This window comes from Streptomyces sp. NPDC056144 (assembly GCF_042264145.1).
Taxonomy (GTDB): Bacteria; Actinomycetota; Actinomycetes; order Streptomycetales; family Streptomycetaceae; genus Streptomyces.
The window spans coordinates 1-459,269 of the sequence record NZ_JBHJVF010000004.1 but is presented as its reverse complement, the minus strand read 5'-3'; the positions used below and the strand labels follow the sequence as shown (position 1 = coordinate 459,269).

Here is a 459,269-nt window from a genome sequence, read left to right as displayed (position 1 = left end):
AGCCCTCGCAACATGCGCCAGGCTGTCGCATCCGAACCGAAGACGTCGGCCGCGGCAAGGGCGTCGAAGGGGCCCTGAAGTCCGTCGGTGAGCCACTCCGCCTCGAAGGCGGCAAGGGTGTCGGAACGGCGAGCACGGTCGGCGAGCTCGTCGAGCGAACGAGCGGGAACCAGAGAGACGAAGTGGAACGCGCGGCCCGCGTCGACGTGGGACCGCAGGCTGCTCCACACGTCCTTGTCACGGAGGGAGGCGACGTTCCAGCTATTCGCGTTCCGGTTCTGCCGCTTGACCTGGTGCACCTGGGTCCTACCGTCATGGCGGTAGACGAACTCGACGCCGTCCCCCAGTGGAGAGCCCGGCTCCAGGGTGATCGACGTTCCCGCGCCCAGCAGCACGTACAGTGCGTGTCTGATCGTCCAGGCCCCCTCGTAGCGGTTGCCGAACTTGTCCGTCTCGCCTCCTGGCCTCGGTGTCACCACTGCTCCCTGCGGTCGCCCAGGCGACCGTGTCAGCCGCGCGCCTGCGCGGACGGTACCGCACGTGCCAGGCGCAGCAAGGGCCGTTGCACGCAAACCTGCCTGCTCCACAACTGGCCGCCGCCTCTGCCAGATGAAGGAACAGGCGGGATCGGACATGGCAGTCTGCGCTGGCTGAGCCGATAGCAGTCCTGCGGGACAACGCCCTGCTCTGTGGCTCTCTCTCCCCCCCGGACCAGCCGCCCTTCCGAAGCGGCTCTCACCGGGGAGAATCTGGGGAGAATGAAGCGCCTCTGGGGAGCGCCTGGGGAGAATCGGCTGCGTAGAACGGCGTCACCCCGAAAGCCCCGGAAACGAGCAAAGCCGCAGCTCAGCACGGCTCATGCAGCTATCCCCGCAGGTCAGCCCCTTAAGGGCGACGACTTCAAGAAGATCTCCTCGTGGGCCGCCATCCTGTTTGCGCCGACCTTGGCGGGTACGATCTACGGCATGAACTTCGACACCATGCCGGAGCTGCACTGGGCAGCGGGGTATCCGTTCGCGATCCTGCTGATGGCGGTGGTGTGCACGAGTCTGTACGTGATCTTCAAGAGGCGGGACTGGCTGTAGCGGGTTTCCCTGCCGCGAGCGGGAATCGGATCACCCTGAACGGGGTTGCTGAGGGAATCAGCCGTTTCAGGAGGGGTCATGCGAACGATTCAGGTGTCCGAGGTGGGCGGTCCCGAGGTGCTGCGACTGGTCGATGTCGATCGACCGGTGGCGGGGCCTGGGCAGGCGGTCGTGGAGGTCGCCGCGTCCGGGGTGAACTTCCTCGACGTGTACCACCGTCAGGGCCGGTACGCCCTCCCGCTGCCGTTCACCCCGGGGACCGAGGGCGCTGGCACGGTTCTCGCGGTAGGGCCCGGCGTCACCCACGTCGCCGTGGGGGACCGGGTCGGCTGGGTGGAGATTCCCGGCTCCTATGCCGAGCAGGCCGTCGTGGACGCCTCCCGGCTCGTGCCCCTGCCCGACGGCGTCGACTTCGAGGCCGCCGCCGCCGTGCTGCTGCAGGGCATGACGGCCCATTACCTCGTCAACGACGCCTACCCGGTCCAGCCCGGCGACACCGTGCTCGTGCACGCCGCCGCCGGCGGCATGGGGCTGGTGCTGACCCAGCTCATCACCCATCTCGGCGGCCGGGTCATCGGCACGACCTCGACGCCGGAGAAGGCTCAGCTGGCGCGGCGCGCCGGGGCCGCCGAGGTGATCCTCTACTCCGAGGTGGACGATCTCGCGGCCGAGGTGAAGCGGCTCAACGGCGGCCAGGGCGTGCCCGTCGTCTTCGACGGCGTCGGCAAGGACACCTTCGAGGCGAGCCTCGCCAGCCTGCGGACCCGCGGTCACCTGGTGCTCTTCGGCGCCGCGAGTGGTGCCGTACCGCCCTTCGACCCCATCCGGCTCGCCCAGGGCGGTTCGCTGACCCTGATACGGCCCAGCCTCGGGGACTACGTCGCCGATCGGTCCGAGCTGCTCCAGCGCGCCGCCGACGTCCTCGAACTGGTGCGCACCAAGGTGCTCGAGACCACCGTGACGGCCCGCTACCCGCTCGCCGATGCCGCCCAGGCCCACCGCGACCTGGAGGCCCGGCGCACCACCGGCAAGCTGCTCGTCATCCCCTAGGGAGTCGACGGACCAAGGCCCTGTTTCCGCTGTGCCGAGCCGGCGCGGATGGCCGCCTTCTGGTGCGAGGTGCTGGGGTACGTCGTACCGCCCGTCCCGGGGGGTTTCGCCACCCGGGATGAGTACCACGGCACCCTTCCGCCCGAGGACGAGGTCTCCTTCGCCTGCACCGATCCCACGGGCGTGGGCTCGCGCCTGCTCTTCCAGCGCGTTCCCGAGGGCAAGGTCGTCAAGAACCGGGTGCACCTCTGCGTGCGGGCCGGCACCGGGCTCGTGGGTGAGGAGCGTCTGGCCACGCTCGAGGCCGAATGCGCCCGCCTGACGGCGCTCGGCGCGAAGCACGTGCTCACGCAGCGTGCCGACGGCATCAACGAGGTGATCCGCACCGCGCCCACGACGACCGTCGTGGGCGCGGTCGCGTTGTGTGCTTCTTTCTCGCCTTCCCCTCTGGCATGCATACCCCTGGGGGGTATACAGTCATGGACATCAAGGACGCACACGAGAACGTGGAGGCGCACCATGAACAAGCACTTCGGCCACGACACGAACGCCCACGACGCCCACGGCGGCGGGCGGCCCGGAGGGCTGGCGGTCGCCGAGGACGGGTACGCGGTCGTGCTCGACGCGACCGTTCTTCCCGCCGGGCCGCAGAAGGTGGCCTTCCGGATCGTCGGTCCCGGCGGAGCGCCGGTGACCGCCTTCGAGCCCGAGCACGAGAAGGAACTGCACTTCATCGCCGTACGGCGGGACACCAGCGGTTTCCAGCACGTGCACCCCGTCAGGGACGAGCGGGGGACCTGGACCGCCGAGCTGGACCTGACGCCCGGCGACTGGCGGTTCTTCGCCGACATCCACCCGGCCGGGCACGGCAGGAGCCTGACCCTCGGCATCGACGCGGCGGTCGCGGGGGCGTACGAGCCCCGGGCGCTTCCCGCGGAGAGCCGGACCGCTCGGGTCGGCGCGTACAGCGTCGCTCTTCATGGCGACCTCGCGCCGGGTGCCGCGAGCGCGCTGACGCTCACGGTCGGCCGCGACGGCGAGCCCGTCACCGACCTCCAGCCCTACCTGGGCGCCTACGGGCACCTGGTCGCGCTCCGCGTCGGCGACCTCGGCTACCTGCACGTGCACCCCGAGGGCACACCCGGTGACGGTGCCACCGCGCCGGGGCCGGACATCACCTTCATGGCGGTCGCCCCCACCGCCGGCACCTACCGGCTCTTCCTCGACTTCCAGCACGACGGCGTCGTCCGCACCGCCGAGTTCACCGTGCGGACGACGCGGGACGCGGGCGAGGCCGAGCATGCCCAGCACGGTCACCACGCGCACCACACCCACCAGGCGCACCACGCACACCACGGTCAGCACTGAGTCTTCGGAGGTATCCCGTGTTCCGGTTCCCGTTCCCGTTCCGATGTCCCTTCCCCGAGGACACCGCCCATGTGTAGAGACCCCCCTGGAAGGGACACACCATGCGACTCTTCGCCCTCCGCGACTACCGCCATCTCTTCAGCGCCCAGATCGTCGCCCTCTTCGGCACCGGACTGACCACGGTGGCCCTCGGCCTCCTCGCGTACGAGCTCGCCGGGCCGCGCGCCGCCACCGTCCTCGGCACGGCCCTGACCATCAAGATGGTCCTGTACGTCGTGATCGCCCCCCTCGCCGCCGCGTACGTCGACCGGCTGCCGCGCAGGGCCTTCCTCGCCTCCCTCGACGTCGTCCGCGCCCTGGTGGTCCTGGCGCTGCCCTTCGTCACCGAGGTCTGGCAGGTGTACGTGCTGATCGGCGTCCTCCAGTCCGCCTCGGCCGCGTTCACGCCGACGTTCCAGGCCGTCATCCCCGACATCGTCACCGACGAGTCCGACTACACCCGGGCCCTGTCCGCGTCGCAGGTCGCGTCCACCATGGAGAGCCTGCTCAGCCCCGTCCTCGCGGCGGTCGCCCTGAGCTTCGTCAGCTTCGACCTGCTGTTCCTCGGAACCTCGGTGGGATTCGCCCTCTCCACCGCCCTCGTCCTCTCGACCCGCGTCCCCGACGCCCGCCCCAGCGTCCACACCAAGGCGTGGGACAAGGCGGCGGCCGGGATCAGGACCTTCCTCGCCACCCCGCGGCTCCGCGGCGTCATGGCCCTGAACCTCGTGGTCGCGGCGGCCGGTTCGATCGTCGTCGTCAACACGGTCAACCACGTGCGGGACACCCTCGGCGGCACGCAGTCGGACGTGGCATGGATCCTCGCCGCCTCCGGCGGCGGAACACTCCTCGCCGCCCTCGCGCTCCCCCGGGTCCTCGACCGGGTCGCCGCCCGCACCGTCATGGTGACCGGCGCCGGAGTCCTCGTCGCGGGCACGGCCGGCGCCGTCGCCCTCGCCGCCTCCGGGCTCGCGTCCTGGACCGGCACCGCGATCGTGTGGGGCGTGATCGGCGTCGGCATGGCGCTGGTCATCACCCCCACGGGCAAGGTCATCCGGAGCGCCGTCGAGGCGAACCGCATCCCCGAGGCCTTCGCCGCCCAGTTCTCCCTGTCGCACCTCGCCTGGCTCGTCACGTACCCCGTCGCGGGATGGCTCGGCACGAACCCCGGTCTCACCTTCGCCTGGTCCGTCCTCGCGGCCCTCGCGGCTGTCGGTGCCGCCGCCGCGCTCCTGCTGTGGCCGCGCCGGCGTGGCGGACGCCCCTCCGTCCTGCGGAAGGACCTGTCCACCGCCCCCGCGAACACCGAGACCACGCTGGCGGCCTGACGGAACAGGCCATGGAACAGGCCACCCACCACGTGCGCGCATTGCGGTGATCTTCCGGGCAGGTGCCGGAATCACCCGGGCGCGCACGTGGTGTCGTCGGCGGCCATCGGGACCGCGTGATGGCCTCGGCCCCATGAACACACGCACCAGACTCGCACTCGCGAGCGCCCTGACCACGGCCTTCGTCCTCGCCGCGCCACTCGCCGCCGCCTCCCCCGACGCCCTCGCGCCCGAGCCGCCGCCCGCGCCGCTGCTCACCTCGGCCAAGGCGCTGCCCGGCAAGTACATCGTGACGCTGGACCGGACCGTCGACGCGGCGCAGGCCGCGGAGACGCTCGGCCTGAAGCCGACGTTCGTGTACGAGAAGGCCCTCAACGGTTTCGCGGTGCCGTTGACGCCCGTCCAGCTGGACCTCGTGCGCAGGACGCCGGGGGTCGCCTCGGTGGAGGAGGACGCGGTGGCCCTCGCGCCGCCGCAGCCGGCCACCCCCGCCGGGACGCGGGCTCCGGCCGCCACCTGGGGGCTGGACCGGATCAACCAGTGGACGCTGCCGCTCGACAACGACTTCACCACGCGCGGGAGCGGCGCGGGGGTGACCGCGTACATCCTCGACAGCGGCATCGACTACGCGCACGACGAGTTCGGCGGCCGCGCCTCCTTCGGCTTCGACGCCATCGGGGACGGGCGGTTCGGCCAGGACTGCAACGGGCACGGCACCCACGTGGCGGGCACGGTCGCCGGGAAGACGTACGGAGTCGCCCGCAAGGCGTCCCTGGTCAGCGTGCGTGTCCTGGGCTGCGACTCCCGCGGCTCGTACTCGGGCATGATCGCCGGAGTGGACTGGGTCGCCGCGAACGCCCGGCACCCCGCCGTGCTGAACGGCTCGCTGGGCGGCGACAAGTCCCCGGCGCTCAACAGCGCCGTCACGGCCCTCCAGGCGGCGGGCGTGCTGCCCGTGATCGCGGCCGGAAACTCCGCCAAGGACGCCTGCGACGTCTCGCCCGCCTCCGCCGAGGGAACGGTGACCGTCGGCGCCTCCAACGCGTCGGACGAGGAGACGTCCTTCTCCAACCACGGCCGGTGCGTCGAACTCTTCGCGCCCGGCCAGCAGATCGTCTCGGCGCGGCTGGGCGGCGGCACCGTCGCCCTGAACGGCACCTCCATGGCGGCCCCGCACGTCGCCGGCGTCGCCGCGCTCTACAAGGCCGTGCATCCGACGGCCTCCCCCACCGAGGTCGCCCAATGGCTCGACGGCTACTCCACGAAGGGCCTGCTGACCAATCTCAGCCCCGACACCCCCAACAAGCTGCTCTGGACCGGCGGCCTTTAGACCCTCTCCCCCGGCGCCCGGGCGGGGCCTTGGTCCCGCCCGGGCCCGGGCCGTACGTCCCCTCTTCACCGGAGGCCCCGGGCGGGGCCGGGGACGGCTTGACCGGCCCGGGTCCGCCCGCGTTGGGTGGGGACATCGCCCTATTGGTCTACACCACTAGGCGACACCCCCCACTCGGATCGTCCGGCACGTACCGCCGGTGATGGGACAGGAACCGCCATGGCAGGCATCGTCTTCGACAACGTGTCGCTGACCTACCCGGGGGCGGACGCCCCCACCGTCAAGAACCTCCATCTCGACATCGCGGACGGGGAGTTCCTCGTCCTCGTCGGGCCGTCCGGCTGCGGAAAGTCGACGACCCTGCGCATGCTCGCCGGGCTGGAGGACGTCACCGAGGGCGCGATCAGGATCGGCGGGCGCGACGTCACCGACCTCCCTCCGAAGGACCGGGACATCTCGATGGTGTTCCAGAACTACGCGCTCTACCCGCACATGACGGTCGCTCAGAACATGGGCTTCGCCCTGAAGATCGCCAAGGTGGACAAGGCCGAGATCGAGCGGCGCGTCCAGGAGGCCGCCCGCATCCTCGACCTCACCGAATACCTCGCGCGCAAGCCGAAGGCGCTCTCCGGCGGCCAGCGGCAGCGCGTCGCCATGGGCCGCGCGATCGTCCGCGAGCCGCAGGTCTTCCTCATGGACGAGCCGCTCTCCAATCTCGACGCCAAGCTCCGCGTCCAGACCCGCGCCGAAATCGCCGCGCTCCAGCGGAGGTTGGGAACGACCACGGTCTACGTCACCCACGACCAGGTCGAGGCCATGACGATGGGCGACCGCGTCGCCGTGCTCAAGGACGGCGTCCTCCAGCAGTGCGACCCGCCCCGCACGATGTACGACAGGCCGGCCAACGTCTTCGTCGCCGGGTTCATCGGCTCCCCCGCCATGAACCTCTTCACCCTGCCGCTCACCGACGAGGGCATCCGCTTCGGCGGCAGCGTGGTCGAGGTCAGCGAGACGGCGCGGAAGGCCGCCGACGGCGACACGATCACCCTCGGCATCCGCCCCGAGCACCTCGACTTCCACGCCAAGCACAGCGACAAGGGCCTTCCGGTCACCTTCTACACGGTCGAGGAGTTGGGCTCCGAGGGATTCGCCTACGGACGCGTCGACCTGGGCGGCGGCGAGGAGGCACCCATGACCGTGCGGACCTACGGGCGTGAGGAGGGGCTGCGGGGCCAGACCGTGCGCGTCCTTCCCCGGCAGGACGAGATCCATCTGTTCTCCGCCGCCACCGGGGAGCGGCTGCCCGACTGAGGCGTCCACTCCATGAAGGAGCCGGGTCGCGCTCGACGCGCGACCCGGCTCCTTCGTGCCGCCTCAGACGCCGAACGCCACCGCCGCCGCCCCCACCAGGCCCGCGTCCGTGCCAGCCTGCGCCGGCACGACCCGCACGTCACGGGTGAACGACAGGGTCGCGTACTCCTTCAACTCGGCGCGGACCGCGCCGAAGAGCAGGTCGCCCGAGGCCGCGACACCGCCGCCGATGACGACGACCTCCAGTTCGACCAGTGCCGCCGTCGCCGCGACGGCCGCCGCCACCGCACGGGCGGCCCGCGCGAAGGCCGCGCGCGGAACGGGCTCGCCGCGCCGCGCCGCGTCCGCGACCGTACGGGCCGTCGCCTCCTCGCCCTCCGGCGGGCTCCAGCCGTGCGCGAGCGCGTACCGGACGATGCTCGGGCCGCTGGCGAGGCGCTCGACGCAGCCCCGGCCGCCGCAGGGGCACGGTTCGCCGTCGAGGTCGACGCTCATGTGGCCGATGTGCCCCGCGTTGCCGCTGCGGCCCGTGTAGAGCTTTCCGTCGAGGACGAGACCGCCGCCGACGCCGGTGGAGACGACCATGCAGAGGGCGTGGGTACGGCCCCGGGCCGCGCCGTTCCAGAGCTCGGCGGCGGCCACGGCGGCGCCGTCGCCGATCAGCCGCACCGGGAGCTCCTCGCCCGTCGCGCGGACCGCCTCACGGAGGCGGTCGACGAGCGGGAAATCCCGCCAGCCGGGGATGTTGACCGGGCTGACCGTCCCCGCGGCGGTGTCGACCGGCCCCGCCGACCCGACCCCCACGGCGCGCACCCGTGACCACTCCGGGTGAGCACGCAACTCGTCGAGTACGCGCGCCACTTGGGCCATGAGGACCTCGGCGCCCTCGGTGGCGGGGGTCGGGTGCTGCGTACGGGTCACCAGCGCGCCGCCGGCGTCGACGAGCGCTCCGGCGATCTTGGTCCCGCCGATGTCGATCGCGGCGACGAGGTCGGAGGCGGGGACGGAAGTGGGGAGGGAGGTGTGGGGCATGGGGAGGAAGGCTCGCTCGCTTGTCGTTGACGGGTGAGGGGTGGGGGGTGAGGGGGGGTAGGGCGAAGAGGGCGGTCAAGGGGTCGGCGGCGGGGCGCAGCTCTCGCGGACCTCCAGGCTCGGCATGGGGTCCTGGAGGCGGCGCGGCGGGGCGCCGGCCAGGAGGTGGAGGACCTCGGCCGCCGCCCGGCGGCCGAACGAGCCCGGCTCGCGGGTGAGGGCGGTGAGCGGCGGGTGGAAGGCACGGCAGAGCGCCGAGTCCTCCCAGGAGACGATCGACACGTCCTCGGGGATGCGCAGGCCGCGCTCGGCGGCCACGCCGGCGGCGGTGACCGCCATGACCTCGTTGTGGCAGATGAGGGCCGTGGGCCGGAGGGACGCGCCGAGGAGCCGGCGGGCGGCCTTGACGCCCTGCCGGTCGGAGTGGTCGGTGGTCACCGAGACGATGTGGTCGAGCCGCAGTTGCCGGGCGGCCGAGCGGAGGGCCGCGATGCGGCGGGCGGTGTGGGCGAGGCCGGGCGGGCCCGCCATGTGGGCGATCCGGCGGTGTCCGAGCTCGTGGAGGTGGTGGACGATGAGGTCCATCGCGCCGGCGTCGTCGGCCCAGATGGTGGAGAGGCCGCCGCCCTGGCGACGGGACGCCCGGCCCGGGGCCGCACCGCTCGGGACCGTAACCCTCGGGGCCGTACCCCTCAGGGACGTACCCCTCAGGGACGTACCGCCCCGACTCGTACCGCCCTGGCTCGTACCGCCGTCCGGTCCCCCCATCGCCCCGATGGCGACGGCCGGGAGTCCGAGAACGGCGAGGGTCTCGGGGCGGGGGTCGCTGACCCGGGGGTCGACGACGATGACGCCGTCGACGCGGCCCTCGGCCCACCAGCGCCGGTACAGGTCGCACTCGGCCTCGACGCCGTCGACCATCTGGAAGACCAGGGCGTGGTCGTGGGGGGCGAGGGCGGCCTGGATGCCGGAGACGAGCTGGAGGAAGAACGCCTCGACGCCGAGACTGCCCGCGGGGCGCGCGAGGACCAGGCCGATGGCCCGGGACCGCGCGCGCCCGAGGCCCGGGGCGTCCGTCCGGGAGTGGCGGCCGAGGCGCGCGGCGATGGCGATGATCCGGCGGCGGGTCTCGTCGGAGACGCCGGGGCGGTTGTTGAGGGCGAAGGAGACGGCGGTCGCGGAGACCCCGGCCTCGTCGGCGATCTCCTGGAGGGTGGCGACGCGGCGCGGGGGCGCGGCGCGGGTGTCGTCCCAGGAGAGACGGCGGCCGTCGCGGGGCGACCTGCGCCCGACGATGGCCGGTCCGGTGCGGCGTTGTGGGGTTCCGGGCCGTGTTCCGCCGCCGCTCGTGTTCCCGCCCCCGGTGCCGTTCATGGGCCGTGCTCCCGTCCGGCTCCGCGCCGAGCCCTCGTGTCCGCTGCCCACAGTGAAACTCCCGTACGGTCCCGGGCACAGCGTCCAAAGGCCACAGGTTTAGAGAATTTAGTCCTTTTTAGCGCCTGCGACCTGCGCATTCACGAATTTGACCGGCTCAACACGCTTTGACCGCAGAGTCATTGGACTTCAGGGTGAGGGCAGCTCGGCACACCGGGATTTTCTCCAGCAAGGAGTAAGCCACTCATGTCCATTCCTCGCAGCGTCGCGATCCGGACAGCCGTCGGACTCGGCACGGCCCTCGCTCTCGCCACCGTCACCGCTTGTGGCGGCGGGGGTTCCACGAAGGCCGGTTCGTCCACCGACGGAAAGGTCGAAGGGACCATCAAGTTCCAGACCTGGAATCTGCGGGCGAACTTCAAAGATTACTTCGAGGGTGTCATCGCGGACTTCGAGAAGGAGTATCCCGGTGCGAAGGTGAAGTGGGTGGACCAGCCCGCCGACGGATATCCGGACAAGCTCAGCGCGGACGCCTCGGCGGGTTCGCTGCCGGATGTCGTCAACCTCTCCCCCGACCTGGCGTTCCCGCTGGCCAAGGCGGGGCTGCTGCTCAACCTCGACAAGGACGAGGTCGCGAAGAAGTTCAAGCCGGAGTATCTGGAAGGGGCCTGGAAGGGCTTCGAGATGCCGGGCATGGACGGCACGTACTCCTTCCCCTGGTATCTCAACAGTGGCCCGCTCTTCTACAACAAGACGATGTTCGAGAAGGCCGGCGTCGACGCGAACAAGCCGCCGAAGACCTTCGACGAGCTCTTCGCCACGGCCACGCAGCTCGCGAAGAAGGGCGAGGCGACGCTCGGACAGCCGCCCACGGTCGAGGACTTCGGGCGTTACGGCGTCGAGGCGATGGACAAGGAGGGGAAGAAGATCACGCTCAACAGCGAGAAGGGCGTGGAACTCCTCACCAGGTTCAAGAAGCTGTACGACGACGGGGGGCTGCACAAGCAGACCCTGACGCTCAAGGACGACTCGACGGGGCAGAAGTTCCTCCAGCAGGAAATCGCCATGAACCCCGGCAGCGCCCACGACCTGGACAACTTCAAGCAGAACGCGCCGTCGCTGTACGAGAACATCGGCATCACCGAGGTGCCGACGAACACCGGCAAGCAGAACATGTACCTCCAGGGCCTCTCGGTGAACGCGCAGAGCGAGAACACCGCGACCGCCGTCGCCTTCGCGCACTTCCTCACCAACGCGAAGAACCAGGAGGCCTTCGGCCACAAGGTCGCCGTCTTCCCGTCCACGAAGGGCTCGCTGGACAAGGAGTACTGGACGAAGGAGGACGGCACCGAGGAGGGCAAGATCCGGGTCGCCTCGGCCAAGATGCTGCCGACCGCGGTGAACTACACGCCGGTCCTCTTCAGCGACGAGATGAAGACGATCCTGCGCAACGAGATCGCCAAGTGCTTCACGGGCAAGTCGAGCCCGAAGGAGGCCCTGGACAGCGCCGCTGACCAGATGAACAAGCTCCTCGAGCAGAACTGACCGGGCGGTGACGCCGTGAGCACCACCACCGCACCCACGTCGGCCCCGCCGACCGGTTCCGTGAAGGGCGCCGGCGAGTCCGCCGCCCGCCGCCGCGCGCCCCGGCGCGGCGGCGGGCGGGGGCGCCGGACCCACAAGCCGTACAGCCCCTGGCTGTTCCTGGCCCCCGGCCTCCTGGTCACCCTGGCCTTCAACCTCTACCCGTTCTTCGCGACGGTGTGGAAGTCCTTCACGGACGCCCGCACCCTCACCGAGGGCGAGTTCGTCGGCTTCGCCAACTTCCAGGCCCTCTTCTCCGACGAGCAGTTCTGGGTCGCCCTGCGCAACAGCGCCCTGTACGTGGTCGTGGTCGTCCCCCTCCTCGTCCTCCTGCCGCTGCTGCTGGCCCTCCTCGTGCAGAAGCACGTCCCCGGCATCGCGTTCTTCCGCTCCGCGTACTACACGCCGGTGGTGGCGTCCGTGGTGGTCGTCGCCCTGATGTGGGTGTGGATGCTGGACGACCGCGGCTTCGTCAACGGCGTCCTGCAGATGGTCGGCGTCGACCCGGTGCCGTTCCTCTCCAACCAGTGGCTGCTGCTGCTGAGTTCGATGCTGCTGACGGTCTGGAAGGGCCTCGGCTACTACATGATCATCTATCTCGCGGCGCTGGCCAACGTCCCCCGCGAGCTGCACGAGGCCGCCGAGGTGGACGGCGCGGGCCCCGTCCGCCGCTTCTGCTCGATCACCGTTCCGGCGGTCCGCTCGACCATGGTGCTCGTGGGCGCGCTCTCCGCGGTCTCGGCCTTCAAGGTCTTCTCCGAGGTCTTCATGATCGCCGGTCCGACCGGTGGCCCCGGAGGCCAGGACACCACGCTCGTGATGCTGATCCAGCGCGTCGGCACCGGCCTCCAGGGCCGTACGGGATACGCCTCGGCGATCTCGATCACCCTCTTCGTCCTGACGCTGTTCCTGATGCTCTTCGTGCTGCGGGCCGACCGGAAGGACAAGGACGCATGACCTCCACCGTCACCGCCCCCGCCACCTCCCGCCCGAGGAAGCGCAAGCGGGGCCGCCGGAGCTCGAAGTGGCTCCTGGCCCTCCGCTACGCCGGACTGGTCCTCGTCCTGATCGTGATGATCGGCCCGTTCCTCTGGCAGCTGTCCACCTCGCTCAAGGGCGCCACCGAGGACATCTTCACCTCGCCGCCCCAACTGCTGCCCGAGCACCCGACGTTCGACAACTACCAGGGCGTCGCCGACATCATCCCGGTGTGGGACTACATCCTGAACTCGGTCAAGGTCGCCTTCACCAACGTCTTCACCAACGTGCTCGGCGCCGCCATGGCCGGCTACGCGCTCGCCCGGCTCCGCTTCAAGGGGCGGGCCACGGCGGCCCTCGTGTTCGTCCTGGCGCTGCTCGTCCCGATGGAAGCCATCATGATCGCCCAGTTCGCGACCATGCGGAGCTTCGACCTCAACGACACGCTCGTCGCGGTCGTCCTTCCCGGCTGCATCGGCGCGATGAACGTCCTCCTCATGCGCAACGCGTTCTCCAACATCCCCTTCGAGATCGAGGAGGCCGCGATCGTCGACGGCGCCAACGTCTGGCAGCGGTTCGTGAAGGTCGCGCTCCCCGCTGTGAAGGGCACCCTCGCCGTCGTCGCGATCTTCGCCTTCATGGGCGCCTGGGACGACTTCCTGTGGCCGCTCATCGTCCTCTCGGACTCGGACAACTTCACGCTGACCGTGGGACTCAACTTCCTCCACGGCACCTTCGCCAACAACCAGCGCGTGGTAGCGGCCGGCACGATCATCGCGGTCGCCCCCCTGATCGTGATGTTCGCCTGCCTCCAGCGCTTCTTCTTCCGAGGCGTCGGCGAGGGCGCGGTCAAGGGCTGAGACCCGGCCCGCACCCCAGCTCCCCCTCCTCCTCTCCCCTCCCTGGAGACCCCCACATGACCACGCCCCGCTTCGGCGTCAACTACACGCCCACCCACGGCTGGTTCCACCACTGGCTCGACTACGACCCCGGCGCCGTCCGCGCCGACCTGGAGTCCGTCGCGGCGCTCGGCCTCGACCACATCCGGGTCTTCCCCCTCTGGCCGTACTTCCAGCCCAACCGGTCCCTGATCCGGCCGCGCGCCGTCGAGCACCTCCTCGACCTGGTCGACACGGCCGGCGAGCTCGGCCTCGACGTCAACGTGGACGGCCTCCAGGGCCACCTGTCCAGCTTCGACTTCCTCCCCGCCTGGACACGCACCTGGCACCGCCGCAACCTCTTCACCGACCCGGACGTCGTCGACGGCCAGGCCGCGTACCTGCGGACCCTCGCGGGCGCGCTCGCCGACCGGCCGAACTTCCTCGGGATGACCGTCGGCAACGAGATCAACCAGTTCTCCGCCGACCCGCACCCCGACCCCGACCGGGCCACGCCCGGGCAGATCGACGCCTGGCTCACCCGGATGCTCGCCGCCTGCGAGGAGGGCGCGCCGGGCCTGCCGCACCTCCACGCCGAGTACGACGCCAGCTGGTATCAGGACGACATGCCCTTCACCCCGGACCACGCGGCCCGGCACGGGGCGATGACCGCGGTCCACTCGTGGGTGTTCAACGGCACCGCCCAGCTCCACGGCCGGACCTCGGTCCCCACCGAGCACCACGCGGCCTACCTGGTCGAGCTGTCGAAGGCCTGGGCCCGCGACCCGCGCCGCCCGGTGTGGCTCCAGGAGGTCGGCGCCCCGGCCCCCCTCGTACCGCCGGAGCACGCGGCCGCGTTCACCGAGGCCACGCTGCGGAACGCGCTCGACTGCCCGGACCTGTGGGGCGTCACCTGGTGGTGCTCGCACGACGTCTCGCGCGCGCTCGCCGACTTCCCCGAGCTGGAGTACGGGCTCGGGCTCCTCACCAACGAACGGGAGCCGAAGGACACGGCGCGGGTCCTGGAGTCGTACGCGCGGGGGTACGGGGACGGGTCCCGCGCCTACGCCCCGGCACCGCGCACCACGGCCCTGGTGGTGGACGCGGGCGAGGGCCCCGGGATGGCGACGCGGTCGGTGTGCGCCCCCGGGGGCGCCTTCTCCGAGGCGTACTTCCGGCTCGTGGCGGACGGGGTCCGGCCGGCCGTGGTGCGGGCGGAGCTCGCGGGGGACGCGGGGCACCTGGCGGCGAGGGGGATCACGGAGGTGGTCACGGTCGACCAGGTCCACTGACGCACGCGCTCGCCGAAGCACGCGCCCACCGAAGCACGCACGGCCACTCCCCCCACCGCAGCACGTACCGAAGGAGCCCCCTCATGCACGACGACCGCGGACTCGTCGAGGCCCGCCTCAAGCGCGTCCTGGACGAACGCATCCGACCCGCCGTCCACCCCGTCTCGGTGCCGATGGACATCGCCGTCTGGGAGGCCCCCGGCGAGCCCGTGCCCGTGGCGGAGGGCCTGGCCGCCGCGAGCCGCCCGACGGCGGTGGGCGAGCCGTGGGGCAGGCCGTGGGGCACCAGCTGGTTCACGGTGACGGGGACCGTCCCGGCCGAGTGGGCGGGGCGGACGGTGGAGGCGATCCTCGACCTCGGCTTCGACGAGAACATGACCGGCTTCCAGTGCGAGGGCCTCGTCCACCGGCCCGACGGCACCCCGGTGAAGGGCCTCAACCCGCGCAACCAGTGGGTCAGGGTCGCCGGGCCGGCCGAGGGCGGCGAGGAGGTCGAGTACCGGATCGAGGCCGCCTCCAATCCCGTCCTGCTCGACTACCACCCCTTCCTGCCGACCCAGTTGGGCGACATCGAGACCTCGCACGGCGACCCGCTGTACAAGCTGGCGCGCATGGACCTCGCCGTCTTCGACGAGACCGTGTGGCAGCTGGTCATGGACCTGGAGGTGCTCGGCGAGCTGATGGCCGAGCTTCCGGTGGACTCGGCGCGGCGGTACGCGATCGTGCGGGCGGTCGACCGGGCGCTCGACGCGGTGGACCTCCAGGACGTCAACGGATCGGCGGAGGAGGCCCGTTCGCTGCTCGTCGACGTCCTGTCCTCCCCCGCCGAGCCGTCCGCGCACCGGATCTCGGCCGTCGGTCACGCGCACATCGACTCGGCGTGGCTGTGGCCGCTGCGGGAGACCGTCCGCAAGGTGGCGCGGACGACCTCGAACATGACGAACCTCCTGGAGGAGGAGCCGGAGTTCGTCTTCGCCATGTCGCAGGCCCAGCAGTGGGCGTGGATCAAGGAGCACCGGCCCGAGGTGTGGGCGAAGGTGGTCGCGGCCGTGGCCGAGGGCCGGTTCGTGCCGACCGGCGGCATGTGGGTGGAGGCCGACACGAACATGCCGGGCTCCGAGGCGATGGCCCGTCAGTTCGTGCACGGGAAGCGGTTCTTCCTCGACGAGTTCGGAGTCGAGAACGACGAGGCCTGGCTGCCGGACACCTTCGGCTTCGCGGCCGGCCTCCCGCAGATCATCAAGGCGGCGGGCTCCAAGTGGCTTCTGACGCAGAAGATCTCGTGGTCGCAGGTGAACAAGTTCCCCCACCACACCTTCCAGTGGGAGGGGATCGACGGGACCAGGATCTTCACGCACTTCCCGCCGGTCGACACGTACAACTGCGCCATGAAGGGCAGCGAGGTCGCCCACGCGGCGAGGAACTTCAAGGACAAGGGGGTCGCCCGCCACTCCCTCGCACCGACCGGCTGGGGCGACGGAGGCGGCGGCACGACCCGCGAGATGATCGCGAAGGCGGCCCGGCTGCGCGACCTGGAGGGGTCGGCGCGGGTGCGGTGGGAGACTCCGGCGGAGTTCTTCGAGAAGGCGCAGGCCGAGTACCCGAAGCCGCCGGTGTGGGTGGGCGAGCTGTACCTGGAGCTGCACCGGGCGACGCTGACCAGCCAGGCGGGCACCAAGCAGGGCAACCGGCGCAGCGAGCACCTGCTGCGGGAGGCCGAGCTGTGGGCGGCGACCGCCGCCGTGCGCGCCGGATTCCCCTACCCGTACGAGGAGTTGGACCGGATCTGGAAGACGGTGCTGCTCCACCAGTTCCACGACATCCTGCCGGGCTCGTCGATCGCGTGGGTGCACCGGGAGGCGGAGGCCACGTACCGGCGGATCGCGGGAGAGTTGACCGCGATCGTCGAGTCGGCGCAGGCCGCGCTCGCCGGTGAGGGCGGCACGCCGCTGGTCTTCAACGCGGCGCCGCACGCGCGGCACGGCGTCCCGGCGGGCGGCGCGGGCGCGGCGGTACGGGCGGGGACGGCGCGCCTGAGCGAGGGCGCCGACGGCTCGTACGTCCTGGAGAACGGCCTCCTGCGGGTCGTCGTCGACGTCCGGGGCCTGGTCGTCTCCGCGTACGACATCGAGAACGACCGGGAGGCGGTGGCGCCGGGCACGCCGGCGAACCTGCTCCAGCTCCACCCGGACTTCCCGAACATGTGGGACGCCTGGGACGTGGACGCCTTCTACCGGAACACGGTCACGGACCTGACCGAGGCCGACGAGGTGGCGCCCGAGACGGCGGCCCCGGAGGGGGGTGCGGTGGCGGTCCGCGTCGCGCGGGCCTTCGGCGAGTCGACGGTGGTGCAGGTGATCTCGCTGCATCCGGGGGCGCGGCGGCTCGACATCGACACGGAGGTCGACTGGCACGAGACGGAGAAGTTCCTGAAGCTGTCGTTCCCGCTCGACGTGCACGCCGAACGGTACGCGTCGGAGACGCAGTTCGGGCACTTCCACCGGCCCACCCACACCAACACCTCTTGGGAGGCTGCCAAGTTCGAGGCGTGCAACCACCGCTTCGTCCACATGGAGGAACCGGGCTGGGGCGTTGCCCTGGTCACGGACTCGACGTACGGGCACGACGTCACCCGCCAGGTCCGCGACGAGGCCGACGGCGGTGACGGCGGGACGACGACGACGCTGCGGGCCTCGCTGCTGCGGGCCCCGCGCTTCCCCGACCCGGAGACCGACCAGGGCCTCCACCGCTTCCGGCACGCGCTGGTGCCGGGGGCGACGATCGGGGACGCGGTCCGCGAGGGCTACCGGGTGAACCTGCCGGAACGCGAGGTGACCGGCGCGGGCGCGGTGGCCCCGCTGGTGACCGTGGGCGACGACGCGGTGGTGGTGACGGCCGTGAAGCTCGCCGACGACGGCAGCGGCGACGTCGTCGTCCGCTTCCACGAGGCCCACGGCGGCCGGGCACGGACGACCCTGACGCCGGGCTTCGAGGCGGCGGACGTGGTGGCGACGGACCTCCTCGAACGCCCCCTGGACGGCGCCGTGTCCGGGCCGGTGACCGGTCCCGTACCGGTGGAGCTCCGGCCCTTCGAGCTGAGGACGCTGCGCTTCCGCCGCGCCTGAGGCCTGTTCCGCGATCCGCGCGGACGTGTGAACTCCCTCACGCGTCCGTGCGGATCACCACGATCAGGGTGCGGGGGCCGTGGACGCCCTCGACCCGCTCCAGCTCGATGTCCGAGGTGGCCGAGGGGCCGCTGATCAGGGTCGTCGGGCGGTGCGGCGCGAGGCGGGCGAGGGCCTCCGGCACGCCGACGGCGACCGTCGACAGGTCCACCACGCAGACGTGGACGTCGGGGACGAGGGAGAGGGCGCGTCGGCCCTGGTCGGCGGAGCCGTCCAGGAAGATCGTGCCGGTCTCGGCGCTCGCGGCCGTCGAGGCGGTCACGACCGCGTCGAGGGCGCCGAGGTCGGCCGGGAGGACCTCCGGTCCGTCCGGCACCGCCTCGCCGTCCCACCCCGCGAGCCAGGCCGGGTCGAGCCCGGCGGGGACGCCGACCCGCCGGGCCTTCAGGCCGGTGAGGACGTCGGCGAGCGTCGCGGCCGTCCCGGCGGCGGTGCAGGTGCGGACCCGCGCCTTGTAGTCGAGGAGGCGGTCGGTGAGCAGGTCGAGCCGCTCGGCGTCCGGGGCCGTACGGTCACGGCGGTAGGCGCGCTCGACGGGGACGGGCTCGACGGAGGGGGGGTCGTCAGGGCCGGGCCCCGGGGCGGCGGCGAGGGCCGCGCGGACGCGGGCCAGGACCGTCTCTCGTGCGGTCGTCATCGGTCTCCGGTCTCCTTCTCCTCCTGCGCGTGATGCTCCTCGTACCGATCGGCCGCTTCCGCGAGGGCCGCGCGGCCGGCCTCGGAGGCGTACCACTCGCGGAACGTGCGGCGCGGCGGCGCCGGGGTGTCGCGGCTGTCGCTCCAGCCGTCGAGCGGCGGGGGCAGCCGGGTGATCGTGCCGTCCTTGCCGGCCACCACGCGCCCGACCCGGGACGCCTTCTGCGCCGCCCGGTACAGCTTCGGACTGCCCATGACGGCCGCCGCGGCCTTCATCGCGAGACGTTCGGCGCGGTGGCCGGGCAACCCGACGCTCTGGCGGCGGAGTTCGACGAGGAGTGACGGGATGTCGATCTTCACGGGGCAGGCGTCGTAGCAGGCTCCGCAGAGCGTGGAGGCGTACGGGAGCGAGGAGTTGGGGTCGTCCTTCGCGGCGTCCATGCCCGCGAGCTGCGGGGTGAGGACCGCGCCGATCGGGCCGGGGTACGTGGAGCCGTACGCGTGGCCGCCGACGCGCTCGTACACCGGGCAGACGTTCAGGCAGGCGGAGCAGCGGATGCAGTGGAGCGCCTGGCGGCCGATCGCGTCGGCGAGCGCGGCGGTGCGGCCGTTGTCGAGGAGGACGAGGTGGAAGTCCTGCGGGCCGTCGCCGGGGGTCACGCCGGTCCAGAGCGAGGTGTACGGGTTCATCCGCTCGCCCGTGGAGCTGCGGGGCAGCAGCTGGAGGAAGACCTCCAGGTCGGCGTAGGTCGGCAGGACCTTCTCGATGCCCATGACCGTGATCAGGGTCTTCGGGAGGGTCAGGCACATCCGGCCGTTCCCCTCGGACTCGACCACGCAGAGCGTGCCGGTCTCGGCGATGCCGAAGTTGGCGCCGGAGACGGCGACCGGGACGGTCATGAACTTCTCGCGGAGGTACGCGCGGGCGGTTGCCGCCAACTCGGCGGGCGAGGAGGTCAGTTCGGGGTCTACGCCGGGGATGCCGTCGAGGAAGATGCCGCGGATCTCGTCGCGGTTGCGGTGGATCGCGGGGACGAGGATGTGCGAGGGGCGGTCGTCGGCGAGCTGGACGATCAGCTCGGCGAGGTCGGTCTCGTGCGCGGTGATGCCCCGCTCGGCCAGGTGCTCGTTGAGGCCGATCTCCTGGGTGGCCATCGACTTGACCTTGATGACCTCCCGGCTTCCGGTGGCCTCGACGAGCCGCGTCACGATCGCGTTCGCCTCGGCGGCGTCACGGGCCCAGTGGACCGTTCCCCCGGCGGCGGTGACCCGCTCCTCCAGCTGTTCGAGGAGCTCGGGCAGCCGGGCCATCGTGTCGGCCTTGACGGCGGCCCCGGCGGCGCGGAGCTCTTCCCAGTCGGGGAGCTCGGCGGTGACGGCGAGGCGCTTGGCGCGGATCGTGCGGGTGGCGCGGTGGAGGTTGGTCCGCAGCTGCTCGTTGCCGAGTTCGCGCGCGGCGGCCTCGGGGAACGCCCGATCGCCCCGCAACTGGCCTTCTCCGTAAGGGGACCGGGGAGGCAGGGCCGGCATTCCGAGAAAGGTGCCGCGTGGTTCGCGGGTCATCGGGCCGCCTCCGTCATCACGTGGGGAGCCGTACGGGTCGCGGCGAGGATCTCCGCCAGGTGCAGCGTGCGCGTACCGGAGCGGAGGCGGGAGAGCCCGCCGCCGATGTGCATCAGACAGGAGGAGTCCCCGGCGGCGCACACGGCGGCGCCCGTCGCCGTCACGTTCGCCACCTTGTCCGCGAGCATGGCCGCGGAGGTGGCCGCGTTCTTCAGGGCGAAGGTGCCGCCGAAGCCGCAGCAGGCGTCCGCCTCGGGGAGCTCGACGAGGTCGATGCCCTCGACCGCGCGCAGCAGCCGCAGGGGCTTCTCGCCGACCCGGACCATGCGGAGGGAGTGGCAGGTGGGGTGGTAGGTGACGCGGTGCGGGAAGTACGCGCCCACCTCGACCGTACCGGCCACGTCGACGAGGAACTCCGACAGCTCGTACGTCTTGGTCTCGACGCTCGCGACCCCGGCGCGCAGCGCCGCGTCGCCGTACCGCGCGGCGACCGGGCCGTGCTGGTGGCGCACGCAGCCCGCGCAGGAGCCGGAGGGCATGACGACGGCGTCGATCGACGGGTCGCCGAACTGCTCGGCGAAGCCGCGGACGAGCGGGACGGCCTCGCGCTGGTAGCCGGTGTTCACGTGCATCTGCCCGCAGCAGGTCTGGTCGGGCGGGAAGACCAGCTCGTGGCCCAGGCGGGCGAGCAGCAGGGCGGTCGCCTTGACCGCCTCGGGGAAGAGCGTGTCCCCCAGGCAGGTGGCGAAGAGTCCGACGCGCACGGAGCCTCCCGGTTCAGGTGTGATCAGACCGTACAGACTCGCGCCCTCGCGACTCCTTCGTAGCTTCCTCCCACCCCTCTCTCATGCGCCATGGAGAGTCCCATGAAGATCTTGCAGATGAGAGCCCATGCGCCCTAACGTGTCGCACATGCAGTCCTACACCATCGGACAGGCCGCGCGACTGCTGGGCGTCAGCCCCGACACCGCGCGGCGCTGGGCGGACGCGGGGAAGGTAGCGACCCACCGCGACGAGAACGGCAAGCGCGTGATCGACGGCAAGTCGCTCGCCGCGTTCTCCACGGAACTCGCGCAGGCCGCCGACGACGAGGAGACCCCGTACACCTCGGCGCGCAACGCCTTCCCCGGCATCGTCACCGCGATCAAGCTCGGCGACGTCGCCGCCCAGGTCACCATCCAGGCCGGACCGCACCGCCTGGTCTCCCTCCTCACCCGTGAGGCCGTGGAGGAGCTGGGACTCGAAGTCGGCATGCAGGCCACCGCCCGCGTGAAGTCGACCAGCGTGCACATCGACCGCACCTGACACCCCTCACGCAGTACGGCGCCGCACCGCCTTCTCGACACCCGTCCTCCACACGTCTCGTCCCGAGGAGCCCTGATCCCCGTGTCACGCCGTATCGTCTCCGCCGCGCTCACCGCCGCCCTGCTCGTCCCCCTCGCCGCCTGCGGCTCCGAGGACGACACCAAGGACGGCGCCACGAAGGACACCGCGGGCTCCACCGCCTCCGCGTCCCCGGTCGGCCTGACGGTCCTCGCCGCCGCCTCCCTCACCGACGTCTTCAAGACGGCGGGAGCCGCGTACGAGGCCTCGCACCCCGGCACGAAGCTGACCTTCTCCTTCGCCGGCTCGCAGGAGCTCGTCGCCCAGGTATCGCAGGGGTCGCCCGCCGACGTGCTGGTCACCGCCGACACCAAGAGCATGGACAAGGTGAAGGCAGAGACCGGCACCCCGGCGGTCATCGCGAAGAACCGGCTCGTCATCGCCACCGGCGAGGGCAACCCGTTCAAGATCGACGCGCTGAAGGACCTGGCCGACCCCAAGCTGAAGGTCGTCCTCGCCGCGCCCGAGGTCCCGGCGGGCAAGTACAGCAAGAAGATCCTCGACGCGCAGAAGATCACGGTGAAGCCGGTCTCGCAGGAGCCGAACGTGCGCTCCGTGCTGAGCAAGGTCGAGCTGGGCGAGGCCGACGCCGGTCTCGTCTACAGGACGGACGCCGAGAGCGCCGAGGACAAGGTCGACGCCGTGGAGATCCCGGACGACCAGAACGCCGTCGCGCAGTACCCGGCCGCCGCGCTGAAGGGCTCGAAGCACGCCGAGGCCGCCGCCGCGTTCATCGCCTGGCTCTCCTCGCCCGAGGGGCAGAAGATCCTCCAGGACGCCGGTTTCCAGAAGCCGTAACGGCATGTGAGCACATCTGATCAAGGGGGCTGTCCGGCACGGGGGTGCGGACAGCCCCCCTCTCTTCTTTCTTGGGGTCATCGATGAAACGAGCAAGCGTACGCAGGCCGGGGACCCGTCCGCCGCTGGCGCTCGCGCTGCCCGCGCTCCTCGCCGTGGCGTTCCTGTCGCTGCCGCTGATCGGCATCCTCGTACGGACCGAGTGGGGCGAGCTCGCCCGCCACCTCAGCTCCCCCGGCACGGTCGAGGCCCTCAAGCTCTCCCTCGTGGTGTCCTTCTGGGCCCTGGGACTCTCCCTCGTGCTCGGCGTGCCGCTCGCCTGGCTGCTCGCCCGGGTGTCCTTCCCCGGCAAGGCGCTCGTCCGCTCGCTCGTCCTGCTGCCGATGGTGCTGCCGCCGACGGTCGGCGGCGTCGCGCTGCTGCTCGCCTTCGGGCGGCGCGGGCTCCTCGGCCCGTGGCTGGAGAACACCTTCGGCATCACGTTCCCGTTCCACACCTCCGGCGCCGTCCTCGCCGCCACCTTCGTGGCGATGCCGTTCCTCGTCATCAGCCTGGAGGGCGCGCTCGGCGGTCTCCGGCCCCGGTACGAGGAGACGGCCGCCTCCCTCGGCGCCTCGCCGGTACGGGTCTTCCTCACCGTCACGCTGCCGATGGTGGCCCCCGGGGTCGTCGCCGGAGCGGCGCTCACGTGGGCGCGGGCGCTCGGCGAGTTCGGCGCGACGATCACCTTCGCCGGGAACCTGCCCGGGACCACCCAGACCCTGCCACTCCAGGTCTACCTGCTGCTCCAGGACGAACCGGCGGCGGCCACCTCGGTCTCCCTGCTGCTGCTCGCCATCGCCATGGGGGTGCTGGTCTCCCTGCGCGGCCGGTGGACGGGCACGCCCGTCGAGCGGAAGCCGCGTACGGCCCCGGAGCCGGATGCCGTACCCGCGCCGGACGCCGTACCCGAGCCGGACGCCGTACCCGCGCCGGGCGGCCCCGTTGCCGTGCCTCCGGCGTCCGCCGCCCCCGAGGGAGGCCGCTGGCCCCTCCACGCCGAGGTCACCGGCTTCACCCGGCTCACCCTCGACGCCGAGCCCGGCACCACCATCGCCGTCGTCGGCCCCAACGGCGCCGGGAAGACCACCCTGCTCCGCGCCCTCCTCGGCCTCACCCCCCGCGCCCACGCCGACCTCCGCCTCGGCGACGAGGACGTCACCGCCCTCCCGCCGCACCGCCGCCGTGTCGCCTGGGTCCCGCAGGACGGCGCCCTCTTCCCGCACCTCACCGCCCTCGCCAACACGGCGTACGGGCTCCGCGCCCAGGGCGTCCCGCGTACGGAGGCCCGGCGGGCGGCACAGGACTGGCTCGACCGCCTCGGCGTCGGGCACCTCGGCCACCGGCGGCCCGGACAGCTCTCCGGCGGACAGGCGCAGCGCGTGGCGCTGGCCCGCGCGCTGGCCGCCCGGCCGCGCCTGCTCGTCCTCGACGAGCCGCTCGCCGCGCTCGACCAGACGACCCGCGCGCACGTGCGGCACACCCTGCGGACGCACCTCGGCGGCTTCGGGGGCGTCTGCCTGATCGTCACGCACGACCCGGTGGAGGCGGTGTCCCTGGCCGACCGCGTCCTCGTCCTCGACGAGGGCCGCGCGCTCCAGGAGGACACGCCCGCCGAGGTGACCCGGCACCCGCGCTCGCCGTGGGTGGCGCGGATGCTGGGCCGCAACGCCTGGCCCGGGACGGCGACGGCGGAGGGCCTCGCCCTGGACGGCGGTGGCGTCCTGGTCGCCGCCGAACCGCCGGAGGCCGGTGGCGCGGCGCTCGCGATCGTCGCGCCCGAGGCCGTCTCCGTCCACCGCGAGAGGCCGGCCGGCAGTCCCCGTAACGTCTGGCCCGGGACCGTACGGGAGATCACGGCGAGCGGCAGCCGGCTGCGGGTGCTCGTCACCTCGCCGGACGCGCCGGACCTGGTCGCCGAGATCACCCCGCAGGCGGCCGCCGAGCTCGGGCTCGCGGACGGGGTGGCGGTGTGGACCGGGGTGAAGGCGACCGAGGTGACGGTCGTGCCGCTCTGACGGACGCTCACCTCTCGGCCGCCAGCTCCTTGAGCGCGATGTTGAGCTGGAGGACGTTGACGCGCGGCTCGCCCATGAAGCCGAGGACGCGGCCGTCGGTGTGGTCGGCGACCAGCCTCTCGACGGCGGCCACGTCCAGCTTGTTGAGCGCGGCGACGCGGTGGACCTGGATCTCCGCGTACTCCGGGGAGATGTGCGGGTCGAGGCCGGAGCCGGAGGAGGTCACGGCGTCGGCGGGGACGTCCTCCGGGCGGACCGTGTAGCCGTTCAGCGAGTTGTCCCGGACGACGGCGGCCTTGGCCTCGGTGACCCAGGTGACCAGGTCCTCGTTGTCGCCGGAGCGGTTGGTCGCGCCGGAGAGGATCAGCTTGTACCGGGTGTTGACGCTGTTGGTGCCGAGGCCGTGGGAGGGCCGGGGCTGGAACCAGCGGAGGTCGGGCTTGTCGCCGGACATGTAGGTCTGGCCGATGAGTGCGGAGCCGACGACCCTGCCGCTCCCGTCCTTGATCTCGGAGCCGTTCGCCTTTGCGGGGAAGGCGAGTTGGGCGACGCCGGTGACGGCGAGCGGGTAGAGCACGCCGCAGACGACGGTGAGGACGAGGAGGGCGCGCAGGCCCGCCCAGAGCACGCGGCCGGTGTTCGACGCGGAGTTGTTCATCGTGGGTCAGCCGATTCCGGGGATGAGGGAGAGGAGCATGTCGATGAGCTTGATGCCGACGAACGGGGCGACGAGGCCGCCGAGTCCGTAGATCCCGAGGTTGCGGCGGAGCATCGCGTCGGCGCTGCTCGGCCGGTAGCGGACGCCCTTCAGGGCGAGCGGGACGAGGGCGACGATGATCAGCGCGTTGAAGATGACGGCGGAGAGGATCGCGGACTGCGGCGAGGTCAGGCCCATGATGTTGAGCTTGTCCAGCGACGGGTAGGCCACGGCGAACATCGCCGGGATGATCGCGAAGTACTTCGCGACGTCGTTGGCGATCGAGAAGGTCGTCAACGCGCCTCGCGTGATGAGGAGTTGCTTGCCGATCTCGACGATCTCGATGAGCTTGGTCGGGTTCGAGTCGAGGTCGACCATGTTGCCGGCCTCCTTCGCGGCCGACGTGCCGGTGTTCATCGCCACGCCGACGTCCGCCTGGGCGAGCGCGGGGGCGTCGTTGGTGCCGTCGCCGGTCATCGCGACCAGCTTGCCGCCCGCCTGCTCCCGCTTGATGAGGGCCATCTTGTCCTCGGGGGTGGCCTCGGCGAGGAAGTCGTCGACGCCGGCCTCCTCGGCGATGGCCTTCGCGGTGAGCGGGTTGTCGCCGGTGATCATGACCGTCTTGATGCCCATGCGGCGCAGTTCCTCGAACCGCTCGCGCATGCCCTCCTTGACGACGTCCTTCAGGTGGATCACACCGAGGACGCGCGCGCCCTCGCGGTCCTCCACAGCCACCAGCAGCGGCGTGCCACCAGCCTGGGAAATGGAGTCGGTGAGCTGCTGTGCGTCATCGGACACCTCGCCGCCGTGTTCCTTCACCCAGGCGACGACCGAACCGGTCGCGCCCTTGCGGACCTTGCGCCCGTCCACGTCCACGCCCGACATGCGGGTCTGGGCGGTGAACTCGATCCACTCGGCTCCGTCGAGCTCGCCGCGGTGGCGTTCGCGGAGCCCGTACCGCTCCTTGGCGAGGACCACGACCGAGCGGCCCTCGGGGGTCTCGTCGGCGAGGGAGGACAGCTGGGCGGCGTCGGCGAGTTCGGCGGCCGTGGTGCCGGAGACCGGGACGAACTCGGCGGCCTGGCGGTTGCCGAGGGTGATGGTGCCGGTCTTGTCGAGGAGCAGCGTCGACACATCACCGGCGGCCTCGACCGCGCGGCCCGACATGGCGAGGACGTTGCGCTGGACGAGCCGGTCCATGCCGGCGATGCCGATCGCGGAGAGCAGGGCGCCGATCGTCGTCGGGATGAGGCAGACGAGGAGCGCGGTGAGGACGATCATCGAGGTCTGCTCGTCGGCGCCCGCGTAGATCGCGAAGGGCTTGAGGGTGACGACCGCGAGGAGGAAGACGATCGTCAGGGAGGCCAGGAGGATGTTGAGGGCGATCTCGTTCGGCGTCTTCTGCCGGGCCGCGCCCTCGACGAGGCTGATCATCCGGTCGATGAAGGTCTCGCCGGGCTTCGTCGTGACCTTGACGACGATCCGGTCGGAGAGGACCTTGGTGCCGCCGGTGACCGCGCAGCGGTCGCCGCCGGACTCGCGGATGACGGGGGCCGACTCGCCGGTGATGGCGGACTCGTCGACGGAGGCGACGCCCTCGACGACGTCGCCGTCGCCGGGGATGACGTCCCCGGCCTCGCAGACCACGAGGTCGCCGACGCGGAGCTCCGTACCGGGGACGCGCTCCTCGCCGCCGGAGACGATCCGGCGGGCGACGGTGTCGGTCTTGGCCTTGCGCAGGGTGTCGGCCTGCGCCTTGCCCCGGCCCTCGGCGACCGCCTCCGCCAGGTTGGCGAAGACCGTGGTGAGCCAGAGCCAGACGGTGATGGCCCAGCCGAACCAGTCGCCGGGGTTCTTGACCGCGAGGACGGTGGTGACCACCGAGCCGACGAGCACCACGAACATGACGGGCGACTTGACCATGACGCGCGGGTCGAGCTTGCGGAACGCGTCCGGGAGGGAGGCGATCAGCTGCTTGGGGTCGAACAGGCCGCCGCCCACGGGCTGGGCCGTGCGGTGTCCCGTGGGCGCGTCCTGGTGCGGCGCACGGGTCGGGGTGATGGTGCTCATGCTGCGAGCCCTTCGGCGAGCGGTCCCAGGGCGAGGGCCGGGAAGTAGGTGAGACCGGTGATGATCATGATGGTGCCGACGAGGAGGCCCGTGAACAGCGGCTTCTCGGTACGGAGGGTGCCCGCCGTCTCCGGTACGGGCGACTGCTCGGCGAGCGAGCCGGCGAGCGCGAGGACGAAGACCATCGGCAGGAACCGGCCGAGCAGCATCGCGATGCCGATCGTGGTGTTGAACCACTGCGTGTCCGCGTTCAGACCGGCGAAGGCCGAGCCGTTGTTGTTGGCGCCGGACGTGAACGCGTAGAGGATCTCGGAGAAGCCGTGCGCGCCGGAGTTGGTCATCGAGTTCACCGGGGTGTCCAGGACGAAGGACGCGGCGGTGAAGCAGAGGACGAGGGCCGGGGTGACGAGGATGTAGCAGGCCGCGAACTTGATCTCGCGGGTGCCGATCTTCTTGCCCAGGTACTCGGGGGTGCGGCCGACCATCAGACCCGCGATGAAGACCGCGATGACCGCCATGATCAGCATGCCGTAGAGGCCGGAGCCGACGCCGCCGGGTGCGATCTCGCCGAGCTGCATCCCGAGCATCGTGATGCCGCCGCCGAAGCCGGTGTAGGAGGAGTGGAAGGAGTTCACGGCGCCGGTCGAGGTGAGCGTGGTCGCCACCGCGAAGATCGACGAACCGGCGATGCCGAAGCGGGTCTCCTTGCCCTCCATCGCGCCTCCGGCGATGTCGAACGCCGGTCCCTGGTGGGCGAATTCGGTCCACATCATCAGCGCGGTGAAGCCGAGCCAGATGGTGGCCATCGTGCCGAGGATCGCGTACCCCTGCTTCAGCGAACCGACCATGCGGCCGAAGGTCCGGGTCAGGGCGAAGGGGATGACGAGGATCAGGTAGATCTCGAAGAGGTTCGAGAAGCCGTTGGGGTTCTCGAAGGGGTGGGCCGCGTTGGCGTTGAAGTAGCCGCCGCCGTTCGTGCCCAGCTCCTTGATGACCTCCTGCGAGGCGACCGCACCGCCGTTCCACTGCTGCGCGCCGCCCGTGAACTGCCCGACCTCGTGGATGCCGGAGAAGTTCTGGATCGCGCCGCAGGCGACGAGGACGAGGGCGCCGACGACGGAGATCGGCAGCAGGACGCGGACGGTGCCGCGCACCAAGTCCGCCCAGAAATTGCCCAGTTCTCCGGTACGGGAACGGGCGAAGCCGCGGACGAGCGCGACCGCCACGGCGATCCCCACCGCCGCCGAGACGAAGTTCTGCACGGCGAGACCGCCGGTCTGCACGACGTGGCCCATGGCCTGTTCGCCGTAGTACGACTGCCAGTTGGTGTTCGCGACGAACGAGGCGGCCGTGTTGAACGCCTGGTCCGGGTCGATCGACACGAAGCCGAGCGAGCCGGGCAGCGACCCCTGCACCCGCTGGAGCAAGTAGAGGAAGAGGACGCTCACCAGGGAGAAGGCGAGCACGCCGCGCAGATACGCCGGCCAGCGCATCTCGGCGTCCGGGTTCGCCCCGATCGCCTTGTAGATCCACTTCTCGGGCCGCAGGTGGCGGTCGGAGGAGTAGACGCGCGCCATGTGGTCGCCGAGCGGCCGGTACGAGAGGCCGAGCGCGACGACGAGCGCGAGGAGCTGGAGGACCCCAGCCAGGACAGGACTCATCTCGGGACTCAGAACCTCTCCGGCTTGATCAGCGCGAGGACGAGGTAGCCGAGGAGGGCGACGGCGACGACGAGGCCGACGATGTTCTCGACGGTCACAGCTTCGCCACCCCCTTGGCGATGAGCGCCACCAGCGCGAAGACCGCGACCGTGGTGACGACGAAGGCCAGGTCGGCCATCGTGAGCTCCCAGGGGAAGAAGGAAGAGCGGATTCTCGGACGAGATGAGAAAACATCCTTTTCGAACGGGTTCGGCCCCCGTTGACGCCGCCCTAACGCTCTTGACGCCGGTCTTGACGCGTCCCCTACGCGGGGCGACGCCGCCACCGCCCCGGCCGCCAGGAGCGCGTCAATTCCTCCCGCCGCCGCGTTAACAGCACGTAGCGCGGGGCCGGTGCCGGCCCCCGAACGCCTAGCGTCAGGGGCATGGAGCCCCCGTACCCGCGACCCCTCCCCGCAGACGGCGACGCCGATGCCGCCGACGGCGCTCTGCACGACACCGCCTGGGCGGCGGAGGCCCGCGCCGCCGCCCTCTGCTCCGGGCTCCTGCTCGGGAGTTCGCTGCTCGTGGACGCGGGGGTGCACGGGCTGACCCTGACCCGTACCGTCTGCTGGATCGCGCTCGCCGCGCTCCTCCTCGTCGTCCTGCTGCCCGCGCGGGTCAGCTCGGCGCCGGGCCGCCTCACCGTGCGGGGCCTGTGGACGACCCGGACCGTCCGCACCGACCGGCTCACCTCGGTCCGCTGGCCGTACGGCTCCGGCCGGCGCCTGCTCCTGCGGGACGCGGAGGGCGCGCGGGCCGAGGTCGACCTCCGGGTCCTGCTCGCCAACCCGGCCCTGTGGCTCCGGCTGGAGGCCGAGGCCCAGGCGGCCCGGCGGCGCGGCACCCTCGACGGCACGGCCGACCTCGCCCGCCTCTCCCGGCACGTCCACACGGAGACGGCCCGCTCGGTCCTCCGGCTCTCCGGCCTGGCTTAGACGCCCCCTGGCCCCCTGGCCATCAGGTCCCCCGGCCACCCGGGCTGCGCCGGATGTGACGCGAACGACGTCCGACCGGGCCATCTTGACGCTTCCCTGACGCGCGACCCCCGATCTTGGGCCCGCGCGCTGCTTAGGCTGTCCCGGCCCGCTCGGTAGCGGTGCGACACCGTCGATTTCCCGCCAGGAGCCGTTCATGCCCACCATGGAGAACACGCGCGCGAACAAGCTGCGCGCGTGGATGCTGGAGGGCTTGTCCGACATGGGCAAGGGCAGACCCTCCCGGCCGGTGGAGGCCGATCCCGAGGCCGCGCACCAGGGCCAGCCCTGGTACCGGGTCATGTGCCTGACGGGTGTCGACTACTTCTCGACCCTCGGTTATCAGCCAGGCATCGCCGCCCTCGCGGCCGGCCTGCTCTCCCCCGTCGCCACCATCGTGCTCGTGGTCGTCACCCTCGCCGGCGCCCTCCCGGTCTACCGCCGGGTGGCCGAGGAGAGCCCGCACGGCGAGGGCTCGATCGCGATGCTGTCGCGGCTGCTGTCCTTCTGGAAGGGCAAGCTGTTCGTCCTGACGCTGCTCGGCTTCGCGGCGACCGACTTCCTCATCACGATCACGCTCTCCGCCGCGGACGCCTCCACCCACCTCGTGGAGAACCCGCACCTGGAGTCGGCCCTGCAGGACAAGCAGGTCCTCATCACGATGATCCTCATCGCGCTGCTCGGCGCGGTCTTCCTCAAGGGCTTCCTGGAGGCGATCGGGGTCGCCGTCGTCCTCGTCGGCGTCTACCTCGGGCTCAACCTCGTGGTCGTCGTCACCGGCTTCTGGCAGGTGGTCACCGAGGGCCACGTCGTCACCGACTGGACGGCCGCCCTGACCGCCGAGCACGGCAACGTCGTCGCCATGGTCGGCGTCGCCCTGCTCGTCTTCCCGAAGCTCGCGCTCGGCCTCTCCGGCTTCGAGACCGGCGTCGCCGTCATGCCGCACGTCAAGGGCGACCCGGACGACACCGAGCGGAACCCCGCCGGCCGGATCCGCGACACCAAGAAGCTCCTGACGACCGCCGCGCTGATCATGAGCGTCTTCCTGATCTGCACGAGCTTCATCACCACCGTGCTCATCCCGCACAAGGAGTTCGAGTCCGGCGGCAAGGCCAACGGCCGCGCCCTCGCCTACCTCGCCCACGAGCACCTGGGCAACACCTTCGGCACGGTCTACGACGTCTCGACGATCCTCATCCTCTGGTTCGCGGGCGCCTCCGCCATGGCCGGGCTGCTCAACCTCATGCCGCGCTACCTGCCGAAGTACGGCATGGCCCCGCACTGGGCCCGTGCCGTGCGCCCGATGGTCATCGTCTTCACCCTGGTCGCGTTCCTCGTCACGTGGATCTTCGACGCCGACGTCGACGCCCAGGGCGGCGCGTACGCCACCGGTGTCCTCGTCCTGATCTGCTCGGCGGCCATCGCCGTCACCATCGCCGCCCGCAAGGCCGGTCAGAAGGGATGGACGATCGGCTTCGCCGCCATCGCGGTCGTCTTCCTCTACACGACCGTCCTCAACGTCATCGAGCGCCCCGACGGCGTGAAGATCGGCGCCTGCTTCATCGCGGGCATCATCCTCATCTCGCTCCTCTCCCGCCTCGGCCGGGCCTTCGAGCTCCGCGTCACCCACGTCGAGCTCGACGAGACGGCCGAGCTCTTCATCCGGGACATCGCGCACCGCACGCCCCGGTTCATCGCCAACGAGCCCGACAACCGGGACGTCGCCGAGTACCGCGACAAGATCGACCAGATCCGCACCGACAACGACCTGCCGACGACGGAGGACTTCGTCTTCGTCGAGGTCACCGTCACCGACCCGTCCGAGTTCGAGGCCGGCCTCACCGTCCGCGGCGAGGTCCTGCACGACCGCTTCCGGGTCCTCACGGTCGAGTCGTCCTCGGTGCCGAACGCCATAGCGGCGCTCCTGCTCCACGCCCGCGACCTGACGGGCGTCCGGCCCCACGTCTACTTCGAGTGGACCGAGGGCAACCCCTTCGCCAACTTCCTCCGCTTCTTCCTCCTCGGCCAGGGCGAGGTCGCCCCGGTCACCCGCGAGGTGCTGCGCGAGGCCGAGCCGGACCGGGAACTCCGGCCGCGCGTCCACGTCGGATAGCGGGGACGCGGGGGAAGACAGCAAGCCGGGAAGACGGCGGAGCGGGGCCCCTCGGGGCCCCGCTCCTCATGACCGCGTGTCAGCAGCCGCTGGTCAGCCAGCGACAGGCGGTGATGAGCGCGGCGGCGTGCTCCTCGCCGCGGACGGCCTCGGTGCGGACCTCCTCGGGCAGCACCTGCAGGGCGTCGATGTCGTGCTCCATCATGGTTTTCTCCTTCGTGTGTACGGGAAGGGTGCCGGTTCCCGTGGGGGGAACCGTCTCCGCCGGCCGGCGGCCGACGGACGTCGAGGGGCCGGTCAGCCTTCGGGCAGCCAGGCGCGGGGGCCGCCGCAGCGCATGCGCAGCAGCAGGGAGAGACTTCCGGCGAGACCGGTGGCGTACTCGGCGAGGACGGTCCTGCGGTCCTCGTCGGGCACCAGGAGCCGTCCGTCGCGCAGGACGGCCTGCGCCGCCATGTGCGCGACGAGCAGTTCCGCGTCCGCCCGGTAGCGGGTGTCGCCGGTCAGCTCGGCGGCGTCGAGGAGGAACTCGGCGTTGCCCGCGAGGCCGTGGCAGGTGGCCGGCGAGTCGGTCACCCGGCCCGCCCGGACCGCGCGGGCGGCCCCGTCCACCAGGGCGAGGAGGTCCTCGTCGGCGCCGCCGATGGAGGCCCCGGCCGAGGTCCCGACGGAGGTCCCGGCCGAGATCCCGGCCGAGGTCCCTGCCGAGGTCCCTGCCGAGGTCCCGAGCCGGACCAGGAAGGTGCCGACGCCGGACGATCCGCTGCACCAGTGCCGGGCCAGGTCCGGGGAGCCGGAGAGGTGCCGGGCCCGGTCCACGGGCCACAGGACACCGGCCGCTCCGCCGCGCGCCGCCGCGGCGAGGGTGGCGCCGGCCTCGACGGCCGCCTCGCGGTACGACGCCTCCCCCGTCGCCCCGGCGGCGAGCAGCAGGAAGGTGCCCACTCCGGCGACTCCGTGCGCGAACCCGTAGTGCCAGGCTCCCGCGAGGGCGGACCCGAAGTCCTCCGGTACCGGCCAGAAGAGGCCCTCGGGGGTGCGCCGCCCCGCCGCGAGGAGCCCGTCGGCGACCTGGGCCACCCGGTCGAGGAAGCGGGGGTCGCCGGTGGTCCGCCAGAAGTGCAGCTGGGTCAGCCCGGAGCCGGCCGCCCCGTGGCAGACGTCGGGATTGGGCCAGTGGACGGGCAGGGCGAGCGCGCTCTCGGCGGCGCTCCTCGCGAGCGAGGGATCGTCGAGCGCCCGTGCCGCGTCGAGCAGGGCCCAGGCGGTGCCGGCGCGGCCGAAGTGGAGCCCCGGCAGGTTTCCCGGCAGGGCGCGCCGGCGGTCGGCGGTCCACCGGGCGGCGGTCCGCAGGCCGTCGCGGAGCGCGGCCCGGTCCAGGGTCACGCCGACGGCTTCCAGGGCGTCCGCGTTCCGCAGGGCCCGGGCCAGGACGGCGACCCCGCCGGCCGAGCCGTGCTGGACGGCGACCGGGTCGCAGGTCTCGCCGAAGGAGTCGGAGGGCCAGAGCCGTTCGGGAGCGTCGGGGTTCTGGGTGGCGAGGAGGTGGGCGATGCCGTCGCCGAGGAGCCGGTCCCGGGCCGCCTGGGCGTCCGAGGGCCGCCGGTTCCCGGGGCCTTCGACCGCCCAGGGACGGGTGGTGGAGGACCCCTTGAGGCGCCGGACGAAGTCCCGCGCCCGTTCCAGGGTCCACCGTTCCTCGGCGGCGTCCCGCATCAGCCCCCGGACGAGCGGGGCGAAGCGGCGGACCGCCGGGTGGTCGCGGGCGAGCAGTTCCAGGAGTCCCGCGAGGCGTTCCTCCTCGGGGCGCGCGTCGGCGGCGGGGCGGTCGGGGGCGAAGAGCGGGTCGGCGCCGCTGAGCGCGTGCAGGACGGTGGCGCCGAGGGCGTACAGGTCGACGGCCGGCGGGAAGGCGGGGGCCACCTGGTCGGCGGCGCGCAGCTCGGGGGCGGTGTAGCCGGGGGTGGCGCCGAGCACCCAGCGTTCGCCGGGGGGCGCGGCCATCTCCAGGTCGATGAGGAGCAGCCGGCCGTCCGGTGTGACCATGACGTTGTTGGGGTTGAAGTCGTGGAGGGTGACGCCGAGTCCGTGCGCGGTGGCGACCAGCTCGGTCAGCTGCCAGACGAGCGAGTCGCCGGTCCGCGGGTCGGGGCAGGCCGTGCCGTGCTCGGCGAGGCGGTCCGCGACGGTGCGGCGCAGGGTCGCCCCGGGTACGGACTCGGTGGCGAGGAACACGCTGCCCTGCTGCTCGAACACCTCCACCGGCTCCGGCACCCGGTCGCGGGAGGCGTCGGCGAAACGGCGGAGCAGGGCGGCCTCGCGGCGCAGCAGGTCGCGCACGTCGAGCCCTTCGAGTCCGGAACCGACGTGGGGGCGGGCCTGTTTGACGACGACGGGGGTGCCGGTCCGGGTGTCCTCCGCGCGGTAGACGCCGCCCTTGTTGGAGTGCTGGATGGCGCCCCGGACCACGTAACGGTCCGCGAGGAGTACGGGTTTGGGGGCGGCGGTGCTGTGCACGGCCCGGGCCGGACGGTCCGGGAAGGGATCGGCCGCCCATGTCGGCGGGCTGAACCAGGCGTTGCGCTCGTCGGCGACCGGGTTCCCCGCCGGGTCGGTGAGCCGTGCGGCGAATCCGCCGTCGGCGGTGAGCTCCCTGACGCCGGTGAACACGCCGTAGCGGTAGGAGACTTGGCTGTCGGGCCGGTAGCGGCGGTCGGAGAGGACGGCGGGCCCCGGCAGTCCCTCGGTGGCCCGGTGCAGCTCCTCGGCGAGCAGCCGGAGCATGGCGTCGTCCGCCGGGTAGACGGTGAGGAACTTGCCGCCTCCGCCGCGCGCCGAGCGGCCGGACACGAGCGCCGCGACCCGGGCGGGGGTGCCGGCGAACTTGAAGGCGGCGCCGTGCGCGAGGAGCACCTCGGCGGCGCGGGCGAGGACCAGGGGGGCCGACAGCGGGGTCGCGGAGACGTGCAGCTTCCAGCCCTGCGCCCGGCGGACGGCGTCCGCGGGGACGACGTGGCACCAGAAGTCGCCCGGTTCGACGGACCATCCCGCCGCCCCGGAGCGGGCGATGGCGCCGCGCACGAGGTCGGGCAGGAGCGCGCGGTCGGCGGCGCGCTCGGCGCGGGCCCGGCGCGGTCCGGGACCGGTCGCGGTCGAGGCCTCGGTCGAGGCCTCGGTCGAGGTGGAGTCCTGCACGGCTGCCGCCCGCCCTTACAGCGTCGGCCGGACGTAGTGGTCGCCCCAGCTGGTGTCCAGGGGGTCGGCGGCGACGGTGCGCGGCGGCACGGGCCATCCGTCGTCGTGGCTCCCGGCGGCACCGGCTCCGACTCCGGCTCCGGCCAGGAGGAGGGCGAGGGCGAGAAGGCACCGGACGGGTGTGGACATGCGAGGACTCCTGGTTCGGGACGGGACGCACGAAGAGGCGAGGGGCGCGATAACGCCGATATGGCTGATTAACGCCGAATGCCTGGCTGAAGGTGGTTGCTCCCGCCGGACAGCTCCAGTCCATCCCGGCGAGCTCACCTGGTCCAGGGCCAGGACCTGGCAATACCCTGCATGGCACGGAAGTCACAGGGCCGCAATCCGGGGGGAATCACCGCTTATGAGGACAGATCTCAAGGAAATGCCACGACTGGACGCGCGCGCCGTCGCCGTCTTCGAGTACGTGCTGTCGCGCGGCAGTCTGACCCGCTGGCCGCCCGACGTCGTACCCGCCCTCGGCCTCAGCCAGGAGGAGGTCGAGGCCGCGTCCCGCACCCTGCTGCGCCTGCGTCTGCTGCGCCCCGCTCCCGGCAGGCCGCAGGAGCTGATACCGGTGAGCCCGGACGCCGCCGCGGCGGAGGTCGTCGGCCCGCTGGAGGCGGAACTCGCCCAGGCCGCCGCGCACGCCCAGGCCGTACGCGACGAACTGCACGCCCTCATGCCGCAGTACCGGGCCGCACGGCGCGAGCAGGGTTCCCGGCAGGGCATCGACCGGCTCCCCGACATCGCCTCCGCGTCCGCGATGCTGGCGGAGGAGTCGGCCCGCTGCCGCGAGGAGGTCGTCAGCATCCAGCCCGGCGGAGGCCGCGCCCCCGGCCGGCTGGGCGCCGCCCTCGACCGGGACCTGGCGATGCTCGGGCGGGGTGTGCGGATGCGCACCCTGTACCAGCACTCGGCGCGCGCCAGCCTCTCCACGCAGGGGTACGTGGAGCGGCTCACCGAGGCCGGGGCCGAGTACCGCACGGCGGCGGAACTGCCGGACCGGGCCGTGGTCTTCGACCGCTCGGTGGCGTTCCTGCCCCGCCGCGCCGACGGCGGTACGGGCGAGGGCGCGGTCCTCGTGCGCGACCCGGACGTGGTGGCGTACCTGTGCCGCGTCTTCGAACAGCACTGGTCCGGCGCCAGTCCGTTCCACGGCACGAGCGAGGCCGCGTACAAGGAGGTCGGCCCGAGCCTGCGCCGTGCCCTGGTGGGCCTGCTCACCGAGGGGGTCAAGGACGAGGTGATCGCCCGCCGCATGGGCATGTCCCTGCGCACCTGCCGCCGCCACATCGCCGAACTCCTCGAAGAACTCGGCGCCGAGAGCCGCTTCCAGGGCGGCGCCCTGGCCGAACGCGCGGGCCTCACCGACGGCTAGGTCCTGTCCAGCGAACCGGAGCCCAGCCGGAACCTCAGCCGGCAGACCACCGCGTCCGTGTCCCGCCGCACGGCGTGCGCGACGACCGCCCCCCGCTGGTTCTGCAGCAGCCGCTGCCACAGGTGTTCCGGCTCCACCTCGGGTACGAGGACGGTCACCCGGGTCCCCGGTTCGGCCGCCCGCAGCTCGCGTACGTACGCGCTGACCGGGCGGCCGAGCGCGCGCCGTTCGGCGGGGAGCCTGACCAGCGGGACGCCCGGGTTCCACAGGGCCCAGTCCCGGGCGAGCGCGTCCGTCTGCTCCCGGTCCTCGGGGTCGGGGTGGCAGACGGTGACCGCCCTGACCTCGTCGCCGAGGGAGACGGCGGCCGTGAGGGCCTCGCTGGTGAGCCGGGTCAGCGAGGAGACCGGCACCAGGACGAGCGAGCGCTCGCGGTGCGGCGGCTCGGGGATCCGCCCGACGCCGAGCCGCTCGCCGATCCTCCCGTACGCGCGGTGCACGGTCTCGAAGGCGAGGACGATCAGCGGCAGGGCGACGACGATCAGCCAGGCCCCGTCGTGGAACTTGGTCGCGGTGACGACCACGGCGCTGACCCCGGTCAGGAGCGCGCCGAGGCCGTTGAGCGCGGCCTTGCGCCACTGCCCGGAGGCCCGCCAGTGCAGGACCATGCCGGTCTGGGCGATCGTGAAGCCGACGAAGACGCCGATCGCGAAGAGCGGGACCAGGGTGTTGGTGTCGCCGCCGGAGAAGACGAGCAGGGCGGCCGAGACGACGGCGAGCCAGACGACGCCGTGGCGGTGCACCTGCCGGTCGGCCTTGAGCCCGAAGACGTGCGGGACGTAGTTGTCGCGGGCGAGCAGCTTCAGCAGGACGGGCAGGCCGCCGAAGGAGGTGTTGGCGGAGAGTGCGAGCAGCACCATGGTCGCGAACTGGACGACATAGAAGGCCCAGTTGTGGCCGAGGGAGGCGTCCGCGAGCTGGGCGAGGACGGTGACGCCCTCCACCGGCTGGAGTCCGAAGCGGGAGATCAGGACCGACAGGCCGACGAGCATCAGGCCGAGGAGCGCGCCGAGCGCGACCTCGGCGCGCATCGCCCGGCGGGCGGCGGGGGCGCGGAAGGACGGCACGGCGTTGGCGATCGCCTCGACGCCGGTCAGCGCCGAGCAGCCGGAGGCGAAGGCCTTGAGCAGGAGCAGCGCGCCCACGGTGGTGGCGTTGTCGGCGAGCACCGACGCGTGGCCCGCCGAGGCGGCCGTGGAGACGGGGGCGTCCCGGAAGAGCCCGACGGCGATCAGGACGAGGATCGCGCCGACGAACACCGCCGTGGGGACCAGGAAGACCCGGGCGGACTCGACGATCCCGCGCAGGTTGACCGCGGTGACGAGGGCGAGCACGCCGAGGCAGATCGCCGGCCTGTCCCCGTACAGCGACGGGAAGGCGGAGGTCAGGGCGGCGACTCCGGCGGTGACGGCGACGGCCACGTTCAGGACGTAGTCGAGGACCAGCGACGCGGCGGCGACCAGCCCGGTCCTGCGGCCCAGATGGGCCCTGGCGACCGCGTACGAGCCGCCGCCGTCCGGGAAGGCGGCGATGACCTGCCGGTACGAGGCGACGAGGACGGCGAGGAGGCCGGCGATGGCCAGGGTGACCGGCAGGGTGAGGCCGAGGCCGTGGGCGCCCGCGGCGGCGAGGACGAGGACGACGGCCTCGGGCCCGTACGCCACCGACGCCATGGCGTCCAGGGAGAGCGCGGCGAGGCCGGTGACGGCGGTCAGCTTGTGCCGCGCGCCGGTGTCCGGCGGTTCGGCGGCGGGGCCGCCTTCGCCGGTGCCGGTGCCCTGGCCGGCGGTGGCGGCGGGCGGTGCTGTGGTCATGCGAGGGAGCTCCTTCGGTCGGGCTCCGCTCAGCGTCGGCGGTGCACCGGACCGTGTCCGCCCGTCCTGTCGCGTTCTTGGCGCCGTCCCCCGCCGTCCTGACGGCGCCCTGACGCGGAGCGCCGTTACGCGCTCTCCTTCCTCCGCACCATCTCGGTGATCCAGACCGGGGCGTACGGGGATGTGCACCCCGGCGACGTCGGGTAGTCCCTGAGGACCTGGAGCCGTTCGCCGATGGCGAGGGCGCGGGCGCGGTGGTCGGCGTGGTCGATGCCGATACGGGCCAGACAGGTGTTCATCGCCCACTGGAGGCGGTCCGGGGCGTCCTTCATCTCCGCCTCGATCGTGTCGAGGAGCGCGTCGAGGTCGAGGCCCTCGGCGTTCTTCTCGACGCGGTCGGCGGTGAGCGCCCACCCCGCGCTCGCGACGACCGGGTCCGCGTCGGCGGTCCAGGCGACCCGGAGCTCCTCGGCGTGGGGGCTCCTCCTGACGACGTTCCCGACGAGCCAGTCCTGGACCTTCGGCGTACGGGCCTCGTGCATCATCGCGTCGAGCTCGTCGCGCCCGAAGGCCTTGGGGCGGCAGACGAGGAGGGCGAGGAGCCGGGCGGCCGAGTCGCCCGTCGCCCACAGGTCGCGCGCGAGCTCGTGCCGTGTCCTCAGCCGCTTGGCGAGGGCGCGCAGCTTGCCGAGGTTCACGCCGTGGTCGTCGCCGTGGCGCTCGTTGACCGCGCGGGCCTTGGGGTCGTCGAGGGCGGCGAGCTCGGCCGTCACTTCGGCGAGGCTCGGGGTCGTGTCCTCTGCGGCCACGGCGGCCTCCTCTTCCTCGTCGCTTCCCCGCCGGCCAGCCTACGACGCCGCCGGAGTCCAGTACCGCTCCAGAGCCCCCTGCCGGTACGGGGCGGGGCTCACGCTCAGATCACCGGCGAAGGGGCGGTCGAGGACGAGGACCAGGAGGAGGCTGAAGCCGATGAGCCCGGAGACCGAGGCGACGAAGAGGAGCTGGATGCGCCGCTTGCGCATGCCGTAGAGGAAGGTGAGCGGGATGAGGACGATCGCGCCGCCGAAGGCGAGGAGCTGGAGCAGCGGAGGCAGCTGCTGTTCGGCCATGGTGAGCCGGGCGCGGCGCTGGGCGGCGACGGCGTCGAGGTGGGCGACGGCCGACTCGTAGAAGACCTCCTCGCGGGCGGAGTCCGGGTCGTACGCCTGGAGCGCGTCGTAGACGGACTGGAGGTTGGAGGCCGTGGCCCCGTAGCTCGGCTTCCCCTCGCGCATCCTGGGCCACTGGTCCTCGACGACGCCGTGGACGTATCCGCTGAGCGCCTCGTCGACGCGGGCGCGGACCGGGTCGGGGAAGGCCGCGACGTCGCGGGCGATGAGCGCGGCCTCGGTGGCCTCGGAGGCGACGATCGTCTGCGTGCTCTCCAGCTGGGTCCAGAGGGTGACGATGACGAAGGCGAGGATGATCCCGTAGATGGCGCCGAACATGCCGAGGGTGACCCCGACCATGTCGTTGTGCTCGCCGTGGGAGAGGGAGGGGTACCTGCGGCGGAGGAGGACGCTGCCGAGGACGGAGAGGACGACGGTCCCGCCGACGATGACCACGGTCAGGGCCGTGGTGCTGAAGTTGTTGAGCAGCCAGAGCGACATGTGCGCGCAGTGTAGGGACGCGGCGCGGGCGCGCGCCGCGCCTCGCGACGTGCGCGCCGGGTGGGCGCGCGCCCCGGGGAAGACGCCGCGCGCCCCCGTCACGGGCAGTGCCGGCCAGGGGCGGCCGCTCGCGAACTCACCGCGTCCCAGGGCCTTTTACGGCCTTCCGGGGGCCGCCCGCCGCAGTTCCGCGGCGGGCTCGGCGCGGGACGGGACCCGGCGCACGGCGGTCCCGGACCGCCCCCGTATCGCCACTCGAACGGGTGGCGGTACGAAGCGGCCCCGCTCCGCTACTGGCCGACGCGCCCGTCCACGCACTCGCGGAGCAGGTCCGCGTGGCCGCAGTGCCGGGCGTACTCCTCGATGCGGTGCACCATCAGCTCGCGCACGGAGATCCTGTCCTTGCCCACGCGCTCGCCGAGGTCGGGGAAGACGGCGAGGGCGGCGTCGGTCGCGGCCTGTTCGCGCTCCAGGTCGGCGTAGGCGCCGTCGACGACGGCCCGGTCGGCGACGGCCCCGATGAAGTCGCCGTCGGCCTCCCCGTACAGGCTCGGCAGCGGGTCGCCCTCGGTGATCCAGTTCTGCCAGTCGCGCTCCACCTCGGCGAGGTGGCGGACCAGGCCGAGCAGCGACATCGTCGACGGCGGGACCGAGCGGCGGGCGAGCTGCTCGGGGTCGAGGCCCTCGCACTTCATCCGGAGGGTCAGGCGGTAGCCGGAGAGGAAGTCCTCCAGCGTGGCGAGTTCACCCTCCGGGCCGGCACCCTCCTGGTGGCGGGGGTCGTTCTCGGGGTCCGTCCACATGTCGGGGTAGACGGTGGCCTGGCTCCAGCGTGCGGGCTCTTCGCTCATGCGTTCCATGATCGACTGCGGGGCGCGGGCCCGCCACCGAATTGACGGGCTCCCCGGGAGGGTTCACGGGAAGGCTCACGGGAGGGCTCAGAAGACCGAGAGGCCCGTGATGGTGGTGAAGCGGTCGAGGGCGGCGACGCCGGCGACCGAGTTGCCGCGTTCGTCGAGGCCGGGACTCCAGACGCAGAGCGTGCAGGTGCCGGGGACGACCGCGATGATCGCGCCGCCGACGCCGCTCTTGCCTGGGAGGCCGACGCGGTAGGCGAAGTCCCCCGCCGCGTCGTACGTCCCGCAGGTCATCATCACCGCGTTGACCTGCTTGGCCTGGCTGCGGGTGAGGAGCCGGGAGCCGTCGGAGCGGATGCCGTGGCGGGCGAGGAAGCCGGTGGCGACGGCGAGGTCGGCGCAGGAGGCCTCGATCGCGCACTGCCGGAAGTACTCGCGGAGCAGGGTCGGCACGGGCGTGGTGATGTTGCCGTACGAGGCCATGAAGTGGGCGAGGGCGGCGTTGCGGTCGCCGTGCGCGGTCTCGGAGGCGGCGACGTCCCGGTCGAGGTCGAGGTCCTGGTTGCCGCTCTCGGCACGCAGGAAGTCGAGGAGGGCGCCGGAGGCGTCGCCGGTGAGGCGGTGGAGCCGGTCGGTGACGACGAGCGCGCCCGCGTTGATGAAGGGGTTGCGGGGGATGCCGTGCTCGTACTCCAGCTGGACGAGGGAGTTGAAGGGGTTGCCGGACGGTTCGCGGCCGACGTGTTCCCAGACCTCGTCGCCCTCCCGGGCGAGGGCGAGCGCGAGGGTGAAGACCTTGGTGACGGACTGGGTGGAGAAGGGCTGCTGCCACTCCCCCACCCCGTACACCGTGCCGTCGAGTTCCGCCACGGCCATGCCGAAGCGGCGCGGGTCGACGGCGGCGAGCGCCGGGATGTAGTCGGCGGAGCGGCCGCGCCCGGCGAGGCGCCCGACCTCCTCGCCGATGCGTTCGAGGACGGGGAGGAAGGAGTGCACCATGGCGCGTATTGTGCCCGGCGCGCCCCCGCCGGCCGACGGCGCTCCGGGTTCAGCTCTCCGCCGTGTCGGGGATCCCGGGCCCCGTGGTCTCGTCGAGGGCGTACGGGTGGACGTACCGCGTCTCGTCGAGCGGCGTGAACCAGGTGCCGAAGCCGTACGGTGCCGTCGGCGCCGTACCGCCGGGGACCTCCTCGGCCGCCCCGTCCTGGAGCCACGCGAAGTCCAGGGACTCGTACACCTCGCCCGCGAAGTGCGCGAGGGCCGCCGCCACCTCGTCGTCGAGGAGACCGTGCAGGTCGAGGGTGACGTGGGCCTGTTCGATGAGGAGGCGCAGGACGAGCTCCTCGGCGAGGCAGCCGAGGCGTTGGAAGCTGCCGTCGGTGAACCGGGTGGTGAGGGCGACGGCCGTCACGAGGAAGCGGCGGGCGAAGAGTTCGGTGTACTGGGAGGCGTGGCGCTGCGGCAGCTGGTCGAGGTGCCACAGGTGGCCCTGGCACTCGGCGACGGTGACGTCCTCCTCGGCGAGGGCCTGGACGTCGTCGTACAGCTCGTCGATGAGGACCTCGGCGCCGTACACCAGGGATCCGGCGGCGAGTTCCGCGCTCGCGCGGCTGACGGAAGCACCCTCGCCCTCGCTCCCCTCACTCCCCTCACTCCCCTCGCTCTCCCCGTCGCCCGTCGCGCCGAAGACGGCCGGGGTGAAGGCGCGCAGGCGCGGGGCGAGGGAGCGGAACTCGGCCTCGTGGTCGTGGGTCTCCGGCTCCTCCTCGCCCCCGGCGGGCTCCGGCTTCGCCGTGTGGTGGGCGCGGCGGGCCTGCGGGTCGCTGGGCGGCGCGCCGGGGCCGTCGGCGGCTTCGAGGCTCTCGCGGGCCGCGTCGGTGTGGAGCTGCACCTCGCTGCTCTCGACCGTCCACTCGGCGAGCAGTTCCGTGCGTTCGAGCACCTCTTCGCTCACCGAGCCGACCGCGTCCTCCGCGAACTCCAGGGCCGGTGCCGCGACCATCACCTTCAGGATCGCCCCGCCGGGGTGGACGGCCACGTCCACGTCGAGCAGGTCCATCTCCCGGCCGTCGGCGCCCTCGATCCCGGCCACCGAGGCGAAGCCCTGGTCGAGGAGGGCGGCGGCGCCCACGCGATGGAGTTCGTCCAGCTCCGGTGCGCCTTCCGGAATGCGTATTTCCACGGTTACGACATAGGTCACGGACGAAAGCGTGCCAGGCCGGAGGGGCCGGACGCCGGGGGTTTCACGGAACCACCCACCCCCTCGGCCCCGCCCGTGGGGTACGGGCGGGGCCGAGGGGGTGGGTCAGGCGGCGAGGGGGTGGTTCAGGCGGCGAGCTCGGTGTCGACCGCTTCGGGCGTCTTCTTCGTGTCCCGCATGACCAGGGTCGCGAGGAGGGCCGCCGCGAGGACGCCGATCGCGCTGATCGTGAAGGTGGTGGACATGGAGTCGGTGAAGGCCGTCCGGGCCGCGTCCACGAGGGCGGCGTCGCCGCGGGCGGCGGCGAGGGCCCCGCCGAGGGACTGCCGGGCCTGCTCGGGGGCGTCGGCCGGCATCTCCCGGGTGTAGGCGCTGGTGAGGAGCGAGCCGAGGATGGCGATGCCGAGGGCGGTACCGGCCTGCTGGATGGTGTCGTTGAGCGCGGAGCCGACGCCGGCCTTCTCCTCGGGGATGGTGCTCATCAGGGCGCCGACCGCGGCCGGCATCGCGAGGCCCGCGCCGAGGCCGAGCAGGCCGAGGGCGACGGCCGGGACGGTGAAGCCGGAGTGGGCGTCGACCGTGGTGAGGAGGGCGAAGGCGGCGGCCATGACGAGCATGCCGGCGAGGACGAGGGCGCGGTTGCCGACCTTGGCGGCGAGCCCGGCGCCGGCGCCGTTGCCGACGAGGGCAGCGACGGCGAGCGGGACGAAGGCGAGGCCGGCCTTGACGGGCGAGTAGCCGAGGACGAACTGCAGGTACTGGGTGAGGACGAGGAGCAGGCCGCCGTTGCCGATCTGCACGAGGGTCAGCGAGAGCGAGCCGCCGCTGAAGTTGCGGTTCCTGAAGAGGACCAGCGGGACCATCGGGGCGGGGGTGACGTTCTCCCAGAGGACGAAGCCGGTCAGGGTGACGGCCGCGACGGCGAGGGTGACGAGCGAGCGGCCCTCGAAGGCGCCGTGCTGCGGGATCTCGATGATCCACCAGATGAGGGCGGTCATGCCGACGGCGGAGAGGATCGCGCCGAGCGGGTCGGGCTTCTGCCAGGGGCCCTTGGACTCGGGCATGAGGGTGAGGGCGGCGAGGACGGCGAGCGCGACGACCGGGACGTTGACGAAGAAGATCGACTGCCAGGAGAAGTGGTCGATCAGGACGCCGCCGAGGACCGGGCTGCCGACCAGGCCGAGCATGGAGACCGAACCCCACGCGGCCATCGCCCTGGGCCGCTCGTCCTCGTCGAAGACGGTGATGAGGATCGAGAGCGTCGAGGGCATGATCAGCGCGCCGCCGACGCCCATGGCGACCCGGGCGGCGATGACCTCGCCGGGGCTGGTGCAGAAGGTGGCGGCGAGGGAGGCGGCGCCGAAGAGCAGCAGGCCGACGATCATGACCTTCCGCCGGCCGAAGCGGTCGCCGAGGCTTCCGGAGGTCAGCAGGAGGCCGGCGAAGACCAGGACGTAGGAGTCCAGGATCCACTGGATGTCCTGGGCGCTCGCGCCGACGTCCTCGGTCATGGAGGGGACCGCGACGGTCAGCGCCATGCTGTCCACCACCAGGACCAGGGTGCTGAGGCACAGCACCACCAGGATCCACCAGCGGCGGGGATTGCGGTTCTCCGTGTTCATGGGACGTCCCCTCGTTCGCTCGACGCCCTTCGGCGTCTCGCCGTTTCCTTCGATGCGAACACTGTACGCAGCTGCGCACACTGTTCGCAACCCTTGGTCGCTGTACGCTGATTGCGAACGATGTACGCAGCGAGTGCTGTACGCAGCGAAGGAGGGTCCGTGATGGCAGGCAAGGCGACCACCCCCGTCCCGTCCGTGTGGACGCGAGAGCGGACCGCCCCCGATCAGCCCGCGCTCAGCCGGGCCGCGATCGTCCGCGAGGCGGTCGTGATGCTGGACGCCGAGGGCATCGAGGCGCTGAGCATGCGCAAGCTCGGCGCCCGCCTCGGCGCGGGCGCGACCTCGCTCTACCGCCATGTGGCGACCAAGGACGAGCTCATGGAGCTCGCCGTGGACGAGGTCGCCGCCGAGATCGTCGTCCCCCCGGCGGACCGTGCGGACCGGGCCGCCGGAGACGGTGACTGGCGCGCGGCGGCGGCCGAGGCGGCGGGCTCCTTCCGCGCGACCTCCCTGCGGCACCCGTGGCTGTCGTCCGTCCTCGGACAGGCGGGCCTCGCCTACCTGGGCCCGAACCTCATGGCGTTCTCGGAGCGGCTCGCGGCCCTGTTCACGGCGGCGGGCTTCCCCGAGCCGAGCCGGGCGATCGACACGCTCCTGTCGTACGTCATCGGAATGAGCACGACGGAGGCGGCGTGGCTCACGACGGTCGCCCGCTCCGGCGAGACGGAGGCGGAGTTCATCGCCCGCCTGATGCCGGCGGCCCAGCAGGTGGCTGCGGACCACGGCCACCTGGCCGACGCGTACGAGAAGGCGGCGGTCCAGGCGGCCGTGGACCCGGTCGCGCTGCGCGACGCGAAGTTCGCGTACGGCCTGGACGTGGTCCTGGACGGCTTGGCACTGCGCCTGAAGTAGGGCAGGCTCGCGATCATGTTTTCCGTGGTGCAGAACGTGGCGATCGACTGCGCGGACGCCTATGGCCTCGCGCGGTTCTGGAGCGAGGTGACGGGCCGTCCGCTGGGCGCGGAGGACCGGCCGGGAGACCGGGAGACGCAGGTGATGCTCGCGGAGGGGCCGGTGCTGTACTTCAACCAGGTCGACGAGCCCAAGACGGTCAAGAACCGGGTCCACCTGTGCCTGCGCCCCGACACCTCGCGCGAGCCGGAAGTGGAGCGTCTCCTCGGTCTCGGCGCCACGATGGTCGCCGACCGGCGGAAGCCGGACGGCTCGGGGTGGGCGGTCCTCGCCGACCCCGAGGGGAACGAGTTCTGCGTGCTCCGCAGCGAGTCCGACCACGCGGCGGCGGGCACCGCCTGACTACCCCCGGGTTCCGTCCCGCAGCGTGCCGAGGAAGCGGATGTGCACCGGTCCTCCGCTCCCGGGGCGGGTGACCTCGGCCCGCACCCCGTAGACCTCGGCGACCAGCTCCTCCGTCAGGACCTCCTCGGGTGTCCCCCGGGCCACCACCCGCCCCTCGGCGAGGACGACCAGCCGGTCGCAGTACATCGCCGCGAGGTTGAGGTCGTGCAGGGCGACGACGGCGGTGAGGCGGAGTCCCGACACGAGCCCCAGGAGGTCCAGCTGGTGCTGGATGTCGAGGTGGTTGGTCGGTTCGTCGAGCAGGAGCTCGCGCGGCTCCTGGGCGAGGGCCCGGGCGATCTGGGCCCGCTGGCGCTCGCCGCCCGAGAGCGTCCGCCAGGCGCGGTGGGCCTTGTCGGCCAGACCCGTACGGTCGAGGGCGGAGCGGACGGCGGTCTCGTCGGCCGCCGACGCGGGCGTCCAGGCCCTGCGGTGCGGGACCCGGCCGAGGCGGACGACGTCGAGGACGGTCAGGTCGACCTGAGTGTCGGCCTGTTGCTCGACGGCGGCGAGCCGCCGGGCGACGGTCCTGCGGCCGAGCCGGTCGAGGGGTTCGCCGTCGAGGGTGACGACGCCGGTGTCGGGGGCGAGGACACCGGCGAGGAGCCGGAGGAGCGTCGACTTCCCCGAGCCGTTGGGGCCGAGCAGGCCGGTGACGGTGCCGGGGCGCGGGGCGAGGGTGACCCCGTCGAGGACGGGGGTCCCGTCGACGGCCCGCGAGACCCGTTCGGCGCGAAGTCCCGTACCCACGTCCACACTCGTGCTCATCGTGTCCCCCGCGTCCGGTAGAGGACGAGCACGAACGCCGGTACGCCGACGAGCGAGGTCACCACGCCCACCGGCACCTCCTGCGGATCCAGCACCGTACGGGCGAGGGTGTCGGCCCAGACGAGGAACACCGCCCCGGCGAGCGCCGACACCGGCAGGAGCCGGGCGTGCCCGGGGCCGACGAGGGCGCGGGCCGCGTGGGGCAGGACGAGTCCGACGAAGCCGATCGCCCCGGCGGCGGAGACCAGCGCGGCCGTGAGGAGCGCGGTGGCGCAGAGCAGGACGGTACGCGTACGGGTGACGGCGACGCCGAGGGACGCGGCGGCGTCCTCGCCGAAGGCGAAGGCGTCGAGGGTCCGCGCGTACCCGCCGCAGACGAGCAGGGCCGCCACGAGCACCGCGAGGCAGACGCGCACGTCGCCCCACCCGGCCCCGCCGAGCGAGCCGAGCAGCCAGAAGAGCACGCCCCGGGTGGTCTCCGCGTCGGCGGCCGTCATGACGACGAAGGAGGTCAGCGCGGAGAAGAGCTGCATCGCCGCGACGCCCGCGAGGACCACGCGGTCGGTGGAGCCGCCGAGGGTGTGGCTGAGCAGCAGGACGAGCGCGAAGGAGGCGACCGCGCCGAGGAACGCGCCGCCGGTGACGGAGAGGACTCCCCCGCCGACGCCGAGGACGACGACCAGGACGGCGCCGGTCGAGGCACCGGAGGAGACGCCGAGGACGAACGGGTCCGCGAGCGGGTTGCGGAGCAGCGACTGCATCACCACGCCGCAGACGGCGAGTCCGGCGCCGCAGACGGCCGCGAGGAGGGTACGGGGCAGGCGGAGGTTCCAGACGATGCCGTCCCGGATCGGCGAGACGCCGGAGGCGGCCGGGTCGCCGCCGAGGTGGGCCGCGACGACGGACCCGACCTCGCCGACGCGCAGGTCAGCCGGTCCGATGGTGATCGCGACGGCGACGGAGGCGACGAGGAGGCCGAGCCCGGCCAGGACCCACAGGGCCACCGGGCTCCTGGAGCCCACGGGGGTGCTCGCGGGGGTGCCAGCGGGCGCGTTCGCCAGCGCCTTCGCGTCCGCGCCCGTGGGCGCGCTCGTGGGTGCGCTCACTTCGCGAGCCCGTACGAGCGGAGCGCCGCCGCCAGCTTCTCGATGCCCTCGACCGTGCGCAGGGTGGGGTTCATGGCCTGGCCGCTGAGGAGCACGTACCGCTTCTTCCGCACCGCCGTCATGTTCCGGGTGACGGGGTCGGACTCCAGGAAGGCGATCTTCCTGGCGGCGCTCTCGGCGGACTGGGAGCGGCGGGTCAGGTCGCCGATGACGAGGACGTCGGGGTCGCGGTCGGCGACGCTCTCCCAGTTGATCTGGGGCCACTCCTCGCGCGTGTCGTCGAAGACGTTCTTCGCGCCGAGCGCGCGCGTGATGACGCCGGGCGCCCCGCAACAGCCCGCCATGTAGGGGGATTCGGCGTTGGCGTACCAGTAGAGGACGGTCGCGTCGGTGAAGTCGCCCGCCGAAGCGGCCTTCGTCACCCGCCCCTCGAGTTCGGCGACGAGCTTCTCGCCGCGCCCGGTCACGCCGAACACCCGGGCCAGGTCGCGGATTTCGCCGTACACGGTCTCCATGGTGAGCGGCTTGGTGCGGACTCCGTCGCCGTCGCCGCTGTTGTCCTTGTCGGCGCAGTCGGTCGGCGAGAGGTACGTGGGGACGCCGAGCTTCGTGAACTGTTCGCGGGGCGCCACACCGCCCTTGCCGAGGGTGTAGCCGAAGGAGGCGGCGGCGAAGTCGGGTTCGGTGCCGAGGACCTTCTCGAAGGAGGGGTAGCGGTCGGCGAGGCGCGGGACCTTCGCGTTCTCGGCCTCAAGTCCCTTGAGGACGGGGTCGGTCCAGGTCGCGGTGCCCACCATCCGGTCGGCGAGGCCGAGGGAGAGCAGGATCTCGGCGGCTCCCTGGTCGAGCGCCACGGCCCGCTGCGGCGCGCGGTCGATCCGTACGCGCTGGCCGCAGTTGTCGAGCGTCACGGGGTATCCGGAGGCGGTGCCCTCTTCCGGGTTCTTCGCCGCCGGCTTCGGGGCGGTTCCGCCGCCGCAGCCGGCCAGGACCAGGACCAGCGTCGGGATCAGGGCCAGGAGCAGGGCCCGGGCAGGGCGAGGGACGGGGTGTGCGAGCGGCACGGGGCTTCCTCTGCGTCACGGCTCAAGCGCGGAGCCTGTCGTACGGTGCTCCCCGGACGGCATCGCGACGCCGGGGCCGCCAGCAGGTCTTCGGACTCGGGGTCATCCGGACGGAGCGCCTTCCCGGGCCTGTCACGCGCCCAGTGGCCGATGCTCCGCCCGTCGCCCTCACCGCTGCGCGTCAGTTCCGGTTTCCCACCGGATTCCCTGACCCGCGCACTCGCCCGTTCGGGTGCGTACACAGGTGCGACTGGCTTCGGCACAGTACCACCGCGCCCGCCGCGCCCCTCTTCGCACCCGCACAGCTCAGAGGCGGATCTCCTTGGCCTCGAAGCGGCCCTCGCCGAGGGTGAGGACGAAGGTGATCTGCTGCCCCTCGGAGAGCGTCCTGGCCTCGCCCTCGATGTCGGCGGCGCTGAACCAGACCTGTTCCTCGGAACCGACGGGGATGACGAACCCGTATCCGTCACGACGGTTGAAGGACTTCACGAACCCTTTGCTTCTGCCGTCCACGGCGGCCTCCCTGTCGTCATCGGCGATGGGGGTGTCACGGGGGTCTCAGTCGAGGTGTACCCCGTCGGCGCGCCCGTCGCCCGTCGATCACGGCAGGGACGGAGAGAGGAAGGCGGGAGGAAGCGGGGTTCAGCGCCCGCCGGGGTACGCGATCCGCGCCGTGATCCGGGCGATGCGCGCCGCCGAGGTCTCGGGGGACGCCACCGGCTGGACGATGTGGCTGACCGTGAGCCGCACGATCGTCTCGACCGCGAGGCCGCGGGACTCCTCGTCCACGTCGGGCCAGGCCTCGATCGCGTACGCGTCGAGCAGGGTCATCGCCGTCCCGAAGACGGGTTCCGGCCGGGTGGTGAGGTAGGCGAGGAGGTCGTCGTCGCCGCCGCGCGCGGCCACCAGGACGCTCTTGATGAGGGGGTTGTCCACGGCCTGCTGGAGCGTGTACCCGACCCCGGCCGCCGCCGCGGCCTCCAACTCCCCGCGGTGGGAGTCCAGTTCGCGCTGGATGCCGACGAGGAAGCCCTCCAGCTCGCGCTGGACGAGGGCCTGGCCGATGGCCTCCTTCGAGCCGAACTCGTTGTAGAGCGTCTGGCGGCTGATGCCGGCGGCACGCGCGATGCCGGTCATGCGCAGGCCGCCCCAGCCCTCGGCGGCGACGAGGCGGTAGGCGGCGTCGAGCACCTGCTCGCGCAGGAGGGACCGGACGCTGTCGCGGAAACGTGTCATCGTGGCCTCACCCTATCGAGCCTTGCCGGGCGGAACCCTCAGAGGACGGTGCCGCCCGAGACGTCCAGGTACTGGCCGGTGATCCAGCGGGCGTCGTCGGAGACGAGGAAGGCGACGACGTCCGCGATGTCGGCGGGGGCGCCGATCCGGTCGAAGACCGAGTGGGCGGCGAGGGCCGCGGCCGCCTCCGGAGTCGTCCGGCGGCGCGCGTTCATGTCGGTGGCGACGAAGCCGGGGGCCACGGTGTTGACCGTGATCTGCCGGGGTCCGAGCTCCTTGGCGAGCGCGAGCGTCATGGTGTCGACGGCACCCTTGGTCATCGCGTAGGTCACGGACTCGGGGAAGGCCATCTTCGTCGCGACGGAGGAGATGTTGACGATCCGGCCGCCGTCGCGGAGCCGGTCGAGACCCCGCTGGATGAGGAAGAGCGGGGCCTTCACGTTGATCGCGAAGAGCCGGTCGAAGACCTCGGGGGACAGCTCGTGGATGCGGCCGGAGCCGCTCGCCCCGGCGTTGTTGACGAGGATGTCGAAGCCGGGCTCCTCGCCGAGCTCCGCGAGGCCCGCGTCGAGGCCCGCGTAGAAGACGTCGACGGCGTCCGGCGCCGCGAGGTCCGACGGGAAGGCGAAGGCCCGCCCGCCGCGCTTCTCGATGCCCCGCACCGTCTCGCGGGCGGCCTCCTCCTCGCGGCCGTAGTGGAGGGCCACGAGGGCGCCGTCCCCGGCGAGCCGCTCGGCGATGCCTCGTCCTATGCCTCGGCTCGCCCCAGTGACGATCGCGGTCTTGCCGGCCAAGCGGGACATACGGGTGGTGCCTTCCTAGGAGTCGGACGGGACGGCGCCGAGGAGAAGCCCCCGGTACCACGGCGCGTGCGCCGCGAATCCCTCGGCGAAACCCGGCCCCGGCGCGCATCCGAGCTCCCGCCAGGGGCGGTCGTCGGCGAACCAGTGGTCCGAGCCGATCATGGCGAGGTGGTGCCGCGCGAAGGGCACGTCCGCGAGGAGGGTACACGCTGCCGCGATGTCGGCGACCGGCGTCTCAGGGGCGCCCCGGAGGCCGCCGGCGAGCGTCTCCCCGGCGGCGAGCAGGGCCTCCGTCGTCACCGGCTCGGGGTGGCCGACGTAGTACGCGCCCGGCTCGGTCCGCGGCGAGAGCGCGGCGCCCAGCAGGGCGCCGGCCAGGCTCTCCACGTCGACGACGGAGTGCACCGAGCCGCCGCCGCGCACCAGGGGCCCCGGCAGCGCGGTGAGCAGCCGCACCAGGCCGGGGATCAGCTGCCGGTCCCCCGTCCCGTACACGAGATGCGGGCGCAGGACGGTCCCGCCCGCGTCGAGGACGTGCCGCTCGCCCGCCGCCCGGGTGCGGCTGGTGGCCGAGCCGGGGGCGATCGGCAAGGTGGCGGGGGCGGCGGTCCGGAAGGGGCCGCGGCCGTGGACGGAGGCGGTGCCGAGGGAGACGATCCGGCTCACCCCGGCCCGTACGGCGGCGTCGACGAGGGCGCGGGTCCCCTCGTCGTTGACCTGGCGGGCGGCGTCCTCGTCGGCGCCGATCGCGGAGGCGCAGTGGACGAGGACGTCGACGCCCTCGCAGGCCCGGCGCAGGGACGCGGGGTCGCGGAGGTCGCCGATGACGGTCTCGGCGGAGAACGAGGCCGAGGACGGGGCCGGAGCGCGGGTGGGGATGCGGGTCAGGAGGCGTACGTGGGCGATGTCGGCCCGCACCGCCGCCGCGGCCGCCACACGGCCGCCGACGAAGCCGCTCGCGCCGGTGAGGAGAAGCCGGGGCCCCATGTCAGCTCGCCACCCGGTCGGCGAGGACGGCGCCGGCCGCCCGCGTTCCGGCGGCGGGGCCGGTCAGGGTGCAGAGGAAGACGTACTCGCCGTTCTGCCGGCCGCTGATCCGGACGCTCGTCATCGCCCGCGGGCCCTCGGCGGACGCGGTACCGGCCCCCGTCCCCATCCCCGTCCCCGTCCCGACCTGGGCGCGGGGCGCGCTCTCGGCCTCGATCCAGCAGGGGACGTCGAGTTCGGCGTACCGCTGGAAGGCGATGGCCATGCCGGTGGGGACGAAGGGTTCGCCGCCGCCGACGGTGATGACCGCGGCCTGCCGCGCCGCTTCGAGGAGGACCATCCCGGGCACGTGGTCGTTGGGGCGCCGGAAGAGGGTGCTGTGGCCGGTGTCGATCCGCAGCCGCCACTGCCCGGGGTCGGGGCCCGGACCGGGGCCGGGGCCGAGGACGACGTCACACGGCCGGCGGCGGCCGACGAGGCCGGGGGCGACGCCCCGGATCAGCGGGACGGGCCGGCCGAGGACGGCCAGCTGGGCGCCCCTGATCCGGCGGTAGGCGAGGGCCGAGGAGCGGTGGAGCGTGCCGCCGCCGATGCCGAGCGGGCGGCCGCCCCGGGTGAGCACGACGTCGGTGCGCAGGTTCGCCCCGCGGCCCTTGCCGAGCGCGGTGATGGTGACGTCGGCGGTGACCTCGTGAGGCAGGCCGTCGACGGCGAGCGCGTCGGGGTCCACGGTGTAGTGGAGGTCCCACATGACGAAGTGATCCTCGACGGGCACCCCGAGTTCGGCGTGGACGACGAGCATGGTGGCCTGGCGTACGGTCTCGGCCACGAGCAGGGGGTCGTGGCGGTGGCCTCCCGCCACGGGCGAGAAGAAGGGATGCCCGGCGGGCCAGCGGGCGGAGACGGAGAACCGGTTCTCCGCCCGTCGCGTCCAGCCTGTGGGGATGATGTCGGAAGGATCCGCCCGGTGCACGAACTGTCCGGGAACGTGTGTCACCGTGGAGTCGGAAGTCGCCGTCGGGATGCGTGCCACCGATTCTCGCCGGTCGTGCTGCATGGTTCCCCTCTGCGTAGCAGTCGCGTTGGGCATATGCCCGCTTAAAAAATCATATGTTTAGACCGATACGCTCCTCAATGTTTCACCGCACACACCGCCACACACCGAGCACAAACAGCGAGCCAGCACAGGAGGCGCTTTGGCACAGCAAGCGCGTGCAATCCGAACCCGGCAGGCCATCCTCGAGGCCGCGGCGGCCGTCTTCGCCGACCGCGGATACGAGCGGGCGACCGTCGGCGAGATCCTGGTGCGCGCCGGGGTGACCAAGGGTGCGCTGTACTTCCACTTCGCCTCGAAGGAAGACCTCGCCCTCGGCGTGCTCGCCGCCCAGATGCTCGACGAGCCGCTCCCCCCGCATCCCCTCAAGATCCAGGACCTGGTGGACCAGGGCCTGATCCTCGCCTACCGCATCCAGCACGAACCCGTCGTCCGGGCGAGCGTCGCCCTGGCACTCGACACCGGCGCCAGCGGCATCGACCGCGCCGCGCCGTTCGAGACCTGGATCGCCCAGGTCTCCGAGGTCCTGGCCGCCGCGCGCGACCAGGGCGAACTCCTGCCGCACGTGGACATCGAGGACACCGCCGAGCTCTTCTCCGGGGCCTACGCGGGCATCCAGACGATGTCCTCGATCCTGCGCGAGCGCCGGGACCTGATCCACCGCGTCGTCGTCTTCTTCGAGCACATGCTGCCGTCGATCTGCACCCCGGTCCTGCTCACCCGCATCGACATCAGCGAGGGCCGCGCACTGGAGCTCGCGGCCGCGTACGCCGCGCAGCAACGGCGGCGCCCGGACGACGACGACCTCGCCGAGTCCGACGCCTGAGGCCCGAGGACCGTACACCGAGGACCGACCGCCGAGGACCGAAGCCCCCCGCACACCGACCTCCCCGCCCCCACTTCCCCCCTTTTCTCGCGCCCCGACACGGAACAGTGCCGGGGCGCTCTGGCGTCGTGGCACTGAGTGTGTTTTGCTGAGGGTACTCAGTGCCACAAGCGTCTAGGGGAGCTCCACATCATGGGCAAGGACTTCGACCTGTATCGGCCCTCCGAGGAGCACGACATGCTCCGGGAGTCGGTGCGCGCGCTCGCCGAGGCGAAGATCGCGCCGTTCGCCGCCGAGGTGGACGAGGAGGGCCGCTTCCCGCAGGAGGCCCTGGACGCGCTGGTCGCCAACGACCTGCACGCCGTGCACGTCCCGGAGTCGTACGGCGGCGCCGGCGCGGACGCGCTCGCCACGGTCATCGTGATCGAGGAGGTCGCCCGCGTCTGCGGTTCCTCCTCCCTGATCCCCGCCGTCAACAAGCTGGGCTCGCTGCCGGTCATCCTGTCCGGCTCCGAGGAGCTCAAGGCGAAGTACCTCGGGCCGCTCGCGCAGGGCACGGCGATGTTCTCGTACGCGCTGTCCGAGCCCGACGCGGGCTCCGACGCGGCCGGCATGAAGACCCGCGCGGTCCGCGACGGCGACTTCTGGGTCCTCAACGGCGTCAAGCGCTGGATCACCAACGCCGGCGAGTCCGAGTACTACACGGTGATGGCCGTGACCGACCCGGAGAAGCGCTCCAAGGGCATCAGCGCCTTCGTCGTGGAGAAGTCCGACGAGGGCGTCTCCTTCGGCGCCCCGGAGAAGAAGCTCGGCATCAAGGGCTCCCCGACCCGCGAGGTCTACCTCGACAACGTCCGCATCCCCGCGGACCGCATGATCGGCGCCGAGGGCACCGGCTTCGCCACCGCGATGAAGACCCTCGACCACACCCGTATCACCATCGCCGCGCAGGCCATCGGCATCGCGCAGGGCGCCCTCGACTACGCCAAGGGCTACGTCAAGGAGCGCAAGCAGTTCGGCAAGCCGATCTTCGACTTCCAGGGCGTGCAGTTCATGCTCGCCGACATGGCGATGAAGCTGGAGGCCGCGCGTCAGCTGACGTACGCCGCCGCCGCCAAGTCCGAGCGCGTCGACGGCGACCTCACCTTCTTCGGCGCCGCGGCCAAGTGCTTCGCCTCCGACGTCGCCATGGAGGTCACCACCGACGCCGTCCAGCTCCTCGGCGGCTACGGCTACACGCGCGACTACCCGGTGGAGCGCATGATGCGCGACGCCAAGATCACCCAGATCTACGAGGGCACGAACCAGGTCCAGCGCATCGTCATGGCGCGCAACCTCCCGTAACCTCCCGCATCTCCCCATCCGTTGAAAGGAGACAGGCCGTGACCCTCAAGATCGCCGTCTGTGTGAAGTACGTTCCCGACGCGACCGGCGACCGCGGTTTCGCCGACGACCTGACGACCGACCGCGAGGCCGTCGACGGCCTGCTCTCCGAGCTGGACGAGTACGCGGTCGAGCAGGCCCTCCGGATCTCGGAGGAGGCGGACGAAGCCGAGGTCACCGTGGTCACGGTCGGCCCGGACGACGCCAAGGACGCGCTCCGCAAGGCGCTGTCGATGGGCGCCGACAAGGCCGTCCACGTCAACGACGAGGACATCCACGGCTCCGACGTCATCGCGACCTCCGCGATCCTCGCCAAGGCCCTGGAGAAGACCGGTTTCGACCTGGTCGTCTGCGGCATGGCCTCGACCGACGGCACGATGGGCGTCCTGCCCGCGCTGCTCGCCGAGCGTCTGAGCCTGCCGCAGGTCACCCTCCTGTCCGAGGTCTCGGTCGAGGACGGCACCGTGAAGGGCCGCCGCGACGGCGACGCCGCCACGGAGCTGATCGAGGCCCCGCTGCCGGCCGTCGTCTCGGTCACCGACCAGTCGGGCGAGGCCCGTTACCCCTCCTTCAAGGGGATCATGGCCGCGAAGAAGAAGCCGGTCGAGGAGCTCGACCTCGACGACCTGGACATCGACGCCGACGAGGTCGGCCTCGGCGGCTCGTGGACCCTGGTCGACACCGTGGCCGCGCGCCCGGCCCGTACGCAGGGCACGATCGTCACGGACGAGGGCGAGGGCGGCAAGCAGCTGGCCGCGTTCCTCGCGTCCCAGAAGTTCATCTGACCGACCGTCAGCCAGAGACCCACTCGAACCCCTCAGGAGCAATGAATCATGGCTGAGATCCTGGTTCTCGTGGACCACGCCGACGGTGCGGTCCGCAAGCCGGCCCTCGAACTCCTCACCATCGCCCGCCGCATCGGCGAGCCCTCGGCGGTCGTCCTCGGCGCCGGCGAGGCCGCCGCCTCGATCGCCGCCACGGCGGGCGAGTACGGCGCGGCCACCGTGTACGTCGCGGACGGCGCCGAGTTCGCCGACCAGCTCGTCGTCCCCAAGGTCGACGCGCTCACCCAGCTCGCCAAGGAGAAGGGGGCGGCCGCCGTCCTGGTGACCTCCTCCGGCGAGGGCAAGGAGATCGCGGCCCGCGTCGCGCTCCGCCTCGGCTCCGGTCTGATCACCGACGCCGTCGAGCTGGAGGCCGGCGAGAACGGCCCGGTCGCCACGCAGTCCGTCTTCGCCGCCTCGTACCAGGTGAAGTCGACGGTCTCGCACGGCGTGCCGGTCATCACCGTCAAGCCGAACTCCGCCGCCCCGGAGGCCGCCCCGGCCGCCGGTACGGTCGAGAACGTCGCCGTCGCCTTCACGGGCAACGCGGCGAAGATCGTCTCGCGCACCCCGCGCGTCTCCACCGGCCGCCCCGAGCTGACCGAGTCCGCGATCGTGGTCTCCGGCGGCCGCGGTGTCGGCGCGGCCGAGGGCTTCGCGGTCGTCGAGAAGCTGGCCGACTCGCTCGGCGCGGCCGTCGGCGCCTCCCGCGCCGCCGTCGACGCCGGCTGGTACCCGCACTCCAACCAGGTCGGCCAGACCGGCAAGCAGGTCTCGCCGCAGCTGTACGTCGCGGCGGGCATCTCCGGCGCGATCCAGCACCGGGCCGGCATGCAGACCTCGAAGACGATCGTCGCGGTCAACAAGGACCCCGAGGCCCCGATCTTCGACCTCGTGGACTACGGCGTGGTCGGCGACCTCTTCGAGGTGCTGCCGCAGCTGACGGACGAGATCGGCGCCCGCTGATCACGGGAACACACGGAAGGGGCGGGTGGCACTCTGTGCCACCCGCCCCTTCCGTTCTCCGCCGTCCCGCGCTCAGATCCAGCCGTCGAGCGGGACCTCCTCGCAGAGCCGGACGACCGGCCTGCGGCCCGTCACGCCGACCCCGGAGGAGAGCTTCACGCGGACCCCGGGGCGCACGGCGTGCAGCGGTCCCTCGACGCGGCAGCGGACCACGAACCCCTCGGTCATGTGGACCGGCCAGAGGTCGGCGTCGGCCGCGGCGACCCCGCGGCGCACGGAGATCACGCCCTGGCCGTCGCTGAGTTCGGGCGCGAGGTCGGTCGACCCGCAGGTCGGACAGAGCAGGCGCTGGAAGGTCGTGGTGTGGCACCAGCGGCAGCGCTGGAAGTAGATCTCGGAGTCGGCGTCCTCGTCGACAGGGACGGCGGTCCCGCTCCTCAGTCCCGTGTGGAACACGATGGCTTCTCCTTGCACTCGGCGGCTCGACCGTGCATGGAGAAAAGATATGGCACTGAGTGCCATCAAATAAAGACCTGAGTTCCCTCAATTCGAGATACCCCGAACCCTCAGCCCTCGCCGAGACTCGACTCCACCTCGCGCACCACGCGCCACATGGGGGTGGACCGCTTGGTGATGACCACGACGACGTCCTCGGCCTCGTCAGCCGCGGCCGGGCCGGCCGCCGAGACCTCCCCCTCGGGGCTCCAGGTCGCGCGGACGAACTCCAGGGCCCCGTCCACCGTCGCCAGCGGGTCGCCCTCGCCGCCCGAGCGCAGCCAGTGCCGCAGGGCGTGGTTGTGGGCGGCGACGACGGCCGCCGCGACCACGTTGGCGCGCAGGGAGCCGTCCCGGCGGTCCGCCCAGCGGGTGCGGAGGTAGTCGCCGAGGGTCTTCTCGTACCGCCAGACGACCGACAGCTCGTACGTGCGCAGCCCGGTGACCTCGCGGGTGAGCCGGTAGCGCTGCACGGAGAACGTCGGGTTCTCGGCGTACATCCGCATGACGAGCCGGGCGGCGTCGCAGACGCGGACGATCGGGTCGTCGGAGTCGGCGCTCGCGGCGAGGAAGCGGGTCATGTCGTCGAGGCACTGCTCGTGGTCGGGGAAGACCACGTCCTCCTTCGACGGGAAGTACCGGAAGAAGGAGCGCCGGCCGACGCCGGCGAGCGTGACGATGTCGTCGACCGTGGTCTGCTCGTAGCCGCGCTCCAGGAAGAGCTGGAAGGCCGCGGCGATGAGGGAGTCCCGCATCGCGGGCTTCGCGGAGTTCGTCGAGGCTGTTCCCATGGCCCGAACCTAACACTCGGTCCGGGTCCGCGCGGCACTTGGTGCCGGAAAATTCCGGCACCAAGTGCTGTCAACGGGCTTCGGCGACGGAAACCGCCCTGGCGGCCCTAGGGTCCGTCCGGCCCTAGCGGGGAGCCATCCGCAGCGCGCCGTCCATCCGGATCGTCTCGCCGTTGAGGTAGTCGTGCTCGGTGACCATCGTGACGAGCCGGGCGTACTCCTCCGGCTGCGCGAGGCGCTGCGGGAAGGTGACGCTCGCGGCCAGACCGGCCCTGACCTCCTCGCCGAACCCGGCCATCATCGGGGTGTCGACGATGCCGGGGGCGATGGTGACGACCCGGATGCCGAACTGGGCGAGGTCGCGGGCGGCGGTGATGGTCATGCCGGCCACGCCCGCCTTGGAGGCGGCGTACGCGATCTGGCCGACCTGGCCCTCGAAGGCGGCGATGGAGGCGGTGTTCACGACGAGACCGCGCTGCCCGTGCTCGTCGGGCTCGTGCCGGGCGATGGCCTCGGCGGCGAGCCGCATGACGTTGAAGGTGCCGAGCAGGTTGACGTTGAGCACCGCCCGGAAGAGGTCGAGGTCGTGCGGCCCCTTGCGGCCCAGGACGCGGGCGGAGGGGGCGATGCCGGCGCAGTTCACGGCGAGCCGCAGCTCGGCGCCGTCGGCGTCGATCGCGGCGAGCGCCTCGCGGACCTGGTCCTCGTCGGTGACGTCGGCGGCGAGCAGGCGCACGCCCTCGGGCTGCTCGCCCGCGGCGGCGACGGACTTGTCCAGGTCGAGGCCGTAGACGGTGGCGCCGCGCGCGGCGAGCGCGGCGGCGGTGGCGGCGCCGAGGCCGGAAGCGGCGCCGGTGACGAGAGCGGCGGAGCCGGCGATGTCCATGGAACTCCTCGTTCGTGTCGTGCGGATGCGACCCTGCCGCCGGGATGGCCGCCGGACCGGGCGCCTGCCCGCGGGGGACCGCGCGGTCCGCGCGATCTGCGCCGCCCACCATAGAACCGCAGGCCGGGCCGCAGGAAGCGGAGGCAGGACATCCGCGCCCGGCGGCCGGCGACCCGACCGGACTAGAAGGGCTTGGTCGGCAGGTACTTGCCGTCCAGGGTGATGACCGCGCGCTCGCCGCCCTCGGGGTCGGCGACCTTCTTCACGTCGAGCCGGAAGTTGATCGCGGAGATGATGCCGTCACCGAACTGCTCGTGGACGAGGGCCTTGAGGGTGGTGCCGTAGACCTGGAGCATCTCGTAGAAGCGGTAGATCGTCGGGTCGGTGGGCACGGCGCCGTCGAGCGAACCGCGCGTGGGGATGGACCGGAGCAGGCGCTCCGCGTCCTCGTCCAGGCCGAGGAGCTCGGCGACGGCCTTCGCGGCCGGGGCCGGCAGGGCGTGCTGGCCGAGGACGGCGGCGGTGACGAAGGCGACGGAGAGGCCGGCGGCGTCCGCGATCTCCTGCCAGGTCAGGTCCTTGCGGTCCTTGGCGTCGACGGCGGCGATGGCGAGGGCCTGGCGGGCGGTGGGGTCGAACTGGGCGTGCACCATGAGAGGTACGTCCTTTCGGTGTTTCCTGTGAAGGGGGATCAGGCGGCGAGGGAGGCGCCCGCGGCGCCGGTGAGGTCCACGACCGTGCCGTCGGCGATGTCGAAGACCCAGCCGTGCAGCCGTACGGTCCCCGCGGCGAGGGCGCGGGCCACCGAGGGGTGGGTGGCGAGGTTGGCGAGCTGGGCGGTGACGTTCTCCCGTACGAGCGCGGCCACGTCCCCGGGCTCTCCGGCGGCGGCGGTACGGGCGAGGGAGGCGTCGGCGTGCCGCAGCCAGGCGGCGACGGCGGGCGCGCCGCTCAGGTCCTGGCCCTCGGCGAGGGCCGTCATGGCGCCGCAGGCGGAGTGACCGCAGACGATGATGTCGCGGACGCCGAGGACGGCGACGGCGTACTCCACCGAGGCGCCGACCCCGCCCTCGGTGCCGGGGGTGTGGGCCGGGACGAGGTTGCCGGCGGTGCGCACGACGAAGAGCTCGCCCGGGTCGGTCTGGGTGATCAGCTCGGGGACGACGCGGGCGTCGGAGCAGCCGACGAAGAGGGTTCCGGGACGGTGGTCGGTGGCCAGGCGGGCGAAGAGACCGGCCTTGGCGGGGAAGACGTCCCGCTGGAAGCGGGCGATCCCCTCGGCGAGGTGAGGCATGGCTTCACCCTGCACGAACAGCACCTATAGCGTCCAAGACCTGCTATCGATATCAGCTATAGATGCTACCTATAGTCGTGTCATGCAGCCGGAACTCCGCCATCTCCGCTACCTGCTCGCGGTGGCCGAGCACGCCAACTTCACCCGCGCCGCCGAAGAGCTCCGCATCGCCCAGCCGACGCTGTCGCAGCAGATCAAGCAGCTGGAGAAGGCGCTCGGCGCGCAGCTCCTCGACCGCGGCGGCCGTACGGTACGGCTCACGGACGCCGGGGAGGTGTACGCGCGCTACGCCCGGCGGGCCCTGCGGGACCTGGCCGCGGGCGAGCGGGCCGTCCTCGACGTCGGGGACCTCTCGCGAGGGCACCTCCGGCTGGCCGCCACCCCCACCTTCACGGCCTATCTGACGGGCCCGCTCGTCGCGGACTTCCACCTCCGGCATCCGGGCATCACCGTGGAGGTGCGGGAGCTGGCGCAGGAGCGCGTGGAGGCCGAACTCCTCGCGGACCGGCTGGATCTCGGCATCGCCTTCGCCGGGCAGCACCTCCCGGGCATCGAGGCGACGAGCCTCTTCACCGAGACCCTGGGGCTCGTCGTGGGCCCCGGACACCCCCTGGCGGGCCGCCAGGACCCCGTCCCGGCCTCCGCCTTGACGGATCATCACCTCGCCCTGCTGAGCCGGAACTTCGCCACGCGCCTCCACGTGGACGCGTACGCCTCCGAGCACGGGGTCCGGCCCCGCATCGCCGTGGAGACCGACTCCGTCGGGGCGCTCACCGAGATCGTCCGGAACACCGCGCTCGCCACGGTCCTGCCGGACGCCGTCACCCGCGCCCACCCTGGCCTGACCCCGGTCCCCCTCTCCCCCGCCCTGCCGCCCCGGGGCGTGGAGCTGCTGCGCCGCGCGGCGGGCTACCGGAGCGCGGCGGCGGGGGCGTTCGCCACCCTCGCCGCCCGGTGGGGGTCAACCGATCGGCTGACCCCGGGGTCGACCGATGGGGCAGCCGGGACGAGCCGGGACGACGACCGTCCGTGAGCGGACCGCCACCAGGATGGAAGGCAGAGAGCGGGCCACTCGCCGTGGCGCCTCCCCCGACACCCCTGGACTGGAGCGGACAGCCATGAAGCACGTGAAGAAGACCTCGCGCACCCGAGTCGTGACCGCCGGCGCGATCGTCGCCGCCGTCGCGCTCGGCGGCTTCGGCGCCTACTCCGCCAGCGCCACCGACGAGGCCACGACGGCCACTCAGGCCGCCGCCGCCCCGAAGGCGGACGCGAAGAACAAGAACACGACCACGTCGACGCACCTCACGATCGAGGCCGCGACGAAGGCCGCGCAGGCCACGCTCGACGCCGCCGAGAAGGAGAACCAGCGCGTCTCCGTCGCCGTCGTCGACCGCAACGGCAACACCATCGTCACCCTCCGCGGCGACGGCGCCGGCCCGCAGTCCTACGAGTCGGCCGAGCGCAAGGCGTACACCGCCGTCTCCTGGAACGCCCCGACCTCCGTCCTCGCGGGCCGCCTCGCGGGCGCGCCGACCCTGAAGGACATCCCCGGCACCCTCTTCCTCGCCGGCGGAGCCCCGGTCACCGCCAAGGGCGCCCCGATCGCGGGCATCGGCGTCGCGGGCGCCCCGTCCGGCGACCTGGACGAGAAGTTCGCCCAGGCCGGCGTCGCCGCCCTCGCGAAGTAGTCGCTCGCCAAGTAGGCCGGCCGCCCGCGGCGGAAACGGGAAAGGGGCGCCGAGGAGAGTGAATCTCTCCCCGGCGCCCCTTTTCCCGTGTGTACGGCGCCCGTGCGTACGGCTCTACTTCTCGGCCCGCACGAGCCCCCGGCTGATGACCAGCCGCTGGATCTGGTTGGTGCCCTCGAAGATCTGCATGATCTTGGCCTCGCGCATGTAGCGCTCGACCGGGAAGTCGCGGGTGTAGCCGTAGCCGCCGAGGACCTGGACGGCGTCCGTGGTGACCTTCATGGCCGTGTCGGTGGCGATGAGCTTGGCGGCGCTGGCCTGGCGGCTGAAGGGACGGCCGAGGTCACGGCGGCGGGCCGCGTCCAGGTAGGTGGCGCGGGCCGCGTCGACGGCGGCGGCCATGTCGGCGAGGAGGAAGCCGAGGCCCTGGTGGTCGACGATCTTGCGGCCGAAGGTGGTGCGCTCGTTGGCGTAGTCGACGGCCGCGTCCAGGGCGGCCTGGGCGAGGCCGGTGGCGCAGGCGGCGATGCCGAGGCGGCCGCTGTCGAGGGCGCTGAAGGCGATCTGCAGGCCCTGGCCCTCGTCGCCGATCCGCCGGTCGGCCTCGATGAGGGCCCCGTCCCAGTACGCGGAGGTGGTGGGGACGGCCTGGAGGCCCATCTTGCGCTCGGGCAGGCCGAAGCTCAGGCCCTCGGCGGCGCCCGGCGCGAGGAAGCAGGAGATGCCGTGGCTGCCGGGGGCGGTCCGGGCGAAGAGCGCGTAGAAGTCGGCCTTGCCGCCGTGGGTGATCCACGCCTTCGTGCCGGTCACGCGGTAGCCGCTGCCGTCCTCCTGGGGCTCCGCCTTGCAGGCGAGGGCCGCCGCGTCGGAGCCGGCCTGCGGCTCGGAGAGGCTGTAGCCGCCGATCGCGCGGCCTTCGAGCATCGCGGGGAGCCAGCGTTCCTTCTGGGCGTCGGTGCCGAAGGCGTACAGCGGGTGGCAGGCGAGCGTGTGGACGCTCGTCGCGACGGCGACGGCCGCCCAGCGGGCGGCGAGCTCCTCCAGGACCTGGAGGTAGACCTCGTACGGCTGGCCGCCGCCGCCGTACTCCTCGGGGTACGGCAGGCCGAGGAGGCCGGTCTCGCCGAGGGTGGAGAAGAGACCTTCGGGATAGGTCTCGGCGGCCTCGTGCTCGTTCACCCGCGAGGAGAGCTCCTTGTCGGCGATCTCCCGGGTGAGGGCGATGAGGTCCGCCGCTTCGGGGGTGGGAAGCAGGCGGTCGACATCCATGGCGACTCCAGCGGCGCGCAAAGTGGTACTGGGGAAGGTACTGCAGTACCGCTTAGCGTAGCGCAGGAGGGTTCGCACGTAACCCCCTGAAAGTGACGGGCCACGAACCCCCTGAAAGCGACCGGGCCCCGGCCGACCCGGACCGGCCTGGAATACTGGGCGGGTGATCGAGACCTCCGCCGCCGACGCCCCGGTTCAGACGGGCCGCGGAGCCGCGCGCCGCTCCGCCCTCTTCGAGGACCTCGTCGCCCTCCTCGTCGGCGAGGGCTTCGCCCGCCTGACCCTGGACGATCTCGCCGCGCGCCTGCACTGCTCGAAGCGGACCCTGTACGGCCTCGCCGGCAGCAAGGAGCAGCTCGTCCGCGCGGCCGTCGTGCACTTCTTCCGCCGCGCCACCGCGCGCGTGGAGGCCGTTCTCGCCGCCGCGAGCGGCCCGGCCGAGCGGCTCGCCGCCTATCTGCGGGCCGTCTCCGCCGAGCTCGCCCCCGTCTCGCCACAGTTCTTCGACGACGTCGCCGCCTTCGAGCCCGCCGCCGAGGTGTACGAGCGCAACACCCGCGCCGCCGCCGGCCGCGTGCAGCAGCTCATCGAGGAGGGCGTCAGCGCGGGCGTCTTCCGCGAGGTCCACGTCGTCTTCGCCGCCGACGTCATCTCCTCCGTCATGGTCCGGATCCAGCGGCGCCAGGTCGCCGCGTCCACCGGGCTCGCGGACGCGGAGGCGTACGACCAGCTGGCCGAGCTGCTGCTCAGCGGACTCAGGAAGGCCTGAGCCACCCGCACGCCGAAAGGGGCGGTCCGGAAGTGATTCCGGACCGCCCCTTTCGGCGTGCGGGTGGCGTGGGCGTCGGGTCAGGCGACCGAGCCGATGCGGCCCGCCACCGGCCCCTCCGGGCCGTCGTGGTGGATCGGCGTGTGCGCGCCCGTCAGCGAGGCGCCCGTGCCGCCCCGCCGGTTCGCGACGATCTCCGCGCCGATCGACAGGGCCGTCTCCTCCGGCGTACGGGCGCCCAGATCGAGGCCTATGGGCGAGCGCAGGCGCGCCAGTTCGAGTTCCGTCACGCCGACCTCGCGCAGGCGCGCGTTGCGGTCCTCGTGGGTACGGCGGGAGCCCATCGCGCCGACGTAGGCGACGGGAAGCTTCAGGGCGGCCTGGAGGAGGGGGACGTCGAACTTCGCGTCGTGTGTCAGGACGCACAGCACGGTCCGGCCGTCGACCTCCGTCGAGGCCAGGTAGCGGTGGGGCCACTCCACGACGATCTCGTCGGCCTCGGGGAACCGGGCCGGGGTCGCGAAGACGGGCCGCGCGTCGCACACGGTCACGTGGTAGCCGAGGAACTTGCCGACCCGGACCAGAGCGGCGGCGAAGTCGATGGCCCCGAAGACGATCATGCGGGGGGCGGGGACGGAGGACTCGACGAGGAGGGTCAGCGGCTGTCCGCAGCGGCTGCCGTCCTCGCCGATCTCGACGGTCCCGGTCCGTCCCGCGTCGAGCATCGCGCGGGCCTCGCCCGCCGCCGTGCGGTCCAGCTCGGGATGGCCGCCGAGCTTTCCCTCGTACGAGCCGTCGGGGCGGACGAGGAGCGCCCGGCCCATCAGGTCGTCGGGGCCCGAGACGATCCGGGCGAGGGCCGCCGCCTCCCCCGTGGCGGCGGCCTCGAACGCGGCAGGGAAGACCCCGCCGCGCACCGGGGTGACGAGGATGTCGATGATGCCTCCGCAGGTCAGGCCGACGGCGAAGGCGTCCTCGTCGCTGTATCCGAAGCGCTCGACGACGGTCCTGCCGTCTTCGAGGGCCTGCTGACACAGCTCGTACACCGCGCCCTCCACACACCCGCCGGAGACCGAGCCGATCGCCGTTCCCTCGCTGTCGACGGCGAGGGCGGCTCCCGGCTGGCGGGGCGCGCTGCCGCCGACGGCCACCACGGTGGCCACGGCGAACTCGCGTCCCTGCTCGACCCACCGGTTCAGCTCTTCGGCGATGTCCAGCATCTCGGTTCTCCTTCGGGGTGTGGGAGGGCTTGGGGAGAGGGCCCGCGTCAGCCGACGCCGAGCCAGCTTTCCAGGGGGTGGATCGCGAAGTACACGACGAAGATCGCGGTGAGGCCCCACATGAAGGCGCCCACCTCGCGGGCCTTGCCCTGCGCCACCTTGATGACGGCGTAGGAGATGACGCCCGCCGCGACACCGGTGGTGATGGTGTACGTGAACGGCATCAGGACCACGGTGAGGAACACCGGGATCGCCACGGAGCGGTCGCTCCAGTCGACGTGCTTGGCGTTCTGCATCATCATCGCGCCGATGACGACCAGGGCGGCGGAGGCGACCTCGGCCGGGACGATCGCGGTGAGCGGGGTGAAGAAGAGGCAGAGGGCGAAGAAGGCGCCGGTGACGACCGAGGAGAGACCCGTACGGGCACCCTCGCCGACGCCGGTGGCGGACTCGACGAAGACGGTCTGGCCGGAGCCACCGCTCACGCCGCCGAGGATGCCGCCCGCGCCGTCGATGAACAGCGCCTTGGACAGGCCGGGCATACGGCCCTGCTCGTCGGCGAGGTTCGCCTCGGAGCCGACGCCGATGATGGTGGCCATCGCGTCGAAGAAGCCGGCGAGGACGAGCGTGAAGACGATCATGGTGATCGTGATGTAGCCGACGTCGCCCCAGCCGCTGAAGGAGACCTCGCCGATGAGCGAGAAGTCCGGCGCGGAGACGGCGCTGCCGTTCAGCTCCGGCGGGCCGGAGAACCAGGCGTCGGCGCCCTTGGCGGGGATGTCCGCGACCGCGTTGACGATCATCGCGAGGACCGTGCCGGCGACGATGCCGATGAGGATCGCGCCGGGGATGTTGCGGGCCTGGAGGGCGAAGATCAGGAGCAGGGTGACCGCGAAGACGAGCACGGGCCAGCCCTGGAGCTCACCGAGCGGGCCGAGGGTGACCGGGCCGCCGCCGGGCGAGGGGTTCTCGTGGACGAAGCCGGCCTTGACGAAGCCGATGATCGCGATGAAGAGGCCGATGCCTATGGTGATCGCGTGCTTGATGGCCAGCGGGATCGCGTTCATGATCATCTCGCGGAGGCCGGTGACGACCAGGAGACAGATCACGACACCGTAGGCGACGCACATGGCCATCGCCTGCGGCCAGGTCATGACCGAGATGACCTGCGAGGAGAGCACACCGGAGACGCTCAGACCGGCGGCGAGGGCGAGGGGGACCTTGCCCCAGAAACCCATGAGGAGAGTGGTCACGGCGGCGGCGAGGGCCGTCGCGGTGATCAGGGCGGGCTGGCTGAGGACGTTGCCGTCGACATCCTTGCCGCCGAGGATCAGGGGGTTGAGCAGGAGAATGTACGCCATCGCCATGAAGGTGGTGACGCCGCCGCGGATCTCCGTCGCGACGGTGGATCCTCTCTCCGAGATGTGAAAGTACCGGTCGAGCCAAGAACGGCCGGCGGGGACGTTGGAGCCGGAGCCCGCGTCCTCCGATGCGGTCTTGGGCTCCACAGACGACTGGGTCATGGGGCCTACTCCCAAGGTTCAAAGGGGCACCCGCATCAGACTTCGAAGGATTCTGATCTGGTTGAAGCTGCGGGATTTGGGATGCTGCGTGGGCTGCACGACCCGGGGGACGGCCCGAGACGAACGAGTGAATCGGTACTGCGTGGAGGGGGGGTTGCTCCGGGCGGTGCGGGCTGGGGAAGTGTGACGTTCCCTGGGAGGCACACACCGCCCGGAGAGTCCTACAGGGTGCCGGTGAGCGCCTCGGGGCGGACCGGCGTCTTGTTGAGCTCCAGGCCCGTCGCGGCCCGGATCGCCGCGAGGACGGCCGGGGTGGACGACAGGGTCGGGGCCTCGCCGATGCCCCGGACGCCGTACGGCGCGTTGGGGTCGGCCAGTTCGAGGTAGTCGACCGGGATGGTCGGCGTGTCGAGGATGGTCGGGATCAGGTAGTCCGTGAAGGAGGGGTTCCTGACCTTCGCCGTCTTCGGGTCGACGATGATCTCCTCCATCACCGCGACGCCCAGGCCCTGGGTCGTACCGCCCTGGATCTGGCCGACGACGGAGAGCGGGTTGACCGCCTTGCCGACGTCCTGGGCGCAGGCCAGCTCGATGACCTTCACGAGGCCGAGCTCGGTGTCGACCTCGACGACCGCGCGGTGCGCCGCGAAGGCGTACTGGACGTGGCCGTTGCCCTGGCCGGTGACGAGGTCGAAGGCCTGCGTGGGCCGGTGGCGCCACTCCTCCTCGACCTCCACGGCCTGGTCCTCCAGGACGTCCGCGATGGTCGCGAGGGCCTCGCCGCCGTCGGTGACGACCTTGCCGCCCTCCAGGAGGAGCTCGGCGTTGGCCCAGGCCGGGTGGTACGAGCCGAACTTGCGCCGGCCGATCTCCAGGACCTTCTCGCGGACGATCTCGCAGGAGTTCTTGATCGCGCCGCCGGTCATGTACGTCTGGCGGCCCGCGGAGGTCGAACCGGCCGAGCCCACCTGCGTGTCGGCGGGGTGGATGGTGACCTGCTGGACACCGAGCTCGGTACGGGCGATCTGGGCGTGGATCGTGACGCCGCCCTGGCCGACCTCGGCCATCGCCGTGTGGACCAGCGCGACCGGCTCGCCGTTGATGACCTCGAGACGGATCTTGGCGGTCGAGTAGTCGTCGAAGCCCTCGGAGAAGCCGACGTTCTTGATGCCGACCGCGTAGCCGACGCCGCGGACGACGCCCTCGCCGTGCGAGGTGTTGGAGAGGCCGCCCGGCAGCGCGCGGACGTCCGCGCCCTCGCCGGCGGTCTCCCACTGGCGCTCGGGCGGCATCGGGCGGTCCTTGACGATGCGCAGGAGCTCGGCGACCGGGGCCGGGGAGTCCACGACCTGGCCGGTCGGCATGATCGTGCCCTGCTCCATGGCGTTGAGCTGGCGCAGCTCCACCGGGTCCATGCCCAGCTTGGCGGCGAGCTTGTCCATCTGCGCCTCGTAGGCGAAGCAGGCCTGGACCGCGCCGAAGCCGCGCATGGCGCCGCAGGGCGGGTTGTTGGTGTAGAGGCCGATCGCCTCGATCTCGACGTCCTCGATGACGTACGGGCCGACCGAGAGGGAGGAGGCGTTGCCGACGACCGAGGCCGTCGACGAGGCGTACGCGCCGCCGTCGAGCACGATCTTGCACTTCATGTGCGTGATCTTGCCGTCCTTGGTGGCGCCGTGCTCGTACCAGAGCTTCGCCGGGTGCCGGTGGACGTGCCCGAAGAAGGACTCGTACCGGTTGTAGACCATCTTGACGGGCTTGTTGGTGCGCAGGGCGAGCAGGGAGGCGAGGATCTGCATCGAGATGTCCTCGCGGCCGCCGAAGGCGCCGCCGACACCGGCCATCGTCATGCGGATCTTGTCCTCGGGCAGGCCGAGGCAGGGGGCGATCTGCTTGAGGTCCGAGTGCAGCCACTGGGTGGCGACGTACAGGTCGACGCCGCCGTCCTCGGCCGGTACGGCGAGGCCGGACTCGGGGCCGAGGAAGGCCTGGTCCTGCATGCCGAAGGTGTACTCGCCGGTGACGATCACGTCGGCGCGCTTGGCGGCCTCGGCCGCGTTGCCGCGGATGATCGGCTGGCGGTGCACGATGTTGGGGTGCGGGACGTGACCGGAGTGGTGGTCGTCGCGGCCCTCGTGGACGAGGACCGCGTCCGGGGCGGTGGCGGAGGCCTCGTCCGTGATGACCGGGAGCTCGCGGTACTCGACCACGATCTTGGCGGCGGCGCGGCGGGCGGTCTCCGGGTGGTCGGCGGCCACGAGGGCCACCGGCTCGCCGTGGTGGCGGACCTTGCCGTAGGCCAGGACGGGGGTGTCCTGGAACTCCATGCCGTAGTTCTTCGCCGCCGGGAGGTCCTCGTGCGTCAGGACGGCGTAGACGCCGTCCATCGCGAGGGCCTCGGAGGTGTCGATGGAGAGGATCTCGGCGTGCGCGACGGTGGAGCGCAGGATCTGGCCCCACAGCATGTCCTCGTGCCACATGTCCGAGGAGTAGGCGAACTCGCCGGTGACCTTGAGGGTGCCGTCGGGGCGGAGGGTGGACTCGCCGATGCCGCCCTTGGTGTGGTTCTGGGTGACGTCGCGGGGGATACCCGTGGTGGTGCCGGCCATGATCAGACCGCCTCTCCCTGCCGGGCGGCCGCCAGGCGGACCGCGTCGAGGATCTTCTCGTAGCCGGTGCAGCGGCACAGGTTGCCGGAGAGCGCCTCGCGGATGTCCGCGTCCGTCGGGGACGGGTTGCGCTCCAGCATCTCGTCGGCCGCGACGAGCAGGCCGGGGGTGCAGAAACCGCACTGGACGGCGCCGGCGTCGATGAACGCCTGCTGGATGGGGCTCAGCTCGACGCCCTCGCCGGTCTGCGAGTCCTGGGAGGGCTTCGCCTCCCAGCGCTTGGCCTGGTCGATGGAGGTGCCACCGCAGGCGCCCGTGCCGCAGCCGTGTCCGGCGTGCGCCGCGTTCTCGGAGCGTTCCTTGGCGAAGTCGGCGAGGCCCTCGACCGTGACGACCTCGCGGCCCTCGACCTGGCCGGCGGCGACGAGACAGGAGCAGACGGGGACGCCGTCGAGGCGGACCGTGCAGGAACCGCACTCGCCCTGCTCACAGGCGTTCTTGGAGCCGGGCAGGCCCAGGCGCTCGCGGAGGACGTAGAGGAGGGACTCGCCCTCCCAGACGTCGTCGGCTTCCTGCGGACGTCCGTTGACCGTGAAATTGACGCGCATGGTTATGCAGCTCCCTCAAGCGTGCGGCCGCTTCCGCGGTACTGCTCCCAGGTCCAGCCGAGCTGGCGGCGGGCCATGATGCCGACGGCGTGACGGCGGTACTTGGCCGTGCCCCGGACGTCGTCGATCGGGTTGGCGGCGCCCGAGCAGAGGTCGGCGAACTGCTTCGCGATCGACGGGGTGATGATCTTGCCGTTGTCCCAGAAGCCGCCCTCCTCCAGGGCCGCGTTGAGGAAGTCCTCGGCGGCCTTGGCGCGGATCGGGGTCGGCGCGGCCGATCCGATGCCGGTGCGGACGGTACGGGTCTCGGGGTGCAGGGCCAGGCCGAAGGCGCAGACCGCGATGACCATCGCGTTGCGGGTGCCGACCTTGGAGTACTGCTGGGGGCCGTCCGCCTTCTTGATGTGGACGGTCTTGATGAGCTCGTCGGGCTGGAGCGCGTTGCGCTTCACCCCCGTGTAGAACTCGTCGATCGGGATGAGGCGGCTGCCGCGGGCCTGCGACTCGACCTCGACCTCGGCGCCCGCGGCGAGCAGGGCCGGGTGGGCGTCACCGGCGGGGGACGCGGTGCCGAGGTTGCCGCCGACGCCGCCGCGGTTGCGGATCTGGGGGGAGGCGACCGTGTGCGAGGCGAGCGCGAGGCCCGGGAGCTCGTCGCGGAGGTTCTCCATGATCCGGGTGTACGGAACGGACGCGCCGAGGCGGACGTTCTCCTCGCCGACCTCCCACTCGCGCAGCAGCTCGATGCGGTTCAGGTCCAGGAGGTACTCGGGACGACGGTGGTCGAAGTTGATCTCGACCATGATGTCGGTGCCACCCGCAATGGGCACGGCCGTGGGGTGCTCGGCCTTGGCGGCGAGCGCCTCCTCCCAGCTGGCGGGGCGAAGGAAGTCCATGGTGGCTCTCTTCTAGTGATTCTGGCGATCGGGGGTCGAACGGATGGGCCCGGGGGGACGGCCGGCCCTCGACTTCACGTTCATGTGCTGTTAACGCGGTGTGTGGCCTAGTACACAAGCCCGGATCGCCGGGGTGCAGTCACCGAAAACATGAAGGAGTTGGCTGGGTCCCTTGGTCGTCTTGTAGATTCGAACGAAAGCCGGAGAACAGAAACCTCTCCGTTTTCCCCTGGAAACGGTGGCACCACGCCACCGTCGACAACGCGACACAGACGACCACCCAAACGAAGGAACGGCGGCGACACCATGCGGCTGCGCGCACTGCTGGAGAACGACGCGCTGGGGCTGCGCCTGCTCGGAGGCGACGACGAGCTGGACCGGACCGTGCGCGGCGTGATGACGACGGACCTGAAGGACCCCAGCCGGTACCTGTCCGGCGGCGAGCTGGTGCTGACCGGCCTCGCCTGGATGCGGGACCCGGCCGAGTCCGAGCCCTTCGTCCGGATCCTCGCCTCGGCGGGCGTGTCCGGGCTCGCGGTCGGCGCCGTCGGTGTGGCCGCGCTCGCGACGGACGAGGCCGAGCGGGGCGGCGTCCCCGACGATCTCGTACAGGCGTGTTTGCGCCACCGTCTGCCACTGTTCGTGGTGGAGGAATCCGTTGCGTTCGCGACGATCACCGAGCACGTTGTTCGACAGGTCTCCGGCGAGCGGGCCGGCGACCTCGCGGCCGTGGTGGACCGCCACCGGCGGCTGATGACCTCGGGACCGGCGGGCGGCGGCCCGGAGGTCGTCCTCGACCTCCTCGGCTCCGACCTGGACCTGCGGGCCTGGGTCCTCTCCCCCACCGGCCGCCAGATCGCGGGCGCCGGCGAGCCCCTGGAGCCCGGTCTCGCGGCCACCCTGGCGGGCGAGCACCTCGCCGCGACCCGGACCGGCCGGCGCGGCCCCCACCGGCTGAACGCCGCCGGATCCACGTACTCGCTCTTCCCGATCCGCAACACCGGCCGGGGCGCCGCCCCCGCCGCCCGCGACGTGCGCGAGACGGTCCTGTCCGACTGGCTGCTCGCCGTCGAGGCGGACGCCGGGGACTGGCCCGCCGCCCGGCTCGACCTGCTCCAGGGCGTCACGCAGCTGATCGCCGTCGAGCGCGACCGGCGCGACGCGGCCCGTGTCGTACGCCGCAGGCTCGCCCAGGAGGTCCTGGAGCTGGTGCAGACGGGCGCCGCGCCCGCCGAGATCGCGGCCCGCCTGCGCGTGGCCGCCCCGGTGCTCCTTCCCGGGCTCGGCACGGCCCCGCACTGGCAGGTCGTCGTCGCCCGCGTCGAGTGGGAGCAGGAGCCCGGCCAGGGCAGCCCCGTGGACGGCGGCCCGGTCGCCCAGGCGCTCCTGGAGGAGATCCTCGTCGACCCGGCGACCGTCGGGGCCGAGTCCGCCGACCGGATCGCCGTCGCCCACAGCGGCGACGAGGCCATCGCGCTCGTCCCGCTGGCGGCGGGCCCGCTGCCGGACAGCGAGGACGAGGGCCCGGTCGCCGCGCTCGGGCTCCACGCGGACGCGCTCCTCGCGGCCGTCCGCGCTCCGCTGTCGTCCGGGCTCGCCGACGACGGGCGGCTCACGCTCGGCGTCAGCGCCGCCGTGCACTCGGCCGAGGGACTGCGCGGGGCCCTCGAGGAGGCCCGGCACGCCCGCCGGGTCGCCGCCGCCCGCCCGGGCCGCGTCTGCGCCGCCGGCCACCACGAGCTGGCCTCGCACGTGCTGCTGCTGCCGTTCGTGCCGGACGACGTCCGGCGCGCGTTCACGGCCCGGCTGCTCGACCCGCTGCGGGACTACGACCGGCGCCACCGCGCGGAGCTCATCCCGACCCTGGAGGCGTTCCTCGACTGCGACGGCTCCTGGACGCGCTGCGCGACCCGGCTGCACCTGCACGTGAACACGCTGCGCTACCGGGTGGGCCGCATCGAGCAGCTCACGGGCCGCGACCTGTCCCGCCTGGAGGACAAGCTCGACTTCTTCCTCGCGCTGCGCATGAGCTGAGGTCTCGGGGCGCCCGAGCGGGCATCGGGGGGCTTGAGCGGCGATCGCGGGACGCTCGGGCCGCGATCGCCGGGCGCCTGAGCCGGGGCCCCGAAGCGCTCGGGCCGAGCTCGCCCGGCGCTTGATCGTTCACCCTTTCGGTGGAGTCCACGAGAGCGCGCGTACCGCCTGGTGGGAACCCTCGGCCGGCTCGGCCGAGGGGTCCCGGCGAGGCCATTTCCCGGGCCTGACGGCCGTCTGACGGCCTGTCGCCCCCCTCCCCCGGTGCCCCCTCCGCGCGCTCCGGACTCTTGTGAATTCTTTCACCTGACCCCTTGGCCAGGTACTCCCGTTCGTGCTGAGATGCCGTCTACCCAACAGCTCAACTCAACAGCTCAATGGTGCGCTCGGGGAGGGCAATGTGGCGGACACCGCCATGTCTGGTTCCGAATCAAGGGGCGACGATCCGTCTCTCGCCTACGGCAAGGAGACCCCCGTGGAGACCGCCATATGGCGACTCCGCTCCCGAGGTTGCTGGACGGACGCGGCCGCGCTGCTCGCCCCGTACGCGACCGAACCGGCCGCCGCTCTCGAACGGGCGGCCCTGCTGATCGAACGCTGCCTCTACACCGAACAGGGCTGGGCCGACGCCGAGGAGGCGTTGCGGGCCGCCGAGGCCGTGGCCCGTACCGACGAGGAACGCGGGGCGGCGGCCTGCGAACGCGGCTACCTGGCCTACGCGTCGACCCTGCTCGGGGTGCGGGACAGGGCGGACGAGGCCCGGATGGCGCTCGGCCGGGCGGCGGCCCTGATCGCCCCCACGGCCGCGGGGCGCCCGCTCCTGGACTTCCGGCGCGGGCTCGTCGCCCAGAACCTCGGCGACTCGCCCCAGGCGGCACGGGCCGCGTACCGCCGGGCGCACGAGGGGGCGACGGAGCGGGGCGACTCGCTCCTGCTCTCCTTCACCTGGCGCCATCTCGCCGGACTCGCCCTGAGGGAGGGCGAGTTGGCGGAGGCGCGGCACGGCTTCGCGGAGTCGCTGCGGATCCGCGAGGAGCTCGGCTACCTCGTCGGTACGGCTCCGGCGCTCACCGCGCTCGCCGACGCGGAGACGGAGCCGGAGGCCGGCCGGCTGCGCGAGGAGGCACGACGGCTCTTCCGCCTCCTGGGCGGCGTGCCGACGTGGCTGACCGGGCAGCTGACACCGCGCGCGGCAACGTGAACCACCCTTGACCGGCGCCGAGGTGACCGCATGTCACTCCAGGGTCACCTCGGCCCGACCACCCGCACCACGTAGGTGAAGTGGGAGCCGTCCTCGTCCGGTTCGAGGACGAGGTGGAACCGCTGGTGGTCCTCCAGGTCGCCGACCTCGACGGCCGCGCGCGGGATCCCCCGGTAGAGCGAGAGACGCCCGTCATCCGCCATGTCCTTGACGGCTAGACGCAGTTGACCGATCGTCACACCGGTCTGCCGGGCCAGCGCACTCAGTGTGGTGAAGACCCCGGGGACGGGTCCCGGCCTGTTCGCCAGGTAGTCCAGGAGGGCCGACCTGCCGGGTTCGGCGGCGTCGTGGCGGCGGATGTCCCGGAAGGCCCCGCGCAGGGGCTCGGGCAGATCGAGGACCTCCTCGGGGAGCGGAAGCCGCTCCGGCATCGTCCACCGCCCCTCCGTCTCCTCGACGATCCCGAGGGCGGTCATCGTGCCGACGAGCTCGCGGAGGGTCTCCGGCACCCGGAACCCGCCGGCCCGCAGGGCCGTTTCGCAGGCCACGCGCTCCGCCGCCGACCGCTCCTCCAGCACGCGCTCCGCCTCCGCCTCCTCCTCGGTCTCCTCCCCTTCCTCCTCGCGTGGCACGACCCAGAGGAGCGGAGAGTCCAGGTCGTCGCCCAGCTCCCGGAGGAAGTCGCCGAAGGTGTCCCCGAAGATCTCCTCCACGACCTCGTCGATCGTCCCGGTCACGGGCCGGGTCACGGCGGTGCTCAGGAGCAGGGCCATGAACAGGGACGGGTAGGTCGGCAGCGCGCGCTGCCAGGCGCTCGGAAACCAGTCCGGGTGCAGCGTGAGATCCCCCTCGCCGGGCTTCGGCTTCTTCGTCTCGCTGGTCCGTCGATCGGCAGCCACGGCCACCCTCCCCTATGTCGCTGGCATATTCACCCGCTCAACGGCGAACGACGGGGAGAGGTCACGCACGACGGGTCGTCAGGCCCTGGGCGCCAGCCGGACCAGGCTCTCGTCCGTCCCGACGAGCAGCGCGCCCGTGCCGGTGACCGCGACCGCCCGGACCGGGGGCCCCGGGCGGAAGGAGAGCGTCGGACCGCCCTCGGGCCGGAGGAGTTCGACCAGGCCGTCCGCCCAGGCCGCGGCGACCAGGGGCCCGTGCGGGGTCTCGGTCGCATGCAGCGAGACCACGGGGGCCCGGCGCTCGGCGAGCGGCTCGGTGCGCGGGTCGCGCCCCGGCGTCCAGAGCCGTACGGAACCGTCGGCGCCGCCCGAACAGACGAACGGGGTCTCGGACTCGACGGCGGCGACCGCCGTGACCCGGCCGCTGTGCGCGGCGGTCTGGTACAGCCCCGTCAGCCCGAAGGCGTGCACGGACCCGAGCCGGTCCCCCACCACCACCGACCCGGCGATGGCCGCGAGGGCCGTGCCCGGGTGGCGGGCGAGGGTCGCGGAGACGGCCTCGGTGAGGCGCTCCAGGTACGGGGGCCTCGGCGCCGTTCCCCGTACGGCGTGCAGCCTGCCCCGGTCGTCCAGGAGCAGCACGGTGCCGTCCGGCGCGGGCGCGAGGGCGGTGACCCGGCCGGGGACGGAGTGCGCGAGACGCCCGGCGGGGCTCGCGTCGGCCTCGTGCAGCAGCCGCACGGTGCCGGTGCGGTCGCCGACGAGCAGCGTCCCGTCGGCGACACCCAGGACGGCCACGGGGCCGGGCCACGGAGGCGTCAGGTCGCCCCGGTGCCGGGCCCACGAGAGCCGCCAGGCGGACCCGGCCGCGAGCTCGGCGAGCGCGGGCCGCAGCCGGGGGTCGGCGCCGTCGCCGAGCGCGGCGAGCAGGACGAGCGCGCGGTCGGCCGGCGGCTGCGCCCGGCAGAGCGACTGCCCGGCGCGCAGCCAGGCGCTCCGGAGCCCGCCGTGATCGTCAACGGACCCGCCCCCGGGGCCGTCACCGGATCCGGTGACGTACGCGGTGGTGACGAGCAGCGGATCGGCGCCGCAGACGGCGACGGGGTCGGCCAGATCCGGAAGCACCGCCGCGCCCCCGGCCGGCGGGCCGCCTCCGGGCCCCCGCCCGGGCCCCCGCCCCCGCTCGACGTCCCGCCCGGGCCCCCGTCCGTCCCCGTCCCGCCCCCGGTCGCCGCCGGCCGGAACCGGCCCGCCGGCCTCCCCCTGGTCGCGGTCCGCGCCGTGCGAAGGGTCCGCGCCCTGCCCCTCGTCGCCCTGGCCGGCCGGGTCGCCCAGGGCGTCCAGGTCCACGACCGTCGTCCTGCGCGCCGCGCGCAGGATCTCGTGGGACGGGGTGCCCGTGCGGGTCTCGACGGCCAGGCGGAGGCGGCCGAGGGCGGACAGTTCGGTGACGAGGTCGGTGAGGGCGGCCGGTTCGGCGGCCCGGTGGAGGTCCGTCAGGAGGAGGACGGGGCGGCCCGGGAGACGGGTCTCGCCCGTCGCGAGGACCTGGACGAGTTCGCCGGGCGACCTGGCGACCACGCCGAGCCGGTCCGCGAGCGTCCAGGTCGCGGCGAGCGCGCTCTGCCCGGCAAGGGGGACGAGGACCCGGGACGTACGGCCCCGGCGGCGACGGCCCGCGCGGGGCTCGTGCACGGCGAGCCAGTCGAGGAGGGCCGTCTTGCCGCTGCCGGGCGCGCCGGTGACGAGGCAGAGCCGGGGCGCCTCCGGGTCGGTCAGCCAGCCGAGCAGGGCCGCCGCCTCGGCTTCCGTACCGGTGACGGCTCGACGTCCTTCCCGTGCCGGGGGCGGGGTCGCGGACGGCATGGGACACCTCACGGGCGCGGTGCGGGCGGTCTGACGCCCTCGACCTTAGTCGGCCGTGCGGCTCAGCACTCCGATCCCGCGAAGTGCTCCCGTACCAGCGACTGCACGACCGTCAGGTCCTGGGCGATCAGGGCGTCGAGGAGGGCCGTGTGCTCGGCGGCGTCGGCGACGAGGTCGCCGTGGCGCAGGGCGGGGGCGCTCATCAGGGGCCACTGGGAGCGGCGGTGGAGGTCGTCGGCGACGGCGAGCAGCTGCTCGTTGCCCGCGAGGGAGAGGACCGCGCGGTGGAAGGCGCGGTCGGCCTCGGCGTAGTGCGCGCGGTCGTTGCGGGCGGCGGCCGTCACGGTCGCCTCGGCGAGCGGGCGGAGCTCGGCCCAGCGGGCGGCCGGGACCGTGCGGGCGAGCCGAAGCATGACGGGGACCTCGATGAGGCCCCGTACCTCCGCGAGCTCGGCCAGTTCGCGCGGGGTGCGCTCGATCACGCGGAAGCCGCGGTTCAGGACGACCTCGACGGCCCCTTCGACGGCGAGGCGCTGCATGGCCTCGCGGACGGGGGTCGCGGAGACGCCGAAGCGCTCGGCGAGGGCGGGGCCGGAGTAGACCTCGCCGGGGACGAGCTCTCCGTCGACGAGGGCCGTGCGGAGCGCCTGGAGGATCTGGTCCCGGACGGAGTGCCGCTGGACGGCACGCGGGGCGGGGGTGGAAGGAGAGGAGGCGGGGGCGGTGCGCGGGGCCGTGAGGCCGCCGTGCCCGTGGTCGCGGGCGGCGCCGTGCCCGGTGGGCGCGGTGCGCTCGTGGTCCCACCCGCGCTGGTCGCGGTCCCGCTCGCGCTGCTCGTGGTCCCGGCCGCGCTGCTCGTGGTCCCGCTCGCCGCGTGCCTGTTCCGGTACGCGTACGGGGTCGCCGAAGGGGCGGTACGGCTCCGCCGTCCGCTCGCGCGCTGCGCCCTGCTCCACCCGGGTCCTCCTGCGGCCTCGTGCCGGGCCCGGCTCGCGTGCGCCGGGTCCCCTGTGCACCATAGGCGAACGAGCCGACATATGGGGCACGCACAGTCATCCCGCAGGTGGGGAGGCCGGTTGTGTGGTGAGACGGCATCCGGATTCGGGTAAGGTAAGGCTAACCTGCCAACGCTCGCGATTCGGTGGTCCGCATGACCGTCCCCGCCCTGTTGACCGCACCTCACACCTCGCCCGTCGCGGCCTCGTACGCCCGGCTCGCCGAGGTCTTCCCCGGCCTGCGGATAGAGGAACCGGCCCCGGGCACGGGGCTGCCCCGGGGCGCCGGCTGGGTCGGCGCGGACGAGCTCGCGGCCGGCGGTCCCGCCCTCGACGCCTTCCTCGCCTGGGACAACGCGCAGGTCCTGCGCGACTACGGCACCCAGGCCCGCCCCGACGTCGTCGCGAGCTTCGGCCTGCACCGCTACGCCTGGCCCGCCTGTCTCCTCGTCACCGTCCCCTGGTTCCTGGAGCGCAGGGTCCCCCGCCTGCCCGCCGGGAACGTCTCCTTCCAGCGCGCCCTCGGCCGTCTCGCGGTCCGCGTGGAGGAGTTCGCCTGCCTGCCGGACGACCCCGCCGCCGCCCTGCCCGGCGCCCGGGTGGTCCCGGACGAGGAGGCGCTGCGCGCGGAGGTCCGCGCCTCGCTGGCCGAGCACTTCGAGGCCGTCCTCGACGGCTTCGGCCCCCGGATGCGGCGCGGCCGCCGGGCCCTGTGGGGCATGGCGACGGACGAGATCGTCGAGGGCCTCTGGTACATCGCCGACCTCCTCGGCGAGGAGGACCGGGCGGTGGCCGAACTTGACCTCCTCCTGCCCGGCACGACCCGTACGGCTCCCGCGGACGGGAAGTCCCCCAAGCCCCCCAAGTCCCACATGCCTCCCAAGCCCCACAGGCCGTACGCCGGTTCCGCCGGTTTCCGCGAGCTGCCCGGCGCCGAGCGCGCCGACGGCACCCCGCACACCACGCGCGACCGCGCGACCTGCTGCTTCTTCTACACGCTGCGGCCGGAGGACACCTGCCTCACCTGCCCGCGCACCTGCGACGCCGAGCGCGTCCGTCGTCTGGCCGAGGCCGCCTGAGACTCCCGGGTGATTACGCCACTCGAAAGGGTGGCGTCACTCGAACGCGACCACCATTTCCCGCACGTCCGTTCGGCCAGAACGTACCTATTCGTATGCCCTGGCACCCCGTTGGCGTGCTCTTGCCCCGAAACCCCGTGAGTCCGGCACGGGGTCGGCCAGTATGGGCCGCCAAACGCCCTACTGCGATGCAAGGGACACCGCAATGAGACTGACCGACATATCGCTGGACTGGCTGCTCCCGGGCGGCGTGATGGTGGCCGGGGTCCTGGCGGCGGTGGCGGTGCTCGCGCGCGGGAAGCGCGCCGGTGACCAGGCCGCGGCCGAGGACTCCTGGGAACGCAGCGAGGAGCGCCGCAGACGCAAGGAGGCGGTGTACGGAACGGCTTCGTACGTCCTCCTCTTCTGCTGCGCGGCGGTCGCCGCCGCGCTCTCCTTCCACGGGCTCGTCGGCTTCGGCCGGCAGAACCTCAACCTCTCCGGGGGCTGGGAGTACCTCGTCCCCTTCGGCCTCGACGGCGCGGCCATGTTCTGCTCGGTGCTCGCCGTCCGCGAGGCCAGCCACGGCGACGCGGCCCTCGGCTCGCGGCTCCTCGTCTGGCTCTTCGCGGGCGCCGCCGCCTGGTTCAACTGGGTGCACGCGCCGCGCGGCCTCGGCCACGACGGGGCTCCGCAGTTCTTCGCCGGGATGTCGCTCTCGGCGGCGGTCCTCTTCGACCGGGCGCTCAAGCAGACCCGCAGGGCGGCGCTCCGCGAGCAGGGCCTGGTGCCCCGCCCGCTGCCGCAGATCCGGATCGTCCGGTGGCTGCGGGCTCCCCGGGAGACCTTCGCCGCCTGGTCGCTGATGCTCCTGGAAGGCGTACGGACGCTGGACGAGGCGGTCGACGAGGTGCGCGAGGACCGCAGGGAGAAGGAGCAGAACCGGATCCGCCGCCGCGACCAGGTCAAGCTGGACCGGGCCCGGCTCAAGGCGATCAACCGTCAGCACCGCGCCTTCGGGCTCGGCCGCGGCGGCGGCGACCGCCAGGTGGAGATGGCGGCGCTCGGCACGGCCACGGGTGCCGGTACGGGCCCGGGCGCGGGTTCGGGCGCGGGCTCCGGCTCCGCGGCGGGGCCCGTGGGGGCCGCCGTCGCGGAGCCCGCCATAGCGGACGCGGGACAGCTGCCGCTTCGCCCCCGGCCCTCCCTGCAAGCCGTGCGCGGCGCTGACTCCCGTACCGGCGACTCCCGGACGGTGGACCTCACCGCCGAGGACGACACCCAGGCGCTGCCGCGCCTCGACTCCCTGGAGCGCAAGCTCAAGGACCTGGAGCGGCAGCTCGGCTGATCAGCACCCACCCGCACGAAACCGGCGGGGCCGCCTTTCTCAGGCGGCCCCGCCGTTCAGTTCGAACCACACCACCTTGCCCACCCCGTGGTTCTCGACTCCCCAGGAGTCGGCCAGGGCCTGGACGAGGACGAGTCCCCTGCCGTGCGTACCGTCGTCGGCGGGCGGTGCGTCCGGCTCCTTGAGCCCGGGGACGAAGTCCCTGACCTCCACTCTCAGCTGCTCGGGGACGACCGTCGCGGTCACCACGGCCCCGTGCTCGGTGTGGATCAGGGCATTGGTCACCAGCTCGCTGGTGAGCAGTTCGGCCACGTCGGAGGCGCCTGGCTCGCCCCACCGCCGCAGCAGCGCGCGCAAGGCGTGCCGCACCTCCGGTACCGCGGTGAGATCGGCGCATCCCACCTTTCTGAGCAGTTGAGTCGGCTGTCGCGCCTCCCCGGCCATAACCCCCACCCACACGTCGTCGAACGGACTCAGGTGGATGCATGCCCCGCCGGGGCGCCCGCATGCGGCCGGTCCTCGGGGCGGGATCGGGGCGGGATCGGGGGCAGGTCAGGGGCGGGGGACGTTGCGCAGGTTGGAGCGGGCCATCTGGAGCATGCGGCCGACTCCGCCGTCCAGGACGATCTTGCTCGCCGAGAGCGCGAATCCGGTCACCATCTCGCCGCTGATCTTGGGCGGGATGGAGAGGGCGTTGGGGTCGGTGACGACGTCGACGAGGGCCGGGCCCTTGTGCTTGAACGCGTCCTTGAGGGCGCCCACGAGCTGCTTGGGCTTCTCGACGCGGACGCCGTAGGCTCCGGCGGCGCGGGCGATGGCGGCGAAGTCGGGGTTCTTGTTCGTGGTTCCGTACGAGGGAAGTCCGGCCACCAGCATCTCCAACTCCACCATTCCCAGCGAGGAGTTGTTGAAGACGATCACCTTCACCGGCAGGTCGTACTGCACGAGGGTGAGGAAGTCGCCCATGAGCATGGAGAATCCGCCGTCGCCGGAGAGCGAGACGACCTGGCGGTGACGGTCGGTGAACTGCGCGCCGATGGCCTGCGGCAGCGCGTTCGCCATCGAGCCGTGGCTGAACGAACCGATGATCCTGCGCCGCCCGTTGGGCGAGAGGTACCGGGCCGCCCAGACGTTGCACATGCCGGTGTCGACGGTGAACACCGCGTCCCCGTCGGCGAGTTCGTCGATGACCGAGGCCACGTACTCGGGGTGGATGGGGACCTTCTTCTCGACCTTGCGCGTGTACGCCTTCACGACGCCTTCGAGCGCGTCGGCGTGCTTCTTCAGCATCTTGTCGAGGAACTTGCGGTCGGTCTTCTCGCGCACGCGCGGGATCACGCACCGCAGGGTCTCGCGGACGTCGCCCCAGACGGCGAGGTCGAGCCGGGAGCGGCGGCCGAGGTGTTCGGGGCGGACGTCCACCTGGACGATCTTCACGTCGTCGGGCAGGAAGGCGTTGTACGGGAAGTCGGTGCCGAGCAGGATCAGCAGGTCGCACTCGTGGGTGGCCTCGTACGCGGCGCCGTAGCCGAGCAGTCCGCTCATGCCGACGTCGTACGGGTTGTCGTACTGGATCCACTCCTTGCCGCGCAGCGCGTGGCCGACGGGCGCCTTGACCCGTTCGGCGAACTGCATGACCTCGGCGTGGGCCCCGGCCGTGCCGCTGCCGCAGAACAGCGTCACCCGGTCGGCCGCGTCGATCATCCGGACGAGGCGCTCGATCTCGTCGTCGCCGGGCCGCACGGTGGGCCGGGACGTGACGAGCGCGGTCTCCGCCGACTTCTCCGGGGCGGGCAGGTCCGCGATGTCGCCGGGCAGCGAGACGACGCTGACGCCCCGGCGGCCGACCGCGTGCTGGATCGCCGTGTGGACGACCCGGGGCATCTGCTTGGGGTTGGAGATCAGCTCGCTGTAGTGGCTGCACTCGCGGAAGAGCTGGTCCGGGTGGGTCTCCTGGAAGTAGCCGAGGCCGATCTCGCTGGACGGGATGTGCGAGGCCAGGGCCAGGACCGGGGCCATCGAGCGGTGGGCGTCGTACAGGCCGTTGATGAGGTGCAGATTGCCCGGGCCGCAGGAGCCGGCGCAGGCGGCGAGCCCGCCGGTGATCTGGGCCTCGGCGCCCGCGGCGAAGGCCGCGACCTCCTCGTGCCGGACCTGGATCCAGTCCAGCTGCGGGGTGCGGCGGATGGCGTCGACGACCGGGTTCAGACTGTCGCCGACGACTCCGTACAAGCGCTTCACGCCCGCGCGGACGAGGATGTCGACGAACTGTTCTGCGACGTTCTGTTTGGCCATGGCTCCATCAACACACGGCCCGGCGCGTTACGCCTCCCAGACGGCCACCCCCGTACGGTCGTCGGCGTACCCCGTCACCCTCAGCTGGGTGTCGGCGAGGAAGGCGGCGAGACCGGGAGGCTCCTGCCCGGCCCAGCGGGCGGCGAGCTCGCGCCCGAGGGCGGGCTCGCCGCGCAGGGGTTCGGCGAAGCCGGGCGAGGCGAGGAGCAGGGTGTCGCCGGGGCGGGCGACGGAGGCCCGGAAGCGGAAGGGCTCGGCCGGCGGCGGGACGGGCTCCTCGACGAGCGGCCCCGGGGCGGTGGTGATGCCGAGGTCCATGGTGAGCCGGTCGCCCTCGTCGGTCGCCTCGGGGGCGGCGGCGGGCGGGGAGCCGAAGCCGACGACGGGCGCCCCGGTGACGGTGGCCGGTTCGGGCAGCAGCGGTTCGATGTCGTGCCAGGCGCCGTCGCGGAGCCGGAAGAGTCCGCCGCCGCCGATGCCGAAGAAGACCCGCGTCCGGCACTCGGGGTCGGCGGGGAGGAGCAGGCAGCGGAGTGTCGCGGTGTACGTGTCGGGGGCCGCGCCCCGTTCGGCGGCGCGGGCCCGCAGCTTGCCGTAGGTCCGGTCGGTGAGGCGGTGCAGTCCGGACTTGAGGTCGCCGCGGCGGCCGGTCTTGATGTCCTCGGAGAGCCGGGCGTGGCTGCGGCCGACGGCCTCGGCGATCCACTGGCAGGCGTCGGCGGCGGCGAGGTGGGCGTCCTCGGCGGCGCGGGAGCCCGCGGCGACGGCGACGAGGACGAGCGCGGCCTCGTCGTGGCCGAAGCGGGCGGTGAGGAGGGCGTCGCGGCGGGGTTCGCCCCGGTAGCGGGCGGAGTCGCCGCGCACGGAGGCGGCGCGCAGGGTGCAGCTGCCGTAGCGGGCGCCGTCGAGGACGGTGTCGGCGACGAGCTCGCCGAGTTCGCCGGGGCGGGCGGCGGGGAGCGCGGTGGGCTCGGCCTCGTAGGTGGGCGGCCGGCTGCCGACGAAGTCGGCGGCGCGGGGGCGGGGCATGGGGACCTGGAGGGTGGCCTGGGGCTCTTCGGGGGGCGGCTCCACCACCGGTGGCGGAGCGAAGGAACGCGGGCCGCTCGTCTCCGGTGCCTCCCACGGGGCCCGGCCGCCGGCGGCCGGGGCGGGGCGGGGCGCCGCGGGCGTCACAGGAGTCACGGCGCGGGCCGCCGTGGCGAAATGGTCGTCGAGCGTGTCACCCGAGCCGGGCGGCTCCGGCTCCGTGTCGTCGTAGAGCTTGTCCCACCAGTGGTCCCCCTGCTGAGTCATGCCCTTATTGTCCACCGCGTACGGCGCCCGAAAACGGACATCCGGAAAACCGTTGCTGCGAACGGGTGACGGAAAAGGGTGATCCGCCGGGCGGCCCCACCCCCCACGGGAAGGACGCCCGGCGGACCGGCGTGATCAGCGCACGTCGTAAGCGCGGACCACGGTCTGGGTGACGGAGTTGCCGTGGGCGTCCGTCAGTTCGGCCCTCAGGGTCACCTGCCTGCCGGTCGCGCCCGCGTGGTTCACGGTCGCGGTCCAGCCGCCGCCCTGGTGGGAGACCTGCGCTTCCGTCCAGGTCGCGCCCCCGTCGTAGGAGTACGCGAGCGTGGCCGAGGTGAGCGCGGCGGGGGTGTACCCCGCGTGACCCGTCGCGGTGAGGCCGATCTTCTGGCCGTCGGTCGCGGCGAGGGTCTTGAGTCCGTCCTCCGGAAGGTCGTACCGGGGGAAGAGAATCGGGATGCCTTGAGAATAGACCGTCTCGTCAAGCTTGGAGGTGAATTTCCACACCGAGTTGACGGAGGTGGAGCGGGCCCACACCCGGCTGCCGATCTTCATGGTGTTCTGTTCGAGCGTGTACGTCCCCTCGTCGGCCGGTACCTCGAAGGCGCCGAACGGCCAGGCGTTGCGGCCGAGCAGCTCACCGTCGCGGAAGAGGCTGACGCTGCCGATGTCACCGAACGAGCCGGGCTGGGCGTAGTGGGTGTTGTCGCCCCACATGGCGTCGGCGAAGCCGATGAGGTTGCCCTGGCGCTCGGCGACGAGGACCGGCGCGCCAGAGGCGTCGCGCGGGGCGGTGGGGGCGAGGACGCCGTCGTACCAGCGCTCGGTGCGCCGCTCGCCGGGCGTGTACGCGTGCGGGGTGCCGACCATGAGCTCGCCGAACGGGAAGGCGCTGCCGACCATCGGCTCCCAGACCGTGTCACCGGCCGAGTAGTACTCGGTGCGGCTGCCCGGCGCCGGGACCGTCTCCAGCGAGCCGAAGGCGACGCGGACCCCGTCCGGGCGGCGCGCCGCCGGGAAGTCCACGAAGTCGGTGGCGATGCCGGCGGAGCCGTACACGGCTTCGGTACGGCCCAGCTCTCCGTCGCGGACCCGGTAGGTCTTGTCCTCGCGGATCGCCCGGGTCTCGGGGAAGGCGAGGTTGTAGAGGTACGGGCTCTTCGCGGTGGCCCGCCAGGCGAGGGTGACCTCGCCGGCCGCCAGCTTGCCGAGGAGCGCGGTGGCCTCGCCGGTCGGGACGGAGAGGACGGGCAGGCCGATGCCGGTGAACGCACCGCCCGGGTACCAGCGGGCGGGGGTCGAGTGGTACACGACGACGGCGAGGGCGCCGGCGGCCTTGGCGTTGCGGGCGAGGGTGCTCGCGTTGGTGGAATCGTCCGGCATGCGGACGAGGGCGACGCGGCCCTGGACGCCGGCGGCCTTCAGCTCGTCCGGCGTGCCGGTTCCGGCGTCGACGAGGCGGGCGGACCCGGTGCCGTCGAGGTTGTCGGAGGCGATGGAGCCGGTCAGCGGGTGCAGGGTCAGGCCGTCGGTGGTGCGCAGCGAGGCGATCTGCGGGGCTGCGGCACGCCAGTAGCTGCCGAACTCGAACTCACCGTCGGAGGCACGGCCTTCGACGGAGGCGTAGTAGCCGCGGACGGTACGGGGGCCGGCGGCGGTACCCGCGTGGATCCAGAAGTCGTCCCAGTGGCGGGAGAACGCGAGGGTGGCGCCGCGAAGTTCGGAGGGCTTGTCGGTGTCGACCGACAGCTTGTGGGCCTTGCGGGCGTCGAGGACGACGGTGGTGTCCTTCTTGATCTCCAGCTGCGGGCGGCCGAGGTAGCTGAGCGAGTCGGTCAGCTTGGCGCCCTCCCCCGCGTCGGGGGTGCCGATGAAGGAGGAGAGGAAGTAGCTGCCGGGGCGCAGGCGGTAGACCTGGTCGGCGGCGCCGTCGTTGAAGCGGCGCTCCCCGGTGGCGGTGTCGGTGCCGATGACGTCGAGGGAGGAGGCTCCGGCGGCCGGAGCGCCCTGACGGTCGATCAGCTTGACGCGGAGGGTGACCGTCTCGGGCTCGACGTAGAGCGAGAACGGGGTGGATACGTGGATGCCGCCGGGGCCGGTGGCGAGGACGCGGCCGGTGACGTCGCCGTACTGGGCGCGCTCCAGGTGGGCGTCGGGGTCGAGGGCGAGCGGGACCTCGACGGTGGCGCCGGCCGGGACGGTGACGGTGCGCTTGGCGAGGCGGGCGACCGGGGTGCGGACGGCGGAGCCGTCGTTGCCGGTGACCTTCTCGACGGACAGGCCGAGGGTGACCGGGGCGCCGGTGGTGTTGGTGTACGGGACGGCGACCGTGGTGCGGTCGCTCTTGTCCTGCGGCCAGGCGTAGGTGCCGCCCTGGACGGCGGGGGCGCCGAGGACCGTCTGGTCGACGGCGGCCTTGACGTCGAGACGGCCCGCGCCGACCTCGCGGACGTCGCCGGGGAGGTCGCTCTCGGCGGAGGAGACGAGCGCGGCCTTGAGCTGCCGCGCGGTCCAGTCGGGGTGGCGCTGCTTGAGGACGGCGGCGGCGCCCGCGACGTGCGGGGTGGCCATCGACGTACCGGACATGGACTGGTAGGCGGAGACGCCCCGGCCGCCCGCGGCGGCGGCCGAGATGCCGACGCCGGGGGCGGCGATCTCGGGCTTGAGGGTGTGGGCCGCGTTGGCTATCGGGCTGCGGCTGGAGAAGTACGCGGTGGAGTCGTCGCGGTCGGTGGCGCCGACGGTGAGCACACTGGGGGCGCAGCCGGGCGAGGAGACGGAGTTGAGCGACGGGCCGGCGTTTCCTGCGGCGATGACGAACAACGTGCCGTCGTTCTTGGCGAGTTGCTCGGCGGCGATGCTCATCGGGTCGGTGCAGTCCCGCAGGGAGGGGTTGCCGAGGCTCATGGAGACGACGTCGGCGCCCTGGGCGACGGCCCACTCCATGCCCGCGATGATCCACGAAGTGGCGCCGGAGCCGGAGTCGTTGAGGACCTTGCCGCTGATGAGTTCGGCGCCGGGGGCGACGCCCTTCTTCTTTCCGCCGCTGGCGGCCCCGGAGCCGCCGACGGTGGAGATGGTGTGGGTGCCGTGCCCCTGGCGGTCACCCGCGGTGTCGGAGTCGGTGAAGTTCTCGGCGAGGGTGACGCGGCCCTTGAGGTCGGGGTGCTCGGTGTCGGTGCCGGTGTCGAGGACGGCGACCTTGGTGCCGGTGCCGTCGTATCCGGCGGCCCAGGCCTCGGGGGCGTGGACCTGCTTGGTCGACTCCTCCAGGGTGGCCTGGACCTTGCCGTCGAGCCAGAGCTTCGCGATGCCGGAGGTCCCGGAGGCGGCGCGGGCGGCCGGGGCGTTCACGTCGGCCCAGAAGGTGGCTGCCGTCTTCTTCTCGGCGGTGAGCGCGACGCCGTCGACGCTCTTGAGGACCTGGCCGCGGCGGGCGCCGCGCGGGGCGGCGGGGACCGAGCGGGCGGTGGCGAGATCGGAGCCGTAGACCGCGATGAGCGGCAGCGTGGTGGTGGAGGCGTCGTCGTAGCCCTGGCGGATCAGGCCGGTGACGTTGAAGAGCTCCTCGTCGGCGCGGCCGGCGGCGAGGGCCTGGGCGGCGTCCTCGGGGTAGACGTAGAGGTCCTGGCCGGAGCGGCGGGTCTGGACGAGGGGGACGGTGCCGTCCTCGCGGGGCAGGGCCGTGGCCGAGGGGTTCCCCTGGGCGTCGCGGGTGACCACGACGCGGTCGCCGGTGACCAGGGTCACGGTGGCGGTCTCGTCCCCGGCACGGGCCGAGGCCTCGGTGCCGACCATCGGTCGCTTGCCGGCCGTGCCGTCCTGCGGCTCATTCGCCATGGACGGCGCGACCGCGGTGACGGCCAGGGCGACGGCGGTCGCCGCCCCCAGGGCCGTACGCGAAATCGGGCGCATCGCTCTCCCCATCTGATTCCGGAAAAAGGGCATAAGTCACCTCTTGCCGGAGGCTGTTGGTGCTGCGGTGGCGCCACATTGGCAGAGGTGAGGGCGGTACAGGGATGATGGGAGAGGCGGGAATACGCCGTGGCCGTTTCCCGCCAGGTCACCAACGGAACGAATGCCTCCGGCGAACGCCCCCTGAAGCTTCGGGGGCACCCGCCGGACGTACGGCGAGGGGTGGGGCATCCATGCTCGGAGCGATAGGTCTCGACGAACGCCAGGAGTCCGCGTACCGCGCACTCGTCGCGCTGGGCGCGGCCGAGGTAACCGATCTCGCGCACCGGCTCGCCCTGCCCGAGCGGGACACCGAGCGGGCCCTGCGCCGCCTGGAGGCCCAGGGCCTCGCCGCCCAGTCCTCGGCCAGGACGGGCCGGTGGGTCGCCGCCCCGCCCGGGGTCGCCCTCGGCGCGCTCCTCACCCAGCAGCGCCACGAGCTGGAGCAGGCGGAGCTGGCGGCGGCGCTGCTCGCGGAGGAGTACCGCGCGGAGGCCGCCGAGGGCGCCGTCCACGACCTGGTCGAGGTGGTGACGGGCGCGAGCGCGGTGACCCACCGCTTCCTCCAGCTCCAGCTGGGCGCGGTGGAGGAGGTCTGCGCGCTCGTGACGGGCAAGCCGATCGCGGTCTCGGGCTTGGAGAACGACGCGGAGGAGCAGGCGGCCGAGCGGGGCGTCCGCTACCGGGTGGTGATCGAGCGCGAGGTGCTGAACCTCCCCAACGGACTGCTCGAACTCTCCGCGGCGCTGAGCCGCGAGGAGCGGATCAGGGTCGCCGACCGGGTCCCGACCAAGCTGGTCGTCGCCGACCGGTCCCTCGCCATGGTCCCGCTGACCGGGCGGGGCGCCGAACCGGCGGCGATCGTCGTCCACGCGAGCGGGCTCCTCGAATCGCTGATGGGTCTCTTCGAGTCGGTCTGGCGCGAGGCGCTGCCGCTGCGGCTCGGGGCGGGCGCGCAGATCACCGAGGACGAGACACCGGGTCCGGATGTCATGGACCTGGAAATCCTCTCGCTGCTGCTGGCCGGGATGACGGACGCGAGCGTGGCCAAGCAGCTGGACCTCGGGCTGCGGACCGTACAGCGGCGGGTGAAGGGCCTCATGGAGCTGACCGGGGTCACGACCCGGCTCCAGCTGGGCTGGCACGCGTACGAGAAGGGCTGGGTGGCACGCGGCTGAGGCCTGTCCGGCCTGCGTGCGACCTGCGAGGGCGCCGGTTGTGGGAGAGGCTGGGCCCGTGGGTGTGTGGCAGCTCCTGATGGTCGCGACGGTGATGGTGCTCGGCCTGTTCGGGGTGCTGACCCCCGGTGTGCCGGGCACGTGGCTCGTGTGGGCGGCGATGCTGTGGTGGTCGCTGCACGAGCGGACCGACCTCGCCTGGATCCTGCTCGCCTCCTCCACCGGCCTGCTGCTGCTCACCCAGGTCGTGGTCTGGCAGCTGCCGCCACGCCGGTTCCGGGGCAGCGGTGTGACCCGACGCCTGGTCGCGTACGCCGGAGCCGGCGCGCTCCTGGGATTCGTCCTGGTCCCGGTGGTCGGCGCGATTCCCGGCTTCGTCGGCGGGATCTACCTCGCGGAACGGCTCCGGCTCGGCGGCCACGGGCAGGCACGGGCGGCGACCAGGGCGGTCATGCGGGCGGCGGGGACGAGCGTGCTCGTGGAGCTGTTCGCGTGCCTGCTGATCGTGGGGGCGTGGACGGGCGCGGTGCTCTGGGGCTGAGCCGGAGCGGGCTCCGGGGCCGAGCCGGAGCGGCTACGCCGTCACCCGTTCGGCCGCGGCGGAGGCGGCGGCGAGCACCGCGTCGACCGAGGCGTCGAAGATCGCCTTGGGCGTGACGGCGCCGAGCTCCTCGACGTGGGCGTGGGTGACGGGGTGGGCCGCCTCGGGCAGGTGGGCGTAGACCCGCCGCCAGGTCGTCTCGTCCTTCTCGCGCACCTCGGGGTCGAGCGAGCCGAGCGCGGCGGCGTGCGCGCAGAGCCCGAGGATCGAGTCCACGAAGACGCGGTAGTGGAGCACCGCGAGGGCCGGGGGCAGCCCCGCGCGGGCGAAGGCGGACAGCTGGAGCTCCACGAGGCGCTGCCCGGCCGGGCCGCCGGTGGTACGGGCGAAGGTCAGCGCGGTGATGGCCGGGTAGCGTGCCTGGACCTCCCAGGTGGCCCCGGCGATCCGGCGCAGGACGTCCTGCCAGGGTTCGTCCTCCCCGGCCTCCCCGGCCTGGCCTCCCCGGCCTCCCCGACCTGGTCGAGGACCATCCGGATCGTCCGCTCGGCTCGCCGCCGGCCCCGCCTACCTGCTGTGGCTGACCCGCGGCTTCCGCCGCCCGACGCCCTCGTTCGCGCCGGACACCGTCTGACCGGGCGCGCCCACCGTCCGGCCGTACATCCGGGCGTACGAGCGCCAGGGCCGCCACTCGTCCGCGTCCGGGCCGTCCGTCGGCGGCACGTCCGGGTCGCCGAGGGCCCGCGCGCGGATCAGGGCGGCGGCCTCCGGGGTCATGCCCGGCACGGCGAGCAGCGCGCGGGCGGCCTCGTCGCGGTCGGCGCCGGGGTCGAGGCGGAGTCCGCCGTCGACGAGGGCGCGGGCCAGCGGGCCGACGACGGGATGGTCCGTGAGCGCGGCGGGGGCCGGGAAGACGTGGCTGAGCGTGCCGGACGGGGTCTCCAGCGGGACGCCGAGCTCCGCCACGACCCTGGCTGACTCCTCGGGGCCGAGCACCACCCGGAGGGCGTACTCCTCCGGGTCGGCGGCGCCCGGGGACCGTACGCCCGGCCTGGCCTCGACCTCGGCGGCGAGCCGGGGGTCGGCGCCGAGCCGCTCGGCCACCGCGTACGGGTCGGCGTCGAGGTCGAAGAGGCAGCGCAGCCGGTGCACGGCGGTGGTCAGGTCACGCAGCTCGGCGAGGTGGATACGGGCCTCCAGCCAGCGCCCGGGCGACCGTTCGTCGACGGAGACGACCCCGGAGCCGTACGGGAGGCGGAGGGTGCGCCGGTAGACGCGGGCGCCGGGGGCGCCGACGACCTCCTCGACGCCGGTCAGGGCCTCGGCCGCGAGCAGGTCGAAGACCTCGCCCGCGGCGTACGGCCCCCGGTGGGCGAGGCGCAGCGGGACGCCGGCGGCGAGCGCGGTACGGGCTCCCGCGCCGCTGCCCGCCTCGGCGCGCAGGTCGGTGGGGGTGCGGGCGTAGACGGCGCGGATCGTCTCGTTGAACTGGCGGACGCTCGCGAAACCGGCCGCGAAGGCGATCTCGGTGACGGGGAGGTCGGTGGTCTGGAGCAGCAGGCGCGCGGTGTGGGCGCGCTGCGCGCGGGCGAGGGCGACGGGCCCGGCGCCGAGCTCGGCGGTGAGCTGGCGCTGCACCTGCCGGGTGCTGTAGCCGAGGCGCCCGGCGAGGCCGGGCACGCCCTCGCGGTCGACGACGCCGTCGCCGATCATGCGCATGGCGCGGCCGACGACGTCGGCCCGGACGTTCCACTCGGCGGAGCCGGGCACGGCGTCGGGGCGGCAGCGGCGGCAGGCCCGGAAGCCGTGGCCCTGGGCGGCGGCGGCCGTCGGGAAGAAGGAGACGTTCTGCCGTTTGGGCGTGACGGCGGGGCAGCTGGGACGGCAGTAGATGCCGGTGGTCCGTACGGCGAAGAAGAACTCTCCGTCGAATCGGGCGTCCCTGCTGCTGACCGCCTCATAGCGGGTGTCGTCGTCCCTCACGCCCCCAGTGTGCGGGATCCGGCTCGACCGGGCTGGCGCTTTTCGGACACCGCGCCGCCGTGGTCCGAGCCGGACCCCACCCCACGGACACCTACTGAAGCCGGCCGCTCCGCTTGAACTCCTGCGAGGCCCGGCCACCGGCGCCCATCCGCTTCCACTCCTTGAGCATCTCGGAGCGCACGCGGGCGTCGGTCTTGGCGACGATCCGGCGGTTCTCGCGGATCAGCTTGCGGTAGCTCTCCAGGCGGCGCACCGGCAGCGTGCCGTCCTCGATCGCCACCAGGACGGCGCAGCCCGGCTCGGACTCGTGGGCGCAGTCGTGGAAGCGGCACTCCCCCGCCAGCTCCTCGATCTCCGAGAAGACCTGGCCGACACCGGCCTCGGCGTCCCAGAGCCCGACCCCGCGCAGCCCCGGGGTGTCGATGAGGACGCCCCCGTCCGGGAGGACGAAGAGGTTGCGGGTGGTCGTGGTGTGGCGGCCCTTGCCGTCGACGTCACGGGCGGCCTGGACGACCATGACGTCCTCGCCGACGAGCACGTTGGCGAGGGTCGACTTGCCGGCGCCGGAGACGCCGAGCAGCACCGTCGTACCGCCCGCGATCGTCGCCTTGAGCACGTCGAGGCCCTCCCCGGTCGTGGAGCTGACGGGCAGCACCTGGACGCCGGGCGCGACCGTCTCCACGTCCTCGACGAGGTAGGAGAGCCCCACCGGGTCGGGCACGAGGTCGGCCTTGCTGAGGACGACGGTCGGCTGCGCGCCGGACTCCCACGCGAGGGCGAGGAAGCGCTCGATCCGGCCGAGGTCGAGCTCGACCGCGAGCGAGATCGCGATGACGGCGTGGTCGACGTTGGCGGCGAGAATCTGCCCCTCGGACCGCTTGGACGAGGTCGACCGCGCGAAGGCGGTCCGCCGGGGCAGGTACGCCCGGACATAGCGGGGATCGGACGCGCCCTCGGGATCGACGGCGGCCCAGTCGCCCGTGCAGACGACCCGCAGCGGGTCGTGCGGGGTCACGAACGCCGTGTCGGCGCGCACGATCCCGTCGGCGGTGGCGACGTCACACTGCCCCCGGTCGACCCGGACGACCCGACCAGGGAGCAGTCCCTGGGCGGCGTACGGGGCGAACTCGGCCTCCCAGCCGGAGTCCCAGCCGAGGGCGTCGAGCGCAGAGAAGGAGGAAGTAGTGGTGGTGACGGGGGAAAGCGAGAAAGACAAGGGGGACCCTTCGAAGGGTGGCCCCGGCGGCGCGCTCCGAGCGCGCGGTGCGAATGAGTGTCAGCCGGAGGCCACAGAAGTGGGAACGAGGAACTCCTGAACGCGGGCAGAGCCCGTCACCGTGACAGTCATCACTGTCCTCACCTCCTGTGTCGTCTCGACGTACTGACGCCGTCCCCCTCGGGAACGGACATGCGCCACCATAGTCCGCCCCCGGGGTGCGGCACCACCGATTAATTTCCGTGCCGGTTCACGGGGCCGTACGCATGCGCCTTGTTCGCGAAGTGTCCTACCTGCCAACGGAGTTCGGGTGGCAGGATCGGAGGATGTCCACGTCCCAGCGGCCCGAGGACGCCCCGGCGCCTCATGTGCGCAACACCGTGTCCGAGGGCGCCCACGTGCACGGTCCGGCGATCCAGGCAGGCGCGATCCACGGCGGCCTGCACCTCTACCTGCGGGAGCCCGACGGGCCGTCACCGGAGGCCGCTCCGGACTCGGTCCTCGCTCCGGACGCCTCGTTCGTCGGCCGGGCGGGCGAGCTGGCCGAGATCGGGGCGCTCGCGGAGCGGGTCCTCGCCCCCGGCCACGGGAGCGGGCCGCCGGCCGTGTGCCTGGTGCACGGCATGGGCGGGGTCGGGAAGACCGCGCTGATCCGGGCCGCGGCGGCGCGGGTCGGCGGAGGGTTCGACGGCGGGCGTTTAGAGGTGAACCTGCGTGGCTTCGCGACGAGCGGGGCGGAGGGAGGGGCGGCACGTACGCCGATGGCCGTGCTGACCGATCTGCTCCGGCAGACCGGCATGCCTCAGGACCGGATCCCGGCGGAGCTCGACGCGGCCGCGGCGGCCTGGCGCTCCTGGCTCTCCGGGCGCCGCACCCTCCTGCTCCTCGACAACGCCGCCGACGAGGAGCAGCTCCGCCACCTGCGCCCGGGCCCCCGGGCGACCTGCCTGGTCCTGGTGTCGAGCCGCCGCCAGGACATCGACGCCGACCTCCACGTCGCGGCCGCCCCGCTGTCGGAGGGCGAGGCCGTCGCCCTGCTGCACACCGCGGGACGCCTGGGGCCCGTGACGGACGCGCGGCAGGCGCACGTCCTCCTCGCGCTCGCCCGCCGCTGCGGACTGCTGCCGCTCGCGCTGCGGCCGGTCGGCGCGATCCTGCGCGGCATGCCGGCCGAGGAGGTGCTGGAGGCGATGACGCCGGACGACCCGCTCGGGGAGTTCCCCGACGCCGGTGCCGCCGTGGCCACCGCGTTCCGCGCCTCGTACGAGCGGCTGCCCGAGGACCTGCGCCGTACGCTGTGGCACTGCGCGTGGCTGCCGCACGCCACCTTCGGGCGCGAGTTCGTCGGCGCGATGGGAAGGGTGCGGACCGCGGCGGCCGGCATGCGGCTCGCGCGGCTCGAACAGCGGCACCTGCTGCTTCCCGCCGACGACGGCCGGTACACGTTCCACGACCTCTTCCTGCCGCTGGCCCGGACGACCGCGGCGGCGCAGGCACCGGACGCGGACGCCGAGCGGCGCGAGGCGCGCGCCTCGCTCTACCGGGCGGTGCACGACGCCGTGACCCTGGCGTTCCTCCCCTCGCGTCCCGACGATCCGCCCTCCCCCTTCTTCTCCGGGCCGGACGAGGCCCAGGCCTGGTGCCATGTCCTGGACTCGGAGGAGGTCATGTCCCTGGTCCCGTCCGCCATGTCGGACCTTCCCGAACGAGCCGTCGAGCTCGCCGTGGACATCGCCTACTTCTTCCAGTGCGTCGACCTGGCCGAGCACGCGGCCGTGGTCCTGGAGGACGTCCTGCCGCACGCCGAGGCACACGCGGACGTCCATGACATGGCCGAGGTGAACGGCCAGCTCGGGCAGATCTACGCCTGGGACCAGTGGATGGGGGACCCGGAGCTCGCGGTGCTCCATCTCCTTCGCGCCGCGCGGCTCTACACCGGGGCGGGGGACGAGCGGGGAGCCGACCGGTGCCGTACGACGATCGAGGAGATCCTGGACGACGACGCCTTCGCCGACATCGCCTTCGACCGCCGGGACCTCCTCCTGGGCCGCGTCTCCGGCATCCCCGCCCCGGACCTCGTCGACGCGCACGACCTCATGCGCGCGTGGTGGCCCGACACGGCGGCGGATCCCTGAGGGTAGTTCTGTCGGGGCACCGCTCAGCCCTGACGGAGGGACGCCCTCCGGGCCCCTCGGGTCACTCCGTTCGCTCGGGCCACTCGGGTCACTCCTTCTCCCAGCCCGAGTGGATCCGGGACTTCACGTCGTCCGGGGGCAGGAACTTCGACCAGCGCTCGGGGAACTCCGAGGGCATGTCGGGGTCGTCCTCGTCGACGTCCTCCGCTTCCGCGCGGACGCGGGCGACGAGTTCGGCGGCCTGGACGGCGCGGGCGCGTTCGTTGGCCTCGCGGGCGGCGGCGGTGGCGACGGAGGGCCAGACGCGGTCGATGGCCGCGTTCACGGCGGCGCCGACGAGGACGGCGAAGGCGGAGATGCCGATCCAGAGGAGCACGGCGATGGGGGCGGCGAGGGAGCCGTAGATCGTCGGGCCCTCGACCTGGCTGGTGAGGTAGATCCGCAGCAGGAAGCTGCCCAGGACCCACATGCCGAGGGCGACAAGGGCGCCCGGGATGTCCTCGATCCACGGCGATCTGACGGGGACGGACACGTGGTACAGCGTGGTGAGGAAGGCGATGGAGAGGAGGGTGACGACCGGCCAGTAGAGGACGGCGACGACCTCCGTGCCCCAGGGGACGAGGGCGACGACCCGGTCGGGGCCGACGACCGCGAGGGGGAGCACGACGGCGCCGATGAGCAGCGCCACGATGTAGAGGAGCAGGGCGAGGAGCCGCGTCTTCACGATGCCGCGGTGCCCGTCGAGCCCGTACATGACGGTGATGGTGTCGATGAAGACGTTCACCGCGCGCGAGCCCGACCAGAGGGCGATGGCGAAGCCCAGGGAGATCAGCTCGGGGCGTTTGCCCTGGGTGATGTCGTCGAGGAGGGGTTCGGCGATCTCGCGGACGCCCCGGTCGGAGAGGACCGTGCCGGCCGCGTGGAGGATGTTCTCGCGGATGCTGGTGACCGTGTCGGTGTTGGTCCAGTCGTCGGCGTACCCGAGGACGGCGATCAGGCCGAGGAGCAGCGGCGGCAGGGACAGCAGCGTGAAGAAGGCGGCCTCGGCGGCCAGGCCGAGGATCCGGTACTCGATGCACGAGTTGACGGTGTCCTTGAGCAGGAGCCAGACCATCTTCCGCTTCGACACGTTGCGGTAGAGGACGCGCGCGCGGTGGAGTTTGCTCCAGGGCCGCGTCCCGCGACTGTCGGGCCGTTCGGGCCCGTCGGATGTTTCTCTTGCTGCCTGCACCTGCTTACCGTATCGGCATGGCACCGAGCACCCACACCGTGACCAACCAGGCTCCACCCCTGGTGGGATACGACGTCTTCTCGTGCGACCGCGCGCTGACGGAGTCGGTGGAGCGTCATCTCGCTCCCGAACTCCTCGGCGAGGCCCGCGACGAGCTGTCCCTGCTCGGGTGGGCGATGGGATCGGCGCAGGTCAGGGAGTGGGGGGAGCTGGCGAACGCGAACCCGCCGCGGCTGCGGACCCACGACCGGTACGGCCACCGGATCGACGAGGTCGACTTCCATCCGGCCTGGCACCGGCTGCTCGGGAAGGCGGTGGGCGCGGGCCTGACGGACGCGTGGGGCCGTCCGGGTGGTCATGTCCGGCGGGCCGCCGGGCTTCTGGTGGTGTCCCAGGCGGAGGCGGGGCACGTCTGCCCGGTGTCGATGACGCACGCGGCGGTGCCCGCGCTGCGCGCCGAGCCGGAGCTCGCGGAGGTGTGGGAGCCGGCGGCGACCTCGCACGTGTACGAGCGGGAGCTGCGGCCCGTCGCCGAGAAGCCGGGGGCGCTGCTGGGGATGGCGCTGACGGAGAAGCAGGGCGGCAGCGACGTACGGGGGAACACGACGGAGGCGCGGCCGCTCCCGGCCGACGGGGAGTACGTCCTGACGGGGCACAAGTGGTTCTGCTCGGCTCCCATGTCCGACGCGTTCCTCGTCCTCGCGCGGGCGCCGGGCGGGCTGACCTGTTTTCTGCTGCCTCGCGTGCTTCCCGACGGTTCGCGGAACGCGTTCGCCCTCCAGCGGCTCAAGGACAAGCTGGGCAACCGGTCGAACGCCTCCGCCGAGGTGGAGTTCGACGGGACGACCTGGGCGCGCCGGGTCGGCGAGGAGGGGCGCGGGATCCGCACCGTCATCGACATGGTGGCGGCGACCCGGCTCGACTGCGTGCTGGGTTCGGCGGCGCTGATGCGGCAGGCGGTGGCGCAGGCCGTGCACCACTGCGCGTACCGGGAGGCCTTCGGGGGCGTACTGATCGAGAAGCCGCTCATGCGGAACGTGCTGGCCGATCTGGCGATCGAGTCGGAGGCGGCCACGGTCCTGGGGATGCGGCTGGCCGCCGCGTACGACGCCGACGAGCGGGCTCTGCTCCGTATCGCCGTCCCCGTGGCGAAGTACTGGGTCACCAAGCGGTGCACCGCGGTCGCGGCGGAGGCCCTGGAGTGCCTCGGGGGCAACGGGTACGTCGAGGAGTCGGGGATGCCCCGGCTGCTGCGCGAGTCACCGCTCAACTCAGTGTGGGAGGGCTCGGGGAACGTCCAGGCACTTGACGTACTACGGGCGCTGCGGACCGGGCCGGGGGCGTTCGACGCGTTCCTGCGGGAGGTGGGGGCGGCCCGGGGCGCGGACCACCGGCTCGACCGGGCGATCCGGGGGCTCCTCGTCGAGCTGGCCGACCTGTCCGATCCGGAGCGGATGGAGGCGGGGGCGCGGCGGCTCGTGGAGCGGATGGCCCTCGTGCTCCAGGGTTCGCTGCTCGTGCGGTGGGCGCCGCCGGAGGTGGCGGACGCGTTCTGCGCGTCGCGGCTCGGCGGGGACGGGGGTGCGACCTTCGGCACCCTGCCGCACACGCTTGATCTGCGGGCGGTGGTGGAGCGGGCGCGGGTGGGGGCCTGACGGAGGGTCCGGCTGCGCGTCTGGCATGGGGCCTGACGTGGGCCTGGCCCGGAGTCCGGCAGAGGGTCCGGCCCGGGCCCGGCGCGGGGCCTGACCTGGGTCTGGGCCGGTCGTCACGTTGGGGCCGCGCGTACCAGGGGTGGACCCGTAAGGGGTCGGCACGCGCGGAGAGCGGGGGTGGTGCTGCGCCGACACGGCACCACCCGCCGCTTCACACCACCTTCATGCAAGGGCCCGCCGCTCGCCAGAGTTGCAAAGGGTTGCAGGATTACCCGAACCGGGCCGCGCCGGGTGGCCGCGAGCGGCACCATGGGCACCGACACTCCGGACATCTGCCCCGTGCAGAACCGATACAGCACCACGGGTGGCTGGGAGAGACCGATGAAGAACACGCAGCTCGACATGGCGCGGCTGGCCGCCATGGACGCCGTTCAGGCCACCCGCCTGCTGCACCGCGTCCGTGACGAGACCCTCGCGGGCCGTACGCCCCCGATCGCGCCCCGCGACGTGATCGACGCGTCCTGGCAGCGGATGGCCCGGCTCGGTCTCGACCCGGACCGGGGAACGAGCAGCGTGTTGCTCCAGCGCGACGAGCTGGAGCACCGGCGCAGGAGCACCCTCCTCGCCGAGGTGATGCAGACCCTGAGCGGCGGCCTCGCGGGCATCGCCGACACCTCCCTCCAGATCATGGTGGTCACCGACGAGCACGGCCGGGTGCTGTGGCGGCAGGGGAACCCCGCCGTGATGCGCCGCGCCAACGGCATCTGTCTGGAGGAAGGCGCGGCCTGGACCGAGCACACGACCGGGACGAACGCGGTCGGCACGGCCCTCGCCATGGGGCGCGCGGTGCAGGTGCACTCCGCCGAGCACTACGTGCACGCCCTGCACAACTGGACGTGCGCCGCCGCGCCCGTCCACGACCCGCGCGACCAGCGGGTCCTGGGCATCCTCGACGTCAGCGGCCCGGCCTCCAGCTTCCATCCGGCGATGCTGGCGCTCGTCGCCTCGGTCGCCCAGCTCGCCGAGGCGGAGATGCGCGAGCGGCACCGGAGCTCGGTCGAACGCCTGAGATCGGTGGCGGCGCCGATCCTGTGCCGGGTCGGCGGGCGGGCCGTGGCCGTCGACACGCACGGCTGGACGGCGGCGGTGACCGGGCTCGCGCCGGTGGACCGGATCGCGCTGCCCAAGTCCGTACGGGCCGGGCGGATGTGGCTGCCCTCGCTCGGGCAGTGCGCGGTGGAGCCGCTGCCGGGCGGCTGGCTGCTCCGGGTCGAGGAGGAGCTCGCTCCCCTGGAGCCCGGGGTGGACGCGGCGAGCCGGGTGGTCCTCGACCTCAGCAGGCCGCGCCGCTGGACGGTGTCCGTCTCCGGCGAGGCGGGGAGCTGGCAGCAGGAGCTGAGCCCCCGGCACGCGGAGCTCCTCTACGTCCTGGCGCTGCACCGGGACGGCCGGACGGCGGCGGACCTCGCGGACGACGTGTTCGGCGACCGGTCGAAGACGGTGACCGTCCGGGCCGAGATGTCCCGGGTACGGCGGAACCTCGCCGGGGTCCTGGCGCACCGCCCGTACCGCTTCCGGGAGGAGGTGGCGGTGGAGGTGCTCCGGCCGGAGCACCCCGGCGACCTGCTGCCCCACTCCACCGCCCCGGCCGTCCGGGCGGCTCGCCCTGATCCCGCGGACACGATGTCCGTATGACGGACAGCCTGTCCGCCAGGACCGAACACAGTAGGAATCCGAGGCTCCGCATGATGCGATGAGCACATGAGCATCACTCTCACGACCTGGTCCCTCGAACAGACGGCACCGACCGACCTCCGCCCCTCCCGCACCCCGGAGGGCGACGACCTCACCATCACCCGGGCCGAGGTGCCCTCGGCCGAGTACAGCCGCTTCCTCTATACGGCGGTCGGCGGCGACATCCGCTGGAACGACCGCCTGGGGCTCACGTACAAGGAGTGGCAGGCGATCGTCGAGAAGCCGGGCGCCGAGATCTGGGTCGCGTACGACCGGGGGACGCCGGCCGGGTACGTGGAGCTCGACCCGCAGGAGGACGGCGTCGTCGAGATCGTCTACTTCGGTCTCATCGCCGCCTTCCGCGGGCGCGGCTTCGGCGGCCACCTCCTGACGGAGGGCGTGCGGCGCGCCTGGGACCTGGCGGACCGCTGGCCGGGGCGCGAGGAGACGAAGCGCGTGTGGCTGCACACCTGCTCGCTCGACGGTCCGCACGCGATGGCCAACTACGAGCGGCGCGGCTTCCGGCTCTTCGACACCAAGGTGGAGGAAGTGGCCGAATCGGAGAACCCGGGCCCCTGGCCGGGCGCGTACGCCTGATCCGCACGATCCGATCGATCCGTACGATCCACCTGATCCGTACGAATCACCACGAAGGGGCCCCCGGCGGGGCCCCTTTCGCGTGACCCAGAACACAGCGTCTCGCCATTCGAGACATGTACGTCCAAATACCGGACAATGCTGGACTGGGTCCAAAGTCCCGTGACACGCTTCCGTCATGTCTGGAACTGGAACTGCCTTGGTGAGTCGGCGGCACGTCGACCTCGGCCGCATGTCCAGCGCCATCTGTCCGGCGCGCTGACAGCCTCAGCACCGCCGCGATCTCTCTTCTGCCCGACCCTGCTGCGCACTGACGCGCCACCCTCTGACCTCAGCGCGAGTGTGCAGGTCAGAGCCGCCCTCTCGCAGTCCCGAAGGACGAAACGCCATGGCCGCCACCCCGGAAAACCCCACTCCCGCCGCCGCCCGCCGCAAGGCCGGGCGTCACCGTGGCGAGGGTCAGTGGGCCGTGGGGCACTTCACCCCGCTGAACGGCAATGAGCAGTTCAAGAAGGACGACGACGGTCTCAATGTGCGGACACGTATTGAGACGGTCTACTCGAAGCGCGGTTTCGACTCGATCGACCCCAACGACCTGCGCGGGCGCATGCGCTGGTGGGGTCTCTACACCCAGCGCAAGCAGGGCCTCGACGGCACCAAGACGGGCGTCCTGGAGCCGGAGGAGCTGGACGACGAGTACTTCATGCTCCGCGTCCGCATCGACGGCGGCCGGCTGACGACCGAGCAGCTCCGCGTCATCGGCGAGATCTCCCAGGAGTTCGCCCGCGGCACCGCCGACATCACGGACCGGCAGAACGTCCAGTACCACTGGATCCGCATCGAGGACGTCCCGGAGATCTGGAACCGCCTGGAGGCGGTCGGCCTGTCGACCACCGAGGCCTGCGGCGACACCCCGCGCGTCGTCCTCGGCTCACCGGTGGCCGGGATCGCCGAGGACGAGATCATCGACGGCACGCCCGCCATCGACGAGATCTACCGCCGGATCGTCGGCAACAAGGACTTCTCCAACCTGCCCCGCAAGTTCAAGTCCGCGATCTCCGGCTCGCCGCTGCTCGACGTGGCGCACGAGATCAACGACATCGCCTTCGTCGGCGTGAACCACCCGGAGCACGGCCCCGGCTTCGACCTCTGGGTCGGCGGCGGCCTCTCCACCAACCCCAAGCTCGGCGTCCGCCTCGGCGCCTGGGTCCCCCTCGACGAGGTCCCGGACGTCTACGAGGGCGTCATCTCGATCTTCCGCGACTACGGCTACCGCCGGCTGCGCAACCGCGCCCGCCTGAAGTTCCTCGTCGCCGACTGGGGCCCGGAGAAGTTCCGCAAGGTCCTGGAGGACGAGTACCTCAAGCGCGCGCTGGTCGACGGCCCCGCCCCCGAGCAGCCCTCCGGCCAGTGGCGCGACCACGTCGGCGTGCACCGCCAGAAGGACGGCCGGTTCTACGTCGGATTCGCGCCGCGCGTCGGCCGCGTCGACGGTACGGCCCTGACGAAGATCGCCGAGATCGCCGAGGCGCACGGCTCGGGCCGGGTCCGCACCACCGCCGAGCAGAAGATGCTCGTCCTCGACATCGAGGAGGCGCAGGTCGAGTCGCTCGTCTCCGCCCTGGAGGCGATGGACCTGCGGGTCACCCCGTCGCCGTTCCGGCGCGGCACGATGGCCTGCACCGGCATCGAGTTCTGCAAGCTCGCGATCGTCGAGACGAAGGGCCGCGGCTCCTCGCTCATCGACGAACTGGAGCGACGCATCCCGGAGTTCGACGAGCCGCTGACGATCAACATCAACGGCTGCCCGAACGCCTGCGCCCGCATCCAGGTCGCCGACATCGGCCTCAAGGGCCAGCTGGTCCTGGACGCCGACGGCAACCGCGTCGAGGGCTACCAGGTGCACCTGGGCGGCGCGCTCGGTCTCGAGGCCGGTTTCGGCCGCAAGGTCCGCGGCCTCAAGGTCACCGCGGCCGAGCTCCCCGACTACGTCGAGCGGGTCCTCAAGCGCTTCCAGGCGGAGCGCGAGGACGGCGAGCGCTTCGCGACCTGGACGGCCCGCGCCTCCGAGGAGGCGCTGTCGTGAGCGAGCGTGCGGCCCCGTTCTTCTGCCCGTACTGCGGCGACGAGGACCTCCGGCCGAACGAGCAGGGTCACGGCGCGTGGGAATGCGCCGCGTGCAGCCGAGCCTTCCAGTTGAAGTTCCTGGGGCTGCTCGCCCCGGGGACTTCCGGCAACACCACTGGAAGGGATCAGATATGACGACGGCTCAGATCACCCAGGACGCCACCGCGGCCGACCTCAAGGCACTCGCCGAGCAGGCCGGCCGTGACCTGGAGGACGCCTCCGCCCTGGAGATCATCCGGTGGGCCGTGGACACCTTCGGCGAACGCTTCTGCGTCACCTCCTCCATGGAGGACGCGGTCGTGGCCCACCTCGCCTCGCGGGTGCGGCCCGGCGTGGACGTCGTCTTCCTCGACACGGGCTACCACTTCGAGGAGACCATCGGCACCCGCGACGCCGTGGACGCCGTCATGGACGTCAACGTCATCACCCTGACCCCGCGTCAGACCGTGGCCGAGCAGGACGCCGAGTACGGCCCCAAGCTGCACGACCGCGATCCCGACCTGTGCTGCGCGCTGCGCAAGGTCAAGCCGCTCGAAGAGGGCCTGACCGCGTACGGCGCCTGGGCGACGGGCCTGCGCCGCGACGAGTCCCCGACCCGGGCGAACACCCCGGTCGTCGGCTGGGACGAGAAGCGGCAGAAGGTCAAGGTCTCCCCCATCGCCCGCTGGACCCAGGACGACGTGGACGCGTACGTCATGGAGCACGGCGTCCTCACCAACCCGCTCCTGACGGACGGTTACGCCTCCGTCGGCTGCGCGCCCTGCACGCGCCGCGTCCTGGAGGGCGAGGACGCCCGCGCCGGACGCTGGGCGGGACGGACCAAGACCGAATGCGGGCTGCACGGATGACGAACCATCAGCAGACCGAACAGACGGATCATCAGAGATCTCAGGAGAATGACGTGACCGGTGCCACCATCTGGCTGACCGGCCTGCCGAGCGCCGGGAAGACCACGATCGCGTACGAGCTGGCCGGCCGCCTCCGCGAGGAGGGGCACCGCGTCGAGATCCTCGACGGCGACGAGATCCGCGAGTTCCTCTCCGCGGGCCTCGGCTTCAGCCGCGAGGACCGCCACACCAACGTGCAGCGCATCGGCTTCGTCGCCGAACTGCTCGCCTCGCACGGCGTGAAGGTCCTGGTCCCCGTCATCGCCCCGTACGCCGACAGCCGCGAGGCCGTCCGCAAGCGGCACGCCGCCGAGGGCACCGCCTTCGTCGAGGTGCACGTGGCGACCCCGGTCGAGGTCTGCTCCGTCCGTGACGTCAAGGGCCTCTACGCCAAGCAGGCGGCCGGCGAGATCTCCGGCCTGACCGGCGTCGACGACCCGTACGAGGCCCCCGAGACGCCCGATCTGCGGATCGAGTCCCAGGACCAGACCGTGCAGGAGTCCGCGGCGCAGCTCCACGCGCTGCTCACCGAGAGGGGTCTGCTGTGACCACCGTTGCCCACACTCACGACACGACGGACAGCCCGTTCGCCCTGTCGCACCTCGACTCCCTGGAGTCCGAGGCCGTCCACATCTTCCGTGAGGTGGCGGGCGAGTTCGAGCGGCCGGTGATCCTGTTCTCCGGCGGCAAGGACTCCATCGTCATGCTGCACCTGGCGCTGAAGGCCTTCGCCCCGGCGCCGGTCCCCTTCACGCTGCTCCACGTCGACACCGGGCACAACTTCCCCGAGGTCCTCGCCTACCGCGACCGTGTCGTGGCCGAGCACGGGCTGCGGCTGCACGTCGCCTCCGTGCAGGAGTACATCGACCGCGGCGCGCTCAAGGAGCGTCCGGACGGGACCCGTAACCCGCTCCAGACCGTTCCGCTGACCGAGGCGATCCAGCAGCACCGCTTCGACGCCGTCTTCGGCGGCGGCCGCCGCGACGAGGAGAAGGCCCGCGCCAAGGAGCGCGTCTTCTCCCTGCGCGACGAGTTCTCCCAGTGGGACCCGCGCCGGCAGCGCCCCGAGCTGTGGCAGCTCTACAACGGCCGTCACGCGCCCGGCGAGCACGTCCGCGTCTTCCCGCTCTCCAACTGGACCGAGCTGGACGTCTGGCAGTACATCGCCCGCGAGGGCATCGAGCTGCCGGAGATCTACTTCGCCCACGAGCGCGAGGTCTTCGCCCGCAACGGCATGTGGCTGACCGCCGGCGAGTGGGGCGGCCCGAAGGAGACCGAGACGGTCGAGACGCGGCTCATCCGCTACCGCACCGTCGGCGACATGTCCTGCACCGGCGCCGTCGACTCCGACGCCACCACGCTGGACGCCGTCATCGCCGAGATCGCCGCCTCCCGCCTCACCGAGCGGGGCGCCACCCGCGCCGACGACAAGATGTCCGAGGCCGCGATGGAAGACCGCAAGCGCGAAGGGTACTTCTAATGAGCACGTCCACCGAGCAGTTCGCCGACGTCTCGGCCACCACCCTGCTGCGTTTCGCCACCGCCGGCTCCGTCGACGACGGCAAGTCCACGCTGGTGGGCCGTCTCCTGCACGACTCCAAGTCGGTCCTCACCGACCAGCTGGAGGCCGTCGAGGCCGCGTCGCTCAAGCGCGGCCAGGAGGCGCCCGACCTGGCGCTGCTCACCGACGGTCTGCGGGCCGAGCGCGAGCAGGGCATCACCATCGACGTGGCGTACCGCTACTTCGCGACCGCCCGCCGCCGGTTCATCCTCGCCGACACCCCCGGGCACGTGCAGTACACCCGGAACATGGTGACCGGCGCCTCGACGGCCGAGCTCGCCGTGGTCCTCGTCGACGCCCGCAACGGCGTCGTCGAGCAGACCCGCCGGCACGCCGCCGTCGCCGCCCTGCTCCGCGTCCCGCACGTGGTCCTGGCCGTGAACAAGATGGACCTCGTCGACTACGCCGAGCCCGTCTTCGCCGCGATCGCCGAGGAGTTCACGACGTACGCCTCCGAGCTCGGCGTCCCGGAGATCACCGCGATCCCGATCTCGGCGCTCGCCGGGGACAACGTCGTGGAGCCGTCCGCGCACATGGACTGGTACGGCGGCCCGACGGTCCTGGAGCACCTGGAGACGGTCCCGGTCAGCCACGACCTGACGGCCTGCCACGCGCGGTTCCCCGTGCAGTACGTGATCCGTCCGCAGACGGCCGAGCACCCCGACTACCGGGGCTACGCGGGCCAGATCGCGGCCGGCGCGTTCCGGGTCGGCGAGCAGGTCACCGTCCTGCCCTCGGGCCGGACGACCACGATCAGCGGCATCGACGCGCTCGGCGAGTCGGTGGACATCGCCTGGGCCCCGCAGTCGGTGACGATCCGCCTCGCGGACGACATCGACATCTCCCGCGGCGACCTGATCGCCCCGGTGGGCGACGCCCCGGCGACCAGCCAGGACGTCGAGGCGACGGTCTGCCACGTGGCCGACCAGCCGCTCGCCGTCGGCCAGCGGGTCCTGCTCAAGCACACGACCCGCACCGTCAAGGCGATCGTCAAGGACATCCCGTCGCGGCTGACCCTGGACGACCTGTCCCAGCACCCGAACCCCGGGCAGCTGGTCGCCAACGACATCGGCCGGGTCGTCGTGCGCACGGCCGAGCCGCTCGCGCTCGACGCGTACGCCGACTCCCGCCGTACCGGTTCGTTCCTGCTGATCGACCCGGCGGACGGCACCACGCTCGCGGCCGGCATGGCGGGCGAGTCCTTCGCCACGGCCAAGGCCGTCACCGTGAACGACGAAGAGGAAGGGTGGGACTTCTGAGATGAGCCGAAACGTCTACGCCACCTTCGCGAAGGAGGGCGGCCGGGTGGGCTCCGGTGCCCTCGGTGCGGGCATGGGAGGTGTCGCGCGATGTGCGTGCTGACCTCGATGCACCGCGTGAGCGGTGCGAACCCGCACCACCCGTACCACCGGAGCCAGGGGATCCACCCGCTCCACCCCGAAAGACACAAACGCAGACTTCGCTGAGAAGTTGAATCGAGGGGAACACTTCCCGTGCCTGCCACGTCCCGTACCACCCTGCGCCGTTCCATCGCCGCCGCCGCCGCCCTCCCGCTGCTGATCGGTGCGCTCGCCTCGTGCGGCTACGGCTCCGAGGCCAAGAACGACGACAACGAGAAGAAGAACGTGTCCGCCGAGGGAGCCGAGAAGAAGCTCTCCGCCGACACCGTACGGCTCGGGTTCTTCCCCAACCTGACGCACGCCACCGCGCTGGTCGGCGTCCAGGAAGGCATCATCCAGAAGGAGCTGGGCGGCACCAAGCTCGACCCCACCACCTTCAACGCGGGCCCGTCCGAGATCGAGGCGCTCAACGCCGGCTCCATCGACATCGGCTTCATCGGCCCCTCGCCGTCCATCAACGGCTACGTGAAGACCAAGGGCACCAACCTCCGCATTGTCGGCGGCGCCGCCTCCGGTGGCGTGAAGCTCGTGGTCAACCCGGCGAAGATCAAGACCCTGGACGACCTCAAGGGCAAGAAGATCGCCACCCCGCAGAAGGGCAACACGCAGGACGTCGCCTTCCTCAACTGGATCGCGGAGAAGGGCTGGAAGGTCGACTCCGCGAGCGGCAAGGGTGACGTGTCGGTGGTCCGCACGGACAACAAGACGACGCCGAACGCCTACAAGGCGGGCTCGATCGACGGCGCCTGGGTGCCCGAGCCGACCGCGTCGAAGCTGGTCAGCGAGGGCGCGAAGGTCCTCCTCGACGAGTCCGACCTGTGGCCGGACAAGAAGTTCGTCATCACCAACATCATCGTGTCGCAGAAGTTCCTGAACGAGCACCCGGACGTCGTCGAGGCGTTCCTGCGCGGTTCGGTGAAGACGAACGAGTGGATCAACGCCAACCAGGACAAGGCGAAGGCCTCGGCAAACACCCAGCTGGAGAAGCTGTCGGGCAAGGCGCTCGGCGCCAAGGTCATCGACGCGGCCTGGCCGTCCATCCAGTTCACCAACGACCCGCTGGCGGCCACTCTCCAGTCCCAGGCCGATCACGCAGTCAAGGCCGGTCTCCTGGAGCAGCCCGAGCTCGGCGGCATCTACGACCTGAAGCCGCTGAACAAGGTCCTGAAGGCCGCGGGCCAGCCCGAGGTCTCCGACGCCGGTCTCGGCGTCAAGTAACACGTCCGCAGCTCAACCCAGGAGGTGACGACCATGGCCACGACCACGACGCTCGCCAAGGCCGAGGACCGCGCCGACGCACCCCGTCATGCCGCGCGCATCGCGCACGTCTCGAAGTCCTTCGGCGGGCCCTCGGGTGGGCAGCTCGTCCTCGACGACATCTCGCTCGATGTCGCCCCGGGCGAGTTCGTCACCCTCCTGGGTGCCTCGGGCTGCGGCAAGTCCACCCTGCTCAACCTGGTCGCCGGACTCGACCGGCCGTCCGCGGGGTCCATCGAGACCCCCGGCGGCCGGCCGGCCCTGATGTTCCAGGAGCACGCCCTCTTCCCGTGGCTCACCGCGGGCAAGAACATCGAACTCGCCCTGCGGCTGCGCGGGGTGCCCAAGGCCGAGCGGCGCGAGGAGGCCGAGCGGCTGCTCGCCCTCGTCCGCCTCGGCGGCTCGTACGGCAAGCGGGTCCACGAGCTGTCCGGCGGCATGCGCCAGCGCGTCGCCCTGGCCCGCGCGCTCGCCCAGGACAGCGACCTGCTCCTGATGGACGAGCCGTTCGCCGCGCTCGACGCCATCACCCGGGACGTGCTCCACGACGAGCTCACCCGGATCTGGCGGGAGACGAAGCTGTCGGTGCTGTTCGTCACCCACAACGTCCGCGAGGCCGTACGGCTCGCCGAGCGGGTCGTCCTCCTGTCGTCCCGGCCGGGCCGGATCGCCCACGAGTGGACGATCGACATCCCGCAGCCGCGCCGCATCGAGGACGCGGACGTCGCGGAACTGTCCCTTGAGATCACCGAGCACCTCCGTGGGGAGATCCGCCGTCATGGCCAGCACTGATACCGCCACCGCCGCCAAGGCCGACGATCTCGCCGGGCTCGAAGCAGGTCTCGACGCGCTCGACAGCGTGCAGATCCGGCGCACGCCCGTCCGCGAGGTCCTGGTCAAGAAGGTACTTCCGCCCTTCATCGCCGTCGCGCTCGTCCTGGTGGTCTGGCAGCTCCTCGTCACCGCCGAGGTCACGGACTCGTACAAGCTGCCCGCGCCCTCCGAGGTGTGGGACAGCCTGGCCACCATGTGGAAGGAGGGGACGCTCCTCAGCGTCCTGTGGACCAGCGTGTCCCGGGCCCTGTACGGCTTCGTCCTCGCCCTCGCCATCGGCACCCCGCTCGGACTGCTCGTCTCCCGCGTGAAGTTCGTGCGGGCGGCGATCGGACCGATCCTCGCGGGTCTCCAGTCGCTCCCCTCGGTCGCCTGGGTGGCGCCCGCGGTCCTGTGGCTGGGCCTCAACGACAGCATGATGTACGCGGTGATCCTGCTGGGCGCCGTCCCGTCGATCGCCAACGGCCTCGTCGCGGGCGTCGACCAGGTCCCGCCGCTCTTCCTCCGCGCGGGCCAGACGCTCGGCGCGACGGGCCTCAAGGGCGCCTGGTACATCGTGATGCCGGCCGCGCTCCCCGGCTACCTCGCCGGCCTCAAGCAGGGCTGGGCGTTCTCCTGGCGCTCGCTGATGGCGGCGGAGATCATCGCGTCCTCGCCGGACCTGGGCCTCGGCCTCGGCCAGCTCCTGGAGAACGGCCGGAACGACTTCGACATGCCCGGCATCTTCCTGGCGATCATCCTGATCCTGATCGTCGGCATCGCGATCGACCTACTCATCTTCAGCCCGCTGGAGCGCGCGGTGCTCCGCCGCCGCGGCCTGCTCGTGAAGTGAAGGGCTGAGCCGAAGTCATGACCCGCCCCGTCCTCCTCATCATCGCCCACGGCAGCCGCGACCCGCGGCACGCGGCCACCGTCCAGGCGCTCGTGCGCCGGGCCGGTGCGCTGCGGCCGGGGCTGCGCGTGGAGACGGCGTTCCTGGACTTCAACCTGCCGACCGTGCCCAGCGTCCTCGACCGCCTCGCGGCGGACGGGGTGCGGGAGGTCGTCGCCCTCCCCCTCCTCCTCACCCGCGCCTTCCACGCGAAGGCCGACATCCCCGCCGTCCTGCGCCAGGCGCCGCCCTCCCTGAGCATCCGCCAGGCGGAGGTCCTCGGCCCGTCGCCGCTGCTCGTCGCGGCGGTGGAACGACGGCTGTACGAGGCCGGGCTCAGGCCCGGCGACAAGAGCGCGACCGGGGTCGTCCTGGCCTCGGCGGGCTCCACCGACCCGGAGGCGATCGCGGTGATCGCAGAAACGGCGCGGGAGCTGCGGCGCACCGGTTGGTGCTCCGTGCGGCCCGCGTTCGCCTCCGCATCCCTTCCCCGTACGGAGGACGCGGTCCGCGCCCTGCGCGCGGAGCCGGGCGTCCGCCGCGTGGCGGTCGCCCCGTACGTCATCGCCCCCGGCCGCCTCCCGGACCGCATCGCGGCGGGCGCGGCGGAGGCCGACGTCCTGGCCGACGTGCTGGGCCCCTCTCCCGAGCTGGCGCGGCTGCTCCTGGAGCGGTTCGACGCTGCCGAATTCCCGGGCATCAGATTCCGGATCGCTACGTTCCGAAATACCGGCCGTCCGATGGGCGCAGCCTGATTGGCGAATTCCTACTCATCCACAGCCGACATCAAGCCACCTTCCCTCAGATCTACCTCAACTCAATTGATCGCGGCGATTCAACAGGCAAGGCTTGCTTTGCGAGTAAGCAGCGCTTCACCTAATGAAGCCTCTCGCATACGGCCTGGAGGACTTCCGTGCGCAAGACTGTCGCCGCAGGAGTAGCAGCCCTTACTGGAGTCGCGCTACTTTCCGCATCAACCAACGCTTCGGCCAATGCGAGCCCCCGCGCCGCCTGCAATGCCGTAATAGCTCCCACCAAGACCGTTCAGGCGTCCGCCCTGGCGCAGTACTTACAGCCGTCCAGCACCAAGATTCAGCCGACCTCGTTTTCGATCTCCACCCGATCGCAGGGAATCGACAGGTATCGAACCGACTTCACCCTGCACGTGCAGATCTACTCCGTCGGACTCGGCGTCACTCACAAATATGACACCAGGAGGGGGACGCACACAGTGAACGACGTCTGGGGCCCCACCTTCTCCACCCTGAAGACGCTCCCCAAGGGGAAGAACCGAGTCAACATCGACGGCTGGTTCGACTACAAGTCGAACGCCTACGCGGTTCGTTGCGGGACGGGCGTGAGCTTCGCATTCTAGTCCGCCACCGTTCGGCGTGGGTGACGCCAACAGTCACCCACGCCTCAATCGCGCAAGGCTGACATCAAAATGAAACCATTCAACAAAGTCTCACTCTTTGCAACCTTACTCTGCGTCGCCATGTCGGCAACTTCATGCGCCGCGCAGCAACCTTCCCCTGAGCCTTTCCGCTCGGCCGTCATCATCGCTGACGCGGATCCTGGAGGCTTCATCACTTACGATCCCGGTTCCGCACAACTCGCCGGATACACAAGCAGCGGATTAAGGGTATGGCAAGAGAAGGATGTCGCACCCGGCGAGGTTCACTGCAGCATCAAATGTCCGGACGTCGGATTCTCGATCAACAATCCCACAGAATCCTCATCAGCCGGTTCGGAAATCATATGGCATACAGGCAATTCCAGAACCGTCACGCGATTCAGCGACCCAACCGTAAACCTCTACTGGACATCCGGACCATCTAACTGGATCGCAAGCGACACGCATGGAATCACGTGGGAACGCAACGGGAATCGACAAAAACTTCGCATACCAACCGGCACTCAGGGCGCCCAGGGGAAGATCTCTTCAGAAGGCCGAACGCTAGCTATTTCAACGGCGCTGAATGGAACCTCTACCACTAAATGGATCTCCCACACCATACGCTTGAATACCGGACACCCGGAGACCCCCAAGAAAGTCCACCAGGAGCTCTTTGGCCCTATCGGATGCCTTTCCGATCGAAAGAAAATTGCGATCACTCTCGGCAGCCATTCTCAGCTGATTACAATCCCCGATGGTCACAGCCTGCGGGACCAGCCAAGCTTTTCTAGCGATTGCTCAATCAATAACACAGAAGTGATTTCAGGGGAGTACGGCACGGGTCCGAACGGACCCGAGCAGAGGATCCGGGTTCAACATCTATCAGGATCCGAAAAGAGCGAGATGGCAACTGCCTACGGAAATGGACGAATAAGCATATACGACGGCTGTGGCGTATATGTATCGCGTGGCATCATATCGACCCTCACAGCCTCGTCCAAAAATGAGCCATCGCACATAGAGGCACAAGACGCCATAGTCACATCAAGCGGAACAGTCTTCGCCATTACACCTTCCGGGAAGCCGCGCGTCATGCAGATAGGCGCTGCTCCGGATAGCTGCAAGATTCGCTCCGAATTCCAGTGAGCGCGACCGGGGTCGCCCTGGCCGGCGTGCTGGGCCCGTCGCCTGAGCTGGCCCAGCTGCTCCTGGAGCGGTTCGACGGGGCGGTCGCGGCGTGGCGTCCGGTGGCACGTACCGCCTGACCCGCACCGCCTGCCCCACCCCGGGTGCGAGGTAGATCACATCCTCAACCGTGCATCCATGGCGGGCTCTTGAGCGTCTTGTGTCCGCGGGCCCGCTGTGGACCCGCGGACACCGACTCCTACGTAGGGCAGACCACGTTGCTGACTTCGACACTCCGCGTGCGCAGTGCCGTGACCGTTTCGATCACGGCCTCGGCCGTACTGGCCGGAGGTCTCTTCGCCGGCCAGGCACACGCCGCGCCGGCCGTCCCGTCGATCACCGCCCCCGGCGGCTTCGTCATGAACAACGGGACGGGCACCACGCTGTTCGGGAAGGCCGCGGACACCCGTCGCGCGACCGGCTCGACCACGAAGATCATGACCGCGAAGGTGGTGCTGGCCACGCCGGGCCTGAACCTCGACACCAAGGTCACCATCAACAAGGCGTACAGCGACTACATCGTCGCCAAGAACGCCTCCTCGGCCCGGCTCATCGTCGGCGACAAGGTGACGGTCCGCCAGCTCCTCTACGGCCTGATGCTGCCGTCGGGCTGTGACGCGGCCTACGCGCTCGCCGACAAGTTCGGCACCGGCACCACCCGGGCGGCCCGGGTCAAGTCGTTCATCGGGAAGATGAACGCCGAGGCCCGCCGGCTCGGCCTGCGGAACACCCACTTCGACTCGTTCGACGGGATAAGCAACGGCAGCAACTACTCCACTCCGCGCGATCTGACGAAGATCGCGAGCAGTGCGATGAAGAACGCCACGTTCCGCACGGTCGTCAAGACGAAGTCCACCTCGCAGAAGGTGACCACCAAGTCCGGTGGCTACCGCTACATGTCGTGGACCAACACGAACAAGCTCCTGAGCACCTACAGCGGCGCGATCGGCGTCAAGACCGGTTCGGGCTCGCAGGCCAAGTACTGCCTCGTCTTCGCGGCCACCCGCAACGGCAAGACGGTCATCGGCACGGTGCTCGCCGCCCCGTCCGAGACGAACCGCGCGACCGACGTCAAGAAGCTCCTCGACTACGGCTTCGCCCGCTAGGCCGCAGGCTTCCCGAAGCCGCCTCCCGCTCCGGCGGGAGGCGGCTTCTCTCTTCTATGCTGCCGGGCATGATCGATCCGGAGATACGGGAGCTCCACGACGCGAGCCGTCCCCACTACGTGGATCCGGCGCTTCCGCGCCCCGTCCGTCTGCACATCTGGCATCCGCCGATGAGCGGCGACCCGGCTCCGCCCGTGGTGCTCGTGTCGCACGGGTCGGGCGGTGCGGCCCGGCAGATGGCCTGGCTCGCTGAGCCGCTCGCCGAAGCGGGGTTCCTGGCGGTCGCCGTGGACCATCACGGCAACAACTTCGTGGACGGCTATCTCCCGCAGGGCTTCACGTACCTCTGGGAGCGGCCCCGGGACCTGCGGTTCGCGCTCGACGTCCTCGCGGCCGAGCGGCCGTTGGGGCCGGTGGGTGCGGCGGGTTTCTCGGCCGGCGGGTACACGAGCGCCGCCCTGGTGGGCGCCGTGCTCGACGGCGACGTCCTGCGTGCGGTGGTGGACCGGAGTGTCCCGCTGCCGGAGATCCCGGAGTTCCCCGACCTGATCGAGGCCCTGCACGCGGCCGTGCCCGCCAACGCGCTGGAGCGGGCGGTGGCCGAAGGCGGCCGGGCGCAGGGGGACGAGCGGGTGCGGGCCGCGTTCCTGGTGTGTCCGGGCGCCGGTGATCTGGTGACCGGGGAGAGCCTGGCGGGCATCGACCGGCCGGTGGGGATCCGCTGGGGCGACGCGGACACCGTCACGCCCCCGGGGGCGCACGCGCTGCGCTACCTGGCCGACGTGCCCGGCGCCGAGGGGCGGTCGGCCGGGGCGACGACCGGGCACTACGACTTCCTCGGCGACAACCCGGACGGCGCCGACGCCCGCCGTGGCGTGGCGGCGGACGCCGTCGCGTTCTTCCGGACCCGTCTCGGCCGGACGGCCAGGCTCAGCTGAAGTCGAGGCCGCCCGTGCGGGTCCGCTTCAGTTCGAAGAAGTCGGGGTGGGCGGCCAGGACGCGGAAGCTGTCGAAGAGTTCGGCCGCCTGCTCGCCGCGCGGGATCGCGCGGAGCACCGGGCCGAACCAGGTCGTGCCGTCGACGCGGATCGTGGGGGTGCCGACGTAGCCGTCGGCCTCGGGGTCCTTGCCCTCGTCGTGGCGGCGGCGGACGGCCTCGTCGTACGCGGGGTCGTGGGCGGCGGCGGCGAGTTCGGGCGGCAGGCCGAGTTCGGTGAGGGACTCGGCGACGACGGCGTCGAAGTCCTTCTGCTTCTTCTCGTGGATGCGGGTGCCGTACGCGGTGTAGAGCGGGCGCAGGATGGACTCGCCGTGCTGCTCGGCGGCGGCCACGGCGACGCGTACGGGGCCGAGGGAGGCGTCGACGAGGGCGCGGTACCAGTCCGGGAGCTCGTTGCCCTCGTTGTGGACGTACAGGCTCATGACCTTGAAGCGGAGGTCGATCGGCCGGTGGCGTTCGACCTCCAGGATCCAGCGGGAGGTGATCCAGGCGAAGGGGCAGGCAGGGTCGAAGAAGAACTCGACGGTCGTGCGGGGCTGGCTCGTCATGGGTCGAATCTACGTGGCGGGTGGCCCGTCACTCTGGGCCACTGGACGAGCTGTTCCCTGGGCCATTTCGCGGCCGTCAGTCCGCCTCGGTCATCTCGACCAGCTTCAGCACCGTGTTCCAGTTCCTGGCCGTGGCCACCAGGCCCTTGGTGACGGCCGGCCGGGAGACCGCGTCGCCCAGCTTGGAGCGGCCGAGGCCCTCGGGGACGTACAGGTAGAGCACGCGGTCGCCGAGGGCGAAGTCCTCGGGGAGGAAGCTCGCCCGGTCGAGCGCGGCGAAGCGTTCGGGGGTGACGGGCGCGGAGTAGTAGATCGCGTGGAGCTGCTTGCCTTCGAGCTCCGCCGCCGGGAAGGGGCAGGCGTCGGCGACGGCCTTGAGGTAGGCGGCGTCGCGGACGAGGCAGTCGACGCGGAAGCCGAAGTGGGTCTCGATGGCGTCTTCGAGTTCGGCGGTGAGCGCGGCCTCGTCGGCCGTGGTGTCGGTCGTGAAGACCGCGTTGCCGCTCTGGAGGTACGTGCGGACGTCCCGGTGGCCGAGGCCTTCGAGGAGGGAGCGGAGCTCCGCCATCGGGACCTTGCGGTGTCCGCTCACGTTGATGCCGCGGAGCAGGGCCGCGTACGTCGTCGCCATGGGGCCACTTTAGGCGGGGCCGCCGCGCCTCGTGGGGGGCGGCGCGGTGGCCCCAGGTCGAACCCTGGCGGACGGAGGGTATCCGAGAGAAGACCTTCCACTTATCTGTGATTTATTCAACAAGGTTGCGTAAGGCGGCAAAGATCTTGGAAAGCGCGGATGCGAGACTCTCCCCCATCAGCACACGTCGGTAGGGAGAGGTCGATGGACGAGGCGCGGGCACGGGAGATCCTGGCCGCCGCGGGACTGGCGGTCGCGGAGGCGCGGCTGCTCGCCCTCGGGGAGAACGCGGTCTTCGCCGTGGGCGACCTGGTGGTGAAGGTCGGCCGCGACGCGGAACTGTTCGAGCGGGCCGAGCGGGAGCTCGGGCTCTCCTCCTGGCTCGTCGGGGCGGGCATCCCGGCGCCCCGGGCCGCCGAGGAGAAGCCGCTGCTCGTCGAGGGGCACCCGGTCACCCTCTGGCACCGGCTGCCGGACGCGGTCCGCCCGGCGGAGCCGCGCGACCTGGCCCCGCTCCTGAAGGCCGTGCACGCCCTGCCGGAGCCCACGGGCTTCACGCTCCCGCGCCGCGAGCTGCTCGGCGGCGTCGAGCGGTGGCTGAGGCTCGCCGGCGAGGCGATCGACCCGGCGGACGCGGCCTTCCTGCGGGAGCGGCGCGACGCCTTCGCCCCGGCCGCCGCCGCCCTGACCCCGTACCTGACGCCGGGTCCGATCCACGGTGACGCGATCCCCCGCAACGTCCTGGTCGGTCCCGACGGCCCGGTCCTGATGGACCTGGAGACCTTCTCCTCCGACCTGCGCGAGCACGACCTCGTGGTCCTCGCGCTCTCCCGCGACCGGTACGGCCTCGACCCGGCCGCCTACGAGGCCTTCACGGAGGCGTACGGCTGGGACGTCCGCGAGTGGGAGGGGTGCGCGGTGCTGCGCGGCGCGCGGGAGACCGCGAGCTGCGCGTGGGTGGCCCAGCACGCGCCGACGAACCCGAAGGCCCTGGCCGAGTTCGAGCGCCGGGTGGCGTCCCTGCGGGACGGCGACCCCGAGGTCCGCTGGTACCCCTTCTGAGTCCCGGGTCCGGGAGGCCTCAGGCGGTCGCGACCGCCGGACGCAGGGGCCAGGTGGACTCGATCACCGCGTCCGCCTCGCCCTTGCGCCGCAGGAAGGCCTGGAAGTCCTCGGCCCACACGCGGTACCAGCCGATCTGCCGCTCGTGCAGCTCGGCCGGGTCGAGCTCGGCCACCTGCCGGTGGCGCTCGGCTATCGCGACGGCGACCCGGACGGCGGCGAGCGCGTCGGCCGCCGCCTGGTGGGCGGCTTCGAGCACGACCCCGTACTCCCCGCAGACCGCTTCGAGGGTCCGCTTGCCCCGCCGGTAGCGGTCGACGGCCCGGTCGATCGTGTACGGGTCGACGACCGGCCCGATCTCGACGCCTCCCAGCCGCTCGCTCAGCGAGGGCAGTCCGTGGCGGCGCAGCTCGGCGGAGAGGAGCGTGAGGTCGAAGGAGGCGTTGTACGCCACGACCGGGACGCCGTTCTCCCAGTACGCGGCGAGGACCTCGGCGATCTCCTCGGCGACCTCCCGCACCGGGCGCCCCTCGGCCGCCGCGCGCTCCGTGGTGATGCCGTGGATCGCGGAGGCCTGCTCCGGGATGTGGATGCCCGGGTCGGCGAGCCAGTCCCGCCGCCGTACGATCTCTCCCCCGCCGTCGACCTCGATGACGGAGGCCGTGACGATACGGGCCTCCAGCGGGTCGGTGCCGGTCGTCTCCAGATCGAAGCCGACCAGCGTGTCGCCGTGCCAAGCCATCGGGTCCTCCTTACGTGATCTCCCCCGTGGTGCTGACCACCCTCGCACGGGCCACTGACAACGCCCTCGGGGAGGTGCCCGTCGCCGCCGGAGAACGCGCCGGGAACGAGTCAGGAACGCGTCAGGAAACGGGCCGGGAGTCGAGCCAGACCGACTCGAATTCCTCCCGGTATGTGGCGAAAAGTCCGTTCTCGCCCTGCCCTGCCCGCTGGTCGGGGCGCACCACGCTCCGCCCGCCGCCCCGCAGGACGAAGACCGGCGCCTCCATCCCCCGCGCCTTGCGCAGATAGGACTGCACGACGCCGACCCCGTCGGGCCCGTCGCCGTCCACGAGGTACGCGGTGAAGCGGGGCGTCTCGTCGAAGACGTGGATCTGGAAGGCGCCCGGGTCGCGCAGCTTCGAGCGGACCCGCCGCATGTGCAGGATGTTCATCTCGACCGAGCGGCTGAGCTCGCCCTTCTTGAGGCCGAGTTCCCGCTCGCGCCGCTTCACGGCGCTGCTGGCCGGGTTGAGGAAGAGCAGCCGGGTCCGGCAGCCGGACTCCGCGAGGTGGACCATGCGACGGCCGGAGAAGTTCTGCACGAGCAGGTTGAGACCTATGCCCGTGGCGTCGAGCCGGCGGGCCCCGCCGAAGAGGTCCTCGGCCGGCAGCTGCCGCTGGAGCCGCACCCGGTCGGGATGGACGGAGACCACGTCCGCGTACCGGTCGCCGACGAGGTCCTCGACCGCGTCCACCGGCAGCCGGTCGGCGGACGGCACCCCGGCGCCGCTGCCCAGGATCTCCAGGAGCCGCGCCGAGGCCCGCTCGGCCTGGGCGAGCACGGTGGGCGAGAGCGCCCGGTTGCGGGAGACCACGTTGCGCGTGACCTCCAGCTCGTCGAGGGCGAGCTCGACCTCGCGCCGGTCGTCGAAGTACGGCTCGAAGCAGGGCCAGTGCTGCACCATGAGCTCCCGCAGCTGCGGGAGCGTGAGGAAGCTCAGGGTGTTGTCGTCGGCCGGGTCGAGGAGGTAGCCCTTGCGCCGGGAGACCTCGCGGACGGCGACCGCCCGCTGGACCCACTCCTGGCCGGCGGGACCGGCCGCGGCCACGACCCACTCCTCGCCGTGCACCGGTTCGTACACGGGCCGCAGGACGGCCGCGACCACGGCCCGCAGGCGCTGCTCGACCAGGTTCAGCCAGATGTAGGCGCGCCCCGCGCGCTGGGCGCGGGTGCGCACCTCGCTCCAGGCCTCGGCGCCCCAGTCGAGCTCGGCGCCGATCTCCACGGGCCGCGCGACGGAGACCGTCCCGGGACGGGCCCCGGCGGGGTCGACCGGCGACCCCCCGTCGTGACCCTCGTCACCGGGGGGCAGCTCACGACCTCCCGAGCTCACCCGCGCACCGCCTTCTGCCCGCACCACTGTTCACAAAGATCAACGAAGGGTACTCCGCGAGCGCGGGCGGTGCAGCAGGATCGCTCGGCTCCTTGCTCAACTGCCCAGATCGGGCTGTCCGTTCTGGGAGGCGAGATCGGCCGGAGTGAGGGGATTCATAGCGGTTACGTCCCTGGGCGCGAGCTGGAAGCCCTGCCAGTGGACGGGCATCGGCTGCTGGTCCTCGTCCCGGGCGATGTGGTGGAACCCGATGTTGACCCAGACGGTCGGCTTGGTCAGGGTCTCGCCGTTGACCCATTTGTCCACGCTGTCACCGGCGTTGGCGGGGCAGCCGCCGATGTTGTTGCTCGCGTACTGCTCGCAGGCGCGCGCCTGGGTCACGTAGACGTCGTGCTTGGTGAAGCCGCGGCCCGCGTGGGTGTCGGTGTGGCCGGGCACGATCTCGTACGAGCGGGCGTGGCCGTCGGCGTTCTTGCCGGTGCCGCTGACCACCCGCCACCAGCGCATGTTCTTCGCGTCCCCGGCGAGTTCCTTGGTGACGGCGGTCCGCTTGGTCTTCACGGTCGGGCCGCCGCCGCGGGCCGGGGGCGGGGTGACGGTGGAGTCGTACTGCTCGATGCGGTCCTTGCCGCCGTCGAGCCCGAAGTCCAGCTTCCAGAAGACGTTGTGGGCGTGGCTGGTGGCGTAGGAGCGGGCGCCCTTGCCGATGGGCCAGCCGCGTCCGTCGGTGGCGTTGTAGTCGACGGGCGAAAGGCTGCCGGTGGCACCGACGTTGGCGCCGATGGTGCCGTCGGAGGCGAAGCGCCACTCGGAGATGTACTCGTACCAGCCGACCTTGTTCACGGTGTAGACGAGCAGGTCCTTGGCCTGGGCCTGGTAGACGCCGCGGCCGGTGTCGGCGGCCATGCGGTACGCGTGGCCGCGCGCCCTCGTCGTGGTGCACAGGCCCTTGACGTCGCCGACCTCGGGCACCTTGACGGTGGTGACGGTGCCGCCGGGACACTCGGTGGCCTTGAGGTTCTGGAGTCCCCAGCCGAACCCGGCGCCGGTGAGGTCGTCGTACTCGGCGTTGCCGTCGTCGTACGGGACGTGGATCTGGGCGAGCCGGGCGCTGGTGAGCACCTTGATCCGGGCGCCGCCGGGCGGCTGGTAGGTGACGCTGTCGAGGGTGAGCCCGGCGTCGGTGTTGTACCGCCAGCACATGTCCCAGACGGCGCCGCCGTCGAGGGTCTTCGTGACGCGGTACGCGGCGGAGCAGGCGGGCGGGCCGGGCTGCGGGGCCGCCGGAGCCGCCTGGGCGGCCCGCGGGACGGCGGGCAGGCGCGGCGCGGCGGTGGCGGGTCCGGCCGCGGCGGCGGTGGCGCCGAGCAGGCCGGCGGCGGACAGGGCGGCGAGGCCCCGGCGGCGGGTGCGCGTGGTGCGCTGGGTGGACATGGGAAACGTACCCCCTGGTACGGAGATGGTCCGCGCGACCTGGCAGGTCAGGCCGGGTCGCGTCATGGCAGGTCGGGCCGGGTCACGTCATGGCAGGTCAGGACGGGGCGCGGCCGGGCAGGACGGTGCGGCGGCGGTCAGCCGACGCGGGTGACGGTCCTCGCGGAGAGGTCGACGATGAGGTTCCGGGTGTCGATCCAGGCCCCGTTAAGGACCTTGGTGACGAGCCGGACGCAGCGGTGCTCGCCGCAGCGGGCGAGCGCGTCCGGGACCTTCGCCTCCCGGTAGGGGCGGTAGAGGTCGCCGTTGAACCACAGCTGGTCGGGGCCGGTCAGCGGCTTGCCCGTGGCGTCCTTGTAGTCCTCCTTGACGCCCTTGCCGAGCGGGCTCGCGAGGATGAGCTCCAGGGCCTCGCGCAGCTCCTCGGGGTGGGCGGAGGGCTGGACCCCGCGCACGGCCGTCGACTTCTCGACCTTCCCGGTGTCGAGGTTGACGGTCCGGGTGACGAGCTCGTCGCGCGCGTAGTCGTAGAAGCGGACCTCGGCCCGGCGCGCCGAGTCTCCGGGCCGCGGGTCGGAGAGCCCGGTGGCCAGGTGCTGCGGGCCCCGGCCCCCCTCGACGTTCTCCTGGGCGGCGGAGGCCGGCGGGGTCAGCGCCAGCGCCTCGGCCCGGGTGAGCTCGTCGCCGGTGAGCGGGTCGGAGCCGATCCCCTTCTTCCCCTCGACGGGCGCGGGGGCCATGGTGGCGGGCGGCGGGGCGGAGACGGCGGTCCCCGGTTCTGCCCCTCCCTGCCCGGCGGCGCCCTCGCCCTGGACGGTCTCGCCGGCGGCGGCGCCCCCGGCGGTCCCCCCGGTCGTTCCCGCGGCCGTTCCCCCGGCCGTCGTACCGGCGGCCCTCGCGCCGCTCCCGCTGCCGGGCCCGTTCAGCCCGTAGCCCCCGTTGGCCGCCCCCGCCGCACCCGGCAGGGTGATGGCGACCGCGACGGCGGTCCCCGTCACCGCCATGGCCGCTCCGGCCACCACCTTCCCCAGGTGGCGTCGCACTATTTCGTACACACTTCCCCCTCTATCCCCCGCTTGGTCGTGCGGTCACCCGGTAGGACGGGCCGAAGTCCTAGGAGGTTGCCCCTCTTTGAGGCAGGATCTGGCCGAAGAACACCCCACAAACCCGGACAGAAGAGGGAGAACACCACCCATGCAGGTCTGGCCGGGCCAGGCGTACCCCCTGGGCGCCACCTATGACGGAGCGGGCACCAACTTCGCGGTCTTCTCGGAGGCCGCCGACAGGATCGATCTCTGTCTCCTGAACGACGACGGCTCCGAGACCTCCGTCGAGCTGCGCGAGACGGACGCCTTCGTCCGGCACGCGTACCTGCCGGGCGTGATGCCGGGCCAGCGGTACGGGTTCCGGGTCCACGGCCCGTACGCCCCCGAGCGCGGGCTGCGCTGCAACGCGGCGAAGCTGCTCCTCGACCCGTACGCGCGGGCCGTGTCGGGGCGGGTGGAGTGGGGCGAGGCGGTGTACGGGTACCCCTTCGGGCGGCCCGACGCGCGCAACGACCTCGACTCGGCCCCGCACACGATGAGCTCGGTCGTGGTCAACCCGTACTTCGACTGGGGCGACGACCGGCGCCCCCGGACCGAGTACCACCACACCGTGATCTACGAGGCCCACGTGAAGGGCCTGACGATGCTCCATCCGGACCTCCCGGAGGAGCTGCGCGGCACGTACGCGGGGCTCGCGCACCCGGCGGTCATCGGGCACCTGAAGGAACTCGGCGTGACGGCGCTCGAACTGATGCCCATTCACCAGTTCGTCCACGACCACCGGCTCGCCGACTCGGGGCTCTCCAACTACTGGGGCTACAACACGATCGGCTTCTTCGCCCCGCACAACGCCTACGCGTCCTGGGGCGACCGGGGCCAGCAGGTCCTGGAGTTCAAGTCGGCGGTACGGGCGCTGCACCAGGCGGGCATCGAGGTCATCCTCGACGTGGTCTACAACCACACCGCCGAGGGCAACCACCTGGGCCCCACGCTCTCCTTCCGGGGCCTGGACAACCCCTCGTACTACCGGCTCGGGAACGACCGCCGGTACTACACGGACACGACGGGCACCGGGAACTCGCTGCTCATGCGCTCCCCGCACGTCCTCCAGCTGATCATGGACAGCCTGCGGTACTGGGTGACCGAGATGCACGTGGACGGCTTCCGCTTCGACCTCGCGGCCACCCTGGCCCGCCAGTTCCACGAGGTCGACCGGCTGTCCTCGTTCTTCGACCTCGTCCAGCAGGACCCGGTGGTGAGCCAGGTGAAGCTGATCGCCGAGCCCTGGGACGTCGGCGAGGGCGGCTACCAGGTGGGCAACTTCCCGCCCCTGTGGACCGAGTGGAACGGCAAGTACCGGGACTGCGTACGGGACTTGTGGCGCGGCGAGCCGCGCACGCTCGCCGAGTTCGCCTCCCGGCTCACCGGCTCCTCAGACCTCTACCAGGACGACGGCCGGCGCCCGCTCGCCTCGGTCAACTTCGTCACCTGCCACGACGGTTTCACCCTGCGCGACCTGGTCTCGTACAACGAGAAGCGCAACGAGGCCAACGGGGAGGGGAACCGGGACGGCGAGAGCTACAACCGGTCCTGGAACTGCGGGGTCGAGGGCGAGACGGAGGACGTCGGGATCACCGAGCTCCGCGCCCGCCAGATGCGCAACTTCCTGGCCACGCTGATGCTCTCGCAGGGCGTGCCGATGCTCAGCCACGGCGACGAGTTCGGCCGCACGCAGGGCGGCAACAACAACGCGTACTGCCAGGACAACGAGGTCTCCTGGGTCCGCTGGCCGAAGGAGAGCAGCGAGGCGGAGGCCACGCTGCTGCGGTTCACGCGGGAGATGGTCCGGCTGCGGCGGGAGCATCCCGTGTTCCGGCGCCGCCGCTTCTTCCACGGCCGCCCGGTGGAGGGCACGCACGACGAGCTCACCGACATCGCCTGGTTCACGCCCGAGGGCGAGGAGATGACCTCCCGCGACTGGCAGGCCGCGCACGCCCAGGCGCTGACCGTCTTCCTCAACGGCCACGCGATCTCCGAGCCGGGCACGCAGGGCGAGCGGATCGCCGACGACTCCTTCCTCCTGATGTTCAACGCCTCTTCGCGGGAACTGGAGTTCGTCGTCCCCGACAGCCACGGGCCGCTCTGGCACATGGTGGTGGACACCTCCGACCCGGAGGGCATGCCGCCGAGGGAGGGGCCCGAGCTGACGGGCGGCGAGCGGGTGGCGCTCGCCCCGCTCAGCCTGACCGTCCTGCGGAGGCCGGCCTGAGCTCCCGGGCGCCGTCGGGCGGCGCACCCGTCGCCCGGACCGTCCACGAGAGCGCCGCGCAGGCCACGGCCGCCCCCACCGCCACCGCGAAGGCGGCGGGGGCGCCGTGGCTCTCGGCGAGCCGCCCCGACACGGCGAGCGCGAGGGCCTGACCGGCGACGATCCCGCTCGTCAGGAAGGCCATCGACTCGGCGAGCCGGGAGGCGGGGACGGACCGCTCGGTGAGGCCGAAGACCGTGATCAGGTGCGGGGCGTAGGCGGCGCCGAGGACGACCACGACCGCGTACAGCGCGCCGAGCGAGCCGACGAAGGGCAGCGGGAGCGAGAGGACGACGAGTCCGGCGGTCGCGACGCGCCATCGGGTGGCGAGGCCGATCCGGTCGGGCAGGGCGGCCAGGGAGAGGCCGACGGCGGCGCTCATCACGCCCATCGCCGCGTAGACGAGCCCCGCCTGCGCGGGCGCGCCGAGCTCCTCGGTGAGCGCCGTGATCCCGGCCTGCGAGGCGCCGAACATGGCCCCCTGGAGGACCATCGTCCCGCGCAGGGCGTACGCGGAGCGGGGCAGCCGTCCCCGGTCGGCCGCGTCCTTCCGGGTGGACGCGGGGGCCGTCGCGCCGGCCGTGGGGTGGAGGGCGAAGGCGGTGCCGCAGACCACGAGGAGGGCGGCGGCGGAGAGGAGCGCGGCGGCCGGGTGGGCCAGGGCGGCCGCGAGACCGACGAGGGCGGGGCCGAGGACGAAGGAGACCTCGTCGAGGGTGCCCTCGAAGGAGAGGACGGCGGCGACGAGACGGTCCTCGCCGCCCTCGCGGGAACGGCGGACGAGGGCGACCGACCGGGTCCGGGCGAGAGGACCTATCTGGGGGACGGTGGCCCCGGCGAGCGCGCCGAGCGCCATCAGGAGGCCGAGGTCCGCCCGGTCGAGCGCGGCGAGGACCAGGGCGGTCACGGCGACCGCGTTGGCGAGGGACGCGACGAGGACGACCCCGCGCTGACCGCGCCGGTCGGCGAGCCGGCCGATGACCGGGCCCGCGACGGTCTGCCCGGCGGCGAGCGCTCCGCCCGCGAGCCCGGCGGCCGCGAGCGAGCCGCTCGTCTCGGCGACGAGGAGCAGGCTGCCGAGCTGGCACATGGCGGTCGGGAGGCGGCCGAGGAAGGAGACGAGGGGCAGGACGGGCCCGAGGACGGTGAGGGTGTCGCGGTAGGTACGGAGCAGGCGGGGCATCGCGCGACCGTAACGCGATGCACACGAACGGGTGCATGGGGCGATGACACAGAAGGGCTCCGGCCGGGTACGTACGTTCGCATGACGCCCACGCCGCCCGGTCCGCCCGTCGCGACCACCACGCTCGTCACACCCACCCTTCCCGTCACACCCACCCCTCCCGTCATCCCCACCCCGCCCCTCGCCACGTACCGCCTCCAGCTCCAGCCCGCCTTCCCCTTCGCCGCCGCCGAGCGGGCCGTGCCGTACCTCGCCGGGCTCGGCGTCTCCCACCTCCACCTCTCCCCCGTCCTCACCGCGATGCCCGGCTCGACCCACGGGTACGACGTGACCGACCACCGTTCCGTACGGGCCGAACTCGGCGGCGAGGAGGGACTGCGGGCGCTCGCGGCGACCGCGCGGGCGCACGGTCTCGGCCTAGTCCTCGACCTGGTCCCCAACCACATGGCGGCCTCGCCGCAGCACAACCACGCGCTGCGGGCCGTCCTGCGGGACGGACCGTCGTCGCCGTACGCGCGCTGGTTCGACATCGACTGGCGGGCGGGAGACGGGCGGGTGCTGCTGCCGGTGCTGCCGGGCCGGCTGCCGGAGGTGCGGGACCGACTGCGGCTCGAGGGCGGGGTGTTGCGCCTGGACGGACAGGAATTCCCGCTGCGCCCCGGCACGGAGGGCCTGCCCCTGGACGAGCTGCTGGACTCCCAGTGGTACCGCCTGGCCTGGTGGCGCCTCGCGAGGACCGAGCTCAACTACCGCCGCTTCTTCACCATTTCCGATCTCATCGGGGTGCGGGTGGAGGACCCGGAGGTCTTCGCGGCGACCCACGAGAAGGTGGTCGAGCTGGTGCGGGACGGGGTGGTGGAGGGCCTGCGGATCGACCACCCGGACGGACTGGTGGACCCCGAGGGCTACTTGGAGCTTCTCGCGGAGGCGACGGGCGGCCGGTGCTGGACGGTGGTGGAGAAGATCCTGACCGGATCGGAGACGCTGCCGACCTCCTGGCCCGTGGCGGGGACGACGGGGTACGACGCTCTGCGGCACGTGGACGGAGTCTTCACGGACGAGGAAGGCGCGCACGAACTGATGTGCGTCTACCGCGAGTTCACGGGTGCGGCACCCGAAGGGGGCGGCACCTGGGAGGTGACCGCGCACCGGGCGGCACGCGAGGTGGTGCACCACGACCTGGCGGCGGAGACCGCGACGCTGACCCGGATCGCGGAACGGATCTGCGCGGCCGACCCGGCCCTCCGGGACCACGCCCCCTGGGCGCTGCGCACGGCGATCCGCGAACTCCTGGTACGGGTCCCGGTCTACCGGACGTACCGGACGGGCGGGGAGCGCGTACTGACGGAAGCGGCGGCGTGGAACGCGAGGACGGCGTTCAAGCTGGAGGAGGAGGCGGAGGCGGTCGACACGGTACGGGGCCTGGCCCTGGGCCTCCTGGGCTCGGGCCCGGACCACGACGCCTTCCGCGCCCGCTTCGCCCAGACCTCCTCCGCCCTGCGGGCGAAGTCGGTGGAGGACACGGCCTTCTACCGCTACACCCCCCTGCTCTCCGCGAACGAGGTGGGCGGGGACGCGGGCCGTCCGGCGGTGTCGGCGGAGGAGTTCCACGCGTACTGCTCACGGATCGCGAGGGACTGGCCGGCCACCGGCACGGTGCTGTCGACCCACGACACCAAGCGGAGCGCGGACGTGCGGGCGGCGATCGCGGTCCTGTCCCAGTGCCCGGAGGTGTGGGCGGCGGCCATGAAGGGGGTGGCGGGGGTCCCCGCCCCCGACCCCCACCTGTCCTGGACGGCCTGGCAGACGGCCTTCGGCCTGGGCGTGCCGGACGGGGAGCGACTGGGCCCGGCGGTCCTCAAGGCGGTCCGGGAGGCGGGCCTCAGGACGAGCTGGACCGAACAGGACGCGGAGTACGAGCGGGCGGTGGCGGCCTTCACGGCGGCCGGCCCGGCGAAGGTCCCGCTCCGGGACCTGCTGCACCCCCTGGAACCCCACATCCGGGCCCACGCGCTCGGCGCCCTGCTGACCCAGCTCACCATGCCGGGGGTGCCGGAGCTGTACCAGAACACGGAGCGGGAGTACCGGGCGCTGGTGGACCCGGACAACCGGGCGCCGTTCGCGGAGGGCCCGGCGGACGAGCGCACGGCGCTGATCCGCACGGCCCTCCGCCTCCGGCGCACCCTGCCCCCCGCCGCCACCTACACCCCGCTCGGGGCGACGGGCCCGGCGGCCGCGCACTGCCTGTCCTTCACCCGCGCGGACCGCCTGCTCACGGCGGTGACCCGCCTGCCGCTCCGCCTCGCGGAGGCGGGCGGCTGGCAGGACACGGAGCTGGTCCTGCCGGCGGGCCGCTGGGTCGACGCGCTGGACGGCGAGCGCGAGTTCCACGGCGGCCCGCGGACCCCGGTCCGCCTGGCCGGACTCTTCGGACCGGGGCCGGTGGCCCTGCTGGCCCGCGGATAGCCGTCGCTCGGGTCAGAACACGCGGTCGGAGTTCAGCGCGTTCTTCACCCACAGCTCCTCGCCGCCCCGGAAGGGCGCCTTCCAGTCGCCCGTGCCCCGGAACAGCTTCGAGGTCTCGTACGGCTTGCCGACGGCGACCAGGTCGGGGCGCCCGTCCCGGTCGACGTCACCGGCGCCGACGAGGGTGGCGTACGTGTTCCAGCCGCGTCCGATCTGGGTGCGGGTCGCGAAGGTGCCGTCGCCCTTTCCGAGGTGGAGCCAGAGCACGCCGGCCTTGTCGCGGGCCACGACGTCGCCGGCGGGCCCGCCGGCGATGTTCCCGACGGCGATGACGTCGTTGTAGCCGTTCCAGCCCGAGCCGACCTTCCTACGCGTGGCGAAGGGGGTCGCGGCGACGCCGGTGCCGCGGTGCAGCCAGGCGCCGCCGGTCTTGTCGGTGGCCAGGAGGTCGGGGCGGCCGTCGCCGGTGAGGTCGCTGCCGGCGGCGATGGTCACGTACGACTGCCAGCCGCTGCCGACCCTGATGCGGGGAGCGAAACCGCCGTTGCCGTTGCCCTGGTAGAGCCACAGAGCGCCGGACGGCTCACGGGCGACGACGTCGCCCGCCGAGGAACCCCCGAGGTTCCCGGCGGCCTCGAAACGGTCGTACGCGGTCCAGCCGGACCCGATCTGCGCCCGGGCCTCGCCCAGGTCGCTGTACGACCCCACCGGCCGCCAGTTCAGGTCGTCACGCCACACGCGACCGGCGGAGTCCCGGGTGAGCAGGTCGGGGGTCCCGTTGTCGGTGAAGTCGTGCGGCTGGACCTTCCGGACGGCCTTGAAGGCGCCGTTGAGAACGGCGGCGGGCCCGATGCCGTTGTCCGGACGGACGGTCAGGCGCCAGGTGTAGTCGCCGTTCCGGGGCGCCGCCGACGCGGGGGACGGCCAGGAGAACCAGACGTCCGTCCCGTTGGGGACGTTGTCGAGGGTCGTGGTCTTCCCGGTCCGCACGTGACGGAGGGAGAGCGTCGCATCGTTGTTCGGGCGCGAGAGGGTCCAGCGGAAGGAGGTGGTGCGGTTCTTGTCGAGGTCGAGCACGGCGGGAGGGACGGTGACGGTCCTGGCGACGATCTCCGTGGGCTGCCCGGTCGTCGCGACCTTCTCGACCAGGGGCTTCGCGCCCCCGGTGTCGGTGACCCGGTACAGTCCCTCACCGCGCCCGACGATGCCGCCGCGCACGTACAGACGGCCGTCGGGGCCGGGGACCACCTGGTAGGCGTGGTCGAACAGCCGCTCCGTCGCCTTGGTGACGAAGTTGTGGGCGGTCAGCGGGTAGTGGACGCTGGTCCGATGGCTGGCCATGCCACGGGCCTGCCCGTACATGACCCAGTTCCCGGCGATGCCGACGTGGAAGGAGCCGAAGGAACCTTCCTTGACCACCGGGAGTTCGCGGACGACGCCGGACCGGTTCGCGGCGAAGACCCGCGGATACGCTTCCCGCTCGCCCACGACCCACGCGCTGTACGCCGAAGAGGCAGTCCTGTCCCCGAGCTCGGCCGGGCGGACACCGGTGACGGCACCCGTGGAGACGTCGAGCAGACCCCACTTCTGCGAGCCGCCCTGGTAGAAGGAGATCTCGGCGTGGTCCGGACCGGCCTGCTCGATCTCGACACCGACGGCAGCTGACGGCAGCCCCGCGACGACGATCCCCTCGGCCTGGGCCCGCGTGTGCTTGCGGAGGACCGTGCCCGTGGCGGTGGTGACCGTGGTGTAGACGGCGTCGCCCGCCGATCCGACGTACCGGGGAGCGTCCGCCGCCTCGCCGAGGGGGACGACGAGCTCGGCGTCCGTGCCCAGCTCCCGCTGCACGACCTTCTCCGGCTCCCACTCGACCAGGAAGTCACGGGTCCGCGTGGACCGCAGCTCGATCTCGAACCCGTACTCGTACACGCGCACTGGACCACCCGAGAACGGATGGAAGGCCCCCGTGCCGTCCTGATCATTACGCGTGAAGAATCCGGTCACCCCGACCCCGACCAGCTCGTCACCCTTGGGGTACGCGATCAGGTCCGCGTCGGCAGCGGTCGTGCCCGCCACGAGGGCCCCGTCCGCCGGCAGCGCGTACGAAGGGACCGCCAGGGCGCCTGCCCCGAGGGTGACGGCCAGCGCGACGGCGACGGCGGTGGTGAGCCGACGGGGGTGGACGAGGGACGGTGACACAGGTGATCCTCCCGGGGAAGGAGGCGCGGATGGCGCCTCGATCACCTGGTAAGACCCGCGAAGAACCGAAAGGTTGTACGAAGATCAGCCGCGAATGGATCAGCCGCCCGGGCGGACGATCAGGGTGCGGGGTGCCCGGGTGATCAGACCCGTCGGAGTCGGGCGGAAGCCCGGGGCCAGGGTGAGGCGGGGCATGGCCGTGAAGAGGGCGCGGAGGGAGTACTCCGCCTCCAGGCCCGCCAGGAGGACCGCCGGGCAGAAGCCCGTGCCGTAGGTGAGCTGGCCGCCGTCGTCGCGGAGCGGGTCGAAGCGGTCCGGGTCGCGGAAGCGTTCCGGGTCGCGGCCCGCCGAGCCGACCAGGAGGGCCACCGAGGCGCCCGCCGGGATGATTCCGCCGGAGACACGGACCTCCGCTCGCGTCCGGCGGACCATGATCTGGACCGGGGGGTCGCGGCGGAGCGACTCCGCCCAGGCCCTCGCCACCAGGCCCGTCGGCGCGTCCCTGAGGGCCGCCACCTGGTCCGGGTCCGACAGGACGTTGCCGAGGAAGGACGCCAGGGCCTTCTCGCGTACCGCGATCTGGCCGCCGCACTCCCCGGCGAGAGCGCCCGCCGCCCTGCCCCGGACCAGACGCATCATGTCCCGGTACGGGACTCCGACCGCCGCCGCCACCGTGCCCGCCGGCAGCCAGTGGCAGAAGTCCGCCACGAGGTCGGCCTGCGGGCGGTCGGCGATGCGGCGGGCCAGGACGTACGCCGTGCGTTCCGTGACGCGCCTCAACTCGCCCATGTCGACGTCCACGTGAGAACGCGAGCACGGCGGGTCGCCCGGCCGGTGCCCGTGGGTGAAGCGGTTGTCGGTGAGGGCGGAGGCCACGTCCGCGTACCGGCTGAGGACCCACGCGCGCAGCAGCGGGTCGTAGGTGAGGGGGAAGTCCTCCCGCAGCGTCCGGTGGATCGGGTGCGGGTCGCGGGTCGCGCCCGGGTCGAGAGGGCTGGGGGCGACCGTTCTCGCGCCGACGCCCGCCGCCGGCTCCTCGACCGTCCGTACCGTGCCCGGTACGTCCACCGGCGACACCGTCGCCGGGGCCATCGACGGGAGCCGTGACCACGGGTCGCCCTCTGGTCGGGGTTCCCCCCGCTGGTCCTGTATGCCTCGGTTCGGCACGTCGCTCATCGCGTCCCCAGTCGATCGTCGGCGGTCGGCGGTGTCTCGCTGGTGGCGGACCGGACGTCGTTGTCTCGGCGCGCGTCCTTCTCAGACCATCATCGGGGCCGTTCCGTCGCCTGTCTCGTTACGCCGAACGAGTGAGGCGACCGGCGAGGCGACCGGCGAGGCGCGCGTTCAGTCGTGCGACAGGCGGAACGACATCTGGCCGAAGCCCACCACGTCGCCCGGCCGCACCACGACCGCGCCCGTGACCCGTCGCCCGTTGACCGTCGTCCCGTTCGTCGAGCCGAGGTCCCGCAGCACCCACACCCCGTTCTGGAGCGACAGTTCGGCGTGCAGCCGGGACGTCGTCTCGTGGCTGAGCCGCAGGCCGTTCACCGGGTCGCGGCCGATCCGCAGCGGGTGCGGGCCCGGCATCGGCAGCAGCAGCTTCGGCAGCCGTTCGGCGTGCCAGGCCCGCCCGACGCGCGCCGTGAACGCCGACATCCGCTCGACCGCGCCGACGACCCGCTTGGTCCAGGTCCCCTCGGTCCGCAGGTCGGCGACGAGCAGGTCGAGCTCGTCGGGCCGCCGCGCCTGGAGCGCGCGCTCCATCCGGAAGAGGAAGGTGTCGTGCGAGAGACGGCCCTGCGCGGCGCCCTCCCTGAGCAGACCCAGCGCGCGGTCCCGCTCGGCGTCGGTCAGCCGAGGGGTGTTCGCCGGGAGCTCGAAGGGGGTCGTCACCTCGTGATTGTCGGACGGCCGGGCCCGCAGTGTCCAGAAGGGGTCCGGGCACCCGCTTCCGTCCGTCAATTCCCCGCCCTCTTTCCAAGATCGTTGGTACCGTCTGCCGGTCTTCCCCTCCCTTCTTCCTCTGGAGCACCTCTCTCTTGACTCTGTCTCACGTCGTCGTCCGTCCCCTCGCCGGTCCCGACGAGCTCGACCTCTTCCTCCGTCTCACCTACTCGCTCGACCACGAGCTCGCCGACGACCTCGCCACCGGCCGTCGTCTCCCCGCGTGGATGTGGATCGCCGTGGACGGCGAGACCGACCAGGTCCTCGGCCGCCTCTCCTGGTGGACCAACAAGGCCGGCGCCGAGCCTCTCGCCCTCGACTTCTTCGACCTCTCCCCGGACCTCTCCCCCGAGGACCGCGCCGCCCTCGGCCTCCGCCTCCTGGAGACCGCGACGGCGGCCGTCGTCCCCGCCGGTGCCCGGCGGCCCGAGTTCGGGCGGTTCATGCCGGCGGACTGGCGCGAGCGGCCCGAGGTCCGGTCCGTCCTGGAGTCGCTGTTCGGGGTCCTGGAGGCCTCCGGCGCCCGTCCGCTGGTCGAGCGGCTGCGGCTCGAATGGCGGCCCGGTACGGCCGTGCCGGAGGCGGACGCCCGGCTCGACTTCCGGCCCGTACGGGACCGCGAGGACCTGGTGGCGCTCATGACGCCGGTCATGGAGGGCACCCTCGACGCGCACGGTCGGGCCGACCTCGCGTCCGGGCTCTCGGCCCGCGAGGCGGCGGAGCTGCACTACGACGAGGAGCTCGCGCACTACACCTCTCCCCAGGAGTGGTGGCGGGTCGCGCAGCTGCCGGGGAGCGGCGAGCCGGTCGGCTTCGTCGTGCCCGCGCGGAACAACTACCACCACACGATCGCCTACATCGGCGTCCTCCCCGCCCACCGCGGCCAGGGCTACGTCGACGGCATCCTCGCCGAGGGGACGCGGATCCTCGCCGCCGCCGACGTGCCCCGGATCCGGGCCGCGACGGACCTCGGGAACGTGCCGATGGCGGCCGCCTTCGCCCGGTCGGGTTACGTCACCTTCGAGCGGGCGATCAATTACGTGTGGGACGCGCCGGGGGCCTGACGAGAACCCGCCGACGGCACGCCGGGCGCGTCCCCGGCCTCGCTGCCAGGATGAGTGAGGCAGTCGTCCTCGTCGTCTACGGAGGGAATCCCTTGCTCTTCGAGGTGTGGGCGCCGAGCGCCCGTGACCAGGTGACGCTGGAGCTGAACGGCACGGCCCACCCTCTGGACAGGGACGCCGAGCGGGACGGCTGGTGGACGGGGGTCGTCCCGGCGGAGGACGGCGACCGGTACGGCTTCGCCCTCGACGGCGGGCCCGTGCTGCCGGACCCGCGCTCGCGCCGGCTGCCGGACGGTCCCGACGGGCTGAGCGCCGTCGTGGACCACGACGCCCACACCTGGCGGCACGAGTCGCCGCGCCTGCGGCTCCAGAAGGCCGTCCTGTACGAGCTCCACGTCGGCACCTTCACCCCCGAGGGGACGCTCGACGCGGCGGCGGCCCGCCTCGGCGAGCTCGCGGGCCTCGGCATCACCCATGTGGAGCTGATGCCGTTGTGCCCGTTCCCCGGGGTGCGGGGCTGGGGGTACGACGGGGTGGCACCGTGGGCGGTCCACGAGCCGTACGGCGGTCCCGAGGCCCTGAAGCGGTTGGTCGACGCGGCGCACGGGTTCGGGATGGGCGTCGTGCTCGACGTCGTCCACAACCACCTCGGGCCTTCCGGCAACCATCTGCCCTCCTTCGGGCCGTACTTCACCGACACGCACCACACCCCCTGGGGTGCCGCAGTGAACCTGGACGCCCCCGGTTCCGACGAGGTCCGGGCGTACTTCCTCGGGAGCGCGCTCGCCTGGCTGCGGGACTACCGGATCGACGGGTTGCGGCTCGACGCCGTGCACGCGCTCGCGGACACCCGGGCGTTCACATTCCTCGAAGAACTCTCGGCAGCCGTCGACGAGTTGGCGAAGGAGCAGGGGCGCCAGCACTTCCTGGTCGCCGAGTCCGACCTCGGCGACCCACGCACGACGACGCCCCGCACCCTCGGCGGGCTCGGCGTCCACGCGCAGTGGAACGACGATTTCCACCACTCGCTGCACACCGCCCTCACCGGTGAGTCCCAGGGCTATTACGGGGACTTCGCGCGCGCCCCGATCGCCGCGCTCGCCAAGACGCTCACGCACGTCTTCTTCCACGACGGCACGTACTCGACGTTCCGCCGCCGCCACCACGGCCGGCCCGTGGACCGGGAGCGCACCCCGGCCCACCGCTTCCTCGGGTACGCGCAGACCCACGACCAGATCGGCAACAGGGCCGTCGGCGACCGCCTTTCGGCCTCCCTCTCCCCCGGCCTCCTCGCCTGCGCGGCGGCGCTCGTCCTCACCGGGCCGTCGGTGCCGATGCTCTTCATGGGCGAGGAGTGGGGGGCGACGACGCCGTGGCAGTACTTCACCGACCACACGGACCCGGAGCTCGCGGAGGCCGTACGGCGGGGCAGGCGACGGGAGTTCGCCGAGCACGGCTGGGACGAGGAGGACGTTCCCGACCCGCAGGACCCCGCCACCCGCGACCGCTCGGTCCTCGACCGGGCGGAGCGCGAGCGGGACCCGCACAAGCGGCTCCTCGCCTGGCACCGGGAGCTGATCGCGCTGCGGCGCACGCTCCCCGACCTCACCGACCCCGATCTCGCGGGCGTGAAGGTCGCCTTCGACGAGGAGTCCCGCTGGCTGGTCTTCCGGCGCGGCGACCTGCGGATCGCGGTCAACCTGGGCAAGGAGCCGGTGGCGATCCCGCTGGGCTCCAACGGCCGCGACCGGGTCCTCGCCTCCTGGGACCCGGCCGAGGCCCCGGGCGCGGACGGGGTGCTCCGCGTGCCCGGGGAGTCGGCCGTGGTCCTGAGCGACGGCTGACCGCGTGGTCCTGCGCGACGGCTGACCGCGTGGTCCTGCGCGACGGCTGACCGCGTGGTCCTGCGCGACGGCTGACCTCGGGACGAGGGGCTACTCCACGATCGCCATCTCGTGCGGGGTGTTGTTGAAGCGGCGCCCCGCCCCGTCCTCCGTCGCCGTCACGATGTCCTCGATGCGGACGCCGAAGCGGCCCGGCAGGTAGACGCCCGGCTCGATGGAGAAGCACATGCCGGGGACGATCGGGAGCTCCTCGCCCTCGATCATGTACGGCGGCTCGTGCGTCGTGACGCCGATGCCGTGGCCCGTGCGGTGGATGAAGTACTCGCCGTACCCGGCGTCCGCGATGACCTTGCGGGCGGCGCGGTCGACGTCCTGGCAGGCGACCCCGGGCCGTACCGCCTCGAAGCCGGCCTGCTGGGCCTCCCGTACGAGGTCGTGGATCCGCCGCTCCTCCTCCGTGGGCTCGCCGACGTGGACGGTACGGGTGGTGTCGGAGCCGTAACCGTGCTTGAGGCCGCCGAAGTCGAGGACGACCATGTCGCCGTGCTCGATGGTCCGGTCCCCGGCCTCGTGGTGCGGGTTGGCGCCGTTGGGGCCCGAGCCGACGACGGTGAAGTCGACCTGGGAGTGGCCGAACTCCATGAGGAGCCGGGCGAGGTCGGCGGCGACCTCGGTCTCCTTGCGGCCGGCGAAGCGGACCTTGAGGATCTCGCCGTACGCCTGGTCGGCCGCCGCGCCCGCCGCCGCGATCCGGGCGAGCTCGTGGGCGTCCTTGACGCCGCGCAGCATCGGCAGGGCCTCGGTGAGGGAGACGTACGAGGTGCCGGGCAGGGCCTTCTGGAGGCCGATGAGGTGCATCGCCCAGGCGTTGTCGCTGATGCCGAAGCGCCCGTCGACGTCGAGGAGCGGCGCGGTCACCGCGTACGGGTCCTTGCCGTCGGTCCAGTCCCGCAGGGTGAGCGCGGCGGCGCCGACCGACCGCTCGACGTCGGGGGCCTCCAGGGTCGGGACGACGAGGACCGGGTCCTGTCCGGCGGCGAGGACGAGGAAGGTGAGGCGCTCGGTGATCGCGGTCGGCTGGTAGCCGGTGAGGTAGACGAGGTCGGGGCCCGGGGCGACGATCACGCCCGCGAGTCCGGCCTCGGCGGCGGAGTCGGCGGCGCGGGCCATCCGGGCCCGGTAGTCGTCCGTCGTGAAGGGCACGACCTCGTCGAGGGCGGGGGTGCGGGACATGGCGGCTTCTCCTCGGCGTCGGAGCACGGCGGTCTTGGCGTACTGCCAGCATCCTGCCCGGCGGCCTCCCCCGACGCGACCGCTCAGCGACCGCTCAGCGACCGCCGCCGACCGCTCAGCGGCGGTCCGGGCCCTGGGCGATGAGGCGCTCCAGGAGTTCCTGGAAGTCGTCCCCGACGACGATCCGCAGGTCGCCCCGCTCCTCGTCGTGCTCGCTGAGCTGGGTGAGCGTGCCGTTCCGCCACCAGAAGACGTACGGGCTGATGGCCCCCGGCGTGTCCTCGTACCCCGACGCGGCGAAGGAGGCCATCGCGCCGAGCGCCGGGATGATCGAGGTGTCCCTGATGGGGTGGAAGGCGATCTGGTGGCGGAAGGGCAGGGCGACGAGCGCGCCGTGCTCGCCGAGCGGCATGCCGGTGACGCGCCGGACGAGGCCGTCGAGGTCGAGGACGCGGCTCGCGGTGTAGAAGGAGTCGCCGACGACGACCTCGAAGCACATGCCGTCGGCGTCCCGGACGGTCTCGTGTTCCTCGACGGGCAGCCCGCGCAGGTTGCGCAGGGCCCGCTCGCGCAGGTGGGCGTGGCCGCCGAGCCGTTCGAGCGCCTCGTCGGTGAGCATCATGACGCTCTCGGGGAGGTCGAGCGCGAGGACCTCGTACAGGCCGGGGGCGACGGTCCGCGCGTACCCGAAGGCGCCCGCGTCGATGCCGTCGCCGCTGACGACACGGGGGTAGAGCTGGGCCCTGATCTGCTCGGGCGGCAGGGTCTCCAGGGCGGAGGGGCCCTCGGTGGCCCGGACGACGAGTTCGACGTGGCGGCGGATCAGGTCGGGCCAGACGCGCGGGCCCCTGCGGTCCTGGTGGCAGACGGCGGCGAGGTTGCCGAGGCCGAACCTGCGCTTCCTGTCGTCCACGACGTGGTCGGCGTAGACGGTGACCTCGAGGCCGAGCTCGGCGAAGGTGGCACGGACCCTGCCCCGGAAGAGCGCGGCCTCGGCCTGGGAGAAGTACGCGAACTGGGGGTCCCTCGGTGCGTCCTCACCGTCCCGTCTGGGTCCTCGTCGCAGCCACCCCACGCCCGTCCGCCTTCCGTAGCCGTGGCCACAGCCGTAGCCGTGGCCGTTGCGGACAGGGTAGCGAGTAGGGGTGTCAGCTCTGGAGCCGTCGCGAGAACTCGGCCACGGGACCGGCGACTTCCTGGTGCGTTCCGGCCAGAAGCAGCAGTTCCGTGCGGTGGACGAGGCGGGGCGCGACCAGCGGGACGGCCGAGGCGCCCGGGACGCCGGTGGCGACGGGGAGCGGCAGGAGCGCGAGGCCGTGCCCGGCGGCGGCGAGCGCGGCGAGGGTGCGGGTGTCGGTCCCGTCGTACCGCAGGGCCGTACGGAAACCCCGTCCAGCAGGTCCGGCGTGGACGGCCCGCAGCTCGTCGAGGGGGACGCCGGCGGCGGGCGCGTCGAGCCAGCGGGCGTCGACGAGGTCGTCGAGGCGGAGCCCCGGGCGGCCGGCGAGCGGGTGGTTCGCGGGCAGGACGACGGCGAGCGCCTCCTCGGCGACGCCGGTCGCCGTGAGCGGGGCGACGTCGGGCAGCCGGAGCGGGTCGCTGGGCGCGGCGATCCCGTCGACGAGCCCCGCGTCGGCCTCGCCCGCCGCGACGGCGGCCGGTACGCGCGCGCGTGGCAGGGCGCGCAGGGTGACGCCGGTGGCGGGGAGGGCGGCGAGGGTACGGGGGTGGAGGGCGAGCGGGGAGGCGGCGACGCTCAGGGTCGCGCGGGGCGCGGCGGCGAACCGGCCCAGGTCGGCGCGGGCCGCGTCGATGCGGAGGAGCAGCGCCCCGGCGTGTTCGAGGAGCCGCCGTCCGGCGGGCGTGGGCGCGACGGGCCGCCGGGTGAGGAGCGGGAGCCCGAGGTCGGCCTCCAGGGCGGCGACGTGCTGGGAGACGGCGGACTGGGTGTAGCCGAGCTCGCGGGCCGCCTCGGAGAAGGAGGCGAGCCGGGCGACGGTGACGTACGTACGGAGGAGATGCGGGTCCATGAAGGGGTGGGGTCAGGAGCCGTCGGGGGCGGTGAGCAGGGCGCGCGCGTAGTACGCGAGGGAGCGGTTGTAGCGGGGCAGGAGGGGCGCGAGGGCGCCGAGGGCGAGGGAGGCGGCCTCGCGGTCGCGGCCGGTGTCGGCGAGCGCGAGGGCGAGGAAGGCGTCGACGGCGGCGGAGAGCGCGGTCTCGTCGGCGTCCAGCTCCTCGGCGGGGATCGCGCGCTCGGCGGTGAGGAGTTCGACACTGCGGTCGGGGCGGCCGAGGTTGCGCAGGCTGCTGGCGAGCTGGATGACGGCCCGGCGGCGGCGCAGTCCGGTCAGGCCGCGGTCCAGGGCGCGCTGGTAGAGGCGGACGGCCTCCTCGGGCTGCCCGGTGGAGTCGTGGGCGGCGCCCTGCTCGAAGAGGGCGGCGGCGTCGTCCTCGGGCCACTCGGCGGCGAGCTCGGCGATCCGGGCGCGGAAGTCGGCGGGTTCGTGCTCGTCGATGCGGGCCCAGAGGGCGGTGACGCGGAGTTCCCAGTCATGATCGTTCGTCGTCATGCGGTCACGATACCGAGGTCGGCATAAGAGTTCCTGATGGAGGGACCACAGATCATCGTTGGACGTGAACCAGGGGTGCGGACCAGCATGTTCGTCATGACGACGACACGCACCGCTCCCCGTATCGCCCTGGTCGGCGACCGCTCCCCGCACGTCCGCTCCCACGTCCGCATCCCGGTCCTCCTCGACGCCCTCGCCGAGCGCGACGGGCTCGCCCTCGACGCGTACTGGATCCCGACCGGCGACGCGGAGGTGCCGGGGGCCGTGAAGGGCTTCGACGCGGTGTGGGTGCTGCCGGGGAGCCCGTACGCGAGCGAGGCGGGGGTGCTCGCGGCGATCCGCACGGCCCGGGAGGACGGCGTCCCGCTCCTCGGCACCTGCGGCGGCTTCCAGCACATCCTGCTGGAGTACGCGCGGAACGTCTGCGGCCTCGACCGCGCGGCGCACGCCGAGAACGACCCGTCGGCGGCCGAGGAGGACCTGGTGATCGCGCCGCTCGCCTGCTCGCTCGTCGGGCACGAGGGGAAGGTCCGGCTTTCGCCGGGTTCGCTGGCCGAGGAGGCGTTCGGCGCGGAGCGCTCGACGGAGCGGTACCACTGCAATTTCGCCCCCGCAGTCCGTCACCTCGACACGTTCAGGACCCACGGCCTGCGCTTCACGGGCGAGGACGAGGAAGGCGCGGTCCGGGTCGTGGAACTCCCCTCGCACCCCTTCTTCCTGGCGACCCTCTTCCAGCCGGAGTTGTCGGGCGACGGCAGCGTCCCGCACCCGCTGATCCGCGCGCTGGCGACGGCGGCGACGGAGCACGCGGCGGCCGGCATGCGCCGCTGAAGTTCAGAGCCGGGGCAGCGCGCCGCCCACCAGGGCGCGTAGGCGGTCGGCTTCCTCCGGGGTGCGCAGGCCTCGCAGGGGCAGGATCTCGACGAGCAGGATGTTCGGGTCGCGGCTGAACAGGACGAGGTGGTCACGGGTCTCGCGGTAGCCGCGGAAGACGGACCAGCGCTGGAGGAGCGAGACGTGCGCGGTGTCGACCGTGATCCCCTCCCCGTGCACGGTCGCGCGGTACTCGCCCTGCCAGGACACCGTGCGCAGCGCGTGGTGGGCCTGGAGGCGGGGCATCGACCAGATGAAGCCCGCGCAGAAGACGGCGAGCACGACCGTCGCCGCCGAGGCGCGCGGCGCGGCAAGGGTCAGGACGGCGCCGAACGTGAAGAGGGCGACGAACGCCCACCGCACGAGGTGCAGCCGGCGCAGGCGCTCGCGCGCCAGGACGCCGGTGAGGACGTCGGCGCGGGTGGGCCGGTAGGCGAGGTGGACGGGCTCGACGACTTCCGTGATCTCCGTGGGCATGGACGGGGAGCCTAGACCTGGAGCGCGGTACGGCGTCAACTCATGGTGACGACGAGGTGCGCGCGGTCCCGGCCGCGCGTCACCAGGCGGGCGTTGGCCTCGTCGGATTCACGCACCCAGCGCTCGGCCCGGTCCCGGTCCTTGCCGAAGCGGACGTGCCGCTCCACGAGCCGGGGGACGCGGCGGCGGGCGTCGAGGTGCAGGTACCAGGCCTCGTCGAGGAGCGGCAGGACACCGGACCAGCCGTCGGCATCGTGGAGGAGGTAGTTGCCCTCGGTGACGACGAGCGGCACTTCGGCGGGGACGGGTATCGACCCGGCGACCGGCTCTTCGAGGGCCCGGTCGAACGCGGGGGCGTACACGGTCGTGCCCGGCACGGGGGTCCGCAGGCGGGCCAGGAGCGCCAGGTACCCGTCCGCGTCGAAGGTGTCCGGCGCGCCCTTCCTCCCCGCCCGGCCGAGCCGTTCCAGTTCGGCCTGCGCGAGGTGGAAGCCGTCCATGGGGACGAGGACGGCGAGCCCGCCGAGGCGGGCGACGAGCCGCGCGGCGAGCGTGGACTTCCCGGCTCCGGGCGCCCCGGCGAGCCCGAGGATGCGGCGGGGCCCCGAGCTGCCCAGCTCGCGCGCGCGTTCCGCGAGGGCCTCGAATTGTTGCGCGTCCATGTCGGGATTCTCGCACCGGACCGTTCCGGTTGACGCGGGTAGATTCCCCCGTATTACGTTGGGCCCCATGCCGTCCATCGCACTCGTCACCCTCGTCGTCCGTGATTACGACGAGGCCATCGCCTTCTACACCGACGCCCTCGGCTTCGACCTCGTCGAGGACACCGACCGGGGCGACGGCAGCCGTTGGGTCGTGGTGCGCCCGCGCGGCGCGGCCGGTGTCGGCGGCTACGGGAACTCCGGTCTCCTCCTGGCCCGCGCCAAGGGCCCCGAGCAGGCGGCCTCGGTCGGCAACCAGACGGGCGGCCGGGTCGGCTTCTTCCTCCACACCGAGGACTTCGCGGGCGACCACGCCCGGATGACGGCCGCCGGGGTGAAGTTCCTGGAGGAGCCCCGCCACGAGCTGTACGGCTCCGTCGCCGTCTTCGAGGACCTGTACGGGAACCGCTGGGACCTGCTCCAGCCGGCGGGCTGACTCCCGGGGCCCGGGAGGGCGGTCCGGGAGCGCACGCCCCCGGCGTCCGAATTCGCCCGTATGCACTCTTCTGGGCGCGCGGGTGCACGGCCGACTCTGGGATCGATCACCGCCATCGACCCCCGGAGGACCGACCGCCATGCCCGCACCCGGACGACGCCCGCACGCCCGCCCGTACGCCCCCCTCCTCGCGTCCCTCACCCTCCTCGCGACGCTCGGCGCCCTCTCCGTGCCATCGGCCGGCGCCGCCGAGGCGCAGTCCTGCCGCGCCGAGACGTGCAACGGACTCGACCCCCTGACCACGCACTGCGACATCGCGGCCCGGACCGTGAAGTTCGCACCGCTGCCCGGCGGCGGACGGCTCGAACTGCGCTGGAGCAACATGTGCCAGGCGAACTGGGCGCGGGTCAGCGGGGTCTATCCCGGAACCCCGATCATGGTCGAGAACACCGTCAACGACTGGCAGGGCGCCACCGCCGGTTCCTCCACCTACAGCCACACACCGATGGTGGACGGCACGCACAGCTCCCGCGCGGGAGCGGACTTCGGCCGCGACGGCGTCTACTGGACCCTCTGGGCCTGACCCGCGCCGCCCGAGAGTTCGCCACGAACGCACCAGCCCCTATGTCCCCCCAGACATCGCGGGGCTGGTGCCCGCAGGCGTAGGCGGCCGCCGTCGGCGCCGTTACGGTCGCGGCGTGAATCTGATCAAGAACCTTTTCGGGCGCCTGCCCGCGGTGGGGCTGGCCGTCGTGATGCTGGCCGCCGCGCTGGTGTGGACGCAGGCCGGAACCGCGCGAGCCGCGTACGACAACTGCCCGGTCGACGACCTCTGTCTCTACACCGGGGCCGGCGGCAGTGGCGAGGTGGTCTCGTTCTCGCTCCAGGACGGTGCCGTCCTGGACTACAAGGCCGACGCGGCCCTGGCCGGGAAGACCTTCGTCTCCTTCCGCAACAACACCACCTCGTGGGCCTGCCTGTACGAGGGCGCGAGCTACGGCGGCACCAAGATGCAGTCCGTCCGTCCCGGGCACCTCGGGGGTGACCTGCCCCAGGAGGCCGGCGTTCAGGAGGTGGTTCCCGCCTCGCACAAGTTCGCCAGGTCCAAGCCGGGTTGCAGGACCGGGTTCGAGCGCTGCCAGACCACCCGGGTGTGCATCTTCCAGGGGCCGAGCGGGCGCGGTGTGGCCGCGGGCACGACCCAGCCCGAGGCGCTGCCCGACGGGGCGCTCGGCAACAGGGACTACTCGGCGACCTGGGACGAGAAGGTCGTGTCCGTCTCGAACCGGTCGGACAAGTTCGCCTGCTTCTACGAGTCGCCCGGCTACGGGGCGTGGCACATCGGCACCTGGACCCTGCGGGCGTACGTCGTCCCGCCGGGCCACGAGACGACCCTGCCCACGCTCTACCAGCAGAAGATCAGCTCCCACAAGCTCGCCGACGCGGAATCGAAGTGCTGACCATGGACAACACCACCGGTTCCCGGGGCCGTTCCCGCACGCGCCGGATCGCCGCCGTCTCCGCGGCCCTGGCGACGCTGGCCCTGACCCAGTCCACGGCGACCGCCGCGAACGACCCGACGGCCAACACGGTCGCGTCGATCCTGGACGGCCTGACCGCCCACCCCCTGACGGTGACGGAGGGGATCGAGCGGAAGACGTACTCCAGCTCGACCTCCCCTCTCGTCGTCCGCGTGGCGGTCATCGACCCCGATCAGGGTGCGATATCGCTGGGCAGCACGTTCGGCACGGCGGTGGGCGTGAAGGAGACCACCACCGCGATGCTGGACACCGTCGGGACCACCGGGAGCGACGCTCCCTACGTCGGCGTCAACGGCAGCTTCTCGGTCGCCTCCATGGGCGAGGACGCCCTCGGGAAGTCGATCGCCGAGGACCGGTCGATCCCGATGGTGGCCTCCGTCCAGGAGGACGTCGTCCAGGGGGCGTCCTGCAGGAAGGGCCAGAACGTGGTCGTCCTCCAGCACGGACGGCCTCACTTCACCAAGATCACGACCTCGCTGGAGATCACGTCCGACAAGAAGACGCCGGGCACGACCGACGACGTCACGCGCACCGTCGACGGCGTCAACCGCTACCCGGGCTGGATCCCGTTCTGTCAGCAGGAAGCCGGCGACAGGTACGTTCCCTACACGAAGGACGCCGCGGGCAAGACCACGTACTACGACGAGAACGGCCGGGCGCTCAAGGGCGGCCCCTACTACGAGGACGACAGCGAGATCGTCGTCTTCACCTCCGCCTACGGCCAGAAGACGCCGCTTCCCGGCCACACGCTCTTCGTGGCGGCCGACAACGCCGAGGGAGTCGAGGTCGCCGTCGACAAGGACGGCTACGTGACCGCGATGAAGTCCACGCGTGGCGGCATGACCATCCCTCCGGGCGGCAAGGTGTTCCAGGGGATCGGTACGCAGGCCGACGGCGGAGCGAAGTGGCTCACCGACAACGTCGAGGTGGGCACGAAGCTCGACTACCGGCAGAGCGTCAAGGACATCGGCTTCACCACCGAGACCTCCGACGACGAGGACATCCCTCTCAACCCGGCGTATCCGTCCGTCGACGTGGTCAACGGCACCTACCCGCTTCTGCGCAACGGCGAGGTCGTGGCCACCGTGGACGACAACGACGAGCTGGCGCCCCGTACCGCCATCGGCGTGGACGGCTGGGGGCGCACGCTCTTCGTCGTGGTCACGGCCAGCGCTCAGGAGCGGCTCGGCGTGCCGATCTACGACCTGGCGAAGATCATGGAGGACCTCGGGGCCGTCGACGCGCTCAACATGGACGGAGGCGGCTCCACCACGTTCGTCGTCGACGGCGAGGTCAAGAACGTGGTTTCCGACGAGAAGGACGGGGTGAAGGGGGTCGAACGCCCGGTGTACGACAGCGTGTACGCCGGACGGGGCGGATACACCCTGCCTGCCGCCGGGAACTGATCCACCCCTGTGCCAGGATGCCCGGCATGGACACTACATCTACCTCCTACCTCTCCAGCCTCTTCTCTCTGGAAGGGCGCACCGCGCTCGTCACGGGCGGCAGTTCCGGCATCGGGCGGGGCATCGCCGGGGCCCTCGCCCGCGCCGGGGCGCGCGTGGTGATCCTGGCGCGCAAGGAGGCCGAACTCGTCGCGACCGTCGACGAGCTGACGGCGGACGGCCGCACGGCGGCCTGGGTGAGTGCGGACCTGAGCACGCGCGAGGGGATCAAGGCGGGCGCCGAGGCGGCCGCAGCCGTCTACGGCGAGCCGGACATCCTGGTCAACTCGGCCGGAATCAACCTGCGTCCGCCGATGGGCGAGACCGCCGACGAGGTGTGGGACACGACGATGACGGTGAACCTGGAGGCGCCGTTCCTCCTGGGCCGCCGCTTCGGTCCCGGCATGGCCGAGCGGGGTCACGGCCGGATCATCCACGTCTCCTCGCAGCAGGCGCACCGCGCGTTCGTGCAGAGCGGGGTGTACGGGGTGTCCAAGGGCGGCCTGGAGTCGCTGGCCCGTTCGCAGGCCGAGGCGTGGTCCCCGTACGGCGTCACCGCGAACACCCTGGTCCCGGGCTTCGTACTGACCCCGCTCAACCAGCGCCTCCAGTCCGACCCGGGGAAGGTCGCCGAGCTCGCCGCCCGCACGATGGTGGGCCGCAACGGCCTGCCGGAGGACTTCGCGGGCGCGGCCGTCTTCCTGGCGAGCGCGTCCTCCGCGTACGTCACGGGCCAGTCGGTGTACGTGGACGGCGGCTTCCACGCCCACTGAGCCGCGCCGGCCCACCGAGCCGCTCCAGCCCACCGAGCCGCCCCAACCCCCGGAGACACTCTGTGTAGCCGTCGCGGAGCAGCCGGTAATGACGGCAAACCCCCTGCACAGGGCCGCTTTTTCTGCTGAGATGGTCCCCCGGCGCACAGCCGGGGGCGATCTTGAGGGACAGGGATGCTGCGGGGCTTCGGGGAACGCTTGGGACTGCCCGGCGCGCTGGGTTTCTTGCCCCTCGCTCCTCTGGTTCCCGAGTACGAGACGCTGACGCGTCTTCAGCACACGGCCGGTTTACGGCATTTCGGTCAGGCAGTGGTCGGCGACGGCGAGACCCTGTCGTTCGTGGACGGGCTCTTCGTCCACGTGGGGCCCCGGCGTCGGTACGTCTCCGAGTCCCGGCTGCACGACCTCGCCGCCTCCCGCGCCCCGCACGCCCCGCTCCTGCGGCTGCTCGCCGACATCCAGGCCCGTGACGCGGCCCTGCTCCGCCGCGTCCTGCTGCACCAGCTCATCGCGCTCCTGCGGGACGCGGGCGGGCGGCTCGACGCCGAGGAACTCGGGCTGGTTCCCGGCGAGTCGACCATCCTCGCCCAGGCCGTCGGCACCCTGCCCGTGCTCGACGCCCGGCAGCGCAAGGCCGCCGAGTCCCTCGGCCGGCTCTGGGAGCAGCGGCGGTTACGGACCCTGACGAAGGCCTTCGCCTCCCTCGGGCCCGCCGCGCTCGGCGCGGACCCGGCCCTCGCGCGGCTCGACGCGCGGCTCGGCAGCCGCCTCGGGCGCTGCGACCGCGCACTCGCCGCCGCCCGCGCCGCCCAGCAGGTGGACGCGGCCCGCACGTGCTATCTCGAAGCCCTCCGCATCGCCGCCGACGACCCGGCGGCCACGCGCGGGCTCATCCACCTCGAACGGCCCCGGCGCGGGGCCACCGCGCCCCTCACCGCGCGGCTCTCCGAGGACAGGGTCCTGCTCTCCTGGCCGGTGCGGGACCGGCGGAGCTGGCGCGCCTTCCGGCTCACCCGGGGCACCGACCGGCAGACCGTCGTGCCCGTCACACCGGCGCAGCCCGGGGCGCGGGCGGCCGTCGCGGTCGACCAGGACCCGCAGCGCGGGACGCTCGTGCGGTACGCGGTGTTCCCGCTGCGCGACGGCGTACCCGACGGGCCCCCGCTCGTCTCCCACCCGCTCCTCGTCGCGCCCGAGGTCGAGGACCTCACCGTCACGGACGGGCCCGCGCGGCTCACGGCCCGCTGGACGCGGCCGTCCCGCACCGACCGGGTGACCGCCGCACTGCGGGGCCCCGGGGGCGCGGTCGTCGCGCGGCAGCAGGTGGGCGCGGGAGTCGACACGTACACCTTCACGGGTCTGCGGCCCGGCGCGTACACCGTCGAGGTCGTCTGCCACCACCCGCCGGTGGAGTCGCCGGGCGTGCGAGCCGACGCGGTCGTGCACCGCTGGCCCGAGCAGGTCACCGCCCTCGTCGCCGAACCCGACCCCGAGAGCGGGCTCCGGTTCCGCGTGCGAGGCGGGGACGGCGCCGAGGTGCGGCTCGTGACCTGGCCCGAGCCCGTGCCGGCGCCGGGGACCGGACTGCGCACGGCCGAGCTGCCCGCCCCGCTCCCCTGGGCCGCCGTGGGCACGCCCCACCCCGTGGAGCCGCCCTCCGCCTACACGGGGCCCGTCGTGGCGGTGTCGGTCCTCGGGGAGCGGGCCGTCGTCGGCCCGTCCGTGCGGGTCGACGTGCCCGCGCCCGTGACCGGGCTGCGCGGGATCCGCGAGACCGACGGCCGTGTCCGGCTCGTCTTCGACTGGCCTCCCGGGGCCGGGGCGGTCGAGGTGGCGTGGGAGCAGAACGGGTCCCACGAACGCGTCCGCGTCAGCCGTTCCGTCTTCGTCCGGGAGGGGCTGCGGCTGCCGACCGGTCCGGCGGCGGTGCACGTCAGCCTGCGCGCGGCGCCGCGGGAGGCCTCGGCGCCCGGGGGGAACGGCGGCAGCGGCGGGAGCACGGGCGGCGGCGGTACGAGTGCGGGGCCCCGCACGACGGCCGTCACCCTCCCGTACCCGCGCACGCTCCCCGCGCCCGGCACGCGGGCGACCCCGGTCGCGGCCTCCGCCCCCGACGACGTGGTCGTCATCGCGCGGCGGACGCCCGCGCTGCTCGACCTCCCCGGGGAGGTCGTCGTCACCTTCCGGCTCACCGTCCGCCGCGAGCGGCGCGGCCTGCGCAAGCAGCCCGTGGGGGCGCTCGTCGAGGTGATGGTGCGGGGGGCCGGGAGCTCCGGGCCCCTGCCGGACTTCCTGCTCGTCGGGCGCACCGGGGACGCGGCCTCGGCCCGCCCCCGCAACCCGGAGGACGGTGACGTCCTCCTCCGGGTGAGCGGGGACGAGCTGGCCGCCGCGCCCGACACCCTGCGCGAACTTCCCGGGACGCTGTTCCGGCCCCCCTTCGCCCTGCGCGCGTTCCTGGTCGGCGAGGGCGCCGCCGACGCGCGCCTCCAAGAACCCGCCCTCACGACCCTGGTGGTGCGCTGACATGACGACGGTGATCTGCCCGTACTGCTTCGAACGGTCGCAGGCCGCGCGCCTGCCGTACCGGTGCCTGATGTCCCGGACGGGGCTGCGCGGCGGCACGCCCTGCGATCCCGAACGGGACGACCTGTGGGCCGGGTTCACCGGCGGGACCGCCGCGCCCTCCGCGTACATGCGCGGCCCGGTCTTCCCCGCGCCCCGCGCCCTGCCCTGGTCGCGCGGCGGCGGGCGCGCCGAGTGCCCGCGCTGCGGGGTCGCCTCGCCGGTGCGGGTCTGCGCGGGCTGCCACAGCGACCTGCCGAGCGACTACTGCTCGCAGGACAGCCGGATCATCGCCCTGATCGGCGCCAAGGCCTCCGGGAAGAGCACCTATGTCTCGGTGCTCGTCAACGAGTTGCGGCACCGAGTGGGGCAGTCGTTCGGGGCGTCGCTCGCCGCGATGGGCGACGAGACCCAGCGGCGCGACCGCGAGATGGCCGAGGACCTGTACGAGCGGCTGCGGCTGCCCGGCACGACCCGGCCCGCCGCGACCGGCTTCAACGACCCGCTGCTGTACCGGCTGAGCCTGCCCCGGCAGGGGCGCGACGGGAGCCGTCACACGGCGCTCGTCTTCTTCGACGCGGCCGGCGAGGACCTCAAGTCGGCCGAGGCGCTCAACCGTTACACCCAGTACCTGAGCGCCGCCGACGGCATCGTCCTCCTCGTCGACCCCCTCCAGATGGGGGCCGTCCGGGACTCGCTGCCCGGGGACGGCGGACCGCCGATGCCGAACCGCGAGACCCCGGCGCTCCAGATCGCCTCCGACGTGGCGACGCAGCTGCGCTCGCACGGCAAGGGCGGCTCGCGCGGCCGGGTCGACACCCCGCTCGCCGTCGCCGTCACGAAGACGGACACCCTGCGCGCGCTGCTCGACCCGCACTCCCCGCTCCTGCGCAACACCCCGCACTCCGGGGGCCGTTTCGACGAGGTCGACCGGATGGCGGTGCACGAGGAGACCCGCTCGCTCCTCGAAGGCTGGGACTCCGGGGCGCTGTGGCGGCAGCTGGAGCGCGACTACTCGACGGTGTCACTGTTCGGTCTTTCGGCGCTCGGCTCGCCGCCTCCGTCGGACGCGCCCGCCGACGCTCCTCCGTCGGGCCCGCAGCCGGTCCGTGTCGAGGACCCGCTGCTGTGGCTGCTCGGGCGGCGCGGGCTCATCCCCGTCGCCAAGCCCCCGCGCGAGGGTACGGGAGGGTCGGCGGCGTGAACCTGCCCCAGATGCACTACACCTCGGCCCCTCCCGGCCCCGACGGCTCCGGCTTCCGGTTCACCGCCGTCTCCCCGGGCATCCCCTCGTCGGTGCTGCGCGAGGCGGAGCAGCTCGTCGGGTACGAGCCGCCCCGGGACGCCCCCTCGCGTCCCACCGACGCCGAACTCGCCCAGTTCCCGCCGATGTTCAGCTACACCCGGCTGTCGGACGGCAGCGGGCTCCTGAGCCGTACCGTCTACACGGGCGCCGACTACAGCGGCCGGTGGGGCAACTTCCACGCCCACGCGGTCCACTTGACGGCGGGAGACCGGCTCCCGAGCGGCCTGGCGCCGATCGCCGCGTGGGACGCCCCGCAGTGGGCCGACCGCACCCCCGAGGACCGGACGCCGCCGCCCATCGAGGACTTCACCTCGCTTCCCGGATCTGAACTCGGCCGGGAGGTAAGGGCGTTCGCCGCCGCGCGGGAATCCTGGATGGCGGCCGTCTTCGCCGATCTTCGGCGGCTCGTGGAGACCCCGCACGCCCCCCAGGTCGTCCTCGCCGAGACCGACACACGGCGGATCGCCCTCTGGGTGATGCTGGCCAACGCGGTCCTCCCCCACGAGGCCTCCCGGGGGCTGACGTTCACCACGTACACCCGGCGTCCGCAGCAGGCCCGTCAGCAGATCATCGGCGTACTGCCCGAGGACGTCAGGTCCGTGACCGGGCAGCCGCACCGCTACAGCGTCCACGACTGCTCCGAGCCGAGGCCGGCGGCGGCGCCGGTGCCGCCGGACGTGTGGGCGCGGACCGCCGCCGCCGTGTGGGCGGCGGGCCACGACAGGCTGTTCCCGGAGGCGGGCAACGTGGCCGGGGGCGTGCCGTTCGCGGCGGGCCCGCTGGCCGTGTTCGCCCTCGCCGAGGGCGTCGCCGTGCCCGACGACGCCCGGTCCGAGGCCGTGTCCTGGGCCCGGGACCATCACACCGCCCTCTCCCAGGCCACGCTCACCCGCTTCCTCCGGGCCGTCTGCGTGGTCGGCCCCGGCGTCCCCGAGCTCCCCTCCGAAGTCCTCGCGGAGCTCCTGGCCGCGCTCCACGGGCACGTGCCGGTCGACCTGACCGCCCCGCTCACCGCGCGGCTCGTCAGCAGGGCCGTACGGGGCGAGGAGACCGCCCTGCCGCCCCTGCCGCCGGGCGCGCTCCCCGAGCCGTACCGGGGCGACCTGGCGGCGGACTCGGGCGAGGCGCTGCTCGACACGCTCCGCGACCACCGCACACCGCTGCCCCGCGTCCACGCGCTGCTGCGGGTGGCCCGGGTCCTCGGCGTCGGATACGAGACGCTGGCGTTCGACCTGGCCCAGCGGATCCACGACACCCTGCTCGCCGCGCCCGACCCGGCGACCGCCGAGGCCATGCGGGACATCCTCGGCGAGTGGGACGGGCTGTCCGAGATGGTCGCCTCCCGGCTGGAGAGGCGGGCGGCCGACGAACCGCAGCACGTGACCGCCGCCCTGCTCGCGACCAGGCTGCCGCTCGACGGCACCACGCACATGCCGCACCTGCGGATGTGCGCGGCGGTCGCCGAGCGCACGCGGGGCGCGGCCGGGTCCGGCGGGCCCGGCGCGGACCCGGCGTGGTTCCGCGAGCGGATCCCCGAGGTGCACCGGCTGCTGCGCATCGCGGCGGTGTCCCACCTGTCCGACCCGATCGTCCTGCGGACGGCGGTCACGCTCGTCTGGGACGACCGGACACCGACGCCGGCCGAGGCCGCGCAGCTCCTGGAGGAGACCGCCGCACGCGTGCACCACGCCGCCGGGACCTGGGACCTCCTCGTGAGCGCCGCGATCGAGGCACCGGCCGACGACGAGGGGGCCCCGCGCCTCGCCGCGCGGCTCCTGGCCTCGGGGGCGGACACCCTCGCGCGTACCGTCCACGACAACCTCCGGCTCCTCGCGTTCGTCCACGCCCTGGAGACCCGGGATGCGGACCTGGCCGTCGCCCAGAACGGCTGGATCGCCCAGGTCCAGGCGCTCTCCCACGGCGCGCGACAGAACGTCCGCGACCGCGCCGCCGCCGCCCTCGCCCGGCGGCTCCTCGGCAAGGACCGGCCGCGCGGCCAGCTCGGCAAGCTGGCCATCAGCAACGACGCCGAGCTCATCGAGGCGTACGCGAACGAGGCCCGGACACCGGCCTTCCGGGGCACGCTGCGGCAGGACCCCGCCCAGACGGCGGACTCCTTCATCTCCTGGACCGCCCACGTGAAGGCGAGCTCCCAGTGGGACATCGCCCGGCGGGCGCTCCGGGACGAGGTCCTGCGGCCCGTCGTCCAGGACATGTCCGACGTCATGCTCCGCGCCGTGGAGGACGCCCTCGCGACGAGGGCACCCAACCGCCTGCCCGCCTTCCAGGAGTGGAGCCGGCCGACGGGCACCCTGCGCCGCCTCTTCGGCAAGCGCCCGCGGGGCTCCTCGGTGCCGAGCACCGCGTGGCGGGGCGACGTGGAGCCGCCGCAGGGCAAGAAGCCGGACCGGCGCGACCGAGAAGGGCGATGAGATGAACGAGTCCGACACCGGTATGACCGGAGGCGAACTCACCGAGATCGTCCTCACGGTGCTCGTGGCGTTCACCGCCGTGACCGCCGTCCTGGTCTGCCTCACCTACGCCCTCTGGGGGCTCCTGGCCACGGCCGTCCGTACGGCATCCCGGGCCCTCGGGCCGTTCCAGCCGGGGACTTCGGACGGCCGGGTCCTCGTCATCGGCGTGGAACCCGCCCATCCCTCCTACTGGCACGCACAGTTGTGGATCGACACCGCGAGCACGGTCGGGCGGTCGTACGGCGCGCTGTGGGAGGACTGGCGGGGCCACTGGATGGTCACCGTCGCCGGACGGCTCGTCCGGGGCCGGCGCCCGGGCCACGGCCGGCGGGGCGCGAACCCCCTCACCCGGCTGACGATGCGGCTCGTGGCACCCGGCACGACGCTCGGCGCGACCGTCGCCGCCCTGCTCGCCCTCGCCCTGCACACCGCCGTGCTCCTCGTGTTCTGCGCCTTCGTCACCGTCTCCTGGGCCGCCTGGCTGCTGACCGTCGGAGCCGTTCGGGGTGCCGAGCGCGGCTGGCTCCTCGCCCGCCGGGTCCGGACGACCTGCCCGCACCCCGGATGCCACCGGCCGTTCCCGATCGCCGCGCACCCGTGCCCGAACTGCCTCGCCGTCCACAACGACCTGCGGCCCGGGCAGTACGGGATCTTCCGGCACTCCTGCCGCTGCGGGAAGCGGATCGCCTCCTCGCTCCTGTCGGGCCGGGCCGAGGTCGCGGCCCAATGCCCGGCCTGCGCGCGGCCGTTGCCGGACTCGGTCGGGACCACGCGGGTCGTGCACGTGCCCCTCATAGGCGGCTCGTCCTCGGGCAAGACCATGTTCGTCGCGGCCGTCATCGCCGGGCTGCGCTCCTGGTCGACGCGCGGCAACCTCCGCATGGAGCTCGCCTCCGACGCCGACCAGCAGGACGACGAGGCGCTCACCCTGCGGCTCGACCGCAACGACTGGGCCCACAAGACACAGGGCGACCAGCGCGCCTGGATGATCCTCGTCACCAAGGGCCGCCGACGGCGGCTGCTCTACCTCTACGACCCCATGGGCGAGTCGCTCCACCAGGCCGACCGGGTGCGCGAACAGCACTACCTCGCCCACGCCGACGGCGTCCTCTTCGTCGTCGACGTCCTCGCCGACCGCACGGTCCGGCGCGCCCTCGGCGCCACCGACGACACCCTCGCCGACGACGCCCGGCCGGCGGCCCAGGGCCCCGTCGACACCTACCAGGGCCTCGCCGGCGAACTCGCCGCGCTCACCGGCGGCCGGGGCGACCTCCCGGCGGCCGTCGTCGTGACCAAGCGGGACGTCCTCGACCGGATCCAGTCGCTCCCCGCCCCCGGGGCGCGGGTCGACGAGTGGCTGTCGACCATCGGCCTCGGCGGGCTCGTACGCGGCTTCACCCACGACTTCAAGACCTCCGCCTTCTGGGCGGTCAGCGCCTCGGCGGCGACCGGGGCCGGCGCCCTCGACACCGAGCGGCGGCGCGCGGCAGAGCCCGTGCTGTGGCTGCTGCGCCGCTCCGGGCTCCGGGTCGACGACCTCATCATGGACGAGAAGGGGGTGCGGCGCGGATGACCGTGGTGACACCGCGGGTGGGACGCTCCCGCAAGACCGTCATGGGCCTGTACGCGACGGCCTGCGTCCTGGTGTTCGGGGCGGCGGTACTCGGCCTGCTGTACGCGGGCCCCGGCCTCTTCGAGGAGGGGCGCACGCTGTGGGAGGAGTGGCCGAAGCCCTGGGACACTTGGGGTTCCTGAGGAACTCCCCTCCCCCTACGACTCTCTGACCCACCCTCACCGCTCCCTACTCACCCCCAGGAGGCTCTCGTGTCCGAGATCCCCGGCGGCCCCATGGCAAACCGCCCGGTGCACTTCATCTGGCTGCTCGACACCTCGTACTCGATGATCGGCGAGAAGATCGGCCAGCTGAACTACGCGATCCGCGAAGCGATTCCGGAGATGCGGTCCGTGGCGCACGACAACCCGGCCGCGCAGCTGCTGCTGCGGACCATCACCTTCTCGACCTTCGCGCGCTGGCACCACAAGGACCCCGTCCCCGTGGACGACTTCACCTGGCAGGACGTGCAGCCCGACGGCGCCACCAACCTCGGCGAGGCCCTGACCCTGGTCGCCGGCGAGCTGCGCACCCCGCCGATGCCCGAGCGGGCCCTCAAGCCGGTCATCGCCCTCGTCTCGGACGGCGCGCCCACCGACGACTGGCGCGCCGGGCTCCGGGCCATCGAGGCCACCCCCTGGGGCAAGAAGGCGGTCCGGGTCGCCATCGCCATCGGCTCCGACGCGGACCGGAGCGTCCTCCAGGAGTTCCTGGGCAACCCCGAGCTCCGCCCGCTCGACGCCAACAGCCCCAAGCAGCTGGCGGCGGCCATCCGCTGGGTGTCGACGGCGGCGGTCAAGGCGGCCTCGGCGCCGGTGGCCGGCTCGAACGACATCACCGCGAAGGCGGCCCCGTACGCGCCTCCCGTCCTCGACGATGACGACGACGAAGACGTCGTATGGTGAGCGCACCCCCGGACTGGGAGACGTTCCAGAAGAGCATCCAAGGCGTCAACAAGCCCAGGAATCAGGACCGTTGCCTGGTCCAGGGCAGCGGCACCGCCAGGGACCCGCTGATCCTCACCGTCGCGGACGGGCACGGCTCGGCCTCGTACCCGCGCAGTCACATCGGCGCGCAGTACGCGACCGAGCTGTTCGCCAACCGGGCCTACGAGTTCGCGACGTCGGTCGCCGACCGCGAACGGCCCGGCTGGCGCGGCCGGCTGCACGACTACGCCCGGATAGGGCTCCCGGAGCGGCTCGTCCGCGACTGGCAGCACGAGGTCATCGGCCACTGGATGCGGAACCGCACCCCGGACGAGGACCTGGACACCCCGGGCCCGATCCTCCGGCTGTACGGCGCCACCCTCATCGGCGCCGTACTCACCCCTGACCTGTTCGTGGCCTGGCAGCTGGGCGACGGCGAGCTGACCGTGGTGGACAACGACGGCCGCGTCAGCATGCCGTTGGCCCCCGAGTTCGTCGAACTCGGCGACGAGACCGCCTCGTTGTGCACCCGCCAGGCCTGGCAGCTGGTACGGGTGCACTGGGAGCCGCTGCCCGACCCGGCGCGGGCGCCACGGCTCGTGACCCTGTCCACGGACGGCCTGTCGAAGAGCTTCGTCGAGGTCGAGGGCTTCGTCGAGTTCGCCGCCGGGCTCCACCGGCGGCTCACCGAACGGGGCGTGGAGGGACTCACGGACCAGATCCCCCGGTGGCTCGCGGAGGCGTCCCGGCACTCGGGCGACGACACCACTCTCGTACTCGCCCGGCGGCCGGAGGAGACGGAGGCCGCGGAGCCGGAGCCGGAGGCCTTGAAGCCGGAGCCGGAGCCGGAGCCGGAAGCGGAACTGGCGGACCATGCGGAACCGGGTGCATCCGAGGCCGAGTCCGCCAGCAAGCCGACCGACGAGTCCACCGCCGAAACCACCGGCGAAACCACCGGCGACATCACCGACGAGACGACTGACGAGATCACCTCCGACGACAAGGAACGACCATGAGCGGCATGCTCGACAGCGGAGAGTCGCTGACCACCCAGCGCGGCGAGGCGATCGTCGTCGACCGCCTGCTCGGATCGGGCGGCCAGGGCGAGGTCTACCGGGTCACCCTGCCCGACGGCAGCGCCAAGGCCCTCAAGTGGTACTTCCCCGACAGCGCGACGCCCCGGCAGCTCGCGATCGTCGAGGACCTGGTCTCCCGGGACTTCGACGACGACCGGTTCCTCTGGCCGACGGACCTCGTCGTCGCCGGCGAGGGCCGCTTCGGCTACCTCATGGACGTGCGCCCCGACCGCTTCCGCGGCCTGCCCGAGCTGTTCCGCCGCACGGTGAGCACCTCCCTCCGGGCGCTCCTCACCGCGTGCCTGTACACGGTGGAGGCGTACCAGGCGCTGCACTCCAAGGGGATCGCCTACCGGGACATCTCCTGGGGCAACATCTTCTTCGACCCGGACACCGGCGAGATCCTGGTCTGCGACAACGACAACGCGGTGGTGGAGGGCGACTCCAGCGGGATCTCGGGGACGATGAACTTCATGGCCCCCGAGCTGGTCCGGGGCGACCCCGGCGCCATGCCGGGCACTCAGAGCGACCTCCACTCGCTGTCGGTGCTGCTCTTCATGTTCCTGATGAACCACCACCCCCTCAAGGGCAGGCGGGAGTTGGCGATCCACTGCCTCGACGACGCGGCGGAGCGCAAGCTGTACGGCAAGGACCCGCTGTTCGTCTTCGACCCGCAGAACCCGGACAACCGTCCGGACCCCACCGAGCACCCCACGGTGACGGCCCTGTGGCCGCTGGTGCCGGTCTCGCTGCAGAAGCTGTTCGAGAAGAACTTCACGGTCGGCCTGCACAACCCCTCGGCCCGGGTGCGCGAGTCGGAGTGGCGGGACGCGCTGCGGGCCGCCCGTGACTCCGTCGTGGAGTGCCCGACCTGCGGCAGGGTGAACATGACCGAGCCGCGTACGACGTCCCCCGGCACGTGCTGGAAGGACGGCAGCGCGCTCGTCCTGCCGCCCCGGCTCGTGGTGACCACCCCGCCGCCCCGGACCGAGCGGCACATCCTGCTCGGGCGGGCCGCCCAGGTCCACCGTCACCACCTGAGCCCCGAGCCCAAGCGGCACGACTACTCGGCGGGCCACCTCGTCGCCGAGCTCGTCGAGCACCCGCAGAAGCCGGGACGCTACGGTCTCGCCAACCGGTCCGCGACGTCCTGGACGGCCTCCCGGTCCGACGGCACCACCCAGCAGGTGGGCCCGGGCCAGACGGTGCCGCTGCGGTCCGGGCTCACGCTGGAGCTCGACGCCGGGGTACGGGCCGAGGTGCGGTCCAAGTAAGGCGAGGGGATCACCCGACTCGGCCGACTCAGCCGATGAAGCGGGTGATCCCTTCGACCAGCGCCAGGCCCCCGCTGCCGACGGCCACATAGGGCTGGATGACGTCGAGTGCGGCGCGGATGCGGCCCCGATCGGGGCCGCGCCCCTCGCGCTGGGCGCTCTCCAGCTCGCCGTGGACGATCACGGCCTGCTCGACGGCCCCCTGGGCGGCCTGCGCCTCGCGGAGCACCCGGACCAGCTGGGCCGCCATCGCGACGGCCCCGGTCGCGTCGGAGCCGTAGTTGTGGACCTGGCCGTTGTCGCCGAAGCTGCTTCCGGAGACCGGGCCGTTGATGTTGAACGTGCTCATGGGTTCCCTCTCTGTCTGGGTCAGGGCCGGGCCGGGGCCGGGGTCAGGGCCGGGGGCTGCCGGGCTGCCCCGGGCCTCCCGGCGGGCCGCCCTGCGGACCGCCGGGGTTGTTGCCCTGCCCGTAGTTGTGGATCGTGCCGCCGTCGCCGAACGTGCTGCCGGAGACCGGGCCGTTGACGTTGTACGTCTGGTTGCTGATGACCTGGACCGCCTGGTCGTACGAGCTCGTGTCCACGTTGTGCGCCTTGAGGAACTTCTCGGTGGCGATGAGGACACCGCCCTGGAGCCGGTAGAGGTAGTCCCGCGAGTCGGCCTTGTCGTTGGCCGTGACCTGCTTCCAGTCGGAGACGCTGTGGCGGATGCTGCCGGTTGCGCCGTAGTCGTAGATCAGCCGCCGGGCGGCGAGTTCCTTGCGCAGCTCGCGGAGGTCGCGCGCCCGCTTGCGGGCGCCCGCGCGGCGGTCGGCGTTGCGCCGCCGCGCGCTCCTCATGGTCTTCCCCCAGGCCTTCAGGCTCGTGCCGAAGAGCCGCCGGCCCCGCTCGAATCCGGGGCCGGGCAGGGTGGCGACCTCGCTGTAGACCGGACTCAGCGGCGGGATCGCGTAGACCAGGACCTCCCAGGAGAGGCTGGGGTGGTAGAGCCGGGCCCGCAGCATCATGGAGACGATCATCCGGCCGCCGTCGCTGATGCGTTCGAGGGTCAGGAAGGTCCGCATCCCGGCGCCGGGGCTGACCACCGCCGAGCGGACGATGTCGGCGCTGATCTGGGCGCGGGGGCGGCCCGGGGGTTCCAGGAGGTCGTCCGCGAGGAGCTGGACGTGGTCCCCGAGCACGTACAGCCGGTTCCTGGCCCGGAGTCCTTCGAGGCCGGCGATGTTCGCCATCTCCTTGGCGACGAAGGTGTGCAGGTCCACCGCGTCGAAGGGCTTGATCGTGAGCTTCCGCCCGGGGTTGGCGGGGTCGTCGGCCGGCCGGGAGACGTCGATCGGCTGCCAGACGACGTCCTTGAGCTGGGAGCCGCTGCCGACGAAGGGGTCGGTCGCGGCGGAGACCGTGTAGGGCACGACGTTGGCCTTGGCGAGGGCCGTCAGCCGGGCCTCCGCGTCCTGCTCGACGGGGTCGGCGAGGCTCTCGGCGGGCCGGTCGCCCCAGTACACGTCCTGGGCGGCGCGCCAGGAGCCGGAGAAGGCCGCCCGGACGATCCAGAAGGCGGCGACGGCGGAGCCGACGACGAGGGCGACCGCCAGGGTCAGGAGGAGGTCGTTGCCGCTGACCACGCCCCACACGAGGACGGCCCAGCCCGCCCAGAAGGCGAGGTTGAGGGGCGAGAGGAGCCGGTCGCGCCGCTCGGAGCGGCGGACCGCCTGCCGCGCGTGGCGGGCGAGGGCGACCAGATGGATGCCGAGCGGCAGCCCGAGGGCCGCCATCCGGTCGGCGGTGAGCTCGACGTCCACGTCGTGGGCGAAGCCCTCGTCGAGGTGGACGTGAGCGCACAACTGCCGCGTCACCGAGTCCTGACGGTACGTCGGCAGCGAAGGTAACGATCTACGAGCCATGCGGTCTCCCCCTGTGCGTCACCGCACACCCTAGGGAAGACCGCCGCCCCGCGTCAGCCCTCTTCGGCAGGCCTCTTCGTCAGCCCTCTTCCGGCTCCAGGCGGAGCGAGATGGAGTTGATGCAGTACCGCTGGTCCGTCGGGGTCGGGTAGCCCTCGCCCTCGAAGACGTGGCCGAGGTGCGAGCCGCAGCGGGAGCAGCGGACCTCGGTGCGGACCATTCCGTGGGAGCGGTCCTCGATCAGCTCGACGGCGGAGCTGTCCTTCGGGTCGTAGAAGGACGGCCAGCCGCAGTGCGACTCGAACTTCTCGTTCGAGGTGAAGAGCTCGGTGCCGCAGGCACGGCAGGAGTAGACGCCCTTCGTCTTCGTGTCCGTGTACTCACCCCGGAAGGCGGGCTCGGTACCGGCCTGGCGCAGTACCTGGTACTCCGCCGGGCTCAGCTCGGCGCGCCACTGCTCGTCCGGCTTCTCGACCTCGTACGCCATCGTCTCTCCACTCCCTCAGCTCGACAGGCGGGCGAGGATCTTCGGACCGAGGTCCGTGACGTCACCCGCGCCCATGGTCAGAACGAGATCGCCGGGGCCGGCCATTCCCGCGATGACGTCCGGCACGGACTCCTTGTCGTGGACGGCCGTGACGACGGCTCCCGCGCGCTCGGCGGCGGCGATGATCAGCTCGCTGGTGATGCCGGGGATCGGGTCCTCGCGCGCCGGGTAGATGTCGAGGACGACCGAGGCGTCGGCGAGCGCGAGGGCGTCGCCCATCTCCTTGCCGAGCTCCTGGGTGCGGGAGAACAGGTGGGGCTGGAAGACGACGAGGAGGCGGGAGGCTCCGGCGGCGCCGCGCATGGCCTCCAGGTCGGCGGTCATCTCGGTCGGGTGGTGCGCGTACGAGTCGATGACCTGCACGCCCTTCGCCTCGCCCTTGAGCTGGAGGCGGCGGCCGACGCCGGTGTAGGCGGTGAGGGCCTGGGCGAGCTCGGCCGGGTCGATGCCGACGCGGGCACCGGCGGCGAGGGCCGCGGCGGCGTTGTGCGCGTAGTGGCGGCCCGGGACGGAGACGGTGAAGGTGTGCTCGACGCCGTCGAGGGCGACGGTCACCTCGCTCTTCATGCCGTTCGGGACGATCTTGAGGATGCGGGCGTCGGAGTCCTCGGACTCGCCGACGGTGACGATCTCCAGGCCCTCGCGGTCCGCGACGCGGCGGGCGAGCTCGCGGGCGCCGGCGTGCTCGCCGACGACGAGGGTGCCGCCGGGGCGGATCTTGGCGGTGAAGGCCTCGAAGGACTCGTAGATCTCGTCCATGGAGGCGTAGTTCGCGTGGTGGTCCAGCTCGACGTTGAGGACGATCGCGACCTCGGGGTCGTACTTCTGGAAGCTGCGGTCGCTCTCGTCGGCCTCGGCGACGAAGACGTCACCGGCGCCGTGGAGCGCGTTGGTGCCGGGGCCCGCGAGGTCGCCGCCGATGGCGTACGAGGGGTCGAGGCCGAGCTCGGTGAGGGCGACGGCCAGCATCGAGGTGGTGGTCGTCTTGCCGTGCGTACCGGCGACGGCGATGGCGCGCAGGCCGTCCATGAGAGAGGCGAGGGCGTCGGAGCGGTGGACGACCGGGATGCCGAGCTCGGCGGCGCGGGCCAGCTCGGGGTTGTCGGCGCGGATGGCGCTGGAGACGACGACGGCGGAGGCGTCGTCGGCGAGGTGCTCGGCGGCGTGGCCGATGTGCACGGTGGCGCCGAGGGCGCGCAGGGACTCGGCGGTCGGGGACTCCTTGGCGTCGCTGCCCGCGACCTTCGCTCCGCGCTGGGCGAGGATCTTCGCGATGCCCGACATTCCGGCACCGCCGATGCCGATGAAGTGCGGGCGTTCCATGGCGGCAGGGATGGCGGGTGCCATGTGGATCTCTCCCCGGGGTGGTGACGGTCGGACACCCCAGCCTAGTGGCTCGGGCCGGCCGGCCCCGAAGGAGCACGGCCGTGTCCGCACCCCCTGCACGGGATGCGGACACGGCCCGCTCGTCACTCCCGGGTCACTCCTCGCTGTGCGCGAAGAGCTTCAGGACGGGCACGCCGACCTTGTGGCGGGCCCGGGAGGCCCAGTCACGGTGGAAGAACTCCTCCACGTAGTGCGGAGCGGTCAGGACGATCACCTCGTCCGCCTCCGCCTCCTCGACCACCGCCTTCATCTTGGTGAGCGGGTGGTCCTCCACGACCTGGCCGACCGCCTCGCAGCCGGCGTTCCTCAGGGCCTGGAGCGAGTGCTCCAGGGCCTGCTCCGCGGGGACCCGGGCGGCCTTGCCCTCCGGTTCGTCCCCCTCGCGCGCGGCTTCCTTCAGTTCGCCCATGGCGACGTCGTCGATGGCACGCAACAGCACATCGGCCTGGTCACCACGCGGCTGCATAAGGACGATGAAGGACACGCCCTCGTCGCCGTGCAGCGTGGTGACGAACTCCACGTCGACGGACGTCAGGGGCTTCTCGATCATCAGAACGCTTGTGAACACCTCAGGAGCCCTTCTGCGGAAACCATCCTTCCCCGTGCTCGCACGGGGTCTGCGACAGTAAGTGTGCCCAGCGGACGGAAAGCGGAACGACAAATTCCGCTGATTGTCAGATCCGACGGTAGCGGGTGAAGAGGAAGCCGTCCTGCTCCAGCACGGAAGCCACCGTGAAGCGTGTCGGGACGGCCACCGACGGGCCCCCGGCGATCCGCTGGGCGTCGCCCGCCGTCATCGTCGGCGAGATCGTCAGGCACAGCTCGTCCAGGGCCTCCGCCGCCACGAACTGACCGAGCAGCCGGGGACCGCCCTCCGTCAGCTGGCGGCGCAGCCCGCGCCCCGCGAGGAGCGCCTTGGCCCGGGCCGGGTCGACCCCGGCCCCCTCGCCCGCGAAGACCACCTCGACCCCCGCGTCCCTGGCCGCCTGGACGCGCGCGGCGGGGGCCCCGGCCCCGGTGAGCACCAGGGTCGGCACCAGCGGCTCCTGGTAGAGCGGCAGCGCGAAGTCCAGGTCGAGCGAGGCGGTGACCACCGCGATCACGGGTGCGGGCGCCTGCCCGGCCGCGGCCCGGCGGGCGGCGAAGGCCTCCCGCGCCCTGGCGGGGCGGTACCCCTCCAGGCGTACGGTCTCCGCGCCCACCACGACCACGTCAGCGAGGCCGCGCAGGGTGCCGAAGATCCGCATGTCGGCGTCGGAGGAGAGCGGCTGGGAGCGGCCGTCATGCTGGCCGGCGCCGTCGAGCGAGGAGACCATGTTGGCGCGCAGCCACGGAGTGTCGCCCTCCGGATACCCGTAGGCATCGGCGAGGGCGTCGAGGGACCACTCCTCGTTCCCGGGGTTCCCGGGTACGGCCCCGGTGTTCCCGGGTACGGCCCCGGTGGCGGCGGTCTCGGGGGCTGTCATGTCCGTCACAGGGAGCAGGCGTCGCATCCCCGCAGTCTGACATGGCGCTTACAGTGGATAACTGTGTCGACCCGTGCCCTCACCGAAGCGGCCGCCCTCGCGGCGGCCCCGCTCTCGCTCTGCTCCCGAGAGCCCCACGTCCCCGCCGACCGGCTCGTCGCGGAGATGGTGCCGCCGCCGCGCTTCGGCTCCGTGCGCTTCGACACGTACCTCCCGGACCCGAACCAGCCCAGCCAGCCGGCCGCGGTCAAGACCCTGAGCTCCTTCGCCGAGGGCCTCGGCGGCGCGCACGCCTCCGGCTCCGGCAAGCGCCGCTGGTTCGCCAAGAAGCCCGCCGCCCCGACCGGCCCCCGTGGCGTCTACCTGGACGGCGGATACGGCGTCGGCAAGACCCACCTGCTCGCCTCGCTGTGGCACGCGACCCCCGCCGAGCCCGCGCTGAAAGCTTTCGGCACCTTCGTCGAGCTGACCAACCTCGTCGGCGCGCTCGGCTTCCAGCAGACGGTCGCGACCCTCAGCGGACACCGTCTCCTCTGCATCGACGAGTTCGAGCTCGACGACCCGGGCGACACCGTCCTCGTCTCCAGCCTGCTCTCCAAGCTCGTCGAGGCCGGCGTGGCGCTCGCCGCCACCTCCAACACGCTCCCCGGCAAGCTCGGCGAGGGCCGCTTCGCCGCCGCCGACTTCCTCCGCGAGATCCAGGGCCTCTCCGCCCACTTCATGCCGCTGCGGATCGACGGCGAGGACTACCGCCACCGCGGCCTGCCGGAGGCCCCGGCCCCGTACACCGACCAGGTCGTCACGGAGACGGCGTACGCCACGCCCGGCGCCTCCCTCGACGACTTCCCGCACCTGCTCGACCACCTGGCCAAGGTGCACCCGAGCCGGTACGGCGCGCTCACCGACGACCTCAGCGCCGTCTGCCTCACCGACGTGCAGCCCGTCCCGGACCAGTCGACGGCCCTGCGGCTCGTCGTCCTCGCCGACCGGCTCTACGACCGCGAGATACCCGTGCTCGCCTCCGGCATGCCCTTCGACAAGCTGTTCAGCGACGAGATGCTGAACGGCGGCTACCGCAAGAAGTACTTCCGGGCGATCTCCCGGCTCACCGCGCTCGCACGCGACGCGAAGGGGCTGGTCGCGCAGTAGCTTGGGGGCCGTACCCGATGCGAAAGGGATTCACATGGCCACCGTGCGTCACGCCCACACCGTCTGGCAGGGCGACCTCCTCAAGGGCTCCGGCGTCGTCACGCTCGACTCCTCCGGTCTCGGCTCCTACGAGGTCTCCTGGCCGGCCCGCACCGAGGAGCCGAACGGCAAGACGAGCCCCGAGGAGCTCATCGCCGCCGCGCACTCCTCCTGCTTCTCGATGGCCTTCTCCAACGGCCTCGCGAAGGCCGGCCACGCGCCGGCCCGCCTGGAGACCAAGGCGGACGTCACCTTCCAGCCGGGCCAGGGCATCACGGGCATCCACCTGACCGTGACCGGCGAGGTCCCGGGCCTGGAGGCGGACCGCTTCCAGGAGCTGGCCGAGGACGCGAAGAAGAACTGCCCGGTCAGCCAGGCGCTGACGGGCACGACGATCACGCTGACGGCATCGCTCGCCTGACCGTCCATCAGATACCGTTGTGGCCCGCGGGGTTACCCGCGGGCCACACGTCACAGCTGTCACACCTGCTCTGTCCGCCAACAGGAAGTGGGTAGTTGCCGCATGTCCGCGACACGACGTCAGATCCTCTCCCGCACCGGCGCGTCCGCCGTCGGGATCGCCTTCACCGGCGCCCTCTCCGAACTCTTCGCCGGCGGCACGGCCACGGCCGCCGCGCCCCGGGGCGGCTACGGCCCCCTGATCCCCGACCCCGACGGCCTCCTCGACCTCCCCGAGGGCTTCCGCTACCGGGTCCTCTCCCGGCAGGGCGACCCGCTCCGCTCCGGCGAGGGGCTCGTCCCCAGCAACCACGACGGCATGGGCGCCTTCGCCGGCCGCCGCGGGCGCGTGCACCTCGTCCGCAACCACGAGAACCGCGTCACCGGGAAGATCGGCGTGCCGACCGTCCCCGGCCTGACCTACGACCCCGCCGCCAAGGGCGGCTGCACGGTCCTCGAACTCGACGGACGGAACAACGTCCTCGGCGAGCGCGTCGGCATCGCGGGCACCGCCGTCAACTGCGCGGGCGGGCCCACCCCCTGGAACACCTGGCTCACCTGCGAGGAGACCGAGGACCGCGCCGGGACCAACGGCTACACCAAGGACCACGGCTTCGTCTTCGAGGTCGACGGCGCCGACCCGCACCGCAGCGGCGCCGTCCCGCTCACCGCGATGGGCCGCTTCCAGCACGAGGCCGTCGCCGTCGACCCGACGAGCGGGATCGTGTACGAGACCGAGGACGCGTTCCTCCAGCCCTTCGGGCTCTTCTACCGCTTCCTGCCCGAGAAGCCGCTGGGCGGCCCGGGTTCGCTCCGCGCGGGCGGCTCCCTGGAGGCCATGCGGGTGCCCGGCGTCCCCGACCTCTCCGTCGTCCAGGAGCCGGGCACCCGCTTCGAGGGCGTCGAGTGGGTCCCCGTACCGGACCCCCTGGCCGCCGAAACCCCCATCCGCCTCCAGGACTTCGGCCCGAAGGGCATCACGCACGCCCAGAAGCTGGAGGGCTGTTACTGGGGCGGGCGGGCCGCAGGGGCCGGAGGCGCGGTCTACTTCGTCTCCTCCTTCGCCCGCGCCAAGGACGGCTCCGGAGCCACCCACTTCGGCCAGGTCTGGAAGTACGAGCCCCGCAGGCGCCGCCTCACCCTCGTCGTCGTCTTCGGCCCGGAGACGGACATCCGGCTCCCCGGCGAGTCACCCGACAACATCTGCCTCGCGCCGGGCGGCGGCCTGATGGTGTGCGAGGACGGGGACGGGGCCCAGCACGTCTTCGGGGTGAGCAGGGACGGCGAGGTGTACGCGGTCGCGCGCGGCGCGCACAACATCGGGACGCCGGAGGCCCCGGAGTGGGGCGAGTTCGCGGGCGTCACGTTCTCGCCGGACGGCTCCACGATGTACGTGAACTGCTACACGCCGGGGACGACGTTCGCGGTGACGGGTCCATGGTGCTGAGCTGAGGCCGCCCCGGGCGGCCGCGCCTCTCGTGTAACACACACGTAGCGCGGCCGCCCCACACCCTCAACGAACACTTGCGTGAATGCGCGCATGACCCTTCAGCCTGCTCATCCGGTCGACCAGCGGCCCGCGTTCGGGCGGCTCGCCGCCCTCGGCACGCAGCACGTCCTCATCATGTACACCGGCTGCGTCACCGTGCCGCTGGTCTTCGGCGCCGCCGCCGGCCTCGATCCGGCCGCGACAGCCCTGCTCATCAACGCCGACCTGCTGATCGCCGGGCTCGTCACCCTGGTCCAGAGCCTCGGTATCGGCCGGATCCTCGGCGTCCGGCTGCCGATCGTCACCGGCGCGACCTTCGCGGGCGTGACCCCGATGATCCTCGTCGAGCAGGAGTACGGCATGCAGGCCGTCTACGGCTCGATGCTGGCGGCCGGGCTCTTCGGACTCCTGGTGGCGGTGCCGTTCGCCCGGCTCGTACGGTTCTTCCCGCCGCTCGTCAGCGGCACCGTCATCACCGTCGTCGGCCTCTCCCTCATCGGGGTCGCGGGCGGGCTGATCACCGGCAACGACCCGAAGGCCCCCGACCACGCCTCCGGCGAACGCCTCGCGCTCGCGGCGGGCGTCCTGCTCTTCGTCGTTCTCTTCACCCGCTTCGCCCGCGGCTTCCTCGGCCAGGTGGGCATCCTGCTCGCCCTGGTGCTCGGCACCCTGGCCGCCGTGCCTCTCGGGCTCACGGACTTCTCCCGGGTCTCCGGCACCGACTGGGTGGGCCTCGCGGCCCCGTTCCACTTCGGGGCGCCGCAGTTCCCGCCGACCGCCGTGATCGCGATGTGCGTGGTGATGCTGGTGATCTTCACCGAGTCGACGGCCTCCATGCTCGCGGTCGGCGAGGCCACCGGCCGCCCGGTCACGGACAAGGACCTGGCGCGCGGCCTGGCGGCGGACGGGCTCTCCGGAGTCCTCGGCGGCGCGATGAACTCCTTCATGGACACCGTCTTCACCCAGAACGTCGGCCTCGTCGGCATCACGAAGGTCGCCAGCCGGTACGTCACGGCCGCCGCCGGCGGCATCCTCGTCGTCCTCGGCCTCCTGCCCCGGCTCGGCGCCGTCGTCGCCGCGCTGCCGGGCCCGGTCGTCGGCGCGGCGGGCCTGGTCCTGTTCGCGACCGTCACCATGGTCGGCGTGAACACCCTGCGCCGGGTCGACCTGGACCGGGGCCACAACCTGACGATCGCGGCGGTCGCCCTCGGCGTCGGCCTGCTGCCGGAGGTCGCCGACGGCATCTACGACGGCTTCCCCGCCTGGTCCCGGATCATCCTGGGCAGCGGCATCACGAGCGCCGCCCTCGCCGCCTTCCTCCTGAACCTCCTCTTCCACCACACGGGCGCGCGTGCGGGTGCGGGTGCGGGTGCCAGGGTTCCGTCGCAGGATCGGGAGAGGACGAGCGCCACGGCGGAAGGGGCACGAAGTGCCGAAGAAGGAAGAGAAGAAGAGGGACGAGAGGAAGAAGGACGGGAAGAAGGACGGCAGGAGGAAGCGGAACGCTCCGGAACCCGCACTGCGTGACGTCCTGAGGATTCCCGAGGGCGAGCGCCTCGACCTCACCTCGTACGACGCCAAGGCGATCCCCGCCGGTCCGGCCGACAAGGCCTCCGGTCTGGCCGCCACCGCCGCCCTCGCCCCGCGCCTCGCCGACCTCCAGGAACGCCTGTACGCGTCGAGCACCGCCGGCGACCGCCGGCGGCTGCTCCTCGTCCTCCAGGGCATGGACACCAGCGGCAAGGGCGGCACGGTCAAGCACGTCATCGGCCTCTTCAACCCGTCCGGCTGCCGCATCCGCGCCTTCAAGGCGCCGACCCCGGAGGAGCAGAACCACCCCTTCCTCTGGCGGATCATGAAGGCGCTCCCCCAGCCGGGCGAGATCGGCATCTTCGACCGCTCGCACTACGAGGACGTCCTCATCGCCCGCGTGCGCGAGCTGGTCCCCCGCTCGCAGCTGGGCCGCCGCTACAGCCAGATCATCCGCTTCGAGAAGTCCCTCGCCGACGAGGGGGTGACGGTGGTGAAGGTCTTCCTGCACCTCTCGTACGAGGAGCAGCGCAACCGGCTGCTCGAACGTCTGGACAACCCGGAGAAGCACTGGAAGTTCAACCCGGGCGACATCGAGGAGCGCGCGGTGTGGCCGGCGTACCAGGAGGCGTACGAGATCGCCCTGGAGCGCTGCTCGACGGAGGAGGCCCCCTGGTACCTGGTCCCCGCGGACCGGAAGTGGTACCGGAACTGGGCGGTCAGCAAGCTGCTCCTCGAACATCTTGAGGCGCTGGACCCGAAGTATCCGGCGGGTGACTTCGACGTGGCCGAGTGCCGGAGGCGGCTGCTCGACACCTGAGCGGTACGTGGCGGGCCGTACCGATCCGCTACTCGTAGGAACCCACCGGCGTCCCACCGCCCCCCGCGTCCCGGACGGATGTCGATCGGTTAGCTTCCGATCGTGAACATTCCTGTACGAAGGATGGCGGCGCTCGGCCTCCTCGGCGCCGTTCTGGCCGGTTGCGGTGGCGGCGGTGCTCCCGAGAAGCCGGCGCCCGCCACCCGTACCCCCGGCGCGAGCGCGAGCGCCAGCGCCCCCGCGCCCGGCCCCAAGGCCGACCCCGCCCGGCGCACGCCGACCGCCCCGCCCACCCTCGCCCCGGGGCCCGACGGGCTGACCCCCGTCTACAGCCGTCGCGCGCGGAAGGGCGGCGAGAAGGTCGTCGCGCTCACCTTCGACGCGGACATGACCGCCGATCAGGGGCCCAGGGCCGCGCGCGGCGAGCGGTTCGACAACCCGCGGCTCGTCGACACCCTCCGCCGGCTCAAGGTCGACGCCACCGTCTTCATGACGGGCCGCTGGGCGGAGGAGTACCCCGACCAGGCGAAGTCCCTCGGCAACGACCCCCGCTTCGAGATCGCCAACCACTCCTACAGCCACTACGCCTTCGCGTCCCCCTGCTACGGCCTCCCGACCGTCGCGGGCCCCGACATGGCGGCCGACGTGCAGCGCGCCTTCGACGCCTTCCGGGACGCCGGGGCCGTCAACGTCGTCCCGTACTTCCGCTTCCCCGGCGGCTGCTACGACGACGCCGCCCTCCGCGCGCTCGCGCCCCTCGGTGTGACGGCGGTGCAGTGGGACGTGGTCAGCGGCGACGCCTTCGCCAAGGACGGGGACGCCGTCGCCGAGCAGGTGCTCGATGGGGTGAAGCCGGGTTCGCTCGTCGTCATGCACTGCACGCGCAGCGCCGCCCCCGTCACCGAGCAGGCGATCCGCCGGATCGTCCCCGAGCTCCGGGCACGCGGCTACCGCTTCGTGAAGGTCTCGGAGCTCATGCGCTGAGCCGGCTCCCCGTCGCCCGGCAGGAGACCGCCGCCGTCGCCCCGGCGAGGAGCACCGCGCCGACCGCCGCCGTCCACGACGGCGGCGCCCCGGTGACCACGGCCGTCAGGGCGTGCTTCGCCGGGGACCCGGTGGTCACGAGGGCGAGGAGCGAGCCGAGGACCAGGGCCAGGACCGACCAGCCGGGGGCCACGACGAACGGGCGGCTCGCCAGGGCGCCGACCGCCGCGCCCGTCAGGACGCAGCTCGCCGTCACCAGGAACCCGGTCGCCAGGGCCGTGGGCGCGCCGGCCTCGCGCCGGTCGCCCAGCGCGGTCACGCCGAGGACGGCGGCCGTGCCGAGGAGACCCGGCAGGGCGGTGCCGGTGAGGAGCGCGGCGAGGTGGGCGCGGGCACGGCCGGCCGCCGCCGCGACGACGTTCCGGGCGGCGGGCGGTTCCTGGGTGAGGCAGATCCGTACGGACCAGGCCGCCACCGGCAGGAGCCCGGCCGCCGCGAAGCCGAGCGCGCCGAGCACGGGCTCGCCCGGGCGGACGCCGACGGCGAGGAAGGCCGCGTAGAGGAGGACCGGGGGCAGCCAGCGCTGGGAGCGGAGGAGCAGGCCCGCGTGGTACCCGAGCAGCGCCATCATGCCCGTACCGCCTCCTCCGTACGGAGTTGGCGGATGTGCCAGAACGCGGCGAGAAGCGTTTCGAGCAGGGCGTCGGAGTGGGCCTCGTGCACGGTGAAGACCAGGGTGTCGGGGGCCGGGGAGGGCTCGATGAGGGGCTGCCCGGGGAGGAGGACCGCCTCCGGGAGGGGCTCGCCGCCGGAGGCGGTGATACGGACCAGGGGCGCGCGGAGCGGCGCCCCGGAAGACGCCCGCGCCTCCTCCCGTACGGCTCCCGCCGCCTCCTCCCGTACCGCTCCTGCTTCCTCCCGTACCGCCTCCGGCACCACCCGTACCGCTCCCGCCTCCACCGCGTACACCGCGTCCGCCTCCCCCGCGAGGCGGCGCGGGTCGTGGTCGACGAAGAGGACCGTCCCGCCGTCGGCGACCCGTTCGCGGACCGCGCGGTCGAGTTCGGCGCGGGCGCCGGTGTCGAGGCCGGTCCAGGCCTCGTCGAGGACCAGGAGATCGGGCGCGGCCAGCAGGGCCTGGGCGACGGCGACCTTCTGGCCGGTGCCCTTGGAGAGGTCGGCGAGCGGGGTACGGGCGTACGCGGCGGCGCCGAACCGTTCCAGCCACTCCCCCGCGCGCGCACGCGCCGCCGCCCCGCCGAGCCCCTGGATCCGGCCGAGGTGGACCAGGTAGTCGACGGCCGTGAAGGGCAGGGCGGCGGGGAAGCGCTCGGGGACGTAGGCGGTGCGGGGCGGGCGGCCGGTGATCCGGCCCTCGGTCGGCGCGTCGATGCCCGCGAGAAGCCGGAGCAGCGTCGACTTCCCCGTGCCGTTGCCGCCGACGCAGCGGACGAGGGCGGCGGCGGGCAGGGCGAGGTCGACCCCGCGCAGGACCCACGGCCCGCGCGGCCCGTACCGCCGCCCCACCCGCTCGGCCCTCACGAGGACGTGTTCTTCTGCGGGGTGAGCTCGCTGGGACGGACGACGACGAAGCCCTGGCCCTCCAGCCTGAGCTGGACCGCCTCGCCCGAGCCGCCCCGGAGCATCGAGCCGAGGGACTGCGAGCGGTGCAGCGAGGTGGCCAGCTGCTCGCTCCAGCCGACGACGGCGTCGGTGTCGACGCAGACGGGCGCCCCGGGGGTGACGGGAATGACGATCGGGCTGCCCTCGCACATCAGGGCGACCTTGCCGTGGCCGGTGAAGACGGAGTTGAAGAGACCGCCGCCGGTCATCCCGGCGCCCTTCACCGTATGGATCTCGTAGTGGAGGGTGGGGTCGAAGCAGAGGACGTTGCGGCCGTTGACGGAGAAGGCGTCGCCCGGCTCGACCTCGATGATGAAGCAGTTCTGCGCCTCGTGCGCGAACCACGCCTCGCCCTGGCCGCGCACGGTCATGAGCGCCAGGCCCTCACCGGTGACCGCCCGCTTGAGCATGCCGCCGATGCCCTGGCTCTTGCGCTCGAAACGGAGATCGCCGCGGAAGGCGATCATCGATCCCTGGCGGGCGAACATCTCCCCGTTGACCGTGTACTTGACGGACTTCGCGTTCTGCAGGGTCATGCCGGGGAAGTCGGCCACCTCGGCGAGGTGTTCGCCGGCGAAAAGATCACTCTTCATGGGCAGCATCCTGACCTGCGGACCTCTGATCCCACAACAGCCCTCCGGGACGGCGGTGACCACGGTGGCAGACTTGCCGGGTGAGCAGTGACAGCAGCAACGACACCGACCCCACCGTCAGCGACGCCCGCGACGAGAAGCCGCAGTTCGTCCTCCCCCTGGTCGTCCGCATCGAGCGCGACGCGCCCCCGGCCCGTACCGACGCCCTGGAGACCGCCGCCCTCGCCGTGATGGCGATCCTCACCGACGAGCGCTCGCTCGGCGAGGGCGAGTGGGCGCGGGCCATGACCGACTGGGAGGACGCCCGGATCCGCAAGGTCGTGCGCCGGGCGCGCGGCGCGGAGTGGCGGAAGGCCGGGGCGCTCCCGGGGATCACCGTGACCGGCGAGACGGCGGAGGTACGGGTCTTCCCGCCGGTGCCGCTCGACGGCTGGCCCAAGGAACTGGCCAAGCTCCAGGTCTCGGGCACCGACCTCGACGACCCGGCCGAGCCCGGTCCCGTACCGGACGGGGCCGTGACGCTCTGGATCAACCCGGGCGTCGACATGTCGGCCGGCAAGACGATGGCCCAGGCCGGGCACGGAGCCCAGCTGCTCTGGTGGGCGATGCCGGACGCGGACCGCAAGGCCTGGCAGGAGGCGGGCTTCCCGCTCGCCGTCCGCACGGCGACGCCGGACCACTGGGCCACGCTGGCGGCGGACGACAGCGGCCTCCCGGTCGTCCGGGACGCGGGCTTCACGGAGATCGCGCCGGGCAAGACGGTCGTCTCCGAGGGCAGCGAACTCTTCGCTTCCCACCTGCGGTTGGCGCGGCCGTAGGACACTCGGGGGCATGAGGTATCACTTAGGCGGCAGACGCGGCGGTCGGCGCGCGGGCGATGTCGTGGGCTTGCTCCTCTTCTTCCTCCTGGCGGGGGTCGACGCGCTCGTCCGGCTCCCCGCCCGGGTGCGGGCCCGCGTGCTCTCCCGATCGGCCGAGGCCCGGCGCAAGCGGAAGCTCGCGGAGCGCGAACTGCGGGCACTGGCCGACGAGTTCGTCAGGGAGTCCCCCTGGGGGCCGCCCGTGCGGACGAAGCTCGTCGACCGGTGCTCCGCGGGCGGGGGCCGGAACTTCTTCGACCAGCACCGGGCGCCGCGACCGGTCCTGACCTGCACGATGCGACTCGACCTGCACTTCCTCGTCGACGGACGGAGGAGGGTCGGGTGGACCCACGCCGTGGACTACCACAAGGTGTGGGGGAAGGGGCGGCGGGGATGAGCGTCAGGGGTCACCCTGCGCCGCTCGGCCCTCCCCCCGTCCCTCACGGCACCGTCCCGCCCCCGCGGCCCCCTCGCCCCCGCGCTCCCCGCCCTGACCTGCTGAAGCCCTGCTTCCGGCCCCTCACCCGGCAGAAACCTCAAATGTTGCTCTGAACGTCCCCCTTCCTGGATTCGAACGTCTGCCTCCGGGTCATCACCCGGGTGACCGAGGATCGAACAAGGGGGACGGGTACATGGGGGACAGGACGGAGCTCGGCGTCGGCATCGGCTGGCGTCCCGAGATCGCGGAGGCGGTCGAGGCGCTGCCCGGGGTCGACTGGGTCGAGGTGGTCGCGGAGAACATCTGCGCCGGCCACCTGCCCGACTCGCTGACCCGGCTGCGCGAGCGCGGCGTGACGGTCGTTCCGCACGGCGTCTCGCTGGGGCTCGGCGGGGCCGACCGGCCGGACCCGGCGCGGCTCGCCGCGCTCGGCGAGAAGGCCATCGCGCTCGGGGCGCCGCTCGTCACCGAGCACATCGCGTTCGTGCGGGCCGGGGGGCCGCTCACCGCCTCGCCGCAGCTGGAGGCCGGGCACCTGCTGCCCGTGCCCCGGACCAGGGACGCGCTCGACGTGCTCTGCGAGAACGTGCGGATCGCGCAGGACGCGCTGCCCGTGCCGCTCGCCCTGGAGAACATCGCCGCGCTCATCGCCTGGCCGGGCGAGGAGATGACGGAGGGGCAGTTCCTGGCGGAGCTGGTGGAGCGTACGGGGGTACGGCTCCTCGTCGACGTCGCCAACCTGCACACGAACCACGTCAACCGGGGCGAGGACCCCGCGAGGGCCCTGGCCGAGCTGCCGGTGGAGGCCATCGCGTACGTCCACGTCGCCGGCGGTGTCGAGCGCGACGGCGTCTGGCACGACACCCACGCCCACCCCGTGCCGCGCGCGGTCCTCGACGTCCTCGCGGACCTCTCGGCGCGGGTCTCGCCTCCCGGGGTGCTCCTCGAACGGGACGACGACTTCCCGTCCGCCGACGAGCTGGCGGACGAGCTGGAGACGATCCGGGAGACGGTGATCAGGGAAGGCCTGATCCAGGAGAGCCTGCGGACGATCCGGGAGCCCGTGGAGCCTCCGCTGCTCATCGGCGCCGGGGCGCGGGTGTCGGGCGGGGCGATGCCGGTTCCGGCCCCTGCCCCGCCCCTACCCCTGCCCTCCGAGCCGGCCGAGGCTCCCGTCGCCACCGACGACGCCCGGCAGCGGCTCGGCCTCGCGCAGGCCGCCCTGCTCTCCGCGCTCGTCGCGGGCACCCCCGCGCCCGAGGGCTTCGACAGCCGGCGGCTCGGTGTGCAGAGCCGGGCGCTGGCCGCCAAGCGGGCCGGTGTCGTCGCCAAGGTCGCGCCGGAGCTGCCGGAGATCCTCGGTACGGGTTTCCGGCCGGCGTTCCTCTCGTACGCGAGGACCCGTCCCATGACCGGCGGCTACCGCCGGGACGCGCTCGACTTCGCCGAGCACCTGCTGCTCGCCGACCGCCCCGATGACCCGGCGGCCCGGCGGCGGCTCACCGAGTGGTGGCAGGACCGTTCCGGCAGCCGCCCGCCCGGCCGCGCCACCCGTCTGGTGCGGGCCGCCCGTCACGCCCTCGTACGGAGATGACCATGGAGACTCTGCTCGTCCTGTACTACGCGGCCGGCGCCGTCGCCATCGCGTTCCTCATCGCCCGGGTCGTCCTCTCGCGGCGCGGCCGGGGCGGCGGCCAGGCCGCTTCCGTCCACGACACGTACGAGGCGGCGTTCCTGCACGGCGGCCCCGCGCGGGTCGTCGACACCGCTCTCGCCTCGCTCCAGGCCGACGGCCGGATCACGATCGGCGGGCCGGGGATCGTCGCCGTCTCGCGGTCCGACGCCCGCGACCCGGTCGAGCGGGCCGTGCTCCAGGAGCTCGCGGCGGCCCCGCACGGCGCCCTGCACCACCTCCGGCTGGTCGCGATGCGGCACGCGGCGGTGCAGGAGATCGGCGACGGGCTCGCCGAGCGCGGCCTGATCGTCACCCCGGCGGCGCGGCGCACGACGCTCCGCTGGTGCGGCGGGATCGGCCTGTCGGCCTTCCTCCTCTTCCCGGTGGCCATCGCTCTCACGTTCGTCGACTTCACCTCCTCCCCGTTCGAGATGTCGGTGCCGTTCGTCTTCAAGGTGGTGCCGGCCCTGCTCGCCACCGGGGTCACGTCCATGGTGTGCGCGGCGGTCGCCGGGAAGCAGCTCACCGGTGCCGGGCAGCGGGCCGTCCTCGCGTACGTGCGCGCCCACGGGCAGGACGCGGACGCCGGGACCCTCGTGGCCTGCTACGGCCTGCGGGCGCTGCCCGACCCCGTCCTGCGGGAGCAACTCCTCGCGGCGGCCCGGGTGTACGCGCGCCCGGGGAACCGGGGGCGCGGGGGCCGACGGTCCTACGCCCACTCCTCTTCCTCGTCCTCGGCGGCGTACGTGATCGGCGGCGAGGCCGCCTTCTGGTGCGCGGAGAACAGCTCCTGCGGAGGGGGCGGCGGTGGGGGCGGCGGTTCCTGTTCCGGCGGGAGCTCGTGCTCCGGCGGAGGTTCCTGTTCCGGCGGCGGGTCGAGCTGCGGGAGCTCCGGCTCCGGCAGCTCCTGCGGGAGCTCCAGCTCCGGGAGTTCCTGCGGAAGTTCCAGTTCCGGAAGCTCCTGCGGCGGCGGCTCCAGCGGCTGACATGCGTGTTCGAGTGGCGAGGTGCCCGGACCTCCCGTAGAACCAGGACATGGTCTGGGTTCCCCTCTTCCTCGTCGCCTGCGTCGTCGCCGCCGTCGGATGCGCACGGCTGTGCCGGGCCACCCTCGCGGCGGCCCGGCCGCACGATTCCGCTCGCGGGGACGCCCGTCAGGACGGTCCCGAACTCACCGTCCAGGAAGCCGCCTACCTCGCCGGCGGGCCGCTGCGCGTCACCGACCTGACCCTCGTCTCCTTGCACCGGCAGCGGCGGCTGCTGCTCGCCCACACCGGCTGGGCGACCGTCGTCGACGCCCGGGGCGGCGACGGCGTGGAGGAGGCCGTGCTCGGGGCCATCGGCCCCGGCGGCCAGTCCCCGATCCCCGCCGTCCGGCCCGTGGTCGCCGCCGCCGAACCGGTGCGCTCGCTCGCGGAGCGGCTCGTCGACCGGGGGCTCGCCGTCTCCGAGACGGGCCGCCGGGAGATCGCGGCGGGGCTGCGCGCGGTGCGGTTCGCGTTCCTGCTCTCGCTCGGGCTCGGGGCGGCGGCGGCGCTGCTCGTGCCCGGGACCGAACGGACCCTGGTGATCGCCGCGTTCACGCTGCCGCTCCTCGCGTCCGGGCTCTGCCTGGCCATCGGCGGGATCGAGATCTACCCGTACACGAGCTGGGCGTCCCCCGCCGGGCAGCGGCTGCTCTCCGGGCTCGGCGGCCGCCGTGACGAGCCCGCCGACCCGCTGACCGCGCTCGCGACGCGCGGCCCCGCCGTCCTGGAGCCCGAACTCCGCGCGGCGCTCCGGGACCAACACGCTCCCGTGCGCCTCCCCTAGGTTCCTTTACTTCGCCTCCGTACCGCGCCGACGATCTCCCATGCCCTCCCCCGCGCTGTACGGAGCCCTCACCGCCCTCCTCCTCGCCTCCTCGCCGCCCCTGACCTCCCCGGCGCGCGACGCCCCGCCGTCCGAGGCGCGCGGGACCGGGCGCGCCGCCCGTGAGGCCGCCGCCGAGGGGATCGCCTGGGCCGCCTGCCCGGCCGCCGAACAGCTGCCGCCGTCCGTCCTCTGCGGCACGGTCCGCGTGCCGCTCGACTACGCCGATCCCGAGGGGCGGCGGATCCCGCTGACCGTCAGCCGCGTCCCCGCCTCGGGCCCCGCCGCCGGCCGGCAGGGCGCGCTGCTCTTCAACCCCGGCGGGCCCGGCGCCTCCTCGACGTACTTCCCGCTCGCCGCCGGGCTCCCTGAGTGGAAGCGGATCTCCGCCGCGTACGACCTCGTGGGCTACGCCCCGCGCGGGGTCGGCCGGTCGGCTCCCGTCTCCTGCGAGGACCCGGCGGGCCGCGCGACGGGCCCGACGCCCGCGCCGACGCTGCCCTCGGAGACGTACAAGAAGGAGCGGATCGCGCGGGCGCGGACGTACGCGGAGGGGTGCGCGCGCCGGACGGGCGCGGACCTGCGCCACTACCACTCGCTCAACAACGCCCGGGACCTGGAGGTCCTGCGGGCCGCGCTCGGCGAGCCGCGCCTCACCTATCTCGGGGCCTCGTACGGCACGTACATCGGCGGCCTGTACGCGACCCTCTTCCCGCACCGGGTGCGGCGGATGGTCCTCGACGCGCCGGTCGACCCGACGCCGGCGAAGGTCTGGTACGGCAACAACCTCGCCCAGTCCGAGGCGTTCGAGGGCCGGTGGCTCGACTTCCGCACGTGGGTGGCGAAGCACGACGCGGTGTACGGGCTCGGGGACACCGCCCGTGAGGTGGCCACGAGCTACGACCGGGCGCGGGCCGCGCTCGCCGCGCGTCCGGCGGGCGGACGGGTCGGACCCGGGCAGCTGCACGGGGCGATGCTGGCGGCGGGGTACGACGACCGGTTCTGGCCGCTGCGGGCGGCGGCGCTCTCCGCGTACCTGAAGGGCGATCCCGAGCCGCTGATCGCGCAGGCCGCGCCGTCGAAAACCCCGGCGCCGGACGCGGGCAACGGGCGCGCGGTCTACACGGCGGTGGAGTGCAACGACGCCCCCTGGCCGGAGGAGTTCGCCGTCTGGGACCGGGACAACACGGCCCTCGCCCGGCGCGCGCCCTTCGAGACCTGGGACAACGCGTGGATGAACCTGCCCTGCGCGTACTGGAAGGCGCCCCGGCAGCGGCCGCTGGACGTGCGGACGGGCCCGGGGGTGCTCCCGCCGGTGCTGATCCTGGCGGCGGAGCGGGACGCGGCGACGCCGTACGCGGGGGCGCTCGCCCTGCACCGGCGGCTCGCGGGCTCGGCGCTCGTGACGGAGCGGGGCGCGGGCACGCACGGGATCGCGGGCGGGCCGAACGCCTGCGTGAACGGCTATCTGGAGGGCTACCTGCTCAGGGGCGCGCTGCCGAGGCCCTCGCTCGACGACAGCACCCCGGAAATGACGCCGGTGCGGCGCGCTTCATGCGCGCCGCACCCGGAGCCGGACCCGGTGTCGCTGGAACGGGGGGCAACGAAGACGCCCGCCGTCTGATCTTCCGGATCAAGGGGTGACGTGTCCGGCCGGAAGCCGGACCGCCACCTGGTTCGTACGGCCTTGTCAGGCCAGGGCCCTGGTCAGGCCCGGTGGCCGTGTCAGGCCAGGCCCGCCACCAGCTCGGCGACGCTCTTGCGACGGCCGGTGTAGAACGGGACCTCCTCGCGGACGTGCATCCGCGCCTCGGAGGCGCGCAGGTGACGCATGAGGTCGACGATGCGGTACAGCTCGTCGGCCTCGAAGGCCAGGAGCCACTCGTAGTCGCCGAGCGAGAAGGAGGCGACCGTGTTGGCACGGACGTCGGGGAAGCCGCGGGCCATCTTGCCGTGGTCGGCGAGCATGCGGCGACGGTCCTCGTCCGGCAGCAGGTACCAGTCGTAAGAGCGCACGAAGGGGTAGACCGAGACGTAGTCGCGCGGGGTCTCGTCGGCCAGGAAGGCCGGGATGTGCGACTTGTTGAACTCGGCGGGGCGGTGCAGCGCCATGTTCGACCAGACCGGCACGAGGGCGCGGCCGAGCTTGGTGCGGCGGAAGAGGTTGTACGCCTCCTGGAGCTCGTCGCTCGTCTCGGCGTGCCACCAGATCATCACGTCGGCGTCGGCGCGCAGACCGGAGAGGTCGTACGTGCCGCGGACGGTGATGTCCTTGGCGGCGAGCTGGTCGAACAGCTCCTGGACCTCGTCGGCGTAACCGGCGCGGTCCTCGGGAAGGTTGTCGCGCAGCTTGAACACAGACCACAGGGTGTAGCGGATGACCTCGTTGAGGTCCTTCGCCTTCTTACCGGCGTTCGGGATCTTTTCGGGCGCACTCATACGCCTATTCTCGCCCGTCACGAGGAGTGCCCCGCACCGGGGTCGGTCCTTTTCGACGTGGCGATGATCTCGTCCGTGATCTCCCGCGCCAGATCGGCGGTGATCTCGTCGGCCGCGCGGTGCGCCGAGGCGATCGTGGCGGGGATGCCGACGCCGTCGTACGCGGCTCCGGCGACCCGCAGTCCGGGCAGTGCGGCGACGGCCTCGCGGACGCGGGCGACCCGGGAGAGATGGCCGACGGGGTACTGGGGAAGGCCGCCGATCCAGCGGGTGACGGTGGTGGCGACGGGGCGCGCGGCGAGGCCGGTGGCGGCGCCGAGGTCCTTGAGCGAGGCGGCCACGAGATCGCTGTCCTCGCGGTGGACCTGCTCCTCCTCGCCGTGGCGCCCGACGGAGGTGCGGAGCACGAACAGGTCGGGGGCGCCGTCGGCGATCCAGCCCCACTTCTGGCTGGCGAAGGTGGAGGCCTTGATGGTGTGGCCGTCGACGGGCGGCACGAGGAAGCCGGAGCCGGGCAGGGCGGGCAGGTCCGCGCGGCGGAAGGCGAGCGTGACGAGGGCCATGGAGGCGTACTCGACGGCGGCGAGCTCGGCGGACGCGGCGGGCGCGTGGTCGGCGAGGAGGGCGGCGGCGGGGCCGGCGGGGGTGGCGAGGACGACGGCGTCGGCGGCGAGGGCCCGGTCGCCCGTGCGGATCTCCCAGCGGTTCCGGTCGGTCCGGCGCAGGGCGGTGACGGGGGCGCCGGTGACGATCTCGCCCCCGGCCGCGCGGACGGCGTCGGCGACGGCGCCGGGCAGGGTGCCGACACCGCCCTCGACGCCGAGAAAGACCGGGGCGGCGGGGCCGGTGGCGGCGAGGCCCGTCCCGCCGCCGGCCGCGTCGACGGGGGCGGCGGCCGCCCCGGCCCGCTGGACGGCCTGGACGGCGGCGGAGAGCGTGGGGTGGCGGCGGGCGGCCTCGAAGAGGGCGGGGACGGCGGCCTTCATGGAGATGCGGTAGGCGTCACCGGCGTAGACACCGCCGAGGAGGGGCTCGACGAGCCGGTCCACGACCTCGTGGCCCATGCGCTCGGAGACGTACGCGCCGATGGCGATGTCCTCGCCGATCTCGGTCGGCGGGAGGTCGGCGTCGCGGCCGATCCGGCGGATGCCCTCCTCGGAGAGGAGGCCCTCGACGGCGGCGGCGTCGCCGGGGACGCCCATCACGTGCCCCTTGGGCATGGGGACGAGCTCGCCCCGGGACCAGACGGACGCGGTCGTCGTGGCCGGGGCCTGGAGCCGGTCGCCGAGGCCGACGGCCCTGGCGAGCGCGACCGCCTCGGGGCGGCGGGCGAGCAGCGACTCGGCGCCGAGGTCGCAGGCGGCGCCGCCGACCTCCCCGGCGCGGAGCTTGCCGCCGAGCCGGTCGCCCGCCTCCAGGAGGGTGACCCGGTGGCCCGCCCCGGTGAGCCGGTGGGCGGCGGCGAGTCCGGCGATGCCGCCTCCGACGACGACGACGTGAGCAGAGGGGCCCGAAGTGTCCGCGTTCATGGGACCACTCTCTCAAATCGCCCCCGCGCTCCCGTTCCGAGGCCGGACCGTGACCGCATCGCTACCCGGGAGCGCAACCCCGCCGCCAGGCTCGTACGTCCAAGGGGCACGTTCACCGACTCCCTGGGGGGATCACATGCGCGGTATCCGCACCACGACCAGATCGGCCGCCGCGGCGGCCCTGCTCACGGCCTCGCTCGTGCTGACGGGCTGCGGCGGGGCCGATTCGAGCCTCGACAGCGGGAAGGGCGGAGGGGTCGGCGCGCAGGCCGACGCCAAGGGCGTCACGGACGATTCCGCGGCCTCGAAGCCGGCCGAGGAGGCGGAAGGAGCCGAGGGGGCCGCGGGGAAGCCGTCGGACGCCAAGCCGGTCAGGCAGCAGCACGTCATCCGTACCGCCTCGCTCACGGTCGAGGTCGAGGACGCGACGAAGGCCCTGGTCACCGCCCGCCGGGTGGCGGCGGGCGCCGGCGGGCGGGTCGAGAGCGAGTCGACGGAGCGGCTCGACGACGCGTACGTCATGTCGCACGTCGTCCTGCGGGTGCCGCAGGAGCAGTACGACGCGGTCCTCGTCGAACTGGCGGGCACGGGCAGGCTCCTCAACCGGAAGGCCGACGCGAAGGACGTCACCGAGCAGGTGGTGGACGTCGAGAGCCGGATCGCGACCCAGCGGGCGAGCGTGGCGCGGGTGCGGGCGCTGATGGACAAGGCGGAGAAGCTGGCGGACGTGGTGACCCTGGAGGGCGAGCTGAGCCGCCGCCAGGCGGACCTGGAGTCGCTGCTCGCCCAGCAGGCCTCGCTGAAGGACAGGACCTCGCTGGCGACGATCACCCTGGAGCTGACGGAGAAGGAGAAGCCGGGGGCCTCCCAGGACCCGGAGGACGAGCGTCCGGGCGTCGGGGACGCGCTGAGCGGCGGGTGGAACGCGCTGGTGGGCGCGGTCGCGTGGGTCGTGGTCGTGCTGGCCGCGCTCGCCCCGTGGCTGGCGGTGGCCCTGGCCGCGTACCTCGTCTGGCGGCGCTTCGTCCGCCCGCGCCGCGCGGCGAAGGCGGCGGCGGAGGCCCCCGCCGTGGCGCCCGGCACCCCGCGCAACGCGGCGGGGGCCCCGATCGCCCCGGCGCCGAGCGGTACCGAGGCCCCGGAGGACCCCGCCGAGAAGTAGGCCCGCCGTCCGATCGTCGTATGTTCGTCGTATGACGGAGCGACTGGTGGTCATCGGTGGCGACGCGGCGGGCATGTCCGCCGCGTCCCAGGCACGCAGACTCAGGACGGCCGGGGAGCTGGAGATCGTCGCCTTCGAGCGCGGTCACTTCTCCTCGTACTCGGCCTGCGGGATCCCGTACTGGGTCGGCGGCAACGTGGGGACGCGCGACGAGCTGATCGCCCGCTCCCCCGAGGAGCACCGGGCCCGGGACATCGACCTGCGGATGCGGACCGAGGTGACCGCGATCGACGTGGCGGGCCGCCGGGTCCGCTCCCGTGACCTCGACGCCGGTACGGAGGTGTGGACGGGGTACGACAAGCTGGTGATCGCGACGGGGGCGCGGCCGCTGCGGCCGCCGCTGCCGGGAATCGACGCCCCCGGCGTCCACGGGGTGCAGACCCTGGACGACGGGCAGGCGCTCCTCGACTCCCTGGAGCTGACCGGCGGGCGGCGGGCCGTGGTGCTCGGCGCCGGGTACATCGGCGTGGAGATGGCCGAGGCGCTGCTCGCCCGGGGCTACGAGGTGACGGTCCTGACCCGGGGCGAGCAGCCGATGACGACGCTCGACCCGGACATGGGCCGCCTGGTGCACCGGGCGATGGACGGCCTGGGGATCACCACGGTCGTGTCGGCGACGGTCACGAAGATCCTGACGGGTGCGGACGGCCGGGTGCGGGCGGTGGCGACGACCGACGCCGAGTACCCGGCGGACGTGGTGGTCCTGGGCACGGGCGTCGTGCCGGAGACCTCGCTCGCCCGGGCGGCGGGGCTGCCGCTCGGCGAGTCCGGCGGGCTCCTGACGGACCTGGCGATGCGGGTACGGGGCCACGAGGACATCTGGGCGGGCGGCGACTGCGTGGAGGTCCTCGACCTGGTCTCGGGCCGGGAGCGGCACATTCCGCTGGGCACGCACGCGAACAAGCACGGCCAGGTCATCGGGGCGAACGTCGGCGGCGACTACGCCGTCTTCCCGGGTGTCGTGGGCACGGCGGTCTCGAAGGTCTGCGATCTGGAGATCGCACGGACCGGCCTGCGGGCGAAGGACGCCCGCGCGGTGGGGCTGCGGTTCGTGACGGTGACGGTGGAGTCGACGAGCCGGGCGGGGTACTACCCGGGGGCCGCGCCGATGACCGTGAAGATGCTGGCGGAGCGGCGTACGGGACGGCTGCTCGGCGTGCAGATCGTGGGCCGGGAGGGCGCGGCGAAGCGGGTCGACATCGCGGCCGTGGCGCTGACGGCGGGGATGACGGTGGAGGCGATGACGGCGCTCGACCTGGGGTACGCGCCGCCGTTCTCGCCGGTGTGGGACCCGGTGCTCATCGCGGCGCGCAAGGCGACGGCGGCGGTCAGGGCCGCGGGCTGAGGCCCACGGCCCTGACCGGGCGACGCCGGGGGCGTGGTCAGACGGCCGTCCGCGTGTGCACGTACTCGACGAGACGGCTCAGGGCGTCGGGGTCCATCGACGGCATGACGCCGTGACCCAGGTTGAAGACGTGCCCCTCCAGGTCCTTCGCGGCGGCCAGGACCTCGTCCGTCTTGGCCTCCACCGCCTGCTGCGAGGCGAAGAGGACGGCCGGGTCCAGGTTGCCCTGGAGCGCCTTGCCCGGGCCGACGCGGCGGGCGGCCTCGTCGAGCGGGACGCGCCAGTCGACGCCGACGACGTCCGCGCCCGCCTCGCCCATGAGGCCGAGGAGTTCGCCCGTACCCACACCGAAGTGGATGCGCGGGACGCCGTATCCGGCGACCGCGTCGAAGACCTTCGCCGAGGCCGGCATCACCGAACGGCGGTAGTCGGCCGGGGAGAGCGCGCCCACCCAGGAGTCGAAGAGCTGCACGGCGGAGGCGCCGGCCTCGATCTGCACCTTGAGGAAGGCGGAGGTGATCTCGGCGAGGCGGTCGAGCAGGTCCGCCCAGAGCTGCGGGTCGCTGTACATCAACGCCTTGGTGTGCTCGTGGTTCCGGGACGGGCCGCCCTCGACGAGGTAGCTCGCGAGGGTGAAGGGCGCGCCCGCGAAGCCGATGAGCGGGGTCTCGCCGAGCTCCTCGGTGAGCATCCCGATGGCCTCGGTGACGTAGTGGACGTCCTCGGGGGTGAGGTCGCGCAGCTGCGCCAGGTCGGCGCGGGTGCGGATCGGGTCGGCGACGACCGGGCCGACGCCGGGCTTGATGTCGAGGTCGATGCCGATGGCCTTGAGCGGGACGACGATGTCGCTGAAGTAGATCGCCGCGTCGACCTGGTGGCGGCGGACCGGCTGCATCGTGATCTCGGTGACGAGCTCGGGCCGCATGCACGACTCGAGCATCGGGATGCCCTCGCGGACCTTCAGGTACTCGGGGAGGGAGCGCCCGGCCTGCCGCATGAACCAGACAGGGGTGTGCGGCACGGGCTCACGCCGGCATGCCTTGAGGAACGCGGAGTCGTGCGTCCGCGACTGCTGCTTCGTCTGCTGGCCCTGCGGGCTGTCGTTGGCACTCACGCCCCGAATCTTCGCATGTGGCGGAAGCCGCTCGACCGGGCCGGGTGTCCCTCCCCGCACAGAGCCCCCGTTCCGCCTACTCTTCCCCGCATGGCTGCGGCTCAGGGACATTTTTCCGATCATTCCGACGGCAAGAGAGGGACAGGCGAAACGGGGGACAGCGGGAGCAGTACGGAGACGAACCCGGCGCCGCCCGCCTTCCGGCGCGCGGTGGAGGCGCTGCGGACGGCGCGGCCGAGAACCGAGATCGAGATCGAGCCGACCAGGCCCCCGCAGCGCCTGGCCCCGTACGCGTACGCGGTGGAGGCGGCCGTCGTCGACGGCGAGGAGGATCTCGCGGACGGACGGCTCGTGCTGCTGCACGACCCGGACGGCCACGAGGCCTGGAAGGGGAACTTCCGGCTGGTGACGCTGATCAGGGCGGAGCTGGAGCCGGAGATGGCGGCGGACCCGCTGCTGCCCGAGGTGTGCTGGTCCTGGCTGACCGGGGCGATGGAGGCACGCGGGCTCTCGTACGGGGAGGCCGGCGGGACCGTCACGATGGCGAGCTCCCACTACTTCGGCGGCCTCGCGGACCGCAGGCCGGCGACGCAGATCGAGATCAGGGCCTCGTGGACGCCGCGCGAGGGCCTCGGGGGCGTACCGGACACGGCGGCGCACCTGGCGGCCTGGGGCGATCTGCTGTGCCAGATCGCGGGGCTGCCGCCCGCGACGGTGGAGCCTCCGGCGGGGCAGGCGGGGACGGTGACGGGCGCGGGGGTCGTCTCGCTGCCTCAGCGACGGGGCCCGCAGCAGGTGTAGGAACCGCCCGCCACCTGACGGACTCGGGGCCCTTCCGGGTGGGAAATCCGGGAGGGCCGACGGGGTGTCGTGGCGGGGCCGACCGGGGGTCCGCTCGTAGGATGATCGATCACGCGTCCGAATTGCCCTAATTGTTACTCACCAAATCGTGATCTTTCCCTAAAGGCGGACGCCCCAGCTGCCGAAGGAGTCAGTGACCCCTTCACAGCACGGGTTCGCCCCCCGGCTTCATCCCCGAGCCGGATCCGTCCCGCATCCTTCCCCCCAGGAGGCCTGGTGTCCGTTCTCCTCGAGCAGCCCGCAAGCCTGGTCGCCTACCGCCCGAACAAGCCGACGGCCATGGTCGTCGTGGCCGACCCGCGCGTCCGTTCCACCGTGACCCGCCACCTGTGGGCCCTCGGAGTACGTGACGTGATCGAGGCTTCGTCCATCGCGGAGGCCCGTCCCCGCGTCGGCAACCCGCGCGACATCTGCGTGGCCGACGTCCACCTGCCCGACGGCAGCGGCCTGACCCTGCTGTCCGAGACCCGCGCCGCGGGCTGGCCCAACGGCCTCGCCCTCTCGGCCGCCGACGACATCGGCGCCGTACGCAACGCCCTGGCGGGCGGCGTGAAGGGCTACGTCGTCACCGGCACCCGGACCAACATCGGCCACCCCGGCCGGCCCGGAGCCGCACCCATCGGCTCCGCCGCCGCGCGGCTCGGCCACCGCCGCCCCCCGGGTGCCCCGAGCCACCCGGGCGGCTACCGCGAGCTCTCCGGCCGTGAGGTCGAGGTGCTCCGGCTCGTCGCCGAAGGCCAGTCGAACAAGGCCATCGGCGTCTCCATGGGCCTCTCCGCCCTCACGGTGAAGAGCCACCTCGCCCGCATCGCGCGCAAGCTCGGCACGGGCGACCGCGCCGGCATGGTCGCCGTCGCGCTGCGGACCGGAATCATCCACTGACGGCGAGCCGCCGGAAAGCCCACGGGTAAAGCCCACCGACCAGCCCACCAGTAAGCCCACCAGTAAGCCCGCGCCTGTCGACGGAACGTTCCGTCGACAGGCGCTTGCCGTTCACCGATACCCTTGACAGGTGACCGACGCCCAAGAGACCGCAGCAGACACAGCACTGCGCACCACCGGGGGCGGCCCCCCGGACGACGACGTCCCTGCGAACGGGCTTCCGATCCCTTTGCTGGCGCCCCGCGAGGGGGTTCCGCCCGTCGTCGAGACCGAGGACGCCCTCGCCGAGGTGATCGCCGCGTTCGCCGCCGGAACCGGCCCCGTGGCCGTGGACGCCGAGCGTGCCTCCGGCTACCGCTACGGACAGCGCGCCTACCTCGTCCAGCTCCGCCGCGAGGGCGCGGGCACCGCGCTCATCGACCCGGTCGGCTGCCCCGACCTCTCGGGTCTCGGCGAGGCCCTGACCGGCACGGAGTGGATCCTGCACGCCGCCACCCAGGACCTCCCCTGCCTGCGCGACATAGGCATGCTCCCCACCTCGCTCTTCGACACCGAGCTCGCCGGGCGCCTCGCGGGCTTCCCGCGGGTCGGCCTCGGCGCGATGGTCGAGTCCGTCCTCGGGTACGCCCTGGAGAAGGGCCACTCCGCCGTGGACTGGTCCACCCGCCCGCTCCCCGAGCCCTGGCTGCGGTACGCGGCCCTCGACGTCGAACTCCTCGTCGACCTGCGCGACGCGCTGGAGAAGGAGCTCGACCGGCAGGGGAAGCTGGAGTGGGCGCGCCAGGAGTTCGACGCCATCGCCTCGGCCCCGCCGGCCCCGCCGCGCAAGGACCCGTGGCGGCGGACCTCCGGCATGCACAAGGTCCGGCGGCGCCGCCAGATGGCGGTCGTACGGGAGCTGTGGACGGCCCGTGACAAGGTCGCCCAGCGGCGGGACGTCTCGCCCGGCAAGGTGCTGAGCGACGCGGCGATCGTGGAAGCGGCACTGGCCGTGCCCGTGAACGCGGCGGCCCTCATGGCACTGCCCGGCTTCGGGCACCGCATGAACCGCCGCCAGCTGGAGCAGTGGCAGGCGGCGATCGACCGGGCCCGCGCGCTCCCCGAGAACGAGCTCCCCCAGCCCGGCCAGCAGATCGCGGGCCCCCCGCCGCCGCGGGCCTGGGCGGACAAGGACCCGGCCGCCGCGGCGCGCCTGGCGGCGGCCCGCACGGCCGTCTCCGCCCTGGCGGAGGAGCTGAACCTCCCCCAGGAGAACCTGATCACCCCGGACACGGTCCGCCGCGTCTGCTGGGAACCGCCGTCCCCCGCGACCCCGGAGGCCATCGCCGCCGCCCTGACCGGCCACGGCGCCCGCCCCTGGCAGGTCGAACTGGTGACCCCGCTGCTCGTGAAGGCCCTGGCGGCGAGCGCGTAGCCGGTCAGGAAGAGCCCCCTGCCCCTCGGGGCGCAGGGGGCTCTTCGCTAGGGCGCCGCGCTGAGGTTGCCGGCGGTGTCCATGTCGAAGATCCCGTTGGTCTTGCCGCCGACCTTGAGGTGCTTCAGCCAGTGCTTCGAGAGCGCGTGCACGTTCCCGTGCTGCATCTCCCACGGCACGGAATGACCCGCGCAGGCCAGCTTGACCATCAGCTTGTGGGAGCCCGTGACGGCGTTGTAGAGCGCCGGGACGGAGAAGTTGAGTTCGGGATTGGGGTTGGCCGGTACCGTGTTCGCCTGCTTGTCGTACTCCCCGTACACGAGCAGCACGGGCACGCTTCCGCCGAGCACCCCGTCTTGCTTCGCCGTGGTCTCGTTCCACCCCCACCGGGTGAAGCTCCTGAACCGGCTGAGCCCGTCGATGCCTCCCCAGACGCTGCCGACCGGGTCGCTCTTCAGCAGCGCGTCCCAGACCACGTCGACGATGCCGTCCTCACGCTGACCCTCGCAGTGCAGCTCGCCGCCCCAGCCGGCCGGGGAGGACAGTCCGGCCTTCGTGCTCAGGTTGGTCGGGAATCCCGACACCGGCAGCGTGGCCGGCGGAGTCGAGCTGCCCTTGGCGGGGAAGATCGGCGCCAGCAGGAACAGGCTCTCGACCTTGCCGGGGTTCTTGACCGCGTACGGCCCCATCCAGAACGCGGCGGCGGACCAGCCGACGAAGGCGACCTTGTCCGCCTCGCACAGCTCGCGGACGAACTCCACGACGGTGTGCAGCTCGTCCCAGTCGCTGTACGAGGTGTTCAGCTGGTACGGGTAGTTCGGCTGGCCCGAGGTGAATCCCGGCGGCCTCGGCGTCAGCAGAGGCTGCTGGGCGGGGTTGACGTTGCGCGGGTCGTTCATCATGGGCCGGGCCGAGAGGCCGGAGCCCTGGAGGTCCATCATGAAGACGTCGTAGCCGGCCTGCGCCAGCGCCCCGGACCAGCTGTAGTCCTTGTACCGGAGGTCGAAGCCGGGGAGCGTCGGGACGCTCCGGCCGTGGAGCATGAGGACCGGCTTGCGCTTCTGCCCGGGGGGCGTGCCGTTCCTCTCCCGTACGAAGAGCTCGACCTCTTCGTCCTCGTTCGCGGGGACGGTGGACCTGTGCCAGACCCAGTGGTCGGTGGTGATGATCTTCGCCATGGGGAATCCGTTCTGTGCGTGTGGGGGGCCGGAGCCCTGCGCCCCGGCCCGGCCAGACTCCGTCCGCCCACGAACGGGCGCCACGGGACGGCCGCCGGTCCGGGTCCATCGGGGTTGCGGGACCCTCCGATCGGAGGGGCGCACCGGGGGCGCGCGGATGTGACCTTCGCCGCTTGGCCCTCAGGGACTGGGCAGCCCGGTTACCCGCAAGTAGCATGGAGGAAGCAAGCGCACGCTTAGGCGTGGGCCGACGCAGCAGTGCCATCCCGCACCCTGGAGGAGAGCCATCGTGCCTCGTACCGTCAGGGACGTCGTCTTCGTCGACGGCGTCCGCACCCCGTTCGGCAAGGCGGGCCCGAAGGGCATCTACCACGAGACCCGCGCCGACGACCTCGTCGTCAAGGCCATCCGGGAGCTGCTGCGCCGCAACCCCGGCCTCGACCCCGCCCAGATCGACGAGGTCGCCATCGCCGCGACCACCCAGATCGGCGACCAGGGCCTGACCCTCGGCCGCACCGCCGGCATCCTCGCGGGCCTGCCGCAGTCCGTGCCGGGCTACTCCATCGACCGCATGTGCGCCGGTGCCCTCACCGCCGTCACGTCCGTCGCCGGTTCCATCGCCTTCGGCGCGTACGACGCCGTCATCGCCGGTGGTGTCGAGCACATGGGCCGTCACCCCATGGGCGAGGGCGTCGACCCGAACCCGCGCTTCGTCAGCGAGAAGCTGGTCGACGAGTCCGCCCTCTTCATGGGCATGACCGCCGAGAACCTGCACGACCGCTACCCGAGCATCACCAAGCAGCGCGCCGACGAGTACGCCGTGCGCTCGCAGGAGAAGGCCGCCAAGGCCTACGCGGACAACAAGATCCAGCCCGACCTGGTGCCGATCTCCGTCCGCCGTACCGACGCCTCCACCGGTGAGACCGGCTGGGGCCTGGTCACCGCCGACGAGCCGATGCGCCCGGGCACGACCCTGGAGTCGCTGACCGGCCTGAAGACGCCGTTCCGCGTCCACGGCAACGTCACCGCGGGCAACGCGGCCGGTCTCAACGACGGCGCCACCGCCTCGATCATCGCCTCCGAGGACTTCGCGCGGGAGCACGACCTCCCCGTCAAGATGCGTCTCGTCTCGTACGCCTTCGCCGGCGTCGAGCCCGAGGTCATGGGCTACGGCCCGATCCCGGCGACGGAGAAGGCCCTCGCCAAGGCGGGCCTGTCCATCGAGGACATCGGTCTCTTCGAGATCAACGAGGCCTTCGCCGTCCAGGTCCTCGCGTTCCTGGAGCACTACGGCATCGCCGACGACGACGCCCGCGTCAACCAGTACGGCGGCGCCATCGCGTACGGCCACCCGCTGGCCTCCTCCGGCGTCCGTCTCATGACGCAGCTGGCCCGCCAGTTCGAGGAGAACCCGCAGGTCCGCTACGGCCTCAACACCATGTGCGTCGGCTTCGGCATGGGCGCGACGGTCATCTGGGAGAACCCCCACTGGGAGGGCAAGTGAGCACCACCGCCGAGCTTCTGAAGGGCGCCGCCGAGCTCTTCCCCGACGAGGTCGTCACCAGCGCCCACGTCCGTCACTTCGAGCTGCCCGCCGGGGTGGGCCGCTTCGCGCTCATCACGCTGGACAACGGCTTCGACCACACCAAGCCGACCACCTTCGGCCCGCAGTCCCTCGCCAACCTGAACGCGGCGATCGACCAGGTCGAGGCGGAGGCCGCCAACGGTGAGATCGTCGGCGTCGGCCTGACCGGCAAGCCGTTCATCTTCGCCGTCGGCGCCGACCTCAAGGGCGTCGAGCTGCTGAAGAAGCACGACGAGGCGCTCGCCATCGGCAAGGGCGGCCACGACGTCTTCAAGCGTCTGTCCGCGCTCGCCGTGCCGACCTTCGCGTACTACAACGGCGCGGCCATGGGCGGCGGCGTCGAGGTCGGTCTGCACTGCACCTACCGCACCGTGTCGAAGGCCCTCCCGGCCTTCTCGCTGCCCGAGGTCTTCCTCGGCCTGGTGCCCGGCTGGGGCGGCTGCGCGATCCTGCCGAACCTGATCGGCGCCGAGAAGGCCGTCTCGGTCATCATCGAGAACAGCCTCAACCAGAACCGCCAGCTCAAGGGCAAGCAGGTCTTCGAGCTCGGCATCGCCGACGCGATCTTCGAGGGCGCGGACTTCCTGGAGCAGTCGCTGCTCTGGACGGCCTCCGTCCTGAACGGCTCCGTCACCGTCGAGCGCCCCGAGATCGACCGCGGCGAGGGCTGGGACCAGGCCGTCGCCAAGGGCCGTCTCATCGCCGACTCCAAGGTGCACGGCGCCGCCCCGGCCGCCTACCGCGCCCTCGACATCATCGAGGCCGCCAAGGACGGGGACCTGCAGAAGGGCTTCGACGCCGAGGACCAGGCCCTCGCGGACCTGATCATGGGCGGCGAGCTCCGCTCCGGCATCTACGCCTTCAACCTGGTGCAGAAGCGCGCCAAGCGCCCCGCCGGTGCCCCGGACAAGTCGCTGGCCCGCCCGGTCACCAAGGTCGGCGTCGTCGGCGCCGGTCTGATGGCCTCCCAGCTGGCCCTGCTCTTCCTGCGCCGCCTGGAGGTGCCGGTCGTCCTGACCGACATCGACCAGGAGCGCGTCGACAAGGGCGTGGGCTACGTCCACGCCGAGATCGAGAAGCTGCTCGGCAAGGGCCGGATCAACCAGGACAAGGCCAACCGCCTCAAGGGCCTGGTCTCCGGTGTCCTGGACAAGGCGGCGGGCTTCGCGGACGCGGACTTCATCATCGAGGCCGTGTTCGAGGAGATGTCCGTCAAGCAGAAGGTGTTCGCGGAGGTCGAGGCGGTCGCCCCGGCGCACGCGATCCTCGCCACCAACACCTCCTCGCTGTCGGTCTCCGAGATGGCCTCGAAGCTCCAGCACCCGGAGCGCGTGGTCGGCTTCCACTTCTTCAACCCGGTCGCGATCCTCCCGCTCCTGGAGATCGTCCGCGGCGAGAAGACGGACGACGCCTCGCTCGCCACCGCCTTCGGCGTGGCGAAGAAGCTGAAGAAGACCGCGGTCCTCACCAAGGACGCCCCGGCGTTCGTCGTGAACCGCATCCTGACCCGCTTCATGGGCGAGATCCAGAACGTCATCGACGAGGGCACCTCGGTCGAGACGGCCGAGAAGGCCATCGAGCCGCTCGGTCTGCCGATGTCCCCGCTGGTCCTCCTGGAGCTCGTCGGCCCGGCCATCGGTCTGCACGTCTCCGAGACCCTGAACCGCGCCTTCCCGGACCGCTTCACGGTCTCCCCCAACCTGAAGGCGGTCGTCGAGGCTGGCAAGCGCGGCTTCTACGTCTACAAGCCGGAGAACGGCTTCAAGCCGGAGCTCGACCCCGAGGTCGCCGCGCTGCTCGTCCAGGGCGACTCCGTCCTGACCGAGGAGCAGGTCCGCGACCGCGTCCTCGACGCGGTGGCGCAGGAGATCGGCCTGATGCTGGAGGAGGGTGTCGTCGCCGAGGCGCAGGACATCGACCTCTGCCTGATCACGGGCGCGGGCTGGCCCTTCCACCTGGGCGGCATCACGCCGTACCTGGACCGCGAGGGCGTCTCCGAGCGCGTCAACGGCAAGCGTTTCCTGGCCCAGGGCCTGGCGAGCGTCCCGGCGTAACCACCCCTCAGGGCGTACGTGTACGGCCCCGGCACCTCTTCAGGTGCCGGGGCCGTTCGCGTACGGGCGGGGGGCGGGGCGGGCGGGGCGGGCGTCACCCTATGGAGCGCCAGCTTTCGAGGAGGAGGCCCTCGGCGCCGGTCTTCTGACGGGTGACGAGGACCCGGGAGCCGTCGACGAGGGAGGCGGCGACGAGCTTGCCGTCGAGGTCGCGGGTGAGGACGGTGTCCATCTCCTCGTGCGGGACGCCGGTCTCCGACCACTCGACCCCTGCGTCCTCCTGCTCGCTCGGGTAGGCGGCGATCGCGAGGCGGCCGCTCTCGGCGCGCTGGGTGAGGACCGTGCAGTCGTAGCCGTCGATCAGGCAGCGGGTCGCCGCGATGGGGCCGGTGCCGGCCGCGTCGGCGAGGGCGGTGGGCTCCAGGTCCCGGCCCGGGGACCAGGCGACGAGCTTGCCGTCCTTGTCGCGGTAGAAGAGCGTCACGTGCCCGGAGGGGCCGGTGACGGTCGCGAGGGTGTCGAAGGTGACCTCGGCGGGCAGCACGTCCTGACGGACGGGGCGGCCGCCGGGCTCCTCCTGGACGTACCGCAGGAGGCCCTTGTCGGTGGCGGTGTAGAGCTCGACGAGGCCCTTGCCGTTGGTCGCGGCGGCCGGGGACGGGTCGCTGCCCCAGCCGTGCAGGTCCCACCAGGGGTGCCAGCCGCCCGCGTCCTTCTGGGCGCGGCAGCTGACGCCGCCGCCGCCGTTGCGCACGAAGACGTGGGCGCGGCCCTGGGCGTCCACGGCGACGGCGGGGTTGCCCGTCCAGGCGGCCTTGCCGTTGGAGTGCCCGATGGAGCGCCAGGCGGCGGCCGGGCGGCCGGTCTGGAACTGGATGGTGTGCACCAGTTCGACGTGGCCCTCGCCGGTGTTGGTGGGGCGCAGGCCGACGAGGTGGACGTACCGGTCGGCTCCCTGCCCCACGGCGAGGAACGGTGCGAGGCCGCCGCCGTCGAAGGAGACGGGCCCGGTCCAGTCGCCGCCGGTCGACTCGGTCCAGCGCACCACCTGACCGTCCCGGGGGAGGTAGACGCTGAAGCGTCCCTCCTCCCCGCGGGTGATCCAGCCGCCCAGGAGGGTCGGCGAGGAACCGTGGGTACGGGTCGTGGGGGCCTGGGATCGATTCGCCATGAGGGATCCAGCACTCCGGTCGTCAGGAGCAAGTTCGGGTACGCCCTGACTGTAGTCGCCCGTCCCGTTCCTCCGGACAGGGGTCAGGCGTCCCCTAGGGAGCGTCCCGGCCCTGCTGGCGGAGCCCGAGTCTGCTGTGGCTCCGGCCGTAGAGGAAGTAGACGACGATGCCGATGACCATCCACACGGCGAAGCGGAACCAGGTCTCGCCGGGGAGGTTGAGCATGAGCCAGAACGAGGCGGCGATGGAGATGATCGGGAGGACGGGCACCCAGGGGGTGCGGAAGGCGCGGGGGAGGTCGGGGCGGGTGCGGCGGAGGACCATGACGCCGACGGCGACGATGACGAAGGCGAAGAGCGTGCCGATGTTCACCAGGGTCGCCAGCTCGTTGATGCTGGTGAAGCCGGCGACGACGGCGATGATCACGCCCAGGAGGATCGTCGGGCGGTAGGGCGTCTTGTACTTCGGGTGCGTGACGGAGAAGAAGCGGGGCAGCAGGCCGTCGCGGCTCATCGCGAAGAAGACGCGGGTCTGGCCGAGGAGCAGGATCAGACAGACGGTGGTGAGACCGACGGCGGCACCGAAGCTGATCACGCCCGCGTAGAACGGATGGCCCGCGGCCTTGAAGGCGTCGGCGAGGGGGGCGCTCACCGACAGCTCCGTGTAGTGCTGCATGCCCGTGACGACCAGGGCCACCGCCACGTACAGCACGGTGCAGATGAGGAGCGAGCCGAGGATGCCCCGGGGCATGTCCCGCTGCGGCAGCTTGGTCTCCTCGGCGGCGGTGGCGACCACGTCGAAGCCGATGAAGGCGAAGAAGACGATGGAGGCGGCGGTGAAGATGCCCATGACGCCGAAGTTGGTGGGCTCGTAGCCGAAGAGGAGCTGGACGAGCGGGGAGTCCCAGTTGGAGCCGCCGCCCTCGGGGGTGACGGCCGGCGGGATGAACGGCTTGTAGTTGTCGCCGACGATGAAGAAGAGACCGGCGACGATCACGATCATCACGACGGTGACCTTGATCGCGACGACGACGGCGGTGATCCGGGCGGAGAGCTTCATGCCGAGGACGAGGACCACGGTCAGCACGAGGACCAGCAGGAACGCCAGGATGTCGAAGGTGCCGCCCGGAATGTCGGGACCTTCGAGCGAGGCCGGCAGATGCCAGCCGATGTTGTCCATCAGCGAGCGGACGTACCCCGACCAGCCGACGGCGACCACCGCCGTGCCGAGCGCGAACTCCAGGACGAGGTCCCAGCCGATGATCCAGGCCGGCAGCTCGCCGATCGATGCGTACGCGAAGGTGTACGCCGATCCCGCCACCGGGACGGTCGAGGCGAACTCGGCGTAGCAGAGGGCGGCGAGGGCGCAGACGATGCCGGCGGCGACGAAGGCGAGGGCCGTGGCCGGTCCCGCGTTCTCCTTCGCGACCTTGCCCGTCAGGACGAAGATGCCGGTGCCGATGATCACGCCGACGCCGAAGACGGTCAGATCCCAGGCCGACAGGGATTTCCGGAGCGCGTGCTCGGGTTCCTCGGTGTCGCGGATCGACTGCTCGACCGACTTGGTCCGGAACATGCCGGAGTTGGCTCGCGGCCCCCGGTCGCGTGACTGCTGGTCCGTACTCACGGTCGTACCTCCTTGGACAAGGAGCTGCCCGCTCTACAGCCAGAATGCACGCGAAAGGGCCGGTCGACACTCCGAAGAGTGAGCCGACCGGCCCCAAGGTGACGCAGGGTGACGGTGTTCCGTCAGTCGCGGGCCGGTTCCACGGCCTGCGGGGTGCTCTCGAAACGGCCGTCGAGACGCGAGACCAGGCCGGTGACCTGGCGCGCGATGTCCGGCGCGGTCAGCCCGATCTCGGCCATGACCTCGGCGCGCGAGGCGTGGTCGAGGAAGCGCGGCGGGATGCCGAAGTCACGCAGCGGTACGTCGACACCGGCGTCGCGCAGGGCCTGCGAGACGGCCGAGCCGACACCGCCGACGCGGCTGTTGTCCTCGACGGTGACGACGACCCGGTGCAGCTCGGCGAGCGGGGCGAGGGCCTCGTCCACCGGCTTGACCCAGCGGGGGTCGACGACGGTGGTGGAGATGCCCTGCTTGTCGAGGAGGTCGGCGATCTCCAGGCACATGGGCGCGAGCGCGCCCACGGAGACCAGGAGGACGTCCGGCCGGTCGGTGCCGGGCTCGCGGAGCACGTCCATGCCGCCGACGCGGCGCAGGGCCGGTACGGCGGGGCCGACGGCGCCCTTGGAGAAGCGGACGACGGTCGGGGCGTCGGTGACCTCGACGGCCTCGCGCAGCTGGGCGCGGACCTGGTCGGCATCGCGCGGGGCGGCGAGCCGCAGGCCGGGGACGACCTGGAGGATCGACATGTCCCACATGCCGTTGTGGGAGGCGCCGTCGGTGCCGGTGACGCCGGCCCGGTCCAGGACGAAGGTGACACCGCACTTGTGCAGGGCCACGTCCATCAGGACCTGGTCGAAGGCGCGGTTGAGGAAGGTCGCGTAGACCGCGAAGACCGGGTGGAGGCCGCCGGTGGCGAGGCCGGCCGCGGAGACCGCGGCGTGCTGCTCGGCGATGCCGACGTCGTAGACCCGCTCGGGGTAGGCCTTGGCGAACTTGTCGAGGCCGACGGGCTGGAGCATGGCCGCCGTGATGGCGACGATGTCCTCGCGCTCCTTGCCGAGCGCGACCATCTCGTCGGCGAAGACGCCGGTCCAGTCGGCTCCGGAGGAGGAGATGGGCAGGCCGGTGTCCGGGTGGATCTTGCCGACGGCGTGGAAGCGGTCGGCCTCGTCCTGGAGCGCGGGCTGGTAGCCGCGGCCCTTCTCGGTGAGGCAGTGCACGATGACCGGGCCGCCGAAGCGCTTGGCGCGGGTCAGCGCGGACTCCAGGGCCTCGATGTCGTGGCCGTCGATGGGGCCGACGTACTTGAGGCCGAGGTCCTCGAACATGCCCTGGGGGGCGATGAAGTCCTTGAGGCCCTTCTTGGCGCCGTGCAGGGTCTCGTACAGCGGCTTCCCGACGACGGGGGTGCGCTCCAGGATGTCCTTGCCGCGGGCGAGGAAGCGCTCGTAGCCGTCGGTGGTGCGCAGGGTGGCCAGGTGGTTGGCGAGGCCGCCGATGGTGGGCGCGTAGGAGCGCTCGTTGTCGTTGACGACGATGACGAGCGGGCGGTCCTTCGCGGCGGCGATGTTGTTCAGCGCCTCCCAGGCCATGCCGCCCGTGAGGGCCCCGTCGCCGATGACGGCGACGACGTGGTCGTCCTTCTTCAGGACCTCGTTGGCCTTGGCGAGGCCGTCGGCCCAGCCGAGGACCGTGGAGGCGTGCGAGTTCTCGATGACGTCGTGCTCGGACTCGGCCTGCGAGGGGTAGCCGGAGAGGCCGCCCTTCATCTTGAGCTTCGAGAAGTCCTGGCGGCCGGTGAGGAGCTTGTGGACGTAGCTCTGGTGGCCGGTGTCCCAGAGGACCTTGTCCTTCGGGGAGTCGAACACGCGGTGCAGGGCGATGGTCAGCTCGACCACGCCGAGGTTGGGGCCGAGGTGTCCGCCGGTCTTCGAGACGGCGTCCACGAGGAACGTCCTGATCTCGTCGGCCAGCTGGTCCAGCTGCTCCGGGGAGAGCCGGTCCAGATCTCGCGGTCCCCTGATACGGGTCAGCAGAGCCACCCGTTCCTCCTTGCGTTTGAGCTGGTCGAGCTTGCCGGTTTGTCGAGTCTAATGTTCCGTCTTGGATCGCGGGCATCCGGTCAGGGGGTGAGGCATCACCCGTACGGCGGACACCACGCTGATCTGTACGGTCCTTCTGTCTCTTGACGCACGGGAGCCCGGCCCGGGTTTCCCCGGGCCGGGCGGTGTGACGGTTCTTACGCGCGCTAGGCGCGTCCCGCCGACTTCTGCGTGCGGCGCGAGACCGAGTCGATGATCACGGCGATGAGCAGGACCGCTCCGGTGATCATGTACTGGATCGCGTTCGAGGACAGGTTCATCTGGTTGAGGCCCTGGACGATCGACTGGATCACCAGGATGCCGAGGAGCGCCGACCATACCTTGCCGCGTCCGCCGAACAGGGACGTACCGCCGATGACCGCGGCCGCGATGCACATCATCAGCTGGTTGCCGCCGCCGAGGGAGCGGTCGGCGCCGCCGGTCGCGGAGGCGAGGAAGAGGCCGCCGATCGCGCCCATGGTGCCGGAGATCATGAAGACCGAGATCCGGATCCAGGAGACGTTGATGCCGGCGCGCCGGGCGGCCTCGATGCCGCCGCCGACCGCGAAGACCTGGCGGCCGTACGTGGTGCGGCGCAGGACGAAGTCGGTGACGAGCAGGATGCCCAGGAAGATGACGAGCGAGAGCGGGAGGCCCTGCTCCTGGTTGAAGCCGTAGGCGGCGACGAGGACCAGGACGGCGAGGACGCCGGTGCGCAGCAGGATCTCGCTCTGCGGGCGGTGCGGGAGCTCGGCGGCCTTGCGGCGGCGGGAGTCGCGCAGCTGGGCCAGGTAGAACGCGGCGATGACGGCGATCGCGAGGCCGTAGGCGGCGGCGACGTCGGAGAAGTAGTACTTCGTGAGGTCGCCGACGAAGCTGCCGATCGGGGTGGGGATGGTGGACCGCTCCCCCATCACCCAGGTCTGCAGACCGGCCCAGCCGAGGAAGCCGGCGAGGGTGACGACGAAGGCGGGGACGCCGATCTTGGCGAAGACCAGGCCGTGGAAGGCGCCGATCAGGGTGCCGGAGAGGATGCCGAGGAGGATCGCGAGGCCGTCCGGCATGTCCGTGCCGAGAACACCCCAGACCGCGCCCGCGAGGCCGGCGACGGAGCCGACCGCGAGGTCGATCTCGCCGAGCAGCAGGACGAAGACGATGCCGACGGCCATGATGCCGGGGCCGACCGCGTACAGCGTGATCTGGTCGAGGTTGTACGAGGTGATGAAGTTGCCGGTCAGCGCCTGGAAGACGATCCCGATGACGAGCAGGCCGACGACGACGGGCAGCGAGCCGATGTCGCCCGAGCGGATCTTGCGCGCGAACTCGTCCACGTACCCCTTGACGCCCTGCTGGCGGACGAGGAGACGGGGGTCGACGGCGGGGATCGCGGCGGCGCCGGTCTCCACGCTCGTACGGGGCTCGGGCACGGTGTCCTCGGAGGTACGGGGCGTGGTGCTCACTGGGCTGCCTCCGCGTTGCGGGCCTGGCGGCGGGTCACCGCGTTGTCCGTGGCGCCGGTGATCGCGGCGATGATCTCTTCGTGGGTGGTGGTGGCCACCGGGAAGGTGCCGTTGTTCCGGCCGAGGCGCAGCACGGCGACGGTGTCGGCGACGGCCTTCACGTCGGCCATGTTGTGGCTGATGAGGATCACGCCGAGGCCCTGCTCGCGGAGGCGCTCGACGAGGTCGAGGACCTGCGCGGTCTGCTCCACGCCGAGGGCGGCGGTCGGCTCGTCCAGGATCACGATCTTGGGGTTGCCGACGAGGGCGCGCGCGATGGCGACGACCTGCCGCTGGCCGCCGGAGAGGGCGGCGACGGGGATGCGGACGCTGGGGATGCGGATGGAGAGGGTGGAGAGGAGGTCCTTGGCCCGCTTCTCCATGGCGACCTCGTCGAGGACGCCGCCCTTCTTGATCTCGCGGCCGAGGAACAGGTTGGCGACGACGTCGAGGTTGTCGCAGAGCGCGAGGTCCTGGTAGACGGTCGCGACGCCCAGGTTCTGGGAGTCGTGCGGGCGGTTGATCTCGACCCGCTCGCCCTCCCACTCGATGGCGCCCTCGTCGATGGGGTGCACGCCGGCGATCGTCTTGACGAGCGTCGACTTGCCCGCTCCGTTGTCGCCGACGAGCGCGACGACCTCTCCTGCGTGGACTTCGAGATCGACCCCGGAGAGGACCTGAACCGCTCCGAACCGCTTGAAGATCCCGCGCAACGCCAGCACGGGCGTCTGGGACACGTGAACCAACTCCTTCGCCACCGGTACGGCGGCGGGCTCGGCGCCGCCGCGCGGGGCGGAGCCGGAAATCTCTGGGGGGGCTTGCACGTCCGGCTCCCGGCCCGACAGCGGGGTTGGGTCGGCCGGGAGCCGGACGGCGCGGGTGGGGACGGTCAGCCTCGCCCTTTCGGGCCTTCACCTCTTGTACGAGGGGCGGGGCGGGGTTCCGTCACCTGAGGGGTGATGCCGTGTTACTTGATGCCCAGCTCGGCGCACTTGGCGGCGAGGTCCGCGGCGCAGATCTCGGACGCGCGGTAGATGCCGTCCTTGACGACCGTGGACTGGATGTTGGTCTTGTCGACCACGACCGGCGCGAAGAGCGTCGACGGCACGCCGTCGGTCGCGCCCTGGGCGCCGAGCTCCTTGCCCTTCAGCAGGTTGACCGCGAACTTCGCGGCCTCGGGGGCCAGCTGGAGCGGGGACTTGTAGATCGTGAAGGTCTGCGAGCCCGCGATGATGCGCTGGATGCCCGCGGCCTCCGCGTCCTGGCCACCGACCGGGACGTTCTTGACGCCGGCGTTCTCCAGGGAGGTGATGATGCCGCCGGCCATGCCGTCGTTGGCGGAGTAGACGGCGTTGATCTTGTCCTTGCCGACCGAGGAGATCGCGGCGGACATCTTCTCGCCGGCGACCTTCGGGTCCCACTCGCCGGAGGCCTCGAAGGCGATCTTGCCGACCTTGCCGTCGAGGGCGGTGTGGGCGCCCTTCTTGAAGAGCCCGGCGTTCGGGTCCTTCTCGTCGCCGTTGATCATCACGACGTTGGCGGTGGCGGCCTTCGGGCCGAGGGCCGCGAGGAGGGCCTGGCCCTGGAGCTCGCCGACCTTGTTGTTGTCGTGGCTGACGTAGGCGTCGGCACCGGCGACGGCACGGTCGTACGCGACGACCTTGACGCCCTTGGCCTTGGCGTCCTTGACCCAGCCGGCGGCCTTCTCGGCGTCCACCGGGTCGAGGGCGATGACCTTGACGCCGTCGGCGATGAGCTGGTCGAACTGCTGCTTCTGCTTGACGACGTCGGAGACCGCGTTGTTGTACACGACCTCGCAGTCGCCGCAGGCGGCCTGGACGGCCTTCTCGAACTGGGGCTTGTCCAGGGACTCGTAGCGCGAGGTCTTGTTCTCCGGCAGGAGCAGACCGATCTTCGTCGAGCTGCCCTTGTCGGCGCTGTCGTCGCCGCCGGCCTGGCCGCAGGCGGCGAGGGAAAGGGCCATCGAGACCGCGGCCGTGGCTATGACGGCACGACGAGTCACTGCGTTCATGTGGGGTTGCCTCCCTGACGAGGCCGCGACGGTGCGGCCGAGGTGGCTTGAGTCAACTCGGCGGCGACGCTGTCGTCAAGAAGTAAATTATTAACGAGATGGCAACGACGTTGTGCGTTCTCTAAGTGAAGGCAAGCGTCGAGGCCGGAGCGGCGGCCGGAGGCACGTGCACAGAGCCCTGCAAAAGGGTTGAATCGCCCATCTCGTTGAGGACGAGGGCCAACGCGCCGAGCACCTCGGCCCGCTGGCCGAGCGCCCCCTGCACCAGCGAGAGCCGGCGGGCCGCGCTGGGGATCGCGTACCGCGAGACGGAGTCCCGGATGGGCGCGAGGAGCAGCTCGCCCGCCTCGGCGATGTCCCCGCCGAGCACGACACGGCTGGGGTTCAGGAGGTTGCAGAGGTTGGCGATGCCGCTGCCGATGTGCCGCCCGACATCGGCGATGACCCGGCGACAGCCGGGGTCCCCGCCCCTGGCCAGCTGCACGACCTTTTCCATCGTCAGATCCGGTCCGTGGCTGGGCTGGAGGAGCGGCAGCACGTACCGCGCGGCGGTGAAGGTCTCCAGGCAGCCGCGGTTCCCGCAGCGGCAGACGGGACCCGACTCGTCCAGGGTGATGTGCCCGATCTCGCCCGCCGTGCCCCCCGGGCCCCGGTAGACCCGGCCGTCGATCACCAGACCGGCGCCGACGCCGCTGGCCACCTTGATGTACGCGAGATCCTTGACGCCCCGGCCGCTGCCCCAGACCAGCTCGCCCAGCGCGCCCAGATTGGCGTCGTTGTCGACGTGCACGGGGACGCCGAGCCGGCCGGCGAGCTCCTCGGCCGGGTTGATGCCGCTCCATCCCGGCAGGATCGAGGTCGAGCCGAGCGTCCCGGAGGAGACGTCGATCGGTCCCGGTACGCCGAGACCGACGCCGATGACCTTGTCGCGGCCGACCCCGGTGGCCCCGATCAGCCGGTTGACCAGCTGTTCCGCCCGGTCGAAGCCGTCCGCTGCGGAGGCGTCCACGTCGAGCGGCTCGGCCTCCTCGGCGAGGACCTGGTGGGCGAGGTTGCCCACGGCGACCCGCAGGTGGGTGTGGCCGAAGTCGACGCCGATCACGACGCCGGCGTCCCCGGAGAGCGAGACGCTGCGGGCCCTGCGGCCGCCCGCGGAAGTGGGGGTGACCTCGACGGTGCCGCCGTCCTTCAGCTCCCGGACGATGTTGGAGACCGTCGCGGCGGACAGGCCCGTCGCGCGCGCGATCTCCGCCTGGGTCAGCGATCCGGCCATCCGCACCGCGCGGACGACCCGTTCGAGATTGGCCCTGTGCAGCGACGTCTGCGACCCCGGAGTCTCCATCGACCCACTCACTCCCACCGATTTCTCCAACATGTGAACTCTAAGGGGACGCTTTCGGTGAAGCCCCCGTCAAGACCTCGCGAGGCCGACGGCGAGTGTCACATGGCACGGAACGGTGCGGTTGGGCATGCGCGAGGGCCCCGGCGCGTGCTGCTCCGGGGCCCTCGCGGAGAAAACTCGCGGAGAAAAGACGGCTCTACTTCACGGCTCCGGCGGTGAGGCCGGCCACCACCTGACGCTGGAAGATCACGTACGCGGCGAGGACCGGGAGCATCGCCATCACCAGACCGGCGAAGAGCCCCGACCAGTCGCCCTTGTACCCCTGGCTGACGGCCAGCTGCACGAGCCCCTGCGAGAGCACCTTCTTCTCCGGCTCGGTGTTGAGCACGGTCGGCAGCAGGTACTGGTTCCACTGGCCGAGGAAGTTGAAGATCCCGACGCTGATCAGGCCCGGCTTCGCCATCGGCAGCATGACCTGGAAGAACGTCCGGGTGTGCGAGGCGCCGTCCACGAAGGCCGCCTCCGCCACCGAGGTGGGCAGGGTGCGGAAGAAGGCCGTGAGGAAGAAGACGGTGAACGGCAGCGAGTACGCGATGTAGACCAGGATCAGGCCGTGCTGGGTGTTCAGCAGGGCCATGTTCTGCATGACGTAGAAGAGCGGCACGAGCGCCAGGATGATCGGGAAGCTCATTCCTCCGATGAAGAGGAAGTAGAGGAAGCGGTTCCCGGGGAAGTCGAAGCGGGCGAGCACGTACGCCGCCATCGAGCCGAACAGCAGGGTCCCGATGAGCGAGCCGCCGACCACCACGATCGTGTTCAGGAAGTAGTCGCTCATGTGCGCCTCGGTCCAGGCGCGCGACCAGTTCTCGAAGTGCAGCGTGTCCGGGAACGACCACGGCGAGGTGAAGATCGCCTTGTCGGTCTTGAAGGAGGTCATGACCGCCCAGAGCAGCGGCATGACGACCATGATCGCCCAGATGATCAGGACGCCGTGCGAGAAGACGTTGAGGGTCGCGCCCTCGGCCTTGGCCGTCCGGCGCTTCTCGGACGGGGCCGGCTTGACCAGGGTGAGGCCGGAGCCGCCCGGGGCACCGGGGGTCTCGACGCCGGTGGAGGCAGTGTCGGTCGTCTTCATCAGAACTCCAGCCGCTCGCGCCGGCCCAGCTTCATGACGACGGCCGCGAAGGCCAGCGTGACGAGGAGGAGCGCGACACCGATGGTCGTTGCGTAGGCGGCCTGACCGTCCCGGAACGCCTTCTGGTACACGTACAGCGGCAGCACGATGGTGGAGTAGTCGGGCCCGCCGCCGCTGGGGCCGATGGTCATGATCTGGACCACGGCGAAGGACTCCGCGCCGAGCGCGAGGATGCCCATGTAGATCCAGCCGGACTGCACCGTGTCCCAGAGCAGCGGCAGCGTGATCTTGAAGAAGGTCGTGAACCGGTTGGCGCCGTCGAGCAGCGCCGCCTCGTAGAAGTCCCGCGGAATGGACGCCATGCCGGCCGAGAACAGGACGACGAAGAATCCGACCGTGGACCAGACGAGGACCACCATCACGCAGATGAGGGCGAGATCCGGATCACCGAGCCAGTCCGGCTGAATACTGCCGAGACCGACGCCCTTCAGTACGGAATTGATGGCTCCGCTGTTCGGGTTGTACGCGAACTGGAAGAGCAGCGCGACGATCGCGATCGACAGCACCTGCGGGAAGAAATAGACGATCTTGTAAAACGACGATCCGCGCACGCCCGCGATGGCAGCGCCTCTGCGGCGCCGACCGCCGACATTCAGCATGAACGCGAAGAACAGCGCTATTCCGACGGTCACCAGCGGAAGGACCACCGCGAAGGTCAGGCTGTGCTGGAGCGACTTCCAGAAGATCTCGTCGTCGAGCAGCCTGCTGTAGTTGTCGAATCCGACCATCCGGAATTCGGGGCTCAGTCCGGTCCAGTCCGTCAGCGAGTAGTAGATGGACTGGATGAACGGCCAGATGACGAACAGCGCGTAGAGCGCGAGGGGGGCCGCCAGGAACCCCACGATGAAACGGTACTTGCCGTGTTGCATTCCTACCGACCCCGATCTGTCCCGCGCCGGGCGCGCCGCCGGTGCTGCGCGCCAAGGGGCCGGGGCCCGCTCCCGGTCGGCGGGAAGGGGCCCCGGCAGTGCCTCAGTGCTTGTAGTGCTTGATGCTCGAGTCCTGGGCCGCCTCGTCGGCGAACTTCTGGATCTTCTTGATCGTCTCGGCCGGGGTGGCGCGGCCGGCCATCAGCTCGCCGAGGCCGGCGACGCCGATCTTCTCCTTCTGGAGAGCGACGTACCAGTCCTGGAGACGCGGGTTGACGACGTTCTGCCCGGCCTTCTCCAGGGCCGCGACACCGGACTTGAGACCCGGGGAGAGCTCGATGCCGTCGGTGCCGCCGTTGAGCGCGGTCAGGGACTTCACCGACGAGGTGAAGTTCTTGGAGGAGGCCTCGCTGAGCATGATGCGCAGCTGCTCCATGCCGCCCTCGGGGTTCTTCGCCTTGGCCGGGACGATGAAGGGCTCTCCGCCGGCGGCCCAGATGGTGCCGAAGGGCATCTTGTCCGAGGCGTCGAGGCCCGTCGGGCCGGAGACGGCGAGACCGAAGTCGGCCGGCATGGTCTTCGCGGCCTCGTTCTCGACCCAGGAGCCGTTCGGGATGAACAGCGCCTTGCCCTCGGTCCAGGCGGTCTGCGACTGGATGTGGTCGAGGCCGGGGGTGCCGTTGAGGATGTACCCCTTCTTGACGAGCTCGTAGTAGGCCTCGAAACACGCCTTGACGGCGGGGTGCTCCCAGGCCTTCGGCTCCAGGTTGTCGATCGCGTCGAGGACCTCACGGCCGCCGACCTTGGCGATCATCGGGTAGAGCGAGAAGGGGACGTAGTACGGGTGCTTGCCGGCGTACGTCCAGGCCGCGATGTTCTTCTTCTTGGCCTTCTCGCACAGGGCGATCATCTCGTCCCAGGTCTCCGGGTACTTCGCGTCGAGCGAGTCCAGGAGCTTCTGCGAGTACCAGACGCCGTAGACCGTGTAGGCGTAGTTGAGGATCCAGCACTGCTCGCCGTCGAACTGGCCCATCTCGATGATGCCGGGGCGCAGGGTGTCGCGGACCTTCTTGCTCGGGTCGTCGATCGACGGCGCGTCGAGCAGCGGGGTCAGGTCGGCGAGCTGCTTCTGGCCGACGAGGACACCCATGTCCATCTGCTCGGCACCGGAGTTGTCGATGAGGTCCGGCGGGGTGCCGCCGTTGAAGCGGGGCTGGAGCGTGGTGGTGATCTTCTGGGTCGGGGTGAACTTGACCTTCGCCTTGGGGTAATTGCCCTCGTAGATCTTGACGGCGTCCTTGGCGTACTGCTGTCCGAATCCGCCGTCGAAGAGGACGAAGTCGAGCTCGGCCGACTCGTTCACCCCAAGGGGGTTCTTTTCGGACTTCGTGCCCTTCTCGACCTTTCCGTTGCCACCGCTGTCGCTGCTCGCGCAGGCGGAGAGGAAGCCCATCGTCGGTACGGAGATCAGACCGAGAGCAGCGGAACGCTTGATCAGATCGCGACGGCCGAGGCCCTCACCGTTGTGTGCGGAGGTGGATCCCATGCTCAAGTCCTCGCCTTCATTCAGGACTCAGGCGGTGTGCCGGTCGCCCGTAACTCGTCTCGCCACAGGCGAAGGGCCCTGCCACCGCGGTCAATTGCAGAGGGTCGTGCACGTGCCGGTCCGCCGTTCGGAGCAATCCGATGAGCACTCCGACTGGCTGGACGCCGACAGGTATAGTCCACTTGCCGCTGCCGGAGCAAGATCGAATGCGACTTTCACCAACCATCTTTCCCGAGTTGAGACCTCCGGGATAAGCACGCGGAATCTACGGCGTTTCGTCCAACCGTCGGACCTGTAACACCCTTGACAGGGACTCAAGGGGGCGCGTACTGAGGGCCGTTGAGCTGAGCTTTTCTCATCATCGCGGCGCAAATGCGGACATACGTCCGCTACTGAAACAGTTGTGTCACAGAGCCCCATCAGATGAGAATTCCCTGAGGATGATCCGGGAACATGTACCTGTCACCGGTGCCCGTACCCGCGAGGGAGGGCGCGGTGAACCTGTCTCGTTCCCTGAGCATTTGGAGTATTACGTGGCGAAGTCTTCTCGCCTGAACCGTACGAGCGTTCTCTCCCGCGTGACGGTCGCGGCGGTCACGGCCGCCCTGCTCGGTACGACGACGGCGGCCGTCGCGGCCGACGCGCCCAAGCCCACGCTCGCCTCGACCAAGCAGGCGACCTCCGGTGCGAGCGCGTTCTCGGCCGACGCCGCCACCGCCAGGGCCCAGGTGAACTACCTGCAGGGTGTCAACAGCGCGGGCATCATCTGGCGTTACGAGCCGGTCGGCGGCGGCGCCATCCAGCGTCTCGCCTCCAGCTCCGGCTCGGGCTGGCAGTACGACAAGCACTTCTCGCAGGCCGACCTGGACGGCAACGGCAGCGCCAACGGCATCTACACCGTCAACGCCGGCCGACTGCTCTACACCCCGTACGGCGGCTCCCCCCGCTTCATCGCCAACGGCTGGGGCGGCTACAACGAGGTCCTCTCCGCCGGCAACACCGGCGGCGGCGTCGCCGACGACATCCTCGCCCGCGACAGCAGCGGTGTCCTGTGGCACTACCTGGCCTACGGCAACGGCTCGCTGACCGGGCGCAAGCGCGTCGGCGCCGGGTGGAACCAGTACACCCAGATCGCCGGCAAGGGCGACATCACCGGCGACGGCAGGGCCGACGTCGTCGCCAAGGACCGCAACGGGTACCTGTGGCTCTACAAGGGCACCGGCAGCCACTCGGCGCCCTTCACCGGTCGCGTCCGCATCGGCACCGGCTGGAACTGGTTCAACCTCCTCGTTTCCCCCGGTGACCTGAACTTCGACGGTCTGGCGGACCTCGTCGCCCGCGACAAGGATGGCGGCCTGTGGCTGTACCCGGGCCGGGGCAGCAGCACGTCCCCGTTCAGCCCCCGCAAGAAGATCGGCAACAGCGGCTGGAACAGCTTCCGCGAGATGTTCTGATCGGCTTCCGCGTAACGATCACCGGTTAACGCAAGGGCCCCGCTCCTCTTCCGAGGAGCGGGGCCCTTGTCGTACCAGCCGTGGTGCTTAGCCGCGGATCAGGTTGCGGAGCACGTACTGCATGATGCCGCCGTTGCGGTAGTAGTCCGCCTCACCGGGGGTGTCGATGCGGACGACCGCGTCGAACTCGACACCGGTGTCGGTGGTGACCTTGACCGTCGACGGGGTGGTGCCGTTGTTCAGCTCCGTGACGCCCTCGATCGAGAAGGTCTCCTCGCCGGTCAGACCGAGCGAGTCGGCCGACTGGCCGGCCGGGAACTGGAGCGGGAGGACGCCCATGCCGATGAGGTTCGAGCGGTGGATGCGCTCGTACGACTCGGTGATGACGGCCTTGACGCCGAGGAGCGCGGTGCCCTTGGCGGCCCAGTCGCGGGACGAACCGGAGCCGTACTCCTTGCCGCCCAGGATGACCAGCGGGGTGCCGGCGGCCTGGTAGTTCTGCGAGGCGTCGTAGATGAACGACACCGGCGCGTCGGCCTGGGTGAAGTCGCGGGTGAAGCCGCCCTCGGTGCCCGGCGCGATCTGGTTGCGCAGGCGGATGTTGGCGAACGTGCCGCGGATCATGACCTCGTGGTTGCCACGGCGCGAGCCGTAGGAGTTGAAGTCACGACGCTCCACACCGTGCTCGGTGAGGTACTTGCCGGCCGGGGTGTCGGCCTTGATGGCACCGGCCGGGGAGATGTGGTCGGTGGTGACCGAGTCGCCCAGCTTGGCCAGGACGCGGGCGCCGACGATGTCGGTGACCGGGGTGGTCTCCATCGTCATGCCCTCGAAGTACGGGGGCTTCCGCACGTAGGTGGACTCGGCGTCCCACTCGAAGGTGTTGCCGGTCGGGATCGACAGGGCCTGCCACTGGGCGTCGCCCGCGAAGACGTCCTGGTAGGACTTGTTGAACATGTCCTCGCCGATCGCGTTCGCGACGACGTCGTTGACCTCGGCCTCGGAGGGCCAGATGTCGGCCAGGTAGACCGGCTTGCCCTCGGTGTCCGTGCCGAGGACGTCCTTGGTGATGTCCACCTTCATGGAGCCCGCGATGGCGTACGCGACGACCAGCGGCGGGGAGGCCAGGTAGTTCATCTTGACGTCGGGGTTGATACGACCCTCGAAGTTACGGTTGCCCGAGAGCACCGAGGTCACGGCGAGGTCGTGCTCGTTGACGGCCTTGGAGACCTCCTCCGGCAGCGGGCCGGAGTTGCCGATGCAGGTGGTGCAGCCGTAGCCGACGAGGTTGAAGCCGACCTTGTCGAGGTACGGGGTCAGGCCCGCCTTGTCGAAGTAGTCGGTGACGACCTTCGAGCCCGGGGCGAGGGTGGTCTTGACCCACGGCTTGCGGGTCAGGCCCTTCTCGACGGCCTTCTTCGCGACGAGCGCGGCGGCGACCATCACGTACGGGTTCGACGTGTTGGTGCAGGAGGTGATCGCGGCGACGGTGACGGCGCCGTGGTCGATCGTGTACGTCGAGCCGTCGGGGGCGGTCACCTGGACCGGCTTCGACGGGGCGCCGTTGGGGTGGTTCGCCGGGGCGTCGGAGGCCGGGAAGGACTCCAGGCCGGCCTCGTCGTCGGCGTCGACGTAGTTGCGCACGTCCTGGGCGAACTGCGCGGCGGCGTTCGCGAGGACGATGCGGTCCTGCGGGCGCTTCGGGCCGGCGATGGACGGGACGACCGTGGAGAGGTCGAGCTCCAGCTTCTCGGAGAAGTCGGGCTCGGCGGCCGGGTCGAGCCAGAGGCCCTGCTCCTTGGCGTACGCCTCGACGAGCGCGACCTGCTGCTCGGAGCGGCCGGTGAGCTTGAGGTAGTTCAGGGTCTCGCCGTCGATCGGGAAGACCGCGGCGGTGGAGCCGAACTCCGGCGACATGTTGCCGATGGTGGCGCGGTTCGCGAGGGAGGTGGCGGCGACGCCCTCACCGTAGAACTCGACGAACTTGCCGACGACGCCGTGCTTGCGCAGCATCTCGGTGATCGTGAGGACGAGGTCGGTGGCGGTGGTGCCGGCCGGGAGCTCGCCGGTCAGCTTGAAGCCGACGACGCGCGGGATGAGCATGGAGACCGGCTGGCCGAGCATCGCGGCCTCGGCCTCGATGCCGCCGACGCCCCAGCCGAGCACACCGAGGCCGTTGACCATGGTGGTGTGGGAGTCGGTGCCGACGAGGGTGTCGGGGTAGGCCTGGCCGTTGCGGACCATGACCGTGCGGGCCAGGTGCTCGATGTTCACCTGGTGGACGATGCCCGTGCCCGGGGGGACGACCTTGAAGTCGTCGAAGGCGGTCTGGCCCCAGCGCAGGAACTGGTAGCGCTCCTTGTTGCGGCCGTACTCGAGCTCGACGTTCTCGGCGAAGGCGTCCTTCGTACCGAACTTGTCGGCGATGACGGAGTGGTCGATGACCATCTCGGCCGGGGAGAGCGGGTTGATCTTCGCCGGGTCGCCGCCGAGCGCGGCGACGGCCTCACGCATGGTGGCGAGGTCGACGACGCAGGGCACACCGGTGAAGTCCTGCATGATCACGCGCGCCGGCGTGAACTGGATCTCCTGGCTCGGCTGGGCCTGGGAGTCCCAGTTCCCGAGCGCCCGGATGTGGTCGGCGGTGATGTTCGCGCCGTCCTCGGTGCGGAGCAGGTTCTCCAGGAGAACCTTCAGGCTGTAAGGGAGGCGCGCGGAGCCCTCGACCTTGTCCAGCTTGAAGATCTCGTACGACTCGTCGCCCACGCGCAGCGTGCTGCGGGCGTCGAAGCTGTTCGCCGACACGACAGTCTCCTTCATCAATGTGCGCGTACTACCGTCATGCTGCCGCCACGACCTCGCGCGGATCCGCTAAGGTAAGGCTAAGTTAGGTAACCCTTACCGAGTGGCGGCCACGGTGCGCCGTAAGCAGTTATCTCGATGTCGAGATAACTCTAGTGCATGGCCGCCGCTCGGTCATGCCCGGCCATGCCGAGTTTTGCCGCGGGGGTCCTGTCCGAGCTGCGCCTCACGGTCCGACGACGAGCCGGCTGAGGCGCGTCGCGAGCCACGGGCGGCGCCCGCCGGCCCGCATCCGCCCGCGCGCGACCGCCTGCCACAGGGGTACGCGCCGGAAGGCGACGAGCAGGAAAGCGGTCGCCTCCACCGTCAGACGGCAGTCGTACGGGCGCGGCGGGGCGTCCCGCGTGACGGTCATGGCCCCGCCGTCGACGAGGACCGCGAGGCGCGGCCCTCCCCCCTTCACCACCAGGTCGAGGGCCATGGAGACCCCCCGCGCCCGCTCGGCGTCCAGGGCGAGCCCCATCATCACGGGCATCGACTGCCCGATGACGAGGCCCGCCTCCTCCGGGCCGATCGCCCAGGGGAGGCGGGCGCCGCGCGCGATGTCGAGGCCGTGGACGAGGGTCTCGCTGAGCATGAGCCCGGTGACCGCGGCGAGCGTGAGCGTGACACCGGGGCCGTACCAGGGAGTGGGGACGGGGGTCTCGGGCGCGAGTCCCTCCGTACCCCGCAGGAAGGCATCGCCCCGCTCGGTGAGCAGGGCGCCGGGGCGGGAGCGCTCGCCGGGGCCGGAGAGAGTGAGGACGGTGGCGTTCATGCCGGTGATGCGTTCCACGAAGGAGGGGTCACCCCCGGGAAGGAGCGCGTCCCAGTCGACCGGCTCCCCGACGCCGACGGCGGAGCCGAAGGCGAGGTAGGCGGCGGCGAGGTGCGCGGCCACGTCGCCGACGGACCAGTCCGGCAGGCCGGAGGCGGCGTCGAGGTCGGGCACCTCTTCGAGGAGGCGCGCGATCCGGGGCACGGTGGCGGCCAGGGCGGCGCGGGCCCTGGCGTGCTCGGCGACGGGATCGTACGAGGGCGACGACGTGACGGCGGTACGCATGACCACTCCCCCACACAAGGGTGCGCCTCGCCGGCGACCGGCGAGGCTGCTGACGAGCCCGCAGATTACCGCCGAGTAGCAAGCGCCGAAAGGGGGAAGGCGCAACTCGATCAGCCCTCCCGGACCCCTCCCACCGAGCTGACAAATGCCCAGAGATCCGACAATCGGACCATGTTCAGTGGCGCGCATGTGATTCTCTACACGCAGGACGCGGAGGCGGACCGCGCCTTCCTCAAGGACGTCGTCGGCTTCGACCACGTGGACGCGGGACGCGGTTGGCTCATCTTCAAGCTGCCGCCCGCCGAGATCGCCGTCCACCCCACGGAGGGCGAGCCGAAGCACGAGGTCTACCTCATGTGCGAGGACGTCACGGCGACCCTGACGGCCCTGGAGGACCGGGGCGCCGAGATCTCACGCCCCATCACCGACCAGGGCTGGGGCCTGGTGGCGGCCGTACGCCTCCCGAGCGGCACCGAACTCCCCTTGTACGAGCCGCGCCACCCCACCGCTCACACCTAGAGCCCGTCGGGAGGCATCCGAAGCCATCCGAACGGCGGTCCCCCGAACGGCCTACCCCCTGACGATCTCCATCTCATATCTGAGATAACGTGACGCCATGGCAGACGACTACCTCGTACGCATCGGCAAGCTCATCCGTGACGCCCGTCAGCACCGCGGCTGGACACAGACGCAGCTCGCCGAGGCGCTGGCCACAAGCCAGAGCGCCGTCAACCGGATCGAGCGCGGCAACCAGAACATCAGCCTTGAGATGATCGCCCGCATCGGCGAAGCCCTCGACAGCGAGATCGTCTCGCTCGGCTACGCCGGCCCGATGCACCTGCGGGTGGTCGGCCGCCGCCGCCTCTCCGGCGCCATCGACGTCAAGACGAGCAAGAACGCCTGCGTCGCGCTGCTCTGCGCCTCCCTCCTCAACAAGGGCCGCACGGTCCTGCGCCGCGTCGCCCGCATCGAGGAGGTCTTCCGGCTCCTGGAGGTCCTCAACTCCATCGGCGTCCGCACCCGCTGGATCAACGACGGCGTGGACCTGGAGATCGTGCCGCCGGCCGAGCTGGACATGGAGTCCATCGACGCCGAGGCCGCCATCCGCACCCGCTCGATCATCATGTTCCTCGGCCCGCTGCTGCACCGCATGGACCGCTTCAAGCTGCCGTACGCCGGAGGCTGCGACCTGGGTACGCGCACGATCGAGCCCCACATGATCGCGCTGCGCCGCTTCGGCCTGGAGGTCACGGCGACCGACAACCTGTACCACGCGCAGGTCGAGCGCTCCGTCTCCCCCGACCGCCCGATCGTCCTGACCGAGCGCGGCGACACCGTGACCGAGAACGCCCTGCTCGCGGCGGCCCGCCACGACGGCACCACGGTCATCCGCAACGCGTCCTCGAACTACATGGTCCAGGACCTGTGCTTCTTCCTGGAGGCCCTGGGCGTACGGGTGGACGGCATCGGCACCACCACCCTCACCGTCCACGGCATCCCCCACATCGACGTGGACGTCGACTACTCCCCCTCGGAGGACCCGGTCGAGGCGATGAGCCTCCTCGCCGCGGCCGTCGTGACGGAATCCGAACTGACGATCCGCCGCGTCCCCATCGAGTTCATGGAGATCGAGCTCGCGGTCCTGGAGGAGATGGGCCTCGACCACGACCGCTCCGCGGAGTACGCGGCGGACAACGGCCGCACCCGCCTGGTCGACCTGACGGTCCGCCCGTCGAAGCTCGAAGCCCCGATCGACAAGATCCACCCGATGCCGTTCCCGGGCCTGAACATCGACAACGTCCCGTTCTTCGCGGCGATCGCGGCGACGGCCCAGGGCAAGACCCTCATCCACGACTGGGTCTACGACAACCGCGCCATCTACCTCACGGACCTCAACCGCCTCGGCGGCCGCCTCCAGCTCCTGGACCCCCACCGCGTCCTGGTCGAAGGCCCCACCCGCTGGCGAGCCGCCGAAATGATGTGCCCCCCGGCCCTCCGCCCCGCCGTCGTCGTCCTCCTCGCGATGATGGCCGCCGAGGGCACGTCGGTCCTCCGGAACGTCTACGTCATCAACCGGGGTTACGAGGACCTCGCCGAGCGCCTGAACTCTGTGGGCGCCCAGATCGAGATCTTCCGCGACATCTGACGTACTGGTGCCGCCGCACCCCTCCCCCCTGCCGTTCGGCGGGGCAGGGAGGGGTGCGGCGGCTTTCGTATGGGCGGAGGTAGGTCGTCCGGCTTGTTCGGACGGTGTGTGCCTCTCCGTGACTCTTTGGTCACCCCCTGGACGCTTCACCTGTACAGTGTGACATTGCACAGCCAATCCGGCTGTGAAGTACTCAGGGGAGGACCCCTCTCGTGTCTCGCAAGTTACTGCTCGCCGCTGGTGCCGTCGGGCTCATGCTGACCGCCGTCGCGCCCGCCACGGCAACCGCCCAGACCGCCGCCGCCACCACCACCACGGTGTGCGGTGCGTCGGGTCTGCAGGCCGGTCTCAGTACCCGTGTCTGCGCCGACATCACCGGCGACCAGGTCGAGGTGTACGGCCGCGTCTCGCTGGCCGGACCGCCCAGCCCCGGCAGCCCTTCTCCGTTCGGGCAGGAGCTGTTCACCACGCTGACCGCCGAGGCGCCCGCGGGGACGCTGAACCGGTCGGTGATCTTCAACTCCTCGATCGTCGAGGTCCGTGGGATCTCCGGGACCGTCGCCTGCGGCTCGACCGTGAAGGCGAGCTTCGCCGTGGCGAGCTACCCGTGGTCGCCGCGACCGGTCAGCCTGGAGACCACCGTCCCCTGCTGACGCGCACATGCGCAGGCCTGGCTCGCCCTCTCTCCGGAGGGCGGGCCGGGCCTTTCGCTTCTCGGGCTCTGTTCCCCGTTCCCCGCGCGGGCTCACCCGCCCGGCATCACCCCGGTGCCGCCCTTCAGGCGTTCCAGGTCGGAGGCGCGGACCTGGATGACGAAGACGGCTATGAGTGCGGCGGCCACGGCGAAGATGGCGGCGGTGACGAAGCCGGCGGTGACGCCCGAGGTGAGGACCTGGTCGCCCCAGGGGGGCGGGAGTTGGCCCGTCTCGGCGAACTGGGCCTTCTGGGCCTCGGTCGCCTGGGCGAGGAAGGCCGGGACCTGGGTTTCCGCCTCGTTGCGGCTTGCCGTGCCGAAGACCGTGACCAGGATGGAGAGGCCCAGGGAACCGCCCACCTGTTGGGTGGCGTTGAGGAGGCCCGAGGCCGCGCCCGACTCCTGGGGTTCGACGTTCGAGAGGGCCATGATGGTCAGCGAGACGAACATGAAGCCCATGCCGAGGCCGAAGACGAGGACCGGCCCGAGGATGCTGCCGACGTAGGTCGAGTGCACGTCGGTCAGGGTCAGCCAGGACAGGCCGGCCGCGGCGAGGATCGAGCCCGTCACCATGAAGGGCTTCGGGCCGTAGCGCGGCAGGAGGTTGGAGGTCAGGCCGGCGCCGACGCCGATGATCGCGCTGATCGGGAGGAAGGCGACGCCTGTCGCCAGGGGGCTGAAGCCCAGGACCTGTTGGACGAAGAGCGTCAGGAAGAAGAACATCCCGAAGATCGCCGCCGCCAGGCAGAGCATGATGACGTACGTGCCCGATCGGTTGCGGTCGGCGAACATGTGCAGCGGGGTGATGGGCTGCTGCGAGCGGCGTTCGATGAAGATGAACAGGGCGAGGAGGACGACCGCCGCCACGAACGAGGCGATCGTGTACGGGTCGCTCCAGCCTTCCTGGGCCGCGCGGATGAATCCGTACACCAGCGCCACCATGCCGAGCGTCGACGTCAGCGCGCCAGCCAGGTCGAAGTGGCCGGGGTGGCGTTCGGATTCCTTGACGTGGCGGGGCGTCAGGACCGCGATGACGATCGCGATCGGGACGTTCACGAAGAAGATCCAGCGCCAGTCCAGCCACTGGACGAGCATGCCGCCCGCGACGAGGCCGATCGCTCCGCCGCCCGCCGAGACTCCCGCGAAGACGCCGAACGCCCTGTTCCTCTCCGGGCCTTCGTCGAAGGTCGTCGTGATGAGGGAGAGGGATGTGGGCGAGGCGATCGCGCCGCCCACGCCCTGGAGGGCGCGGGCCGCCAGGAGTTGCCACTCGCTCTGCGCCAACCCGCAGAAGAGGGAGGCGAGTCCGAAGAGCAGGACACCGAAGATGAAGACTCTGCGCCGGCCGAGGATGTCGCCCGCCCGTCCACCGAGGAGCAGCAGGCCGCCGAACGTCAGCGTGTAGGCGTTGACCACCCACGACAGGCTGGTCGTCGAGAAGTCCAGCGCGGTCTGGATGTGTGGCAGCGCGATGTTCACGATGGTGATGTCGAGGACCACCATCAGCTGACAGGAGGCGATGACGAAGAGGGCTATACCCTTGCCGTCCCCGTCGCTCTTGCGGGGCGCCGCCGCCGCTGTCGTCGGCTTCGGGTTACTGGTCATGGCTGCTCATGGCGCATCGCGCCTCACCTGAGGGACCCGTGGGCCGGTCAGTCCACCTTTCGACCCTAAGCCAGGCCCCAGGGCGTCACCAGTTGATCAAGCGGGGGCGTGGTCGTCCAGGACCGCGAAGCCGTCCAGTTCCACCCGCGCCTGTTCGTCCCAGAGGCGTACGACTCCGACGACGGCCATCGCCGGGTAGTCCCGTCCCGCCAATCTCCGCCACACGGAGCCCAGTTCGGCGGCGTGCAGGCGGTACGCCTCCACGTCCGTCGTGTAGACGGTCACGCGCGCCAGGTCCGCCGGGGTTCCGCCCGCGTGGCGGAGTGCGGTGAGCAGGTTGCCCAGGGCCGTCGCGAACTGGTCGGGGAGCGCCTCGCCCACGACCTTGCCCTCCGCGTCCAGGGCGGTCTGGCCCGCCAGGAAGACGAGTCGGCTGCCGGTGGCCGTCACCGCGTGGGAGAAGCCGGTGGGAGGGGAGAGTTCGGCCGGGTTGTGGCGGTGCAGGCTCATGCGGTCGGCTCCTTCAGGCTCACGTCCGGGCTCACGTCCGGGCTCGCGTTCGGGCTCACGTTCGGGCTCGCGTCCGGGCTCACGTTCGGGCTCCCGTTCGGGCTCCCGTTCAGGCTCGCGTACAGCTCCTTCGCGATGATCGTGCGCTGGACCTCCGTCGCCCCCTCGTAGATCCGGGGTGCGCGGACCTCCCGGTAGAGGTGTTCGAGGAGGTGGCCGCGCTGGAGGGCGGCGGCGCCGTGCAGTTGGACGGCGCCGTCCACGACGTACTGCGCCGTCTCCGTGGCCAGGAGCTTCGCCATGGCCGAGCGGCGCGGGACGTCCGGGTCGCCTTCGTCGTACGCGACGGCCGCCGCGTACACGAGGAGGCGGGCCGCCTCCGTACGGGTCGCCATCTCGGCGACGCGGTGCGAGACGGCCTGGAGGTCGGCGAGGACGCCGCCGAAGGCGGGGCGGCCGGCGGTGTGGGCGAGGGCCGCGTCGAGGGCGGCCTGGGCCATGCCGACGGCGAAGGCACCGACACTGGGGCGGAAGAGGTTCAGGGTGTTCATGGCGACCCGGAAGCCCCGGTCGGGCTCGTCGAGCAGGTCGTCCGGGCCGACGGGGACGCCGTCGAAGGTGAGCGAGCCGAGCGCGTGCGGGGAGAGCATGTCGAGGGCCTCGCCGCCGAGTCCCGGGCGGTCCGCCGGGACCAGGAAGGCCGTGACGCCCCGGGCGCCCGCACCCCGGGTGGTGCGGGCGAAGACGGTGGCGAAGTCGCACTCCGGGGCGTTCGAGATCCACCGCTTCTCGCCGTGCAGCAGCCACCCGCCGCGGCCGTCGGGGACGGCGTCGAGGGCGAGCGCGGCGGCGTCCGAACCGGCGTCCGGTTCGGAGAGCGCGAAGGCGGCGACGGCCCGCCCTGCGGTGGCCTCGGGGAGCCAGCGGGCGCGCTGGGCCGGGGTGCCGAAGGCGGCGACGGGGTGGGTGCCGAGGCCCTGGAGGGCGAGGGCGGTCTCCGCCTCGGTGCAGACCTGGGCGAGGGACTCGCGCAGGAGGCAGAGGTCGAGCGCGCCCGAGTCGAAGAGGCGGGCGAGCAGGCCGAGCTCGCCGAGGGCGGCGACGAGGGGGCGGTTGACGCGGCCGGGGGCTCCCTTCTCGGCGAGGGGGACGAGCCGTTCGGCGGCGAGGGCGCGGAGCTCCGCGCACCAGGTGGTCTGTGCCGGATCGAGCGAGAATGCGGGCATGCGGCCCCTCCCGGTGCGGTGTCCTTCGGCGCTTCCTAAGCGCTTCCTCGGCGCTCCGCGGCACCCTTTCTCCCTTTGTCGCGGACCGTTGACTGTCGTCACGAACACGATACGCTCGATGGGCGTTGAGTGACCCCGTAGTGCCGTAGTGGCACCCCGTAGTGACCCCATCGCGACACACCGAGCGCCCCACCACGACAAGGGGACGGACTCATGGAGCTGACGCCCTCGGCCCACCTCGACACCTTCGCCCGCGACCATCTCCCCCCGCCGGAGCGCTGGCCGCACCTCCTCTTCGAGCTCCCCGAGCTCGCCGCGTACCCCGACCGGCTCAACTGCGGCGCCGAGCTCCTCGACCGTACGGTGGAACGATTCGGCGCGGACCGGCCCGCGTTCCTCGACGGCGAGGGCGGGGTCTGGTCGTACGGCGAGCTCCTCGACCGCGTCGACCGCATCGCCCACGTCCTCACCACCGACCTCCGCGTCCGACCGGGCAACCGCGTCCTCCTGCGCGGCCCCACCACCCCCTGGCTCGCCGCCTGCTGGCTCGCCGTGATGAAGGCCGGGGCCGTCGCCGTCACCGTCCTGGCCCAGCAGCGCGCCCCCGAGCTCGCCGTCATGGCGGAAGCGGCCCGGTGCACCCACGCCCTCTGCGACGCCCGCGTCCTCGACGACCTCCACGCCGCCGCGATCCCCGGCCTCCGCGTCACCCCCTTCGGCGGGGACGGCCCCGAGGACCTGCTCGCCCTCACCGCCCGCCACCCCCACCCCTACAAGGCCGTCGCGACCGCCGCCGACGACGTGGCGCTCATCGCCTTCACCTCCGGCACCACCGGACGGCCCAAGGGGTGCGTCCACTTCCACCGGGACGTCCTCGCCGTCGCCGACACCTTCTCCGCGCACGTCCTGCGCCCGCTCCCCGAGGACGTCTTCGCCGGTTCGCCGCCGCTCGCCTTCACCTTCGGCCTCGGCGGGCTCGTCGTCTTCCCGCTGCGCGCCGGGGCGAGCGCCGTCCTCCTCGAACAGGCCGGGCCCAAACAGCTCCTCGCCGCGATCGAGCACCACCGGATCTCGGTCCTCTTCACCGCCCCGACCGCCTACCGCGTCATGCTCGACGAGCTCGCGCCCGGCGACGCCGCCGACGGCACGGCCCCCGACATCTCCTCCCTCCGGCGCTGCGTCTCCGCCGGCGAGAACCTGCCGGAGGCGACCTGGTCCGCCTGGTACGCGCGGACCGGCGTGCGCCTGATCAACGGCATCGGCGCGACCGAGCTCCTCCACATCTTCATCTCCGCCGCCGACGGCGACATCCGCCCCGGCACCACCGGACGGCCCGTCCCCGGCTGGCAGGCCAGGGTCGTCGACCACGAGGGCCGCGAGGTCCCCGACGGCGAGGAGGGGCTGCTCGCCGTGCGCGGCCCGGTCGGCTGCCGCTATCTCGCCGACCCCCGCCAGGCGGAGTACGTCCGCGAGGGCTGGAACGTCACGGGAGACACGTACGTCCGCCGCCCCGACGGCTGGTTCCGTTACGTGTCCCGGGCCGACGACATGATCATCTCGGCCGGGTACAACATCGCCGGGCCGCAGGTCGAGGAGGCGCTGCTCGACCATCCGGACGTCGTCGAGGCGGCGGTCGTGGGCCAACCGGACGAACTGCGGGGGCAGGTGGTCGTGGCGTACGCGGTCGTACGGGACGGGGTGGCGCGCGACTCCGCCACCGCCACCGCGCTGCGGGCCTTCGTCCGGTCGCGGCTCGCCCCGTACAAGTCCCCGCGCCGGATCGTCTTCCTGGAGGCGCTGCCGCGCACGCCCACGGGGAAGCTCCAGCGCTTCCGGCTCCGCGACCCGGCGTGACGGCCTGGCCGCCTGTCCTCTCCCCCGCACCCCCGCACCCCCGCACCCCCTAAAGTGATCACGTGGCCGAGCAGCACACCCCCCGTTCCCTGATCGTCTCCCTCTACGGCGCCTACGGCCGGGGGCCCGACGACTCCCCGATGCCGGTGGCCGCGCTCATCCGGCTGCTCGGGGTGCTCGGCGTGGACGCGCCCTCCGTGCGCTCGTCGGTGTCGCGGCTCAAGCGGCGCGGGCTGCTGCTGCCGCGCCGGACGGCCGACGGGGCCGCGGGGTACGCCCTCTCGGAGGACGCCCGTCGGCTCCTCGACGACGGCGACCGCCGCATCTACGCCCGTACGGAGCCGAAGCTCTCCGAGGGCTGGGTCCTCGCCGTCTTCTCGGTCCCCGAGGCCGAGCGGCACAAGCGCCACCTGCTGCGCTCCCGGCTCGCCCGCCTCGGCTTCGGCACGGCGGCGCCGGGCGTCTGGATCGCGCCCGCGCGGCTGTACGAGGAGACGCGGCACGCCCTGGAGCGGCTCGGGCTCTCCCCGTACGTCGACCTCTTCCGCGGCGAGCACCTGGGGTACGCGGCCACGGCCGAGGCGGCGGCCCGCTGGTGGGACCTGCCGGCCATCGCGGGGCTCCACGAGGAGTTCCTCGCGGCCCACGAGCCGGTGCTGCGGTCCTGGCGGTCGGCGCCGGGCGGCGCGGAGGACGCCTACCGGGCGTACCTCCTCGTCCTCGACTCCTGGCGTCGTCTGCCGTACGCGGACCCGGTCCTCCCGGCCGAACTGCTGCCCGGCGACTGGCCGGGACGGCGCTCGGCGGAGGTCTTCGCCGCCCTCCACGAGCTGCTGTGGGAGCGCGGCGCGGAGTTCGTCCGGCCGTACGTCTCCGGGGCGGACGAAGCGGTCCCGGAGACGCCCTAAGCGGTACGGCCTGTCGGCGGCGGGCGGTTGCCGGCGCGGTACGGGGCCGGCCAGGGCGCCGCCTCGCCCTCGTAGCCCTGCTCGGCCGCCGCGTGGAGGGTCCAGTGGGGGTCGTACAGGTGCGGGCGGGCGAGGGCGCAGAGGTCGGCGCGGCCCGCGAGGAGCAGGGAGTTGACGTCGTCCCACGAGGAGATCGCGCCGACGGCGATGACGGGGACGCCGACGGTGTTGCGGATCCGGTCGGCGTACGGCGTCTGGTACGAACGGCCGTACTCGGGGCGCTCGTCGGGGACGACCTGGCCGGTCGAGACGTCGATGGCGTCGGCGCCGTGCGCGGCGAAGGCGCGGGCGACCGCGAGGGCGTCCTCGGTGCTCGTGCCGCCCTCGGCCCAGTCGGTCGCCGAGATCCGGACCGTCATGGGGCGGTCGTCGGGCCACACCTCCCTCATGGCGTCGAAGACTTCGAGCGGGAAGCGCAGCCGTCCCTCGACGTCGCCGCCGTAGGAATCGGTGCGGTGGTTGGTGAGCGGGGAGAGGAACCCGGAGAGCAAGTAGCCGTGGCCGCTGTGGAGTTCGAGGAGGTCGAAGTCGCAGCGCAGCGCGCGCCGGGCGGCGGAGACGAACTGCTCGCGGACGGCGGTGAGTCCGGCGCGGTCGAGGGCGGCCGGGGTCTGGTTGACGCCGGTCCTGTACGGGAGCGGGGAGGCGGCGACGAGCGGCCAGTTCCCTTCGGGCAGGGGCTGGTCGATCCCCTCCCACATGCGGCGGGTGGAGCCCTTCCGGCCGGAGTGCCCGAGCTGGACGCCGATCGCGGTGCCGGGTGCCCGGTCGTGGACGAAGGCGGTGACACGGGCCCAGGCGGCGGCCTGCTCGTCGGTCCAGAGTCCGGCGCAGGCGGGGGTGATGCGGCCCTCGGGGCTCACGCACACCATCTCGGTCATGACCAGTCCGGCGCCGCCCAGGGCCCTGGCGCCGAGGTGGACGAGGTGGAAGTCGCCGGGGACGCCGTCCTCGGAGACGTACATGTCCATGGGCGAGACGACGATCCGGTTGCGCAGGGTCAGGCCGCGCAGGCGGAAGGGGGTGAACATGGGCGGGGTGCCGGGCGGGCAGCCGAAGTCGTCCTCGACGGTGGTGGCGAAGGCGGGGTCGCGCAGGCGCAGGTTGGCGTGGGTGACGCGGCGGCTGCGGGTGAGGAGGTCGAAGGCGAAGCGGCGGGGCGGGCGGTCGACGTGGTCGGCGATCTCCTCGAACCAGCGGAGGCTGGCGGCGGCGGCCCGCTGGGTGGACTCGACGACGGGACGACGGGCGGCCTCGTAGGCCGCCAACGCCTCGGGAAGGGTGGGGTGTTCGCCGCCGAGGGCCGTGGCCAGGGCCAGGGCGTCCTCGACGGCCAGTTTGGTGCCGGAGCCGATGGAGAAGTGGGCGGTGTGGGCGGCGTCGCCGATGAGGACGGTGTTCCCGTACGACCAGCGCTCGTTGACGACCGTGCGGAACGCGGTCCAGGAGGAGTTGTTGGAGCGGAGCTCCCGGCCGCCGAGCGCCTCGGCGAAGATCTTCGCGCAGCGGGCGGCGGACTCGGCCTCGTCGAGCTCGTCGAAGCCGGCGGCCCGCCAGACCTCCTCGCGCATCTCGACGATGACGGTGGAGCTGTCGGCCGAGAAGGGGTAGGCGTGGAGCTGCATCACGCCGTGCTCCGTCTCGGCGATCTCGAAGCGGAAGGCCTCGAAGGCGAGGTCGGCGGCGAGCCAGATGTAGCGGCAGCGGTGGGTGGTGATCCGGGGGCGGAAGTGGTCCGCGCGGTCCTCGCGGGTGCGGCTGTGGACGCCGTCGGCGGCGACGACGAGATCGTGGGTCGCGGCCAGCTCGGCGGCGGGCGGGGCCTCGGCGCGGAAGCGGAGCCGTACGCCGAGCTCGGCGCAGCGCGCGTGCAGGAGCTCCAGGAGACGGCGGCGGCCGAGGGCGGCGAAGCCGTGGCCGGTGGAGGTGGTGCGGTGGTGCCGGTGGACGACGTCGATGTCGTCCCAGCGGACGAGCTCGGCGCGCAGGGCCTCGTACACGACGGGGTCGGCGTCACGGATGCCGCCGAGGGTCTCGTCGGAGAGGACGACGCCGAAACCGAAGGTGTCGGTGGGGGCGTTCCGCTCCCAGACGGTGACCTCGCGGGCGGGGTCGAGCCGCTTGAGGAGGGCGGCGGCGTAGAGGCCGCCGGGGCCGCCGCCGATGACGGCCACGGTACGCGGCCCCGGGCCCGGGCCCGTCACCGTCAGCACCCCCGCCACTTCGGGGGCCGCTTCTCCGTGAAGGCGGCGTGGAACTCGGCGTAGTCCTCGCCGTGCATGAGGAGGGCCTGGGTGGCGGCGTCCATCTCGATGGAGGCGGCGAGCGGCATGTCGAGCTCGGCGGTGAGCAGCGCCTTCGTCTGGGCGAGGGCGAGCGCGGGGCCGTCGGCGAGGCGGCGGGCGAGGGCGGCGGCGCGGGTGTCGGCGGCGCCCTCCTCGGTGAGCTCGCTCAGCAGGCCGATGCGTTCGGCCTCGGCCGCGTGGACGGGTTCGCCGAGCATGAGGAGGCGGGTGGCGTGGCCGAGGCCGACGACCCGGGGCAGGAGGTAGGCCGCGCCCATGTCGCCGCCGGAGAGGCCCACCCGGGTGAAGAGGAAGGAGAAGCGGGTGGTGGGGTCGGCGACGCGGAAGTCGGCGGCGAGGGCGAGGACGGCCCCGGCGCCGGCGGCGACGCCGTGGAGCGCGGCGACGACCGGGAAGGGGCATTCGCGCAGGGCCCTGACGACCTGGCCGGTCATCCGGTTGAAGTCGAGGATGCGGGCGGTGTCGAGGGCGAGGGTGGCGCCGATGATCTCGTCGACGTCGCCGCCCGAGCAGAAGCCGCGGCCTTCGCCGCCGAGGACGAGGGCGCGGACGGAGCGTTCGCGGGAGAGCTCGGCGAGCAGGTCGCGGAGGTCGGCGTAGGCGCCGAAGGTGAGGGCGTTGAGCTTCGCGGGGCGGGCGAGGGTGACGGTGGCGACGCCCTCGTCGATGTCGAGGCGCAGGTGCCGCCAGCGCTCGGTGCGGGTCGCGGATCCGGTAAAGGGGCTCATGCGGAGAGGCCTCCTTCCTCCGATCGGAGGGTATCACCGTACTGTGACTGTCGTCACGAGAGCGCGATAAAGGCTTTGTCGGACCAGCCCCCGGAAGGTCCCTCCAAGATCGTGACCGAAGTCCCTGGCGGGGAGGGAGGGGTGCCCTGGGAACAGGATTTTGCACCTCGTAAGGTTGAAACCAGGACGTCTCGGGATGCCTCCACCCCACTCGCCCACCCCGCCCCCACACGGTGAAGGGAGCCTGCCTTGCCCGAAACCACCGACAACCCTGACCCTGCCAGCCCCACCGGCCCTTCCGGAATCGACGGCACCGCCACCTCCTGGCGTATCCGCCTGCCCCACACCACGGCCGCCGTGCCGATCGCCCGCGCCCTGATCCGTACCGCGCTCAACGACATCGAGTCCGGCACCGGCTCCCTGCCCGACAGCGACACGGCCGAGCTGCTCACCGCCGAACTCGTCGCCAACGCCGTCGAGCACACCGCCGGCAAGGGCCCCATCGAGCTGGTCGTCGAGCTGCTCGCCGCGCCGGGCGGCTGTCACGTCGAGGTGCACGACTCCGAGCCCGCCGGCCCCGGCGAGCTCGTCTGCCCCGACCCGGCCGAGGAGATCGACCCCTGGCAGGAGCACGGCCGGGGCCTCCTCCTCATCCGCGCGCTCAGCAGCGACTGCGGCCACCGCCCCACCGCGCACGGCAAGGCGGTCTGGTTCACGCTCCAGGGGATCCCGGCACAGCGGCGTCATCGGGAGCCGTGACGAGCCGCGAGTGGCGGCGCCCGTAGAACGCGTACACGAGGGCGCCGACCACGAGGAAGACCGCGAACTGCACCCAGGTCGACCAGCCCGTCCCCCAGATGAGGTACAGGCAGAAGCCGATGCCGAGGATCGGGCTCACCGGGTAGAGCGGGACGCGGAAGGAACGGCGCAGCCCCGGCTCGCGGCGGCGCAGCACGATCACCGCGAAGTTGACGACCGCCATGATGGCGAGGGTGCCGATGGTGGTCAGGTTGACGACCACGTCGAGCGAGGCGAAGGCCGCCGGGACCGCGAAGACGGCGGCGACGATCCAGGTGTTGGCCACCGGGGTCGCGGACTTCGGCGAGACCCGCTCGAAGACGCGCGGCACGAGCCCGTCGCGGGACATCGACAGCAGGATGCGGGTCTGCCCGTACATCACCGCGAGGACGACGGACGCGATGGCGACGACCGCGCCGAAGGCGATCACGCCGCCGCCGATCGAGGAGCCGGTGACCTGGTCGACGACGACCGACAGCGCGGCGGGCTGGTCGGCGACCGCCTCGGCGCCGAGCGCGCCGATCGCGGAGAGCGCGACGGCGCAGTAGAGCAGGGTGACGAGGCCGATGCAGATGAGGATCGCGATCGGGATGTTCCGGCGCGGGTCCTTCACCTCCTCGCCGGCCGTGGTGATGGCGTCGAAGCCGATGTACGAGAAGAAGGCCACCGAGGCGCCCGCGGTGATGCCGCCCATGCCGTGGGTGGCGAACGGCGAGAGGTTCCCGGCCTCGAAGGCGGAGAAGCCGATCACGCAGAAGACGATCAGGATGCCGATCTTGAGGACGGCCATGGCGGCCGTCGCCCGCGCGCTCTCGCGCACCCCCCGGACGAGGAGGGTGGCGGCCATCAGGATGACGAGCACGGCGGGGACGTTGATCACGCCGCCGTCGGCCGGGCCCGCGGAGAGCGAGGCGGGGAGCTGCCAGCCCGTCAGGCTGTCGAGGAGCTCGTTGAGGTACTGGCTCCAGCCGACCGCGACCGCCGAGACGGAGACGCCGTACTCCAGGAGCAGGCACCAGCCGACGAGGAAGGCGGTCCGCTCGCCGAGGCTCGCGTAGGCGAAGGAGTACGAGGAACCCGAGACCGGGATCGCGCCGCCGAGCTCCGCGAAGGAGAAGGCGGTGAAGACGCAGGTGATCGCGGCGAGGACGAAGGAGATCACGACGGCCGGGCCGGCCTCGGAGACGCTGTCCGACAGACCGACGAAGATGCCGGTGCCGACGATCGCGCCGATGCCGAAGCACACGAGCTGGAAGAGGCCCATGGTGCGCTTGAGGCCGTGGCCTTCGAGGTCGGCGCCTGACTCGGCGATGAGCTGCTGCGGGGACTTGATCCGCGAGGGCATGCGGGGGTTCTCATCTCTGGTGGCGCATGGTGCTGCATGGGTGAGGGGGTCCGGGCATGTATGCCCGAACCCCCCAGAAGGATGCGATCGTAAGCCTCTTATCGCATATTCACCCAATCAGGCGTAAAGCTATGCCGCCGTCTGCGCGGAACCGGCCAGCGTGGCGACGAGGACCGCCTTGATCGTGTGCATCCGGTTCTCCGCCTCGTCGAAGACGACCGAGTGCGCCGACTCGAAGACCTCGTCGGAGACCTCCAGCTCGGTCAGGCCGTGCCGGGCGTGGATGTCGCGGCCGACGGCCGTGCCCAGGTCGTGGAAGGCGGGCAGGCAGTGCAGGAACTTGACGTCCGGGTTCCCGGTGGCGCGGAGGACGTCCATGGTCACGGCGTACGGGGCGAGGGCGGCGATCCGCTCGTCCCAGACCTCCTTGGGCTCGCCCATGGAGACCCACACGTCGGTGGCGACGAAGTCGGCGCCCCGGACGCCGTCCGCGACGGACTCGGTGAGGGTGATCGTGGCGCCGCTCGCCTCGGCGAGCTTGCGGGCCTCGGCGACGACGGTCTCGGCGGGCCAGTACGCCTCGGGGGCGACGATCCGGACGTCCATGCCGAGCAGGGCGCCGGTGATCAGGTAGGAGTTGCCCATGTTGAAGCGGGCGTCACCCAGATAGGCGAAGACGATCCCGTCGAGCGGCTTGTCGGAGTGCTCGGTCATGGTGAGCGCGTCGGCGAGCATCTGGGTGGGGTGCCAGTCGTCGGTGAGCCCGTTGAAGACGGGCACGCCGGCGAAGGCGGCCAGTTCCTCGACGGCGGCCTGGCTGTCGCCCCGGTACTCGATGCCGTCGAACATCCGGCCGAGCACGCGGGCGGTGTCCTTGACCGACTCCTTGTGGCCCATCTGGGAGGCCGAGGGGTCGAGGTAGGTGGTGGAGGCGCCCTGGTCGGCGGCGGCCACCTCGAAGGCGCAGCGGGTGCGGGTCGAGGTCTTCTCGAAGATCAGCGCGATGTTCTTGCCGCGCAGCCGCTGGACCTCGGCGCCCGCCTTCTTGGCGGCCTTGAGCTCGGCGGAGAGCGCGACCAGGCCGCGGAACTCCTCGGCGGTGAAGTCCAGCTCCTTGAGGAAGTGGCGGCCGATGAGGTCTGTGGCCATGGGACGCGCTCCTGGGGTACGGGTGGGGTGGTCGACGGCCGGGGGAACGACGGCGGTCGCTGACCTTTGGAAGTCTATACGAGAATAGGCATTTATATACAGAGCTTCGGGTGAGGCCGCCGGGCGGGCCCTCAGTCGGCGTCCCGCTCCACCGGGCAGCTCATGCACCGCGGCCCGCCCCGCCCCCGCCCGAGCTCGCTCCCCGGGATCTCGATCACCTCGATGCCCTGCTTCCGCAGATGCGTGTTGGTGGTGACGTTCCTCTCGTACGCCACGACCACCCCGGGCTCCACCGCGAGCACGTTGCACCCGTCGTCCCACTGCTCCCGCTCCGCCGCGTGCACGTCCTGTGTCGCCGTCAGCACCCGGATCTCCTGGAGCCCGAGCGCCGCCGCGATCGCGCTGTGCATCTGCTCCGGCGGGTGGTCGGTCACCCGCAGGGACTGCCCCTCGTCACCCGGCTCGATCGTGTAGGACCGGAGCATGCCGAGCCCGGCGTACTGCGTGAACGTGTCGTGGTCCACCATCGTCATCACCGTGTCCAGGTGCATGAACGCCCGCCGCTTCGGCATGTCGAGCGCCACGATCGTGCGCGCCGAGCCCGCCGCGAAGAGGCCGCGGGCCAGCATCTCCACCGCCTGCGGAGTCGTCCGCTCGCTCATCCCGATGAGCACGGCGCCGTTGCCGATGACGAGGACGTCCCCGCCCTCGATCGTCGACGGGTAGTCCCGCTGCCCCTCCGACCAGCGGTGGAAGGGGCCCGCGTCCGGGCCCGTGAAGAGCGGGTGGTGCCCGTAGATCGCCTCGAAGTGCACGGTCTCGCGCTGCCGGGCCGGCCAGCGCATCGCGTTGATCGAGACGCCGTCGTAGATCCAGGCCGAGGTGTCCCGGGTGAAGAGGTGGTTCGGCAGCGGGCCGAGGACGAAGTCGTCCAGGTCGAGCGCGTGGAAGCGGACGGAGGTCGGCTCCCGGTGCGCCGCGAGGAACTCCCGCTTCGTCATGCCCCCGACGAGCGCCTCGCCGAGCGCGGCCGCGTCCAGCGAGTCGAACGCGGCACGCAGGTGGTCGGCGGCCAGCGGCCCGTACTCCTTCTCGTCGAAGACCCGGTCGAGGACGAGCGCGCGGGCGGCGGGCACCTCCAGGGTCTCCCGCAGCAGGTCGCCGAAGAGATGCACCTCGACGCCCCGGTCGCGCAGCACGTCGGCGAAGCCGTCGTGCTCCTGGCGCGCTCTGCGCACCCAGAGGACGTCGTCGAAGAGCAGGGCGTCCTTGTTGGACGGCGTGAGCCGCTTCAGCTCCAGATCGGGGCGGTGGAGGATGACGCGGCGCAGCCGGCCGGTCTCGGAGGCGACGTGGAAGGCCATGGGCCCATCCTGACGGAGCCGGACGCCCGGGGCCCGCCTTTCGGGCATCAGTACGGGTGGTGGCGGGGGCTCGTCGCACCGCGACGGGCCCCCGCCGCCCTCACAGCCGCGGGTCCACCGGCTCCGACTCCAGCGCGAGGACCGCGAACACCGCCTCGTGGACCCGCCACAGCGGCTCCCCGTCCGCGAGCCGGTCCAGCGCCTCGAGGCCGAGCGCGTACTCCCGCAGCGCGAGCGACCGCTTGTGGCCGAGGAAGCGCTGCCGCAGCCGCTCCAGGTTCTCCGGCCGCGTGTACTCGGGGCCGTAGATGATCCGGAGGTACTCGCGTCCGCGCACCTTCACGCCCGGCTGCGCGAGCCGCCCCTTGGTGTCGTGGACGAGCGCGGCCAGCGGCTTCACGACCATGCCCTCGCTGCCCGCACCGGTCAGTTCGAGCCACCAGTCGGTGCCCGCGCGGACCGAGGTCTCGTCGCCGGTGTCGACGACCAGCCTGCGGGTGACCTGGAGCAGCCCGGTCGGGTCGTGCTCCACGAGCCGGTCGAGCCAGGCGAGCTGCCCGTCGTGCGGCACACCCGCGAGCGAACGTCCGCGCGCCGCGAGCAGTTGGAAGGGCGCGAACCGCACGCCCTCCAGGCCGTCGGTCGGCCAGCAGTACCTGCGGTACGCCTCCGTGAACGCCGCCGCGTCCTCCTGCCGCTCGCGCTGCTTGGCGAGGAGCCCGTCGAGCCCCTCGACCCCGCGCGCCGCCGCCCGTTCCAGGGCGTCGACCGCGCCGGGCAGCGCCGCCCCGGAGGCCGCGCCGACCGCCGCGTACTGCGAGCGGAGCAGCCCGGCCGACTTGAGCGACCACGGCATCAGCTCGCCGTCGAGCAGCAGCCAGTCCGTGCCGAGCTCGTCCCAGAGCCCGGCGGCGCCGATCGCGGTCCGCAGTCGGCCGAGGACCTCCTCGGTGACGGCGGGGTCGTCGAAGAACGGCCGTCCGGTACGGGTGTGCAGGGCCCCGGTCGGCACCGCGCCACCGCTCAGGCCGAAGCGCTCGCGGGCGGCCTCCTCGTCACGGCAGACCAGGGCCACGGCACGGGAGCCCATGTGCTTCTCCTCGCACACGACCCGGGCGACGCCGTCCGCCCGGTACTGGGCGAAGGCCTCGGCCGGGTGCTCCAGATACCCCTCCTCCTTCGAGGTGGCGGTCGGGGCCATGGTCGGCGGCAGGTAGGCGAGCAGCCGCGGGTCGATGGCGAAGCGGCTCATCACTTCCAGGGCGGCCGCCGCGTTCTCCTCCCGCACGGCCACGTTGCCGAGCTGCCGGGTCTCCACGATCCGCCGGCCGTGCACGTCCGCCAGGTCGAGGGGACGTCCCTCGTGGCCACCGGGCGCGGCGGCCGCGAGCGGCTTGACCGGCTCGTACCAGACCTTCTCGGCGGGTACGTCGACGAGCTCGCGCTCCGGCCAGCGCAGCGCGGTCATCCGGCCGCCGAAGACGGCACCGGTGTCCAGGCACAGGGTGTTGTTGACCCAGGAGGTCGTCGGCACGGGTGTGTGGCCGTACACCACAGCCGCCCGGCCGCGGTACTCCTCCGCCCACGGGTAGCGCACCGGGAACCCGAACTCGTCGGTCTCGCCCGTGGTGTCCCCGTACAGGGCGTGCGAGCGCACCCGGCCGGAGGTGCGGCCGTGGTACTTCTCCGGCAGCCCGGCGTGACAGACGACGAGGTCGCCGCCGTCGAGGACGTAGTGGCTGACGAGTCCGTCGATGAACTCCCGCACCTGGTCGCGGAACTCCTGGCTCTCGCCCTCCAGTTGCGCGACGGTCTCGGCGAGTCCGTGGGTCTCCTGGACCTTCTTCCCCTTCAGCCGGCGGCCGAGCTTGTTCTCGTGGTTGCCGGGGACGCACAGGGCGTCGCCCGAGGCGACCATCGCCATGACGCGTCGCAGGACGCCCGGGGAGTCGGGCCCCCGGTCGACGAGGTCGCCGACGAAGACGGCCGTACGCCCTTCGGGGTGCGTACGCCCTTCGGGGTGGTCTCCGTCCACGTACCCGAGCCGCCCGAGCAGCGTGTCGAGCTCGGAACGGCAGCCGTGGATGTCGCCGATGATGTCGAAGGGGCCGGTGAGGTGCCGGAGGTCGTTGAAGCGGCGCTCCAGGACGACCTCTGCCTCCTCGACCTCCTCCACCGACCGCAGCACGTGCACCTTGCGGAAGCCCTCGCGCTCCAGGCCGCGCAGCGAACGGCGCAGCTCCCGGCGGTGGCGCTGGATGACGTGCGCGGGCATGTCCGCCCGGTCGGGACGGCCGGCGTTGCGCGTGCGGCAGACCTCCTCGGGCAGGTCGAGGACGATCGCGATGGGCAGCACGTCGTGCTCGCGGGCGAGCCGGACGAGCTGACGCCGGGCCTCCTGCTGCACGTTGGTGGCGTCGACGACGGTGAGCCGCCCGGCCGCGAGGCGCTTGCCGGCGATGTAGTGGAGGACGTCGAAGGCGTCCCTGCTCGCCGACTGGTCGTTCTCGTCGTCGGCGACGAGCCCCCGGCAGAAGTCGGAGGAGACGATCTCGGTCGGCTTGAAGTGGCGTCGGGCGAAGGTGGACTTGCCGGAGCCGGTGGCACCGACGAGCACCACGAGGGACAGGTCGGTGACGGGCAGCGTGCGGGTCATGCGGCGGCCTCCTTCGAGGGCTCGTCGGTGAGGGTCTCGGTGTCGGTACGGGTGAACACGGCCATCTGGGTGGGCGGACCGACCTCGGGGTCGTCGGGTCCGACGGCGACGAGGTCGACGCCGTACCCGTACTGTCCGGCGACCGAGGCCGCCCACGCCCGGAACTCCTCCCGGGTCCACTCGAAGCGGTGGTCGCCGTGCCGGACGTGCCCGGCGGGCAGCGTGTCCCAGCGGACGTTGTACTCGACGTTCGGCGTGGTCACGAGGACCGTACGGGGCCGGGCGGCGCCGAACACCGCGTACTCCAGGGCAGGCAGCCTCGGCAGGTCCAGGTGCTCGATCACCTCGCTGAGCACGGCCGCGTCGTAACCGGCGAGCCGCTTGTCGGTGTACGCGAGCGAGCCCTGGATCAGCGAGACCCGGGCGGCCTGCCGCTCCCCCATCCGGTCGAGCCGGAGACGGCGCGCGGCGACGTTCAGCGCCCGTACGGACACGTCGACGCCGACGATCTCGGTGAACCGGACGTCCTTGAGCAGGGCCTGCACCAACTGGCCCTGTCCGCAGCCGAGATCGAGCACGCGGGCGGCACCGGCGGCGTGCAGCGCGGCGAGGATCGCCCCGCGCCGCTGCTCGGCGAGCGGCGCGGGCCGCTCCTCCGTGTCCGCAGTCTCGTCCACGGCGTTGTCGACGTCCTCCACGTCGAGCTGCTCCGCCTCGGCGAGGCGGACGAGTTCGAGCCGGTCCGTCGCCTCACGGGTGAGGCCCCAACGGCGGGAGAGGTAGCGGGCGGTGATCAGCTGCCGCTCGGGGTGCCCGGCGAGCCAGCCGTCACCGGCGCGCAGCAGCTTGTCGACCTCGTCGGGCGCGACCCAGTAGTGCTTGGCGTCGTCGAGGACGGGCAGCAGCACGTACAGCTGGTTGAGCGCGTCCGCGAGCCGCAGCTCGCCCTCCAGGACCAGGCGCACGTACCGGGAGTCGCCCCACTCGGGGAACTCCGGGTCGAGCACGACCGGCGTCGCCTCCACGGAGTCCCAGCCCAGCGGCCCGAACAGCGCGCGCACCAGGCCGGCGCCGCCCCTGGCGGGGACCGCGGGGACCTCGATCCGCAGCGGCAGCGGCGCGGCGGCCCGCTCGGGCATGGTCTGGCACACGCCGTGCAGCGCGGTCTTGAAGACCTTCGCGAGCGCGACCGCGAGCAGCGAGGACGCGGCGTAGGGCCGGTCGTTCACGTACTGGGCGAGCGCGGCGTCCGGGGCGCCGCCCCGGCCCTTGCCCTTGCCGCGGCGCACCAGCGCCACGGGGTCCACCTCCAGGAGGAGCGCCGCCGTGCACCGCTCGGCGCTCGCCTCGGGGTAGAGGACGTGCGCGGTGCCGTGCGAGGTCGAGAACGCCTGCGCCCGCTCGGGATGCTTGTGCAGCAGGAATCCGAGATCGGTCGCGGGTCGCTCCGGGTTGCCGTAGGTGCTGATAGTCAGGAACACACGCCCGAGTATGAACACCCCGGCACCCGGTCAACCAGGCATTTTCCACCCGCCGGCCGGGTGGTCTCAGCCCGCCGAACCCCCGCCGAGCGCGGCGATCGTTCGTGGGCCGACCCGGCAGCAGCCGCCGATCAGGCGGGCTCCGGCACTCGCCCAGCCGGCGGCCAGGGCGACCGCCGACCCTCCCGCCCCCTCCCCCTTCCCCTCTCCCTCTCCCTCTTCTTCGGCCGGGCCGAAGACGGCGGAGCCGTACCAGCCGCGCGCCTCCGCGTCCCACAGCTCTCCGCTGTTCGGGTAGACCACGACGGGCTTGCCCGTCACGGCGGCGGCGAGCCCGACGGCGGGGCCGGCCTCCCCCGGGTCACAGCAGTTCACGCCGACCGCCACGACCTGGTCGTTCCCCGCGGCGAGGGCGAAGGCCTCCGCCAGGTCCTGGCCGGCCCGCGTCCGGCCGCCCTCGACCGTGTACGAGAGCCACACGGGCACCCCGCACCCCTCGACCGCCCGCAGCAGCGCCTCGGCCTCGTCGGCGTCCGGCACGGTCTCCAGGGCCAGGACGTCGGGCCCCGCCGCGGCGAGCGCCTCGATCCGCGGCCGGTGGAAGCGCTCCAACTCCCGTACGGAGAGCCCGTACCGTCCCCGGTACTCGCTCCCGTCCGCGAGCATCGCCCCGTACGGACCGACCGACGCGGCGACCCAGACCTCCTCGGCCACCCGGCCGGACGCCAGCCGGGCGAGCTCCACGCTCCGGGCGAGGAGCCGCTCCGTCTCCGCCCGGTCCGCGCCCCGCCGGGCGAACCCCTCGAAGGTCGCCTGGTAGCTCGCGGTGGTCACCACCCGCGCCCCGGCCCGCACGTACGCCGCGTGGGCCGCCTCGATCTGCTCGGGGCCGTCGTCAAGGAGCCGTGCGGACCAGAGCTCGTCGGAGAGGTCGCATCCCTGCGCCTCCAGCTGGTTGGACAGCCCGCCGTCGAGGACGAGCGGCCCCTCGGCGAGGGCCTCGGCGAGCGTGCGGACCGGCTTCATCGTCGCCCCCCCCTCAGCCCAGCTGCGACTGGACCTGGGCGGAGATCAGCTCCAGGTGGTCCAGATCGTGCAGGTCGAGAACCTGGAGGTACACCCGCGAGGAGCCGAGGGCCGCGTACCGCCCGAGCTTGTCGACGACCTCGGCCGGCGAACCCGCCAGACCGTTCGCCTTGAGCTCGTCCACCTCCCGTCCGATAGCGGCGGCCCGCCGCGCGACCTCCGCGTCGTCCTTGCCGACGCACACGACCAGCGCGTTCGAGTACACGAGGTCGTCGGCGGAACGGCCCGCCTCCTCCGCGGCGGCCCGCACCCGGCCGAACTGGAGCTCGGTCTCCTCCAGTGAGCCGAACGGCATGTTGAACTCGTCGGCGTACCGCGCGGCGAGCCGGGGCGTGCGGCTCGCGCCGTGCCCGCCGATCAGGACCGGGATCTTCTCCTGGAGCGGCTTGGGCAGCGCGGGCGAGTCCGTGAGCCGGTAGTGCTCGCCCTCGTACGAGAACGTCTTGCCGAGCTCGGTCCCCCACAGGCCGGTGACGATCGCCAGCTGCTCTTCGAGGCGCCCGAACTTCTCCTTCGGGAACGGGATGCCGTACGCCTTGTGCTCCTCCTCGAACCAGCCCGCACCGAGGCCGAGTTCGATCCGGCCGCCCGACATCCGGTCGACCTGGGCGACCTGGATGGCGAGCACACCGGGAAGCCGGAAGGTGCCCGCGGTCATCAGCGTGCCGAGACGGATCCGGCGGGTCTCCCTGGCGAGACCGGCCAGGGTGATCCACGCGTCCGTCGGGCCCGGCAGCCCGTCGGCCGAGCCCATGCTGAGGTAGTGGTCCGAGCGGAAGAACGCGTCGAAGCCGAGGTCCTCGGTCGCCCGGGCGACCGTGAGGAGCGTGTCGTAGTCGGCCCCCTGCTGGGGCTCCGTGAAAATGCGAAGATCCATACCTCCATCCTGCACCGTCGGGTGCCCGCCGCCCGTCCATCGCGCCGTGTCAACCTCGCCGTCAGCCCACGGGCCGCTCCGGCCCGGTCGGGTGAAATATCCGACCCCCTGGCGGGACGCGTCCGCCCCGGCCAGTGACCGTGGACGGGACCCGTCGTTGGCTCGGGCGGAGCCGGACCGCCCGGCCCACGTGCCGGCGGCCGCTGCCGGTGCGTCGCTCTCACCCGCGTCCCGTCCACGGTGACGGGGTCCGGGCCGAGGAGGCCGCCATGTCCCAGGAAGCCGCGCCGGAGCGGGCCGTGCCCGAGCAGTCTGTGCCCCAGCCCGGCACCCCTGCTCCCAAGGGCCTGCTCCAGCAGATGGAGGAGCTGATGGCGGCGCTCTCCGCCGACCTCTCCCAGCTGGACGCCGACATCCAGTCCTCGGCCGACCGCACGGACCAGGAGCAGCCGCAGCACCGCGAGAACACCCCGTACGACTCCACGCGCCACGACTCCACGCGCCACGGCCGCACCCCGCACGACGGCGCCCCTTCCCCCTTCTAGCTCCCCCGCCGTCACCCGTCCGCCCCCGGCCGAGCGCCGTCCGCCGTTCACGTCGGACCCTGGCCGGGGCCCGCCCGTCCACGGGCCGGGTCGGGCGGGCGGGCCCGCTCCCGGTCCCGGTCCCGGACCGCCAGTCGCCGCAGCATCCCGCCCACCCGGTCGTTCGACTCGTCGACCGCGTCGATGGCCTCGATGCACTGCCAGTACAGCCCCTCCTCGTCGGTGGCGCAGGCCACCCCGACGAGCGCGATCCCGACCTCCCCGAGGAGCGCGCCCAGCGCCGTCAGCGCCGCGCCCGGATCTCCGACCTCCGTCAGCCGGCCCGCGCGCGGTCCCGCCGCGCCCCACGCCGGATACTCCCCGGTCTCGCTCAGCCCCCTCGCCTCGCCGCGCACCTCCAGCGGTCCGCAGAGAGCGAGATGACTCCCTATCGCCTGGGCGAGGGCCTGTGCCTGCCAGGCCTCCGCCACGATGTCCTGTGCTGTCCCGCTCCCCGCCAGCGCTTGCCGCCCGGCCGCGATGAGCCGTTCCGCCTCCATCAACGCCGCCCCCGTTCTTACGACTTACTGCCCACTCATTCCACTACCCAGAGTGAGGCCGCCTGAGCCCCGACACCAGAGGAATTCGGAAATCTGTGGACAGTAAGCTCGATGGGGAAAACGCGATCACTCCGAAGAGTGACGAGCCCCGCCATCCCGCCGCCGGACCGGGAACCGCACCTCGTTCCTGTCGATCTTCGCCGCGAGCGCGACCAGCGGATCGACCCCGAGCACCTCGCAGAACTGGAGCAGATAGGCGAGCACGTCGGCCACCTCGTCCTCGACCCGGTGCGCCGTGCCGGGGTCCTCCATCACCCGCCCGGCCTCCTCGGGCGTCAACCACTGGAAGATCTCCAGGAGTTCGGAGGCCTCCACACTGAGGGCCGCCGCCAGGTTCTTGGGCGTGTGGTACGGCTGCCAGTCGCGGGCCGCCGCGAAGGCGGCCAGCCTGCGCTGGAGCGCCGCCAGGTCGCCGCGGCCGGACGTGCTGTCACCGGTCTCTTTCTCTGTCACCCACCCAGGTCTACCACTGTCACCCCGGGCGTCCGCCGCGCCTCCTCCGTCGACCGCTCCCCCACCGCCCCGACCAGCCGGACGTGCCCGTCGGCCGCGATCTCCGCCGCGAGGCGCAGCAGTTCGCGCACCTGCCGGCCGTCGAGCCCCCGGTCCAGGCCGTCGGTGAGCAGGGTCAGGCTCTGCATGGCCTCGGGCACCTCGGCGATCCGGTCCATCGCGAGCACACCGGGGCCCGTGAGCAGGGTGAGCGCGAGGGCGAGGTAGCGCAGTTCGCCGTCCCCGAGGCGGCCGAGCGGGGTCGGCGTCCGCTCGCCCCTTTCGAGGACGGCGCGCACGGTGCCGTCCGGCAGTTCCTCCACGCCGATCCCCGTCACAAGCCCCACGCAGCCGGCCTGCGCCACGGCCGCGAGGCGGTGGTGGCGGCGCGGGCAGTCCGTGTGGGTGCGGTGCAGGACCTCGGCGAGGTTGGCGCAGCCGCGCCGGAGCCGTCCCTCGCCCGGGAGCACCGGGGTCCGCATGGTCCCGGGCCCGGGGTCGCAGGGGAAGACGGACCGCAGGGCGATGACGACCTGTTCGGCGGCGGCCAGGACCTCCAGCTGCCCGGGGGTCTTGCCCGCGACGCGCAGCGGGAGCAGGGCCGTACCGAGCAGGTCGTCGGGCAGTGGTGCCCGTGTGACGGGTGTGGCGCCCGCGGTGTGCCACTCGGCCTGGACGGTGGCGCGTCCGGGATCGCGGAGGGCGGTGGCGAGCAGGACGCGGCCCCGGCCGGTGAGCCGTTCACCGACGATGCGGAGCCGGGGCTCGACCTGGACGGCGAGGTCGAGGTGGACCGGGCCGGCCGGGCCGTCGACCGTGCACCCGATCCGGAAGCCGCGCCGCCCCTGGGCGTCGGGCCGGGCGCGTTCGGGTACGTGGTCGACGGCGGCAGGGAAGACCTCGTGGAGCGAGTCGCCCGCACCGAGCCTGGCGAGCGCCTCGTACGCCCGCAGGGTGGTCGACTTGCCGCTGCCGCTCGACCCGGCGAAGAGCGTGACGGGCCCGAGGGGATGGACGGCGCCGCGGTGACCGGCGAACGCGGAGAGGCGGAGCTCGGTCACGACGGGCCGGGCGGTCCCCCGCGCGGCTTGCGACGGAACGGCGCCCCCGGAGGGCGTACGGCCCTGAGGCGTACGGCCGGAACGGGGGCGGCCGAGGGAGTCGATGTCAGAGGAGGTATCGCCAGAGGCGGGAGGGCCGGATGGGGCGGGAGGGCCGGATGGAGCGAGTGGGATGGATGGGGTGGGCGAGGGAGCAAGGTGGGTGCGCGCGAGCATGCTGCCGCCGGTGAGATCCATGCCCGGACCGTATGCGGCACATTCCCTGACGAACCGTTACCTCGGAGCGACCTTCCTACGATCGAGGGACGCCGGTCCGGCGGCCGCCCTCGGCGTCACTCCCGTACCTTCCCTCGTACCTGCCCTCGTACCTCTCCTCGTACTCCTCCGTGCCCCCGTCCTCGCCCATCACGCCCTCGACCTCCGTGCCGGCCGGCGCGAGGAGGAAGACGTTCCGGTCGACGCGGTGCATGCCGCTGCCGAGGCCGAAGACGACGCCGCTGCTGAAGTCGAGGATGCGCTTGGCGACATCGGTGTCGGCGCTCGTCAGGTCGAGGAGGACCGGGATCTGGGCGATGAGGTACTCGGCGACCTCGCGGGCGTCGGCGAAGACCTGGACCCGCAGCACGACCATGCGGCGCTGCTCTTCGGACTCGTACTGCTCGGGGATCGTGCGGTGGTCGACCCTGGACGGCCATTCGTCACGGCCGCGCAGGGGGACGACCTGGGCGAGGCCCTCCCACTGCTCGTCGGTGACGTCGTACCTCTCGTACCTACTCATGCGCCCATCCTCCCGCCCCTCACCCGTTCGGCCCAACAACGACACGAGCGGATGCCGAGAGGTTGGTGGGCGGACGGCGGACGGACAGCGGGCGCGCCCACCTGCCGACGGCTCAGGCGAAGGCCTTCGCCAGCCTGCGGAGCCCCTCCCGGATCTCGTCCGGCGCGTGCGTGGTGAACGCGAGCCGGATCGCGGCCGGGTCCGGCTCGCCACTGTAGAACGGCGCCCCGGGCACGTACGCCACCCCGTGGCCGACGGCCGCCTTGAGGAGCGTCGTCGCGTCGTGGCCCGCCGGGAGGGTCGCCCAGACGAACATGCCGCCCTCCGGACGGTTCCAGGCGCTGCCCTTGGGGAGCGCGCCGGGCAGGCCCGCGAGCATGGCGTCCCTGCGCTCCCGGTACGCGGCGGCGATCGTGGCGACGTGAGCGTCGAGGTCGTTGTCGCGCAGGTAGCGGGCGGCAGCGACCTGGTCGACGGTCGAGGTGTGCAGGTCGGAGGCCTGCTTGGCGATCACGCAGGCGCGGCGCAGTCCCGCCGGGGCCCGGAGCCAGCCGAGGCGGAGGCCGGGCGCGAGGATCTTGGAGAAGGAGCCGAGGAGGACGGTGCGGTCGGCGGCGACGGCCTCGCCGGCGATCCAGGGGACGTGCTCGCCGTCGTAACGGAGTTCGCCGTACGGGTCGTCCTCGACGATCCAGAAGCCGTGCCGTGCGGCGGCCTCGGCGACGGCGGCGCGGCGCTCGGCGGGGAGGGTGCGGCCGGTGGGGTTCTGGAAGGTGGGGACGACGTAGAGGAGGGTGGCCTTCTCGCGGGCGGCGATCTCCTCCAGGGCGGCCGGGACGATGCCCTGGTCGTCGGTGGGTACGGGGACGACGCGGGCGCCCGCGAAGGAGAAGGTCTGGAGGGCGGCGAGATAGCAGGGGTCCTCGACGAGGACGACGTCCCCCGGGGAGACGAGCGCGGCGGTGAGCAGCGTCAGGGCCTGCTGCGAACCGGTGGTGATCAGTAAGTCGTCGGGGTTCGTGGGCAGTTCGCGGTGCCCGAGGCGGTCGGCTATCGCCGCGCGCAGCTCGGGGTCGCCCTCGGTGGTCGAGTACTGGAGCGCCCTGCGTCCGCTGTCGGCGAGGACGCCGTCGTACGCGGCCCGGATTCCCTCGACGTCGAAGAGTTCGGGGGCAGGCAGACCGCCGGCGAAGGAGATCATGTCGGGGCGTGCGGTGAGGGCGAGGATCTCGCGTACCGGCGACGCCTCGACGCGGGCCAGGCGGGCGGCGACGGGGGGTACGGGCGCGGGAGCCTCAAGTCCGTTGCCGGAGGCGGGAGTAGAGGCGTCGTCGGCGAGATACATGGCCGTAGCATATGAATGCGCCCGCCTCTGTCAAGGGGCGGGCGCATGTGACGGCGGCGCGAATCAGCCAATTCGACTGCGCTAGGGGGTCGTTGACTCCCTGGGCCCTCCGATGGCGACCGGTTCGTTCCGGGAGTCGGCCCAGAGGGAGCGGACGTGGCCGAGGTGGCGGCGCATGCACTCCTCGGCGCCACCGGCGTCTCCGTCGAGCATCAGGTCGAGGAGTTCGAGGTGCTCCTCCGCCGAGGAGACCAGCTTGCCCGCCGCGTCGAGGCCCGTCAGGCCGTACAGGCGGGAACGCTTGCGCAGTTCACCCACCGTCTCGACCAGGCGTTCGTTGCCGGAGAGGGCGAGCAGCGCGAGGTGGAAGCGGCGGTCGGCCTCCAGATAGCCGATGAGGTCGTGCTCCCGCGCACGGGAGACGATCTCCTCGGCGACCGGGCGGAGTTCCTCCAGCTGCTCGCGCGTGGCCAGGCGCGTCACGCGGGCGATGGTGGGGACCTCGATGAGGGTGCGCAGCTCGGTGAACTGGTCGAGGTCGCGCTCGCTGACCTCGGTGATGCGGAAGCCCTTGTTGCGGACGGGCTCGACGAGGCCCTCGCGGGCCAGGTCGAGCATCGCCTCGCGGACGGGGGTCGCGGAGACGCCGAGGTCGGCGGCGAGACCCGGCGCCGAGTAGACCTGCCCGGGGCGGAGCTCGCCCGCTATCAGGGCGGCTCGGAGGGCATGCCCGACCTGGTCGCGGAGCCGCTCCTGGGCTCTCACGAGGCCGTACTGTTTCAGGTCACCCATCGCGCGTCCTCCGAGATCTCACGGAGGAGCATCGTACAATGTCACGTTTCCCTGGCGACCCGCCCTGCACGGGGTCAGAGCAGGAACCCCGCGGGGAAGGGGTCGTCCGGGTCGAGGAAGTACTGGGCGGTGCCGGTGATCCAGGCGCGGCCGGTGACGGTGGGGATGACGGCGGGCAGGCCGCCGACCTCCGTCTCGCCGACGAGGCGTCCGGTGAACTCGGTCCCGATGAAGGACTCGTTGACGAAGTCGGTGTCGAGGGGCAGTTCGCCGCGGGCGTGGAGCTGGGCCAGGCGGGCGCTGGTGCCGGTGCCGCACGGGGAGCGGTCGAACCAGCCCGGGTGGATCGCCATCGCGTGCCGGGACCGGGTCGCGTCGGAGCCGGGGGCGGCGAGGTAGACGTGCTTGAGTCCGGCGATCTCGGGCTGCGTCGGGTGGACGGGCCGGTGGTCGGGCGAGGCGTTGATGGCGTCCATGACGGCGAGTCCGGCGGCGAGGAGGTCGTCCTTGCGTGCGCGGTCGAAGGGCAGGCCGAGGGCGTCGAGGTCGACGAAGGCGTAGAAGTTGCCGCCGAAGGCCAGGTCGTAGGTGACCGTGCCGTAGCCGGGGACCTCGATCTTGCGGTCCAGCGCGACGCTGAACGCCGGCACATTGGTCAAGGTCACGGACTTCGCCGCGCCGTCCTCCACGCGGACGTCGACGCTGACCAGGCCGGCCGGGGTGTCCAGGCGGACGGTGGTGACGGGTTCGACGACCGGGACCATGCCCGTCTCCACCAGCACGGTCGCCACGCCGATGGTGCCGTGGCCGCACATCGGGAGGAGACCGGAGACCTCGATGTAGAGGACGCCGTAGTCGGCGTCGGGGCGGGTGGGCGGCTGGAGGATCGCTCCGCTCATCGCCGCGTGCCCCCGGGGCTCGTACATCAGGAGCGTACGGAGGTGGTCCATGTGCTCGATGAAGTGCAGCCGCCGCTCGGCCATCGTGGCACCGGGGATGACCCCGACACCGCCGGTGATCACGCGCGTGGGCATGCCCTCGGTGTGCGAATCGACGGCGTGGAAGACATGACGCGTACGCATGGAAGTCCCTTCCTTCGTAGGTGGATTGCCCGCTGAGGGCTGTCGGCGGTGAACGTCGTGACGTCGGTGACCGTCAGCGATGACCGTCGGCGATGACCTTCTCGGTCGCGGCACGCACGACGGCGTACTGCTCCGGGGTCAGCGGCGCGCGGGGCGGCCGGGTGGCGCCTCCCTGGCGTCCCGCGAGGTCCATGGACAGCTTGATCGCCTGGACGAACTCGGTCTTGGAGTCCCAACGGAGCAGCGGGTGGAGGGACTTGTAGAGCGGCAGCGCCGTCTTCAGGTCCCCCGCGACGGCGGCGTGGTAGAGCGTGGCGCAGCTGTCCGGGAGGGCGTTGGGGTAGCCGGCGATCCAGCCGACGGCCCCGGCGAGGGCGAGTTCGAGCAGCACGTCGTCGGCGCCGACGAGGAGGTCGAGCCCGGGGGCGAGCTCGGCGATCTCGTAGGCGCGGCGGACGTCCCCGCTGAACTCCTTGACGGCGACGATGGAGCCGTCCTCGTACAGGCTCGCGAGCAGCGCGGGCGTCAGGTCGACCTTGGTGTCGATCGGGTTGTTGTACGCGACGACGGGCAGGCCGGCCCGGGCGACCTCCGCGTAGTGGGCGCGTACGGCAGGCTCGTCGGCGCGGTAGGCGTTCGGGGGCAGGAGGAGGACGGAACCGGCACCGGCCTCGGCGGCCTGCTCGGCCCAGCGACGGGACTCGGCGCTGCCGTACGCGGCGACACCGGGCATGACTCGGGCACCGTCACCGGCGGCGGCGACGGCGGTACGGACGACCTGGGCGCGCTCGGCGTCGGTGAGGGTCTGGTACTCACCGAGGGAGCCGTTGGGGACGACACCGTCGCAGCCGTTGGCGATCAGCCAGGCGACGTGCTCGGCGTAGGCGTCGTGGTCGACGGAGAGGTCTTCGCGGAGCGGGAGGGCGGTGGCGACCATGATGCCGTGCCAGGGGTGGGCGCGGTGCGCCGGGACGTGCTCGCGGGTCATGAAAGGTCTCCCTCGAATGGTGTGTGACATTTCACCATTGCCCTTCTGGTAGCCACAAGAGGCCACAAGAAACGACACCGGGAGGGAGCAGCCTCGCTCAGGGAGCCGTGACCGGTGCGCGTCCCGCGTCGGCGCGGGCGACGATCACCGTGGCGTCCAGCTCGTCGTCCGTGGCCACGCGCGCGTGCAACCCGGCGGCGGTGGCGGCGGCCACGGCCTCGTCGGACTGCCGTTCGCTCGTCTCGAAGAGCAGGACCCCGCCGGGCGCCAGCCACGCGGCGGCCTCGGCGACGACCCGGCGCAGGACGTGGAGTCCGTCGGCGCCCCCGTCGAGCGCGACCCGGGCCTCGTGGTCCCGGGCCTCGGACGGCAGGAGGTCGATCTCCTCGGTGGGCACGTACGGAACGTTGGAGAGCAGGACGTCCACCCGCCCCTTCAGCCCCTCGGGAAGCACGGAGAAGAGGTCGCCCTCGTAGACGAGCCCGCCGACCGGCGTGACGTTCCGCCGCGCGCAGCGGACGGCGGCCGGGTCGACGTCGGCGGCGTGCAGCTCGACCTCGTCGAGGGAGGCGGCGAGCGCGACGCCCAGGGCGCCGGAGCCACAGCACAGGTCGACGACCACCGCCCGGGCGGGCGCACACCGGGCGGCCTCCCGGACGAGCGCCTCGGTACGCCGCCGGGGCACGAACACCTCGGCGTCGACCTCGATGCGCAGCCCGCAGAACTCCGCGTACCCGACGACGTGCTCCAGCGGCAGGCCCACGACCCGGCGCTCGACCATCTCCTCCAGCTCGGCGGCGTCCCCGGCGGCGGACATGATCATCCGCGCCTCGTCCTCGGCGAACACGCAGCCGGCGGCGCGGAGGCGGGAGACGACGGCGGACTCGGAGTGGTCGAGCGAGGTGGACGGGATCGACATGAAGGCCTTTCGCCACGGAGGGGAGGGCGGAGAAGAGAGAGGACGACTCGTCACACTATCGGCATCGGCCCTCGCCCTCACCTCGGTATTCACCGGCGGCGGGGCCAGGTGGGGAGAACCTCGCGACGGCTCAGGGTGCCGGCCGCAGCCGGATCGTGAGGATCTGGAACGGGCGCAGTGTCAGAAGCACCTGCCCCTCGGCCGTCATCCGGACGGTGTCGGGCCGCCCGCCGTCGCTGTCGGCGATCGGGCGTTCCAGAAGGTCGGTCACGGTGGCCGCGGCGGCCGGGAAGCCGAGCGCCATCAGGGCCGTCGCCCGCCCGCCGTGCGCCTCGTAGAGGCGGACGACGAGGTCGCCGGAGCGGTCGTCGGCGAGCTTCACCGTGTCGACGACGACGGCGTCGGCGTCCGTGGCGACCAGAGGGACGATCCCCGCCGGGCTCCCGGTGACGGCGCGCTCGGGCACGTTGAAGCCGTACCCCTCGCGCACCGCGTCCGCGATGTCCGCGCCGATCACGAAGCCGTACCGCAGGTGGTGCCTGCCCCGGTCGGCGTCCGGGTCGGGGTAGCGCGGGGCCCGGAGCAAAGTCAGCCGGACGGTCGTGGTGGTGCCGCCGTCGGGGCGGACGTCGCGGGTGACCTCGTGCCCGTAGGTCGAGTCGTTGACGAGGGCCGCGCCCCAGCCCCGTTCGCCGACGTGGAGGAAGCGGTGGGCGCAGAACTCGAACTTGGCGGCGTCCCAGCTGGTGTTGGTGTGGGTGGGGCGCTGGACGTGCCCGAAGGGGATCTCGGCGCTGGAGTGGTCCGCGCGTACGTCGAGCGGGAAGGCGGCCTTGAGGAGCTTCTCCCGCTCCTGCCAGTCGATGTCCATGTCGACGTCCAGGCGTCGGGAGCCCGCCCGGAGGGAGAGGAACTGCTCGATCCGGGAGTCGCCGAAGGTCCGCGTGATCCGCACGCCGTCCGGCTCCGCGCGTACGGACTCGGCGTCGACGAGGTCGAGCACGGTGTTGCGGTAGAAGGCGTCGATGTCCCAGGCGTCGTACTGGTTGGGGAAGTCCTGGTGCAGCTGGAGCAGGTTGGCCGTCGCGCCGGGGGCCAGGGCCTCGCGGCCCGCCGTGAGGTCGTACGCCGAGGTCACCAGGCCCCGGGCGTCGACGCGGATCCGTACGAGCCCGTTGTCGAGGACGTGACCTCCGTCCTCGACCGGTACGGGCGTGACCGGGCGGGCCGGGTGAGCAGGATGGCCCGGGGGCTCGACGCGCGCGGCTCCGAGGGCCGGGACGCCGTCACGGCTGTAGGGGGAGGCGTTGAAGACCACCCGTTCCCCGCCCTCCCCCGCCAGGGCGCGCTGGGCCGCGCCGACGATCGTCTCCAGCTCGGCGGTCACGGCGGCGTAGGTCGCCTCGGCCTCGCGGTGGACCCAGCCGATGGAGGAGCCGGGCAGGATGTCGTGGAACTGGTGGAGCAGCACCGTCTTCCAGAGACGCTCCAACTCCTCGTACGGGTAGGGGAATTCGGTCCGCAGTGCCGCGGTCGCCGCCCACAGCTCGGCCTCCCGCAGCAGGTGCTCGCCGCGCCGGTTTCCCTGCTTGGTGCGCAACTGGCTGGTGAGCGTGCCGCGGTGGAACTCCAGGTAGAGCTCGCCCACCCAGACCGGGGCGTCGGGGTACTCGGCGTGGGCGCGCTCGAAGAAGGCGGCCGGGCTCTCGACGGTGACCTTCGGCGAGCCTTCGAGGTCCCGCACCCGGGCGGCGCGGGCCAGCATCTCGCGGGTGGGGCCGCCACCGCCGTCCCCGTACCCGAACGGGAGAAGGGAGGTGCCGGCGGCCTCCTTGTCCTGGAAGTTGCGGACGGCGTGGGCGAGTTCGGCTGCGGTGATCTCGGCGTTGTAGGTGTCGACGGGCGGGAAGTGGGTGAAGATCCGGGTGCCGTCGATGCCTTCCCACCAGAAGGTGTGGTGGGGGAACTTGTTGGTCGTGTTCCAGGAGATCTTCTGGGTCAGGAACCAGCGCACGCCGGCCAGCTTCATCAGCTGGGGCATGGCCGCGTTGTAGCCGAAGGTGTCGGGCAGCCACATCTCCGTCGTCTCGACGCCGAACTCGTCGAGGTAGAAGCGCTTGCCGTGGATCAGCTGCCGGGCGAGCGCCTCGCCGCCGATGATGTTGGTGTCGGGCTCCACCCACAGGCTGCCGACGGGCAGGAACTGCCCGGTCTTCGCCTTCTCCTGGACGCGGCCGTAGACCTCGGGGCGGCGCTCCTTGAGCCAGGCGAGCTGCTGGGCCTGGGACATGGCGAAGCGGAAGTCCTCGTGGTCGTCCATGAGGTGGGTGACGTTGGAGAGCGTCCTGGCGACCTTGCGCACGGTCTCGCGCAGCGGCCAGAGCCAGGCGGTGTCTATGTGGGCGTGTCCGACGGCGGACATGCGGTGGGCGCTGGGGGCGGCCGGCGCGGCGAGGGCGGGACGGAGCACCGCGCGGGCGGCCGGGGCGCTGCCGGGGACGTCCTGGAGGTCGACGACGTCCAGGGCCCGTTCGACGGTCCGCTGGAGCTGCCAGCGGCGCGGCTCGGACTCGGGGAGTTCGCGCATGAGTCCGCCGAGGACGTCCAGGTCCTGGGCGAGTTCCCAGACCTCGTGGTCGAAGACGGCCAGGTCGGTGCGGAGGACCTGGTAGATCGGGGCGCCGGGGGTCCCGCTGTCCGTACCGGTGAGCCAGGGCGGGAGGTCGCCGGTGTGGCTGGGGAGGTGGTCGTCGTTGAGGTTCGGGTTGGCGGCGGCCTCGACGTAGTACGTGAACTCCTCGCCGCCGACGGCCGGGTCGGCGACCGGGATGTAGGCGTTGCGGGGATTGAGGGCCTTCACGACGGTGCCGTCGGCGCGGTGGACCAGGCCCTCGCTGGAGAAACCCGCGCCGGTGTGGTTGAAGCCGATGTCGACGACGGCCTCGACCCGGCGCCCGGCCCACTCCTCCGGGACCCTGCCGCTGATCCGGAACCAGCTCGTGGTCCACGCGGGCCCCCAGCGGTGGCCGATCGCGACCGGCTCGTACGGGGCGGCGATTCCCTCGGCGACGGGGACGGGTTCACCGGTGACGTTCCAGATCGCGAGGGAGAGCGGGACGGTGCGGGCGTGGACGGCGGGCCTGATCCGCTCGTCGAGGACGCGGGCGAGCCGCTGCTCGGTGAGGCGCTGCCTGCTGTGCATGGGAGTCTCCGGAGTCGTACGGGGTGAGGTCGGCGTGCCGGTCGGCGGGCCCGGTCGTCAGACCGTCCACCACACGGTGGTGTGCGCGGGAAGGACGAGAACCGGGTCGGGCCCGCCTTCGACGTCGTCGACCGGGGAGCTGGAGAGCAGCGGGCGGCCCGTCGCGGGGACGATCAGTGCCCGGTCGGTCGTGTTGGCCGTGCAGACGAAGCCGGGCCGCCGGAGGACGAGGACGCCTTCGGGGGCTTCGTCCCACTCGACGGTGTCACCGGCGCCGAGGCCCGGGTGCGACCGGCGCAGGGCGAGCGCCGCCCGGTACAGCTCCAGCGTCGAGGCCGGGTCGCCGGTCTGGGCCTCGACGCTGAGCGGGCCCCAGTCGCCGGGCTGCGGCAGCCAGCTGCCGCCCGTGCCGAAGCCGTACGAGGGGCCGGTGACGGTCCAGGGCAGGGGCACCCGGCAGCCGTCGCGGAAGCCGTCCGTCTTCCCGCTGCGGAGGAAGGTCGGGTCCTGGCGGGCCTCGTCCGGGAGGTCGACGACCTCGGGGAGGCCCAGTTCCTCGCCCTGGTAGAGGTACGCGGAGCCGGGCAGCGCGAGCATGAGGAGCGTGGCGGCGCGGGCCCGGCGCAGCCCGAGGACGCGGTCGCCCGCCCGCGGGGGCTCGCCTCCCGGCTGCGGGCCGGCGAACCGGGTGGCGTGCCGGGTGGTGTCGTGGTTGGACAGCACCCAGGTCGCCGACGAGCTCACCTCGCGTACGGCTTCCAGCGAGGTGTCGACGACCCGCCGGATCTCCTCGGCGTCCCAGGAGACGCCCATGAGGTCGAAGCCGAAGGCCTGGTGCAGCTCGTCGGGACGTACGTACAGGGCGGTGCGCTCCGGCGTCGGCGCCCACGCCTCGGCGACCGCCATCCGCTCCCCCGGGTACGCGTCGAGGATCCGGCGCCACGCGCGGTAGATCTCGTGGACGCCGTCCTGGTCCCAGTACGGCGTGGGCTCGGTGCCGAGCATCCGGCGCTGGTCGGTGCGGTGGACGTCGGGCAGTCCCCCGGCCTTGACGAGGCCCTGGGCGACGTCGATCCGGAAGCCGTCGACGTCCCGGTCGAGCCAGAACCGCAGGACGGAGTGGAAGTGCTCCCGTACGGCCGGGTGGTCCCAGTCGAAGTCGGGCTACTCGGGGGCGAAGAGGTGGAGGTACCAGTCGCCGGGGGTGCCGTCCGGGTTCTCCGTACGGGTCCAGGCGGGGCCGGCGAAGACGGAGGTCCAGTCGTTCGGGGGCAGCTCCCCCCGCTCGCCCTTGCCGGGGCGGAAGTGGAAGCGGTCCCGGTACGGCGAGCCCGGCCCCTCCGCGACGGCGCGCCGGAACCACTCGTGCTGGTCGGAGCAGTGGTTCGGCACGAGGTCCACGATCACCCGCATGCCGAGCGCGTGGGCGTCCCGGACGAGCCCCTCGGCGTCCGCGAGGGTGCCGAGCACGGGCTCGACGGCCCGGTGGTCGGCGATGTCGTAGCCCGCGTCGGCCTGGGGCGAGGCGTAGAAGGGGTTCAGCCACAGGGCGTCGACGCCGAGCTCCTTCAGGTACGGGAGCCGGGCCCGGACGCCGGGGAGGTCGCCCATGCCGTCGCCGTTCCCGTCGGCGAAGCTGCGGGGGTAGACCTGGTAGACGACGGCTTCCCGCCACCAGGACGGGGCCGGGCTTTCGGGAGCGTTCGTGGGGGTCATGGGGGCTTTCAGTCCTCGGTGATTCCCAGGTCGGGCGTGCCGCGCAGTTCGACGTTCCGGGTGGTGGAGCCGTGCAGTTCGAGGACGGTGATCTCGTTGCGTCCCGCGCGCAGCACCGGGGCGGGGACGTACAGCGTGGTCTGCGGGCCGCGTGACCAGTAGCGGCCGAGCGCGAAGCCGTTGACCCAGGCCAGGCCCTTGGTCCAGCCGTCGAGGGCGAGGAAGCCGTCGGCGGGCCGGTCGAGGTCGAGGTGGCCGCGGTGGAACGCGGGGCCGACCGGGGGTGCCGAGGGGTCGAGAGGTGCGTAGGCGGGCGCGTCCGGATCGTCCATGGGCAGGGGACGGCTGTACCAGTCCACGAGGGGAAGGCCGTTGGCGGTGACGGCTCCGAGCAGGCCCTTGCGGTCGTGCATGGCGGGGCCGTAGTTGACCCGGCCCTGGTTCTCCACCAGGACGGCGAGGTGGGCGCCCGCCCGGGGGACGAGGAAGGTGAGGGCGCGCTCGTGGTTCTCCCGCTCCAGTACGCCGACGGGCTGGCCGTCGACGAAGACCTGGGCGCGGTCGCGGACTTCGTCCACCCGGAGGACGGCGGGGCCCGCGTCGGGGAGGACCGTCTCGTACAGGACGAAGCCGAAGGACTGGCCCAGCTGCTCCATGGTCAGCGGGCGGTCGGCGTGGGCGGAGGGGCCGCCGATCCGCTCGACCTGGTTCAGGAGGCTTGCGCACAGGTCGAGTTCGGCGACTGTGTCCTCGACTTTGGGGGCAGGCGCGGGGACCGGTTCGTCGGGCACGGGGGCGTACCGGGCGATGACCTCGCGGAAGGCCGCGTACTTGGGTCCGGGGTCGCCCGCCTCGTCGAGAGGGGCGTCGTAGTCGTAGGAGGTGGCGGTGGGGCGGTACGTGCCCTTGTCGTTGGCCCCGTTGGTGAGGCCGAAGTTGGTGCCGCCGTGGAACATGTACAGGTTGACCGAGGCGCCGGCCGCGAGCAGCCGGTCGAGGTCGGCCGCCGCGTCCTCCGCGCTCCGGGTGATGTGGGTGCCGCCCCAGCGGTCGAACCAGCCGATCCAGAACTCGGAGCACATCAGCGGGCCTTCGGGCTGCTGGGCGCGGAGCTCGGCGAGCCCCGCGTCGACGCGGCTGCCGAAGTTGACCGTGCGCAGGACGCCGTCGAGTCCGCCGCGCTTGAGGTCGGAGGGCTGGTCGCAGGTGAAGAGGGGGACGTCGACGCCGTGCCGGTGGAGCAGTGCGGCGAGGTCGGCGAGGTAGCCGGAGTCGTCTCCGTAGGCCCCGTACTCGTTCTCCAGCTGTACGGCGACGACGGGGCCGCCCCGGGTCGCGAGGTACGGGCCCACGGCCGCCATGAGCGCTTCGAGGTAGCCGTCCACCGCCGCCAGGTAGCGGGGGTCGCGGCTGCGGAGCGCGATGTCCTCGTCGGCCAGCAGCCAGGAGGGGAGGCCGCCGCCCTCCCATTCGGCGCAGATGTACGGGCCGGGGCGGAGCAGGACGTGCAGCCCTTCGGCGGCGGCGAGGTCGAGGAAGCGGGGAAGGTCGAGGCCGCCGTCCACGTGGAACTCGCCGCGCCGGGGCGCGTGCAGGTTCCACGGGACGTACGTCTCCACCGTGTTGAGCCCCAGCAGCCGCGCCTTGTGGAGCCGGTCGGCCCACTGCTCCGGGTGGACGCGGAAGTAGTGCAGTCCGCCGGAGATGATGCGGAACGGACGGTCGTCGAGACGGAAGCCGTCTGCGGCGATCTCCAGTCGAGGCATGGCTGTGGTGCTCCTAGGTGTGTGCGCCGAGAGGTGCGGATGCGCGGAGTCGTGCGGGTGCGCGGTGCGGTGCGGGTCAGCTCAGGGGGCGGCAGAGGAGGGCGTCGGGCGCTCCGCCGTGCTGCCACTTCCAGGTGTAGGCGACGCCGGCGAGGTACTCGTCGTCGCGGCACTGGCCCTTGTAGGCGCCGGGCGCCCAGTCGCTCCTGACGGAACCGCCGGTGGCCGGACGGTTGTCACCCTGGTCGAACCAGAGCAGCCGGTTCGTGGTGGGCAGCGGCGCGGCGGAGGGGGCGCAGAGCAGGGCGGCCATGGCGTTGCCGTTGACGCTGTAGCCGACGGCATAGGTGTTCCTCGGGCATTCGAGCTTGTTGTAGCCGCTCGCCCAGTCGCCGTTCTTGACGTAGCGCTCGTCGATGACGGTGATCCACATGCTGTCGGCCTTGGCGAGCCCGCCGCCGGCGTCGGTGCACAGTCCGCGGTTGTTGCTGCGGGCGAGGGCGACGAGCCGCTGGCTGTCGGGACAGTTGCCCTTGCGGTTGCCGACGCTCCAGTCGGCCTGCTGCCGCATGGTGGCGGAGAGGTTCTGGTCGGCGAAGTCGAGGTTCACCATGTTCCAGTGGTCGACCCGGGCGACCTGGCCGGTCTTGCCGGGAGCGTTGACCAGCTTGTTCCAGGCGGTGGCGCGCCAGTCGCCGGAGTCGTTGACCGCCTGTCGCCGGCCGTCGGCCTCGTAGCTGATCAGCGCCCAGTTGTCGTTGATCCTGCCGCCGGTGCTCCAGCCGACCAGCGGCCACTGGGCGAAGTCGGTGTCGTTCGCGACCAGGATGTCGGTGAACCGGTTGAACCAGTCGATCTCCTTCTGGTCCGTCTGACCGCGTCCGCCGGTGCCGAACTCGCTGACCCACACGGGGGCGGTGAAGTGCTGGCCCTCCTCCGTGACGAACAGGGCCTGGTCGCGGACGACCCGGACGAGGTCCTCGGGCGAGAGGTCGCGGTAGCGCGGGTCGTTGGTCTCACCGTTCTGCCAACCGCCGCTCGCGCCGGTGTGGTTGGGTCCGGTGAAGCCGTAGAAGTGGGCCGCGTAGACCAGCTTGCCGGAGTTGATCAGGGTGTTGGAGAGGTTGCGGACCGGGGTGAGCGTGGGCCGGCCGTGGGGGAACATGCCCTGCGGGATGCCCTGCCAGTTGATGCCCTCCATGATGACGAGCATGTCCGGGTCGGCTTCGAGGATCCGGTTCCCCGCCAGCTGGTAGGCCTGGTAGAGGTCGTGGTCGTTGCCCCAGCCCCAGTTTGGGTCGTCGGTCGTGTTGCGGCGGACCTCGTTGCGCAGGTCCGCGCCGACGACTCGCTTGTTGGACTTGTAGCGGTTCACGAGGAAGAGCCAGTTGTCGATCCACTGCTGGGTGGACTGGCTCGTGTTCCAGCGCTCGTTGCCGTCGAGGGAGCAGCAGAAGCGGTAGGTGGTGGTGTGGTTGTTGAGGATGACCGCGAAACCGTCGGCGGTGAGGGCGGCGACGACCGCGTCGTACACCTGGAGCGGGGTCTTGCCCGTGAGCTGCGGGTTGGCCGCCACGGCCGCGTCCGGTACCGGCGTCCGGTCGGCGATCATCGCGTCGGCGTACGGCAGCCGGATGGAGTTGAGACCCAGGGCGTGGAAGTCGGCGAGGATCCGGCTGATCGGGGTCCGGTCCAGGCCGAGCGGGATGTTGTTCGACTTCTGGTCCGCCTGGTGGTTCGCGACGTCGTTGACGTCGCCGCTGCCCTCCCAGGTGCCCTGGGCGCCGGCCCAGTTGCTCGCCTTCAGCTTGAAGCGGTCGCCGTCGGCGTCCACGATGTACCGGCCCCGGGTGCTGAGCGGGCCGGTCCAGGACGCGGCCAGCTGCTCGCCGGTCATCGGGACGGGGGCGCCGGTGACGACGGCGGGGGCGAGGGGGGCCGCGGTGGCGGGGAGCGCGCCGACGAGCAGGGCGCCGGTCGCCAGTGCGGTGGTCAGGGCCCGGGTGACGGTCCTCGCGAGGCCGCCTGCAGGCATGCGTGATCTCATGGTGCTGTCCTCCAGAGCGTGGGAGTGAAGGAGGTACGGCGTTCCGGACCGGCTGTCCGAAACGTGGGGTGAAGAGCCGAAGAACGGCCGTCAGCCCTTGAGGCCGCTGTGGGCGATGCCTTCGACGATGTAGCGCTGGGCGACCAGGAACATGACCACCAGAGGGGTGATGGTCACGACGGCGCCCGCGAAGAGACCGGGCAGATTGACGGTCTGCGCCGTCAGGAAGGTGGACAGGGCGATCTGCGCCGTCCAGGCGGTCGGGTCCTGGCCGATGACCAGGGGCCACAGGAAGGCGTTCCAGCTGTCGATGAAGGCGAGCGCGCCGAGGGAGGCGAGCATGGCGCCGGAGGACGGCAGGGCGATCCGGCGGTAGATGCCGAGCCAGCCGAGGCCGTCCAGGCGGCCGGCTTCCTCGATCTCGCGCGGGAACTGCAGGTAGAAGTTGCGGAACAGCAGGACCGCGAAGGGGTTGAAGAGCGCCGGGGCGATGATGCCCCACAGGGTGTTGATCCCGCCGAGCGAGCCGACGACGACGAAGGTCGGCACGAAGGTCGCCGAGCCGGGGATCATGAGCGTCGCGAGGACGAGGCCGAGGACGACCCCGCGACCGGGTACGGGGATGCGGGCGAGCGCGAACCCGGCGGCGGAGGCGAGCAGGGTGGACAGCGGGGCCGTGATCGCGGCGATCAGCAGGGAGTTGGTCAGGGACCGGCCCATGTTGACCATGGGGTCGCTGAACAGGGCGGTGAAGTTCTCCCAGTGCGTCGTGGAGGGCCACCAGGTCCACTCCGGCGACGTCAGGGTCTGCGTGTCCATGAGCGCGTTGCGCAGCATGAGGTAGAAGGGGGTGAGGAACACCACCATCAGGACTCCGGCCAGCAGGCCGCGCGCGGGGCGCCGCAGGGCGCGCGCTCCGACTCGTACGGTCGACAGGGTCGACACGCTCGACTTGGTGGTCACGGTCGACTCGGTGGTCACGGTCGACTCGGTGGTCGCGGTCGTCACCGGGCTCACTCCTCACTCTTTCCGAAGCCGGTGAACCGCCCCTGGAGCAGGGTCACTCCGACGATCAGGGCCGTGAGGACGAAGGCACCGGCCGAGCCGAGGCCGTAGTTCTGGACGCCCATCGCGGTGTCGTAGAGGTACATCAGCGGGGTCTTCACCGGGACGGTGCTCGTGCCGGAGAGGCCGCCGGCGAACAGGTTGTAGAACTCGTCGAAGGCCTGGAAGGCCGCGATGAAGAGCAGCATCAGGACGGCGACCGAGGTGTTGCGCAGCATCGGCAGGGTGATCCGGCGCAGCAGGCGCAGCCCGGTGGCCCCGTCGAGGGCGGCGGCCTCGTACACCTCCTTGGGGATGGCCTGGAGTCCGGCGAGGAACAGCACCATGTAGAAGCCGACCTGGAGCCACAGGCGCAGGGTGACCAGGGCGATCCAGTACAGCGGGGGGTCGCCGGCCTGGAGCCAGGGGGTGGTCTCCATCCCGAACCAGCCGCCGATCATGTTGGCGATGCCGGCCGGCATGCCGCTGAACAGCGACATCTTCCAGAGCAGCGAGGCGGCGACGTACGAGACGGCCGCGGGGATCAGGAACGCGGTCCGCAGGACGGCCCGGCCCCGTCGGATCCGGTGCACGAGGAGCGCGAGGCCGAGCGAGGCGGCGAACGTGACCGGCACGATGACCACGGTGAACAGCAGGATCTTGACCAGGGAGTTCCGGAAGACGGCGTCGCCGAGCAGCTGCCGGTAGTTGTCGAGCCCGACCCAGTCGCCGAGCGCGATGGTGCCCTGGGCGTCACTGAAGCTGAGCAGGAGGCTCCAGCCGATGGCGATGTACTTGAACAGGCCGAGGCCGATCAGCATCGGCAGCGTGAGCAGGGCGAACGCGCCCCAGGAGCGCCAGTCGGCACGGCGGGCGCGGGCGCGGGTGCGGGCGGGGCCCCGCGGTGTGTCCGCGGGGCGCCCTGCACTCTCGGAGCGAGGCGCGGAGTGCGTGGTGGCGTTCATCAGGACAGCTGCTTGTCCACGGCGAGCTGGGCCTGCTCGGCCGCTTCGGCCAGCAGCTTGGCGGCGTCTCCCTGACCGGTGACGAACTTCGAGACGGCCCCGCCGAACGGGGCGCCGGAGGCGTTGTCCCAGGTGTTCGGGTTGCTCCGGCCGTACTTCGCGGCGAGCTCGACGGCCTCCTTGGCGGTGCCCTTGCCGAGCTTGGTCGCCGTGGCGGCGACGGACGTACGCGGCGGGACGTGGAAGCCGTAGCCCTCGGACCAGTCCTGCTGGAGCTTCTTCTGGTCGATCCAGAGCCACTTGACGAACTGCTTGGCCGCGTCCACGTTCTTGCCCTTGGCGTTGACGCAGCTCGTCCAGCCGCCGACGCGCAGGACCGGGGTGCCGCCGGCCTTGAACGCGGGCCACGGCAGGATGCCGAAGTCGTCGCCGAGCGCGCTCTCGATGGCGGGCATGGCCCAGAGGCCGGACCACTGCATGGGCACGACGCCCTGGACGAGGGCCGAGGGGTCCCACCAGTCGGTGGTGAAGCCGAGCAGCAGGGACTTGTCGTCGTGCAAGCGCTTGAGGCCGGTGACGGCCTCGACGGCCTGGGGCGCGGCGAAGGCGATCTTGCCGTCGGCCACGAGTTCGCCGCCGTTGGAGAACACCGAGAGCGCCGGGGTCTCGCCGATTCCGTCGTTGGCGACGAACAGGCCCTTGGTCTTCTTGGTGGTCAGCGCCTTGGCGGCGGCGACGAGCGCGTCGAAGGTGGTGGGCGGGGCGATGCCGGCCTTGGCGAGGACGCTCTTGCGGTAGTACAGCATCTGGACGTCGTCGATCATCTTGACGCCGTACAGCTTCCCGTCGACGGTGACGAGGCCGCGGGCGCCCTCGTTGAAGTCGTCCTTGGCGCTGCCGTACTCCGCGTCGAGCGCGGCGACCTGGCCGCGGCGGGCGAGGCCCTGGGTGAAGTCGCCGTGCTCGAAGACGTCGGGTGCGGCTTCGGTGAGCAGGGAGGCGTTCAGCTTGGCCGTGTAGTCGCCGGGCACCCAGGTCACCTTGACCGCGATGTCCGGGTTCGCCTTGGTGAACTCGGTGGCGTAGCGGGTCAGGGCCTGCTGGGTGCCGGCCTCGCCGTAGGCGTGGGACCAGACGTTGAGGGTGGTCTTCGCCCCGTTCGAGGAGTCACCGGTCGGGCTGGTCGTACAGCCGATCGCCGTACCGGCGACGAAGAGGAGCGAGCCCCCGAGGAATCCTCTGCGGCTAAGCTGGGTTCTCTGTGCGCTCATGGCGTTTCCTCGCATGGTGATGTGGGCGTGCGGGTTGCGTAGGCCGGCGGGGCCGGTGTCCGACGTTCACGGCTGGCAGGCGGTGACGGACACCGGTCACGTCGGTGACGTGGACCGGCGACCGGGGGCGACCCGGTCACGCGGGGTTCGGGGGGTGGCGGTCGGCGGGGCGGCGGTCGGCGGGGCGGCCTTTCGCGCCGTCGCGGGTTGTCACGGGAACAGGGCCTGGATGCTGATGACGGACGCCGCGCGCGCCCAGTCCTCCCAGGCGAGGGGCCGCAGGGTCAGCGGGCACTTCGCGGCCGCCTTGAAGCAGTGCGCGGCGTACGCGTCCTTGATGTGGACGCCGAAGAGGTCGTACGTGTCGAGCCCTTCCCCGGTGACGACGACCCGTTCGGGTCCCAGGAGGCTGACGAGCGTGGCGATTCCGACGCCGATGGCCCGTCCCGCCCGGGTGAAGGCCTCCCGGGCGGAGGGGTCGCCGTCGCGGGCGAGCCGGACCGTGCCGTCGAAGTCGAGGTCCGTGCGGCCGGTGGCCCGGCGCACGGAGGCGAGGATGGCGTCGCTGGACGCGATCGCCTCGACGCAGCCGACCGAGCCGCAGTGGCAGCGCGGGCCGGCCGGGTCGACGCTGAGGTGGCCCATCTCGCCGGCCACGCCGTAGGCGCCGTCGACCAGTTGGCCGTTGACGACGATGCCGGAGCCGATGCCCGCGCCGATGGTGACCAGCGCGAAGTACCCGGTGCCGATGCCGTCGCCGAACCAGTGCTCGGCGACGGTCAGGGCCTTGACGTCGTTGGCGATGGTGACGCTCAGGCCGGTGGCGTGGGCCACGGTCTCGGCGAGCGGCACGTCGCGCCAGCCGGGGAGCACCGAGTAGCGCACCCGCCCGCCGGGCCGGTCCACGTCGCCGGAGACGGCGATGCCCATGCGGCGGGTACGGTCCCGGAACTCCGGCTGCATGTCGAGGAGTTCCTCGACGAGGTCGGCGATCAGGGCGCAGACCGCCGCCGGTCCGCGGTCGGCCAGGGGGCGGCTCGCGTGGACGCGGGGCCGGGACCGCAGGTCGCACACGGTGCCGTACAGATGGTCGGCGCTGATCTTCACTCCGACGAAGAACTCCCGGTCGGGGGTGACGGACAGCGGGTTCACCGGGCGTCCGGCCCCTGGGGCGGTTCGTTCCGGGGGGAGTTCGTGCAGGTAGCCGTCGTCGAGCAGCGGCCGGGCGGCCTTGGTCACCGCGGTCGACGACAGCCCGGTGCGGCGGGCCAGTTCGACCCGGCTCAGCGGGCTCTCGGCCAACAGCAGGCTCAGGATGGCGGTTTCGGCCGGGGCGGTGACCAACGGCCTTGTCTGGTTCGGAAACACGGCGGCAACGTACCGGTAAATAAATAAGTTCGTCCAGTATTGATTTTCACGAACCGTCAGCCCTACTGTCGGGTCACTTACGCGCCCGGTTCGGCGTCGCAGCCACCCGAACCCCCCTATGGCGTACCGCATTTGACGCGCCACGCTCCCGCACCCGACCTCCCCTGGGACCACCCGTGCCTCGAACGACCTCGCCCGTCTCCTTCGACCGCGCCCTCGGACTCGCGGTCCTCCGGACCCCCCGCTCCTCGTACGCCGTGCGCGTCGGATCCGACGGCAGTCCCCGGCACCTGTACTGGGGACCCGCCCTGGACACCGAGGAGATCCGCGTGCTGCCCGGCGCGGCCTCCCCCGCGGACAGCAGCTTCGAGGCCGACGCCGCGCCGGACGAACTGGCCCCCCAGACCGGGGCGCGGTTCGGTCCCGCGGGCCTCCAGGTCCGCTTCGCCGACGGGACGAGGGGTGCCCAGTGGCACCTGGCCGGCCACCACGTCGACGGCGGTGAGCTGCGCCTTCGCCTGACCGACCGGCACTACCCGCTGGCCGCCGAGCTCTGCTACCGGGTCCGCACCGACAGCGACGTCGTCGAACGGTGGACGGAGATCACCCACACCGGGCCCGAGGGTTCCGGACCGATCACGGTCGACCGGTGCGACTCCGCCTCATGGACGGCCCCCGCCCTCCCCGACTACCGGCTCAGCCACCTCGTCGGGGGCTGGAACAGCGAGTTCCAGCTGCGCCGCGACCGCCTCCCGGTCGCCGAGACCGTCCTCACCAGCCGCCGCGGCCTCACCAGCCACCACGCCAACCCGTGGCTCGCCGTCGACGACGGCACCGCGAGCGAGGAGTCCGGCGAGGTCTGGAGCACCGCCCTCGCCTGGAGCGGGAGTTGGCGGGTCACCGTGCACCGGGACCCGGTCGGCCGCGCCACCTGGACCGGAGGCTTCGGACACGAGGGCGTCAGCTGGACGCTCGTCCCGGGCGAGACCCTGCGCACCCCGGTCTTCGCGGGCCTGTACACCGACGGCGGCTTCGGCGCCGCGAGCCGCGCCTGGCACACGTACCTCCGTACCCACGTCCTGCCCGCGCCCGACCGTGACCGGCCCGTCCTCTACAACTCCTGGGAGGCCACCGGATTCGCCGTCGACCACCCCGGGCAGCTGCGCCTGGCCGGCCTCGCCGCCCGGCTGGGAGCGGAGCTCTTCGTCGTGGACGACGGCTGGTTCGGCGCGCGCACCAGCGACCGGGCGGGCCTCGGCGACTGGACGCCCCGGCCCGCCGCCTTCCCCGACGGCCTGCGGCCGCTCGCCGACGAGGTGCGCCGCCTGGGCATGGAGTTCGGGCTGTGGGTCGAGCCGGAGATGGTCAACCGCGACAGCGACCTCTACCGCGCCCACCCCGACTGGGTCGTCCACACCCCCACACGGGACGCCACCGAGCTCCGCAACCAGCTGATGCTCGACTTCGGCCGCCCCGAGGTGGAGGCGTGGGCGCTGAAGACCCTGGACCGGCTGGTCCGCGACCACACGGTCGACTGGCTCAAGTGGGACGCCAACCGGGTCGTCACCGAGGCCGGCCGGCCGGGACACCCCGACCCCGACCGGCTGTGGATCGACCACACCCGCGCCGTGTACCGCGTCATGGACCGCCTGCGCGCCGACCATCCCGGACTCCGGATCGAGGCCTGCGCGGGCGGCGGCGGGCGCGTCGACCTCGGCGTCCTCGCCCGCACCGACCAGGCCTGGACCTCGGACAACACCGACCCCGTCGACCGGATCGGCATCCAGCACGGCTACAGCCAGCTGTTCCCCGCGCAGTCCATGGCCGCCTGGGTCACCGACAGCCCCAACGTCACCACGGGCCGCACCACCCCGCTGCGCTTCCGCTTCCACGTGGCGATGGCCGGGGCGCTCGGACTCGGCGGGAACCTCACCCACTGGCCGGAGGAGGACCTGACCGAAGCGGCGGCACTGGTCGCCCGCTACAAGGAGATCCGCCCCCTCGTCCAGCACGGACACCAGCACCGCCTGACCGGCCCCGGCGGCGTGACCGCCGTCCATTACGCCTCCGAGGACGGCACCGAACACGCCGTACTCGCCTGGCGCCCCACCACGCGCTTCGGCCACGCGCCCACGCCACTCCCCCTGCCGGCCCTGACCCCCGAGGCCCACTACCGGGACCTGGACGAGGACACCACCCACAGCGGCACCGCCCTGACCCGCCGAGGCCTCGACCTGAACCTGCCCCCCGGCGACTACGCCAGCCGACTCGTCCGGCTGCGCCGGACGACCTGAGAAGAGCGGGGCTCCGGCCACCGGCCGGAGCCCGGGAGACCGGAGCCCGGGAGACCGGAGCCCGGCGCGGACTCGTCCTACTTGGCCGGCTCCCGGATCGCCACGCACTCCACGTGGTGCGTCACAAGAAACAGATCTATGCAAAACAGGTCGAAGAAAACCGCAGGCAGGCTGCCCGCATGACGCAAATCGGACGCAAGATCAATGTGCATGATGGGCACTGCGGGCACTACGTGCGGACGTTCGACGCACACCCAGCGCCCCAGCGGCCCGGACGCCCGCCCCTGACAGGGGATCTCACTCTGGCGTCGGCCGGTCGGCGCGAGCGGAACAAGCAGGTCAAGCTCGACCGCATCTCCGCCGCGGCCTGTGAGCTGTTTGCCGATCGCGGCGTCGACGAGGTCTTCACCCAGCAGATCGCCGACGAGGCCGACATCGGCACTGGCACGTTGTTCCTGTCTGCCAAGACCAAGGGCGCTCCTGCTGCTCATTCAGAACTCTCTGCACACCGAAGCTCTGGCGCAAGGCCGGGCGGACGCCGAGAATGCCCCCCGACGCTCTGGGTGCGGTGATGGCGATCGCCCAACGGGTCGTCACACGCAACCGGGCCCATGTCGGCAACGGGTGCGTCTGCCTGCGCGAGATGGTCTTCGGCGACCCCACTGAGCCCCGTCACCAGCAGGCCCTGGCCATCACCGCGCGCACCGAGGAGGCCGTCGCCCACATGGGCCGCACCGGGCGGCTCAACGAGAGCGATGTCGCGACGCTGGCGCGCGTCGTGTCCGCCGTACTCTTCCTCGCGAGGGCCGCGAGCGTGAACGCGACCGCGAGCGTCGACGAGATCCCGCGTGACATCCGAGACCAGCCGACGGTCGTACTGCCGCGCTGACGTCGGTGACGCCCCGGCTGGCAGCGCTATCACCGATGGGGGGCGATCGCAGCCCCCTCGCGGGCGCCCGCGGTGGTTCGACGGTGGGTGCGACCGGCGCGCACGCGCCGCGCGGTGCCAGGGGCCTTGGCCCCGGTCAGCCGGCTTCCGTCAGGGCCGCGTGCGCGGCGGTGAGGATCTCCTCGGAGAGTGGGGAACCCGCGGTGGCCCGGGACAGCACCAGCGCACCGAACAAGGTACACAGCCGGGCGATGCCGTCCTCGCCCTCCCCGGCGGCCCCGACCGGGGCGAGGAACGCGGCAAAGTCGGCCACCCCCTCGGTGTAGGTGCGACGGGCCTCGCAGCCCTCATCCCCGCGTGCGACGTCGACGGCGAGGGCCGCGACCGGGCAGCCGCCCGCCGGGTCGTCACGGTGCTCGACGGAGAGGTAGGCGTCGATCAGGGCCCGCTGAGCGGTATCCCGCTGCCCGTCGTACTGCTCGAGCCCGGCCGTATGACGCCGGGCGAGCTCAGCGAAGGCGTGGGCGGTCGCCTCGTCGACGAGCGCCTCCTTGGAGGCGAACTGCTTGTAGAAGCCGCCGTGGGTCAGCCCGGCCGCCTTCATGAGGTCGGCGACGCTCACCTGGGTGCCCTGCTCCCGGAACAGCCGGGAGGCGGTGTCCACCACCCGCCTGCGGTTCTCCTGCGCCTGCGCCTGCGATACGCGGCCCATGGCCACCTCCCATTTGGATGTCGACTGGCATCTATCGTATCCCCATGTTTAGATTGGATGCGTAATCTAAACATGGGGCGTGCGACTCGACGGCGCCCGCCGAAGACCAGGAGCAGGCATGGAACTGAAGAACGCGGTCGCGGTCGTCACCGGCGCCAACCGGGGCCTCGGACGGCACCTGGCCGCCCAGCTCGTGGAGCGCGGCGCGAAGGTGTACGCGGCGGCCCGCCGCCCCGAGACGGTCGACGTGCCGGGCACCGTCCCGCTGCGCCTCGACGTGACGGACGAGGCGTCGATTCGGGAGGCCGCCCGCATCGCGTCGGATGCGACCCTGCTGATCAACAACGCGGGCATCTCCACCGGCGCGACGCTGATCGAAGGCGACACCAATGAGGTGCGCCGGGAGATGGAGACCAACTTCTACGGCCCGCTCGCCGCGACCCGCGCCTTCGCCCCCGTCATCGAGGGCAACGGCGGCGGCGCCGTACTCAACGTCCTGTCCGCCCTGTCCTGGTTCCACCCCGCCGCCCTCGGCTCCTACGCCGCATCCAAGGCCGCCGCCTGGGCACTGAGTGACGCGACCCGCGACGAGCTGGCGCCCCGGGGCATCGCCGTCTCGGCGCTGCACGTCGGCTACATGGACACCGACATGGCCGCCGGCGTGCCCGCCGACCAGAAGGTCGCCGCCGCCGACGTCGCGGCCCAGGCCCTGTACGGCATCGAGACGGGCCTGCCCGAGATCCTCGCCGACGAGACAAGCCGGTACGTCAAGCAGAGCCTGTCCGCGGCACCCCAGCCGAGCGCAGGCTGACGCTCACCCCGCCACCGCGGCGCGCCCCCTTCCCGCCCCTCGTGCAAGGACCTTTCATGCGTTGTACGACCTTCGGGCGCCGGACCGGACTGCGCGTGTCCGAGTACGCGCTCGGCACCGCGAACTTCGGCACCGGCTGGGGCGCGGGCGCCGAGCCGGACGAGGCACGCCGGATCTTCGACCGGTTCGCCGAGGCCGGCGGCACCTTCCTCGACAGCGCGGACGGCTACCAGTTCGGCGAGTCGGAGGAACTGACCGGAAAGCTGATCTCCGCCGACCGCGACCACTTCGTCCTGGCCACCAAGTTCGCCCTGGGCTCCGCTCCGCAGCCGGACATCTCCAAGACGGGCAACAGCCGCAAGAACATGGTCGCCTCGGTGGAGGCCAGCCTGAAGCGCCTGGGCACCGACCACATCGACCTGCTGTGGGTGTACTGCACTGACGAGCTCACTCCGATGACCGACGCGCAGTACACCCGACTGGCCGAGGTCAGCGCGGTGCCGCTCGGCGCGCCCCATGACGGGATCGGTGCCTCCCTGCACCGCCTCCAGGGAGGCGCAGCCGACCGCGTCACCGCCCCTGTCGTGCCGGTGGCCTGACGGGTGAACGCGGCTGAGGACGCGGTGCGCCCAGCCGCAGCCAGGAAACAACACAAGCTATCTCGTACCGGGAGAAGCCCGGGATGAGCACAGACCCCGCCCCCTTCCACGAACGGGACGCGGAACGGAGACGACGATGAGGGCCTTCACGGTCGAGAAGTACGGTGACGCGACCGGGATGCGCGCCGCCGAGATGCCCGACCCCCAGGTGGGCGCCGACGACGTCCTGGTCAAGATCCACGCAGCGAGCGTCAACCCGCTGGACATGAAGATCCGCAACGGTGACCTCAAGGCGATCCTGCCCTACCGTCTCCCGCTCGTCCTGGGCAACGACCTCGCCGGGACCGTCGTCCGCGTCGGATCATCCGTCGATCGCTTCGCCGTGGGCGACGAGGTCTGGGCGCGGCCCGACAAGGACCGCATCGGCACCTTCGCCGAACTCCTCGCCGTCCACCAGGACGACCTGGCGCCCAAGCCCGCCACGCTCACCATGACCGAGGCCGCCTCCCTCCCCCTGGTCGCGCTGACCGCCTGGCAGGCCCTGGTCGAGCGGGCGAACGTCCAGCCGGGCCAGAAGGTCCTCGTCCACGCGGGCGCCGGCGGCCTGGGATCCATCACCATCCAACTGGCCAAGGCGCTGGGCGCGCACGTGGCCACCACCGCGAGCACCGCCAAGGTCGGCCTCGTCAAGGAACTCGGCGCGGACGAAGTCATCGACTACCGCACGCAGAACTTCGAGGAGATCCTCGACGGCTACGACGTCGTCCTGGACTCCCTCGGCGGCGAGAACCTCGCCAAGTCCCTGCGCATCCTCAAGCCCGGCGGCCTGGCCATCTCCGTCGCGGGCCCGCCCGACCCGGCCACCGCCCGCGAACTCGGCTCGAACCCGGTCCTGCGTCTGGCCATCACCGCCCTCAGCGCCAAGACCCGGCGCCAGGCGAAGCGTCTCGGTGTGACGTACTCCTTCCTGTTCATGAAGGCCAGCGGTGACCAACTGCGCGAACTCACCCCCCTCATCGACACCGGGAAGATCCGCCCCGTCGTCGACACCGTCTTCCCGTTCGACGACACCCTCCACGCCATGGAGTACGTCGAAAAGGGCCGGGCGAAGGCCGGCAAGGTCGTCGTCTCCATGACGTAGGTCGGCAGGGCCGTCATCAGCCCCAGCGGACCCGCCACCACCCCGCGGCGGGCGACCGGAAACACACCGGGAGAAACCACCATGAGCAGCACCGGCACCCCGAACGAACCCGTCATCACCTCGTACGCCCACGCCCCGACCCGCACCATCACCGCCGGCGGCGTCACCTACGCCTACCGCGAGCTGGGACCCGAGGGCGGCATCCCCGTCGTGCTCTTCGTGCACCTCGCCGCGACCCTGGACAACTGGGACCCGCGCATCATCGACCCCATCGCGAAGGGCCGTCACGTCATCGCCTTCGACCAGCGCGGTGTCGGGGCCTCCACGGGCCAGGTGCCGGACAGCATCGAGGCGATGGCTGATGACGCCTACACCTTCATCACGGCGCTCGGCTTCGACAAGATCGACATCTTCTCGTTCTCCCTCGGTGGCATGATCGCCCAGGCCCTGGTGGTGAAGCACCCCGAGCTCGTCCGCAAACTCGTCCTCACCGGCACAGGCCCCAAGGGCGGCAAGGACATCGACAAGGTCGCCGCCATCACGTACTGGGACATGCTGCGCGCCACCCTGACCCGGTCGGACCCCAAGGAATTCCTATTCTTCAACCGCAACACCCCCGGCAAGCTCGCCGCACGCGCCTTCATCAACCGGCTCGAGGAACGCACTGCCGACCGCGATGCGAAGATCAAGATCAAAGCGTTCCAAAAGCAGCTGAAGGCGATCAAGAAATGGGGGCGCTCCACCCCCGACGACCTGTCGCAGCTCGCCCAGCCCACCCTGATCGCCAATGGCGACAACGACCGCATGGTGCCCTCGGTCCTCTCCGAGGACCTGCACCGACGCATCTAGGGCAGCGAGCTGATCATCTACCCCGACTCCGGCCACGGCGGCATCTTCCAGCACCACCAGCAGTTCGCTCCCCTCGCGGTCGAGTTCCTCGCCCGTTGATCTCTGACGAACTCCACCACTGCACGTTCGGCGACCAGAAAGAGAAGAGCAGCACCATGAGCGCCTCACTGTCCGCCGCTCAGCTGGGCGTGGAGAAGAATCACCTCACTTCCTCGATCCTGCTCTGGGTACGCGCCGACTAAGCAGACGAAGCCGGCCCACGCCGACGAGATCAACGTGTTCCGCCGCACCCTGCTCTACGCCGGCCCGCCGAACTCCTCCCGCTGGTACGACGTCGCCGGCCCCGACGAGGCGGTCGGTGCCCGCACCCTGATCCACCTGCGCCGCAGAGACGGGGTCGGCGCAATCGAGTTCCGGAAGTTCGTCAACCAGCAACTCGTTCCCGCACTCGCCGACGCCGCAGCGTTGAAGGAACTGCGCACGCAGACGTGCCCGCCCTGGAGCGAAAAGCTCTGGGACACCCCGAACGTCGCCCACGACAACCCCCTGATCAGCGAGTTCATGCCTCCCTCGTGCTCGGGTTCAGCGACAGCGCAGCAAGGGGCGCGTTCTTCACCGGCAACGCGATCGAGGGCCTGACCACCAGCTGGCACCGCTCGCCTCCGCGATCCACGCATACGACGTCGCCGCCACCTTGACCTTCGTCAAGAACGGCGACACCCTTCCGCGCTACCAGGAGTGAACGGCCGGCCAGAGCATGGAGCAGATCCGACGGACCGGCTGAGCAATCACTCCACCTCCCTGACCGGGCGCTACCCGGTGCTCGGGAACATGGCTTGTCTCGAATGACGCCCGCTGCCAGCTGGGGTGGATGTGGTCGGCGAAGATGGGACGGAACGCCTTGGGCTCGGCAACGGGTGCGATGAGGCGGGCCGGCGTTCCGCGTACCGACGGACCATCCACGTTCCGACCGTCGTTCGTCGCGTCAGGCGGTGCGCGGCATTCTCAAGGGGGCTCCCGCGGAGTGGAGGCTGGCGAGGGTCTGGCGGTAGGAGTCGGCCAGGCTGGTCTCCAGGTAGCTGACCCCGATCTCCTGGCAGTACCTGCGGACGATGGTCTGGGCCCCGCGCAGATGCGGGCTGGGCATGCTCGGGAAGAGATGGTGCTCGATCTGGTAGTTGAGACCGCCGAGGACAATGTCGGTGACCCGGCCTCCGCGCACGTTGCGGGAGGTCAGGACCTGACGCCTCAGGAAGTCGGGGCGGTCGGCGCCTCGCAGGATCGGCATGCCCTTGTGGTTCGGGGCGAAGATCGAGCCGAGGTAGACGCCGAAGAGGCATTGGTGGACGAGGAGGAACACGACCGCCTTACCGGGCGGCAGCACCAGGAACAGTGCGCCGAGGTAGGCAGCGAAATGCGTGGCGAGCAGAGCTCCCTCCCACGTGCGGTGCTTGAGCGAGCGGTCGATCAGTGATCGCACCCCGGACACGTGCAGGTTGAACCCCTCCAGCGTGAGCAGGGGGAAGAAGAGGAACGCCTGCGAGCGGCCGAGCAGCCGCGGCAGTCCCCTGGCCGCACGGGCCTGGTCCTGCGTCCAGACGAGGATGTCCGGGTCGAGATCGGGGTCAAGGTCCTCGTGGTTGGGGTTGGCGTGGTGGCGGGTGTGCTTGTCTTGCCACCAGCCGTATCCCATGCCGATGCCGAGGTTTCCGGCGACGCGCCCGGACACCTCGCTGGCCTTGCGCAGCCGGAAGACCTGCCGGTGGGCGAGGTCGTGCGCGAGCAGAGCCACCTGTCCGAACACGAAGGCGAGGAAACCAGCTGTCAGCAGCGTCCACCACGTATCACCGATCAGGACGAAGGTCGTCCATCCGGCGGCGTACAGGGCCGTCACGACCGTGATGCGCAGGGTGTAGTAGCCGGGGCGCCGGTCCATCAGGCCGGCCTCCTGGATCTTCCGGGAGAGCCGGGCGAAGTCGCTTGCCCTACTCGCCCGCCCGGGAGGGGGACGCACCGTCTGTGAGGAGTTCATGATCAGAAGTCGCTTTCCGTGATCGTCAGGTGGCTCGGCATGTCGCATGCCCTGTCAGGCTTCACTCAGGACGTGGGTGAACTCCCAGCACTGCCCCTACCCGGAATCCCGGGATTGACGTACGGCTCGGGGACCGGCGCTTGTCTGGAAGGGCACGTTCCCTCTGTACAGCGAGCCGCGCAAGACACACGCTGCCAGCGGCTCCTGGCCGCTACGGCTTGGAAGCCCTCGGGCTGACACTGACACGCGGAATCAGGTCACCGACGAGGTCATGACACCGCACCACGGTCCCAGATGATGCGGCATGACCGTGGCGAAACGGGGACGGTACACGTCCGCACACCCCGTCACCAGAAGGGCTCCTCCAAGCGGGAACGGACCCGCCGAGGCACGGCGGGGCGCGCACCGTCTCAGGCCGCGGCCGGCGGGTCGGCCTCTTGGGCGGCGCGGCGGTATTCGGCGTTGATGCGCTGCGCCTCTTCGAGCTGGTCTTCGAGGACGATGATCCGGCAGGCGGCCTCGATGGGAGTGCCCTGGTCGACGAGTTCGCGGGCGCGGGCGGCGATGCGCAGTTGGTAGCGGGAGTAGCGGCGGTGGCCGCCCTCGGAGCGCAGCGGGGTGATCAGACGGGCCTCGCCGATGGCCCGGAGGAAGCCCTGGGTGGTGCCGAGCATCTCGGCGGCCCGGCCCATCGTGTAGGCAGGGTAGTCGTCGTCGTCGAGACGGCCGTACGAGTCGTCTGCTGTCATCTGCACCTCTCTCGGGAACGCGTAGAGGGGCCCTGGTGCCGTACTGGCACCAGGGCCCCGAAGGAACTTCTACACCACGTGCCGACCCTGTTACCGCGCCGGCCTTCTGTGTCCGCCTGCCCGACCCAGTCGCTGTCGGGAGTGCGGGGATCGCGGTTGCTTGACCGGAGACCACCTCACTGTCGATGTCCTGCGGTACCCGGACTCGAGACTTCCGTCCGGGCGATCCTGATGGTGCTTCGTTCCTCCGTTCTTCCCTCGGTGATCAACTTCCTACCATCGGGGTACTGCGGGTGATGCGTACTGCTGAGCGACCTGCGACAGCGTCACTCTTCGGCAGCCAGCCCCGTTGCCCGTCCTGCGTCTTCCCTGGCTTAGAACCCCACTGCCGAACTTCCCGGTGCGCGCGTCCGCAGCCGACGCCTTCACCGGGGGTACCGCTCACTGACTGCTGGGTACTGCGCACTGCACTCACGGGTACCGCACCTGCCATGACCGCGGTCCCGCTGCGGCGGCCCCTGATCACTGCGGGCCACCCGGTCCGGCCGTCAGTCCCGTCGCCGTCCTGCAACATCCCTGGCTTCGGAACTCCACCGCCGCACCGTCCTGCGAACTGCAACTACCTGTACTGCTGGTACCGCGTGCCGGCAGTTCGTCTCTGCCAGGCCCTGCTATCTCTCTGGGCTACGAGAGAAACCATAACCACGCCACCACTCAATGTCTACTCCGGCCGACATAGATTTTCGCGTGTCCGGTGGAGAGGTAATCGACCTCGAACAGTGAGGCGAGTGGGGGCACAGCGGGGTCGCGCTGGGTTAACCGCCGCTTGTCGGGGCACATGCGGCGGACGGGGAGAATCAAGCATGGGCGATCCTGAGACCAGGGGGACCTGAGGGAGACGATGAGCGTCGCCGTCGCGACCGACCGCCCTGCAGGTTCCGTTGCCGTTGCACGCGACAGCGCCCGGTCCTTCCTCGAAGGGCTCGTGCCGGCGCGCGCATCCGAGGCCGCCGACACCGTGGTCCTGGTGGTCTCGGAGCTCGTCACCAACGCCCTGCGCCACGGCGGCGGCACCTGCACCCTGGACCTGACCGCGCACCCGAACAGCATCGAGGTGGCCGTGCACGACCACAGTCCCCGTGCCCCGCGCATGCGCACCCCCGACGTCGGCGCCGGAGGCTTCGGCTGGCCCCTGGTCAACCGACTCGCCGCGTCGACCGCGGTCACCCGGCGAGCCTCTGGTGGGAAGACGGTGTCTGCCCTTCTCATGCGGTAGCAGGACGGGGTGAGGGGACGGGACGACCCGTGAAGAGGATCGACTTCCATGACGAAGCTTGACGATCTGCGTGTCGGCGGGGCCGCGCTGATGGAGTCCGGGCAGAGCGATCAGATGTCCCTGACCGTGGTCACCCGTGGCGCTGTCATCACTTGTCGGCCGGCCCCCGAGGCGGTGTGGAGGCAGCGGGTGTCAGAGGTCCTGGCGGGCTCAGCCGCTTGGGAGGCTTCTCCGCCGTCTTCGCCGCCACGACGCGGGGGCCCCGCCCGCCCATCTGCACTTCCACATGGCGCGGATCCTTCAGGGCACGGTGGGGATATCGGAGACAGGCGGGATGTACCGCGTCTCGATCGCGGACGTCAACGCTTGGACCGTGGGCGACTTCAGCTACTCCGATCATTGACCTCGCGCCGGTGGGGAAACCGACCCACCGATACGCGAGAGGGCCCGACCGGCGTGTGCCGGTCGGGCCCTCTTGGCTGTTCGGGCGTCAGCTCACGTCCGCCCGTGGGTGACGGTCAGGCCGCCACGGGGGTGCCGAGCAGCGCGGAGCCGTGCCGGACCGGGTCGAGCCCGCGGACGGGCGCGGTGGCCCGGGGAAGGGTGCGGCAGGTGAAGCCGAGCTTGGCCATGGCCCGGAGGACCTCGCCGACGCTGAAGTCGCGGCGGTCCTGACGGGCGATGACACAGCGCATGATGCCTCACAGGGAGAAGAAAGGGATGGTTCCGCCGTGGTGACGCGGTTCACGCAAGAACGAGGGCGGGCGCGGGGACGCCAGGGGTGCCGTCCTGTTCACCCGCGCCGGACGGGGTGACGTGGCGCTCAGGCCGCCGCGTCAACAGCGGAACGCCGCGCGCCGGCACGCCTCGCCGCCGCGGCGGGGCCGCGCCGACCGCGGGTGGTCGTGCCGCGCTTGCGCGGCTCGGGCGCCGGCGCGGTGATCGTCACCGGGATGCCGGAAGGGGTCCGGGCACCGGTGATCCGGTGCAGCGCCTCCTCGCCGGAGCGGACCTGGGTGGTCTGGGGCACGATGCCGGCGGCCGTCATGAGGCGGGTCATGTCGCGGCGCTGACCGGGGGTCACGGGGGTGACGACGCTGCCGGACTCGCCGGCCCGCGCGGTACGGCCGCCGCGGTGGAGGTAGTCCTTGTGGTCGGTCGGCGGATCGACGTTGACGACGAGGTCGAGGTTGTCGACGTGGATGCCGCGCGCGGCGACGTTCGTCGCGACGAGGACGGTGACGTGCCCCGCCTTGAACTGCGCCAGGGTGCGGGTGCGCTGCGGCTGGGAGCGCCCGCCGTGCAGGGCGGCGGCCCGCACACCACTGTCGAGGAGGTCCTGGGTGAGGCGGTCCACGGCGTGCTTGGTGTCCAGGAACATGATCACCCGGCCGTCGCGGGCGGCGATCTGCGTCGTCGTCCGGTGCTTGTCGGCGCCGTGCACGTGCAGGACGTGATGCTCCATCGTGGTGACCGCGCCCTGGGAGGGGTCCACCGAGTGGACGACGGGGTCGGTGAGGTAGCGGCGGACCAGGAGGTCGACGTTGCGGTCCAGGGTCGCGGAGAACAGCATGCGCTGGCCCTCGGGGCGGACCTGGTTCAGGAGCGCGGTGACCTGGGGCATGAAGCCCATGTCGGCCATCTGGTCGGCCTCGTCCAGGACGGTGATGCCGACCTGGTTCAGCCGGCAGTCGCCGCGGTCGATGAGGTCCTTGAGGCGGCCGGGGGTGGCCACGACGACCTCGACGCCGCTGCGCAGCGCGTTCGCCTGCCGGCCGATCGGCATCCCGCCGACGACGGTGGCCAGGCGCAGCTTCACGGCGCGGGCGTACGGCGTGAGCGCGTCGGTGACCTGCTGCGCGAGTTCCCGGGTGGGGACCAGCACCAATGCCAGCGGCTGACGGGGCTCGGCACGCTGTCCGGCCGTACGGCCGAGGAGGGCCAGGCCGAAGGCGAGGGTCTTGCCCGAGCCGGTCCGGCCGCGGCCGAGGACGTCACGGCCCGCCAGGGAGTTCGGCAGCGTCGCGCCCTGGATGGGGAACGGCACGGACAGGCCCTGCGCGGTGAGCGAGGCCAGGAGCTCCGCCGGCATGTCGAGGTCGGCGAACGCCTCGACGGCGGGCAGCGCCGGAGTGATCGTCTTCGGCGGTGCGAACTCTCCCTGCACTGCGGCGGGACGCCGTCCGTAGCCGCCGGAGCGGCTCGGCGCGAACGAACGGCTCGGCGCGGACGAAGCGAAGCGGCTGCTCCGGGGTGAACCTGCGGTGGAGCCGTATGCGCGGCCGCCGTTGCTGCGGGTGCGGGAGGAACGGCTGTTCGTGCGTGTGGGGTTCATTCAGAACCTTCCTTGATACGGCGCGTATCGAGGAATTCCGGCAGCGAATGAAAAGCGTCGGGAATCACTGGCACGGGCCGAATGAAATGTGAACGCAAGCGGCTTGAACCGGGCCGAAATGGCTGTCGACCCGCAAGCGGGCGAGCGAAAGAAGTGAGGGTGGCGCAGGTGCAGGTAAAAGACCTGCGAAATGCGCGCAGCTGGGGCCCGCACCCCGGAGGATGCGGGCCCCAGCTACGTATTACGCGTCAGCGTCAGGCGGAGACGATGTTCTCGGCCGTCGGGCCCTTCTGACCCTGCGCGATGTCGAAGGTGACCTTCTGGCCCTCCTGGAGCTCGCGGAAGCCCTGGGCGGCGATGTTCGAGAAGTGGGCGAACACGTCAGCGCCGCCACCGTCCTGCTCGATGAAGCCGAATCCCTTTTCCGCGTTGAACCACTTCACGGTGCCAGCAGCCATGTCATTTCTCCTTTGGGCAGTACGACGGAATCCGTACCGTACGGACGCCGTGTCGCCGCGATGATGCCCTGCCCGGAAAATGACCGGAAATACAAAGCGCTTCCGCACGGCATGTGGCCGGCAGGAGGCGCCCGAAGTTTTTGGGTACCAAAACTGCAACTGAGATCGACAGTAGCACGTCGCCGCATCCCGTGTGCGTCGAATATTTCTCCCTGCGCATCGCTGGCAAAAACTCTCTCAGCGACGGTCGTTAAATTCTCAGGCCGCGAGCACAGGTATTTATGCACTCCGAGTGCAGTGCCTCGGAAGCCGCACTTCGCGTACGGGGGCAGGCGCAGCGTGGCGTCGATGTGCAGCAGCCTGTGCAGCTCCTCCATGCCATAGCGGGAGAAGGTCCTGGCGCATCGCTCGGCCAGCGCCCGGCGGATGATGCCGGACGGCTCGACGCCTGGGGTATCGGCGATACCGTTGCGAGCGGCCAGCGTGGCACGGACCCGCTGCAGGCATCGAGCGGCACGCCAGAAGCTCATCCACTGTGCAGCCGCCATGGAAGAAACCCGCGTCCAGTACGCCCAGGCGTACCGCGTCCGGCACTTCGAGGCGCGGGATGCGGCATGGCGTCACGCCGCCCGACTGACCGAATACGTGAGCGCCGTACGCACCCGAGTCGAGGCCAGCCCCGCAGGTCAGGCCAGGACCGAAGCCGAAGGATGGATCGACTGGGCGGCAGCCCGCGTGGAGCGCCTCGACCCCCTGAACGCACCGCCCCGGCTGCTGACATCCCCGAACCGCGAGCCGACGACCTCAGGCCCATTCTCGGGCGCTGGGGCCCCTACGGCCCCTGACACCACACACACCGGGCACCACACCTAGCGCCACGGAACGTCACTACCGAGAAGCGGATGGGGCAGGGACAGCTCGGCAGCCGATGCCCCAGCCACCTCAACGTGCCTACGGCCACACAGCTGAGGACTCCATTCGGCGGTCGCCATTCATGCATGGCGACCCATCAGAAACAGCGCCGTCCGTGCGTCAAACGTGCGTCACGTGCGTCACGTGCGTCAGATATGCGTCAAGATATCGCCCGTAACGCACGTAGCGCCCATAATGCACACTCAACAAACCCGCAGTTCAGCGGCCCTTTTCAGCAGGCTCAAGGATCGCGACGCACTCCACATGGTGCGTCATCGGGAAGAGGTCGAAGGCGCGGAGCGTGCGGACGCGGTAGCCGCGTTCCATGAAGTAGGAGAGGTCGCGGGCCAGGGCGGCCGGGTCGCAGGCCACGTAGGCGATGCGGCGGGCGCCGAGGGCGGCCAGGTGGTGGACGGTCTGCTTGCCGGCGCCGGCGCGCGGGGGGTCGAGGACGATCAGGTCGACCTCGGTGATGCCGGTGCGCGGGAGGACCTGCTCGACCTTGCCCTGTTCGATGCGGACGCGCGGGAAGTCGGCCAGGTTGTGGCGGGCGTCCTCGACGGCGCGCTTGCCGGACTCGATGCCGAGGACCGCGCCCTGGTCGCCGACGCGGTCGGCGAGGGCGCCCGCGAAGAGGCCGACGCCGCAGTAGAGGTCGAGGGCGGTCTCGCCCTTGCGGGGGGTGAGGCCCTGCATGACGGCGAGCATGAGGGTCTGGGCGGCCTTCGGGTGGACCTGCCAGAAGCCGCCGCTGCCGACGCGGTGGGTGCGCTCGTCGGCGCGCTCGCGGACGAAGGCGCGGCCGTGGACGCGGTGGACGCCGCCGTCCTTCTCGTCGACGCGCATCACCGAGACCGGCTTGTCGAGCTCGACGAGGGGCAGGCGGGCGCCGGGGCGGGGGGTGAGGATGACCTGGCGGTCGCTGGAGCCGGAGGCCGCGATGGCCTCGACGGATTCCATGCCTTCCCAGGTGCGCTTCTCGATGCCGAGTTCGGAGACGCCCGCCGCCGCGATCATGCAGTGGTCGACGACCTCGACCTCGTGCGAGCGGTGGCGGCGCAGGCCCGCGTGGCCCTCCGCGTCGATCGCGTACTGGACGCGGGTGCGCCACTGGGGGACCTCGCCCGCCGGGAGCTTGTCGCCCTCGGCCGGCATGACGGTGCCGTCCCAGCCCGCCTCCTCGGGGGTCAGGCCGGCCAGGCGCAGCAGCTGCTCCGCGATGACCTCGCCCTTGAGGCGGCGCTGCGCGCCCGGCTTCGCGTGCTGCCAGTCGCAGCCGCCGCACTTGCCGGGGCCCGCGAAGGGGCAGGGGGCCGGGACGCGGTCCTTGGAGGCGTCCAGGATCTCGACGGCGTCCGCGCGCAGGAAGCGGGACGTCTCCTCGCCCTCCGTGACCCGCACCCGGACCCGCTCGCCCGGCAGCGCGTGGCGGACGAAGAGGACCCGGCCCGCCTCCGTACGGGCGATGCAGTGGCCGCCGTGGGCGACCGGGCCGACCTCGACCTCGTACTCCGCCCCGACCAGAGACGTAACGGGGGTGTTCTGCATGAGTCAGGGCTCCAGAGCGAAAGGGGGCTGCCGTCGTTTTTCCGACGGCAGCCCACCAGTCTAGTTGCTCTTTCCGGCCGTTTCCTTCTGGCCCTTCTCGACCGGGCCGCGGCGCACCGAGCCCGGCGCGTTCCACTCCTGGCGCTTGCGCGCCCGCTTCTTCGCGGCCTCGGAGGACTGGAGCTGGTACGGGACGGACGTGACCATCACGCCGGGCGTGAAGAGCAGGCGGCCCTTGAGGCGGAGCGCCGACTGGTTGTGCAGCAGGTGCTCGTACCAGTGGCCGACGACGTACTCGGGGATGTAGACCGAGACGGCGTCGCGCGGGCTCTCGCGGCGGATGTTCTTCACGTAGTCGATCACCGGGCGGGTGATCTCGCGGTACGGGGAGTCGAGGATCTTGAGCGGTACGTTGATGCCGCGCCGCTCCCACTCCTCCCTGAGCGCCTTCGTCTCGACCGGGTCGACGTTGACGGTCAGCGCCTCCAGCTCGTTCGCGTGCATGAGCTTGGCGTACGCGAGGGCGCGGAGGGTGGGCTTGTGGAGCTTGGAGACGAGGACGATGGAGCGGACCCGGGAGGGGCGCACGTACTCGTCGGGGCGCTCCTCGGCGGCGGCGATCTCGGCCGCGACGGAGTCGTAGTGCTTACGGATCGCGGTCATCGTCCCGTAGAAGATCACCATGCCGAGCAGGGCGACCCAGGCGCCGTGCGTGAACTTGGTGGCGAGGACGACGACGAGGACGAGGCCGGTGAAGAAGGCGCCGAAGGCGTTGATCGCGCGCGAGCGGATCATGTGGCGGCGCTTGGCCGGGTCCCGCTCGCTCTTCAGGTGGCGGTTCCAGTGCCGGACCATGCCGATCTGGCTCAGCGTGAACGAGACGAAGACGCCGACGATGTAGAGCTGGATCAGCTTCGTCGAGTCCGCTCCGTAGATCACCACGAGCAGGGCGGCGGCGCCCGCCAGGAGCACGATGCCGTTGGAGAAGGTGAGGCGGTCGCCGCGGGTGTGCAGCTGGCGCGGCAGGTACCGGTCCTGGGCGAGGATCGAGCCGAGGAGCGGGAAGCCGTTGTACGCGGTGTTGGCGGCCAGGAAGAGGACGAGGGCGGTCGCGGCGGCGAGGACGACGAAGAAGAACGTCCCGTCGCCGAAGACGGCGGCGGCGACCTGGGAGATCACCGGGTCCTGGACGTAGCCCTCGCCGACCGGCACCCCGTTGTGGATGAGGTCTTCGGCGGGCTTCTCGGCCATCCGGACGTCGGTGGCCATGGCCAGGAAGATGATGCCGCAGAACATGGTGACCGCGAGGGCACCCATGAGCGTCAGGGTCGTGGCGGCGTTCTTCGACTTCGGCTTGCGGAAGGCGGGGACGCCGTTGGAGATCGCCTCGACGCCGGTGAGGGCGGCACAGCCGGAGGAGAAGGCGCGGAGCAGGAGGAAGACCAGGGCGAAGCCGGCCAGGCCCTCGTGCTCGGGCTTGATCTCGAAGTCGGCCGTCGGGGCCTTCATCGTCTCGTCGAGGACGAGCCCCTTGTAGGCGCCCCACATGATCATGATGAAGACGCCGGCGACGAAGACGTACGTCGGGATGGCGAAGAGGCTGCCCGACTCCTTCACGCCGCGGAGGTTCATCACGGTGAGGAGCACGATGACGGCGACCGCGCAGGCCACCTTGTGCTCGACGACGAAGGGGACGGCCGAGCCGAGGTTCTCGATGCCCGAGGAGATCGAGACGGCGACGGTGAGGACGTAGTCGACGAGCAGGGCGCTCGCGACGGTGAGTCCGGCCTTCGGCCCGAGGTTGGTGTTGGCGACCTCGTAGTCGCCGCCGCCGCTCGGGTACGCGTGCACGTTCTGGCGGTACGAGGCGACGACCGTGAACATCAGGACGACGACCGCGAGCGCGATCCAGGGGCTGAAGTGGTAGGCCGACAGGCCCGCGACGGAGAGGACCAGGAGGACCTCACCCGGGGCGTACGCCACCGAGGACAGCGGGTCGGAGGCGAAGACGGGGAGGGCGATCCGCTTCGGGAGGAGCGTTTCCCCGAGCTTGTCGCTGCGCAGGGCCCGCCCGATCAGGATCCGTTTGGGCACGTCGGTCAGTTTGGACACGGAGAGGATCGTAAGCGTTCGAAAACCGCCACGCCCACCGGCACCCCCGATCGGCACCGAATCTCCCTGAGTACCACCTCGGATGCGGTCCCCGCCACCGTTGCCGCATAAGCTCGGACCGGGCAACCCGTCAGGGCGTTGCCCGCCGCGGCCCGGGCCGAACGGGCGACGAAAGTTGTGAGCAGCGTGTTTTCGCAGGTCAGCAAGGCGATCAGGAGTGCGGGGTAAGGGGACGTGCACATCGTCATCATGGGCTGCGGGCGAGTGGGAGCCGCTCTCGCGCAGACCCTCGAACAGCAGGGGCACACCGTCGCCGTCATCGACCAGGACCCCACGGCCTTCCGCCGGCTGGGATCGGGTTTCGGCGGGCGTCGGGTCACGGGCGTGGGCTTCGACCAGGACACGCTGCGTGAGGCCGGTATCGAAGAGGCCGGCGCCTTCGCCGCGGTGAGCAGCGGCGACAACTCGAACATCATCGCGGCGCGGGTCGCGCGCGAGATGTTCGGCATCGAGAACGTGGCGGCGCGGATCTACGACCCGCGTCGCGCCGAGGTCTACCAGCGCCTCGGCATCCCGACGGTCGCGACGGTCCGCTGGACCGCCGACCAGATGCTGCGCCGCCTGCTGCCGTCCGGCGCGGAGCCCCTGTGGCGTGACCCGAGCGGCGGCGTGCAGCTCGCCGAGGTGCACACCTCCCCGGCGTGGATCGGCCACAAGGTCAGCCGCCTCCAGGAGGAGACCGGCGTGCGTGTCGCCTTCCTCACCCGGCTGGGCGAAGCGATTCTGCCGACCTCGCAGACGGTGCTCCAGGAAGGCGATCTGGTGCACGTGATGATGCGTACGGACGAGATCGCGAAGGTCGAGGAGGCCTTCGCCGAGGGTCCCGAGGAGGGCGGTCACTGATGCGTGTCGCTATTGCGGGCGCGGGTGCGGTGGGCCGTTCCATCGCGGGCGAGCTCCTGGAGAACGGGCACGAGGTCCTGCTGATCGACAAGGCGCCGACCGCCATCTCGGTGGAGCGGGTGCCGCAGGCGGAGTGGCTGCTCGCCGACGCCTGCGAGATCACGTCCCTCGACGAGGCGGCGCTCCAGCGCTGCAACGTGGTGATCGCGGCGACCGGTGACGACAAGGTGAACCTCGTCGTCTCGCTGCTCGCCAAGACCGAGTACGGCGTGCCGCGGGTCGTCGCCCGGGTGAACAACCCGAAGAACGAGTGGCTCTTCAACGAGGCCTGGGGCGTGGACGTCGCCGTCTCCACCCCGCGCCTGATGTCGGCCCTGGTCGAGGAGGCGGTGAGCGTCGGCGACCTGGTCCGGCTGCTCCGCTTCAGCCACGGTGACGCGAACCTCGTCGAACTGACGCTCCCGCCGGAGTCGGCCGTCGCCGGCACCGCCGTCGGGGACGTGGCCTGGCCGCAGGACACCTCGCTGGTGACGATCATCCGCGGCTCGCGGGTGCTCACGCCGAACGCCGAGGAGACCCTGGAGGCCGGCGACGAGCTCCTCTTCGTGGCCGCGCAGGCCCGCGAGGAGCAGCTGGAGGACCTGCTCCAGGTGCGCCGGGAGCCGACCGACTCGTAGGAGGCGGTGGCGGTACGCGGAAGGGCCCGGGACTCGTGACGAGTCCCGGGCCCTTTCCCGTACCGCTTCTCAGGCCTCCGGGGAGGTACGCGCTGCCGCCGCCTTGCGCTCCTTCTCCGCGCGCTCCTCCGCCTCCATCTCGGCGAAGACGTCGATCGGCGCCGGGGCCTTCGCGAGGAAGATCCAGGTCAGGTAGACCGCGAGCAGGAACGGCGGGATCTTCAGCGCGACGGAGACCCAGCCGAACTTGGTCGGGTCGGCCCACCAGTACAGCGGGAAGAGGATCGCGCACTTGCCGAGCAGGATCAGGCCCCAGGCCAGGCTGGCCTTCGTGTACGCCTTCTTGCGGCCGGGGTTGCGGGTGCGCCAGGAGAGGTTCTCCTTGAAGACCGGGCCGAGGATCAGGCCGATCAGCGGGACGCCCGCGAGGGCCGTGACGATGTACGCCAGGGCGAGGCCCAGGGTGTACAGCATGCCCGGCAGGTAGAAGTCCTTGGCGTTGCCCGTCATCATCGCGAAGACGACGCCGAAGGCGACGCCGAAGACGCCGCTGAAGGCGTGCTTCACGGTGTCGCGGCGGATCAGCCGGACGGCGACCAGGACGAGCGAGACCGCGAGCGCGGCGATGGCCGAGACCTGGAGGTTCTTGTTGATCGTGAAGATCGTGACGAAGAGCAGACCGGGCACGATCGTCTCGATCATGCCCCGCACTCCGCCGAACGCCTCGGAGAGCGCGGCCTCGGTCACGGCCTTGTCGGCCTGGGCGTCCTGGTCCGGGATCGACGGGTCCGGAATGGACTGGTCGGGAACGGACCGGCCCTTGTCGAGGGACGTCACCGGCTACTCCTGTCCGAGCGGTCGGAGCTCGTATTTGGGGTTGAAGAGGACCCGCCGGCCGTGGCTCATGGAGATCCGGCCGGAGGCGATCAGCTTGCGGCCCGGCTCGATGCCCACGATGGAGCGGCGACCGAGCCAGACGACGTCCAGCGGTGCCGTGCCGTCGAAGAGCTCGGCCTCCAGCGCGGGCACACCGGCGCGCGGGCGCAGCGTGACCGTGCGCAAGGTACCAGTCACCTTGACTATCTGGCGGTCGGAGCAGTCAGAGATGCGCGTGCACCCCGAGGCCTCGGCGTCCTCCTGGAGCTCCTCCGACTCCAGGTCCTCCGGGGTCGAGGAGAGCCGGTCGAGCATCCTGCGGAACCGTCCGGCCGGCTTCTCTGTACGCGGTGCAGCACTCATACAGAAAGCGTACCGGCCCCCACCGTCACCGGAACGGGTGTCGCCCGACCGGGCTGACGCACGGCCTCCGTCTCACCGTTCGAAGCGGTAGCCCATGCCCGGCTCGGTGACGAAGTGGCGCGGGTGCGAGGGGTCCGCCTCCAGCTTGCGCCGCAACTGCGCCATGTAGACGCGGAGGTAGTTGGTCTCCGTGCCGTACGAGGGTCCCCAGACCTCCTGGAGCAGCTGCTTCTGGCTGACGAGCCGGCCGCCGTTGCGGACGAGGACCTCCAGGAGGTGCCACTCGGTGGGGGTGAGCCGGACGTCACGGCCGTCGCGGTGGACCTTCTTCGCGGCGAGGTCGACGGTGAAGCCCTCGGTCTCGACGACCACGACGCCGTCCTCGGCGCCGCCGACCGGCTCGGCGCGGCGCACGGCCGCGCGCAGCCGGGCGAGCAGCTCGTCCATCCCGAAGGGCTTGGTGACGTAGTCGTCGGCGCCCGCGTCGAGCGCCTCGACCTTCTCGTCGGAGGTCTGCCGGGCGGAGAGGACGAGGATCGGGACCCGCGTCCAGCCGCGGAGGCCCTTGATGACCTCGACGCCGTCCATGTCGGGGAGGCCGAGGTCGAGGACGACGACGTCGGGGTGGCGGTCGGCGGCGAGCCGGAGCGCGGTGGCGCCGTCGGGCGCGGCGTCGACCTCGTACTTCCGCGCCTTGAGGTTGATCACCAGGGCGCGGACGATCTGTGGCTCGTCGTCGACCACGAGGACCCGGGTCATGGAGGGGGACCTTCTCTCTGTCGGCAGGGGTGGGCAGGTCATGCGTGGCTTACGGAGACGGGCTCGTGTCGCGGACCGCCGGGCGCGGCCCTGAGGGTGAGGACCATGGTCAGCCCGCCGCCCGGGGTGTCCTCGGCGCCGAGCGTCCCGCCCATGGCCTCGACGAAGCCGCGGGCGACCGCGAGCCCGAGGCCGACCCCGGCGCCGCGCGGGGCGTCGCCGAGGCGCTGGAAGGGCTCGAAGATGCCCTCCTTGCTCTCGTCGGGCACGCCGGGTCCGCGGTCGACGACGCGCAGCTCGACCCGCTCCCCCAGGGTGCTGGCGGCGACCGTGACGGGGACGCCGAAGGGGCTGTACTTCACGGCGTTCTCGACGATGTTGGCGACGGCCCGCTCCAGGAGGCCCTTGTCGACCTCGACCATGGGCAGGCTCTCGGGGATGTCGAGCTCGGCGCTGCCGTCCGGTACGCCCCCGAGGGCCATGGGGACGACCTCGTCGAGGTCCACCGGGCGGATGAGCGGCGTGACCGTGCCGGTCTGGAGGCGGGACATGTCGAGGAGGTTGCCCACGAGGTGGTCGAGCCGGTCGGCGCCGGCCTCGATGCCCTCCAGGAGCTCGGCACGGTCCTCGTCGGACCACTCGACGTCGTCGGAGCGGAGCGAGGAGACGGAGGCCTTGATGCTCGCGAGCGGGGTGCGCAGGTCGTGGCTGACGGCGGCGAGCAGGGCCGTACGGATCTTGTTGCCCTCGGCGAGCTTGCGGGCCTCCTCGGCCTCGCCGACCAGGCGCTGCCGGTCGAGGACGACGGCGGCCTGGGCGGCGAAGGCGCCGAGGACGCGCCGGTCCTCGGCCGGGAGGACGCGGCCGGAGAGGGCCAGGGCGAGGTGGTCGCCGACCGGCATGTCCACGTCGGCGTCGTCGGGCCGTACGGCCGGGTGGGGGCCGACGCTCGCCGCCTGGGTCCACGGTTCGGCCCCGTCGGTCCGCTCCAGGAGGGAGACCGACTCCATGGAGAAGGTCTCGCGGACCCGTTCGAGGAGGGCGTCGAGGCTGGTCTCGCCGCGCAGGACGCTGCCGGCGAGGTAGGAGAGCACCTCGGACTCGGCGCGGAGCCGGGCGGCCTGGTGGGTGCGGCGGGCCGCGAGGTCGACGACGGAGGCGACCGCCATGGCGACGCCGAAGAAGACGGCGATGGCGACGATGTTCTTCGGGTCGGCGATGGTGAGCCGGTGGACCGGCGGGGTGAAGAACCAGTTGAGGAGGAAGGAGCCGACGGCCGCCGAGGCGAGCGCCGGGAGGAAGCCGCCGAGCAGCGCGGAGCCGACGGTCAGCGCGAGGAACAGCAGCATGTCGTTGGCGAGGCCGAGGTCCGCGTCGACGTGCGTGAGGACCAGCGCCAGGGCGAGGGGCCCGCCGACGCCGACGAGCCAGCCGCCGAGGATCCGGGGGCGGGCGAGGCGCGCGCCGCGCGCGACGGGCAGGCCGCGGCCCTTGGCGACCTCGCCGTGCGTGACGATGTGGACGTCCAGGTCGGGGCCGGAGTCGCGGGCCACGGTCTGGCCGACGCCGGGCCCGAACACGTACTGCCAGGTGCGGCGGCGGCTGGAGCCCAGGACGATCTGGGAGGCGTTGACCCCGCGGGCGAACTCCAGGAGCGCGGAGGGGATGTCGTCGCCGACGACGTGATGGAACGTTCCGCCGAGGTCCTCGACGAGCGTCCGCTGGACGGCGAGCTCCTTCGGCGAGGCGGAGGTGAGGCCGTCGCTGCGCGAGATGTAGACGGCGAGGACCTCGCCGCCCGCGCCCTTCTCGGCCAGCCGGGTGGCCCGGCGTATCAGGGTGCGGCCCTCGGGGCCGCCGGTGAGCCCGACGACGATCCGTTCGCGGGCCTGCCAGGGCGAGCGGATGTTGTGCTCGCCCCGGTACTCCTGGAGGTACTCGTCGACCCGGTCGGCGGTCCACAGGAGCGCGAGCTCGCGCAGGGCGGTGAGGTTGCCGGGGCGGAAGTAGTTGGACAGGGCCGCGTCGACCTTGTCGGGCGTGTAGACGTTGCCGTGGGCCATCCGGCGGCGCAGGGCCTGGGGCGACATGTCGACCAGCTCGATCTGGTCGGCCCTGCGGACCACCTCGTCGGGGACGGTCTCCCGCTGCCGTACGCCGGTGATCGCCTCGACGACGTCGCCGAGGGACTCCAGGTGCTGGATGTTGACGGTCGAGACGACGTCGATGCCGGCGGCGAGCAGCTCGGCCACGTCCTGCCAGCGCTTCGGGTTCCGGGAGCCGGGGACGTTGGTGTGGGCGAGCTCGTCGACGAGGGCGACGGCGGGTCTGCGCGCGAGGAGCGCGTCCACGTCCATCTCGGTGAAGACCGAGCCCCGGTACTCCAGGGTCCGGCGCGGGACCTGTTCCAGGCCGTGCAGCATCACCTCGGTGCGCGGGCGGCCGTGGTGCTCGACGACGGCCACGACGCAGTCCGTGCCGCGCTCCACCCGGCGGTGCGCCTCGGAGAGCATCGCGTACGTCTTGCCGACGCCCGGCGCAGCGCCGAGGTAGATCCGAAGCTTGCCGCGTCCCATGGCACGACCATACGTCCAGCCAATCGGACATTCCGCACGCGGGCGGGAACCCCCGCCCGGTATTGACGTGATCCTGATGCGTGCCGGGTGATCAGTCCTGGCCGGTCTCGGCGATCTCGCCGTCACGCAGTTCGAGGACCCGGTCCGCGAGGCCCAGGAGCTGCGGGTCGTGGGTGGCGACCAGCGCCGTACAGCCCTCGCTGCGCACCACCGCGCGCAGCAGCTCCATGACCGCGAGCCCGGTCTCGGCGTCCAGCTGGCCGGTCGGCTCGTCGGCGATCAGGAGCGCCGGCTTGTTGGCGAGGGCGCGGGCGATGGCGACGCGCTGCTGCTGGCCGCCGGAGAGCTCGCCGGGCCGCTGGTTGGCGTGGTCGGCGAGGCCCACGAGGGAGAGCAGCAGGGAGACCCGCTCCTCCCGCTCCTTCGGGTCGGTCTTGCGCAGCCGCAGGGGTACGCCGACGTTCTCGGCGGCGGAGAGGATCGGGAGGAGCCCGAAGGACTGGAAGATGAAGCCGATCCGGTCCCGGCGCAGCTCCAGGAGTCCGCCCTCGCCGAGCGTGGAGAGGTCGGTGCCGTCGATGACGATCCGGCCGCCGTCGGCGCTGTCGAGGCCGCCCACCAGGTTCAGCAGGGTGGTCTTGCCGGAGCCGGAGCGGCCCTTGAGGGCGACGAGCTCGCCGCGCGGGATGGTGAAGGAGACCCCGCGCAGGGCGTGGACGGCGGCCTCGCCCGTACCGTACGAGCGCCGGAGGTCCTCGACCACGACCATCGGGCGGCCCGCCGGGTCCTCGGCCACGGCCGTCGCGGTTCGCGTGCTGCTCTCACTCACCCTGTGCTCCCCCTCCTCGAACATGTGCGCCCGCCAGTATGGTCCGCGGCCGGGCGGCTGGCCAGAGCCGGAGGGCCCACCCGGGGGCGCCGCGGCCCGGAAACGGCCGGTGGGCCGTCCCCCGTACGTGGTGTACGGAGAACGGCCCACCGTTCGTGAAGCGGTCGCGACGGCCTCGGCTCAGCGGATCTCGGAGATCTCCGGGCCGCGCTGGAGCTGGCCCATGCCGCCGGAGAAGCGCGAGCTCGCCTGCTCCTCCTGCTGCACGCCGTCCGGCACCATCTGCGCGTCGTTCGGCAGCTTGAGGACGATCGGGTCGCGCGGGGCCATCGGGCCCTCGCCGCGGACGACCACGGTGTCCCGCACGATCTGCTCCAGGACGCCGGCGGCCTCCGGCTGCACCGCGCCCTGGCCCGAGATCACGCCGCGCAGGAACCAGCGCGGGCCGTCGACGCCGACGAAGCGCACGAGCTGCACGCCCCGGTTGCCGTCCGGCAGCTGGACCGGGACCTGCGCGCGCAGCTCCCAGCCGAGGGGGCCCTCGACCTCGTCGATGACACCGCCCTGCTGGACGATGCCCGTGGCGATCTCGTCGCGGACCTCGCCCCAGATGCCCTCCTTCTTGGGGGCGGCGAAGGCCTGGAGCTGGACGGCGCTGTCGCGCAGGACGACGGTGGCGGCGACGATCGCGTCACCGGCCACCTCGACCCGCAGCTCCATGCCCTCGACTCCGGGGACGTAGATGCCGCCCAGGTCGACGCGGCCCTCCTCGGGCTCGCTCACCTCGGAGATGTCCCACGGTCCGTCGGGCCGGGGCGCCGGCGGAAGGTTCACGCGACGCGGCGCCTCCGCCTCCTCGTCGGTGCCGACCTCGTCGACGACCTGCTCGTCCGCGCCCGCCACGTCCTCGGCGGCACCGCTCTTCTTGCGACGTCCGAACACGTCACTGTCCTTCCCGGTCGGATACGACCGAAGCGTATCGATTCCCACCCGCCCCGCCGTCCACGGCGGCATGGCCGCCGGTGGACCCGAAGCCCCCCTCGGCCCGTGCCGAGCCGGGAAGCTCTTCCACCTCGTGGAAGCGCACTTTCTCGACCTGCTGGACGACCAGTTGGGCAATCCGGTCGAACCGCTCGAACCGCACGCTCTCGCGCGGGTCGAGATTGACCACGATCACTTTGATCTCTCCACGGTACCCGGCATCCACCGTCCCCGGGGCATTCACGAGCGCGACTCCGCACCGGGCGGCGAGACCCGAGCGCGGGTGCACGAAGGCCGCGTAGCCGTCCGGCAGCGCGATGGAGACGCCGGTGGGCAGCACCGCGCGCTCCCCGGGCGCGAGGACGGCGGCCTCGGTGGTGACGAGGTCGGCGCCGGCGTCGCCGGGGTGCCCGTACGCGGGGATCGGCACCTCCGGGTCCACTCGCCGGATCAGTACGTCGACAGGGTTGCGCATCAGGGGTTCACCTCGAAGGCGCGGGCGCGCCGGACCTGGTCGGGGTCGGACATGGCGGCCTGGATCTCCTCCGGCCGGCCGTTGTCGATGAAGTGGTCGACCTTGACCTCGATGAAGAGGGCGTCGGCGCGGACGGCGACGGGGCCGTCGGGCCCGCCGATCCGGCCGACGGCGGTCGAGAAGATCTTGCGGCCGAGCACGGCGGTGACCTCGGCCTCCAGGTGGAGGACGGTGCCGACCGGCACGGGCCGGGCGAAGTCGGTCTCCAGGCGTCCGGTCACGGCGATGACCCGCAGCAGCCAGTTCAGGGAGCCGATGGTCTCGTCGAGCGCGGTGGCGAGCACGCCGCCGTGCGCGAGACCGGGAGCGCCCTGGTGGTCGGGGGTCACGGTGAACTCGGCGGTGACGGTCACGCCCTCGCCCGCCCTGGCCTCCAGGTGCAGGCCGTGGGACTGCCCGCCGCCGCACCCGAAACAGTGCTCGTAGTGCGAACCGAGCAGCTCGCCGGGGGCCGGGGCATCGGGGTGGCGTACCGGCGGTATGGCCGAGGGCGGCGGGGTGAGGGCGGGAGATGTTGCGGTCACAGGCGCAGACCTTACCCGCGCGGAAGGACCCAGGTCGCGCCGTGCCAAGCTTGGAGCCATGCAGCCTTCCGCCTCGTCCCCCGCTCCCTCCTCCGAGCCGTCGTCCGAGCCCTCGTCCACGGCGCCGGCCGCGCCGCGCTTCGACGAGCGGCTGACGGCGCCCCGATCGTGGTGGCTGATCGCGGGCCTGCTCGGTCTCTCCGGCGGGCTGATCATGTTCCCGCTGGGTACGGTCCCGACGCTCGGCGGCCTGATCGGCGCCGCGCTCCTCGCGGGCGCGGCGGTCTCCTCGTACGGCTCCGCCCGCGTCCGGGTGGTGGCGGGCTCGCTGGTGGCGGGCGACGCGCGGATTCCGGTCACGGCGCTGGGGGCGCCCGAGGTGCTGGACGCGGAGGAGGCGCGCGCCTGGCGCACGCACAAGGCCGACCCGCGCGCCTTCATGCTGATGCGCAGCTACGTGCCGCGCGCGGTGCGGGTCGAGATCACGGACCCGGCCGACCCGACCCCGTACGTGTACCTGTCGAGCCGCGAGCCGGAGGCCCTGGCGGCGGCCCTGGAGGCCGCGCGCGCGGAGGTCTGACGGCGATCCGGAACGCTCCGGGTCGCCAGGGCCTGTCCGACCCTGATCCGCGGGACAGGCCCTAGAAGCCCAGCTCCTTGGGGGTGACGGGCTCCTGGGGCTGCTCCAGCGGGGGCAGCTCCTGGAGGGCGTCCCAGGGGACCTGGCGGGCGCGGAGGTCCTTGCGGACGTGCGCCGCGAGCTTCTTGGTGTCGCGCCGGTTCATGACCGCGCCGACGGCGGCGCCGATCATGAAGGGCATGAGGTTCGGCATGTTGCGCACCATGCGCTTCATGATCTGCTGGCGCAGTTCGCGCTTGAGCTGCCCGCCGAGGGCCGCGTTGACCGTGGTGGGCTTGGCGGGGTCGATGCCCCGCTCCTCGGCCCAGGAGGTCAGGTAGGCCGTCGAGCGCTGGGTGATGCGGCCCGGGGGGCGCAGTCCGTACACCTCGTGCAGTTCGGCGATGAGCTTGAGCTCCACCGCGGCGACGCCGGTGATCTCGGCCGCCAGTTCGGCCGGCATGGCCGGCGGTACGGGGAGCATGGCGGCGGCGCCGACGCCCGCGCCGACGGTCGAGCTGGCGTTCGCCGCGCCGGTGACGAGTTTGTCGGCGATCTCCTCGGGGCCGAGCCCCGGGAACTGCTTGCGCAGGGTCGCCAGGTCGCGGACGGGGATCCGCGGGGCGAGGTCGATGAGACGGTCGGCCAGATAGCCGATGCCGGCCTTGGCCCCGTCGCCGCCGCGCCGCATGCCGTCCTTGACGCCGCGCGTCACACCACGCCGGACGGCGTCGATCCGGTCGGTGTCGATCTTGATTTTGTCCAGCTGGGCCCGCGCGGGGTCGGCCAGCCGTTTGACGGCGCCGAAGCGCCCGTGGCGCGCCAGGTCGGCGGACTCGCCCGTGGGCTCGCCCGCGGACTCCTCGCGCTCGGCGGGGAGCCGCGTCCCGGTGACCGCCTCGATGTCGGCGACGACCGCTTCGAGCGAGGCCGAGGGGCCCCGCTCGTCGTCACGTGCGCCGAGGGAGGGCAGAGGGGCGGCCCGCACGGCGTCAGGGGCCTCCTGGGCGCCCTGTGCCGGGCTCTTGCCGCCCTTGCGCGTCTCCGAGCTCCCGGGAAGCCGCAGACGCCGCTTCCGGGACGGTGTGTCGCTGCCTGCCACGGCCGGACTGCCTCAGTCGCAGTCGCGGCAGATCGGCTGACCGTTCTTCTCGCGGGCCAGCTGGCTGCGGTGGTGCACGAGGAAGCAGCTCATGCAGGTGAACTCGTCCGCCTGCTTGGGCAGGACCCGGACGGCCAGCTCCTCGTTCGAGAGGTCGGCGCCGGGAAGCTCCAGGCCTTCGGCGGCCTCGAACTCGTCGACGTCGACGGTCGAGGTCGACTTGTCGTTCCGGCGGGCCTTCAGTTCCTCAAGGCTGTCCGAGTCGACGTCGTCGTCGGTCTTGCGTGGGGTGTCGTAATCCGTTGCCATGTCGCTCTCCCCCTCTGGGTAGTTGCGGGTGTCTCAGCGCACGTAACGCGTGAGAGGTCGGACTTGTGCCCGACCTGAGGCGGAGATTTTGCCTCACATCAAGGTCTGTTACTCAATCGACACCCGTCGTGCCCTCTCGCGAGGGCTCGGCTTCGGGTGGCGAACCGGACCGTACACGGTCCGCGGGGCATCCCTCGCGGGTGCCACCCCGTGTACTTCCCGTCAATCAGGGCCCCGGAAACCCGGACTTTTCCAGGTTTTCCGAGGGATTTCCCGGTCACGGAGAGTGGAGATCCGGACACCCGCTCCTGTGATCGATCACACATGGGCGTCTCAGGATCGGGGCCCCGGAATTCCGCGCAAAGCGAACGGAACCGGTCGGCTCGTGCAGTGTGTCAGATCGGCAGAGTGACGCGCATCACGAGGCCACCGCCCTCGCGGGGCTCCGCGATGATACGGCCGCCGTGGGCCCGGGCCACGGATCTCGCGATCGACAGGCCGAGGCCGACGCCCTTGTCACTGCCCGTGCGCTCCTGCCGGAGCCGTCGGAACGGCTCGAAGAGGTTGTCGATCTCGTACGCGGGAACCACCGGACCCGTGTTCGAGACGAGGAGCACCGCCTGACCGTCCCTGACCTCGGTGCTGACCGAGACCCAGCCGTCCTCCGGCACGTTGTACCGGACGGCGTTCTGGAGCAGGTTCAGGGCGATCCGTTCGAGCAGGACGCCGTTGCCCTTGACCACGGCGGGCGCGCGCTCGCCCCGGATCTCGACGCCCTTGGCCACGGCCTCGCCGTGCGTCTGGTCGATCGCCCGGGAGGCGACCTCCGCGAGGTCCACGGGCTTGCGCTCGACGATCTGGTTGTCGCTGCGGGCGAGCAGCAGCAGGCCCTCCACGAGCTGCTCGCTGCGCTCGTTGGTGGCGAGCAGGGTCTTGCCGAGCTGCTGGAGCTCCACGGGCGCCCCGGGGTCCGAGAGGTGGACCTCCAGGAGGGTGCGGTTGATCGCGAGCGGGGTGCGGAGCTCGTGCGAGGCGTTGGCGACGAAGCGCTGCTGGGCGGTGAAGGCGCGCTCCAGGCGGTCCAGCATCTCGTCGAAGGTGTCGGCGAGCTCCTTGAGCTCGTCGTCCGGGCCGTCCAGCTCGATGCGGCGGGCCAGGTCGGAACCGGCCACCTGGCGGGCGGTCCGGGTGATCCGGCCGAGCGGCGAGAGCACGCGGCCGGCCATGGCGTAGCCGAAGGCGAAGGCGATGATGCTGAGGCCGAGCAGGGCGAAGAGCGAGCGGCGCAGGAGGTCTTCCAGGGCCTGGTCGCTCTGGTAGCGCAGACAGACCGAGACGGCGTCGTTGAACTGCTCGCCGGTGCCCTGGACGGGCAGCTCGCACCAGGAGGTGGTGGGCTGCACCTTACCCTCGACGATCTTGAACGGCAGGTGGGCCGCGCTCTCCCCCAGCGTCTGCGCCGTGAAGAGGTAGATGATCGAGAGCAGCAGGATGCCGGCGATCAGGAACATGCCGCCGTACAGCAGCGTGAGCCGTATGCGGATGGTCGGGCGCAGCAGCGGTCTGACCGGGTCCCGGGGGTCCCAGGTCGGTTTCGGGGGCGCCTGGGGATGCGGCGGGGTCGTGGGCATCGGGGTCAGATCCGGTACCCGGAGCCGGGCACGGTGACGATGACCGGGGGCTCGCCGAGCTTGCGGCGCAGGGTCATGACGGTGACGCGGACGACGTTGGTGAACGGGTCGGTGTTCTCGTCCCAGGCCTTCTCCAGGAGCTGCTCGGCCGAGACGACGGCGCCCTCGCTGCGCATGAGGACCTCCAGGACCGCGAACTCCTTCGGCGCGAGCTGGACCTCCTTGCCCTCGCGGAAGACCTCGCGGCGGTTCGGGTCGAGCTTGATGCCGGCGCGCTCCAGGACGGGCGGGAGCGGGACGGTGGTGCGCCGGCCGAGCGCGCGCACGCGCGCGGTGAGCTCGGTGAAGGCGAAGGGCTTGGGCAGGTAGTCGTCCGCGCCGAGCTCCAGGCCCTCCACGCGGTCGCTGACGTCGCCAGACGCGGTCAGCATCAGCACGCGCGTGGGCATGCCGAGCTCGACGATCTTGCGGCAGACGTCGTCGCCGTGGACGAGGGGCAGGTCGCGGTCGAGGACGACCACGTCGTAGTCGTTCACCCCGACCCGCTCCAGGGCGGCCGCGCCGTCGTACACGACGTCGACGGCCATGGCCTCCCGGCGCAGTCCGGTGGCCACCGCATCGGCGAGCAGCTGCTCGTCCTCGACGACGAGTACACGCACGTCGTTGTCCTTCCCTAGAGCCCCGGTCCGTGGGGGACCGGATCGAAAGCCTGAGCACTGACTGTGCGTGTCCATCCTGCCCCGAACGCGCGTAAACCGGCTGTAAGACGGCCCTCGGCCGGGGCCGCGGAAGGGCGCCCGGCAGGGGGCGCGAAAGAATTCACCTGATTCGCGGGCCAGTTGAGGTTTCTGTGAGGAACGGGGTGGGGAGGACGACTGCACACCCCGTGATCACGCCTGTATGCGGCGCGCCACCTGCCGCCCTCTGTCCCTCAGAGGCAGCCGTGTGTGATCCACCCACCCTCGGCACGAACCGTGCCACCGGACCCACGACGAGGGGGCGCACGATGGACGCTTTCACCGCAGGACTGCTGCACCGGATCAAGGCCGCCCAGCACGACCTCACGCACGCTCGTGAGACGGGCGACGACTTCCTTGCGGACGTCGAGCTGGCGGAGCTGGAGGACCTGCACCGCCTGGCCGCCGAGCACGGCGTCCAGATCGCGGTGCCAGGAGCCTGCACGGGCGCCTGACCCGTACGCGTACCCGAAGAGCCCCGGCGCCGAGTGCGGCGCCGGGGCTCTTCGGTGTGTGCACCACCGAGCCGGCTAGTCGTGCCAGGCGCCGAGCTCCTCCAGGAGCTCCTGGAGGGGCGGGAAGAGGCCTGGCGAGGCCGCCAGCGTCAGTTCCCCGGACTCGGGCTGTCCAGGTCGCCCGCCGGTCAGCGCGCCCGCCTCGCGGGCGATGAGGGCTCCGGCGGCCAGGTCCCAGGGGTTGAGTCCGCGCTCGTAGTACGCGTCGAGGCGGCCGGCCGCGACGTCGCACAGGTCGATCGCGGCCGAGCCGCCCCTGCGGATGTCCCGGACGCGCGGGATGACCCGCTGGGCCACGTCCGCCTGGTGGGCGCGGCGGGCCTGGACGTACCCGAAGCCGGTCCCCAGGAGGGCCTGGTCGAGCGGCGGCGAGGGCTGCCGCACGGAGAGCGTCCGCTCCCCCGCGTACGCGCCTCCGCCGAGGACCGCGCGGTAGGTCTCGCCGCGCATGGGGGCCTCGACGACGCCGACGACGGTCTCGCCGTCGCGCTCGGCGGCGATGGAGACCGCCCAGGTGGGGAGGCCGTAGAGGTAGTTCACCGTGCCGTCGAGGGGGTCGATGACCCAGCGGATGCCGCTGGTGCCGGGGCTGGAGGCGCCCTCCTCGCCGAGGAAGCCGTCCTGCGGGCGGTGCTCGGAGAGGAAGCCGGTGATCAGCTTCTCGGCGGCGATGTCCATCTCGGTGACGACGTCGATGGGGCTGCTCTTGGTCGTCGCCACGGCGAGGTCGTCGGGCCGGCCGTCGCGCAGCAGCTCTCCGGCCCGCCGGGCGGCCTCAAGGGCGAGGTCCAGCAACTCGGTGAGCAGGGGGTCGGTCGCGGGGGTGCCGGAAGCGGGGGTGTCGGTCACGAGGAGCTCCTTCACGCGTACGGGCTGTCGGCGCCGGCCGCGGCCGGCCGCTCCGCCCTGGCCGGGCAGCAGCCGATCGGGCACAGGTCGTGCGAGGGTCCGAGGGCGCCGAGGGCGCAGCGCTCCGTCCGGGTCCCCCGCTCGTTGGCCGCGCGCTCCAGGACGAGCTCGCGGACGGCGGCGGCGAAGCGCGGGTCGGCGCCGACGGTCGCGGAGCGGCGGACGGGCAGGCCGAGCTCGGCGGCCTTGGCGGTGGCCTCCGTGTCGAGGTCGTACAGGACCTCCATGTGGTCGGAGACGAAGCCGATGGGGACCATGACGGCGGCGGAGACGCCGGCGTGGTGCAGCTCCTCCAGGTGGTCGCAGATGTCGGGTTCGAGCCACGGGACGTGCGGGGCGCCGCTGCGGGACTGGTAGACGAGCTTCCACGGGTACGCGACGCCGGTCCGCTCGCGGACGGCCTCGACGATCGTCTCCGCCACGTCGAGGTGCTGGCGCACGTACGCCCCGCCCTCGCCGTGCTCGGCGACCGGTCCGGAGCTGTCGGCGGCGGAGTCGGGGATGGAGTGGGTGGTGAAGGCGAGGTGGGCGCCCTCGCGCTCGGCCGGGTCGAGGTCGGCGAGCGAGGCGAGCACGCCCTCGATCATGGGTTCGATGAAGCCGGGGTGGTTGAAGTAGTGCCGGAGCTTGTCGACGCGGGGCGTCGGAAGCCCTTCCGCTTCCAGGGTGGCGAGCGCGTCGGCGAGGTTCTCGCGGTACTGGCGGCAGCCCGAGTAGGAGGCGTACGCGCTGGTGGTGAGGACGGCGATGTGGCGCCGGCCGTCCTTGATCATCTCGCGGAGGGTGTCGGTGAGGTACGGCGCCCAGTTCCGGTTTCCCCAGTGGACGGGGAGGTCGAGACCGGCCTCCGCGAAGTCCGTCCGCAGCGCGTCGAGCAGCGCGCGGTTCTGGTCGTTGATCGGGGAGACGCCGCCGAAGAGGAAGTAGTGCTGCCCCACTTCCTTCAGCCGTTCCTTCGGGATGCCGCGGCCGCGCGTCACGTTCTCCAGGAACGGGACCACGTCGTCCGGACCCTCGGGTCCACCGAAGGAGAGCAGCAGCAGGGCGTCGTACGGGGCGGGATCGTGCTGATCGGACATGGGCCGATCCTCCCACTCGCGGGAGGCGGTACGGATCACGGTCCGCCGGTGACCGGCCTGTCCCGTGTCGTCCGGGAACGTACCGCCCGGACGACACATCCGTCCGGAAAAAGGGGGATGACCTATCGAGTTCAACACCGTAGGCTTTAGCTGTTAATTACACGTGCCCCCCGCCACGTCACCTGCCCGGAGAACCTCTTGCCCAGCCCCTACCGCGCGATCTTCGCCGCGCCCGGAACCACCGCGTTCTCCGTCGCCGGATTCCTCGGCCGCATGCCCTTGTCCATGATGGGCATCGGCGTCGTCACGATGATCTCCCAGGTCACCGGCCGGTACGGACTCGCCGGCGCCCTCTCGGCCACGCTCGCGATGTCCGCCGCCGTCCTCGGCCCGCTCGTCTCGCGCCTCGTCGACCGCCACGGACAGCGGAAGGTGCTGCGGCCGTTCACCCTCGTCTCGCTCGTGGCCGCCGCCGGACTCCTCCTCTGCGTGCAGCAGGACGCGCCGGACTGGACGTTCTTCGTCTTCACGGCGCTGATCGGCTGCGTACCCAGCATCGGGGCGATGACCCGGTCCCGCTGGGCGGCCCTCTACCGGGGCGACGAGCGGCGCCTGCACACCGCGTACAGCTGGGAGTCGATCGTCGACGAGGTGTGCTTCATCTTCGGCCCGATCCTCTCCATCGGCCTGTCCACGGCCTGGTTCCCCGAGGCCGGTCCGCTCTTCGCGGGCATGTTCCTCGCCGTCGGCGTCTTCTGGCTGACCGCCCAGCGCGCCACCGAGCCGGTCCCGCACCCGCAGGAGCACGGCGAGAAGAGCGCCTCCGCGCTCCGCTCCCCCGGCCTCCAGATCCTCACCCTCGCCTTCGTCGCGACCGGTGCGATCTTCGGCTCGGTGGACGTCGTGACCGTCGCCTTCGCCGACGAGCAGGGCCACAAGGCCGCCGCCAGCCTCGTCCTCGCCGTCTACGCGCTCGGCTCCTGCCTCGCCGGCGCCGTCTTCGGACTCCTGCACCTCAAGGGCGAGCCGTCCCGCCGCTGGCTGCTGGGCGTCTGCGCGATGGCCGTGAGTATGATCCCCCTCCTACTGGCCGGGAACTTGCCGTTGCTGGCCGTGGCGCTCTTTGTCGCGGGCCTGTCCATCGCGCCGACGATGGTGACCACCATGGCCCTCGTCGAAGCGCACGTACCGCGCACGAAGCTGACCGAGGGCATGACCTGGACGGGTACCGGGCTCGCGATCGGCGTGGCGCTCGGCTCCTCCGCCGCCGGCTGGGTGGTCGACGCGTCCGGGGCCGAGGCGGGGTACGTGGTGCCCGTCGTCTCGGGCGCGCTCGCGGTCGCGGTGGGTCTCCTCGGACACCGCCGGCTGCGCAGGCCGGCACCTGATCGGGAGGGGCAGCGTGAGCGGGACGAGCGGTACGAGGACAGCGGGGTCGGCGAGCAGCGGGACGGCGAACGCCCCGTGGCGTAACTGGGCGGGGAACGTCACCTCCCGCCCCGCGCGGGAGGCGAGTCCGGCCTCGGCCGAGGAGCTCGCCGAGGTGATACGCCGGGCGGCCGAGGACGGGCTGCGGGTGAAGACGGTCGGCACCGGCCACTCCTTCACCTCGATCGCGGCGACGGACGGCGTCCTCGTCCGGCCCCACCTCCTCACCGGGATCCGGCGGATCGACCGCGAGGCCATGACGGTCACGGTCGAGTCGGGCACCCCGTTGAAGCGGCTCAACGTGGCGCTGGCCCGGGAAGGCCTGTCGCTCACGAACATGGGCGACATCATGGAGCAGACCGTCGCGGGGGCCACCTCGACCGGCACGCACGGCACGGGCCGCGAGTCGGCCTCGATCGCCGCGCAGATCCGCGAGCTGGAGCTCGTGACGGCCTCGGGACAGCTGCTCACCTGCTCCGAGAAGGAGAATCCCGAGGTCTTCGCGGCGGCCCGGATCGGCCTCGGCGCGCTCGGTGTCGTCACCGCCATCACCTTCGCCGTGGAGCCGGTCTTCCTGCTCACCGCGCGCGAGGAGCCGATGACCTTCGACCGGGTCGTCTCGGACTTCGACGCCCTGCACGCGGAGAACGAGCACTTCGAGTTCTACTGGTTCCCCCACACGGACAACTGCAACACCAAGCGCAACAACCGCAGCCAGGGCCCGGCCGCCCCCGCCGGAAAGATCAGCGGCTGGATCGAGGACGAGCTGCTCTCCAACGGGATCTTCCAGGTCGCCTGCTCGCTCGGCCGCGCGGTGCCGCCGGTCATCCCGTCGATCGCCAAGATCTCCAGCCGGGCGCTGTCGGCCCGTACGTACACCGACATCCCGTACAAGGTCTTCACCTCGCCACGCCGGGTCCGCTTCCTGGAGATGGAGTACGCGCTGCCGCGCGAGGCGGCCGTCGACGCGCTGCGGGAGCTCAAGGCGATGGTGGAGCGCTCGCCGCTCAAGGTGAGCTTCCCCGTGGAGGTGCGCACGGCCCCCGCGGACGACATCGCGCTGTCCACGGCCTCGGGGCGGGAGACCGTGTACATCGCCGTGCACCTCTACAAGGGCACGCCCCACCAGGCCTACTTCACGGCGGTGGAACGCATCATGACGGCGCACGGGGGGCGCCCCCACTGGGGCAAGGTCCACACCCGTGACGCCGCCTACTTCTCCGAGGTCTACCCGCGCTTCGCCGAGTTCACGGCGCTGCGCGACCGTCTCGACCCGGACCGGCGGTTCGCGAACGACTACCTGCGGCGGGTGCTGGGCGACTGACGGCCGGTCGACCGGCCGACCGGCTGACGGTCACTCGGCTCCCGAGCCGGTGTCAGCGCCGGTGCCGGTACCGGCGCCTGCGCCCGTGCCGACCGTGGCCGGGGTCGGGGCCTGGGCGGGAGGGGCCGCCGGGTCGGCGGCCCCGGTCGTCGGGGCCTGGGTCGGCTCCTTCGTCGGTTCCTTGGTCGGCTCGTTCGTCGGCTCCGTCGTGGGCTCCGTGGTGGGCTCCGTCGTCGGGTCGGCGGTCGGGTCGGCCGCCGGATCCTTCGACGGGTCGCCGCTCGGCGTGGGCGTCGGCGTCTGCGTCGCGCCGCCGTCGGTGGAGTCCGGGGAGCCGCTCTTCTCCGGGTCTGGGGTCCCGGTCCCGTCGTCCTGCTTCTGCTCCTCGGAGGTCGCGGGAGCGGGGCTCTCGTCCTTGTCGGGCGTCTGGTTCCCGGAGTTCCCGGGGAAGACCGAGCGGACGGTGGTCGTCCCCGTGGTGCCGCTGAAGTCCTTGCCGGAGACCAGCTCGTACGCGGTGATGCCGCCCATCGTGACGCCGAAGACGAGCGCCGCCGCGACGACCGGGCGCTTCCAGCGCTTCCAGCCGCGCACACTCCGGCCGTGGGTGGTCGCCTCACCGAACTCCTCGTCGTACGGGAGCGTGCCGTCCGGCGCGGCGTACGAGACCGTCCCGAGCATCATCGTGTGGCGGTCGCCGCCCCGCTCGCCCCGCTCGCCCTGCTCCTGGCGCGCGGCCGGGAACGGCACCTGACGGGCCTTCGGCTTGGCGGCGGCGGTCGCGTCGCGCATCTGCTCGCCGGTGCGCTTGAAGAAGTACTGGAAGAGCGGACCGCCACAGGTGGCGATGACGCTGATCACGCCGGCGCCGAGGATCGTGCCGTACACGCCGAGACTGGAGGCGAGCTTGGCGGCGATGACCGCGGCCACGGCGCTGCCCGAGACCTGGGCGACGCTCAGGTCGATCCTTCTCCTGCCGCCGCCGTCTCCCTTCGTCTCGCGCTCCTCCATGACGGTGCCTGTGTGGGCCTCCGTGCCGGTCTCCGGCGTGTGCCGCATCTCCAACCCCTGATGGTTCATCCGTTCGCCTTGCACCCAGAAGGGACAAATGGGCGAAGGGAATAGTTCCGCTTCCGCCGGTTCTGTGAAGAGGGACACGTGAGGGCCAAGATCGCGGAGACTCAACTCCCGTACCGCCCGAGAAGTTGGGCGGCGCGCCGGTCCACCCAAGTGGCCCGAATGGAGTACATTGGCGAACCCTGGGTCCGGACGCCCTCACGGGTGCCCGGGATCGGGGAGGGGGCCGAACATGGCACTCGAACCGGCGGCGCCACGGCATCACACGGGAACCCGTCGCACAGAGTGACCATTGGTCACCCTGAGTGGCGAACCGGTAACCGTGCCATAACGGCGCCCCAGGGTCCATGCCCGACACGCCGGGCAACTCGGCAAGGTAGTGGCAGGCTGCACCCGGGCAGGCCACACTCGACTAGCGGAAGCAGCGACGCACGTGACGTCGGCAGGCACCACCCGGGAGGTCCCCATGCCCGAACTGCGTGTCGTGGCCGTCTCCAACGACGGCACACGACTGGTGCTCAAGGCTGCTGACAGCACGGAGTACACACTTCCGATCGACGAGCGGCTCCGCGCCGCCGTGCGCAACGACCGCGCGCGCCTCGGACAGATCGAGATCGAGGTCGAGAGCCACCTCCGCCCCCGTGACATCCAGGCGCGGATACGAGCCGGTGCCTCCGCCGAGGAGGTCGCCCAGCTCGCCGGCATCCCCGTCGACCGCGTCCGCCGCTTCGAAGGCCCCGTGCTCGCGGAGCGCGCCTTCATGGCCGAGCGGGCCCGCAAGACCCCCGTCCGCAGGCCCGGCGAGAACAGCGGCCCGCAGCTCGGCGAGGCGGTACAGGAGCGGCTGCTGCTGCGCGGCGCCGACAAGGACACCGTGCAGTGGGACTCGTGGCGGCGCGACGACGGCACCTGGGAGGTGCTGCTCGTCTACCGCGTCGCGGGCGAGGTCCACACCGCCAGCTGGACGTACGACCCGCCCCGGCGGCTCGTCCAGGCCGTGGACGACGAGGCGCGGGCGCTGATCGGCGAGACCGACGACACGATCGCCGCGTCGCCGGAGCCCAGCTTCCCGTTCGTGCCGCGGATCGCCCGGCTGCCCCGGGACAGGCCGCTCGACCGCGCCCTCGACCGCCAGCTCGACCGTCTGGCCCCCGCGCCGGTCCCGGCTCCCGAGCCGGAGGAGGAGCGGGACTCCCTCACCAGCCTCCTGGAGGCCGTGCCGAGCTTCCGCGGCGACATGGTCGTGCCCGAGGCACCGGAGACGGAACCCTCCGACATCGACGAGACCGAGGTGGAGGAGCCGCCGGCGCCGGCCGCGTCGGCGGGCGCGGGGGCGGCGTACGCCGACGTGCTGATGCCACGGGCGGTGTCGGGACACCGGGACCGACTGCACGGGGCGACGGACCGGCAGGCCGAGGCGGACGGGGTACGGCCGGGGCGGCGGGCGGCGGTGCCGAGCTGGGACGAGATCGTTTTCGGCACGCGCCGGAAGAAGCAGGAGTAGCGGGTCGGGGTGGCCCGGCGCGGGGCCCGGCGCGAGTGCGGGGCCGAGCGCGGGTCCGAGCGCGGGTGCGGGTGGGGTGCCCTGCGGGGCCTTCTCCCCCACCCCGCCCCTTCCCGAAACCGGGGCGCTGCCCCGGCCCCCGCGCCTCAGACGCCGGCGGGGCTGAAGTACGGGGCTCGGCCCCACGCCGCGGGTCCTCAGACGCCGGACGGGCTGAAGCATTCGGGGCTCCGCCCCGGACCCCGCGCCTCAAGCGCCGGCGAGGCTGGATTTCCGCCCGCAGGGCGGGACATCTCAGCCCGCCCGGCGATTGAGGGCACGGCCGCCAGGCCGTACCGGGGTCCGGGGCGAAGCCCCGCCACCCCAGCCCCGCCGGCGTTTGAGGCGCGGGGGTTCGGGGGCAGCGCCCCCGGTATTTCAGCCTGTCCGGCGTTTGAGGACCGGGGTCCGGGGCAGCGCCCCGGTTTCGGGGAGGGGCGGGGTGGGGGAACTGGCCGGAACGGACGCCTACTGCGGGTCCGGGCCCGTCGCCACCGGGCGGGTCGGGTCGCTTGACCATTCCGACCAGGAGCCTGCGTAGAGCGATGCCGGGATGCCCGCAAGGGCCAGGGCCAGGATCTCGTGGGCGCCTGAGACGCCCGAGCCGCAGTAGACGCCTACCGGGGCCTCGCCGGTCGCGCCGAGGGCGGTGAAGCGGGTGCGGAGGGTGTCCGCCGGGAGGAAGCGGCCGTCCGCGTCCACGTTCTCCGTCGTCGGGGCCGAGACCGCCCCGGGGATGTGACCACCCACCCGGTCGATCGGCTCCACGTCGCCCCGGTAGCGCTCGCCCGCGCGGGCATCCAGGAGGAGACCGGTGCGGGCCAGCGCCGCCGCCGCGTCGGCGTCCAGGAGGCCGAGGGCGCCCGGTTCCGGACGGAAGTCGCCCGGCTCCGGCTCGGGGGTCTTCTCGGAGAGCTCGCCCGTCCAGGCGGGGAGGCCGCCGTCGAGGACCCGCACGTCCGGGTGGCCCGCCCAGCGGAGCAGCCACCAGGCGCGGGCCGCGCCCCAGCCGAGGCCGCCGTCGTAGACGACGACCGGCCGGTCCGCCGAGACACCCGCTCGGCGCATCGCCGCGCCGAAGGCCGCCACGTCCGGCAGCGGGTGGCGTCCGCCGTTCCCGGGCGGGCCCGCGAGTTCCTCGTCCAGGTCGACGTAGACGGCTCCGGGGATGTGCCCGGCCTCGTACAACGGCAGTCCGGGGGGTCCCGCGAGGGTCCACCGGACGTCCAGGATGACGGGCGGCCGGTCGCCCGCCGACTCGCTGAGGAGTTCGCTTGCGGAGATGATGGGCTTCATGGGGGCCATCCTCGCGCAGCCGTGCCCCGAGGACCGCGAGGACCGCGAGAACGCGCCACTGCCAAGGAGCGTGTAGACGATGACCGAGGCTACTCGGCGCCCACCCGGTACTCCGTGCTGGGTGAGTCTGATGGTGCACGGACTCGAACCGACCCGGGAGTTCTACAACGCCCTCTTCGGCTGGGAATTCGTCCCCGGTCCCCAGCAGCTCGGCCCGTACGCCCGCGCGCTGCTCGACGGCCGCGAGGTGGCCGGAATCGGCCAGCTGCCGCCCGACCGGAGCCTGCCCATCGCCTGGACCACCTATCTGGCCACCGACGACGCCGACGAGACCGCCGAGACCATCCGCTGCTGCGGCGGCACGGTCGCGGTGGGCCCGCTCGACGCGGGCGAGGCCGGGCGGCTCGCCATCTGCTCCGACCCCTCCGGCGCGGTCTTCGGCGTCTGGGAGGCGGAGGCGCACCACGGCACGGCGACGGCGGGCCCGCCGGGGACTCCGGTGTGGAACGAGCTCCTCACGTACGAGACCTCCTCGGTCGGCAAGTTCTACCGGTCGGTCTTCGGGTACGAGGTCGAGCCCGTCGTCTCGGCCGACCTGGACTACGCCACGCTCCACCTGGAGGGGCGCGCGGTCGCCTCGCTGCACGGCGTCGGCAACGAGCTGCCCCGGGACCGGGGCGCGCACTGGATGACGTACTTCGAGGTGGCCGACACCGACCGGGCGGCCCTGCTCGTCACCGAGCTCGGCGGCCGGGTGCTCCGGCCGCCTCGGGAGGGCACGGCCGGGCGGCTCGCCCTGGTGGCGGATCCGGAGGGCGCGGTGTTCACCCTGGTCAGGTCCGCCGGCGCGTAGGGCGTCCCTCAGTCCTTTCGGGCCTCAGTCCTTTCGGGCCTCAGCCCTTGCGGGCCCTGGCCAGCGTGCGGAGGAAGCGGGGCGCGGGCGCCGCCGCCACCGGCTCGTGCCGCGGTTCGGGCGCAGTGTCCGGCGCCTCGTCCGTTTCCGGATCCGGGAGGCCCGGCAGGTCCAGCTGCCTGAGCCGCAGCGGTGTGAAGTGGTGCGCGATGCCGGGGTCCGCGGCGTGTTCCGCCAGGAAGAGCGCGGCCTCCTCGCGGAGTCCCGGGTGACTCTTGTGCCGCATGCAGTAGCCGACCGCCCGGACGAGCGGCGCGAGCGAGGCGGGTGCCTCGCCGGGGACGGCCGGTTCCTCGCCTTCCTCCAGGTCGGCGACGAGGTGGTCGACGACGGTGAGCGGGATGCGGTTGCTGTTCTCGAAGGGGGTGAGCCGTTCGAGGACCTCGACCGTGCCGACGCGGGCGATCGGGATGCCGTAGTAGACGGCGGCGGTGAGCATCGCCGTGGAGAAGCAGCCGACGACCAGCCGCGGCCGGCAGCGCTCGTAGAAGGTCTCGGCGAGCAGCGGGCCGTCCAGGACCGTGAGCCGTACGCCGAGGGTCTCGGCCTCCTCGTCGAGCGCCTCGAAGTAGCGGACGGGTGCGGTCGGGTGCGGCTTGAAGACGATGGAGCGGTGTCCGGCTCCGGCCGCGCCCCGGAGCATCCGGAGGTGCAGCTCCTCTTCCTCCTCGGCGGTGAGCAGGCCGAGCGCGGCGAGGTACTGGCCGAGGAGGAGCGCCGTGGGTTCGGCGGCGGCCGCCCGTGCGAGGGGGGTGTCCCCGGTCTCCGCCGCCCGTGAGGCCTCGGCGATCTCGGCGAGCACCGCGCGGAAGGCCTCGTCGGGTACGAGTTCGGGCTCGACCCCGTACTCGCTGAGGAGCAGCGGGCGCAGGCCCGGCACGAGGTCGAGGTGGAGCACCCGGCGGATGCGGATGCCGATCGACTGGGCGAGGTCGGAGCGGGTCGGTCCGTAGCTCATGAGCCCGTCCGCGTACACGTGGACCGTGCTCTCGGGGAAGACCGCGCAGAGCGCCTTGGCCGGGTTGACCTGGATGGACTCGACGACCACCTCGACGCGGGCGGTGCCGAGGTCCCAGGCGGTCCGCAGCACGCGCTGCCAGAGCGGGGCCTCCTCGGGGCGGGGCGCCCAGGTGGCCGGGTGGTACGGGTGGATCGTCTCGTTCCAGTCGAGGACGCCGTCGAAGCGCGCGGCGATCCGGTCGTACCCGGTCATCGACTGGAGGCGCAGCGAGGTCTCGGGGATCTCGGCGTTGTGCGAGATCAGGAGGAGCCGGCGGGCCTCGTCGCGGGGGCCGAACTGTCCGGCGTCGAGGGCGGCGGCGAGGGTGGCGGCGCCGTAGAGGGTGGAGACCTGGAAGATCTGGACCCGGGGGCGGCCGGGGGCCGTGGCGGAGGTCGTGGGCCCGGTCGCCATGGCGGGGTGGGTGTCGGGGGCCATGGTTCAGGCGGTCCTTCCGGTGTCGCGCAGGCCCCGGAGGAGGGTGCTGCGCGGGACGTCCATGGTGGCGAGGGTCTCGTCGAGAACCTCCTGCGGCATGCGGAGCAGCGCGTCGGCTACGTCGGCGCGGAGCTGTGCGGCGACCTCGGGCTCGTACTTCTTCGCCTTGCCCATGTGGAAGGCGATCATCGCGCAGTAGGTGCGGACCGCCTTCGGGAGGAAGCGGTCGGCCTCGGGGTCCCGGGAGACGTCGTCGAGCAGCAGGTCGTAGGAGGAAAGGAAGTCCAGCTGCCGGTTGTCGGAGATCTGCGTGAGCGAGGTGGTGACGCCCCGCCGGTAGAAGACGCCATGCAGGGAAAGCGCGGCGAAGGTGCGCGCCTTCAGATGGAGTCGCCAGATCCAGAGGCGGTCCTCGGCGGTGCGGAGGCGGGTCTCGAAACGCGATTCCCCGTTTTCGAAGAGCTTTCCGCTGTAAATCCCGAAGGGGACGAAGGGATAGTCGACCATCGTCACCATGCTGGCCGGCGAGATGCCGTCCCGGGGGTCCATGACCGCGTCACGGACCCGGGCGGGGGCGTACTTGACCTGCCGCTTGCGGCCCTCGGCGAGGACGTGGTCGGTCCGGGCGAAGTCGCAGCCGAGCTCGGAGATCCCGGTGACGGCGGCCCTGAGGTGGCCGGGGGCGTACCAGTCGTCGCCGTCGAGGAAGGTGAGGTACTCGCCGCGGGCCGCGTCGATGCCGGTGTTGCGGGCCTGGGCGACGCCGAGGTTGGTCTCGTGCCGGATGACGGTGGCGTTCGGCAGCCGGTCGCGCCAGTGGTCGAGGATTTCCGGGGTGTCGTCCGTCGAGCAGTCGTCGACCAGCAGGAATTCGAATTCCGGGTCCGCGTTGTTCGCGAGACTGCGCAGGGTGTCGGGCGCATAGGGCCCGACATTGTGGAACGGGACGACGACGGACAGTTTTGGCACGCGGAATCCCCACACTGAATCGAACAATTAAACGCCGCTACGGCGGGCAGAGTATCCGTCCGTTTTTCCGCGCGAACGATCCGCGGGTGCACTCCGGGTGAACTCTTGCCGTCCCCGGCGGAAACCCGCGTACCCGACCAGCGCCAGGGCGAGGAGGGCGACGCCTCCGACGGCGGAGCCGAGACGGAGGCCGGGCGGCTGGAACGCGCAACTGATCGTGGTGTCCCGGCCGTTGAGGGGGACGGCGACAAGTCCCTGGTAGGCGGCGGCGGGTGCGAGGGGCGCGTCGCCCGTCGCGCAGCGCCAGCCGGAGATGCGCGGGACGGCGAGGACGGCCAGTCCCGTGCTGCCCGGGGGCAGTTGGGCCGTGATGGTGTGGCCGCCGGTCTCGACGCGGGTGGCGCCGGTGGCGGTGAGCCGCCGTACGGCGGAGTCGAGCCGTTCCTTCACGAGGCAGCCGACGGGCTGTTCGGGCAGCCTGATCCCGGTCTCGGTCGCCAGATCGATCCGCACCTCGCCGGTGGCGGGGACGTACCCCAGGCTGCGCAGGGGCGCGCTGACGGCGGGCGGCCTGCCGTCGAAGTCGACGAATCCGTAGCCGGCGAGGGTCGCCGAGCCCTTGTAGTCCGGTGCCCAGAACCAGACTTCGGAACCGGCGGGGCAGTGGGCGGTGAGGGTGGCACCGCCGAAGGCTGTACGGCGTTGCGCTCGCGGCAGCTCGTACACCGAGGCGCCGAGGAGGAGTTCCTGCCGGACGAAGGCGGAGTCCCGGGGGCTCGGGTCGCGTTCCGCGCGGGGGCGGACGGTCACGAGGGGCGGGACGGGGGTCGTGGTGGCGGTGACCGTGGCCCGGGGCGGGGCGTCCCGCCGGACGGACTCGGCGGGTTCGGAGCGCAGGCGGGTGCCGACGGAGAAGAGGGCGTCGGTCACGGGGTTGTCGAGGGTGACCGGGTGGCGGCCCTTCGCGTAGTAGCCGAAGCCGAGGTCGGTGAGGGTCGCGGCGGTCACCTTGGCGGTGAGGCTGCTGTAGTACTCGGCGCCCTGGCCTCCGACGAGCAGGGGGTCGTTGCCGCCGGGCATCTCGCCGGGGTCCGTCCGGTGGCGCGGCCAGGCGTCGGCGCGCGCGACCTCGCGGGCCGCGTCGGCGTGCCACGGACCGGTCCGCGGCGACCAGGCGACGTCCTCGCGCTGCCGCTCCTCGATCCGCTTCGCCGTCACGACGGTCTCACCGGCCTGGGCGGTGAGGAAGAGGAGGACGGCGAGGGCGGCGGCGAGACCTGTGGCGCGGCCGGACGACGAGGCCCGTACGGCCAGGAGTGCCGCGGCGAGGGCCAGTCCGGCCGAGGCCAGGAAGGCCGGGAAGGTCCACGCGTCGGTCTCGGGGCTCCCCCGGCCCACCCACGCCGTCGCCGCGAGGAGCGCGCCGGCGGCGAGAAGCGCGCGCGGCCGGGGCACGCCCCCGGCGACGGAGAACCAGGCGGCGATCAGCAGCAGGCCGCAGAGCACGAAGCTCTGGCGGTACGGGATGCCGTTCGGCGAGGCGCCCGCGTGCCAGAGCAGATGGGTGGGCTCCCACTGGAGCGAGAGCGTGACCAGCACGATCGCGGCCGTCCACCCGATCCGTACGCGCGCGGCGACGGCCCGGTTGAAGGGGAGGGTCAGGGCGAGCGCGAGGGCGGGCGTGCCGATGAAGAGGGCGGGGCTGTCGGTGCTCGCGGTGGCGGGCAGGAAGCGGGCGAGGAGGTCCGTCCAGGGGGCGCGGGCGAAGGCGGTCCCGGGGGTGGGGTCGGCGGTCCTGGTGCCGAGGAAGACGACGGCGACGAGGGGGGCGGCGAGGCCGATGCCGATGAGGACGGAGCGGGCGGCACGGACCGCTCCGGCGACCCTGTCGCGTACCGCCGCCGCCTCCTCCGCCGTGAGCAGGCGGACGGCGAGGAAGACGGCGGCGCCGAGGGTGGCCATGTAGGCGGTGTAGAAGTTGGCGGTCCAGGCCAGGGCCACGACGAGCGGGCCGAGGGCCGGGCGGCGGGCCGTGCGGGCCCACTCCCCCACGAGGCAGAGCAGCGGGAACGCGGCCAGGCCGTCGAGCCACATCGGGACGGTCGCGCCGAAGTTGAGGGTCCAGCCGCAGAGCGCGTACGCGGTGCCGAGCACGGCGGCGAGCGGCCACGGCCCGGGCCGCAGCCTGAGGAGGAGCAGCGCGGCGGCGGCTCCGGCGGCGGCGATCTTGGCGGCGGTGACGACGTAGAGGGCGAGCTCGATCCGGTCGGCGGGGAAGAGGACGACGAGCAGGTCGAAGGGGCTGCTCAGGTACGTGCCGATGTCGCCGAGGAAGTTGGCGCCGAAGCCCGAGTTCCAGTTGAGGAAGGCGTCGCCGTGCGTGTCGCCGAGGAGGAAGGCGCGCCAGTAGGCGTGGAAGGGCAGGTACTGCTGGCCGAGGTCGACGATGTTCCTCGTCACGGGCCCGAAGGGGTACGTGCGGGAGAGCGCCGTCGCGAGGCAGAGCAGCGCGGAGCCGAGGAGGGCGGCGGCGAGGGGCGCGGCGACGGCCGGGTTCCGCGGGCGCCACGCCCGGGAGGCCGGGCGGTTTCCGGGATCGCCTCCCCCCTCCTCGCCGTCGACCTCGTCGAGCACGGTCTCGGCGGCGGGGGGCACACGTCCTCCAGGGGTGCGGTGAGCGAGGGAACGGCCCGGATTCCGTCGCTTGACGACCTTGACGACTGCCGGGCCGACCGCCATTACCGCCGAGGCGGGCGACCCGGAGAGGTTCTTCAGGCGGTTTTCCGGTACATCCCGGGTGAACTCCCGGTGCACGGACCGCGGTTTTCGCTGATCAGGAGGCGGGGACCAGGGCGACGAGCTCGTCGACCGTGCGCGCGACCGTGCCGAAGAGGTCGGAGACGGTCGTCAGGCTCGCGGTCTGGAGGGCCTCCGAGGTGACGAGGGTGCCGTCCGGGGCCAGGAGCGGGCGGGTGGCGGTGGCCTCGGCGACCACGGTCGGGCGGTAGCCGAGGTTGAAGGCGCCCTGCGCGGTGAAGAGGACGCACATGTGGGTCATGAACCCGGCGATGACGAGCGAGCCGCCCTCGGCCCCGGCCTCCTGGAGGATCTCCTCCAGGTCCGTGCCGTGGAAGGCGTTGGGGACCTGCTTGACGACGACCTTCTCGCCCTCGGCCGGGGCGACTTCGGCGCTGATGGCGCCGATCTCGGCGCGGATGTCGTACGGGGTGCCCTCGCCGCCGTCGTTCATGACGTGCACGACGGGCGTGCCGGCGGCGCGGGCGGCGGCGAGGAGGCGGGCGCCGGCGGCGAGCGCCTCCTCGGCGCCGTCGAGCTTCATGACGCCGGTCCGGTAGGTGTTCTGGAAGTCGATCAGGAGCAGGACCGACTCGCTCAGGCGGGGCAGCTCCTGGGGCAGGCCGCTGAGGTCGCGCAGGGTGGTGGACGCGGTCATGACGGTTCCTCTCGATGGTCGGCGAGGGTCCGAGGACCCCCGGGTGATTCACACGCTAACACGATTCGTAAGCGTTGATCACGGGGATCTGTTAGCGCTGTTATCGTGGTGACCATGTCGACGGCACGAGAGCGCATCCTGGAAGCCACCGAGGAACTGCTCGCGACCAAGGACGCCCTGGCGATCTCGACCCGGGCCATCTGCGACCTCGCCAAGGTCGGCATGCCGGAGATCTACCGGCAGTTCGGCGACAAGCAGGGGCTGCTCACGGCGGTCGCCGACATCGGCTTCGCGCGCTTCCTCGAAGCCAAGCGGCGCAATCCCCTCACCGAGGACCCGGTGGCGGACCTGGCCACGGCCTGGGACAGCCACGTCGCCTTCGCGCTCCGCAACCCGTACCTCTACCGCCTGATGTTCACGCCGACCGGCGACGCCAAGCCGCGGGCGATCGTCGAGGCGCAGGCCATCCTCCTGACCGCCGTGGAGCGCTGCCGGGACGCCGGGCGGCTGCGCATGGCCCCCGGGCTCGCCGGACAGGCGATCCTCTCCGCCAACGTGGGCGTCTGCATGATGGCGCTGTCGTTCCCGGACCTCTTCGGGGACGCGGAGATCTCGCGGGCGGTACGGGACGCGGTACTCGGCAAGGTCACGGGCGACGAGCGGGAGGACGGCCGGATCGGTACGGCGACGGTCCTGGCGCAGACGCTGCTCGGCACGCTGACGGGAACGACGGCCGTCGACGCGGACGCGCTGGCGCGGCTGACCGGGGCCACGCGCTCGGAGCCGTAACGCCCGAGCCGTCGCGGCACCCCGGAGCCGTAACGCCCGAACCGTCGCCGCACCCCCGGAGCCGAAACGCCCGAACCGTCGCCGCACCCCCGGAGCCGTAACGCCCGAGCCGTCGCCGCGCCCCCGGAGCCGTAGCGCCCCGTCGGGGTCACCGTCGACTTGACGTCCGAATTCCGCCAGCACGGGCGCGGGGCGGAGAGCAGGGTGATCGAGGGCGGCGATCTTCCCTCGCACGCGCCGCCCACCGGCAAGAAAGGCGGTGGGCCCATGACGGTCCGACCCTCGGGCGACGCGCAGGAGACAGCCCTCGAGTACTTCGTGGCCGACCGGCGCACCCCGGCCGAGCGGGTCGGCTCGGCCGACTGGAAGCGGCTCGGCGACGAACTCGACCTCCACGGCTGCGCGCTGACGCCTCCCCTGCTCACCCCGGACCAGTGCCGGTCGATCAGCGCGCTGTACCAGGAGGCCGGACTCTTCCGCTCCACCGTCGACATGGCACGCCACCGCTTCGGCTCCGGGCAGTACCGGTACTTCGACCGCCCCTACCCCGAGCTCGTCGCCGAGCTGCGCGAGGCCCTCTACCCGCGGCTGCTGCCCGTGGCGCGGGAATGGGCCGAGCGGCTGCGGCGGCCCGCGCCCTGGCCGGACACCCTGGAGGAGTGGACGGCCATGTGCCACGCGGCCGGCCAGAACCGGTCCACGGCGATCCTGCTCCGCTACCGCGAGGGCGACTGGAACGCGCTGCACCGGGATCTTTACGGGGATCTCGTCTTCCCGCTCCAGGTGGTCATCGGTCTCGACGAGCCCGGGGTCGACTACACGGGCGGCGAGTTCCTCCTCGTCGAGCAGCGGCCCCGGGCGCAGTCCCGGGGCACGACGGTCACCTTGCAGCAGGGGCACGGGCTCGTGTTCACGACCCGGGACCGGCCGGTGCGGTCGGTGCGGGGCTGGTCGGCGGGGCCGGTGCGGCACGGCGTCAGCACGGTGAGGTCCGGGCTGCGGCACGCGCTCGGCCTGGTCTTCCACGATGCCGAGTGAGCGGCGGGGCGGAACCTCCGGGGGCACTTCCGGGGGCGCCACCGGGGGCGCCACCGGGGGCAGCTCGCTGGACCCTGCTGGGCCGGGACGGGCTGCCGTACCGCAGCGCGGCACCGGGGACGCTGGGCGGATACCGCCGGGGCCGGACCCGCATCTACGGTCTCCTGGACTGCCGTTCGGCGCTGCGGGCGATCGCGGCCGGCGGCTACGTCCGCTACCGGGTGTTCTTCCTGGACGAGGGCGTGGCCGTGGCGGCGGGGTACCGGCCGTGCGCGGTGTGCCTCCCGGAGCCGTACGCGCGATGGAAGACCCCTGGCGCGATTTCGCCGCCCCGCGAGGCCGAACGCCATGCCCATGACAGCACTCCGTGATCACCGCGGCGCACGGAGGGGCGGAATCGTTCATTCCCTGTCACTCAAGGTGAAAAACGGAATCCCGACGGGAGACCGTCCGAATTGCGCCACCGTCACAAACCGTCCGGTAGGCACAATTCCATGTCGCCTACAGTTACCGACGAGAAATCCCACGTACGCCGACCAGTGCGCCAGCAGAACCCTTGTCCGGTGATCAGCCTTGTGATCTACTCTGGCTTCGAAACGGGGTAGCGCGAGAAATAAAGACTTCCCGGTCTTCTTTTCCGCGTCTTTGCATGGTGAGCGAATCACTCGCTACACATCTATTCGCGCCACTGGATTCCTAAATGAGGGAAGGCCGTGCAAAGCAAGATTGCAAACTTCGATGACATCCTCCCTGTCGGCAATGCGCCGCTCGACATGAACAGGCTGCTGCTCGCCTCCCTGCGGGCGAGCGCGGCGGAAGTCGCCCGGATGTCGACCGCGATCGGCGAGACGGTCGCCGCCGTGACCGACCACTCGCCCTCGGCCGGGCGCCTCGCCGGCTCCCTGGCCCAGAACCTCGTACCGCGCTGGCACTTCGCCATGCTCAACGACATCGAGCGCAACGAAGCCCTGGCCACCGCGATCGAGCGCCAGGTCAAACCCGGCGACCACGTCCTCGACATCGGCGCCGGCACCGGGCTTCTCGCGATGCTCGCCGCCCGCGCCGGGGCCGCCCGGGTCATCAGCTGCGAGGCCAACCCGGTCATGGCGGAGATCGCCACCCAGGTCGTCGCCTCGCACGGCCTGTCCGACGTCATCCAGGTCGTCCCGCGCATGTCGTCGGACCTGGTCGTCGGGCGCGACCTGGAACGTCCGGCCGACGTGATCGTCTCCGAGATCGTCGACTGCGGCCTGATCGGCGAGGGCATCATGCCCACGATGCGGCACGCCCGTGCCCATCTGCTCGCCCCCGGCGGCGTGCTGATGCCGCCCTCCGCACGGGTCTACGGCACGCTCGTGCAGAGTCCCGTGATCGCCAACCTCAACCGCGCCGACCGGGCCGCCGGCTTCGACATCGGCCTGATCAACGCGATGTCCACGGTCGGCCACTTCCCGGTCCGCCTGCACACCTGGCCCCACACGACGCTCTCCGCCACCACGGAACTCGTCGCGTTCGACTTCGTCGACGGCTCACTCGACGACGGCGGTACGAAGGTGAACCTGCCGGTCACCGCGGACGGCACCGCCCACGGGATCGCGGCCTGGTTCGAGATGGACCTGGGCGCCGGCGTGACCCTGCGCAACGCCCCGGACAACGTCAGCTCGCACTGGATGCAGGCCTTCATCCCGTTCGACGCGCCCCTCCCGGTCGCCGAGGGCCAGGACCTCGCGCTCGAACTGCGCTGGCAGGACGGCCGGTTCACGGTCGCCTGACGACGTCCCCGTACCACGCGACGTCCCCGCACCACCGCAATTCCGCACGACTCGAAATGCCGCACATCTCGAAAAAGGTGAGGAATGAGCCACGCCCTTCCGGACCACAAGCCGTTCGAGCTGACCCCGGAACAGCTCAAGGAATACGTCGTCCAGTACGCGACGAATCCCATTTACCTCGACAACGAGGAATGGGAGAACGACGACAACCCGTACCACCGGCAATTGCGGCCGCAGGTCCTCCCTTATCTCGATTTCAGCCGCGTCCTCCCGCGGAAGGAAATCCTGAACTACGAGGGACTCGCCGCGCAGCGCATTCTCACCAGCATCTACGAAGCCGACCTGATGTTCCTCCCCAAGGGCGGACTCAAGGAGAAGTGGAACGACTTCAAGGCGTACTACAACCCGAGCAACCGGGTGCTCGGCGAGATCATCCGGCCGTCCCTGGAGAAGTTCGCCTTCGGCTTCCTCGACGAGGAGGTCGAAGTCTCCGGCCAGTGGACCAAGGCCGACCTGGAGACGTACCTGCGGGCGCTCCAGGACAAGGACCTCACGCAGCCCTCGCTCTCCGAGCTCGCGATCAGGAAGTCGGCGGACCCGGTCCGCGCCGCGAAGACGTGGCTGATCCAGTTCGCGCCGGACTTCCTCTCGGAAGCCTCGCCGATGCTGCGCAACGTCCTCGGCTACTACGGCGCCGCGCAGTCCGAGTGGTTCAAGATCATCATCGACGAGTACGGCTACGGGGTCCACGAGACCAAGCACAGCCACCTCTTCGAGCGGACCATGGAGTCCGTCGGCCTGCGCACGGACGTTCACCACTACTGGCAGTACTACCTGAACAGCAGCCTCATGGTGAACAACTACTTCCACTACCTGGGGAAGAACCACGAGCTGTTCTTCCGCTACATCGGCGCGCTCTACTACACCGAGACCGCCCTCGTGGACTGGTGCCGCCGCGCCGCCGACCTCCTCACCGAGGTGTTCGGCCCGGACGTCGACGTCGAGTACTTCACCGAGCACGTCGGCATCGACCAGCACCACGGCAAGATGGCCCTGGAGAAGCTGATCCTCCCGCTGGTCGAGGAGCACGGCGAGGTGATCATCCCCGAGATCGTGCGCGGCTTCGAGGAGTTCCAGCTCATCTCGGACATCGCCGACCGCGACTTCGCGACGCAGATCGCGTGGATGGACGACGGCCCGAAGAACCGGGAGCTGCACGCCCCCGTCTGGGACGCCATCTCCAGCGGCCGGGTGTCGCCCCCGGTCGCGAACATCGTGGAGCCGTACCGCGAGCTGTCCAACACCCACTGCCACGACGGCGACGAGCTGTGCCACATCGTCTCCGGGACCATGAAGTTCGTCGCCGGCTTCGAGTCGTACCAGATCCTGGAGGCGGGCGAGGGCACGGTCATCGAGCGCAACCGGCTGCACGGCGCGATCATCGAGTCCGAGGAGTGCGTCTACGAGATCCACTCCGTGGGGGACTACCGCGCATGCCTGTAGTCACCTTCGCGGTCGAGGGCCGCGACAACTGCGTCGTCCTCGGCGACGACAGCTACGTCTACGCCCGCACCGAGCACGGCGCGTTCGTCCTCGCGGCCAAGTGCCCGCACCGGGGCGGCCCGCTCAACCTGGCCTCGTTCGAGGAGGGCGGGCGCGGGAACCGGCTCGTCTGCCCCTGGCACGAACGCGCCACCTCCGTCACCAAGGCGATCAGGGCGGGGATCCCGGCCGTGCGCCACGGCGACCGGGTGACGGCCGTCCTGCCGGAGCCCGAGGCAGTCGCCCCGGACGCGGCGCCGGGCTCGTACGAGCTCCGGCACCGGCCGCTCTCCCCCGCGCTGCGCGCGGACGCCTGACGCACGACCGGCCGGCGGGCCGGCCGGCCACCCCGCCGGGCCCGCCGGTCCGCCACCCCCGCACCACGCACTTCCAGGAGACCTCGATGACCACCCATCCTCACCCGACCGGCGAGGACAGCGACAAGCCGCTGATCATCCTCGTCAGCAGCGGCTACCACCTCTACCGCGAGTACCTGCTCGACCTGGTGTCGGGGGCGGGGCGCGTCTGGCTGTTCCTGACCCAGGAGCCGACCTGGGAGAAGCGCTACATCGTCGGCCACACCGTGGTCGACACGCTGGACGTGGCGGCCATGACCGCCGCCGCCAAGGACCTGAACAGCCGGCACGCGGTCTCCGGCGTGCTCTGCTGGGACGAGGTGCGGATGGTCCAGACCGCCGAGCTCCAGCAGGCCCTGGGCCTTCCGGGCGCGCTCCCCGAGGCCGTCGGCCGCTGCCGGGACAAGCACCGCACCCGTACCGCCCTCGCCGCGGCCGGCGTCCCGCAGGCCGCGTCCGTCCTGGTCTCCTCCCTGGAGGAGGCGCGCGAGGCGGCGGCCGGCATCGGCTACCCGGTCGTCCTCAAGCCCCGTGCGCTGGGCGCCAGTTTCGGGGTGAACGCCGTCGCCGACGAGGCCGGGCTCGAAGCCGGGTACGCGGAGGCGCGCGGCGCCGAGGAGGACGGCGTGCCGTTCTACGAGGCCGGGGTCCTGGTGGAGGAGTACCTCGTCGGCGACGAGATCAGCGTGGACGCGGCCCTGGTCGACGGCGAGCTGCTGCCGCTCTTCGTGGCCCGCAAGATCTCCGGCTTCGACCCGTACTTCGAGGAGACCGGTCACACCGTCGACGCGGACGACCCGCTGCTCACCGACCCCGCGCTGCTCGACGTCCTGACGCGGGCGCACGCGGCGACCGGCTACACCACGGGCATCACCCACACCGAGGTCCGGCTCACCGCGAGCGGCCCGAGGATCATCGAGATCAACGCCCGGCTCGGCGGCGACCTCATCCCGTACGTCGGCTCGGTGGCCACCGGTGTCGACCCCGGCCGGGCCGCGGTCGACGTGGCCTGCGGGAAGCGCCCCGACGTCACCCGGACCCAGCGCCGGGTGGCCGCCATCCACTTCCTGTACCCGGAGACGGACGGCGTGGTGAGCGAGGTCGTCGTCGACGAGCCCGCGCTCGCGGCCGCGACGAACGCCTCGGGCGTCCTGGCCGGACCCGGACAGGAGCTGCTGCTCCCGCCGGCGGGGCACGTCACGAGCCGGTACGGATACGTGGTCGTCGAGGGCGCGTCGGCGGCCGAGTGCGAGGCGGCGGCGGAGACCGCCCGCCGGGCCATGAGCGTGCGCGTGGCGGCGGCCTCATGACCTCCGCACCCGACGCCGGCGCCCCGCCGGAAGTGGACGTCCCACCCAACGCCCCCACCGCCAAACGGGACTTCGCGCTGCTGTGGACCGGCCAGTCGGTCAGCCTCTTCGGCGACCAGTTCATGACGCTGGCCCTGCCGCTGCTCGCGGTGACGACCCTCGGCGCCTCGCCCGCGCAGGCCGCGCTGCTCAAGTTCGCGCTCTTCCTGCCGTTCCTGCTGCTCGGTCTCCAGGCCGGCGCGATCGTCGACCGGCTGCCCCGGCTCGCGACGATGATCGGCGCGAACACGATCCAGTTCTTCTCCTTCGGCGCGATCTGGCTGCTCGCCGCGGTCGACTCGCTGTCGTTCGTCACCCTGTTCGCGCTCATCACGGTCAGCGGCGTGGCCGTCGTGTTCTTCCAGGTCGCCTACACCTCGTACCTGCCCGACCTGTTCAAGAACACCAAGGACCTGCACCGGGGCAACGCCCGTCTCGCGCTGTCCGAGTCGACCTCCCAGGCGGTCGGCCCGATGGTGGGCGCCCCGGTCATCGCCTTCCTGGGCCTGGTCGGCGCCGTGGCGGCCAACACCGTCGGCTTCGCCGTCTCCGTCGTGACGCTGATGGCGATGAAGCACAAGGAGCCGCCGCGCGCGAAGACCGAGCGCGAGCGCGGCTGGATGCGCAAGGCCATCGGCGAGGGCCTGACCTTCGTGCGCAGCCACCCGATCCTCCAGCCGATCATGCTGTGCGGCACGACCTACACGCTGTTCCTCACCATGGTGACGACCAGCCTGGTCCTGTACTGCAAGATCGAACTGGGCCTGTCCACGCAGTGGATCGGCGTCGTGGTCGGCGCGGCCGCGGCCGGCTACCCGATCGGCAACATGATCTCGGCCAGGCTCGGCGAGCGGATCGGCTACGAGAAGGCGCTGTTCCTCTCGGCCACCATCTCCGTGACCGGCATCCTGCTGATGCCGGCCTTCGGCTCGCTCGGCGGCATCCCCGGAACCGTCGGCCTGATCTTCGGCTCCATCTTCCACTGCGTCGGCGAGGGCTCGTACTCGCCCACGTCGCTGACGCTCCGCCAGATGGTCACCCCCTCCGAGCTGTTGGGCCGCGTCGGCTCCGTCCAGCGGTTCCTGATCTGGGGCATGATCTCGCTCGGCAGCCTCCTCGCCTCCATCGCCACCGCCCTGGTCGGCCTCACGGGAGCCATGTGGATCGGCGCCGTCGGCACCGTCCTGTGCCTTCCCGCACTCCTCCGGCGCGGCATGCGTGCCGCCGTCCTCACCACCGCAGAACCCAAGGGAGACCGATGATGTACGCGCCGGGAATCGAGGAGTTCGTCTCGCGCAGCAACGCGGCGATGCCGCCGGACTTCTACCTGAAGCCGGTCGAGGAGCAGCGCGCCCTCTACCTGGGGCTCGGCGAGGAGTTCCCGTACGAGGTGCCCGAGGGCGTGGACATCAGCGACGACGCCGTCGAGCACGAGGGGCTGCGGGTCCCGGTCCGGGTCTACCGTCCGGCCGAGCGCAAGGGCCGGGGCGTGCTGCTGTACATCCGGGGCGGCGGCTTCGTCGTCGGCTCGCTCGACACGCACCACACGGTCGCCGCCGAGCTGGCCGTGAACTCCGGCCTCACCACCGTCGCGGTCGACTTCCGGATGGCCCCCGAGAACCCGTTCCCCGCCTGCCTGGAGGACTGTTACGCCGCACTGTGCGGGGTCGTCGCCGCGGCGGACCGCCTCGACGTCGACCCGGAGAAGGTCGTCATCTGCGGGGACAGCTCGGGCGGCAACATGTCGGTCGTCCTGTGCATGATGTCCCGCGACCGCCAGGGCCCGAAGATCGCCGGCCAGGCCCCGATCAGCCCGGTCCTCGACTTCTCCCGCTGGCGCGAGGGCGGCGACGACGCCCCGCTGCTGACCGGCGGCGAGATGGAGTACTACACCGCCTGCTACTGCCCGGACGCCTCCGACGTCCTCGACCCTTACGTCTCCCCGCTGGTGCGCGGCGCGTTCCACGGCCTCCCGCCGGCGTACATCATGGGCGCCGAACTCGACTCCCTCGTGGTGGACTCCACGACCTACGCCGACCTGCTGCGCGAGAACGGCACCGAGGTGGAGCTCGTCGTCGAGCCGGGCCTCGTGCACGCGGCCGTACGCGCCCGCCAGCTCTCCCCGAACGTGATGGACGCCTGGCTGCGGTACTGCGCCGCCGCCGCCCGCCTGACAGGAGTCGACGCATGACGCTCTCGAACCCCACCGGCCCGGCGGTCATCGTCGACCCCTTCTCGTCCGGCGGCATGTACGCGCCCGCCTTCAAGGAGGCGGGGGTCCCGGTCGTGGCCGTCCTCTCCGGCCCCGACATGCCGGAGGTCTACCGCGCCTCCTTCCACCCCGAGGACTTCCCCGAGGTGATCGTCTTCGACGGCGACCTCGACGCGGTCGTGGCCCGGCTGCGGGAGCTCGCGCCCCGCTGCGTCCTGCCCGGCGCCGAGTCCGGTGTGGAGCTCGCCGACCTGCTCGCCGAGCAGGTCACCGAGGACCTCGCCAACGACCCCGAGCTGCGCCTCGCGCGCCGCCACAAGGGCGAGATGGCGGCGGCGGCCCGCCGGGCCGGACTGCCGGTGATCCGGCAGATCTGCACGGCCGACCCGGAGGAGGTCGCCGCCTGGATCGAGGCCGAGGGCCTCGCCGGGCGCGACCTCGTCGTGAAGCCGCCGAAGAGCGCGAGCACGGACGGTGTCACGCGGGTACGGGACGACTGGCGCGAGGCCTTCACGGCGCAGCTCGGCCGCCCGAACCAGTGGCAGATCGTCAACGACGTCATGCTGGTCCAGGAGTTCGTGACCGGCGACGAGTACGTCGTCGACGTCTTCAGCCACGACGGCGTCCACACGGTCACCGACCTCTGCCGCTACAGCAAGGTCGACAACGGCACGCACATGGCCGTCTACGAGGCCATGGAGTGGATCGCGCCCGACGCCCCCGAGGTCGCCGAACTGGTCGCGTACACCCGGACGTTCCTCGACTCGGTGGGCTTCCGCAACGGCGCCGCGCACGTCGAGGTGATGCTCACCGCGGAGGGCCCGCGCCTGATCGAGCTCAACGCCCGCCCGCACGGCGGCGGTCAGCCGCGCTTCTGCCGCGCCGCGACCGGCGACAGCCAGATCGACCGCGCGGTGCGCCGCTTCACCGGCGGCGACCTGCCCGAGCACTACCAGCTGCTCAACCCGACCCTGGTGGTCTTCCTCATCAGCCGCAGCGCGGGCATCGTCCGCAACGCCGACTGCCTGGAGGAGATCGGCAAGCTGTCCAGCCACTACGCGCACGTGGTCGGTGTGAAGGACGGCGACCGCCTGGAGGTCACGAAGGACCTCCTGAACACCCTGAGCCTCGGCTTCGCGGTGCTGAGCGGGCCCGACCGGGCGCAGATCGAGGCGGACTACGCGGAGGTCCGGCGGATCGAGGCGGGGCTGATCGTCACGGAGGACCCGGCCTGATGGACGACCTCACCGGTGCGGCCGGCGACCGGGTGACCGAGCGGTACCTGCGGGACTGCCTCACCCCGGACAGCCGGCTGCTCACGGCGATGAGCGACGCCGCACTCCCCCCGCTGCTCGCCGCAGACTCCGGCCAACGCCTCTTCCCCCGGCCGCTGTTCGTCGAGGAGGCGCAGGTCCGCTCCTTCGCCGAGGACATCGCGGGCGTCTTCGACCTCTTCGCCTCGCTGCCGTCCCGGCTCTTCGGCGGCGACCTGGAGCGGTACTGCGCGGCGCTCTCGATCGGCGAGCGCCGGACGCGGATGATCACCCGCCTGGGCGGGGCGACACCGCCGAGGTACGGCCGGGCCGACATGTACCACGACGGTACGGCCTTCCGGCTCCTGGAGTTCAACATCGCGAGCGAACTCGGCGGCATCGAGCGCTCCGGCGAACTCCCCCGGCTGCTCCTGGAGGTCGAGGCCTTCGCGCGGTTCGCGAAGGAGCACGACCTCGCGTACACGGACACCGGCCGGATGGTGGCCGACACGCTCCGCACGGCCGGCACCGAGGTCGCGTCCGGCCGCGAGCCGGTGATCGCCCTCCTGGAGGCACCGGGCGGCCTCGGCGCGTACGGGGGCGCCTGGCGCGCCTTCGAGGAGCTGATGCGGGGCTTCGGTCTCGACTTCCACATCGGCGAGATCGACGACGTACGGGCGGAGGGCGACCGGATCCTGCTCGACGGGCGGCGGCTCGACGTGATCCTGCGCTGCTTCTCGGCCGACGAGATGCTCGAACTGCGGGATGGGGAAGCACTCCTGGAACCGGTCTACCGGGCGGTGGCGGCCGGGACGCTGGCCTTGTGGACGCCGATGGAGTCCAACCTCTTCAACAACAAGGGCTGTTTCGCGATGGTCTCCGACCCGCGATTCCAGTCCGACTTCACCGCGGCCGAACGCGCCCTCGTGGAGAGGGTGGTGCCGTGGACGAGGGCGATCGGCGGCGACTCCGGCCACGACACCGGTGCGCTTCCGGACGAATTCATGGACCGACGGGCCGAGTTGATCCTGAAGCCCAACGCGCTCTACGGCGGCGTCGGTATCGTCGCGGGCTGGGAGGCAGACGAAGCCGCCTGGCGGCGGGCCCTGGAGTCGGTGGACGCGGCGGGCGCGATCGTGCAGCAGCGCGTGACACCGCGGTACGAGCCGGTGGTCGACCCGGAGACGGGCCGCCTGGAGCGGTGGCAGGCGGCCTGGGGGATGTTCCTGACCCCGCAGGGCTACGCGGGCACGTACGCGCGGGCGCTGCCCGCCGACGAGAGCGCCGTGATCGGCATCGGCAGCAATGCGAAGACCAGGACCGCCGGGGTCTTCACGTTCGACAAGCACAACAGGCACGACGAGCACGACAAGCAAGAGATCCGAGAGGCAATCTGATGACGACTCAGCAGCAGGGCAACGGCGGCATCCACCACCCCGAGGGGCGGCACTACGAGGTGCGCGGGCGCCGGCTGTGGGTGGAGACGGAGGGCAGCGGCGAACCGGTGCTGCTCCTGTCCGGGCTCGGTCCGGCCGGTTCCCACCTGGTCTTCCACCCCTTCTTCTCGGCCCTGGCCGAGACCCACCAGGTGGTCTACGTGGACCTGTACGGGCGCGGCCGCTCGGACGCCCCCGGCGAGCTCTCCGAGATCACCTTCCAGGAGGACGTGGCCGACGTGGCCGCCCTGATCGAGGAGCTCGGCCTCGGCCCGGTGCACGTCTACGGCTTCTCGTACGGTGGCCTCCTCGGCCAGGCGCTCGCGCTGGACCACGCCCACCTCGTCCGGACGCTCGTCCTCGCCAACAGCCTGCACAGCCCGGAGATGTGGCAGCTCAACCACGCCAACATCAACCGCGAACTGGCCAACCAGGCCCCCGAGGTGTGGGCGCGGATCCAGGAGTTGAAGGCTCAGGGCCTGGTGTCGACGGACGAGGCGCTGCGCGAGCAGTTCGCGGCGGCGACCAAGCTGGTCCGCTTCTACCACCCGGACAACGCCTCCCGGCTCCTCAACGAGCCGGGCGCGCGGAACATGGAGCTGTACCCGGTCTTCGTCGGCGCCGACGTGGACTTCGTCATCGGCGGCGAGGTCGCGCGGATCCCGGACTTCCGTCCCCGCCTGAAGGAGATCACCGCGCGGACGCTGGTCCTCGCGGGCCGGTTCGACCGCGCGCTGTACCCGAAGCTCCAGCACGACTTCGTGGTCCACGCGCCGCAGTTCGAGTTCCGGATCCTGGAGCGCAGCGGCTCGTTCGGCCACGTCGAGGAGCCGGAGACGCTCTTCGCGCTGCTGCGGGAGTTCTGGAAGGCCGGCTGACGAGAGGTGCGGAACCGATGATCAGTGGCATCTTCCTGGCCAGTTCCCTGCTGGTCATCGTCGTGCCGGGACCGGACGCGGCGCTGATCACCCGGCTCGCGCTCGGCGGGGGCGGCCGGGCGCGGCCGCTCTCCGCCGCCGCCGGCATGATCACGGCGGGCGCCCTCCAGGCGGCCGCCTCGATCCTCGGGGTCTCGCTGCTGCTGACCACGGACAGCACGCTGTTCCGGGTCGTGCAGTGGACGGGCGCGGCGCTGCTCGTCTACTGGGGCGTACGGGCGGTGATCGGAGCCGTACGGACCCCGGCGACTTCCGCACCGCCGACTTCCGCACCGCCGACTTCCACGCCGACGGCTTCCCCGCCGCCGACACCGGACGAGCCGTCCCCGCCCCGGAGCCTCGTCCGCACCTACCTCCACGGCCTGGCCTGCACGGGAACCAACCCGAAGGTCGGGCTCTTCCTGCTCGCCTTCCTCCCCCAGTTCGTCCCGGCGGGCGAACCCCCCGGCCGCTCGATGGCGGTCCTCGCGGCCGTCTACCTGACGATCGGCGCGCTCTGGCTGGTCGTCCTCACCGAGGCGATGGTCAGAATCGGCACGGCCCTCGACCGCCGCCACCCGTCCGGCCGCACCTCGGTGACCCGCTGGGTGGAGCTGGGCCTCGGCCTGGTCTTCATCGGCTTCGGGGTGCGGCTGGCGCTGGGGGTGTGAGCGGGGCGTGCGGGCCCTCGGACCAGTCCACGAGGAGCCCGGACAGGGCCGCGACCGCCCGCGCGGTCTCGGCCCCGCCGCTCCTGACCTCCGGCGCGAGCTCGGCGTGAAGGAACGTCACTCCCCGGCGCTTGGCCGCCCGCCCCTGGACGTTCGTCGTCCCTTCGAGCGGGCACCGGTCGGCCCACCCCCGGCAGACGCGCAGGTCTCCGCCGTCCATGCGGTCGGCGAGACGGACGACCTCGCCGGGCGCGGTCCGCGCGGCGCCGGTGGAGAGGATCACGTCGTGGGGGCGGTCCGGCGTGCGCGCGAAGCCGTGCACCTGGATGCCCGGCACACCCCGCTCCTGGAGCTCCGAGACGATCGCGTGGAAGACGCTGTCGGTGCGGTGGGCGACGTCCGCCGCGTCCCCCCGTCCGGCGGTGCGGTGCGCCCCGGCGAGGACGAGCGCGCCCCCGGGGGTGCCTTCCAGGAGCCGGGCGCCGACGGCTTCGGTACCCCGGTCGGCGACGGGGTGCGGCACCTGCACGCTCCAGCGGACCCGGGCGTCGGCGGTGACGTACAGCCGCCCCCAGCGGGCCTCGGCCCCGGTGCCCCGCGCGGCCACCTCGTCGTAACGGCGGCCGGAGACGGTGTCCGTGAGCGCGGTCACCCGGAACCCGGCCGCGCCGAGGTCGCGCTCCGCCCCTTCGGCGTCACCGTCGAGGAGCCGGCCGACCCCCTGGGCGAGCCGCTCCCGCTGGGTGCGGCTGGGCGGGGTGTAGGGGGTCCCGGGCCTGGCCTGTCCGGCGTACGCGACGATCCGTTCGCCGATATCGACCAATTCGCGGTGATTGGCTCGCCCTGATTGACCCTCATTTCCGCCTATCACCTGACAAGCGGCAAGAAGGAATGCCGCGCTGAGGACCGCGAGAATGTGGAGAGAATGTGATGCTGTCGTGACGCCGCATTCATAGTTGATCTTGAAATGCGTGCGAGCATCTGCCGGTGGCATTCTGTGAATCTCTCCCCATGGGTCGCTGGGCAACAGGGCTGGCGGTCCTCGCCGTGCTCGTGTCCGGCTGTGCGCCGACCCCCTCCGAGCCACAGAGCAAGCCGGGCGGGCGCGTCTTCACCGTCGCCGCCGCGGGAGATGTTCTCATCCACCCCGAGCTGGTGGAACAGGCCGCCAAGGACGCCAAGAAGACCGGCCGCGGCAGCGAGGACCTGGACTTCGGTCCGCTCATGGCGGGCGTGAAGCCGGTCATCAGCAAGGCCGATCTGGCCATCTGTCACATGGAGACCCCCGTGGGCGAACCCCGGGGTCCGTTCGCCGGATACCCGGAGTTCCTCGTACCGCCACAGATCCTCACCACCCTGAAGGACGTGGGATACGACACCTGCTCGACCGCCTCCAACCACACCTACGACCACGGTCTGAAGGCGGTCCGCCGCACCCTGGACACCATGGACCGGGTGGGGCTCGGCCACAGCGGCTCGGCACGCACCCCCGAGGAAGCGGACGACATCAACATCCGCGACGTCAAGGGCGTGAAGGTCGCGCACCTGGCCTACTCCTGGGAGTCCTTCCTCAACCCGACCCCCAAGAAGGAGCACTGGGCCTTCAACCGGATCGGTACGGAGCAGATCAAGGCGGCGGAGATCCGCGCCCGCAAGCAGGGTGCCGAGGTGGTGATCCTCTCCCTCCACTGGGGCCTGGAGCACTACAACGAGCCGAGCGTCCCTCAGCTCCAGCTCGCCGAGCGCATCACCAAGGAGACCGGGATCAATCTCGTGATCGGCCACCACGCGCACGTGGTGCAGCCGATCCAGAAGGTGAACGGCACCTGGGTCGCGTTCAGCCTGGGCAACCAGGTGGCCCGCCACTCCTCGCCCACCGGGCTGACCGAGGAAGGTGCCATCGGCTGGTTCGAGTTCCGGGAGACCGCGACCGGATGGGACGTCGCCGCCCGGTACCGCACCACCCTCGTGGACATCCCGCCCGACCTGGAGCCAGGCGAGACACCGCCGGCCGGCGCCGTCCGGGACCACCGGCTCGTGGACGTCAGAGAAGCGCTCGACCACCCCGGTGACCTGCCCGCGGACCGGCTCGCCCGGTACCGCCTCGCCGCCGAGCGGACCAGCGGCTACCTCTTCAACCGGGGAGCCCCCGGCGGCGACGGACTGGCCGAGCTCTCCCTGCGGGACTGAGCCGCAGCCGAAGACATCAGGAAAGAACCCCCGTGACAACGAGAAAAGCCGCGTACTCCGTGCGCGGAGGACGGCGACGGAGCCGTCGGCGCGCGGACATGCCGCTCCTCGGCGGCATCCGGCCCCCGATCGCCGTGCTGTGCGTGCTCGTCCTCGCCCTGGCGGGTCTGACGGCGAAGGTGCTCGGCCCCGGCAAGGAAGAGGCCGTACCGGAGGCGGTGCTGACCTCGCAGCAGTACTTCGCCGAGGACGGGGCCATCGCCCTGCGCGCCTCCATCGACGAACGGCTCACGGACCTGGAGCGCACCGCCGCGGCGCTGAGCGCCCGTCCGCCGGTGAAGCCCGAGCGCGTCCTGTCGGACCTGGGGCGTACGTACCAGAAGTGGACCGGCACCACGGTCCTCGACCTGGAGAGCGGAGAGGTCCTCGCCGCGCGCGGCGAAGCCATTCCGCTCAGCTGGCTGGACAAGGGCGTCGTCATCGGCGACCAGGCCCTCACCCCCCGTATGGTGCGGCTGGCCACCGGAGACGTACGCCTGATGACCACGGCCGTCCTGGACTGGAAGGACCGGCCGCAGCAGCTGCTCATCGCCTCCAGCAGCCTGTCCGTGCCCGCCATCAACCTGGGCCCGTTCCGCTCCATGGCGGTCGTGGCCGAGGACGGCGAGGTCCTCGGCACGGCCGGTTTCGAACAGGCGGAGGCGCTCAACTCCGACCAGGAGCGCCAGGAGCTCACCTTCCTGCAGAAGCAGATGGGCCGACTGGCCGACCGGGCGGCGACGCGGACCGAGGAGCACCCCGTCCGCGCCAAGGAGCCCGGCTCGCGCGGCTACCCCGGTGTCAGCGGCACGCTCGTCGGCGGCGAGTACAACGGCCGCGTGGCCACCGCGGGGTACGCCTCGCTCGCGTCCTCCGATCCCGAGGACAAGGAGAGCGTGGCCGCCGGGCTCGGCCTGACCGTCGTGGCCATGCTGCCCGTCGTCCAGCAGCAGGCCACCGACCAGGGACGCGAGCTGTACGGGCTCGTCGCCGCCGGCGCTCTCGTGCTGCTCGGGCTGCTGGCCGCGGGCGTGCTCTGGGCGACCGTGCAGCGGCCCCTGCTGCGGCTCTTCCTGGAGTCGCGCCGGATCGCCCGGGGCGACCTGATCCGCCCCGTCACCTCGCCCCGCTGGGGCGAGGCCGCCCGCGTCGGCTCCGCGCTCGAACGCCTGCGCGCGCAGCTCGGCGGCGGGGGCCACGGCCAGGCCACCACCGCCACCGCCCGCCGCAGGAGGTTCCGCGTCGGCAGCGGAGGACCGCTCCTGGTCACCGCCGCTCTGCTGCTCCTCTGGTGCGTGCCCGTCGGCCTCCTCCTGAACCGGACCGACGCCTCCGTCAGCGTGCCGACCACCATGGTCAACGACCAGCGCGACCGCACCGACCTGATCGCCGACCGGGTCCGCCGGGCACTCAACGAGGCGCAGGCGGACCTCGTCTCCACCTCCCGCCTGCTCGACGCGGGCGGCCCGGAGGACAGCACCCGCCTCCTCGAAGAAGCGCTGAAGCAGCACACCCGCTACCAGGCGCTCTACGTGCTCGGCGCCGACGGCCAGGTCGGCGCCCGCGCCGGCACGGAGCCCCACGCCTGGAGCCGGGGCGACGAGGAGCAGCCGCTGGTCCGGGTCTCCGGCCAGGGCGGCAAGGAGCCCGTGCTCCAGGCCGGAGCCCCGGTCCCCGGAGCCGAGGGCGCCACTCTCGTCGGCGAGATCCGGGTGGAGTTCCTCAACTCGCTCCTGGCCCGGCCGGGCCTCGGCGAGGTCCGTGTGGTGGACTCCGCCGCCCGGACGCTCGCCGCGAGCGACGGCTTCCTGGCGTTCGAGGAGCTGCCCGGCGACGTCCTGCCCGACCTCGTGCGGGCCTCCAACGTCCGGGTCGGCGCGGGCCCGGTCGAGAACGCCCTGCTCCTCCGCGAGGGCGACGCCGTCGACGTCGTCGCGGCGGCCCCGTTCTCCGGCGGCGGCGTCGCGGCCGACATCGGCTGGACCGTCGTCAGCCGCCAGGACGCCGAGCGCTTCCGGATCAGCCCGTACGAGCGCGAGGACCGCGCCGTCCTGGCCGGCATGCTCGGCCTCGCCGCGATCATCTTCTGCCTCGGGTGGATCCACCTGGTCGTCGTGCGGCCGCTGCGCGCCCTCGCCTCCTCCGCCGAGAAGCTCGCGGACGGCGACCTCAAGACCGTGCTCTACCCCCGCTACCAGGACGAGGTGGGCGCGGTCGTCCGCAGCCTCGAACTGCTCCGGCAGCAGTCGCAGGCCCTCAGGCAGAACCAGACGCGCCGGTTCGCGGAACCGCGATCCGATGCCGGTGCCGGCGTGGGCGCCGACACCACGGGAAGGTGACAAGGACGTGCTCTACCTCTACTTCGTCCTGCTGACCGGCGGGCTGTTCCTGCTGATCGCGGGCATCGTCGAACAGCGCAGGCACTACGCCGCCCTGCACACCATCCCCACCCGGGTCCTCGTCAACGGCATCCGCGGCAAGTCCTCCATCACCCGGCTCTGCGCGGGCGCCCTGCGGGGCGGCGGGCTCGTCACGGTGGCGAAGACGACGGGCACCGCCGCGCGCTTCATCCACCCGGACGCGACCGAGGAGCCGGTCTACCGCAAGTTCGGCATCGCGAACGTCGTCGAGCAGATCGGCATCGTCCGCCGTGCCGCGACCTACCGGCCGCACGCGCTCGTCATCGAGTGCATGGCCGTCATGCCCGCACTCCAGGAGGTCAACCAGAGCAAGCTGATCCGCTCCACGATCGGCGTCCTCTGCAACGTCCGCGAGGACCACCTCGCCGAGATGGGCCCCACCCTCGACGACGTCGCCCGGTCCCTGTGCCGCTCGATGCCGGAGGGCGGCATCTGCGTCACGGCGGAGAAGGAGCGGTTCGCCATCCTCCAGGAGGAGGCGGACGCCCGCGACTGCACGCTGGTCTACGCCGACCCCGACACGGTCAGCGACGCCGAGCTGCGCGGCTTCAGCTGGTTCACCTTCAAGGAGAACGTCGCCATCGCCCTGGCCGTGGCGGAGCTCCTCGGCATCGACCGCCAGACCGCCCTCCAGGGCATGTACGACGCTCCGCCGGACCCGGGCGTCCTGTCCGTCGAGCGCTATGTCACCCCGGAGAACAAGCGGCTCGCCTTCGCCAACGTCTTCGCGGCGAACGACCCCGAGTCCACGCTGATGAACGTCAACCAGCTCCTCGACCTGGGGGCGGTCAGCCGTCCGCTGAACGTCGTGATCAACTGCCGGCCCGACCGTGTCGAGCGCAACGGGCAGATGGGCGAGATCATCCCCGACCTGCGGCCGGACAACGTCTTCGTCATCGGCCACCCCACCAAGAGCGCCATCGACGCCATCCCGGCCGAGTGGCGCGACCGGGCTGTCGACCTGGGCGGCGAGCGGCGCCCCGCCGAGGACTTCATGCCGGCCCTGCTCGGCCGCATGGGCGACGGCTCCTCGCTCGTCGCCATCGGCAACATCCACGGCCAGGGCGAGGAGCTGCTCGAATACCTCGCCGAGCTTCCGGCCGACGACAGCGCGTCCGAGTCCGTGACGGGTTCGGAGTCCGGCGGCATCCCCGTCCAGCCCACCCACCTGGACCCGTACGCCGCCTATCCCCTGGCCCGCGAGGAGCGGTACCAGGACTCGCGGACCCTGGAGATCCCCCTCGTCCGCGTTCCGGTCCAGCCGGCCGACGAGCGGCGCACGCCGATGCCGACCGCGCCGATGTCCCCCGCACCGATGCCGTCCACGGCGTGGCGGGAGCCGGAGGACGTACGGGGAAGCACGCCCCCGGCGACGGAGCCGTACGGCGGCTGGTTCCAGCCGACCGCCCGCGAGGGCGACCACCGGCCCCCGCACTCCTGACCCGGCAGCCGACCGCTGCGCCACCGATCACCCCTCCCCTTCTTCCCCGCGCCCGGAGCACCCCGTTGACCACCGCCGCCCTGACTCCCGAGATGGCCGCCCTGGGCATCGCCATAGGCCTGCTCTTCTCCCTGCTGTGCTACCTCACGACCAACCTGTCCCCCGGCGGGATGATCACCCCGGGCTGGCTCGCGCTGACCCTCATCGAGGACCTCCAGCGGGCGGCGATGGTCGTGGGCGTCACCGCCCTCACGTACGCGGGCACCAAGCTCATGCAGCGGATGGTGATCCTCTACGGCAAGCGGCTGTTCGCGGCGGTGGTCCTCCTGGGCGTACTGCTCCAGGCCACGGTGATGATCGTCCTGTCGATCGAGTTCCCGCTGATGTACGGCAACCAGACCCTCGGGTTCATCGTCCCCGGTCTCATCGCCTACCAGCTGGTGCGCCAGCCCAAGGGCCCCACCCTCCTGGCGACGGCCTCCGTCTCCCTCCTGGCCTACATCGTCGTCGCCGCCGGCCTGCTGCTCGGCGTCATGCCCGCCGCCTGAGAATCGAGGAAGAACGTCATGGCAGCGAAGAAGAAGACCCGTCCGCTCGTCACGGGCCTCGTGCTCCTCGGACTCGTCACGGCCTCCGGCTACCTCACCGTGGAACTCCGCAAGCAGGAGGACCCGGGCGTCACCCGGATCCGGAACGCCGGCGTGCTCGGCGGCGGGGCGGCCACGACCGGCCCGGCCGCGGACGCCACCGGCGAACGCTGGTCGCGGATGGAGAACCCCGGCCGCAGCGTGCTGCGCGGCACCGACGGGCAGATCAAGGCCGTCCTGACCGACGGAGCGCGCACCGCACGGCTGACTGGCCCGGCCCGGGTCTTCGCCGAGCCCACCTCCACGGCGTCCAAGGTCTCCACCACGGACTGGGTCCGTCTGCTCCCCGAGCCCTGGGTCAAGGGCGCCGAGAAGCAGAAGTGGTTCACGGACTGGTACGAGCAGTACGCCACCAGCAAGGAGGACGACCTCTTCGCCATCGCCTTCCAGTACGTGGCGGGCGCGCCGCAGCGGAAGGACGAGAAGGGCCTCGCCTTCGCGGGCGACGCGAACTTCGGGCCGCTGAACACCACGGGCGCCGAGGGCGGCGACCTGCGCCTCGAACAGTCCGACTTCTACGACTACCTCGGCGTCCCGTACCCCTTCCGGGACGGCTCCGTCGGCACCCCGGAGGCCTTCCGCGCCAGGTCCCTGGACTGCTCGGGCTTCATCCGCATGGTCATGGGCTACCGCGCGCGTTTCCCGCTGATGGCCACGGACAAGTCCGGCGACGGTCTGCCGCGCACCGCGAACGGCATGGCCCGCTCGAAGCAGGGCGTGGACGTACTGCCGCTGACCGGCGTGTCGGCCAAGGACCGCCCGGCGACCATCGACGAGCTCCAGCCCGGCGACCTCGTCTTCTTCAAGCTGGACGGCCGCACCGCCCAGCGGCTCGACCACGTGGGCATGGTCCTCGGGTACGACACCGAGGGGCACCTGATCTTCGTGTCGAGCCGCGAGGAGGTCAACGGCCCGACCATCGGCGACATCGGCGGAGTCTCGCGCCTCGACGGCAACGGCTACTACGCCAAGTCGCTGCGCAGCGCGAAGCGCCTCTGAGGGGGCTTAGCGACTCCGCCCGGGTGGGGCGTCAGGCCTGGTTGACCGGAAGGACGTCCGGGGAGAGCGCCCCGGCGCGGGCCGCGGCGGAGGTCATCCGGCGGCGGTGGTGGCGCCGGCAGAGGACCTCGTAACCGATCTCCTCGGCCGGCCGGTTCACGTCCCCGACGACGACCTGCTCGCCCTCGACGACCATCTCGCCGCCGACCGTGCGCGCGTTGTGGGTGGCGCGGGCGCCGCACCAGCACAGGGCCTCGACCTGGAGCTGTTCGATGCGGTCGGCGAGCTCGATGAGCCGCTGCGAGCCGGGGAAGAGCTTCGTCCGGAAGTCGGTCGTGATGCCGAAGGCGAAGACGTCCATGTCGAGGTCGTCGACGATCCGGGCGAGCTGGTCGATCTGCTCGGGGGCGAGGAACTGCGCCTCGTCCACGATCACGTAGTCCGCCTTGCCGCCCTGGGAGAGCTGGCCGACGAGGTACGCGTACAGGTCCATGCCCTCCCCCGCCTCGACGGCCTCGGTCACCAGGCCGAGCCGGGAGGAGAGCTTGCCCTCGCCCGCCCGGTCGTCACGCGTGAAGATCACGCCCTGGAGCCCGCGCGCCGAACGGTTGTGTCCGATCTGGAGGGCCAGGGTGCTCTTCCCGCAGTCCATGGTTCCGGAGAAGAAGACCAGCTCGGGCATGACGGGTCGGAGACCTTTCGGGGTGTCAGGGCAGGGGAGAACGCGTGCGCGGAGGCTGCTAGGAGCGGACTTCGAGCAGCGGGACGAGCTGCTCGGCGGCGGTCATGGAGCCGTGCATGCCGGCCATGGCCGACTCGTGGGGCTCGTTGACGGAGGCGGTGATGGCGACGTCGTCGTGCGCGGCGGCGACGACGTCGCCGATCCGGCCGTACACCCGCTCGTCGATCTCGTCACCGAACCAGCCGAGGGCGATGGCCTCGTCGCGGCTCGCCACCCAGAACTGCTCGCCGACGACCTCGCGCCAGCAGGTCAGGACGTCCGCCTCGGCGCCGGGCACCGCGTAGATGTGGCGGGCGCGGCCCTCGCCGCCGAGCAGGGCGACGCCGGCGCGCAGCTCCCAGTCCTCGTCGAAGTCGATGCGGTGCTGCTCGTCGAAGGGGATGTCGACCATGCCGTGGTCGGCGGTGACATACAGCGCGGAGCGGGCGGGGAGCTGCTCGGCGAGCCGCTGGACGAGCCGGTCGACGAACATGAGCTGGCCGCGCCAGGCATCGGAGTCGACACCGAAGCGGTGTCCGGCGCCGTCGAGTTCGCTGTAGTACGTGTAGACCAGCGAGCGGTCGCCGGCGGCGAGCTGCTCGGCGGCGAAGTCCATGCGCTCCTCGCCGGAGAGCCGGCCGTGGAACGTTCCGCCGCTGAGCGCGATCTGCGTCAGCGGGGTCTGCTCGAAGATCGGGGAGGAGACCTGGGCGGTGTGGATCCCGGCCTCGTGGGCGAGCCCGAAGACGGTGGGGTACGGCTGCCAGGCGCGCGGCGCGGTCCACGGCTTCCAGCGGAGCTGGTTCATCAGCTCGCCGGTCGCGGGGTTGCGGACGGTGTAGCCGGGCAGTCCGTGCGTGCCGGGGTAGCGGCCCGTGCCGACCGAGGCGAGCGAGGTCGCGGTGGTGGCGGGGAAGCCGGCGGTGATCGGGCGGCCCGTGCCGCCGCGCGAGGAGCCGAGCAGCGAGGTCAGATAGGGCGCCCAGTCCGGGTGGGCCTTGATCTGCTCCCAGCCGAGGCCGTCGATGAGGAAGACGCAGTTCCGGTCGGCCGGGGAGAGCTCGGCGATCCGCCCGTCGAAGCCGGGGACGCCCTGGCCCGCGACGAGGGTCGGAAGCAGGTCGCCGAGCGAGCCGGAGCCGTACTCGGGCACCGGCGCGGTGTCGAGGGCCAGCGGAACCGGGTCGTCGGGCCAGCCGTGGGACACGGCGGTCGGCTGCGCCATCAGCGCGTGGTGGCGGCGGTGGCCGCGATGGCTTCGGAGAGCGCCTGGGCGAAGGCCAGGGTCTGCTTGACGGTGTCCGGGCCGTCGCCGGCCTCGCTGACCCGCAGGCTGAGGTCGTCGGCGGTGGCGTTGCCCGTGTAGCCGTGGTCGGCGTCACAGTTGGCGTCGCCGCAGGCGGCGGGCTCCAGGTCGATCCGGGAGACGGCTCCCCAGCCGATGGTGAGGACGACCTCGCGGGGCGGGGTGCCCGGCGTGTAGGACTCGGGGTTGGAGACGACGCGGGAGACGACGACGGAGGCGATCCGGTCGAGTTTCACGGACTCGGTGGACGTCGTGGCGTACGGCGTCGGGGAGCTGGAGTCGGCGGCCTGCTCGTCGGTGTGGCTGACGATGAAGCGGTGCGGCGTCAGGACGAGGACGGTGACGTGCCGTCGGACCTCGTTCGCGTCGAAGGTGGTCTCCTGGTGCACCACGTACGACGAGACGGCGTCCCCGCCGACAGCGGCCTCCACCGCTTCGGCCACGAGGGCCGGGTAGTAGCCGCTGCGCTCGATCGCCGCGCGCAGCCCCTGGGTCGTCGTCCCGCTCTTTGCCATGGACTCCATGGTACGGGGCCGTGGGCGCCGCTCGGGCCGCCCCGTCGGCTCTCTCCCTCAGGCGTCTCCGTAACTCGGCAGGCGGCGCGGGCCCAGGTCGGTGCGGGGCGGGGGCGGGGCGAGGCGGACGGTGGCGTCGAGGACGGAGAGGCCGCCGGGGGCGACGACGACCGGTTCCAGGGAGACCGCGACGACCTCGGGGTGGTCGTCGACGAGCCGGGAGACGCGGAGGAGGAGCTCTTCGAGCGCCGGGGTGTCGACGGGGGCCGAGCCGCGCCAGCCGAAGAGCAGCGGGGCGGTGCGGATGGAACGGACGAGCTCGGCGGCGTCCCGGCCGGTGGCCGGGACCAGGCGGTGGGCCGTGTCGCCGAGGAGCTCGGAGGCCGCGCCCGAGAGGCCGAAGGAGAGGACGGCGCCGACGGCGGGGTCGATGGCGGAACGGACCAGGGTGTCGACGCCCCGGGGCACCATCGCCTGGACGACCGGCTGGAGCTCCTCGGGCTTGCCGAGGACCTCGGTCAGCTCGGCGTACGCGGTACGGAGCTGCTCCTCGGTCGCCAGATCGAGCCGTACGCCCCCGAGGTCGGGGCGGTGGCGCAGGTGGGGCGCGGTCGTCTTCAGCGCGACCGGGTAGCCGAGGCGGCGGGCGGCGGCGACGGCCGCGTCCGGGGTGGGCGCGGGGAGCGTGGGCCGGACGGTGATCCCGTACCGCGCGAGCAGCTCACCGGCGTCCTCGGCCCCGAGGGTCACGCCCCGCGGGTCCGCCGCGTCGGCACCGAGCACGCGCGCGATGAGCGCGGCGGCCCCCGGCTCGTCGATGTCCTCGTACTCGGGCACCCGCCCGGGCTCCGCGGCCTGCCGCCGCCACTGCCCGTACCGCACGGCCTCGGCGAGCGCCCGGACGGCCCGCTCGGCGGCGGGGTAGGCGGGGATGGTGGTGTGCGGACTGGCGGCGGGGGTGCCGTCCTGGGCGCCGCCCGGGATGCGGTCCTGGGCGCCGCCCGGGATGCGGTCCTGGGCGCCGCCCGGGATGCGGTCCTGGGCGCCGCCCGGGATGCGGTCCTGGGCGCCGCCCGAGGCGCCGGCGACCGCGTCGCCGGAGCCGTCGCCGTCGCGGTCGCGGTCGCGGTCGCCGTGGCCGACACCGGGCACGGAGCCGGAGCCGGAGGCGGGCCCAGCTGCGGCGACGGGCCCAGCTGCGGCGACGGGGCCGCTGGTCGGAGCGCCGCTGGAGGCGGGCGCGAGCCCGCGCTCGGAAGCGGGGGCGGGGTCGCCGCCCGGGCCAGGGGCGGAGGCGTGCGCGCTGCCGGCCGCGGGCGCGAGCCCCGAAGTGGCGCCGGAGGCGGGGGCGGAGCCCGAGGCGGGCGCGGAACCCGAGGCTCTCGGGGTCACCGGCGCGGGCGGTGCCGGGCGGGTGCTCGTCGCGACCGCGAGGGCCTCCGCGAGGCCGCCCATCTCGACGTGGACGACGACGACCGGCTTCGCCGAGGTCGGGGCGGAGGCGACGGCCTCGCGCAGGGCGGCGGCCAGGACCTCCCCGTCACCGGACTCGGTGGCGCCGTTCTCCCCCACCCACGGGATCGCGGTGACGACGACCGCGTCGGAGGTCTCGTCCGCCAGGGCCGCCGCGAGCGCGTCCCGGAAGTCGGCCGGGCCCGCCGCCGTCGTCAGGTCGAGCGGCCGCAGCGGGCGCAGTCCCTCCGTGAGGCAGGCGTCGTACGTGAGGAGGCCGAGCGACTCGGAGTTGCCGAGGATCGCGACGCGGGGCCCGGCGGGCAGCGGCTGGGCGGCGAGGAGGAGTCCGGCGTCGACGAGCTCGGTGACGGTGTCGACGCGGATGACCCCGGCCTGGCGGAGCAGCGCGGAGACCGTGGCGTGCGGGATGCGGGTGACGGGGACGCGGTGGCCGGGCGGGGCGCTGCCGCTGTGCCGGGCGCCCTTGACGACGACGACCGGCTTGACGGCGGCGGTGCGGCGGGCGAGCCGGGTGAACTTGCGGGGGTTGCCGATCGACTCCAGGTAGAGGAGGACGACGTCGGTCCCGGGGTCGTCGTACCAGTGCTGGAGGAAGTCGTTGCCGGAGACGTCGGCGCGGTTGCCGGCGGAGATGAAGGAGGAGAGTCCGGCGCCGTGCCGGTGGAGCCCGGCGAGGAGCGCGATGCCGATCGCGCCGGACTGGGTGAAGAGCCCGATCTTCCCGGCGGCCGGCATCTGCGGGGCGAGGGAGGCGTTGAGCCGGACGCCGTCGGCGGTGTTGATGATGCCGAAGGCGTTGGGGCCGATGATCCGCATGCCGTACGAGCGGGCCTGCCGCAGCAGCGCGCGCTGCCGCTCGCGGCCCTCGGTGCCGCTCTCGGCGTACCCGGCGGAGAGGACGACGAGGCCCTGGACGCCGTGTTCGCCGCAGTCGGCGACGACCTCCGGGACCCGTTCGGCGGGGACGGCGACGATCGCGAGGTCAACGGGTTCGCCGATGGCGCCGACGGAGGGGTGGGCGGGGACGCCGCCGATGGTGCCGGTCCCGTCGGTGAGCGCCGCGTTCACCGCGTACACCCGGCCGGTGAATCCGCCGTCGAGCAGGTCGCGCAGGACGGTCCTGCCGACCCCGCCGGGCGCGCGGCCGGCGCCGACGACGGCGACGGACCGGGGGGTGAGGAGCCGCTGGACGGACCGCGCCTCCGCGCGCTGTTCGCGGGCGCGCTGGACGGCGAGGGAGCGGTCGGTCGGTTCGAGGTCGAGGTGGAGGCGGACGGAGCCGTCCTCGAAGCTGCGCTTCTGGGTGTACCCGGCATCCGTGAAGACCTTGATCATCTTGGTGTTGGCGGGCAGCACCTCGGCGGCGAAGCGGCGGATGTCCCGCTCGCGGGCGACGGCCGCGATGTGTTCGAGGAGTGCGGAGGCGACGCCGCGGCCCTGATGGGCGTCCTGGACGAGGAAGGCGACCTCGGCCTCGTCGGCGGGTCCTGAGGCGGGCATGCCCCGGTCGTCGATGCGGTCGTAGCGGACGGTGGCGATGAACTCGCCGCCGACGGTCGCGGCGAGGCCGACGCGGTCGACGAAGTCGTGGTGGGTGAAGCGGTGGACGTCCTTGGCGGAGAGCCGCGGGTAGGGCGCGAAGAAGCGGTAGTACTTCGACTCGTCCGAGACCTGCTCGTAGAAGCTGACCAGCCGGTCGGCGTCGTCGGCGGTGATGGGCCTGATCCGCGCGGTGCCGCCGTCCCGGAGCACCACGTCGGCCTCCCAGTGATCGGGATAGGCGTGCTCCGACTGCTCCGAGGCGCTCTGCATGAGGTCAGCCTAAGGGCGGTACGGCTTGGCGGCATCGGTCGCGTCGCGCGTGCGCGACGGGCTGACGACGGGCAAGGTGGGGAGGGCCGAAAGGCGGTCCGATCCGGGCCGAAGGTCGGCATGAGCACCGCGCATCCCGTGAGAGACTGGTCTAGACAACCCGCTTGAGACTCGAAGGGCAACACCATGGCTGAGCGCCGCGTCAACGTCGGCTGGGCCGAGGGCCTGCACGCCCGCCCCGCGTCCATCTTCGTCCGTGCCGCCACGGCTTCCGGCGTGCCGGTGACGATCGCCAAGTCCGAGGGCACCCCCGTGAACGCCGCGTCCATGCTCGCGGTGCTCGGCCTGGGTGCGCAGGGCGGCGAGGAGATCGTTCTCGCTTCCGACGCCGAGGGTGCCGAGACCGCCCTCGACCGCCTCGCGAAGCTGGTCGCCGAGGGTCTGGACGAGCTCCCCGAGACCGTCTGATCCGGACTTCGCACGACGAATGGCCCGGCCGCCGGAATTCCGGCGGCCGGGCCATTCGCATTTCACGGCACCGTTTTCAGGCAGCAGGAAAAGACCGGCGCGAATAGCGGTCCGATCACTCTTCTTTGTATACGGCGCACACGTTAATTCCGACCGCTCGCCGTGTTGACGGCATGTTGCGAAACCCTCACACGGCCGTCTTCCGGCTTTTTGAGCCGGTGCAGCCCGAGCGTGCGTTCCGCGTGCAGCGCGGTCAGCGCCCTGGCCCGTTCGGCGTCGCCGCGCGCGACCGCGTCCACGATCGCGCCGTGCTCCGCCCAGGCCTCCACCGGCTTGGCCGGCTGGTCGACCGCGTACATCCAGGCGATCTTGTGCCGCAGCTGGGTGAGCAGCGCCGTCAGGGCGGGGCTGCCGGAGGCCTGCGCGAGCGTCTCGTGGAACCAGGCCCCGAGCGCGCGCAGATCCTCGCCCTGGCCGCGCCTGGCCCGCTCCTGCCCCAGCCTGACCAGGCCCCGCAGCACCTTGAGGTGCGCCTCCGTACGCCGCTGCGCGGCTCTGGCGGCGCCCAGCGGTTCGAGCAGCGCCCGCATGTCGAGGAGGTCGGCCGCCTCCTGCACGGTGGGTTCGGCGACGTGGGCGCCGGCGTGCCGCCGGGTGACGACGAAGCCCTCGGACTCCAGGGTGCGCAGGGCCTCGCGGACCGGGACACGGGAGACCCCGTAGCGGCGGGCGAGCTGTTCCTCGGTCAGCCGACCTCCCCGCTCGAAGACGCCCGAGACGATGTCGTCCCGGATCGCCGTGCATACCGATTGCGCGGGAACGCGCATGACCGACCTCCGCTTTCTTCCGCGAGAGTCCGACTCTATTGCAGCGGAGCGGAAATTCCGATGCCCCCTGTGAATTCAAAAAGCCCCGGCTCGGTACGAGCCGGGGCTTTCGTGACGCGGAACGCGCGAGGTGTCAGAGGCTGACGCCGCGGGCGCGGAGGTACGTGATGGGGTTGATGTCCGAGCCGTACTCGGCACCCGTCCGGGCCTCGAAGTGGAGGTGCGGGCCGGTCGAGTTGCCGGTCGAGCCTGAGATGCCTATCTGCTGGCCCGGCTCGACGGTCTGGCCGACGTAGACCCCGATGGACGAGAGGTGCCCGTACTGGGTGTACGTGCCGTCGTTCATCTGGATGACGATGTTGTTGCCGTACGCGCCGCCCCAGCCGGCCTCGACGACGGTGCCGGAGCCGACGGAGACGACGGTGCTGCCGTAGGCGGCGTGGAAGTCGATGCCGGAGTGGCTGCCGGAGGACCAGAGCGAGCCGCCGGTCTTGTAGCCGGTGCTCACGTACGAGCCGGCGACGGGGAGCTGGAAGGTGGCGAGGCGGCGGCGCTCGGCCTCGCGGGCGGCGCGCTCGCGCTCCTCGCGGACCTCCTTGGCGCGGGCCTCCGCCTTGCGCTTGGCCTCGGCGCGGGCCTTGGCCTCGGCCTTCGCCTTGGCGACGGCCTCGAAGGCCTCCTGCTCCTGGGCGGCGGCCTGGGCGTTGATCCGGTCCGCGAGGGAGTCCTCGGTGACCACCTGGGTCAGGCCGGTGTCCTCGGCGGAGCGGTTGTTCCCGTCGGCGGCGAGTGCCGGGGAGGCGAGGGTTCCGATGACGCCGGTGGTCGCGAGCGTCGCGACGCCCGCTATCCCCGCGCTGCGGCGAGCCATCCGGCTCGTCCCACGATGCTTCCCGGTGGCACGGGTGAACGCCAAGGCTGTTCCTTTCCTTCCTTCTCGCCTACCGGGTTAGCTGACGGGTTCGGAGCAGGAAGGTCTCCTACGAGCCCCTCCGTCGGTGACGAAGGCGCCCGATTCACCCCAGGGACTGTGGGTCCCCGGCTCCCCAGGCTCGCGCCTGACGGGGACTCGGCGATGACTGTCCGTCGCCGCGGGTGCGGCACGTACTACTGCCGGACAGCCGTCCCGACGCTATGCGGACCGTCTTCCCCGCACCAAACAGACACGCCTGTTTGTAAGACATGCCACAGGTCATACTGTCGACTTGTTCCCTATTCGGACATAACGGAAGGCCCCGACGGAACCAGGTCGAAACCAGGGCGTCGGGGCCTCCGTTGGCCGTCCGGCGAGCGAGCTGTCAGCCCGTCACCACCGTGACCTCGCCGATCCCGAGCGCGCGCACCGGCTCCGCGATCCGCGCCGCGTCGCCCACGAGGACGGTGACGAGCCGGTCCACCGGGAAGGCGTTGACCACCGCGGCGGTCGCCTCGACCGTGCCCGTCTCGGCCAGACGCGCGTACAACCGGGCCTGGTAGTCGTCCGGGAGGTGCTGCTCGACCTGGTCGGCGAGCGTCCCGGCGACCGAGCCGGCCGTCTCGTACTTGAGCGGGGCCACGCCCACGAGGTTCTGCACGGCGGTCTCGCGCTCGCCGTCGGTGAGGCCCTCGGCGGCGAGGGTCCGCAGCACCTTCCACAGGTCGTCAAGTGCCGGACCCGTGTTGGGGGTGTCGACCGAGCCGCTGATCGCGAGCATCGAGGCACCGCGCCCCTCGGCGTCGGAACGCAGCACCTGCCCGAAGGCCCGCACGCCGTACGTGTAGCCCTTCTCCTCGCGCAGGACCCGGTCGAGCCGGGAGGTGAGCGTGCCGCCCAGGCAGTACGTGCCGAGGACCTGCGCCGCCCAGGCGCTGTCGTGACGGTCCGGACCGATCCGGCCGATCAGCAACTGGGTCTGGACCGCGCCGGGCCGGTCCACGATGACGACCCGTCCGCTGTCGTCGGCGGTGATCGGCGGCATCGGCAGCGGCTCGCCGGGCCCGCCCGTCCAGGCGCCCAGCGTCTCGGCGAGGAGCTTCTCCAGGTCGACACCGGTCAGGTCGCCGACGATCACTGCCGTGGCGGTGCTGGGCCGGAGGTGGGCCTCGTAGAAGGCGCGGACCGCGGCGGCGTCGATCGCCTTGACGGTCTCCTCGGTGCCCTGGCGCGGCCGGGACAGCCGCGACTCGGCCGGGAAGAGCTCCTTGGAGAGCTGCTTGGCCGCGCGCCGCGCCGGGTTGGCCGCCTCGTGCGGGATCTCGTCGAGCCGGTTGGCGACGAGCCGCTCGATCTCCTCCTCCGGGAACGCCGGGGAGATGAGCGCCTCGGAGAGCAGCCCGAGCGCCTTGGGCAGCCGGGAGACCGGGACCTCCAGGGAGACCCGTACGCCCGGGTGGTCGGCGCCCGCGTCGAGCGTCGCGCCGCAGCGCTCCAGCTCGGCCGCGAACTCCTCGGCGCTGTGCTTGTCCGTGCCCTCGGAGAGCGCGCGGGCCATGATCGTGGCGACGCCGTCGAGACCGGCGGGCTCCGCGTCGAGCGGGGCCGGCAGGAAGATCTCCACGGCGACGACCTGCTGGCCGGGGCGGTGACTGGTCAGCACCGTCAGGCCGTTGGGCAGGCTGCCGCGGTCCGGGGCCGGGAAGGCCCAGGGCCTGGCCTCGCCGGGCGTCGGCCGCGGGTGGAAGTCCATGCTCGTCAAAGACGTGGCGGCGTCGGTCACTGGTCCGCTCCTTCTTCCTCGGCTGCGCCGTCCTCGTCGCTCTGTTCGGTGGCCACCGGCTCGTAGACCAGCACCGCGCGGTTGTCGGGGCGCAGCTTGGCCGCGGCGACCTCGCGCACCTCGTCGGCGGTGATGTCGAGCACCCGGTCGACGGCGGTGAGGGCGAGCTGCGGGTCGCCGAACAGGACGGCGAACCGGCACAGTTCGTCGGCGCGGCCCGCGACCGTGCCGAGCCGGTCGAGCCACTCGCGCTCCAGCTGCGCCTGCGCGCGCTCCATCTCCTCGGGCGTGGGGCCCTCGGCGGCGAAGCGGGCGAGCTCCTCGTCGACGGCCGCCTCGATCTGCGGGACCTCGACGCCGCCGGACGTCTTGACGTCCAGCCAGCCCAGCGAGGGCGCCCCCGCGAGCCGCAGCAGGCCGAAGCCCGCGGCCACCGCCGTACGGTCGCGGCGGACCAGGCGGTTGTGCAGCCGGGAGGACTCGCCGCCGCCGAGGACCGTCAGGGCCAGGTCGGCGGCGTCGCACGCGCGCGTGCCGTCGTGCGGCAGGCGGTAGGCGGCCATCAGCGCGCGGGCCGGGACCTCCTCCTCGACGACCTCACGGAGCTGCTCGCCGATGGTCTCGGGCAGCTCGCCGGAGCGCGGCTCGGGCTTGCCGTCGTGGCCGGGGATCGAGCCGAAGTACTTCTCGACCCAGGCCAGGGTCTGCTCCGGGTCGATGTCGCCGACCACGGACAGCACCGCGTTGTTCGGCGCGTAGTACGTACGGAAGAAGTTCCGCGCGTCCTCCAGCGTCGCCGCGTCGAGGTCGGCCATGGAGCCGATCGGCGTGTGGTGGTACGGGTGGCCCTCGGGGTACGCGAGGGCCGTCAGGCGCTCGAAGGCCGTGCCGTACGGCACGTTGTCGTAGCGCTGGCGGCGCTCGTTCTTGACGACGTCCCGCTGGTTCTCCATGGACTCGTCGTCCAGGGCCGCGAGCAGCGAGCCCATGCGGTCGGCCTCCAGCCAGAGCGCCAGCTCCAGCTGGTGGGCGGGCATGGTCTCGAAGTAGTTGGTGCGCTCGAAGCTCGTCGTGCCGTTGAGCGAGCCGCCCGCGCCCTGCACCAGCTCGAAGTGGCCGTTGCCGTGGACCTGCTTCGAGCCCTGGAACATCAGGTGCTCGAAGAGGTGGGCGAGGCCCGTGCGGCCCGCGACCTCGTGGCGCGAGCCGACGTCGTACCAGAGGCAGACCGCGGCGACCGGGGTCAGGTGGTCCTCGGACAGCACCACGCGCAGGCCGTTCGCCAACCGGTGCTCGGTCGCTGTCAGGCCGCCGGAGCCGGCCTCGGCCGTGGCCGTGTGACCCATGGGCATGTACGTCCCTTCGATCGCGATGTGAAAAAGTCCTGCCACTGTATGCAAGCGCGCCGACACCTCGCGAAGTTCCCGTACGGACGGGATGTCCCTCTTCCGGGTCGCGGTCGGCGTTGTCGGTGGCACGGTCCACAATGGTCCGCGTCAGATCAACCATGTTGGTGAAGGAGCCGCAGCCGCGATGGCCCGCCGCAGCACGAAGACACCGCCGCCGGACGACGCGTTCGAGGAGAGGATCCTCGACATCGACGTCGTCGACGAGATGCAGGGCTCCTTCCTCGAGTACGCGTACTCGGTGATCTACTCGCGCGCGCTCCCCGACGCCCGCGACGGCATGAAGCCCGTCCAGCGACGCATCGTCTACCAGATGGGCGAGATGGGGCTCCGTCCCGACCGCGGATTCGTCAAGTGCGCCCGCGTCGTCGGCGAGGTGATGGGCAAGCTCCACCCGCACGGCGACGCGTCGATCTACGACGCCATGGTCCGCATGGCACAGCCCTTCTCCATGCGGCTCCCCCTCGTCGACGGCCACGGCAACTTCGGTTCCCTCGGCAACGACGACCCGCCGGCCGCCATGCGGTACACCGAGTCGCGGATGGCCCCGGCCGCCCTGCTCATGACCGAGTCCATCGACGAGGACACGGTCGACTTCTCGCCGAACTACGACGGCCAGGAGCAGGAGCCGGTCGCGCTCCCCGCCGCGTACCCGAACCTGCTGGTGAACGGCGCGTCGGGCATCGCGGTCGGCATGGCGACCAACATGCCGCCGCACAACCTCGGCGAGGTGATCGCGGCCGCCCGGCACCTGATCCGGCACCCGAGCGCCGACCTCGAGACGCTCATGCGGTTCGTCCCCGGCCCCGACCTGCCCACCGGCGGCCGGATCGTCGGCCTGTCCGGCATCAAGGACGCGTACGAGTCGGGCCGCGGCTCCTTCAAGATCCGCGCCACGGCGACCGTGGAGAACGTCACGGCGCGCCGCAAGGGCATCGTGGTGACCGAGCTGCCCTTCACGGTCGGCCCCGAGAAGGTCATCTCCAAGATCAAGGACCTCGTCGGCTCCAAGAAGCTCCAGGGCATCGCGGACGTCAAGGACCTCACCGACCGCAACCACGGCCTGCGTCTCGTCATCGAGATCAAGAACGGCTTCGTGCCGGAAGCGGTCCTGGAGCAGCTCTACAAGCTGACGCCGATGGAGGAGTCCTTCGGCATCAACAACGTGGCACTGGTCGACGGCCAGCCGCTCACGCTCGGCCTCAAGGAGCTCCTCGAGGTCTACCTCGACCACCGCTTCGACGTGGTCCGGCGCCGCTCCGAGTTCCGCCGCACCAAGAAGCGCGACCGTCTCCACCTGGTCGAGGGCCTGCTCGTGGCGCTCCTCGACATCGACGAGGTCATCCGGATCATCCGGGAGAGCGACAACTCCGCGCAGGCCAAGGAGCGCCTGATGGAGCGCTTCTCGCTGAGCGAGATCCAGACGCAGTACATCCTGGACACCCCGCTGCGCCGCCTCACCAAGTTCGACCGCCTGGAGCTGGAGACCGAGAGCGACCGGCTCAACGGCGAGATCGACGAGCTGACCGGGATCCTCGACTCCGACACCGAGCTGCGCAAGCTGGTCTCGGCGGAACTGGCCGCGGTCGCGAAGAAGTTCGCCACCGACCGGCGCACGGTCCTGCTCGAATCGGCCGGCGCGCCCGTCGCCGCCGTCTCCCTCGAAGTCGCCGACGACCCCTGCCGCGTCCTGCTCTCCTCGACCGGCCTCCTGGCCCGTACGGCGACGGGCGAGCTCCCCGCCGCCGACGAGGACGCCAAGCGCAGCAAGCACGACGTGATCGTGTCCGCGGTGGCGGCCACCCAGCGAGGCGACGTCGGCGCGGTGACCTCCGCGGGCCGGCTGCTCCGCCTGGCCGTGATCGACCTGCCGCAGCTCCCGGACACCGCGAGCGCACCGAACCTCGCGGGCGGCGCGCCGCTCTCCGAGTTCCTCTCCCTGGAGGCGGACGAGACGGTGGTCTGCCTGACCACGCTCGACGAGTCCTCCCCCGGCCTCGCGCTCGGCACGCTCCAGGGCGTGGTCAAGCGCGTGGTGCCGGACTACCCGGCGAACAAGGACGAGCTGGAGGTCATCACCCTCAAGGACGGTGACCGGATCGTCGGCGCGACCGAGCTGCGCACGGGCGAGGAGGACCTGGTCTTCATCACCTCCGACGCCCAGCTCCTGCGCTACCAGGCCACGCAGGTACGGCCCCAGGGCCGGCCGGCCGGCGGCATGGCGGGCATCAAGCTGACGGCGGGCGCCGAGGTGATCTCGTTCACGGCGGTGGACCCGGCGGCGGAGGCCGCGGTGTTCACCGTGGCGGGCTCCACGGGCACGCTGGTCGGCGCGGAGGGTACGTCGGCGAAGCTGACGCCCTTCGACCAGTACCCCCGCAAGGGCCGCGCGACCGGCGGTGTCCGCTGCCAGCGCTTCCTGAAGGGCGAGGACGTCCTGATCCTGGCCTGGGCGGGCGCCACGCCGGCCCGTGCCGCGCAGAAGAACGGCACCCCGGTCTCCCTCCCGGAGCCGGACCCGCGCCGGGACGGCTCGGGCACGCCGCTGCCGCACCAGGTCGACGTGGTGGCGGCCCCGCCGAACTGACCGAGCGGGACCCCTGCGTTCCCCGGCCGTGCGGCCGGGGTCACGCAGGGGTCTTCGCGTTCCCCGGCCGCGAGGTCAGAAGAGCATGCCGTCCGGGCCCTCCTGCTGGTCGGTCTCCCGCACGTACCGCAGGACGCCCCACATGGCGTGCTCGTCGGGGGCGTCCTGCGGCCCGTTCTGCTCGCAGGCGGCGAGCTCCTTGCGGAGCCCGGCGGCGTCGATGCCGGAGCCGATCAGGACGAGCTGGGTGATCCGCTCCTCACCGGCGGGCCACGGCTCGGGGTAGAAGCGCAGGAAACGGCCGACCGCGTGCACGGCGTACCGGTTCACCGGGTCGGCGGCGCCGAAGTCGACGAAGCCCTTGATCCGGTAGAGCCCCTCGGGCCGGGAGTCCAGGAACGCCATCAGCCGACGCGGGTGGAGCGGGGCGGAGGCCGCCAGCGAGACGGTCTCGTACGCCGCGTGCGGGTGGGCGGCGTGGCCGTCCTCGTCATCGGAGCCGTACAGGATGTCCTCGATGGACATCTGGCCCTCGATCTCGCCCTCGGGGACGACCCGGTCGAAGAGCAGCTCCGGGTCGATCCGCCCGTGGGAGGCCTCGACGACGGCGGCCTTCCCGACGAGCCCCCCGACGGTCTCGCGCACGTCGAGCAGTGCCGCTTCCCCGACCCGGTCGGCCTTGTTCACGACCACGAGGTCGGCGATGGCGAGGTGCCGGTCGGTCTCGGGGTGCCGTCGCCGGGTGTCGTGGAACTCGGCCGCGTCGACGACGAGGACGAGCCCGCCGTAGACGATCCGCTCGTTCTCGCTGGCGAGCACCATCCGGACCAGCTCCTGCGGCTCCGCGAGCCCGCTGGCCTCGATGACGATCACGTCGAGCCGGGACTCGGGGCGGGTGAGGACCTCCAGGTACTCGTCCAGCTCGCTCGCGTCGACCGCGCAGCACAGACACCCGTTCCCGAGCGACACGGTCGACCCGACCTGCCCGGCGACGGTCATCGCGTCGATCCCGATGTCCCCGAAGTCGTTGACCATGACCCCGATACGGGTCCCCCGGGCCTGGCGCAGCAGGTGGTTGAGGAGTGTCGTCTTCCCGGCCCCGAGAAACCCGGCGAGGACGACGACGGGGATCTGCTGCGTGGTCAAGGGTGGCGCCTCCGGTAGAACGTTCCTCCCCACGGGGGTGGAGAGGGAAGGCCCCAGGATAGGCGGGCCCGCCCGGCGATCCGGGCGCGCATTTCCGGTCACCGCCTCCGGCCGCTTACCGTTTCCGCCATGAACCCCGCGCAGACCACCACCACCGCCGCCGCGCGCCCCCGCGCGCGCCGTCGGCGGTTCGGGTGGCCCCGGCGGGTGTTCTCGCAGGTGCTGCTGATGCAGCTGGCCATCGCGACGGGCGTGACCGTGCTCGCCACGGGGCTCTTCCTCGCCCCGCTCAGCGCCCAGCTGGACGACCAGGCGATGCGCAGGGCCCTGGCCATCGCGCAGACGGCCGCGTCGCCCCGCCTCGCCGCCGACCTCGCCGGAACGAGGCCCTCCGCCGTGGGTCCGGTGCAGCTCGCCGCCGAACGCGTCAGGACCTCCACGGGCGCCGAGTACGTCGTCGTCATGGACACGCGTGGCGTGCGCTGGTCCCACCCGGACCCCGCCCAGCTCGGCCGCCGCGTCTCCACCGACCCCAGCGCGGTCCTCTCGGGCCGCGAGGTCATGGAGATCGACAGCGGCACCCTCGGCCGCTCGGCGCGCGGCAAGGCCCCGCTGCGCGACGCGGACGGCGCCATCGTCGGCGCGGTCTCCGTCGGCATCGCGTACGACAGCGTCCGCGACCGTCTCCTCGCCGCGATCCCCGGCCTCCTCGCGTACGCGGGCGGGGCGCTCGCCGTCGGCGCCCTGGCCGCCTACCTGATCTCCCGCCGCATCCAGCGGCAGACCCACGACCTGGCCTTCTCCGACATCTCCGCGCTCCTCGCCGAGCGGGAGGCGATGCTGCACGGCATCCGCGAGGGCGTCGTGGCCCTCGACCGCTCCGGCTCGGTCCGGCTCGTCAACGACGAGGCCCAGCGCCTCCTCGGCCTCGGCCCCGAGGCCGCCGGCCGCCCCCTCGACGAGGTCCTCGGCCCGGGCCGTACCGCCGACGTCCTGGCGGGCCGGGTCACCGGCGACGACCTGGTCACCGTCCAGGGACACCGGGTCCTGATCGCCAACCGCATGCCGACCGACGACGGCGGCGCCGTCGCCACCCTCCGCGACCGCACCGAGCTGGAGCGGCTCGGACGCGAGCTGGACTCGACGCGCGGCCTGATCGACGCCCTGCGCGCGCAGGACCACGAGCACGCCAACCGGCTCCACACCCTCCTCGGCCTCCTGGAGCTGGAGATGCACGAGGAGGCGGTCGCGTACGTCACCGAGGTGGCCGGGGTCCACCGGGCCACCGCCGAGCAGGTCACCGAGAAGGTCCGCGATCCGCTGCTCGCCGCGCTCCTGGTCGGCAAGGCCTCCGTCGCCGCCGAGCGCGGGGTGTCGCTGCGCCTCTCCCCCGGCTCCCTCCTCCCGGACCGGCTCGTGGACCCCCGCGAGCTCGTCACCGTCGTCGGCAACCTCGTCGACAACGCCCTGGACGCCGTCGCCGGCACTCCCGCCGCCCGGGTCGAGGTCGCGTTCCGCACCGAGGGCCGGGCGGTCGTGCTCCGGGTCACGGACAGCGGTCCCGGCGTCCCCGAGGAGCACCGCGAGCTGGTCTTCACGGAGGGCTGGTCGACGAAGGAGCTCCCGTCGCACGGCAAGCGGGGCCTCGGCCTCGCCTTCGTCCGCCGCCTGGCCGAGCGCCGGGGCGGTACGGCCCTGGCGGCAGCGGCCCCGGACGGCGGAGCCGAGTTCAGGGTCGTCCTCCCGGACGCGCTGACCGACCCCGAAGGGGACGCCTGATGATCGATGTCCTCGTCGTCGACGACGACGTCCTCGTGGCGCGGATCAACGCCGCGTACGTCGCCAAGGTCCCCGGCTTCCGGGTCGCCGCCACCGCCCACTCGACCGCCGAGGCGCTGGCCGCCCTCGACGAGCATCCCGTGGATCTGATCCTCCTCGACCACTACCTGCCGGACGAGAACGGCCTCGCCGCCGTACGGGAGCTCCGCGCACGCGGCCACCAGTGCGACGTGATCATGGTGACGGCCGCGCGCGACGTCGCCACCGTGCAGGCGGCGATGCGGCACGGCGCCCTCCAGTACCTGGTCAAGCCCTTCACCTTCGCCGGGCTGCGCACCAAACTGGAGGCGTACGCGACCCTCCGCAGCGCCCTGGAGAGCGGCGGCGAGGCGGAACAGGCCGAGGTCGACCGGATCTTCGGGGTCCTGGCGGCCGGTGCCGTGGCCCCCGACCTGCCCAAGGGGCACTCCCCCACGACGGCCGAGCTGGTCCGGCAGGTCCTGCTCGCCGCCGAGGGGCCGCTGTCCACGCAGGAGATCGCCGACCGGGCCGGGGTGAGCCGGCAGACCGGCCAGCGCTATCTGAAGCTCCTCGAACGCACCGGCCGGGTGCGGCTCTCGCTCCGTTACGGCGAGACGGGCCGTCCCGAGCACCGGTACACGTGGGCTCCGTCGCAGCAGCCCTGAGCGGGTCCTGAGCCGTACGGCTCAGGCCGCCCCGGCCCCCGTCAGCGCCCTGACCTCGGTCTCCGCGTGCCGTGCCTCGTCCGGCGGCTCGGCCGAGGTGACCGTACCGAGCCAGCCCGCGAGGAAGCCGAGCGGGATCGAGACGACGCCGGGGTTCTGCAGCGGGAAGAGCTGGAAGTCGACGCCGGGGAAGAGCGCCTCGGGGCCGCCCGAGACGACGGGCGACAGGAGGACGAGCAGGACGGCGGGGACGAGGCCGCCGTACACCGACCAGACCGCCCCCCGGGTGGTGAACTTCCGCCAGAACAGCGAGTAGAGCAGCACCGGCAGGTTGGCGGAGGCGGCGACCGCGAAGGCGAGACCCACGAGGAAGGCCACGTTCAGGTCGCGGGCGAGCAGTCCGAGGCCGATGGCGGCCGCGCCGATCCCGGCGGCGGCGAGCCGCGCCACGGTGACCTCGCTGTACTGCCGCTTGGCGTGCCGCCTGCGCAGCGAGCTGTACAGGTCGTGGGCGACGGATGCCGAGGAGGCGAGCGTGATCCCGGCGACAACGGCGAGGATGGTCGCGAAGGCGACGGCGGCGACGACGGCGAAGAGGACCGTGCCGCCGGTGGAGCCCGCCCCGCCGCCGAGGTCGAGGGCGAGCAGCGGAATGGCCGTGTTCCCCGAGGCGTTGGAGGCGCGGACCTCGGCGGGGCCGATCAGCGCGGCGGCGCCGAAGCCCAGCACGATCGTCATCAGGTAGAAGCTGCCGATGAGGCCGATGGACCAGACGACCGACCGGCGGGCCGCGCGCGCGGTGGGCACGGTGTAGAAGCGCGACAGGATGTGCGGCAGTCCGGCCGTGCCGAGGACGAGGGCGATGCCGAGGCTGATGAAGTCGAGGCGCGAGGTCCAGTCGCCGCCGTAGCGCAGGCCGGGGGCGAGGAAGTCCCGTCCGTGGCCGCTGCGGTCGGCGGCGGTGGCGAGCAGGCTGTTCACGTCGCCGTGGAAGCGGATCAGGACGAGGACGGTGAGCGCGACGGTGCCCGCCATGAGGAGGACGGCCTTGACGATCTGGATCCAGGTGGTGGCCCGCATGCCGCCGAGCGACACGTAGATCACCATGAGCGCGCCGACGCCGACGACGGTCCAGGAGCGGGCCGCCTCGCCGGTCCCTCCGAGCAGCAGGGCGACCAGGCTTCCGGCGCCGACCATCTGCGCGACGAGGTAGAGCACGGAGACGGCGACGGAGGAGGTTCCGGCGGCGATCCGCACGGGCCGCTCGGCCATCCGCGCGGCGACGACGTCGGCGAGGGTGAACCGGCCGCAGTTGCGGACGAGTTCCGCGACGAGCAGGAGGACGACCAGCCAGGCGACGAGGAAGCCGACGGAGTACAGCATGCCGTCGTAGCCGTAGAGCGCGATGAGGCCGGAGATGCCGAGGAAGGAGGCGGCGGACATGTAGTCGCCGGCGATGGCGAATCCGTTCTCCAGGGGCGAGAAGAGCCGGCCCCCGGCGTAGAACTCCTCGGCCGATCCGTGCCGGTTGCGGCTCACCCAGGTGGTGATGCCGAGCGTGACGGCGATGAAGACGCTGAAGAGCACGAGCGCCAGGGTCTGGTGGTCGCGGGTCATCGCTGCTCCGCCCCCCGGGTCATCTCCTGTGTGTCCCAGCGCAGTTCCAGGGCGGCCCGGTCACGGCGCAGCCGGGCGTGGCGCGCGTAGGCCCAGGTCAGCAGGAAGGTGGTGAGGAACTGGCCGAGTCCCGCGATCATCGCCACGTTCACCGCGCCGGCGACCGGCCGGGCCATGAGCTGGGGGACGGCGGTGGCCGCGACGACGTAGGCGAGGTACCAGAGCAGGAACGCGAGGGCGGCCGGGAAGACGAAACGGCGGTAGCGGCGCCGTACCTCCTGGAAGGCCGGACTGCGCTGGACCTCCAGGTAGATCTCCGCCGCGCTGGGGACGCGCTCCACGCGCCCTGCCTGTCTGTCCACCGTCTCCACCGGGCAACTCTCCTTGTCAGCGAACCGTTTCGGCCGCGTGCCCAAGGATGGACAGAGCAGGAAGATCCCGGACTCTTCTCTTCCCGGTCTTCACCTGATCAGGTGACTCTTCGGCGGGGTGGCCCGGCAGGGCGGTGCGGATGTGCGTACCGCACGGCCCTGCCGGGACCGGGGTCAGGCGTCGATGCGCGAGCGGTCGAGGGTCGCCGCCGAGCTGGTGATGAACTCCTTGCGGGGCGCGACGTCGTTGCCCATGAGGAGGTCGAAGACCGTCTCCGCCGAGTCCAGGTCGCCGATGTTGATCCGGCGCAGGGTGCGGTGGCGCGGGTCCATCGTGGTCTCCGCGAGCTGGTCGGCGTCCATCTCGCCGAGACCCTTGTAGCGCTGGATGGCGTCCTTGTAGCGGACCCCCTTGCGCTGGAACTCGAGCAGGGTCTGCCGCAGCTCGTTGTCCGAGTACGTGTACACGTACTTGTCCTGGCCCTTCTTGGGCTGGACGAGCTCGATCCGGTGCAGCGGCGGTACGGCGGCGAAGACGCGCCCCGCCTCGACCATGGGCCGCATGTACCGCTGGAAGAGCGTCAGGAGCAGGCAGCGGATGTGGGCGCCGTCGACATCGGCGTCGACGAGCAGGACGATCTTGCCGTAGCGGGCGGCGTCGATGTCGAAGGTGCGGCCCGAGCCGGCTCCTATGACCTGGATGATCGCGCCGCACTCGGCGTTCTTGAGCATGTCCGAGACCGAGGACTTCTGGACGTTGAGGATCTTGCCCCGGATCGGCAGGAGCGCCTGGAACTCGCTGTTCCGTGCGAGCTTCGCCGTACCGAGGGCGGAGTCCCCCTCGACGATGAAGAGCTCGCTGCGCTCCACGTCGTCGCTGCGGCAGTCGGCGAGCTTGGCGGGCAGCGAGGAGGACTCCAGCGCGGTCTTCCGGCGCTGCGCCTCCTTGTGCTGGCGGGCCGCGATACGGGTACGGGCGGCCGCGACGGCCTTCTCCAGGACCGCGCGGGCCTGGGCCTTGGCGTCCCGCTTGGTGGAGGTCAGGAAGGCCTTGAGCTCCCGGGCGACGACGGCCGCGACGATCCGGCGCGCGGCCGAGGTGCCGAGGACCTCCTTGGTCTGGCCCTCGAACTGCGGCTCGGCGAGGCGGACCGTCACGACGGCGGTGAGCCCCTCCAGGGCGTCGTCCTTGACGATGTCGTCCTCGGCGACGCGCAGCATCTTGGTCGAGCGGAGGACCTCGTTCACCGTCTTGGTGACGGCCTGCTCGAAGCCGGAGACGTGGGTGCCGCCCTTGGGCGTGGCGATGATGTTGACGAAGGACTTGACCGTCGAGTCGTAGCCGGTGCCCCAGCGCAGCGCCACGTCGACGGCGAGCTCGCGGGTGACCTCGGTCGGGGTCATGTGGCCGCGCTCGTCGAGGACCGGGACGGTCTCCTTGAAGGTGCCCTGGCCGGTGAGGCGCTGGATGTCGCAGACGGCCTTGTCCGCGGCGAGGTACTCGCAGAACTCGCTGATGCCTCCGTCGAAGCGGAAGGTCTCCTCGCTCTTGCCGATGCCGGCGAGGTCCCGCTCGTCGCGGACGACGATGGTGAGGCCGGGCACGAGGAAGGCGGTCTGGCGGGCGCGCTGGTGCAGCGTCTCCAGGGAGAGCTTGGCGTCCTTGAGGAAGATCTGCCGGTCCGCCCAGTACCGCACGCGGGTGCCGGTGCGGGTCTTCGGGACGCGCTTGGTCTTGCGCAGGCCGTTGCCCGGGTCGAAGGGGCTGTCGGGGCCCTGCTCGGTGAAGATGCCGGGGACACCGCGCCGGAAGCTGATCGCGTGCGTGGAGCTGTTCCGGTCGACCTCGACGTCGAGGCGGGCCGACAGGGCGTTCACCACGGAGGCGCCGACACCGTGCAGACCGCCGGAGGCGGCGTAGGAGCCGCCGCCGAACTTGCCGCCGGCGTGGAGCTTGGTCATGACGACCTCGACACCGGAGAGGCCGGTCTTCGGCTCGACGTCGACGGGGATGCCGCGGCCGTTGTCCTTGACCTCGACGGAGCCGTCGTCGTGGAGGACGACCTCGATGTGGTCGCAGTAGCCGCCGAGCGCCTCGTCGACGGAATTGTCGATGATCTCCCAGATGCAGTGCATCAGGCCGCGGCTGTCCGTGGACCCGATGTACATACCGGGGCGCTTGCGGACCGCTTCGAGCCCTTCGAGTACGAGCAGATGCCGCGCGGTGTAGTTGGAAGCGTCACGGTCTGCGGTCAGCAGCGCACTGGACGGCACGGACGTTTCGGCGGTCACGCGGTTCGCTCCTCGCTGAATTTGAAAACTGGCCCAGTGGGGTAAGGCCCGGCGTCATTCACCGCTCAGAGGGTACCGATGCCTGGTAGAGCCGTGTTCACACCACCCTCCCCGTTTCCTCATGCTAGTCCAGCGTCGCATGAATGTTCGATCCCTCGATGGGGTGACGCGAACATCACGTTCCCTTCCAGGCATGAACCATTTAGGCTCCGGGCACGTCCTCATCAACAACCGGCACCCGCCGGGAGGACGCAACGAGACAAGCAACGCGAAATCCGTAGAGCGACGCAATACGGCTCATTCGCCGCCAACCGGTAGCAGACAGCCACCTTCGGAAAAAGTTTCAAGGAAAAGCCGCGAGCGGGAACGTTTTCGGCCTGGTTGGATGTTGACCCTGGTACGACAGCTCGTCGAGCTAGAGAAGAGGCGACGTGACTACTGTTCTGACCCCCGCGAGCCCCCTGACGGCCGCTGACCGCTGCGACCGCTGCGGCGCCCAGGCGTACCTGCGTGTCGTCCTGACCAGCGGAGGTGACTTGCTCTTCTGCGCCCACCACGGCCGCAAGTTCGAGCCGGAACTCAAGAAGATCGCCGCTGAGATACAGGATGAGACGGACCGACTCACCGACGTGCCGTCCCGCACGCAGGGCGAGGACCACGCCTAGGAGTCGGGCTACGACGAGCCCAGGGCCGGCAGTCGATCCAGCGGATCGCTGACCGGACGACGGGCGGCCACCCCCGCAATCAGGGGGGGGTGGCCGCCCGTTCTCGTACGGTCACCGGAATCGGCCCCGTGACCATACGCGTACGGAGCGTCAGAAATGCTCCGGCAGCACCGCGGAGACCCGCGTGTAGACACCCGGGTTCTCCGCCTGCCCGCAGCCGCTCCCCCAGGACACGAGGCCGACCAGCAGCCCGTTGGCCACCAGCGGCCCGCCACTGTCCCCCTGGCACGCGTCCTTGCCGCCCTGCGGGTCGCCCGCGCACAGCATCGTGTCAGCCCGGTAGGGCACCCCGAAGCCGCCCGGGTACGCCCGCTCGCACGCCGTGTCCGGCAGCACCTGCACCCGCGCCGTCCGCAGCGCCGAGGCGTACGTCCCGGTGCCCGTCGTGTCGCCCCAGCCGTAGACGTCCGCCGCCGTCCCGGGCTCGTACGCGGCGTCACCGGTGCGTGCCACCCCGATCACGTACGACTGCGGCAGCGCGCTCGCCAGCGTGAGCACCGCGAGATCGCCCGAGTTCGTCGTCGGGTCGTACGCCGGATTGACCCAGGTCCGCTCGATCCTGACCTCCTGCCCGCCCTGCCCGCGCAGCGCGGCGCGCCCGGCGATGACCACGAAGTCGCGCAGCTGCCACGGCTCGCCGCCGAGCACCTCGCGGCCCAGGCAGTGGGCCGCCGTCAGCACCTTGGTCGGCGCGACGACCACGCCCCCGCAGAACTGTCCCGCCCGGGTACCCCCGAACCGGTCACGGCTGGACAGCGCCACGGCCCAGGGCGCGTCGGCGGTCAGGGCCTGCCGGCCCCCGACCACGACGCTGTCCGCCGCGGCGGGCGCGGCACCTGCCACCTGCCCCACCGCCGCCGTGAACAGGCCCAGGGCACCCGTCAGCGCGCGGGTGAAGGGACCTCGCATGGAGCCTCCTGACTCTCCGGTGATGTCGGTTCACCCAGAGTCCTGCACGTGTCCACCCGGTGCACCCGCGCACACGCGAAGGGCCCGGTTCCTCCTTCTCGGGGAACCGGGCCCTTCACCTCAGCTGTCGGACTGTCAGTCCAGGTAGTCGCGCAGGACCTGCGAACGCGACGGGTGACGCAGCTTCGACATCGTCTTCGACTCGATCTGACGGATGCGCTCACGCGTCACGCCGTAGACCTTGCCGATCTCGTCCAGCGTCTTCGGCTGGCCGTCGGTGAGACCGAAGCGCATGGAGACGACGCCCGCCTCACGCTCGGAGAGCGTGTCGAGCACGGAGTGCAGCTGCTCCTGGAGGAGCGTGAAGCTCACCGCGTCGGCCGGCACGACCGCCTCGGAGTCCTCGATGAGGTCACCGAACTCACTGTCGCCGTCCTCACCCAGGGGGGTGTGGAGGGAGATCGGCTCACGGCCGTACTTCTGGACCTCGATGACCTTCTCGGGGGTCATGTCGAGTTCCTTGGCCAGCTCCTCCGGGGTGGGCTCACGGCCCAGGTCCTGGAGCATCTGACGCTGGACGCGCGCGAGCTTGTTGATGACCTCGACCATGTGCACCGGGATACGGATGGTGCGGGCCTGGTCGGCCATGGCGCGGGTGATCGCCTGACGGATCCACCAGGTGGCGTACGTGGAGAACTTGTAGCCCTTGGTGTAGTCGAACTTCTCGACCGCGCGGATCAGACCGAGGTTGCCCTCCTGGATCAGGTCCAGGAAGAGCATGCCGCGGCCGGTGTAACGCTTGGCCAGCGAGACCACCAGTCGGAGGTTGGCCTCCAGGAGGTGGTTCTTGGCGCGGCGGCCGTCCTCGGCGATGATCTCCAGCTCGCGCTTGAGCTTCGGAGCGAGCTTGTCCGAGTTCGCGAGCTTGTCCTCGGCGAACAGACCGGCCTCGATGCGCTTCGCGAGCTCGACCTCCTGCTCGGCGTTGAGCAGCGGGACCTTGCCGATCTGCTTGAGGTAGTCCTTGACCGGGTCGGCGGTGGCACCGGCGACGGCGACCTGCTGCGCCGGCGCGTCGTCCTCGTCCTCGTCGGACAGGACGAAGCCCTTGCTCTCGCCCTCGGTCTCTTCCTCGTCACCCTTGCCGGGCGCGACGTCGTCGAGGAGCTCTTCGCCCTCGGCGAGCTCGTCGGCGTCCTTCTTGGACGCGGTCTTCTTCGCCGTGGCCTTCTTGGCGACGGTCTTCTTGGCCACCGTCTTCTTGGCGACGGTCTTCTTCGCGGCGGCCTTCTTGGCGGGGCTGCCCGCCTCGTCGGCCGACTCGTCGCTGTCCGCCGCGGAGGCGGCCGTGGCCGTGACGGTGGTCTTCGTCACGGTCGTCCTGGCAGTGACGGTCTTGGTGGCGGTCCGCTTGACCGGGCTCTTCGCGGCGACGCTCTTGCGGGCGCGCTTCGGCGACTCCGCTGCACTGACCATCAGCGTCACACCCTCTTCCTCGAGGATCTGATTGAGGCTGCGCAGAACATTCTTCCACTGGGTTGGCGGAATCTGGTCGGCTTCGAAGGCCCGACGCACGTCGTCGCCGGCGATCTGCCCATCAGCCTTTCCCCGCTCGATGAGCGCCATCACAGACTCGGACTCGGCGATCTCCGGCGGGAGCGTACGGGATGTGCTGGCCGACACGAACAACCTCTCGGAACGATGGAAACGGCTTCCGGCCCCGCCCTGGATCGAGCTGGAGCCGACGACCGTCGGCGGGACATGTGCCGACGGCGCGGGCTGGACCGGGGAACTGCACAGCGCCTGAAGCGGCTGCTGTATTCCTTCCTCGGCTGTCACCTCTTAGGTCATCGCACGGCCCGGAGGAGTGTTACGCCCAATCTTCGTGGCCCGAGTCACACCTCATACGCGGCGAAACGGCCGAAGCGTTACATCATGGCACATTCGCGCCGCCGGAACCCTGGCGCCATCCGGGGAAACCCTGCCGGGTCCCCGGACCGCGCTCGGACCCGGCGGCATGCGAGGTGTGCGCCGCCGCGCTCCCGCCCACGACTCGCGGTCAGTGTTCGCGCGGGGCGGGGACGACGCGCTCCACCTCGGGGTGGACGGTCAGCAGCTGGCGCATGGCGCTCTCGGCGCCCTGGGCGTCCCCGGCGGCGAGCGCGTCGACGATCCGGGCGTGGTGGGCGAGGCAGCTCTCGCTCGGACGGTCGCAGCCGGTGACGGGGCCGCCGGAGACCTGGAGCGCGGAGCCGACGATGCCGGAGAGGTGCTCCAGCATGCGGTTGCCGGCGAGCTGGATGAGCAGGGAGTGGAACTCGGTGTCCGCGCGGGAGAAGGTGACACCGTCGCCCTGGGCGTACGCGTGCCCCATGATCTCCACCATGTCGGCGAGGCGCTGCTGGACGTCCTCCCGGCCGTGCCCGGCGGCGAGGCGGGCCGCGAGGGGCTCGATCGTCCAGCGCAGCTCGTTCAGCTCGCGGCGCTGGTCGTCACGCTGCGGACCGAAGGCGCGCCACTCGATGATGTCGGGGTCGAGCAGGTTCCAGTCGCTGACGGGCCGGACCCGGGTGCCGACGTTCGGGCGGGCGCTGACGAGGCCCTTGGCCTCCAGGACGCGCAGGGACTCGCGGACGACGGTGCGCGAGACCTCGAACCGCTGGCCGATCTCCTCGGGGACGAGGGGGCGGTCGGCTCCCAGGTCGCCGGAGACGATCATCTGGCCGAGCTGCTGGACGAGCTGTCCGTGCAGCCCCCGGCCCCGGCTTCCGGCCGTCCGGCGGCCGACGCGGCCCAGGTCGGTGTCCACGCCCTCCCAGGAGGACGGGGTCACGCGGCCGACGCCGGGCGTCTCCGCGTAGGGGTAGCGGTCGAGGTCGCCCGGGGCGCCGAGGCCTGCGTCGACGGGGCGGGCGGCGGTCATCATGGTGTGCGCAAGGGTACTCACGCATCCTTTGTCGGCGTTGCCTCCGTGACCCTTGAGGTCTTTGGTGAAAAGCACACGAAAGGGTGATCGGCGCCCCCTACACAATTGACGATTATTCGGACATAGTGGGCGCCACTCAAGGGAGTTGACCTTGAGTCAAATCCTTTTCGTCCAGAAGTGATCACCAACGGACACTCCGGCGAAGCCCGGTGAGCACATAGGCGCACAGCAGACCCGTCAACACCAGGGTGAGCGCCACCCCCACGGGCTGGGCGACGACCCGCAGCGCGCCCGCCACCCAGCGGTCGACGCCCGGGGACCACTGGGGTCCGAGCAACTCGCGCAGCCGCGCGGGAAGTCCGGCGGCCGAGCGGACCGCGGGACCGGTCAGGACCGTCCCGAGAATCGGAACCAGGGCGACCGGTACGAAGAGGACCGCGGCCACTCCGGCCGCCGCCGCCCGGAACACCCCGGCTCCCAGCACCCCGGCCCAGGCGCACCCGACGAGCAGACCGGACCAACTCACCGCAAGTGAGAGCCAGTTCTCCGGTACGGGAATCAAGTCGGCTCCGTAGACCGCCCGCAGGGCCCCCAGGTCCGCCGCCACGACGAGCGCCCCGAGGACCAGGGCCACCGCCGCCGCCACGACCAGTTTGGCCAGGAGCAGACCGAGCCGGCGGGGGACGGCGCCGCGCCCCGCGGTGAGCGCGGGGTAGCGGTACTCCTCGCCGAAGGAGAAGGCGCCGATCAGCCCGGCGCCGAGGGCGGCGGGCGGCAGCGGGGCGAGCGCGGGCCAGCCGGCGAGGACGACGGGCAGGTCGACGGCGCCCCCGCGCCCGAGGAGCAGGGCGCACGCCACGGACACGAGCAGGACCGTCCCCGCGACGAGCGCGGTGCTCGGCACGCCGAGGAGCCGGTGGAGCTCGTATCGCAGCGGACGCGAGGGCGATCGGGGCGGCTTCCGGGCGGACGGCCGCTCCCCGGTGGGCTCGGGCGGGCGTGGAGGTGCGGAACCGGACTCGTCCGCGGGTACGGGTACGGGTGCGGGTACCGGCGCCGGCACGGGCGCGGGCGCGGCCGTTCGGGCGGGGGCCGTGTCGCCGGTCTCGTCGGCGAGGCGGTGGATCACGACGCCGTGCCGGAACGCGGTGTCGCCGACGGCGGCGCAGTCGCTGCCGTAGACCGACAGCAGATTGCCGTCCTCCGCGACCACCTCGACCGGCCGCCGGGCGGCCCGCGCCTCCTGCGTCACGGCGGCGGCGAGGCGCGCGACATGAGGGGTGCGGACGGCGACCCGGGGCCGCAGCCGGGTGCGGGCGAACGCGCTCGCCTCCTGGTCCGCGACGACCCGGCCGCCGTGAAGCGTGACGACCCGATCGGCGTTGCGTGCCGCGTCCTTGGGATCCCGGGTGGTGTAGAGGACCGTCCCCCCGTCGGCCGCGTGCGCGCGCAGGAGTTCGTAGAGCCACGCGCTGTCGGCTACGGCGAGACCGGCGGCCGGATCGTCGAGGAGCAGCGCGTGCGGAGCGGCCAACAGGGCGCACGCGAGACCGAGTCGGCGGTCGGCTCCGCGCGGAAGGCCGCCGATGCGCCGGCCTTCGAGGCCGGCCAGGCCCACGGCCCTGATGACGGCGTCGGCCCGCGCGACGGGAGTTCCGGACGCGGCGCAGAGCATCCGGAGTTGGCCCCGGAGTGTCCGCGACGGGTGCCCCGGAACGTCCCCGAGGAACACCCCGACCTCGCGGGACGGGTGGGCGGCGCGCTCCAGCGGCCGGCCTCTGAAGTACGTGAAGCCGCGCCCCGGGTCGAGTTCGAGCATGAGGCGGAGCGCGGTGGTCTTGCCGGAGCCCGCGGGGCCGAAAAGCGCGGTCACGGCGCCCGGCCGGGCCTCGAAGGTCAGATCGTCCACCGCCGGCGGTTGATCGCGGCGGGGAGTGCTGGTCAGTCCGATTGCCTGGAGCATCGCTTCTCTCGCGGTAGGTGACACCGCTCCGCGGCAGGGCGGCGCTACCGCAGCAAGATAACGCTACATATCGGACTTCTTGCGGAGGGTCGGCGCCCTGGGGCGCCGGAACCCCGGAACGGTCAGACCTCGGGGCGCAGCATCGGCGGGTTGAGGAGGGTGGCCCCACCTGCTCGGAAGAGCTGGGCGGGCCGTCCGCCCTGGCGGGTGGTGGTGCCTCCGGCGGGAACGAGGAAGCCGGGCGTGCCGGTCACCTTGCGGTGGAAGTTGCGCGGGTCGAGCGCGACGCCCCAGACGGCCTCGTAGACGCGGCGCAGCTCGCCGACCGTGAACTCGGGCGGACAGAAGGCGGTGGCGAGGGAGGAGTACTCGATCTTCGAGCGGGCTCGCTCGACGCCGTCGGCGAGGATGCGGGCGTGGTCGAAGGCGAGGGGTTCGGCTCCCCCGCCCCCGCCCTTCGTCTTCTCTGCCTCCGCGCCGGTGGGGCCGGTGGGGCCGTCCTCGCCGAGGAGGTCCTCGACCGGGGACCAGCGGGCGCTGTTCGCGTCCCCGCCGGCGCGCGGCGCGGGCAGGTCCGGGGCGAGCGCCAGGTGCGCGACGCTGACGACCCGCATCCGGGGGTCCCGGTCGGGCGCGCCGTAGGTGGCCAGCTGCTCCAGATGCGCGCCGTTGCCGGTCACGGGCGTCGGGGCGCCCGGGTCGTGGGCGCTGAGCCCGGTCTCCTCGACCAGCTCGCGGGCCGCGGCGGCGCCGAGGTCCTCACCCTCCCGGACGAAGCCGCCGGGCAGTGCCCAGCGTCCCTGGAACGGCGGTTCCCCTCGTCTCACGACCAGAGTGCAGAGCGCGTGGCGCCGCACGGTGAGCACGACCAGGTCGACGGTGACAGCGAAAGGCGGAAAGGCCGACGGGTCGTAGGGAGGCATGCCGCGATCATAGTCGTCTTCCTGACGATAAACACGCCCCGGGAAGTGATCAGCCCTGACTTCTTCCCCGCGCCGGGCCGCTTCCACCGGATCCGCACCAGGCATTCCGTCACACACCCAGCTGAAGGCCCTCGGCGGCCTCCTCGACCATACCGAGACCGAGCCGACCGACCCGTACGGCGAAGGGCTCGCCCGCCACCACCAGCCCCGACAGCCGGATCGCGCCCAGCGGCGCCGAGGGCATGGGGTGCACCGCCACGGAGCGCCCCGGGGCGTCGGGCCTGATCCCGGCGAGCGCCACGACGGCCTGCACCGCCCCTGCGGCGGCGACGGCGGCCGGCCGGCACGCGGCCGGGTGGGGCACCGGACGCGCTCCGGCCGTCCGCTGCTCGCCCGCGTACATCTCGGGCAGCCGGTGGCCGAAGGTCTCCGCCGCGTCGAGCAGCCCGCGCAGCAGGGCGGCGGCCTCCTTCTCGTGCCCCGCGGCGGCGAGACCGGCCACCGCGACGGCCGTCTCGTGCACGCGCACCGCCCCGGCCCGGTGGCCGAAGGGGTTGTAGCCGGGCTCCTTCACTCCGAGGCCGCGCAGTCCCCAGCCGGAGTCGAGGGCCGGGGTGGCGAGCAGCCGGGCGACCTGTTCGGTCTGGGCCTTGTCGAGCAGACCCTGCGCGTACCGCCCGCCATCGAGCAGTCCGGTGTCGAGGAGGTGCGCGGCCCAGCCCCCGAGCTGAGACCGGGTCCCGCCGTCCGGGGTGCGGGCGACGGCGGGCCGGCCTCCGGCCAGGTCGTCGAGCCAGAACTCCCGGCGGAACCGCTCGCGCAGGCTCCGGGCGCCTTCGCGCAGGGCGTCCGCCCCGGGCCTGCCGCAGGCGTCGAGGAGGTCGGCGCCGAGCAGGGCCGCGCGGTGGGCGTGGGCCTGGGTCTCGGCGCGCCAGGGCCCGGCGGGCCCCGGGTCCGGCACGTACCCGTCGCGTTCCGCGGTGCGGCGGAGCCAGTCGAGGCACCGCTCCGCGACCGGGAGCAGCTCCTCCAGGTCCGCGGCGGGCAGTCCCCAGCGGCGGGCCTCGGCGAGCACGACGGGGAAGGCGAGGGTGGCCTCGACGCCCGTGCAGCGGGGCGGGAGACCGGGCCCCGCGTCCCGGAGAGGCCCGGGAACGCGACCCGATTCCGGTCCGGTGCCGCGGAGTTGGGTGCGTCCGAGGCAGCGGAGTGTGGTGACGGCGAGCCTGGTCCCGAGGGGCAGGGCCATGCGGGCGGCCCAGAGGGCCTCGGCGGTGACCGGTCCGCAGCGCCAGGGGACACCGGCCGCGAGATGGACGTCCGCGGGCTGCGCGGGGTCGCGCTGGAGGAGGGCCCGGAGGTCCTCCACGGAGGTGCGCAGGAGCTCTCCGGGGCGCGGGTCGTCGCCCTCGGCCCGCGCCTCCGCGAGGAGGTGGCCGCCGGGCCGCCCGGTGCCGGCCCCCGAGGAGGCGGCGGCGCCGGTCGCGCGGTCCGCCCGTACCCGGAGCTGGATGGTGTACGGGGCTCCGGGCGGGAGTTCGGCCTCCCAGCGCAGGACTCCGGCCGCCGCCAGGGAGTCCACGGGCGGCGGGTCCGCGGTGACGGCGACGGACCATCCGTCGCCGGAGGCCCAGCGCAGCCCGGCGCCGTGGACGCTCGGGGCGAGTTCGGGCCCCGGTCTGCCGGACGCGACCGCGCCCAGGTCCGCGAGATCCGTGCCCAGAGCGATTTCCACCGGGAAGCGCAGGGGGCGGGCGGTGGCGTTGCGCAGGGTGACGCGCTCGGTTCCGTCGGCGCTCCGCGTGCGCTCGACGGAGAGTCCGGGGTCGGGTCCCACGTCCCCGGGGACCCGCAGGACACCGAGGAAGACCGCCCGGTCGACGGCCGCGAGGCGTCCCTGGAGGGCGACGGGTTCCCGTCCGGCCACCCGCAGGACGCAGCGGGACAGGATCCGTCGTCCCGCCGTGTAGACCCCTTCGGGGCCCTCGCCGGTGAGCTGGCCGTGCTCGGCGCAGACGGCGAGGGCGGGCAGGGCGACGCAGAGGAGGGCGTCGTGCACCGAGGGCAGCTCGCCCGGCCGTGCCCCTCGGGGCGGAGCGGCGCCCGTGCCGGACGGGTGTCCGGGGGCGAACCCCTTCGGAGGGTGTCCGGCGGGTCGTCCGGGGGCCGGGAGGGGGCTGAGGGCCATGGCGGGTGTGAGCTGCTCTCTGTGCGGTCCGGGCGGCCGGCGGGGTGCCGGCGGCGCGGTGCGGCCGCCTCCGCCAGAGAGGTGAACGCGCGCGCGGGCGGCCGGGTCACGGCCGTCATCGTCCGCTCCTGCTGCCGGGCTTCCCGTCGTGGCGTGCGGCCCGGCTCCCCGGCCCGGTCGTGGCGGGGCCGCCGGGCCTGACGCCCGCCGCCGTCCCGCGGTTCCTGCCGCCGGTCTGGCGACCGGGCTTGCCGGCGCCGAGCCGGGCTCCCTGCGGGCGGGTGGTGCGGACCCTGACCCGCCGGGACGAGGCCGGTGCGATCTGTTCGGTGGCGCGCGCGTCCCGTTCGCTCCGCAGACAGGACCGCAGCGACTCGGGGTCGAGGCCCTCGTTGCAGGCCTGGTGCAGGAGGCGGGCGAAGACGTACTCGGAGTCGGCTTCGAGGGCGAGTCCCAGGGCGACCCGGGCGGTCGGCTCGTCGCCCGTGGACCAGGCCGCCCAGCCGGCGAGTGTCAGCGGCGCGGCGGCGTGCTCCTGGTAGGGGGCGACGCAGCGCCTGGCGAGGACTCGCCAGAGCCGCAGGGCCGCGGCGCCTTCCCAGCCCTCCATCCATTCGGCGGCGCGGTCCCGGGTCGCCCGGTCCTGGAGACCGATGATGATCGCGGCCGCCTCCTCGACCCCGACGAGGGCGTCGTCGGCCGCGTCTGTCGCCGCGACGCCGCCGACGTTCCGCACGGGGGTCTCCACCCCGGAGTCCGAGATCCGTACGGGTCCGTCCCCGGCGCGGGCCGTCGAGGCGGTGATCGCCGAGGCGCCGGGCCCGGGCGGGTTGGCGAACCGTCGGAGGATCTCGCGGGCGGTCCGCAGCGTCTCCGTCCGTACCTTCTCCCTGCCTTCCCCGGGAGCGCCTTCGACGATGCGGGGGACGATCGCGGCGGCAGCCGCGTCGAGGGCGGCGCGCTGTCGCTCGTCGGCGGCCGTGCCGTACGGCCTGAACCGGGCCTCCATCTCCCGGAGCGAGCCGGGCGCTTGGAGCCCCGAGAAGGCCGCGGTCGCCGCCATCACCGACGTACCGCCGAGAGCGAGCGGGGTGCCGTCGGCCGGGCAGCAGAGCGGGGCCGGGCAGCAGTAGGAGAAGTAGAGCCCGTCGGAGATGCAGAGGGCTTCGCAGACGGGGATGTCGAGGGCGCCGCAGGCGGTCCGCAGGCGCTGGGCGAAGGGGCGCAGCCGCTCCATGACCGCCCGGCCCGTCTCGCCGGGGGCGGGGTCCTGGCACAGGAAGACGACGATCCCATCCGGCCGGGCGCCGTGCCGGGCGCCGCCCTCGACGAGGCACTCGGCGAGGTGGTCGGCGGTGGACGCCCATTCGTGGGGCGAGCGGGGGATGCCGAGCCTGACGCGGCCGCCGAAGCGGCCGTGTTCGCCGTGGAGGGCGACCAGGACGACGGAGTCGGTGGGGTGGAAGCCCAGCATGAAGGGGAGCGCGTCGGCGAGCTCGGCCGGGCCGCGCAGGGTGATGCGCTGGGTACGGGAAGGTCCGCTGGTTTCGCGGTGATTCGCGTTCATGGTCAGGACGGTCTCGTGATCTCCCGATTTCCGAAACCCCTGTGGATAACTCCCGATACGCGGCATCGCCGACCCGGCGGAGTTATCCACAGGGTCGGCGTCCGACCTGCCGAATCCCCCTATGCTCGGGGGTGATTGACGTGCCGACAGCTCCTAGCCGGCCGCGGCCAGGACCAGCGGAAGAACCTGCCCTGCCCCGGCTCGCCGGAGCAGGCGGGCGGCGACCGCGAGGGTCCAGCCGGAGTCGGTGCTGTCGTCCACGAGCAGGACCGGGCCGGGCGAGGCGGTCAGCGCCTCGGCCAGTTCCGGAGGGACGACGAGGGCCCCGGAGAGCGCCCGGAGGCGTTGGGCGGAGTTGCTGCGGCGTGCCGCGTGCGCGCCGTCCGGGCCGGTGTAGGCCAGGGTTCCGAGGAAGGGGAGGCGGCCGATGGTGGCGATGCCGTGGGCGAGGGAGCCGACGAGCTGCGGCCTGGTGAGGGACGGCAGGGCGACGACGCCGACGGGGCGTGCGATCGCGTCGGCGACGTTCGGCGCCCAGCCGCCGGGCGAGCGCGCCCAGTCGGCGAGCACGGCCACGGCGGCCTTCAGGACGTCGTCGGGCACCGGGCCGTCCGGCGCGTTGTCGGCGAGCAGCGGGCGCAGCCGGTTGCCCCAGCCGATGTCCGAGAGACGTCCGAGGGCCCGGCCGGTAGAACACTGCTCGCCCGCCGGGATGCGTCCTTTGAGGTCGACGCCGAGGGCCGGCATGCCCGTCGGCCACATCCGGCGCGGCTCGATCTCGACGCCCGGGCGGTCGAGCTCCTGCGTGGCCCCGGTCAGCGTCTCCGCCGAGACGGAGGCGTCGGCCCAGGGCCCGGCGCAGTTGTCGCACCGGCCGCACGGGACGGCTCCCTCGTCGTCCAGCTGACGGCGCAGGAACTCCATACGGCACTCGGACGTGCCGACGTAGTCGCGCATGGCCTGCTGCTCTGCCGCGCGCTGGCGCGCCACCCAGGCGTACCGCTCGGCGTCGTAGCTCCAGGGCTGCCCGGTGGAGGCCCAGCCGCCCTTGACCCGCTTCACGGCCCCGTCGACGTCGAGGACCTTGAGCATGGTTTCGAGGCGCGTGCGGCGGAGGTCGACCGCCGCCTCCAGAGCCGGCACGGACAGGGGTCGCCCGGCGTCGGCGAGGGCCGCGAGGGTCTGCCGCACCAGGGATTCTGGCGGGAACGCGGTGTCGGCGAAGTAGCGCCAGATCGCCTCGTCCTCCTTGCCGGGCAGGAGCAGCACGTCGGCGTGCTCGACGCCGCGGCCGGCGCGGCCGACCTGCTGGTAGTAGGCGATGGGGGACGAGGGCGATCCGAGGTGGACCACGAAGCCGAGGTCGGGCTTGTCGAAGCCCATGCCGAGCGCCGAGGTCGCCACGAGCGCCTTGACCCGGTTCTCCTGGAGGTCGGTCTCGGCCTGGAGGCGGTCGGCGTTCTCGGTACGTCCCGTGTACGAGGCCACCGTGAAGCCGCGCTGGCGCAGGAAGGCGGTGGCCTCCTCGGCCGCGGCGACGGTGAGCGCGTAGACGATCCCGGAGCCCTGGAGGTCGTTCAGGTGCTCGGCGAGCCAGGCGAGCCGGTGGGCCGCGTCGGGCAGGCGGACCACGCCGAGGCGGAGGCTCTCGCGCTCCAGGGTGCCGCGCAGGACGAGGGCCTCACCGGCCCCGGTGCCCAGCTGCTCGGCGACGTCGGCGGTGACCCGCGCGTTGGCGGTCGCGGTGGTGGCCAGGACGGGGACGCCGGGGGCCAGCTCGGCCAGCATGGCCCGCAGGCGGCGGTAGTCGGGCCTGAAGTCGTGGCCCCAGTCGGAGATGCAGTGCGCCTCGTCGACGACGAGGAGGCCGGTCGTGGCCGCGAGCTTGGGCAGGACCTGCTCGCGGAAGTCCACGGAGTTGAGGCGCTCGGGGCTGACGAGGAGGACGTCGGTCTCGCCGCGCTCGACCTCGTCGTAGATGGTGTCCCACTCCTCCGGGTTGGCCGAGTTGATGGTGCGCGCCTGGATGCCGGCGCGCGCCGCGGCCTCGACCTGGTTGCGCATCAGGGCGAGGAGCGGAGAGATGATCACCGTGGGGCCCGCGCCGCGCCGCCGCAGGAGGGCGGTCGCGACGAAGTACACGGCCGACTTGCCCCAGCCGGTGCGCTGCACGACGAGGGCGCGTCTGCGCTCCTCCACCAGGGCCGCCACCGCCTGCCACTGGTCCTCGCGCAGCCGCGCGGAACCCCCGGGCGCGCCGACGAGCTCAGCGAGGATGGCATCGGCTTCGGCACGGAGCTCCTGGTTGTCCATGACCCCATGCAACCCGATGGCACGGACAATCGCCCAACTCACTCAGCGTGACGTTTCCCTCGCAGGTCGTCCGCCCCGCACGCGGTGTGTCGAGGGCCCGGTGGACCGGAAGGGATGTTTCCGTTGGTGCTACCCGGCCAGGGGTGAAACAGGGGAGGAAACGGGGAGTGAACAATGGGCGACGGGGCAGGGATATGAGAGGCATACCGCCGCATTCCCGTCAGCGACTTCAATTGCTCATTGCCGGTCCCCCGCAGGCCAAGCAAGAATTGGAGCACCGCCCCACACGGCCCGTCTGCGGCCTTGAAGGACCGTGCTGTGGTGCGCCCTCACCCGCCCCTTGCCCGCCTCGCGGGCGCGTATCCGAAGGGAGGACCATGACCCTCGGATTCGCTCCGTCCGCAGGCACCTCGACCCGTTCGTCGCCCGGGTCCGCCAGCCGCCTCGCCCGGATACTCGAACCGGCCGAGTGGGCGGCGGCGGGGATTCCGCTGCTCGGCAATCCGCGTGAGGTCGTCAGCGGGCTGCACTCGCGCCACGCGCCGACTCCGTCGACGGCGGTCGTGGCGATCCTGGACCACGAGGAACGGCTCGCCGCCAGCGCCTCGTTCGTCCCCCGCTCCCTTCCGGCCGACGGCTGGGAGTTCCGGAACGCGCTCCTGGCGCACCTCCGCCGGGTCCTTCCGCACGACCTGCGACGCCGCGCTCCCGTACGGACCGCGGTGCTGCTCTACTGCCGCGAGGGCGACGAGCGCTGGACGGAGGAGGACGGGGCCTGGATGTGGGGGCTCCGCGACGCCTGCACGCTCCACGGACTCCGCTGCGGCGCGTACATCACGCTGACCCGAGGGGGTTGGCAGGTGCTCGGCGACGGCCGCGGGGGCCGCCGTCCGAGCTCCGACTCCCACCCGGTCCCGCTCGGCACCGAGGCGGCCGAACCCGGCCGCCTCGCTCCGAGAACGGCGAGCGGAGCGGCCGAACCGCTGCGCCGCGCCGCGGCACGCTGACAGGACCCACGCCGTACGACGCGTACTCCCGCCCACCCGGTAACGGGCCGACGGGAGGGAATCGCGCGGAACGGAGCGGTCAGACCCCGGCGCCGACGAGCGCGGCCACGCGCTCCGGGTCGCCGCAGACGACGAGCAGCGCACCGGCGCGGGCCATCGCGAGCGGCAGCGCCCGGGCGGCGGTCTCGTCGCCGCCGCCGTTGACGGCGAGGATGACGACGGGCCGGCCGGCGGCCCGCTCCACGGCGGCGGCGTCCGCGAAGAACACGTCGTCGCCGGTCTCCTGCTGGGCCCAGTAGGCGGCCTCGCCGAAGGACAGCTCGTGCGCGGTCCACGGGTGCTGCTCGCCGGTGGTGAGGACCAGGACCTCGCCGGGCGCGCGACCGCTGTCCAGGAGCAGGTCGAGGGCCTCCTCGGCGGCGTCGAGCGCGCCGTCGGCGGGGGCCGGGATCACCTGGAGCTGCGGGACGGACGGCTCGCCGGAACGATTCTCCTGGCCGACGGCCGGGGACTGCGCGGCACCGGGCTGCGGGCGGGGGGCCGACGGAACGGGCCTCGGGCCGGGCACCGGACGCCCGGGACGCGGAGAGGCCGCGGAACGCGGGCCGGGTACGGGAAGGGGGGTCGACGCGGGACGGCCGGCGGCCGCGGTGGCGCGGGGACCCTGAGCGCTCTCGTGAATCTGAGGCTCCTCGGGGGTGAGAGGCATGGGTTGATGTCTATCAAACGCCGCTGCGCGGGGCATCGGCGGGTGGCGCACAGGTGCGCCCGGCCGGCACGGGCGACCTCGGGAAGGAGGGCCCGGCAGCCGGAAGTTCAGAAGTCGAAGCCGAGTTGGCCCCCGCTCTCCAGCGCGGCCGCCTCCGCGGAGAGGCGGACCTTTTTGAGGTGGCGCCACTGGGGCAGCGCGTCCAGATACGACCAGGAGAGACGGTGGTACGGGGTGGGCCCCAGCTCTTCCAGAGCGGCCTTGTGGACCGGCGAAGGGTAGCCCGCGTTGGCCGCGAAACCGAACGCGGAGCACCCCCCGGCCTCGGATTCGAGCTCCGCCATGACCGCGTCGCGGCGGACCTTGGCGATGACGGAGGCGGCGGCCACGGCGATGCAGGACTGGTCGCCCTTGATCACCGTACGGACCTGCCAGGGGCTGCCGAGGTAGTCGTGCTTGCCGTCGAGGATCACGGCGTCCGGTCGCACGGGAAGTCCTTCGAGGGCCCGGACCGCCGCGAGCCTGAGGGCCGCGGTCATTCCGAGCTCGTCGATCTCCTCGGGGGAGGCGTCGCCGAGCGCGTACGCCGTGACCCACTGCTCCAGCTCCGCGGCGAGCTCGGTGCGGCGCTTGGGGGTCAGCAGCTTGGAGTCGGTGAGTCCGGCGGGGGCTCGGCGCAGACCGGTGACGGCCGCGCAGACCGTGACGGGTCCGGCCCACGCCCCGCGCCCGACCTCGTCGACCCCGGCGACGATCTTGGCGCCGGTGGTCGCTCGGAGCGAGCGCTCGACGCTGTGGGTGGGAGGTTCGTACGGCATGGCGCAGCCAGGTTACGCCGACCGGTGCCACGCGCGATACCCGGATTCCCCCGACGCCTCCCGGCCCCGTCCTCGGGCCGTCCTCAGGCCCGTCTCCGGGCCCCATCCTCAGCTCGCCCTCAGCCCGCCCTCAGGACCGGATCAGCGGCATCATCACGCGGTCGATCATGTCGCCGACCTCACCGTCGGGCCATTCGCTCCCGCGCACCTTGGACCGGTACATCATCAGCGCGGGGATCACATCGAGGACGAGGACGTCGACCGCTTCGGCCCGCACCTCCCCCCGCGCGACGCCCCGGCCCAGTACCTCCCGGAAGAGCCGGGCCGACGGCTCGGTCACCCCGCTGGCGATCAGCCCGTGGAAGCGCTCCGCCGCCTCCGCGTCGCATTCGTGAAGGACGGCGCGCAGCGCGTGGCCGGGCCGGGAGAACATCACGTCCCGGAGGCGGACGCACAGCGCGTACAGGTCCTCACGGACACTCCCCCGGTCCGGCGCCTCGTCGAAGTCCGGAAGAGCGGCCCGGAGGGCGTCGGCGACGAGGTCTTCCTTCGACGGCCAGCGCCGGTACACCGCCGCTTTGCCGGTCTGCGCACCGACCGCGACACCCTCCATCGTCAGACCGTTCCAGCCGACGCTGCCGAGCTGTTCGAGCGTCGCCTCCAGAATCGCCCGTTCCAGTACGGGGCCACGGCGTCGCGGCGCCGCTCCTTCCGGCCGGGCGGCGGCCGCGGAGCGCGAAGTAGCCATCTGGGTCTCTCCGTTGGGGCGGGATCGAAGGACGAGTGAACGCTTGCGTTCACTGACGGGGACTCACTACCGTGGAAAACAGGGAACGGTTGCGTTCACTAATTCTTCCGTGGGGGACCCATAGTGACAACTTCTCCGGTGGACACACAGACCGAGGACGGACGCGCTCGCGCCGGAAACCGGCCGGGAATCGCCCTGACCGTCATCGCGGCCTGCCAGTTGATGGTCGTTCTCGACGCCACGATCGTGAACATCGCGCTGCCGCACATCCAGGACGCGCTCTCCTTCTCGACCACGGACCTCTCGTGGGTCCTCAGCGCCTACACGCTCACCTTCGGCGGGCTGCTGCTCCTCGGCGGGCGCGCGGGCGACATCCTGGGCCGGCGCCGGGTGTTCATGACCGGCATCCTCCTCTTCACCCTCGCCTCGCTGCTCGGCGGTTTCGCCCAGGAGCCCTGGCAGCTGCTCGCCGCGCGCGCCCTCCAGGGCGTCGGCGGCGCCATCGCCTCGCCCACCTCGCTCGCGCTGATCACCACGACGTTCCCCGAAGGCCCCGAGCGGAACCGGGCGTTCGGCGTGTTCGCCGCCGTGTCGGCCGGCGGTGGCGCGATCGGGCTCCTCGCCGGCGGCATGCTCACCGAGTGGCTCGACTGGCGCTGGGTCTTCTTCGTCAACGTGCCGATCGGCCTGCTCATCGCCTTCCTCGCCCCGCGCTACATCGCGGAGTCGGAGCGCCACCCGGGCCGCTTCGACATCGCCGGCGCGCTCACCTCGACGCTCGGCATGGCGGCGCTGGTGTACGGGTTCATCCGCGCGTCCGAGAAGGGCTGGAAGGACTCGCTGACCATCGGCTCCTTCATAGCGGCGGTGGTCCTGCTCGCGGCCTTCGCGCTGGTGGAGTCGCGGGCGAAGGAGCCCATCACCCCGCTCCGCATGTTCGCCGAGCGCAACCGCTCGGGCACGTACGTGATCATGCTCAGCCTGTCGGCCGCCATGTTCGGCATGTTCTTCTTCATCGTCCTGTGGGTCCAGGGCGTGCTCGGCTACAGCCCGATCAAGTCGGGTCTCGCCTTCCTGCCGGTGACCCTCGCGATCGTCACGGGCGCGGGTCTCGCCCAGCGGCTGCTGCCGAACCTCGGCCCGAAGCCGTTCATGGTGGCCGGTTCGGCGCTCACCGGAATCGGCCTGTTCTGGATGTCGTTCATCGAGCCCGACAGCAGCTACGCCGGAGCCGTCCTCGGCCCGATGGCCGTCTTCGGCTTCGGCATGGGCCTCAACTTCGTCACGCTCACGCTCACCGCCGTCTCCGGCGTCGCCCCGCACGAGGCGGGCGCCGCCTCGGGCCTGCTCAACGCGACCCAGCAGGTCGGCGGCTCCCTCGGCCTGTCCATCCTCGTCACCGTCTTCGGTACGGCGAGCCGCGAGGAGGCCACGCAGCAGGTCCCGGCCTTCCTCGCCTCCGCCACACCCGAGCAGCAGGCCGCGTTCGCGAAGACGCACGAGCTCCCCTCGCCCTGGGGTGACATCGTCCTGACCTCGGGCATCGCCTCGGCCTTCACCGTGGCCGTGGGGATGGCCCTGATCGCCCTGGCCACGGCGGTCCTGGTGATCCGGGTCCGCAAGAGTGACCTCGAAGCGCTCAGCGGCCGCGCGGAAGCGGCCGGTCCGGTGGCGTGACCCCGCGATCCGGTGACGTGACCTGCGGTCCGGTGGCATGACCCCGCGGGCTGGTGACGTGACCTCCAGGCCGCCCGGCCTCGTACCGTACGAGAAAACGCCCCCTGGGCCCGACACCGGGCTCAGGGGGCGTTCCTCACCTGCTCTCTCAGACCTTCCCGGCCCCGGCCGGGAGCCACTCCGGCAGCTCCTCGGTCTGCCGCAGCCACGCGTCCGGCGGCGCGCCGTTCGTCGAGGAGGCCACGACGCCTCCGGCGATGGCACAGGTCGTGTCGACGTCGCCGCCGACCTGCGCGGTCGTCCAGAACATCCGCTCGAAGTCGCCGAGTGCCCGCGCCGCGGACCACAGGGCGAAGGGGACGGTGTCGTGCGCGCTGGTCCGCCGGCCGCTGCCGAGGACCGCGGCGACGGTGCCCGCGTCCCCGTAGTCGAGCATGTCGCGCGCCCTGCGCAGCCCGGCACCGACGGCGCTGCGCGGCACGAGCGCGATGACGCCGTCGAGGAGCGCCTCGGGCGTGGGAGGGCCGGTCGGATCGGCGGCGAGAGCGGCTGCCGCGGCCACGGCCATCGCGCCGACGACGGCCTCGCGATGCTGGTGGGTCGTGTACGCCGAGATCTCGGCCTGGTGCGTCGCCTGCTCCGGGTCGTCCGCGTACCAGGCGCCGAGGGGCGCGATCCGCATCGCGGCGCCGTTGCCCCAGGAGCCCTGCCCCTTGAAGAGCGCGGCGGCGAGTTCCCGCCAGTCGCCACCCTCACGGATGAGCCGAAGCATCCGGTTGACCGCGGGCCCGTAGCCCCGGTCGAAGTCGTGGTGCTCCGCGAAGGACCGGGCGAGGGCGTCCTGGTCGATCCGGTCGTGGTCGGCGAGGACGGCCAGGACGGAGCAGGCCATCTCGGTGTCGTCCGTCCACTGCCAGGGGCCGGGCGGCAGCTCGCGCCGCTTCAGCAGGGGGTAGTGGGCGGGTACGAAGTACTGGGAGCCCAGGGCGTCTCCCACGGACAGCCCGCGCAGGCTGGCCAGGGCGCGGTCGAAGCGCCGTTCGAGTGAGAAGTCAGCGGTCATCGCTCCACCACTCTATCCGGTGTGCCCGTACGGCTCCGGGGTACGCCAGCGTTCGAACGGCCGGTCAAGGCGGTACCGGCCGTCCTCGCCGAGCAACAGGGTGCGCGTCTCGGCGTTGCCGGGGTTCGACAGGGACTCGAAGTCGGCGACCGTCCAGTGGAACCAGCGCATGCAGAACAGGCGCATGGTCAGGCCGTGGGTGACGAGCAGGACGTTCGGCGGGTGGTCCGGGGCCTCGAAGCTGCGGTAGAGGCTCTCCAGGAACGCGCCGACCCGGTCGTAGACGTCCGCCCCCGACTCGCCCTGGGCGAAGCGGTAGAAGAAGTGCCCGTACGCGTCCCGGTACGCCTTCTGCAGGCGCACGTCCTCGCGCTCCTGCCAGTTCCCCCAGTCCTGCTCGCGCAGGCGCGGCTCCTCCCGCACCCGCACCTGCTCCGCGGGCAGCCGGAAGGCGCGGAGGGTCTCATGGGTGCGGCGGTACGGCGACACGTAGACGCTGACCTGTTCGTCGCCGAACGTCTCCCGCAGCCGCTCCCCCGTCGCCTCGGCCTGCCGCCAACCGGTCTCGGTGAGCCGGAGGGCGTGGTCGGGCTCCCGCTCGTAGACCGTGTCGTCGGCATTGCCTTCGGACTCTCCGTGCCGTACGAGAACGATGCGCCGCGGTCGTGACATACCCCGACCCTAGTTCGACCGCTCCGAACAGGCTCGGCCAAGGGGGTCACGGGGAGCCGTACGGGCGGGCGTCAGACGGTCCAGGCCGCTTCGAGCCGTACGACGTCCCCGGCGAGGGCCGCGACGTCCGCGTCGGTACGCGCCCGCAGCCCGAGCCGCTCCACGCGCTCCACCCGGTACTTGCCGTGCTCCGCGTCCGACCGCCACATCGAGAGCACCAGGAACTCGCTGCCCGGCGCCTCGCCGAACAGGCCCCGCAGCATGCCCGGGGAGCCGGCCATCGCGGGGTTCCACACCTTCTCCTGCATGAGCGCGAAGTGCTCGGCCCGGTCCTCGTGGACACGGCAGTGCGCGACCCGCGCCACGTCGGCGTCGGAGAACCGCGGCTCGAACCCCGTCTTCACGTCGAAGCGGTGGTCGAACAGCTTGACCTGGGCATCCCTGTACGTGCCCACCTGCGAGGCCGCCAGACGATCGTGCGACCGGGCCATGAAGGAGTCGTAGAACGCCCGGCTCTCCCAGAACCCGAAGATGTGGGCGACATCCGGCCGAGTCCGGCTCCACCCGCCGCCCTGGCCCCGGAATCCCGGCTCACCGAGCAGCCCCGCCCATTTCCGCTGCCCCCGCTCGAACCCTCGACGGTCCACCACGGTGCAGCGAATCCACTTGACCAGCACCGCGCCATCGTACGGGCCCGGGCGGCGCCCCGGCAGTACGCATTCCCCACCCCAACGTCCCTCACCGGTCCGAGAGTTCCCCCCTTCCCACCTGCTTCCTGATCGATTCGAGCCACGGAAGGGGCGAGATCCGGCACGTCACACCCCCGTACCCGCATCCGGCACCCGTCCACCGGGTCCACTGTCAGACCCCCGTGACACCATGAGCAATCTCCCCGCAGCCACGGGCTCTTGAGGGAGGGTGACGGTCGAGGCGAGGCGCGCGCGGGGGCGTGCGCGGAGAGGGGAAGCGCCGTGAGCGGACTCAACAAGGGCGTGGCGAAGGTCGAGGTCACCCTCAAGTGGGACCCGGCCCCGAGCGGTGCGCCGGCCCACGACCTGGACCTCGTCGCCGGGGTCTTCACGACCGACGACCCGTACGGAGCCCCGGCCTACCTGGTGCACTTCGGCAGCCGCTCCCCCGACGGCACGATCACCCTCCACCGCGACAGCCGTACGGGCCAGGGCTTCGGGTACGACGAGGCGATGACCCTGGAGCTGGACCGACTGGCCCCGGCGTACGCGCGGGTGGTGGTCGGGGTGACCGTCCAACAGGGTGCCGGGAGACTGGTTTTCGGTGACATAGCGGGCCCGGGCATACGTGTCCGCGAGGGCTACACCGACCTGCTGTCCCACGACTTCGCGGATGTTCCGGAGGCCTTGTCGGCGACGGTCGTGGAGTTCACGCGCGACGGCGCGGACGGCTGGTCGTACCGCGCGATCAGCCGCGGCTTCGACGCCGACCCGCAGGCCTTCGGCGCACTCCTCGGCTCCCGCCCGTCCTGACGCGAAGAGGGTGCCGGCCACCGGCCGACACCCTCTCTCACCTACTGCTCAGTGCTCAGCTGCAACCGCTGGTCGAGCCGCAGCCCTCGCAGATGTAGCAGGAGCCGGCGCGCTGCATCTTCGTCCCGCAGGAGAAGCAGAGCGGGGCGTCGGCGCTGATGCCGAGCTGCATCTCGACGAGCTCCGCCGAGGTGTGCGCCTGCTTGGGGGCCGGGACCTCGGCCTTCGGGGCCGGGGTCGCGACGACCTTCAGCTCCTGGGCGCGCGGGGCGGACTGGGCGAGGGTCTCGATGTCGAGCTCCTCGTCCTCGGCCTGCTCGTACGAGCCGGTGTCGAGGTGGCGCTGACGCTCCTCGGCGGAGTGGATGCCGAGGGCGGAGCGGGTCTCGAAGGGCAGGAAGTCCAGCGCCAGGCGGCGGAAGATGTAGTCGACGATCGACTGCGCCATCCGCACGTCCGGGTCGTCCGTCATGCCGGCCGGCTCGAAGCGCATGTTGGTGAACTTCGAGACGTACGTCTCCAGCGGGACGCCGTACTGCAGACCGACGGAGACGGCGATGGAGAAGGCGTCCATCATGCCGGCGAGGGTCGAGCCCTGCTTCGACATCTTCAGGAAGACCTCGCCGAGACCGTCGTCCGGGTAGGAGTTGGCGGTCATGTAGCCCTCGGCGCCACCGACGGTGAAGGAGGTGGTGATCCCCGGGCGGCCCTTGGGGAGGCGCTTGCGGACCGGGCGGTACTCGACGACCTTCTCGACGGCCTCGCGGATCGTCGCCTCGGACTTCGCGGTGACCTCGGCCTTCTCGTCCTCCTTCTTCTTGGCGGAGAGCGGCTGGCCGACCTTGCAGTTGTCGCGGTAGATCGCGAGCGCCTTGACGCCCATCTTCCAGGCCTCGAAGTAGACCTCCTCGACGTCCTCGACCGTGGCCGTCTCCGGCAGGTTGACGGTCTTGGAGAGGGCGCCGGAGATCCACGGCTGGATGGCGGCCATCATGCGGACGTGGCCCATCGCGGAGATGGAGCGCTCGCCCATGGCGCAGTCGAAGACCTCGTAGTGCTCGGTCTTCAGGCCGGGGGCGTCGATCACGTTGCCGTGCTCGGCGATGTGGGCGACGATCGCCTCGATCTGCTCCTCCTGGTAACCCAGGCGGCGCAGGGCCTGCGGGACGGTGCCGTTGACGATCTGCATCGAGCCGCCGCCGACGAGCTTCTTGAACTTGACCAGGGCGAGGTCGGGCTCGAGGCCGGTGGTGTCGCAGGACATCGCGAGACCGATGGTGCCGGTCGGGGCGATGACCGAGGCCTGGGCGTTGCGGAAGCCGTTCTTGGCGCCGAGGCGGATCACGTCCTGCCAGGCCTCCGTGGCGGCGGCCCAGATCGGCGAGTCCAGGTCGTCGAAGCGGACGGCCTTGGTGTTCTCGTCGGCGTGCTGCTGCATGACGCGCTGGTGCGGCTCGGCGTTGCGGGCGTAGCCGTCGTAGGCGCCGACGACACCGGCGAGCTCGGCGGAGCGCTTGTACGAGGTGCCGGTCATCAGGGAGGAGATGGCACCGGCGAGGGCGCGGCCGCCGTCGGAGTCGTACGCGTGGCCCGTCGCCATCAGCAGGGCGCCGAGGTTGGCGTAGCCGATGCCGAGCTGGCGGAAGGCGCGGGTGTTCTCGCCGATCTTCTCGGTGGGGAAGTCGGCGAAGCAGATGGAGATGTCCATCGCGGTGATGACGAGCTCGACGACCTTGGCGAAGCGCTCGACGTCGAAGGACTGGTTGCCCTTGCCGTCGTCCTTGAGGAACTTCATGAGGTTGAGCGAGGCGAGGTTGCAGGACGTGTTGTCCAGGTGCATGTACTCGCTGCACGGGTTCGAGCCGTTGATGCGGCCGGACTCGGGGCAGGTGTGCCAGTGGTTGATCGTGTCGTCGTACTGGATGCCCGGGTCCGCACAGGCCCACGCGGCCTCGGCCATCTTGCGGAAGAGCGCCTTGGCGTCGACCTCCTCGATGACCTCGCCGGTCATGCGCGAGGTGAGGCCGAACTTCCCGCCGGCCTCGACGGCCTTCATGAACGTGTCGTTCACGCGGACGGAGTTGTTGGCGTTCTGGTACTGGACGGACGTGATGTCGTCGCCGCCCAGGTCCATGTCGAAGCCCGCGTCACGGAGGGCGCGGATCTTCTCCTCCTCCTTGACCTTGGTCTCGATGAAGTTCTCGATGTCGGGGTGGTCGACGTCGAGGATGACCATCTTGGCCGCGCGACGGGTGGCGCCGCCCGACTTGATCGTTCCCGCGGAGGCGTCGGCGCCGCGCATGAAGGAGACCGGGCCGGAGGCGTTGCCGCCGGAGGAGAGGAGCTCCTTGGAGGAGCGGATGCGGGAGAGGTTCAGGCCGGCGCCGGAGCCGCCCTTGAAGATCATGCCCTCTTCCTTGTACCAGTCGAGGATGGACTCCATGGAGTCGTCGACGGACAGGATGAAGCAGGCGGAGACCTGCTGGGGCTGCGGGGTGCCGACGTTGAACCAGACCGGCGAGTTGAAGCTGAAGATCTGGTGCAGGAGGGCGTAGGCCAGCTCGTGCTCGAAGATCTCGGCGTCGGCCGGGGAGGCGAAGTAGCCGTAGTCCTCGCCGGCCTTGGTGTAGGTCTTCACGATCCGGTCGATGAGCTGCTTGAGACCGGTCTCGCGCTGCGGGGTGCCGACGGCCCCGCGGAAGTACTTGCTGGTGACGATGTTGACCGCGTTCACCGACCAGAAGTCGGGGAACTCGACGCCACGCTGCTCGAAGTTGATCGAGCCGTCGCGCCAGTTGGTCATGACGACGTCGCGATGCTCCCACGCCACCTCGTCGTACGGGTGCACTCCGGGGGTGGTGTGGATGCGCTCGATACGCAGGCCCTTGCTCGCCGACTTGGATCCCTTGGTGCGGGAACCACGTGCCGGGCCGCTCGCCGTCTCTGTCATGCCGCCTCCCATATACGGGCAAAACACACTTTGGCACCCAGAAAGTCCCAGGGCACCGTCTTCAGGTACACGTTCTGTACTGCTGCCACAGGGACCTCGAAGGGGTCACCCGGGGCACGTTCAGGGGGCCGCTCGACGGCGGCCGGTCGCCGGACCCCGCAAGGGCCCGGACCGCCGATCAGTCGGCGGTGGCGACGGGAACGGGGGCCTCGGAGGCCGCACCGGTCCCGCCGTTCTCAGCGGGAGACCGCTCGCGGAGTTCCACGATGGCGGTCTCGAAGTCTTCGAGGCTGTCGAAGGCCTTGTACACGGACGCGAAGCGCAGGTACGCGACGAGGTCGAGTTCCCGCAGGGGGCCGAGGATGGCCAGACCCACGTCGTGGGTGGTCAGCTCGGCGCTGCCGGTGGCGCGCACCGCCTCCTCGACCCGCTGGCCGAGCTTGGCGAGGGCGTCCTCGGTGACCGGTCGCCCCTGGCACGCCTTGCGGACGCCGGAGATGACCTTCGTACGGCTGAAGGGCTCGGTGACACCGGACCGCTTCACGACCATGAGCGAACACGTCTCCACCGTGGTGAAACGGCGGGAGCAGTCGGGACACTGGCGACGGCGTCGGATCGACGTCCCGTCGTCCGTGGTGCGACTGTCGACGACACGGCTGTCGGGGTGCCTGCAGAAGGGGCAGTGCATGGCTTCCGACCCTCCCTCACGGCACGACTGATGAGCCTCACGGGGCATCTGAGGCCCCTGCGAAGCGACCTCCAGCATAGGCGATGGCAGCGGTTCCGGCAGACCGGGACCACTACCCCTGGGCGGTCGGTGCCATCCAACCACTAGATCTTGGGTTGGGGACGATTTCGCCGCCTGCGCGTGTCGCGGGCCGTCCACCCCCGGGATTCCGGGCCTCGGATGCGAGACTGGAGGGGCGCCGCGAGGCACCCCGACGCTCGGCGATCCCGCCGCGAAGGCTAGCGTAATGCCCGAATTGGGAGGACGCGGGGCGCCGGAGTGACGGTACTCATACACCCCCGCACGTGCACACGTAAGGCGATCTGCGATTTTTCACTCGAACGTGTGTTTGGCGCAACCTTTCGAAAGCCACTACCGTTGTGCCAGCCAGGGAGACACTTTCGAGAGGGGCCGACGACGTGACCACCACCGCAGACAGTGCCACCATCACCGCCCAGGACCGCTCCCAGGGCCGACTCGAGCCGGTGCACGCCATGAATGACGCAGCCATGAACGGCGAGGAGCCCGGGCGACCCGCCCGCGCCCTCCCCGGGCGACCTCCAGGCATCAGGGCGGACAGCTCCGGCCTCACCGACCGGCAGCGCCGGGTCATCGAGGTCATCCGCGACTCCGTCCAGCGCCGCGGCTACCCGCCGTCGATGCGCGAGATCGGCCAGGCGGTAGGACTCTCGAGCACCTCCTCGGTGGCTCACCAGCTGATGGCACTGGAGCGCAAGGGCTTCCTGCGTCGCGACCCCCACCGCCCCCGGGCGTACGAGGTCCGCGGCTCGGACCAGCCCAGCACGCAGCCCACGGACACCACGGGCAAGCCCGCCGCGTCGTACGTCCCCCTGGTCGGCCGGATCGCGGCCGGTGGCCCCATCCTGGCCGAGGAGTCCGTCGAGGACGTCTTCCCGCTCCCCCGGCAGCTGGTCGGCGACGGCGAGCTGTTCGTCCTCAAGGTCGTCGGCGACTCCATGATCGAGGCCGCCATCTGTGACGGCGACTGGGTCACCGTCCGCCGCCAGCCCGTCGCGGAGAACGGCGACATCGTCGCCGCCATGCTCGACGGCGAGGCCACGGTCAAGCGCTTCAAGCGCGAGGACGGCCACGTCTGGCTGCTCCCGCACAACGCCGCGTACCAGCCCATCCCCGGCGACGAGGCCACCATCCTCGGCAAGGTCGTGGCGGTGCTCCGGCGGGTGTGACGCCCTCACCGGCCCCTGATCGGGCCCCGGGACCCTCTGCGCCGGTCCCGGGGCCTTGCCGTGCCCGCGGAGGCACGGCAAGGGATCAGTTGTTCTCCGCCTTCGACGCGGCGTCGATCGCCGCGAGCGACTTACGGACCTGATTGCGGTCCGTGGTGTACCAGAAGTTCGGCAGCGAGGCCTTCAGATAGCTCCCGTACCGTGCGGTCGCCAGCCGGGGATCGAGCACCGCGACGACACCGCGGTCGCCCGTCGCGCGCACGAGCCGACCGGCACCCTGGGCCATCAGCAGGGCCGCGTGAGTCGCCGCGACCGCCATGAAGCCGTTGCCACCCGCTTCCTCGACCGCCTTCTGCCGGGCACTCATCAGCGGGTCGTCCGGGCGCGGGAACGGGATCTTGTCCATCACGACCAGCTGGCAGCTGGGTCCGGGGACGTCCACGCCCTGCCAGAGCGACAGCGTGCCGAAGAGACAGGTCTTCGGGTCCGCGGCGAAGTTCTTGATCAACTCACCGAGGGTGTCCTCGCCCTGGAGCAGGATCGGCAGCTCCGGGTTCCGGCTCCGCAACTCCTCGGCAGCCTGCTGCGCCGCCCGCATCGAGGAGAACAGGCCGAGCGTGCGCCCGCCGGCCGCCTCCATCAGTTCGGCGAGCTCGTCCAGCATGTCGCCGCGCTCGCCGTCCCGCGCGGGGCGTGACAGGTGCTTGGCGACGTACAGGATGCCCTGCTTCGGGTAGTCGAACGGAGAGCCGACGTCGAGGCCCTTCCAGACCGGCAGGTCGTCACCCTTCGTGCCCTCGGGAGCGAGACCGAGCGAGGCCCCCACCCCGTTGAAGTCGCCGCCGAGCTTGAGCGTCGCCGAGGCGAGCACCACGGACCGCTCGGTGAAGAGCTTCTCCCGGAGCAGGCCCGAGACGGTGAGCGGCGCGACCCGCAGCGAGGCGCCGAAACGGTCGTGGCGCTCGTACCAGACCACGTCGTACTCGGAGCCCTGGGTGATCCGCTCCGCGACGCCGTGGACGGTCTCCACGGAGGCCATCGCCTGCTTGCGGACGGCGTCCTCGTCCTGCACGGACCGGTCGCGCGTGTTCCCCAGGGCCGTGATCACCGCGCGGGCGGCGTCGCGCAGCGCCATCAGCGCGTACGCCAGATCCTCCGGAATCTGCTCCAGGCGACCCGGAAGGGCGAGCTCCATGACCCGCTCGAATCCCTCGGCGGCGGTCTGGAGCTGGTCGGCGACCTTCTCGTCCACGAGCTTCGAGGCGCGGCGCACGGCACGGTTGACCTGCCCCGGCGTGAGCTCGCCCGTGGCGACGCCGGTGACCCGGGAGACCAGCTCGTGCGCCTCGTCGACGATCAGCACCTCGTGCTGCGGGAGCACCGGGGCGCCCTCGATCGCGTCGATGGCGAGCAGCGCGTGGTTGGTGACGACGACGTCGGCGAGCTTGGCGCGCTCCCGGGCCGCCTCGGCGAAGCACTCGGCCCCGTACGCGCACTTGCTCGCACCCAGGCACTCGCGGGAGGAGACCGAGACCTGCGCCCAGGCCTTGTCCGAGACGCCCGGGGTGAGATCGTCCCGGTCGCCGGTCTCCGTCTCGTCCGACCAGTCCCGGAGCCGCAGCAGGTCCTGGCCCAGCTTGCTGGTCGGCGCGGCGGCCTCGAAGGGGTCGAACAGGCCGTCCTCCTCTTCCTGCGGGACCCCCTCGTGGAGCCGGTGCAGGCAGAGGTAGTTCGACCGGCCCTTGAGCATGGCGAACTGCGGCCGACGCCGCAGCTGCGGGTGGAGGGCGTCGACCGTCCGGGGAAGATCGCGCTCGACGAGCTGGCGCTGGAGCGCCAGGGTGGCCGTGGCCACCACGACCCGCTCCCCCTGGGCAAGGGCCGGCACGAGATAGCCGAGCGACTTGCCCGTGCCGGTGCCGGCCTGGACGAGGAGGTGGGAATTGTCGTCGATGGCCTCGGCCACGGCCTCGGCCATGGCGACCTGGCCGGGGCGCTCCGTGCCGCCGACGGCGGTGACGGCGGCGTGGAGGAGCTCGGGGAGGGATGGCTTCGTCATAGCGCTTCCAGCCTACGGGGCCGCACCGACAGCCCGGGCCCCGCGCGCCTCATGCGAGCGGGTTGGGGACGGTCTCGTGGACGGCCGCGTGGGGGCGCTCGGGCCGGTCGCGGTAGCCGTCGAGGTGCAGCCGGTTCCGGTTGAGGCAGAGCCGCTCGATCCGCGGGGTGAGGAGATCGAACAGCTCGAACCGTTCCTTCAGCTCGGGGAAGCGCGCCTGGTGGCGGAGGATCTCCGCGCGGACGAGGTCCCAGAATTCCGTCTCGGACACGCCGAGTTGGTCCTCGCAGAGCGGCGCCAGATAGCGGAAGACGCCGACGAAGAGCCCCGAATGGATGAACTGGGTGAGGAAGGCGGGCTCCTCGGTGAGGAGTACGTCGCGGACGTCGTCGGGCATCGCTTCGTGCTCGGGGAGCGGCCGGCGGCTGATGTTCACGTCGTCGACGAAGTCCTTGATCGCGAGCCGTACGGGGACGTCCTCAGTGTCGTAGACGACGATCGCGTTCTCGCCGTGCGGGGAGAAGACCGTGCCGTACCGGTAGAGGAAGTGCAGGAGCGGGGGCAGCAGCGCGGCGAAGAGGTGCTGGAGCCAGACGGCGGGGGCGAGCCCGGAGCGTCCGACGAGCTCGGCGACGAACGCCCGCCCGTCCGGGTCGACGTGGAGCAGCGAGGCGAGAGTGCGGGCGCGCTCCCCCGGGGGCACTCGGAGCGGCTCGCGCCAGATCGCGCCGAGGAGTTCCTTGTACTGGTACGGGACTTCGGGCAGCCGGTCGTAGAGAGGGTGCTCGACGGTGACGGAGGCGACCTCGCCGAGGAGGATCACTCCGCACTCGTCCCGCAGGAAGGGGTCGGCGTCGCGCAGGCCCTGCACCCAGGCCGTGACGGCGGGGGCCGCGAGGGTCCGCTCGGTGGGCAGTCCGCGCCAGACGAGGGTGTTGAGGACCGAGAGCGGGAGCTTGACGGTGTGCCGTTCGGGTCGGCTGGTGTTGAGGAAGGTGCGGACGGACTGCTGGGGCAGGCGGAGGTCGCCGTCGGTGAAGAGCGGGACGACGGCGCCGGAGGCGACGGCGGGGGCGTAGAGCGGGAGCAGGACCTCGTCCCACTGCCAGGGATGGACGGGCAGCAGGAGGTAGCCGTCGGGGTCGTGACCGCGGTCGGCGAGGGCGGCGCGGAAGGCGGCGTGGGTCTCGGGGTCGAGTTCCCGGCCGTAGAGCCGGTCGGGGGTTTCGAGGCCGGTGACGCCGCGGTAGGCGGCGATGTCCTTGCTGACGGCGATCCACGGGAGGCGGGTGGCGCGGCGGGCCTCGGGGGCCCAGCGGGCGGCGTCGGAGGCGGAGAAGCCGATGCGGCCCTTGTTGAGGACGATCCAGGGGTGGCCGGTCTGGTGTCCTTCGAGTTCGGCGTAGGACAGGTCGGCGAGGCGGTCCGCCGTGACGGCCGTCATGTCGAGGCGGGTGTCGGCGGCGAGGGTGGCGGAGAGCTCGCGGATGAGATGGCCGAGGGTCGCGCCGTCGAGGCGGAGGAGGTTCCGGGCGCGGAGCAGGAAGTCGAGCGGGTCGGTCGCGGGCCGGCCCTCGTGGGCGATCGAGTCGGCCTCGACCCGCCAGCTGCCGTAGGCGCCGCGTCGGGCACGGAACGTGAGCGTGGTGGCGTCGTCGAGCCGGAGCTCATACCGGTCGGGGTCGTCACCGCCGGCCGGGGCGGGGAGGACGATCTCCTCGTACGCGAACTCGGCGAGGGCCTTGGCGAGCAGGCGGGACGAGGCCTTTTCCCAGGCGGCGGCCGACAGCTCGGGGGGTGCGAGCAGTGGTGCGGAGTCGTGGGGTGCAGGGGACATCGACACGAAGGACTCCTCGAAGTGGGAACCATGACGGTTCGAGCGACGTATAGAGGGCATAGATTGCTCACGGAGAGTGACGAAGGGCCCGCTCGCGGACCATGAGCGCGGCACGTTTGTCGGGGAGGTCGACTTCCGCGGTGCGGTGGAAGCCGGCTCCGAGGAAGGCGGAGACGGAGGGGGTGTTGCGGATGTCGGGTTCGGCGACGATCCGGGTGCAGTGGGGGCGGCGGTCGAGGGTGAGGTCGGCGACCGCGCGCAGGAGAGCGGTGCCGACGCCTCGGCCGCGGTCGGTGGCGCCTCCGATCAGCAGATGGATACCGGTGTCGTGCGGGCGGGCCGGGTAGTACCGGGCCAGCGGGTCGAGGTCGGCCCGGTAGATCTCGAAGTAGCTCATCGGCACGGAGTCGAGGACGCCGAGGCAGGGCACGCTCCGGCCGTCGCCCTCCAGTTGGGCGCGGAGGTGCTCGGCGGTCACGGTATCGGGGCCGGCGAGCTCCCAGTAGGCGGCGACGGCGGGGTCGTTCATCCACGCGGTGAGGAGCCGCAGATCCTTGTCGGGGCGTACGGGGACGAGCTGGAAGTCGCCGAAGGGGGTCGGGGTCCGGCCCCAGTCGGCGACGGAGTCGAGGAGGTCTCCGTCGGCGTGGTCGCCGCCCGGTGCGGGGGGCGGGGTTCCGGCGGCGAGAAGGGCGACGAGCTCGTCGACCCGCAGGTCGACGGTGTCGTCCCCGGCCCGGTCGGCGGGGGTCTGGTGGGGCGGTGGCACGGTGTCGCTCTCCTCGACGGGCGGGCTTGCGGGCAGGCGGGCTGGTGGGCAGATGGACGGGCGGGGCCGCTCCGGCGACGGGGTCAGGGCCGGGGTCGGGCTCAGGGCAGGGGTCGGGGTCAGGTGCGGAGGGGGTTGGTGACGGTGACGTAGACGGACTGGGTGTCGACGGGGCCGACGAGTTCGTCGAGGCCGTGGAGGCGGGTGAGGAGGTTGGCCTTGGTGCGCAGGGTCGCGGCCTCCAGGAGGCGGTGCGGGAGGGGGGAACCGAGGCTGGTGGCGGAGGTGAGGAAGCTGCGGAAGGCCGCGAGGAGGACGCGCTCGTCGGCGAGGCGCTGGGAGCCGAAGGCGCCGATCAGTCCGAGGACGTTGTTGATGCCGAGGTAGTAGGCGAAGCGCTCGTCGGTGACCTGGTCGGAGACGAAGGTGTCGCTCCGGGCGCCGATGCCGGGGAGACGGTGCTCCAGCTCGGCGCGGTGGGACTCGCGGAAGTAGTAGCCCTGGTTGTCGCGGTAGCGGCCTCCGACGGGCCAGCCGTCCGCGTCCAGGAGGACCAGGGTGTTCTGCTGGTGGGCCTCCAGGGCGATGCCGGCGTGGCCGTCGAGCCAGAGGACCGGGCGGACGACCTGGTCGAGGTAGCGCAGGAACCACTCGGCGGCGACGGCCGTCGTGGGGCGGCCGGTGCGGGCGGAGAGCCGGCCGATGACGTCGGAGAGCCGGGAGCGCAGGGTCGTGCTTCCGGGCCAGGGACGGGGGGTGGTGAGGGAGGCGATGCAGACGGCGTCGTCGCCGGGGCCGAAGGGGTTGTGGCGGATCATGACGTCGAGTCCGGGCACGGGGGTGCCGTCGGGGTTGTCCACGGCGATCCAGGCGGGGTCGCGGACGATGTCGAAGCCGGGGTGCGCCGCCTGCCACTCGTCGACGAGGCCGGTGCGCAGCAGCCGGTGGACCTCGACCCCGCGGTGGAGCTCCTTGCGCAGGTTCTCCCGGCGGGAGTTGGTGATCCGCAGACCGAGGGAGAGCTTGAGCATCGCCCGGGCGCCGGGGCGGTGGACCGTACGGACGGAGGAGGTGGGGTGCCAGGGGCTGCCGTGGAGGCCGAGGTCGTGGAGGAGGCCGGCGTCGAGGAGGGCGCGGACGTCGGGGCGGTGGAGGAGTTCGCGGGCCTGCCAGGGGTGGAGGGGCAGGGGTGCGGTGCCGGCGGGGAGGGCGAGGCCCTCGGCGAGGCCGGTGGTCAGCTGCTCGGCGGTGACGTGGCGGCCCTGTTCGGTCCAGGCCGAGTCGGCGGCGAGGACGGAGGGGTCGACGGCGATCCAGTGGAGGGGGAAGGAGCCGTGGAGTTCGGGTGAGTAGAGGCGGGCCTCGGCCTCGGAGAGTCCTTCGCGGCTCTTGGGGGTGGGGTGGAGGGGGTGGCCGAGGAGCAGGGCCTGTTCGGCGGCGAGGAAGAGGTCGGCGTCCGGGTGGGGCTGGGGGCTGAGGCGGCGTTCGGCGAGGAAGTCGGCGGTGCGGCGGGTGGAGTCGGCGACCCGGCCGACGAGTTCGGTGCCTTCGGGGCGGCCGGTCTCCCGGCTGAGCAGAGCGGCGACGGTGACGGCGTCGACGGGAGGGGCGGAGGCCGGGAGGCCTTCGAGTGCGGGGGTGCCGAAGCGGTGCCAGCCGGTGGCGGACCAGTAGTGGACGGGGACGAGGAGGGCGGTGCCGCTGGCGTCGAGGGGGACGCGCAGGGTGGTGGAGTCGGGGGCCGGGAGGTTGCGTTCGCGGATCCAGCAGCGGAGCAGGTTCTCAATGGCGGCGACGTCGGCGGCGCGCCGCGGGTCGGGGTCGTCGAGGGGGTCGGGCGCGTCGGCGGCGGTGGAAGCCGGGCGGGCGGGCCTGAGGTCGTACGGGCCGATGTGCTGGCGCGGGACGAGGTGCTCCTCGACGGCGTGGGGCGCTGCGGTGTCGGTCGCCTGGGAGATCGGGGTGGCGTTCACGGGGCTTCCTTGGAGTGGGGCCGGGGGCGGTCCGGGGGCGGTCCGGGGTCAGAGGACGGTCCGGGGGCGGGGGGACGGTCCGGGGGTGTTCCCGGGAGCGCCGGTCGCGGGGGTGTGGGCCCGCTCGGCGGCGGCCAGGGCGTCGGCGAAGCGGTCGAGGACGGCGGTGGCCTGCTCGTCGGTGAGGGTGAGCGGGGGCAGGAGCCGGACGACGGCGGAGTGACGACCGCCCAGTTCGACGATGAGTCCGCGGGCGAGGCACTCCTGCTGGACGGCGAGGGCCAGGGCGGGGGCGGCGGGTGGGACGGGGTCGTCGGGGCCGGCGGCCTCGGGGTCGACGAGCTCGACGCCGATCATCAGGCCCCGGCCGCGGACGTCGCCGACGCAGGGGTGGGCGGCGGCGAGGCCCTGGAGCCGGCCCAGCATGCGGGCGCCGAGCAGGCCGGCCCGTTCGGCGAGCCGGTTCTCGCGGACGTAGGCGAGGGTGGCCGTGCCGGCGGCCATGGCGAGCTGGTTGCCGCGGAAGGTGCCGGCGTGGGCGCCGGGTTCCCAGGCGTCCAGTGCGGAGCGGTAGACGACGACGGCGAGGGGAAGGGAGCCGCCGATGGCCTTGGAGAGGACCATGACGTCCGGGACGACACCGCTGTGTTCGACGGCCCAGAAGGCGCCGGTGCGGCCGACGCCGGTCTGGACCTCGTCGACGATGAGCGGGACGGAGTGGTCGGTGGTGAGGCGGCGCATCCGGCGCATCCAGTCGTCGGGGGCGGGGATGACCCCGCCCTCGCCCTGGACGGCTTCGACGATCATTCCGGCGGGGCTGGGGACCCCGCTCTTGGGGTCGGTGAGGACGCTCTCCGTCCAGCGGGCGGCGAGCTCTGCGCCCCGCTCGCCCCCGACGCCGAAGGGGCAGCGGTACTCCTGCGGGTACGGCAGCCGGGTCACCCGGACGTCGGTCGCGCCGCCGGAGGCGGCCAGGGCTCCGGCCGTCATGCCGTGGTAGGCGCCCGAGAAGGCGAGGAGGCCGTCGCGGCCGGTGGCGGTGCGGACCAGTTTGAGGGCCGCTTCGACGGCGTCGGTGCCGGCGGGACCGCAGAACTGGATGCGGGCGTCGTCGGCGAGTTCGCGCGGGAGCGTGGAGAACAGCTCCGAGGTGAAGGCGTCCTTGACCGGGGTGGCCAGGTCGAGGACGTGGAGCGGGGCGCCCGAGTCGAGGACCTTCCTGATCGCCTCCAGGACCACGGGGTGGTTGTGGCCGAGGGCGAGCGTCCCCGCGCCGGAGAGACAGTCGAGATAGCGGCGCCCGTCGGCACCCTCGATGGTCAGTCCCCTGGCCCGGACGGGGACGATCGGCAGGGAGCGGGCGTAGGTGCGGGCGGCGGACTCGCGCTGCGACTGGCGGCGCAGGATGCCCTCGTACGCGCGCCGCCGGTCGGTCGCGTCGTCCGCCCCGTCGTCCGGGTTCTGCGTCCGCGCGGCCGGCGTGACGGCCGGAGCTGGTTCGGTCACGGCCACGGCTCGGTGTCCTCCCGCTGTAACAGTTGCGTTGCACATCGGGGCGGTGCGGAGCCGCCGCAAGGGCCGTCCTGAACGCCGCCGTTGTGTCCCCCGTACGTACCAACGACGAGAACTGCCGGGGATCACGGGCCCGGCGGAAGGAAGTTGGCGTGTCCCGGATCACGGCATGGCAACGGCCGTACGGATTCGGAACCGTCGCCGGGGCGGGTACCGTCCCCTCCGGCACCGGCATAGTGGAGGGCCGTCGGTCGTCTCCCGCGAGGACACGGCCGCCCGTTCACCCATGCACACGTTGATGTAGTCCCAGGGGGATCACGAGATGCGATCGATTCGTCCGCTGCTGACGGCGGCTTCCGCCGTCGCGGTGCTGACGCTCACCGCGACGGCCTGCGGGCCGACCGAGGAGAACGCGGGAGACAAGCCCGGCGCGCCCGCGAGCCAGGACCCGTCGAACCCGGCGAACCCGGCCGACAAGATCCAGATTCCGGCGGACCTGAAGGACCGCCTCAAGGAACACGGGATCGACGTCGACAAGTGGCGGAACGGCGAGTGGCGCAACTGGGACCGCGACAAGTGGCTGCGTGAGGCCAAGGACTTCGTCAACCCGATCATCGAGGACCTCTGGGACCCGGACCGCATGCGGGACGCCGAGCGTCCCGACAAGCCGGTCGAGGAGGAGGACATCTCCGGCGACGAGGGTGTCACCGACCCGACGCCGGACGCCGTGAAGGCGAAGGCCGTCGCGCCGAAGTACCACGCCAACGCTCCCGAGTCCGGCAAGGTCTTCTTCGACGGCCCCGAGGGCTCGATGGTCTGCTCGGCGACCGTGGTGAAGGACCCCGCCCACCCGGGCAAGTCCAACCTGGTCTGGACGGCCGGGCACTGCGTCCACAAGGGCAAGCTGGGCGGCTGGTACCGCAACATCGCCTTCGTCCCGTCGTACAACGACGCCGCGCTGCCGACCTCCGACCTGGAGAAGGCGACGCGCGAGCAGATCGCGCCGTACGGCGTGTGGTGGGCGGACTGGGTCAAGACCTCGGACCAGTGGATCGCCCAGGGCGCTGCCACGGGCGGCGCGGGTGCCCCGTACGACTTCGCGGTCATCCAGGTGACCCCGGAGAAGGGCGGCAACGGCAAGTCGCTGGAGGAAACCGTCGGTTCGGCGCTTCCGGTGGAGTTCAACGCGCCGGCCGTGCCGAAGATCGCGAGCCTGACGGCCACCGGCTTCCCGGCGGCCCCGCCGTACGACGGCCAGAAGATGTTCCAGTGCCAGGACAAGCCGGGCCGCCTGTCGCTGAAGGCGGAGCAGCCGACGATGTACCGGATCGGCTGCACCATGACCGGCGGTTCGTCCGGCGGTGGCTGGGTGGCCAAGGGCCGTGACGGCAAGCCGGCGCTGGTGTCGAACACCTCGATCGGCCCGTCGACGGCCGGCTGGCTGGCGGGTCCGCGACTCGGCCCCGAGGCCAAGGCCATCTACGACGAGGTCAGCAAGAAGTACGCCGGGCGCTAAGGCGCGGCGCGGAGGCGGGGCCCACCCGGGGTCCCGCCTCCTCTCATGTCTCACAGGGGGAGCACGACATGCGTTCCGTACGACTGATATCCACCGCCGTCGGCGTGGCCGCGGCGCTCGCGCTGACGGCCACGGCCTGCGGCCCGAGCGAGGCTCCGGAGGCCGACAAGCCGGCCGCCGGGGCGAGCGGTTCGGCTTCGGCCACCGCCGGCTCGGGTGCCGACGACGCCGGCGGCGACCTCGCGAAGGATCTCGCCGGAAAGCTCAAGGAGCACGGCGTCGACCTGGAGAAGTGGAAGGGCGGCGCCTGGAAGGACTGGGACCGGGAGACGTGGCTCCGTGAGGCCGAGGACTTCGTCAACCCGGTGATCGAGGGCCTCTGGGACCCGAGCCGCATGCAGTCGGCGAAGAGCCCGGACCAGACGATCACCGCGCAGGCCGGGACGGGCGGGACGGACCCGACGCCGCGGCCGGTCAAGGCGCAGCGGGAGAAGACCCCGTACCACAACAACGCGGCCCCGGTCGGGAAGCTCTTCTTCGACTCCCCCCAGGGCCACATGGTCTGCTCCGGCACGATCGTGAAGGACCCGCGCAGGCCCGGGAAGTCGAACCTGGTCTGGACGGCCGGTCACTGCGTCCACGCGGGTGGCGGCGGCGGCTGGTACCGCAACCTCACCTTCGTGCCGGCGTACAACGACCTCGGCAAGTCGGCCTCCGCGCTGCGGAACGCCCAGCCGCACGAGATCGCGCCCTACGGGCAGTACTGGGCCGACTGGGCCGTGACCTCGGGCGAGTGGATCCAGCGCGGCGGGTCGAACCAGGCCTGGCCGTACGACTACGCCGTCCTGCACGTGCAGCCCGAGCGGGGCGGCAAGTCCCTGGAGGAGACCGTGGGCGCCGCGCTCCCGGTCGACTTCTCCGCGCCGACGGCCGCGCGGGCCGGGACGATGGGTGCCTGGGGCTACCCGTCGGCGCCGCCGTACAACGGCCTGATCATGCACAAGTGCCTGGACCGGCCGACGCGGCTCACCACGGCCCCGGCCACGCCGACGATGTACCGGATCGGCTGCACGATGACCGCCGGTTCGTCGGGTGGTGGCTGGTTCCGCGTCCTGCCGAACGGGAAGACGGCGCTCGTGTCGAACACCTCGATCGGCCCGGCCGGCGGCAACGGCTGGCTCGCGGGACCGCAGCTGGGTCAGGGCGCCAAGGCCGCCCACGACATGGTCAGCAAGAAGTTCGCGCGCTGACCCGAGGTCGGCACGGCGGAACAGGCTGAACACGGCTGAACACGACAGAGGGCGCTGTCCTCCTCCCCCGAACGGGAGGAGGACAGCGCCCTCCGGCTTGGTGCCGTGGCTCAGTGCGTGGCGGGGACGTACGGCGCGAGCAGCGCCGCCAGCTCCTCGTGCACCCGGGCCTTGAGCAGGGTGCCCTCCGGGGTGTGCTCCTCGGACTCCACCTCGCCCTCGGCGTGCACCCGCGAGACGAGTCCGCCGTGCGTGTAGGGCACGAGGGCCTCGAGCTCGACCTCGGGGCGCGGCAGCTCGGCGTCGACGAGCGCGAGCAGCTCGGCGATGCCCTGGCCGGAGCGGGCGGAGACCGCGATGGAGTGCTTCTCCGTCCGCAGGAGACGCTGGAGCACCAGCGGGTCCGCCGCGTCCGCCTTGTTGACGACGACGATCTCCTTGACGTTCACCGCGCCGACGTCCCGGAAGACCTCGCGCACGGCGGCCAGCTGCTCCTCCGGGGCCGGGTGCGAGCCGTCCACGACGTGCAGGATGAGGTCGGAGTCCGCGACCTCTTCCATGGTGGAGCGGAACGCCTCGACCAGGTGGTGGGGCAGGTGCCGGACGAATCCGACGGTGTCGGCCAGGGTGTAGATCCGGCCCGTGGGCGTCTCGGCCCGGCGCACGGTCGGGTCGAGGGTGGCGAACAGCGCGTTCTCCACCAGCACGCCCGCACCGGTGAGGCGGTTGAGCAGGGACGACTTGCCGGCGTTGGTGTATCCGGCGATGGCGACCGACGGCACCTTGTTGCGACGGCGCTCCTGCCGCTTGATGTCGCGGCCGGTCTTCATCTCCGCGATCTCCCGGCGCATCTTCGCCATCTTCTCGCGGATGCGGCGCCGGTCGGTCTCGATCTTGGTCTCACCGGGACCACGGGTGGCCATGCCGCCACCGCCGCCGCCACCCATCTGACGGGAGAGCGACTGACCCCAGCCTCGCAGTCGCGGCAGCATGTACTGCATCTGCGCGAGCGCGACCTGCGCCTTGCCCTCTCGGGACTTGGCGTGCTGGGCGAAGATGTCGAGGATGAGGGCGGTCCGGTCGACCACCTTCACCTTGACGACGTCTTCGAGGGCGATGAGCTGGCCGGGGCTGAGCTCGCCGTCGCAGACGACGGTGTCGGCGCCGGTCTCGATGACGATGTCGCGCAGCTCGCGCGCCTTGCCGGAGCCGATGAAGGTCGCCGGGTCCGGCTTGTCACGGCGCTGGATCACGCCGTCGAGTACGAGGGCGCCCGCCGTCTCGGCGAGGGCCGCGAGCTCCGCGAGGGAGTTCTCCGCGTCCTGCACCGTCCCCGAGGTCCAGACACCGACCAGCACGACGCGCTCCAGGCGCAGCTGGCGGTACTCGACCTCGGTGACGTCCTCGAGCTCGGTGGAGAGGCCGGCGACACGGCGCAGGGCCGCACGCTCGGAGCGGTCGAACTGCTCGCCGTCCCGCTCTCCGTCGATCTCGTGGCTCCAGGCGACGTCCTCTTCCATCAGGGCATCGGCCCGAAGGCTCTCGGTACGGCTCGTCTCCGCGAAGCGCTGCTCGTCCTGGGAAGGGGAAGAAGAGGAGGTCATTGGGTCCTTACGTCAGATGAAGCGATGAATCCTGGTGCGGGGGTCCTGGTGGGACACCGGGATACCTCCGCCTTGTTCGTCGCAACGCGTGACGGCTCCGGAAGATTCCCGGATCCGGCCGCGTCGCCGACCCGACGATGGTGGCACGGTCCCGCCCGGCCCGTCACGCGGGTTTCGGGGCCGACCGCACGGCCCGGACCGGGCCGGACCGCCAGTCGGGGTGCCCGGGCATGGGCGGGGTCTTCTCGGCGTACAGCCACGCGCGGAAGAAGGCGGTGAGGTCCTTGCCGGAGATCTCGGCGGCCAGGGCCGTGAAGTCGGCGGTGTTGGCGGTGGCGTCCCGGTGGTCGGCGACCCAGCGGCGCTCCAGGCGGCGGAAGGCGTCGGTCCCGATCTCCTGGCGAAGGGCGTAGAGGACGAGGGCGCTCCCGTCGTAGACGACGGGCCGGAAGAGGCTGATCTTGTGGCCGGGCGAGGGCGGCTCGGGGGCGGCCGGCGGTCCGCCGTCGGCACGCCAGGCGTCGGAGGCGGTGTACGCGGCCTTCATGCGGCGCTCCAGGGACGGGCCGCCGTTCCCCTCGGCGTACAGCGCCTCGTACCAGCTCGCGTGTCCCTCGTTGAGCCACAGGTCGGACCAGGTGCGGGGCGAGACGCTGTCGCCGAACCACTGGTGGGCGAGCTCGTGGACCATGACCGAGTCGACGTACCACTCGGGGTAGGCGGGCTCGGTGAAGAGGCGGCGCTCGAAGAGGGAGAGGGTCTGCGTCTCCAGCTCGAAGCCCGTGTCGGCGTCGGCGACGAGCACGCCGTAGGTCTCGAAGGGGTACGGGCCGACCTGGCGCTCCATCCATTCCAGGTGGCCGGGGGTCTTGCGGAGCCACGGTTCGAGGAGTTCCCGGTCGGCGGTGCGCACGACGTCCCGTACGGGCAGGCCCCCGGGACCCGTGCGGTGGACGACCGAGGAGGCGCCGATGGAGACCTGGGCGAGCTCGGTGGCCATGGGGTGGCGGGAGCGGTAGCTCCAGGTGGTGGTGGCGCCGTGGGTCTCGCGGCCGGTGGGCAGGCCGTTGGCGACGGCGGTGAGGCCGTTGGGGACGGTGATGCGGAAGGTGAAGTCCGCCTTGTCCGCCGGGTGGTCGTTGGAGGGGAAGACCCGGTGGGCCGCGTCGGCCTGGTTGGCCATGGCGAGGCCGTCGCCGGTGCGGACCCAGCCGCCGGTGTCGGCGGGTCCGGTGGGGTCGCTGGTGTGGGTGACGGTGATCTCCACCCGGTCTCCGGCCTCGACGGGGACGACGGGGGTGACGATCAGGTCCTCGCCGCTGCTCTCGTACGTGGCCGGCAGGTCGTCGACCGTGACGGCGGAGACCTTTCCGTGGGTGAAGTCGAGGTTGATCCGCTCCAGGTCCTGGGTGGCGAGGGCCTCGATGCGGGTCACGGCCGCGAGCGGCCGGGTGTTCTCCCCCGGATAGGTGAGGTCGAGCTCGTACGCGAGGACGTCGTAACCGGGATTGCCGAGGTGCGGGAAGAGCGGGTCGCCGATGCCGAGGGGCGCGGGGGCGGGCAGCGCGGCGGCGAGGAGTCCCGTCGAGGCGGCGACGAGGACGGCGGCGCGCAGCCATCGCGCGCGGGACGGCGGGTTCTGGAGGAGCGGCATGGGCCAGGCCTTTCCGGAGGACTGGCCCTACGGCTACCAGGGCTTCCCCCGCTCCCCCGGGCGGCGCGCTCGCCCGCCACCCGAAGGAGGTCACGCGGAGGGCTCCGCCTCAGACATCGCGCGGTTCGGCGGGGCCGCGGCGGCGCGCGCGGTTCACGTCGTACACCCCGGGCACGTCCTTCATGGCCCGCATCAGGGCGGGCAGCCCGGCGGCGTCGGGGAGGTGGAGGGTGTACGTGTGGCGGACCCGCTGCTCGCTCGGCGGCTCGACGGTCGCGGAGACGACGGCGGCCCCGGCGGTGGCGATGGCCTCGGTGAGGTCGGCGAGGAGCCGGGGCCGTCCGAAGGACTCGGCGACGAGGGTGACGCGGCACTGGGCGGCGTCGCCCCAGCGGACGGCGACCGGCTCGCGGCCCACCTCGCGCATGGTCGCGACGGCTTCGCAGCCGGCCCGGTGGGCGGTGACGGACCCGCCGCGGACGCGGAAGCCGGTGATCTCGTCGGGCGGTACGGGGGTGCAGCAGCCGGCCGGGCGGACGGCGACGGGCGGCCCGCCGTCGAGGTCGGCGTGGAGCTCGGCACCGGAGCGCCGGTCCGCCGGCACGCTCGTCCGGGGCCGGGGCCCCGCGTCGGCGGGGGCCGCGGCGGCCTCGGGATGGTCCTGGAGCCATCCGGTGATGGCGATCCGGGCCGCGGGGGTACGGGCGTGGTCGAGCCACTCCGGAGAGGGCCCGGAGACGGTGTCCTGGGCGGTGTCCTGGGCGAGCAGCAGCTGTACGGCGTCCCCGTCGGCGAGCACGGTGCTCAGGGGGGTCAGGCGGCCGTTGACGCGGGCGCCGAGGCACCGGTGGGCGTCCTCGCCGTGCTGGGCGTAGGCGGCGTCGACGCAGCTGGCGCCGACGGGGAGGCTGATCGCGCCGGGGGCGCCCGGATCGGCGGGGAAGACGGTGATCTCGTCGTCCTCCGCGAGGTGGGCGCGGAGCGAGGTCCAGAAGGTGTCGGGGTCGGGGGCGGACTGCTGCCAGTCGAGGAGCCGGGAGAGCCAGCCCGGCCGGGTGGGGTCCACGCGCTCGCCGTCCTCGGGCCCCGGAGCCGGGAGGGACGGCCCGGGGGCGCCCGGGGCCGCCCGGACGGTGTCCGGTGCCCCGCCCTCGTACGGGTTGCCGAGGGCGACGACCCCGGCCTCGGCGACCGTGTGCATCCGCTGGGTCCTGATGAGGATCTCGGCCACGGCCCCGTCCGGGGCGGCGACGGCCGTGTGCAGCGACTGGTACAGGTTGAACTTGGGGGCCGCGATGAAGTCCTTGAACTCGGAGATCACCGGGGTGAAACAGGTGTGGAGCTCGCCGAGGACGGCATAGCAGTCGGCGTCCTCGGCGACGAGGACGAGGAGCCGCCCGAAGTCGCAGCCGCGCAGCTCGCCGCGCTTGAGGCGGACGCGGTGGACGGAGACGAAGTGCCGGGGCCTGACGAGGACCTCGGCGCCGATCCCGGCCTCGCGCAGGACGGCGGCGACCTGGTCGGCGACGGCGCCGAGGGCGTCCCCCGCGTGCGCGTTCGCGGCGACGAGCGCGCGCGTGGCCTCGTACTCCTCCGGGTGGAGGATCGCGAAGACGAGATCCTCCAGCTCGGTCTTGAGGGCCTGGACCCCCAGCCGTTCGGCGAGCGGGATGAGGAAGTCGCGGGTGACCTTGGCGATCCTGGCCTGTTTCTCGGGCCTCATCACGCCGAGGGTGCGCATGTTGTGGAGGCGGTCGGCGAGCTTGATCGACATCACCCGGACGTCGTTGCCGGTGGCGACGAGCATCTTGCGGAAGGTCTCGGGCTCGGCGGCGGCGCCGTAGTCGATCTTCTCGACCTTGGTGACCCCGTCGACGATGAACGCGACCTCGTCGCCGAACTCCCGGCGCACCTGATCGAGCGTCACCTCGGTGTCCTCGACCGTGTCGTGGAGCAGAGAGGCCGTCAGTGTCGTGGTCTCGGCGCCGAGTTCGGCGAGGATGAGGGTGACGGCGAGCGGGTGGGTGATGTACGGCTCGCCGCTCTTGCGGAACTGGCCGCGGTGCGAGGACTCGGCGAGGACGTACGCCCGGCGCAGCACCGCGAGGTCGGCCTCGGGGTGGTGGGCCCGGTGCGCCTCGGCGACGTGACTGATGGCGTCGGGCAGCCGGTCACGGGGGGCCGGCCCGGCGGTGGCGCCGAGGAGGGCGGCGCGGCCGAGGCGGCGCAGGTCGATACGGGAGCGTCCGCGTCTGCGGGCGGTCGTGTCGGTGACGGCGGCGTCCGCCGCGCTCACAGGGTTGGTGGCCTCTGCGCTCATGGGGCACCTCCGGCAACGTCGACCGGCGGTGGGCGGGCCAGGCGTGCCCGGGGGGCCGGTGCTTGATGCTACCGACCCCACCACGTGGCGCAGTCACGCTCTCGCTCAGCGTGAATCGGATCACCCATTCGAGCGACAAATCAGTCGTTGACTGTTTCGATTTCCCGGCTTCCGGCAGGGGCCGCGAGCCACGCGGGGTCGATGGCGCCCTCGGCGACGATGACGGCGGGGCCGGTCATGTCGATCTCGCCGTCGGGGTGCTCGGTGATGACGAGGGTCCCGCCGAGGACGTCCACCGTGTACGTGACGGGGGTGCCGGTCACGGCGGGGTCGGCGCCGTCCCGGCGGGCCGTGGCGACGGCGACGGCGCACGCGCCCGTGCCGCAGGAGCGGGTCTCGGAGGCGCCGCGCTCGTGGACGCGCATGGCGACGTGGCGGGGGCCGCGGTCGGCGACGAACTCGATGTTCACCCCGTCCGGGTAGACGGCGGCCGGCTCGTAGGGCGGCTCGTCGTAGAGCGTTCCGGCGTGGCCGAGGTCCTCGACGAAGGCGACCGCGTGCGGGTTGCCCATGTTCACGTTCCGGGCGGGCCAGCTGCGGCCGTCGACCGTGACGGTGACGCCGGCCTCGGGCAGGGCCGCGCGGCCCATGGAGACGGTGACGGAGCCGTCCTTGTCGAGGTGGACGCGCTTGACGCCGCCGCGGGTGGCGACGGCGACCTCGCCGGCGGTGACGTGTCCGGCGTGCTCCAGGTAGCGGGCGAAGACCCGGACCCCGTTGCCGCACATCTCGGCGACCGAGCCGTCGGCGTTCCGGTAGTCCATGAACCACTCGGCCTCGTCGGCGAGGTGCCGCACCTCGGGGTGGGCGGCGGTGCGGACGACGTGCAGCACGCCGTCGCCGCCGATCCCGGCCCGTCGGTCGCAGAGCCGGGCGACGACGGCCGGGCTCAGCTCGACGGCGTTGTCGGCGTCGGGGACGATCACGAAGTCGTTCTCGGTGCCGTGGCCCTTGAGGAAGCGGAGCGGCGCGGACGAGGACGACGACAGGGACGAGGGCGAGGTCTGCGTGCTGGTCACGCGGTCAACTGTACGGGGCGGGTCCGACGCCCGGCACGGTTGTCCACAGGGCGGGCCGCGCCCGGTCGTCCACAGGGGCCCCGCTCAGCGGAGGCGGGCCACGCGCCAGACGGCCAGGGCGACCAGGGCGCCGATCGTCGCCACGTACAGACCGAGGACACGCCAGTCGGGGCGCTCGCCCGAGCCGCGCTGCGGCAAGCCCGGCCACGTGTAGCCGACCCGGCGGGCCGCCATCACGCCCCAGCCGGCCGCGCAGGAGCTGATGAGCAGTCCGAGCATGGCGAGGACGGCTCCGCCGTCGCCCGAGCCGAAGGCGAGCGGGAACGCGAACATCAGGGAGCCGATGGCGGCGAGAGCGACGATCGGGGCGATCTGCCAGATCCGCAGGCGTCGCTGCGGCCTGAGCTCGACCTCGACCTGGCCCGCGTCCACCTGGACGGCGGTGCCTTCCGCGTCGTCGGGTCCGTCCGGGGTCAGGCCCGGCGCCCCGATGCGGGCATCGCCGGGCGTGCCGCCGAGGACGTCGTCCTGCTGTTCCGTGTCACGAGGGCCGGCCTCCATCGCCACGCGCCCTCCCCACTCGGACTCCACTTGGTCGATCGATGCTCGATGATGGCACGCTCCCGGCCGCCGGAATGACGACCGGGGCGTCCCGATGCCATCACGTGATCAGGCTGTAACCGCTCGTTCGACCAACGACAGCGCCTCCCGCGGGAGTTCCCCGCGGTGGTCGGCGGCTCCGCTGAGCCAGTGCACGCGCGGGTCGCGGCGGAACCACGAGTCCTGGCGGCGGGCGAAGCGCTTCGTGGCGCGCACGGTCTCCACGCGCGCCTCCTCCTCGGTGCACTCCCCCGCGAGGGCCGCCAGCACCTGCTGATACCCGAGGGCGCGGGCGGCCGTACGGCCCTCGCGCAGCCCCTGGGCCTCCAGGGCGCGGACCTCGTCGACGAGGCCCGCCTCCCACATGCGGTCCACGCGCGTGCTGATCCGCTCGTCCAGCTCGGGGCGGGCCACGTCGACGCCGATCTGGACGGTGTCGTAGACGGAGTCCGGGCCGGGGAGGTTGGCGGTGAAGGGCTTGCCGGTGATCTCGATGACCTCGAGGGCACGGACGATCCGGCGTCCGTTGCTGGGCAGGATCGCGCGGGCCGCCTCGGGGTCGGACTCCGCGAGCCGGGCGTGCAGGACGCCGGAGCCGCGCTCCTCCAGCTCGGCTTCGAGCCTGGCCCTGACGGCCGGGTCGGTGCCGGGGAACTCCAGGGCGTCGACGGCCCCGCGGACGTACAGACCGGAGCCTCCGACGAGGACGGGGGTGCGGCCGGCGGCGAGCAGACGGTCGATCTCGGCGCGGGCCAGTCGCTGGTACTCGGCGACGCTGGCGGCCTCGGTCACGTCCCAGATGTCGAGAAGGTGGTGCGGGACACCGCCGCGCTCCTCCAGCGTCAGTTTCGCGGTACCGATGTCCATCCCGCGGTAGAGCTGCATCGAGTCGGCGTTGACGACCTCGCCGCCCAGCTGCTGGGCCAGGAATACGCCCAGATCGGACTTTCCGGCCGCGGTGGGACCGACGACGGCGATGACCCGCGGGGCGGGAGCTGCACTTCTCACCGCACCAGTCTCGCAAACCTCGGGGCCCGTCCCCGAACGAGCTACGTGACGACCCCCTGTCGCCTTCGTTGCCTGTTGCGAGGTTCCGGCCGTCGATCACCGCCGAGGCCCTCTCATCCGAGTACGCTATGGAGTGAATATGGGCGTTTTTGCAGTCTTTCGCCGTAAGAAGAAGGATGTGGCCGAGGTCTCGCCGGACGAGGCGTCGGCCGTGCCGGATGCCGAGGTGGACTCCGGGACCGGGGCCGAGGCAGGGGTCGAGGCGGAGGCGGAGGTCTCCGTAGGGGCCGAGGCCGAGGCCGCGACGGAGACGACGGTCGCCGCGAGCACCGAGGTCGCCGACGGTGACGGTGAGGACGCCGACGCACCGGCGGCCGCGCCCGTCGACGTGGTCGAGATCCCGAAGCAGCAGTCGGTCGAGGCCGCGGCGGACAACGAAGCGGACGAAGGCGCCCACAGGTAGGCAGGACAACGGAGCACGGACTCCCTCGGGGGGTCCGGCGGAGGGAAGGTGCCCCATGGGTCTCCTGGATTCGCTGAAGGCCAAGATCGCCCCGGCCAAGGACAAGGTGGCCGACCTCGCGCAGCAGCACGGGGACAAGATCGACCACGGTCTCGACAAGGCCGCGAAGCTTGTCGACGAGAAGACCAAGGGCAAGTACAGCGACAAGATCCAGTCCGGTACCGGCAAGGCCAAGGACGCGCTGGACCGGATCGGTCACAAGGACGACGGCACGCCGGGGAACGACGGCGGCACGACGCCGCCGCCGGCCGCCTGACGTCTCGCGCCCGATCGTCCCTCCGCACGGCGGACGGCCGCGGAGCATCGCGCTCCGCGGCCGTCCGCCGTTTTCAGGACCGGCTCAGGGCCGACTCAGGACCCGCTCAGGACCAGGCCGCCACGATGTACTCCACCCCGTACGGAGCGTCCTCGTGGAGGAGCCGGCCTTCGAGGCCCGCGCCCTCCGCCGCGCCCGCGAGGACCTGCCAGGGCGCGCGCCCGGCCGCCTTCAGTTCGTACGCGAGCTCCGCGTCGAGCGCGAGCAGCGCGGGCACGTCGGCGGTGCCGAGCGCGCGGGCCGCCTCCGCGTCGAAACCGGCCGCCCGCTCGTCCAGGTAGCCGGGGGCCTTCACGGTCCGGCATGCACTGCCGTCCCCCATCACCAGGAGCGCGACGCGCTCGGCGGAGGCGGCCAGGCCGCGACCGGCCGCCGCGAGCTCCCCGACCGCCGCCCCCTCGTCCACGGCGAGTCCCTCGACGGGCGCGTCGGCCCAGTCGGCGCGGCCGAGGAGCCAGGCGCCGACGGCGAGACTGGCGGGGAGGGGACGCGCGGGGGTGTCCGCGGACTCGGCGGCCTCGCCGAGGCGTACGGAGAGGTCGACGCCGAAGCCGTCGAAGGAGCCGGTCGATCCGGCCGGGAACACGCCTCCGCCGCCCGGCCCGACCACGTACAGCCGGTCGGGGCGCGCGGCGGCGAGCAGTCCGAGGGCGTCGGCGCAGGCGACCCGCGCGGCCTCCAGCTCGGGGGCGGCGCCGGTCGCGACCTCGGGGACGAGGAGCGGCGGGCAGGGGCAGACGGCTGCGGCGACAAGCATGATCCGCACCCTACTGCCCAGGAGGCCGGTCCTCCGGGGTGTCAAGCGCGGCCGGTGTCCTAGGACCTGTCCGGCGGGAATTGTCAGACAGGCCCTAGGCCTCCGCCGCCGCCTCGACGGCCGGGTCGGCGGAGTCATACACCATCTCGGCGATGGTCAGCGTGACCTCGTTCAGGCTCGCGGCGCCCTTGACGATCACGAGGTAGCTGTCGCCGCCGGGGAGGCGGTACACCTCGCGCCACTTCTCGCGCAGGGGCGCCCGGCACGTCCGGGTGGCCGCCCGCATGGCCTCGCGGGCGTCCTCCCGGGTGCCGGTCACCCGGGCGACGAACTCGGTCCGGTACGTCTCACCGGACCCGTACTGCGCGAAGACGACCCACTTCCCCATCGGTCCCCCCGAGGTGTGACGAGTGTTCTCTGTCAGTGGCTGCCGCAGGCCGGCGCGTCCACCGCCGGGAGCGGCTCCGGAACGCCGATCTTCGGAAGGCCGAGGAGCACGCCGGCCGGCTTCGCGGCCGCGGCGGCGGTGCGCTTCTCCCAGGCGTCACCCGCGCGCGTACGCCGTACCGACGTCGTCGGGCCCTCGGCGAGCAGGTGGTGCGGGGCGGCGTACGTGATCTCGACGGTCACGACGTCGCCGGGACGGACGTCCTGGTCCGGCTTGGTGAAGTGGACGAGGCGGTTGTCGGGGGCGCGGCCGGAGAGGCGGAGGGTGGCGCCGTCCTTGCGGCCCTCGCCCTCGGCGACCATGACCTCCAGGGTGCGGCCGACCTGCTTCTTGTTCTCCTCCCAGGAGATCTCCTCCTGGAGGGCGACGAGGCGCATGTAGCGCTCCTGCACGACCTCCTTGGGGATCTGGTCCTCCATGTCGGCGGCCGGGGTTCCGGGGCGCTTGGAGTACTGGAAGGTGAACGCGTTCGCGAAGCGGGCCTCGCGGACGGTGTGCATCGTCTGCTCGAAGTCCTCCTCGGTCTCGCCGGGGAAGCCCACGATGATGTCGGTGGAGATGGCGGCGTGCGGGATGGCCGCGCGGACCTTCTCGATGATCCCGAGGAAACGCTCCTGCCGGTACGAGCGGCGCATCGCGCGCAGGATCGAGTCCGAGCCGGACTGGAGCGGCATGTGCAGCTGCGGCATGACGTTCGGCGTCTCGGCCATCGCCGCGATCACGTCGTCGGTGAAGTCGCGCGGGTGCGGGGAGGTGAAGCGGACCCGCTCCAGGCCCTCGATCTGGCCGCAGGCGCGCAGCAGCTTGGAGAAGGCCTCGCGGTCGCCCAGGTCGGAGCCGTACGCGTTGACGTTCTGGCCGAGCAGGGTGATCTCGGAGACGCCCTCGGCGACCAGCGCCTCGATCTCGGCGAGGATGTCGCCGGGACGGCGGTCCTCCTCCTTGCCGCGCAGCGCCGGGACGATACAGAAGGTGCAGGTGTTGTTGCAGCCGACGGAGATCGAGACCCAGGCGGCGTACGCGGACTCGCGGCGGGTCGGCAGCGTCGAGGGGAACGCCTCCAGGGACTCGGCGATCTCGATCTGCGCCTCCTCCTGGATGCGGGCGCGCTCCAGGAGCACCGGCAGCTTGCCGATGTTGTGCGTGCCGAAGACCACGTCGACCCAGGGGGCCTTCTTGACGATGGTGTCGCGGTCCTTCTGGGCGAGGCAGCCGCCGACGGCGATCTGCATGCCCGGGCGGGTGGTCTTCATGGGCGCGAGCCGGCCGAGGTTGCCGTACAGCTTGTTGTCGGCGTTCTCACGGACCGCGCAGGTGTTGAAGACCACGACGTCGGCGTCGCCGTCGGAGCCCTTGGGGGCCTTGACGTAGCCCGCCTCTTCCAGCAGACCGGAGAGCCGCTCGGAGTCGTGCACGTTCATCTGGCACCCGTAGGTGCGAATCTCGTAGGTCTTGGATCCTTCAACGCTCACTGCGGGACTCCGGTCGCTGCTGCTGGTCATGGTGACCAGGGTAGGCGGTCCCGGGAGTGCCGGTGCGGGGTCCGGTGGAGCGGACAGGCGGAGCGGACCGGCGGAGCGGGTGGGGCGGGTGCGGGGCGTGGGTGCGCCCGGTCGCGGTGCCAGGGGCGGACAGGGGACGGTCCTCAAGATCACCGAGCGCGCTCCGACGCTAGCCGGAGGGGCCGGGGCGCTCCCGCAGGACACACGGCACGCGCGCGTGCTTCCGGAGCCGCTCACCGCTTCGGCGCATCCGGCGCCACGTCTCAGGTCACACCCGTCCTCCCCCGTCGTCCCTGGCCAGCCGCCGAGGTGAGCTGGCAGGATCGCCCCATGCTCACCTCGCTCTCCCGCGCCGCGCGCCGCCGCCTCCTGGCGCTGTCGGCCGCGCTGCTCGCGCTGTGCGGGGTGCTGGTGTGGTGGCTCGTCCCCTTCGGCTCCCCAGTCCCCAGCGGCTCGGTCACCTTCAGTACGGGCGTCAACACCGGCGTCTACCAGATGTACGGGGAGCTCCTGAAGGGCGCGCTCGCGGAGGATCTGCCCGAGGTCTCGATAACGCTCAAGAACAGCGAGGGCTCCCAGGAGAACCTGGCCCGGGTGGCCACGGGCAAGGCGGACTTCACCGTCGCGACGGCCGACGCGGTCGCCCAGTACGTGCGCGAGCGCCGGCCCGGCTTCGAGCGGCTGCGGGGCTGCGCGCGGCTGTACGACGACTACGTGCAGCTCGTGGTGCCCAAGGGCTCGCCGGTGCGGAAGCCGCAGGACCTGCGGGGGCTGCGGGTCGGCGTCGGACAGCCGGGTTCCGGTGTGCGGCTCATCGCCGACCGGGTCCTCGCGGCGGCGGGCCTCGCGCCCGTACGGGACGTGGAGCCGGTCTCGGCGGGGATCGACACGATGCCGAAGCGGATGGAGGACGGCGACCTCGACGCCTTCTTCTGGTCGGGCGGCCTGCCGACCACGGCCGTGCAGACGCTCTCCGGGCGCTTCGAGATCCGGCTGATCCCGCTGGACACGGCCCTGGTCGACCGGCTGCACGACGTCGGCGAGTCGACCCGCCACTACCGGTCGGCGACGATCCCCGCGGACGCGTACCCGGAGGTGCAGCACGGCGACCCGGTCGAGACGCTCGCCGTGGCGAACCTCCTCGTCACGACCGTCGAGGCCGATCCCGACCTGGTGGAGGGCTTCACGCGTACGGTGATCGGGAGCCGTGACGTGATCGGCGCCCAGGTCCACCCGGCCCAGCTCGTGGACCTGCGGACCGCGGTCTACACCGACCCCCTGCCGCTCCACGAGGGCGCGCGGCGCTACTACCGCTCGGTGAAGCCCTGAGCCGTACGGTCTCGCCGCGCGGCCGTCGGCGACACGACGCCCGTTGCCGGAACGACGCCCATCGTCGACACGACGCCCGTTGCCGGAACGACGCCCATCGTCGACACGACGCCCGTCGCCGGCACGCTCACGCGTACCGCTGGCCGTTTCGCCGCTTCGGGGCCTGACGGGGGACCGTCACGGTCACCCGCAATCCGTGCGGCTCGTTCGGGGCGAAGGAGATGCCTCCGCCGCCCGCCGTCAGCAGCACGCGCGTGATGGAGAGGCCGAGGCCCGATCCCTTGATGTTCTGGTGGCGGCCCGAGCGCCAGAAGCGGTCGCCGACGCGGGTGAGCTCGTCCTCGGTGAGGCCGGGGCCCAGGTCGGCCACAACGACGCCGACGGTCTTCCCGTCCGGGGCGGCCGAGACCGTGACCGTGACCTCCTCGCCGGCCGGGGTGAACTTCAGCGCGTTGTCGATCACCGCGTCGAGCGCGCTGGACAGGGCCACCGGGTCCGCCCATCCCGTGACCGCCCCGCACGTGCCGGTCAGCCGGACGCCCTTGTCGTCGGCGACCGGGCGCCAGGACGCGACCCGCTCCTCGGCGAGCGCGCCGACGTCGGTGATCCGCAGCTCGGCCGCCTGGTGCTCGGCGAGCGCCAGGTCGAGGAGGTCGTCGAGCACCTGGGCGAGGCGCTTGCCCTCGGTCCGCACGGAGGCGATCTCCTCGTTCCCCTCGGGGAGTTCGAGCGCGAGGAGCTCGATGCGGAGGAGGAGCGCGGCCAGCGGGTTGCGCAACTGGTGGGAGGCGTCGGCGACGAAGGCCCGCTGCTGTTCGAGGACGTCCTCGACGTTGTCGGCCATCTCGTTGAACGAGCGGGCCAGGCGCTGCAGTTCGGGCGGCCCGCCGGCCGCGGCGACGCGGGAGTTCATGCGGCCGGTGGCGATGTCGTGGGTGACCGAGTCGAGGACGCGGACCGGCCGCAGGACCCAGCCGGTGAGCCGTACGGCCGCGCCGACGGCGACCAGCATCGCGACGGCCTCGCCGACGAAGATGACGAGCCAGCCGCGCAGGATGCGCGAACGGAGCTGCCCGGTGGGCGAGTCGGTGACGACGACGGCGACGACGTCGCCGTCGCGGACGACCGGCGACGCGACGATGAGCCGCGCGTCCCGCTGCCAGGGCCACACCTGCGGAGGGTCGTGGCTGCGGCGCCCGAGCAGCGCCTCCTGGAACGCGCGACGGCCCTCCCCCTCGTACGGTACGACCCAGTCCTCGGGTGAGGCGGCCATCGCACGGTTGTTGCGGTAGAAGATGCCCACACGAATGTCGTAGACGTCGTGGTAGCTGGCGAGTTCACCGTCGAGGGTGGCCTGCCGCTCGTCGAGTCCCGGGTTGCTGTCGCCGACGAACTGGGCGAGCGCGGCGAAGCGCGCGCCGTCGTCGAGCCGGTCGACGACGACCCGCTGCTGCTCGGACGCGGCGAGGCTCGCGGCCAGCGGGAAGCCGAGGGCGAGCAGGACCCCCGCCATCAGGATGATGAGGAGGGGGAGGAGTCGGGTGCGCACGGGCGGGCCTGCCGGGGGTTACGCGGCGGGGGCGACGAGGCGGTAGCCGACGCCCCGCACGGTCTCGATCAGGGCGGGCATCCGCAGCTTGGAGCGGAGGGAGGCGACGTGCACCTCCAGGGTGCGGCCGGTCCCCTCCCAGCTGGTGCGCCAGACCTCGCTGATGATCTGCTCGCGGCGGAAGACGACCCCGGGGCGCTGGGCGAGGAGCGCGAGCAGGTCGAACTCCTTGCGGGTGAGGGCGACGGTCTCGCCGTCGACGCTGACCCGCCGGGTGGGCAGCTCGATGGTGACGGAGCCGAGCCGCAGCAGGTGACCCTCGGCCGCTCCGGTGGCGCCCGCCGCCGTCTCCTCCGTACCGCCGTGGCGCCGGCTGACGGCGTGGATGCGGGCGAGGAGTTCACCGGTGTCGTAGGGCTTGACGACGTAGTCGTCGGCGCCGAGGTTGAGGCCGTGGATCCGGGACCGTACGTCGGCACGGGCCGTGACCATGATCACCGGGGTGGTGGTGAGCTTCCGGATGCGGCCGCAGACCTGGTAACCGTCCTGGTCGGGGAGACCGAGGTCGAGCAGGATCACGCCGTACGAGGGCCGCTCGCCCTGCGCGGTGGGCAGGACGGCCTGGAGCGCCTCCTCGCCGTTGCGGGCGTGGGTGACGGTGAAGCCGTGGCGGGCCAGGATCGCGGAGAGGGCGGCGGCGACGTGGTCGTCGTCCTCGACGAGCAGCAGTCGCATGGCTACCTCCTCCGGTGATGTCGGGCGCTTCGGCGCTTCGGGTCTCTTTGTGTACCAGGTGGTACCAGGGCATGAACGCCGATCATCACCGTCACAGTCAAGTCTCCCCCTGTGACCCCGGCGTTTCCGTTATCCACCCGGTACGGCCCGCACACGACCTTCACGCAGTGTGCCCGGTTGCGACCGGATCGTTATCCTCAATTTCCGCTCAGATGTGATGACGGTCGTCTCGTCGGGTCTCTAGTGTCCTCCCCAACCGAGCAGGACGGAGCAAGAGGCCCATGAGCGGAGTGTCAGTGTCCAAGGGTCCCGAGGACGCCCCGCGCGGCGCGGACGACCTGGTCGTCCTCTCCGAGGTGAACAAGCACTTCGGCGCGCTGCACGTCCTCCAGGACATCGACCTGACGATCACCCGCGGCGAAGTCGTGGTCGTCATCGGGCCTTCCGGGTCCGGCAAGTCGACGCTGTGCCGCACGATCAACCGCCTGGAGACCATCGACTCCGGCACCATCACCATCGACGGCAAGGCGCTGCCCCAGGAGGGCAGGGAGCTCGCCCGGCTGCGCTCCGACGTCGGCATGGTCTTCCAGTCCTTCAACCTGTTCGCGCACAAGACGGTGCTCGAAAACGTGATGCTGGGTCAGATCAAGGTCCGCAGGACGGAGAAGAAGGCCGCCGAGGCCAAGGCCCGCGACCTGCTGGACCGGGTCGGCGTCGGCTCGCAGGCGGACAAGTACCCCGCGCAGCTCTCCGGCGGTCAGCAGCAGCGCGTGGCGATCGCCCGCGCGCTCGCGATGGACCCGAAGGTCATGCTCTTCGACGAGCCGACCTCGGCCCTCGACCCCGAGATGATCAACGAGGTGCTCGAGGTCATGCAGCAACTCGCCCGGGACGGCATGACGATGGTGGTCGTGACGCACGAGATGGGCTTCGCCCGCTCCGCCGCCAACCGCGTCGTGTTCATGGCCGACGGCCGCATCGTCGAGCAGGCGGAGCCCGAGGAGTTCTTCAGCAGCCCGCGCAGCGACCGGGCGAAGGACTTCCTCTCCAAGATCCTGCACCACTGAGCAAGATCCTGCCTTAATGGGCGAGTTGGGGATTCCCTCGCCTCGACTCACATCTACTCGAAGGACTTTCCTCCATGAAGCTGCGCACCACCGCCACCGCCTCCGCGGCCGCCGTCGTCCTCGCGCTGACCGCCACCGCCTGTGGCGGCGGCTCCGACTCGGGCAGCAACGGCGACAAGATCACCGTCGGCATCAAGTTCGACCAGCCCGGTCTGGGCCTGAAGACCCCGGACGGCTCGTACGCCGGCTTCGACGTCGACGTCGCCAAGTACGTGGCCAAGGAGCTCGGTTACTCCGAGGACAAGATCAACTGGAAGCAGGCGCCGAGCGCCGAGCGCGAGAACCTGATCAAGAACGGTGACGTCAAGTTCGTCGTCGCCAGCTACTCGATCAACGACAAGCGCAAGAAGGAGGTCGACTTCGCGGGTCCGTACTTCCTGACCCACCAGGACCTCCTCGTCCGCTCCGACGACAACTCGATCACCAAGGTCGAGGACCTCAACTCCAAGAAGCTCTGCTCGGTCACCGGCTCGACCTCCGCGCAGAACGTCAAGGAGAAGCTCGCCCCGGAGGCCGACCTCCAGCAGCTCGGCGGCTACTCCGAGTGCCTCACCGGCCTGGAGAACAAGGCCGTCGACGCCCTGACCACGGACGCCTCCATCCTCGCGGGCTACGCCTCGCAGAAGGAGCACCAGGGCAAGTTCAAGCTCGTCGGCCTGAAGATGAGCGACGAGAACTACGGCATCGGCCTCAAGAAGGGCGACGACGAGCTCCGCGGCAAGATCAACACCGCCCTGGAGAAGATGGTCTCCGACGGCACGTGGGAGAAGCTCGTCAAGCAGCACTTCGGCCCCTCGGGCTACAAGTACGAGCCCGCGCCGGCCGTCCAGAAGTAACGGCGACCGGGGTCGATCCGGCCCCGCCCCGCCGTGACGGCCGCTCCTCGCCCGGAGCGGCCGTCACGGCGGCACCGGCCCACGCCCACGCGTCGGCCTCCCACCGACCGACCACCAGGGGAGAGCGCGGAGCATCGTGTTCGACTTTCTTGATTCCGGGCAGTACGACCTGCTCGGCGCCTTCTGGGTGACGGCGAAACTCACCCTCTACTCGGCCATCGGCTCCCTCATCTGGGGGACGGCGCTGGTCGCCATGCGGGTCAGCCCGGTCCCGCTGATGCGGTCCTTCGGCACCGCGTACGTCAACATCGTCCGCAACACCCCGCTGACGGTCGTCATCGTGGCCTGCTCCCTCGGCCTCAACCAGACCCTCGGCGTCACGCTGGGCGGCGAGCGCTCCGACGAGATCGGGTTCCGGCTCGCGGTCCTCGGCCTCATCGCGTACACCGGCACCTTCGTCTGCGAGGCGCTGCGCTCCGGCATCAACACCGTCCCGCCCGGTCAGGCGGAGGCGGCCCGCGCGCTCGGCATGAGCTTCACGCAGGTGCTCTCCGTGATCGTGTTCCCGCAGGCCTTCCGCGCCGCGATCACCCCGCTCGCCAACGTCCTGATCGCCCTCACGAAGAACACCACCGTGGCCTCGGCGATCAGCGCGGCCGAAGCGGCGTTCCTGATGAAGGCGATGATCGAGAACGAGTCGGACGCGCTCTTCGCCGTCTTCGCCCTCTTCGCCTTCGGCTTCATGGTCCTCACCCTCCCCACCGGCCTGCTGCTCGGCTGGGCCGCCAAGCGTCTGGCGGTGAAGCGATGAGCTCCGTCCTGTACGACACCCCCGGCCCGCGCGCCAAACAGCGGAACGTGATCTACACGATCGTGTTCCTCGTGGCGATGGCCGCGCTCGCCTGGTGGGTTCTCGCCGCCCTGGCCGAGAAGAACCAGCTGGACGCCGCCAAGTGGACGCCGTTCGTCACCGACTCCCAGGTCTGGACGACGTACCTGCTGCCCGGCCTGGTGGAGACCCTCAAGGCCGCGGGCCTCTCCATCGTGATCGCGCTGCCCCTCGGTGCCGCCCTCGGCATCGGCCGGCTCTCCGACCACCGCTGGGTGCGGGTGCCCGTCGGCGCGGTCGTGGAGTTCTTCCGCGCCATCCCCGTCCTGCTCCTGATGATCTTCGCCTCGCAGTTCTACTCGCAGTTCACGCCGGTCAGCTCCGACTTCCGCCCGCTGTACGCCGTCGTCACCGGCCTGGTGCTCTACAACGCCTCGGTCATCGCCGAGGTCGTCCGGGCCGGCGTGCTCTCGCTCCCCCGGGGCCAGGGCGACGCGGCTGTCGCGCTCGGCATGCGCAAGGGCCAGACCATGCTGTACGTCCTGCTGCCGCAGGCCGTGACCGTCATGCTCCCGGCCCTGGTCAGCCAGCTCGTCGTCATCGTCAAGGACACCGCGCTCGGCGGCGCCATGCTCGGCTTCGGGGACCTGCTCAGCCAGAACCGGCAGATCACCGCCAACTACGGCGCCAACACGATCGCCACGCTCACGGTGATCGCGCTGATCTTCATCGCGATCAACTTCGCCCTGACCACGCTGGCGAGCCGGCTGGAGAAGCGGCTCAGGCAGGGCAAGAAGTCCGCCGCCGTGAACCCGACCGCCGTGCAGCAGACCGTCGCGGCGGAGATGGGCGGGGCCTCCGGCGCCGCCTGATCCCGTCCCGGCACGGCCGGGAACGGGTTCCGTACGACAACACGGGTGGGCCGGAGCGGTACTGACCACAGGTCAGACGCACCGCGCCCACCCCGTCACTTGACGCAAGCACCCTCAGTGGGTTGCATACGGTCTGTGATCAACCACCGGGCTCGTGCCACACTCAGCTGTGCTGCCCCCATGACCGTCCGGCCGTCAGGAGCCGCGCCGTGGACCCGGTGATCATCGTGGGTGCGGGGCCGGTCGGCCTCGCGCTCTCCCTCGCCCTCGCCGCCCAGGGCGTGCCCAGCGTCGTGCTCGACGAAGGGTCCGGCAAGGAGGACCCGCGCCCCGCGCGGTCGGTCGTCCTGCGCGCCGACACGGCCGCCATGGTCGAGCGCCTCGGCTGCGCCACCCTCCGTGACGAGGGGCTCCGCTGGATCGGCTGGCGCAGCCTCCGCCGCCGCCAGGTGATGCGCCACACCGCCCTCGACCTGGGCCTCGGCGGTACGGAGGAGTGGGCGGAGGACCCCGACTCCCCCGCGTCCCCGGCCGCGCCGCTCCACATCCCGCAGCACGCCCTCGCGCGCGGGCTGCGCGACGCCATCGCCCACCAGAAGCTCGTCACGGTCGTCCCCGAGGCCCGGCTCGACACGATCGAGCAGGACCGCGACGGGGTCACGGCGCACACCCGGGGCCCGGACGGCACCTGGTGGCGCGGCAGCCACCTCGTCGGCTGCGACGGGGCCCGGTCGACCGTCCGCAAGCTCCTCGGCATCCGCTTCCCCGGCCGTACGGCGGTGGAGCGGCACGCGGTCGCCGCGCTCCGCACCGAACTCCCCTGGCCCGGCGAGGCCCTGCTGCACCGTCAGCCCCCGTGGCGGGGCAGCGGCGAGGAGATCACGGCCCGCCCGCTGCCCGACGGCGTGTGGCGGATCGACTGGCTGCTCCCGCCGCGCGGCGACCTCGTCACCCCGGACGCGCTGGTCTCCCGCATCCGGGAGACCCTGGCCGGCTGGTGCGACGGGATGACCCCGCCGTACGAGCTCATCGACACCGGCGTCCACACCCTGCACCACCGGCTCGCCCGGCGCTGGCGCGTGGACCGGGTGCTGCTCGCGGGTGACGCGGCGCACCTGCTCGGCGCGGTCGGCACCCAGGGCCTCGACGAGGGGCTCAGGGACGTCGACAACCTCGCCTGGAAGCTCGCCCACACCTGGCACCACGGCGGCTCGGAGCGGCTGCTCGACAGCTACCAGAGCGAGCGGCGGACGGCCGTGGCCACCCGGCTGCGCGCGGCGGACCAGTCGCTGCCCGTGCTGCGCGGCGGCGGTGGCCTGCGGGCGTACCTCCTGGGTGCCTCGCGCGGGCACGACGCACTGCTGACCGACGGGCACGTGGGGCGCGGGCCGCTCGGCGCGCCCGCCGCCTACCCGCACTCCCCGCTCGCGCCCGAGGGCACCGAGGGGCGGATCCCGGTGGGCACGCCGGAGGGCGCGCCCGTGGAGGACGTACGGGTGACCGCGCCGGACGGCTCGACCGTACGGCTCAGGGACCGGCTCGGTCAGGGCCGCCTCCTGGTCCTCCTCGTCGCGCCCGGCACCGGGGTGTGGGACCGGCGGCACTGGCAGAGCGCCGGCATGATGCCCCGGCTCGAAGAGGCGGTGCACGCGCTGCCGATGAAGGCCGAGGTCCTGGTCACCGAGGCCTATCCGGGTGCGCAGGCCCACGCCGTCCTGCTCGTACGGCCCGACGGGCACCTCGTCGCCGCCTTCTCCGGCGTGCGGCCGGAGGAGCTGTACGCGGCGGCCGACGCGGCCCGCGGCGGCTCCCTGGCGGCGGAGACCGAGGCGGCCGAGGCGGCTGAGTCTCGTGAGTCGGCAGGGGCCGACGGGGCCATCGAGACCGACGAAGCCGCCGATGCCACCGAGGGCGCTGAGGCCGGGGAGGCCGGCGAGGTCGCCGGGGCTGTCGAGGTCGCCGGGGTCGCCGTTCCGGCCCAGGAGACGGAGTCGTCGGCGGAGGCGTCCGCCGATCGGGACCGTACGGCGGACATGCATTGATTCCGCGCGGAGGCGCGTGATGTACTCCGAAGCGTGATCGACACCGATGTGCGCCTGTGGCGGAGGGTCCATATGGACCTGGTCCGCTACGCGGGCTGCGTGTGTCGCCCCTCCTGCTGACTTCGCCCCTTTCCCCGCGCGCGCCCCGCCGCTGACGCATGCCGTCCGCGTGCCCGATGCCGCCGCGCGCGCTTCGCGAACCCACAGGACGGTCCACCCGTGCCCCAGCGCGTCTCCATCCCTCCCGTTTCCCCCACCCCCACCCCCACCCCCACTCTCCCCGTCGCGCCCTCCGCGGCGCCGACCTCCGCCGAGCTGCTCGACTTCGCCCGCCGTACGGCCGCCGACCGGGCACTGGTCGACTCCCTGCCGCTCGATCCCGAGGGCCGTACCTGGGTACGGCTCGACGGGCCCGGCGGCAGCGAGGCCTGGCTCATCGGCTGGCCGCCCGGTACGGGCACCGGCTGGCACGACCACGCCGAGTCCCTGGGCGCCTTCGCCACCGCGCGCGGCACGCTGACCGAGCACGCGCTCGCGGTGCGGCTGCCGGCCGGCGGCTGGAAGAACCTGGAGCTGGCCGACGGCGTCGACCGCTCCCGCCGGCTCGCCGAGGGCCAGGGCCGGGCCTTCGGCCGGCACCACGTGCACGAGGTGCTCAACGAGTCCCCGGACACCCACGCGGTGTCGGTGCACGCGTACTACCCGCCGCTCCCGCTGATCCGGCGCTTCAGCCGGACGGGCGCGGTACTCCGTCTTGAGCACGTCGAGCGTCCGGAGGACTGGCAGTGAGCGAGGAACGCGAAGAACGTGTGGGGATCGACGAGCTCCTCGAACGGGTCAGGCAGGAGATCCACCGGATCGAGCCCCGCGCCGCGCACGAGGCGTACGAGGCGGGTGACGCGCTCCTCGTGGACACCCGCTACGCGGCCCTGCGGGACCGGGACGGGCTGATCCCGGGCGCGCTGGTGGTGGAGCGGAACGAGCTGGAGTGGCGGCTCGACCCGCTGGGCAGTCACCGCGCGCCGGAGGCGGACAGTCACGACCTGCGGGTGGTGGTCCTCTGCAACGAGGGCTACGCCTCGTCCCTGGCGGTCGACTCCCTCCGCCGCCTGGGCCTGCACCGGGCGACCGACCTCGTCGGCGGCTTCCAGGCCTGGAAGGCGGCGGGTCTTCCGGTCCTGCTCCCGGCCGCCGCCCGCGACTGACGGGCACGACTGAGGGACGCGACTCACGGGCGCGAGCCGAGTCCTTCTGACTCCCCCCCCGGGCTGTCAGAAGGGCTCGTCGAGCCCGTCCGTTTCCTCGCCCTCGGCCTCCAGCGCCTGGCGGACGACGCGGAGGGCCATGCCCTCGGGATAGCCCTTGCGGGCGAGCATCCCGGCGAGCCGCCGCAGCCGCTTGTCCCGTTCGAGACCGCGCGTGGCGCGCAGCTTGCGGGCGACGAGGTCGCGGGCCGTGGCCTCCTCCTGCTCGGAGTCGAGCTGGTCCACCGCCTCCTGGACGAGGGCGGGCTCGACTCCCTTGGTGCGCAGCTCCCTGGCGAGGGCCCGGCGGGCGAGGCCTCGCCCGTGGTGGCGGGACTCCACCCAGGCCCCCGCGAACGCGGCGTCGTCGATGAGACCGACGTCCTCGAAGCGGGAGAGGACCTCCTCCGCCACGTCGTCGGGGATCTCCCGCTTGCGCAGGGCATCGGCCAGCTGCTTGCGCGTGCGGGGGCTTCCGGTGAGCAGGCGCAGACAGATCGCGCGCGCCCGCTCGGCCGGATCCTGGGGTGACGGCTCCTTCTCGGCCCTCGACGAGTCGGGGCCGTCACCCGGCCATTCGGTGCGACCGGTCACCGGTTCAGCTCTTGGCCGCGGTGGCCTTGGTCGCCTTCGCGGTCTTGGTCGCGGGTGCCGGGACGGTCTTGGACGCGTCGTCCGCTCCGGCCGCGTCGGCGGCACCGGCCGCCGCGTCCGCGCCGGCCTCGGCCGCTCCGGTCTGCGGCCGGACGCCCACGCCGAGCTTCTCCTTGATCTTCTTCTCGATCTCGTCGGCGAGGTCGGGGTTGTCCTTCAGGAAGTTGCGGGCGTTCTCCTTGCCCTGGCCGAGCTGGTCGCCCTCGTACGTGTACCAGGCGCCGGCCTTGCGCACGAAGCCGTGCTCCACGCCCATGTCGATCAGGCCGCCCTCGCGGCTGATGCCCTGGCCGTAGAGGATGTCGAACTCGGCCTGCTTGAACGGGGGCGCGACCTTGTTCTTGACGACCTTCACGCGGGTGCGGTTGCCGACCGCCTCCGTGCCGTCCTTGAGGGTCTCGATGCGGCGGATGTCGAGACGCACCGACGCGTAGAACTTGAGGGCGCGGCCACCGGTCGTGGTCTCCGGCGAGCCGAACATCACGCCGATCTTCTCGCGGAGCTGGTTGATGAAGATCGCGGTGGTCTTGGACTGGTTGAGCGCGCTGGTGATCTTCCGGAGCGCCTGGCTCATCAGCCGGGCCTGGAGGCCGACGTGCGAGTCGCCCATCTCGCCCTCGATCTCCGCACGCGGGACGAGCGCGGCGACGGAGTCGATGACGATCAGGTCGAGGGCGCCGGAGCGGACCAGCATGTCGACGATCTCAAGAGCCTGCTCACCGTTGTCCGGCTGGGACAGGATGAGGTTGTCGATGTCGACGCCGAGCTTCTTGGCGTACTCGGGGTCGAGGGCGTGCTCGGCGTCGACGAAGGCGACCTGGCCGCCGGCCTTCTGCGCGTTGGCCACGGCGTGCAGGGTCAGGGTCGTCTTACCGGAGGACTCCGGTCCGTAGATCTCCACGACACGGCCGCGCGGCAGGCCGCCGACGCCGAGCGCGATGTCGAGCGCGGTCGATCCGGTGGAGATCACCTCGATCGGCTCCTGGGTACGGTCACCCATGCGCATCACGGCGCCCTTGCCGAATTGGCGTTCAATCTGTGCGAGCGCGGCGTCGAGCGCCTTCTCGCGGTCGGTTCCTGCCATGGGTTCCACCCGGTTTGCTTGAGTCGATCGCTTCATGTGAAAGACGCTAACCCCTGCCACTGACAATGGGCCCCGACGTCCCCTCCGACCTGTGGACAACTCGTCGGCGAACCGCCGGCGAACCCCTGTTTTCCCAGGGCCGGACCTCCATCAGAATGGATGTTCGATTTTAGTGTCAAGCGCGCCACGCGCCCCCCGGCAAACCCGGTCAGACCGCCGCCACCGGCAGCAGCTCCGGGCGCTTGGCCCGACGCCCGTCCCCCGAGGAGCGTCCCCGCAGGCGCCGTCCCAGCCAGGGGCCGAGGAAGATCCCGGCCCAGCGCAGCTCGGCGCCGACCGCGCGCAGCCCCGTCGGGGCCGGGCGGGACGGCGGGGGCAGCGGGCGGGTCCAGGCGTCGTCGCTGCCGGGCAGCTCCAGCGCCTGGGCGACCGCGGCGGCGATCCGCGCGTGCCCCAGCGGACCGGCGTGCAGCCGGTCGGCGCTCCACAGCCGGGGATCGGTGACGACCGGGTGGCCCGAGGTCTCCACGACGGTCACCCCGTGCGGCCGCGCCGCCTCCCGGATGCGCCGGTTGAGATCCTCGACACGTGATCCGAGCGGCCTGGCCAGCGGGATCAGCCGGCTGACGTCGGGGAACGTGAGCGTCGCCACGCGCGCTCCCTGACCGGCGAGCGCCGCGAACATCGCCTCCAGGTGCCCCGCCGTCGCGTCGGCGTCGAAGCCGGGCCGCATCAGATCGTTGACCCCGGCGACGACCGTGGCGAGGTCGGGCCGCAGCGCGAGAGCCGGAGCAAGCTGCTCCGCGCGCACCTGGCCGGCGAGCCTCCCCCGTACGGCGAGGTTGGCGTACGTCACCTCCGGGTCCACGCCTGCGAGGAGCTCGGCGAGCCGGTCCGCCCAGCCGCGGAGGCCGACGACGTCGTCCCCGTCCCCGACCCCTTCGGTCTGGCTGTCCCCCAGCGCGACGTACCGCCGATACGCACCGCCGCCACCGTCCGACACGGACCCCACCCCCATCGACGACCCCTCGACCTATTAACTTTTTTGACTGTACAACCCGGGAAGCCGGACGGTGGCGACCAGACCGCCGGCGTCCCCGGCGACGAGATCGAGCGACCCCTCGTGCGCGCGGACGACGCTGTGCGCGATCGCCAGCCCCAGCCCGACCCCGGCGTGCTCGTCGGTGCGCACGCGGTCCGTTCCGCGCCGGAAGGGCTCGGTGAGGGTCGGGAGCAGTTCCGGCGGGACGGGCGGGCCGGTGTTCTCGACCCGGAGGACGCTCGCGCCGCCGCGCTCCCCGGTGTGAACCGTCACCGCACCGCCCGCCGGGAGGTTGTGCACGACGGCGTTCTGGACGAGGTTCACGACCATCCGCAGCAGCAGCTCGTACGAGCCGCTGGTCCGCGCCGCGCCACCGGTGACGTCGAGCGTGATCCCGCGCTGCTCGGCGAGCGGCAGGAGGTCCTCGGCGGCCTCCTCGGCGACGAGGGAGAGGTCGACCTCCTCGCGGGTGAACGTCCCCCGGTCGCTGCGGCTGAGCAGCAGCAGGGCCTCGGTGAGGCCGATCGCGCGCGTGTTGACGGTCTGGAGCCGCCCGAGCAGATCGTCCCGGTCCGCGGCGGGATCCCTGCGGGCGACGTCGATCAGCGCCTGCGAGACGGCCAGCGGCGTCCGCAGTTCGTGGGAGGCGTTCGCGGCGAACCGCCGTTCCTCGGCGACGTGCGATTCGAGTCGGTCGAGCATCGAGTCGAAGGCGTCGGAGAGTTCGCGGAACTCGTCCTGCCGCCCGCCCATGGCGATCCGGTGCGACAGCGACCCCTCGCCGGCGGTCCGGGCCGCGGCGGTGATCCGGGCGAGCGGCGCGAGCATCCGCCCGGCGAGGAACCAGCCGCCGACGAGACCGAAGACGAGCAGGAAGGCCATCGCCAGCGCCGCCGCGGGGGCGAAGGTCCGCACCAGGAGGTAGCGGTTGGGCGAGACGCCGAGGAGGCCCTGCGAGGTGTCGGGGACGTACCGCAGCAGGAATCCCCACACGACGGCGAGGAGAAGCGCTCCGGCGAGGGCCAGGAACCCGGCGTAGCTGAGGGTGAGTTTCAGCCGGGCGCTGAGTCCCGGGCGTCTACGCACGCGTGCCGCCCGATTCGGTGTCGATCCGGTAGCCGACGCCCGGGACCGTGGCGATGGCCCACGGCTCACCGAGCCGTTTGCGCAGCGCCGAGACCGTGATCCGTACGGCGTTGGTGAACGGGTCCGCGTTCTCGTCCCAGGCCCGGGCGAGCAGCTCCTCGGCGCTGACGACCCCGCCCTCGGCGGCGACGAGGACCTCCAGGACGGCGAACTGTTTACGGGTCAGGGCGACGTAGCGGCCGTCGCGGAAGACCTCGCGGCGGAAGGGGTCGAGCCGCAGTCCCGCGATCTCGCGGACCGGCGGACGCGCGTACGCGCGCCTGCGGTCGAGGGCCCGCAGGCGCAGGACCAGTTCCCGCAGCTCGAACGGCTTGGTGAGGTAGTCGTCGGCGCCCAGGGCGAAGCCGGAGGCCTTGTCGTCGATCCGGTCGGCCGCGGTGAGCATGAGGATCGGGATGCCGCTGCCGGAGGCGACGATGCGCCGGGCGACCTCGTCGCCCGAGGGCCCGGGGATGTCGCGGTCGAGGACCGCGATGTCGTAGGCGTGGACGCCGAGCAGTTCCAGGGCGGAGTCGCCGTCGCCCGCGATGTCGGCGGCGATGGCTTCGAGCCGCAGCCCGTCCCTGACCGCCTCCGCGAGGTACGGCTCGTCCTCCACGATGAGTACGCGCATGTCCGAAGCCTAGGACTGGTGGCCGACGGCGGTCGGGGCCGTGCGCCACCAGCGGCGCGAGGCGAGTCCGGCCAGTACGGCTCCGGCGGTGTTGACCAGGACGTCGTCCACGGAGGACACCCGGTCCAGGCGCAGCGCGTACTGGGCGACCTCGACGAGGAGGGAGCAGCCCGCGCCGAGTGCCAGCAGGCGCGGTACGGACGCCACGGCGGCGAACCGGATCGGGGCGAAGAAGCCCAGCGACGCGAGGACGAGCAGGTTGCCGACGATGCCGAGCGGCCCCATGGTGACCAGGTCCCGCAGCGGCACCAGGCTCACCCGGCCGGGGACGACGCCCGCGCCGGCGCCCGGCATCATCGTCAGCCAGAGGAACGGCACCGTCCCGTAGACCATGCCCACCTCGGCCAGCGACGTCCGCCAGGGCGAGGGGCGACGGCGCCGGGCCAGGACCCAGGCCACGCCCAGGGCCGGCGGCAGCCCCACCAGGGTCATCAGGACCACGCCGTTGAACGTGTCGAGGCACCCGTGCCACTGTCCCGCCGCGCACCGCGGCGCGGACATCATGAGCGGCCGCCGTACGACGTACAGCGCGCCCGCCAGGCCGAGGACCAGGAGGCCGGCGAGCGCCCTCGCGCGCGTGAGGCGGAGCGAAGGCGACCGGGGTGCGGTGGTGTTCATGCCGTCATCGCACCCGACGGGCCGTTGCCGGGGCGTATGCGGTTTTCGATACGCCCGCGATACACCGGACCAACGGCAGGGCTCAGGTGGCGTCCTTCTTGTGGTGCAGGGCCTTCTGCAGCCGGGCCACGACCGCCTCGCCGTACCGGCGGTGGCCGTGGACGCGCGGGTCGTCCGTCACCGCGTACCGCTTCACGTACGCCCCGAGGAAGGCCTGCAGGGTCGCGACGGCCGGGATCGCGATCAGCGCGCCGACGGCCCCGAGCAGCGCCGTCCCCGCGATCACCGAGCCGAAGGCCACCGCCGGGTGGATGTCCACGGTCTTGGACGTCAGCTTCGGCTGGAGCACGTAGTTCTCGAACTGCTGGTAGACCACGACGAAACCGAGCACCCACAGCGCGTACCAGGGGTTGACGGTGAAGGCGATCAGCATCGGCAGGGCACCGGCGAGGTAGGTGCCGATGGTCGGGATGAACTGCGAGACGAGACCGACCCAGACGGCGAGCGCCGGCGCGTACGGCACACCCAGGATCTCGAAGAGGATGAAGTGCGCGATGCCCGAGATCAGTGCCATGAGGCCGCGCGAGTAGAGATAGCCGCCGGTCTTGTCGACCGCGATCTCCCAGGCGCGCAGGACCTCGGTCTGCCGGGCGGGCGGGAGGACGGAGCAGAGCGCCCGCCTCAACCGGGGCCCGTCGGCGGCGAAGTAGAACGAGAACAGGAAGATCGTGAGGAGCCGGAAGAGGCCGCCCAGGACCGTGGCGGAGACGTCGAGCACGCCCGCCGCGCTGTTCTGCACGTACTTCTGCAGCCAGTCGGAGCTGAGGACGCTGTCCTGGACCTCGACTCTGGACAGGTCGGTGTGGAAGCTCTCGTTGATCCACTTGATCAGTGAGTCGAGGTACTTGGGGAAGTTCTCGACCAGGTCCACGATCTGCCCGGCGAGCATCGAGCCGAGGAGGGCGACGAAGCCGACGCTGACGATCAGGGCGCCGAAGAAGACGAGGAAGGTGGCGAGACCCCGGCGCATCCCGCGCGCCGCCATGCGCCCGACCGCCGGCTCGATGGCGAGGGCGAGGAAGAACGCGAGCAGGATGTTGACGAGGAGTCCGACGAGCTGGTGGAAGGCCCAGCTGCCCAGCAGGAAGCAGGAGTAGAGCGCGAGGGCCAGGACGAGCGCGCGCGGCAGCCAGCGCGGCATGCGCGCGGGCGGTCCGGCCGGGGCCGGGTGGGCCGGTCCCGTCGGACCGGAAGGGCCGGGGGGACCGGAGGGGTCGAAGGGACCGGAGGGACCTGACGGACCGGACGGTCCGGGCGGCCCCGACGGTCCTGGCGGGTCCGTCCGGCCGGTCGCGGGCGTCTTCGTCGTGGTGTCGGGGTCGGCGGTGTCGGTGTCGGTGCCGGTGTCGGCGGTGTCGTCAGTCGGGTCCACCCCGCCAGTCTCGCTCACCGCACGGACATTCCACCCGGGACCCCGCACATCCCCGCTTGTCACCCCATCGTCAACCGGTCGTTCACCGCTTGTCGGCCGGTACGTCCATGGCCGCGCACACGGCCCGCCACACGTCCTTCGCCTCCCAGCCGGCGTCCAGCGCCTCGCGCACGGTGCGCCCGCCGAGCTCGGCCATCACGTGGTCACGCGCGAAGGACTCGGCGTAGGACCCGCCGAAGTGGTCCGCCATCCGCTCCCAGAAAATCGTCAACCGCATGACACCAGTATCCCGCTCCCAAGAGTGCAGCCCTCGCCTCAGACCTTGTCACCGCGATTTTCCGCCCTACGGTCGGAGCATGGCCGAAAAACCCCTCCCCTCGCCGTCGACCCCCCTGGCCCGCGCAGAGCGCTTCGTCTGGCTGACGGCCCGCGTCCTCGAACAGCACCGGTTCGCCTACCACTTCCTGCGCGGTGGGGCGGACCAGGTCGAGACCGCCCTCGCCGCGTACGGGAACGAGGACGGCGGCTACGGCCACGGGCTCGAACCCGATCTGCGCGGGCCCGTCAGCCAGCCCCTCCCCACCGCGCACGCGCTGCGGGTCCTGGACTCGATCGGCCGGTGCGGCGGGATGCGCGTCGAGCGGATCTGCCGCTACCTCACCGCCGTCTCGACCCACGAGGGGGCGCTGCCGACGGTCCACCCGTCCCAGCGGGGCTACCCCTCGGCGCCGTTCGTCCCGGTCGTCGACTCCCCGCCGGGCGAGCTCCTCGCGACCGGCCCGGTGGTCGGCCTCCTCCACCGGAACCAGGTCTGGCACGCCTGGCTCTTCCGGGCCACCGAGTTCTGCTGGGCCGCGGTCGAGTCGCTGGAGAAGTCCCACCCGTACGAGATCCAGGCCGCCGTCGCCTTCCTCGACGGGGTTCCGGACCGCCCGCGCGCGGAGGCGGCGGCCGACCGGCTGGGGCGGCTGGTGCGCGAGCGGCGGCTCGCCCTCCTGGACCCGGACCGGCCGGAGGAGTACCCGGTCGCTGACGGGTACGCGCCCGGCGAGCACCACTTCCCGCACGACTACGCGCGCGTGCCGCACTCTTTGGCGGCCCGGTGGTTCACCGAGGAGGAGATGGCCCGCTCGCTCGACGGACTCGCGGCCGAGCAGGAGGAGGACGGCGGCTGGCCGGTCCGGTGGCGGGCCTGGGCGCCCGGGTCGGCCCTGGAGTGGCGTCCGATCGTCACGATCGAGGCCCTGCGCACGCTCCGGGCGCACGGCCGCGCGGTCGACTGACGTCGGCGGCGGTACGGGAACGGGGCCCCGCCCCGGTACCCGTACCGCCCCGTCTCACCAGCCCAGGGCCCGTACCCCCGCCGTCACGACGACCGCGGCACCCACCACGACGAGGAACGGGGCCCGCAGGATCAGGGCGACCGCCGCGGCGGCGAGCCCGGCGGCACGGGCGTCCAGGGCGAGGGCGCCGCCCGTGCTGAACGTCTGCTGCGCGGTGAGCGCGGCGAGCAGTGCGACGGGGAGCAGGGCCGCGAGCCGCTGCACGAGGGGCCGTTCCAGCGCCCCGGCGGGCACGAGCAGGCCGAGGAGCTTGACCAGATAGCACCCGGCGGCGGTCAGGCCGATGGCGATCCACACGTTCATCGGGAGCCCGCCTCCCGTCCGGCCGTCGGGCCCATGCGGCGGCCCTGGAACCAGAGCACGGCGGGCGCGGCGAGGGCGGCGGCGAGCACGGGCACGCCGGCGGGCAGCACGGGCAGCAGCCCGAGGCCGAGGAGGACGGCGATGCCCGCGGTGGCCCGTTCGGTCGCCGACTTCAGCATCGGGGCGAGGAGGGCGAGGAAGACGGCGGGTCCGGCCGCGTCGAGCCCCCAGGCCTCGGTGGAGCCGATCGCCTCGGCGCCGAGCGCGCCGAGGAAGGTGGTCAGGTTCCAGAGGACGTACAGCGAGAGCCCGGTGAGGGTGAAGCCGAGACGGGCGGCCCGCCGGGACGGCTGGGCGAGCGCGACGGCGGTGGTCTCGTCGATGACCCAGTGCGCGGCGAGCGGCCTGACGGCCTTCGGGAGGGCGAGGAGCTGGGAGAGCCGCAGGCCGTAGAAGGCGTTGCGGGTGCCCAGGAAGAAGGCCCCGGCGGCGGCCGTGAAGGGGTTGCCGCCGGCGGCGAGGGCGCCGACGAGGGCGAACTGCGAGGCGCCGGTGAAGACGAGCAGGCTGAGCGCGCAGGTCTGGAGGAGGGTCAGGCCGGAGCCCGCCGAGGTGACGCCGAAGGCGAAACCGGAGAGCCCGACGGCGACGCCGACGCCGAGCGCGTCACGGACGACGGCCGCGTCGGACGTCGCGACGGCTTCGGACGTCGCGACGGCTTCGGACCGCGCGGGCGCGGCGGTGGGCCCGGCCGTGTTCGCGGCCGTGACCACGGCCTGGGCGTCGTCGGGGGCGTCGGCCGGTATGTGCGGGGGCGGGGGCGGGGGTGCTGTCTGTTCTGCCACGTCAGGCACGGTACGGCAGGTTCCGGAAGCGGGCGTCGGGTGTCCGAACGGTGTCAGAGATGCGGGGAGGCGGGGGCGCCGCCGAGGCGGAGGTCGCCCACGCCGTCGAGGATCTTCTCGGCGGAGGCGACGTGCCGTCCGGCCGTGATCAGGTCGCGCAGGCAGCGGTCGAGCGGCGTGCGCTCGCTGTAGACGGCGGCCGATCCCACGGCGTCGTACAGCAGCTGCACCGCCTCCCGGCACGCCCGGTGGGCGAACCGGCGGGCCAGCGCGGCCGTGCCCCGTTCGGGTTCCTCGCCGGCGGTCCGCGCCTCCCACGCCTTCGCGAGCGTGGCGTACACGTACGCCTCCGCCGCGCCGATCAGGGACTCGGCCCGCGCGAGGTCGGCCGGGACCCCCGGCCACGGCAGTGCGGAGCGCCGGGCGGAGAGGAGCTCGCGGGCGCTCTCCAGCGCGGCCGTGCCGATGCCCAGGGGGACACCCGCCATCTTGTGCGCCAGGCCGTCGGCGCGCAGGTGGGGCGGTTCCCCTCGCTCGCCGGGCGGCGGGAGCGTGAAGGTGTGGTGCTCGGGTACGAGGAGGTCGGTGGCCTCGACGTCGTGCGAGCCCGTGCCGCGCAGGCCGGTGGTGTGCCAGGTGTCGGCCACCCGCAGGCGCGCGGTGTCGAGGACGGCGACCCTGGCCGTGCCGTCCGCCGTCCGGAAACCGGCCAGCAGCCGGTCGGCGTGGGTGATCCCGCTGGCCTGGGCCCACCGGCCCGACAGGAGGTAGCCGCCGCGCCCCCGCCGGACCGCCCGCCCGGTCGGCGGCAGGACGGTGGCGGTGATCATGCCGGGGTCCGGGAACAGCTCGCCGAACACCTCGTCGGGGAGGGCGACGGAGGCCAGCGCCCCGTTCAGCGCGACGGCCGCGCACCAGGCGACCGAACCGTCCCCCCGCGCCAGCAGCTCCACCGCCCGCGTGATCTCCGGGACCGTCATCGCCACGCCGCCCCGGTGGAGCGGGAGTGCCGCGCGCAGCAGCCCCGTGGCCCGCAGGCCGTCGACGACGTCGTCGGGGAGCCGGCCCAGGCGCTCGATCTCGGTCGCGCGGGCCGGGAGATCCGCGGCGTACGCCCGTACCGCGTCCAGGATCCGCGCGGCGGTGGCCGGGGGCGGCGCGGCCGTCGGTGCCGACAGGGAGCGGAGGTGGCGTTCCACGATGGTCATGCGGTGCTCCCCGTTCGGATGTCTCCACCACCGGTCCGGTCGCGATCGGTGTGCGGCTGTGCGAGGTCTTCCAGGGCCTTGCCGAGTTCGGCCGCCAGGGCCTGGACGTTCGGCCGGCTCATGACGCTGTAGTGGTCGCCGGGCACGTCGCGGCTCTCGGCGCCCTCGCCGAGCAGCGTCAGCCACTGGCGGGTGGTCCCGGCGGTGGCGCCGTCCATGGCGCGCAGGACCCGGACCCTGCCCCCGTACGGGGTGGGCTCGTGCGCGGCGAGCGCGCGGGCGAGCCGCAGGAAGCGGCCCGCGAGGCGTTCCAGGGTGGGGGCGTCGACGTCCTCGGGCAGGACGCCGGCGGCCCGGGCCCTGACGAGGAGTTCGCCGGTCGGGGACCCGCCGTCGCGGGGTCCGAGGTCGGCCGGGTCGGGTGCCCAGTCGCTGCCGGCGAGCCCGGCCAGGTCGCGGGCGAAGCGCGCGAGGAGCTCCGCTTCGGAGGGCGGTTCCGTGCGGCCCGGGGGTTCGAGCAGGTCGACGGCGGCGACGAGTTCGACCGTCCTGCCCCGCTCGGTGAGCAGCCGGGCGGTCTCCAGGGCGATCACGCCGCCCATGGACCAGCCGCCGAGCCGGAACGGGCCTTCCGGGAAGCGGGCGGTGAGCACGTCGGCGTAGTGCGCGGCGAGGCCGGCGACGGTGGGGTGGGCGAGGGTGGGGCCGGAGTCGGCGTCGGGATCGGGGTCGGGGTCGGCGTCGGCGTCGGCGTCGGCGTCGGCGTCGGCGTCGGCGTCGGCGTCGGCGTCGGCGTCGGGGTACTGGAGGGCGTGGAACGGCTGGTCGTCGTCGAGGAGGGCGCCGAGCGCGGCGTAACAGAGCACGTCGCCGCCGACGGGGTGGACGAAGACGAGCGGCGGCCGTGTTCCGCCCTCCCGGATGGTGACGAGGCTCGTGGTCCGGCCGGTGTCGTCGTCGTCCGGGCGCTCGCGCAGCACCTCGGCGAGGGCCGCGACGGTCGGGCGGGCGAGCAGGGTGGCCACGGGGAGCGACCTGCCGGTGTGCTGCCGGACGCGGGCCATGAGCCGTACCGCGAGGAGGGAGTCGCCGCCCAGCTCGAAGAAGTCCGCGGTGACGTCGACGGCGGCTGCGGCCGTAGCTGTTGCCGGGGCCGGGGCGGTGGCCGCGGGGCCGCCGGTCGGGGGGAAGAAGTCCGCCCAGATGCCGGCGAGGAGCCGTTCGGTCGCGTCGCGCGGCGCGGTCGCCCGGGCCGGGCGCCGCGGCGGCTCGCCGGGCGACGGGAGACGGCCCCGGTCCACCTTGCCGTTCCCGGTGAGCGGGAGCCGGTCGAGGAGGACGACGCGCGCGGGCACCATGGCGCCGGGCAGCTCCTCGCGGAGCGCCTCGCGGAGGGCGTCCTCGGTGCCGCCGGGCGCGACGGCGTACGCGACGAGGCGCCGCGGGCCGCCGGGCGCGCCCTCGGCGGTCACGGCCGCGGCGCGGACCTCCGGGAGGCGCAGCAGCGCCGCCTCCACCTCGCCGAGTTCGATGCGGTGGCCGCGGATCTTCACCTGGGTGTCCACCCGGCCCAGGAACTCGACGGTCCCGTCCGGCAGGTAGCGGCCGAGGTCGCCGGTCCGGTAGAGCCGTTCGCCCGTGACGGGGTGGCGCGGGAAGGCCGTACGGGTCTTCTCCTCGTCGCCGAGGTAGCCGCGGGCCAGGCCGGCGCCGGAGATGTACAGGTCGCCGGGGACGAGGGCCGGGCGGGAGCGCAGTGCCTCGTCGAGGACGTGGAACCGCTGGTTCCGTAAGGGTGTTCCGTACGGGACGCTCGTCCACTCCGGGTCCACGCGCGTGATCGGGTGCTGGATGGACCAGATCGCCGCTTCGGTGGCGCCGCCCAGGCTCCAGGTCCGCGCGTGCGGCAGCGCCGAGGCGATGGCGCCGGGGAGGGTGACCGGGATCCAGTCGCCGCTCAGCATCACCAGGCGCAGCGACGGCGGGCCGCCGAGGGCGCGGACGTGCTCGACGAACATGTCCATCAGGGCGGGGACGCTGTTCCAGATCGTCACCCCGTGCCGGTTCACGAGGTCCAGCCAGGCGGCCGGCTCCCGGGTGTCCGACGGGTCGGGCAGGACGAGGGCGCCGCCGGCCGCGAGCGGGCCGAACAGGTCGTAGACGGAGAGGTCGAAGTGGAGCGCGGACAGGCCGAGGACCCGGTCGTCCGCGGTGACGCCGTACCGGTCGTTGACGTCCTGGACCGTGTTGAGCGCCGCGGCGTGCTCGATCATCACGCCCTTGGGGGTGCCGGTGGAGCCCGAGGTGAAGATGACGTACGCGAGGTCGTCGGGGCGGGCGGGGCGCGGGGGGCCGTTCCTGCGCAGCGGGGGCTCCGGTTCCCGTACGGGGGTGTCCGCTCCGCCGTCGACGCGCAGCGCGACGGTGCCGTTCGGGAGGACGGGGGTGGGACCGTGGTCCGGGCCGTCGGCGTCCGGCGCGCGGGTCAGGACCAGCCGTATGCCGGCCGTCTCCATGATCGACCGGAGCCGGCGGCCGGGCATGGCCGCGTCGAGCGGTACGTAGGCGGCGCCCGCCTTGAGGATGCCGAGGGCCGCGACGACCTGTTCCCAGCCCTTGTCCATGACGATGCCGACGAGCGTGCCCGGGCCCGCGCCGTGACCGTTCAGGCGGCGGGCGAGGAGGTCGGAGCGGCGGTGCAGTTCGCCGTAGGTGAGGGTCCAGGAGGGCGTGATGACGGCGGGCGTGTCCGGCCTGGCCTCGGCCTGCCGCAGAAACCCGTCGTGGAGCAGCCCGGCGGGGAGCGGTCCGTCGGTGGCGTTGGCGGCTCGCCGGACCTCCAGGTCGGCGGCCGGAGCCGGCACGGACGGCGGGCGCCGCCAGGCCGCCGCGCCGCACAGGTCCCGCACCAGCTCCCGGTACGCGGCCCACATGCCGTCGACGACGCCGGCGGGGAACATCTCCTCCACCACGTCCCAGTTGAGGACCAGTTCCCCGTCCTCCTCCAGGGCCTGGTGGTCGAGCCACACCTGGGGCGTCCGCACGGAACTCGACACGGTCCGGCCGGCGGTGCCGAGACCGGTGAGGGCGGTGAGCGCGCCGGGTCCGGTGTCGCTCCGCCCCGAGAAGCCGAGCGTGCTGGTGAAGACCACCGGCATGCTCGCGAGTCCGGTGCCTCCCCGGGTGCGGTTGAGCTCGCGCAGTACCTCGACGCCGGTGACGTACCCGTGTTCGAGGTCGTCGAGGAGCTGGTCCTGGAGTCTTCGCGCGCCGGAGGCGAAGGCCTCGGCCGGCACGGCGTCCACCTCCAGGAGGGTGGTCGCGCTGAGGTTTCCGACGATCCGGCCGGCGTCCTCGTGCAGGGGCCGCCGCTGGAACGCCAGGACGTTCAGCGTGAAGCGGGGTACGGCGCTCCACGCGGCGATGACCTGCGCGTACGCGGCACACAGGGCCGCCGAGGAGGAGACGCCCGCCGCGGTGGCGTGGTCCTTGAACCGCTGCCAGGCGGCGGCGTCGACGCGGGCCGTGCGGTGGGTGAAGGCCGGGCGCCGGGGTGCGGGGCCGGGGCGGAGCGGCAGCGCGGGGGCGGGCGGCAGCGAGTCGAGGCGGCCACGCCAGTAGGCGAGGGACTCGTCGCGGCGCGCGGTGTCGGCGTCGGCCGCGGCCAGGACGTAGTCCCGGTAGGTGAGGGCCGGGGCGGGCGCGGCGGGTGTGCCCGAGCGGTACGTCTCCGCCCACTCGCGGAAGAGGATTCCGGAGCTCCGGCCGTCGATGATCAGCGCGTCGAAGGAGAGGTGCAGCCGGGTGGTGCGCGCGTCGAGGAGGGTCGCCCGGACGTCGAACAGCGGCCAGACCGCGGTGTCGAAGACCTGGTCGCGCATCTCCTCGTGGATCCCGGCAAGCCGCCGGGTCCGCTCGTCCTCGTCGTGGTCGCGCAGGTCGACCGTGGCGATCCGGTACGCGGGGACCTCGGGCAGCACCCGCTGCCGGCCGTCCGGGGAGACGACGGCGCGAAGCATGTCGTGACGGTCAATCAGATGGCGGAGCGCGGCGGAGAGCCGGTCGGTGTCGGTGTCGTCGAGGTCGACCTCGACGAGGAAGGAGGTGGGGACGCCGCCGAGCTCGAAGGCGTCGGTTCTGCCGACCAGGTAGGCCTGTTGGAGGGCGGTGAGGGGGAACGGCTCGTGTCGGGCGGCGGGGTCGGGAGTGGCGGGCGTGGAGGGTGTGGCGGGCGTGAAGGTTGTGACGGGCGCGTCGGCGGGCTGGACCGCCTGGACGGCGCGGGTGAGGTCGTCGACGCTCCGGCCGTCGAGGAGGTCGCGCAACGGGATGTCGACGCCGAGGCCGCGGACGAGGGCCTGCCGGATGTCCATGGCGATCAGCGAGTCGACGCCGATGTTCCGGAGGGGCAGGTGCAGTTCGTCACCGGTGACGGCGGCGCCCCGCGCGCGCCCGACGACCTCGGGGACCGATTCCCGCACGGGAACGGGCTCGGGACCGGGAGCGGGAACGGGCTCGGCTTCGGGGTGTACGCGTTCGGTGCGGGAGGCGCCTGTCGGGAGCCAGTACCGCTCACGCTGGAAGGGGTACCCCGGGAGGGGCACGGGTGCGCCGCCGGGGTCTCCGTGGACCCGTACCCAGTCGATCCGGGCGCCCCGGGCGTAGAGAGCGCCGAGGCTGTCGAGGAGGGTGCGGCGGGGTTCCTCCCCGGCACGGAGGGACGAGAGGAAGACGGCGGGGCCGGTGGGAGCGGTCGCGCGGAGCCCGTCGAGGAGCGGCGAGGCGGGCCCCAGCTCCACGAAGCCGCGCGGGCCCTCGCGCAGGAGCGCGGCAACGTCGGCGGCGAACCGCTCCGAAGCGGCGGTGTCGGCGGCGGGGCTCAGGGGCGGGGCCGTGACCACGGCCCGCCAGGCCTCCTCCAGGCTCATCCGCCCCTGGAGGCACGCGGCCACCGGTGCGCCGACGCCGTGGCCGAGTACGGCGGCGGGCTCGACGCCCCACGAGCGCCAGAGTGCGGCGAGGGCGTACGCGACGGCGAACGGCGCCCCCCGGTCTGCGCCGACCGCCGCGCACCGCGCCAGGGCGTCGCGGACGACGGGCTCCGTGACGGCCAGTCCGTCGAGCGCGTCGGCGTACCCCGCCTCCGCCGGGAATCCCATGACGAGGAAGACCGGCCCCCGGTCCGCCTTCGGCGGCCTCGTCCCGGTGCGGACACCGGCCGGCGGCTCCTCGTCCGGGCGCGTCCGGGCGAGGAGCCCCCGCAGTTCGGCCCGCGAGGAGGCCACGGCCGCGATGCGGTGCGCGAAGTGTGCCCGCCCGAGGCTCGTGCTCCGGCAGATCGCCGCGAACGTGCCGCCGTCGGCATCGGCACCCGGGCTGCCGTCACCGTCACCGTCACCGTCACCGTCGCCGTCGCCGTCGCCGAGCACATCGACGTACCGCGCCGCGAGTTCGGCGAGCGCCGCCGGGGTCTTCGCCGACAGGGTCAACAGGTGCGGTCGGCCCGCCTCCACGACCGCCGGGAGCTCGGCGGGGACCGCCGGAGGTTCCTCAAGGATGAGGTGGGCGTTCGTGCCGCTGATGCCCTGGGAGCTGACCGCCGCTCGGCGTGGGCCCCGCGTGGGGGGCCAGGGGGAGTCCTGGGCCACCGGCTCGATGCCCGCCGACCAGTCGACGTGCGGGGTGGGTTCCGTCACGTGGAGGGTGGCCGGGAGGCGGCCGTACCGCATCGAGAGGACCGTCTTGATGACGCCGGCGACGCCGCCGGCCGCCTGGGTGTGGCCGATGTTCGACTTCACCGAGCCGAGCCGCAGCGCCCGCTCGCGACCGGAGCCGTACACGGCCAGCAGCGCCCGTGCCTCGATCGGGTCGCCGAGCTCCGTGCCCGTGCTGCCCGCCTCCACCACCTGGATGTCCCCGGGCTCCAGGCCCGCGTCCTCCAGCGCCCGCCTCACGACGCGCTGTTGCGCGGCCCCGTTGGGCGCGGTGAGGCCGTGGCCGGCTCCGTCCTGGTTGACGGCGCTGCCGCGGATCACGGCCAGGACCGGATGGCCGAGCCGCCGGGCGTCCGACAGCCGTTCCACCAGGAGCATGCCCACGCCCTCGGACAGGCCGCTGCCCGAGGCCCCGGCCGAGAAGGGGCGGGACCTGCCGTCGGGCGACAGGCCGCCCATGCGGGTGAACTCGGTGAACAGCCGGGGGGTCGACATGACGGTCGCCCCGCCCGCGAGCGCCAGCGCGCACTCGCCCCGGCGCAGCGACTGGACGGCGAGGTGCAGCGCGACGAGCGAGGACGAGCAGGCCGTGTCCACGGTGAGGGCCGGGCCGCGCAGGCCGAGGGTGTACGAGATACGGCCGGAGGCGACGCTGCCCACCGACCCCGTCGTCAGGAAGCCCTCCGCCTCCTCCGGCACCTCGCCGCCGCCCTGCCCGTAGTCCTGGCAGGACAGTCCCGTGAAGACGCCGGTCTCGGTGTCGCGTACCGCGTCCGGATCGATCCCCGCGTCCTCGAACACCTCCCAGGCCGTCTCCAGGAGCAGCCGCTGCTGCGGGTCCATGGCCAGGGCCTCGCGCGGGCTGATGCCGAAGAAGCCCGCGTCGAAGTCCGCCGCGTCCCGCAGGAACCCGCCCGAGCCGCTCAGGCTGCGGCCGCCGCCCTCGGGGGCGTACAGACCCTCGTCCCAGCCCCGGTCCCGGGGGAACGGGCCGACGGTCTCGCCGCCCTCGGCGAGCAGCCGCCACAGGGCGGCGGGCGAGTCGATCCCGCCCGGGTAGCGGCACGCCATGCCGACGATCGCGATCGGCTCCCGGCCGCCACCGCCCGCCTCCTCCGCCTCGCGCAGCCGCTCCCGTGTGCGGTGCAGGTCGAGGGTGAGGCGCTTGAGGTAGTCGAGAAGTCTCTCGTCCGTTTCCGATGCCATGACGAATCGGTCCTTCGCGGGGTCAGGAGCCGGAGAGCTCACGGTCGATGAAGTCGAGGAGTTCGTCCGCGGTCGCGTTCTCGACGAGCGCCGTCACGGAGGGCGGGGAGGGGGGCTGCGACACCGGGACGGCCTCCTCCCGCCGGTCGCCGGGCGCGAGTTCCGCGTCGAGGACGGCGACGACCTCCGGCGGCGTCGGCGCCTCGAAGAAGAGCGTGACCGGGAGCCGCAGTCCCGTCGCCGCGTTGAGGCGGTTGCGGAACTCCACCGAGGTCAGCGAGTCGAGCCCGAGCTCGCCGAAGGGCCGGTCGTCCACGATCTTCTCGGGGCGCGTCCCGAGGACGGCGGCCATGTGCGTACGGACCAGGTCGGCGAGGACCTCCGCCCGTTCCGCGGCGGCCAGTCCGGCGAGCTCCTCCCGAAGCGGCCGCGACACCCGGGCGCGGCCCGGGTCTCCCCCGGGCCCTCCCGCCCCGGCGGCCGCCACCTCGCGGAGGATCGGCGGGAGGTCCGCCGCCAGTGCGCGCAGCGCCTCGCGGTCGAACCTGGCGGGGGCGAGGACGGCGTGCGGGGACGGCAGCGCCGCCTCCAGAAGCGCAAGGCCGTGGTCGGGCGCCATCGGTACGAGTCCGGCCCGGGCGAAACGGGCGCGGTCGGCGTCGGTGAGGGCGCCGATCATGCCGTCCGGGTCGTCCCAGAGGCCCCAGGCCGCCGCGAGGGCGGGCAGGCCGTGCGAACGGCGGTGGTGGGCGAGCCCGTCGAGGAAGGCGTTGGCGGCGGTGTAGCCGCCCTGGCCGGCGCCGCCGAGGGTCCCCATGACCGAGGAGACCAGGACGAACGCGGTCAGCGGATGACGGGCGGTCAGTTCGTGCAGGTGCCAGGCCGCGTCGGCCTTGGCCCGCATCACCCGGTCGATCTGCCCGGGGGTCAGCGACACCACCGGCGCGTCGTCCACGACGCCCGCGACGTGCACGACGGCGGTCAGCGGGTGCCGTGCGGGTACGGAGTCGACCAGCGCGGCGACGGCCCGCCGGTCGCCGACGTCGACGGCCGCGATCCGCACCTCGGCGCCGAGGCCGGTCAGTTCCGCCACGAGAACGGCCGCGCCCGGCGCGTCGCCGCCGCGCCGGGAGGCCAGCAGCAGCCGTCGTGCACCGTGGGCGGTGACCAGGTGGCGGGCCAGTGCCCGGCCGACGGCGCCGGTGCCTCCGGTGACGAGGACGGTGCCGTCCGGGTCGAGGACCGGCGGGACGGTGAGGACGACCTTGCCGACGTGCGCGCCCTGCCGCAGCAGCCCGAACGCCTCGGGCGCACGCCGGACGTCCATGTCGGTGACGGCGGGCCACGTGAAGGCGCCCTCGGCGAAGAGCTCCACCACCCGCTTCAGGAGCCGGCCGAGGTGCTCGGGCGGCAGCCGGAGGAGGTTGGGGGTCAGGTAGCGCGCGCCGGAGTGGGCGGAGGCCACCTCGGCGGGGTCCCTCGGGTCGGTCCTGCCGAGTTCGACCAGGAGGCCGCCGGGGCGCAGGAGGCCCAGCGACTCGTCGAGCAGTTCGCCGGTGAGGGAGTTCAGGACGAGCGCCATCCGGCGGGGGTGGGCGCCGGGGCCGGCCGGGTCCGGATCCCCGGGGGCTCGGCCGGCCGCGCCGAAGCGGGCGCCGACGTGCGCGCCGAAGTGAGCGCCGAAGTGAGCGCCGAAGTGAGCGCCGAAGCCCGGTTCCCGGGAGGAGGCGATCCTGTCGTCGGTCAGGCCGAGGGCGCGCAGCGCGGGCCACTTGGCGGGACTCGCGGTCGCGTGGACGTCGGCGCCCAGGTGCCGGGCCAGTTGCACCGCCGCCATGCCGACGCCGCCCGCACCCGCGTGGATCAGGACTGGGTCGCCCGCGGCCGTGCGTCCGAGTTCGGTCAGGGCGTGCACGGCCGTCATGTGGGTGACCGGGACCGCGGCGGCCCGGGTGAACGACCAGCCCTCCGGAATCCGGACGAGGGTGCGGTGGTCGGCGTGCGCCTCCGTGGCGAACGCGCCCGCGAACAGGCCCATCACCCGGTCGCCGACGGCCAGGCCGGTGACGCCCGGGCCGGTCGCGGTCACCACGCCCGCGCCCTCCAGGCCGAGCGGGCCCGGGTCGCCGGGGTGCATGTCGAGCGCGCCGAGGACGTCGTGGAAGTTGAGCCCGGCGGCGCGGACCGCGATCCGGACCTGCCCGGGACCCGGATCGGCGGCCGCCTCGGGGTACGGGCGGATCTCCAGGGCCGTGAGGGTGCCGCGCTCGGGGATGTCCAGGCGCCAGGCGGGCGCGTCCTCGGGCAGGGGCAGGGCGGTGGGGCCGTCGGCTTCCGCCGCCTTCAGGCGGGGCACCAGGAGCACGCCGTCACGGACCGCCAGTTGGGGCTCGTCCGAGGCCGTCGCCCCGGCCGGGACCTCGGTGGTCTCCGGGCCGAGGTCGACCAGGACGAAGCGTCCCGGGTGCTCGACCTGCGCCGTCCGCACCAGGCCCCAGACCGCCGCCTGCGCGAGGTCGGTCACGGTCTCGCCGGGCCGGACGGCGACGGCGCCCCGGGTGACGAGGACGAGCCGGGCCCCGGCCGGCCGCTCGTCGCCCAGCCACCGGGCCAGCAGGTCGCGCGTCCGGCGGACCGCCTCCCTGGCCGCCGCCGGCACGTCGGACGACGCGTCCGAGCCGCCGGGACAGGCGACGACGGTGACCGGATCCAAAGGGAGTTGGTCGTGGTCCGCCGCGTGCGGCGCGGCCGACGCGGCCGGTGCGTTCGGCCCCGTCTGCGGGGTCACCGGCAGCGGCTCCCAGGCCGGCGCGAACAGGGAGTCCCGGGCGACGGCGGGGTCGAGGGCGGGGGCCGTCGTGACCGGCAGGAGCTCCACCGACTCGACGAGGGCCACGGGCGTTCCGGCGGGGTCGTACAGGGTGAGGGCGGTTCCCCCGTCGTCGGCGGGCCGCGCGTACGCCCGCGAGGAGGCGTGTCCGCCCGTACGGAGCAGGGTGACGCCACGCCAGCGGCGCGGCTGCACGGGACGGCCCAGGCGGCCGAGTGCCGCGGCGGCCGGACCGTGCAGGGAGGCGTCGAGCAGGGCGGGGTGGAGGTGGTACTCCTCGGCGTGCCGGTGCTCCGGCTCGGGGAGGCCGGCCTCGGCGTACCACTCCTCCCCGTGGCGCCAGGCGGCCCGGAGCCCCCGGAACACGGGCCCGTACCCCTGACCGCGCAGGGCGAGGTCCTCGTACACACGCGGCACGGGCACCGACGTCACGCCCTCGGGCGGCCAGACGGCGGCAGCAGCCGCGGCTGGAGCCGGGGCCGTGGTAGCGGCGGCCGACGGGGCCAGGGTGCCCCGGGCGTGTTCCGTCCACGGGCCCTCGGGCGGGCGGCTCGACACCCGGCAGGACCGTCGGCCGGCGGCGTCCTCCGCCGACACCCGGACGCGCAGGTCCACGGCACCGTCCGGGGGCAGTTCCAGCGGCGCGGAGAGCGTCAGCTCCTCGACGCCCGCCGTCCCGCCGGCCGTCGTGGCGGCGTGCAGGGCCATCTCCAGGAACACCGTGCCCGGCACGACGACCCCGCCCGCGAACGTGTGGTCGGCCAGCCAGGGATGGGTGCGGGTCGAGAGCCGGCCGGTGAACACCGTCTCGCCGTCGCCGAGGTCGACCGCCGCGCCGAGCAGCGGGTGGCCGGCCGGGGACTGGCCGAGTTCGGCGGTGCTCGCGGGCCCGGCGGCCACGGGCGCGAGCCAGTGGCGGCGGTGCCGGAAGGGGTACGTGGGGAGGGCGAGGAGGTCGGCGGTGCCCGTCACCGGGCCGGTGAGCCGTTCCCACGCCACGGGCACGCCCTGGACGTACGCCTCCGCCGCCGAGGTCAGGAAGCGGCGCAGGCCTCCGTCGTCACGGCGCAGGGAGCCGGTCACGATCCCCTCGGCCCCGGCCTCTTCGAGGATCTGGCCGAGCGCGTTGGTGAGCACCGGGTGCGGGCCCGCCTCCACGAACGTCGTGTGGCCGGAGGCGATGAGCGCCCGCGCCGCCTCCTCGAAGCGGACCGTGCGCCGGAGGTTCCCGTACCAGTAGGCGGCGTCCAGGGCCCCGCCCTCCTGCCAGTCGGCGGTGACCGAGGACATCATCGGGATCTCGGCCGCGCGCGGGGACAGGGGCGCGAGCCCGGCGAGGATCCGTTCGCGGATCGGTTCGACCGCCGGGCTGTGCGAGGCGAACGCGGCGGGGATGACCCGGGCGTTGACGCCCTCGGCCCGGTAACCCTCGACGAGCGCGGCGAGCGCCTCCGGCGGGCCCGCCACGGCCGTGGTGGTCGGTCCGTTGACGGCGGCGACGCTGAGCTGGACGCCGAGGCGTTCCCGTACCCGCGCGGCGGGCAGCGGGACCACCGCCATGCCCCCCTTGCCCATCAGGTCGACGGCGACGGCGCTGCGCAGCGCGATGGCACGGGCGCCGTCGTCGAGGGAGAGGGCACCGGCCACGACGGCGGCGGCGATCTCGCCCTGGGAGTGGCCGATCACGGCGTCCGGTACGAAACCGGCCGACCGCCACAGTGCGGCGAGGGACACCATCACGGCCCACAGGGCGGGCTGGACGACGTCGACCCGGTCGAGCAGCCCCTCGCCCCGGGAGCCGTCACGGGCGCCGTCACGGGCGCCGTCACGGGCGTTGGCCTCCGGGTCGGTCTCCGGGTCGGCCAGGACGTCCGCCAGCGACCAGTCGACGTACGGGGCGAGGGCGCGCTCGCACTCGGCCAGACGGGCCGCGAAGACGGGACTCTCCGCGGCGAGCCGAGCCGCCATGCCACGCCACTGGCCGCCCTGGCCGGGGAAGACGAGCACGGTCCGGCCGGGTTCGGCGGCCCGGCCGGTGACGAGGCCGGGGGCCTCCTCGCCCCGGGCCAGAGCCTCCAGAGCGCGGACGGCCTCCTGCCGGTCGGCGGCGATCACCACGGCCCGCTCTTCGAGGGAGGTCCGGGTGGTGAGGGCGGGTGCGGCGCCGACCGGATCCACGGCCCCGGCGGCCAGTCGCCGTGCCTGCTCCCGCAGCGCGTCCCCGGTCCGTGCCGACAGAACCACCGGGGCGACGGGGGCCACGGGCGTCCGCTCCTCGGCGGCGGCAGCCGTGTCCGGCACCTCGGACGGCGGCGGTTCGGCCAGGATCACGTGCGCGTTGGTGCCGCTGATCCCGAACGAGGACACGCCCGCACGACGCGCGGCCCCGGTCCGCGGCCAGGGGCGGGAGCCGTGGAGGAGGGCCACCGCTCCGGAGTCCCAGTCCACGTGCGGGGACGGTTCCTCGGCGTGCAGGGTGGCGGGCAGGGTCGCGTGGCGGAGGGCCTGGACCATCTTGATGACGCCGCCGACGCCCGCCGCCGCCTGCGCGTGGCCGATGTTCGACTTCAGGGAACCCAGCCACAGCGGCCGGTCGTCGTCGCGGTCGCGCCCGTAGGCGGCCAGCAGGGCGTTCGCCTCGATGGGGTCGCCGAGCGCGGTGCCCGTGCCGTGCGCCTCCACGGCGTCGACCTGACACGGGGTCAGTCCCGCGTCCGCCAGGGCGTCCTCGATGACACGCTGCTGGGCGGTGCCGCTCGGGGCGGAGAGGCCGTTGGAGGCGCCGTCGGAGTTGACGGCGCTGCCGGCGATCACCGCGAGGACGGGGTGGCCGAGGCGCCGGGCGTCGGAGAGGCGTTCGACCGCGAGCATGCCCGCGCCCTCGGCCCAGCCGGTGCCGTCGGCGCGGGCGGAGAAGGCCTTGCAGCGGCCGTCGGCGGCCAGGACCCGCTGGCGGGAGAGCTCCACGAACATGCCGGGGGTCGCCATGACGGTGACCCCGCCGGCCAGGGCGAGCGCGCACTCTCCCCCGCGGACGGCCCGTACCGCCTGGTGCAGCGCGACCAGCGACGCCGAACACGCCGTGTCGACGGTCAGCGCGGGCCCGTTCAGGCCGAGGACGTAGGCGATGCGGCCGGACACCACGCTCACGCTGGTGCCGGTGAGGAGGTGGCCGGCGACGCCGGGCCCGGCGGCCTCCATGCCGGGCCCGTAGCCGGAGTGCATCGCTCCGACGAACACTCCCGTGCGGCTCCCCCGCAGCGATGCCGGGTCGATCCCGGCGCGCTCCAGCGCCTCCCAGGCGACCTCCAGGACGAGCCGCTGCTGCGGGTCCATGGCGAGCGCCTCGCGCGGGCTGATCCCGAAGAACTCCGCGTCGAAGCCGGCCGCGTCCCGCAGGAACCCGCCCTGGCGCACGTACGAGGTGCCGACGCGTTCGGGGTCCGGGTGGTGGAGGGCCGCCAGGTCCCAGCCCCGGTCGCCGGGGAAGTCGCCGATGGCGTCGGTACCCCCGGCGACCAGGTCCCACAGGTCGTCGGGGGACTCCACCCCGCCGGGGAAGCGGCAGGCCATGCCGACGATGACGACGGGGTCCTCGTCGGGGTCCTCGTCGGGGTCGTCGTCGGGGTCGTGCGTACGGGATGGGGCCTGGGTACGGGAAAGGGCCTGGGTACGGGGCGGGGCGGGCGGCTCCGTCGCGGCGCCCGGACCCCCGTCCCGTAACGCCTCCGACGCGATCGCCGTGGCCGCGGCGGACGGGCTGGGATGGTCGTACAGGAAGGTGCTCTCCAGCCGGAGCCCCGTCGCCGTGGACAGCCGGTCGCGCAGTTCGAGCGTCATGGCCGAGTCCAGGCCCAGTTCCCTGAAGGTCAGGTCGGGGCGGACGTCGGCGGCCGAGCCTTCGCCGAGCACGACGGCGGTGAGGCTCCGGACCTGTTCCAGGACCGCTCGCGGGTCACCGGAGAGGGGCCCGGCCGGGGGCACAGCCGGGGTCTCCGCCGCCGGCTCCGGCGTCCCGGCCGTCTCGCCCGTTCCCGGCAGCCCCGCCGGCCAGAAGGAGCGGCGCTGGAAGGGGTAGGTCGGCAGGTCGACCAGGGGCGCGGCCGGGGGCAGCAGCGAGGACCAGTCGACGTCGACGCCGTGCACGAACGCCTCGGCCGCCGCGGCGAGGAACCGGCCCCTGCCCCCGCGGTCGCGGCGGAGCGTGCTCAGCGCCACGCCGTCGCCGCCGCGCAGGTCGATCGCCTGGCGGACGGCCGTCGCGAGGACGGGATGCGGGCTGATCTCCAGGAACGTCCTGTGGCCCGAGCTCAGCAGGCTCTCGACGGCGGAGGCGAACCGCACGGGTTCGCGCAGGTTGCGGTACCAGTAGGCGGAGTCGAGGCCCGCGGTGTCGAAGGGTTCGGCGGTGACGGTGGAGAGGAAGGGCACGTCGGCGGAGCGCGGGGCGACCCCGGCGAAGGCGGCGAGCAGTTCGTCCCGCAGCTCCTCGACGGCCGCGCTGTGCGAGGCGTAGTCGACCGGGACCGTACGGGTCCTCACCTGGCGCTCCCCGTAGTGGGCGGCGAGCGCGGCGAGCGCGGCGGCCGGTCCGGCGGCGACCGTCTGCGCGGGGCCGTTGACGGCCGCGACCGACGCCGAAGGGGCGACCGCGCGGAGGTCCCGCTCGACCTGTCCGGCCGGTGCCTCCACCCACAGCAGCCCGCCCCGGCCGGCGATCCGGCGCAGGATCCGGGCACGCCGCGCCACGATCCGCGCGCCGTCGTCGAGGGAGAGGGCGCCCAGGGCGGTGGCCGCGGCGATCTCGCCCTGGGAGTGGCCGATCACGGCGGCGGGTTCGACGCCGGCCGACCGCCACAGCTCGGCCAGGGCCACCATCACCGCCCACAGGGCGGGCTGGATCACCTCGTCGCCCTCCAGCGGCGGCGCGCCGGGGGTGCCGCGCAGGACGTCGGTGAGCGACCAGCCGGTGTGGGGGCGCAGGGCCTCGTCGCAGGCGGCGAGGCGGGCGGCGAAGACCGGCTCGGTGTCGAGGAGTCCGACGCCCATGCCCGCCCACTGGGAGCCCTGGCCGGGGAAGACGAAGACCGGCCGGACCGGCGGCCCCTCGTGGCGGCCCTCGGTCACGGCCGCCGACGGCCGGCCGGCGGCGCGGGCGGTCAGTCCGTCGAGGAGGCCCTCGCGGTCGTCGGCGACGACGACGGCGCGGTGGGCGAACGTCGTACGGGTGATGGCCAGCGACCGGCCGACGGATCCGGCCCCGAGCTCGGGGCGGGCGTCGATCCGGGTGCGCAGCCGTTCCGTCTGGTCCCGCAGGGCGGCTTCGTCGCGCCCGGACAGGACCCAGGGGACGGGCCCGTCGGCGGGCCGTCGGCCGTCGGCACGAAGCTCGCCGCCGGTGCCGAGGTCGGCGTCGGCGTCGGCGTCGGCGTCGGCGTCGGCGTCGGCGTCGGCGTCGGCGTCGGCGTCGGCGTCGGCGTCGGTACGAAGCTCGCCGTCCCGCCAGTCCGTGAGGATCACGTGGCAGTTGGTGCCGCCGATCCCGAACGAACTGACCCCGGCCACGAGCGGCGCGTCCGGCGCCGGCCAGGTCCGGGTCTCGGTGTTCACCCGCAGGCGCAGCGCGTCGAGCGGAATCCGTTCGCCGGGGCCGATGTGGTTCAGGCTGGGCACGAGCGCGCGACGGCTCACGCACAGGACGGTCTTGATGAGGCCGGCGATGCCGGCGGCGCCTTCCAGATGGCCGATGTTGGTCTTCACCGACCCCACCAGGAGGGGCGTCCCGCCGGGGCGGGCCGAGCCCAGCACCGTACCGAGCGCGCCCGCTTCGACGGGGTCGCCGACGCGTGTGCCGGAGCCGTGGAGTTCGACGTACTGGATCTCGCCCGGCGCGATGCCGGCGTCGGCGCAGGCGGCGCGCAGGAGCCGTTCCTGCGAGGCGCGGCCGGGGGTGGGGAGGGTCTCGGTGGCGCCGTCGTTGTTCAGGGCGCTGCCGCGGATGACGGCGTGGACGCGGTCGCCGTCCCTGACGGCGTGTTCCAGGAGCTTGAGGGCGACGATCCCGCCGCCCTCCCCGCGTACGTATCCGTTGGCGCGGGCGTCGAAGGTGAAGCACCGGCCGTCCGCGGAGAGGGTTCCGGCCCGTTCGAGGGTCAGGGTGCCGCGCGGGGAGAGGATGAGGTTGACGCCGCCGGCGAGGGCGAGGTCGGAGGTGCCGTCACGCAGGCTCGCGCAGGCGAGGTGCACGGCGGTCAGCGACGAGGACTGGCCGGTGTCGACGACCAGGCTCGGGCCGGTCAGGCCGAGCACGTGGGAGATGCGGTTGGCGGTGATGCCGCGCTGCACTCCGGTGAGCGTGTGGCCGGTCACCGCGTCGGGGCCGAGGTCGTGCAGGAGGGTGGCGTACTCGTCGGCCATCACGCCGAGGAACACGCCGACGGGGGCCGTCTCCAGGCGGCGGGGCGGGATCCTGGCGTCCTCCAGGGCCTCCCAGGCCAGTTCGAGCGCCAGCCGCTGCTGCGGATCCATGGCCACGGCTTCCCGTGGGGAGATGCCGAAGAAGTCGGGGTCGAAGCGGTCCACGTGGTCGAGGAAGCCGCCGCGGGCGGGCCCGCGGCCGCCGGCGGGGCGGTCGGAGACGGCTTCGCGGCCGTCGTGCAGCAGCGGCCAGAACGCTTCGGGGCCGTCGGCCCCCGGGAACCGGCAGCCGATGCCGACGACGGCGACGGCTCCTGGGGGGAGGTCGTACCCGCGCCCGCGCCCGTGCTCGTGCCCGCCCCGGTCGGCTTCGTCCCTCATCGCTCCCCCTCGCGTTCCCCTGACCATCAGACAATGGATGAACATAAGAGCTCTTACATCATCCGTCAATGGTGAGTCAGCCCGCTTGTGCACATCAGACCTCTTATATAAAGTCAGTTCCGGATTACCGTCAGCAAGTGGAGGGTTGAAAGTTCCATGACACTGCCTGCCAAGCAGCTCGGCACGACCTCGATGACCATCAGCCGGACCGGCTTCGGGGCCTGGGCCATCGGTGGCGGGGGCTGGCACTACGCCTGGGGTTCCCAGGACGACGCCGCCTCGGTCGCCGCCATCCGGCACGCCGTCGAGGCCGGCGTCAACTGGATCGACACGGCCGCCGTCTACGGCCTGGGACACTCCGAGGAGGTCATCGCCAAGGCCATCGCCGACTTCCCCGAGGCCGATCGCCCCTACGTCTTCACCAAGTGCGGTCTCGTCTGGGACGACAACGACCCGACCGCCCCGCCGCGCAACTCGATGCGGCCCGAGAGCGTCCGCCGCGAGGTCGAGGGCTCCCTGCGCCGGCTCGGCGTCGAGAGCATCGACCTGTACCAGGTGCACTGGCCCGACACCGGCGGCGAGGCCCTCGACTACAACGACCCGCAGCAGGCCCAGGCGGCCGCCCAGGGCGCCACTCCCCTGGAGGAGTACTGGCAGGTCATGGCCGACCTGAAGGCCGAGGGCAAGGTCCGCGCCATCGGCCTCTCGAACCACTCCCCCGAGCAGGTCGCCGCCGCCGAGCGGGTCGCCCACGTGGACGTCGTCCAGCCGCCCTTCTCGGCGATCAACCGCTCGTCCGCCGGGCTCATCGCGCAGGCGAAGGCGGCCGGCACCGGCGTCATCGTCTACTCGCCCATGCAGTCGGGCCTCCTGACCGGCGCGTTCTCCAAGGAGCGCGCGGCCTCCCTGCCGGACGACGACTGGCGCAAGTCCCACCCGGACTTCACCACCGGCCTCGACGCCAACCTCGCCCTCACCGCCGCCCTCGTGCCGGTGGCCGAGCGGCACGGCGTCTCCACCGGCGCCGTCGCCGTCGCCTGGGCGCTGGCCTGGCCCGGCATCGACGGCACGATCGTCGGCGCCCGCACCCCCCAGCAGGTGGACGGCTGGATCGCCGCCTCGACGCTGGAGCTGACCCCGGCCGACTTCGCCGAGATCACCCGCGCGATCGAGACCACCGGCGCCGGCGAGGGCCCTTCCGCCGCCTGACCCCGTGTGGGGCCGCCCGTTCCCCCGCGGGCGGTCCCACACCTTCCCCACCAGGGCCGGGACCCGAGGAATCGCCCCCTCCTCGGGACCCGGCCCTGTCGCGCACCCGGACCACGCCCGGACCCGGCCCCGCACCCGGACCACGCCCGGGCCGCACCCGGGCCGCGCCCGGACCGCACCCGGACCCAACCCAGCCCGCACCCGGTCCGGGCACCGCTCACCGGCGTCCGCCGCGCCGGGCGAGGGTCCGCAGCCGGGCGCTCTCGTCCCCGTCCAGCCGCAGGACGGCGGACAACTTCGCGCAGAGCGCCTCGGAGGCCGTACGGACCCGGCCCTGCTCCAGGCGGGCGTAGTAGTCGACGCTGACGCCCGCGAGCACCGCGAGCTCCTCGCGGCGCAGACCCGGCACCCGACGAGGTGTCACCCCCGGAGGCAGGCCGAGTTCCGCCGGACCGATCGCCGCCCGCCGCGCGCGCAGGAACTCCCCCAGCTCCCCTGAACCTGACACACCCATCAACCCTCTCACGGTCATAAGACATCGAAGAGATATCAGTAAACTGCATATCGCCGCAGAGGGAGCCGCAATCGCGGCGACAGAGAGGAAACGAGCATGCGCACCACCACTCTCGGACGCACCGGCGTCACGGTCAGCCGTGTCGCGCTCGGCACGATGATGCTGGGCGCCTGGGGAAACCCGGACCACCAGGAGGCCGAGCGCCTCATCCACCGCGCCCTGGACGCCGGGGTCACCCTCCTCGACACCGCGGACATGTACTCCGCGGGCGAGTCGGAGGAGATCGTCGGCAAGGCACTGAAGGGCCGGCGGGACGAGGTGGTCCTGGCGACCAAGGTCCACTTCCCGATGGGCGGGGGCGGGCTGCGACAGGGCAACTCGCGCCGCTGGATCCGGCAGGCCGTCGAGGACAGCCTGCGCCGCCTGGACACCGACCGCATCGACCTCTACCAGGTGCACCGCCCCGACCCGGCGACCGACATCGACGAGACGCTGTCGGTCCTCTCCGACCTGGTCCGCGAGGGCAAGGTCATGGCCATCGGAAGCTCCGACTTCCCCGCCGAGCAGATGGTGGAGGCCCGCTGGACGGCCGAGCGCCGCGGGCACGTGCCGTTCCACACCGAACAGCCGCCCTACTCCGTCCTCATGCGGGGAGTGGAGCGCTCCGTGCTGCCCACGGCGCGGAAGTACGGCGTGGGGGTGCTCACCTGGAGTCCGCTGGCCAGCGGCTGGCTGACCGGCCGCTACCGCCGCGGCACGCCGCTCGAACTCAACGCCTTCCGGCGCGACCTGATCTCGCACAAGTTCGACCAGCGACTGCCGGGCAACGCGCGCAAGTACAAGGTCGTCGAGGGCCTGATCGCCCTCGCCGAGGAGGCGGGGCTGCCCCTCACCCACCTGGCGCTCGCCTTCGTCCTCAGCCACCCGGCCGTCGACAGCGCCATCATCGGCCCGCGTACGGTCGAGCAGCTCGACGACCTCCTGGCCGCCGCCGACGTCGAACTGGACGACGCGATCCTGGACCGGATCGACGAACTCGTCCCGCCCGGCACCGACCTGAACCCGTCGGACGCCGACTACACACCGCCGCACCTGGCGGACGCGTCACTGCGTCGCCGCTGATCAGCGGCGTGCGCGCAGCATCGGAACGACGGTGTACATCTGAAATAAGACTGTTCTCAGATGGCGTGCACCAATAAGAGATATGCGGGTAACCTTCGAGTCATGGCGTCATCGGCGATGGAAGAACGCATCGGAGACCGCATCAAGCGGGTGGAGCAGGAGCTCACCTCAGCGAAGCATGCCGCACTCCGGCAGTTCAAGATCAATGTCCCGCAGTACAACGTACTCCTGGCCCTGCAGCAGCAGCCGGGACTGTCGGGAGCGGCCCTCGCGCGCCGCGGCATGGTCACACCGCAGACGATGTCGTCCGTCCTCTCCACCCTCGAAGGCCGGGGCCTGGTCGAGCGCCGGCCCCACCCGATCCACCTGAACATCCTGGAAGCCCACCTCACCCGGACCGGGAGCACGCTGGTGCGCCGCGCCGACGAGGCGGTCAAGGAGGTCGAGGGCCTCCTGGCCGACTGCTTCACGCCGGACGAGGCCGCGGAGTTCCTGGCCCGCCTCGACGCGTGTTCGGCGGCGCTGGCCGGCTTCAAGCCCCCGGCCGCCGCCAAGAAGTAGCACCACGTCCGGCCCCCGCCCCGAATCCGGGGCGGGGGCCGGATTCGCTTGTTATGTAAGACATCTTATATAAGACTGGAGTCGTATAGATATCAGATGTGCGACCCTTCGACCCAAGGAACCCTCATGTCCGCGAGCACCGCGAACACCGTGAACTCCCTCGACCTGGACCCGGCCTTCGCCCTGCACCGCGGCGGCAAACTCGCCGTCACCCCCACCGTCAGCGTCGACGACCACGAGCAGCTGGCCCTCGCCTACACCCCCGGCGTCGCCCGCGTGTGCACCGCCATCGCCGAAGACCCCGACCTGGCCCAGGACTACACCTGGGCCGCCCGCACCGTCGCCGTCGTCACCGACGGCACCGCCGTCCTCGGCCTCGGCGACATCGGCCCCCGGGCCGCCCTGCCCGTCATGGAGGGCAAGGCCCTGCTCTTCAAGCAGTTCGCCGACGTCGACGCCGTGCCGGTCTGCCTGGACACCACGGACGTCGACGAGATCGTCGAGACGGTGATCCGGCTCGCCCCCGGCTTCGGCGGCGTCAACCTGGAGGACATCAGCGCGCCCCGCTGCTTCGAGGTCGAGGACCGTCTGCGCGCGGCCCTCGACATCCCCGTCTTCCACGACGACCAGCACGGCACCGCCGTCGTCGCCCTCGCCGCCCTGCGCAACGCCGCCCGCCTGACCGGGCGGGAACTCGGCGAGCTGCGCGCCGTGGTCGCCGGAGCGGGCGCCTCGGGCATCGCCGTCAGCCGCATCCTGAAGGAGGCGGGCATCGGCGACATCTCCGTCGCGGACAGCAAGGGCATCGTCCACGCCGGACGGGACGACCTGAACCCGGCCAAGGCGCACCTCGCCCTGTGGAGCAACGCCGCCGGCTACACCGGCTCCGTCGAGGAGGCGCTGCACGGCGCCGACGTGTTCATCGGCCTGTCCGGCGCCACGATCACCGAGAGCGCCGTCGCGGCCATGGCCGACGAGGCGATCGTCTTCGCCCTCTCCAACCCCACGCCCGAGGTGGAACCGGCCGTCGCCCGCCGCCACGCGCGCGTGGTCGCCACCGGCCGCAGCGACCACCCCAACCAGATCAACAACGTGCTCGCCTTCCCCGGCATCTTCCGGGGAGCCTTCGACGCCCGCGCCACCGCGATCACCGAGGGCATGAAGCTCGCGGCCGCCGACGCCATCGCCGCGGCCGTCGGCGACGACCTGCGGGACGACTTCATCGTGCCGAGCCCGTTCGACCCGCGCGTGGCGCCCGCCGTCGCCGCCGCGGTCGCCGAGGCGGCCCGCCGCGACGGCGTGGCCCGCGCCTGACGCGTACGGGCGAGGGGCGGGGCCCTTGTTCGCGGCCCCGCCCCTCGCCCGTACGTCCCGTACCCCCGTACCCCGCAACCCCATCCCCCGTACCCCTCACCCCTTCCGAAGCGAGGACCCCACCATGTACACCGTCGCCGTCTCCTTCGACGTACCGGCCGCGCGGCGCCAGGACTTCGTCGACGCCGCGCTGGAGGACGGGCGCCAGTCGCTCGCCCACGAGCCCGGCACCCGCGCCTTCGACCTCGTCGCCGACGCGGAGAACCCCGACCGCTTCTACCTGTACGAGGCGTACGACGACGAGGCCGCGTTCGACACCCACTGCCAGGGGCCGCACTTCGCCCGCTTCTTCGAGATCGTCGGAGCGTGGGCCGAGGGCCCGACCTGGCTGCTGCGCGGAACGAGCGTGCAGGCGTAGCCGTACGGAGAAGAGCGGGGCGGGCCACCGGGCCCGCCCCGCTCTTCCGCGTGCCGTCTCACCCCCACATCAGGTCACCCAGGAGGAACCCGTTGACGGCCAGCGCCGCCGCCACGACCGCCGAGGCCGCCACGGTGGTGGCCCAGTGGTTGACGGCACCGCCCATCAGCGAACGGCGTGCCGTCAGGCGCGTGAGCGGTATCAGCGCGAACGGCACGCCGAGGGAGAGGCCCACCTGGGAGAGGACCAGCAGCCGGGTGGTGTCGAGGTCGGCCGCGAGGAGCAGGACCGCCGGGGCGAGGGCCGCGAGGCGTCGCGCCCCGGCCGGGACGCGACGGCGGATCAGGTCCCGCATGGCGATGTCGCCCGCGTGGGTGCCGACGGCGGTCGACGCGAGGCCGGAGACCAGCAGCGCCAGGGCCAGGGCGAGGGCCGGGAGGGCGCCCAGGACCGTACCCACGGTGGCGTGGACGCCTTCCAGGGTGAGCGGGCCCGTACCGGAGGGCAGTGCCGCGGCGGTCAGCAGCAGGGCCGCGTTGATCGAGCCGGCGAGCAGCATCGCCCCGACCACGCCCCTGCGGGTGGCCGAGAGGACCTCACCCGTGGCGCCCGACGGGAACCACCCGCCGGCGCGCAGCCGCGCACCGCTGTCCCGGCTGAGCGAGGAGTGGACGTAGACGGCGTGCGGCATGACGGTGGCGCCGAAGATGCCGGAGGCGAGGAAGACGGCCTGGCTGTCGGCGAGCACCGGCCGCATGCCGCCGAGCATCCCGGCGGCGGTGGGACCCGCGAAGACCGCGCAGGCGACGAAGCCGCAGGCGATGAGGGCCAGGGCGGCGGCGACCGTCACGGCGAAGGCGTGGTCGCCCTTGGTGGTCCGCAGGTGGAGGAGGGCCGTGGAGGCCGCGGCGACGGTGATCGCGCCCGCCCACAGCGGGAGCCCGAAGAGCAGTTTCAGGGCGACCGCGCCGCCGACGACCTCGGCGATGTCGGTGGCGACGGCGACGAGTTCGGCCTGGATCCAGTAGGCGACGCGGGCGCGGGGGCCGACGGCCGCGGCCACGGACTGGGTGAGCGAGCGGCCGGTGCACGCGCCGAGTTTCGCCGAGAGGTACTGGATGAGCCCCGCCGCCACGGTGGAGCCGACCACGACCCACAACAGGCCGTACCCGTAGGCGGAACCGGCGCTGAAGTTGGTGGCGACGTTGCCCGGGTCGACGTAGGCCACGGCGGTGACCAGGGCCGGAGCGAGGCCGAGCGAGGCACGGGCGGCGACCCGGCCCGACCGCGTCCGCGGGCGGACGTCCGGGCGGGGCAGTACTTCCGTCACGGGAACTCCTCCAGAGCTCAACGAAGTCTTACGTTCATCAGATCTCTTATGATTACATGAGATCGTACAGCCGGGGGCAGCCCCGGCGCAGCCCACCCACCGCCGTTGAGGAGAGAGCACTGTGTGCGGAACCTGGGTCATGAAGTCCGTGTTCGGCGAGTCGTACACGGCCGAGGACGACCACATCCACGCCCACCAGGCCAACCGGCCCGAGGAGAGCGTCAAGTCCGCCGCCGAGGTGCGCCGCGCCGCGTCCGGCCCCAGCCGCCGCAAGATGCTGGGCATGGCCGGCGCGCTGAGCGCCACCGTGGCGGGTCTCGGCATGATCGACGCCAAGCCCGCGAGCGCCGCCACCACGGGCGTCGACACCGCCCGCCTGCTGGGCGGCAGCCGCCGCATCGTCGACATGAGCCACGCCTGGGGCGCGGACTTCCCCGTCTTCCGGCCGTTCGTCGAGCCCGCCCGCTTCGAGCAGGTCGCCTCGGTGGAGAAGGAGGGCTACAACACGTTCATGATCACCATGGACGAGCACAGCGGCACGCACATGGACGGCCCCAAGCACTTCGACAACGGCCAGCTCGCCACCGACGAGATCCCCGCCGAGAACCTGATCGCCCCGCTCGTCGTCGTCCGCATAGCCGACCGCGCGCAGAAGGACCTCGACGCGCTGCTCACCTACGACGACCTGCGCAAGTGGGAGAGCCGCCACGGCCGCATCCCGGACGGCGCCGTCGTCGCCCTGGACAGCGGCTGGTCCTCCCGCATCAACGACCCGGACCGCATCTTCAACCGCGACTCCGCCGACAAGCCGCACTTCCCGGGCTTCGGCTGGGACGCGGCCGAGTTCCTGGAGTCGCGCCGCAACATCGTCGGCGTGGCGACGGACAGCCCGAGCCTGGACTCCGGCGCCAACAACTACCTCGACCCGCGCGCCCACAAGATCCTGCTCACCACCGGCCACTACGGCATCGAGTGGGCGGCCAACGTGGACAAGCTGCCCGAGGCCGGGGCCGTGACGGTCATCGGCCTGATGAAGCACAAGGGCGGATTCGCCGGCCCGGTGCGGATGTTCGGCCTCTACTGATCGACGGAACGACAGTGGGCCGGCGGGGAATTCCTTCCCCGCCGGCCCACTGTCGTGTGACACGGCTGCCGCCGCCTGTCGTGTGACGCCGCTACCGCTGCGGCAGCAGCGCCCGGCCGGACAGGTCGATCCCGTCCGGGCCCACGGTGCCGGACGCGCTCTCGCCGGTCGCGGCGCTCAGCTCCAGGGCGTCGCCCCGGAGCGTGTAACGCCCCTGGTACGCGTTCTCGGTGCCGTTGTAGTCCTCGCTGAACGTGCCGTCCGTGCGCAGGGTCAGGCGCAGGAAGCCGTCCGAGGACGCCCACACCCCCGCGACCGTCCGCGAGGCCGCGTCAGTGGCGGCGCCGGCAGACGGCCGCGACGACGTGCCGGCCTCAGCCGTCGGCACGCGGTCCGCCGCCCCCGTCGTCGCCGACGACGCCGAGGACGCCGGAGTCACCGACGACTCCGCCGACTCCGGCCGCTCTCCGCCGGAACAGGCCGCCAGGGCCGCGCAGAGCAGCATCGCCGCTCCCACCGCTCCCCTCGCTCCCGGTGACAGTCGAAGCCTTGCCATCCTGGTCTCCCCAATCCGATATGACCGTGACGAGCAGCCGATGGCGCAACTGGCCGAGGGCCGCGCGGGCAGGCACGCGGCGGGGCGCCGCGTGCCTGCCGTGACTCATCGCGTACCGCCCGGATCCGCCGCCTGCCCCAGGGGCTGGCGACCGGTCGCCGGTCCGGTCCGCTCCTCGCCCAACAGCCGTTGGACGAGGGTCTCTTCGAGGGCGCGGCGCAACCGTTCGCGCCGACGCCTGGCGACGTACTGCTCCATCAGCCGCAGGAGTTCGGGATCGTTCGCGAGTGACGGAGCCGCCTCGGTGACGGGTGCGGCCATGGCTCAGACCACCGCCGAGAGTTCCTGCTCCCGAGGCCGGGCGAAGGCCGTCGGCGCCCACCGGGTGAGTACCGCGCCGACGGTCATCCCCCCGCCGAAGCCGGCCATGAGCACGGTCTCCCCGTCGGCGAACTCGCCCTGCCGGTGCGCCACGTCGAGCGTGACCGGCACCGAGGCGGAGCCGGTGTTCCCGTACCGTTCGAGCGCGAGGTGCATGGTCGCCCGGGGCAGCCCGATCTCCGGCCACACCTCCCCCAGCATCACCCCGTTGGCCTGGTGCGGGACGAAGTGGCGCACCTGTTCGCGGTCGACCCCGGCCCGGTCGAGGAGTTCGTGCAGGGCGGAGGGCAGGTTGTCCTGCACGAAGGAGCGCACGCCGCGGCCGTCCATCGTGAAGAAGTGGGCGCCCTCCCGGAGGGTGCGGTCGTTGGCCGGCATCCGGCTGCCGCCCGCCGGGACGCTGATCAGGCGGTACTGGTCGCCTCGGGTGAGCAGGCTGGTCTCCCGGATGCCGCAGGACTCGGGCACCGCGCCGAGCAGGACCGCGCCGGCGCCGTCGCCGAAGAGGATCGCGGTCTTGCGGTCGGAGTAGTCCAGGATGCGCGAGTAGATGTCGGCGCCGATGACGAGGGCGTAGCGGCCCTCCTCCTCGGCGGCCCGCAGGAGGCGTTCGGCCACGGTGGTGGCGTAGACGAAGCCGCTGCAGACCGCGTTGATGTCGAAGGCCGCCGCGTTCACGGCGCCGATGAGGTGCTGGACGATGCTCGCCGTGGCGGGCTGCGGGTGGTCGGGCGTGGAGGTGGCCAGGACGATGTACGCCACGTCCTCGGGACTGACCTTCGCCTGCTCCAGCGCGGCGAGCGCGGCGCGGGCGGCGAGGTCCGACGTGGCGTCGCGGTCGTCGGCCCTGCGTCGCTCGCGTATGCCGGTCTTGCGGACGATCCACTCGTCGCTCACCCCCGCCCCGCGTGCGATCTCCTCGTTGCCGACGACGGTCTCGGGCAGATACGAGCCGGTGGCCACGATGCCGATGCGAGTCAAGAAGCCCTCCCCTGTTCCTGGGCGGACCGCGGGATGCGGCCCGCCGGTGGCGCCGGCGTCCTGGCTGGGGACCCGGCGGTTGTCATCGCCGTACGAGCCCGGCGGATCGTCGCCGCACGAGCCCGGCGAAGCGTCGCCGTACGCGTCGCGCGGCTCATCGCCGTACGAGCCCGGCGGACAGCCGGGCCCATCCCGGCGCGGCCGCGTGAACGGCCAGCTCCGGGTCGTCGCCGACCACGACCGGGTGGCCGACGGCCCGCAGCATCGACAGGTCGCTGCTGTGGTCGCCGTACGCCCAGCTCGCCGCGAGGTCCACCCCGGCGACCGGCGCGGCGAGGCGGACGGCGCGCCCCTTGGTCTCGCCGATCATCGGCGCGAGGACCTCTCCGGTGAGGTCGCCGCGGCGGACCACCGGGCGGGTGGCGAACACCGCCTGGGCGCCGATGTCCGCGGCGATCGGATCGAGCGGCGCGAAGAAGGATCCCGAGACCAGGATCAGCGCCCGGCCCGCCTTGCGGTGGGCGAGGAGGGCCTCCTCGACGTCCGGGAGGTACAGCCCGTCCGGCTGCTCCTCCCACTCGGCGGAGAACCACCGCCGGCCCGCGGCCGCCAGGCGGGTCGCGCTCTCGCCGCGCAGCAGCCGGTAGTAGTCCCGGTTGATCTCCTGGCGGGGCGCGCCCCGCAGCGCCGCCTGCCGCAGCTCGCCCGCCAGCCGTTCGTAGGTGGCCGGGGGTTCGCCGCGCAGACGCAGGTAGAAGTCGAGGAAGCGGAACATGCTCTTGACGCGGATCAGCGTCTCGTCCACGTCGGAGAACGCCGCACCGCGTGCCGTACGGGTCGTCATGGTGTCGCTCCTGGGGTCGGCGTCGCGCGTGTCATGCCGGTATGCGGGTGAGAGTGAAGGCGAAGGAGCACAGCTCCTCGCCCTTCTGCGTCGCCTCGACCCGCACCTTCAGGTCCTCGGAGCGCCAGGCGCCCTCGCCCACGCGCTCGTGACCGTCCTCGTCGGCGCCGGTGAGGATGCCGCCGAGGGTGTAGAGGGTGTGGTCGGCGGGGTCCTCGTACGGGCGGACCGGGCCGCCGAGCTCGCCGACGACGGCGCTCAGGACGGTGTCGTCCTCCAGTTCGCCGAAGCGGGTGAAGCGCACGTCGAGCGAGGTGACGAGCGTCTTGGAGGTGGACAGTCCGCGGATGTCGAGCGCGGCGAAGAGGGCGAGCTGACGCGCGCCCTCGGCGATGACCATGCCGGGCAGGTGGTCCTGCGGGTGGTCGAAGAGGCTGGCGTGCCGGGCGGGGATCCGCAGCAGCGCCTGGGCGCTGTCGCCGACGACGACGCCGTCGAGGAGGACGACGTTGTCGGGGTTGGCGCGGCCGACCAGGTGCGGGGCGACGGGCGCGCCGGGGGTGCCGGACGGGTAGGCCGCCGAGGAGGGCAGGGCCATGCCGTCGCGGTTGTTGAGCCGCAGCGTCAGGTAGCCGCCCGGGTCCTTGAACCGCAGGCCGACGGAGGCCGTGCCGAACGCGGCGCCGGTGCCGGAGGACAGGGTGATGTCGTAGTCGAGCCCGGTGACGCGGCCCGCGCGCTCCCGCCGGCTGCTGATGCGGACCCGCATGGCGAGACGGAGGGGCGAGGACCCCACGAACACGGCCTGCGGTTCGTCGATGCGCAGGGTCAGGTGGGTGAGGATGAACTTGTTGTCGGCCGGGACACCGAAGAACCGGTGGGCGCCCGCGAGCGCGGCCTGGCGGCAGGTCTCCAGGATGAGCAGCGGGTCGTGGTGGGCCGGGCGGAGCAGGTGGTCGCCGTAGTAGGCGTGCGAGCGGGGCAGCTGTCCCGCCGCGGCGTAGCTCTCGTCGTCGATGGGCTGGAGGTCGGTCAGGAAGACCTCGCCGAGGGCGTCGCGGTGCACGAGGAGCCGGTCGACGGTGCGGGTGTAGTCCAGTTCCGGAAGCGCCTGGGTGGCTGCTTCGGGGGCAGTGGTCATGGCTGGGCCTGGCTTTCTGGTCGCGGTGAGGGTTCCTGTTCGCTGTGATGGCGCGGACCGCCGCGGGTGCGGCACGACGGGTGGAGGGACGACGCGAGCGGTCGCCCCTCCGTGGCCGTGCCCTGGGCCCGCGGGGCGGGCCGGAGGTGGGCGATCAGGCCGGGTAGACGTCGCCGGGCTCCTTGCGGTCGGCGCCGACGGTGCCGATGTGCCAGTACGGGTACGGGGCCTCGGTCTCGCTGACCTTGTCGAGGCGGGCGAGCTCGTCCTCCGTCAGCGACCACTCCATGGCCTGGAGGTTGTCGGCGAGCTGGTGCGGCTTGGTGGCGCCGACGACGGCCGAGGTGATGGCGGGCTTGGCGAGCACCCAGTTGAGGGCGACCTGGGCGACGGTGGCGCCGCGCTCCTCGGCGATCTGGGCCATCGTGTCGACGATGTCGTACGCCTGGTCCTCGTTGGTCAGCGGCGCGGACTCGGCCGGCGTGCGCTGGGAGAGGCGGCTGCCCTCGGGGCGGCCCTCGCCACGGCGGTACTTGCCGGTGAGGAAGCCGCCGGCCAGCGGCGACCAGGCGGTGATGCCGACCTTCTGGTCGACGGCGAGCGGCACGATCTCGTGCTCCAGGTCGCGGGCGGCGATGTTGTAGTAGCCCTGGTAGCAGACGAAGCGGCTGAGGTTGCGGCGGTCGGAGACCGACAGGGCCTTCATCAGCTGCCAGCCGGCGAAGTTGGAGACGCCGATGTAGCGGATCTTGCCGGAGCGGATCAGGTCGTCGAGGACGCGGAGCGTCTCGTCGAGCGAGGTGCGCGGGTCGAAACCGTGGATGTGGTAGAGGTCGATGTAGTCCGTGTTGAGGCGGCGGAGGCTGCCCTCGACGGCGGCGTAGAGGTGGTGGCGGGTGGCGCCGATGTCGTTCGGGTCGTCGGTGATGCGCCACCGGCCCTTGGTGCCGATGATGACGCGGTCGCGGACCTTGCCGAGGGTGCGGCCGAAGAACTCCTCGCCCATGCCGTTCTTGTAGACGTCGGCGGTGTCGAAGAAGTTGATGCCGGCGTCGAGGGCCTGGTCCATCATCCGCGCGACGTTCGCGTCCTCGACGGTGCCGAACTCCGACCAGTTGCGGTCGGCGGCGCCCAGGAAGGAGGCTCCGCCGCCGAAGGTCATGGCGCCGAAGCACAGTTCGGAGACGGACAGACCGGTGTCGCCGAGGTAGCGGTATCGCATGTTCTCCTGCTTTCGGTTGTGTGGGGTGGTTTCTGCTGACTGACTGACGGGCTGTGCGTGTGGGGGGCGTGGGGGGATGTGGGGGTATGGGGATGCGGCGATGTGGGGGGGCAGGGGGAAGGGAGGGAGCGCCCGGGGCGGGGGTTTGATCCGGACGCTCCCCGTCCGTGGGGGACGCCTCAGCCGGCGTCCTTGAGCTCCTTGTCCTTGACGAGGAGGAAGGTGACGAGCGCTCCGGCGCCGGCCAGGACCGCGAGGGCGATGAAGGCGACGTGCATGCCGGAGGTGAGGCTGGTGGCGACCGCGTCCAGCGCCTCGGGGCGCCGGGCGGGGGCGACGGCGGCGAGCGCGGCGTCGAGGCGGCCCTGGGTCGCCTCTCCGGCGAGCCGGGGCGCCTGCTGGGCGAACTCGGGTGAGCTGCTGGTGAGTTCGGCGCGAGCGTAGGAGGCGAGGAAGCCACCGGCGGCGGCGACGGCGACGGTCTCGCCGGCGATGCGCATGGTGTTGAAGATGCCGGAGGCCATGCCCGCTCGCTCGACGGGTACGACGCTGACGGCGGCGTTGTCCATGGCGCCGAACGCGGAGCCGACGCCGAGCCCGAAGACCAGGAGCGGGCCGACGAGTTCACCCCAGGGCTGGCCCGGCTCCAGGATGACGAGCCACACCGAGCCGATGGCGATGAACAGCGAACTGAGGGTGAGCAGGACGCGGGGGGAGATGCGGTCCCCGACGAGACGGCCGATCAGCAGGGGCAGGACGAAGATCGGCAGCATCAGCGGGAGGAGGAGCACGCCGGACTGGGTGGCGGTGTAGCCGCCGACGCCCGTGAAGTACGGGGGCAGGAAGTTCAGCAGCACCACGAAGCCGAAGGTGATGGTGAACGGCTGGCAGACCACCACGACGAACGTGGGGTTACGGAACAGGGAGAGGTCGAACATCGGCCGCTGCACCCGCTGTTCGATCACCACGAACGCCGCCATGAAGAGGGCGAACCCGACGAGGGACCCGATGGTGGCGGGGTGGCCCCAACCCCGTTCGCCGGCCTCGACGAAGCCGAGGGCGAGCAGGAAGAGGCTGCCGCTGAAGGCGCTCAGGCCCGCCCAGTCGACGCGGGTGGCGTTGGGGTCCTTCGACTCGCGGATGCGGGGCATGAGGAGCAGCGCCGCGGCGCCGACGACGAGGTTCACCCAGAACACCCCGCGCCAGCCGGCGAGTCCGACGAGGGCGCCGCCGAGGACGGGGCCGAGGGCGAGGCCGGCACCGAAGGAGGTGCCGAGGACACCGAACGCCTGGATGCGGCGGCGGCCGGTGAAGGAGGCGGCGAGGATGGCGGCGCCGCTGGTGAGGACGCCCGCGGCGCCGATGCCCTGGAGGCCGCGGGCGATGTCCAGGACGAGGATGTCCGTGGACAGGGCGGCGACCAGGGACATCGCCATGAAGACGACGGTGCCGACGGCGAGGACGCGGCGGCGGCCGAACTGGTCGGCGAGGGTGCCGGCGGCGAGCATGCAGGCCGCGAACGTGACGCCGTAGGCGTTCTGCACCCACTGTCCGCCGGCGACGTCGGAGGCGAGGTCGACGGTGAGGTCGGGCATCGCCACCGCGGGGGCGGTGATGGCCAGCGGGAGAAGGACGCTGGCCAGCGCGACGGCGACCATCACGAGGACCGACCCCTCCTCCTCCCTTCGCTCCGGCACCGGCGTGAGCCGGGTGTCGGTCTGGATCGTCATGACTCCTCTTTCCTTCTGGTCGCCGTGACTTGACGGCCACATATAAGATTACTGAGCATCGTAAGAGATCTGATGACTATCGTCAACGAGAGGCAGAACGGACCCATGCCGAACCCGCCCGAGACACCGCGCAAGACCCCGTCGCCCCAGCCGGCTCCCGAGCCGTCCCCCCAGCCCTCGCCCGAGCCGTCTCCCCGGACTTCGCCCGAGCCCTACGACGTCCTCGTCGTCGGGGCCGGGCCGACCGGCATGGTCGCCGCGTGCGAACTGCTGCGCCGCGGTGTGCGCGTACGCATCGTCGACCGGGCCCCCGAGCCCTCGCCCTTCCCCAAGGCCCTGCTCGTCTGGCCGCGCAGCATCGACCTCTTCGAGGACCTGGGCGTGCTCGGCGAGCTCCGCGAGGCCGGCATCCAGATCAACGCCTTCAGCTACTTCTCCGAGCGCCGGCGCCTCGCCAGCTTCGCCTTCCCCCAGGACCTCAGCCCCGTCTGCCTGCCGCAGAACGAGACCGAGCGGATCCTGCGCGACCGCCTCGCCGCCCTGGGCGGCAAGGTGGAACGGGGCGTGCGGCTGCTGACCCTGGAGGGCGTCGACTTCTCCGGGCGCATCGACGGCGCCGCCGACGTCACGGCCGTACTGGAACACGCCGACGGCCGCGTAGAGCGCACCCGGGCCCCCTTCGTCATCGGCACCGACGGGGCGGGCAGCGCGGTACGGGCCCAGCTCGGCGGCGGGTTCACCGGCAGCACCTACGAGAGCGCCTTCGCCCTCGTCGACGCCCGGATCAAGGGGTTCCTCCCGCCCGACCAGGCCCTCTACTACCAGTCGGCCGCCGGCGCCCTGGTCGTCGTCGCCCTCCCCGACGGCGTCTTCCGGTTCTTCTCCAGCCTCCCCCCGGGCGAGAAGGTCACGGTCGAGCGGATGCAGGCGATCGTGGACGAGCGCGGCCCGAGCGGCGTCCGGCTGAGCGACCCCGTCTGGGTCTCCGACTTCCGCATCCACGCCCGCCACGCCAGCGAGTTCCAGCTCGGACGGGTCTTCATCGCCGGCGACGCGGCCCACGTCCACAGCCCCGCCGGCGGGCAGGGTCTCAACACCGGCATCCAGGACGCCCACAACCTCGCCTGGAAGCTCGCGGCGGTACTCCACGGCGAGGCCCCCTCCGACCTGCTGCGCAGCTACGGTCCCGAACGGGCCGCCGTGGCCCGCCGGGTCGTGCGCGACACCGACATCCAGACCCGCGGGTGGATGGTCCGCAAGCCCGCGGCGATCACCGCCCGCGACGCCGCCTTCCGCGTGGCCGACCGCAGCGGTCTCTTCCGGCTCTACGCCCCGGTGATGGCGGGCCGGCGCCTCTCCTACCCGGCCGTGCGCGAGACCCAGCTGCCCGCCGGGCGCACCTCGTGCCGGCTGCGGGCGAAGCTGCCCGGCGGCCTCACCGTCGGCGGGGTCTTCCCGCGCGAGGTGGCGCTTCCGCACGGGGTCGCGGGCCCGGGCGGCCGTCCGGCCGGCTGGACCCTCTTCGTGACCTGCGCCGGCGACGGCGCGGCCTGGCGCGCGGAGACCCGCGCGATCACGGCCGCCTGGCCCTCGATACGTACGGTGGACCTGGCGTCCGGCTCCGTGCGCCGGACGACCGGCTGCCGGCACCAGGGCTACTACCTCGTACGGCCCGACGGCCACATCGCCGCCCACGGACACGGCGGCGACCTGGACCGGCTGCACACGGAACTCGCCCACTGGCTGGGCCCGGTGAGCGCGACCACGACCTCCTGACGGAGGCCGGACAACGCCATGGGGGGTGCGGCCGGTGGCCGCACCCCCCATGAGCGTCGTGGTCAGGCCGCGACGTGACCGGCGTGCCGCGCGGGGGCGAACGCCCCCAGGGACAGCTCGCCGGTGGTCATCAGGTCGAGGAGCTGGGCGAGTTCGCGGTCCTCCGGCGTCGCGGTGCGGAAGACGAAGTGCCGCAGGCCCGCCTGCTCCGGACCACCGAAGAACTGGAAGAAGCCGATGTCCACCCGGTGCGCGGCGAAGCTCTCGTAGAGGTAGACGGTGCCCCCGTCGGCCGCGAGCCCCAGGCCCGCGGCGTTCGAGGTCGCCTCGGCCGCCTCGTAGACGATCTCGTACGAGCCGCTGACGTCGGCCACGTCCGTCATGACCCGGGCCGCGCCCCGCCGCACCGCGACGGCGGCCTCGTCGGCCTCCGACACCACGGCGGTGACCTCGGCGTTCAGCGCCGCGAGCAGCTCCACGAGGAGGAGCCCGATCCCCGCGCCCGCGCCGGTGACCAGGACGCGGCGCCCCCGGACGGGGCCGGCGCCGCGGACCAGGCGCAGGGCGGTGAGGACCGCCACGCGCAGCGCCGCCGCCTGCTCGAAGCTGACGTGGTCGGGCAGGACGGTCGCGTACTCGGTCGGCAGCGCCATGCACGTGGACCAGTCGGTGCCCGTCGCCACGCCCACGACCCGGTCACCGGGCTTCGGGCTGAAGCCCTCCGGCGCCGCGCGCATCACCACGCCCGCCACGTCCCACCCCGCGAGCCAGCCCTCCGGCAGCGGCTCCGCCTTGATCATCTCGTCGAGCTCGGGAGCCACCGCGCGGACCGCGACGAGGATCTCGTCCTCCGCCTGGGCCGTGGTCGCGTGCTGCGCGGAAATCAGCTGATCGGACATGACAATTCCTCTCGTACGTATGACGGTTTCCTTGTGCGATGCGTCCGGCATGTTCAGAACTCCTCGGACACCAGCGTGGACGGACCGGACAGCTCGTCCACGGAGATCACCTCGAAGGCGTCCGGCTGTTCGCGCACGCAGGCGGCGAGCGCGAGGTGGCTTTCCAGCACCCGGAACCGGATCCAGGCGTGGCTGTGGTGGTCGTCGAGGACGCCGGGCGCGAGCCGGACCCGCAGCTGGATCCGCTGGTCGGGACTGACCGCGACCTGCGCGTCGGTCACCTCGTCGTGGGAGGTCGCCAGGTCGACCAGTTCCCTGGCCGAGACCGTGCGTCCGTGGAGGCGGAAGTACGGCGGGCGGGCACCGAGCACCCGGACGGCGGGCCCGGGGCGGCCGCACGCGCAGTGCGTGAACTCGCCGTGTTCCAGGGTGTCGTAGCGGATGAGCGGGGGAAGCCGGGACGTCGTCATCGTCGTCACGAGCAGCCGCCCGTCGACCACCTCCACGTGCTGGTGGGACAGGGGGTGGTAGACGTCCGCCAGGCACTGCGGGCCGCGCTGGCCGACGACCCACGCCGCCGGCGTGCCGTACAGACGCCAGACGTCGGTGTACGGGAAGCGGGAGGCGAGCAGTCCGTCCTCGGTGGCGTCGTGGAACGCGCCGCCGAGGAGCAGGGTGCGCAGCCAGGGCACGGGCCGGCCCGCGGTGCTCGCCCCCAGGAGCCGGATCACGGCCTGCGGGGGCGCGGCGACGGCGGTCACGTGGTGGCGCGCCAGGAAGGCGAGCCAGTCGTCGTCGGGGTCCTCGGGGAGTCCGCCGACCGGCAGGACGGTGGCGCCCGAGGCGGCGGCGAAGCGGTTGAAGAAGTAGTGGTCGGGCTGCATCCGGCCGGCCGGGTGCAGGTTGGCGACGACGTCGGCGGGGCCCAGCGGGTTCCAGTCGTCACGGATCCGGGAGGCGAACATCTCCTGGGGCAGCAGGCTCAGCCCGGGGACCTCCAGGGTCCCGCCGTGCGCCCAGAGCATGCCACCGCCCAGCCCCAGGGCGAGCGCCTCGGCGGTCGCGGTCTCCAGCTCGCTCCGGGTGAGGACCGGAAGGCCGTCGAGCGTCAGGGGTCCCCGCCCCAGCTGCCGCTCGTACTTCGGGGCGAGGGACGGCAGACGCATCGCCTGGCGCACCACACCCTCCAGGGCGGGCAAGGACTCCCGCGCCACCTGCTGCCGTTCACCGGCCACTCCCTTCACCAGGGGCCCCGCGCTCAGTAAAGGCGCCGGTCGGCACGTCCGTGAAACCATCCGGGCTTCCCCCTATCGCTCTAGTGCGGCCGTGGTGTGCGCGGTGCCGTGCGGCATCCGGCGCATCCGTCGGCCACGAACCATGGCAGGACCATAGTCCTTTATTGACCTGGGGTACGAGTTTTAACCATAGGTCACTTTGGGAGGAGAGTGCATCCGTTCCCGCGATCGAGTTCCCCGGCCGCCCGGTTCCACGGAGCCGCCACGGAGCCTCCCCGGCCCCCACGCCCCGCATCGCCCCAGCTCAGCCGACCCGCACCCGGAACGCCGGCGCGCAACCGGCACCCGGGAGCAAGGAGCGACGGAGGGATGCCTTTCAGCCAAAGATGCACTTTCGGCCCATCCTTGGCCTGGCGTACAGAATTGAACTACGATCACATCTCGGCGCTGCGGGGGCAGCGTTCCGGCGCGCACTGGCCGCGCCGGGACTGATCTGAGGGGGACTTTGAGATGGGTTCGATCAAGGGAAAGACAACGATCGCGGTCGTCGGCATGGGGTGCAGATTCCCCCAGTCCCGCACCGTGGACGAGTTCTGGGACAACCTCGTCGCGAACAGGGACTCCGTCACGCCCGTGCCGCCGGAACGTTTCGACATCGCGTCCTTCTGGTCCGAGGAGTCCGGCGTCCCGGGCCGCACGGCCAGCCGCCACGGCGGGTTCCTCGACGAGCCCTTCCACTTCGACGCCGGCTTCTTCGGGATCTCCCCGGCGGAGGCCGCCAGCATCGACCCGCAGCACCGCCTGCTGCTGCCGGTGGTGCGCGAGGCGCTCGACGGCGCGGGGATACGCCCGTCCTCGCTCGCGGGGACCGCCACCGGCGTCTACATCGGACAGGCCACCTCCGACTACGGCCGCGACAACACCTCCGAGAGCAACAGCCTGCGCGAGACCACCGGCAGCCACCTGCGCGCCATGGCCTCCGGGCGGGTGTCGTACGACCTCGACCTGCGCGGGCCCAGCCTGATGATCGACACCTCCTGCTCCTCGTCCCTGGTCGCCGTCCACATGGCGCGCCAGAGCCTGCTCACCGGTGAGACAGATCTGGCCATCGCCGGCGGCGTCAACATCATCCTGTCGCCGATGGACGCCATCGCCTTCTCCCAGGCCGCCATGCTGTCGCCCGACGGCCGCTGCAAGTTCGGCGACACCGGCGCGAACGGCTTCGTCCGCAGCGAGGGCGTCGGCGTGGTCGTCCTCGCCCGGCTCGACGACGCCGAGCGGGCCGGATATCCGGTGCTCGCCCTGTTACCCGGCAGCGCCGTCACCAACGACGGCCGCAGCAGCGGCTCGCTCATCAAGCCCGCCGTCGCCGGCCAGGACGCCATGATCCGCCGCGCCTGGCGGGAGGCCGGCGTCAAGCCCTCCGACCTCTCCTACGTGGAGGCGCACGGCACGGGCACCCCGGTCGGCGACGGCGTCGAACTCCAGGTGCTGGCCACCGCCGCCCGCGAGCGGGCCCCCGAACGCGGGCCCCTGCTCTGCGGCTCCGTGAAGTCGAACATCGGCCACGCCGAGGCCGCCGCCGGCATCGCCGGACTCATCAAGGGCGTCCTCGTCGCCCGGCACCGCCTCGTCCCCGCCTCGCTCCACCTCGACGACCCGCAGCCGCTGCTCGCCGAGGAGGCGAACCGGCTGAACGTGGTCACCCGTAACGCACCGCTGGACACCGAGCACCCCGCCGTCATCGGCGTCAGCTCCTTCGGCCTCTCCGGAACCAACGCGCACGTCGTCGTCGCCGAGGCCGGCCACCGCCCGGCCGCGCCCGAGCACGGCCGCACCGAACTCCCCGCGCACCGGCCCACCCACCTCCTCGTGCTCAGCGCCCGCTCCGAGCCGGCGCTGCGACGGCTCGCCGCCTCCTGGTCCGAGCACCTCTCCCCGGGAGGCGCCGGAAACCGGACACCCCTGTGGGACCTGTGCGCCACCGCCGCCCAGCACCGCGACGCCCACCCCTACCGGCTCTGGGCGACCGGAGCCGACCACGCCGAACTCGCCACCGCCCTGCGGGACGTCGCCGAGGGCCGGGCCACCGACCGGGCGGGCACCGGCGAGGCCGGATTCGGCACGGACAAGCGCACCGTCTTCGTCTTCCCCGGCCAGGGCTCCCAGTGGCCGGGCATGGGCCGCTCGCTCACCGCCGCCCTGCCCGCCTTCGCCAACGCCCTCGCCGCCTGCGACACGGCCGTCCGGCGCGAGACCGGCCGCTCGGTACGAGAGACCCTCGACGCCGTCACCGATGCCTTCCCCGACGAGGTGGCCACCGTCCAGCCCGTGCTGTGGGCGAGCCAGGTCGCCCTGGCCGCCGCATGGCGCGACATGGGCGTCGACCCCGAGGTGTGCGTGGGCCACAGCATGGGCGAGACCGCCGCGGCGGCCGTCACCGGCGCCCTCTCCCTCTCCGACGCCGCCGCCGTCATCTGCCGGCGCAGCGCGCTCATGCAACGCTCCGCGGGACAGGGGGCGATGATGTCGGTCGACGTCTCGCCCGAGCAGGCCGCGGAGCTCGTCGCGGGCGAGGACGCCGTCTGCGTGGCGGCCGAGAACTCCCCCACCTCCACCGTGCTCGCCGGGGACACCGCCGCCCTGCGGCGCATCGGCGAACGACTGGAACGCGAGGGCGTGTTCCACCGTCTGGTAAGGGTGAACGTCGCCTCCCACTCCCCCGCCATGGACCCGCTGCGGGACGACCTGCTCCACGCCCTCGCCGACCTCGCCCCGCGCGACGGCGACCTCCCGCTGCACTCCACGGTCCGCGGCACCGCCCTCACCGGGGCCGAGCTCGACGCCGCGTACTGGATGGAGAACCTGCGGCAGCCCGTCCGGTTCCTCGACACCGTCCGCGGCCTCGTCAAGGAGGCCGACAACGTTTTCGTCGAGATCAGCCCGCACCCGCTGCTCCGGACGGCGATCGAGGAGACCGCCCTGGAGTCCGGCGGCTCCTCCGCCGCCGTCGCCTCCACCGTGCGGCGCTCCCCCGACGAGGCCCTGACGCTCGCCCGGTCCCTCGGCGCCTTCCACGCCCAGGGCGGCCGGGTCGACTGGACCCGCTGGTTCGGCGGTACGGTCCGCCCGGTGCGGCTGCCCGCCTACCCGTGGGACGCCGAGGTGCTGCGCCGGACGCTGCCCTCCACCGCGCCCGCCGCCCGCCCCGCGACCGTCACCCTGGTCCGTACCGAGCTCGCCGACTCGACCGTGAGCCTGCGCGGCCTCGCCCCCGTCCCTCCCGTCGTCCACATGGCCGCCCTCGACGAGGCCGTCACCACCGCCCCCGCGCACGGCGCCGCCTTCGCCGCGCCCGGCACGGTCCTCCTGGAGGACGTACGGGTCGTCGACCTGATCGAGGCGCCGGACGACGGCGGCCTCACCCTGGAGGTGTCGACCGAGGAGGCCGGGGGCACCCTGCGGGCCGAGGTCCGCACCCCGCGCCGGCCCGGCCTGAGCGACCTGACCGGTCTGACCGCGCGGGTCCGCGTCGACCCCGGACCGGCCGTCGCCCCCCAGGCGCGGGACCGCCTCGACGCCGCCCTCGACCGGTGCACCACCCACCTGACCCCGGCCCGGTTCCTGGAGGGGCTCGCCCGGCGCGGCTACACGCCCGGCCCGAACCTGCGGACGGTCCGGCACGTGTGGCGCACCGACGGGGAGGTCGTCGCCCAGCTCGACCGGCCGACCGCCTCGCGCCACGCCGCGTGGGAGGGCTGCCTGAAGCTCCTGCTCGCCGCCCTGCCCGCCTCGCTCCCGGCCGACGGCGCCTACGCCGTCTCCTCCTTCGACCGCGTCCGCTTCCACGGCCCGCTCAGCGAGGAGATCTGGGTGCACGCGACCCTGTCCGCCCCCCGCCCGGACGGCACGGCCGTCGGCGAGGTCGTGGTGACCGACGCCCGGGGCGAGGTCCTCGCCGAGTTCCAGGGCATCCACCTCTTCCGGCTCTCGGGCGGCGAGGCGGCGGACACCGGCGGCGCTGCCGGCGCCGGTATCGGTATAGGGGCCGGCATCGGGAGCGTGCTCACCGACCGGCTGCCGACGGGACTCGTCGAGTGGTCGGCGCGGCGGCTGTCCGACATGGCCCGCCTGCCGCTCCAGGTGCTCTCCCGGGCGGCGGACCGCCTCCCGGCGCCGTCGGAGCCGACGCCGCAGCCGACCCCCCGGCCGACACCGGTCCCGATCCCTGCCCCGACCGCGGCCCCGGCGGTCATCGCTCCCGCCCCGGCCCCGGTCCCGGCCCCGGCCCCGGCCCCGGCCCCCGCGGCCGCGGCGGACCAGGCCGCCGTCGCCGAGCAGTTCCTCGAGGAGACGGCCCAGGTGCTCGGCATGGCCAGGGAGCGCCTCGACCTGCGCCGCCCGCTGCGCGACTACGGCGTGGACTCGCTCGTCGCGGCCCAGCTGCGGGCCCGTACCCGCCGCCGCACCGGCCGGGACGTCTCCCTCAACCGGCTGCTCGGCACGGAAAGTCTCGGGGCCCTGGCGACCGCGGTGACGGACGCCCAGCCCCTGAACGGCTGACCGCCGACAAAGACCCTGGTGGGAGCGGTCCCGGACCGCTCCCACCGGACGTCTACATCACGACTCAAACATGAACTACTGAACATTCATGCATCGTGATACAAGTGAAGAGGCTGCCGGCGGACCGTACGGCCCAGCCCACCGCGCGCGACAGGAGTACGCACACATGGAAGACACGTCGGCCATCACCGTGGCACAACCGCAGGGCCGCAGGGAGCGCAACAAGCTGCGCGTGAAGAACCGCATCTACGAGGCCGCCGTGAAGCTCTTCACGCAGAAGGGGTACGACCAGACCTCGGTCGACGAGATCACCGAGGCGGCCGACGTGGCGCGCGGCACCTTCTTCAACCATTTCCAGCGCAAGGAGGACCTGATCGCCGAATGGGGCGAGCACCGGCGCCTCCGGCTGCGCGACGGACTGGAGGCGGAAGGCATCCCCGGCACGCCGGTCAAGGACATCCGCCTCGCGCTCTCCCAGTGCATGAGCATCCTGGCCGCCGTCAGCCTGGAGGACCCCGCCGAGACCAAGGCCATCCTGACGGCCTGGGTGCGCGCCGGTTTCCCCCTCCAGGAGGAGCCGTACCTGGCCCACATGTTCAGCGGGTTCATCGAGGCGGGCCGGGAGCTCGGCGACATCTCCCAGGACGTGGACGCCGCCCTCGCCGGCAACCTGCTGCGCGACGTCTACCTCGGCACCCTCTACCGCTGGACCCAGGCCCCCGAGGGCGAGGCCGACCTGGAGGCCAACCTCAAGGCCGCCTGCGCCACCCTCCTCGACGGCCTCGTCCCCCGCTGCCCCGGCACGAAGTAGTCCACGAGGCAGTCCGCGAAGCAGTCCACGAAGCCGTCCCCGCGCATCACGGGTGGCGAGCCGCGCACCCCGGCCCCCTTCCCCGGGTCCGACCGGTTGTCAGTGGTCGGGTGCACGATGGGGGCATGGTCAGGTCCGCGCTCGAATCGTTCTCCCCCGCGACCCGTGGTTGGTTCACCGGGGCCTTCACCGCGCCCACGGCCGCCCAGGAAGGCGCCTGGAAGGCCATCGGCGAGGGCTCCGACGTCCTCGTCGTGGCACCGACGGGCTCCGGCAAGACCCTGGCCGCCTTCCTCGCCTCCCTCGACCGCCTCGCCTCGACGCCCCCGCCGGCCGAGGCGAAGAAGCGCTGCCGCGTGCTGTACGTGTCCCCGCTGAAGGCACTCGCCGTGGACGTCGAGCGGAACCTGCGCTCCCCGCTGACCGGCATCCGGCAGGAGTCGGTCCGGCTCGGGCTGCCCGAGCCGGACATCCGGGTCGGCATCCGTTCCGGCGACACCCCCGCCGCCGAGCGCCGGAGCATCGCCACCCGCCCGCCGGACATCCTGATCACCACCCCCGAGTCCCTGTTCCTCATGCTGACCTCGGCCGCCCGGGAGGCCCTGGAGGGCGTGGAGACGGTCATCCTCGACGAGGTCCACGCGGTCGCGGGCACCAAGCGCGGCGCGCACCTGGCGCTCTCCCTGGAGCGGCTCGACCGGCTGCTGCCCCGCCCCGCGCGCCGGATCGGCCTCTCGGCCACGGTCCGGCCGGTGGACGAGGTGGCGCGCTACCTCTCCCCGGGCCGCGCGGTGGAGATCGTCCAGCCGCCCTCGGGCAAGGAGTTCGACCTCTCCGTCGTCGTCCCCGTCGAGGACATGGGCGAGCTCGGCGGCTCCCCGGCGTCCGAGGGCAAGGACGGCGGCGACAAGCCGTCGATCTGGCCGCACGTCGAGGAGCGGATCGCCGACCTCGTCCAGGCCCACCGCTCGACGATCGTCTTCGCCAACTCCCGCCGCCTCGCCGAGCGCCTGTGCAACCGGCTGAACGAGATCGCGTACGAGCGGGCCACCGGCGAGCCGCTCCCCGAAGGGGCCCCGCCCGCCGAGGTCATGGCGCAGTCGGGGGCCGCGCAGGGCGCCCCGCCGCTGCTCGCCCGCGCCCACCACGGCTCGGTGTCGAAGGAGCAGCGCGCCCAGGTGGAGGAGGACCTCAAGGCCGGCCGCCTGCCCGCCGTGGTCGCGACCTCCAGCCTGGAGCTGGGCATCGACATGGGCGCGGTCGACCTGGTCGTCCAGGTCGAGTCGCCGCCCTCGGTGGCCTCGGGCCTCCAGCGCGTGGGCCGCGCGGGACACCAGGTCGGCGCGGTCTCGACGGGCGTGGTCTTCCCCAAGTACCGGGGCGACCTCGTCCAGGCCGCCGTGGTCACCGAGCGGATGAGGACGGGCTCCATCGAGTCGATGCGCATCCCGGCCAACCCGCTGGACGTCCTGGCCCAGCAGCTCGTCGCCATGGTCGCGCTCGACACCTGGCAGGTGGACGACCTCCTCGCCGTCGTGCGCCGCGCCGCGCCCTTCTCCTCGCTGCCGGACTCGGCGTTCACGGGCGTGCTCGACATGCTCGCCGGACGCTATCCCTCGGACGCCTTCGCCGAGCTGCGCCCGCGCGTGGTGTGGGACCGGGTGGCCGGGACGGTCACGGGGCGGCCCGGCGCCCAGCGGCTCGCCGTCACCTCGGGCGGCACGATCCCGGACCGCGGCCTGTTCGGCGTCTTCCTCGCGGGCTCGGACCCCAAGAAGGGCGGGGGCCGGGTCGGCGAGCTGGACGAGGAGATGGTGTACGAGTCGCGGGTCGGCGACGTCTTCACCCTCGGCACCACCTCCTGGCGGATCGAGGACATCACCCGCGACCGCGTCCTCGTCACCCCCGCGCCCGGCGTGCCGGGGCGACTGCCGTTCTGGAAGGGCGACCAGCTGGGCCGCCCCCTCGAACTGGGGCGCGCGGTCGGCGCGTTCCTGCGGGAGCTCGGGGGCCTCGGCCCGGAGGACGGGCGGCTGCGCCTGGTCGCCGCCGGTCTCGACGCCTGGGCCGCGGAGAACGTGCTCGCGTACCTCGCCGAGCAGCGCGAGGCCTGCGGTCACGTGCCGGACGACCGGACGATCCTCGTCGAGCGGTTCCGGGACGAGCTCGGCGACTGGCGGGTCGTCATCCACTCCCCGTTCGGCGCGCAGGTCCACGCGCCCTGGGCGCTCGCCCTCGGCGCCCGGCTCTCCGAGCGGTACGGCATGGACGCGCAGGTGATGCACGCGGACGACGGCATCGTGCTCCGGCTCCCGGACGCCGACCTGATGGGCCTGGACATGGGCCTCGACCTCCTCGACCACGAACCGGTCGACCCGGGCCGCCACCTCGACACGGCGTACGACCCCGACCAGGCGCCCGTCGGCGCGGCGGACGCCCTCTTCGACAAGGGCGAGATCGCCCAGATCGTCACCGACCAGGTGGGCGGCTCCGCGCTGTTCGCCTCCCGCTTCCGCGAGTGCGCCGCGCGCGCCCTGCTGCTGCCCAAGCGGAACCCCGGCAAGCGGACCCCGCTCTGGCAGCAGCGCCAGCGCGCCTCGCAACTGCTCCAGGTGGCGAGCGAGTTCGGCTCCTTCCCGATCGTCCTCGAAGCCGTCCGCGAGTGCCTCCAGGACGTCTTCGACGTCCCCGGACTCACCGAGCTGATGGGCGACATCGAGGCCCGCCGGGTCCGGCTCGTCGAGGTCACCACCCCCGAGCCCTCGCCCTTCGCCCGCTCCCTCCTCTTCGGTTACGTGGCGCAGTTCCTGTACGAGGGGGACTCGCCGCTCGCCGAGCGGCGGGCGGCCGCGCTGTCCCTGGACTCCCGGCTCCTCGCGGAGCTGCTCGGCCAGGCGGAGCTGCGCGAGCTCCTCGACCCGGAGGTCCTCGCCGAACTGGAGCGGGAGCTCCAGTGGCTCACGGAGGACCGCCGGATCAAGGACGTGGAGGGGGTCGCCGACCTCCTGCGCGTCCTCGGCCCCCTCACCGAGGCGGAGCTCGCCGAGCGCGGCGCCGAGCCGGGATGGGCCGAGGACCTCTCCCGGGCCCGGCGGGCGATCCGCGTCCGGATCGCGGGCCGGGACCACTGGGCGGCGATCGAGGACGCGGGCCGGCTCCGTGACGCACTCGGCACGGCCCTCCCGGTCGGCGTCCCCGAGGCCTTCACCGAGCCGGTCAAGGACCCCCTCGGGGACCTCCTCGCCCGCTTCGCGCGCACCCACGGCCCGTTCACCTCCTCGGGGGCCGCCGCCCGCTTCGGGCTCGGCGCCGCCGTCACCGACGGCGCCCTCCAGCGCCTCTCCGGTGCGGGCCGGGTCGTGCAGGGCGAGTTCCACCCCTCCGGAATCGGCCAGGAATGGTGCGACGCAGCCGTCCTGCGAAGGCTGCGCCGTCGCTCCCTGGCGGCCCTGCGCCACGAGCTGGAACCGGTGGCCCCGGCGGCGCTCGCCACCTTCCTGCCCCAGTGGCAGCACCTGGGGAGCAACAGCCTGCGCGGCATCGACGGCCTGGCCCGCGCGATCGAGCAGCTCCAGGGCGCGCCGGTGCCCGCTTCCGCCCTGGAGAAACTGATCCTCCCGTCCCGCGTCGGGGACTACTCCCCCGCCCTCCTCGACGAACTGACGACCACGGGCGAGGTGCTCTGGGCCGGGGCGGGCTCCCTCCCCGGCAAGGACGGCTGGATCTCCCTCTACCTCGCGGAAGCGGCACCCCTCCTCCTCCCGCCCCCGCACCCCCTCGAACTCTCGGCCCTCCACGAGTCGATCCTCACGACCCTCTCCGGCGGCTACGGCCTGTTCTTCCGCCAGATCGCCGACCAGATCCGCGCCACCACCCACCCGGACGCGACCGACCCCCAACTCGCCGACGCCCTCTGGGACCTGGCCTGGTCGGGCCGCCTCACCAACGACACCCTCGCCCCCCTGCGCGCGCTCCTCGGCTCGGGCCGCACCGCCGGCTCCACCGCCCACCGCGCCCGCCGCACGATCCCCCGCGGCCGGTACGGCACCCTGACCGCCGCCGCCCGCCCGGCCTCCCGGACGGGCCCGCCCACGGTCTCCGGCCGCTGGTCACTCCTCCCGCCCGCCGAACCGGAACCGACCCACCGGGCGCACGCCCTGGCCCGTACGCTCCTGGACCGCCACGGCGTGGTCACCAGGGGCGCGGTGGCCGCCGAGGGCGTGGAGGGCGGCTTCTCGGCCACGTACCGCATCCTGTCGGCGTTCGAGGACAGCGGCCAGGCGCGCAGGGGCTACGTCGTGGAGGGTCTCGGCGCGGCCCAGTTCGCGATGGACGGCGCCGTGGACCGGCTGCGGGCCGCGGCGACGGCCCGCGACCGTGGCGTCGAGGCGGCGTCCGGCCCGCGCGCCCTGGTCCTCGCGGCGGCCGACCCGGCCAACGCGTACGGGGCGGCCCTGCCCTGGCCCGAGCCCCCGACCGGCGCGGGCCACAAGCCGGGCCGCAAGGCAGGCGCGATGGTGGTCCTCGTCGACGGCGAGCTCACGCTCTACGTGGAGCGCGGCGGCAAGACCCTCCTCTCCTGGCCGACGGACCCGGATTCCCCCGCCCTGACGGCAGCGGCCGAGTCCCTGGCACAATCCGCCCGATCCGGCTCCCTGGGCACGGTCACCCTAGAAAAGATCAACGGCACCACAGCCCTGACCAGCCCCCTCTCCCACCCCCTGGAAGCCGCAGGCTTCGTAGCCACCCCAAGAGGCCTACGCCTCCGCGCCTGAGACGCACTCCAGCCCCGCCGGCGCTTGAGGCGCGGGGTCCGGGGCAGAGCCCCGGTTTCGGGAAGGGGCGGGGTGGGGTGAAGGCCCGCCGCAGGCGGGCCCCCCCCCCCCCCCCCCCCCCCCCCCCCCCCCCCCCCCCCCCCCCCCCCCCCCCCCCCCCCCCCCCCCCCCCCCCCCCCCCCCCCCCCCCCCCC

The 459,269-nt window shown here is 72.5% G+C and carries 378 protein-coding genes, 7 pseudogenes and 2 riboswitches (1 of these 387 running past the window's edge); of the genes and pseudogenes, 167 read left to right on the top strand and 218 right to left on the bottom strand.

What is annotated here, in order from left to right; translation table 11 throughout:
- On the bottom strand, positions 1–479 hold the beginning of the coding sequence (locus ACFC0Z_RS16080; RefSeq protein WP_376437642.1) for an NACHT domain-containing protein. It extends 3,997 nt beyond the left edge of the window; only the first 479 of its 4,476 coding nucleotides appear in the window; the start codon lies at positions 477–479; the stop codon falls past the left edge of the window.
- A gap of 420 nt (positions 480–899) precedes the next feature.
- Between ACFC0Z_RS16080 and ACFC0Z_RS16075 the strand changes: the two are divergent.
- The 6 genes and pseudogenes from ACFC0Z_RS16075 to ACFC0Z_RS16050 all read left to right on the top strand — a co-directional run.
- Positions 900–1,085 (top strand): annotated as a pseudogene (locus tag ACFC0Z_RS16075) (CorA family divalent cation transporter); the annotation flags it as partial.
- Between the two features lie 78 nt (positions 1,086–1,163).
- Entirely contained in the window at positions 1,164–2,135 is a 972-nt protein-coding gene (locus ACFC0Z_RS16070) for a quinone oxidoreductase (protein ID WP_376437639.1), read from the top strand.
- Between the two features lie 33 nt (positions 2,136–2,168).
- Positions 2,169–3,503 (top strand): annotated as a pseudogene (locus tag ACFC0Z_RS16065) (VOC family protein); the annotation flags it as partial.
- Between the two features lie 101 nt (positions 3,504–3,604).
- A complete protein-coding gene (locus ACFC0Z_RS16060) occupies positions 3,605–4,870 on the top strand; it encodes an MFS transporter (RefSeq protein WP_376437636.1) in 1,266 nt (421 codons plus the stop codon).
- Between the two features lie 133 nt (positions 4,871–5,003).
- Complete coding sequence (locus ACFC0Z_RS16055) at positions 5,004–6,200, top strand: S8 family peptidase (protein WP_376437633.1); 1,197 nt, start codon at positions 5,004–5,006, stop codon at positions 6,198–6,200.
- 219 nt (positions 6,201–6,419) lie between these two features.
- Entirely contained in the window at positions 6,420–7,511 is a 1,092-nt protein-coding gene (locus ACFC0Z_RS16050; RefSeq protein ID WP_376437630.1) for an ABC transporter ATP-binding protein, read from the top strand.
- A gap of 63 nt (positions 7,512–7,574) precedes the next feature.
- Here the strand turns inward: ACFC0Z_RS16050 and ACFC0Z_RS16045 are convergent, their stop codons facing one another.
- Both ACFC0Z_RS16045 and ACFC0Z_RS16040 read right to left on the bottom strand, forming a co-directional pair.
- On the bottom strand, positions 7,575–8,543 hold the full coding sequence (locus ACFC0Z_RS16045; RefSeq protein ID WP_376437627.1) for an ROK family protein: 969 nt from the start codon (positions 8,541–8,543) through the stop codon (positions 7,575–7,577).
- A gap of 75 nt (positions 8,544–8,618) precedes the next feature.
- On the bottom strand, positions 8,619–9,917 hold the full coding sequence (locus ACFC0Z_RS16040; RefSeq protein ID WP_376437625.1) for a LacI family DNA-binding transcriptional regulator: 1,299 nt from the start codon (positions 9,915–9,917) through the stop codon (positions 8,619–8,621).
- Between the two features lie 246 nt (positions 9,918–10,163).
- Here ACFC0Z_RS16040 and ACFC0Z_RS16035 point away from each other — a divergent pair, with 246 nt between their 5' ends.
- From ACFC0Z_RS16035 to ACFC0Z_RS16015, 5 genes are all read left to right on the top strand, one after another.
- Complete coding sequence (locus ACFC0Z_RS16035) at positions 10,164–11,462, top strand: ABC transporter substrate-binding protein (RefSeq protein ID WP_376437623.1); 1,299 nt, start codon at positions 10,164–10,166, stop codon at positions 11,460–11,462.
- 15 nt (positions 11,463–11,477) lie between these two features.
- Positions 11,478–12,458, top strand: coding sequence for a carbohydrate ABC transporter permease (locus ACFC0Z_RS16030; RefSeq protein WP_376437621.1), 981 nt, complete (start codon positions 11,478–11,480; stop codon positions 12,456–12,458).
- Positions 12,455–13,339 carry a carbohydrate ABC transporter permease gene (locus ACFC0Z_RS16025; RefSeq protein ID WP_376437619.1) on the top strand — a complete coding sequence of 295 codons (885 nt, stop codon included), beginning with the start codon at positions 12,455–12,457 and terminating at the stop codon, positions 13,337–13,339. The genes ACFC0Z_RS16030 and ACFC0Z_RS16025 overlap by 4 nt, the downstream gene beginning before the upstream one ends.
- A gap of 56 nt (positions 13,340–13,395) precedes the next feature.
- On the top strand, positions 13,396–14,649 hold the full coding sequence (locus ACFC0Z_RS16020; RefSeq protein WP_376437617.1) for a glycosyl hydrolase: 1,254 nt from the start codon (positions 13,396–13,398) through the stop codon (positions 14,647–14,649).
- Positions 14,650–14,732: 83 nt separating this feature from the next.
- Positions 14,733–17,774 carry an alpha-mannosidase gene (locus ACFC0Z_RS16015; RefSeq protein WP_376437614.1) on the top strand — a complete coding sequence of 1,014 codons (3,042 nt, stop codon included), beginning with the start codon at positions 14,733–14,735 and terminating at the stop codon, positions 17,772–17,774.
- Between the two features lie 37 nt (positions 17,775–17,811).
- On the opposite strand, the gene ACFC0Z_RS16010 is transcribed toward ACFC0Z_RS16015, so the two are convergent.
- Genes ACFC0Z_RS16010 through ACFC0Z_RS16000 form a run of 3 tightly spaced genes read right to left on the bottom strand, consistent with a single transcriptional unit; the run spans position 17,812 to position 20,797 of the window.
- Positions 17,812–18,471 (bottom strand): lactate utilization protein C, encoded by a 660-nt coding sequence (locus tag ACFC0Z_RS16010; protein ID WP_376437611.1) that lies wholly within the window; start codon positions 18,469–18,471, stop codon positions 17,812–17,814.
- Entirely contained in the window at positions 18,468–20,033 is a 1,566-nt protein-coding gene (locus ACFC0Z_RS16005; protein ID WP_376437608.1) for a LutB/LldF family L-lactate oxidation iron-sulfur protein, read from the bottom strand. The genes ACFC0Z_RS16010 and ACFC0Z_RS16005 overlap by 4 nt, the downstream gene beginning before the upstream one ends.
- A complete protein-coding gene (locus tag ACFC0Z_RS16000; RefSeq protein WP_376437605.1) occupies positions 20,030–20,797 on the bottom strand; it encodes a (Fe-S)-binding protein in 768 nt (255 codons plus the stop codon). Before ACFC0Z_RS16000 ends, ACFC0Z_RS16005 begins: the two co-directional genes overlap by 4 nt.
- A 148-nt stretch (positions 20,798–20,945) precedes the next feature.
- Between ACFC0Z_RS16000 and ACFC0Z_RS15995 the strand changes: the two genes are divergently transcribed.
- The 3 genes from ACFC0Z_RS15995 (at position 20,946) to ACFC0Z_RS15985 (ending at position 24,271) form a co-directional block, all read left to right on the top strand.
- Positions 20,946–21,338, top strand: coding sequence for a molybdopterin-binding protein (locus tag ACFC0Z_RS15995; RefSeq protein ID WP_376437603.1), 393 nt, complete (start codon positions 20,946–20,948; stop codon positions 21,336–21,338).
- Between the two features lie 72 nt (positions 21,339–21,410).
- Positions 21,411–22,214, top strand: coding sequence for a molybdate ABC transporter substrate-binding protein (modA, locus tag ACFC0Z_RS15990; protein ID WP_376437996.1), 804 nt, complete (start codon positions 21,411–21,413; stop codon positions 22,212–22,214).
- Between the two features lie 83 nt (positions 22,215–22,297).
- Positions 22,298–24,271 (top strand): ABC transporter permease, encoded by a 1,974-nt coding sequence (locus tag ACFC0Z_RS15985; protein ID WP_376437600.1) that lies wholly within the window; start codon positions 22,298–22,300, stop codon positions 24,269–24,271.
- Positions 24,272–24,278: 7 nt separating this feature from the next.
- On the opposite strand, the gene ACFC0Z_RS15980 is transcribed toward ACFC0Z_RS15985, so the two are convergent.
- From ACFC0Z_RS15980 to kdpF, 4 genes are read right to left on the bottom strand one after another with little or no spacing between them, the layout of a single operon-like run.
- On the bottom strand, positions 24,279–24,929 hold the full coding sequence (locus tag ACFC0Z_RS15980; RefSeq protein WP_376437598.1) for a potassium-transporting ATPase subunit C: 651 nt from the start codon (positions 24,927–24,929) through the stop codon (positions 24,279–24,281).
- Between the two features lie 6 nt (positions 24,930–24,935).
- Positions 24,936–27,038: a potassium-transporting ATPase subunit KdpB gene (kdpB, locus tag ACFC0Z_RS15975; protein ID WP_376437595.1), complete on the bottom strand. Its 2,103-nt coding sequence runs from the start codon at positions 27,036–27,038 to the stop codon at positions 24,936–24,938.
- Complete coding sequence (gene kdpA / locus ACFC0Z_RS15970) at positions 27,035–28,699, bottom strand: potassium-transporting ATPase subunit KdpA (RefSeq protein WP_376437592.1); 1,665 nt, start codon at positions 28,697–28,699, stop codon at positions 27,035–27,037. The genes kdpB and kdpA overlap by 4 nt, the downstream gene beginning before the upstream one ends.
- 8 nt (positions 28,700–28,707) lie before the next feature.
- Positions 28,708–28,797 (bottom strand): K(+)-transporting ATPase subunit F, encoded by a 90-nt coding sequence (gene kdpF, locus ACFC0Z_RS15965; protein WP_376437589.1) that lies wholly within the window; start codon positions 28,795–28,797, stop codon positions 28,708–28,710.
- 326 nt (positions 28,798–29,123) lie between these two features.
- Here kdpF and ACFC0Z_RS15960 point away from each other — a divergent pair, with 326 nt between their 5' ends.
- Positions 29,124–29,675: a hypothetical protein gene (locus ACFC0Z_RS15960; RefSeq protein WP_376437587.1), complete on the top strand. Its 552-nt coding sequence runs from the start codon at positions 29,124–29,126 to the stop codon at positions 29,673–29,675.
- A 196-nt stretch (positions 29,676–29,871) separates the two neighbouring features.
- A complete protein-coding gene (locus ACFC0Z_RS15955) occupies positions 29,872–31,827 on the top strand; it encodes an amino acid transporter (protein ID WP_376437586.1) in 1,956 nt (651 codons plus the stop codon).
- Between the two features lie 79 nt (positions 31,828–31,906).
- Here ACFC0Z_RS15955 and ACFC0Z_RS15950 read toward each other — a convergent pair whose 3' ends face one another.
- The 3 genes from ACFC0Z_RS15950 to ACFC0Z_RS15940 all read right to left on the bottom strand — a co-directional run bounded on the left by ACFC0Z_RS15950 (position 31,907) and on the right by ACFC0Z_RS15940 (position 35,211).
- Positions 31,907–32,032, bottom strand: coding sequence for an ALQxL family class IV lanthipeptide (locus ACFC0Z_RS15950; RefSeq protein WP_376437584.1), 126 nt, complete (start codon positions 32,030–32,032; stop codon positions 31,907–31,909).
- 92 nt (positions 32,033–32,124) lie between these two features.
- Positions 32,125–35,022, bottom strand: coding sequence for a class IV lanthionine synthetase LanL (gene lanL, locus ACFC0Z_RS15945; protein WP_376437581.1), 2,898 nt, complete (start codon positions 35,020–35,022; stop codon positions 32,125–32,127).
- Positions 35,023–35,037: 15 nt separating this feature from the next.
- Positions 35,038–35,211 (bottom strand): hypothetical protein, encoded by a 174-nt coding sequence (locus ACFC0Z_RS15940; RefSeq protein WP_376437579.1) that lies wholly within the window; start codon positions 35,209–35,211, stop codon positions 35,038–35,040.
- Positions 35,212–35,449: 238 nt separating this feature from the next.
- Between ACFC0Z_RS15940 and ACFC0Z_RS15935 the strand changes: the two genes are divergently transcribed.
- The gene (locus ACFC0Z_RS15935) at positions 35,450–36,445 is read left to right on the top strand and encodes a hypothetical protein (RefSeq protein ID WP_376437576.1); all 996 of its coding nucleotides are present in this window, start codon (positions 35,450–35,452) and stop codon (positions 36,443–36,445) included.
- Here the strand turns inward: ACFC0Z_RS15935 and ACFC0Z_RS15930 are convergent.
- The 7 genes from ACFC0Z_RS15930 to ACFC0Z_RS15900 form a co-directional block, all read right to left on the bottom strand.
- On the bottom strand, positions 36,442–38,319 hold the full coding sequence (locus tag ACFC0Z_RS15930; protein ID WP_376437573.1) for an APC family permease: 1,878 nt from the start codon (positions 38,317–38,319) through the stop codon (positions 36,442–36,444). The two genes, ACFC0Z_RS15935 and ACFC0Z_RS15930, sit on opposite strands and share 4 nt — an antisense overlap.
- Before the next feature lie 125 nt (positions 38,320–38,444).
- Positions 38,445–39,128: a DNA alkylation repair protein gene (locus ACFC0Z_RS15925; protein ID WP_376437571.1), complete on the bottom strand. Its 684-nt coding sequence runs from the start codon at positions 39,126–39,128 to the stop codon at positions 38,445–38,447.
- Between the two features lie 39 nt (positions 39,129–39,167).
- Entirely contained in the window at positions 39,168–39,968 is an 801-nt protein-coding gene (locus tag ACFC0Z_RS15920; RefSeq protein ID WP_376437568.1) for a DUF4239 domain-containing protein, read from the bottom strand.
- A gap of 290 nt (positions 39,969–40,258) precedes the next feature.
- Positions 40,259–40,819 carry a DinB family protein gene (locus tag ACFC0Z_RS15915; RefSeq protein ID WP_376437565.1) on the bottom strand — a complete coding sequence of 187 codons (561 nt, stop codon included), beginning with the start codon at positions 40,817–40,819 and terminating at the stop codon, positions 40,259–40,261.
- 87 nt (positions 40,820–40,906) lie between these two features.
- A complete protein-coding gene (locus ACFC0Z_RS15910; RefSeq protein WP_376437563.1) occupies positions 40,907–41,824 on the bottom strand; it encodes a glutaminase in 918 nt (305 codons plus the stop codon).
- A gap of 49 nt (positions 41,825–41,873) precedes the next feature.
- Positions 41,874–43,025 carry a hypothetical protein gene (locus tag ACFC0Z_RS15905; RefSeq protein WP_376437561.1) on the bottom strand — a complete coding sequence of 384 codons (1,152 nt, stop codon included), beginning with the start codon at positions 43,023–43,025 and terminating at the stop codon, positions 41,874–41,876.
- Between the two features lie 125 nt (positions 43,026–43,150).
- Entirely contained in the window at positions 43,151–44,647 is a 1,497-nt protein-coding gene (locus ACFC0Z_RS15900; RefSeq protein ID WP_376437559.1) for an MFS transporter, read from the bottom strand.
- Positions 44,648–44,809: 162 nt separating this feature from the next.
- Between ACFC0Z_RS15900 and ACFC0Z_RS15895 the strand changes: the two genes are divergently transcribed.
- Both ACFC0Z_RS15895 and ACFC0Z_RS15890 read left to right on the top strand, forming a co-directional pair.
- Positions 44,810–45,559 carry a TetR/AcrR family transcriptional regulator gene (locus ACFC0Z_RS15895; RefSeq protein WP_376437556.1) on the top strand — a complete coding sequence of 250 codons (750 nt, stop codon included), beginning with the start codon at positions 44,810–44,812 and terminating at the stop codon, positions 45,557–45,559.
- Positions 45,560–45,574: 15 nt separating this feature from the next.
- Positions 45,575–45,961: a VOC family protein gene (locus ACFC0Z_RS15890; protein WP_376437553.1), complete on the top strand. Its 387-nt coding sequence runs from the start codon at positions 45,575–45,577 to the stop codon at positions 45,959–45,961.
- On the opposite strand, the gene ACFC0Z_RS15885 is transcribed toward ACFC0Z_RS15890, so the two are convergent.
- The 8 genes from ACFC0Z_RS15885 to ACFC0Z_RS15850 all read right to left on the bottom strand — a co-directional run bounded on the left by ACFC0Z_RS15885 (position 45,962) and on the right by ACFC0Z_RS15850 (position 52,964).
- Positions 45,962–46,771, bottom strand: a complete 810-nt coding sequence (locus tag ACFC0Z_RS15885) for an ABC transporter ATP-binding protein (RefSeq protein WP_376437550.1) — start codon at positions 46,769–46,771, stop codon at positions 45,962–45,964.
- On the bottom strand, positions 46,768–47,793 hold the full coding sequence (locus ACFC0Z_RS15880; RefSeq protein ID WP_376437994.1) for a FecCD family ABC transporter permease: 1,026 nt from the start codon (positions 47,791–47,793) through the stop codon (positions 46,768–46,770). Before ACFC0Z_RS15880 ends, ACFC0Z_RS15885 begins: the two co-directional genes overlap by 4 nt.
- An 80-nt stretch (positions 47,794–47,873) precedes the next feature.
- Positions 47,874–48,941 (bottom strand): ABC transporter substrate-binding protein, encoded by a 1,068-nt coding sequence (locus ACFC0Z_RS15875; RefSeq protein WP_376437547.1) that lies wholly within the window; start codon positions 48,939–48,941, stop codon positions 47,874–47,876.
- Between the two features lie 84 nt (positions 48,942–49,025).
- Positions 49,026–49,150: riboswitch (cobalamin riboswitch) on the bottom strand.
- Between the two features lie 97 nt (positions 49,151–49,247).
- Positions 49,248–49,454, bottom strand: coding sequence for a cold shock domain-containing protein (locus tag ACFC0Z_RS15870; RefSeq protein WP_376437544.1), 207 nt, complete (start codon positions 49,452–49,454; stop codon positions 49,248–49,250).
- Positions 49,455–49,583: 129 nt separating this feature from the next.
- Positions 49,584–50,177: a TetR family transcriptional regulator gene (locus tag ACFC0Z_RS15865; protein WP_376437541.1), complete on the bottom strand. Its 594-nt coding sequence runs from the start codon at positions 50,175–50,177 to the stop codon at positions 49,584–49,586.
- A 38-nt stretch (positions 50,178–50,215) separates the two neighbouring features.
- Positions 50,216–50,980, bottom strand: a complete 765-nt coding sequence (locus ACFC0Z_RS15860) for an SDR family NAD(P)-dependent oxidoreductase (RefSeq protein ID WP_376437539.1) — start codon at positions 50,978–50,980, stop codon at positions 50,216–50,218.
- 15 nt (positions 50,981–50,995) lie between these two features.
- Positions 50,996–51,967: an NAD-dependent epimerase/dehydratase family protein gene (locus tag ACFC0Z_RS15855; RefSeq protein WP_376437536.1), complete on the bottom strand. Its 972-nt coding sequence runs from the start codon at positions 51,965–51,967 to the stop codon at positions 50,996–50,998.
- 1 nt (position 51,968) lies between these two features.
- Positions 51,969–52,964, bottom strand: coding sequence for a ScbA/BarX family gamma-butyrolactone biosynthesis protein (locus ACFC0Z_RS15850; RefSeq protein ID WP_376437533.1), 996 nt, complete (start codon positions 52,962–52,964; stop codon positions 51,969–51,971).
- 199 nt (positions 52,965–53,163) lie between these two features.
- Here ACFC0Z_RS15850 and ACFC0Z_RS15845 point away from each other — a divergent pair, with 199 nt between their 5' ends.
- From ACFC0Z_RS15845 to ACFC0Z_RS15830, 4 genes are all read left to right on the top strand, one after another.
- Positions 53,164–53,847 (top strand): ScbR family autoregulator-binding transcription factor, encoded by a 684-nt coding sequence (locus ACFC0Z_RS15845; protein WP_376437530.1) that lies wholly within the window; start codon positions 53,164–53,166, stop codon positions 53,845–53,847.
- A 192-nt stretch (positions 53,848–54,039) separates the two neighbouring features.
- Positions 54,040–55,191 (top strand): acyl-CoA dehydrogenase family protein, encoded by a 1,152-nt coding sequence (locus tag ACFC0Z_RS15840; protein ID WP_376437527.1) that lies wholly within the window; start codon positions 54,040–54,042, stop codon positions 55,189–55,191.
- A gap of 38 nt (positions 55,192–55,229) precedes the next feature.
- Complete coding sequence (locus ACFC0Z_RS15835; protein ID WP_376437525.1) at positions 55,230–56,015, top strand: electron transfer flavoprotein subunit beta/FixA family protein; 786 nt, start codon at positions 55,230–55,232, stop codon at positions 56,013–56,015.
- Positions 56,016–56,063: 48 nt separating this feature from the next.
- Positions 56,064–57,020 carry an electron transfer flavoprotein subunit alpha/FixB family protein gene (locus ACFC0Z_RS15830; RefSeq protein ID WP_376437522.1) on the top strand — a complete coding sequence of 319 codons (957 nt, stop codon included), beginning with the start codon at positions 56,064–56,066 and terminating at the stop codon, positions 57,018–57,020.
- Between the two features lie 72 nt (positions 57,021–57,092).
- Here the strand turns inward: ACFC0Z_RS15830 and ACFC0Z_RS15825 are convergent, their stop codons facing one another.
- The 5 genes from ACFC0Z_RS15825 to ACFC0Z_RS15805 all read right to left on the bottom strand — a co-directional run bounded on the left by ACFC0Z_RS15825 (position 57,093) and on the right by ACFC0Z_RS15805 (position 60,486).
- Positions 57,093–57,476 carry a zinc ribbon domain-containing protein gene (locus tag ACFC0Z_RS15825; protein WP_376437519.1) on the bottom strand — a complete coding sequence of 128 codons (384 nt, stop codon included), beginning with the start codon at positions 57,474–57,476 and terminating at the stop codon, positions 57,093–57,095.
- A gap of 110 nt (positions 57,477–57,586) precedes the next feature.
- A complete protein-coding gene (locus tag ACFC0Z_RS15820) occupies positions 57,587–58,306 on the bottom strand; it encodes a TetR/AcrR family transcriptional regulator (protein ID WP_376437517.1) in 720 nt (239 codons plus the stop codon).
- A gap of 124 nt (positions 58,307–58,430) precedes the next feature.
- On the bottom strand, positions 58,431–59,192 hold the full coding sequence (locus tag ACFC0Z_RS15815) for an SDR family NAD(P)-dependent oxidoreductase (RefSeq protein WP_376437514.1): 762 nt from the start codon (positions 59,190–59,192) through the stop codon (positions 58,431–58,433).
- Positions 59,193–59,374: 182 nt separating this feature from the next.
- Positions 59,375–59,845 carry a cyanase gene (cynS, locus tag ACFC0Z_RS15810; protein WP_376437513.1) on the bottom strand — a complete coding sequence of 157 codons (471 nt, stop codon included), beginning with the start codon at positions 59,843–59,845 and terminating at the stop codon, positions 59,375–59,377.
- 38 nt (positions 59,846–59,883) lie between these two features.
- Positions 59,884–60,486 carry a carbonic anhydrase gene (locus ACFC0Z_RS15805; protein ID WP_376437510.1) on the bottom strand — a complete coding sequence of 201 codons (603 nt, stop codon included), beginning with the start codon at positions 60,484–60,486 and terminating at the stop codon, positions 59,884–59,886.
- An 82-nt stretch (positions 60,487–60,568) separates the two neighbouring features.
- Here ACFC0Z_RS15805 and cynR point away from each other — a divergent pair, with 82 nt between their 5' ends.
- On the top strand, positions 60,569–61,519 hold the full coding sequence (gene cynR, locus ACFC0Z_RS15800; protein WP_376437507.1) for a transcriptional regulator CynR: 951 nt from the start codon (positions 60,569–60,571) through the stop codon (positions 61,517–61,519).
- Between the two features lie 94 nt (positions 61,520–61,613).
- Entirely contained in the window at positions 61,614–62,177 is a 564-nt protein-coding gene (locus tag ACFC0Z_RS15795) for a heme-binding protein (RefSeq protein ID WP_376437992.1), read from the top strand.
- Positions 62,178–62,291: 114 nt separating this feature from the next.
- Here the strand turns inward: ACFC0Z_RS15795 and ACFC0Z_RS15790 are convergent, their stop codons facing one another.
- Entirely contained in the window at positions 62,292–63,446 is a 1,155-nt protein-coding gene (locus ACFC0Z_RS15790; protein ID WP_376437504.1) for an acyl-CoA dehydrogenase family protein, read from the bottom strand.
- Between the two features lie 163 nt (positions 63,447–63,609).
- Here ACFC0Z_RS15790 and ACFC0Z_RS15785 point away from each other — a divergent pair, with 163 nt between their 5' ends.
- Entirely contained in the window at positions 63,610–64,215 is a 606-nt protein-coding gene (locus ACFC0Z_RS15785) for a TetR/AcrR family transcriptional regulator (protein WP_376437501.1), read from the top strand.
- 80 nt (positions 64,216–64,295) lie between these two features.
- Here ACFC0Z_RS15785 and ACFC0Z_RS15780 read toward each other — a convergent pair whose 3' ends face one another.
- The 5 genes from ACFC0Z_RS15780 to ACFC0Z_RS15760 all read right to left on the bottom strand — a co-directional run bounded on the left by ACFC0Z_RS15780 (position 64,296) and on the right by ACFC0Z_RS15760 (position 71,071).
- Positions 64,296–65,435, bottom strand: a complete 1,140-nt coding sequence (locus ACFC0Z_RS15780; RefSeq protein WP_376437498.1) for an XdhC family protein — start codon at positions 65,433–65,435, stop codon at positions 64,296–64,298.
- A gap of 47 nt (positions 65,436–65,482) precedes the next feature.
- Positions 65,483–66,958 carry an NCS2 family permease gene (locus ACFC0Z_RS15775; protein ID WP_376437496.1) on the bottom strand — a complete coding sequence of 492 codons (1,476 nt, stop codon included), beginning with the start codon at positions 66,956–66,958 and terminating at the stop codon, positions 65,483–65,485.
- A 221-nt stretch (positions 66,959–67,179) separates the two neighbouring features.
- Positions 67,180–69,567 carry a xanthine dehydrogenase family protein molybdopterin-binding subunit gene (locus ACFC0Z_RS15770; RefSeq protein WP_376437493.1) on the bottom strand — a complete coding sequence of 796 codons (2,388 nt, stop codon included), beginning with the start codon at positions 69,565–69,567 and terminating at the stop codon, positions 67,180–67,182.
- Between the two features lie 2 nt (positions 69,568–69,569).
- A complete protein-coding gene (locus tag ACFC0Z_RS15765; protein WP_360807462.1) occupies positions 69,570–70,175 on the bottom strand; it encodes a (2Fe-2S)-binding protein in 606 nt (201 codons plus the stop codon).
- A gap of 2 nt (positions 70,176–70,177) precedes the next feature.
- Entirely contained in the window at positions 70,178–71,071 is an 894-nt protein-coding gene (locus ACFC0Z_RS15760) for an FAD binding domain-containing protein (protein WP_376437490.1), read from the bottom strand.
- A gap of 306 nt (positions 71,072–71,377) precedes the next feature.
- Between ACFC0Z_RS15760 and ACFC0Z_RS15755 the strand changes: the two genes are divergently transcribed.
- Both ACFC0Z_RS15755 and ACFC0Z_RS15750 read left to right on the top strand, forming a co-directional pair.
- Positions 71,378–73,105, top strand: a complete 1,728-nt coding sequence (locus ACFC0Z_RS15755; RefSeq protein ID WP_376437487.1) for a PucR family transcriptional regulator — start codon at positions 71,378–71,380, stop codon at positions 73,103–73,105.
- A 415-nt stretch (positions 73,106–73,520) separates the two neighbouring features.
- Positions 73,521–74,306 carry a hypothetical protein gene (locus tag ACFC0Z_RS15750; protein WP_376437484.1) on the top strand — a complete coding sequence of 262 codons (786 nt, stop codon included), beginning with the start codon at positions 73,521–73,523 and terminating at the stop codon, positions 74,304–74,306.
- 44 nt (positions 74,307–74,350) lie between these two features.
- Here ACFC0Z_RS15750 and ACFC0Z_RS15745 read toward each other — a convergent pair whose 3' ends face one another.
- From ACFC0Z_RS15745 to ACFC0Z_RS15735, 3 genes are all read right to left on the bottom strand, one after another.
- Complete coding sequence (locus tag ACFC0Z_RS15745) at positions 74,351–75,205, bottom strand: DUF6042 family protein (protein ID WP_376437482.1); 855 nt, start codon at positions 75,203–75,205, stop codon at positions 74,351–74,353.
- A 78-nt stretch (positions 75,206–75,283) separates the two neighbouring features.
- Positions 75,284–77,071: a hypothetical protein gene (locus tag ACFC0Z_RS15740; protein ID WP_376437479.1), complete on the bottom strand. Its 1,788-nt coding sequence runs from the start codon at positions 77,069–77,071 to the stop codon at positions 75,284–75,286.
- A gap of 62 nt (positions 77,072–77,133) precedes the next feature.
- On the bottom strand, positions 77,134–78,027 hold the full coding sequence (locus ACFC0Z_RS15735) for an FCD domain-containing protein (protein WP_376437478.1): 894 nt from the start codon (positions 78,025–78,027) through the stop codon (positions 77,134–77,136).
- A gap of 194 nt (positions 78,028–78,221) precedes the next feature.
- Between ACFC0Z_RS15735 and ACFC0Z_RS15730 the strand changes: the two genes are divergently transcribed.
- Both ACFC0Z_RS15730 and ACFC0Z_RS15725 read left to right on the top strand, forming a co-directional pair.
- A complete protein-coding gene (locus tag ACFC0Z_RS15730; protein ID WP_376437475.1) occupies positions 78,222–79,145 on the top strand; it encodes a (2Fe-2S)-binding protein in 924 nt (307 codons plus the stop codon).
- 205 nt (positions 79,146–79,350) lie between these two features.
- The gene (locus ACFC0Z_RS15725; protein WP_376437472.1) at positions 79,351–80,472 is read left to right on the top strand and encodes a DUF2637 domain-containing protein; all 1,122 of its coding nucleotides are present in this window, start codon (positions 79,351–79,353) and stop codon (positions 80,470–80,472) included.
- A gap of 39 nt (positions 80,473–80,511) precedes the next feature.
- Here ACFC0Z_RS15725 and ACFC0Z_RS15720 read toward each other — a convergent pair whose 3' ends face one another.
- From ACFC0Z_RS15720 to ACFC0Z_RS15705, 4 genes are all read right to left on the bottom strand, one after another.
- Positions 80,512–80,916: an ATP-binding protein gene (locus ACFC0Z_RS15720; RefSeq protein ID WP_376437470.1), complete on the bottom strand. Its 405-nt coding sequence runs from the start codon at positions 80,914–80,916 to the stop codon at positions 80,512–80,514.
- Positions 80,917–81,024: 108 nt separating this feature from the next.
- Entirely contained in the window at positions 81,025–82,767 is a 1,743-nt protein-coding gene (locus ACFC0Z_RS15715) for a pyruvate dehydrogenase (protein WP_376437467.1), read from the bottom strand.
- Between the two features lie 27 nt (positions 82,768–82,794).
- Positions 82,795–84,063, bottom strand: a complete 1,269-nt coding sequence (locus tag ACFC0Z_RS15710) for a protein phosphatase 2C domain-containing protein (protein WP_376437464.1) — start codon at positions 84,061–84,063, stop codon at positions 82,795–82,797.
- Between the two features lie 135 nt (positions 84,064–84,198).
- The gene (locus tag ACFC0Z_RS15705; protein ID WP_376437461.1) at positions 84,199–87,978 is read right to left on the bottom strand and encodes a S8 family serine peptidase; all 3,780 of its coding nucleotides are present in this window, start codon (positions 87,976–87,978) and stop codon (positions 84,199–84,201) included.
- Between the two features lie 233 nt (positions 87,979–88,211).
- Here ACFC0Z_RS15705 and ACFC0Z_RS15700 point away from each other — a divergent pair, with 233 nt between their 5' ends.
- Positions 88,212–89,195: a helix-turn-helix domain-containing protein gene (locus ACFC0Z_RS15700; RefSeq protein ID WP_376437458.1), complete on the top strand. Its 984-nt coding sequence runs from the start codon at positions 88,212–88,214 to the stop codon at positions 89,193–89,195.
- A gap of 58 nt (positions 89,196–89,253) precedes the next feature.
- Positions 89,254–89,736: a DUF456 domain-containing protein gene (locus ACFC0Z_RS15695; protein ID WP_376437455.1), complete on the top strand. Its 483-nt coding sequence runs from the start codon at positions 89,254–89,256 to the stop codon at positions 89,734–89,736.
- A 33-nt stretch (positions 89,737–89,769) separates the two neighbouring features.
- Here ACFC0Z_RS15695 and ACFC0Z_RS15690 read toward each other — a convergent pair.
- From ACFC0Z_RS15690 to rsgA, 3 genes and pseudogenes are all read right to left on the bottom strand, one after another.
- Positions 89,770–90,201: pseudogene (locus tag ACFC0Z_RS15690) on the bottom strand (TetR/AcrR family transcriptional regulator); the annotation flags it as partial.
- Positions 90,202–90,303: 102 nt separating this feature from the next.
- Positions 90,304–91,719 carry an AlkA N-terminal domain-containing protein gene (locus tag ACFC0Z_RS15685; RefSeq protein WP_376437453.1) on the bottom strand — a complete coding sequence of 472 codons (1,416 nt, stop codon included), beginning with the start codon at positions 91,717–91,719 and terminating at the stop codon, positions 90,304–90,306.
- A 91-nt stretch (positions 91,720–91,810) separates the two neighbouring features.
- Entirely contained in the window at positions 91,811–92,935 is a 1,125-nt protein-coding gene (rsgA, locus tag ACFC0Z_RS15680; protein ID WP_376437450.1) for a ribosome small subunit-dependent GTPase A, read from the bottom strand.
- Between the two features lie 326 nt (positions 92,936–93,261).
- Between rsgA and ACFC0Z_RS15675 the strand changes: the two genes are divergently transcribed.
- The gene (locus ACFC0Z_RS15675; protein WP_376437448.1) at positions 93,262–95,070 is read left to right on the top strand and encodes an NB-ARC domain-containing protein; all 1,809 of its coding nucleotides are present in this window, start codon (positions 93,262–93,264) and stop codon (positions 95,068–95,070) included.
- Positions 95,071–95,158: 88 nt separating this feature from the next.
- Here ACFC0Z_RS15675 and ACFC0Z_RS15670 read toward each other — a convergent pair whose 3' ends face one another.
- Entirely contained in the window at positions 95,159–96,301 is a 1,143-nt protein-coding gene (locus ACFC0Z_RS15670; protein ID WP_376437446.1) for a YihY/virulence factor BrkB family protein, read from the bottom strand.
- Between the two features lie 17 nt (positions 96,302–96,318).
- Between ACFC0Z_RS15670 and ACFC0Z_RS15665 the strand changes: the two genes are divergently transcribed.
- From ACFC0Z_RS15665 to ACFC0Z_RS15575, 19 genes are all read left to right on the top strand, one after another.
- A complete protein-coding gene (locus tag ACFC0Z_RS15665) occupies positions 96,319–97,956 on the top strand; it encodes an acyl-CoA dehydrogenase family protein (protein WP_376437444.1) in 1,638 nt (545 codons plus the stop codon).
- A gap of 381 nt (positions 97,957–98,337) precedes the next feature.
- Positions 98,338–99,651, top strand: coding sequence for a GAF domain-containing protein (locus tag ACFC0Z_RS15660; RefSeq protein ID WP_376437441.1), 1,314 nt, complete (start codon positions 98,338–98,340; stop codon positions 99,649–99,651).
- Positions 99,652–99,717: 66 nt separating this feature from the next.
- The gene (locus ACFC0Z_RS15655) at positions 99,718–100,287 is read left to right on the top strand and encodes a GNAT family N-acetyltransferase (protein ID WP_376437438.1); all 570 of its coding nucleotides are present in this window, start codon (positions 99,718–99,720) and stop codon (positions 100,285–100,287) included.
- A 178-nt stretch (positions 100,288–100,465) separates the two neighbouring features.
- The gene (locus ACFC0Z_RS15650; protein ID WP_312846743.1) at positions 100,466–100,549 is read left to right on the top strand and encodes a putative leader peptide; all 84 of its coding nucleotides are present in this window, start codon (positions 100,466–100,468) and stop codon (positions 100,547–100,549) included.
- A gap of 126 nt (positions 100,550–100,675) precedes the next feature.
- Positions 100,676–102,373, top strand: coding sequence for a nitrite/sulfite reductase (locus ACFC0Z_RS15645; RefSeq protein ID WP_376437436.1), 1,698 nt, complete (start codon positions 100,676–100,678; stop codon positions 102,371–102,373).
- On the top strand, positions 102,370–102,549 hold the full coding sequence (locus ACFC0Z_RS15640; RefSeq protein ID WP_376437434.1) for a hypothetical protein: 180 nt from the start codon (positions 102,370–102,372) through the stop codon (positions 102,547–102,549). Before ACFC0Z_RS15645 ends, ACFC0Z_RS15640 begins: the two co-directional genes overlap by 4 nt.
- Positions 102,546–103,262, top strand: a complete 717-nt coding sequence (locus ACFC0Z_RS15635) for a phosphoadenylyl-sulfate reductase (RefSeq protein ID WP_376437432.1) — start codon at positions 102,546–102,548, stop codon at positions 103,260–103,262. The genes ACFC0Z_RS15640 and ACFC0Z_RS15635 overlap by 4 nt, the downstream gene beginning before the upstream one ends.
- Positions 103,259–103,849 (top strand): adenylyl-sulfate kinase, encoded by a 591-nt coding sequence (gene cysC, locus ACFC0Z_RS15630; protein ID WP_376437429.1) that lies wholly within the window; start codon positions 103,259–103,261, stop codon positions 103,847–103,849. The genes ACFC0Z_RS15635 and cysC overlap by 4 nt, the downstream gene beginning before the upstream one ends.
- The gene (cysD, locus tag ACFC0Z_RS15625; protein ID WP_376437427.1) at positions 103,846–104,781 is read left to right on the top strand and encodes a sulfate adenylyltransferase subunit CysD; all 936 of its coding nucleotides are present in this window, start codon (positions 103,846–103,848) and stop codon (positions 104,779–104,781) included. Before cysC ends, cysD begins: the two co-directional genes overlap by 4 nt.
- Entirely contained in the window at positions 104,781–106,121 is a 1,341-nt protein-coding gene (locus ACFC0Z_RS15620; protein ID WP_376437424.1) for a sulfate adenylyltransferase subunit 1, read from the top strand. Before cysD ends, ACFC0Z_RS15620 begins: the two co-directional genes overlap by 1 nt.
- A 234-nt stretch (positions 106,122–106,355) precedes the next feature.
- Positions 106,356–107,480 carry an aliphatic sulfonate ABC transporter substrate-binding protein gene (locus ACFC0Z_RS15615; protein ID WP_376437422.1) on the top strand — a complete coding sequence of 375 codons (1,125 nt, stop codon included), beginning with the start codon at positions 106,356–106,358 and terminating at the stop codon, positions 107,478–107,480.
- A gap of 33 nt (positions 107,481–107,513) precedes the next feature.
- Positions 107,514–108,311, top strand: a complete 798-nt coding sequence (locus tag ACFC0Z_RS15610; protein WP_376437419.1) for an ABC transporter ATP-binding protein — start codon at positions 107,514–107,516, stop codon at positions 108,309–108,311.
- The gene (locus tag ACFC0Z_RS15605) at positions 108,298–109,185 is read left to right on the top strand and encodes an ABC transporter permease (protein WP_376437416.1); all 888 of its coding nucleotides are present in this window, start codon (positions 108,298–108,300) and stop codon (positions 109,183–109,185) included. Before ACFC0Z_RS15610 ends, ACFC0Z_RS15605 begins: the two co-directional genes overlap by 14 nt.
- Before the next feature lie 17 nt (positions 109,186–109,202).
- Complete coding sequence (locus tag ACFC0Z_RS15600; RefSeq protein ID WP_376437413.1) at positions 109,203–109,979, top strand: sirohydrochlorin chelatase; 777 nt, start codon at positions 109,203–109,205, stop codon at positions 109,977–109,979.
- A 158-nt stretch (positions 109,980–110,137) separates the two neighbouring features.
- On the top strand, positions 110,138–110,599 hold the full coding sequence (locus ACFC0Z_RS15595; RefSeq protein WP_376437411.1) for a hypothetical protein: 462 nt from the start codon (positions 110,138–110,140) through the stop codon (positions 110,597–110,599).
- A gap of 69 nt (positions 110,600–110,668) precedes the next feature.
- A complete protein-coding gene (locus ACFC0Z_RS15590; protein ID WP_376437409.1) occupies positions 110,669–111,766 on the top strand; it encodes a hypothetical protein in 1,098 nt (365 codons plus the stop codon).
- Positions 111,763–111,885 carry a hypothetical protein gene (locus ACFC0Z_RS15585; RefSeq protein WP_376437407.1) on the top strand — a complete coding sequence of 41 codons (123 nt, stop codon included), beginning with the start codon at positions 111,763–111,765 and terminating at the stop codon, positions 111,883–111,885. Before ACFC0Z_RS15590 ends, ACFC0Z_RS15585 begins: the two co-directional genes overlap by 4 nt.
- A 159-nt stretch (positions 111,886–112,044) precedes the next feature.
- Positions 112,045–112,911, top strand: coding sequence for a D-alanyl-D-alanine carboxypeptidase family protein (locus tag ACFC0Z_RS15580; RefSeq protein WP_376437405.1), 867 nt, complete (start codon positions 112,045–112,047; stop codon positions 112,909–112,911).
- A gap of 68 nt (positions 112,912–112,979) precedes the next feature.
- Positions 112,980–113,849, top strand: coding sequence for an alpha/beta hydrolase family protein (locus tag ACFC0Z_RS15575; protein ID WP_376437403.1), 870 nt, complete (start codon positions 112,980–112,982; stop codon positions 113,847–113,849).
- Here the strand turns inward: ACFC0Z_RS15575 and ACFC0Z_RS15570 are convergent.
- Entirely contained in the window at positions 113,842–114,459 is a 618-nt protein-coding gene (locus ACFC0Z_RS15570; protein WP_376437401.1) for a DsbA family protein, read from the bottom strand. The two genes, ACFC0Z_RS15575 and ACFC0Z_RS15570, sit on opposite strands and share 8 nt — an antisense overlap.
- Positions 114,460–114,535: 76 nt before the next feature.
- Complete coding sequence (locus ACFC0Z_RS15565) at positions 114,536–115,090, bottom strand: DUF1697 domain-containing protein (protein ID WP_376437398.1); 555 nt, start codon at positions 115,088–115,090, stop codon at positions 114,536–114,538.
- A 204-nt stretch (positions 115,091–115,294) separates the two neighbouring features.
- On the opposite strand from ACFC0Z_RS15565, the gene ACFC0Z_RS15560 reads away from it, so the two are divergent.
- Positions 115,295–116,152, top strand: coding sequence for a phosphotransferase enzyme family protein (locus tag ACFC0Z_RS15560; RefSeq protein ID WP_376437396.1), 858 nt, complete (start codon positions 115,295–115,297; stop codon positions 116,150–116,152).
- Between the two features lie 19 nt (positions 116,153–116,171).
- Here the strand turns inward: ACFC0Z_RS15560 and ACFC0Z_RS15555 are convergent, their stop codons facing one another.
- The 4 genes from ACFC0Z_RS15555 to ACFC0Z_RS15540 all read right to left on the bottom strand — a co-directional run bounded on the left by ACFC0Z_RS15555 (position 116,172) and on the right by ACFC0Z_RS15540 (position 120,707).
- A complete protein-coding gene (locus ACFC0Z_RS15555) occupies positions 116,172–116,894 on the bottom strand; it encodes a 3'-5' exonuclease (protein ID WP_376437393.1) in 723 nt (240 codons plus the stop codon).
- A 121-nt stretch (positions 116,895–117,015) separates the two neighbouring features.
- Entirely contained in the window at positions 117,016–118,269 is a 1,254-nt protein-coding gene (locus ACFC0Z_RS15550; RefSeq protein ID WP_376437391.1) for an SAV2148 family HEPN domain-containing protein, read from the bottom strand.
- A gap of 96 nt (positions 118,270–118,365) precedes the next feature.
- Positions 118,366–119,703, bottom strand: a complete 1,338-nt coding sequence (locus ACFC0Z_RS15545) for a copper amine oxidase (RefSeq protein WP_376437389.1) — start codon at positions 119,701–119,703, stop codon at positions 118,366–118,368.
- Between the two features lie 137 nt (positions 119,704–119,840).
- The gene (locus tag ACFC0Z_RS15540; protein ID WP_376437990.1) at positions 119,841–120,707 is read right to left on the bottom strand and encodes a Tat pathway signal sequence domain protein; all 867 of its coding nucleotides are present in this window, start codon (positions 120,705–120,707) and stop codon (positions 119,841–119,843) included.
- A gap of 190 nt (positions 120,708–120,897) precedes the next feature.
- Here ACFC0Z_RS15540 and glgX point away from each other — a divergent pair, with 190 nt between their 5' ends.
- Entirely contained in the window at positions 120,898–123,018 is a 2,121-nt protein-coding gene (gene glgX, locus ACFC0Z_RS15535) for a glycogen debranching protein GlgX (protein WP_376437386.1), read from the top strand.
- Here the strand turns inward: glgX and ACFC0Z_RS15530 are convergent.
- Complete coding sequence (locus ACFC0Z_RS15530; protein WP_376437383.1) at positions 122,987–124,240, bottom strand: MFS transporter; 1,254 nt, start codon at positions 124,238–124,240, stop codon at positions 122,987–122,989. The genes glgX and ACFC0Z_RS15530 overlap by 32 nt on opposite strands.
- Before the next feature lie 81 nt (positions 124,241–124,321).
- Between ACFC0Z_RS15530 and treY the strand changes: the two genes are divergently transcribed.
- Positions 124,322–126,706, top strand: coding sequence for a malto-oligosyltrehalose synthase (gene treY / locus ACFC0Z_RS15525; protein ID WP_376437380.1), 2,385 nt, complete (start codon positions 124,322–124,324; stop codon positions 126,704–126,706).
- A gap of 12 nt (positions 126,707–126,718) precedes the next feature.
- Here treY and ACFC0Z_RS15520 read toward each other — a convergent pair whose 3' ends face one another.
- From ACFC0Z_RS15520 to ACFC0Z_RS15510, 3 genes are all read right to left on the bottom strand, one after another.
- A complete protein-coding gene (locus ACFC0Z_RS15520) occupies positions 126,719–128,905 on the bottom strand; it encodes an FG-GAP repeat domain-containing protein (protein ID WP_376437378.1) in 2,187 nt (728 codons plus the stop codon).
- 99 nt (positions 128,906–129,004) lie between these two features.
- The gene (locus tag ACFC0Z_RS15515) at positions 129,005–129,997 is read right to left on the bottom strand and encodes a cytochrome P450 (protein WP_376437375.1); all 993 of its coding nucleotides are present in this window, start codon (positions 129,995–129,997) and stop codon (positions 129,005–129,007) included.
- 252 nt (positions 129,998–130,249) lie between these two features.
- Positions 130,250–130,798 carry an FHA domain-containing protein gene (locus ACFC0Z_RS15510; RefSeq protein ID WP_376437372.1) on the bottom strand — a complete coding sequence of 183 codons (549 nt, stop codon included), beginning with the start codon at positions 130,796–130,798 and terminating at the stop codon, positions 130,250–130,252.
- Between the two features lie 146 nt (positions 130,799–130,944).
- On the opposite strand from ACFC0Z_RS15510, the gene ACFC0Z_RS15505 reads away from it, so the two are divergent.
- On the top strand, positions 130,945–131,913 hold the full coding sequence (locus ACFC0Z_RS15505; protein WP_376437369.1) for a GNAT family N-acetyltransferase: 969 nt from the start codon (positions 130,945–130,947) through the stop codon (positions 131,911–131,913).
- Positions 131,914–132,005: 92 nt separating this feature from the next.
- Positions 132,006–133,757 carry a malto-oligosyltrehalose trehalohydrolase gene (gene treZ, locus ACFC0Z_RS15500; RefSeq protein WP_376437988.1) on the top strand — a complete coding sequence of 584 codons (1,752 nt, stop codon included), beginning with the start codon at positions 132,006–132,008 and terminating at the stop codon, positions 133,755–133,757.
- A gap of 90 nt (positions 133,758–133,847) precedes the next feature.
- Here the strand turns inward: treZ and ACFC0Z_RS15495 are convergent, their stop codons facing one another.
- From ACFC0Z_RS15495 to ACFC0Z_RS15480, 4 genes are all read right to left on the bottom strand, one after another.
- Positions 133,848–134,990 (bottom strand): aminopeptidase P family protein, encoded by a 1,143-nt coding sequence (locus tag ACFC0Z_RS15495; protein WP_376437366.1) that lies wholly within the window; start codon positions 134,988–134,990, stop codon positions 133,848–133,850.
- A 115-nt stretch (positions 134,991–135,105) separates the two neighbouring features.
- Complete coding sequence (locus ACFC0Z_RS15490) at positions 135,106–136,065, bottom strand: hypothetical protein (protein ID WP_376437363.1); 960 nt, start codon at positions 136,063–136,065, stop codon at positions 135,106–135,108.
- A 73-nt stretch (positions 136,066–136,138) separates the two neighbouring features.
- Positions 136,139–137,020: a LysR family transcriptional regulator gene (locus ACFC0Z_RS15485; RefSeq protein WP_376437360.1), complete on the bottom strand. Its 882-nt coding sequence runs from the start codon at positions 137,018–137,020 to the stop codon at positions 136,139–136,141.
- A 12-nt stretch (positions 137,021–137,032) separates the two neighbouring features.
- Complete coding sequence (locus ACFC0Z_RS15480; protein WP_376437357.1) at positions 137,033–137,560, bottom strand: tetratricopeptide repeat protein; 528 nt, start codon at positions 137,558–137,560, stop codon at positions 137,033–137,035.
- Between the two features lie 96 nt (positions 137,561–137,656).
- Here ACFC0Z_RS15480 and ACFC0Z_RS15475 point away from each other — a divergent pair, with 96 nt between their 5' ends.
- A complete protein-coding gene (locus ACFC0Z_RS15475) occupies positions 137,657–138,391 on the top strand; it encodes a hypothetical protein (protein ID WP_376437354.1) in 735 nt (244 codons plus the stop codon).
- A 3-nt stretch (positions 138,392–138,394) separates the two neighbouring features.
- Here the strand turns inward: ACFC0Z_RS15475 and ACFC0Z_RS15470 are convergent, their stop codons facing one another.
- Together ACFC0Z_RS15470 and ACFC0Z_RS15465 are read right to left on the bottom strand one after the other, a co-directional pair.
- A complete protein-coding gene (locus tag ACFC0Z_RS15470) occupies positions 138,395–138,910 on the bottom strand; it encodes a YcxB family protein (protein ID WP_376437352.1) in 516 nt (171 codons plus the stop codon).
- Between the two features lie 35 nt (positions 138,911–138,945).
- Entirely contained in the window at positions 138,946–139,572 is a 627-nt protein-coding gene (locus ACFC0Z_RS15465; protein WP_376437349.1) for a nucleoside/nucleotide kinase family protein, read from the bottom strand.
- 67 nt (positions 139,573–139,639) lie between these two features.
- On the opposite strand from ACFC0Z_RS15465, the gene ACFC0Z_RS15460 reads away from it, so the two are divergent.
- From ACFC0Z_RS15460 to ACFC0Z_RS15400, 13 genes are all read left to right on the top strand, one after another.
- Complete coding sequence (locus tag ACFC0Z_RS15460; RefSeq protein WP_376437347.1) at positions 139,640–140,047, top strand: VOC family protein; 408 nt, start codon at positions 139,640–139,642, stop codon at positions 140,045–140,047.
- A gap of 139 nt (positions 140,048–140,186) precedes the next feature.
- On the top strand, positions 140,187–140,630 hold the full coding sequence (locus tag ACFC0Z_RS15455) for a DUF2690 domain-containing protein (protein ID WP_376437344.1): 444 nt from the start codon (positions 140,187–140,189) through the stop codon (positions 140,628–140,630).
- A gap of 115 nt (positions 140,631–140,745) precedes the next feature.
- Positions 140,746–141,507 (top strand): peptidase inhibitor family I36 protein, encoded by a 762-nt coding sequence (locus ACFC0Z_RS15450; RefSeq protein ID WP_376437341.1) that lies wholly within the window; start codon positions 140,746–140,748, stop codon positions 141,505–141,507.
- A 2-nt stretch (positions 141,508–141,509) separates the two neighbouring features.
- Positions 141,510–142,994 (top strand): phosphodiester glycosidase family protein, encoded by a 1,485-nt coding sequence (locus tag ACFC0Z_RS15445; protein WP_376437339.1) that lies wholly within the window; start codon positions 141,510–141,512, stop codon positions 142,992–142,994.
- Between the two features lie 26 nt (positions 142,995–143,020).
- On the top strand, positions 143,021–143,806 hold the full coding sequence (locus tag ACFC0Z_RS15440) for an SDR family NAD(P)-dependent oxidoreductase (RefSeq protein WP_376437337.1): 786 nt from the start codon (positions 143,021–143,023) through the stop codon (positions 143,804–143,806).
- Between the two features lie 225 nt (positions 143,807–144,031).
- A complete protein-coding gene (locus ACFC0Z_RS15435) occupies positions 144,032–146,332 on the top strand; it encodes a hypothetical protein (protein ID WP_376437334.1) in 2,301 nt (766 codons plus the stop codon).
- 1 nt (position 146,333) lies between these two features.
- Positions 146,334–147,575: a hypothetical protein gene (locus ACFC0Z_RS15430; RefSeq protein WP_376437331.1), complete on the top strand. Its 1,242-nt coding sequence runs from the start codon at positions 146,334–146,336 to the stop codon at positions 147,573–147,575.
- Entirely contained in the window at positions 147,572–150,109 is a 2,538-nt protein-coding gene (locus ACFC0Z_RS15425) for a GTPase-associated protein 1-related protein (protein ID WP_376437328.1), read from the top strand. Before ACFC0Z_RS15430 ends, ACFC0Z_RS15425 begins: the two co-directional genes overlap by 4 nt.
- Position 150,110: 1 nt before the next feature.
- Positions 150,111–151,724, top strand: a complete 1,614-nt coding sequence (locus ACFC0Z_RS15420) for a hypothetical protein (protein WP_376437326.1) — start codon at positions 150,111–150,113, stop codon at positions 151,722–151,724.
- On the top strand, positions 151,721–151,906 hold the full coding sequence (locus tag ACFC0Z_RS15415) for a hypothetical protein (protein ID WP_376437323.1): 186 nt from the start codon (positions 151,721–151,723) through the stop codon (positions 151,904–151,906). The genes ACFC0Z_RS15420 and ACFC0Z_RS15415 overlap by 4 nt, the downstream gene beginning before the upstream one ends.
- Before the next feature lie 93 nt (positions 151,907–151,999).
- Positions 152,000–152,668, top strand: coding sequence for a tellurium resistance protein (locus ACFC0Z_RS15410; protein WP_376437986.1), 669 nt, complete (start codon positions 152,000–152,002; stop codon positions 152,666–152,668).
- Complete coding sequence (locus ACFC0Z_RS15405) at positions 152,662–153,705, top strand: PP2C family serine/threonine-protein phosphatase (protein WP_376437320.1); 1,044 nt, start codon at positions 152,662–152,664, stop codon at positions 153,703–153,705. Before ACFC0Z_RS15410 ends, ACFC0Z_RS15405 begins: the two co-directional genes overlap by 7 nt.
- Complete coding sequence (locus ACFC0Z_RS15400; protein WP_376437317.1) at positions 153,702–155,039, top strand: protein kinase; 1,338 nt, start codon at positions 153,702–153,704, stop codon at positions 155,037–155,039. The genes ACFC0Z_RS15405 and ACFC0Z_RS15400 overlap by 4 nt, the downstream gene beginning before the upstream one ends.
- A gap of 28 nt (positions 155,040–155,067) precedes the next feature.
- Here the strand turns inward: ACFC0Z_RS15400 and ACFC0Z_RS15395 are convergent, their stop codons facing one another.
- The 6 genes from ACFC0Z_RS15395 to ACFC0Z_RS15370 form a co-directional block, all read right to left on the bottom strand.
- Positions 155,068–155,388 (bottom strand): hypothetical protein, encoded by a 321-nt coding sequence (locus ACFC0Z_RS15395; protein ID WP_376437314.1) that lies wholly within the window; start codon positions 155,386–155,388, stop codon positions 155,068–155,070.
- Positions 155,389–155,431: 43 nt separating this feature from the next.
- Positions 155,432–156,895, bottom strand: coding sequence for a hypothetical protein (locus ACFC0Z_RS15390; RefSeq protein WP_376437311.1), 1,464 nt, complete (start codon positions 156,893–156,895; stop codon positions 155,432–155,434).
- A 127-nt stretch (positions 156,896–157,022) separates the two neighbouring features.
- A complete protein-coding gene (gene msrB, locus ACFC0Z_RS15385; RefSeq protein ID WP_376437308.1) occupies positions 157,023–157,430 on the bottom strand; it encodes a peptide-methionine (R)-S-oxide reductase MsrB in 408 nt (135 codons plus the stop codon).
- 15 nt (positions 157,431–157,445) lie between these two features.
- Positions 157,446–158,837 (bottom strand): UDP-N-acetylmuramate--L-alanine ligase, encoded by a 1,392-nt coding sequence (murC, locus tag ACFC0Z_RS15380; RefSeq protein WP_376437305.1) that lies wholly within the window; start codon positions 158,835–158,837, stop codon positions 157,446–157,448.
- Positions 158,838–158,970: 133 nt separating this feature from the next.
- On the bottom strand, positions 158,971–159,444 hold the full coding sequence (locus tag ACFC0Z_RS15375; RefSeq protein ID WP_376437302.1) for an indole-3-glycerol phosphate synthase: 474 nt from the start codon (positions 159,442–159,444) through the stop codon (positions 158,971–158,973).
- 106 nt (positions 159,445–159,550) lie between these two features.
- A complete protein-coding gene (locus ACFC0Z_RS15370) occupies positions 159,551–160,369 on the bottom strand; it encodes a pyrimidine reductase family protein (RefSeq protein ID WP_376437300.1) in 819 nt (272 codons plus the stop codon).
- Positions 160,370–160,405: 36 nt separating this feature from the next.
- Between ACFC0Z_RS15370 and zapE the strand changes: the two genes are divergently transcribed.
- The 6 genes from zapE (at position 160,406) to ACFC0Z_RS15340 (ending at position 166,812) form a co-directional block, all read left to right on the top strand.
- Entirely contained in the window at positions 160,406–161,491 is a 1,086-nt protein-coding gene (gene zapE / locus ACFC0Z_RS15365; protein ID WP_376437297.1) for a cell division protein ZapE, read from the top strand.
- Between the two features lie 34 nt (positions 161,492–161,525).
- Complete coding sequence (locus ACFC0Z_RS15360; protein ID WP_376437294.1) at positions 161,526–161,951, top strand: OsmC family protein; 426 nt, start codon at positions 161,526–161,528, stop codon at positions 161,949–161,951.
- Between the two features lie 102 nt (positions 161,952–162,053).
- A complete protein-coding gene (locus ACFC0Z_RS15355) occupies positions 162,054–163,436 on the top strand; it encodes an alkaline phosphatase PhoX (RefSeq protein ID WP_376437291.1) in 1,383 nt (460 codons plus the stop codon).
- 93 nt (positions 163,437–163,529) lie between these two features.
- A complete protein-coding gene (locus ACFC0Z_RS15350; protein ID WP_376437288.1) occupies positions 163,530–165,005 on the top strand; it encodes a nucleobase:cation symporter-2 family protein in 1,476 nt (491 codons plus the stop codon).
- Positions 164,908–165,828: a PPK2 family polyphosphate kinase gene (locus tag ACFC0Z_RS15345; RefSeq protein WP_376437285.1), complete on the top strand. Its 921-nt coding sequence runs from the start codon at positions 164,908–164,910 to the stop codon at positions 165,826–165,828. The genes ACFC0Z_RS15350 and ACFC0Z_RS15345 overlap by 98 nt, the downstream gene beginning before the upstream one ends.
- 123 nt (positions 165,829–165,951) lie before the next feature.
- Positions 165,952–166,812, top strand: coding sequence for a polysaccharide deacetylase family protein (locus ACFC0Z_RS15340; protein ID WP_376437984.1), 861 nt, complete (start codon positions 165,952–165,954; stop codon positions 166,810–166,812).
- Here the strand turns inward: ACFC0Z_RS15340 and ACFC0Z_RS15335 are convergent.
- Genes ACFC0Z_RS15335 through ACFC0Z_RS15325 form a run of 3 tightly spaced genes read right to left on the bottom strand, consistent with a single transcriptional unit; the run spans position 166,802 to position 169,028 of the window.
- Positions 166,802–167,443, bottom strand: a complete 642-nt coding sequence (locus ACFC0Z_RS15335) for an ABC transporter (RefSeq protein ID WP_376437283.1) — start codon at positions 167,441–167,443, stop codon at positions 166,802–166,804. The two genes, ACFC0Z_RS15340 and ACFC0Z_RS15335, sit on opposite strands and share 11 nt — an antisense overlap.
- Positions 167,440–168,354 carry an ATP-binding cassette domain-containing protein gene (locus ACFC0Z_RS15330; protein WP_376437281.1) on the bottom strand — a complete coding sequence of 305 codons (915 nt, stop codon included), beginning with the start codon at positions 168,352–168,354 and terminating at the stop codon, positions 167,440–167,442. The genes ACFC0Z_RS15335 and ACFC0Z_RS15330 overlap by 4 nt, the downstream gene beginning before the upstream one ends.
- Complete coding sequence (locus ACFC0Z_RS15325; RefSeq protein ID WP_376437278.1) at positions 168,351–169,028, bottom strand: AIM24 family protein; 678 nt, start codon at positions 169,026–169,028, stop codon at positions 168,351–168,353. The genes ACFC0Z_RS15330 and ACFC0Z_RS15325 overlap by 4 nt, the downstream gene beginning before the upstream one ends.
- Positions 169,029–169,108: 80 nt before the next feature.
- On the opposite strand from ACFC0Z_RS15325, the gene ACFC0Z_RS15320 reads away from it, so the two are divergent.
- The 6 genes from ACFC0Z_RS15320 (at position 169,109) to ACFC0Z_RS15295 (ending at position 175,477) form a co-directional block, all read left to right on the top strand.
- Complete coding sequence (locus ACFC0Z_RS15320) at positions 169,109–169,846, top strand: peptidyl-tRNA hydrolase (protein ID WP_376437275.1); 738 nt, start codon at positions 169,109–169,111, stop codon at positions 169,844–169,846.
- A gap of 13 nt (positions 169,847–169,859) precedes the next feature.
- Positions 169,860–170,285, top strand: a complete 426-nt coding sequence (locus tag ACFC0Z_RS15315) for a hypothetical protein (protein WP_376437272.1) — start codon at positions 169,860–169,862, stop codon at positions 170,283–170,285.
- A 235-nt stretch (positions 170,286–170,520) separates the two neighbouring features.
- Positions 170,521–171,921 (top strand): DUF692 domain-containing protein, encoded by a 1,401-nt coding sequence (locus ACFC0Z_RS15310; RefSeq protein ID WP_376437269.1) that lies wholly within the window; start codon positions 170,521–170,523, stop codon positions 171,919–171,921.
- Between the two features lie 2 nt (positions 171,922–171,923).
- Positions 171,924–172,988, top strand: a complete 1,065-nt coding sequence (locus tag ACFC0Z_RS15305) for a TIGR04222 domain-containing membrane protein (RefSeq protein WP_376437267.1) — start codon at positions 171,924–171,926, stop codon at positions 172,986–172,988.
- Between the two features lie 49 nt (positions 172,989–173,037).
- Positions 173,038–173,814: a TIGR04222 domain-containing membrane protein gene (locus ACFC0Z_RS15300; RefSeq protein ID WP_376437264.1), complete on the top strand. Its 777-nt coding sequence runs from the start codon at positions 173,038–173,040 to the stop codon at positions 173,812–173,814.
- Between the two features lie 40 nt (positions 173,815–173,854).
- Positions 173,855–175,477 (top strand): alpha/beta hydrolase, encoded by a 1,623-nt coding sequence (locus ACFC0Z_RS15295; RefSeq protein WP_376437261.1) that lies wholly within the window; start codon positions 173,855–173,857, stop codon positions 175,475–175,477.
- Between the two features lie 101 nt (positions 175,478–175,578).
- On the opposite strand, the gene hemQ is transcribed toward ACFC0Z_RS15295, so the two are convergent.
- On the bottom strand, positions 175,579–176,292 hold the full coding sequence (gene hemQ / locus ACFC0Z_RS15290) for a hydrogen peroxide-dependent heme synthase (RefSeq protein WP_376437259.1): 714 nt from the start codon (positions 176,290–176,292) through the stop codon (positions 175,579–175,581).
- Between the two features lie 17 nt (positions 176,293–176,309).
- Positions 176,310–177,821, bottom strand: a complete 1,512-nt coding sequence (hemG, locus tag ACFC0Z_RS15285; protein WP_376437257.1) for a protoporphyrinogen oxidase — start codon at positions 177,819–177,821, stop codon at positions 176,310–176,312.
- Positions 177,822–177,957: 136 nt separating this feature from the next.
- Here hemG and ACFC0Z_RS15280 point away from each other — a divergent pair, with 136 nt between their 5' ends.
- Together ACFC0Z_RS15280 and ACFC0Z_RS15275 are read left to right on the top strand one after the other, a co-directional pair.
- Positions 177,958–178,983, top strand: a complete 1,026-nt coding sequence (locus tag ACFC0Z_RS15280) for a DUF4349 domain-containing protein (RefSeq protein WP_376437255.1) — start codon at positions 177,958–177,960, stop codon at positions 178,981–178,983.
- 31 nt (positions 178,984–179,014) lie between these two features.
- Positions 179,015–180,388, top strand: coding sequence for an FAD-dependent oxidoreductase (locus tag ACFC0Z_RS15275; protein WP_376437253.1), 1,374 nt, complete (start codon positions 179,015–179,017; stop codon positions 180,386–180,388).
- 37 nt (positions 180,389–180,425) lie between these two features.
- Here the strand turns inward: ACFC0Z_RS15275 and hemE are convergent, their stop codons facing one another.
- Complete coding sequence (hemE, locus tag ACFC0Z_RS15270) at positions 180,426–181,502, bottom strand: uroporphyrinogen decarboxylase (RefSeq protein WP_376437251.1); 1,077 nt, start codon at positions 181,500–181,502, stop codon at positions 180,426–180,428.
- Positions 181,503–181,592: 90 nt separating this feature from the next.
- On the opposite strand from hemE, the gene ACFC0Z_RS15265 reads away from it, so the two are divergent.
- The 3 genes from ACFC0Z_RS15265 to ACFC0Z_RS15255 all read left to right on the top strand — a co-directional run bounded on the left by ACFC0Z_RS15265 (position 181,593) and on the right by ACFC0Z_RS15255 (position 184,659).
- Positions 181,593–182,303 carry a DUF3000 domain-containing protein gene (locus tag ACFC0Z_RS15265; protein WP_376437249.1) on the top strand — a complete coding sequence of 237 codons (711 nt, stop codon included), beginning with the start codon at positions 181,593–181,595 and terminating at the stop codon, positions 182,301–182,303.
- A gap of 276 nt (positions 182,304–182,579) precedes the next feature.
- Positions 182,580–183,245 (top strand): response regulator transcription factor, encoded by a 666-nt coding sequence (locus ACFC0Z_RS15260; RefSeq protein ID WP_360810938.1) that lies wholly within the window; start codon positions 182,580–182,582, stop codon positions 183,243–183,245.
- A 130-nt stretch (positions 183,246–183,375) separates the two neighbouring features.
- Positions 183,376–184,659 (top strand): ribonuclease D, encoded by a 1,284-nt coding sequence (locus tag ACFC0Z_RS15255; protein WP_376437247.1) that lies wholly within the window; start codon positions 183,376–183,378, stop codon positions 184,657–184,659.
- Between the two features lie 47 nt (positions 184,660–184,706).
- Here ACFC0Z_RS15255 and ACFC0Z_RS15250 read toward each other — a convergent pair whose 3' ends face one another.
- The gene (locus ACFC0Z_RS15250) at positions 184,707–185,837 is read right to left on the bottom strand and encodes an alpha/beta hydrolase (RefSeq protein ID WP_376437244.1); all 1,131 of its coding nucleotides are present in this window, start codon (positions 185,835–185,837) and stop codon (positions 184,707–184,709) included.
- Positions 185,838–186,126: 289 nt separating this feature from the next.
- Between ACFC0Z_RS15250 and ACFC0Z_RS15245 the strand changes: the two genes are divergently transcribed.
- Both ACFC0Z_RS15245 and ACFC0Z_RS15240 read left to right on the top strand, forming a co-directional pair.
- On the top strand, positions 186,127–187,341 hold the full coding sequence (locus ACFC0Z_RS15245) for a thiolase family protein (protein ID WP_376437241.1): 1,215 nt from the start codon (positions 186,127–186,129) through the stop codon (positions 187,339–187,341).
- Positions 187,338–189,476 (top strand): 3-hydroxyacyl-CoA dehydrogenase NAD-binding domain-containing protein, encoded by a 2,139-nt coding sequence (locus ACFC0Z_RS15240; protein ID WP_376437238.1) that lies wholly within the window; start codon positions 187,338–187,340, stop codon positions 189,474–189,476. Before ACFC0Z_RS15245 ends, ACFC0Z_RS15240 begins: the two co-directional genes overlap by 4 nt.
- A 94-nt stretch (positions 189,477–189,570) precedes the next feature.
- Here ACFC0Z_RS15240 and ACFC0Z_RS15235 read toward each other — a convergent pair whose 3' ends face one another.
- From ACFC0Z_RS15235 to ngcE, 10 genes are all read right to left on the bottom strand, one after another.
- Positions 189,571–190,647: a hypothetical protein gene (locus tag ACFC0Z_RS15235; protein WP_376437235.1), complete on the bottom strand. Its 1,077-nt coding sequence runs from the start codon at positions 190,645–190,647 to the stop codon at positions 189,571–189,573.
- A 94-nt stretch (positions 190,648–190,741) separates the two neighbouring features.
- Positions 190,742–192,223 (bottom strand): amino acid permease, encoded by a 1,482-nt coding sequence (locus ACFC0Z_RS15230; RefSeq protein WP_376437982.1) that lies wholly within the window; start codon positions 192,221–192,223, stop codon positions 190,742–190,744.
- Positions 192,224–192,396: 173 nt separating this feature from the next.
- Entirely contained in the window at positions 192,397–194,316 is a 1,920-nt protein-coding gene (gene dxs / locus ACFC0Z_RS15225; RefSeq protein ID WP_376437232.1) for a 1-deoxy-D-xylulose-5-phosphate synthase, read from the bottom strand.
- 206 nt (positions 194,317–194,522) lie between these two features.
- On the bottom strand, positions 194,523–195,815 hold the full coding sequence (locus ACFC0Z_RS15220) for a sugar ABC transporter permease (RefSeq protein ID WP_376437229.1): 1,293 nt from the start codon (positions 195,813–195,815) through the stop codon (positions 194,523–194,525).
- A complete protein-coding gene (locus ACFC0Z_RS15215; RefSeq protein ID WP_360811991.1) occupies positions 195,812–196,600 on the bottom strand; it encodes an ATP-binding cassette domain-containing protein in 789 nt (262 codons plus the stop codon). Before ACFC0Z_RS15215 ends, ACFC0Z_RS15220 begins: the two co-directional genes overlap by 4 nt.
- A gap of 221 nt (positions 196,601–196,821) precedes the next feature.
- Positions 196,822–197,886: a sugar ABC transporter substrate-binding protein gene (locus tag ACFC0Z_RS15210; RefSeq protein ID WP_376437226.1), complete on the bottom strand. Its 1,065-nt coding sequence runs from the start codon at positions 197,884–197,886 to the stop codon at positions 196,822–196,824.
- Positions 197,887–198,007: 121 nt separating this feature from the next.
- Entirely contained in the window at positions 198,008–199,228 is a 1,221-nt protein-coding gene (locus ACFC0Z_RS15205; protein ID WP_376437223.1) for an ROK family protein, read from the bottom strand.
- A gap of 196 nt (positions 199,229–199,424) precedes the next feature.
- On the bottom strand, positions 199,425–200,363 hold the full coding sequence (locus ACFC0Z_RS15200) for a carbohydrate ABC transporter permease (RefSeq protein WP_376437220.1): 939 nt from the start codon (positions 200,361–200,363) through the stop codon (positions 199,425–199,427).
- Positions 200,363–201,292: a carbohydrate ABC transporter permease gene (locus ACFC0Z_RS15195; RefSeq protein WP_376437217.1), complete on the bottom strand. Its 930-nt coding sequence runs from the start codon at positions 201,290–201,292 to the stop codon at positions 200,363–200,365. The genes ACFC0Z_RS15200 and ACFC0Z_RS15195 overlap by 1 nt, the downstream gene beginning before the upstream one ends.
- Positions 201,293–201,395: 103 nt before the next feature.
- Positions 201,396–202,838, bottom strand: a complete 1,443-nt coding sequence (ngcE, locus tag ACFC0Z_RS15190; protein ID WP_376437214.1) for an N-acetylglucosamine/diacetylchitobiose ABC transporter substrate-binding protein — start codon at positions 202,836–202,838, stop codon at positions 201,396–201,398.
- A gap of 533 nt (positions 202,839–203,371) precedes the next feature.
- On the opposite strand from ngcE, the gene ACFC0Z_RS15185 reads away from it, so the two are divergent.
- Positions 203,372–204,292 (top strand): FG-GAP repeat domain-containing protein, encoded by a 921-nt coding sequence (locus tag ACFC0Z_RS15185; protein WP_376437211.1) that lies wholly within the window; start codon positions 203,372–203,374, stop codon positions 204,290–204,292.
- Between the two features lie 87 nt (positions 204,293–204,379).
- Here the strand turns inward: ACFC0Z_RS15185 and acnA are convergent, their stop codons facing one another.
- The gene (acnA, locus tag ACFC0Z_RS15180; protein ID WP_376437208.1) at positions 204,380–207,097 is read right to left on the bottom strand and encodes an aconitate hydratase AcnA; all 2,718 of its coding nucleotides are present in this window, start codon (positions 207,095–207,097) and stop codon (positions 204,380–204,382) included.
- A gap of 223 nt (positions 207,098–207,320) precedes the next feature.
- On the bottom strand, positions 207,321–208,196 hold the full coding sequence (locus ACFC0Z_RS15175; protein WP_376437205.1) for a maleylpyruvate isomerase N-terminal domain-containing protein: 876 nt from the start codon (positions 208,194–208,196) through the stop codon (positions 207,321–207,323).
- Between the two features lie 171 nt (positions 208,197–208,367).
- Here ACFC0Z_RS15175 and ACFC0Z_RS15170 point away from each other — a divergent pair, with 171 nt between their 5' ends.
- The 3 genes from ACFC0Z_RS15170 (at position 208,368) to ACFC0Z_RS15160 (ending at position 210,995) form a co-directional block, all read left to right on the top strand.
- Positions 208,368–208,715 carry a VOC family protein gene (locus ACFC0Z_RS15170; RefSeq protein WP_376437202.1) on the top strand — a complete coding sequence of 116 codons (348 nt, stop codon included), beginning with the start codon at positions 208,368–208,370 and terminating at the stop codon, positions 208,713–208,715.
- Between the two features lie 97 nt (positions 208,716–208,812).
- Complete coding sequence (locus ACFC0Z_RS15165) at positions 208,813–210,342, top strand: helix-turn-helix domain-containing protein (RefSeq protein ID WP_376437199.1); 1,530 nt, start codon at positions 208,813–208,815, stop codon at positions 210,340–210,342.
- A gap of 212 nt (positions 210,343–210,554) precedes the next feature.
- Positions 210,555–210,995: a hypothetical protein gene (locus tag ACFC0Z_RS15160; RefSeq protein ID WP_376437196.1), complete on the top strand. Its 441-nt coding sequence runs from the start codon at positions 210,555–210,557 to the stop codon at positions 210,993–210,995.
- Positions 210,996–211,087: 92 nt separating this feature from the next.
- Here the strand turns inward: ACFC0Z_RS15160 and ACFC0Z_RS15155 are convergent, their stop codons facing one another.
- The 3 genes from ACFC0Z_RS15155 to ACFC0Z_RS15145 all read right to left on the bottom strand — a co-directional run bounded on the left by ACFC0Z_RS15155 (position 211,088) and on the right by ACFC0Z_RS15145 (position 214,377).
- A complete protein-coding gene (locus ACFC0Z_RS15155) occupies positions 211,088–212,641 on the bottom strand; it encodes an MFS transporter (RefSeq protein WP_376437194.1) in 1,554 nt (517 codons plus the stop codon).
- 96 nt (positions 212,642–212,737) lie between these two features.
- Positions 212,738–213,151 carry a RidA family protein gene (locus tag ACFC0Z_RS15150; protein ID WP_376437192.1) on the bottom strand — a complete coding sequence of 138 codons (414 nt, stop codon included), beginning with the start codon at positions 213,149–213,151 and terminating at the stop codon, positions 212,738–212,740.
- Entirely contained in the window at positions 213,148–214,377 is a 1,230-nt protein-coding gene (locus ACFC0Z_RS15145) for an acyl-CoA dehydrogenase family protein (RefSeq protein ID WP_376437189.1), read from the bottom strand. The genes ACFC0Z_RS15150 and ACFC0Z_RS15145 overlap by 4 nt, the downstream gene beginning before the upstream one ends.
- 213 nt (positions 214,378–214,590) lie before the next feature.
- On the opposite strand from ACFC0Z_RS15145, the gene ACFC0Z_RS15140 reads away from it, so the two are divergent.
- Entirely contained in the window at positions 214,591–216,231 is a 1,641-nt protein-coding gene (locus tag ACFC0Z_RS15140) for an AMP-binding protein (protein ID WP_376437186.1), read from the top strand.
- Between the two features lie 62 nt (positions 216,232–216,293).
- Entirely contained in the window at positions 216,294–217,139 is an 846-nt protein-coding gene (locus tag ACFC0Z_RS15135) for a PaaX family transcriptional regulator C-terminal domain-containing protein (protein ID WP_376437184.1), read from the top strand.
- On the opposite strand, the gene ACFC0Z_RS15130 is transcribed toward ACFC0Z_RS15135, so the two are convergent.
- A complete protein-coding gene (locus tag ACFC0Z_RS15130; protein WP_376437181.1) occupies positions 217,136–219,421 on the bottom strand; it encodes a bifunctional salicylyl-CoA 5-hydroxylase/oxidoreductase in 2,286 nt (761 codons plus the stop codon). The two genes, ACFC0Z_RS15135 and ACFC0Z_RS15130, sit on opposite strands and share 4 nt — an antisense overlap.
- A complete protein-coding gene (locus ACFC0Z_RS15125) occupies positions 219,406–220,233 on the bottom strand; it encodes an enoyl-CoA hydratase family protein (RefSeq protein ID WP_376437178.1) in 828 nt (275 codons plus the stop codon). The genes ACFC0Z_RS15130 and ACFC0Z_RS15125 overlap by 16 nt, the downstream gene beginning before the upstream one ends.
- Positions 220,234–220,536: 303 nt before the next feature.
- On the opposite strand from ACFC0Z_RS15125, the gene ACFC0Z_RS15120 reads away from it, so the two are divergent.
- Positions 220,537–220,992: an ATP-binding protein gene (locus ACFC0Z_RS15120; protein WP_376437980.1), complete on the top strand. Its 456-nt coding sequence runs from the start codon at positions 220,537–220,539 to the stop codon at positions 220,990–220,992.
- On the opposite strand, the gene ACFC0Z_RS15115 is transcribed toward ACFC0Z_RS15120, so the two are convergent.
- From ACFC0Z_RS15115 to ACFC0Z_RS15085, 7 genes are all read right to left on the bottom strand, one after another.
- Entirely contained in the window at positions 220,946–222,376 is a 1,431-nt protein-coding gene (locus tag ACFC0Z_RS15115) for an amino acid permease (protein WP_376437175.1), read from the bottom strand. The two genes, ACFC0Z_RS15120 and ACFC0Z_RS15115, sit on opposite strands and share 47 nt — an antisense overlap.
- Positions 222,377–222,505: 129 nt before the next feature.
- Entirely contained in the window at positions 222,506–223,525 is a 1,020-nt protein-coding gene (gene argF / locus ACFC0Z_RS15110) for an ornithine carbamoyltransferase (RefSeq protein ID WP_376437172.1), read from the bottom strand.
- 131 nt (positions 223,526–223,656) lie between these two features.
- On the bottom strand, positions 223,657–224,889 hold the full coding sequence (locus ACFC0Z_RS15105; protein WP_376437170.1) for an arginine deiminase: 1,233 nt from the start codon (positions 224,887–224,889) through the stop codon (positions 223,657–223,659).
- A gap of 100 nt (positions 224,890–224,989) precedes the next feature.
- A complete protein-coding gene (locus ACFC0Z_RS15100; RefSeq protein ID WP_376437167.1) occupies positions 224,990–227,545 on the bottom strand; it encodes a polynucleotide kinase-phosphatase in 2,556 nt (851 codons plus the stop codon).
- Entirely contained in the window at positions 227,542–229,026 is a 1,485-nt protein-coding gene (locus tag ACFC0Z_RS15095) for a 3' terminal RNA ribose 2'-O-methyltransferase Hen1 (protein ID WP_376437164.1), read from the bottom strand. The genes ACFC0Z_RS15100 and ACFC0Z_RS15095 overlap by 4 nt, the downstream gene beginning before the upstream one ends.
- Positions 229,027–229,092: 66 nt before the next feature.
- On the bottom strand, positions 229,093–230,052 hold the full coding sequence (gene mmuM, locus ACFC0Z_RS15090) for a homocysteine S-methyltransferase (protein ID WP_376437162.1): 960 nt from the start codon (positions 230,050–230,052) through the stop codon (positions 229,093–229,095).
- Between the two features lie 13 nt (positions 230,053–230,065).
- Positions 230,066–230,989: an LLM class F420-dependent oxidoreductase gene (locus tag ACFC0Z_RS15085; protein WP_376437160.1), complete on the bottom strand. Its 924-nt coding sequence runs from the start codon at positions 230,987–230,989 to the stop codon at positions 230,066–230,068.
- A gap of 269 nt (positions 230,990–231,258) precedes the next feature.
- Between ACFC0Z_RS15085 and ACFC0Z_RS15080 the strand changes: the two genes are divergently transcribed.
- The gene (locus ACFC0Z_RS15080) at positions 231,259–231,534 is read left to right on the top strand and encodes a hypothetical protein (protein WP_376437157.1); all 276 of its coding nucleotides are present in this window, start codon (positions 231,259–231,261) and stop codon (positions 231,532–231,534) included.
- Between the two features lie 47 nt (positions 231,535–231,581).
- On the opposite strand, the gene ACFC0Z_RS15075 is transcribed toward ACFC0Z_RS15080, so the two are convergent.
- The 17 genes and pseudogenes from ACFC0Z_RS15075 to ACFC0Z_RS14995 form a co-directional block, all read right to left on the bottom strand.
- Positions 231,582–232,073 carry a DUF6099 family protein gene (locus ACFC0Z_RS15075; RefSeq protein WP_376437154.1) on the bottom strand — a complete coding sequence of 164 codons (492 nt, stop codon included), beginning with the start codon at positions 232,071–232,073 and terminating at the stop codon, positions 231,582–231,584.
- A gap of 126 nt (positions 232,074–232,199) precedes the next feature.
- The gene (locus ACFC0Z_RS15070) at positions 232,200–232,586 is read right to left on the bottom strand and encodes a nucleotide pyrophosphohydrolase (RefSeq protein ID WP_376437151.1); all 387 of its coding nucleotides are present in this window, start codon (positions 232,584–232,586) and stop codon (positions 232,200–232,202) included.
- On the bottom strand, positions 232,583–233,923 hold the full coding sequence (locus ACFC0Z_RS15065; protein ID WP_376437148.1) for an ATP-binding protein: 1,341 nt from the start codon (positions 233,921–233,923) through the stop codon (positions 232,583–232,585). The genes ACFC0Z_RS15070 and ACFC0Z_RS15065 overlap by 4 nt, the downstream gene beginning before the upstream one ends.
- 169 nt (positions 233,924–234,092) lie before the next feature.
- Positions 234,093–234,464 (bottom strand): annotated as a pseudogene (locus ACFC0Z_RS15060) (cell division protein SepF); the annotation flags it as partial.
- Positions 234,465–234,576: 112 nt separating this feature from the next.
- The gene (locus tag ACFC0Z_RS15055; RefSeq protein ID WP_376437145.1) at positions 234,577–235,809 is read right to left on the bottom strand and encodes a PLP-dependent aminotransferase family protein; all 1,233 of its coding nucleotides are present in this window, start codon (positions 235,807–235,809) and stop codon (positions 234,577–234,579) included.
- An 81-nt stretch (positions 235,810–235,890) separates the two neighbouring features.
- Entirely contained in the window at positions 235,891–236,601 is a 711-nt protein-coding gene (locus tag ACFC0Z_RS15050) for a GntR family transcriptional regulator (RefSeq protein ID WP_376437143.1), read from the bottom strand.
- Positions 236,602–236,675: 74 nt separating this feature from the next.
- Positions 236,676–237,683 carry a proline racemase family protein gene (locus tag ACFC0Z_RS15045; protein ID WP_376437141.1) on the bottom strand — a complete coding sequence of 336 codons (1,008 nt, stop codon included), beginning with the start codon at positions 237,681–237,683 and terminating at the stop codon, positions 236,676–236,678.
- A gap of 73 nt (positions 237,684–237,756) precedes the next feature.
- Positions 237,757–238,671: a dihydrodipicolinate synthase family protein gene (locus ACFC0Z_RS15040; protein WP_376437138.1), complete on the bottom strand. Its 915-nt coding sequence runs from the start codon at positions 238,669–238,671 to the stop codon at positions 237,757–237,759.
- 97 nt (positions 238,672–238,768) lie between these two features.
- Complete coding sequence (locus ACFC0Z_RS15035) at positions 238,769–239,590, bottom strand: putative protein N(5)-glutamine methyltransferase (RefSeq protein ID WP_376437135.1); 822 nt, start codon at positions 239,588–239,590, stop codon at positions 238,769–238,771.
- Between the two features lie 130 nt (positions 239,591–239,720).
- Positions 239,721–242,792, bottom strand: coding sequence for an alpha-mannosidase (locus tag ACFC0Z_RS15030; RefSeq protein WP_376437131.1), 3,072 nt, complete (start codon positions 242,790–242,792; stop codon positions 239,721–239,723).
- Between the two features lie 57 nt (positions 242,793–242,849).
- Positions 242,850–244,508: pseudogene (locus tag ACFC0Z_RS15025) on the bottom strand (glycoside hydrolase family 13 protein).
- 8 nt (positions 244,509–244,516) lie between these two features.
- Entirely contained in the window at positions 244,517–246,274 is a 1,758-nt protein-coding gene (locus ACFC0Z_RS15020; protein WP_376437128.1) for a beta-galactosidase, read from the bottom strand.
- A 76-nt stretch (positions 246,275–246,350) separates the two neighbouring features.
- A complete protein-coding gene (locus ACFC0Z_RS15015) occupies positions 246,351–248,309 on the bottom strand; it encodes a glycoside hydrolase family 5 protein (RefSeq protein ID WP_376437125.1) in 1,959 nt (652 codons plus the stop codon).
- A gap of 102 nt (positions 248,310–248,411) precedes the next feature.
- On the bottom strand, positions 248,412–249,329 hold the full coding sequence (locus ACFC0Z_RS15010) for a carbohydrate ABC transporter permease (RefSeq protein WP_376437122.1): 918 nt from the start codon (positions 249,327–249,329) through the stop codon (positions 248,412–248,414).
- A 5-nt stretch (positions 249,330–249,334) separates the two neighbouring features.
- Entirely contained in the window at positions 249,335–250,330 is a 996-nt protein-coding gene (locus ACFC0Z_RS15005; RefSeq protein ID WP_376437119.1) for a carbohydrate ABC transporter permease, read from the bottom strand.
- Complete coding sequence (locus ACFC0Z_RS15000) at positions 250,330–251,601, bottom strand: ABC transporter substrate-binding protein (protein ID WP_376437117.1); 1,272 nt, start codon at positions 251,599–251,601, stop codon at positions 250,330–250,332. The genes ACFC0Z_RS15005 and ACFC0Z_RS15000 overlap by 1 nt, the downstream gene beginning before the upstream one ends.
- A 210-nt stretch (positions 251,602–251,811) precedes the next feature.
- Complete coding sequence (locus ACFC0Z_RS14995) at positions 251,812–252,969, bottom strand: ROK family protein (protein WP_376437114.1); 1,158 nt, start codon at positions 252,967–252,969, stop codon at positions 251,812–251,814.
- 176 nt (positions 252,970–253,145) lie between these two features.
- Between ACFC0Z_RS14995 and ACFC0Z_RS14990 the strand changes: the two genes are divergently transcribed.
- The 3 genes from ACFC0Z_RS14990 to ACFC0Z_RS14980 all read left to right on the top strand — a co-directional run bounded on the left by ACFC0Z_RS14990 (position 253,146) and on the right by ACFC0Z_RS14980 (position 256,152).
- Positions 253,146–255,263 (top strand): alpha-galactosidase, encoded by a 2,118-nt coding sequence (locus tag ACFC0Z_RS14990; RefSeq protein WP_376437112.1) that lies wholly within the window; start codon positions 253,146–253,148, stop codon positions 255,261–255,263.
- A gap of 179 nt (positions 255,264–255,442) precedes the next feature.
- Entirely contained in the window at positions 255,443–255,835 is a 393-nt protein-coding gene (locus ACFC0Z_RS14985) for a helix-turn-helix domain-containing protein (RefSeq protein WP_376437978.1), read from the top strand.
- The gene (locus ACFC0Z_RS14980) at positions 255,808–256,152 is read left to right on the top strand and encodes a hypothetical protein (protein ID WP_376438011.1); all 345 of its coding nucleotides are present in this window, start codon (positions 255,808–255,810) and stop codon (positions 256,150–256,152) included. Before ACFC0Z_RS14985 ends, ACFC0Z_RS14980 begins: the two co-directional genes overlap by 28 nt.
- A 136-nt stretch (positions 256,153–256,288) precedes the next feature.
- Here ACFC0Z_RS14980 and ACFC0Z_RS14975 read toward each other — a convergent pair whose 3' ends face one another.
- Entirely contained in the window at positions 256,289–256,864 is a 576-nt protein-coding gene (locus tag ACFC0Z_RS14975; protein ID WP_161372716.1) for a TetR/AcrR family transcriptional regulator, read from the bottom strand.
- A gap of 118 nt (positions 256,865–256,982) precedes the next feature.
- Between ACFC0Z_RS14975 and ACFC0Z_RS14970 the strand changes: the two genes are divergently transcribed.
- The 5 genes from ACFC0Z_RS14970 (at position 256,983) to ACFC0Z_RS14950 (ending at position 260,903) form a co-directional block, all read left to right on the top strand.
- A complete protein-coding gene (locus tag ACFC0Z_RS14970) occupies positions 256,983–257,675 on the top strand; it encodes an SDR family oxidoreductase (protein WP_376437109.1) in 693 nt (230 codons plus the stop codon).
- Between the two features lie 56 nt (positions 257,676–257,731).
- Positions 257,732–258,274: an aldo/keto reductase gene (locus tag ACFC0Z_RS14965; RefSeq protein ID WP_376437106.1), complete on the top strand. Its 543-nt coding sequence runs from the start codon at positions 257,732–257,734 to the stop codon at positions 258,272–258,274.
- A gap of 136 nt (positions 258,275–258,410) precedes the next feature.
- Positions 258,411–259,415: an NADP-dependent oxidoreductase gene (locus ACFC0Z_RS14960; RefSeq protein WP_376437103.1), complete on the top strand. Its 1,005-nt coding sequence runs from the start codon at positions 258,411–258,413 to the stop codon at positions 259,413–259,415.
- A gap of 81 nt (positions 259,416–259,496) precedes the next feature.
- Positions 259,497–260,264, top strand: coding sequence for an alpha/beta fold hydrolase (locus ACFC0Z_RS14955; protein WP_376437100.1), 768 nt, complete (start codon positions 259,497–259,499; stop codon positions 260,262–260,264).
- A gap of 276 nt (positions 260,265–260,540) precedes the next feature.
- Positions 260,541–260,903 carry a hypothetical protein gene (locus tag ACFC0Z_RS14950; RefSeq protein WP_376437098.1) on the top strand — a complete coding sequence of 121 codons (363 nt, stop codon included), beginning with the start codon at positions 260,541–260,543 and terminating at the stop codon, positions 260,901–260,903.
- Between the two features lie 346 nt (positions 260,904–261,249).
- Here the strand turns inward: ACFC0Z_RS14950 and ACFC0Z_RS14945 are convergent, their stop codons facing one another.
- Together ACFC0Z_RS14945 and ACFC0Z_RS14940 are read right to left on the bottom strand one after the other, a co-directional pair.
- A complete protein-coding gene (locus tag ACFC0Z_RS14945; RefSeq protein ID WP_376437095.1) occupies positions 261,250–262,296 on the bottom strand; it encodes a fatty acid desaturase family protein in 1,047 nt (348 codons plus the stop codon).
- 410 nt (positions 262,297–262,706) lie between these two features.
- Positions 262,707–263,045: a MerR family transcriptional regulator gene (locus ACFC0Z_RS14940; protein WP_161372727.1), complete on the bottom strand. Its 339-nt coding sequence runs from the start codon at positions 263,043–263,045 to the stop codon at positions 262,707–262,709.
- A gap of 901 nt (positions 263,046–263,946) precedes the next feature.
- Between ACFC0Z_RS14940 and ACFC0Z_RS14935 the strand changes: the two genes are divergently transcribed.
- Positions 263,947–264,321 (top strand): ATP-binding protein, encoded by a 375-nt coding sequence (locus tag ACFC0Z_RS14935; RefSeq protein ID WP_376437092.1) that lies wholly within the window; start codon positions 263,947–263,949, stop codon positions 264,319–264,321.
- A 48-nt stretch (positions 264,322–264,369) separates the two neighbouring features.
- Positions 264,370–264,724: pseudogene (locus ACFC0Z_RS14930) on the top strand (hypothetical protein).
- A gap of 115 nt (positions 264,725–264,839) precedes the next feature.
- Here the strand turns inward: ACFC0Z_RS14930 and ACFC0Z_RS14925 are convergent.
- The 6 genes and pseudogenes from ACFC0Z_RS14925 to ACFC0Z_RS14900 all read right to left on the bottom strand — a co-directional run.
- Positions 264,840–265,007: pseudogene (locus ACFC0Z_RS14925) on the bottom strand (SCO5918 family protein); the annotation flags it as partial.
- A gap of 137 nt (positions 265,008–265,144) precedes the next feature.
- A complete protein-coding gene (locus ACFC0Z_RS14920) occupies positions 265,145–266,656 on the bottom strand; it encodes a DEAD/DEAH box helicase (protein WP_376437089.1) in 1,512 nt (503 codons plus the stop codon).
- Between the two features lie 254 nt (positions 266,657–266,910).
- Positions 266,911–267,114, bottom strand: a complete 204-nt coding sequence (locus tag ACFC0Z_RS14915; protein ID WP_017237636.1) for a cold-shock protein — start codon at positions 267,112–267,114, stop codon at positions 266,911–266,913.
- Positions 267,096–267,662 (bottom strand): hypothetical protein, encoded by a 567-nt coding sequence (locus tag ACFC0Z_RS14910; RefSeq protein WP_200429644.1) that lies wholly within the window; start codon positions 267,660–267,662, stop codon positions 267,096–267,098. The genes ACFC0Z_RS14915 and ACFC0Z_RS14910 overlap by 19 nt, the downstream gene beginning before the upstream one ends.
- Positions 267,663–268,245: 583 nt before the next feature.
- Positions 268,246–269,574, bottom strand: coding sequence for a class I SAM-dependent RNA methyltransferase (locus tag ACFC0Z_RS14905; RefSeq protein WP_376437084.1), 1,329 nt, complete (start codon positions 269,572–269,574; stop codon positions 268,246–268,248).
- A gap of 60 nt (positions 269,575–269,634) precedes the next feature.
- Positions 269,635–271,686, bottom strand: a complete 2,052-nt coding sequence (locus ACFC0Z_RS14900; protein WP_376437081.1) for an APC family permease — start codon at positions 271,684–271,686, stop codon at positions 269,635–269,637.
- A 234-nt stretch (positions 271,687–271,920) separates the two neighbouring features.
- On the opposite strand from ACFC0Z_RS14900, the gene ACFC0Z_RS14895 reads away from it, so the two are divergent.
- Positions 271,921–272,589, top strand: coding sequence for a potassium channel family protein (locus ACFC0Z_RS14895; protein WP_376437079.1), 669 nt, complete (start codon positions 271,921–271,923; stop codon positions 272,587–272,589).
- Positions 272,589–273,266 carry a TrkA family potassium uptake protein gene (locus ACFC0Z_RS14890; protein ID WP_360812949.1) on the top strand — a complete coding sequence of 226 codons (678 nt, stop codon included), beginning with the start codon at positions 272,589–272,591 and terminating at the stop codon, positions 273,264–273,266. Before ACFC0Z_RS14895 ends, ACFC0Z_RS14890 begins: the two co-directional genes overlap by 1 nt.
- 69 nt (positions 273,267–273,335) lie before the next feature.
- Here the strand turns inward: ACFC0Z_RS14890 and ACFC0Z_RS14885 are convergent, their stop codons facing one another.
- The 8 genes from ACFC0Z_RS14885 to ACFC0Z_RS14850 form a co-directional block, all read right to left on the bottom strand.
- Positions 273,336–274,103, bottom strand: a complete 768-nt coding sequence (locus ACFC0Z_RS14885) for a DUF3159 domain-containing protein (protein ID WP_376437076.1) — start codon at positions 274,101–274,103, stop codon at positions 273,336–273,338.
- 3 nt (positions 274,104–274,106) lie between these two features.
- The gene (locus tag ACFC0Z_RS14880) at positions 274,107–274,505 is read right to left on the bottom strand and encodes an OB-fold nucleic acid binding domain-containing protein (RefSeq protein WP_360812951.1); all 399 of its coding nucleotides are present in this window, start codon (positions 274,503–274,505) and stop codon (positions 274,107–274,109) included.
- Positions 274,506–274,577: 72 nt separating this feature from the next.
- Positions 274,578–275,264, bottom strand: coding sequence for a response regulator (locus tag ACFC0Z_RS14875; protein WP_376437074.1), 687 nt, complete (start codon positions 275,262–275,264; stop codon positions 274,578–274,580).
- A 38-nt stretch (positions 275,265–275,302) separates the two neighbouring features.
- A complete protein-coding gene (locus ACFC0Z_RS14870; RefSeq protein ID WP_376437071.1) occupies positions 275,303–277,840 on the bottom strand; it encodes a DUF4118 domain-containing protein in 2,538 nt (845 codons plus the stop codon).
- 91 nt (positions 277,841–277,931) lie between these two features.
- A complete protein-coding gene (locus tag ACFC0Z_RS14865; RefSeq protein ID WP_376437976.1) occupies positions 277,932–278,609 on the bottom strand; it encodes an ABC transporter ATP-binding protein in 678 nt (225 codons plus the stop codon).
- 240 nt (positions 278,610–278,849) lie between these two features.
- The gene (locus ACFC0Z_RS14860; RefSeq protein WP_376437068.1) at positions 278,850–279,611 is read right to left on the bottom strand and encodes a DUF3710 domain-containing protein; all 762 of its coding nucleotides are present in this window, start codon (positions 279,609–279,611) and stop codon (positions 278,850–278,852) included.
- A 1-nt stretch (position 279,612) separates the two neighbouring features.
- A complete protein-coding gene (dut, locus tag ACFC0Z_RS14855; RefSeq protein ID WP_360812959.1) occupies positions 279,613–280,125 on the bottom strand; it encodes a dUTP diphosphatase in 513 nt (170 codons plus the stop codon).
- Positions 280,125–280,709: a PaaI family thioesterase gene (locus tag ACFC0Z_RS14850; RefSeq protein WP_376437065.1), complete on the bottom strand. Its 585-nt coding sequence runs from the start codon at positions 280,707–280,709 to the stop codon at positions 280,125–280,127. The genes dut and ACFC0Z_RS14850 overlap by 1 nt, the downstream gene beginning before the upstream one ends.
- 58 nt (positions 280,710–280,767) lie before the next feature.
- On the opposite strand from ACFC0Z_RS14850, the gene ACFC0Z_RS14845 reads away from it, so the two are divergent.
- The gene (locus tag ACFC0Z_RS14845; protein ID WP_376437062.1) at positions 280,768–281,289 is read left to right on the top strand and encodes a DUF3093 domain-containing protein; all 522 of its coding nucleotides are present in this window, start codon (positions 280,768–280,770) and stop codon (positions 281,287–281,289) included.
- A 61-nt stretch (positions 281,290–281,350) separates the two neighbouring features.
- Here the strand turns inward: ACFC0Z_RS14845 and ACFC0Z_RS14840 are convergent, their stop codons facing one another.
- The 4 genes from ACFC0Z_RS14840 to ACFC0Z_RS14825 all read right to left on the bottom strand — a co-directional run bounded on the left by ACFC0Z_RS14840 (position 281,351) and on the right by ACFC0Z_RS14825 (position 285,029).
- Positions 281,351–282,430, bottom strand: a complete 1,080-nt coding sequence (locus tag ACFC0Z_RS14840) for a hypothetical protein (protein WP_376437059.1) — start codon at positions 282,428–282,430, stop codon at positions 281,351–281,353.
- Positions 282,431–282,442: 12 nt separating this feature from the next.
- Positions 282,443–282,739, bottom strand: coding sequence for a DUF4193 domain-containing protein (locus ACFC0Z_RS14835; protein WP_003955561.1), 297 nt, complete (start codon positions 282,737–282,739; stop codon positions 282,443–282,445).
- Between the two features lie 395 nt (positions 282,740–283,134).
- Positions 283,135–284,370 carry a sensor histidine kinase gene (locus ACFC0Z_RS14830; RefSeq protein ID WP_376437057.1) on the bottom strand — a complete coding sequence of 412 codons (1,236 nt, stop codon included), beginning with the start codon at positions 284,368–284,370 and terminating at the stop codon, positions 283,135–283,137.
- A gap of 5 nt (positions 284,371–284,375) precedes the next feature.
- Positions 284,376–285,029 (bottom strand): response regulator transcription factor, encoded by a 654-nt coding sequence (locus ACFC0Z_RS14825; protein ID WP_017237674.1) that lies wholly within the window; start codon positions 285,027–285,029, stop codon positions 284,376–284,378.
- 347 nt (positions 285,030–285,376) lie between these two features.
- Here ACFC0Z_RS14825 and ACFC0Z_RS14820 point away from each other — a divergent pair, with 347 nt between their 5' ends.
- Positions 285,377–285,562 (top strand): hypothetical protein, encoded by a 186-nt coding sequence (locus ACFC0Z_RS14820; RefSeq protein WP_376437055.1) that lies wholly within the window; start codon positions 285,377–285,379, stop codon positions 285,560–285,562.
- 75 nt (positions 285,563–285,637) lie between these two features.
- Here ACFC0Z_RS14820 and ACFC0Z_RS14815 read toward each other — a convergent pair whose 3' ends face one another.
- Together ACFC0Z_RS14815 and ACFC0Z_RS14810 are read right to left on the bottom strand one after the other, a co-directional pair.
- Positions 285,638–286,471 carry an inositol monophosphatase family protein gene (locus tag ACFC0Z_RS14815; protein ID WP_376437052.1) on the bottom strand — a complete coding sequence of 278 codons (834 nt, stop codon included), beginning with the start codon at positions 286,469–286,471 and terminating at the stop codon, positions 285,638–285,640.
- An 11-nt stretch (positions 286,472–286,482) separates the two neighbouring features.
- Entirely contained in the window at positions 286,483–287,610 is a 1,128-nt protein-coding gene (locus ACFC0Z_RS14810) for a ferrochelatase (protein WP_376437049.1), read from the bottom strand.
- Between the two features lie 198 nt (positions 287,611–287,808).
- Between ACFC0Z_RS14810 and ACFC0Z_RS14805 the strand changes: the two genes are divergently transcribed.
- On the top strand, positions 287,809–289,083 hold the full coding sequence (locus ACFC0Z_RS14805) for an MFS transporter (RefSeq protein WP_376437046.1): 1,275 nt from the start codon (positions 287,809–287,811) through the stop codon (positions 289,081–289,083).
- Positions 289,013–290,362 carry a D-arabinono-1,4-lactone oxidase gene (locus ACFC0Z_RS14800; protein WP_376437044.1) on the top strand — a complete coding sequence of 450 codons (1,350 nt, stop codon included), beginning with the start codon at positions 289,013–289,015 and terminating at the stop codon, positions 290,360–290,362. The genes ACFC0Z_RS14805 and ACFC0Z_RS14800 overlap by 71 nt, the downstream gene beginning before the upstream one ends.
- Before the next feature lie 30 nt (positions 290,363–290,392).
- On the opposite strand, the gene ACFC0Z_RS14795 is transcribed toward ACFC0Z_RS14800, so the two are convergent.
- Positions 290,393–291,421, bottom strand: a complete 1,029-nt coding sequence (locus tag ACFC0Z_RS14795; protein WP_376437041.1) for a PT domain-containing protein — start codon at positions 291,419–291,421, stop codon at positions 290,393–290,395.
- A gap of 451 nt (positions 291,422–291,872) precedes the next feature.
- Here ACFC0Z_RS14795 and sepH point away from each other — a divergent pair, with 451 nt between their 5' ends.
- On the top strand, positions 291,873–292,943 hold the full coding sequence (sepH, locus tag ACFC0Z_RS14790) for a septation protein SepH (protein WP_376437038.1): 1,071 nt from the start codon (positions 291,873–291,875) through the stop codon (positions 292,941–292,943).
- A 507-nt stretch (positions 292,944–293,450) separates the two neighbouring features.
- Here the strand turns inward: sepH and ACFC0Z_RS14785 are convergent.
- A complete protein-coding gene (locus tag ACFC0Z_RS14785; protein WP_376437036.1) occupies positions 293,451–294,278 on the bottom strand; it encodes a sulfurtransferase in 828 nt (275 codons plus the stop codon).
- A 79-nt stretch (positions 294,279–294,357) separates the two neighbouring features.
- Here ACFC0Z_RS14785 and ACFC0Z_RS14780 point away from each other — a divergent pair, with 79 nt between their 5' ends.
- On the top strand, positions 294,358–295,131 hold the full coding sequence (locus tag ACFC0Z_RS14780; protein ID WP_376437033.1) for a VOC family protein: 774 nt from the start codon (positions 294,358–294,360) through the stop codon (positions 295,129–295,131).
- Between the two features lie 40 nt (positions 295,132–295,171).
- Here the strand turns inward: ACFC0Z_RS14780 and ACFC0Z_RS14775 are convergent, their stop codons facing one another.
- From ACFC0Z_RS14775 to ACFC0Z_RS14760, 4 genes are all read right to left on the bottom strand, one after another.
- Positions 295,172–296,605: a polysialyltransferase family glycosyltransferase gene (locus ACFC0Z_RS14775; protein ID WP_376437975.1), complete on the bottom strand. Its 1,434-nt coding sequence runs from the start codon at positions 296,603–296,605 to the stop codon at positions 295,172–295,174.
- A gap of 27 nt (positions 296,606–296,632) precedes the next feature.
- A complete protein-coding gene (locus ACFC0Z_RS14770; RefSeq protein ID WP_376437030.1) occupies positions 296,633–297,598 on the bottom strand; it encodes a glycosyltransferase family 2 protein in 966 nt (321 codons plus the stop codon).
- 27 nt (positions 297,599–297,625) lie between these two features.
- Positions 297,626–300,253: a YfhO family protein gene (locus ACFC0Z_RS14765; protein WP_376437027.1), complete on the bottom strand. Its 2,628-nt coding sequence runs from the start codon at positions 300,251–300,253 to the stop codon at positions 297,626–297,628.
- 178 nt (positions 300,254–300,431) lie between these two features.
- Positions 300,432–301,052: an isochorismatase family protein gene (locus ACFC0Z_RS14760; protein ID WP_376437024.1), complete on the bottom strand. Its 621-nt coding sequence runs from the start codon at positions 301,050–301,052 to the stop codon at positions 300,432–300,434.
- Between the two features lie 114 nt (positions 301,053–301,166).
- Here ACFC0Z_RS14760 and ACFC0Z_RS14755 point away from each other — a divergent pair, with 114 nt between their 5' ends.
- The 12 genes from ACFC0Z_RS14755 to ACFC0Z_RS14700 all read left to right on the top strand — a co-directional run bounded on the left by ACFC0Z_RS14755 (position 301,167) and on the right by ACFC0Z_RS14700 (position 314,387).
- Positions 301,167–301,841 (top strand): TetR/AcrR family transcriptional regulator, encoded by a 675-nt coding sequence (locus ACFC0Z_RS14755; RefSeq protein ID WP_376437021.1) that lies wholly within the window; start codon positions 301,167–301,169, stop codon positions 301,839–301,841.
- A 267-nt stretch (positions 301,842–302,108) separates the two neighbouring features.
- The gene (locus ACFC0Z_RS14750; RefSeq protein ID WP_376437018.1) at positions 302,109–302,879 is read left to right on the top strand and encodes a 2OG-Fe(II) oxygenase; all 771 of its coding nucleotides are present in this window, start codon (positions 302,109–302,111) and stop codon (positions 302,877–302,879) included.
- 773 nt (positions 302,880–303,652) lie between these two features.
- Positions 303,653–304,651, top strand: a complete 999-nt coding sequence (locus ACFC0Z_RS14745; protein ID WP_376437016.1) for a 50S ribosomal protein L11 methyltransferase — start codon at positions 303,653–303,655, stop codon at positions 304,649–304,651.
- Between the two features lie 84 nt (positions 304,652–304,735).
- Positions 304,736–306,154 carry an iron-containing redox enzyme family protein gene (locus tag ACFC0Z_RS14740; protein WP_376437013.1) on the top strand — a complete coding sequence of 473 codons (1,419 nt, stop codon included), beginning with the start codon at positions 304,736–304,738 and terminating at the stop codon, positions 306,152–306,154.
- Positions 306,145–306,510 (top strand): Rieske 2Fe-2S domain-containing protein, encoded by a 366-nt coding sequence (locus ACFC0Z_RS14735; protein WP_376437010.1) that lies wholly within the window; start codon positions 306,145–306,147, stop codon positions 306,508–306,510. The genes ACFC0Z_RS14740 and ACFC0Z_RS14735 overlap by 10 nt, the downstream gene beginning before the upstream one ends.
- Positions 306,511–306,596: 86 nt before the next feature.
- Positions 306,597–307,859 (top strand): acetyl-CoA carboxylase biotin carboxylase subunit family protein, encoded by a 1,263-nt coding sequence (locus ACFC0Z_RS14730; RefSeq protein ID WP_376437007.1) that lies wholly within the window; start codon positions 306,597–306,599, stop codon positions 307,857–307,859.
- Positions 307,856–309,160: an MFS transporter gene (locus tag ACFC0Z_RS14725; RefSeq protein WP_376437005.1), complete on the top strand. Its 1,305-nt coding sequence runs from the start codon at positions 307,856–307,858 to the stop codon at positions 309,158–309,160. Before ACFC0Z_RS14730 ends, ACFC0Z_RS14725 begins: the two co-directional genes overlap by 4 nt.
- Positions 309,157–310,089 (top strand): alpha/beta hydrolase, encoded by a 933-nt coding sequence (locus ACFC0Z_RS14720; RefSeq protein WP_376437002.1) that lies wholly within the window; start codon positions 309,157–309,159, stop codon positions 310,087–310,089. Before ACFC0Z_RS14725 ends, ACFC0Z_RS14720 begins: the two co-directional genes overlap by 4 nt.
- Positions 310,086–311,345 carry an ATP-grasp domain-containing protein gene (locus tag ACFC0Z_RS14715; protein ID WP_376436999.1) on the top strand — a complete coding sequence of 420 codons (1,260 nt, stop codon included), beginning with the start codon at positions 310,086–310,088 and terminating at the stop codon, positions 311,343–311,345. The genes ACFC0Z_RS14720 and ACFC0Z_RS14715 overlap by 4 nt, the downstream gene beginning before the upstream one ends.
- Complete coding sequence (locus ACFC0Z_RS14710) at positions 311,345–312,760, top strand: hypothetical protein (RefSeq protein ID WP_376436997.1); 1,416 nt, start codon at positions 311,345–311,347, stop codon at positions 312,758–312,760. The genes ACFC0Z_RS14715 and ACFC0Z_RS14710 overlap by 1 nt, the downstream gene beginning before the upstream one ends.
- Positions 312,760–313,677, top strand: coding sequence for an alpha/beta fold hydrolase (locus tag ACFC0Z_RS14705; RefSeq protein ID WP_376436994.1), 918 nt, complete (start codon positions 312,760–312,762; stop codon positions 313,675–313,677). Before ACFC0Z_RS14710 ends, ACFC0Z_RS14705 begins: the two co-directional genes overlap by 1 nt.
- 17 nt (positions 313,678–313,694) lie before the next feature.
- Positions 313,695–314,387: a LysE family translocator gene (locus ACFC0Z_RS14700; RefSeq protein ID WP_376436992.1), complete on the top strand. Its 693-nt coding sequence runs from the start codon at positions 313,695–313,697 to the stop codon at positions 314,385–314,387.
- Here the strand turns inward: ACFC0Z_RS14700 and ACFC0Z_RS14695 are convergent.
- On the bottom strand, positions 314,350–315,210 hold the full coding sequence (locus ACFC0Z_RS14695; RefSeq protein WP_376436989.1) for a hypothetical protein: 861 nt from the start codon (positions 315,208–315,210) through the stop codon (positions 314,350–314,352). The two genes, ACFC0Z_RS14700 and ACFC0Z_RS14695, sit on opposite strands and share 38 nt — an antisense overlap.
- A gap of 188 nt (positions 315,211–315,398) precedes the next feature.
- Here ACFC0Z_RS14695 and ACFC0Z_RS14690 point away from each other — a divergent pair, with 188 nt between their 5' ends.
- The 5 genes from ACFC0Z_RS14690 (at position 315,399) to ACFC0Z_RS14670 (ending at position 322,123) form a co-directional block, all read left to right on the top strand.
- The gene (locus ACFC0Z_RS14690) at positions 315,399–316,577 is read left to right on the top strand and encodes a CapA family protein (protein WP_376436986.1); all 1,179 of its coding nucleotides are present in this window, start codon (positions 315,399–315,401) and stop codon (positions 316,575–316,577) included.
- A 98-nt stretch (positions 316,578–316,675) separates the two neighbouring features.
- The gene (locus ACFC0Z_RS14685) at positions 316,676–318,955 is read left to right on the top strand and encodes a HAMP domain-containing protein (RefSeq protein ID WP_376437973.1); all 2,280 of its coding nucleotides are present in this window, start codon (positions 316,676–316,678) and stop codon (positions 318,953–318,955) included.
- Between the two features lie 7 nt (positions 318,956–318,962).
- Positions 318,963–320,477: a poly-gamma-glutamate synthase PgsB gene (gene pgsB / locus ACFC0Z_RS14680; RefSeq protein ID WP_376436983.1), complete on the top strand. Its 1,515-nt coding sequence runs from the start codon at positions 318,963–318,965 to the stop codon at positions 320,475–320,477.
- A gap of 65 nt (positions 320,478–320,542) precedes the next feature.
- Positions 320,543–321,025, top strand: coding sequence for a poly-gamma-glutamate biosynthesis protein PgsC/CapC (locus tag ACFC0Z_RS14675; RefSeq protein WP_376436981.1), 483 nt, complete (start codon positions 320,543–320,545; stop codon positions 321,023–321,025).
- 18 nt (positions 321,026–321,043) lie between these two features.
- On the top strand, positions 321,044–322,123 hold the full coding sequence (locus ACFC0Z_RS14670) for a C40 family peptidase (RefSeq protein WP_376436978.1): 1,080 nt from the start codon (positions 321,044–321,046) through the stop codon (positions 322,121–322,123).
- Between the two features lie 31 nt (positions 322,124–322,154).
- On the opposite strand, the gene ACFC0Z_RS14665 is transcribed toward ACFC0Z_RS14670, so the two are convergent.
- Genes ACFC0Z_RS14665 through ACFC0Z_RS14650 form a run of 4 tightly spaced genes read right to left on the bottom strand, consistent with a single transcriptional unit; the run spans position 322,155 to position 327,953 of the window.
- Entirely contained in the window at positions 322,155–322,805 is a 651-nt protein-coding gene (locus ACFC0Z_RS14665; RefSeq protein WP_360809603.1) for a thymidine kinase, read from the bottom strand.
- 58 nt (positions 322,806–322,863) lie between these two features.
- Positions 322,864–324,069, bottom strand: coding sequence for an alkaline phosphatase family protein (locus ACFC0Z_RS14660; RefSeq protein WP_376436975.1), 1,206 nt, complete (start codon positions 324,067–324,069; stop codon positions 322,864–322,866).
- Complete coding sequence (locus ACFC0Z_RS14655) at positions 324,069–324,665, bottom strand: DUF5998 family protein (RefSeq protein ID WP_376436972.1); 597 nt, start codon at positions 324,663–324,665, stop codon at positions 324,069–324,071. The genes ACFC0Z_RS14660 and ACFC0Z_RS14655 overlap by 1 nt, the downstream gene beginning before the upstream one ends.
- 57 nt (positions 324,666–324,722) lie before the next feature.
- Positions 324,723–327,953, bottom strand: coding sequence for a GNAT family N-acetyltransferase (locus ACFC0Z_RS14650; protein ID WP_376436969.1), 3,231 nt, complete (start codon positions 327,951–327,953; stop codon positions 324,723–324,725).
- A 186-nt stretch (positions 327,954–328,139) separates the two neighbouring features.
- Between ACFC0Z_RS14650 and ACFC0Z_RS14645 the strand changes: the two genes are divergently transcribed.
- Positions 328,140–328,421 (top strand): HPr family phosphocarrier protein, encoded by a 282-nt coding sequence (locus tag ACFC0Z_RS14645; protein ID WP_376436967.1) that lies wholly within the window; start codon positions 328,140–328,142, stop codon positions 328,419–328,421.
- A gap of 143 nt (positions 328,422–328,564) precedes the next feature.
- Here ACFC0Z_RS14645 and ACFC0Z_RS14640 read toward each other — a convergent pair whose 3' ends face one another.
- The 4 genes from ACFC0Z_RS14640 to ACFC0Z_RS14625 form a co-directional block, all read right to left on the bottom strand.
- Complete coding sequence (locus ACFC0Z_RS14640; RefSeq protein ID WP_376436964.1) at positions 328,565–329,248, bottom strand: GntR family transcriptional regulator; 684 nt, start codon at positions 329,246–329,248, stop codon at positions 328,565–328,567.
- Positions 329,249–329,381: 133 nt separating this feature from the next.
- Positions 329,382–330,164, bottom strand: coding sequence for a M23 family metallopeptidase (locus ACFC0Z_RS14635; protein WP_376436961.1), 783 nt, complete (start codon positions 330,162–330,164; stop codon positions 329,382–329,384).
- Between the two features lie 7 nt (positions 330,165–330,171).
- Positions 330,172–330,333: riboswitch (cyclic di-AMP (ydaO/yuaA leader) on the bottom strand.
- Positions 330,334–330,546: 213 nt separating this feature from the next.
- Positions 330,547–331,914 (bottom strand): M16 family metallopeptidase, encoded by a 1,368-nt coding sequence (locus tag ACFC0Z_RS14630; RefSeq protein WP_376437971.1) that lies wholly within the window; start codon positions 331,912–331,914, stop codon positions 330,547–330,549.
- Positions 331,915–331,940: 26 nt separating this feature from the next.
- A complete protein-coding gene (locus tag ACFC0Z_RS14625; RefSeq protein ID WP_376436959.1) occupies positions 331,941–333,296 on the bottom strand; it encodes a M16 family metallopeptidase in 1,356 nt (451 codons plus the stop codon).
- 181 nt (positions 333,297–333,477) lie between these two features.
- Here ACFC0Z_RS14625 and ACFC0Z_RS14620 point away from each other — a divergent pair, with 181 nt between their 5' ends.
- A complete protein-coding gene (locus ACFC0Z_RS14620; protein ID WP_376436956.1) occupies positions 333,478–335,937 on the top strand; it encodes a DNA topoisomerase (ATP-hydrolyzing) subunit A in 2,460 nt (819 codons plus the stop codon).
- A 75-nt stretch (positions 335,938–336,012) separates the two neighbouring features.
- Here the strand turns inward: ACFC0Z_RS14620 and ACFC0Z_RS14615 are convergent, their stop codons facing one another.
- On the bottom strand, positions 336,013–337,083 hold the full coding sequence (locus tag ACFC0Z_RS14615) for a CobW family GTP-binding protein (RefSeq protein WP_376436953.1): 1,071 nt from the start codon (positions 337,081–337,083) through the stop codon (positions 336,013–336,015).
- Positions 337,084–337,212: 129 nt separating this feature from the next.
- On the opposite strand from ACFC0Z_RS14615, the gene ACFC0Z_RS14610 reads away from it, so the two are divergent.
- Positions 337,213–338,862 carry an ATP-binding protein gene (locus tag ACFC0Z_RS14610; RefSeq protein ID WP_376436950.1) on the top strand — a complete coding sequence of 550 codons (1,650 nt, stop codon included), beginning with the start codon at positions 337,213–337,215 and terminating at the stop codon, positions 338,860–338,862.
- Positions 338,862–339,548, top strand: a complete 687-nt coding sequence (locus tag ACFC0Z_RS14605) for a response regulator (RefSeq protein WP_376436948.1) — start codon at positions 338,862–338,864, stop codon at positions 339,546–339,548. Before ACFC0Z_RS14610 ends, ACFC0Z_RS14605 begins: the two co-directional genes overlap by 1 nt.
- A gap of 21 nt (positions 339,549–339,569) precedes the next feature.
- Here ACFC0Z_RS14605 and ACFC0Z_RS14600 read toward each other — a convergent pair whose 3' ends face one another.
- From ACFC0Z_RS14600 to ACFC0Z_RS14590, 3 genes are all read right to left on the bottom strand, one after another.
- Complete coding sequence (locus ACFC0Z_RS14600) at positions 339,570–341,165, bottom strand: cation acetate symporter (RefSeq protein WP_376436946.1); 1,596 nt, start codon at positions 341,163–341,165, stop codon at positions 339,570–339,572.
- Positions 341,162–341,602: a DUF485 domain-containing protein gene (locus ACFC0Z_RS14595; RefSeq protein ID WP_376437969.1), complete on the bottom strand. Its 441-nt coding sequence runs from the start codon at positions 341,600–341,602 to the stop codon at positions 341,162–341,164. The genes ACFC0Z_RS14600 and ACFC0Z_RS14595 overlap by 4 nt, the downstream gene beginning before the upstream one ends.
- Before the next feature lie 108 nt (positions 341,603–341,710).
- Positions 341,711–343,828, bottom strand: coding sequence for a type IIA DNA topoisomerase subunit B (locus ACFC0Z_RS14590; protein ID WP_376436943.1), 2,118 nt, complete (start codon positions 343,826–343,828; stop codon positions 341,711–341,713).
- 431 nt (positions 343,829–344,259) lie between these two features.
- Here ACFC0Z_RS14590 and ACFC0Z_RS14585 point away from each other — a divergent pair, with 431 nt between their 5' ends.
- The gene (locus ACFC0Z_RS14585; RefSeq protein ID WP_360809633.1) at positions 344,260–344,493 is read left to right on the top strand and encodes a hypothetical protein; all 234 of its coding nucleotides are present in this window, start codon (positions 344,260–344,262) and stop codon (positions 344,491–344,493) included.
- A 150-nt stretch (positions 344,494–344,643) separates the two neighbouring features.
- Here ACFC0Z_RS14585 and ACFC0Z_RS14580 read toward each other — a convergent pair whose 3' ends face one another.
- Together ACFC0Z_RS14580 and ACFC0Z_RS14575 are read right to left on the bottom strand one after the other, a co-directional pair.
- Positions 344,644–345,462 (bottom strand): S1 family serine peptidase, encoded by an 819-nt coding sequence (locus ACFC0Z_RS14580; protein WP_376436940.1) that lies wholly within the window; start codon positions 345,460–345,462, stop codon positions 344,644–344,646.
- Positions 345,463–345,597: 135 nt separating this feature from the next.
- A complete protein-coding gene (locus ACFC0Z_RS14575) occupies positions 345,598–347,145 on the bottom strand; it encodes an RNA polymerase sigma factor (protein ID WP_376436937.1) in 1,548 nt (515 codons plus the stop codon).
- On the opposite strand from ACFC0Z_RS14575, the gene ACFC0Z_RS14570 reads away from it, so the two are divergent.
- Positions 347,078–347,269, top strand: a complete 192-nt coding sequence (locus ACFC0Z_RS14570; protein WP_376438009.1) for a hypothetical protein — start codon at positions 347,078–347,080, stop codon at positions 347,267–347,269. The genes ACFC0Z_RS14575 and ACFC0Z_RS14570 overlap by 68 nt on opposite strands.
- A 252-nt stretch (positions 347,270–347,521) precedes the next feature.
- On the opposite strand, the gene ACFC0Z_RS14565 is transcribed toward ACFC0Z_RS14570, so the two are convergent.
- The 6 genes from ACFC0Z_RS14565 to ACFC0Z_RS14540 form a co-directional block, all read right to left on the bottom strand.
- The gene (locus ACFC0Z_RS14565) at positions 347,522–348,409 is read right to left on the bottom strand and encodes a FadR/GntR family transcriptional regulator (RefSeq protein ID WP_376436934.1); all 888 of its coding nucleotides are present in this window, start codon (positions 348,407–348,409) and stop codon (positions 347,522–347,524) included.
- Between the two features lie 160 nt (positions 348,410–348,569).
- On the bottom strand, positions 348,570–350,351 hold the full coding sequence (locus ACFC0Z_RS14560) for an ATP-binding cassette domain-containing protein (RefSeq protein ID WP_376436933.1): 1,782 nt from the start codon (positions 350,349–350,351) through the stop codon (positions 348,570–348,572).
- Between the two features lie 122 nt (positions 350,352–350,473).
- Positions 350,474–351,274, bottom strand: a complete 801-nt coding sequence (locus ACFC0Z_RS14555) for an NUDIX domain-containing protein (RefSeq protein ID WP_376436931.1) — start codon at positions 351,272–351,274, stop codon at positions 350,474–350,476.
- Positions 351,275–351,383: 109 nt separating this feature from the next.
- The gene (locus ACFC0Z_RS14550; protein ID WP_376436928.1) at positions 351,384–353,462 is read right to left on the bottom strand and encodes a glycogen debranching N-terminal domain-containing protein; all 2,079 of its coding nucleotides are present in this window, start codon (positions 353,460–353,462) and stop codon (positions 351,384–351,386) included.
- 115 nt (positions 353,463–353,577) lie between these two features.
- Entirely contained in the window at positions 353,578–355,029 is a 1,452-nt protein-coding gene (locus tag ACFC0Z_RS14545; protein WP_376436926.1) for a DUF4192 domain-containing protein, read from the bottom strand.
- 153 nt (positions 355,030–355,182) lie between these two features.
- Entirely contained in the window at positions 355,183–357,342 is a 2,160-nt protein-coding gene (locus ACFC0Z_RS14540) for a RecQ family ATP-dependent DNA helicase (protein WP_376436923.1), read from the bottom strand.
- 377 nt (positions 357,343–357,719) lie between these two features.
- Here ACFC0Z_RS14540 and ACFC0Z_RS14535 point away from each other — a divergent pair, with 377 nt between their 5' ends.
- Positions 357,720–358,349 carry a hypothetical protein gene (locus tag ACFC0Z_RS14535; RefSeq protein WP_376436921.1) on the top strand — a complete coding sequence of 210 codons (630 nt, stop codon included), beginning with the start codon at positions 357,720–357,722 and terminating at the stop codon, positions 358,347–358,349.
- 79 nt (positions 358,350–358,428) lie between these two features.
- Here ACFC0Z_RS14535 and ACFC0Z_RS14530 read toward each other — a convergent pair whose 3' ends face one another.
- The 3 genes from ACFC0Z_RS14530 to ACFC0Z_RS14520 all read right to left on the bottom strand — a co-directional run bounded on the left by ACFC0Z_RS14530 (position 358,429) and on the right by ACFC0Z_RS14520 (position 360,624).
- On the bottom strand, positions 358,429–359,058 hold the full coding sequence (locus tag ACFC0Z_RS14530; protein WP_376436918.1) for a hypothetical protein: 630 nt from the start codon (positions 359,056–359,058) through the stop codon (positions 358,429–358,431).
- Between the two features lie 107 nt (positions 359,059–359,165).
- A complete protein-coding gene (locus tag ACFC0Z_RS14525) occupies positions 359,166–359,876 on the bottom strand; it encodes a ribonuclease HII (RefSeq protein ID WP_376436915.1) in 711 nt (236 codons plus the stop codon).
- A 130-nt stretch (positions 359,877–360,006) separates the two neighbouring features.
- A complete protein-coding gene (locus ACFC0Z_RS14520) occupies positions 360,007–360,624 on the bottom strand; it encodes a TetR/AcrR family transcriptional regulator (RefSeq protein ID WP_376436912.1) in 618 nt (205 codons plus the stop codon).
- A gap of 123 nt (positions 360,625–360,747) precedes the next feature.
- Between ACFC0Z_RS14520 and ACFC0Z_RS14515 the strand changes: the two genes are divergently transcribed.
- Positions 360,748–362,301 carry an MFS transporter gene (locus ACFC0Z_RS14515; protein WP_376436909.1) on the top strand — a complete coding sequence of 518 codons (1,554 nt, stop codon included), beginning with the start codon at positions 360,748–360,750 and terminating at the stop codon, positions 362,299–362,301.
- Between the two features lie 148 nt (positions 362,302–362,449).
- On the opposite strand, the gene ACFC0Z_RS14510 is transcribed toward ACFC0Z_RS14515, so the two are convergent.
- The 3 genes from ACFC0Z_RS14510 to ACFC0Z_RS14500 all read right to left on the bottom strand — a co-directional run bounded on the left by ACFC0Z_RS14510 (position 362,450) and on the right by ACFC0Z_RS14500 (position 364,713).
- Entirely contained in the window at positions 362,450–363,364 is a 915-nt protein-coding gene (locus ACFC0Z_RS14510) for an ADP-ribosylglycohydrolase family protein (protein ID WP_376436906.1), read from the bottom strand.
- A 12-nt stretch (positions 363,365–363,376) separates the two neighbouring features.
- Entirely contained in the window at positions 363,377–364,036 is a 660-nt protein-coding gene (locus ACFC0Z_RS14505; protein WP_376436903.1) for a histidine phosphatase family protein, read from the bottom strand.
- A 71-nt stretch (positions 364,037–364,107) separates the two neighbouring features.
- On the bottom strand, positions 364,108–364,713 hold the full coding sequence (locus ACFC0Z_RS14500) for a YdbC family protein (RefSeq protein WP_376436900.1): 606 nt from the start codon (positions 364,711–364,713) through the stop codon (positions 364,108–364,110).
- Positions 364,714–365,007: 294 nt separating this feature from the next.
- On the opposite strand from ACFC0Z_RS14500, the gene ACFC0Z_RS14495 reads away from it, so the two are divergent.
- A complete protein-coding gene (locus ACFC0Z_RS14495) occupies positions 365,008–365,538 on the top strand; it encodes a TerD family protein (protein WP_376436897.1) in 531 nt (176 codons plus the stop codon).
- A 55-nt stretch (positions 365,539–365,593) separates the two neighbouring features.
- Here ACFC0Z_RS14495 and ACFC0Z_RS14490 read toward each other — a convergent pair whose 3' ends face one another.
- Together ACFC0Z_RS14490 and nrdR are read right to left on the bottom strand one after the other, a co-directional pair.
- Positions 365,594–368,488 (bottom strand): vitamin B12-dependent ribonucleotide reductase, encoded by a 2,895-nt coding sequence (locus ACFC0Z_RS14490; RefSeq protein ID WP_376436894.1) that lies wholly within the window; start codon positions 368,486–368,488, stop codon positions 365,594–365,596.
- A gap of 178 nt (positions 368,489–368,666) precedes the next feature.
- Positions 368,667–369,176: a transcriptional regulator NrdR gene (nrdR, locus tag ACFC0Z_RS14485; RefSeq protein WP_376436891.1), complete on the bottom strand. Its 510-nt coding sequence runs from the start codon at positions 369,174–369,176 to the stop codon at positions 368,667–368,669.
- Positions 369,177–369,634: 458 nt separating this feature from the next.
- Here nrdR and lexA point away from each other — a divergent pair, with 458 nt between their 5' ends.
- Positions 369,635–370,423 carry a transcriptional repressor LexA gene (lexA, locus tag ACFC0Z_RS14480; RefSeq protein ID WP_024754934.1) on the top strand — a complete coding sequence of 263 codons (789 nt, stop codon included), beginning with the start codon at positions 369,635–369,637 and terminating at the stop codon, positions 370,421–370,423.
- Between the two features lie 85 nt (positions 370,424–370,508).
- Here the strand turns inward: lexA and ACFC0Z_RS14475 are convergent, their stop codons facing one another.
- The 5 genes from ACFC0Z_RS14475 to ACFC0Z_RS14455 form a co-directional block, all read right to left on the bottom strand.
- Positions 370,509–372,482, bottom strand: coding sequence for an ATP-dependent DNA helicase (locus ACFC0Z_RS14475; RefSeq protein ID WP_376436887.1), 1,974 nt, complete (start codon positions 372,480–372,482; stop codon positions 370,509–370,511).
- A gap of 49 nt (positions 372,483–372,531) precedes the next feature.
- Positions 372,532–374,319, bottom strand: a complete 1,788-nt coding sequence (locus ACFC0Z_RS14470) for an IucA/IucC family protein (RefSeq protein WP_376436884.1) — start codon at positions 374,317–374,319, stop codon at positions 372,532–372,534.
- A gap of 67 nt (positions 374,320–374,386) precedes the next feature.
- On the bottom strand, positions 374,387–375,088 hold the full coding sequence (locus ACFC0Z_RS14465) for a GNAT family N-acetyltransferase (RefSeq protein ID WP_376436881.1): 702 nt from the start codon (positions 375,086–375,088) through the stop codon (positions 374,387–374,389).
- Positions 375,089–375,207: 119 nt separating this feature from the next.
- Entirely contained in the window at positions 375,208–377,061 is a 1,854-nt protein-coding gene (locus ACFC0Z_RS14460) for an IucA/IucC family protein (protein ID WP_376436878.1), read from the bottom strand.
- Positions 377,062–377,109: 48 nt separating this feature from the next.
- The gene (locus ACFC0Z_RS14455; protein ID WP_376436876.1) at positions 377,110–378,573 is read right to left on the bottom strand and encodes a diaminobutyrate--2-oxoglutarate transaminase family protein; all 1,464 of its coding nucleotides are present in this window, start codon (positions 378,571–378,573) and stop codon (positions 377,110–377,112) included.
- Positions 378,574–378,895: 322 nt separating this feature from the next.
- On the opposite strand from ACFC0Z_RS14455, the gene ACFC0Z_RS14450 reads away from it, so the two are divergent.
- Positions 378,896–380,089, top strand: coding sequence for a trypsin-like serine peptidase (locus tag ACFC0Z_RS14450; protein WP_376436873.1), 1,194 nt, complete (start codon positions 378,896–378,898; stop codon positions 380,087–380,089).
- Between the two features lie 68 nt (positions 380,090–380,157).
- Positions 380,158–381,339: a trypsin-like serine peptidase gene (locus ACFC0Z_RS14445; protein ID WP_376436870.1), complete on the top strand. Its 1,182-nt coding sequence runs from the start codon at positions 380,158–380,160 to the stop codon at positions 381,337–381,339.
- Between the two features lie 110 nt (positions 381,340–381,449).
- On the opposite strand, the gene hflX is transcribed toward ACFC0Z_RS14445, so the two are convergent.
- The 6 genes from hflX to miaA all read right to left on the bottom strand — a co-directional run bounded on the left by hflX (position 381,450) and on the right by miaA (position 389,604).
- A complete protein-coding gene (gene hflX / locus ACFC0Z_RS14440; RefSeq protein ID WP_376436867.1) occupies positions 381,450–382,943 on the bottom strand; it encodes a GTPase HflX in 1,494 nt (497 codons plus the stop codon).
- Positions 382,944–383,106: 163 nt separating this feature from the next.
- A complete protein-coding gene (locus tag ACFC0Z_RS14435) occupies positions 383,107–384,597 on the bottom strand; it encodes a M1 family metallopeptidase (protein WP_376436864.1) in 1,491 nt (496 codons plus the stop codon).
- A gap of 109 nt (positions 384,598–384,706) precedes the next feature.
- On the bottom strand, positions 384,707–386,917 hold the full coding sequence (locus ACFC0Z_RS14430; protein WP_376436861.1) for a RelA/SpoT family protein: 2,211 nt from the start codon (positions 386,915–386,917) through the stop codon (positions 384,707–384,709).
- 140 nt (positions 386,918–387,057) lie between these two features.
- Complete coding sequence (gene dapF / locus ACFC0Z_RS14425) at positions 387,058–387,996, bottom strand: diaminopimelate epimerase (protein WP_376436858.1); 939 nt, start codon at positions 387,994–387,996, stop codon at positions 387,058–387,060.
- Positions 387,997–388,080: 84 nt separating this feature from the next.
- Positions 388,081–388,557 (bottom strand): hypothetical protein, encoded by a 477-nt coding sequence (locus ACFC0Z_RS14420; RefSeq protein WP_376437967.1) that lies wholly within the window; start codon positions 388,555–388,557, stop codon positions 388,081–388,083.
- Positions 388,558–388,665: 108 nt separating this feature from the next.
- On the bottom strand, positions 388,666–389,604 hold the full coding sequence (miaA, locus tag ACFC0Z_RS14415) for a tRNA (adenosine(37)-N6)-dimethylallyltransferase MiaA (RefSeq protein WP_376436855.1): 939 nt from the start codon (positions 389,602–389,604) through the stop codon (positions 388,666–388,668).
- Between the two features lie 178 nt (positions 389,605–389,782).
- Here miaA and ACFC0Z_RS14410 point away from each other — a divergent pair, with 178 nt between their 5' ends.
- Entirely contained in the window at positions 389,783–390,067 is a 285-nt protein-coding gene (locus ACFC0Z_RS14410; RefSeq protein ID WP_376436853.1) for a hypothetical protein, read from the top strand.
- A 55-nt stretch (positions 390,068–390,122) separates the two neighbouring features.
- Positions 390,123–390,383: an antitoxin gene (locus tag ACFC0Z_RS14405; RefSeq protein WP_376436851.1), complete on the top strand. Its 261-nt coding sequence runs from the start codon at positions 390,123–390,125 to the stop codon at positions 390,381–390,383.
- Between the two features lie 106 nt (positions 390,384–390,489).
- Here ACFC0Z_RS14405 and ACFC0Z_RS14400 read toward each other — a convergent pair whose 3' ends face one another.
- The 3 genes from ACFC0Z_RS14400 to miaB form a co-directional block, all read right to left on the bottom strand.
- Positions 390,490–391,200, bottom strand: a complete 711-nt coding sequence (locus tag ACFC0Z_RS14400) for a hypothetical protein (protein ID WP_376436848.1) — start codon at positions 391,198–391,200, stop codon at positions 390,490–390,492.
- Between the two features lie 94 nt (positions 391,201–391,294).
- Positions 391,295–391,588, bottom strand: coding sequence for a hypothetical protein (locus ACFC0Z_RS14395; RefSeq protein WP_376436846.1), 294 nt, complete (start codon positions 391,586–391,588; stop codon positions 391,295–391,297).
- Between the two features lie 32 nt (positions 391,589–391,620).
- Positions 391,621–393,150 (bottom strand): tRNA (N6-isopentenyl adenosine(37)-C2)-methylthiotransferase MiaB, encoded by a 1,530-nt coding sequence (miaB, locus tag ACFC0Z_RS14390; protein WP_376436843.1) that lies wholly within the window; start codon positions 393,148–393,150, stop codon positions 391,621–391,623.
- A gap of 330 nt (positions 393,151–393,480) precedes the next feature.
- Here miaB and ACFC0Z_RS14385 point away from each other — a divergent pair, with 330 nt between their 5' ends.
- Entirely contained in the window at positions 393,481–394,479 is a 999-nt protein-coding gene (locus tag ACFC0Z_RS14385; RefSeq protein WP_376436840.1) for a TAXI family TRAP transporter solute-binding subunit, read from the top strand.
- Positions 394,480–394,606: 127 nt separating this feature from the next.
- Here the strand turns inward: ACFC0Z_RS14385 and ACFC0Z_RS14380 are convergent, their stop codons facing one another.
- Positions 394,607–396,028 (bottom strand): ATP-binding protein, encoded by a 1,422-nt coding sequence (locus ACFC0Z_RS14380; RefSeq protein WP_376436838.1) that lies wholly within the window; start codon positions 396,026–396,028, stop codon positions 394,607–394,609.
- Between the two features lie 18 nt (positions 396,029–396,046).
- The gene (locus ACFC0Z_RS14375; RefSeq protein WP_376436835.1) at positions 396,047–396,763 is read right to left on the bottom strand and encodes a response regulator transcription factor; all 717 of its coding nucleotides are present in this window, start codon (positions 396,761–396,763) and stop codon (positions 396,047–396,049) included.
- Positions 396,764–397,044: 281 nt separating this feature from the next.
- On the opposite strand from ACFC0Z_RS14375, the gene ACFC0Z_RS14370 reads away from it, so the two are divergent.
- The 8 genes from ACFC0Z_RS14370 (at position 397,045) to ACFC0Z_RS14335 (ending at position 403,674) form a co-directional block, all read left to right on the top strand.
- Complete coding sequence (locus ACFC0Z_RS14370; protein ID WP_376436832.1) at positions 397,045–397,830, top strand: amino acid ABC transporter ATP-binding protein; 786 nt, start codon at positions 397,045–397,047, stop codon at positions 397,828–397,830.
- A gap of 74 nt (positions 397,831–397,904) precedes the next feature.
- Positions 397,905–398,726, top strand: coding sequence for a glutamate ABC transporter substrate-binding protein (locus ACFC0Z_RS14365; RefSeq protein WP_376436829.1), 822 nt, complete (start codon positions 397,905–397,907; stop codon positions 398,724–398,726).
- 136 nt (positions 398,727–398,862) lie between these two features.
- Positions 398,863–399,537, top strand: coding sequence for an amino acid ABC transporter permease (locus ACFC0Z_RS14360; RefSeq protein ID WP_376436826.1), 675 nt, complete (start codon positions 398,863–398,865; stop codon positions 399,535–399,537).
- A complete protein-coding gene (locus ACFC0Z_RS14355) occupies positions 399,534–400,427 on the top strand; it encodes an amino acid ABC transporter permease (protein ID WP_376436824.1) in 894 nt (297 codons plus the stop codon). The genes ACFC0Z_RS14360 and ACFC0Z_RS14355 overlap by 4 nt, the downstream gene beginning before the upstream one ends.
- Before the next feature lie 209 nt (positions 400,428–400,636).
- On the top strand, positions 400,637–402,469 hold the full coding sequence (locus tag ACFC0Z_RS14350; protein ID WP_376436821.1) for an FAD-dependent monooxygenase: 1,833 nt from the start codon (positions 400,637–400,639) through the stop codon (positions 402,467–402,469).
- A 33-nt stretch (positions 402,470–402,502) separates the two neighbouring features.
- Positions 402,503–402,589, top strand: a complete 87-nt coding sequence (locus ACFC0Z_RS14345) for a putative leader peptide (RefSeq protein ID WP_353962576.1) — start codon at positions 402,503–402,505, stop codon at positions 402,587–402,589.
- Between the two features lie 117 nt (positions 402,590–402,706).
- Positions 402,707–403,258, top strand: coding sequence for a cysteine dioxygenase (locus ACFC0Z_RS14340; protein ID WP_376437965.1), 552 nt, complete (start codon positions 402,707–402,709; stop codon positions 403,256–403,258).
- Entirely contained in the window at positions 403,255–403,674 is a 420-nt protein-coding gene (locus tag ACFC0Z_RS14335) for a rhodanese-like domain-containing protein (protein ID WP_376436818.1), read from the top strand. Before ACFC0Z_RS14340 ends, ACFC0Z_RS14335 begins: the two co-directional genes overlap by 4 nt.
- 66 nt (positions 403,675–403,740) lie before the next feature.
- Here ACFC0Z_RS14335 and recX read toward each other — a convergent pair whose 3' ends face one another.
- From recX to ACFC0Z_RS14295, 8 genes are all read right to left on the bottom strand, one after another.
- On the bottom strand, positions 403,741–404,307 hold the full coding sequence (recX, locus tag ACFC0Z_RS14330; protein WP_376436816.1) for a recombination regulator RecX: 567 nt from the start codon (positions 404,305–404,307) through the stop codon (positions 403,741–403,743).
- Positions 404,308–404,311: 4 nt separating this feature from the next.
- Positions 404,312–405,451, bottom strand: a complete 1,140-nt coding sequence (gene recA / locus ACFC0Z_RS14325; protein ID WP_376436813.1) for a recombinase RecA — start codon at positions 405,449–405,451, stop codon at positions 404,312–404,314.
- 208 nt (positions 405,452–405,659) lie between these two features.
- Positions 405,660–406,454, bottom strand: a complete 795-nt coding sequence (locus tag ACFC0Z_RS14320; protein WP_376436810.1) for an SGNH/GDSL hydrolase family protein — start codon at positions 406,452–406,454, stop codon at positions 405,660–405,662.
- A 33-nt stretch (positions 406,455–406,487) separates the two neighbouring features.
- Positions 406,488–407,579: a sensor histidine kinase gene (locus ACFC0Z_RS14315; protein WP_376436807.1), complete on the bottom strand. Its 1,092-nt coding sequence runs from the start codon at positions 407,577–407,579 to the stop codon at positions 406,488–406,490.
- A complete protein-coding gene (locus tag ACFC0Z_RS14310; protein ID WP_376436804.1) occupies positions 407,572–408,252 on the bottom strand; it encodes a response regulator transcription factor in 681 nt (226 codons plus the stop codon). The genes ACFC0Z_RS14315 and ACFC0Z_RS14310 overlap by 8 nt, the downstream gene beginning before the upstream one ends.
- 9 nt (positions 408,253–408,261) lie before the next feature.
- Positions 408,262–408,930, bottom strand: a complete 669-nt coding sequence (locus ACFC0Z_RS14305; protein WP_376436801.1) for a VanZ family protein — start codon at positions 408,928–408,930, stop codon at positions 408,262–408,264.
- A gap of 82 nt (positions 408,931–409,012) precedes the next feature.
- Positions 409,013–410,131 (bottom strand): AI-2E family transporter, encoded by a 1,119-nt coding sequence (locus tag ACFC0Z_RS14300; protein ID WP_376437963.1) that lies wholly within the window; start codon positions 410,129–410,131, stop codon positions 409,013–409,015.
- Between the two features lie 313 nt (positions 410,132–410,444).
- Complete coding sequence (locus tag ACFC0Z_RS14295; RefSeq protein ID WP_376436799.1) at positions 410,445–410,639, bottom strand: DUF3046 domain-containing protein; 195 nt, start codon at positions 410,637–410,639, stop codon at positions 410,445–410,447.
- A 79-nt stretch (positions 410,640–410,718) separates the two neighbouring features.
- On the opposite strand from ACFC0Z_RS14295, the gene ACFC0Z_RS14290 reads away from it, so the two are divergent.
- Positions 410,719–411,645: a hypothetical protein gene (locus tag ACFC0Z_RS14290; RefSeq protein WP_376436796.1), complete on the top strand. Its 927-nt coding sequence runs from the start codon at positions 410,719–410,721 to the stop codon at positions 411,643–411,645.
- A gap of 54 nt (positions 411,646–411,699) precedes the next feature.
- On the opposite strand, the gene ACFC0Z_RS14285 is transcribed toward ACFC0Z_RS14290, so the two are convergent.
- From ACFC0Z_RS14285 to ACFC0Z_RS14265, 5 genes are read right to left on the bottom strand one after another with little or no spacing between them, the layout of a single operon-like run.
- Entirely contained in the window at positions 411,700–412,008 is a 309-nt protein-coding gene (locus ACFC0Z_RS14285; RefSeq protein ID WP_376436793.1) for an AzlD domain-containing protein, read from the bottom strand.
- The gene (locus ACFC0Z_RS14280; RefSeq protein WP_376436790.1) at positions 412,005–412,862 is read right to left on the bottom strand and encodes an AzlC family ABC transporter permease; all 858 of its coding nucleotides are present in this window, start codon (positions 412,860–412,862) and stop codon (positions 412,005–412,007) included. The genes ACFC0Z_RS14285 and ACFC0Z_RS14280 overlap by 4 nt, the downstream gene beginning before the upstream one ends.
- 44 nt (positions 412,863–412,906) lie before the next feature.
- Entirely contained in the window at positions 412,907–414,061 is a 1,155-nt protein-coding gene (locus ACFC0Z_RS14275) for an acyl-CoA dehydrogenase family protein (protein ID WP_376436787.1), read from the bottom strand.
- The gene (locus tag ACFC0Z_RS14270; protein ID WP_376436786.1) at positions 414,058–420,981 is read right to left on the bottom strand and encodes an amino acid adenylation domain-containing protein; all 6,924 of its coding nucleotides are present in this window, start codon (positions 420,979–420,981) and stop codon (positions 414,058–414,060) included. The genes ACFC0Z_RS14275 and ACFC0Z_RS14270 overlap by 4 nt, the downstream gene beginning before the upstream one ends.
- A gap of 22 nt (positions 420,982–421,003) precedes the next feature.
- Positions 421,004–430,609, bottom strand: a complete 9,606-nt coding sequence (locus tag ACFC0Z_RS14265; RefSeq protein WP_376436783.1) for a type I polyketide synthase — start codon at positions 430,607–430,609, stop codon at positions 421,004–421,006.
- Between the two features lie 156 nt (positions 430,610–430,765).
- Between ACFC0Z_RS14265 and ACFC0Z_RS14260 the strand changes: the two genes are divergently transcribed.
- The gene (locus ACFC0Z_RS14260; protein WP_376436780.1) at positions 430,766–431,818 is read left to right on the top strand and encodes an aldo/keto reductase; all 1,053 of its coding nucleotides are present in this window, start codon (positions 430,766–430,768) and stop codon (positions 431,816–431,818) included.
- Positions 431,819–432,035: 217 nt separating this feature from the next.
- Here the strand turns inward: ACFC0Z_RS14260 and ACFC0Z_RS14255 are convergent, their stop codons facing one another.
- On the bottom strand, positions 432,036–432,326 hold the full coding sequence (locus tag ACFC0Z_RS14255) for a helix-turn-helix domain-containing protein (RefSeq protein ID WP_376436777.1): 291 nt from the start codon (positions 432,324–432,326) through the stop codon (positions 432,036–432,038).
- A gap of 102 nt (positions 432,327–432,428) precedes the next feature.
- On the opposite strand from ACFC0Z_RS14255, the gene ACFC0Z_RS14250 reads away from it, so the two are divergent.
- The 4 genes from ACFC0Z_RS14250 to ACFC0Z_RS14235 all read left to right on the top strand — a co-directional run bounded on the left by ACFC0Z_RS14250 (position 432,429) and on the right by ACFC0Z_RS14235 (position 435,747).
- A complete protein-coding gene (locus ACFC0Z_RS14250) occupies positions 432,429–433,454 on the top strand; it encodes an aldo/keto reductase (RefSeq protein ID WP_376436774.1) in 1,026 nt (341 codons plus the stop codon).
- A gap of 102 nt (positions 433,455–433,556) precedes the next feature.
- Positions 433,557–434,015: a MarR family winged helix-turn-helix transcriptional regulator gene (locus tag ACFC0Z_RS14245; RefSeq protein WP_376436771.1), complete on the top strand. Its 459-nt coding sequence runs from the start codon at positions 433,557–433,559 to the stop codon at positions 434,013–434,015.
- Positions 434,016–434,141: 126 nt separating this feature from the next.
- Complete coding sequence (locus tag ACFC0Z_RS14240) at positions 434,142–435,329, top strand: NADP-dependent malic enzyme (protein ID WP_376436769.1); 1,188 nt, start codon at positions 434,142–434,144, stop codon at positions 435,327–435,329.
- A 124-nt stretch (positions 435,330–435,453) separates the two neighbouring features.
- Complete coding sequence (locus ACFC0Z_RS14235) at positions 435,454–435,747, top strand: putative quinol monooxygenase (protein WP_376436766.1); 294 nt, start codon at positions 435,454–435,456, stop codon at positions 435,745–435,747.
- Between the two features lie 58 nt (positions 435,748–435,805).
- On the opposite strand, the gene ACFC0Z_RS14230 is transcribed toward ACFC0Z_RS14235, so the two are convergent.
- On the bottom strand, positions 435,806–437,077 hold the full coding sequence (locus ACFC0Z_RS14230) for an Nramp family divalent metal transporter (RefSeq protein WP_376436763.1): 1,272 nt from the start codon (positions 437,075–437,077) through the stop codon (positions 435,806–435,808).
- 139 nt (positions 437,078–437,216) lie between these two features.
- On the opposite strand from ACFC0Z_RS14230, the gene ACFC0Z_RS14225 reads away from it, so the two are divergent.
- Positions 437,217–438,161, top strand: a complete 945-nt coding sequence (locus ACFC0Z_RS14225) for a cyclase family protein (RefSeq protein ID WP_376436760.1) — start codon at positions 437,217–437,219, stop codon at positions 438,159–438,161.
- Positions 438,162–438,252: 91 nt separating this feature from the next.
- Here the strand turns inward: ACFC0Z_RS14225 and ACFC0Z_RS14220 are convergent, their stop codons facing one another.
- The 7 genes from ACFC0Z_RS14220 to ACFC0Z_RS14190 form a co-directional block, all read right to left on the bottom strand.
- On the bottom strand, positions 438,253–438,717 hold the full coding sequence (locus ACFC0Z_RS14220) for an Atu4866 domain-containing protein (RefSeq protein ID WP_376436757.1): 465 nt from the start codon (positions 438,715–438,717) through the stop codon (positions 438,253–438,255).
- Positions 438,718–438,822: 105 nt separating this feature from the next.
- The gene (locus ACFC0Z_RS14215; RefSeq protein WP_376436755.1) at positions 438,823–439,038 is read right to left on the bottom strand and encodes a hypothetical protein; all 216 of its coding nucleotides are present in this window, start codon (positions 439,036–439,038) and stop codon (positions 438,823–438,825) included.
- A 3-nt stretch (positions 439,039–439,041) separates the two neighbouring features.
- The gene (locus ACFC0Z_RS14210) at positions 439,042–440,079 is read right to left on the bottom strand and encodes a 3-oxoacyl-ACP synthase III family protein (RefSeq protein ID WP_376436752.1); all 1,038 of its coding nucleotides are present in this window, start codon (positions 440,077–440,079) and stop codon (positions 439,042–439,044) included.
- Positions 440,080–440,233: 154 nt separating this feature from the next.
- On the bottom strand, positions 440,234–440,923 hold the full coding sequence (locus tag ACFC0Z_RS14205; RefSeq protein WP_376436749.1) for an HAD family hydrolase: 690 nt from the start codon (positions 440,921–440,923) through the stop codon (positions 440,234–440,236).
- A gap of 31 nt (positions 440,924–440,954) precedes the next feature.
- Positions 440,955–442,064, bottom strand: coding sequence for a ScbA/BarX family gamma-butyrolactone biosynthesis protein (locus ACFC0Z_RS14200; RefSeq protein ID WP_376436746.1), 1,110 nt, complete (start codon positions 442,062–442,064; stop codon positions 440,955–440,957).
- A gap of 154 nt (positions 442,065–442,218) precedes the next feature.
- On the bottom strand, positions 442,219–443,286 hold the full coding sequence (locus ACFC0Z_RS14195; protein WP_376436744.1) for an aldo/keto reductase: 1,068 nt from the start codon (positions 443,284–443,286) through the stop codon (positions 442,219–442,221).
- A gap of 179 nt (positions 443,287–443,465) precedes the next feature.
- A complete protein-coding gene (locus ACFC0Z_RS14190; protein WP_376436741.1) occupies positions 443,466–445,016 on the bottom strand; it encodes an MFS transporter in 1,551 nt (516 codons plus the stop codon).
- A gap of 105 nt (positions 445,017–445,121) precedes the next feature.
- On the opposite strand from ACFC0Z_RS14190, the gene ACFC0Z_RS14185 reads away from it, so the two are divergent.
- Positions 445,122–446,792, top strand: coding sequence for an FAD-dependent monooxygenase (locus tag ACFC0Z_RS14185; RefSeq protein WP_376436738.1), 1,671 nt, complete (start codon positions 445,122–445,124; stop codon positions 446,790–446,792).
- Positions 446,793–446,854: 62 nt separating this feature from the next.
- On the opposite strand, the gene ACFC0Z_RS14180 is transcribed toward ACFC0Z_RS14185, so the two are convergent.
- The gene (locus tag ACFC0Z_RS14180; protein WP_376436735.1) at positions 446,855–447,691 is read right to left on the bottom strand and encodes an alcohol dehydrogenase; all 837 of its coding nucleotides are present in this window, start codon (positions 447,689–447,691) and stop codon (positions 446,855–446,857) included.
- A 53-nt stretch (positions 447,692–447,744) separates the two neighbouring features.
- Entirely contained in the window at positions 447,745–448,926 is a 1,182-nt protein-coding gene (locus tag ACFC0Z_RS14175) for a hypothetical protein (RefSeq protein ID WP_376436732.1), read from the bottom strand.
- A 510-nt stretch (positions 448,927–449,436) separates the two neighbouring features.
- On the opposite strand from ACFC0Z_RS14175, the gene ACFC0Z_RS14170 reads away from it, so the two are divergent.
- The 3 genes from ACFC0Z_RS14170 to ACFC0Z_RS14160 all read left to right on the top strand — a co-directional run bounded on the left by ACFC0Z_RS14170 (position 449,437) and on the right by ACFC0Z_RS14160 (position 459,075).
- Positions 449,437–453,489: a type I polyketide synthase gene (locus ACFC0Z_RS14170; RefSeq protein WP_376436729.1), complete on the top strand. Its 4,053-nt coding sequence runs from the start codon at positions 449,437–449,439 to the stop codon at positions 453,487–453,489.
- 166 nt (positions 453,490–453,655) lie between these two features.
- Positions 453,656–454,300, top strand: a complete 645-nt coding sequence (locus tag ACFC0Z_RS14165) for a TetR/AcrR family transcriptional regulator (protein ID WP_376436726.1) — start codon at positions 453,656–453,658, stop codon at positions 454,298–454,300.
- A gap of 125 nt (positions 454,301–454,425) precedes the next feature.
- Positions 454,426–459,075 carry a DEAD/DEAH box helicase gene (locus tag ACFC0Z_RS14160; protein ID WP_376436723.1) on the top strand — a complete coding sequence of 1,550 codons (4,650 nt, stop codon included), beginning with the start codon at positions 454,426–454,428 and terminating at the stop codon, positions 459,073–459,075.
- The last annotated feature ends 194 nt before the right edge of the window (positions 459,076–459,269 follow it).

Bases quoted from the DNA above. Each gene is read 5' to 3' on its own strand.
- ACFC0Z_RS14200 (WP_376436746.1), bottom strand. From the start codon at position 442,064: ATGACCACTGCCCCCGAAGCAGCCACCCAGGCGCTTCCGGAACTGGAC.
- ACFC0Z_RS15035 (WP_376437135.1), bottom strand. From the start codon at position 239,590: ATGTCGATCCCGTCCACCTCGCTCGACCACTCCGAGTCCGCCGTCGTC.
- ACFC0Z_RS15460 (WP_376437347.1), top strand. From the start codon at position 139,640: ATGCCGTCCATCGCACTCGTCACCCTCGTCGTCCGTGATTACGACGAG.
- ACFC0Z_RS15065 (WP_376437148.1), bottom strand. From the start codon at position 233,923: ATGGATCTCACCGGCGGCAGCATGCTCGCGCGCACCCACCTTGCTCCC.
- ACFC0Z_RS15405 (WP_376437320.1), top strand. From the start codon at position 152,662: ATGGTGAGCGCACCCCCGGACTGGGAGACGTTCCAGAAGAGCATCCAA.
- ACFC0Z_RS14965 (WP_376437106.1), top strand. From the start codon at position 257,732: ATGCGTTGTACGACCTTCGGGCGCCGGACCGGACTGCGCGTGTCCGAG.
- ACFC0Z_RS15675 (WP_376437448.1), top strand. From the start codon at position 93,262: ATGTCCACGTCCCAGCGGCCCGAGGACGCCCCGGCGCCTCATGTGCGC.
- ACFC0Z_RS14435 (WP_376436864.1), bottom strand. From the start codon at position 384,597: ATGCCGCTCCTCCAGAACCCGCCGTCCCGCGCGCGATGGCTGCGCGCC.
- ACFC0Z_RS14795 (WP_376437041.1), bottom strand. From the start codon at position 291,421: ATGCGGCACACGCCGGAGACCGGCACGGAGGCCCACACAGGCACCGTC.
- ACFC0Z_RS14490 (WP_376436894.1), bottom strand. From the start codon at position 368,488: ATGACAGAGACGGCGAGCGGCCCGGCACGTGGTTCCCGCACCAAGGGA.
- ACFC0Z_RS14975 (WP_161372716.1), bottom strand. From the start codon at position 256,864: ATGGGCCGCGTATCGCAGGCGCAGGCGCAGGAGAACCGCAGGCGGGTG.
- ACFC0Z_RS14725 (WP_376437005.1), top strand. From the start codon at position 307,856: ATGACCTCCGCACCCGACGCCGGCGCCCCGCCGGAAGTGGACGTCCCA.
- ACFC0Z_RS15610 (WP_376437419.1), top strand. From the start codon at position 107,514: ATGGCCACGACCACGACGCTCGCCAAGGCCGAGGACCGCGCCGACGCA.
- ACFC0Z_RS15635 (WP_376437432.1), top strand. From the start codon at position 102,546: ATGACGACGGCTCAGATCACCCAGGACGCCACCGCGGCCGACCTCAAG.
- ACFC0Z_RS14970 (WP_376437109.1), top strand. From the start codon at position 256,983: ATGGAACTGAAGAACGCGGTCGCGGTCGTCACCGGCGCCAACCGGGGC.
- ACFC0Z_RS15575 (WP_376437403.1), top strand. From the start codon at position 112,980: ATGATCGATCCGGAGATACGGGAGCTCCACGACGCGAGCCGTCCCCAC.
- ACFC0Z_RS15150 (WP_376437192.1), bottom strand. From the start codon at position 213,151: ATGAGCCTGCACCGCCACAACCCGGCCGAACTCTCCCCTCCCACCGGC.
- ACFC0Z_RS15300 (WP_376437264.1), top strand. From the start codon at position 173,038: ATGGTCTGGGTTCCCCTCTTCCTCGTCGCCTGCGTCGTCGCCGCCGTC.
- ACFC0Z_RS16010 (WP_376437611.1), bottom strand. From the start codon at position 18,471: ATGACGACCGCACGAGAGACGGTCCTGGCCCGCGTCCGCGCGGCCCTC.
- ACFC0Z_RS15955 (WP_376437586.1), top strand. From the start codon at position 29,872: ATGCCCACCATGGAGAACACGCGCGCGAACAAGCTGCGCGCGTGGATG.
- ACFC0Z_RS14705 (WP_376436994.1), top strand. From the start codon at position 312,760: ATGACGACTCAGCAGCAGGGCAACGGCGGCATCCACCACCCCGAGGGG.
- ACFC0Z_RS16070 (WP_376437639.1), top strand. From the start codon at position 1,164: ATGCGAACGATTCAGGTGTCCGAGGTGGGCGGTCCCGAGGTGCTGCGA.
- ACFC0Z_RS15725 (WP_376437472.1), top strand. From the start codon at position 79,351: ATGAGACTGACCGACATATCGCTGGACTGGCTGCTCCCGGGCGGCGTG.
- ACFC0Z_RS15895 (WP_376437556.1), top strand. From the start codon at position 44,810: ATGGCAGGCAAGGCGACCACCCCCGTCCCGTCCGTGTGGACGCGAGAG.
- miaB (WP_376436843.1), bottom strand. From the start codon at position 393,150: ATGACCAGCAGCAGCGACCGGAGTCCCGCAGTGAGCGTTGAAGGATCC.
- ACFC0Z_RS15050 (WP_376437143.1), bottom strand. From the start codon at position 236,601: ATGGGTGACCTGAAACAGTACGGCCTCGTGAGAGCCCAGGAGCGGCTC.
- ACFC0Z_RS15350 (WP_376437288.1), top strand. From the start codon at position 163,530: ATGACCCTTCAGCCTGCTCATCCGGTCGACCAGCGGCCCGCGTTCGGG.
- ACFC0Z_RS14835 (WP_003955561.1), bottom strand. From the start codon at position 282,739: ATGGCAACGGATTACGACACCCCACGCAAGACCGACGACGACGTCGAC.
- ACFC0Z_RS14510 (WP_376436906.1), bottom strand. From the start codon at position 363,364: ATGACCGCTGACTTCTCACTCGAACGGCGCTTCGACCGCGCCCTGGCC.
- dut (WP_360812959.1), bottom strand. From the start codon at position 280,125: ATGCGCAACCCTGTCGACGTACTGATCCGGCGAGTGGACCCGGAGGTG.
- ACFC0Z_RS14310 (WP_376436804.1), bottom strand. From the start codon at position 408,252: ATGCGCGTACTCATCGTGGAGGACGAGCCGTACCTCGCGGAGGCGGTC.
- ACFC0Z_RS14555 (WP_376436931.1), bottom strand. From the start codon at position 351,274: ATGCCTCCCTACGACCCGTCGGCCTTTCCGCCTTTCGCTGTCACCGTC.
- ACFC0Z_RS15590 (WP_376437409.1), top strand. From the start codon at position 110,669: ATGAAACCATTCAACAAAGTCTCACTCTTTGCAACCTTACTCTGCGTC.
- ACFC0Z_RS14475 (WP_376436887.1), bottom strand. From the start codon at position 372,482: ATGACGAAGCCATCCCTCCCCGAGCTCCTCCACGCCGCCGTCACCGCC.
- ACFC0Z_RS14170 (WP_376436729.1), top strand. From the start codon at position 449,437: ATGGGTTCGATCAAGGGAAAGACAACGATCGCGGTCGTCGGCATGGGG.
- ACFC0Z_RS15790 (WP_376437504.1), bottom strand. From the start codon at position 63,446: ATGGATGTCGACCGCCTGCTTCCCACCCCCGAAGCGGCGGACCTCATC.
- ACFC0Z_RS14740 (WP_376437013.1), top strand. From the start codon at position 304,736: ATGAGCCACGCCCTTCCGGACCACAAGCCGTTCGAGCTGACCCCGGAA.
- ACFC0Z_RS14625 (WP_376436959.1), bottom strand. From the start codon at position 333,296: ATGCCCATGGGTCACACGGCCACGGCCGAGGCCGGCTCCGGCGGCCTG.
- ACFC0Z_RS14830 (WP_376437057.1), bottom strand. From the start codon at position 284,370: ATGCCCACGACCCCGCCGCATCCCCAGGCGCCCCCGAAACCGACCTGG.
- ACFC0Z_RS15980 (WP_376437598.1), bottom strand. From the start codon at position 24,929: ATGAACAACTCCGCGTCGAACACCGGCCGCGTGCTCTGGGCGGGCCTG.
- ACFC0Z_RS16050 (WP_376437630.1), top strand. From the start codon at position 6,420: ATGGCAGGCATCGTCTTCGACAACGTGTCGCTGACCTACCCGGGGGCG.
- ACFC0Z_RS15480 (WP_376437357.1), bottom strand. From the start codon at position 137,560: ATGACGACGAACGATCATGACTGGGAACTCCGCGTCACCGCCCTCTGG.
- ACFC0Z_RS15325 (WP_376437278.1), bottom strand. From the start codon at position 169,028: ATGAAGAGTGATCTTTTCGCCGGCGAACACCTCGCCGAGGTGGCCGAC.
- murC (WP_376437305.1), bottom strand. From the start codon at position 158,837: ATGGCACCCGCCATCCCTGCCGCCATGGAACGCCCGCACTTCATCGGC.
- ACFC0Z_RS15315 (WP_376437272.1), top strand. From the start codon at position 169,860: ATGAGGTATCACTTAGGCGGCAGACGCGGCGGTCGGCGCGCGGGCGAT.
- ACFC0Z_RS15515 (WP_376437375.1), bottom strand. From the start codon at position 129,997: ATGGCCCCGGCGACGGTGTCGCCGGTGGACGTACCGGGCACGGTACGG.
- ACFC0Z_RS14300 (WP_376437963.1), bottom strand. From the start codon at position 410,131: ATGCCGCGCTGGCTGCCGCGCGCGCTCGTCCTGGCCCTCGCGCTCTAC.
- ACFC0Z_RS15030 (WP_376437131.1), bottom strand. From the start codon at position 242,792: ATGCACAGCAGGCAGCGCCTCACCGAGCAGCGGCTCGCCCGCGTCCTC.
- ACFC0Z_RS14810 (WP_376437049.1), bottom strand. From the start codon at position 287,610: ATGTCCGATCAGCACGATCCCGCCCCGTACGACGCCCTGCTGCTGCTC.
- ACFC0Z_RS15310 (WP_376437269.1), top strand. From the start codon at position 170,521: ATGGGGGACAGGACGGAGCTCGGCGTCGGCATCGGCTGGCGTCCCGAG.
- ACFC0Z_RS14420 (WP_376437967.1), bottom strand. From the start codon at position 388,557: ATGGAGGCCGGCCCTCGTGACACGGAACAGCAGGACGACGTCCTCGGC.
- ACFC0Z_RS14785 (WP_376437036.1), bottom strand. From the start codon at position 294,278: ATGAAGCCCATCATCTCCGCAAGCGAACTCCTCAGCGAGTCGGCGGGC.
- recA (WP_376436813.1), bottom strand. From the start codon at position 405,451: ATGGCAGGAACCGACCGCGAGAAGGCGCTCGACGCCGCGCTCGCACAG.
- ACFC0Z_RS15700 (WP_376437458.1), top strand. From the start codon at position 88,212: ATGCTCGGAGCGATAGGTCTCGACGAACGCCAGGAGTCCGCGTACCGC.
- ACFC0Z_RS14260 (WP_376436780.1), top strand. From the start codon at position 430,766: ATGACACTGCCTGCCAAGCAGCTCGGCACGACCTCGATGACCATCAGC.
- ACFC0Z_RS15530 (WP_376437383.1), bottom strand. From the start codon at position 124,240: ATGCCCCGCCTGCTCCGTACCTACCGCGACACCCTCACCGTCCTCGGG.
- ACFC0Z_RS16020 (WP_376437617.1), top strand. From the start codon at position 13,396: ATGACCACGCCCCGCTTCGGCGTCAACTACACGCCCACCCACGGCTGG.
- ACFC0Z_RS15195 (WP_376437217.1), bottom strand. From the start codon at position 201,292: ATGCAACACGGCAAGTACCGTTTCATCGTGGGGTTCCTGGCGGCCCCC.
- nrdR (WP_376436891.1), bottom strand. From the start codon at position 369,176: ATGCACTGCCCCTTCTGCAGGCACCCCGACAGCCGTGTCGTCGACAGT.
- ACFC0Z_RS14470 (WP_376436884.1), bottom strand. From the start codon at position 374,319: ATGTCCCCTGCACCCCACGACTCCGCACCACTGCTCGCACCCCCCGAG.
- ACFC0Z_RS15445 (WP_376437339.1), top strand. From the start codon at position 141,510: ATGGACAACACCACCGGTTCCCGGGGCCGTTCCCGCACGCGCCGGATC.
- ACFC0Z_RS14755 (WP_376437021.1), top strand. From the start codon at position 301,167: ATGTCGACGGCACGAGAGCGCATCCTGGAAGCCACCGAGGAACTGCTC.
- ACFC0Z_RS15055 (WP_376437145.1), bottom strand. From the start codon at position 235,809: ATGTATCTCGCCGACGACGCCTCTACTCCCGCCTCCGGCAACGGACTT.
- ACFC0Z_RS14195 (WP_376436744.1), bottom strand. From the start codon at position 443,286: ATGCGATACCGCTACCTCGGCGACACCGGTCTGTCCGTCTCCGAACTG.
- ACFC0Z_RS16035 (WP_376437623.1), top strand. From the start codon at position 10,164: ATGTCCATTCCTCGCAGCGTCGCGATCCGGACAGCCGTCGGACTCGGC.
- ACFC0Z_RS15455 (WP_376437344.1), top strand. From the start codon at position 140,187: ATGCCCGCACCCGGACGACGCCCGCACGCCCGCCCGTACGCCCCCCTC.
- ACFC0Z_RS15860 (WP_376437539.1), bottom strand. From the start codon at position 50,980: ATGTCCCGCTTGGCCGGCAAGACCGCGATCGTCACTGGGGCGAGCCGA.
- ACFC0Z_RS14720 (WP_376437002.1), top strand. From the start codon at position 309,157: ATGATGTACGCGCCGGGAATCGAGGAGTTCGTCTCGCGCAGCAACGCG.
- ACFC0Z_RS15915 (WP_376437565.1), bottom strand. From the start codon at position 40,819: ATGAGCGAAGAGCCCGCACGCTGGAGCCAGGCCACCGTCTACCCCGAC.
- ACFC0Z_RS14165 (WP_376436726.1), top strand. From the start codon at position 453,656: ATGGAAGACACGTCGGCCATCACCGTGGCACAACCGCAGGGCCGCAGG.
- treY (WP_376437380.1), top strand. From the start codon at position 124,322: ATGACGCCCACGCCGCCCGGTCCGCCCGTCGCGACCACCACGCTCGTC.
- ACFC0Z_RS15940 (WP_376437579.1), bottom strand. From the start codon at position 35,211: ATGTCCACACCCGTCCGGTGCCTTCTCGCCCTCGCCCTCCTCCTGGCC.
- ACFC0Z_RS14820 (WP_376437055.1), top strand. From the start codon at position 285,377: ATGGACGCTTTCACCGCAGGACTGCTGCACCGGATCAAGGCCGCCCAG.
- ACFC0Z_RS15230 (WP_376437982.1), bottom strand. From the start codon at position 192,223: ATGTTCCGGACCAAGTCGGTCGAGCAGTCGATCCGCGACACCGAGGAA.
- ACFC0Z_RS15140 (WP_376437186.1), top strand. From the start codon at position 214,591: ATGGAGCTGACGCCCTCGGCCCACCTCGACACCTTCGCCCGCGACCAT.
- ACFC0Z_RS15910 (WP_376437563.1), bottom strand. From the start codon at position 41,824: ATGGTGCACTCCTTCCTCCCCGTCCTCGAACGCATCGGCGAGGAGGTC.
- ngcE (WP_376437214.1), bottom strand. From the start codon at position 202,838: ATGGGATCCACCTCCGCACACAACGGTGAGGGCCTCGGCCGTCGCGAT.
- ACFC0Z_RS14265 (WP_376436783.1), bottom strand. From the start codon at position 430,609: ATGAGGGACGAAGCCGACCGGGGCGGGCACGAGCACGGGCGCGGGCGC.
- ACFC0Z_RS15415 (WP_376437323.1), top strand. From the start codon at position 151,721: ATGACCGTGGTGACACCGCGGGTGGGACGCTCCCGCAAGACCGTCATG.
- ACFC0Z_RS15430 (WP_376437331.1), top strand. From the start codon at position 146,334: ATGACGACGGTGATCTGCCCGTACTGCTTCGAACGGTCGCAGGCCGCG.
- ACFC0Z_RS16040 (WP_376437625.1), bottom strand. From the start codon at position 9,917: ATGAACGGCACCGGGGGCGGGAACACGAGCGGCGGCGGAACACGGCCC.
- ACFC0Z_RS14650 (WP_376436969.1), bottom strand. From the start codon at position 327,953: ATGCAGAGCGCCTCGGAGCAGTCGGAGCACGCCTATCCCGATCACTGG.
- ACFC0Z_RS14905 (WP_376437084.1), bottom strand. From the start codon at position 269,574: ATGCAGAACACCCCCGTTACGTCTCTGGTCGGGGCGGAGTACGAGGTC.
- ACFC0Z_RS14710 (WP_376436997.1), top strand. From the start codon at position 311,345: ATGGACGACCTCACCGGTGCGGCCGGCGACCGGGTGACCGAGCGGTAC.
- ACFC0Z_RS15475 (WP_376437354.1), top strand. From the start codon at position 137,657: ATGACGACGACACGCACCGCTCCCCGTATCGCCCTGGTCGGCGACCGC.
- ACFC0Z_RS16005 (WP_376437608.1), bottom strand. From the start codon at position 20,033: ATGACCCGCGAACCACGCGGCACCTTTCTCGGAATGCCGGCCCTGCCT.
- ACFC0Z_RS15015 (WP_376437125.1), bottom strand. From the start codon at position 248,309: ATGCCTGCAGGCGGCCTCGCGAGGACCGTCACCCGGGCCCTGACCACC.
- ACFC0Z_RS14365 (WP_376436829.1), top strand. From the start codon at position 397,905: ATGAAGCTGCGCACCACCGCCACCGCCTCCGCGGCCGCCGTCGTCCTC.
- kdpA (WP_376437592.1), bottom strand. From the start codon at position 28,699: ATGAGTCCTGTCCTGGCTGGGGTCCTCCAGCTCCTCGCGCTCGTCGTC.
- ACFC0Z_RS14670 (WP_376436978.1), top strand. From the start codon at position 321,044: ATGGCAGCGAAGAAGAAGACCCGTCCGCTCGTCACGGGCCTCGTGCTC.
- ACFC0Z_RS14550 (WP_376436928.1), bottom strand. From the start codon at position 353,462: ATGGCCCTCAGCCCCCTCCCGGCCCCCGGACGACCCGCCGGACACCCT.
- ACFC0Z_RS16015 (WP_376437614.1), top strand. From the start codon at position 14,733: ATGCACGACGACCGCGGACTCGTCGAGGCCCGCCTCAAGCGCGTCCTG.
- ACFC0Z_RS14560 (WP_376436933.1), bottom strand. From the start codon at position 350,351: ATGCTCCAGGCAATCGGACTGACCAGCACTCCCCGCCGCGATCAACCG.
- ACFC0Z_RS15960 (WP_376437587.1), top strand. From the start codon at position 29,124: ATGGAGCCCCCGTACCCGCGACCCCTCCCCGCAGACGGCGACGCCGAT.
- ACFC0Z_RS14450 (WP_376436873.1), top strand. From the start codon at position 378,896: ATGCGATCGATTCGTCCGCTGCTGACGGCGGCTTCCGCCGTCGCGGTG.
- ACFC0Z_RS15665 (WP_376437444.1), top strand. From the start codon at position 96,319: ATGGCACCGAGCACCCACACCGTGACCAACCAGGCTCCACCCCTGGTG.
- glgX (WP_376437386.1), top strand. From the start codon at position 120,898: ATGCAGGTCTGGCCGGGCCAGGCGTACCCCCTGGGCGCCACCTATGAC.
- ACFC0Z_RS15210 (WP_376437226.1), bottom strand. From the start codon at position 197,886: ATGAACGCAGTGACTCGTCGTGCCGTCATAGCCACGGCCGCGGTCTCG.
- ACFC0Z_RS14985 (WP_376437978.1), top strand. From the start codon at position 255,443: ATGACGCAAATCGGACGCAAGATCAATGTGCATGATGGGCACTGCGGG.
- ACFC0Z_RS15465 (WP_376437349.1), bottom strand. From the start codon at position 139,572: ATGGACGCGCAACAATTCGAGGCCCTCGCGGAACGCGCGCGCGAGCTG.
- ACFC0Z_RS15395 (WP_376437314.1), bottom strand. From the start codon at position 155,388: ATGAGCACGTTCAACATCAACGGCCCGGTCTCCGGAAGCAGCTTCGGC.
- ACFC0Z_RS14190 (WP_376436741.1), bottom strand. From the start codon at position 445,016: ATGACGATCCAGACCGACACCCGGCTCACGCCGGTGCCGGAGCGAAGG.
- ACFC0Z_RS15235 (WP_376437235.1), bottom strand. From the start codon at position 190,647: ATGGCGAATCGATCCCAGGCCCCCACGACCCGTACCCACGGTTCCTCG.
- ACFC0Z_RS15600 (WP_376437413.1), top strand. From the start codon at position 109,203: ATGACCCGCCCCGTCCTCCTCATCATCGCCCACGGCAGCCGCGACCCG.
- ACFC0Z_RS14245 (WP_376436771.1), top strand. From the start codon at position 433,557: ATGGCGTCATCGGCGATGGAAGAACGCATCGGAGACCGCATCAAGCGG.
- ACFC0Z_RS15885 (WP_376437550.1), bottom strand. From the start codon at position 46,771: ATGAGCACGAGTGTGGACGTGGGTACGGGACTTCGCGCCGAACGGGTC.
- ACFC0Z_RS15740 (WP_376437479.1), bottom strand. From the start codon at position 77,071: ATGCCGTCCGCGACCCCGCCCCCGGCACGGGAAGGACGTCGAGCCGTC.
- ACFC0Z_RS15805 (WP_376437510.1), bottom strand. From the start codon at position 60,486: ATGCCTCACCTCGCCGAGGGGATCGCCCGCTTCCAGCGGGACGTCTTC.
- cynR (WP_376437507.1), top strand. From the start codon at position 60,569: ATGCAGCCGGAACTCCGCCATCTCCGCTACCTGCTCGCGGTGGCCGAG.
- ACFC0Z_RS14405 (WP_376436851.1), top strand. From the start codon at position 390,123: ATGGGTCTCCTGGATTCGCTGAAGGCCAAGATCGCCCCGGCCAAGGAC.
- hemG (WP_376437257.1), bottom strand. From the start codon at position 177,821: ATGAACGCGGACACTTCGGGCCCCTCTGCTCACGTCGTCGTCGTCGGA.
- ACFC0Z_RS15075 (WP_376437154.1), bottom strand. From the start codon at position 232,073: ATGGAGGCGGAACGGCTCATCGCGGCCGGGCGGCAAGCGCTGGCGGGG.
- ACFC0Z_RS14295 (WP_376436799.1), bottom strand. From the start codon at position 410,639: ATGCGGTTGACGATTTTCTGGGAGCGGATGGCGGACCACTTCGGCGGG.
- ACFC0Z_RS15930 (WP_376437573.1), bottom strand. From the start codon at position 38,319: ATGACCACAGCACCGCCCGCCGCCACCGCCGGCCAGGGCACCGGCACC.
- ACFC0Z_RS14940 (WP_161372727.1), bottom strand. From the start codon at position 263,045: ATGACAGCAGACGACTCGTACGGCCGTCTCGACGACGACGACTACCCT.
- ACFC0Z_RS15295 (WP_376437261.1), top strand. From the start codon at position 173,855: ATGCCCTCCCCCGCGCTGTACGGAGCCCTCACCGCCCTCCTCCTCGCC.
- ACFC0Z_RS14910 (WP_200429644.1), bottom strand. From the start codon at position 267,662: ATGGCGGCTGCACAGTGGATGAGCTTCTGGCGTGCCGCTCGATGCCTG.
- ACFC0Z_RS15770 (WP_376437493.1), bottom strand. From the start codon at position 69,567: ATGGCCGGCACCACCACGGGTATCCCCCGCGACGTCACCCAGAACCAC.
- ACFC0Z_RS15650 (WP_312846743.1), top strand. From the start codon at position 100,466: ATGTCTGGAACTGGAACTGCCTTGGTGAGTCGGCGGCACGTCGACCTC.
- ACFC0Z_RS14715 (WP_376436999.1), top strand. From the start codon at position 310,086: ATGACGCTCTCGAACCCCACCGGCCCGGCGGTCATCGTCGACCCCTTC.
- ACFC0Z_RS14605 (WP_376436948.1), top strand. From the start codon at position 338,862: ATGATCGATGTCCTCGTCGTCGACGACGACGTCCTCGTGGCGCGGATC.
- ACFC0Z_RS14620 (WP_376436956.1), top strand. From the start codon at position 333,478: ATGGCCCGCCGCAGCACGAAGACACCGCCGCCGGACGACGCGTTCGAG.
- ACFC0Z_RS15855 (WP_376437536.1), bottom strand. From the start codon at position 51,967: ATGGGGCCCCGGCTTCTCCTCACCGGCGCGAGCGGCTTCGTCGGCGGC.
- ACFC0Z_RS14355 (WP_376436824.1), top strand. From the start codon at position 399,534: ATGAGCTCCGTCCTGTACGACACCCCCGGCCCGCGCGCCAAACAGCGG.
- ACFC0Z_RS15495 (WP_376437366.1), bottom strand. From the start codon at position 134,990: ATGTCCCGCACCCCCGCCCTCGACGAGGTCGTGCCCTTCACGACGGAC.
- ACFC0Z_RS15420 (WP_376437326.1), top strand. From the start codon at position 150,111: ATGAACGAGTCCGACACCGGTATGACCGGAGGCGAACTCACCGAGATC.
- ACFC0Z_RS14610 (WP_376436950.1), top strand. From the start codon at position 337,213: ATGAACCCCGCGCAGACCACCACCACCGCCGCCGCGCGCCCCCGCGCG.
- ACFC0Z_RS15985 (WP_376437600.1), top strand. From the start codon at position 22,298: ATGAAACGAGCAAGCGTACGCAGGCCGGGGACCCGTCCGCCGCTGGCG.
- ACFC0Z_RS15900 (WP_376437559.1), bottom strand. From the start codon at position 44,647: ATGAACACGGAGAACCGCAATCCCCGCCGCTGGTGGATCCTGGTGGTG.
- ACFC0Z_RS15485 (WP_376437360.1), bottom strand. From the start codon at position 137,020: ATGGACCCGCATCTCCTCCGTACGTACGTCACCGTCGCCCGGCTCGCC.
- ACFC0Z_RS14870 (WP_376437071.1), bottom strand. From the start codon at position 277,840: ATGGGACGCGGCAAGCTTCGGATCTACCTCGGCGCTGCGCCGGGCGTC.
- ACFC0Z_RS14980 (WP_376438011.1), top strand. From the start codon at position 255,808: ATGCCCCCCGACGCTCTGGGTGCGGTGATGGCGATCGCCCAACGGGTC.
- ACFC0Z_RS15360 (WP_376437294.1), top strand. From the start codon at position 161,526: ATGGCCACCGTGCGTCACGCCCACACCGTCTGGCAGGGCGACCTCCTC.
- ACFC0Z_RS14395 (WP_376436846.1), bottom strand. From the start codon at position 391,588: ATGGGGAAGTGGGTCGTCTTCGCGCAGTACGGGTCCGGTGAGACGTAC.
- ACFC0Z_RS14630 (WP_376437971.1), bottom strand. From the start codon at position 331,914: ATGGACTTCCACCCGCGGCCGACGCCCGGCGAGGCCAGGCCCTGGGCC.
- ACFC0Z_RS14535 (WP_376436921.1), top strand. From the start codon at position 357,720: ATGACCCTCGGATTCGCTCCGTCCGCAGGCACCTCGACCCGTTCGTCG.
- ACFC0Z_RS15280 (WP_376437255.1), top strand. From the start codon at position 177,958: ATGCGCGGTATCCGCACCACGACCAGATCGGCCGCCGCGGCGGCCCTG.
- ACFC0Z_RS15655 (WP_376437438.1), top strand. From the start codon at position 99,718: ATGAGCATCACTCTCACGACCTGGTCCCTCGAACAGACGGCACCGACC.
- ACFC0Z_RS14890 (WP_360812949.1), top strand. From the start codon at position 272,589: ATGCGTGTCGCTATTGCGGGCGCGGGTGCGGTGGGCCGTTCCATCGCG.
- ACFC0Z_RS15155 (WP_376437194.1), bottom strand. From the start codon at position 212,641: ATGACCAGTAACCCGAAGCCGACGACAGCGGCGGCGGCGCCCCGCAAG.
- ACFC0Z_RS15440 (WP_376437337.1), top strand. From the start codon at position 143,021: ATGGACACTACATCTACCTCCTACCTCTCCAGCCTCTTCTCTCTGGAA.
- ACFC0Z_RS15765 (WP_360807462.1), bottom strand. From the start codon at position 70,175: ATGCGCGTCAATTTCACGGTCAACGGACGTCCGCAGGAAGCCGACGAC.
- ACFC0Z_RS14180 (WP_376436735.1), bottom strand. From the start codon at position 447,691: ATGTCCGATCAGCTGATTTCCGCGCAGCACGCGACCACGGCCCAGGCG.
- ACFC0Z_RS15200 (WP_376437220.1), bottom strand. From the start codon at position 200,363: ATGAAGACGACCGACACTGCCTCCACCGGCGTCGAGACCCCCGGTGCC.
- ACFC0Z_RS14375 (WP_376436835.1), bottom strand. From the start codon at position 396,763: ATGCGACTGCTGCTCGTCGAGGACGACGACCACGTCGCCGCCGCCCTC.
- ACFC0Z_RS14730 (WP_376437007.1), top strand. From the start codon at position 306,597: ATGACCACCCATCCTCACCCGACCGGCGAGGACAGCGACAAGCCGCTG.
- ACFC0Z_RS14760 (WP_376437024.1), bottom strand. From the start codon at position 301,052: ATGACCGCGTCCACCACCCTGCGCGACCTCAGCGGCCTGCCCCAGGAG.
- hflX (WP_376436867.1), bottom strand. From the start codon at position 382,943: ATGACCTCCTCTTCTTCCCCTTCCCAGGACGAGCAGCGCTTCGCGGAG.
- ACFC0Z_RS15085 (WP_376437160.1), bottom strand. From the start codon at position 230,989: ATGGATCTTCGCATTTTCACGGAGCCCCAGCAGGGGGCCGACTACGAC.
- ACFC0Z_RS14160 (WP_376436723.1), top strand. From the start codon at position 454,426: ATGGTCAGGTCCGCGCTCGAATCGTTCTCCCCCGCGACCCGTGGTTGG.
- ACFC0Z_RS15730 (WP_376437475.1), top strand. From the start codon at position 78,222: ATGACCGTCCCCGCCCTGTTGACCGCACCTCACACCTCGCCCGTCGCG.
- ACFC0Z_RS15115 (WP_376437175.1), bottom strand. From the start codon at position 222,376: ATGCCCTCGCGGATCAAGTCCCCGCAGCAGCTCATCGCCGAGTCAGGC.
- ACFC0Z_RS14735 (WP_376437010.1), top strand. From the start codon at position 306,145: ATGCCTGTAGTCACCTTCGCGGTCGAGGGCCGCGACAACTGCGTCGTC.
- ACFC0Z_RS14250 (WP_376436774.1), top strand. From the start codon at position 432,429: ATGCGCACCACCACTCTCGGACGCACCGGCGTCACGGTCAGCCGTGTC.
- ACFC0Z_RS14235 (WP_376436766.1), top strand. From the start codon at position 435,454: ATGTACACCGTCGCCGTCTCCTTCGACGTACCGGCCGCGCGGCGCCAG.
- ACFC0Z_RS14640 (WP_376436964.1), bottom strand. From the start codon at position 329,248: ATGCGCGTTCCCGCGCAATCGGTATGCACGGCGATCCGGGACGACATC.
- ACFC0Z_RS15275 (WP_376437253.1), top strand. From the start codon at position 179,015: ATGACGGAGCGACTGGTGGTCATCGGTGGCGACGCGGCGGGCATGTCC.
- ACFC0Z_RS14370 (WP_376436832.1), top strand. From the start codon at position 397,045: ATGAGCGGAGTGTCAGTGTCCAAGGGTCCCGAGGACGCCCCGCGCGGC.
- ACFC0Z_RS15355 (WP_376437291.1), top strand. From the start codon at position 162,054: ATGTCCGCGACACGACGTCAGATCCTCTCCCGCACCGGCGCGTCCGCC.
- ACFC0Z_RS15020 (WP_376437128.1), bottom strand. From the start codon at position 246,274: ATGCCTCGACTGGAGATCGCCGCAGACGGCTTCCGTCTCGACGACCGT.
- ACFC0Z_RS15205 (WP_376437223.1), bottom strand. From the start codon at position 199,228: ATGGAGACTCCGGGGTCGCAGACGTCGCTGCACAGGGCCAATCTCGAA.
- ACFC0Z_RS14945 (WP_376437095.1), bottom strand. From the start codon at position 262,296: ATGAACTCCTCACAGACGGTGCGTCCCCCTCCCGGGCGGGCGAGTAGG.
- ACFC0Z_RS15410 (WP_376437986.1), top strand. From the start codon at position 152,000: ATGGCAAACCGCCCGGTGCACTTCATCTGGCTGCTCGACACCTCGTAC.
- ACFC0Z_RS14570 (WP_376438009.1), top strand. From the start codon at position 347,078: ATGAGCGCCATCACAGACTCGGACTCGGCGATCTCCGGCGGGAGCGTA.
- ACFC0Z_RS14865 (WP_376437976.1), bottom strand. From the start codon at position 278,609: ATGGTCGTGGTCGAGGACCTCCGGCGCTCGTACGGTACGGGCGAGGCC.
- ACFC0Z_RS14960 (WP_376437103.1), top strand. From the start codon at position 258,411: ATGAGGGCCTTCACGGTCGAGAAGTACGGTGACGCGACCGGGATGCGC.
- ACFC0Z_RS15995 (WP_376437603.1), top strand. From the start codon at position 20,946: ATGCAGTCCTACACCATCGGACAGGCCGCGCGACTGCTGGGCGTCAGC.
- ACFC0Z_RS15710 (WP_376437464.1), bottom strand. From the start codon at position 84,063: ATGACTCAGCAGGGGGACCACTGGTGGGACAAGCTCTACGACGACACG.
- ACFC0Z_RS15175 (WP_376437205.1), bottom strand. From the start codon at position 208,196: ATGCGTACCGCCGTCACGTCGTCGCCCTCGTACGATCCCGTCGCCGAG.
- ACFC0Z_RS16025 (WP_376437619.1), top strand. From the start codon at position 12,455: ATGACCTCCACCGTCACCGCCCCCGCCACCTCCCGCCCGAGGAAGCGC.
- ACFC0Z_RS14305 (WP_376436801.1), bottom strand. From the start codon at position 408,930: ATGAACACCACCGCACCCCGGTCGCCTTCGCTCCGCCTCACGCGCGCG.
- ACFC0Z_RS15645 (WP_376437436.1), top strand. From the start codon at position 100,676: ATGGCCGCCACCCCGGAAAACCCCACTCCCGCCGCCGCCCGCCGCAAG.
- ACFC0Z_RS16060 (WP_376437636.1), top strand. From the start codon at position 3,605: ATGCGACTCTTCGCCCTCCGCGACTACCGCCATCTCTTCAGCGCCCAG.
- ACFC0Z_RS14445 (WP_376436870.1), top strand. From the start codon at position 380,158: ATGCGTTCCGTACGACTGATATCCACCGCCGTCGGCGTGGCCGCGGCG.
- ACFC0Z_RS15720 (WP_376437470.1), bottom strand. From the start codon at position 80,916: ATGGCCGGGGAGGCGCGACAGCCGACTCAACTGCTCAGAAAGGTGGGA.
- cysC (WP_376437429.1), top strand. From the start codon at position 103,259: ATGACGAACCATCAGCAGACCGAACAGACGGATCATCAGAGATCTCAG.
- ACFC0Z_RS15775 (WP_376437496.1), bottom strand. From the start codon at position 66,958: ATGACCCAGTCGTCTGTGGAGCCCAAGACCGCATCGGAGGACGCGGGC.
- ACFC0Z_RS15545 (WP_376437389.1), bottom strand. From the start codon at position 119,703: ATGTCCACCCAGCGCACCACGCGCACCCGCCGCCGGGGCCTCGCCGCC.
- ACFC0Z_RS14215 (WP_376436755.1), bottom strand. From the start codon at position 439,038: ATGGCCGCACCCGTCACCGAGGCGGCTCCGTCACTCGCGAACGATCCC.
- ACFC0Z_RS15045 (WP_376437141.1), bottom strand. From the start codon at position 237,683: ATGCGTACGCGTCATGTCTTCCACGCCGTCGATTCGCACACCGAGGGC.
- ACFC0Z_RS15935 (WP_376437576.1), top strand. From the start codon at position 35,450: ATGCCACGACTGGACGCGCGCGCCGTCGCCGTCTTCGAGTACGTGCTG.
- ACFC0Z_RS15005 (WP_376437119.1), bottom strand. From the start codon at position 250,330: ATGAACGCCACCACGCACTCCGCGCCTCGCTCCGAGAGTGCAGGGCGC.
- ACFC0Z_RS14665 (WP_360809603.1), bottom strand. From the start codon at position 322,805: ATGCCCGAGCTGGTCTTCTTCTCCGGAACCATGGACTGCGGGAAGAGC.
- ACFC0Z_RS15570 (WP_376437401.1), bottom strand. From the start codon at position 114,459: ATGACGAGCCAGCCCCGCACGACCGTCGAGTTCTTCTTCGACCCTGCC.
- ACFC0Z_RS15760 (WP_376437490.1), bottom strand. From the start codon at position 71,071: ATGGACTTCCTTCGCCCCGCCAGCTGGGAGGAGGCGCTCGCCGCCAAG.
- ACFC0Z_RS15000 (WP_376437117.1), bottom strand. From the start codon at position 251,601: ATGAGCGCACAGAGAACCCAGCTTAGCCGCAGAGGATTCCTCGGGGGC.
- ACFC0Z_RS15920 (WP_376437568.1), bottom strand. From the start codon at position 39,968: ATGTCGCTCTGGCTGCTCAACAACTTCAGCACCACGGCCCTGACCGTG.
- ACFC0Z_RS14205 (WP_376436749.1), bottom strand. From the start codon at position 440,923: ATGACGACCCGTACGGCACGCGGTGCGGCGTTCTCCGACGTGGACGAG.
- ACFC0Z_RS15040 (WP_376437138.1), bottom strand. From the start codon at position 238,671: ATGACCCGCGAGCACGTCCCGGCGCACCGCGCCCACCCCTGGCACGGC.
- ACFC0Z_RS15820 (WP_376437517.1), bottom strand. From the start codon at position 58,306: ATGGGAACAGCCTCGACGAACTCCGCGAAGCCCGCGATGCGGGACTCC.
- ACFC0Z_RS14580 (WP_376436940.1), bottom strand. From the start codon at position 345,462: ATGCGAGGTCCCTTCACCCGCGCGCTGACGGGTGCCCTGGGCCTGTTC.
- ACFC0Z_RS14430 (WP_376436861.1), bottom strand. From the start codon at position 386,917: ATGAGCGCAGAGGCCACCAACCCTGTGAGCGCGGCGGACGCCGCCGTC.
- ACFC0Z_RS15950 (WP_376437584.1), bottom strand. From the start codon at position 32,032: ATGATGGAGCACGACATCGACGCCCTGCAGGTGCTGCCCGAGGAGGTC.
- ACFC0Z_RS15400 (WP_376437317.1), top strand. From the start codon at position 153,702: ATGAGCGGCATGCTCGACAGCGGAGAGTCGCTGACCACCCAGCGCGGC.
- ACFC0Z_RS15705 (WP_376437461.1), bottom strand. From the start codon at position 87,978: ATGCGCCCGATTTCGCGTACGGCCCTGGGGGCGGCGACCGCCGTCGCC.
- ACFC0Z_RS15750 (WP_376437484.1), top strand. From the start codon at position 73,521: ATGTCTGGTTCCGAATCAAGGGGCGACGATCCGTCTCTCGCCTACGGC.
- ACFC0Z_RS14915 (WP_017237636.1), bottom strand. From the start codon at position 267,114: ATGGCTGCTGGCACCGTGAAGTGGTTCAACGCGGAAAAGGGATTCGGC.
- ACFC0Z_RS15165 (WP_376437199.1), top strand. From the start codon at position 208,813: ATGGCAGACGACTACCTCGTACGCATCGGCAAGCTCATCCGTGACGCC.
- ACFC0Z_RS15715 (WP_376437467.1), bottom strand. From the start codon at position 82,767: ATGGCCAAACAGAACGTCGCAGAACAGTTCGTCGACATCCTCGTCCGC.
- ACFC0Z_RS14530 (WP_376436918.1), bottom strand. From the start codon at position 359,058: ATGCCTCTCACCCCCGAGGAGCCTCAGATTCACGAGAGCGCTCAGGGT.
- ACFC0Z_RS15605 (WP_376437416.1), top strand. From the start codon at position 108,298: ATGGCCAGCACTGATACCGCCACCGCCGCCAAGGCCGACGATCTCGCC.
- ACFC0Z_RS14275 (WP_376436787.1), bottom strand. From the start codon at position 414,061: ATGACCATCGTGGAACGCCACCTCCGCTCCCTGTCGGCACCGACGGCC.
- ACFC0Z_RS15830 (WP_376437522.1), top strand. From the start codon at position 56,064: ATGGCTGAGATCCTGGTTCTCGTGGACCACGCCGACGGTGCGGTCCGC.
- ACFC0Z_RS14700 (WP_376436992.1), top strand. From the start codon at position 313,695: ATGATCAGTGGCATCTTCCTGGCCAGTTCCCTGCTGGTCATCGTCGTG.
- ACFC0Z_RS15555 (WP_376437393.1), bottom strand. From the start codon at position 116,894: ATGGCTTGGCACGGCGACACGCTGGTCGGCTTCGATCTGGAGACGACC.
- ACFC0Z_RS14520 (WP_376436912.1), bottom strand. From the start codon at position 360,624: ATGGCTACTTCGCGCTCCGCGGCCGCCGCCCGGCCGGAAGGAGCGGCG.
- ACFC0Z_RS14225 (WP_376436760.1), top strand. From the start codon at position 437,217: ATGAAGTCCGTGTTCGGCGAGTCGTACACGGCCGAGGACGACCACATC.
- ACFC0Z_RS14875 (WP_376437074.1), bottom strand. From the start codon at position 275,264: ATGACCCGGGTCCTCGTGGTCGACGACGAGCCACAGATCGTCCGCGCC.
- ACFC0Z_RS14845 (WP_376437062.1), top strand. From the start codon at position 280,768: ATGCAGCCTTCCGCCTCGTCCCCCGCTCCCTCCTCCGAGCCGTCGTCC.
- cynS (WP_376437513.1), bottom strand. From the start codon at position 59,845: ATGGTGCACGCCCAGTTCGACCCCACCGCCCGCCAGGCCCTCGCCATC.
- ACFC0Z_RS14240 (WP_376436769.1), top strand. From the start codon at position 434,142: ATGTCCGCGAGCACCGCGAACACCGTGAACTCCCTCGACCTGGACCCG.
- argF (WP_376437172.1), bottom strand. From the start codon at position 223,525: ATGGCCACAGACCTCATCGGCCGCCACTTCCTCAAGGAGCTGGACTTC.
- ACFC0Z_RS15565 (WP_376437398.1), bottom strand. From the start codon at position 115,090: ATGGCGACGACGTACGCGGCCCTGCTCCGCGGCATCAACGTGAGCGGA.
- ACFC0Z_RS15560 (WP_376437396.1), top strand. From the start codon at position 115,295: ATGGACGAGGCGCGGGCACGGGAGATCCTGGCCGCCGCGGGACTGGCG.
- kdpB (WP_376437595.1), bottom strand. From the start codon at position 27,038: ATGAGCACCATCACCCCGACCCGTGCGCCGCACCAGGACGCGCCCACG.
- ACFC0Z_RS14645 (WP_376436967.1), top strand. From the start codon at position 328,140: ATGGCTGAGCGCCGCGTCAACGTCGGCTGGGCCGAGGGCCTGCACGCC.
- ACFC0Z_RS14385 (WP_376436840.1), top strand. From the start codon at position 393,481: ATGCTCACCTCGCTCTCCCGCGCCGCGCGCCGCCGCCTCCTGGCGCTG.
- ACFC0Z_RS15840 (WP_376437527.1), top strand. From the start codon at position 54,040: ATGGGCAAGGACTTCGACCTGTATCGGCCCTCCGAGGAGCACGACATG.
- ACFC0Z_RS15540 (WP_376437990.1), bottom strand. From the start codon at position 120,707: ATGGCGGTGACGGGGACCGCCGTCGCGGTCGCCATCACCCTGCCGGGT.
- msrB (WP_376437308.1), bottom strand. From the start codon at position 157,430: ATGGCGTACGAGGTCGAGAAGCCGGACGAGCAGTGGCGCGCCGAGCTG.
- ACFC0Z_RS15755 (WP_376437487.1), top strand. From the start codon at position 71,378: ATGCGGCTGCGCGCACTGCTGGAGAACGACGCGCTGGGGCTGCGCCTG.
- ACFC0Z_RS16045 (WP_376437627.1), bottom strand. From the start codon at position 8,543: ATGCCCCACACCTCCCTCCCCACTTCCGTCCCCGCCTCCGACCTCGTC.
- ACFC0Z_RS14935 (WP_376437092.1), top strand. From the start codon at position 263,947: ATGAGCGTCGCCGTCGCGACCGACCGCCCTGCAGGTTCCGTTGCCGTT.
- ACFC0Z_RS15305 (WP_376437267.1), top strand. From the start codon at position 171,924: ATGGAGACTCTGCTCGTCCTGTACTACGCGGCCGGCGCCGTCGCCATC.
- ACFC0Z_RS14745 (WP_376437016.1), top strand. From the start codon at position 303,653: ATGAACAGGCTGCTGCTCGCCTCCCTGCGGGCGAGCGCGGCGGAAGTC.
- ACFC0Z_RS14750 (WP_376437018.1), top strand. From the start codon at position 302,109: ATGACGGTCCGACCCTCGGGCGACGCGCAGGAGACAGCCCTCGAGTAC.
- ACFC0Z_RS15100 (WP_376437167.1), bottom strand. From the start codon at position 227,545: ATGACCCGCACGCTGCCCGTCACCGACCTGTCCCTCGTGGTGCTCGTC.
- ACFC0Z_RS15170 (WP_376437202.1), top strand. From the start codon at position 208,368: ATGTTCAGTGGCGCGCATGTGATTCTCTACACGCAGGACGCGGAGGCG.
- ACFC0Z_RS15105 (WP_376437170.1), bottom strand. From the start codon at position 224,889: ATGGCCTTCCACGTCGCCTCCGAGACCGGCCGGCTGCGCCGCGTCATC.
- ACFC0Z_RS14690 (WP_376436986.1), top strand. From the start codon at position 315,399: ATGGGTCGCTGGGCAACAGGGCTGGCGGTCCTCGCCGTGCTCGTGTCC.
- ACFC0Z_RS14220 (WP_376436757.1), bottom strand. From the start codon at position 438,717: ATGGCAAGGCTTCGACTGTCACCGGGAGCGAGGGGAGCGGTGGGAGCG.
- ACFC0Z_RS15340 (WP_376437984.1), top strand. From the start codon at position 165,952: ATGGCGGCGCTCGGCCTCCTCGGCGCCGTTCTGGCCGGTTGCGGTGGC.
- ACFC0Z_RS14955 (WP_376437100.1), top strand. From the start codon at position 259,497: ATGAGCAGCACCGGCACCCCGAACGAACCCGTCATCACCTCGTACGCC.
- ACFC0Z_RS15265 (WP_376437249.1), top strand. From the start codon at position 181,593: ATGGCTGCGGCTCAGGGACATTTTTCCGATCATTCCGACGGCAAGAGA.
- ACFC0Z_RS14660 (WP_376436975.1), bottom strand. From the start codon at position 324,069: ATGGCGCAGCCGACCGCCGTGTCCCACGGCTGGCCCGACGACCCGGTT.
- ACFC0Z_RS15660 (WP_376437441.1), top strand. From the start codon at position 98,338: ATGAAGAACACGCAGCTCGACATGGCGCGGCTGGCCGCCATGGACGCC.
- ACFC0Z_RS15890 (WP_376437553.1), top strand. From the start codon at position 45,575: ATGTTTTCCGTGGTGCAGAACGTGGCGATCGACTGCGCGGACGCCTAT.
- ACFC0Z_RS15250 (WP_376437244.1), bottom strand. From the start codon at position 185,837: ATGGCGAAGATCATCACCACCGACCACTGGGTCTGGCACAGGTCCACC.
- ACFC0Z_RS14880 (WP_360812951.1), bottom strand. From the start codon at position 274,505: ATGAGTGCTGCACCGCGTACAGAGAAGCCGGCCGGACGGTTCCGCAGG.
- ACFC0Z_RS14685 (WP_376437973.1), top strand. From the start codon at position 316,676: ATGCCGCTCCTCGGCGGCATCCGGCCCCCGATCGCCGTGCTGTGCGTG.
- ACFC0Z_RS14285 (WP_376436793.1), bottom strand. From the start codon at position 412,008: ATGAACGTGTGGATCGCCATCGGCCTGACCGCCGCCGGGTGCTATCTG.
- ACFC0Z_RS15620 (WP_376437424.1), top strand. From the start codon at position 104,781: ATGAGCACGTCCACCGAGCAGTTCGCCGACGTCTCGGCCACCACCCTG.
- ACFC0Z_RS14600 (WP_376436946.1), bottom strand. From the start codon at position 341,165: ATGACCCGCGACCACCAGACCCTGGCGCTCGTGCTCTTCAGCGTCTTC.
- ACFC0Z_RS14400 (WP_376436848.1), bottom strand. From the start codon at position 391,200: ATGCTTGTCGCCGCAGCCGTCTGCCCCTGCCCGCCGCTCCTCGTCCCC.
- hemQ (WP_376437259.1), bottom strand. From the start codon at position 176,292: ATGAGTGCGCCCGAAAAGATCCCGAACGCCGGTAAGAAGGCGAAGGAC.
- ACFC0Z_RS14540 (WP_376436923.1), bottom strand. From the start codon at position 357,342: ATGGACAACCAGGAGCTCCGTGCCGAAGCCGATGCCATCCTCGCTGAG.
- ACFC0Z_RS15780 (WP_376437498.1), bottom strand. From the start codon at position 65,435: ATGCTGGACATCGCCGAAGAGCTGAACCGGTGGGTCGAGCAGGGACGC.
- ACFC0Z_RS14525 (WP_376436915.1), bottom strand. From the start codon at position 359,876: ATGCCGTACGAACCTCCCACCCACAGCGTCGAGCGCTCGCTCCGAGCG.
- ACFC0Z_RS14545 (WP_376436926.1), bottom strand. From the start codon at position 355,029: ATGAACGCGAATCACCGCGAAACCAGCGGACCTTCCCGTACCCAGCGC.
- ACFC0Z_RS14505 (WP_376436903.1), bottom strand. From the start codon at position 364,036: ATGTCACGACCGCGGCGCATCGTTCTCGTACGGCACGGAGAGTCCGAA.
- mmuM (WP_376437162.1), bottom strand. From the start codon at position 230,052: ATGAAGCCGGTCCGCACGCTCGCCGAGGCCCTCGCCGAGGGGCCGCTC.
- ACFC0Z_RS14270 (WP_376436786.1), bottom strand. From the start codon at position 420,981: ATGGCATCGGAAACGGACGAGAGACTTCTCGACTACCTCAAGCGCCTC.
- ACFC0Z_RS15865 (WP_376437541.1), bottom strand. From the start codon at position 50,177: ATGACACGTTTCCGCGACAGCGTCCGGTCCCTCCTGCGCGAGCAGGTG.
- ACFC0Z_RS14290 (WP_376436796.1), top strand. From the start codon at position 410,719: ATGGCCGAAAAACCCCTCCCCTCGCCGTCGACCCCCCTGGCCCGCGCA.
- ACFC0Z_RS15335 (WP_376437283.1), bottom strand. From the start codon at position 167,443: ATGATGGCGCTGCTCGGGTACCACGCGGGCCTGCTCCTCCGCTCCCAG.
- ACFC0Z_RS14920 (WP_376437089.1), bottom strand. From the start codon at position 266,656: ATGAACCCCACACGCACGAACAGCCGTTCCTCCCGCACCCGCAGCAAC.
- ACFC0Z_RS14775 (WP_376437975.1), bottom strand. From the start codon at position 296,605: ATGGCGACCGGGCCCACGACCTCCGCCACGGCCCCCGGCCGCCCCCGG.
- ACFC0Z_RS15815 (WP_376437514.1), bottom strand. From the start codon at position 59,192: ATGGACATCGCCGGCTCCGCCGCTCTCGTCACCGGCGCCGCTTCCGGC.
- ACFC0Z_RS15125 (WP_376437178.1), bottom strand. From the start codon at position 220,233: ATGAGCCCCTTTACCGGATCCGCGACCCGCACCGAGCGCTGGCGGCAC.
- ACFC0Z_RS15470 (WP_376437352.1), bottom strand. From the start codon at position 138,910: ATGCCCACGGAGATCACGGAAGTCGTCGAGCCCGTCCACCTCGCCTAC.
- ACFC0Z_RS14780 (WP_376437033.1), top strand. From the start codon at position 294,358: ATGACCGAGGCTACTCGGCGCCCACCCGGTACTCCGTGCTGGGTGAGT.
- ACFC0Z_RS16055 (WP_376437633.1), top strand. From the start codon at position 5,004: ATGAACACACGCACCAGACTCGCACTCGCGAGCGCCCTGACCACGGCC.
- ACFC0Z_RS15080 (WP_376437157.1), top strand. From the start codon at position 231,259: ATGTCCCAGGAAGCCGCGCCGGAGCGGGCCGTGCCCGAGCAGTCTGTG.
- ACFC0Z_RS15145 (WP_376437189.1), bottom strand. From the start codon at position 214,377: ATGCCCGCATTCTCGCTCGATCCGGCACAGACCACCTGGTGCGCGGAG.
- ACFC0Z_RS15370 (WP_376437300.1), bottom strand. From the start codon at position 160,369: ATGCGACGCCTGCTCCCTGTGACGGACATGACAGCCCCCGAGACCGCC.
- ACFC0Z_RS14655 (WP_376436972.1), bottom strand. From the start codon at position 324,665: ATGGCAAAGAGCGGGACGACGACCCAGGGGCTGCGCGCGGCGATCGAG.
- ACFC0Z_RS14185 (WP_376436738.1), top strand. From the start codon at position 445,122: ATGCCGAACCCGCCCGAGACACCGCGCAAGACCCCGTCGCCCCAGCCG.